We start from the raw sequence: 446,923 nt of genomic DNA on the forward strand, positions 1-446,923 counted from the left end.
GCACGCTGTTGAGTTCTCAAGGAACGGACGCACCCACAGAAACGATCTCTCGACCTACCCGTGAGGCAGTTCACTTCAATTGACAGCCGCCAGCACACGGAACCTCATTGGGATCTCAGAGAGATCAACCTCGGGAACCGGCCGAACGACCGAACCAAAACCTTACACCATTCGGAGGAGGTTTTGGGTGGTCCGCCACTTGAGACGATGCGGGGCCTCTCGGCCGCTCCGCTCTCCCCTGTGGGGCGAACAAGTAATAAGTTACGCGGGAACGACCGACCCGTCGAATCCGGGCACATCTCGGGCGTGTCGCTTGATCGCAGGCGCGAAATCCTGCGGAAACGTCGACGGCCCGGCGCGACCTTCGAGGTCGCCCGGGCCGAGGGACGGGAACGATATGGCGGTCAGGCGACAAGTGTCCATGTCGACGGCGAGGTCATGGCATCCGTGTGTCCCCCGGTGAACTCGATCCCGCCGAAGAACATCGCTCCGATGACCAGAGCGAAGACGAACGCGATCGACAGGAACAGCACGGCCACGCCGGCGAGGGTGATCAGAAGCGGAAGTCGAGAAGCCATGTTCTCATCCTGCCCTGCTCCCCCACCTGCCCACCAGGGCTTGCGCCCGGGAACGACCGAAGGCCGGCACCTCCGAGGAGGTACCGGCCTTCGATGCAGGACGGATCAGCGACCGGAGAGCTTCTCGCGAAGCGCAGCCAGCGACTCGTCGTCAGCGAGGGTGCCCTGGGCGGGCGTCTCGGACGAGAACGATCCACCGAACGAACCAGCGTCCGTCGGGTTGGCGGCCTCGGCCTCGAGGGCCTTGGCGACGGCAGCCTTGTGGGCTTCCCAGCGACCCTGAGCAGCGGCGTACTCCTGCTCCCAGGCCTCGCGCTGAGTGTCGAAGCCCTCGAGCCACGCACCCGACTCGGGGTCGAAGCCCTCGGGGTACTTGTACTCGCCACGCTCGTCGTACTCGGTGGCCATGCCGTACAGCGCCGGGTCGAACTCGGTGCCGTTGGGGTCGACCGACTCGTTGGCCTGCTTGAGCGACAGCGAGATGCGGCGACGCTCGAGGTCGATGTCGATGATCTTGACGAAGACCTCTTCGCCGACCGACACGACCTGCTCGGCGAGCTCGACGTGCTTACCCGAAAGCTCGGAGATGTGCACGAGGCCCTCGATGCCGTCGGCGACGCGGACGAACGCACCGAAGGGAACGAGCTTGGTGACCTTGCCCGGAGCGATCTGACCGATCGCGTGGGTACGGGCGAACACCTGCCACGGGTCTTCCTGCGTCGCCTTGAGCGAGAGCGACACGCGCTCGCGATCGAGGTCGACCTCGAGGATCTCGACGGTGACCTCCTGGCCCACCTCGACGACCTCGGAGGCGTGCTCGATGTGCTTCCAGGAGAGCTCGGAGACGTGGACGAGACCGTCGACGCCACCCAGGTCGACGAACGCACCGAAGTTGACGATCGACGAGACCGTACCCTTGCGGACCTGGCCCTTGTGGAGGTTGTTGAGGAACGTGGTGCGCGACTCGGACTGCGTCTGCTCGAGCAGGGCGCGGCGCGAGAGCACGACGTTGTTGCGGTTCTTGTCGAGCTCGAGGATCTTGGCCTCGATCTCCTGGCCGAGGTACGGCGTCAGGTCGCGGACACGGCGCAGCTCGATGAGCGAGGCCGGGAGGAAGCCGCGGAGGCCGATGTCGACGATGAGACCACCCTTGACGACCTCGATCACGGAACCGGTGACAACACCGTCGTTCTCCTTGATCTTCTCGACGTCGCCCCACGCACGCTCGTACTGAGCGCGCTTCTTGGACAGGATGAGGCGGCCTTCCTTGTCCTCCTTCTGGAGAACGAGGGCCTCGACGTGGTCGCCGACGTTGACGACCTCATTGGGGTCGACGTCGTGCTTGATCGAGAGCTCGCGGGAGGGGATGACACCCTCGGTCTTGTAACCGACGTCGAGGAGGACCTCGTCGCGGTCGATCTTCACCACGGTGCCTTCGATGAGGTCGCCGTCGTTGAAGAACTTGAGCGTCTTCTCGACCGCGGCCAGGAAGTCTTCGGCCGAGCCGATGTCGTTGATCGCGACCTGCTTGGTAGCCGGGGCGGTCGTTGCGGTAGTCATGTAGTGGGTTGTCCTAGTTGGGTGTGGTGTCGGGCTCCGACTCCTGTACCCGTCGGTCCGAGACCGGGGGCCGTCGGGCTGGGGCCGCCCGAGGGCGAACTCCAACCACGAGTCGAAGCGAAGCGGATTGTTTATGCGATGCCACGGGCTCGCCAGACAGGCAGAACCCAGGTGTGACACCTCAGTCTAACGCACCACGCCTCCCGCGCAGTCCGGGTGTCGCGCATCCCGCGCTTGGGCCGTCGCACGCTGACGCCGGCCACGCGGGGCGAACGGAGGCAGAGGGCCGGACAGGGCGATTGCGCGTGGGCGTGATTCGCCCCGGATCGGCCGTTTTGTTCCGGCGTTCTGAGGCGGTCCGCCCAGGTGGCGTCCAGAAACACGTGCCAGGCTCCCCGTCTTGTGCCCGCTGACGCGGGTCGGACGGTGACACCCGCACCGTCCTCCCCTCACGTGAAACCGGTTCTATGCGCTCTGACTCGACGTCCTTTTCCAATCGTCGTGACCGCCGCCTCGCCGCCCGCCGCACTCGTCGTCGCCCCGTGACGACAGTGGGAGCGCTCGTGCTCGGCGTGGTCGCGGCCGCGGCTCTCACCGGCACCGCGCCGGCCGCCACCGCCTCCCCCGCCGACCTGTCGACCGCGACGTTCTCGCTCGCCTCCTCGATCACTCCCACGGTGCTCGCAGCCACCCCCGGCCCCGAGAAGACCGAGGCCCGCGCGGCGGAGACCGCTGCGTCGACCTCGATCCAGGCCGTCGCCACCGTGCAGAGCGACATCGCGGCATCCGGTCTCGACATCGGCCAGCCCGCCACGGTCGACACGACCGCGCTGCAGCAGGCCACCGACCGCCTCGAGGCGGCCTCGATGCTGCCCGAGACGTTCCTCCCCGCGCTCTCGCACGACGTCGCCGCGGCCACCGCCGCGGTCGACCAGCGCGTGGCCGAGTTGCGCGGCGGTCTCGACGCCGCCGTGGCCAAGAAGGCGGAAGAAGAGGCGGCCGAGAAGGCGCGCCAGGAAGCGGAGGCTGCTGCCGCGGCGAAGGCCGCCGCCGACAAGGCCGCCGCCGACAAGCAGGCCTCGTCGTCGTCGTCCTCGTCCAACTCCGGCGGTGGTGGGTCTTCGGCCCCCATTCCGACCGGAGGCGGTTCGGGAGACAACAGCCCCGCCGGCGCCCAGGCCGCCGCGCGCGACATGCTCGCCAGCCGCGGCTGGGGCGACGACCAGATGTCGTGCCTCGTGTCGCTGTGGAACAAGGAGTCGGGCTGGAACTACAAGGCCTACAACTCCGGCAGCGGCGCCTACGGCATCCCGCAGGCCCTCCCCGGCAGCAAGATGTCGTCCGCCGGTGCCGACTGGCAGACCAACGCCGCCACTCAGGTGTCGTGGGGCCTCGGGTACATCTCGGGCCGCTACGGCACGCCGTGCGGCGCGTGGGGCCACTCGCAGTCGACCGGCTGGTACTGAGCCCTCAGCTCCATCGCATCATCGAGCGCGCCGCTCCGGAGAACCCTCCGGAGCGGCGCGCTTCTGCGAGCAGCGGGAGGTTCTCGGGTCCGTTGAGCTCGTGCAGGACGGCCGGACCCACGTGCACCTGCCACGCGCCGTGGAAGCGGAGGGCGTCCGCCCGACGACGACCGATCTCGGAAGGCACGGCAAGGAACTGCCGGGATCGGGAGCGTCCCGCGCGCTCGAGGACGGCGCGCACCCACCACGGCCCTCCGCCGCGGTCGACCTCCAGCACGAAACGCGGTGTCCGGATCGGGCCGCACAGCTCCTCCAGCGCGACCCCGAAGGTCTTCTGATCGGCGAGGCTCGCGTGCGCCATCGTGATCTCGGCGCGGGTGGCGTCGGCATCCCTCCGCTCTCCCTCCCACACCGCAACGGCGAGCGGGGACCGGACGCGCCCACTCTCGGACAGCGCCGTCCACACCACACGCGCCATGTTCCGCAGCGTCGCCGCGGCATCCCGAGCCTGCCGACGCGTGCGACGCCACGCCGAAAACAGGGGAACGGCCATGACGGCACCGATCAGGGCGCTGACTCCCCCCACCGCGACTCCCGCGACCGGGGGCAGGAAGAACGACAGCGCGATCAGCGCCGCCGGCGCTCCCGCCGATACTCCGAGCCACCCGCCGAGGGCACGCTCGGCCGTCACCGACGTCGAGAAGACCGGCGTGCGGGCCGGGCGCTCGACCACCGCGGAGAGCTCCTCGCGGTCGTCGTACGGGGAGCCGATGCGCCAGGCGGATCGCGTCTCGTCCCGCGGCGGAGCCGAGGTCAGCGCGTCGACACGCTCCAACGACGCGCCGGGGGTCTTCTCGAGCACCTCATCGAGCGCGCGACGACGGTCGCGCCCCAGCGCCGTGGGCAGCCCGCGGACGATGCGCTCGGGATGGTCGGCGTCGAGTCCCCACAGGCCGGCGTGCTTGCGACGGAGGCGAGCGGCATCCGGTTGCGCGTCGAGGGACGAGTCGGGCGGCAGCAGCGCCGAGACCGTCCAGTTGTGGGCGACCTTCTCGGGCCAGCTCGGATCGCGCCGCAGCGTACGGCCCCGCAACTGCTGCGTCGCCGACGCCGTCGCCACCGCGGTGAGATCGATCAGGGTGTTCACCGCCGGGCAGTCCCACCCTTCGCCGAAGAGACCGCGCGTGCCCACGACCACCTCGAGCGAGCCGTCGGCGAGCAGCCGGGAGACGGCGCCGACCACCCCCGACCCCGTGGTCCCCCGCACCTCGAGGATGGCCACGTCGTCGGGGCAGGGCTCCCCCGTCACCGGGACGCCGAGCTCGCGCGAGAGCGCCGGAAGCAGCTTCTCCGCGTGACGGACGGCGACGCGTACCGTCGAGGAGGTGACGAGGATCGCGCGCAGCGCCGAGGTAGCGGCATCCGTCGCCACGATCGAGAACGTGCGGACGGCGCCGGCCGAGCCCAGGAGTCCCCCGTGGACGTTGCCGTGGGTGACGTAATCGGTCACGACGAGGGCGCGGAGGCGGTCGCCGAGCTCGTCGCGCTCGCGGGCGAGGATGTCGCACGCTCCCCTGTCCTTCGAGAGGGAGGACGCGAGGACCGTGTCGATCGGATCGCGGGTGCGCCGCACCCCGCGGTCGGTCAGGGCGAAGCCGAAATCGGCGAGCAGGCGACGCAGCCGGCGCCACTCGTCGGCGCGCGCGGGGTCCGGGAGCACCCGGTCCAGGGCGTATCGACCCAGCAGGCGCAGCGTCTCTTCTGTGGTGGGCGCCCGTCGCGCCACGGCGGGAAGACGAGCGGTGAGCGGGTCGTCGGGCGCGACGACGGAGAACATCGCCGCGGCGGCCTCGGCACCGGCGAAGTCGACGGCGAACGCCGCCGAGAGAGCGGCATCGACGGCGGCGTCGGGGGCGGGCGACTCTGCGGCGGGTGGCGGGGGCACGATCCCCGGACGCGCGACCGCACTGCTCCCCGCGGACGCGACCGGGGCCGGGGGCGAGGCGCCCTCGGCGGGCGGTTCGAGGGGGTCCGCGGGGGCGGAAGGGGCCGACGGCTGGAGCACCGCGCGCAGGAACTCTCTTCCGGCGCCCACCGCGAACGTCGTCCGCAGCGCCTCCGCGAGGGCTTCGGCGTGCGCGGAGAGGAACGCCCGCTCCTCGCCGGTCGGTTCGACCACGTGGACGAGGTCGCGGTACGGCGCGAGGTCACCCTCGCGCACGACCGCCTGCACGGGAACCTCGAGATCGACCTCGCCCAGCAGAGAGACGTAGTTCTCATACTCGTTCGCGTCATCGGGCGAGGGAAGAGTGGCCGTGAGCCCGATCACGAGCGGCTCCCGACCCCCCGCGCGCAACCGCGCGACGAGCGCGGCGACCACGAGCGCCCAGTGGTCGAGGAGGTGATGGCACTCGTCGAGGACGATGGTCTCGACCCCCGCCTCGACCAAGCGCTCCAGCAGCTCGCGCGATCGCGGGTGCAGAGCGGCCGTGAGAGCGGCGGCATCCTGTCTCGCCAGAGTGCGCCGAAGAGCGCGGGACCGAGAGCGGATGCCACGGCCGTACGCCGCAGCATTGCTCTCACTGAGCGCGTCGAGCCATCCCTCGGCCTGGTCGGGGGTGCGATCGTCGGCGATCAGCTCGTCGACCCAGCGGGCGCGCGCCAGGGCCGCGAAGGGCTCGCGGGAGTCGACCACGCTGATCGCCTGGTACGTCAGGGCCGTGAGGTCGGCGGGGAGATCGGGGTCGTCCGACACGGCGGCGTCGTCGTGCGCCAGCGCCCGGGCAGCGCCCACCCACTGCGCGCGGATCGCCGTCGTGGGCGCGAAGACCACCGTGCGGCGCCCCCGGCGCGCGGCGAGGAGGAGCCCGAGCAGAGTCTTTCCGGCACCGGGCGGGGCGACGAGATGCAGGGGCTCCCCCGCGTCGACGTCGACACGGTCGAGCGCGGCGCGCTGGTAGGCCCGGAGCGTTCCGTCGAATCGCCACGCCGACAGGGGACGGCGTGATTCGGTCGACACCGCGCCAGTCTAGGGAGGGGCCCCCGGCGGGCAGGCGGACCGACACCCGCCGGCGAGGACGACGCGTGGACCTTCGATGGCTCGACGCCCCCGACGAGGACGTACGGCGGGAGCTGCCGACCGTACCGGAGCACGAGCCGCCGCCGTGGGTGCCGACCCGCAGACGCCTGCTCGTGCGGCTGAACGCCGTGATCCAGGTCTGGACCCTCTTCATCGTGGTGTTCAACACCGGACTCGACGTCGACATCCGGGGCGACGGGACGCTCCAGGCCGACGACGTCCGCACCCTGGTCATCATCCTGGTCGTCGCCATCGTCTGGACCGCCGCGAGCATCGCGCTGTGGCGATGGTCGCGGAAGGCCTCGACGCCCGTCCGGCTCCGCCGCGCTCGCCGCACTCTCACCGTGCGGGCGAACGAGTTCCGCGCGGAAGCGTGGTGGCGGGACTCCTTCACAGCCATCGTCACCGCTCACTCCGCCGGCGTCCGCGAATACCCGCGCTTCGTGCGCGAAGGGATCGAGTTCGGGATGGTTCGACTGCGGATGCCGCGCACGCGTCCGCGCTCCTACGTCAGCGTCTCGCTGGCATCCCCTCTCCCCCACCTGGTCCTCGACGCCGTCGAGAACGACGGGGTGCGCTCGGGACTGCCCGAGAACCTCGCCGAACGGCAGCGGATCTCACTCGAGGGCGACTTCGACCGGATCTTCCGCGCCTACGCTCCACGCGGATACGCCCGCGACGCGCTCTACGTCCTCACCCCCGATGTCATGGCGGTCCTCGCCGATCACGCCCGCGCATTCGACGTCGAGATCATCGAGGATCGCGCGGTGTTCTTCCGGGCCGAGCGGCGGCGGTGGGACGACCCGGCGCTGTGGCAGGAGGTGGACGCGATCCTCACCCACGTCGTGCCGCGGCTGCGACAACGGTCGCTGCGATACACGGACGAGAGGGTCGCGGGCCAGGTCGCGGTCGAGATCGCGGGGAGTCTCGCGAGCGGTTCGTCGGGGGTCACCGCGTGGCGCCCGGACGCTCCCGTGGTGGGCCCGGGAGGGCGACAGCTCCGCTCGTGGACGCCCCGCCACGGGTGGTGGGCGAACGTGCGTGTGGTCTCGTCGTTCATGGTCGGAACGGCGGTCTACGGCATCCCGGTGTTCTTGGGCGTCGTCACGCTTCTGGGCGTGTTCGACGGGCGCTGAGCCGGGCGGCAGCCTTCACCGTCCCACGCGGCGCCGACGCCGTCAGGCGCCGTTGCGTCGAGCGACCCACCCCGCCAGCAAGGCGTGCGAAAGCGGCGCGATCGAGACGACCATGAGAATCGTGCCCAGCACCGCCTGCTCGGCCTGCAGCAACACCCCGCCGATGAGCAGGCCCGTGAACAGCACCGACGAGACCACCCGGCGCACCATGCGCTCGAGATCGCGCATGCGCCGCTCGATGCGCGGGGTCTGGACCGAGACCGAGCCGTCTTCGAAGCGCGAGATGAGGTTGTCGGCACGGCGCGGGAGGCGCGCGGTCACGGCGGCGACCGCTCCGACCTCGCGGACGAAGGCCTGCGCGGTGTTGCCGCTCTCTTCGCGGATGAGGCGCTGCGCGTAGGGCTCGACCGCGTCCCAGATGTTGAAAGCGGGATCGAGCGCGCTGCACATGCCGCTCGTGAGCGACATCGCGCGCACGATCAGCAGGAAGTTCTCGGGCAGCTGGAACGGCAGCGACCGCACGACGTCGCCGAACTCGATCGCGAACGCGCGGAACTCGCGCGGGTCGACCTCTTGCAGCTCGGCGAAGCCCATCCCGCCGAAGCGGGAGAACAGGCCCGTCATCGCGCGCTCCAACTGCACGGTGTCGGCCGAGGGCAGCAGCACGCCGACATCGCGGATGCCGTCGACCAGGCCCTTTCCGTCACGCGAGGCCGCCGCGATGAGCACGCGGCGCAGCCCCCCGCGCAAGCTCGGCGGGACCTCGCCCATCATGCCGAAGTCGATGAAGGTGAAGCGCCACGCCGGGGTGCCGGCGTCGGTCGTGCCGCCGAGCGGCGTGACGAAGACGTTTCCGGGGTGCGGGTCGGCGTGGAAGAAGCCGTCGTCGAACAGCTGGTCGAACATCACCCGCGCGAAGCGGGCGGCGACCTCGGCCGGATCGATGCCGGCCGCGCGGAGGGCGTCGACGTCGTTGATCTTGATCGCCGTGACGTCTTGGAGGGTGAGCACGCGGCGGGTGGTGCGCTCCCACACGACCTCGGGCACGGCCACTCCGTCGGGCCCGCCGAAGTCGGCCGCGAAGCGCTCGGAGTTGGCGGCCTCGTGCAGGTAGTCGATCTCTTCGAGGCTCGTGACGGCGAACTCCTCGACGAGTGAGGGCATGTCGACGCGATCGCGGACCAGGGCGACCTTGCTGAGCCACACGCCGACCTTGCGGAGGGCGCGCAGGTCGACGTCGACGATGCGGTCGATGCCCGGGCGCTGGATCTTCAGCACGACGGCGCTCAGGCCGGTCTCGGCGGCCAGATCCTCCGTCAGCACGGCGCGGTGCGCCTGACCCAGCGAAGCCGCCGCGAGGGGGCGCTCGTCGACGCTCGCGAAGGCGCGCTCCAACGGCATCCCGAGCTCTTCTTCTGCCCGGGCGCGCATCTGCACGAACGGGACCGCGGGCACCTCGTCCTGCAGGCCCTCGAGCTGCTTCGTGATCGACGGGGGCAGGACGTCGAGACGCGACGACATGAACTGCCCGACCTTGATCATGAGACCGCCGAGGTCGACAGCGAGCACATGGAAACGCTGGGCGATGCGCTCGAGCCGCCGGGTGCGGCCCCGGGCGGAGATCCACCCGAGACCGAACCGCGGCAGGAACAGCTCGAACCACCAGGCCTGCACCAGATAGCGCGCCGCGAAGCGCGTGATCCGCCGGTAGCGGGCCTTCATGAGGGCGTCGTCGGTCATCGATTCTCCTGGATGCCGACGGGCGGAATGCCCCCGTCGAGCGGGCGTGACCTCAACCCTGGGCGAGGATGGAGTAGAGCTTACGGCGAGCCTCGTCGAGGATCTCGACCGCTTGCGCGACCTGCTCCTTGTCGCCCGTGCGACCGACCTGGGCCGCCGCCTGGGCGAGTTCGATACCCGCCTTGGGCAGCGCGGTCATGCGACCGCCGTCGCGCGAACCGGCCGCCTCCCAGGGGGCCGTGCGTTCGGTGGTCTCGTCGCCGGCCGCAGCGCGGCCCTCGGCAGTGAGCGAGTAGGTCTTGCGGCCGTTCGACTCCTCGGCCTGCACGAGGCCCTCGTCGGTCAGCAGCTGCAGCGTGGGGTAGACCGAGCCGGGGCTCGGCTTCCACGAGCCGCCGCTGCGGTCCTCGATCTCGCGGATGATCTGGTAGCCGTGCATCGGCTGCTCGAGCAGGAGCGAGAGGACGGCCGAACGCACGTCGCCCTTGTTCATGCGCGGCGTCGAGGCGGTCTTCTGCTCGAACTGCGTGCGCAGCTGCTCGAGACCCTCGAGGATGTTGGACATCGGCCAGCCGGGGGTGTTGTTGCCACCGCGTCCGCCGAACGCGTCTCCCAGGAATGAACCACTCATGACGACCTCCTTCGCGCGGACCCGATCTGAGTCAGCGATACATAACGATATATCGCTGAAGAGGGGTGGAGGCTGGGAATCGACCCGCGATCCTTCGACGTCGAGCAGACCCGCGGCGCCCGTCGGGGACCCGAGACGCCCCGACGCGGATCAGTACCAGTTCATCGCCTGGGAGTGACCCCACGCGCTGCACGGGGTGCCGTAGCCGCGGGAGATGTAGTCGAGGCCCCACGCGATCTGCGTGGCCGCGTTGGTCTGCCAGTCGGCGCCGAAGCTCGCCATCTTGCTTCCGGGCAGGGCCTGCGGGATGCCGGTCGCCCCACCGTCGTTGTTGTAGGCCTGGTAGTTCCAGCCCGACTCCTTGTTCCACAGCGACGACAGGCACGAGAACTGGTCGCTCCCCCAGCCGTACTTCTCGGCCATGAGCTGCGAGGCGTACGCGCGCGCACCCTCGGGCGTGTTGACCCGGGCGAGAGCGGCGGCGGCATCGGCCTGACGCTGCGCCTCGGCGGCCGCTGCGGCCTCGGCCTGACGCTGCGCCTCGGCGGCGGCGTCGGCGGCGGCCTTGTCGGCCTTCGCCTTGTCGAGGCTGCCCTTGACCTCCGCCACGCGGGCGCTGACGCGGTCGGTCTCGCTCTGGGCGTTCTGACTCAGGGCGGGTACGAGCAGCACCGGGAGCAGGTCGCGGGAGGTGAGGCGGTCGACGGCGTCTTGGAGCGCGCCCGTGTCGATCGACGCGTCGCCGATCGAGAGCGGGAGCCCGGTCGCGGCGACATCGGCCTGGACGGCGGTCGCGTTCGAGAGAGCCGTCTGCGCCCCGTCGAGGGCGGCGGCGGCACCGGTGCTCACGGCGTCGAGGGTCGGCGCCGTGGACACGGGCACCGAGGTGCCGGGGGCGGAGAAGGAGGATGCCGAGGCGTCGGGCAACGAGACGGGGGACGCCATCGCCAGACCGGTCGTGGCGACCATGCCGAACGCGAGGCCGGCGCAGGTGGCCGCCGTGACGAGGGTGCGTCGGGCGCGGTTGACGTGGGTGAGTTTGATGTCGGAACGCAGCAAGAGAGATCTTTCGTCGGGGGCGCGCTCGTCGGGATCGAGCACGGGGTCGCGCCGTCGGGTCTGCACGGGCCCCGAGTGTGGGTGCTGGTTCTGGGCGTTATCTTTTCGTTACCTGGAAGACCGGTGAGAGCAGACGATTCGGTGACGCGCGCTCGCGAGGGGTCGCGCGACGGATTCCGCTTCTCGCCGTCAGCAGAAGAAAAACTCGCCTCACCGGGTCTTTTGCCGACGCTCCGACGCCGGGTTCCCGTCAGTCGCCGCTGAGCTTTCCTCCCCTCGCGACGAGAGGCCGATCCGACGAAGAAAAAATCTCGTCGAATCGGCCTCTCAGCGGTCGACCCGCCCGTCGCGTCGCTCGAGGGCTCAGCCGCGGTGCGCGCGGTAGTAGTCCAGAAGGGCGCGCGTCGAGGAGTCCTGAGCCGCCAGCGCCTCGTCGTCGCCCTCGATCGCGGGGGCAATCTGCAGAGCGAGCTGCTTGCCGAGCTCGACGCCCCACTGATCGAAGGAGTTGATGCCCCAGATCGTTCCCTGCGTGAAGGTGATGTGCTCGTACAGGGCGATCAACTGGCCGAGCACCGAGGGCGTGAGAGACGGCGCGAAGATCGACGTGGTCGGCCGGTTGCCGGGGAACGTGCGGGCGGCGACGAGCGCACCCGTGGTGCCCTCGGCCTCGACCTCTTCGGCCGTCTTGCCAAACGCCAGTGCCTTCGTCTGCGCGAGGAAGTTCGCCAGGAACAGGCCGTGCACGTCGCGCCCGTCGTCGGCGCGCGGGTAGGCCGGGTTCACGAAGGCAATGAAGTCGGCCGGGATGAGACGCGTGCCCTGGTGGATCAGCTGGTAGAACGCGTGCTGACCGTTGGTTCCCGGCTCTCCCCAGAAGACCTCGCCCGTGTCGGTGGTGACGGGCGTTCCGTCCCACCGCACCGACTTGCCGTTGGACTCCATCGTGAGCTGCTGCAGGTAGGCCGCGAAGCGGTGGAGCTGCTGCGCGTAGGGCAGCACCGCGTGCGACTGCGCGCCGAGGAAGTTGGTGTACCAGACGTTGAGCAGACCCATGAGAACGGGCACGTTCTGCTCGACCGGAGTGGATGCCACGTGCTCGTCGACCGTGTGGAAGCCGGCCAGGAGCTCGCGGAACACGTCGGGACCCAGGGCGATCGCGAGCGACAGCCCGATCGCCGAGTCGACGGAATAGCGTCCGCCCACCCAGTCCCAGAAGCCGAAGGCGTTCGTCGGGTCGATGCCGAACGCTTCGACCTTGTCGAGCGCCGTCGACACGGCGACGAAGTGGTGGGCCACGGCGTCGGTGCGGGCGGCATCCGAGTCGTCGATCGCGCCCTTCTCGGCGAGCTGCGCCCACAGCCAGTCGCGAGCCAGGCGCGCGTTGGTCAGGGTCTCGAGCGTGGTGAAGGTCTTCGAGGCGACGATGAAGAGGGTGGTCTCGGGATCGAGGTCAGCCGTCTTCTGCGAGATGTCGGTGGGGTCGATGTTCGAGACGAAGCGGGCGTGGATGCCGGCGTCGGCATACGGCAGCAGAGCCTCGTAGACCATCACCGGGCCCAGGTCGCTGCCGCCGATGCCGATGTTGACGACGTGCGTGACCTTCTTGCCGGTGACGCCGCGCCACTCGCCCGAGCGCACGCGGTCGGCGAAGGCGCTCAACCGGTCGAGCACCTCGTGCACGTCGTGGTCGATCTGCTGACCGTCGACGACGAGCGACGGCTCGGCGCCGGCCGGACGGCGCAGGGCGGTGTGCAGCACCGCGCGGTCCTCACTGGTGTTCAGGTGCGCACCGCTCAGCATCGCGCCGAAACGATCGCGCACACCGGTCTCGTCGGCGAGGGCGACCAGAGCGTCGAGGATCTCGGGGGTGACGAGGTTCTTGGACAGGTCGACGTGCAGGTCGCCCACCGTGCGCGTGAGATCACGCGTGCGATCGGCGTCGGAGGCGAACCAGCCGCGCAGGTCGGGATCGAAACCCTCCCGCAGAGCGGTGAGGCGGGACCAGGCGGAGGTGGTGGTGGGATCGATAGGCGCAGTCACGGAACCCACGCTAGCGACCTCGGACGATCGCCACGCCGCGGATGACGAAGTGCGCCGGACGCGCTACGACCGGGCCAGCGGCCCGGATTGGTCGCGGGCGCCCGCGGCGGCCTCAGCCAGGGGGATCTCCCGCGATCCATCCCAGGGCTCCGTCCACCCGAGGCGGTCGAACAACCCGTCCAGCACCATCGCGGTGAACCCCCACACGGTCTGCGGGCCGCGTGCCGTCTGCAGGGCGAAGGCCGGCCCCCGCCACTCCCGACCATCACGACGCAGCACCGTCACGCCTCGGCGTTCGGGATCGAGCAGATCGGCCACCGGGGCGCGGAAGACCTCGGCCGACTCCGCCGCATCCACGGCACGCACCGGGGTCGGGCGCGCCCACCATCCGATCACCGGAGTGACCTCGTGGCGAGAGAAGGCCAGGGGCAGCGACTCGAGGGTGCCCAGCACGTCGACACCGTCGGGATCGAGTCCCGTCTCTTCGCGGGCTTCACGGAGGGCCGCCGCCACGGCATCCGCGTCTTCGGGATCGACCCGACCACCCGGGAACGCGACCTGGCCCGGGTGGGCGCGCAGGGTGCTCGCCCGCGCGAGCAGCAGCACGTCGAGATCGCTCGGGACGGTGCGCGAGACCCGACGGCTGGGTACCCCGTCGAGCACGCCGAAGAGGATGAGCACCGCCGCCGCTCGCGCCTCGCCCTCGACAGGCAGCGCCTGCAACGCCGGGGACACGTCGCCGAGACCCTGCGCGAGCAGGGCTTCGAGCTGGGCGCGGGGTGAGGACATTCTTCGAGGCTATGCCGTGACGGCGTCTCGTACGGTCGCCTCGTCGGCCGGGGCCGCCGGCGCGTCGGACTCGGGGGCCGTGGCGCCGGATTCGTCGGGGACCTCGATCCAGCACGGGTGGGCGGAGCTCCCGACGCGCACGCGGCGCATCGGGATGCGCGGGGTCTCCGGCGCGGCGGGAGCCGCGGCGTCCGCGGCCGAGGTCGGGACCGGGACGGATGCCGTGTCGCCGGCCGCCGCGACGGGTGGTGCCGCGAGGGCCTCGGCGATGATGCGCCGAGGGTCGTACTGTCGCGGATCGAGCGCCCGCCATTCGTCCGCGTCGGCGGGGACGCCGAGCTCGGTCGCGGCGCGGAGGCGCGCGGCATCCACCGTTCGGCGAAGCCCCCGCAGCACCGACGCGAGGCGAGCGACCGCCCCGGGCAACCGCTGCGGACCGATGACCACCGCGGCGATAAGCCCCACGAGCAGGAGTTTCTCGAACGTCAGGCCGAACATGGGGCCTCCTCGAAGACCGACGCCCGGGCGCCGGCGCGATCGTGCAGGGCCGCGATCGCGAGGGCCGCAGCGTAGAGGGCGGTCATCGGAACGGCGACGACGAACATCGACATCACGTCGGCCGACGGCGTCGCGAGGGCGCTGAACAACACGATCGCCACGACCGCGTACCGCCAGCTGCGGGCGAGGGTGCGGGCCGAGACGATACCGGCGAGATTCAGCACCACCAGCACGACCGGCAGGACGAAGGCGAGGCCCGTGGCCACGACGATCTTCAGCGCGAAGTCGATGTAGGTGCCCGCGTCGAGGATCGTGGAGTCCTCGCTCGAGGCGAAGCCCGCGAGCACCGAGACCATGTGGGGGAACAGCAACAGGCCGGTCGCGCACCCGGCCGCGAACAGCGGAACCGCGGCTCCGACCGAGCCGAGCACGTACCGCCGCTCGCGCCGCGTGAGTCCCGGGAGCACGAACGCGAAGAGCTCGGACAGCCAGACCGGGCTCGACAGGACGAGCCCCGCGACCAGTGCGACGCGCAGCCGCAGGTCGAAGGCCCCGGTCACGCTGTCGAAGTTGAGGCTCGCGTTGCGCTCGGCCGCGATCTGCACGATCGGGGCCCGCACGAGGTCCATCACGGGTTCGTACAGGAACCACCCGGCGAGGGCGCAGATCGCGAGGGCGATCGCCGCCCGCACCGCGCGCCGCGTCGCCTCGTCGAGGTGCGCGGCGACGGGCATGGGGGCCGACCGCGGGGCCTCGGCGTGAGGGGGCGCGACGGCGGGAGCGGCGGCGGAGGTCATGACGTGCTCGGGGGTGCCAGGACGGGTGCGGCGGACTCCCTCTGTGCCCGGGCTGGGGCATGCGGGTCGGTCTCGGCGGCGGCCCCCACGCGGGAGTCACTCACCTCGGTCTTGAGGATGCGCACCGATTGGCCGAGGCTCCGGGCGAGGGCGGGGAGCTTGGCGGCTCCGAAAATGAGGACGATGACCGCCAGCACGATCAGGGCGTGCCAGCCGGTGAGGTTCTGCAACATGGGAGGGGTTCCTTTCGAGGGAGGGGTCAGCGCCCGCCGGGCGCACCGCCGGGCATGGCGCCCGCGGTCGGGGTGGTGGTGGTGTCGACGCGGACGCCGAGGGCGACCGTCCAGCCGGTGGAGTTGTCGCCGGTCGCCGTGGCGAGTTCGAGCGCTCCCCCGTCGTCGCCGAAGACGTTGTCGCTCTCGAGCGACACCCGGGACAGATTGGATGCCGAGGAGGGATACGCCGCGTCGGCGTAGACCACGTCGCACGCGGCCTGCGGCAGGGCGACCTGCGAGGTGGCGATCGCGTTCGAGGCGTCGGTGATGGCATCCACGTTCGGGTACACCTCGAAGTGGATGTGCGGCCACCGGCCGTCGTAGCAGCCGGGGAAGATCGAGGTGAACGAGACGACGCCGTCATCTCCGACGACCTGGACGCCGCGGAGGTAGCTCTCGTTCTCGATCCCCGAGGAGTACATCGAGTAGCGGCCCTGGTCGTCGCAGTGCCAGACGTAGACGGCGGCACCCGCGAAGGGCACGTCGCCGTTCGCGGAGTCGAAGATCGTGAGGTTGAGGGTCATGGGAACGCCCGCGGCCGTGGCTCCGCCGTCGAGGCTCGAGCGCAGGTCGCTGCGGACGATGCCGGACTGCTCGAGGATGTCGGGGCCGTTCGACCCGTCGCCCGGGTAGGGGCCGGCGGTCTCGTCGGGGATCTCGCCCGCGGGGAGGGCGGCTGCCGCGCTCGTCGCGGTGGCGCTCGGGGTCGCGCTCGCCGTGGGCGTCGCGGTCGGGGTCGCCGTCGCGGCCGTCGTTGCGGCACCGGAGGCCGACGGGGCGCACGCGGCCAGCGTGGCGGTGCCCGCGCCCAGCACGACCAGGCCCAGGATGCCGCGCCGCGAGACGAGCGTGCGGATGTCGAAGGGCGCGCCCTGATCGACGACGGGCTCATCGGCGCGGTCGAGCAAGCGCCCTTCGTAGGCGGGACCGTCGGGGGTCATCTGGGTGTCGGGGATTCTGCTCATGGTCTGCTCCACTGGTCGGTGCGGGTGTCGTTGAGGAGACGATGACGCAGCGACCCTGCCCCCTCCCTCACCGAATCTATGAACCGGCTATGCGCACCGGATCCGCACGGTATTCCCCGTCCCCGACCCCGGTGCGCGTGTCAGGATGAACGAGGGAGGTACGCGATGACCGGAACGCTGCACGCCGTGACCCTCGTCGTGAACATGCCGATCACCAAGATCGACGCCCTCGACGCGATCGCCTTCGCCGCCGACGGGGGCGTCGACGGTGCGGGCACGATGAGCCCGCGCGTCTGGCTCGCCCCGCACGCGTGGGCCGAGGTCGAGATCCCCAAGTTCGCCGATCCGCCGCCGTTCGCGATCGACGTGTACTCCGACGTCTCGGGCGCGGTGGCCTGGGCGCAGGCCCGCCGCCTGTTCGACGCCCTCGAGCGCTTCGGCTGGAACGTGAGCCCGCCGCGCGCGGGAGTGCAGTGAGCGAGGCCGTCGCACCGCGGCCGCGACTGCTCTACGTCGAGGACGACGCCGAGATCGCCGCGATGACGCTGGAGGTGCTCCGCGAGACCTACGAGGTCGTGCACGAGGCCGACGGGCTCGCGGGCCGCGACCGGGCGTTGCGCGACAGCTTCGAGGTGATCCTGCTCGATCGGCGACTCCCCGGCCGCGACGGCGCCGAGATCGTGCGCGACCTGCGCACCGCCCACATCACGACCCCCGTGCTGCTGCTGACGGCTCTGGGGGCGGTCGCCGATCGCGTCGAGGGACTCGACGCCGGGGCGAACGACTATCTGCTGAAGCCCTTCGACTTCGACGAGCTGCTCGCCCGGCTGCGGGCGCTGCGACGCGGCTACCGGGCCGAGGGACGTCGCCGGGGCGTCTGGGACTGGACCTACCTCCCCGACACGGCCGTGGTCTACGGCCCCTCCGGCGAGCGCATCGCCCTCACCTCGACCGAGAACGCCGTGCTGGAGTTGCTCACCCGGAGCCCCGACCACGTCTTCTCGCGCGAAGAGATCGCCCGCGCGGTGTTCTCGTCTCCGGATGCCGTGACCACCGTCGACACGTACGTGCACTACCTGCGCCGCAAGACCGCGACCGACCTCGTGGAGACCGTGCGCGGCCGCGGGTACCGCGCCGGGGCCGAGCGGTGAGCGCCGAGGACGACCGGCGGGTCGTCCGCCGGGCCGCGCTGCGGGTCGGCACCCTCGTGGCGGGCGCATCGGCCGTCGCGATCGCCGTGGGGGTCGGCATCCTCATCGCCGTTCTGGTGGCGCAGGCCCGCACCGAGGGCGGGGGCCGACGCGGCGCGGGCGGGGCACCGATGGGCGATCGGTTCGTCGTCGACCTCGACGACGTGCTGCCGTGGGTCATCGGCCTGGGTCTGGTGGGGGTCGTGGTGCTCGGACTCGTCGGCGGGGCCGCGGCCCGCTGGTCGGTGCGCCCGCTGGACGAGGCGCTGCGCCGACAGCGCGCGTTCGTCTCCGAGGCGAGCCACGAGCTGCGCACGCCGTTGACGGCCCTGACCAGTCGCATCCAGATCGTGCAGCGACGCCTGCACCGCGGAGAACCGGCCGACGAGCCGTTGGATCAGTTGCGGCGCGACGCGCAGATCATGGACGACGTGCTCGCCGACATGCTGCTGACTGCCGAGGGGCAGGTGCACACGGGCACCGCGCGAGTCGACGACAGCGTGCGTGCCGCGACCGCGGCGCTGTCGTCCCTCGCCGACGATGCGGGCGTGGGCCTGCGACCGACCCGGCTGACGGGGGTGACCGTCGCGGTGCCCGCGGTCACCGTCGTGCGCATGTGCACCGCACTGCTCGACAACGCCATCGGGCACACGCCCGCGGGCTCCGAGGTCACGGTCACCGCCGACGCCGACGAACGCGAGGTCGTCGTGCGCGTGGAGGACGGGGGAAGCGGCATCCGCGACGACGATCTGCCCCGCATCTTCGAACGCTTCGCGCGCGGGGCGGAGTCGGGCCGGCGCCGGGGGTTCGGGCTCGGGCTGGCGCTCGTGCGCGAGGCCGCGACCCGCTACGGCGGGAGCATCGAGGTCGAGCGCACCTCGCCCACGGGCACGGTGTTCGCCCTGCGCCTCCCCCGCGCCCGCTGACCGCTCGGGCTCAGCCGACGAGCGCGTCGTGGAAAGCCGACACCTCGACCCGGCCGGCGAAGCGGCGCGTGCGTCCGTGTTCCCAGACGATCCCGGATGCCACGGGGGCCACCGGCATCCAGTCGAGGTCGTCGATCCCGGCGATGGCGGCCACCGTGGCCCAGGCGTCGGCGGTGGTGAGGTCGTCGGCGATGACCGTCGCGCTCACGGGACCCGCGAGGTGCACGCCCGTCCGCGGATCGACAAGGTGCGCGCCGCGCTCGGACGTGCCCGAAGTGGCCACGGCCCCGTCGACGACCTCGACCGTGGCCAGCAGCTCCCCCTCGTGGGTCGGGTGCGCGATACCGATGCGCCAGACGTGATCGCTCGTCGCGGCCGTGCGCAGGCGCATGTCGCCGCCCACGTTGACGCCGACCGCCTCGACCTCGTCGTCGGCGAGCAGCTCGTCGAAGGCCCGGGTCGCGGCATCCGTCGACCATCCCTTCACGTACCCGGTCGGGTCGAACCAGCCGCGCCAGTGCGCGTCGAAGCGGCCGCCGCTGCGCTCCCGCAGATCGCGGCAGTCCGCTGCCACCTCGGCCACCCGCGGGTCGACGTCGCCGAGCTCGAGACCCTCGTCGCGCAGCCGCGAGATGTCGGAGTCGTCGCGGTAGGGCGAGAACACCCGCTCGTCGTCGCGCAGGCGCGCCACGCACGCGGCGATCGCCCGCTCCACGCGTTCGGTGCGCTCGCTGACGACGGTGATCGAGGCGAGCGTTCCCATCACGGGTTCGACGACCGTGAACGCGGCGGTCATGCGCGGGCCTGATCGAGGGCGGACTGCAGCGAGGTGCGGTACCCGGTGCTGGTGTAGGTGGCACCCGAGACCATGTCGACCTCGGCGCTCTGCGCCTGCACGGTCTCTTTCACCAGCACGGGTAGGGCGCGCGAGTTGATCTGCTGGTCGCGTCCGCTCTCGGAGGGGTATTGCGGCACCTGCACGTCGGTGATCGCGCCGCCCGACACGGTGATCTGCACCTGCACGGGACCGAAGCGGGTGTTCGCCGCCTGGCCGGTGAAGGCGCCGTCGGTGAGACCGCTGGATGAGGTCTGCGCGCTGGACGACCCCGACGAGGTCGAACTCGAACCCGAGGACGCGGATGCAGAGCGGCTCGGCGTGGTCTTCGGAACCGTGGCGACACCCGACGAGGGGGCGTCGGCGAGCGCGCTCGTCGACTCGGGGACCGTCGAGGTGCGGTAGCTGAACAGCAGCACGAGGCCGGTGACGGTCGCCATGAGGGCGTAGACGATCTTCTTCATCGGATTCTCCTCAGACGGTGAAGGCTTCGAGGTGGACGCGCTCGGCGGGGACCCCGGCGCGGCGGAGGTCGGCGCGCACGGCATCCATCCACGGCTGGGGTCCGCAGAGGAAGACGTCGGTGTCGGCGGGGCGCGGCGAGACATAGCGGATGAGGTCGGCCCCCGCCCACTGCGTGTGAGAGGTCGGCAGCCACGACGAGGCGGTCAGGGCTCGACGGCCGGGCAGCGGTGCGTGGCGCAGGCCGCGCTCCCGCACGAGGCGGTCGATCGCGTCGGCGCGCAGGGCGTCGGCGGCGGTGTGGTCGCGCACGATGAGCGTCGCCTCGCCCGGGGCCCAGTCGGCCTCTTCGAGCATCGCGACCAGCGGCGCGACACCCGCACCGGCGCCGATCATGAGCAGGTGTCCGCCGCGGCGCTCGTCGGCGGTCATCGTGCCGTACGGGCCCTCGATGAGCACGCGCGTGCCGGCGCGGAGCGCGGCGAGGCGCTGCGTGCCGTCGCCGACGAAGCGGGCCGAGATGACGAGCTCGCCGTCGGCCGGATCGGTGGCGAGTGAGAAGGGGTGCCCGCGCGTCCAACCCGCGCCATCGAGGAAGCGCCAGATGAAGAACTGTCCGCCGCGGGCCTTCAGCGCGTCGATCCGGCGCCCGGTCATGCGCACCGAGACGCCGCTCTGCCCGTCGCGTTCGACGGCGCTGACCCGGATGCCGTGGCGCAGTGACCTCACGAGCGGAAGCCCGAGGCGGAAGACGACGACCGTCGCTACGGTCACACCCCACATCGCCCACCAGGAGACGGTGGCGGCGGGCGAGACGGTGAAGTCGGCGCCCGTCCACAGCATGTGCGGAATGGCGAGGCCGACGCCGAGGTAGCCGTACAGGTGCAGCAGGTGCCACGACTCGTACCGCAGGCGCTTGCGGGCCTTGCGCACCGAGGTGACCACGACCAGCAGCAACAGGGCGGTGCCCGCGGTCGCCACCAGCATGCCCGGGTCCTCCCACACGAACTGCCACGCCTGCACCACGGGGTTGATGCCCGCCTGCACCGCGTAGCCGAGGATCTGCAGCCCGATGTGCGCCGCGAACAGCGCGAACGACCAGAATCCGACGATGCGGTGCATGCGGGTGATGCCGTCGCGGCCGAACCCCCGCTCGAACAGCGGCACGCGCGCCATCAGCAGCACCTGGTAGAAGAGCAGGTTCGCGGATGCCAGGCCCGCGGCGCGACCGAGGGAGTTCAGCGAGTCGGCTCCCCCGGCCAGCAGCGACTGCACTTCGCCGCCCGCGACCCACACGGCCACGACGACGAGGCTCGTCGCCCAGATGACGACGATCGCGGAGAGGTTCCACAGCGGCCGGGTGTTCTGCCTGCCCCGCGAGACGCGGCGAGCGCCGCGGAGGGCGGCGGCGGGCGGGGCGGCGAGGGCGGGTGCAGCGGTCATGCGCTCAGCGTGCCCGCGCGCTCCCCAGACGGCTCCAAGAATGGGGCGCCCGGGGGTGACGCATAGGGAACACGTAGATTGCGGCCTCGCGCGCTCCGAGGGCGGGTACCGGGGCGTTACCGTGCGACGGGCGGTCTGAACAGGTTCACGACGTTGCCGTCGGGGTCGCGGACCAGCGCGGATCGGTTGCCCCAGGGCATCGTGGTCGGTTCGAGGACGACGTCTTCCCGTTCGAGCGGGAGCGCGGCGAACGCGGCGTCGACATCGTCGACCTCGAACTCGACGAAGACGGATCGGTTGGCCGCGGGAACGAGAGCCCCGTTCAGCATCGCGACGGTGTCCGTGCTCGCGATCGCGAGGGTCGCGCCGGGGCCGCGGAACTGGGCGAAGACGGGGGCGGGCCGTTCGGCCTGCTGGCCGGTGACGCGCTCGTAGAACGCGACGAGGGCGTCGAGGTCGGCGGTGATGATGCGGATGGAGGCGAACGACATGGGTTTCCTTCGGTGGAGTCGACGGGATGAGAGCTCCAGCCTCACCGGGCATCGCGACACCGTCCTGTCGGTGTTTCGCGAAGTCCCGTGAGATCAGTCCTCGACGACCGACCGCAACCGGCCGTACGGGATTGCGAGGTCGGCGGCACGCAGCGCGCGCTGCGGGGGTCGCTCCTCGGTCACCTCGATCGACAGCATCCGGTCTCCCCGGAACGCCCGCACCCCGTCGCGCAGGCGACACCATGCGATGAGGTACCACTGGCCCTCCTTGCCGATGGACCCGAGGGGCTCGACCTCGCGAACCGATTCGGTGCCGCCGGCGTCTTGGTAGCGCAGGCGCACGACGCGATCGGCGCGCAGGGCTGCAGCGAACTCGGGCGGGGCGACGACCTCGTCCTCGCCCTCGAGAAGGTGAACGCGTGAGGCGAGGGCGCTGGCGCGCGCCGCCTCGCCCTTCGGCATGACCGCGAGCATCTTGCGGGCTGCCGTGCGGGCGGAAAGCCGGAACGGGCTGCGCCCGAGGCTGCCGAGACCGATCAGTACCGCGAGCGCCTCGTCGAGCGTGAACCCGGCCGGGCCCAGCGTGGCGGACGCGTCGATCACGTACCCACCGGTGCGGCCGGGCTCCGCCCAGATCGGCAGACCCGCCTGCTGCAGCGCCGAGAGATCCCTTTCGATGGTGCGCACCGACACCTCGAACCGTTCCGCGAGATGACGAGCACTTCGCGGTCGCGGCGAGACGGCCCGCAGTTCCTCCACGAGGCCGTAGAGACGATCGGTGCGGTTCACTCCCCCATCATCCGACGCCTCGTCACCTGGAGCACTCCTCGACGAGTCCGTGAGGTGATGCCACAGATCACGCCTGGAGGGATGCCGTCGCCCGTCTCGAGCGGCGGGGAGGGGAGACCGGGCATCGTGCCGACCAGGTCGACTTACAGCGTAAGCTGATGTCGTGGAACACGAGAGCATCGAGGACTCGCCTCCGCGCCGTTCTCGTGTGCAGCTGCAGGAGTGGGTGCAGGAATTCGTCGATCTCGGGCACCCGATCGCCAGCCGCATCCGCGTTGTCGAGCAGGAAGATGCGGACGGACGTGACACCGGCCTCGTCGTCGTCGAGCTCGCTCACGGCGGCGGATCGGTCTCGCTCGAACCCCGCGGATACGACGATCCCCTGTGGCAGGCCGACCTCACCGGTGGAGACGACGACGTCATGCTGTCGCCCTACGCGCTGGCGGGGCTCGCGGCCGAACTCGTCGTCGCCGGCAACCTCTGCGCTTTCCTGCAGTGGAAATCGCTGGAGTGGGACCGAGCAAGCGGGCGCCACACGGCGGGAGGGGCGACAGATGCCTCAGGATGACGCGCACGAACTCCTGTCGAACATCCTCGACCGTTGCGCCGCCATGGAACGCCCGTTCTGGGAGGTCAGCGCCGAGAAGAGGGCCGAGGTGGCGCGCCACTTCGGGTCTCCCGCGGTGATCATGCGGGTCGGACAGGGGTCCGACGAAGATCTGCGCATCGCCGGCGGAGCCGATCTCTTCCTGGCAACGTCGCTGTTGACCGAGATCGCGATCGAGCTCGCGGAGCAGGCGCACACGGGCCGCAGTCGGTCGGAGGCCGTCTCCGCCATCCGCGCGCGCCTGCGCGCTCTCCTCGGGCCAGCAGCCCACCCCGAAGACGCATCCGATCCGCACCGCGGATGAGGCGCGGACCCGCCTTTACTGGGACAGCTGACGGTCCAGTCGGTCCAGCAGCGCCTCGAGCGATTCCTCGAACTCGTCCTCGGAGCGATCCCTGCTGAGAAGACCGCGCAGTCTCTGCACGTGAGGAGTGTCTGCGAGCTCCTTCTCGGCGTCGCCCTGTCCGATCGCGGCTCCGCCCTCGTCGAGCGGTTCCTCGACCGGCGCGGTCTCGGCGCCGCGCACGGCCGCTTCAAGGAGCAGGTTTCCAAGGAGGAAGCTGCTGAACGAGCGGTAGGCCCTCACAGCCTGCTCATCATCGAAGCCGAAACCGATCATCGCCGTGAGGAAATGCTCCACTACCTCCACGCTCCGCAACGGCGGGCGCAGCCAGGGCGCCGCCGGGTGACGAGTGGCGACAAGGGGGAACGCCTTCGGGTGTTCGATCGCGATGCGACGGACTTCGTGGGCGACGACCTGGAGATACCGCTGCCACCCGTTGTCTTCCGCCACGAGTAGTGCGTCGGTGAGGCCCCGCATGAGCCGATCGACGACGCCCTCGAGAAGGTCTTCTCGGCCGTTCACGTACCGGTACAGCGACATGGCCTCGACCCCGAGCGCTTTGCCGAGATGGCGCATCGACAGCTCGTTGAGACCTTGCTCGTCGATCAGCGACAGGGCCACATCGAGGATCGCGTCCCGGCTGAGCCGAGGGGCGGTCGTCCGTTCGGTGTCCACGATGTTCTCGCCCATGTCCCACTCTCCGTGCGTAGAACACCATCGTGGCCGAAATCGGCTCCCCACGGAGGTCGCTTGCCCCTCGGGCGAGGTGTGCGCTAGCCCGCCGTCGTCGGGGTCAGTCGTCGAGGCCGACCAGCACCGCGCTGCGTTCCCACAGCTGCCGCGCGACCAGGGGGTCGTCGGCGATGCGGTTGGTCGTGGCGGGCTTGTTGTTCGAGTAGAAGCCTCCGGGGGTCCAGTCGACGCCCGGCTTGCCGAGCGCGAGCCAGGTCAGACGTGCGCCGCCCACCGCGGTCGAGGTCATGAGGCTCTTCGCGAGCGGGCCCCCGTAGAGGAACTTCCACGGCCCATCGCTCGACGATCCGAAGTTCGAGGCGATGACGCCGGGGTGGAAGGCCACGGCCGAGATACCCTGGTCGCCGAACCGGCGGTTGAGTTCCTTGGTGAACAGCACGTTCGCGAGCTTCGCGTTGCCGTACGCCGCGGTCGAGGAGTACCGGCGCTCACCCTGCAGGTCGTCGATGTCGAAGCGGGGGAAGAGTTTCGCCGCGGCGCTCGAGGTCTGGATCACCGAGGCGTCCGACTCGATGAGGCGCTCGCGCAGCAGGTTGGTGAGCAGGAACGGCGCGAGGTGGTTGACCTGGAAGGTCGTCTCGTAGCCGTCCTTCGTCAGGGTGCGCTCGCCGAAGACCCCGCCGGCGTTGTTGGCGAGCACGTCGATACGGGGATACTTCTCGAGGAGGGATGCCGCGAGCTCCCGCACCTGCGCCAAGTCGCTGAAGTCGGCGACGAACGAATCCACCCCGAGCGACCGCGCGACACGGCCGGTCTTGTCGGGATTGCGCCCGACGACCACGACCTCCTCGCCCACCTGCGTGAGCTGCTTCGCGGCTGCGGCGCCGATGCCGTCGCTGGCTCCGGTGATGACGATGGTGCGGGTCATGCGAACCTCCTGGGTCGAAGAGCGCCACGCTACTGCGGGCACTGATGTGAACGTCGGGGCTTGCCCACGGCATCCGGGATCGAAAAGAACTCACAGCCCGCTCCCAGCCCCGCGGGACCAAAACCGGCGGGTCCCGCGTTCTTACCCATGACGCCCGACACAGGGCGACATGACGAAGGGACACACACCGTGAGCACGGAGTACCGGAAGACGTCGGAGGCCCTCAGCCGCCTCACCGACCGCCAGTTCGCCGTCACGCAGGACGACGCCACCGAGCCGCCGTTCCGCAACGAGTACTGGGACAACCACGAGGACGGCATCTACGTCGATGTCGTGTCGGGACAGCCGCTGTTCTCGTCGACCGACAAGTTCGAGAGCGGATCGGGCTGGCCGAGCTTCACCAAGCCGATCGACGACGCCGCCGTCGTGAACAAGACCGACCGTTCGCTGTGGATGACGCGCACCGAGGTCCGCTCGGCCGGAGCCGACAGCCACCTCGGACACCTCTTCGACGACGGCCCCCGCGACCGCGGCGGACTGAGATACTGCATGAACTCGGCCGCGATGCGGTTCGTGCCCGTCGCGGAGCTCGAAGCGCAGGGGTACGGCGCCTACCTCCCCCTGTTCCGTGAGAGCCGAGCCTCATGAACCTCTTCTCTTTCCTCACCCGCAGCAGCGTCAACCGCAGAAGGAGCACCACCATGACCAGCGGACCCACCGACTCCGGCGAGATCACCCGCCGCCCCGGCACCGAGACCGCCGTCCTCGCGGGCGGATGCTTCTGGGGCGTCGAAGACCTCATCCGCCGCCAGCCCGGCGTGCTCGACACGCGCGTCGGCTACACCGGCGGCCAGAACGACCACGCGACCTACCGCAACCACCCCGGTCATGCGGAGGCCGTCGAGATCGTCTTCGACCCCACGCAGACCTCGTACCGCGACATCCTCGCGTTCTTCTTCCAGATCCATGACCCGTCGACCCTGAACCGTCAGGGCAACGACATCGGCACGAGCTACCGCTCAGCGATCTTCCCGCTCTCGCCCGAGCAGGAGAAGGTCGCGCGCGACACGATCGCGGACGTCGACGCGTCGGGCATCTGGCCCGCGAAGGTCGTCACCACGATCGAGCCCGAGGCGCCCTTCTGGGAGGCCGAGCCCGAGCACCAGGACTACCTGATCCGCATCCCCAACGGCTACACGTGCCACTTCGTGCGTCCCGGGTGGGTGCTGCCCAAGCGCGAGGAAGCCTCCGCGTAAGTCGCTTTTCGGGGCCCGGATGCCATGGCATCCGGGCCCTTTCTCATGTCAGGCGACCGTGGGACTGCGTCTTTCGATCAGCACCGTGTCGCGCCAGGTGCCGGCCGCGTCGCGGGCGATGCGCTCGCGGACGCCGACGGTGCGGAAACCGTGGCGTGCGTGCAAGGCGAGCGAGGCGTGGTTGTCGGCGAAGATCGATGACTGGATCGTCCAGACGCCGGCCGCCTCGGTCGAAGCGATGAGGGCGTCGAGCAGCAGGTGACCGATCCCCCGGCCGCGGGCGTCGGCTTCGACGTAGACCGAGTGCTCCACGACTCCGAAGTAGACGGGGCGCGACGACACGGCGGAGACGGCGGCCCAGCCGACGACCCGGTCCTCGCTCACGGCGACGAGCCGATGCGCGGCCAGCTTCGCCCCATCGAACTCGTCCCATGTCGCCGGGGGCGCCGTCTCGAAGGTCGAGTGACCGGTCGCGATGCCCTCCGCGTAGATGCGGTGCACCTCCGGCCAGTCGGCCGCGGCGAGTGGGCGCAGCGACACGCTCACGCGCAGCAGGACCCCGCGTCGGTGGTGCACACGCCCGTCTCGGGCAGCATGAGATCGACCTGTCGTGCCGCCGTCCGGTCGCCGGCGAGTTCCGCCGCGATCGAGCGCACCTGCTCGTACCCGGTGAGCAGCAGGAACGTGGGCGCCCGCCCGTACGACTTCATGCCCGCGAGGTAGAAGTCGGGCTCGGGGTGCGTCAGTTCGGCGACCCCGTGCGGCGGCACGGAGCCGCACGAGTGCAGGTTCGGGTCGATCAGCGGGGCGAGCGCCCGCGGTGCCTCGACGATCTCGTCGAGCCCCACGCGGATCTCGCGCAGCATCGTCAGGTCGGGGCGGAAGCCGGTGGCGTTGACGACCACGTCGATCTCGAGGGAGAACGCCTCTCCCGCTCGTCGGCCGCTGACGCACACGCCGTCGCCGGAGAGCCGCACGTCGTCGATCTCGAACGCGGCGATTTGCTCGACGGCGCCCTCGTCGACCAGGCTGTGCACCGCCGTGCCGAGGCGTCCGCGCGCGGCGAGGTCGTCGGTCGCGTCGGCGGCGAGGCGGGCGGTTCCCTCGTTGCGGACAGCCCAGGCGATGCGCGTCGTGGGCTCGTCTGCGGCGAGCGCGGCGAGGGCGATCAGGGTATTCGCCGCCGAATGCCCCGCGCCGACGACGAGCACGCGTCGACCGGCGAACCGCGCGCGGTCGCGTCCGCGCACATCGGGGAGCGCCGTCGTCACGCGATCACCGAGGTCGTCGTGGGCGAGACCAGACGACAGCAGCGACCGCGGTGAACTCGTGGTGCCCGAGGTGTCGATGACCGCGCGAGCCGTGGCATCCGTCGTCCCGTCGGTCGTGCGCAGTCGCAGCGCGAAGGGAGTGGCCGCCCGACCCACCGACCGCGTGCGGTCCATGCCCTGGCGGGCGACGGCCTCCACGCGCGTTCCGTACCGGATGACGGATGCCAAGGCGGCGGTGCGCGCGAGGGGTTCGAGGTAGCCGTCGACCAGCTCGTCTCCGGTGGGCAGGCCCTCGGCATCCGGGGCGGTCCATCCCTCGGCCTCGAGCAGACGGCGAGCTGCGGGGTCGACGACGTAGCGCCACGGCGAGAACAGGCGCGTGTGCCCCCACGCGCGAACGGCGGCGCCGGCGGTGTCGCCCGCTTCGAAGACGACGACGGGCAGCCCGCGTTCGATCAGGTGCGCTGCGGCCGCGAGGCCGACGGGGCCGGCGCCGATGATCGCGATGGGCAGACCCGCGCGGCGATCGGCCTCGCGCCGCGGTGGGACCGTGAGGGTCAGGCTCATGCGTCGACCCCGAGCTCGCGCAGCAGCGTGGTCACCCGCGCCTTGATGTCGTCGCGGATCGGGCGCACCTCGTCGAGGCCTTTGCCGGCCGGGTCGGTCAGTTCCCAGTCTTCGTAGCGCTTGCCGGGGAAGATCGGGCACGCGTCTCCGCAGCCCATCGTGATGACCGCGTCGGAGGCACGCACGTCGTCTGTGAGCAGCAGCTGCGGCACCTCGGCGCTGATGTCGATCCCCTCTTCGGCCATCGCGGCCACCGCCATGGGGTTGAGGGCGTCGCCGGGGGCGCTGCCACCGGACAGCACGCGCACGCGGTCGCCGCCCAGGGCGCGCGCGTAACCGGCGGCCATCTGCGAGCGGCCGGCGTTGTGCACGCAGACGAAGAGGATGGTGGCGGTGTCGGACATGGCGCTTCCTTCGGGTCGGGACGAACGGGAACAGCATGACGCAACACATCGACGCTCGTCAATATTGACGTTCATCGATGTGAAGACGATGATGGATGCCATGACCTCGACCCTCGCACTGCCCCTGCTCGACTCCGCCTGCTGCGTCTCGTCGGGCGATGCCGCGATGGCCCCGGCCGAAGCGGAGACGCTGGCGAAGACGCTCAAGGCGCTCGCCGATCCGGCGCGGCTGCGGATCGTGTCGATCATCGCCGCGCAAGACGCCGGCGCCACGTGCGCGTGCGACCTGCAGGAACCCCTCGGCCTCTCGCAGCCCACGGTCTCGCACCACACGAAGGTGCTGGTCGATGCCGGCATCCTGACCCGCGAGAAACGCGGCACCTGGGCGTACTTCTCGCTCGTGCCGGGCGCTCTCGACAACGTCGCCGCAGCCATCGCGCCCCGTCGCTGACGCTCGCAACCCCCGCGTCCGCTCGCGTTCGCCTGCCTAGGCTCGCGGCATGAACGAGTACGACGTCGTCGTGGTGGGAGCAGGGCTCGCGGGACTCCGCGCCGCGACCCGACTGGCCGAGGCCGGGCGCGACGTCGTGGTGCTCGAGGCGAACGACGCGGTCGGCGGGCGCGAGCGCACCGACGTCGTCGACGGGTTCCGCCTCGACCTCGGCTTCCACGTGCTGAACCCGGCGTACCCGGCCGTGCGGCGCTGGGTCGACGTCGACGCCCTCGCGCTCCGGCGCTTCCCGGTCGCCGTCGGCGTGCGGTTGGACGACCGGGTCGCGCGATTGGCGCACCCGCTGCGGCATCCGGGATCGATTCCCGCGACGCTGCGCTCGGGCCTGGTGCGGCCCGCCGACCTCGCCGCGCTGATTCGCTGGGCGGGACCGACGGTGCTCAACGCCCGAGCGGCCAAGAAAGGCCGCGACTTCTCGCTCGACGAGGGCTGGGACCGAGCAGGCCTCCGCGGCCCCCTCCGCGAGGCGGTGCTCGAGCCCTTCCTCGCCGGGGTGATCGCCGATGCCCGGCAGGCGACCTCCGACGCCTTCGTGCGTCTGCTCATCCGCAGCTTCGCGCTCGGGCGTCCGGGCGTTCCCGCGGCGGGGATCGGCGCCCTCCCCGCGCAGCTCGCAGACACCGCGCGGCGTGCGGGGGTCGGCATCCGCCTCTCGCACCGCGTCGTCTCGACCCGCAGACGCGCGCACGGCTGGCATCTCGGAGTGGAGGGGGCGGATGCCGTGACCGCCCGCACCGTCGTGCTCTCGAGCGGCCTGGACCACGCCCTCGACGCCCCGCACCCCCGCACGCGCGGCCTGCAGACCTGGTGGTTCGCCGCCGACGAGGCACCCTCGGCCGATGCCGCGCTACGCGTCGACGGACGCCGCCGCGGGCCGATCGTGAACACAGCGGTCATGACCAACACCGCGCCGACGTACGCCCCGCGCGGGCAGCACCTCATTCAGGCGACCTGCGTCATGCCCTCCGTCGCCGCCGAGGACGAGGTGCGGCGCCAGCTCGGCGAGGTGTGGCAGGCCGACACCCGGCCGTGGCGCCTGCTGCGCCGCGACGACATCACTCACGCGCTCCCCGCGCAGGATCCGCCGCTGCGCCTGCGCCTCCCCGTGCGCCTCGACGACGGCCGCTACCTCGCCGGCGACCACCGCGACACCGCGTCGATCCAGGGCGCGCTGGTGTCGGGGCAGCGCGCCGCCGAGGCGGTGCTGGCCGACCTCGCGCGGTGAGCGGGCGGCGTCGCGATCAACCCAGGCCCGGTTCGGGGCGGATCCCGTCGCTCGGGGCGGGAATCATCCGCCCCGACCTGCAGGATGCGCCCCGAAACCCGACGAACCGCCCCGCAGAGCGCTACCCCCGCGCCGCGAGCGCCGTCAGCGCGTCGCCCGTGACGCGGCGGGTCGTCCACTCCTCCATCGCCTCGGCGCCGAGCGCGCGGTAGAAGCCGATCGCGGGCTCGTTCCAGTCGAGCACCGTCCACTCCAGGCGCGAGTACCCCCGGTCGAGGCACTCGGCGGCGAGCGCGGCCAGCAGGGCCACGCCGTAGCCGTTCGCGCGGTACTGCTCGTGCACGTACAGGTCTTCGAGCCAGATACCGTGGCGTCCGGTCCACGTCGAGTAGGTGAGGAACCAGATCGCGATCGCCCGGATGCCACCTTCAGGCCCCTCCACGACGAAGGCGAACGCGCGGGGGTCGTCGCCGAACAGCGTGTCGGTGAGCATCGCGGCGGTGTTGTCCACGGCATCCGGCTCGCGTTCGTAATCGGCGAGCGCCTGGATACACGCGAGGATGCCCTCTTCGTCGCCCGGGCGAGCGGGACGCAGGACGACGCCGTCACGGAGTTTGGTCATGACAGGGGCTCCCAGCTCTGGGCCGCGACGCGGCGGAAGTTCCCGCCGAGCACCGCGGCGACGTCGGTGTCGTTCCATCCTCGCGCGGCGAGCGCGGAGCCGAGGAGGACGAAGGTCTCGGGCGGCATCCACTCCATCGGACCCCAGCGGGTGTAGCTCGCGTCGTACAGCTCCGGCATCCGCGCAATCTCGTCGCGGAAGGTCTCCCAGTCGAACGAGAAATCGGTGCTGACCCCGACGTGACGGATGCCGACGACCTCGACGGCGCGCTCGAGGTGGCGCACCATGGCCTCGAGCGTCGGGGTGTTGGGCCCGAGGAAGATCCCCACCCCGGTGATGCCGACGACTCCCCCGGTGTCCGCTGCCGCTCGCGCCTGGTCGTCGGTGATGTTGCGCGGGTGCTCCCACACGGAGCGCAGGTTCGAGTGGCTGAACACCACCGGGCGGGTCGACGCGGCGCACATGTCGAAGGTGGTGCGGGCGCCCACGTGCGAGCCGTCGGGAACCATGCCGCGCGCGTTCATCTCGACGACGAGGTCGCGACCCCAGGCCGTGAGGCCGTCGTCGACCGCGTCGAGGCACCCGCCGCCCGCGCGGTTGGCGTGGTTGTAGGCCGGGCCGAGGGTGCGTACTCCCCGTGCGACGAGGGAGGACACGGCATCCAGGTCCCCACCGAGAGGGGCGCAGTCCTCGAGATCGAAGGCGACGGCCGTGTCGCCCCGCGCGGCGATGCGGTCGATGTCGGCGACCGTGGCGGCGAGCTCGAGCCCGTCGACGGCGTCGACCTGCGCGCGGAAGGAGCGGAGGAGGGATGCCGTGAGCTCGGGCGCGTGCGGGGCGTAGCCGACGTTGATCGACACGTAGCCCCCGCCGGCTCCGCGGTAGCGCCGCAGGTCGGTGAGGTCGGCGGTCTCGACGAGTTCGACGCAGGCGTGCTGGTCCCAGAGCACGTCAGGCACCGGCCCGAGCGGCGAGTCCCGCGTCGAGCGCTTCGCGCTCGTCGAAGACGAAGAGGTCGCCGTCCCAGTGCGCGGCGCCCTGTGCGGCGAACCACCCGAGGATCCCGCCCTCGAGCTGGTACGCCTCGAGTCCCTCGTCGCGCAGGTACAGGGCCGCCTTCTCGCAGCGGATCCCGCCCGTGCAGAAGCTCACCACGGTCTTGCCCTCGAGTTCTTCGCGGTGGGATGCCGCGGCATCCGGGAACTGCGTGAACCTCTCGATGCGCCAGTCCATCGCCCCGGCGAAGGTGCCGTAGTCGACCTCGAAGGCGTTGCGCGTGTCGACGAGCACGATCTCCCGCCCCGCGTCGTCGACGCCGGTGTCGAGCCAACGGCGCAGGGTGTCGGGGGTCACGGCGGGCGCGCGACCGTCCTGCGGACGCACCTCGGGGCGGTCCATGCGGATGATCTCGCGCTTCACCTTCACGAGCAGCTTGCCGAAGGGCACGGCATCCGACCAGCTCTCCTTGGTCTGCAGGGCGGCGAAACGCGCATCGGCGCGCAGGTCGTCGACGAAGCCGCGCACCTCGTCGACTCCGCCCGCGAGGAACAGGTTGACGCCCTCCTCTGCCAGCAGGATCGTCCCCCGCAGTCCTGCCTCCGCTGCCCGCGCGCGCAGAACCGCTCGCAGGGACGCGGGGTCGTCGATGCGCGTGAACAGGTACGCCGAGACGTTGAGGACGGATGCCATGGCATCCACGATACGAAAGGCGAGCGCTGTCAGCCGACGACGCAGGCGTCAAGCCGGGAAACGCCCGCCGCTGATCGCCTAGCGTGGGAGGACTCGTCTCCGGGAGGACCCCCGTGCCCCAAGGCCCCGTCTCGCCGGCCGTCACCGTCTCCGTCGTCATCCCCTGCCGTGACGACGGCGCCCATCTGTGGCGGTGCCTGCGCGCGCTGTCCGCGCAGACCCTCGCCCCGACCGAGATCGTCGTGGTCGACAACGCCTCGACCGACGACAGCGCCGAGATCGCCCGAGCGGCCGGAGTACGTGTGGTGTTCTGCGGGGAGCGCGGCATCCCCGCGGCCGCCGCCACCGGGTACGACGCGGCGCGGGGAGAGCTGATCCTCCGCCTCGACGCCGACAGCCTCCCCGATCCGACGTGGGTGCAGAGCATGGTCGACGCGCTGGCGGATCCGACCGTGGATGCCGTAACCGGCGGAGCCGTGTTCCACGACGGACCCGCGCGGCGACGCGTCTCGATGGCGCGGCTCTTCCTCGGCACCTATGCCACCTTCGCGACCCCCGCTCTCGGACACACGCCGCTCTGGGGATCGAACATGGCGTTCCGCCGCCGCGCCTGGGAGGACGTGCGCGGCGAGGTGCACCTCGACCCCGAGCTGCACGACGACCTCGACCTCGCGTACCACCTGGGCCGCCGCCATCGCATCGCGCGCGTGTCCGGCGCGCACATGCGTGTGTCGTCGAGGACCGTCGAGCCGCGCCGCTTCGCGCGATGCTTCCGTCGGGGTGCGGGGACCGTCTTCGCGCACTGGCCCGCCGAGATCCCGCCGGCGCGATGGGTGCGCCTGGGGCTGCGGGGTCGATCATGAGCGGCATCCTCTTCCCCGACGTCGAGGCCCCCGATCTGCACGTGATGAGCTTCAACATCCGTCGACGCTTCGACCGGATCACGTGGCCTCCCGCCGACCGGTGGCCCCTGCGCAAGGAGCGACTGCGGACGTTCCTCAGCGCGAACCGCCCCCACCTGCTGGGCACGCAGGAGGCGATGCCCGATCAGGCCCAGTGGGTGCAGGCGTCGCTCGGCTCCGACTACGGCCGCATCGGACTCGGCCGCGGTCCCCGCCGCGACGGGGAGGGCACTCCGCTCTTCTACGACCGCGATCGCATCGAGGTCGAGGACTGGGAGCAGGTCGCCCTGTCCGACACCCCCCGCGTCCCCGGGTCGACCGGATGGGGCAACACCATTCCGCGGATAGCGGTCATCGCACAGGTGCGCGACCTCGCGACCGACGCCCGGTTCACCTTCGTGAACACCCATTTCGACGCGTTCTCGCGCCGGGCTCGCCGCCGCTCGGCCGCGTGGCTGCACGACCTCGTGGCGCGCCGCGAACGCCCGCTACTGTTCACCGCCGACGTGAACGCCCACGTGCGCTCCGGCGAACTGTCGGACATGTTCGCCGACGGCCTGCTCGTCGACACGTGGTCGTACGCCCCCGCCCGCCGGACCGCCGAGTGGGGCACCTTCAACAACTATGCGGCGCCCAAGGTCGGTGCGCGTCGCATCGACGCCCTGCTCGCGACCCCCGACGTGGGCGTGCGCGCGGTCGGCATCGACCCGCGTCCGACCGGCACGCAGTGGCCGAGCGACCATTTGCCGGTGCAGGCGGTCGTGCGCATCCATCCGGCGGCGACGCCATGACGGGCGGATGCCGATGATCCGGGCGATGTACGCCAACCTCAAGCGGCCGCCGCGCACCGTCACCGACTGGCTGACCGACGTCGTGCGGGCCGTGGCGATCGTCGTCGTCATCGTCTCGCTGTTCACCCTGCCGTTCACCGACTTCGCCGTGCTGTCGATGTCGCTGCCGGCGGTGATGCTCTCGCGCATGATCGGCCTGCGCTCGGGCCTCGACCTCGTCACGTGCGTCACCGTGTTTGTCGCGGCCGGCAGCAACGTCATCGACCTGTACCGCGCGTGGACCGGGTGGGACCTGATCGTCCACGCCGTGTGCACCGGCGTGCTCGCCGCGGTCGCCCTGGTGCTTCTCGACGACGCGCGCGTGATCGAACCGACCGGCCGACGCCGGACGCCCATCGTCGTCGCCACCATGGCGGGCCTCGCGCTGAGCGCCGTGTGGGAGATGATCGAGTGGTTCGGCTACCGCTTCATCACCGACGCGATCTTCGTGACCTACGACGACACGATCGGCGACATGATCGCGGGAGGCGCGGGCGCGCTGCTGCTGGGCGTCGTGGCATCCCGGTTCCGCCTGACCCGCGAGGATCGCGCGGCACTATAGGCGTCGGACCTCAGCGCCGGCGCGGCTCGCGCTCCGGCCCCGTCGTGACCGCGATGACGACTCCGCCGATGACGAGCGCGAGAGCGAGCAGCCCCACGAGACCCGGGAGGACAATCGTCGGGGCGTCAGGGCCCGCGCCGGCGTCGTCGATGAACGGGCCGATCTCGTCGAGCCACGTGCCGTAGGCCGTGCCCCACGCCACGAGCAGCCCGATCATCAGCACGCCGATGCCGGCCGTCGCCATTCCCCACACAGGTCCTCGCATGACGGCAGCATCTCAGACGGTCGCACCGATCCTCGGCATCCGGATGCCGTTTCCGCGCACCCCCGCCGCATCTCCGTCACGCGCGACACGCGGACCGGCGACGTCCCGTCCGCCGCCTGTCAATCCCCCGATGCGCGCTCGGGCCGCTCGACACCATGAACCCACATCAACGGAAGGAAGCGTCATGTCGAAGGATCTGTCGAAGGGCGACCGCGTCAGCTGGGACACCCCGCAGGGCCGCACCCAGGGTGAGGTCGTGGAGAAGAAGACGAAGGACTTCCAGCACGACGGTCAGAAGTTCACGGCATCCGACGACGACCCGGCCTACATCGTGAAGTCGGAGAAGACCGATGCCACCGCCGCGCACAAGGGCTCGGCGCTGAACAAGCTCAAGAGCTGACCGGGGTCGCGGGGCCCCTCGACCGCGGTCGCGGGGCCTCCTGACCGAGGTCCCCGAGCCTGTCGGGGGGACCGCAGCCCGCTCATTCCCCCTTCGCGTCGCGCCGCTTGCGCATCTGCGCCAACGCGAGGCCCAGCCGGTGGTTTCCGGACAGCACGTCCTCGTGTCGCTCGAGAAATTCCCAGTACGCGTCGGTGAAGACCGAGTCCTTGGCCTCCTGCGCCGAGGGCCACCACGACCCCATCCTCTGCAGGTAGGCCCCGCCCGAGACGTACGGCTTGGTCGCGACGAAGCCGCCGTCGGCGAACTGGCTCATGCCCATGACGTTGGGCACCATGACCCAGTCGTACGCGTCGACGAACAGCGCGAGGAACCAGTCGTTGACCTGCCGCGGTGCGTATCCCTGCAGCAGGAACCAGTTGCCGAGCACCATGAGGCGTTCGATGTGGTGCGCGTAGCCCCACTCGTGCACGCGTTCCAGCACCGTACGCACCGGGATCGGCAGGTCACTCGGCATCCGTTGCCCGGAGTACCAGTACTTCTCGATCCTCTTCTCGAGGTGCAGCGCGTTGACGTGCTCCAGCTTCGGGTGCGCCCGGTACATGCCGCGCATGTATTCGCGCCACCCGATCACCTGGCGGATGAACCCCTCGACGGATGCCAGGGGCGCGTCGGTCCGCGTGGCGGCGGCGACCACTTCTTCGACGGTGAGCAGCCCGATGTTCAGCATCGGCGAGATGATCGCGTGGAAAAGGAACGGCTCGTCGGCCTTCATCGCGTCTTCGTACCGGCCGAAGTCGTTGAGGCGTTCCGCGACGAAGACGTCGAGCCAGTCGCGGGAGTCCTCCGGCGTGACGGGCAGCCAGAAGTCGGCCGCTTTGCCGGGATGCTCGGGGTAGCGCTCGTCGACCTCGACGATGACGGCGCGGGTGATCTCGTCGTGCTCGAGCTGCGGCAGCGGCGGGATGTCGACGCCCTTCTTCGGCAGCGCCTTGCGATTGTCGGCGTCGAAGTTCCAGCGCCGCCCCGCCGGCTTCCCGCCGTCCATCAGGATGCCGGTGCGGCGCCGCTGCCAATGGTAGAAGTCCTCCATGAGCGGCGTCGGGTGCTCGGCGAACCAGGCGTCGACGTCGTCTTCGGGGGTCAGGAACAGCGCGTCCGAGAGCACGTCGGTCTCGACGTCGTGCGCCTGGCAGATGCGCGCGATGCGCTCGTCGACGGGGCGGTTGGGGTCGCTCATCCACGTCAACTCGGTGACGCGATGGGCCTTCAGCAGCTTTTCGAGCCCGGCCTTGAAGGTGAGGTCGTCGTCGAGGGTGATCCGGCGGACGGTCTTGCCCTCGGCCTCGAGACGCGCGGCGGTGTGCCGCATCGCCGAGACGAGCAGCACGATCTTGTGGCGGTGATACGGGAGCTTGGCGAAGCGGGGCGCCGACTCGATGAAGAAGAACTCCTCGATGCCGTCGTCGGAGTACGCGGGGTGCTCGGCGAACTGCTGCGTCGCGAGGATCAGTGCGGCCCTCACGCGTGGCGCCTCTGCTTCGCGGCGTTGGCGCGGCAGCCGCGCGAGCAGTAGAGCACCTGGTCCCACTGGTCGCGCCCGCTCCAGCGCTTGCGATCGGTGAAGGGCCGACCGCAGTAGGCGCAGGGCTTGGAGCGGACCTCGGGTCGTGACATGCCGTCATCGTCGCAAAGCGCGTACTCGGCATCTGGGGGCTTGCGCTGGCACGCTGCGCCGGTTCGCGCAAGGCCCGCGCGGCGGTCGACCGGGGCGTGGTCGGGTGGGGCCATGGACACGACACACGACCGCACGATTAACACCGCCGACGAGCCCGACGAGCTCGAAACCGCTGATGCGCCCGTCATCCCCGACACCACCGACGACGACGACACGCCCGTCGACAACCCCTCGGGCGGATGACCTCGCGGCGCGGCGCGACCGCGAGGTCCGCGCCGCGCTCAGTCGGTCAGGTCAAAGGTCTGCTTCTCACCGCCGCGGGGCCGGTCGCCGGTCACCTTCGAGGTGACGAGTGCGATGGCCGTGGCGAGGCGCCCGCCGGCGCTCCCCCAGTACTCGCCGGTGAGGGTCGAGACCTTCAGCAGGGTCACCCCGGGCGACTCGGGGCCGTCGGGGAACCACGCCTCGACGCTCGTCGACCACAGGTCCTTGAGCTTCGCGAGGTCGTCGACCACCTCGGCCTCGCCCGCGAGCGACAGCCACGTGCCGTCGGTGCTGAACGACAGGCCCACCTTCGGGTCGCGCCGCACGTGCTCGACGGCGGATGCGTGCGTGCCGACGATGAACCAGAGGTCGCCGTCCGACTCCTTCTCCTGCACGGTCAGCGGGTGCGCGTGCAGCGCCCCGTCTTCGGCGCGGGTGGTGACCATCGCGAAGCGGAACTTCTTGAGCAGATCGTTGAGCGTCTCGAGCTCGGTGGCGGTGGATGACATGGGGGCTCCCCTCGGTTCGTGAGCCCCCAGCCCATCCCCTGGCTACGCCTCGCGCTACGTGTTGACGTCGGGGGAATCGTCTGCTCTCGGCGGGGCGAGGGCGTCGAGCTCGGCGAGGGCCTCCTCGGCCCGGTGCGCCCGCGCGGCGACCTCGTCGTCCCACCAGCGCGGCCCCCGCTCGCCCAGTCCGTGTTTCGCGAGCCCCACTCGGCGACGCGCGTCGGACACGGCGTCGTCTTCCCCCGCGCGTTTCGCCGTCCGCACGGCCGATCGGGCCCTCCCGAGGTGCGACCGCAATCGGTCGGCGAGGTCGTCCGGCAACGCCGGATCGGTGCGGCGCCACCGGCGCCCGTCGATCACGAGCCAGCGCTCGTCGTCGGTCGCGCCCCGATCGGAGGGAGGGTCGGATGCCATGCCCCCAGTGCACCGCACCCTCGGGCCCGCCGAAATCACCCGGGTGTCTCGCAGACATCCGTGCTAGCGTGAGGTTATTCGTTCTGGGACTTGCTTCATCGACGCCCGCCTCATCGCTGAGATGCCGGGCGCACGGCGCCGAGCCGTTTCCGACAGCAACCCCACCCCTCATCATCGTGTGCCTCGCTCGACGGCTTCGGTCCTCGCCTCGCACTCGCAGAAAGTTCTTGTGTCTCTGCTTCACCCTTCGCCGCTATCGTGGCGCCAGGCCGATCTCGACGTGTACGTCGCGACGGCCGGATCCGACTACGCCGGTTTCGTCGGCGCGGGAACCTCGGGCTTCGAAGCCCAGGGTCCCCTCGGCGAGAATCTCGGTGTCCACACGTCCGTCGGAGCGGCTCAGGCCGCCGTCGACGGGCATCGCGTACGCGCCACCACCACGGTGACGCGGCGTCCCCGTCCGCTCCGCACGCGTCGGAGCGGCGCCCACGGCCGCATCTGCGGCCCAACATGAATAAAGGAAGAACACGATGGCCACTGGCACCGTGAAATGGTTCAACTCCGAAAAGGGCTACGGCTTCATTGCTCCCGACGACGGCTCCGCCGACCTGTTCGCGCACTTCAGCGCGATCCAGGGCAACGGCTTCAAGGAGCTCACGGAAGCGCAGAAGGTCGAATTCGACGCTGAGCAGGGCCCCAAGGGCATGCAGGCGGCGAACATCCGCCCCCTCTAAGCTCCGCTTACCTCGGAAGCCGGGTACGTCGCCTCGCGACGACCCGGCTTTCGTCGTTTCCGAGACGATTCCGACGCCGGGATTTCCATTTCCCGAGAGGCTCCTGAACATCGCGTCGTATGCCGGGTTGTCCATACGGCGACCCGTAATGTGGGCGACAGCCCGGGTAGCCGCCCCGGTCCATCCCGATCCGAGGAGCAGAAAATCGCTTCCACCGTCGTCGAGTCCCGCCTCGGCCCCATCCGTCAGACGTACTCCGGTACGACCGAATTCCCCCCGATCACCAAGGCCTACACAGAGCTGTCTCAGGTCGTCCGCGAGAGCGGACTCCTCGTCCGCACGCCGGTGTTCTACGCCGTCGTCGCCGCCGCGATCGTGCTCGGTTTCGCCGGGTGCATCACCGGCTTCATCCTCCTCGGCGACAGCTGGTTCCAGCTGATCATCGCCGCGGTCCTCGGCATCCTGTTCACCCAGGTCGCTTTCCTCGCCCACGAGGCCGCGCACCGCCAGATCTTCGCGTCGGGCCCCGCCAACGATCGCCTCGGCCTGCTCATCGGCAACGGCATCGTCGGCATGAGCCGCTCGTGGTGGGCGTCGAAGCACACGCGTCACCACGCCAACCCCAACCGCGTCGACAAGGACCCCGACATCGAGATCGACACGATCTCGTTCCTCGACGTCGACGCGGCCAAGGCCCGCGGCATCCAGCGCTGGATCACCCAGCGTCAGGGGTACCTGTTCTTCCCGCTGCTGGCGTTCGAGGGGATCAACCTCTACGTGCTGGCCCTGCGCCACCTCTTCTCGCGCGAGCCCGTCAAGGGCCGCTGGGCAGAACTCGCCCTGCTGACGCTGCGCCACGCGCTCTTCATCGCGCCGATCTTCATCTTCTTGCCGATCGGTCTCGCCTTCGCGTTCTTCGGCGTCTCGGTTGCGGTCTTCGGGATCTACATGGGAGCGTCCTTCGCCCCCAACCACAAGGGCATGCCGATCATCGCGCCCGGTGCGAAGCTCGACTTCTTCAGCAAGCAGGTGCGCACCTCGCGCAACGTCTCGGGCGGCTGGTGGGCCACGTGGCTCATGGGCGGTCTGAACTACCAGATCGAGCACCACCTGTTCCCGAACATGCCGCGCCCGCACCTCAGCAAGGCCCGCGTGATCGTCCGCGAGCACTGCGAGACGCTGAACGTCCCGTACGTCGAGACGACCCTCTTCCAGTCGTACGGCATCGTCATCGCGTACCTCAACCGGGTCGGGCTCGCCGCCCGCGACCCCTTCGACTGCCCGCTGACCTCTCCCACCCGTCAGCTGAACGTCGAGTAGGCACTCGCACGACGGCGCCGCACCCGAAAGGGGCGGCGCCGTCGTCGTTCACCCCCGCGCATCGGGCTTCGGCTCCGGGCACTCTCCTCCGGCATCCGTCGCCTTCTCGAAGTGCCACCGCTCGTTGGCGTAGGTCTGGCACAGGCCCCATTCCCGCCCGTGCTCGATGATCCACAGCTGCGCGTCGAGCGAGCCGATGTCGACCGCTCGACCGGTGACGTGACTCGAGTCTTCGGGCGACGCGACGTACTCCCGCGCGAGCGCCTCGGAGCCGTACGTGCGAATGGCGTCGCCGAGCAGCCAGCGCTGGTACTCCTCGCTGCGCCATCCGCTGGTGACGTCGAAGACGACTCCGTCCGGCGCGGCAGCCGCCTGGGCGGAGCGAAGGGCCTCGCGCAAGTCTCCGTCGAGTCCTGTCATCGCCGGGTGCCGATCGTCGCTCACGGTGAGGGGCGCCTCCGCCGGGATCATCCCGTCGGCCTCCGTCGGAGAGAACGGCGCGTGCGCGGTCATCCCCGCCGTGAACGACGCCGCGGTGGTCATCGCGAGCAGAACGGCGACCACGGTGAGGACGACGGCCAGGACGGCCCCGATCGCGAGGACCGCGAGCCGACGGCGGGAAGGAGAATCGATACGGGATGCGGGAGAAGCCATGGCCCCAGTCGACTCGGGGCTGCGTTGTCACGGCGTATCACCCGCGCGATACGCCGGCGATACACCCCGCGACGTCTCGGCCGTCAGTCGCGTGACACCTCGTGCAGCAGCACGTCGCGCACCTCGCCGTCGTCGAGGGTCGCGGTCATCAGCGTGCACGCCGGCTGACGGCGGCGGTCGGTGGGCGAGCCGGGGTTGAGGAGGCGCAGGCCGTTCGGGGTCACGGTGTCCCACGGGATGTGGCTGTGCCCGAACACGAGCAGGTCGACGTCGGGGTAGGCGGCATCCATCCTCTTCTCGCGTCCGGTCGCGGGCCCCGTCTCGTGCACGACCGCGACGCGCACCCCGTCGATCTCGGCGCGGGCGACCTCGGGCAGGCGCGAGCGCAGGTCGTCGCCGTCGTTGTTGCCCCAGACGCCCAGCACCGGGCCGAGGGGCTCGAGTTCGTCGAGCACGCTCGCGCTCACCCAATCGCCCGCGTGGACGATCAGATCGACGTCGGATGCCGCCTCGCGCACCGCCGCGGGAAGGACGCGCGCCCGCTTCGGCACGTGCGTGTCGGCCACGAGGAGAAGTCGGGTCGCCATGCCCCCACGCTACCGACGCCGGTGGCGGTGGGCACCGCGCATACGTCCGCGATATCCGGCCCCGCCTACGATGACGGAATGCGCGTGTTGATCGTCGAGGACGAACCCTTCCTCGCCGAGGCCATCCGCGACGGGCTGCGGCTCGAGGCGATCGCGGCCGACATCGCCGGCGACGGCGACACCGCTCTCGAGGTGCTCGGTTACACCGCGTACGACGTGGTCGTGCTCGACCGCGACATTCCGGGCCCGGACGGCGACGAGATCGCCCGCCACCTCAGTGCGCAGCCCGCCGCCCCGCGCGTGCTCATGCTGACCGCCGCCGACGGTCTCGACGACAAGGCCGCCGGTTTCGAGAGCGGCGCCGACGACTACCTGACCAAGCCCTTCGTGCTGCGCGAGCTCGTGATGCGCCTGCACGCCCTGGCCCGCCGCCCCGCGGCCGCGACCCCGCCGGTGCTCGAGCAGCACGGCATCCGCCTCGATCCTTTCCGCCGCGAGGTGTTCCGTGACGGACGGTACGTGTCGCTGACCCGCAAGCAGTTCGCGGTGCTGCAGGTGCTCATGGGCGCGGCCGGCGGGGTGGTCAGCGCCGAAGACCTGCTCGAGCGGGCGTGGGACGAGAACGCCGACCCGTTCACGAACGCGGTGCGCATCACGATCTCGACGCTGCGCAAGCGTCTGGGCGAGCCGTGGCTCATTCAGACCGTCGCGGGAGTGGGCTATCGCATGGGTCCGGCCGATGCGTGAGCGCGCCCCGGGACTCTCGGTCCGCCTCAAGCTCACCCTGAGCTACGCGGCGTTCGTCGTGATCGTGGGGATCGCGGTGTTCGTCGTGGGGTTCCTCGTGCTGCGGTTCCTCCCCGAGGGCAACCTGTACTCCGAGAGCGGGTCGTTCACGCCCGGGCGCGGCGACCTCGTCGACGTGTTCGTCCGGTACGCGTGGTACGCCGTCCTCGCGTTGGCGATCGTGGGCCTCGGGGGCGGTTGGGTCGTGTCGGGACTCATGCTGCGCCCCCTTCACCGGATCACGGATGCCGCCCGCGCGGTGCGCGACGGCGATCTGGCGCACCGCGTCGATCTGCCGGGACCCCGCGACGAGCTCACCGACCTCGCCGACACCTTCGACGCGATGCTCGTGCGGATCGAGGAGACCCTGGAGGCACAGAAGCGCTTCGCCGCGAACGCCTCCCACGAGTTGCGCACCCCGCACGCGACGATGCGCACCCTCCTCGAGGTGGCCCGGGCCGACCCCGGGGGCGTCGATCTCGAGCGGCTGCTGCACCGGCTCGATCTCACGAACGAGCGCGCGATCCGTCTCACCGAGTCCCTGCTGGCCCTCGCCCGCTCGACGCGCGAGGGAGCGCTGTCACCCGAACCCACCGCGGTGGACGAGCTCGTCGCCACCGTGGTGTCCGAGGCGCGGGGCGACGCCGCGGGACTCGATCTGGATCTGATGGACGCCTCGGGTGGGGTGGCGCGCCTCGACGAGACCCTCGTCCGTCAGGCGGTGGCGAACCTCGTCCGCAACGCCCTCGTCCACAACATCGAGGGCGGCTGGGTGCGCCTCGCCGTGAGCGGCGAGGTCGACGAGGTGATCATCGACGTCGTCAACAGCGGAGACGACCTGTCGCGCGAGCTCGTCTCGACGCTCCCCGAGCCTTTCGTCCGCGGTGTCGGCCGCACGCGCGGACGCGCGGACGGCACCGGTCTGGGGCTCGCCATCGTCGCGTCGATCGCCCGCGCGCACCGCGGCCGGCTCGAACTGTGGCCCCGAGAGGGCGGCGGTCTGCACGCGCGCCTCCGCCTGCCCCGCTGACGCGCGGCTCAGCGCCGGGCCGCGCGCCCTCCGCGGGCGGCCACGCGCATCGCGATGACGACGACCGTTCCGATCGCGGCGCCGATCGTGTTGGACAGCACGTCATCGGCATCCGGAACCCGACCGGGGATCCCGGCCTGGAGCACCTCGACCGCGAACGACACGAGGGCGCACAACGCGACGGATGCCGGCGCCCACCGCAGCGGGAGGAGCAGGGCGACCGCGGCGCCGAGGGGCACGAAGAAGGCGACGTTGAGAGCCACGTCGGCGCCCGCGCCGAAGACGAGGGCGCTCCACGACGGGGGAAGGTGGTCGAGCGCGTCGAGGACGAGGGTGCGGGCCGGCCACGCGATCGCCCGCGGCGCGAGCGTCAAGGCGACGACGGCGGCGAGCACCGCGCCCGCGGTGACGAGACGCGCGGGGGTGAGGACGGGACGAGCGGACACGGCAACCTCCGGGGTCGGAAGAGACCATCCCATCGCTCGGACGGTTGCCGCGGTGTCTCGGAACCGCGATACGCGGACGATACCCTCGCGTCGCCGCGAGAGAATGAGGTCGTGTCCCCCTCGCTGCGCTCCTCCCTCCCCGCCCTGATCGTCGACGTCGTGCTCGTCGTCGTCTTCGCCACGATCGGACGCGCTACCCACGACGGCGACGTCCTGGGTCCGTTCGGCTCGGGGCTGGCGACGACCGCGTGGCCCTTCGTCGTCGCGCTCCTCGTCGGCTGGCTCGTCGCGCGTGCGTGGCGTCGACCGACCGCCGTCGTCGCGACGGGGCTCCCGGTGTGGACGATCACCGTCGTGCTCGGGATGGTGCTGCGCGCGCTCAGCGGTCAGGGCATCGCGGTGGCGTTCGTCATCGTCGCGACCCTCACCCTCGCCCTGCTGCTGCTGGGATGGCGCGGGATCGCACGCGTCGCGACCCGGTCGCGCCGGGCCTGAACCCGGTCGAGATCGGCCCTGCGCCGATCGAGCCGCGGCCGCGCGCCGCCCGGGTCAGTCCGCGAGCGTGACGTCGACCTGGATCTCGGTGGCGAGACGCTCCAGACGCGCGACGAGATCGTCGACGGCGACGTCGGCCGCCACCGTCGCGGTGATGGAGGCCTCGAACAGACGACCGCCCGCCATCGCGGCATCCGTCGTCTGCGTCGACATCCGTTCGATGCTCGCGCCGTGCGCGCCGAGAGCCGCGGACACCTCGCGGACGATGCCGGGGCGATCGTTGCCGACGACGTCGAAGGTCACCGTGCGGCCCTCGGCGTCCGCCGAGCCCGCTCCGGCATGGACGGTGACGGTGAGGGTTCCGGCGAGGCCGTCGAGCGCCGCGCGCAGGTCGTCGGCATGCGCGGGCGTCACCGACACCTCGATGATCCCGGCGAAGGCACCCGCCAGCTCGGCGAGTTCGCTGTTCTCCCAGTTGCCGCCGTGGGCATCGACGATGTCGGCGACCGCGGACACGAGGCCCGCGCGGTCATCGCCGACGACGGTGAGGACGAGGGTGGTCATGCCGACAGCGTACCCACCGGAGCTTTGCTAGCGTGGGGACTCGACCGGAGGGGGTGAGAGCGTGATCGCATCGCTGATCGCGGCGCTCAACCTGCTCCTGGCCACCGCCGAGCTGGCGCTCACGCCCGGGGGGAGCGCCCCTCTTCTGGCCGTGGTGCTCGCCGCAGCCGTCGTGTTGACCGCGGTGATCGTGCTCGTCGTGGTCCCCGCTCTCGTCGCAGCCACGCCTCCGCCGTCGGCGCGTCCGATCGACCCCTCGGCATCCCTCTCCCAGAGCGATCCCGACGCCGCGGGGCACCCGCGCCCGCGAGCCCCGGGGTTCGCGATCCGCGTCGCGTAGCCCTCCCCGTCGCCCCGGCGACGGCTCGAGCGCGCAGCGACGCCGGTCGCCCGCGTGCTCTCGGCACGCCCCGCGACCGATCAGCCCGTGATCACTCGCTCTGATGGGATGCCCCGTGGACCTCTTCGCCTTTCCGCCCCTCGCTCTGCTGCTCGACCTCGCCACGCGAGCCCTGCTCGCCCTGACCTCGCTTCTCGAACCGCTCGCCGGCGGTCTCGCCGCCGCCCTCGCCGTCGTCGTCGTGACGCTCGCCGTGCGGGTGCTCCTCATTCCCGTGGGGGTGTCGCAGGCGCGGGCCGAGCAGACGCGCGCCCGCCTGGCCCCGCGCCTCCGGGCCCTGCAGGAGAGGTGGCGCAAGAACCCCGAACGCCTGCAACGCGAGACCCTGCAGCTGTACCGCGACGAGGGATCGTCTCCCTTCGCGGGGATGCTGCCCGTGCTCGCCCAGGCGCCCGTGGTCGGTCTGCTGTACGCCGTCTTCCTGCACGCCCAGGTCGGCGGACACGCCAACACCCTGCTCACGCACGACGTGTTCGGCGTCCCGCTCGGGCGGAGTCTCATCGGCGCCCTCACGACCGGAACGATGGATGCCGCCACCCTCGCCGTCTTCGGCACGCTCGTCGTCGTGATCGCCGGGGTGGCCGAACTCACGCGTCGACTCCTGCGACCCGCGGTCGGCCCGTCGGCTCCCGCGTGGACGACGGGGATGCTCGGCGTCCTGCAGTTCACGACGGCGGTGGTCGCGCTGTTCGTCCCGCTCGCGGCGGGGCTCTATCTCACCATCACGACCGCGTGGACGCTGGGCCAGCGCCTGCTGCTGCGGCGGCGCTACCCCCTGCCGCGCTGAGTCCGGCCCCGGCGGACGCCCGGTCCCACCGCGGGGCGGCCGCGGCGTTCACCGCCGCCATGGCGAGGACGAGCAGCGCCGCGCCCGCGGGGAAGAGCATCGCCGTGGCGACTGAGACGTTCTCGGCCACGGCGCCGGTCACCGCCGACGACAGCGCCTGCGCCAGGGTGAGGGCCGAGGCGAGGATCGTCATGGTCGACGCCGTGCGCCCGCGCGGCGCGCGGTGGCCGGCGAGGCTGAACAGCGTGACGAGGGCGGGCCCCACCCCGATGCCCATGAGGCACAGGACCAGGGTCACCGTCGAGACGGATCCGCCGACCGAGTAGGCACCGGCCGAGGCCGTGAGCACGCTCGCGAAGAGCACGAGCCGCCACCGCAGCGCGAAGCGCTCGGGGACCAGGGCCACGGCGAGGGCCAGCACCGCCGAGCCCACCCCCATCACGCCGTAGAGCAAGGCTCCCGCCTCGGGCGCCCCCTGCGCCTCCATGAAGGCGGTCAGCGAGGTGAGAGTGGAGCCGAAGAACAGCCCGACGCCCAACACGGCCGCCACGAGCACGAGCATGCGCGGGTGCAGCAGCTCGCGGAACGGCGCCATCGCGGTGCGTTCGGACCGCTCGGGCACGGCTCGACCGGTGGGATGCAAAGCGAAGGCGGTGACGAAGACGAAGCTGAGGAGGGCCGCACCGATGATCGGCGCCCACGGGGCGATCAACGCCGCCAGGATGCCGACGACGAACGGGCCGATCACGAACGCCGTCTCGTCGGCCGCGGACTCGTAGGCCATCGCCCGCGAGAAGGTGCGGTCGCGCCGCTCGGGGTGCACGCGCGCGCCGATCAGCGCCATCACGCGGCTGCGCGACATCGCCGCGGTCTGCGGTCCGGTCACACCGATCGCCACGGCCGCCCCGAGCAGCAGGGCATCCGACGTCGCGAAGCCCACCACGAGGGGGAAGATCGCCAACAGGATGCCGTTGGCCACCCCCACCGGCACGAGCACGCGCCGTTGCCCGTAGCGGTCGGCGAGATCGCCCAGCACCGGACCCGCGACGACGACGCCGAGCCCCACGGCCGCCGAGGTCAGACCGCCGAGGGCGACCGAGCCGCGCAGGGCGACGACGATCGCGAGGACCCCCACGGTCATCATCGCGAAGGGCAACCGCGCCACGAAGGCGATGGGGAAGTACCAGAAGCCGGTGTGATGGACGAGGGGCCGATGGTCGACGGCGGGCGCAGTCATGAAGCGGGTCTCCAGAGAGGGGGCGATGGAACGTGCCGCCTTGCCGGACCGGTAGGTAGTTGCACAGAGTGCGGCGGGAAATCCCGCACCCGCAGTCTACCGCGGGCACCTCACGAGCGCCTGGGTGCGCAGGATCAGCCCACCAGGGCGGCGATCGCGGCGATGGCCGACGCGAGCGCGAGCACCAGAGCGAGGGCGATGAGCACGGTGTGGACGATGAGGAACGGCGTGGGCTTGCCCTCGGCGGTCCTCGCCCGCTGGTCCTTCGCGACCCGCACAAAGAAGCGCGGCCAGACGACGACGTTGAAGACGGCGTTGGCGAACAGCAGCGCGATGAGGACGGGTTCCATGCCTCGAGCCTAAGCGCCGCGGCTCACGCGGCGCACGAGATGCACCGCCGCGCGAAGGGCAGGACCTCGAGACGGGCGTCGGCGATCGGCCGGCCGCAGTTCTCGCACGTGCCGAAGGTGCCGGATGCCACCCGCTCGCGCGCCGCGGAGATCTCGGCGCTCTCGGCCTCGGCTCCCCGTCGCAGCGCGTCGACCTGCGCCCACTCCCCCGACAGCGTCGACCCCTCGGGGTCGTGTTCGTCGTCGGCGGTGGCGTCGGCGCGGTCGTGCCGCAGGCTCGCTTCGTCGTCGAGCAGGCGCGTCAAACGGTGCGCGACCTCGCGTTCGCGGTCATCGAGCATGCGCATCGCGGTGTCGGCATCCATCCTTCGACGCTATCCCCCGCCACCGACACGAGGGCTGCGGGATGATCGGCTCATGAGCGAACTCCGACGACACTGGACCCCCACCGCCGTGGCCTTTCTCGTGCTGGCCGTCGCCGGCCTCGTGGGCACCTGGACCTTCAACGTGTTCGCGATCGTGCAGATGCGGGACTTCATCGGCGATCTCGTCTCGGGGGGACCGGCGGTGTCGTCGATCACCGTGGATCTGATGGTCGTCGCGATCGCGGGCAGCATCTTCATCATCGTCGAGGGGCGACGCCTCGGCATGCGCTTCGCGTGGCTGTACATCGTGCTGTCGGGGGTGACCGCCTTCGCCTTCACGTTCCCGCTGTTCCTGGCGATGCGCCAGCGGCGGCTGACCGCACGCCGGTCCTCCCCCGACAGCCCCGCGTGAGTCGCCACGATGCGTCGCTTCGCGGGCGTCCGAAGCGACGGGGCATGGCGACTCACGCCGAGAGGAAAGAGGTCAGCGCGCGGCCAGGCCCTGACGCAGTCCTTCGACGAGCGGCGTGGTGGGACGGCCGATGAGGCGAGACAACGACCCGTCGGTCTGCTCGAGCGCGCCGCGGGCGATCGCGTCGTCGATTCCGGCCACGAACGCCGCCGTGCCGGCATCCAGTCCCGCCGCCTGCAGCCCCTCGGTCAGCTGCTCCACCGACACGCGGGTGTAGGTCACCGGACGACCGAGCACCTCGCTCGCCGCGGCGGCGAGCTCGTCGTAGGTCCACGCGACGTCGCCGCCGATCTCGACGGTCCGGCCGGCCAGCTCGTCGGTGGTGAGGGCGACCGCGGCCGCCTCCGCGTAGTCGCGGCGGCTCGCGCTGGCGACGCGCGCGTCACCGGTCGCCGCCACGATCTCTCCGGTGTCGGCCGCGCGGGCGACGGTGTCGAGGTAGTTCTCGGTGTACCAGTTGTTGCGGAGGATGGTGGCGCTCACCCCCGACGCGGCGATGGCCTGCTCGGTGGCCTTGTGGTCGGCGCCGAGGCTGTAGTCGATGACGTCGTTGCGCGGGGCGCTCGTGTAGACGAGACGCTCCACTCCGGCGGCGCGGATCGCGTCGATCGCCGCGCGGTGCTCGGCGACGCGGTCGGGACCGTTGCCCGAGATCAGCACGACGCGCGTCACACCGTCGAGGGCGGCGGAGATCGTCTCGGGACGCGCGTAGTCGAGCTGGGCGACGCGGACCCCGCGGGCGGCGAGGTCGTCGACCTTGGCGGGCGTGCGCGCACCCGCGACGATGCCAGATGCCGGCACGCCGCGCTCGAGGAGAGCGTCGACGACGAGGCGGCCGAGGTGGCCGGAGGCGGCGGTGACGAGGAAGGTCATGATGGAATCCTTTCGGTGGGTTCGTCGGGCTCAACGCCCCGCCGTCCATCGCATTCCGGAATGCCGGTACCCACTTTCTGGTTAGGTACTCACATGAGCGTCAGTCTTGCGTCGATCCGCGCCGAACACCCCGGACTTTTCGCCGACGGGTGCCCCACCCGCACGGTCCTCGATCACGTCATGGGCAAGTGGGGCATCCTCGTGCTGCTCGCCCTCTCGGACGGAACGCAGCGCTGGGGCGCCCTTCGACGCAACATCGACGGGATCAGCGAGAAGATGCTCGCGAGCACGCTCAAGACGCTCGAGGCCGACGGCCTCGTCGTGCGCACCGCCTACCCCGAGGTTCCCCCTCGCGTCGAGTACGCCCTCACCGATCGGGGGCGCGACCTCATGACGCACGTCATCCCCCTCATGGGATGGGTCGCCGAGAACGCCATCGCCATCGTCGGACCACGGGAGTAATCGTGCGCGTCCCCTCCGCTCGCGCCGTGCGCGACAGCCTCACCTTCCGCGCCCCGCGGCGCGTGCCGCTGCTGCAGGTCGCCAAGTCGGCCATCGCGATCGTCACCGCGTGGCTGCTGGCCGGGTGGCTCGTGCAGGGTCCGCCCCCGATCTTCGCCGCCATCGCCGCCCTGCTGGTGGTCCAGCCGAGCATCAACCAGTCGTTCACCCGCGCCGTCGAACGCAGTGTCGGCGTGATCGTCGGAGTGCTCATCGCGGCTCTTCTCGGGCTCGTGTTCGGCTCGCAACCCTGGGTCGCCCTGCTCTCGGCGGGCGTGGCGCTCGTCGTGGCGTGGGCGGCGCGGATCTCGGCCGGAGCCACCAACCAGATCGCGATCAGCGCCCTGCTCGTCCTCGCGCTCGGCACCGCGACCCCCAACTACGCCCTCGACCGCGTACTCGAGACCCTCATCGGCGCGGCCATCGGGATCGTCGTCAACGCGGTGCTGGTCCCCCCGGTGCTCGTCCCCGCCGCGCGGGCCAAGATCGACGTCCTCGGACGCGAGCTCGCCGCCGCCCTCGAGCGTCTGGCCGACGCCCTCGAGACCCCGCAGACTTCGGCGTCCCTCGAGGGGCTCCTCCTCGAGGCGCGCCTGCTCCGCCCGGTTCGGGATGCCGCGGCCGACGCGATCCGCGACGGCGCCGACTCGCTCGCCCTGAATCCCCGCAGCGGTCGTCACCGCACCGACCTGGCCGAGATGGACGCGCTCGTCGAACGGTTCAGCCCCGTCGTCACCCAGACGATCGGCATGACGCGTGCGGTCTACGACGGCTACGAGCAGACGATCGCCGACGAACCCGCCGTCCGGGCGATCGCCGAACAACTCCATCGCGCCGCCCACGACGTGCGATTGGCGTTCGCCCTCGACGCGGGCCCCGAGCGCGTCGTCGACGAAGAGCCGGCCCTCACCCGTCCCCTGCAGATCCGCACACCCTCGACGATGCACTGGGTGCTCGTGGGATCGCTTCTGATGGACCTGCACCGCGTGCACGAGACCCTGCGCGACGTCGAGGACTGACGCCGCCCGCTCGACCTGGGAACTCGCTCGCGGATCGCGCTCCCCCGACCCCGCAGGCCGTCGCCCCTGGTTGACTGAGGGCATGGGTACCGCGATGTTCCCCCTCGGAGCCGTCCTCTTCCCGCACACGCCTCTCGCGCTGCGGATCTTCGAGGAGCGCTACCTCGTCATGCTGGGGCGCCTCCTCGACGAGACGGACCCCGCGTTCGGCGTCGTCCTCATCGAACGCGGCAGCGAGACGGGCGGGGGCGATCAGCGCTTCCCCCTCGGCACCATGGCGCAGCTCAGCCACGTCGTGCCCCAGGCCGGCCAGATGCAGATCGTCGCGCGGGGCACGGAGAGATTCGAGATCGTCGAGTGGCTCGACGACGCCCCGTACCCGCGGGCGGACGTGCGGGCTCTTCCCGACCTCGAGTGGAACGACGCCCTTCTCCCGTTGCTCGAAGAGGCGGAGCGGATCGTGCGGCGCGTGCTCGGTCGCGCGCAGCAGTACGGCGGCACGAGGTGGGACCCCGAGGTGGAGCTCTCGGAGGAGCCGCTTCCTCGCGCGTGGCAGGTCGCGGCGATCGCTCCGCTCGGCGAACTCGACCAGATGGAGCTGCTGCGCTCGGTGACCCTCGGCGGTTTGTTGCGGGCGACCATCGACCTCACGCTCGCCGCCGAGCCCCTGCTCGGCGATCCCGTGCCCGACGGAGTGATCGTGGTCGAAGACGGAGAACCCGAAGACGACGGCTGACCCCGCGCCGTCCGAGCGCGCGATGGCGTGTCGGCGGAGCGGCTTTCGGCGCGGACGCCGAAGGGGCGCCGCAGCCCGCAGGCCGCGACGCCCCACCGGGCGAATCGTCAGTTCAGTTCGCGCACCGACGAGGGGATGACGCCCGTGCCGTAAAGGTCGATCGCGAGGTCCTGCAGCGCCGTCAACGCGACGCGCTGCGTGAGCGGACCGTACGAGATCCGCGCCACACCGAGCTTCTCGTACTCGGCGGCCGACAGCGCCCCGGGGAAGCCGATGACGCTCAGGCGCTGTTCCCCGAGCCCCTCGACTAGTCGACTCGTCGTGTCGGCGTCCAGAAGCCCCGGGACGAACACCGAGGTCGCCCCGGCGTCGAGGAAGGCGCGGCCGCGCTTCACGGCATCCGCGATCTTGTCGTCGAGCGGACGGTCGCCGCCCTTCACGAACACATCGGTGCGCGCGTTCAGCACGAAGGGGACGCCCTCGGCCTCCCCCGCCGCGATCACGGCCTCGACGGCGGCCACCGCCTCATCGAACGGCTTGACCCGGTCCTCGACGTTCGCGCCGACCACACCCACGCCGATGGCGCGCCGGGTCGTCTCGCCGGGGTTTCCGAAGCCCGCGTCGAGGTCGGCCGTCACCGGCACGTCGACCGCCGCCACGATGCGTCCGACCATGTCGAGCATGACGTCGAGGGGGATGTTCTCGCCGTCCTCGTACCCGAAGGTCGCAGCGATCGAGTGGCCGGCGGTGGCGAGGGCCTTCGTCTCGGGCAGAGCGGCGACCGCCTGCGCCGACACGACGTCCCAGATGTTGACGACCCGGAGGATCTCGGGGGCGGTGTGCAGGGCGGCGAACGAAGCCGCCTTCTCGCTCAGGGCGCTCATGCCTGTCCCCCGTCCGCGCGGTCGGCGACGATCGCCTCGGCGATCAACGTGTCGCCCGCGCCGAAGCGGATGAACCGGCCCACCGTGGCCGGCTGCACGAGCACAGCGGCCGCGACGGCGGCCACGTCGGCACGAGAGACTTCGGCCTTGCCCTGCGGCGCCGTCGTGATGCGGCCGGTGGGCTCGTCCGTCGTGAGGGTACCGGGGCCGAGGATCGTCCAATCAAGGTCGCTGGCGCGCAGGTGGTCGTCGGCCGCGAGCTTGGCGTCGGCGTAGGCGAAGAACGAGTCGTCGGGGTCGATGCCGTGATCGGGCGTCGAGCCGATCCACGACACCATCACGAACCGGCGGACGCCCGCCTTCGATGCCGCATCGACCGCACGCTGCGCGGCATCGCGGTCGACCGCGTAGGTGCGCTCGGCGCTGCCGCCACCCGCACCGGCGGACCACACGACCGCGTCGGCACCCGAGAAGGCCTTCGCCATCTCGTCGACGTCCGCGTTCTCGACGTCGAGGACGAGGGGCGTGCCGCCCGCCTGCTCGATGTCGGCCTTCTGCTCCGCCTTGCGGATTACCGACGTCGCGTCGTCGCCGCGGTCGGCGAGCAGTCGAGCGAGGTGGAGGGCCACCTTGCCGTGCCCTCCGACGATCACGATGCGTTCCATGTCACTGTCCTCTTCCTTGTCGATCGACTTCTGTCGAATCCTCCGGCCGGCGCTGTCACAGGACTGCCGCATCGGGACCACCTCGACCGCCAGTGCGGTGCCGGGGATCTTTGATCGACCCTACGCACGACCCGCGACACCCCCGCGGGCTTGACGAGGTCCTCGAGCGGTTCCGATTCAGTCGACGTCGCCGTCGACGTAGACCCAGCGTCCGCCGCGCCGCGCGAACCGGCTGCGCTCGCGCAGCACGCCGCGGTCGGGCCCGTGCCGCCACGACGCGCGGAAGGTCACGGTCGCGTTCTCGCCGTCTTCCGACGCGTCCTCGATCTCGAGGCCCGACCATCGCGTGCCGTCATCGACGACGATGTCGTCGGGACGCGTCCGCGGACGCCACGACCTCGCCAGGTGGACCGCGTCGCCGACCGAGAACGCGGTGTACCGCGAACGCATCAACCGCTCGGCGTTCGGGGCGGCCTCGCCGTCCAGGATCGGCCCGCAGCACTCCCCGAACGCGGCGCGGCCGCACGGGCACACGGCATCCGGTGCCGGTCGTCGGGAGGCGGAACCGAAGGACATCCGGCCACTCTAGGTCAGCCGAGCCGCCGGCGTGCCAGGATCGGGGGCGTGACCGATCGCCTCATGCTCCTCTACACCGCCTCGGTATACTTCACCTATGTCACCTACACGCGTCGTGGGCTACGTTCGGCTCTCTCGGGAGACCGCCGATTCAACTTCGGTGGCTCGACAGCGACAGGTCATCGAGGCTCACGCACGTAGTCGCGGCTGGGAGCTCGTCACAACGGTCGAGGACATCGACGTCAGCGCATCCAAACGACGCCTCGACCGCCCGGGCCTTACTCGCGTCCGCGCCCTTGTCGCCGAGGGCAAGGCGGAGGCCGTTCTCGTGTGGCGTCTCGACCGTCTCGCTCGATCTGTCGTCGACTTCGGCACACTCCTCGACGACGGCCTCAATGTGGTGTCGTGCACCGAGCCGCTCGACACCACGACCGCTATGGGTCGCGCGATGGCCGAGGTGCTCCAAGTGTTCGCGGCGCTCGAATCGCGTACCATCGGCGACCGCCTCAAGTCGACCATTGCCTACCGCGTCGGGCAGGGCGACCGCTGGCGCGGCGGCCCGACGCCGTACGGCTACAAGTCCGTCCCCCACCCCTCCGGGGACGGTAAGACGCTGGCCGTGGAACCCGTCGAGGCTGAGTTCGTCAGACGGGCCGCCAACATCGTCCTCGGGGGCGGCACGCTCTACAAAGCCATGCAAGCGCTCACCGCGGACGGCTCCAAGCCCCGTCGTGCGGAGACGTGGTCACTCTCTAGCCTTCGCGTTGTGCTAACCGGCGACTCGGCACTCGGTCGTCAGTCGCGCCACGGGGTGCCTCTCCGCGACGAGGAGGGCGTCATCGCCACTCCGTGGGAGCCGATCCTCCCCGTCGAGCATGTAGAGCGCCTGCGTGCCATCCTCGCCCCCCGCCCTCTCACCCAGACGCGCCGCAAGGCGTCTCGGCTCCTCTCCGGCCTCCTCGTCTGCGGAACGTGCGGTAGCCGCCTCCGCGTCAACTCTCGACGCTCCGAGGGCGGCCATATCGAGTCCTACGGATGCCGAGCAAACGGCGACGGGCGCGCCTGCTCCCGCCCGGCGAGTATCAATGCCGATCAGGTCGAGGCGTTCCTCGTCGACGAGTTTCTCTCCGTCACGGGCCGCATGGCCGTCGTTGAGCACCGCCAAGTGATCCGCGATGTCGCGGGCTTGGCCGAGGTTGAGGAGGCTATCGCCCACACCACAGACTCAATGCGGGAGCCTGGCGCCGACATCGGCGCGTTGGTCGCCCGGCTCGCGGCGCTCACGTCGTCGCGCGACGAGCTCGCGTCGCGGCCCACGAAGCCAATCATCGAGGTCGTCGAGACCGGGGAGACCTACGGCCAACAATGGGAGCGCTCGGACGACGACGAACGCCGCGCGATGCTATCCGGCGTACTCCGCGGCCCCATCCCCGTTACAGCCATCGGGCGAGGCTACAGGCGTATCGACGCCGACCGCGTTGCGGCACCCTGGCCGTGGTTGGACGAATTCGCCAATCGATTCATCGAGCCGTCATGGTCCGACGGGGGCAACTCGAACCCGAACGCCGTGGCATGGCTCCGCGAACGTCAGGCGGCCCGGGCCAACTCGTCGACCTAGTCGAGATATGGCCCAGTCAGCGTTATGCACCTAGTGATTTCGCGTATCTAAAGATGTGTTCTGCTGACGCCGTATGCACCTAGTGACACTTACAGGGACGATGCCTCGAGGGCATCGTCCCTGGCATCGTCCCTGGGCACCGTCCCTGAAAATAACCCGGAATTCCGCGGAAAAGTTGCGAATAGGGACGCTGGTCGCTGCCGTCGTACCAATCGTCTTACGGTCGGCAACAACGCCAGCGCCCGCGAGAGCCGGGTCGTTCACCTTTGGTGCACAACGTCGAGGGTTTCGGATGGGTCGGCATGACGAGCGGACGGGCAGACCTGGGCACCCAGGCGGTATATCCAAACGTAAACAACACTTTCTCCCCCGGAATGGTGCCCCCGCAATGTCGCACACCCTCACCTGTCGCTCGTGTGGTCGCACGTTCACCGCCGCTCGCCGACACGCTCTAACGTGCTCCAACGCGTGCCGGATGCGTCGGTACTCCGAGCGCCGCACGGCGCTCATCACCGACCTCACTGCCGTGGCCCGCGAGCCCCTCGCCGTCAAGCTCGCCGCCTGACACCCCCAACGCTCCCGCGTCGCTACCCTGCGACGCGTCCCGCCCGCCCGCCTCACCGCCGCTCGCGACGGCACGAGGGACAGCGGGCACGCCCATGCCGGTCGCTCCGGCACGGCTCCCCCTGACGTCCTCGTCGCGGGCCCAAGCGGGCGCCGTGACGAGGACGCCGCCGTCATACCCGACGACGACGCCAAGGCGCGACGCCGTCACCAACCGCTAGACGCGGTCTCCACTCATCCATCCCGGGCATCCATCCGCCCACCGCTCCCATAGGAGACCCGCCACCATGGCAAACACCTTCCAAACCGACACCGTCGCCGTCGCCGACGTCGCCATCCGCCTCGCGCTCGGCGCGTTCCACCTGGCCGAGGTCGCACAGCGCTTCGACTCGTCCGACTTCGTCGCCGGTCGAGGCGACACGGTCTACCTGACCGTTCCCGGTGCGCTGACCGCCCACGGTCGCACGCTCGACGACGTCACCACCGCCATCATCAGCGAGCGACTCTCCGAGCTCCGGGAGCCGATCAAGCTCGCGACGCACGACTACTCGGCTGTGACCCTCTCGGAGGCCGACCTCAGCCTCAACCTCGTCGACCTCGGCAAGCAAGTGATCCTGCCCCAGGCCGACGCCGTGGCCGCCAAGGTCGAGCGCGCGCTCGCCGACGTCATCGCGGGCATCACCGCCGACGCCGCCATCAAGTTCGACGCCGCCAAGCCGGTCTCGCTCTTCACCAAGGGTCGGGCGGCACTCCGCGCCAAGGGCATCAACGTCACGGGCGAGCCTCTCGTCGCGCTCGTCGGTTCGACCGTCTATGACGCGCTCCTCGACTCCGGCGCGCTCGACGCCGAGAAGCTCGGCGGTGACGCCTCGGCGCTCACCAAGGGCGCCGTCGGCAACCTGCGCGGCTTCGAGGTCATCGAGTCCGCGTCCGGTGCACCCGACGAGGTCGTGTTTCTCACCAAGCGCGGCTCGCTCTACCTCGCCAACCGCGCCCCCGAGGTGCCGAGCGGCGTGACGGGCAACAAGTCCACGCGCGAGGGCTTCGAGCTCCGCACGATCCAGGACTACGACGCGACCTACACGGCGCAACGCTCGGTCCTGTCGACCTTCGTCGGCGCGGGCATCCTCCCCGCCTACAAGGCCACCCGCACCGAGGACGTCGCCGTCCAAGGCGACGAGGGCTTCGTCGCCGGGTCCGTGACCCTCACGCCCATCCCGGGCGGCGCGACCGTCAAGGCCAGCATCACGAGCGTCTAACCGACGCTTACCCCGGCGCTTCGGCGCCACCGCGAGCCCGCCCGCACATCCCGCGGGCGGGCTCGCCCCCAGACACGACAGGACACCCGCACCATGCCCTCCACCGCGCTCCCGCTCAGCGACCCCACTGGCACCCGCCGCAAGGCGTTCCTCTCGCTCGTTCGCGACGAGGACATCATGCACAGCCTCGACAGCGTCGCCGACGACACCCTCGTCACCATCGGCCTCGGGCTCGCACTGGAGGCCTATGAGGGCCGATGGAACGGCACCCGCGACCTCGCCGCTGCCCGCTTCGGCATCCCCGCCGACGTCGTCGAGCTCCTCGCCGCCGCCGCGCTCACGGCGCTCCTGCCCACCATGGGCGCCATCATTCTCGCCCGCCCCAACGACGCCACCCTCGCCGAGCTTCGAACCTGGCTCGCCTCCAACGGCTACCGAGCCGCCCCGGCGCGCGCATCGGCCAAGGGCAAGGGCCGCCGCCGATGAGCCGCCGCGCAAACCGCACCGGCCGCGTCGCACGCACCTTCGAGGCTCAACGCTCCCGCGACTGGGCTGGCAAGCAACACCCGCGCGGCGAAACGCCCGCAACCCGCGCCGCCCGGCTCACCGCCCTTCGCGCGCACCTCGCCCCGACGCCAAAGTCGAGGCGTTCTGACTACGACCTCGACGACCGCCCCATCGCCGAACTTGCTGTCCCGCACTAGCCCGCCTCCAACGCCCCGCCCCGCCCCCCTGGCGTGCGAGCGGGGGCCGTTCGCGTGCGATCGGTCCTGGCCACCGCCGCGCCTGCCCGGCTGAAGTTCCGCCGGTCGGGCTCAAACCGCCACCCACATGCCGTCCCCCTCCGCCGATCCGGACCCGGCACACCCGCTGCTCCGCTTCGCGACGTCGTTCGCTGTGCCGCTAGAGTCAGGCCATGCCAACGACGTCTGAACCGGAAGCGCTGCTTCCCTTTCAGCAACTCGACCTGAACGCCAGGAAGGGCCGCTTCGGCGTCGTGTACATGCGCGCTATTGCTGGCCAAGCCGGTTGCGGATTCAACGAGACCAGCCCCGGCGAGGACACACTCGCGGTCGACCACGTGCTCGACTTCCCCGAGGGGTCCGTCCGAGTCCAGGTCAAGACGACGGCAACGATGGCGATCGATGACGACGACGAGTACCTGTCTTTCAGCGCCGAAGACAAGTGGATCACCAAGTGGGCGCGGGTCCAGGTGCCCCTCTACTTCGTCATCGTGGTCGTGCCGAGTGTCAGTGACTCGTGGTTAGCTCATGACGTCAACGGGACGCAGATGGTCAAGACGGCCGCCTACTGGGTCCGCCTCGCTCCGGAACAGTTCGACACGACGAAGACAATCAAGGTCCCCCGCGCCCAGCGCGTGACCCTGGAAACGATCCCGACGTGGCACACCGACCTCGTCAACTTGTACACCCCGACCGCCGGGGAGGAGGCAGCATGAACAACCCCACTGCTGCCCGCCGCGACGTCGCCAGCTTCCTGAGCCGTAAGGGATGGAAAGCCGATCCAGCGGGGCCCATCGGCGAACTGTGGCGCCTCCCTTCGGAATCCGGCGCACATGCCCTCGCAGTCCCGTTTGAACTGGAACAAGGTTCAGCCGAGTTCAACGGCATCGCCGCACGCCTCGGCCACATCGATAATGTTCCCGCCCGGGACGTCGCCGACGCGATCGAACGAGAGTTTCAAGACATTCAGAATTACCGGATCGGCGATCCGTTCGTCATGGACGACAGCGTCCTTCTCGACAGCGCATCGACGGTCCTCGCGTCAGCTCGGCGGATGGTGCGCGCAGCCGCGACCACCGCCCGCAAGTCTCGTCCCCATATCGGCACCAACTACAGCGCCCCTGGCGACGAGCTAGCCGCACTGGTCCGCCTTTCCCATACGCGCCGCGGGTCGTTCGTGCTGCCGGTGGTGATGCCGGTCGAGCCGCCTGAACTGACGGACGCCGAAATCCTCGGAGACCGCACAGAGATTGAATCCGGCGAACGACGTGTCACCCGCACCCTGGCATCAGCAATCGCGGCGATCAACACCATCGCCGTGCAGCCGGATCGGGAACCTACGACCGATGACGTGGTGCACCTCGTGCAGGCCGGAGCGAGTAGCGAACTTGTCGCATCAGTACGGGCGATCGCAATTCAGTCCGGCATTCAGACTTTCGACATCAAGTTTCAATGGGCACCCGGGCTGCGCGCACCGGGCGGTATCCCTGAACGCGTTGTCATCCCCGACGAAGCCGCTCCAGTCCTGGCCCGGGTTGAGAAGAAGATGAAGGTTTCGCGCCGGGAAGTGAACGAGTCGGTATCCGGGCAGATCGTCGAGATTCGGCACCTTCCCGACGAACCGTTGGGTGAGATTGCGATCCGGACTATACGCAACAATCGCAGCGCGGAGATCCGGATCACCACCACGGAGGCCATAATCAGGTCGGCGTACGACTGGGCCAAGCAATCCCGCGCCATTATCGCCCGAGGGAAGGTGGTCACGACGCCTGGCCGCCCGCTGTCCATCCCGCAGCCCGAACAGGTCCAGGCGCTGGACGCACTCTTCGCTGAGCAACCAACGCCCTGACCCTGGGCGCCCGTCGTCAGCGTAGCGCTGCTCAGCACCGAACGCGCCCCAGCCCTCCGTGCTTGAGGGCTGGGAGGGCGCTCCCCCTAACCCCTGAGATTCGTTCCCGGTGCGGCATAGCGTCTGCCTACGCGTACGTAGCGTGCGGTTGTTTTTCGTTTCTCTGTGTTTCGTCCCTTCCGCCTAGCTATCGTGATCACAGATCACACAGGACGGACAGGATCAGATGAAGCCCGAAATCAACGGATTCGTAGAGAAGCCACGTCTCAACGCAGACCAAAGCATCTACCGGGGCCGTCTTACTTTGCCTGGGACGCAATGGACCGGTCTTGGAGCCGACGCGGTCGCCACGGTGACTCTGACCTTGGAACAGATCGCGGACGCGGCGGAGAGCCGGCTTCTGTGGACAGATCAGTCTGTGCAGCGGGGAATTCTGCCGACCGCCGCGCGGAATACGGCCAACGAACTCCCGCTCTCGGACGGGTACCCGGACGAGACGGTTTACGTCTTCGATGGCGACAACGCCGACGACATGACCGAGAAGCTCCTCCGTGGGGAGCGACTATTTCTCAACCCGCTCGTGTGGAACCTACGACCAGGCACATTTACTGCCTACTGGGACGACTCGGACAGATCCGTTCTGGTGTACTCCGGGAAGGTCTACCTGCCCGACTCCCATCACAGACACCAAGCGATCCTCAAGGCCGTTCGCAGTTATCAGCAGCATCCCGCTGGCTATCCGAAGTTTGACCTTGCCCGCCAGTTCAAGGTAGAGCTCTATTTCCTGGACCGTGAGGACGAGGGCAACTACTTCTACGACAAGAACCAGCGGACCAAGCCCACCGCGCTGTCAAAGGCGTATGACCTGACCACCGAGGACGACCTCTCCACGCTGGCGAAGAGAGTCTTGGAACTCAACCCTAACCTCGATGCCGGGACGAATCGAGTCACGGATCGGCTCAGCCGGAAGGCCCCGTACTTCGTCACCCTCTCGACCCTCCGCGAGGTGATGCGGACCTATGCCGGAGGCACGGAGGTTGAGGACGCGCAGCTAGAGGGGCTTGCTGCGATAGCTGCAGAATTCTTCGAGCTGCTCGCTGGAGTGCGACCCGAACTCAGAGCGACGACTCCGCAATCCGCGCGCGACGAGTCGCTAGCTTCCCAGGCGGTGCTCATGCATGGATACGCCGCGATCATGCAGGACTACAGTCTCGACCGCGCGACGCTCGGCAGCTCGCGGGCGCGCAAGTTGTGGGCGGCACGGTTGGAAGCACTCGACCCAGCACGAACCTATGTGGACGGCGGCTGGTCAGGCGATTTCCTGTCGGTCCATAATCCTCTCTGGCAAGAGGTTGGAGTCGTCCAGATTCGTCCAACGACCGGCGCCCGGACTATCGCCAACAACGGAGGAAGCCGCGCGCGGGCCGGACAGGCCCTGCGTGAGTACGTGCGCCGCGAGGTACCCGGTGACTAGCGGCGAGGAGGCGAATGAGGTGGCATCAGAGTCACACGACGCCTGGAACGATGGAGCCCCCGTAATCGAGCCCTCGCCCTCCACAAACCCAGATACCGAAGACGAGCGCGGCCGACCATCCCTGCTCGCAGGGCGATCAAGCCAACCCCTTGGCGAACGTGAGGTCAGAGCGGTTGCCGAGACATTCGCGGGTCTCGATTACACCGTGCCGATCCGGTACGACAGTGACGGACGCACCTCCTTCCGCATCGAGTTAGACGAGTTCGACATACGCACGGGCATTGTCGTTTACGGTCGGGATATCTATCCCGGCACGGGACTTATCGACCCGAATAGCGCCCTCGGTATGCAGGCAGCGGCAGCGCACGAAATCAGCCATTACTACCGTTGGCGTGACCGCACCGAACTTCCCGAGCTTGAGTTCGAGCACCTCGACGAAGCACTAACAAGCCTCGACGCAGCTATCCGCTTCTCCCAGCTGCCCCCGCATCACGTGCGGCAACTGATACTCGACGCGATACAGAGGATTCAGTTGCACTACCAAGGCGTGCGCAACGCCGATTGAAATGCAGAGCTTTCCTGCGTGCCCGTCTAGCCCGTTCGATCGCCTCCGCGCCGCATAGTCAACGCCCCCGGCCCCGCTTTCGCTAGCGCGCCCGGGGGCGTTTCGTCGTTTGCGCAGCCCGTCGAGTCCGCTCGCGGTCGGGACACTCCTACGGCGAGACTGGCATGCCGCTGGGCGGCTGACTCCCGTCGCGCCGCTCCAGCGCCTCGAGCAACGTCACTGACGACAGGAATGTCCCGAACAGGTAATCGAGGAACTCGTCGCCGTAAGCAGTCCGCTGGCGATCGTTCCGGTGGCGGATTCCAAAGTTATTCGCGATGTTGAAGAGGTCGTCCTCGTCCCTCCCCAGAACCACCTTGGCCCTGCCACGACGAGATTCCAGGGCACCGGCAAGAAGAGCGAGCGCCTGTCGCTTTTGTGTGCTCGATGCGCCCCGTTCACGGAAGTCGCGGATCGCGTGCGCGACTTCGTCTTCTGGGTTGCCCGAGCCTTCCGCCACTCGAGCGTCCGCACTGTCGTCGATAGGGTTCCCGAAGCGGTGGATCAGGCGTCCGCGCTCCTCACCCGAGCGTCCGAGGACTAGTTCCGCACGGTGTCGACGAAGGAGATCATTGACCCGCCAACGGTAGACCGCTCCCCCGGATTCGGCGCTATGCGAGTCGTAGTGCGGTCCGCAGTCGCCGTAATCGTGGTGGTACAGGATCGTCCGCGGCCTCTGCGCCTGGTCGTGAAAGTACTCCATGATCGAGTAGAGGACTGGCTCGTCCCAGTCCCCACCCATCGTTGGAGTACCATCCCAGCCGAACGGCATGTGGATGGCTCGGCGGACTCGCTCACCGACCTCGTCAAAGTCGACGGGAGCATCGGAGCACCACCGCGGTAGCGCCGCCGGGAAATACCCGCGGTCTTGCAGCTCAAGCAGGAGCGCGGCGTACTGAACGCCGAGGGCGTCATATGGGTTACCCGGTGCCGACGTGTGGCCCTCGCGCTCGGCGTAGTAGCGCGGAGCGACATACGGCATGAGTCGGGAATCATCTTTCGTGAGGTCGAGTAACCACCCGCGCATCGACCCACCGTGCACGTCCGGCTCGAACACGTTACGTGTCCCGAACTCCGCCGAGAAAGCTCTCACCACGGCCGAATCGTCGAACGCCTCGCCGAGTAGGTGAGTAGACGCCTGGAAGAGGATGTCTTCTGGAAGCAGCCTTACGCGGTTGGCTTCCCAGATGAACAGTTCTTTCGGCCAGACGAGCCGATATTGCGGTTCCGCCACGTCGATAGCCTAGGCCGCCGGGAGCTAGTTGCTCGGTCTTCGCGAGCCGCCTCGCCGTGGTTACCGTCGCTACGATGGCCATATGTCGACGACACGTCGTGAAAAGTTGCTTTTGCTAGACACCGCATCGCTGTACTTCCGCGCGTTCTACGGTGTGCCCGACAAGGTCAAGGCAGCCGACGGCTCGTCGGTGAACGCCGTCCGCGGCCTGCTCGACATGATCGCGAAGCTCGTCACGACGTACGAGCCGACGCGGCTCGTCGCGTGCTGGGACGACGACTGGCGGCCCCAGTGGCGCGTCGACCTGCTTCCGAGCTATAAGGCCCACCGCGTCGTCGAGGTGGTCGCCGCGGGGCCGGACGTCGAAGAGGTGCCCGATCCGCTCGAGGCGCAGATCCCGCTCATCCGCGAGGCGCTCGCGGTGCTCGGCATCCCCGTGGTGGGTGCCGCCGAGCACGAGGCCGACGACGTGATCGGCGCCCTCGCGACGCGCGCCGAGATTCCCGTCGACATCGTCACCGGCGATCGCGACCTCTTCCAGCTGGTCGACGACGCGCGCGGCATCCGGATCGTTTACACCGCTCGGGGCATGAGCAACCTCGAGCTCGTCGACGACGCCGCCGTCTTCTCGAAGTACGGCGTCCACGCCGATCAGTACGCCGACTTCGCGGTGTTGCGCGGCGACCCCTCCGACGGCCTGCCGGGCGTCTCGGGCATCGGCGAGAAGTCCGCGGCGGCGCTGCTGAGCGCGTGCGGCGATCTCGACGGCGTCCGATCCGGGGTTCTCGACGGCACCGCGGGGACGCCCGCCCAGCGCGCGAAGATCGCGGCCGCCGCGGACTACCTCGAGGCCGCTCCGACCGTGGTGCGCGTCGCCCGCGAGCTGGACCTCGCTCCGTTCGACGACCGCCTCGGTCCGGTCGACCGCGATGCCGCCGAGAAGCTCGCCGAACGCTGGAACCTCGGCTCGTCGATGACGAGGGCACTGGCGGCGCTTCCCGCTTGATCGCTCTCAGCGACTCCGCTCGAGCCAGGCGCGCAGACGATCGAGCGGCCACGTCGTGACGATCCGGTCGGCGGGGACGCCCGCGGCCTCGGCACGCGCCCCACCGTAGTCGAGGAGCGAGAGCTGCCCCGGAGCGTGCGCGTCGGAATCGATCGAGAAGAGGCAGCCGGCCTCGATCGCGAGGGCGAGCAGATCGTCGGGCGGATCCTGTCGCTCGGGGCGCGAGTTGATCTCGACCGCCACTCCCGACGCGGCCGCCGCCGCGAACACCTCGCGCGCGTCGAACTCCGACGGGGGCCGCATCCCGCGGGCGCCCTCGACGAGCCGACCGGTCACGTGCCCGAGCACGTCGACCCGTGGATCGCTCGCCGCCGCGACGAGCCGTCTCGTCATGGGCCCGCGTTCCATCCGCAGTTTGGAATGAGCGGATGCCACGACCACATCGAGTGCGTGCAGCAGCTCGTCCTCCTGGTCGAGGGCGCCGTCGTCGAGGATGTCGACCTCGATCCCGGTGAGCAGGGTGAATCCCTCGCCGCGGTGACCGCGGACGATCTCGATCTGCGCGCGCAACCGCTCGGGCGACAACCCGTTGGCGACCGTGAGCCGGGGCGAGTGATCGGTCAGGGCGAGGTACTCGTGGCCGAGACCGCGCGCCGCGTCGACCATGGCCTCGATCGGCGTCAGCCCGTCCGACCAGTCGCTGTGACTGTGCAGGTCGCCCTTGAGTTGCGCCCGCAGCTCCTCCCCTCCCGCGGGGGCGGACTCGGCCCGGAGCTTCGCCAGGCGCTCGGGCACCTCGCCCGCGAGGGCCTGCTGGATCACCGCGAAGGTCGACTCGCCGATCCCCGCGCGACGACGGAGGCCCGGATCCCGCAGCTGCGCGTCGCTCAAGCCCTCGATCGCGGCGGCCGCGGTGCGGAACGCCTTCGATTTGTAGCGCGACGATCTCTCCCGCTCGAGCAGGTACGCGATCTCGGTGAGCGCGTCGAGCGGGTCCACGGCTATTCCGCCAGCGCCTTCGAGGCGTCAACCCAGTCGTCGAGCTTCGCCGAGGCGCGTCCGTCGTCGATCGCGGCGGCCGCGTCGGTCATCGCCTCGGCCAGTCGCTCGAGGATCGGTCGCTGCACCTGGGCGGCGTCCTGGAACAGCCGGAACGACACGAGCCCCGCCGCGGCGTTCAGCAGCACGATGTCGCGGACCGCCCCGTGGTCACCGCCGAGCACCCGCCGCACCACGGTGGCGTTGTGATCGGGAGAGCCCCCGAGCAGGTCGTCCATATCGGCGAGAGGGATGCCGAGATCCCGGGGATCCAGGTCGTGCTCGTGGACGTCGCCGCGGCTGATCTCCCACACGCGGCTGTGCCCGGTCGTGGTCAGTTCGTCGAGGCCGTCGTCGCCGCGGAACACCAGCGCCGTCGCGCCGCGCGTGCGGAACACGCCCGTGATGAGGGGGACGCGGTCGAGGTGGGCGACGCCGACCGCGTTGGCCTCGGCGCGAGCCGGGTTGCAGAGCGGGCCGAGGAAGTTGAAGACCGTGGGGACCCCCAGCTCCGATCGCGTGGCCGCCGCGTGCCGGAACCCCGGATGGAAGGCCGAGGCGAACGCGAACGTGATGCCGGTGAGATCGAGGATCTCGGCCACCTTCTCGGGCGACAGCGTGAGTCCGATGCCCAGCGACGACAGTACGTCCGACGAGCCCGAGGCCGAGCTGGCCGCCCGGTTCCCGTGCTTGACGACGGGAACTCCGGATGCCGCGGCCACGATGGCCGCCATCGTCGAGATGTTGACGGTGCCGTAACGGTCTCCGCCCGTGCCCACGATGTCGAGCACCTCGGCACGGACCGGCAGCGGCACGGCCGCCTCGAGGATCGCGTCACGGAAGCCGACGATCTCCTCCACCGTCTCACCCTTGGCGCGCAACGCCATGAGGAAACCACCGAGCTGAGAGGGCGTGGCCTCCCCCGCCATTACCTTGCGCATCGCCCACGTGGACTCCGAGACGCTGAGGTCGGTGCCGGCCAGCAGCGACGAGAGGAGATCGGGCCACGAGAAACGTTCCGCCATGCCACGATCCTCCCATACGCGTGTCGCGTGACCGCGCCCGGGCACGCGGCTCCGAAACAGCCTCCGTACCGGGCCTTATGTGCAGATTCTGAGGCATCCCTAAGTCTCGACGATGGAATATCCCAGGGTGGGGATGGGAATATCGGGCTCCCGGATCGCGCATAATGGAACGGTGACGACCTCAGCGACGTATTCCCAGGCTGTGCGTGCCGTGAAGCGGCCCGACCCGGTCGCCGTGGGCACCATCGTGTGGCTGGGCAGCGAGGTCATGTTCTTCGCCGGCCTGTTCGCGATCTACTTCACCCTCCGCAGCACGTCGGCCTCTCTGTGGGCCGAAGAGACGCAGCTGCTCAACGTCCCCTTCGCGACCGTCAACACGATCATCCTCGTGCTGTCCTCGGTCACGTGCCAGATGGGCGTCTTCGCCGCGGAGCGGTACCAGCCGTACCGCACCGGCGGACGCACCGGCTTCCTGAAGTGGGGAATGGTGGAGTGGTTCTACCTCACCTTCATCCTCGGCGCGGTCTTCGTGTCGGGTCAGGTGTGGGAGTACGCGACGCTGGTTGCCGAGGGCATGCCCATCAGCGCCAACCCCTACGCCTCGGCCTTCTACATCACCACCGGCTTCCACGCCCTGCACGTGACGGGTGGCCTCATCGCCTTCCTGCTCGTGATCGGTCGTGCCTACGCCGTGAAGAACTTCGGTCGGAAAGAGATGACCACCTCGATCGTCGTGTCGTACTACTGGCACTTCGTCGACGTCGTCTGGATCGCCCTGTTCTTCGTCATCTACTTCCTCAAGTAAGAGAGCAGTACCCACATGGCACGCGAGAAGAAGACTCGTCGGGCGTCCGGGCGTCGTAGCCCCCTGGCCGCCGCGGCGCTCATCGGCATCGGACTCCTCCTGACCGGAGGCGTCTACGCCGGCGCATCGGCCGCGATGGCCGCCACCTCCGGCACCCCCACGAGCGAGGCGAACTCCGCGACGGCGGTCGAGGAAGGGCAGAAGCTCTTCCAGGCCAACTGCGCGACGTGCCACGGTCTCGACCTCCAGGGCAGCCAGCAGGGCCCGTCGCTCTTCGGCGTCGGCGAGCTCTCGGTGCACTTCCAGGTCTCGACCGGACGCATGCCGCTGCAGGCCCAGGGCCCGCAGGCTCCGGTCAAGCCCCCGCAGTTCACCGAAGAGCAGGTCAACGCCATCGCCGCGTACGTGCAGTCCGCGGCACCGGGACCGACCTACCCGACCGAGGACCTCGTCGACGGCCAGGGCGACCTGTCGCACGGCGCCGAGCTCTTCCGCATCAACTGCGCCATGTGCCACAACGTGGCTGGTGCCGGCGGCGCGCTGACCGAGGGCAAGTACGCCCCCGACCTGCACACCACCACCCCGGTCAACATCTACGCGGCCATGGTCACCGGCCCGCAGAACATGCCGGTGTTCAACGACCTGAACCTCACCCCCGAAGACAAGCGCGACGTCATCTCGTACCTCATGTACCTGCAGAAGAACGACTCGCCCGGTGGCTACGCCCTCGGCTCGCTCGGTCCGGTCTCCGAGGGTCTGTTCATCTGGATCTTCGGTATCGGGGCGCTCATCGCCCTGACCGTATGGATCACGGCGAAGTCCAACTGACCGTCGTCTTCGACATCACGTAAACGCACGAGGAGCACCATGGCACACGAGGACGACGCACTCGAGCACGAGAGGGCTTCCTGGAAGCCCGCCTCGGGGCTCGCCGTCGCGGTTCCCGACGCCGTACAGAACCCCGGCCTTCCCGGCCACCGTCAGCGCATGACCGACCAGGACCCGCAGGCGATGAAGCGTGCGGTCCGCACGGTCTACACGCTGTTCTACTTCTCGGTCGCGGCGAGCATCTGGGCGAGCATCGCCTACATGATCTTCCCGATCGAGTCGGGCGCGCTGATCGACATCCGCTACAACAACCTCTTCATCGGGCTCGGCATCGCATTCGCGCTGCTCGCGATCGGCATCGGCACCATTCACTGGGGCAAGTCGGTCATGTCCGACAAGGAGTACATCGAGGACCGTCACGCCACCCGTGGTCGCGACGAGGTCCGCGAGGGCGCGATCAACGTCTTCGAAGAGGCGAACAAGGATTCCGGCTTCGGACGTCGCGAGATCATCCGCAACTCGCTGTTCGCCGCGCTGGCCGCCTCGGTCATCCCCGGCATCACCCTGTTCCGCGGCCTCGCGCCGCAGGACCAGGACCCGGTGAAGCTCCTCAGCCACACCATGTGGAAAGAGGGCATGCGCCTGACGCACGACCCCTCGGGACGCCCGATCCGCGCCGCTGACGTCACGCTGGGCTCCGCCTTCCACGTGATCCCCGAAGAACTCGCGGGACTCGGCCACGACGAGGGCTACCTCGAAGAGAAGGCCAAGGCGATCGTCCTGCTCATGCGCATGCAGCCCGAGCAGCTCAACCCCGAGACCAACAACCTGGACTGGTCGTACGACGGCATCATCGCGTACTCGAAGGTCTGCACCCACGTCGGTTGCCCCGTCGCGCTCTACGAGCAGCAGACCCACCACCTCCTGTGCCCCTGCCACCAGTCGCAGTTCGACGTCGCCAACGGTGCGGCCGTCATCTTCGGCCCGGCCGCCCGTCCCCTGCCGCAGCTCCCCATCACCGTCGACGCCGAGGGTTACCTCGTCGCGCAGAGTGACTTCCACGAGCCCGTCGGCCCCAGCTTCTGGGAGCGCTCATGAGCATCGGTACCCACCCCACCGAGAACGTCACCACCGAGCCCGCGGTCCACGCCGGCGCGCCGGCGACGAGCGGGCGTGACGGAAAGCCGCTCGGCGGCCGCTTCGTCGGCTCCGTCGCGAACTACATGGACGAGCGCACGAGCATGTCGGGCATCGTCAAGGAGCTCGGACGCAAGGTCTTCCCCGACCACTGGTCGTTCATGCTCGGCGAGATCGCGCTGTGGAGCTTCGTGGTCGTGCTGCTCTCGGGCACGTTCCTGACGTTCTTCTTCCAGGCGTCCATGGTCGAGACGCATTACAACGGCGCCTACGAGCCCATGCGCGGCATCGCGATGTCGGCCGCGATGGAGTCGGCCCTGCACATCTCGTTCGACCTGCGCGGCGGCCTGCTCGTCCGACAGATCCACCACTGGGCCGCCCTCGTGTTCGTCGCCGGTATCGGCGTCCACATGCTCCGCGTCTTCTTCACCGGTGCGTTCCGCAAGCCCCGCGAGCTCAACTGGGTCGTCGGCTTCATCCTCTTCATCCTCGCGATGGCCGAGGGCTTCACCGGCTACTCGCTCCCTGACGACCTGCTCTCCGGCAACGGTCTGCGCATCATCGACGGCATGATCAAGGGTCTGCCGATCATCGGCACCTGGACCTCGTTCCTGCTCTTCGGCGGCGAGTTCCCCGGTACCGCGATCGTCGGACGCCTGTACACGCTGCACATCCTGCTGCTGCCCGCGATCCTCGTGGCGCTGCTCGCCGTGCACCTCATGCTGATGATCATCAACAAGCACACGCAGTTCGCCGGGCCCGCCCGCACGAACAGCAACGTCGTGGGCTACCCGATGCTCCCGGTGTACGCCTCCAAGATGGGTGGCTTCTTCTTCATCACGTTCGGTGTGATCGTTCTGATCGCCGCGCTGGTGACGATCAACCCCATCTGGAACTACGGTCCGTACGACCCGTCCCCGGTGTCCGCCGGTACGCAGCCCGACTGGTACATCGGCTTCGCCGACGGCATGCTCCGTCTGATCCCGCCGCACCTCGAATTCGTGCTCTGGGACCACACCTTCTCGTGGAACATCATCATCCCCGTCGGTGTCCTGGGTCTCTTCATCGTCCTCGTGCTGGTGTACCCCTTCATCGAGGCGTGGGTGACCGGCGACAAGCGCGAGCACCACATCGCCCAGCGTCCGCGCAACGCCGCGACGCGCACGGCGATCGGTGCTGCCGGTGTGACGTTCTACGCCGTGATGTGGGCCGCTGCCTCTTCGGACATCGTGGCGACGCACTTCCACCTCACGATGGAAGGCGTCATCCACGTCCTGCAGGCCCTGCTGATCCTGGGCCCGATCCTCGCCTACTTCGTCACGAAGCGCATCTGCATCGCGCTGCAGAAGAAGGACCGCGAGATCGCGCTCCACGGCTACGAGTCGGGCCGTATCGTCCGCCTGCCCGGCGGCGAGTACATCGAGGTCCACCAGCCGGTCGACGAGTACGAGCGCTGGAAGCTGGTCGACAACGAGACGTACGAGCCTCTCGTCGTCCGTCCCAACGCCAACGGTGAGATCCCCTGGTACGAGAACGTCCGTGGTGCGGTGTCCCGCTGGTTCTTCGAGGACCGGCTCGCTCCCCTCACGCAGGCTGAGCTCGACGCCGCGGTCGCCCACCAGCACCACGAGCTCGACCACATCGACCACGAGGAGGCCGACGAGATCGCCGGCGCCAACGCTCGTGCCGATGAGGACGGTCGCCCCCGCAACGCGGTCGGTGAGCGCGCCGAGGTCGAGATCCCGGCTCCCAAGGGACTCGAAGAGCGCAACCGCCCGAACGGCGACAAGAGCGAGTAATCGCCCGTCGACGAAACCCCGGTGCTTCGGCACCGGGGTTTCGCGTTTCCCGGGCCGGCAAGCCGTCACGACGGCTCCGAAGAGTGCGCGCGGATCCAGCGCCGCGCGAGTTACCCGCTCCCCCGCCCACGCCAGCTGGCAGAGAAGCGCGGGGGCATGGCATCCCCTCTCTTTCCGCGTGCCGGACGCGTCTCTAGCGTGAAAGGCATGACCGATGCCGTGGACTACTTCTCTCGCCGTCTCGCCTTCGAGACCGACCCCAGCGATGTCTACGCCGCGCAGAAGGCCGGAGACGACCTGGTGCTCGTCGACGTGCGCGGAGACGACGCATGGGCGCAGGGACGCGTCTCGGGCGCCGTCCACATGCCCTACCGGGAGATCGCCGAACGAGCTCACCGCGAGATCCCGGCCGGCACGCCGGTGGTCGTCTACTGCTGGAGCCCGGGCTGCAACGCCGGGCAGAAGGGCGCGCTCGCGTTCGCGTGGCTCGGATACGACGTCCGAGAGATGATCGGCGGATACGAGTACTGGGTGCGCGAGGGCCAACCCACCGAGAACGACGAGGGGCTCCGCGAGCGGGTCTTCGACCCGACCGTCATGGTGGTCCGCTCTTGAGCCTCGAGAGCGCCCCCACCTGCGGTTAGGCTTCGGGCATGCAGCATCCCCCTCTCGAACCGTTCGCCTCCGGATTCGTGGAGCGACCGGACGGTGCCCGGGTGTACTGGGAGACCTCGGGCAACCCCCGCGGGCGACCCGCGTTGTATCTGCACGGCGGCCCCGGCGGCGGCCTCGGCGCAGGCGGGTATCGGCGGCGCTTCGACCCCGACCTTCACCTCATCGTCGGAATCGACCAACGCGGGTGCGGGCGGAGCGAACCCTGGGCCGCCGACGACCTGTCGAGCCTGCGCCATCAGACGATGGACGACCTGCTCGCCGACATCGAGGCGGTGCGGACGCACCTCGGCGTCGACCGCTGGCTTCTACACGGAGTCTCCTGGGGATCGACCCTGGCACTCGCGTACGCGCTCGAGCATCCCGGCCGTGTCACGGAGATCGTCAATCTCGCCGTCACGACGGGTGCCCGTTGGGAGATCGACTGGATCACCGACGGCATCGCGCCGGTGTTTCCCGAGGCGCACGCACGCCTGCGCGCGCCCCTGCGCGACGACGAGCGCACGATCGAGGGATACGCCCGGCTGCTCACCGACGACTCCCCCGCCGTGCGTCGGCGAGCCGGAGACGACTGGGACGTCTGGGAGGTCGCGCACGTCTCGCTCGGCCCGCTCGCCAAGCCCGGCCCCCTGCACACCGAGCCCCGGCACCGCCGCAACTTCGCCACCCTCGCGACGCACTACTGGGCGAACGATTGCTTCCTCCCCGGTACCGCGTCGATCATGTCCCGCGCGTCCCAGCTCGAGGGCATCCCCGGCGTGCTCGTGCACGGTCGACGCGACATCAGCGGACCGTCGCTGATCCCCTGGCGACTGCATCGCGCCTGGCCCGGATCCCGTCTCGAGATCGTCGAAGAGGACGGCCACGGCGGCCCGCGTAGCGCGCAGATCGCTCAGGATGCCATGGACGGCTTCGCCCGATCCGCTCGGTGACGCTGAGCCGGCGTCGGCGGATGAGATCGGATGACGCCGAACGTCCGACGAGTCAGGCTGTTTCGACGTCCTCGGCGAACCATCGGGCTGCCGAGCCGAAGAACACGGGGTCCGTTCCCGCGGTCTCGTCATCGTCGACGACGTCGCAGACCACGACGGTGACGTTGTCGCGCGTGCCGGCCTCGAGAGCCAGCGCCACGGCAGCGGCTGCCGCCGAACGAGGATCCACCGCTTCGGCCACGAGACGGGCCACATCAGCCTCGGGGACGTAGTCGGTCAGACCGTCGCTGCAGAGCACCCATCGATCGCCGGTTACCGGAGGTCGTTCGGCGACCGAGACGACGTCGCCCTCGGCCCCGCCGAGCGAGGCTGTGATGATGTTGCGCCGCGGGTGTGCCTGAGCGGCCTCGGGGGGAATGATGCCGTGGTCGACGAGCGCCTGCACGTACGAGTCGTCACGGGTCTCGCGCGTGAACTCGCCGTCGCGGAGCAGGTAGGCCCGTGAGTCCCCGGTGTGGGCGAGCAAGAGCTCACCGCTTACGCTGAGGAAGATCCCGGTGAACGTCGTCGCCATGCCCTGCAGTGCAGGATCGCGCTCGACGTGGGCACGGATGTCCCAGTTCGCTTCGCGGATGCGGACCAGAAGGCCGTCGGCATCCATTCCGCCCCCTCGCGTCGCCACGAGACGGTGGAGCAGGGCGGCGGAGGCGAGGTCCCCGGAGGGCCCTCCCCCGACGCCATCGGCCACCGCCGCACCCCAGGACGCCGCAAAAGCGGCGTCCTGGTTGGTGGGACGGTGGGAGCCGGCGTCGGAGACGGCGGCCGCATTCAGCCGGATGGGCACGGGGTCAGCGCGCGAAGTACCCGCGGTAGTACTCGTACACCCAACCGACGATCGCGATGACGAACACCGCAAAGCCGACGGGGACGAGCCAGCTGCCGACCGCGAGGCCGATCACCGCGATCGCGGCGGAGGCCGCGAGCACGATGGGCCACCATGACCACGGGCTGAACTCGCCCATCTCGGGGTCGCCGTCATCGATGTCAGCCGTCAAGGTGTCTTCGGGCAGGTCACCGCGCTGCGCCTTCATGACGCGCGAGATGTAGAACGCGATCATCGACGACATGAGGCCGAGGAAGACGAGCGCGACACTGCCGACCCACTCGACTCCACCGTGCTGGATGAGGCTCCAGACGGTGTAGACGGCGGCGATCAGGAAGCCGAAGACGGCCAGCAGCCACCAGAGTCCAACGTTGGTACGCATTCTTACTTGACCTCTCCGGCCGCAGAGTCGACCACGGGCGCCTCAGGGGCGTCCTTCGCAGGCCCCACACCGACCGGGATGCCGGCCTCGGGGTGGTTCAGGTCGAAGGCGGGACGCTCGCTGCGGATACGCGGGATCGAGGTGAAGTTGTGGCGCGGCGGCGGGCACGAGGTGGCCCACTCCAGCGAGGCACCATAGCCCCACGGGTCGTCGACCGTGACGCGCGGAGCCTTGCGAGCGGTGATCCAGACGTTCAGGAGGAACGGGATCATCGAGGCGCCGAGGATCATCGAGCCCACGGTGGACAGCTGGTTCTCCCAGGTCCATCCGTCCGCGGCGGCGTAGTCGGCGTACCGGCGGACCATGCCGTCGACACCCAGCCAGTGCTGGATGAGGAACGTCATGTGGAAGCCGATGAACAGCATCCAGAAGTGCACCATGCCGAGACGCTCGTTGAGCATCTTTCCGGTCCACTTGGGCCACCAGAAGTAGAAGCCGGCGAACATCGCGAACACCACGGTGCCGAACACGACGTAGTGGAAGTGCGCCACGACGAAGTACGAGTCGGACAGGTGGAAGTCGAGCGGGGGCGACGCCAGGATGACGCCGGTCAGACCACCGAAGACGAACGACACGAGGAAGCCGAGGGCGAAGACCATGGGCGTCTCGAACGTGACCGAACCTCGCCAGAGCGTTCCGATCCAGTTGAAGATCTTCACGCCCGTCGGGACGGCGATCAGCATCGTCATGAGGGCGAAGAACGGAAGCAGCACACCGCCGGTGACGTACATGTGGTGCGCCCACACCGCGACCGAGAGGGCCGCGATGGCGATGGTCGCGTACACGAGCGTCTTGTAACCGAAGATCGGCTTACGGCTGAACACCGGGAAGATCTCGGACACGATGCCGAAGAACGGCAGCGCGATGATGTACACCTCGGGGTGACCGAAGAACCAGAAGAGGTGCTGCCAGAGGAGCACTCCACCGTTCTCGGGGCTGTAGATGTGAGCGCCGAGCACGCGGTCGGCGGCGGCGGCGAAGATCGCGGCGGCCAGCACGGGGAACGCGAGCAGGATCAGGATGCTCGTGATGAGCGTGTTCCACGAGAAGATCGGCATGCGCCACATCGTCATACCGGGGGCGCGCATCGTGAGCACCGTGGTGATGAAGTTGACCGCACCGAGGATCGTTCCGAAACCGCTGATGCCGAGACCGAGCATCCAGAGGTTTCCGCCCACGCCCGGCGAGAAGCTGGCGTTGGCGAGCGGCTGATACGCGAACCACCCGAAGCCGGCCGCACCCTGCGGGGTCAGGAAGCCCGAGACGGCGATCGTCGAGCCGAAGAGGAACAGCCAGAACGCGAAGGCGTTCAGACGCGGGAACGCCACGTCGGGCGCGCCGATCTGCAGCGGCAGCAGCGCGTTGGCGAAGCCGGCGAACAGCGGCGTCGCGAACATGAGCAGCATGATCGTGCCGTGCATCGTGAACAGCTGGTTGTACTGCTCTTTGGTCGGGATGATCTGCATACCCGGCTCGAACAGCTCGGCGCGGATGATCAGCGCCATGACACCACCGAGCATGAAGAACATGACGGAGGCGATCAGGTACATGTACCCGATGGTTTTGTGGTCGGTGGAGGTGATCCACTTGACGACCAGGTTGCCCTTCTGCTCGACACGCGTGGTGCTCAGCAGCGCGGCTTGACGCGGCGGGAGAGTCGTCGGGCGCGAAGGGCCCGTCCCCTGGAGCGGAAGCGTCGTGGCCATGATCACTCGTTCCCTTCGGTACCGGCCGTCGTCAGGTTCTGCAGACGCGACAGGTCGCTGATGTCACCCACGTCGCCGGCACGGCGCAGCGAGTCGAGGTAGTTGTTGTACTCGTCTTCGCTGACGACCTTGACGTTGAAGAGCATGGCGGAGTGGTACTCACCGCAGAGCTCCGCGCACTTGCCCTCGTACGTGCCTTCACGAGTGGGCGTGAACGACCACTCGTTGTCGCGACCGATGTACATGTCTTTCTTGTAGAGGAAGTCGATGATCCAGAAGGAGTGGATGACGTCGCGCGAGCGGAGGTCGATCTTCACCGTCTTGTTCACCGGCAGGTACAGCGTCGGGACGTCCTGGAGGTCGTAACCGTCGGACGTGGCCTTGGCCTGCACACCCATGGAGTACACGGCGTCGGAGTTGTCTTCCTTCGTGCCGTTGTACTGGAAGTCCCATGCCCACTGCTTGCCATAGGCGGTGATGGAGACGTCGGGGTTGTCGTACTGCGTCTCGAGCGTGTTCTGGTCACGCGCCGTGAAGGCGAAGAAGCCCACGACGAGGATCAGCGGCACGACCGTGTAGAAGATCTCGACCGGCATGTTGTAGCGCAGCTGGACCGGGAGCCCGGACTGGCCCTTGCGGCGGCGGTACGCGATGACCGACCAGAGCATGAGACCCCAGGTGATGACACCCACCGCGAGGAGCACGATCCACGAGTTGACCCAGAGACCTGCGACCATGTCGGTGTGGTTCGTGGCGGCCGGGCCGTCATCGACGAAGCCAGGCAGGAAGCCGTGGAGCTGGGTCGTGGTGCAGCCGGAGAGGAGCGCTACGGAGGCGATGCCGAGGGGAAGCGCTGCCCAGCGAAGGCGACGTTTGGAGGGCACAATGCACCTTTCCGGGTCGTGGATGTTGCTCTGACAGTCTAGAGCAACCTCTCACCGTTCTCAGGCCATTCGTCCAGTGCCGAGACATCGAGAACCCCCGGATTCCGCGGTGTGATCCGGGATTCCGGGGGCTCTCGACGTGGCGCCGGAGAACGGCGTCAGGGGGTCAGTGGAAGCTGTCTCCGCACGCGCAGGAACCCTGGGCGTTCGGGTTGTCGATCGTGAAGCCCTGCTCCGAGATCGTGTCCTTGAAGTCGATGTTCGCGCCGTCGAGGTACGGGACGCTCATGTCGTCGACGATCACCTCGACGCCGTCGAAGTCGACGACCTTGTCACCGTCGAGGTAACGCTCGTCGAAGTACAGCTGGTAGATGAGGCCGGAGCAGCCGCCGGGCTGGACGGCGACGCGCAGGCGCAGGTCGTCGCGACCCTCCTGCGACAGCAGGCTCTTCACCTTGTCGGAGGCGGCCGCGGTCAGGCCGACGCCGTGCTCGCGGGTCTCGGCGGAGGACGACAGTGTGGTGTCGGTCATGGCGATGCCCTTCGGGTTGTTCGGTCGCGGGGACGAGTCGAGTCTACGCCCGTCCCGCCCCCGCGGCCTCGATCAGTGCGTCCGCGCGTTGAGGCGGGCCAGCAGCAGCGCCTCCGAGACGAGCGCGTTGCGGAAGGTCTCGAGGTGCAGCGACTCGTTCGGGCTGTGCGCCCGCGCGTGCGGGTCCTCGACCCCGGTCACGAGGATCTGCGCCTCGGGGAACTCGCGGACGAGGTCCGAAATGAACGGGATCGATCCCCCGATGCCGACGTCGACCGAGTCGACGCCGTATCCGTCCGCGAAGGAGGCACGAGCCTCTTCGACGGCCCATCCGCTGGTGTCGACCAGGAAGGAGTCGCCACAGTCGACGTCGGTGAACTCGAGCTGCGCACCGAAGGGGGCGTGCGCGCGCAGGTGCGCCTCGACCGCGGCGAAAGCCTCCTGCGCGTCCTGCCCGGGAGCGACCCGCGCGCTGATGACGACGCTCGTCTGTGGGGAGAGGGTGTTGGATGCCGCCTCGACCGGGGCGGCATCCCATCCGGTGATCGTGATGGACGGCTTGTTCCAGATGCGGCTGAGGATCGAGTCGCGCCCGATCGGGCGCACGCCCTGGAGGAGGCCGGACTCCGCGCGCAGCGTCGCCTCGTCGTAGTCCGGGGTCTCAGCGTCTCGCACCGCGAGGCCCTCGACCGCGACGGCGCCGTCGTCGTCCCACAGGGTCGCGAGGAGCTTGACGGTGGCGAGCATGGCATCCGGGACCGCTCCGCCCATCATCCCGGAGTGGGACGCGTGCTCGAGGGTGCGGACGGTCAGGGTGAAGCGCGCGTTTCCGCGGAGAGAGACGGTGAGGCCGGGGGTGCGCTCGTCCCAGTTGCCCGAGTCGGCCACGACGATGACGTCCGAGCGCAGCACCTCGGCGTTGTCGGCGAGGAACTGGCCGAAGGAGCGCGAACCGTACTCCTCCTCCCCCTCGATGAAGACGGCGAGGCCGAGGTCGAGGTCGTCGCCGAGGACCTCGGACACGGCGCGGATGGCGCCCACGTGGGCCATGATGCCGGCCTTGTCGTCGGCGGCCCCCCGGCCGTAGAGACGCCCGTCGCGGACGGTCGGCTCGAACGGCGGCGAGTCCCAGAGCGCCTCGTCTCCGGGAGGCTGCACGTCGTGGTGCGCGTACAGCAGCACGGTCGGGCGCCCGTTGCGGGCCGCACGGGTTGCGAGCACGGCGGGCTGGCCGAACTCGTCGGTTCCGGGGATCGCCGCGCGCTTGACCTCGACCGCGTCGAAGACGCCGGTGCCCTCGAGGAGGGCGGCCACGGCGTCGGCGCTCTTCACGAGCGCGGACTGGTCGAAGGCCGGCCACGCGATCGAGGGGATGCGAACGAGGGAGCCGAGGTCGGAGAGGGCGGAGGGGATGCCGGCGTCCGCTGCTTTTTGCACAGCGTCCTGCCGGGACAGGTCGAGGGTCATGCGGGTAATCTTAAATCTCCCGATCAGCGAAGCACCGAGGTTTCCCGTGGCCAAGTCCCCCGCACCCGCACCCAACGACACCCCCGTCGAGCCGACGGAGCTCGGTTCGGGCAAGGGCCGCGCGACCCCGTCGCGCGCCGAGCAGGAGGCCGCCCGCAAGCGCCCCCTCGTGCCCGACACCAAAGAGGCCAAGGCCCGCGCACGCGCAGAGCTCGCCGCTCAACGCGAGAAGGCCCGCATCGGCATGGCCGCCGGTGAAGAGAAGTACCTGCCCGTCCGCGACCGCGGCCCGCAGCGCCGCTTCGCCCGCGACTTCGTCGACGCCGGCTGGCACCTCGGCGAGGGCGTGATGCCGTTCATGATCCTCGTCATCGTGGCGACCCTGATCCCCGTGTCGTTCTTCCAGTACTGGTCGTTCGTCGCGCTGTGGATCTTCATCCTCTTCGTCGTCGGCGACATGATCATCACCTCGATCCGCATCAAGCGGGCCGCCAAAGAGAAGTTCGGCGAAGGCCGACTCGAGAAGGGCCTCGGCTGGTACGCCGCGATGCGCACCGTCCAGATGCGCTTCATGCGCCTGCCCAAGGCCCAGGTCAAGCGCGGACAGTACCCGGTCTGACCCGGTCCCTCTTCGACGAAGCGGCGCGCCTTCGGGCGCGCCGCTTCTGCGTGGGCGTGAACGCGCGGCGGAGCCTCAGCGGGCGCGAGCGAGACCGCGGTTGATCTGCCGGGCCCACAGCGGACCGCGGTACAAGAACCCGGTGTACCCCTGCACGAGCGTCGCCCCGGCCGCGAGACGCTCGCGGACGTCGTCGGCGGTCTCCACTCCCCCGGCCGAGATGACGACGAACTCCTCCGGCACCGCGGCGCGCACCAGCCGCAGCACCTCGGCGGCGCGGGCCTTGAGCGGCGCCCCCGACAGTCCACCGGCGCCCATCGCCTCGACCTTCGCGGCATCGGTCGAAAGTCCCGTGCGCGCGATCGTCGTGTTGGTCGCGATGATCCCCGAGAGTCCGGCATCGACGGCGAGACGCGCGATGTCCTGCACCTCGGCGTCATCGAGGTCGGGAGCGATCTTCACGAGCAGGGGCGTGTCGCCCGCGGCATCCCGAACCTCCGTCAGCAACGGACGCAGCGTCTCGACCGCCTGCAGGCCGCGCAGACCGGGCGTGTTCGGCGAGGACACGTTGACGACGAGGTAGTCGGCGAGCGGAGCCAGCAGACGGGCACTGCGGACGTAGTCGGTCGTGGCGTCGTCGACGGCGACCACACGACTCTTGCCGATGTTCACCCCGATGACCGGGCGCCGACGGGCTCGTCGCAGGCGGCGCAGCTTCGCGGCGGCGGCGACCGCTCCGTCGTTGTTGAAACCCATGCGGTTGATCACCGCGCGGTCGGCGACGAGCCGGAACAGGCGGGGCCGCGGGTTGCCGGGCTGCGCGAGGGCGGTGATCGTCCCCACCTCGACGTGACCGAAGCCGAGGGCGCCGAGGCCGCCGACCATCGTGACGTTCTTGTCGAAGCCCGCGGCAACGCCGAACGGCGAATCGAACGTCAGTCCCAGAGCGTGCACGCGCTGCGCGGGCGCGGGGGCCGTGAAGCGACGGACGAGGGATGCCACCGGCTCCACGTCCGCGACACGGATGACGAGGGCGCCGAGATGGTGCGCGAACTCCGGATCGAAGCGGGTCAGGACCGTACGGAAGAGAAGGGGATACATCCCCGCCAGATTACTGGACCGGGTCGGACTCGCCGGCCCGCCCGGAGGAACGCTCCGCGTGGTCGGCGCGCAGCTGCGCGATCGCGGTGTCGAAGTCGTCGAGCGAATCGAACGCCTGGTAGACGCTGGCGAAGCGCAGGTAAGCGACCTCGTCGAGCTCTCGCAGCGGGCCGAGGATCGACAGGCCGATCTCGTTCGCCTCGATCTGCGACGAGCCGGTCTGGCGGATGTTCTCTTCGACCTGCTGGGCGAGCACTGCCAGGTCGCCGTCGGTCACCGGTCGCCCCTGGCACGCCTTGCGGACGCCCGACATCACCTTCTCGCGACTGAACGGCTCGACGACCCCGGAGCGCTTGATCACGTTGAGACTCGCGGTCTCGACGGTCGAGAAGCGCCCCCCGCACTTCGGGCACTGGCGACGGCGACGGATGCTGAGGCCGTCGTCGCTGGTGCGCGAATCGATGACGCGGGAGTCCGGGTTGCGGCAGAAGGGACAGTGCATGACGCCGCCAGACTACGCGTCGAAGCGCGCGGTCACGGCCTCGCCGTGCGCGGGGAGGGCTTCGGCGTGGGCCAGGGTGACGATGGCGTCGCGCACCCGGGCGAGGGCCTCTCGGTCGTACTCGACGACCTGCTGCGGGCGCAGGAAGGTCGCCGCCGACAACCCCGCTCCGTACCGCGCCTGTCCCCCGGTCGGGAGCACGTGGTTGCTGCCGGCGAGGTAGTCGCCGAGGCTGACCGGCGTGTACGGGCCGACGAACACGGCCCCGGCGTTCACGAAATCCTCGGGACGCGGGTCGGCGAGGTGCAGCTCGAGGTGCTCGGGGGCGTAGGCGTTGCTGAACGCGGTCGCCTGGGCGAGGTCGTCGACCAGGACGACCGCCGACTGCGGCCCGTGGAACGCCGCCGTCACGCGCTCGGTGTGGCGGGTCGCGGCGACGCGCTCGGGCAATGCGACCCGGACGGCCTCGGCCAGCTCGACGGAGTCGGTGACCAGCACGGCCGAGGCCTGCTCGTCGTGCTCGGCCTGGCTGACGAGATCGGCCGCGACGAGAGCGGGCACCGCGCTGTCGTCGGCGACGACGAGGATCTCGGTCGCGCCGGCCTCGGAGTCGGTGCCGACGCGGCCGGCGACGGCGCGCTTGGCGGAGGCGACGAAGTTGTTGCCGGGCCCGGTCACGACGTCGACCGGGTCGAGCCCGATCTCGGCCACCCCGTAGGCGAAGGCGCCGATGGCTCCCGCTCCCCCCATCGCGTAGACCTCGGTGACACCCAGGAGCTTGGCGGCGGCGAGGATGACGGGGTGCACGCGGCCGCCGAACGCCGCCTGCGGCGGGGATGCGAGGGCGACCTCGCGCACACCCGCGACCTGCGCGGGCACGGTGTTCATCACCACGCTCGAGGGGTACACGGCCTTGCCACCCGGGACGTAGAGCCCGACGCGTCGCACCGGCTGCCACCGCTGCGTCACGCGCGCACCGTCGCCGAGTTCGGTGACGACCGGGGCGGGGACCTGGGCGGCGGATGCTTTGCGCACGCGCACGATCGCCTCGTCCAGAGCGGCACGGATGCCGGGATCGAGATCGCGCAGTGCCTCATCGAGGTGGTCCGCGGGCACGCGGAGGGCGTGGTCGCTCACCCGGTCGAAACGGGCGGCCTGCTCGCGAAGTGCTTCTTCGCCCCGGCGCGCGACGTCGTCGACGAGACGCGCCGCGGTGGCAAGGGCCTCGTCGCGCGCGGCGTCCGCCCGCGGGACGACGGCCAGGAGCTCGGCCGGCGAGAGCACGCGGCCGCGGAGATCGATCGTGCGAAGCATGTCTTCAAGGCTACCGGCGCCTGCGAGCCGCCTCGCGCGGGGCGGGCGGCTCGCAGGCTCTGCTCAGCCGCGCGTGACGCCGGAGACGTCGTGCAGGTAGCCGATGCGGCCGTCGTCGTGACGGACGACGAACGTCTCACCGCGATCCTCGATCACGAGCGCCCACGCCGTCGGCCCCATCCGGAAGATCGGCGTGCCGTAGTCGTCGACGATCTCGCGCTCCTCGGGAGCCAGCGCCCAGAACGCCTGCGCGTGCGGGTGGTCGTCGTGCGCGGCACGCTGCTCGGCCGTGGGCTCGTCGCCGGCCGGGGCAGCCCAGCGCGAGTGGTCGTCATGAGCGTCCGCGTCGTCACGATCGTCATCGGCGCGCAGCGGCGCGAAGACGTCGGTGTCGTTGGCGTCGGAGTGAGCGGGGAGCACGCTCGTCGCGGGCGCGGGGTCGTGCGCCAGGTCGGTCGAGCCGGTGTAGGTGCCGGGCGTAGGGGCATCCGCGTCGACGTGGGCGCTCGAGTGGGCGGCGGCGGCACGCGCGGAGCCCGGGGTCGAGGGCGTGCGGGGCGTGCGCGGGCGCGCGACGACCGGGCGGATGGGTCGCGCGTTGCGATGAGCGGGGATTTCTTCACGGTCGCGGAAGTCGGCGGAGAATGGCGGGATGAAAGGCGCGAGGACCGTGAGGACCACACCCGCCAGCAGCAGGACGGCCTCGACCCAGATGACCCAGGAACGCGTCCAGACGGTGTTCGAGGCGTACACGGCGACGGCGTCCCACACCCACGAGACCCACACGAGGGCGGAGATCGTGAACGCGACCGAGGCGAACTGGTCGATGCCGAGCGAGCCGACGCGGCGGATGCCCTGCGGGGAGAGGCGACGGAGCACCACCAGTCCCACGGCGACGGTCGGCAGGGCGATCGCGGGGATCCACCACAGGCCCGAGAGCCAGACGTTCGCCCCGCCGATCAGGACGCTCGAACCGGACTCGAGGATGTTAGTGCGGAAGAACGAGACGAGGAACGCGACGACCCAGATGCCGAGCAGGGCGACCTCCCGGACCGAGAACGGACCGACACCGTAGTTCGGGCGGGCGTCACGGCCGTCGACGACGGGACGGCTACCCGTGTGGGCGTTGGCGTGCGCCGCGGCCGGAAGAGAGGCACCGCGGGACCCGGCATCGACGGCGCCGGTGTCGTGGGTGAAGGTGTCGTCCGCGTCGGCGGCGCGATCGCCCGTGCCCTGTCGGCGGGCACCGGTGGGTTCGGAGGGCGCGCTCTCGTCGGCACGGGGGCCGTCGAGGCGATCGGGGTCGGTGGGCGTGAAGCCGTCGTGGGGGGTCGAATCGGTCACGGTGGTCCTTTCGGAGGGCGGCAAGCGCCCGGTCATCCTAACCAGGGGGTGTCCAGAACGAGCTGGGGTTGAAACGCGCCGCGGGGGCGCGCGGGTCAACCGAGGCAGTTCGGGCCGAGGAGGCCCTTGAGCTCGCCGAACAGGTCGGCGGTCACGCGAACGGGCATCGGCACCTCGAACACCTTGGCGGTGCCGCCTTTGTGCAACTTGAGGACGACCTCGGTCGATCCGGAGTGACGTTGCAGCATCTGCGCGAGCTCGCCGACGAGCGCCTCGTTCGCGCGCTGCTCCGGAACGACGAGGGTGAGTCCGCCCGCGTCGTCGAGGCCTTCGAGGTCGGGGGCGAAGGCGCTCTGGGCGTGCAGGTTGAGTCCGTCGTCGCGACGCGAGACGCGTCCGCGGACCACGAGGATCGAATCGCCCTGCAGGATCGGAGCGAATTCCGCGTAGGTCTTGCCCATGAACATCACGGTCACCTCGCCGTTGAAGTCCTCGACGGTGACCATGCCGTAGGGGTTTCCGCTCTGCTTCGCGACGCGGTGCTGCACGCTCGTCAGCAGACCGGCGACCGTCACCTGGTCGCCGTCCTGCACGTCTTCGGAAGCGAGCAGGTCGTGGATCGAGGTGGACGCGTGCTTCGCGAGGGGCACCTCGAGACCGGCCAACGGGTGGTCGGACACGTACAGGCCGAGCATCTCTCGCTCGAACGCCAATTTGTCCTTCTTGGTCCACTCGGGCCGTTCGGGCACCTTGACGACCTGTTGGGGTTCGTCCCACAGCGAGTCGAAGTCGAAGCCGACCTCGCCGTTCGCCTCGCGCTTCTTGTCGATCACGGCGCCCTCGCAGGCGTCTTCGTGCACCTCGATGAGCGCACGGCGCGTGGACCCGAGCGAATCGAACGCCCCGGCCTTGATGAGCGACTCGACGGTGCGCTTGTTCGCCGCGTGCGCGGGGACCTTCGCGAGGAAGTCGTGGAACGACGTGTACTTGGCCTCTTGCCGTGACGCCACGATCCCGTCGACGACGTTGGTGCCCACGTTGCGGACGGCGCCGAGGCCGAAGCGGATGTCTTCGCCGACGGCCGCGAAGTACCGGATCGACTCGTTGACGTCGGGCGGGAGCACCTTGATGCCCATGCGGCGGCACTCGTTGAGGTAGACCGCCATCTTGTCCTTCGAGTCCCCGACGCTCGTGAGCAGGGCGGCCATGTACTCGGCCGGGTAGTGCGCCTTGAGGTAGGCCGTCCAGTACGACACGAGCCCGTAGGCCGCGGTGTGCGCCTTGTTGAAGGCGTAGTCGGCGAACGACTCGAGCACCTTCCAGAGCGTCTGCTGCGCGACGTCGCCGAACCCGCGCTCGGTCATACCGCCGAAGAAGATCTCTTTCTGCTTGTCGAGCTCGCTCTTCTTCTTCTTACCCATCGCGCGACGCAAGAGGTCGGCCTGACCGAGGGTGTACCCGGCGACGCGCTGGGCGACCGCCATCACCTGCTCCTGGTAAACGATCAGGCCGTAGGTGGTGTCGAGGATGTCGGCAAGCGGCTCTTCGAGCTCGGGGTGGATCGGCTCGATCTCCTGCTGCTTGTTCTTGCGCAGCGCGTAGTTGATGTGCGAGTTCACGCCCATCGGGCCCGGGCGGTAGAGCGCGAGCACCGCCGAGATGTCCTCGAAGTTGTCGGGTCGCATGAGGCGCAGGAGCGAGCGCATGGGCCCGCCGTCGAGCTGGAACACCCCGAGCGTGTCTCCACGCGCGAGCAGCTCGTACGACGCCGCGTCGTCAAGGTCGAGGTCTTCGAGCACGAGGGGGTGGCCGCGGTTGGCCTCGATGTTGTCGAGCGCGTCGTTGATGATCGTGAGGTTGCGCAGCCCGAGGAAGTCCATCTTGATCAGACCGAGCGACTCGCACGCCGGGTAGTCGAACTGCGTGACGATCTGGCCGTCCTGCTCGCGGCGCATGATCGGGATGATGTCGATCAGCGGCTCGCTCGACATGATCACGCCGGCCGCGTGTACGCCCCACTGGCGCTTCAGGTTCTCGAGCCCGAGGGCGGTGTCGAACACCGTCTTGGCCTCGGCGTCGGTCTCGATGAGGGTGCGGAACTCGCTCGCCTCTTTGTACCGCGGGTGCTCGGGGTTGAACATGCCGTCGAGCGGCATGTCCTTGCCCATCACGGCCGGGGGCATGGCCTTGGTGAGGCGGTCGCCCATGCTGAAGGGGAAGCCCAGCACGCGACCGGCGTCCTTCAGGGCCTGCTTGGCCTTGATCGTGCCGTACGTCACGATCTGCGCGACGCGCTCGTCGCCGTACTTCTCGGTGACGTACTGGATGACCTCGCCGCGGCGACGGTCGTCGAAGTCGACGTCGAAGTCGGGCATGGAGACGCGGTCGGGGTTGAGGAACCGCTCGAAGATCAGGCCGTGCTGCAGCGGGTCGAGGTCGGTGATCTTCATCGCATAGGCGACCATCGACCCGGCACCCGAGCCTCGGCCAGGACCCACGCGGATCCCGTTGTCCTTGGCCCAGTTGATGAAGTCGGCGACGACGAGGAAGTAGCCCGGGAACCCCATCTGGAGAATGACGTCGGTCTCGTACTCGGCCTGCTTGCGCACGGCGTCGGGGATGCCCCCGGGGTACCGGTCGTCGAGGCCGTTCTCGACCTCTTTGATCATCCAGCTGCCCTCGGTCTCGCCCTCGGGGACGGGGAACCGCGGCATGTAGTTGGCGGAGGTGTCGAACTCGACGTCGCAGCGCTCGGCGATCAGCAGCGTGTTGTCGCACGCCTCGGGGTGGTCGCGGAACACCTGGCGCATCTCGGCGGGCGACTTGACGTAGTAGCCGTCGCCGTCGAACTTGAAGCGCTTCGGGTCGTCGAGCGTCGAGCCCGACTGCACGCACAACAGGGCGGCGTGACTCGTCGCGTCGTGCTGGTGCGTGTAGTGGAGGTCGTTCGTGCCGAGCAACGGGATGCCGAGGTCCTTCGACAGCTTCAACAGGTCGCCCATGACGCGCCGCTCGATCGAGAGACCGTGGTCCATGATCTCGGCGAAGTAGTTGTCTTTGCCGAAGATGTCCTGGAACTCGGCGGCCGCGGCCCGGGCAGCCTCGTACTGCCCGAGGCGCAGGCGCGTCTGCACCTCGCCGGAGGGACACCCGGTCGTCGCGATCAGGCCCTTGCTGTAGGTCTGCAGCAGTTCGCGGTCCATGCGGGGCTTGAAGTAGTAGCCCTCCATGCTCGCCTTGGACGACAGGCGGAAGAGGTTGTGCATGCCCTGCGTGGTCTCGGACAGCAGGGTCATGTGTGTGTACGCGCCCGAACCCGAGACGTCGTCGCTCTGCTGCTCGGGAGTACCCCAGCGGACACGGGTCTTGTCGGAACGGTGGGTTCCGGGGGTGACGTACGCCTCGATGCCGATGATCGGCTTGATGCCGGCGTCTTTCGCTGTCTTGTAGAACTCGTAGGCCGCGAACGTGTTTCCGTGGTCGGTCACGGCGATGGCCGGCATGCCCTGTTTGACGGCCTCTTGGACCATCGGACCGATGCGGGCCGCGCCATCGAGCATCGAATACTCGCTGTGCACGTGAAGGTGAACGAAGGAGTCAGCTGCCACGGGTCGAGTCTACGTTCGGCCTCCGACATCGACCGCTGAAGTTCGCAGCCCGCGCCCAGTTCGACGCGCCGACCCGGGCGCGTCGCCGGGTCGTGGCATCCCCTCCGCCGATCGTCGCGGAGGGGCGCCCTCAGGCCCCGTCGCCGAGCAGCTCGAGGGCGTGCGCCAGATCCGCCGGGTAGGGCGATTCGAACTCGACCCATTCCCCCGTGCCGGGGTGCGTGAACGCCAGGCGATGCGCGTGCAGCCACTGCCGCGTCAGCCCGAGGCGTGCGGACAGGGTCGGGTCCGCGCCGTACAGCGGGTCTCCGGCGCAGGGGTGCCGGTGCGCCGCCATGTGCACGCGGATCTGATGAGTGCGGCCGGTCTCGAGGTGGATCTCGAGCAGAGAGGCGCGAGGGAAGGCCTCGAGCGTCTCGTAGTGGGTCAGCGAGTCCTTGCCGTCCGGGGTCACGGCGAACTTCCACGAGTGGTGCGGATGCCGCCCGATCGGCGCGTCGATGGTGCCGGCGAGCGGGTCCGGGTGCCCCTGCACGACAGCGTGGTAGATCTTGTCGACCTCGCGCTCTTTGAAGGCGCTCTTGAGCAGCGTGTACGCGCGCTCGGTCTTGGCGACCACCATGAGCCCGCTCGTCCCCGCGTCGAGGCGGTGCGCGACGCCGCGCCGCTCGGCGGGGCCGCTCGTGGCGATGCGAAATCCGGCCGCGGCGAGGGCCCCGAGCACGGTCGGACCGTCCCACCCCACGGAGGGGTGCGCGGCGACGCCCGCGGGCTTGTCGACCACGACGATGTCGTCGTCGTCGTGCACGATCCCGAGGTCGGGGACCGCGACCGGCACGATCTCGGGTTCGCGCTTGGGCTCCCACTCGACGTTCAGCCAGGTGCCGGCGCGCAGACGATCGGAGCGCCCGGCCACCCGACCGTCGACGCTCACCCCGCCCGCGTCGGCGACCTCGGCCGCGAACGTGCGGGAGAACCCGAGCATCTTGGCCAGACCCTGGTCGATACGCGTCCCGTCGAGCCCGTCGGGGACGGGCAGGCTCCGCGACTCCATGTCAGCGGGCGCCCGGGTCGGCCGGAGCATCGACCGCGCCGTCGGCGGACTCCGCCGCGGCTCGGGACGCCTTGGTCTCGCGCGAGCCGTCGAGCTTCAGCCCGAACAGCACGAGGACCGCCACCGAGATCATCATCGTGACGATGAACATGTCGGCGACGTTGTAGATCGCGGGCATCATCCAGGGTGTCGAGATGAAGTCCACGACGTGCCCCACGGGGAAGCCGGGTTCGCGGATGAGGCGGTCGGTGAGGTTGCCCAGCACACCGCCGAGGAGCAGCCCCAGAACGACTGCCCACAGACGCGAACGCACGCGACGGACGCCGAGGTAGACGATCACGCACGCGACGACCGCGAGGGCGATCGTGAACACCCACGTGACGCCCTCGCCGAGCGAGAACGCCGCACCGGGGTTACGGACGAGATAGAACTGCAGGAAGTCGCCGATGATCGGGACCACGCGCTCCGAGGGGAGAGCGGCGATCGCGGCGTTCTTCGCAAACTGGTCGGCGGCCAGCACCAGCACCGCGAGAATCGCGATGGTGACGCCGGCCGCCGCCGTACGCAGAGGAGGTCGACTGCGCAAAGAGTCGGCCTACAGACCGATCGCCGACACCGGCGTCGAGCCCGAGGACGTCGCGGTGGTGTCGAGGTCGCGGAGCTGACCCTCGATGTACGAACGCAGCTGCGAGCGGTAGTCGCGCTCGAAGTTGCGCAGCTCGGTGATGCGACCCTCGAGCGTGGTGCGCTCCTTCTCGAGACGGGCGCGCTCTTCGCGGCCCTTCTGCTCGGCCTCGGCGACAATGGATGCCGCCTGGGCCTGCGCCTCGCCGATGAGCTGGTCGCGCTGGGCCTTACCCTCGGCGACGTGCTCGTCGTGCAGACGCTGCGCGAGCTCGATGATGCCGGCGCTCTGGGCGGCGGGCTCGGCGTCGTGCGACGGGGTGGAGGCGACGGGTGCCGGAGCGGGCGTCTCGGCGACGACCGGCTCTTCGACCTTGGGGGCCTCGGCGGGGGCTTCGGCGGCGGCCGGAGCGGCCTCGCCGGACTCGTACGCCGCGAGCTTGGTCTTCAGCTCTTCGTTCTCGGCGATCGTCTTGCGCCACTCGACGACGATCTCGTCGAGGAAGTCGTCGACCTCGTCGGGGTCGAAACCCTCCTTGAAGCGCACGTGCTGGAACTGCTTGGTGACGACGTCATCGGGGGTCAGTGCCATGGTGTTTCCTCTTTCGAGAGCTCTGATGTCGGAACTGTGGGGGTGTCGCACCGGGGCGTACCGCTTCGGAACAGCATAGCCGCCGCCCTCCGCCGGTGTCGAAGATCACGGGTGAAGAAGCGGCGGCGGGGCGTCACACGGCCGCGAGGGACCGCGTCACGCTCAACAGCATGAAGCAGACGAACATCACGATCGCGAAACCGAAATCGATCGCGATCCCCCCGATGCGCAGGGGGGGGATGAAACGACGGATCAGCTTGATGGGCGGGTCCGTCACGGTGTAGACGATCTCTGCCAACACGAGGGTGACGCCGCGAGGGCGCCACTCCCGGTTGAACATCGGGATGTACTCGAGCACGAGGCGCGCGAGAAGCAGCACGATGAAGATGAACAGGACCGCACTGAGGATGGAGCCGACGAGGCTCAGAACGGCCACTGTTACTGGGACGCGAAGGGCGCAGCCTCGGGATCGGCCTGCGCGATCGCACCGTCGCCGGAGACGGCGATGTTCTCGGGCGAGAGCAGGAACACCTTGCTCGTCACCCGCTCGATGCGTCCGTACAGCCCGAGCGAGAGTCCGCTCGCGAAGTCGATCAGGCGACGCGCGTCGGCGTCGCTCATCTGCGACAGGTTGATGATGACCGGGATTCCCTCGCGGAAGTTCTCGGCGATCGTCTGCGCGTCGCGATACTGCTTGGGGTGCACCGTGAGGATCTCACTCACGGGTCCGGCCGCGGGCTGGCGCACCACGGCGGGACGGTGCAGGGGGGTCACCGGCGCGGCCTTCTCGAGGGGAGCAGCAGCTGTGGGCTGCTTGCGCGCGATGGGCTGCGGCGCCGTCTCCTCATAGGTATCTTCCTCGTCGGCGAGGCCCAGGTACACCATCGTCTTCTTGAGGGGGTTCGACATCGCATCCTCCGTTCGCTCGTCTGGTCCGAGGCTAGTCGCGCGGGGGCCTCGGGCCCGTGATTGCGGAGCCGATCCGCAGGTGTGTCGCGCCCATTGCGATCGCCTCGGGGAAATCGCCGGTCATGCCCGCCGAGATCCACCGCGCGTCGGGGACGACGGAGCGCACCGCGTCGGCGCAACGGTGCAGTCGCTCGAACGCGCGAGCGGGTTCTTCGTCGAGTGGAGCGACGGCCATCACCCCGCGCAGCCGCAGGGTCGACAGCCCCGCCACGTGGGCGGCCAGTTCTTCGACGGCGTCGGGGACGACTCCCCCGCGACCGGGATCGTCGGTGAGGTTCACCTGCACGAGGACGTCGAGGAGGTCGCCCTCGGCGCCGGCGGTGTGCAGCGCGTCGGCGATGCGGGATCGGTCGATCGAGTGAACGGCATCCGCTCCCGCCCGCACCGCGCGCGCCTTGTTGGTCTGGGCCTGGCCGATGAAGTGCCAGGTGAGATCCGCGAGCCCGTCGAGCTCCGCGCGTTTGGCCGTGAGTTCCTGTTGCCGGTTCTCGCCCACGTGCCGGACTCCCAGCGCGTGCAGTTCGGTGACGAGTGATGCCGGGTGGAATTTCGTGACCACGATGCGGGTGATCTCGCCGGGGTCGCGGTGCGCGGCGCGGGCGGCGTCTCGGATGCGCTCGTCGACGGCGGCGAGTCGCTCGGCAAGGGCGGTGTCCATGCTGCTCCTTCGACGACGAGAGCGGGCCCGGTGGACACCGGACCCGCTCGTCGTACCGTTGGTTCTTACTTCAGGAAGTCGGGCACGTCGAGGTCGTCGTCGGCGTAGCCGCCGTCGTACGAGGTCTCGGGCACGCGGGCCGTGACGGGTGCCGGCTCGGGGCGACGCTCGGGAGCGCGCTCGGTCGCCGCCTTCTGCTCCTCGGCCGCGTCGAGGTCGCGGGCGACGTCGTCGGCGGGGATGACGGGCACGACGGGCGCCGAGACCGGGCGCTGGGCGCCGACCGCGTCGATCCGAAGCGAGGGCTCTCCCCCATCGAAACCGGCGGCGATGACGGTGACCCGCACCTCGTCGCCGAGCGTGTCGTCGATGACCGTACCGAAGATGATGTTGGCCTCGGGGTGCGCGGCCTCCTTCACCAGCTGGGCGGCGTCGTTGATCTCGAAGATGCCGAGGTTCGAGCCACCCTGGATCGACAGCAGCACGCCGTGCGCACCCTCGATCGAGGCCTCGAGGAGCGGGGACTCGACGGCGAGCTCGGCGGCCTTGATCGCACGGTCGGCGCCGCGGGACGAGCCGATGCCCATGAGTGCGGAGCCGGCCCCCTGCATGACCGACTTGACGTCGGCGAAGTCGAGGTTGATGAGACCGGGGGTCGTGATGAGGTCGGTGATGCCCTGGACACCGGCGAGCAGCACCTGGTCGGCCGTCGCGAACGCCTCGATCATCGAGATGCCGCGGTCGCTGATCTCGAGCAGGCGGTCGTTCGGGACGACGATGAGGGTGTCGACCTCTTCTTTCAGGCGCTGGACCCCGCCCTCGGCCTGGCTCTGGCGACGACGGCCCTCGAACGAGAAGGGCTTGGTCACGACACCGATGGTCAGGGCGCCGATCGACTTGGCGATCTTGGCGACGACGGGGGCGCCGCCGGTGCCGGTTCCGCCGCCCTCACCCGCGGTGACGAAGACCATGTCGGCGCCGCGGAGCGCCTCTTCGATCTCTTCGGCGTGATCCTCGGCGGCGCGTCGGCCGACCTCGGGATCGGCGCCGGCGCCGAGGCCGCGGGTGAGCTCACGACCGACGTCGAGCTTGACGTCGGCGTCGCTCATCAGCAGCGCCTGCGCGTCGGTGTTGATCGCGATGAACTCCACGCCGCGAAGGCCGAGCTCGATCATGCGGTTGACAGCGTTGACGCCGCCCCCGCCCACACCGACGACCTTGATCACGGCGAGGTAGTTCTGGTTGTGGCTCATGCCGGCCTCCGTTTGTCCCCGAACCCGAAACTTTAAACCTCATGTTGAGGGTTAAAGAATTGCCCGGTATGCAATTCCTTAGCTCGAAGGTAGGCGGCGGATCCGACCCCGCCCGCCCGACACGCGGCGTGTTGGAACATCGCCTCGAAGATCAGCGGACGACGCCCGCCTCGGGCGACGTCACGTCGTACTCCTTGGCCTTGTCCGGCGGGCTCTTCTGCATCAGGCGGTCGAGCACCACCGCCTTCTCGGCCGAGCGGTCGGCGCTCCCCCACACGACCTTCGACCCCGACGCGCCGAGCGTCAGCGTCACGTCGTCGGGCGTCGAGGCCGATACGGCCGTCACCTGCGCCCGCACGGCATCCGGCAGGGAGCGCACCACGCGACCCGCGGCGCGGAAGGCCGCCGAATCCGTTCCGCCGGCGATGTCGAGCACGGGCTGACCGGCTGGGGCGTCGGGCGTCGTCGACAGCGCCACCCCGGCGGCATCCACCACCGTGAAACCCGCCGCGGACTGCATGGCGCCGATAGGGGTCCGCTCGACGATGCGCACCACGAGGTCGTGGGGCGGGCGCGCCTCGAGGGTGTACGACTCCACGAGCGGGAAGCGCACGAGCGCCGCCTTCACGGCGCTGTCGTCGACCATCGCGAGCGGGACGCCGACCTGGTCGCCCAGGGCGGCGGACACCGCCGCCGGGTCGAGCTGCGAGGTGCCGACCACGTCGATCTTCTCGACGGCGAAGAGCGGGCTGTACGCCACGCCCGCCGTACCGAGGCCCATGACGAGGAACGCCGAGATCACACCGATCCAGATGTTCCGACGACGCCGCTGGCGCACCGTGAAGCGGCGCACCTCCGCGGAGAGCGCCCGCCGCCGGGCCCGCGAGGCCCGCCACACATCGCGCAGCCCCGCTCCCCCGGCATCCGGATCCTCCGCGGCGAAGCCGCCGTCGAGCGGACGCGCGCGGGTGTCGACCGCGGAGGTGTCGTCGACGGATGCCGTCTGCCGGGGCATCGAGGCCCGAGCAGCCTTCGCACGGCGAGCGGACTCCGGCGAGGACGGCAGGGGCGACGGCCGCTCCACGGTCAGACCGCCGCGGCCTCGGTGCGGGACAGCGCCTCGAGCACCTGGGGGATGATCTGGTAGACGTTGCCGCATCCGAGGGTGATGACGTAGTCACCCGGTCGGGCGATCCGAGCCGTGTAATCGGCCGCCGCCTGCCAGTCGGGGACGTAGTGCACGTGGGACGGATCGGCGAACGCGCCGCTGACGAGCTCTCCGGTGACCCCGGGCACCGGGTCTTCACGGGCCCCGTACACGTCGAGCATGACGGTGTGGTCGGCGTGCGACTCGAGCACCTCGGCGAACTCGCGGTACATCTCCTGCGTGCGCGAGTACGTGTGGGGCTGCTGGATCGCGATGATGCGCCCCTCGCCGACGACCGTTCGCGCCGCGGACAGCGCCGCAGCGACCTCGGTCGGGTGGTGCGCGTAGTCGTCGTACACGCTGACGCCCTGCTGCACGCCGTGCAGCTCGAAACGGCGGACCGTGCCGCCGAAGCCCTCGACCGCGCGTGCCGCATCGGACAGCGAGTGCCCGAGCACGCGCAGCACGGCGACCGCGCCGGCGGCGTTGACCGCGTTGTGGGCGCCCGGCACCCGCAGGTGCACGTCGACGCTCTCGCCGTCGGCGGAGAGGGTGAAGGCGACGGGTCCGTCGGTGCGGATGCCGCTGAGGCGGAGGTCGGCTGCGGCGTCCTCGCCGAACGTGACGACGTTCGCGTGGGTGATGCGCTCGCGCACGGAACGCGCGCCGGGATCGTCGGCCGAGATCACGACGGCCTCACGGGCGGCGTTCGCGAAGCGGGCGAAGGCCGCGTCGAAGGCGTCGCGCGAGCCGTAGTGGTCGAGGTGGTCGGGGTCGACGTTGGTGATGAGCGCGACCGAGGTGTCGTAGAGCTCGAACGTGCCGTCGGACTCGTCGGCCTCGATCACGACGAGGTCGTCGGAGCCGGTTCCGCTGGACGCGCCGAGGTCGGCGATGACACCGCCGTTGACGAAGGTCGGGTCGACCTCGAGGGCGCGCAGGGCGGTCACGATCATGCCGGTCGAGGTGGTCTTGCCGTGGGCACCCGCGACCGAGACGAGGCGACGACCGCCGATGAGCCAGTGCAGCGCCTGCGAGCGGTGGATCACGTGCAGCACGCGCTCTTTGGCGGTGACGAACTCGGGGTTCTCGGGCCAGATCGCACCCGTGTGGACGACGGTGTCGGCGTCGCCCAGGTGGGCGGCGTCGTGCCCGACGTGCACGGTCGCGCCGCGGGCGGCGAGGTCGCGCAGGGCGGCACTGTCGGAACGGTCGGAGCCGGAGACCCGGATACCGCGGTCGAGGAACATGCGGGCGAGTCCGGACATGCCCGATCCCCCCACGCCGATGAAGTGCGCGGAGGTGATGGTCTCGGGGATGGGGAGGCTCAGGTCGGGTCTGATCATGGCGTCTGCGAGTTTACGTCGCCGATCCTGCGCGTCGGCCCCGGCGCGCTGGGGGCGCGGCCGACGGAGCCTCGGCGAGCGGACGCGCCGCGACGGGACCGTGCGCGGCTCAGCGGTCGAGAGCCCGGTCGACGAGGGCGATCACGTTCTCGGTCCCGGTCCGGATGCCGGTGCGCGCCGCCGCATCGCGCATCGCGGTCCGCCGGTCCTCGTCGGCGAGCAGCGGGACGATCTCGGCGCGGACCCGGTCGGGCGTGAGATCGGCGTCGGCGATGAGCAGCGCGGCCCCGGCACGGACGGCCGCGGCGGCGTTCAGGCTCTGCTCGCCGTTGCCGACCGCGTAAGGCACGTACACGGCGGGGATGCCGAGGGCGTTGATCTCACTGACGGTCGCGGCACCCGAGCGCGACACCACGAAGTCGGCGAGAGCGAAGGCGAGGTCCATGCGGTCCACGTACCGGACGACGGCATAGCCCTCGACGCCCGGATCGGGCAGGTCGGAGTTCTGTCCCGTCACGTGCAGCAGCTGCCAACCGGCGTCGAGGACGTCGCGCCAGGCCCCGCCGAACGCGGTGTTCAACCGCAGCGCACCGAGCGACCCCCCGAACACCAGCAGCGTCGGCTTCTGCGCGTCGAGCCCGAAGTGCGCGGCGGCCTCCGCACGCAGAGCGGGGGCGTCGAGCTCGACGATCTCGCGGCGAAGCGGCATCCCGACCTCTCTCGCACCGCGCAGCGGGGTGCCTTCGAAGGCGACGCCGACGCCCGCGGCGCCCCGCGCCCCCAGCACGTTCGCGAGTCCCGGCTTGGCATTGGCCTCGTGCACCACGAAGGGGACGTGCTCGCGGCGGGCCGCGACGTAGGCGGGCGCCGCCGCGTACCCCCCGAAACCGACGACGACGTCGACCCCGCGCGAGCGGATGAGTCGGCGCACGTGCGCGACGGCGCGCAGGAAGCGCACCGGGAACGCCGCGGCGGCCCCGTTGGGGCGTCGTGGGAAGGGGACCTTCGCGACGGTGAGCAGTTCGTACCCACGCAGCGGGACGAGACGCGACTCGAGGCCCTCTCGCGTGCCGAGCACGAGCACGTCGGCCGAGGCGTCGCGGGCGCGCAGTCCGTCGGCGACCGCGAGCAGGGGGTTCACATGCCCGGCGGTGCCGCCGCCGGCGAGGAGGTAAGTCGTCACCGTTCGACCCTAACCAGGTCGGGCGGTGCTCCGTCGCCGCCCCCGAGCGTCAGCCGCGCGGTCGACGGGCGGATGCCGCGGCCCGCCGCGCCGCCCGCGGAGGCGTCTCGCCCGCCGCGCGACGGTCGGGAAGCGTCCGCGCGCACGACAGCAGCACACCGCACCCGATCAGCACCGACAGCAGCGAGGTTCCGCCCTGCGACATGAACGGCAGCGGCACACCGAGAACTGGGAACACGCGGAGAACGACCGCGACGTTGATCATGGCCTGACCGACGATCCAGATGGTCACGCCGCCCGCGACGATCCGGACGAAGGGGTCGTCGGTGCGGCGGATGATGTGGAAGGCGCCGACCGCGAACAGACCGAAGAGGGCGAGGACGACGATGCAGCCGATCAGCCCCATCTCCTCCCCCACGATCGCGAAGATGTAGTCGTTCGCCGCGGCGGGGAGCCAGTCGTACTTCTCGGCCGAGTTGCCCAGGCCCACACCGAAGATCCCGCCCGCGGCGAGCCCCCAGATGCCGTGCAGCGGCTGGTAGCAGTCGCCGAGGTAGTTGGCGATGCAGTCCTGGTCGAGGAAGCTCATGATGCGGCGCATGCGGTCGGCGCTCGTGATGGCGAACAACGCGATCGCGCCGAGGGCCGCGAGGGCCGGCAGCACGAAGATGCGCAGCTTCACCCCCGAGAAGAACAGCGCCCCGAGCAGGACGAGAACGAGGATCATCGTCGTACCCAGGTCTTTTCCGCCCATGACGGTGGCGACCACGAGGGCGAAGACCGGAACGATCGGGATGAACACGTGTCGCCAGTCGCCCAGCAGCGTCTGCTTGCGGTACAGGACGTAGCCCAGCCACAGCGCGAGAGCGAGCTTGAGGAACTCGGCCGGCTGCGCCTGGATGCCCGCGATGCTGATCCAGTTGCGGTTACCGTTCGCCGAGATGCCCAGCGGCGTGAACACGAGCAACTGGAAGAGGGTCGCCAGGATCAGCGCCGGCCACGCCATGCGCTTCCAGAAGCGCAGCGGAGCACGGCTGAGCACGAACATCAGGGGGATGCCGATGACGGCGAAGACGGCCTGCTTGAGGACATGGTCGAAGGGGCTCTGCGCGCCGTCGAGCGCCGAGGTGGCCGACAGCACCATGACCAGGCCGAACCCGGTGAGCAGGAGCGCCGCCGAGGTGATGAGCAGGAACTCGCTGGGCACGGGCCGGAATGCCCTGCCCAGAGACACGCGGGCGGCGAGGCCGACGCGAGCGGGCTCATCGGGGCTCTGCCGCGGCCGAGGTGCCGTCGTGGTCACGCGAGTCCCCTCAGTCGTGCGGTTGAGATTCTCCGTCTCGGCCCGCGATCCACGCCCGCACCGCCTCGGCGAAGCGGTCGCCGCGGTCGGAGTAGGACGAGAACTGATCGAAGGACGCCGCCGCGGGAGCGAGGAGAACGGTGTCTCCCTCCCGGGCCACACCCGCCGCCAGTTCGACGACCTGGGCCATGACGTCTTCAGTCTCAGCGTGGTCGACCTCGAACAGCGGCACCGCCGGGGCGTGTCGCCCGAACGCCGCCACGATCTCGTCACGCTCGGTGCCGATCACGATCGCGGCCCGCACCGAAGCGCCCCGAGCGCGCACGAGGTCGCTCAGGTCGACGCCCTTGAGCAGACCGCCGACCACCCACACCGCGCCGGGGTACGCCGCGAGCGACGAGGCCGCCGCGTGCGGGTTCGTCGCCTTCGAGTCGTCGACCCAGGTGACTCCGAGGTGCGCCCCGACGACCTGGATGCGGTGCGGGTCGAGCCGGAAGCGTTCGAGCGTGTCGTGGATGTGCGCGGGCGTGGCCCCGAGGGAGCGTGCGAGGGCCGAGGCAGCGAGGATGTTCGCGACCATGTGGGGAGCCGCGAGGCCGCGCCGGGCGAGGTCCGCCACCGTCGTCAATTCGAGGGCCGAGGTGGCGCGCTCTTCGAGGAAGGCCCGATCGACGAGGATGCCGTCGACCACACCGAGATCGCTCGGACCGGGAACCCCCAGGTCGAAACCGATGGCGCGCGCGCCCTCGACGACCTCGGCGTCTTCGACCATCTCGCGGGTCGCGACGTCGGCCTTGTTGTAGACGCAGGCCACGCGCGTGCGGGCGTAGACGCCGGCCTTCGCCGCGCGGTACGCGTCCGCGCCGCCGTGCCACTCGAGGTGGTCGTCGGCGAGGTTGAGGCAGACGGCCGCGTGCGGCGAGAGGGCGTCGGGTCCGGACTGCTGGTTCAGGTACCAGAGCTGGTGGCTCGAGAGCTCGACGACGAACACGTCGAACCCACCCGGGTCGCGCACGGCGTCGAGCACGGGAGTGCCGATGTTGCCGACGGGAACGGCCCGCTGACCCGCCGTCATGAGCATCTCGGCGGTCAGACGCGTGGTGGTGGTCTTGCCGTTCGTCCCGGTGATGAGCACCCAGTCGGCGGGGCGCCCGTCCGGACGGACCACCTTGTCACGGACGCGCCAGGCGAGCTCGACGTCGCCCCACAGCGCGATGCCCCGCTCCTGCGTCCACGCGATCACGGGGTGGTGCGGGGGGAAGCCGGGGGATGTCACGACCACCTCGGGCGCGAAGTCCGCCATCTCTGCGGGCACGGTGTCGAGCGGACCCTCGTGCAGGCGCACGCCCAGAACCGGGAGCAGGCGCGAGTACTCGGCATCCGCTCTCTCCGTCACCACGAGCACCTCGGCGCCGAGCTCGGCGAGGGTGTCGGCGACCGAGAAGCCGGTGACCGACAGGCCGAGGACGACGACGCGCAGGCCCTTCCAGTCGGCGTGCCAGCTGGTCAGGGTGGAGAGGTCGGTCATACGCGGGACAGCCATTCGACGTAGAAGAATCCGATGCCCGAGACGGCGAGGAGACCGGCGATGATCCACATGCGCACGACGATGGTGACCTCGGGCCACCCGCGCATCTCGAGGTGGTGGTGCAGGGGGCTCATGAGGAACAGGCGCTTGCCCCGGGTCACCTTGAAGTAGGCCCGCTGAAGGATGACCGATCCCGAGGCGATCACGTAGACACCGGCGATGAGGATGAGGAGGAGCTCGGTGCGGGTGAAGATCGCGAGGGCGGCGATCACCCCACCGATCGCCATCGACCCGCAGTCGCCCATGAAGACCTTCGCCTTGGGGGCGTTCCACCAGAGGAATCCGACCAGGGCGCCGACGAACGACGCCCCCACGATCGCCAGGTCGAACGGGTCGCGCACGGCGTAGCAGCCGGCTTGCACGGTCGGGTCGAGGACATCGGCGCAGACCTGCTTGTTCTGCCAGAACGCCATCAGGCTGTAGGCGCCGACGACGAAGATGCCCGAGCCCGCGGCGAGGCCGTCGAGGCCGTCGGCCACGTTGACGGAGTTCGAGGTGGCCGTTCCGATCAGCGAGATCCACGCTAGGTACAGCAGCCACCCGAGGATCGGGCCGAGCGCGAAGAACGACAGCAGCTGGATGTCACGGAACACCGAGACGTACCCCGAGGCGGCGGTCTGCCCGACGGTGTTGGGGAAGTTCAGGGCGACGATGGCGAACGGCACCGCGACGATCACCTGACCGGCGATCTTGCGCCATCCCGAGAGCCCCAGGCTGCGCTGCTGGCGGATCTTCATGTAGTCGTCGATGAAGCCGACGACACCGAAACCGAGCATGAGCCAGAGAACGAGGAGTCCCGAGACGGTCGGGGGGTTGTTCCCGGCGTACGAGCCGATGAAGTATCCGACCATCGTGCCGAGGATGAAGATCGTTCCGCCCATGGTGGGCGTGCCGCGCTTCGCACCGTGCGAGGGGTTGTGCACGTTCTCGGGGGTGCGGATGACCTGCCCCCAGCCCCACTTGCGGAACCAGCGGAGGAAGACCGGGGTGAGGAAAAGGGTGAAGGCGAGCGAGATCGCAGCCGAAGTCAGAAGTGATCTCACGCGAACAAGTCTCCCAGACGGTCGCCGAGGTGCCGGAGCCCCGCCGAGTTGGACGACTTCACCAGCACGCGATCACCGTCGCGCAGTTCGGTCGAAAGGTAGTCGTAGGCCGCGTCGGCGTCGGCGAAGAAGACCGCCTCGCCGTCCCACGAGCCCTGGGAGATCGCCTCGAGGTACATGCGGCGCGCCTCGGGGCCGATCACGACGATGCGCTGGATGCGCAGGCGCACGGCCAGAAGACCGACCCGGTCGTGCTCCTCGTCGGCGTACTCCCCCAGCTCGCTCATCGCACCCAGCACGGCGACGGTGCGCTCGTCGGGGCCGGTGATCTGCGCGAGGGTGCGCAGAGCTGCGGCCATCGAGTCGGGGCTGGCGTTGTACGCGTCGTTGATGATGCGCACGCGATCGGAGCCGAGGGGCTGCATGCGCCAGCGCTCGGCGATCTCGACGGTCTCGAGGCGCGCGATCGCGTCGGCCGCGGGCACGCCGAGGGCGGTGGCGGCGGCCAGGGCCGCGAGGGCGTTCATCACGTGGTGCTCGCCGAGCACCCGCAGGGTGAGGGTGAAGGGTTCTCCGTCGACCAGCAGATCGGCGCGGGTGCCGGATGCCGACACCTCGACGTCGACGGCCCGGACCTCGGCCCGCTCGCCCCGACCGAACCACCGCACGTCCTGCCCGCGCTCGCGCGCGATCGGCTCCATCGCCGAGACGCGGGGGTCGTCGGCGTTGAGCACCGCGAGGCCGCCCTCGCGGGTCGCCTTCACCAGCTCGCTCTTGGCGTGGAACGTCGACTCGATGCCGCCGAAGCCGCCGGCGTGGGCCATGCCCACCATGAGCACGACGCCGATGTCGGGGGTGACGAGCCCGGCGAGGTGGGCGATGGCCCCGGGGGCGCTCGCGCCGAACTCGCTCACCAGGAAGCGGGTGCCCTCGGTGACGCGCAGCATCGTGAGGGGGGCGCCCACCTCATTGTTGAACGAGGCGCGCGGCGCCACCGTCTCGCCCTCGTCCTCGAGGATGCGGGCGAGGAGGTTCTTGGTGGTCGTCTTGCCGTTGGATCCGGTGATGCCGACGATCTTGAGCTCGCCGGTCTCGCGAACCCGAGCCACCACGTCGCGGGCCAGGTCGCTGAGGGCGGCCACGGCATCCGGAACGACGATCTGACTCACGGCGTCGTCGAGCTCGCGTTCGACGATCGCGAGGGCGGCTCCCCGCTCGACGGCGGTGCCGACGAAGAAATGACCGTCGGTGGTCTCACCGGGCTTGGCGACGAAGATCCCGCCGGGTTCGATCAGGCGCGAGTCGGTGTCGACGAGGCCCGAGACCCGAGTGTCGGGGGTGTCGTCGCCGCGGACGACGAGGCGCCCGCCGAGCACGTCGGCAAGGTGGGAGAGGCTGCGGGAGATCATTGCTGTGGGACGCCCTTTCCGGTCGCATTCGTTACCGAGACGAGACCGAGACGGGCTCTTTCTCAGCCGAACTTGGGCAGTTCGGGGGTCGTGGTTCCGGAGGGGATCACCCGGTAGGACTTGAGAACCTGGGTGAGGGCCTTCTGGAACGCGGGGGCGGTGGCCGCCGACGATTTTACCGTCCGCGGCTCGTCCAGGTTGACCGCGACCACGTACTGCGGGTCGTCGGCGGGGGCGAAACCGATCATCGTCGTGAAGTACGCGTCGGGCTTGTAGGCGCCCGTGTTCTCGTCGACCTTCTCACCGGTACCGGTCTTGATCGCGATGCGGTAACCCGGGATGGCAATCTTCGAGGCCAGCTCGCCCTGCGTGGCGACGTTCTCGAGCATGAGCGAGACCTCCTTCGCCGTGTCGGGCGAGACGACCTGCGTGCCGTCGGTGGGCGGGACGTCGGTGACCGTGCCGTCGGCCGCGGTGCAGCCCTCGACGATCGACAGCGGCTTCTTGAGTCCCCCGTTGGCGATGGTCTGGTATGCGCCCACGAGCTGCGGCACGGTGACCGACAAGCCCTGGCCGAAGGCGGTGTTGTAGAAGGTCTGCTTGTCCCAGTCCTGGACCGGGTGCAGGATGCCGCCGGACTCGCCGGGGAACCCGATCGAGCTGACCGAGCCCATGCCGAACTTCTGCAGATAGTCGAAGCGCGTCTGGGCGGGGATCATCTCGGCGAACTTCGAGATGCCCACGTTCGAGGAGTCGATGAGCACGCCGGTGGGCGTGTACACGTTCGGGCCGTGCGAGAACGCGTCCGAGACCCGGGCGTCACCGCCGAGGACCTCTCGCCCCGAGGCGGTCACGGTGGTCTGCGGCGTGTACGAGCCGCTGTCGAGGCCGATCGCCGTCGTGAGCGCCTTGAACGTCGACCCGGGCTCGAAGGGGCTCGAGAACGCGCGGCTGCCGCGGTCGTCGGGCGAGGTGGCGGTCGGGTCGTTGGGGTCGACCGTGGGGTACTCGGCGAGGGCGCGGATCTTGCCCGTCTTCGCCTCGACGACCGTGATCGTGCCGCGGAGCGAACCGGTGTTCTGCACCTGTTCCGCGATGAGCTGCTGGAGGTACCACTGCAGGTCGCGGTCGATCGTGAGCTTGAGGGTGCCGCCGTCGACCGCCGGCTGCGTCACGACCTCGGTGCCGGGGAGCACCACGCCGTCGCGGCTCTGCTGGAAGACGACCTTGCCGTTGGTCGAGGCGAGGCAGTCGTTGTCGGCCGACTCGAGGCCCGCGAGGGCCTGCCCGTCGCTGCCGACGAAACCGAGCAGGTTTCCCGCCACCGCGCCGTCGGGATACATCCGGCCCGCTTGCGGCGGGAAGCTGAGGAACGGCAGCCCCAGGGCCACGAGGGACCGGTACTGCTCGGTCGAGACGCTCTTCGCGATCATGGCGTAGCGCGAGTCGGGGTTGTCGGCCACGGCATCCTGGACGATCTTCTGCACGTCCGCGGCGCTCTGGCCGGTGACGGCGGCGATCCGGGCGGCGAGCTCGGGCCACGCGGTCGTGGTCTCGTTGCCGTCGTCGTCGCGTATGGTCACGCCCTTGGCCGCGAGCATCGGGTCGATCTGCACGTCGTAGCGGTTGACGCTCGTGGCGAGGGGGACGCCGTTGTCGTCGACGATGGAGCCGCGGGAGGCGTACTCGACGCGGGAGTTCTGCAGGCCCATCGAGAGCGAGTCGTCCACGTGATCGCGGGCGTTGACGACCTGGATGTCGACCAGTCGGACGACGAAGGCGAGGATCACGATCAGGACGACCGCGAGGGCGACGACGGTGCGACGCCGCGGGGACCGGGAGGTTGTCGTCGTCATGGCTCTCATCGTGTCGCGGGAGTCGGCAGACCGTCGCTGATCGGCGGGGGTGTCGCCGATTGGGTAGTGGGGGCGGCGGCCTCGGTCGGTGCGGCCGCTCCGGGCGCCGCGGGTGCGGGGGTCGCCGCGCCGTTCTCGGTGGTGGATGCCGCCGGGTCGGTGACCAGCGGCACGCCCGAGATCAGCGCGTTGCCGACCGAGCCGCGGCCTTTCGCGTCGACGGACGAGGCCGCGTCGGCGGGCTTGTCGGAGCCGATGACGGCACCGTCGCTGAGGCGGAGGTAGGTGGGCGACTCGTCGATCACCATGCCCAGGGCTGCGGCGTTCGCCGCGAGGTACTGGGGCGAGCTGAGTCCCGCGCTCTCGTCGGAGAGGATCTGCTTCTGGTAGGTCAGGTCGCGCTGCTGCTGGGTCAGCGACGAGATCTCGAACGAGCTCTGCGTCGTGAGGATGCCGAGGCTCATCTGGGCCACGACGATGGTCAGCGCCCCGAGCACGGCGACGACGCCGAAGAGGCGTCGCGGTGCCCGACGACGCGCGGTCGCGGGGACGACGGTGAGTCGACGCTCGCGGACCGGCGTGGGGAAGTCGGGAAGGAAGGCTGCATCGATGGCCTGGGGCGCGCTCATGCGTCCTCCCGGATTCTCTCGGCCGCGCGCAGTCGCACGGGGGTGGCGCGGGGGTTGATCGCGCGCTCTTCGTCGCTCGCGAGTTCGGCCCCCCGGACGAGTAGCTTGAACGTCGGCGCGTGCTCGGGCAGCTCGACGGGCAGGCCGCGGGGTGCGGTCGAGGTGGAAGCGTCGGCGAACACGCGCTTGACCAGTCGGTCCTCCAGCGACTGGTACGACAGCACGACGATGCGGCCGCCGACTCCCAGCACCTCGAGGGCGGCGGGGATCGTGCGCTCGAGCACCGACAGCTCGGCGTTGACCTCGATGCGCAGGGCCTGGAAGACGCGCTTGGCGGGGTGGCGCTCGCGCAGCACCGCGGCCGGGGTCGCGGCCTGCAGCACGTCGACGAGCTGGCCCGAGCGCTCGAGCGGAGCCTGGGCGCGGGCGGCGATGATGGCGCGGGCGTAGCGGCCGGCGAGCTTCTCTTCGCCGTAGCGCTCGAAGATGCGTCGCAGGTCGCCCTCGCCGTAGGTGGCGAGCACCTCGGCTGCGGTGACGCCGGTGGTCTGGTCCATGCGCATGTCGAGAGGGGCGTCTTGCGCGTAGGCGAAGCCGCGGGCGGCCTCGTCGAGCTGCAGAGACGAGACACCCAGGTCGAACAGGATGCCGTCGACCTTGTCGACACCGGCGGATGCCACGGCCTCGGCGATGCCGTCGTAGACGGTGTGGACGAGGGTGACGCGGTCGCCGAAGCGCTTCAGTCGCTCCCCCGCGATGCGCAGAGCGTCGGTGTCGCGGTCGAGGCCGATGAGCCGGGCCTGCGGGAACCGCTCGAGGAACGCCTCGGAGTGCCCGCCCATGCCGAGCGTGCCGTCGACGAAGACGGAGCCCGGCTTCTGCAGGGCGGGGCCGAGCAGCTCGACGCAGCGCTCGAGCAGGACCGGGGTGTGGATGTCGCGGATGTCCATGATGTGTCGGGCCGAACCTTCGGACTCTGATCCCCATCCGCTTCGACCTGGCGCCGGGGAAGTGCGTCAGGGCGAGCGGCTGGGCATCACAGCCGAAGGGTCAGAAGAGTCCCGGGATCACCTCCTGCTCCATCTCGGCGTACGTCTCTTCGTTGCTCTCCGCGTAGGAGTTCCAGGCCTCGGCGTCCCAGATCTCGGCGTGCGCGCCGACGCCGGTGACGACGAGTTCGCGCCCGAGCCCGGCGTAGGTGCGCAGGGCGGGCGGCACGGTGATGCGGTTCTGGCTGTCGGGCTTCTCGGCGCTTGCCCCCGAGAGGAACATGCGCAGGAAGTCGCGGGCCTGCTTGTTGCTGAGCGGGGCCTCGCGGATCCGCTCGTGAACGCGCTCGAACTCCTCGGTGCTGAACACGTAGAGGCAGCGGTCCTGCCCGCGCGTGATCACCACTCCGGCGCCGAGATCGTCACGGAACTTCGCCGGCAGGATGACCCGACCCTTGTCGTCGAGCTTGGGTGTGTGCGTTCCGAGCAGCATTCGGGCGTCCACCCCCTTCGTCCGGCCTGCGAAGTTTTCCCCACTTTACTCCACCGCCCTCCACTTCGCTATCGAAAACAGGACTCTTCTGCGGAGAACCGCGGCCGTGTACAGTGGTCGACCACCCCGGCGCAGCACCGCAGTTTCCGCGTCTTTCCGCGGCGCAACGGCGCCTCGCACTCCCCGCGGGCGTCCCGGTGGAGCAAAAGGGAGGGATTCGAGCCCGGATGCCGACTCCTCACCCTCTCCACTCCGTTACTCACCTCGCCGACGAGGGCGCCGGGCGCACGAAAAAGCACCGGCTCCGAAGAGCCGGTGCTGAGGTGGTGCGAGGACGGAGCTTAAGGGCCGTCGTGGCGGCGGTCCCAGCGCTCGTTCATGCGGTCCATGAACGAGGAGCCGGAGGCGCGGGCCGGTCGCGGCTTAGCGGCGGCGGGCGCGGTCGGAGCGGCACCCCGCGTGGGGGTGACGGCAAAGATCACGCCGCCGACCATGAGGAGGAAGCCCAGCACGCCGACGGCGATGCCGACGAAACCGGTGTTGAAGCCGATCGACACGCCCGCGACGAGGGCGCCGAGACCGGCGAGCACCAGGATCGAGCCGAGGACGATGTTGCGGTAGCTGAGGGCACGACTGGGGGCGGACACCACATCGGTGTCGTTGCTCATGAGATGGCGCTCCATCTCATCCAGTAGACGCTGCTCCTGCTCTGACAGTGGCATGCATCCCCCTCTGTTGTTCGTTGCGGACGATTCTACGCGCGGCGTGGATCACTAGGCTAGGCCCGTGCCGACCTCCCCGGAACCGATCGAAGCTGTTTCCCAGCGACTCGACAAGTTCCTCTCCGAACAGCTATCGTGCGCCTCCGCGCTCGGCCCCGAGGCCGAGTCCCTCACCCGCGCGGGGGCCTCCGCCCTCCGCGGCGGCAAGCGCCTGCGGGCGCGCTTCTGCCTTGCGGGGTGGCGCGCCGTGGGCGCCCTCGACGCGCCGTCCGCCGCGGTGTTCGACGAACCCGCCCTGGCCGTGGCCACCTCGCTCGAGGTCTTCCACGCGGCGGCCCTCGTCCACGACGACCTCGTCGACAACAGCGACACGCGCCGGGGTCAGCCCGCCGCGCACCGCGCCCTGCAGAAGGCCCATCAGGATGCCGAGTGGGCGGGTGACTCCGACGCGTTCGGTCGCTCGGGCGCGATCCTGCTCGGCGACCTCCTCGTGGCGTGGAGCGACGACCTCCTCGAAGAAGGCCTCGAGGACCACCCCTCCGCCGCCGCCACGCGCCGGGCCTACTCCCGCATGCGCCGCGACGTGACGATCGGTCAGTTCCTCGACGTCGCGGAGGAGTCCGCGTACACCGTCTACCCGGATGACACCCACGCCGAGCGGGCGCTGCGGATCGCCTCGTACAAGTCGGCGCGCTACAGCATTCAGCAGCCCCTGCAGATCGGCGCGGCGCTGGCCGGGGCCGACGATGAGCAGCTCGATGCCCTCGGACGGTTCGGTCACGACGTCGGCATGGCCTTCCAACTGCGCGACGACGTGCTGGGCGTCTTCGGCGACAGCGCCGTCACGGGCAAGCCCGTCGGCGACGACCTGCGCGAGGGCAAGCGCACCGTCCTGGTGGCCTACGCCCGCGAGATGCTCGAGTCCGCGGAGCGCGACCGCTTCGACGCCCTCCTGGGCGACCCCGCTCTCGACGCGGCGCAGATCGCGGCCCTGCAGCAGACGATCGTCGACACCCGCGCCCTCGAGCGCACCGAGACCCTGATCGCCGAGTACGCCGAGCGCGCCGATGCGGCTCTCGCCGACGCGCGCGTCGACACCGGAGCGCTCACCGATCTGCGCGCTCTCGCACGCGCGGCCACCGAGCGCACGGCCTGAGGCCGGACGGCCTCAGGCGAGGGTCGCAGCGACCCGTCGGACTTCGCTCTTGCGCCCGGCGAGGAGCGCCTCGATGGGCGCGAGACCGATGGTCTCCTCGGGCGTGAGCAGCCAGTCGATGGTCTCGTCGGGGTCGAACCCCGCGTCGTGCAGGACGATGATCGTGCCGCGCAGCGACGGCAGCGGGCGCCCGTCGACGAGGAAGACCGCCGGCACCTTGAAGACGCCGTCGCGGCGCGAGCCGACGAGGTAGTGCTCGTCGAAGAGGCGGCGCACGCGCCCGAGCGACTCGTCGAGCATCTCGACCAGGTCGGGAATGGTCAGCCACGCGGTCTCGTAACGGGAAGTCTCACTCACCCCTTCATCCTCTCACTGCCGTCGCCTCGGCCCGTCCTCGGTCGTCTTCTTCACTTGAGTCACACCCGTCACAGGGGTCACTTTCGTTGACATCCGCCCCGAGGCATGCCACCGTGTCGGGCAGTCGGAAGAACGGAATCCCCCCACCATGAGACGACTCACGCTGTCCCCCCTGCCCTCGCGACGTCGCACCGCCGTCATCTGGCCCGCCGCCGTGGCCGGCACGATCGCCCTGACCCTCACCGCCGAGCACGCCGCGCACGCCGCACCCCCGGAACCTGCGCTCACCTCTCTCCCGCCCGCTCCCCGCAGTCTCGGGATGCCGGTGCTCACCGCCGTCACCCCGCCCACCACCTACACGGTCAAGCCCGGCGACACGGTGTGGGACATCGCCCGCGCGCACGGTCTCGATACCGCCGCGGTCCTCGCGGCCAACGGCTTGGCATCCGACGCCGTCATCCGCCCCGGTCACGTGCTCGCCCTCACGCCCGCGGCCGCGCCCGCTCCCCCGGCTCCCGCGGCCCCCGAGGCCGCGCCCCGCACGCACGAGGTGCGTCCCGGCGACACCGTCTCGGCGATCGCCCGCGCCAACGGCGTCTCGCTCGACGCCGTGCTGAGCGCGAACGGGCTCACGCGCGCCTCGATCATCTACCCCGGCGACGTCCTGCGCATCCCGGCGGACTCCCCCGCTCCCGCCGCCGTCGCCCCGGCGACGGCTCCGGGCCTCGACGCCGAGCAGTCCGACAACGCGCGCCTGATCATCCGCGTCGGACGCGAACTGGGCGTCTCGGATCGCGGCATCCTGATCGCCCTCGGCACCGCGATGCAGGAGTCGTGGCTGCGCAACCTCGACTGGGGCGACCGCGATTCGCTGGGCCTCTTCCAGCAGCGGCCCAGCACCGGGTGGGGCACTCCGGCGCAGATCCTCGACCGCGAACGCTCGACGCGCGTGTTCTACGGCGGCGCGGCCGATCCCAACGGCACCGCCACCCGCGGACTCCTCGACATCCCCGGCTGGGACCAGCTCCCCTACGCCGATGCCGCCCAGGCCGTGCAGATCTCGGCCTACCCCGACCGATACGCCCAGTGGGAGCAGCCGGCCACCACGTGGCTCGCCGTTCTGGGGTGAGGTGAGGGTGAGCCGCTCCCCGGGCTCACAGGGGGCGCTCCGTAGACTCGACCTGTGAGCACGAGTCAGCAGGCAGACCCGCTGATCGGCCGTCTCGTCGACGGCCGGTACCGGGTTCGCGCGCGCATCGCGCGTGGCGGCATGGCGACCGTGTACGTGGCGACCGACCTGCGCCTCGAACGCCGGGTGGCGCTGAAGGTCATGCACGGCCACCTCAGCGACGACACCGTGTTCCAGAGTCGGTTCATCCAAGAGGCCCGTTCGGCTGCGCGCCTGAGCGATCCGCACGTGGTGAACGTGTTCGACCAGGGCCAGGACGGCGAGATGGCCTACCTGGTCATGGAGTACCTCCCGGGCATCACGCTGCGCGAGCTGCTGCGCGAGCACCGGCGCCTCACGGTCGATCAGACCCTCACGATCATGGATGCCATCCTCTCGGGGCTCGCCGCCGCGCACCGGGCCGGCATCGTCCACCGCGACGTGAAGCCCGAGAACGTCCTCCTCGCCGAGGACGGCCGCATCAAGATCGGCGACTTCGGCCTCGCCCGCGCGACGACGGCGAACACCGCGAGCGGGGCGCAGCTCATGGGCACGATCGCCTACCTCGCCCCCGAGCTGGTCACGCGCGGCACCGCCGACGCGCGCAGCGACATCTATTCGCTCGGGATCATGCTCTACGAGATGCTCGTCGGCGAGCAGCCCTACAAGGGCGAGCAGCCGATGCAGATCGCCTATCAGCACGCCACCGACTCGGTGCCCCGCCCGAGCGCGAAGAACCCCGGCGTCCCCGAGCAGCTCGACGAGCTCGTGCTCTGGTCGACCGAACGGGAGCCGGGCGACCGCCCGCTCGACGCGGCCGCGATGCTCGAGCGCCTTCGCGCGATCGAGAAAGAACTCGGTCTCGCCCCCCAGGTGGCGCGCGCCGTGGCCGTGGGCACCACGAGTCCCGCGACGGCCGCCGAGTCGCGCGAGCTGACGAAGGTGCTGCCGCAGACGGCATCCCTCCCCTCCGCCACCATCGATGAGCCCGACAATGCGGCGCGACTGCGCACCCGCACGCGGCGACGGACGACCAGGGGCGCGTGGCTCCTCGTGCTCGTGCTGCTGCTCGCCGGCGGAGCCGGGTTCACGGGCTGGTACTTCGGCTCCGGTCCGGGTTCGCTCGTCGCTGTCCCCGACGTGTCGGGCCGCAGCTTCGCCGACGCCGAGGCCCTGCTCACGCAGCAGCAGCTGCAGGCTCAGGCGCAAGAGGTCAACGACCGCGAGATCCCCTCCGGCACGACCGTGGGCTCCGACCCCGCACCCGGCGAACGTCTCGACAAAGAGACGGTCGTGACCGTCTTCGTCTCGATCGGGCCGGCCACCCACCAGATCCCCGCCCTCGCGGGCAAGAGCGCCGACGAGGTGCGCGCGGTCCTCGAGCAGGCCTTCGTCGGGGTCGCGGGCGACCCCGAGCGGCAGTTCGCCGACCCGGCCGACGGGACTGTGCTGGGCGCCTCGGTGATCCCCCGCTCCGGCGGCAACGCCATCGACTGCACCCAGGGCTGCACGGTGTACGAGGGCGACGCCGCGTCGCTCGTCGTCTCGCTCGGACCCATCCCCGACGTCACCGGCGACTCGCGTTCGCAGGCCGAGCGCGCCCTCGACGGCGTCGGACTCAAGACCGCGGTGACCGAGGAGTACAGCAGCTCCGTGGCATCCGGCAACGTGATCGCCATGGGCCAGCGCGACGGGGGCGGCAACTGGCGCCCCGGCGACACCGTGCCCCTGCGCGTGTCGATCGGCCCGAAGCCCGTCGAGATCCCCGGCAACGTCGTGGGGATGTCGATCCGGGATGCCGTGAAGACTCTCGAAGCGCTCGGCTTCGAGGTGAACGCGGGCATCGACGACGGCACCCTGCCCCTCGGGTTCAAGTACTGGGACATCTACAAGGTGCGCGCCACGAACCCCAAGGCCGGCACGACGGCCCCGCAGGGCTCGACCATCACACTGACGCCGACGCTGTAGCGCGAGATCGCGGAGCAGAGAGAGCTTCCCCGACCGCGCCGACGGCATCCTGAAACGACGACGCCCCCGACCGCAGCGGTCGGGGGCGTCGATCTGTCGAGAGGGGTCAGCGGTTCTCGAGCTCCTCGGCCACGAGGAACGCCAGCTCGAGGCTCTGACGGTGGTTCAGACGCGGGTCGCACAGGCTCTCGTAGCGGGTCGCGAGGGTGGCCTCGTCGATCATCTCGGAGCCGCCCAGGCACTCGGTGACGTCGTCGCCGGTGAGTTCGACGTGGATGCCGCCGGGGTGCGTGCCCACCGAGCGGTGCGCCTCGAAGAAGCCGCGCACCTCGTCGACCACGTCGTCGAAGCGACGGGTCTTGTAGCCGGTGGGCGTGGTGATGCCGTTGCCGTGCATCGGGTCGGTGACCCAGAGCGGCGTGGCACCCGAGTCGCGGACGGCCTCGAGCAGGGGGGGCAGCGCGTCGCGGATCTTGCCCGCCCCCATGCGCGTGATGAAGGTCAGTCGACCCGGCTCGCGCTCGGGGTCGAGCTTGTCGATGAGCGCCAGCGCCGTCTCGGCCGTCGTGGTAGGACCGAGCTTCACGCCGATGGGGTTGCGGATCTTCGAGAAGTAGTCGACGTGCGCGCCGTCGAGCTCGCGCGTGCGCTCACCGATCCACTGGAAGTGCGAGGACGTGTTGTACGGCTGTCCCGTGCGCGAGTCGATCCGCGTCATGGGGCGCTCGTAGTCCATGAGCAGACCCTCGTGGCCCGTGTAGAACTCGACGCGCGTCAGCTCGTCGAAGTCGGCGCCGGCGGCCTCCATGAACTTGATGGCGCGGTCGATCTCGGTCGCCATCGACTCGTACGCCTGGTTCGCGGGCGTGCTCGCGAAGCCCTTGTTCCAGCTGTGCACCTCGCGCAGGTCGGCGAAGCCCCCCTGCGTGAAGGCGCGGATGAGGTTCAGGGTCGACGCGGCCGTGTGGTAGCCCTTGAGCAGACGCGCGGGGTCGGCCTTGCGCGACTCCTCGGTGAAGTCGTAGCCGTTGACGATGTCGCCGCGGTACGCCGGGAGCGTCACGTCGCCGCGCGTCTCGACGTCGCTCGAGCGGGGCTTGGCGAACTGGCCCGCCATACGGCCCATCTTGACCACCGGCATCGAGGCGCCGTAGGTGAGGACGACGGCCATCTGCAGGACCGTCTTGATGCGGTTACGGATCTGCTCGGCGGTCGCGCCGGCGAACGTCTCGGCGCAGTCACCGCCCTGCAGGAGGAACGCCTGGCCGGCGGCGGCCCGCGCGAGGCGGTCGCGGAGGATGTCGACCTCGCCGGCGAACACCAGCGGAGGAAGGGTCGCCAATTCTGCGGATGCCGCGGCCACAGCGGCCTCGTCATACCACTGGGGCTGCTGCTTGATGGGCAGGGTTCGCCAGTGGTCGAGGTCGTGGAGCTGCTGATTCACCCCTGAAGTCTAGTGGCGGGACACCGGCGCCTTCGCCGCCTGTGACGTGGCGAGGCGGTCCTTCACGGTCGAGGCGTAGACGTCTTCGTAGCGCTGCTCACCGAGACGCTGGAGGGCCACCATGATCTCGTCGGTCACCGAGCGGAGCACGTAGCGGTCGCCCTCCATGCCCTCGAACCGCGAGAAGTCGAGGGGCTCGCCGATGACGATGCCCACGCGCCCCACGCGGGGCAGACGCTGGCCGATCGGCATGACGGCGCCCGTGTCGACCATGACCACCGGCACGACAGGAACGCGCGCCTCGAGCGCCATGCGCGCGATACCCGTGCGGCCCCGGTAGAGGGTGCCGTCGGGGCTGCGGGTCCCCTCGGGGTAGATGCCGAGCAGCTCTCCGCGGCCGAGTACGCCGAGGCCGGTGTTCAGCGAGGCCTCGGAAGCCTTTCCGCCTGAGCGGTCGATGGGCAGCTGACCCGTCGCCGTGAAGAACATGCGAGTGGCCCAGCCTTTGAGGCCCTTGCCGGTGAAGTAGTCGCTCTTGGCGAGGAACGCCATGCGGCGGTCGATCATGAGCGGAAGGAAGATCGAGTCCGAGAACGACAGGTGGTTGCTCGCCAGGATCGCCGCCCCCTCGACGGGGATGTTGCGCCGGCCCACCATCCACGGACGGAACACGGCCTTGATGACCGGTCCGATGACCACGTACTTCATGAGCCAGTAGAACAACGTCAGCGCTCCTTCCCGGCGAGGTCAGCGACCCCGATGAGACCGGCGTCGTTGCCCAGACGTGCGATCGCGAATTCGGCGACCGGACGTTCACCGTACCCCGGGAGCGAGGTCTCGTACGCGAGCTTCACCGGCTCCAGCAGGTCGGCGCCGAGCTGCGCCACTCCCCCGCCGATCACGAAGACCTCGGGGTCGAGCACGGCCTGGAACCCGCCGCACGCCTCGCCGAGGGCCGTGGCCACGCGACGCAGCGCCTCGACGGCACCCGGGTCGCCCGCGAGCACGAGCCGCGACACCGCGGGGCCGGGGATCGCACCGCGCTCCTCGCGCACCGCGGCCAGGGCCGCGCCGATGCCGCCCTCGTCGGCGATGGCGTTCGCCTCGCGCTGCAGGGCACGACCCGAGGCGTACTGCTCAAGGCATCCGTTCTGTCCGCACCCGCACGGGTGCCCGCCGCGTACGAAGCGCATGTGTCCCAGTTCGGCGCCGATGCCGTGACCCCCGCGGAAGAGCTCGCCGTCGGTGACGACCGCGCCGCCGACGCCCGTGCCCATCGTCAGCATGACCATGTCGCGCACGCCCTGGCCCGCACCGAAGCGGTACTCGCCCCACCCGGCGGCGTTCGCGTCGTTCTCGATCGTGACCGGGGCGTTCAAGCGCTGCTCCAGGCGGGCGCGCAGGGGCTCGTCGCGCCAGTCGATGTTGGGGGCGTAGATGACGGTGCTGCGGTCGCGGCTGATGAAGCCGGCCGCGGCCACCCCGATCGCGTGGATCTCGTGCGCGCGGCGCAGGTGATCGGCCATGTCGACCACGGCGTCGACCAGGGCTGCGGGGTCGATGGGGGTGTCGACGCGGAGCTTCTCGATGATGGTGCCGTCGTCGTCGACGACGCCCCCCGCGATCTTCGTGCCCCCGATGTCGATGCCGACGTTGCGCACCGCGCTCCCTTCCGGGCCGACCGTGCGGCTCGGCCCGGAGAAGTCTAGCCATGCCGCGCGACCGGCGCGGGAGAGCGGTGATCCCCGGGGGCCCGGCATCCATGCTTATAGACTCGACAGACCCGCTCGACGTTCTTCCGGTGCCAAAGGAGTTGCCGTGATCCAGTTCGATCAACCCGCCCTCGTCCCCGCAGACCCCGACGCGAACGCGTCGGACCTGCTCGCCGACCGCGTCCGCGCCACCCCCGACCGTCCGCTGTTCGCGGTGCCCGACCGCGACGGGTGGCGCGACATCACCGCCGCCGAGTTCGAGAAGCAGGTCATCGCCCTCGCGAAGGGCTTCGTCGCGGCCGGCATCCAGCCCGGCGAGAAGGTCGGGTTCATCGCCCGCACCACCTACGACTGGACCCTGGTGGACTTCGCCCTCTTCTACGCCGGCGCGGTCATGGTCCCGGTGTACGAGACGAGCTCGGCCTCGCAGATCTCGTGGATCCTCTCGGACTCCGGCGCAATCGCCGTGGTCGTGGAATCGCCGGAGCACGGCGAGCGTCTCGACGAGGTCCGCAGCGACCTCCCCCTCGTCCGCGAGGTCTGGGCGATGCACTCCGGCGCCCTCGACACCCTCGTCGCCAACGGCACGCACATCACCGACGAAGAGATCGAGCGCCGTCGTCACCTCGCCAAGGCCTCGGACATCGCGACGCTCATCTACACCTCGGGCTCGACGGGTCGCCCGAAGGGCTGCGTCCTCGTCCACAGCAACTTCGTCGAGCTGGCCCGCAACTCCGCCAAGTCGCTGCACGAGGTGGTCGAGACCCCGGGCGCCTCCACCCTGCTCTTCATCACCACGGCGCACGTGTTCGCGCGCTTCATCTCGCTGCTCAACATCCACGCGGGCGTGAAGACGGGCCACCAGCCCGACACGAAGCAGCTCCTTCCCGCGCTCGGGAGCTTCCGCCCCACCTTCCTCCTCGCGGTTCCCCGCGTCTTCGAGAAGGTCTACAACTCGGCCGAGCAGAAGGCCGAGGCCGGCGGCAAGGGCAAGATCTTCCGCGCCGCCGCCGACGCCGCGATCGAGCACTCGCAGCGCCTCCAGGACGGAAAGTCGATCCCGCTGCTGCTGAAGATCAAGTTCGCCCTGTTCGAGAAGCTGGTGTACTCCAAACTCCGGGATGCCATGGGCGGGAACATCGTCTACGCGGTGTCGGGATCGGCCCCTCTCGGCCCCCGCCTGGGTCACTTCTTCCGTAGCCTCGGCGTCGTGATCCTCGAGGGCTACGGCCTCACCGAGACCACAGCCCCGGCCACGGTCAACCTCGCCACGAAGTCGAAGATCGGCACCGTCGGTCCGGTTCTGCCGGGTGTCGGCATCCGTCTCGCGGATGACGGCGAGATCCAGGTGCGCGGCATCAACGTGTTCCGCGAGTACTGGCAGAACCCCGAGGCCACCGCCGAGGCGTTCGACGGCGAGTGGTTCAAGACCGGCGACATCGGCGCTTTCGACAGCGACGGCTTCCTCGCGATCACCGGCCGCAAGAAGGAGATCATCGTGACCGCGGGCGGCAAGAACGTCGCCCCCGCGGCCCTCGAGGACCCGATTCGCGCCAACCCGATCGTCGGTCAGGTCGTCGTGGTGGGCGACCACAAGCCGTTCATCGCGGCTCTCGTCACCCTCGACTCCGAGATGCTGCCGACGTGGCTGGCCAACAACGGACTGCCCGCCGACATGTCGCTCGCCGAGGCGGCCGAGAACGAGAAGGTGCGGGCCGAGGTGCAGGGCGCGATCGACCGTGCGAACACGCGGGTCTCGCGCGCGGAGTCCATCCGCAAGTTCACGATCCTGCCGACCGAGTGGACCGAGGCCAGCGGCCACCTCACCCCGAAGATGAGCATCAAGCGCAATGTGATCGTGGCGGACTTCGCCGACGCGATCGAGGACATCTACGCGATGCCCGTCAACACGACCAACGTGTCGCTTCCCTGAGGCGGGCGACGATGACGGCCCGGTCCCCTCGCGGGGCCGGGCCGTTTCGCGTCGCGAGAACAGGAGACGTCACGGGGACAGGACGATCCGCCTCGAATCGACCTGTCCTCGTCGCCCCGGCCTGTTCTCTTGACCAGCGCGGACAGACGAAGGGCCCGGATGCCGGCATCCGGGCCCCTCTGCAGAGATCAGGTCAGAACCAGTCGCTCTCGCGCACCTGGCGCATCGCCTCGCGACGCGTCTCGGCGGGCAGGCGCGAGAGGTACAGCATGCCGTCGAGGTGGTCGGTCTCGTGCTGGAGCGCCTGGGCGAGCAGCCCCTCGCCCTCGAGCACGACCTCTTCACCGTCGAGGTCGATGCCGACGACCTTGGCCCAGGGGTAGCGGATCGCGTCGTGCCAGAGGCCGGGCACCGACAGGCAGCCCTCGCCCACTGCTTCGGGCTCGCCGCGCGTCTCGACCAGCACGGGGTTGAGGACGTACCCGATGTCGCCGTCGATGTTGTAGCTGAAGGCACGCAGGCCCACGCCGATCTGGGGAGCGGCGACCCCAGCGCGGCCGGGCAGCTCGACCGTGTCGATCAGATCCTGCACGAGAGCGCGGATGCCGTCGTCGATCTGCTCGATGGGGGCGCTCGTCGCGCGCAGGACGGGGTCTCCGAACAAACGGATCGGGCGGACGGTCACGCGGCGGCCGCCGGGGTGCGAAGGCCTTCGACGACCGCGGCGGCGAGTTCGCGAGCCGCCTGCCGGGTCGAAGGCTGGAGCTCACGGAAGGTGATCGCGCTGCCCGCGGCGATACGCGCGTCGTAGGGCATGCGGATCACGGTGCGCACCCGCGAGCGGAAGTGCGCCTCGAGCTCGCTCTCGCGCACGAGGGGCGTGCCCGGCCGCGAGCTGTTCAGCACCACGACCGCGTCGCGCACACGGGCGGAGTAGCCGTTCGTCTCGAGCCACGTCAGCGTCTCGGACGCGAGGCGCGCCTCGTCGACCGACAGTCCCGCGACGATGACCAGGGTGTCGGCGAGCTCGAGTGTCGCCCCCATGACCGAGTGCACGATGCCCGTGCCCGTGTCGGTGAGGACGATGGAGTAGTAGTGCGCCGCGACGTCGGCGACCTGACGGTAGTCGTCGTCGCTGAAGGCCTCGGACACCCGCGGGTCGGAATCGGATGCCAGGACGTCGAGGCGGGTGGCATCCCGGGCCACGATCGACGAGACGTCGTTGTACCCGGACATCTCGTCGTGGGAGCGGACGAGGTCGCGGACGGTGCGCCCGTTGGGACGACCCACGCGATCGGCGAGCGTTCCGCGGTCGGGGTTGGCGTCGACGGCGATGACGCGGTCGTCACGGGCGTCGGCCAGAGCCATGCCCAGCAACGAGGTGACCGTCGTCTTTCCCACCCCGCCCTTGCGGGACAGCACCGGCACGAAGCGGGCCCCACCTGAGAGGGGGGCGGAGATGCGCCGGTCGAGGTCCTTGCGCTGTCGTGCGCGCCGACCGTCGCCGAGGTTGATGCGGTGGCGCGAGACCGAGTAGACCAGCTGCTGCCAGAGGCCCTCGGGCTCGGGGCGGGCGATCTGGCGGGGGTCGAGCAGACGGTCGGCCGTGAGCAGGTCGGAGCTCTCGCGCGCGTCGTCGATCTGGCCGATGCGCTTCGAGGTGAGCGTGACCTCGGGGGCGGGGGTGCGCACGCGCTCGAGCGCGTGCGCGCGGTCGACGCGCGCGGCTTCGTCGGCGGCTCGGGCGGCGTCGTCGGCCTGGTGGGCGCTGCGGCGCGTGAGCGGGATCGTCCCGATGACGCCCGTCGCGGCGCGCTCGGCGCGCGTGGTCGGCACCGACGCGGTGTCGGCGCTGACGGGCGACGCCGGGGCAGGGGCGTCGACCTCGGCCTCGGGGGCAGTCGATGCGGTCGGCCGCGGGGCGGCGGACTCCGGTGCGCCGGGGGCGTCCACCGGCGGTCGGGGGGACTCGGGCGCCTCTGCCATGGCCTCGACCTCTTCACGCTGTTCGTCGTCCGTGTTCGACGCCGGGGCGTCGGCGTCGTCGGAGCCCGCGACGTCGGTGTCTTCTCGATCAGCGGGAGCGGAAACGGCATCGTCGGGCGAGGCGTCGTCCGCCTCGACGTCGTCCGTTGCCTGTGCCGCCTCGTCGCCGTGCTCGGGCTCTTCAACGGCGGCGGGAACCCACGGCGCGTGCGTCAGCGGTACGGACGCGGCGTCGACGGCGTGGTCATCCACCAGCGATTCATCGTCATCGAGCGACGAATCGGCGAGGTCGGCGTCGGTGGGCTCGGCGGCATCGGCCTCGAACAGCTCGACGTCGTCGACGACCTCGGCGTCGGCGAGATCGTCGGCCCGCTGAGCGGCCTGCGTCGCGTCAGCATCGGGGTGATCGGCGTCAGCGTCGTCATCCGCCGCGGAATCGACCTCGACAGGGTCGGCCTCAGCCGGGTCGGCATCCGCCAGCACATCGTCGGCGTCGACGTCGTCTTCGTTCGAGGCGGCGGCTCCGTCGGTCTCCTCGGCATCGTGCTCGACGGGACCATCGCCCTCAGAGAGGGCGGCGTCGTCGGCCGGGATCTCCTCGGCCTCCTCCCCCGCGTTCGAGCCCTCGCCGTCGACCGGGTCGTCGTCGCCGAAGCCGTCATCGCCGAAGCCTTCTCCGGCGGTCGGGTGCTCGGCATCCGAAGTCTCCTGCTCGTCGAGATCGTGCGACGGCTCGACGACGATCTCGGCGTCGTGCACCTCGTCGTCCGCGGACGAGTCCGTCTCGTCGGCCGCGTCGTGCGGCTCGAGGATGATCTCGCCCGTCTCGAGCTGCTCGACGTGCGGGTCGTGGACGATCTCGTCGCGGCGGTCGTCGGCAAACGCGGCGGAGGGGACGCGCGGGGCGTCGAGAGCGGCGAGGTCGGCCTCGTCGAGGGGGATCTCGTCTTCGATCACGTCGTCGTCGAGGTCGTCGTCGTCGGTGGCCACGGGAAGGTCGACGTTGACCTGCGCGATGTGTCCACCGAGGATCGTGATGCTGGCCGTGTCGAGATTCCCGATCTCGTCGAGCACGCCGTGCTCGGCGTTCTCGTCGGGGTTCGCGTCGGTGCGGTCGGGGGTCACTGCAGTCTCCAAACGGGAAGAGGGCGCGAAAGCGCCCCCTCCCAGGTTACTGCGCTTGGCGGATTACCAGCAAAAGGTCTCCTGCTTCGACCTGTTGTGTGGTACCGATCGCGACACGCTCGACCACTCCGTCGACGGGTGCGGTGATCGCCGCCTCCATCTTCATCGCCTCGATCGAGGCGACCGCCTGACCGGCGGAGACGCGGTCGCCCGGCGACGCCTTCAGCGTCACGACGCCCGAGAACGGCGCCGCCATCTGGCCCGGCTTCGAGGTGTCGGCCTTCTCGGCCTGACGCGCCTCGACGTCGATGGAGCGGTCGCGGACGAACACCGGGCGCAACTGTCCGTTCAAGGTCGTCATGACCGTGCGCATGCCCTTGTCGTCCGCCTCACCGACCGCCTCGAGGCCGACGAACAGCTGCACGCCGCGCTCGATCTCGACGGTGTGTTCGCCGCCGGACCGCAGCCCGTAGAGGTAGTCGGCCGTGGAGAGCACGCTCAGGTCGCCGTACGTCTCGCGGGTCTGCTCGAAAGTGCGCGTCGGCCCCGGGAACAGCAGACGGTTCAAGCGGGAGCGCCGCTCGGCGGACTCCCCCGCCAGTGCCGCCGTGTCGTCGTCGGTGAGCGGGGTCGTGCCCGTCTTGGCATCCCGGCCGGCGAGGACCTTCGAGCGGAAGGGCTCCGGCCAACCGCCCGGAAGATCACCCAGCTCCCCCGCCATGAACGACACCACCGAGTCCGGCACGTCGTACTTCTCGGGGTTCTGCTCGAAGTCGGCCGGATCGGCCTTGACCGCGGCGAGGTGCAGGGCGAGGTCGCCCACCACCTTCGACGAGGGCGTGACCTTGGGCACCCGGCCGAGGATGCGGTCGGCGGCGGCGTACATGTCCTCGATGAGCTCGAAGTCGTCGGCCAGGCCCAGCGCGATCGCCTGCTGCCGCAGGTTCGACAGCTGTCCGCCGGGGATCTCGTGACGGTAGACGCGCCCGGTGGGTCCGGCGAGACCCGACTCGAACGGCCGGTACAGCTGACGCACGGCCTCCCAGTAGGGCTCCAGGTCGCTGACGGCCCCGAGGTCGAGGCCCGTGTCGCGTTCGGTGTGCGCGAGCGCGGCGACGAGCGCCGACAGCGACGGCTGGCTCGTGGTGCCGGCCATCGGCGCCGAGGCCGCGTCCACGGCATCCGCCCCCGTCGCCGAGGCGGCCAGCAGCGTCGCGAGCTGCCCGCCCGCGGTGTCGTGGGTGTGGACGTGCACCGGCAGGTCGAAGCGCTCGCGCAGCGCCGTCACGAGCTTCGCCGCGGCGGTCGGGCGCAGCAGACCCGCCATATCCTTGATCGCGAGGATGTGGGCTCCCGCGTCGACGATCTGCTCGGCCAGACCCAGGTAGTAGTCGAGCGTGTACAGGTCTTCGGCGGGATCCAGCAGATCCCCCGTGTAGCAGAGGGCGACTTCGGCCACCGCGGTGCCGGTCGCCAAAACCGCGTCGATCGCCGGCCGCATCTGCGAGACGTCGTTGAGGGCGTCGAAGATGCGGAAGATGTCGACACCGGATGCCGCGGCCTCGGCCACGAACGCATCGGTGACCTCGGTGGGGTACGGGGTGTAGCCGACGGTGTTGCGGCCGCGCAGCAGCATCTGGATCGCGACGTTCGGCAGCGCCTCGCGGAGGGCGTCGAGACGCTCCCACGGGTCTTCGCCGAGGAAGCGCAGCGCGACGTCGTAGGTCGCCCCGCCCCAGGCTTCGACCGACAGCAACCCGGGCGTCAGCCGGGCCACGTAGGGGGCCACGCGCGCGAGGTCGCGGGTGCGCACGCGCGTGGCGAGCAGCGACTGGTGCGCGTCGCGGAACGTGGTCTCGGTGACGGCGAGGGCGGTCTGCTCGCGCAGGGCCTTCGCGAAGCCGGCGGGACCGAGCTGCTGCAGACGCTGGCGCGAGCCCGCGGGGGCCGGGGCCGCCAGGTCGAGGGTCGGGAGCTTGGCCGACGGGTCGATCGACAGCGGGTTCTCGCCGTTCGGGCGGTTGACCGTGGTGTCCACGAGCCACGAGAGGATCTTCGTGCCGCGGTCCTTGGACTCGCGGCCCTTCAGCAGCTCGGGGCGCTCGTCGATGAACGAGGTGCTGAGGTCGCCCGCGACGAAGGCGGGGTCGTCGAGCACGGCCTGCAGGAACGGGATGTTCGTCGAGACCCCGCGGATGCGGAACTCTGCGAGGGCGCGGCGGGCGCGGGACACGGCGGCCTCGAAGTCACGGCCACGGCACGACAGCTTCGACAGCATCGAGTCGAAGTGCGGGCTCACCTGCGAGCCCGCGGCGGTCGTGCCGCCGTCGAGGCGGATGCCGGCGCCACCGGGCGAGCGGTACGTGGTGATCTTGCCGGTGTCGGGGCGGAAGCCCTGCGTGGGGTCCTCGGTCGTGATACGGCACTGCAACGCCGCGCCCCGCAGGTGGATGTCGTCCTGCTGCAGGTGCAGCTCGGCGAGGGTCGCCCCCGCGGCGATGCGCATCTGCGACTGCACGAGGTCGACGTCGGTGACCTCCTCGGTCACGGTGTGCTCGACCTGGATGCGCGGGTTCATCTCGATGAAGACGACCTCGCCCGCTCGCGGCCCCGCGGTCTCGAGCAGGAACTCGACGGTTCCGGCGTTCTGGTAGCCGATCGAGCGGGCGAACGCGACGGCGTAGCGGTGCAGGTCCTGCCGTACGGCATCGTCGAGGTTCGGCGCCGGCGCGATCTCGATGACCTTCTGGTGGCGGCGCTGCACCGAGCAGTCGCGCTCGAACAGGTGAACGGTCTCGCTCGTGGCATCCGCGAGGATCTGCACCTCGACGTGACGCGGGCGCTGCACGGCCTGCTCGAGGAACATGCGGGGATCGCCGAACGCGCTCTGCGCCTCGCGCATGGCCTCGGCGAGGGCCGGGGCGAGCTCGCCCTTCGACTCCACGCGGCGCATACCGCGCCCCCCGCCACCGGCGACGGCCTTGGCGAAGACCGGGAAGCCGATCTCGTCGGCCTGGGCGAGGAGATCGTCGATGTCGTCGGACGCGGGCGTCGAGCGCAGCACCGGCACGCCGGCTGAGATCGCGTGCTCCTTCGCCGTCACCTTGTTGCCCGCCATGGCGAGCACGTCGGCGGGAGGCCCGATGAAGGTGATCCCGTGGGCGGCGGCCTTCTGGGCGAGCTCAGGGTTCTCGGAGAGGAAGCCGTAGCCCGGGTAGATGGCATCCGCCCCGCACTCACGGGCGACGCGGATGATCTCGTCGACGTCGAGGTAGGCGCGCACGGGGTGGCCGCGCTCGCCGATCTGGTACGCCTCATCGGCCTTCAGACGGTGGAGGGAGGCGCGATCCTCGTACGGATACACCGCGACGGTGCGGGCTCCGACCTCGTAAGCGGCGCGGAACGCGCGGATCGCGATCTCGCCGCGATTGGCGACCAGGATTTTCGAGAACATGCGCACCTCACGTCAAGCTGGCGGAGCTGAATGTGCTCACAGCCTAGGGGACGGTAACGTGGACTCTCGTGCACGTACTCTCCGTCAGCTCTCTCAAAGGCGGGGTCGGCAAGACGACCGTGACACTCGGGCTGGCTTCCGCAGCCTTCGCACGTGGCGTTCGCACTCTCGTCGTCGACCTCGACCCTCAGTCCGACGTGTCGACCGGGATGGACATCCAGGTCGCCGGTCGGCTCAACATCGCCGATGTCCTGGCCAACCCCAAAGAGAAGGTCGTCCGACAGGCGATCACCTCGAGCGGGTGGGCCAAGGTCCACCCCGGCACCATCGACGTGCTCATCGGCAGCCCGTCGGCCATCAACTTCGACGGACCGCACCCGAGCGTCCGCGACGTCTGGAAGCTCGAAGAGGCGCTGGCGACGATCGAGGCCGACTACGACCTCGTGCTCATCGACTGCGCCCCCTCGCTCAACGCCCTCACGCGCACCGCGTGGGCCGCGAGCGACCGCGTCGTAGTCGTCACCGAGCCCGGACTGTTCTCGGTCGCCGCGGCCGACCGCGCCCTGCGCGCGATCGAAGAGATCCGCCGCGGTCTGTCGCCGCGACTGCAGCCCCTCGGCGTCGTGGTCAACCGCGTGCGCCCGCAGTCGATCGAGCACCAGTTCCGCATCAAAGAGCTGCGCGACATGTTCGGTCCGCTCGTGCTCAACCCGCAGCTGCCCGAGCGCACCTCGCTCCAGCAGGCGCAGGGTGCCGCCAAGCCGCTGCACGTGTGGCCCGGCGACTCCGCTCAGGAACTCGCGGCCGACTTCGACGCGCTGCTCGACCGGATCGTGCGCACCGGCCGGATCCCCGTCGAGTCCGAGGCCCCGCAGGCCTGACCCGCGATTTCGTCAGACGCCGTCCCGCTGCCGCGCAGCCGGGCGGCGTCCTCGTTCCCCGTCCCACCCGCGTGAGGGGTCATTTTCCGTCGCCGAGGGCGCCCGTAAGCGACAGAAAGCGACCCCTCACGCGAAAGCAGAAGAACCCCGGATGCCATGGCATCCGGGATCCGGAAAGAGTGAGGCGAGCTCAGGCGGTGCGGGCGGCGCGGCGCGCGGCGAGCTCGTCGACGGCGTCGGGGGTGGCCTTCTCGAAGTCGACGAGCGTGGACTCGACCTCGCGGAGGACTTTGCCCACCGCGATACCGAAGACGCCCTGGCCACGGCTGACGAGGTCGATGACCTCGTCGTTCGAGGTGCACAGGTACACGGAGGCCCCGTCGCTCATGAGGGTGGTGCCCGCGAGGTCGCGGATGCCCGCGGCGCGGAGCTGATCGACGGCCGTGCGGATCTGCTGCAGCGAGATTCCGGTGTCGAGAAGACGCTTCACGAGCTTCAGGACGAGGATGTCGCGGAAGCCGTAGAGACGCTGCGAACCCGAACCGCTCGCCCCGCGGACCGTCGGGACGACGAGCTCGGTACGAGCCCAGTAGTCGAGCTGGCGGTACGTGATGCCGGCAGCGCGTGCCGCGACAGCCCCGCGATAACCGGTGTCGTCGTCCATCTCGGGCAGACCGTCGGTGAAGAGGAGATCAGCGGCGAACCGAGGTTCACCGAGCGCGTCGCCAGCGTTCATGCTCGCGTCCTCCTCATCGGTTCGTTTCCTCCACGCTAGATGAGCGGAGGTCCCCCGGCAATGACATCCGCTCCGAGGGTCGCGGCGTGTCGCGATCAGGACAGGATTCGCTCGAGCGCATCGCGCACGAACATCGCCCGCACCTCGTCGAGGCGGGCCGCGAGCTCGGGAGCGAGCTCGCTCGCCCGGGCCCGCGAGGGCGCATCGGGGCGCCGCAGCAGGGCCGACAGCGCCGACTCCACGAGCGAGACCTCGCGCTCGGCGCTCTGCCGCAGCGAGCGGATGTGGCGCGGCTCGATGCCGTGCCGGTCCAGCGCGACGAGGGCGCGGAGCAGAGTGACCGTCTGCTCGGAATAACTGTCGGCGGCGCTGATCACCCCGGTGCTGACCGCGTCGTTCAACAACTGGGGGCGCGCGCCCGCGGCCGTCAAGAGCTCTTCGCGTCGGTAGCGGCGCGGCGCGCTCGTCATCGACGGGATCGCGGTCGGCGGAGCCGGGTTGCGGCCCGCGTCGAGGTCGGCGAGGTAGTCGCGGATGACGACGAGCGGAAGGTAGTGGTCGCGCTGCAGCGTGAGCGCGAGACGCAGTCGCTCGAGGTCGGCCGGCGAGAACTTGCGGTAGCCGGAGTCGGTGCGCGTCGGCGAGACAATCCCCTGCACCTCGAGGAAGCGCAGCTTGCTCGAGGTGAGTGCCGGGAAATCGGGGGTCAGGCGCGCGAGCACCTGCCCGATGCTGAGCAGCCCCGCAGCCGTCTGTCGACTACGGGAGGGGGCTGCCGCCATCAGTGCTCAGCCGCGGGCAGGTCGGCCGGCGAACCGAAGAAGTTGAGACGGAACTTGCCGATGCGCACCTCGGAGCCGTTGACGAGGGCCGAGCGGTCGACCCGCTCGCCGTTGACGTAGCTGCCGTTGAGCGAGCGCTGGTCGACGATCTCGAACGAGCTGCCCGAGCGGAGGATCTCGGCGTGACGACGCGAGACGGTGACGTCGTCGAAGAAGAGGTCGGCCTCGGGGTGACGGCCGACGGTGGTCACGTCGGTGTCGAGGAGGTAGCGGGCCCCGGTCGTCGGTCCCGAGCGGACGATCAGCAGAGCCGCTCCCGAGGGGAGGGCGTCGATGGCCTCGAGCTCCGCCTCGTTGAGGTCGGCCCCGAAGGGGACGAACGACAGGTCGGCGTCGTGGGTCTGGGTCGTGTCGTGCGACGCCCCGGCTGCGGCGGCGTCGGCCGCGCGCCGGATCTCGTCTCGCTCGAATCGGCTGGTCTCGTCCACGGCTTCTCCTTCATATTCACCATAACCGATCGGTCGCCAACGGCGGGGTCGACCGACTTCGAGCAGGTCACGGTGATGCGTGATGTGTCTGTATTCGCCGAAACCGGGACGCCGCGGTTTGGGGGATGCGGAGGCGGCCGACGAGACACTCGAACCTATCGACCCGAACGGGGCCCTGTCGAGTCCGCTTCACCCTCTGTCGGCGCGCCGTCGCGTTCCTCACCGCCGTCGAGGCGCGCTCGACCCCTGTGCACGCTCCCAGTCCGACCGCTCGGTCCGTCGTTAGGGTCGAAGGGTGACTTCCTCCGTGACGCCCCGCCGACGCCTTCTTCCCGCCGTCCTCGCCGCCGGCCTGCTGGCCGCCGCCGCGCTCTTCGTGCCGGCCTCCCCCGCCGCCGCCCACGACGAGCTCGTCTCGACCGATCCCGCGGCCGGGGCGACGCTCGAGGCCCTCCCGGCGCAGATCACGTTCTCGTACAGCGCCGACGTCCTCACCGACGCCGGCGCGACCGTGATCGAGGTCACCGATTCGTCGGGCGCCTCACTGGCGGAGGGCGCCCCGACCGTCTCGGGCGCCGAGGTGACGCAGGCGCTGCAGGGATCGGCATCCGGAACCGTCACCGTGAAGTGGCGCGTCGTGTCGAGCGACGGCCACCCCATCGACGGCGACTTCGCCTTCTCGGTGCCCGCCGCAGCCGCGACCCCCTCCGCGACCGCGACCCCCACGGCGTCGGCCGGTCCCGCGCCCGCCGAGAGCGCGACCCCGGCGCAGACCCCGAACGCCACTCCCCTGCCGACCGAGAACACCTCGGCGCCCTCTCCCCTGCCCTGGATCCTGCTCGCCGTCCTCCTCGTGATCGTGGCCGGGGTCCTGGTCTACGTCTTCGCCGCCCGCAGCGGTCGCAAGACCGCCGGTGGCGGCACCGCCGGGCGATAGGCTGGAACCATGCCTCATTACGATCTGGTCATTCTTGGTGCGGGTCCCGGCGGGTACGTCGCCGCCGTCCGCGGCGCACAGCTCGGACTGTCGGTCGCGATCGTCGAAGAGAAGTACTGGGGCGGTGTGTGCCTCAACGTGGGCTGCATCCCCTCCAAGGCCCTCCTGCGCAACGCCGACCTCGCGCACACGTTCCACGCGAAGGCCGACCTGTTCGGCATCTCGGGTGACGTCACCTTCGACTTCGGCAAGGCGTTCGACCGCTCGCGCAGCGTCGCCGCCGGCCACGTCAAGGGCATCCACTACCTGATGAAGAAGAACAAGGTCACCGAGTACGAGGGCCGCGGCTCCTTCGCCGACGACCACACGATCGACGTGACCAAGACCGACGGCTCCAAGGAGCAGGTCACCTTCGACAACGTCATCATCGCCACGGGCTCGACCGTGCGCCTCCTCCCCGGCGTCACCCTGTCCGAGAACGTCGTCACCTACGAGGAGCAGATCCTCACCCGCGAGCTCCCCGAGTCGATCGTCATCGTCGGCGCCGGCGCCATCGGCATGGAGTTCGCCTACGTCATGACGAACTACGGCGTGAAGGTCACGATCATCGAGTTCCTCGACCGTGCGCTGCCGAACGAAGACGCCGAGGTCTCGAAAGAGATCCAGAAGCAGTACAAGGGCTACGGCGTCGACATCCTCACCTCGACCAAGGTCGAGTCGGTCACCGACCACGGCGACAAGGTCACCGTCGCCTACACGGCGAAGGACGGCTCGCAGAGCTCGATCGACGCCGACCGCGTGCTCATGTCGATCGGGTTCGCTCCCAAGGTCGACGGCTTCGGTCTCGAGAACACCGGCGTAAAGCTCACCGAGCGCGGCGCCATCGAGATCGACGACCACATGCGCACCAACGTGCCGCACATCTACTCGATCGGCGACGTCACCGCCAAGCTGCAGCTGGCCCACGTGGCCGAGGCGCAGGGCGTCGTGGCCGCCGAGACCATCGCCGGAGCCGAGACGCAGACGCTGGGCGACTACCGCAACATGCCCCGCGCCACCTTCTGCAACCCGCAGGTCGCCTCGTTCGGCCTCACCGAGCAGCAGGCGCGCGACGCCGGTCACGACATCAAGGTCGCGAAGTTCCCCTTCTCGGCCAACGGCAAGGCGAACGGCCTCGGCGAGCCCGTCGGCTTCGTCAAGCTCGTCGCCGACGCCGAGACGCTCGAGCTCATCGGTGGCCACCTCATCGGCCCCGACGTGTCGGAGCTGCTGCCCGAGCTGACCCTCGCGCAGAAGTGGGACCTCACCGCTCTCGAGGCCGCGCGCAACGTGCACACCCACCCGACGCTGTCGGAGGGCCTGCAGGAGGCCTTCCACGGCCTCACGGGGCACATGATCAACCTCTGATCGACTGATCGACGAAGGCCCGCCCGGTTCCCCGGGCGGGCCTTCTCGTTCGTGGGGGCTCAGTGCCCCAGAGCGCGAGCGAGCTTGGAACCGGATGCCGCGTGGCGGCCTCCCGCGGCGAACACGGCCGCGTCGACCGCGGCGAAGAACTCCGCGCGCCCGGCGTCGTCGGACGGACCGGCGGGGCCGAGCTCGACCTCCCACTCCCGCCACGCCGACTCGACGCCGCGTCGTTCGTCGCGCGCCCGGACGCGGTCGTCGACGAACTCGGCGACCTCGTTCCCGTCGGCATCGAGCAGCGCGTAGGCCGTGCGGTGGTTGCGCAGCCGAGCGAGAGGGGTGAACGGGGGCGCGGCGATCGAGGCGACGGCATCCTGAACCGCCGGAGGGACCACCGGTTCGGTGTCGGAATCGCCGTCGGCCTCGAGCGGCCATTGGGTCTCGCGTCGGCCTCCGGCCTCGAGAGGGCCCTTCACGTGCCACCCCTCGTCGGGGCCGCCCGTGCGGCGGCGCACCGCGACGCCCGCCCGCGCCAGGTCGGCCGAGGCGGTGTCGAGGTAGCGCGCGTCGAGGTCGCGGGGTTCGGGGTCCCCGACCCGCGTCACCCCGGGCAGGGCCGACCAGTCGGGCAGGGGCGTTTCATCGTCGACGTCGTACTTCGACTCGACCTCGACGTTCGACGACCCCTTCGGGTCTCCGCTCAATCGTCGCGTCCGTCGGCGTCGGGGTTGATGTCTTCGGTCTCTTCGGAGAAGACGAAGACGGCCTGGGTGGGGCCGTCGGAATCGCCCGTGTTCTCGAGGCCGCCGTCGCGGCGGTAGACGAGCTGGCCCTCGCTGTAGGGCATGATCAGCGTGTCGTCGGACTCGTTCTCGAGCGGGAGAACCTGCCCGTCGAGCGGGCCTCCGGTCAGTCGTGCAATAGCCATGACGTCAGCGTAGACCGCGGCGCCGACACCGCCCGGTACCTTGACAGGGCTCACCTACAATCGCTGGAGTGACCTCGACCGACCTCCCCGGTGACCGCCCCTTCGTGCTGCTGGCCACGCGCGCCGAAGACCTCCCGGCCGACGAGGAATACGCGCTCTTCCTGCGATTCACGGGGCTGCCCCCCGAGCGACTGCGCCGCGTCCGACTCGAGCGCGAGCCGATGCCCGAGATCGACCTCGACGAGGTCTCGGGGATCCTGGTGGGCGGGAGCCCCTTCAACGCCTCCGACCCGGTCGAGCGCAAGTCGCCCGTGCAACGACGCGTCGAGGACGAGATGGCGGCGCTCGTCGACGAGGTCGTGGCACGCGATCATCCGTTCCTCGGGGCCTGTTACGGCGTCGGAACCCTGGGCACGCACCTCGGTGCGCCCATCGACGGCACCTTCGCCGAGCCCATCAGCGTGGTCGACGTGTCTCTCACCGCCGCCGGACGCGAGGACCCCCTCGCCGAGGGGCTGACCGCGACCTTCGCCGCGTTCGTGGGACACAAAGAAGCGATCAGCGCGCTGCCGCCCGCCGCGACCCTGCTCGCGTCGTCGCCCACCTGCCCGGTGCAGATGTTCCGGCTGAAGCAGAACGTCTACGCGACGCAGTTCCACCCCGAGCTCGATCTGGACGGCATCGTCACGCGCATCCACGCCTACGCGTCGTACGGGTACTTCGCCGCCCACGAGCTCGACCTCACCCTGGAGGCCGTGCGCCGCGCGCCCGTGACCGCCCCGTCGCGCCTGCTGCGCACCTTCGTCGAACGCTACGCGCGCTGAGCGGCCCGTTCACGCGCCATCGCGCGGGGTGACCCGCACCACGTCGACCGGGGCGGTGACCGCGGGATGCGCGAGCCTCAGGTAGGGCTCCAGCCCGAGATCGACCAAGTGCACGCGCCCGGCGAGCTCGGGGCCGCGACCCCGCACGAGGCCCGCCTTGAGCGCTCCGAACGTCACCGTCAGATCGGCGGCGAGCACCGCGGCATCCGCCGTGCCGTCGTCGGGGTCCAGACCGCTCGGCAGATCGACCGCGACCACCAGCGGTCGCTGCTCCTGGGCTCGCACGCACTCGACGAGGGCGCGTGCTCCCCCGCGCAGGCGGCGGTCCGCCAAACGTCCGATGCCCAGGATGCCGTCGAGCACGAGCACGTATCCGCCCATCGCCTCGCAGACGTCCGAGGCGGACCGCACGCGCGCTCCCGCGGCCACGGCCGCATCAAGGGCCGCCCGGTGCACGCGGTCGCGCACGAGCACGATGTCGACGCGATCGGCGACGGCGCACAGGTCGGCCGCGGCGTAGAGGGCGTCTCCCCCGTTGTCGCCCGCCCCGGCGAGGACAAGGACCGCCCCCGGCCGATCGGCGAGACGGCGCGCGACGATGTCGGCCAGGGCCGCGGCGGCCCGCCGCATGAGCGGTCGCCCCTCGGCGAGGAGCGGCTTCTCGGCCGCGCGGACCGCGTCGGCGCTGTACGCCGAGATGCGCTCGCCCGCGGCCAGCACTCCGCCCGCGCTCTCACTCATCGCGGGAGCCCGCGCGCACCTCGGCGCGGTCCTCGCGGTCGGCGGCGGCGGGGTCGTTCTTCGCGAGCGTCTCGCGTTCCTTCGCCTCGGCGGCGCGGGCGGCCTCGAGCTCGCCGGTAGCTGCACGCACGGCCTTCTCGGCGCGACGGACGCGGAACTGGATCATCGTCGACGCACCGTACTTCGCACGCACGCGGTCCTGGTCCTCCTCGGTCGCGACGGTGATGTACGCCCCCGCGATGAGGATCACCTGGCTCGAGAGGTTCAGCCACAGCAGCAGGGCGATGAGCGAGGCGAACGTCGCCAGCAGGGGGTTGTTGCCCGCTCCGCCGACGAACAGCCCCGACAGCTGCTGCAGGACGACCAGCCCGACACCGCCGAGCAGGGCACCGCGCAACAGGGTGCGGCGACGGGTCTTGACGCCCGACAGTGCCGCAAACGCCACGGCGACGGCCGCGGTATCGAGCACGAGGACGACGACGGTCGAGAGCAGCCAGGTCAGCACCGCCGTGACCCACGAGTCGGCGGAGATGCCCAGCAGCTCGCGCACGAACGTGAGCCCCGCCGTGGCGAGGAAGGTGACGACGGCCGCCCCGACGAGGGCGACGCCGATGCCGACGGCGACGGCGAGATTGCGCAGGATCACCAGGATCGGAAGCGTGTCGTCGGTGGCGACGCCGGCGATCTGTCGCAGAGCGGAGCGCAGCGACCCGATCGCGCCGATGGCGGCGCCGACCAGACCGAGGATTGCGATGATCCCCGCGACCGTGAACTCCGGCGGGGCCTTGATGTCGCTGACCTTCAGCAGCCCGTCGGGCCCGACCAGGCCCGGGACCACGCTGTTCACGGAACGCTCGAGGGCGGCGATCCCCTCCGGATTGCCCGCGAGCCAGACGGTCGCGAACGAGAAGCCCAGCAGCACCGCGGCGAACAGACTGAACAGCGTGCGGTAGGTCACGCTGTCGGCCAGCATGGGGCCGCGCGCCCCCGAATAGACGAGGAAGGCGCGCACGAGACGGAGCCGCAGGGCCCACGCCGTGACGCGACGGATGAGGTCGGCCATGGCGCCAGGCTAGCGGCGCGCGCGAATGCGTCGTGCGGGGTTGACCGCGCGGGTGCGCAACGACAGCTCAGCCCGGCGGCATCCCTCTCGCCTCGCCGTACCCGACCGCCATCCGCAGCCACGTGCCCAGCAGCAGCCAGGGCCCGTACGCGATCTCTGCGCGCCGGTCGCCTGCGAGCAGCACTCCCCCCGCGGCGACACCGCCGAGCACGAGCGAGAGGAGCAGACCGGATGCCACGGCCTCGGGCCCAAACCATCCGAGCGGCGTCCCGACGAGGGCGGCGAGCTTGACGTCTCCCCCGCCGAACGCCGCGGGGCGGGCGAGATGCAGGGTCAGGGCGACGGCAAAGGCGGCCGCGGCGCCCCCGATCACGCCGAGCGCACGCCCCGGGTCGCCGATCCGCGCCGCCTCGGCCGTCAGCAGCGCTCCCACCAGCGCCGCGGCCGGGAGGACGACGGCATCGGGAAGACGGTGAGAGCGCAGGTCTGTCACGACGAGGGTGAGGCTCGCGGCGGCGAACACTCCGGCGGCGAGACCGAGCAGCACCGGCACGTGCTCAGGCGTCGAGCACGAAGAGGTCGACGCGCACGATCGCCCCGGGATCGATCCCCTCAGCGTCGCGCACCGCGCGTTTGAGAGGCAGGACGTAGACGCCTCCCGTCTGCGGGAAGATCGAGGTGCGGAAGGTGGAGCCGCCGATCGTGGCGTCCACGCGTACGCCGCCGAATCCGCGGCGGAAGGTCTGCGTCTCGCGGATCTCGGCGCTGAGATCGGGCGGCAGGGCGACGAAGTACCAGTCGCTGTCGCTGCGTGCCTCCCACCGGTAGACGTCGCCCTCGAACCGCACTCTCATCGCCCCTGCCCTCCCTCGCCCGAGCAGGTCACGATACCGCCGGTCGGCGACCGGCTCAGGCGCTTCTCCCCTGGGGAGGAGCCCCGGGGCGTCGCGTCTCGCGACGGAGGGCGCGCCCCGTCGCGGCATCCGTCAAGCCGGCGACGACGGCCGCGCACGCGTAGACGACGAGGTCGCGCGCGTCGAACCCCGTGCCGAGCACGAGTGCGACGGGCCGGAACCGCTCCGCGAGGTCGGCGGGGACCCCGGTCGCCTGGAAGAGCTCGACGGCCACGCTCCATCCCCCGGCGACGAGGGCGACGACCAGCGGCCGCAGACGGGGGAACCCGACCACGAGCCCGGCGTAGACCGCGACCGTGTACAGCGCATCGCCCGCGATGTCCGCCGCGTCGCTGGACGGGAGCACGAGGTGCACGACGAGCCCCGCCGCCACGACCACCGCCAGGGCGAGGAGGGCGATCAGGCGACGGCGGGTGGGCGGCATCCTGTCATCGTGGCATGCCCGCGCGCCGGGGCCGGCCGCCCTCAGCGGATCACTCCCGCCGCGCGCGCCGGGTCCGCGTAGGCCCGAGCGAGCGAATCCACGGTGTCGTGCGCGTTGAGGCCGCTGGGGTTGGGCAGCACCCAGGTGGGCACGTCGGCGATCGCCTGCTCCTGCCGTCCCGCGGTCGCGCGGGGCCGCTGGAACCCCTGGCGGTAGGCGGTGAGGCCGACAACTGCGACGGCCCGGGGCCGCCACGCGGCGACCCGCTCGACCAGAGCCGCGGCTCCCGAGCGCAGCTCGTCACGCGAGAGTTCGTCGGCGCGCGCCGTCGCCCGGGCGACGAGGTTCGACACCCCCACCCCGGCGTCGAAGATCATCCGGCGGTCCTCGTCGCCGAGGGGCTCGGAGTACACGGGTAGTCGGGGGAGTATCCCCGCCTTCACCAGCGCGGGCCAGAACCGGTTTCCCGGTCGCGCGAACGGCGTTCCGGTCGCGGCGGTCCACAGCCCCGGGTTGATGCCGACGAAGAGCAGACGTACGCCCGGCTCCACGAGGTCGGGCCGCGTGGCATCCCGGAACGACTCGAGTTCGGCGCGCGTGTATCCCATGAGACCACTATGACCACTACCCCCGGCGAGCGGGCCCGCTCTGCCAGGATCGGAGGAATGGATGCCGTTCCCGCTCTGACCGAGGTTCCCCCCGCGCAATTCGTCATCGTCGGCGACAACGTGCGCCTGGCCACCTACTCGTGGGGCGACGTCGAGGCCGACCCCGTGCTGTGCGTGCACGGCTTCGGTTCGAGCACGCGCGACAACTGGGTCAACACCGGCTGGGTGCGCGACCTGCTGCGCGCCGGCTACCGCGTGATCGCCGTCGACCAGCGCGGTCACGGAGCGAGCGAGAAGCCGCACGACGCCGCGTCCTACACGATGCCCACCCTCGTGTCCGACCTCGTCGCCGTGCTCGACACGTACCTGCTCGATCAGGTCCGTTATCTCGGCTACTCGCTCGGCGGGCGGGTCGGCTGGCAGCTCGCCGTCGACGCCCCCGAACACGTCGAGCGGGCCGTGCTCGGCGGCATCCCGGATGGACGCCCTCTCGCCCGGTTGCAGGTCGATCAGGCCCGCGCCTTCCTCGACCACGGTGAGCCCGTTCAGGATGCCACGACCCAGCGCTACGTCTCGCTCGCCGAACGCGTGCCGGGCAACGACCTGCGCGCCCTCGTCGCGATCGCCGAGGGCATGCGCCTCGGCGAGACCGATCCCGACCCCTCGACGCCGCCGCAGCAGCCCGTGCTGATCGCGACGGGCACGGACGACCCCATCCACGACCAGTCGCAGCACCTGGCAGGGCTCCTCCCCCGCGGCGAGTTCGCAGACATCCCGGGGCGGCACCACGTCAACGCCCCCGGTGCACGGGCGTTCCGCGAGGCGGGCATGGAGTTCCTCGGCCGCTGAGTCACGCGGGCCGGATGCTCCGCCCGAGCGAACCGGTCAGCCGCAGTCGTAGACGGTCGTGGGAGCCGAGCTGTCGGTCGCGCAGTGCTGGGTGACCCAGGTGCGGATCTGCGATGAGGCGGTGGTCGTCGACGCGGCCCCCAGGGACGTGCCCCCTCCCCGTTGGTCCCCGCCGATGACGTAGCGCACCTGGCCGGAGTCGACCAGCGCGGTGAAGGCGTCCAGCGTCGGCACGCCGTCGGTGCCGTTGAAGCCGCCGATGGGCAGGAACGAGCCTCCGTCCGAGGCGAGGATCAGCTGCGCCGCAGATTGCGCCCCAAAGGTCGCCGCCAGGTACGTCGACCCCGTGCTGCGGGCCTGCAGCCACGAGACGAGGGCGCTGTCGTCCGCCCCGCCCGCGCCGAAGCCGCCGCCGCCGAAGCCGGTGGGTGCCCCGCCCGCCGCCCCGCGCGTGCGTGCCGACGACGATCCGCCCGGCGCGGCACCGGTACCGCGACCCGCGCCCTGCCCGGCGCTCTGCCCCGATCCGGGCGCCGCTCCCCCGCCGGGCGCCGCGCCGAATCCCTGGCTGCCGCGCCCCCCGGTCGGCATCCCGCCGGCGAACTCCGCTCCCCCGAAACCGCGACCGCCGAAGCCCGCGGACTCGGCGGCCCCGCCCGCGACCGGGTTGATCGAACTGGGGTGGGCGATGGTCACGGCCGACCACACGGCCGGGGTGAGGAGCAACCCGGTCATCACCGCGACCGTCGTGACCGCGCGCCGGCGGTGCCGCGTCGAGAGCAGCACGATCGCGACGACCGCCGCGACGCCCTGCGCGATCGAGACCGGCACGCTGTACCCGCCCGTGGCCAGGCCGATCCCCAGGGCGGTCGACCCGGCGACAGCGACGATCGCGATCTGCGGCCAGACCCTGCCCGCCCGATGCGCCGCGGCGAGCGCCGTCCCCACGACGAGTGCCAGCGGGACCGCGAGGGCCGCGGTGTAGAACTGGTGCATTCCGGCGACGGTGGAGAACATCGCGGCGAAGGTCGCGAGCCACACGGTCAGCAGCACCGTGAGCGGGCGCGAGAACCGCAGCACCCACAGGACGATGATCCCGACGATCGCCGCGGGGATGAGCCACGCCACCTGGCCCGCGAGCTGGGCGTTGAAGAGGCGCAGCACGCCGGGCTCGCCCGAGAAGGGCGGGGTGAACGACTCGTAGGCCGCGCTGTCGGCCGTGGCCGAGAAGCGACCGAGCCCGTTGTACCCGAACACCATCTCCCACGGGTTGTTCGACAGGGTGCTGCCGATGTAGGGCCGACTCCCGGCGGGGATCATCGAGACGATCGCGACCCACCACAGGGATGCCACGAGGCTCACCGCTCCGGCCAGGGCGAGGTGACCGAGTCGTCGGGCCCAGGACTGCCGGGTGAAGAGGTACGCCAGCGCTAGGGCCGGCCACACCGCCCACGCCTCGAGCTCGTAGAACTGGAACGACAGGCCGATCAGCGCTCCCGCAGCGATCAGCCACCCCAGGCTCCGCGCCTGCACGGCGCGCACCGCCGCCCACGCGGTGAGGGAGAGGCCGAGGACGAAGAAGGTCTCGGGCTGGTTCGAGCGGGCCACCGCGACGAGGATCGGCGTGACAACAGCGATGCTCCCGGCGATGAGTCCGGCACGCTCCCCCGCCAGGCGTCGGGCGGTGACGGCGGTGACGAGGGCGGCGGCGACGGCGGCGAGGGAGTTGGGCAGGATCACCGCCCAGGCGGAGTATCCGAATGCCCGGACGAAGAGGGCCGGGATCCAGAATGAGCCCGGGATCTTGTCGAGGGTGACGGTGCCCGCAGGGTCCACGGCGCCGAAGAAGAAGTTCGACCACGAGCGGCTCATCGACAGCGCGATCGAGGCGTAGTACTCGCTCGGCGCCCCCGCCCACACCTGCCAGCCGGTGAGGACCAGCGCGCCGAGCCCGATGAGGACGAGACCGACGGTCCATCCGCGGGGTCGTCGCAGGCCCGCGATCAGCGGAAGGGTCGGCGTGGGGACGGGAGGAGAAGCAGCGGTCACCGCCGAATCGTAGACAGCGCTTCCCTCACCGCAGCCTTACGGAACCTATGCGCCAGCGATGGATGCTCTCGCCGGGCGTGGATCAGGATGCCGACAGGGTGAGCTTCGCAGGCGACGGTGCCCGCGTGGCGGCGGCCTGCAGCCCGACCCTCACCGTCTGGCCGGGAGCGAGGGTCGCCGCCCAGTCGGCTCCCGTGCACGTCACGCGCCCGGCCGCGACCGAGCATTTCATGCCCCACGCGTTCGACACCGCGGTGGTTCCGGCGGCGTCGAACGAGACCGACCACTTCGTGACGGGACCTGTCGCCGTGACGGTGAGCTCGGCGACGTACCCCTCGCCCCAGGTGCTCTGCGGGACCCAGGTCGCGGTGATGCCGGCCGAAGCTCCCGGGGCCGTCCCGGCGCCCGGCTTCGGGGTGGGTGCGTGGCTCGGCGGCACCGATACCGAGGGCTTCGGGGACGGGGTGGGCGGCTTGGGCGTCGCCGTCGGTGTGGGTGTCGGTGTCGGCGTGAGGCTCGGCCGGGGCGTGGTCTTCGGGGCCGGGGTCGAGGGAATCGGAGCCGGCTGCGGAGCGGGCGCCGCGACCGGCGTCAGGATCGGTGCGAGCGCGGCCAGCTTGGCCTTCTGCGGAGTGCGCCAGTCGTCGGCGACCAGCCCGCCGGTGTCGCCGCTGTTCGGGTTGAACGACCAGTACGCGTAGCTGATCTTCGTCTTGGCCACGTACGCCACGAGCGCGTCGAGCCAGGCCCGGTCGCTCGCGGTCTCGAGCTTCGTGCCGAATTCGCCGAGCAGCACGGGCGCGATGTTCTTGCGCACGAGGTAACCCCAGTTGGCATCCCACACCGCCTCGAGATTGGCGGGATACCCGGATGCCGAGAACCAGGGCTGCGCGAAGACGCTGGCGGGGTAGTCGTGCGGCGAGTAGACCACGCGGTTCTTCACGGCGAGGGTCACGGGCGCGGCCCCGGCGTCTTTCAGACCGCCGCCCCACCAGGTGTTCGAGCCGTCGTTCTGTCGCTCCACGCCCTCGATGATGATCAGCAGGCGAGGGTTGACCCCGAGCACGGCATTGCCGGCGCGCGTGGCCGCCGCGCGCCAATCGCGGGCGGGGTCGCCGCAGTTCCAGCACGCGCCGCCGTGGGGCTCGTTATGCAGGTCGACGCCGATCACCGCGGACTCGTTCTTGTAGCGAGCGGCGAGCATCTTCCAGTCGTCGATCCAGCGTTGTTCGCTGTACTGACCCGTGTACCAGAGCTCGCTCTGCGCCGCCGAGTCGGGGCGGTGGCGATCGAGGATGACCGACAACCCGTGCGCCTTCGCGCGCGCGATGACCGTGTCCATCAGCTGCAGCGGTGTGAGCGACACCAGTCCGGGGTTGACCGCGCCGTTGATCGAGTTCGAGGCCTTCGCCGCGAGGCACTCGTTCGAGAAGGGCAACCGGATGGTGTTGAACCCCATCCCCGCGATCGCGGAGAGGCCGTCGTCGAGCGCGATCGACCACAGTCCGTGCGGGGCGCAGTTCGAGGTCTCCATCCCGAACCAGGCCGTGGCCTTGATGGTGAAGGGGGCCCCGGATGCCGTCACGATCGTCGACCCCTGGGTCGACAGCCACCCGGGCAGCGAGGTCGCAGCCGAGGCGGCCGGAGCGGCGATCGCGCCCGCGGCGACCAGGGTCGCGCCCGCGACGAGCGCCGCCGCGCGGTGCAGCACGCGACACGTGGACGACCAGTTCGTGCGTTTCGCGGACATCGGCACCCCCGCGGTCATCGTACTGGGGGCAGACGCCCCTGCCGCGACCCCGGCGCGAGGGCGACGGTTTCCGCGTCGTTACGGTGTCGTAAATGTCGAGATCATCATTGATCTTGGCGATATCGCGCTGATACCGTCGCCCATCATGACTCCCGTGACCGAACGCAGCCCCGCTCTCGACGCCGTCTCGAAGGCCATCGTCGAGCAGCTGCAGGAAGACGGGCGCCGTTCCTACGCCGAGATCGGCAAGGCCGTCGGCTTGAGCGAGACCGCCACGCGCCAGCGGGTGCAGAAGCTGCAGGACGCCGGCATCCTGCAGATCGTCGCCGTCACCGATCCCCTCCAGCTCGGCTTCGCGCGCCAGGCCATGATCGGCGTACGGGTCTCGGGCGACACCCGCGTCGTGGCGGGGCAGATGACGGCGCTGCCCGGGGTCACCTACGTGGTGTCGACCGCTGGCTCCTTCGATCTGCTCGTCGAGGTCGTCTGCGAGAGCGACGACGACCTGATCGACCTGCTGAACGACCGCATCCGGTCGCTCCCCGACGTCGTCTCGACCGAGACCTTCGTCTATCTCAAGCTCCACCGTCAGCTCTACAACTGGGGAACGCGATGACGCTTTTCGAAACCGACCTCAACACCGACCTCCAGGCCAAGGCCCGCGATCACCTCTGGATGCACTTCTCGCGCCAGTCCACGATGACCGAGGGCCCCGGCGTCCCGATCATCGTCAAGGGCGAGGGCCATCACATCTGGGATGCCGCGGGCAAGAAGTACATCGACGGACTCGCGGGCCTGTTCGTGGTCAACGCCGGTCACGGGCGTCGCCGCATCGCCCAGGCGGCCGCGAAGCAGGCCGAGCAGCTGGCGTTCTTCCCGCTGTGGTCCTACGCCCACCCGGCCGCGATCGAACTGGCCGAGCGACTGGCCGACCTCGCCCCGGGCGACCTGAACCACGTTTTCTTCTCCACCGGCGGAGGAGAGGCGGTCGAGACGGCGTTCAAGCTCGCGAAGCAGTACTGGAAGATCCAGGGCAAGCCCTCGAAGCACAAGGTCATCTCGCGGGCGATCGCATACCACGGCACCACGCAGGGGGCCCTGGCGATCACCGGTCTTCCCGTCATGAAGCACATGTTCGAGCCGGTCACCCCGGGCGGGTTCCGCGTGCCCAACACCAACTACTACCGGGCCGCCGAGTCCGGCTTCGGCGGGGGCACCCCCGAGGAGTTCGGCCTGTGGGCCGCGGATCGCATCGAGCAGATGATCCAGTTCGAGGGACCCGAGACCGTCGCCGCGGTCTTCCTCGAGCCCGTGCAGAACGCCGGTGGGTGCTTCCCCGCCCCGGCCGGCTACTTCCAGCGCGTGCGAGAGATCTGCGACACCTACGACGTGCTGCTCGTCTCCGACGAGGTCATCTGCGCCTTCGGCCGTCTCGGTCACTACTTCGGCGCCTCGGCCTACGACTACCAGCCCGACATGATCACCTTCGCCAAGGCGGTGACGAGCGGATACTCTCCCCTCGGCGGCACCATCGTGAGCGACCGCCTCTACGAACCCTTCGCCCACGGCGACGTGTCGTTCCCCCACGGCTACACCTTCGGCGGTCACCCCGTCTCGGCGGCCGTGGCGCTGGAGAACCTCGACGTCTTCGAAGAAGAGGGCCTGCTCGAGAACGTCCGCCGCAACTCCCCGGTCTTCCGCTCGACCCTCGAGCGCCTCCTCGACCTGCCGATCGTCGGGGACGTCCGCGGCGACGGCTACTTCTTCGGCATCGAGCTGGTGAAGGACAAGACCACGAAAGAGACCTTCGACGACGACGAGTCCGAGCGGCTGCTGCGGGGCTTCTTGTCCAAGGCCCTCTTCGACGCCGGCCTGTACTGCCGAGCGGACGACCGCGGCGACCCGGTCATCCAGCTCGCCCCTCCCCTCACCCTGGGACCGACCGAGTTCGACGAGATCGAGCAGATCCTGCGCTCGGTGCTGCAGGAGGCCTGGACCCGACTCTGACCTCGCGGGGTGCCGGCGCGACCGATGCCGGCATCCCTCCCCCGCCCGCGAGCCGCGCTCGCCGGGCGGTCTTCATCCCGCTCCCACCCCTGAGCGGTGCTCACGATGCTGTACCCGACACCATCCCGATCGCGCACCCGAGCGCGATCCGCACCCTCCAGGAGGAGCCACGAACGAGAACACCCGCGCCGCCGCCCCCACGGCGAACTCCGGCGCCACGCTCGCCCGCACCCTCGGCCTTTGGTCGATCGTCGGTCTGGGTCTGGGGTACATGACCCCGACCGTCGTCTTCGACACCTTCGGTCTCGTCGCCGACAAGACGAACAACGTCGTCCCGGCCGCCTACGCCGTGGCCCTCGTCGTCCTCGTCTTCACCGCCGTCAGCTACGGCAAGATGGTCCGCGTCATCCCGAGCGCCGGCTCCGCGTACACCTACGCGCGCGAGTCCATCCACCCCGGCGTCGGCTTCGTGGTGGGCTGGACGGCCCTCATCGACTACATGCTGCTGCCGATGGTGAACGCCCTCATCCTCCGCAGCTACATGGAGGCGTTGTTCCCCGACGTCCCGGGCTGGATCTGGGTCGTCGTCTTCACCGCGGGTGTGACCGGAGTCATCTACCTGACCATGCGCGGCACCTCGAACGTGAACATGATCCTCCTCGTGTTCTCGATCCTCGTGATGACCGTGTTCGTCGTCATGGTCGTGGTGCAGCTGGTCGGCGGGGCGGGGGCCGGGACTCCGGTGTCGATCGCCCCCTTCGCCCACAGCGACGTGCAGTTCGGCGCGGTTCTGGCCGGAGCCACGGTCGTGTGCTTCTCGTTCATCGGGTTCGATGCGGTGTCGATGTACTCCGAAGAGGCGAAGACGCCCAAGATCATGCCGCGCGCGATCCTCCTCACCCTGGTGGTCGGCGGCCTGATCTTCCTGATCGCCTCGTACGTGACGCAGCTGCGCTTCCCCGACTCGACCGCCTTCCCGCAGGAGGCGATCGAGGACAGCACCCTGCCCGAGATCGGCGTGCAGGTCGGCGGACCGGTCCTGCAGGCGGTGCTGACCGCCGCCGGGTTCGCCGCGACCCTCGCGTCGTGGTTGGCGTCGCACGCCTCGGTGTCGCGCATGCTCATGGTGATGGGACGCAACAACGTGCTCCCCCGCAAGGTCTTCGGCTACATCAACCCCCGCACCCACACCCCGACGCTGTCGATCGTCATCGTCGGCCTCGTGAGCCTCTTCGCGATCTCGTTCACCCTCGAGCAGATCGCGGCGTACATCAACTACGGCGCCCTGGTGGCGTTCACCTTCGTCAACATCTCGGTGATCGCCTGGTTCGCCGTCCGCAAGGGACTCCGCAAGACCCCGGCCGACATCGCGCGTTACATCGTCATGCCCGCGATCGGCATGCTGCTCACCGGTCTGCTGTGGATCAACCTCGACATGCACGCCCTCGTGGGCGGTCTGATCTGGACGGGCATCGGGGTGGTGTACCTCGTCGTCCTGACGCGCGGGTTCCGCCGACCCATCGCCTCGTTCGACGAGAACCAGCCGGTCACGGGCGTCTCCAAGACCGTCGCCGGGCCGCGCTCCGAGGTCTGACCGGTCGCCGCTGTGGGTGCGTCATCCACCCACACCCGCGACATAGGCGATTGATATCCGCTCCCGTTATCGCCGGGGGATTCTGTGCGTCGTGACCTCTCCCGTCCCTCTCGCGCGCTGGTGGCGTGAACCCTGGTGGGCCCGGATCTCGCTGACGCTGATCGTCGCGGCATTCGTCGTGCTCACCTGCTGGAATCTCGCGCGCGGCGGAGACTTCTCGTTCTACGAGGCGTCCGCGCGGTCGATGTCGCAGTCATGGCACGCCCTCTTCTTCGGCGCCTTCGATCCGGATGCCACCGTCACCCTCGACAAGCTCAGCGGCTTCGCTGTGCCCCAGGCGCTGAGCATCCGCCTGTTCGGCATGTCGATCTCGGCGATCGCCCTGCCGCAGGTCGTCGAGGGCGCGGTGACCGTCGTGGCGTGCGCTGTGCTCGCGCGGCGGTGGGGCGGACGGGGCGCGGGCCTCGTCGCGGCGGCCGCCGCCGCATCGACCCCCATCTTCGTATCGATGTTCGCCCATCCGATGGAGGACGGACTGCTGACGATGGCCCTCGCGGTCGCCCTGGTGTGGTGGCAGCGCGCGATCCTCACCTCGACCTGGTGGCCGCTCGTCCTGTGCGCTCTCTTCATCGGTGTGGGATTCCAGGCCAAGATGATGGCCGCGTGGTTCCTGCTACCCGCCCTCATCGCCGGCACGCTGGCGGCGACCGAGGGATGGCGTCGCGGCCTGGTGCGCGCCGGGGCGCTCACGGGCGCCGCCGTCGTGGCATCCGTCGCGTGGATCACGATCGTCGCGCTGGTTCCCGCGGGCTCCCGTCCCTACGTGGACGGTTCGACGAACGACGACGTCTTCGCGATGGTGTTCGGGTACAACGGCCTGGATCGCTTCGTGCCGGGGGCCGTTCCCGGCTCGGTCGGCGCCCCGACGTCGGTAGGCGGGCTCGGCGCGACCCTCGCCGCGATCGGACACGCCCTGACCACGCACGCCCCCGCGAGCTCGGGGGGTTCGCCGACGCTCACGAAGCTGCTCGAGTTGCCCCTGGTCACCCAGATCGGGTGGCTGTACCCGGCGGCGCTCGCGGGGATCGCCCTCGGCATCTGGCGTCACCGGCCCCGGCGGGGGCGTCCTCTCGCGCGGGCCTCCGCGACGCGCTCCCCCCTCGTGGTGGTCGCCGCCGTGTGGTTCGCGACGGCCGCGGCCGTGCTCACCCTCGCCCACGTTCCGCACACCGCCTACGTGGCGGCTCTCGGCGTTCCGATGGTGCTGCTCGTCGTCGTCGCGTGGGTCGAGGGGGTGCGGCTGCTTCGTTCCGCGCGAACGAGCGTGCGGCTCGTGCTTCCGGCGGTCGTCGTCGTCCAGTCGATCTGGTGGGCCGTCCTCATCGCCGAAGCCCGCCTCCCCGAGGTGTTGCTCATCCCCGCGGTGGCGGTGGGCGCGGTGGGACTCGCGATCGGCGCCGTCGCCGCCCTGTCGCCGCCGGCCGCACTCCCCCGCGTCCGCTGCGTCGCCCCCGCCGCTCTCGCCGTCGCTCTGCTCTGCCTGCCCATCGCGACGAGTCTGCAGGTCATCGACGACGCCCGTGACGGCAGCGGGGGCGATGCCTACGTCGGCGTCACCGCCCGCGGCGGCCACCCCGACGAGACCTTCACGGTGTCGGCGCCGGCGCCCTGGGGCGGTAGTCCGCAGATGAGTCCCGCCGTCGCGCAGATCGTGCAGGCGGCCCGCGAGCACGGCGGTGGCGCGAACGGCCTGCCCCTCTTCGTGACCGACTCCTGGGCGCTGTCGTCCCAGGTGATCGACGCCACCGGGGCGAGCGTCCTCACCGACGGCGGCTACAGCGGGCACGTCCCGGTCTTCACCACCGAGGAGCTCGACCAGATGGTCCGCAGCGGCCGCGCGCGGCTCTTCGTCGTGGCATCCGGGGCTCCCGAGGGCGATCCGGTGCGACGGGTGGCGACGGGGCCCGGATGCCACGAGGTCGATGACTGGAACTTCAGCCAGGCGAAGGAGGGCGGCGAGGTCGACAAGGTGACCGGTGCGACCCTTTACGCGTGCACATCGGGGTGACGGCCGCCACGGCGCGCGCCGCGCCGCCGGTAGACTTCAGCCAGTGAGCAGCACCCGAACCGAAGCCGCGTACCTGCGCTCGGTGACGGCGTTCAAGAACCCGACGCTCGATCTGCTGCACGGGCGCTTCGCCCCGTTCGTCGTCGCGGTGCTGTCGATCGTGTTCACCCCCGATCGCCCCGCCGTCGCGGTCGCCGACGCCCACGTCGAAGTCGCCGAGGCGATCGACGAACTGCGCGCCGCCGGCATCGACACCGACGACGACCGCCGCATCCCCGCCGGTACCGCGCGTGAGATCTGCCGCGGGTGGGTGCGCGTGGGCTGGCTCGGCCTGCAGATCGAAGACGACGTCGAGGTCTACCGCCTGTCGGCGCACGCCGTCGGTGCCCTCGAGATCGCCGGTCGTGCGGGCGGCGGCCGGGCGCGGGTCTCGCGCTCGCGCGTGCGGACGCTGCTCGACGCCGTCGACCGCCTCGCGCGCGACGCCGAGAGCGATCCCGCGCGGCGCCGAGAGGCCCTGCTCGAGGAACGGGCGGCTCTGGATGCCGAGATCGCGGCGCTCGACGGGGGCGTCGTCGAACCGCTCGACGACGACCACCTGCTCGAAGAGGCCGAGAACGTCATCCACCTCGCGCGCGAACTGCCGGCCGATTTCTCGCGCGTGGCCGAATCCATCGCCGCGATGCAGCGCGACGTCGTGGCCGAACTCCGTCGTGATGTGCGCCCCACCGGCGATGTGCTGCGCGAGTACCTCGAGCGCGGTCGCCAGGTGATGCAGGCGACCCCCGAGGGCCGGGCGTTCCAGGGAGCGCTGCGCCTGATCGGCGACCCCGAGAACATTGACGACCTCACCGACCAGCTGCACGCCGTGCTCACCCAGCCGTTCTCGCGCCTGATGACCCCCGAGCAGCGCGGAGAGCTCGACGCGATCGCCAGGCGCGTCGAGGCCGGCGTGCAGGAGGTGCTCACCGCCCAGCGACGCGCATCGCACGTCATCACCGCGCAGGTGCGCACGCACGACCCGATCCGCGACCGGCAGGTCGACGATCTGCTGCGCTCGGTCATGGCGGGTCTGCACCGCTGGAGCCAGACCCGCTCCCCCGGGCGCGTCGAACCGGTGCGCACCCTACCCCTCGCCGACATCGGGCACCTGCGCCGCTCGCTCGGCGACGTGCGTCCTCCCGGGGCGCCGGCGCCGTTGGCATCCGGAGACTCCGACGTCGAGTTCGTCGACGCCGACACGCGCGCGTGGGGCGGCCCGCACTACGCCGAACTCGAGGCGTACGTGGCCACGCTTCCCGGGGGCTTCGACCTCGCGACGGCCTTCGCCGGAGCGGATGCCGAGACCCGGCGCCCGGTCGACCTCGTCGGCCTGCTCGAGATCGTCCACCGCGAGGGCCTGGTCGAGACAGACGACGTCTCGATCGTCGAGGCCGTCCGTCCCGACGGCACCACCCGGCGCTTCGCCTTCGGCGCGGTCATCGCCGCGCCCTCTCGCGTCTCGGACGCGGAACCCCCGACTGCCACAGAAACGGATGCCGATGACTGACATCGACCCGTCCGCCCCTGACACGGACACCCCCGCCTTCATCGCCCCGGTAGCCATGGAGAACGACCCCGACGCGCTGTTCGCGGGCGACCGCGGCACGCTCGACGCCGACGTGCGGCGCGTGCTCGTGCGCATCCTGCAGCGGCGCTTCCTCGTGGCCGACAACTCGCCCGCCGAGTGGAAGCTGCTGCTCGAGCACCAGCAGATGATCGAGTCGCGCCTGAACGACCTGTTCGTGCGCCTCGTCGTCGACCACGCCCGCGGCGTCGCCTACAAGGAGCAGGTGCGCAGCGACGACGTCGACGTGCCGATCCTGTTGAAGGACGAGGCGTACTCGCGCGCCGAGACGCTCGTGCTCGTCTACCTGCGCACGGTGTTCCAGCGCGAGACGACCGCCGGCACGGCATCCGCCCGCGTCGACGTCGAAGAGGTCGAGCAGACCGTGCTCACTTACTTCAGCGAGACCGACGGCACCCGCGCGAGCCAGCAGCGGGCCGTCCGCACCGCGATCGCGCGCCTCGACCGCGAGGGCATCATCGAAGAGGAGTCCGAGGGGCGCTACCGCATCGGGCCGCTCATCGAGATCGTGCTCAGCGCCGAGGTGCTGCGCGATCTGCAGCGGTGGTTGGAGGAGCAGACACGGGATGCCGACACCCCGGCGCCCCTGATCGATGACGCCGAGGCCGTGGCATCCGGAATCCTCGAGGAGGAGCGCGCATGACCATGCTCGAGACGCTGTTCGGGCTCATCCCCGCGGCCTCCCGCGGGCAGCAGTGGGTCGCCGAAGACCTGCAGCTGATCAACTGGGGCGGATACGACGGCACGCACCGCGTGCGCTTCGCGCCGACCGCGACGCTCCTGTGCGGCGGATCGGGCTCGGGCAAGTCCACGCTCATGGACGCGTACGTCGCACTGATGATGCCGCACACGACCCCCTTCAACGGCGCCTCGAACGGCGCGGTCGTGGGTCGCCCGCGCGGCCAGGAGCAGCGCAACATCCTCTCCTACGGCCGCGGCAAGCTCGACGAGTCGCGCACCGACGAGGGCACCAAAGTGCGGGTGCTGCGCGGCGACGGGGTCGACACGTGGACCGCGATCGGCATGACCTGGGCCGACCACGACGGCGCGCGCTTCACGGCGGTGCGGGCCTGGTACTTCCCCGCCGCCGCCCGCACGCTCGACGACGCCGTCAAGGTGCGCGCGACCGTGCACGGGGCGTTCGACCTGCGCCAGCTCGAGCGCGCGGCGCAGAGCCACCTCTCCGACTCGGCCGTGCGGGCGGCGGGCCTCGACACCCTCGCGACCGACCGCGAGTTCTCGGCGCGGCTGCACGCCGTGCTCGGCATCGGCGCGGCGGGAGCGGGCTCGAAGGCGATGAGCCTGCTCGCGCGCATCCAGGCCGGTCAGCAGATCACCACCGTCGACGACCTCTACAAGCGCATGGTGCTCGAAGAGCCCGAGACGCTCGCCGTGGCCGACGCGGTCGTCACGCACTTCGACGGGCTCGAGTCGACGCGCACGCGCATGCTCGAGGCCCGCCAGCAGGTGCGGGCCCTGCAACCGATCCGCGGCATGAAGACGCGCATCGACGACGCCGCCGAGCGCCTGCGCCTGATCGACGCGCTCGGGCGCTTCGGCGACCCCGAGTCGCGCGCCTCGCTCTGGCGCGCGCAGCGACGGGTCGACCTGCTCGAAGCGGTCGAGGCCGAGCTGCGCGACCGCACGCACGCCACCGACGCGCTCGTGCGCGAACGCCAGGCCCTCGCCGACGCGGCAGAGGCCGAACGCGAGGCACTGGGCGACGTGCTGCGCGCGGCGGGCGGCGACCGGCTCGACGCGGCGCAGCGCGAACTGCGGACCCTCGAGCGGCGCCTCGCGGGCATGCAGCGCGACCGCGAACGGTTCGAAGCGGCCCTCGCCGTGCTCTCGGTCGAGGTCGCCACCGAGAAGCAGTTCACCGCGCTCGTCGCCGAAGCGCGGCGCACCCTCGCCGACACGGATGCCAAGAGCGCGGTGCGCGACGCCTTCGTCGCCGCCAGCAGCCGGCACACCGACCTGCGCCAGCAGCTCGCCGCCCTCGAGACCGAGCACCGGCGCACGCAGACCCGCGACGACAACATCCCCCCGCGTCTGCACGAGGCGCGCGAGGCGCTGGCCGAGGCCGCGGGGCTCACCGCCGCCGAGCTGCCCTTCGTCGCCGAGCTCGTCGACGTGCGCACCGAGTTCGAACCGTGGCGCGGGGCGTTCACCCTCGCGCTGGGCGGGTTCGCGACGACGCTGCTCGTCGACGCCGCGCACCTCTCTGCGTTCCGCGCCGCGATCGACAGCGTGCGACTCTCGGAGCGCCTCCGGTTCGAGGGTGTTCCTACCGACCTCCCCGAGCGCGGGGCGCTGGACCCGGCGACCCTGCCCGGGCGCCTGGAGTTCCGCTCCTCGCCCTTCACCGGCTGGCTGCAGGACCGCCTCGAGCAGCAGTTCGCGTTCGTCTGCGTGGATGCCGCGTCGGAGCTCTCACAGCACCGCATGGCGCTCACGATCTCGGGCCAGACGAGCCAGGGCGCCCGCGGCGCCCACGGCGGCTCGGCGCGGCAGAGCATCCTCGGTTTCTCGTCCCGCGTGCGCCTCACCGAGCTCGGCGAGCAGATCGTCACCGTCCGGCGCGACCTCACCGCCGCCAAGGCCGCGGTCGACGAGGCCGCCGCCGCCCTCGACGCCTTCGACGACCGGCGCGGCGCCCTCGAGAAGATCGCGGACCTGTCGTGGGACCAGGTCGACGTGGCATCCGTCGAACGCGATCTCGACCGCTGGAACGAAACCGTCGTCGAGGTCACCGCGGGAAACCCCCGCATCGCCGAGCTGCAGGAGCAGATCTCGGGCGCGAAGGCCCGCGTCGCGCGCCTGCGCGAGGAGATCGGCGGAGCCAAGACCGAGCAGCAGACCCTCGCCGCACGCTGGGCCGAGACCACCGACGACGTGGATGCCGCGCAGATCCTGCTCGAACGGGCCGAGGACCGCGATATGACGCTCACCCCCGACGAGGTCGCGTACCTCGACGGGCTGTTCGTGGCGCCCTCCGGCGATGACGTCTCGCCCTCGCAGCGGCTCGCGCGGTTCGACGCCGCCCTCGAGTCGGCGTCGAAGCGTCTGCTCGAGGAACAGCGTGCGACCCAGGAGACGTGGAGCGACCAGCGCGAGAGCCTGCGCCGCACGATGACCGCGTTCACCGACCGGTGGCCGAGCCCCAACCTGCTCGCCGACCCCGATGAGGCGCTCGGCGACTTCGAGCGGATCCTCAGCGAGCTCGAGGCCAGCGGCCTGCACGAACTCGAAGCGGAATGGCGCGACTCGCTGCTGCGCCTGTCGGGCAACGACCTCACGAGCCTCGACTCGGCGCTCACGCGCGCCCTGCGCGAGATCCGCGAGCGCATCGCCCCGATCAACGACATCATGCAGGACCTGCCGTTCTACGACGACGACCACCGCCTCCAGATCGTTCCGCGCGAGAGCCAGTCGGAGGTGCGCAAGCGCTTCCGCCGCGAGCTGCGCGACGTTCGCGCGGCGATCGACGCGGCCTCGACAGACGAGGAGCGCGAGGGCGTGTACGGGCGCATGGCGCGGTTGATCAACCGCATCCGCCCCACCGCCCCCGACTTCGCCGACCTCGTCGACGTGCGCAACCACGTGCGGGTCAGCGCCGAGCGCTTCCGCGCCGACACGGGCGAGCACGTGGCGCTCTACGACCACATCGGCGAGAAGTCGGGCGGCGAATCGCAGGAGCTCATCGCCTTCATCGTGGGTGCGGCCCTGCGCTACCAGCTCGGGGACGCCGGATCGGAGCGCCCGCGCTACGCCCCCGTCTTCCTCGACGAGGCGCTCATCAAGGCCGACGCGCACTTCACCAAGCGCGCGATCGGCGCCTGGCGCGGCCTCGGCTTCCAGCTCGTCATCGGTGCACCGAACGACAAGTACAGCGCGATCGAGCCGCACGTCGACGTCGAGTACGACATCCTCAAGGACACCCGCGGGCGCTCGTGGGCGAAGGCGAAGGTGGGCGTTCCGGGCTGATCCGTCGCGCACCCTCAACGGATTACGCAACCTCCGTCGTCACGGGGGTGTCCCCGGCTGAGGATATGCGGATCACGGCGGTTATGAGGCGTGCTCAGCCCTCACGAGCGCGGAGCGCGTCGTCGACGCCGCGCAAAGCGACGGTTCCGGGACCCTGGAGGGTCGCGCGAGCTGAGGGCACCTCGCGGAAATATCGCACCACGGTGGCGACCTGATTCGGATCGGATCCGAGCGCGAGCATAGGCGCCTCGACTCGCGGACCGGAACCGTCGGCGATGAGATGCAGTTTCGCGACAGGGCCGGCCCCGACCCCCACCTCGGCGAGTTCGTGCCATGCCCAGTCGACCCGACCGCGACCGCGGATACCCCTGAGCCCCTCGGCCGTCACGTGCAAGCCCGCCGGCTCACGCAGACGCACCGCATTCATCACGATCACGCCGACGCCGAGCAGTCCGAGGGCATACGGCGCGCGCGTGAGCAGGAACGACGGCATCGTCGGCAGGTCCGCGATGTCGACCACGATCTGCGCGACCGCGGGTAGCAGCAGCAGGCCGCCGAGCACGAACGGCACCGCGGTCGCGGCCGGCGCCGGACGGAACCAGATCCCGGATGCCGACTGGTCGACGCGTAGGAGGCGTTCCTGGATCGTGCCGAAAAGCACGTGCAGGCAGGCCGCGGCCCCGAGGATGGTGAGGGTCAGCGCTCCCATCACCAAGCGCAGCCCGAGTCGGTCATCGGCCACGGCCATGAGCACGGGCAGCACGGCGAACAGAACTATGACGGCGACGAGCCAGGTGGGGCGCCGGCCGTTCGGGAAGACGGGAATCCGCGGGTCGGGGGACGGAAGTCGGGGAGACGTCGTGCTGATGGCCACAGTCAGTTCACTCCTTGATTCGGCTGCGATCGGGGGGACGGAGGAACATATCCTTCCAACCGCGGCTGACGCCCGGTGAAGAAGTCGTCGACGGTTTCGCGTGAGTCGAGGGGGACCGCGGCCTCCCACAGCCACCTTGCTCCGGCTCCGATGGCTAGGCCGCCGATGACCGTCCCGCCGATGACCCACCCGACCGGATTACTTCCGAGGGCGGCTGCCGCAGCCCCACCGGCCGCCGCACCTCCCGCACCGCCGGCCATGCCTCCCGCGATCTCCGCGACGCCGGAGCTGAGCGAACCGCCCTCTGCGACATCCGCGGCGAGGGAGACTACGTCGATCACGTTGCCGGCGATGGGGAGCACGCGGGTCACGCGCGACACACGGCCGATCTGCTCCGCCAGCTCCTCCACCCCCGCTCGCATTCCGTGAGGGTCCGCCGCCTCGGCCGCCGCCCGCAGTGCCGGGTTACCGGACCGGAGCTGGTCGCGGAAGGTTTCCGCCGCGGACTGGAGAGAATCGTGGTCTTTGCGCCAGGTGCTCAGCGTCTGATCGTAGAAGCTCTCGTACCCGTCGAGCACGGATGTCGCGAGGGATTCGTTGCCCTTGGCCGCGATGGCCGACACCGTGCCGGAGAGCTTCTGCAAGCCCTCGACACGAGCGATGAGCGGAGCCATGTGTTCCCCGACCCACGCGTCGAGTTCGCCGGTCATCGTGCCGATCTGCGCGCCGAGGTCGTTGTAGCTCGCGATCAGCGAGACGTACTGGTCATACGCCTCGAGGTCGGCGTCCGGCGCGCCGGGACCCGGGCAGTACGACAGGGACGTCGTCGGCGGCAGCACGGTCGTTCCAACGACGTCGAGGCCGACGGCATCCGCTTGAATGCGGAGCGTGGCGACGTCTTCTTGCGCGCGCTCTAGTCGAGCGGAGTATGCGCGGAACACCTCTGCCGCATCGCTGAGGTAGCTTGACACCCCATCCGCTCGGTTGCGGATGTCGCCGACCACCGACCTCCACGCGGTTCCCGCTTCGCCCGTCCAGTAGTTGTTCGAGTCACCCCAGAGGTAGGTCAGCTCGAGGTCGGCGCCCGTGTACGCCTCTTTCACGCGCTCGAGCCACTCCGCGACGGCGCGCACGCTCGCCGGGTCGCCGGGAATCCTCGCGTCGATCGGCATCAGTCCGCGAGCCCCTCTTCGAGTCGAGAGATCTCGCTCTGCATTTGATCCTCCGTCGCCTGCACGTCGTCGAGCACGCTCTCCGTCACCGCACCGACGAGGCGCACCGCCCCGGCGTACTCATTTGCCGCCTCCGCCGCAGCGCCGGCGATAAAGCCGATGAGCGCGGAAGCGGCCCCGCCGTCGGCCGCGGGCGGAAGGGAGGCCAGCGCCGCGTCGAGACGGTCGACTTCGTCGACGACGAGACCCATCCGCCGCACCATGTTGTCGCGGTCGACGTAGATCGCGTCACTCATCCGAGTCGCCCTCCCCGACGTGACTGAGGGGGTATGTCGAGGTCGAATGCGACGACGTCGAAGGGCTGCATCTGCCGAATGCGATCGAGCTCCGAGGTCATCAGCAGCATCCACGGTTGTTCGCGCCCGCATGCGTCTGCGAGCCTGTCCAGCGCCGTGTACGCGAGCAACCCGCGCCGACCGTCGACGAGCTTCTGAACGACAGCCAGTTGGCCGCGCCCCTCGGGATCACTCACCAGGGGCAGGTAAAGGGCGGGCGGCACGATGACCTCCCGCCGCATCGTGGCTCCCCTGTTTCCGCCGAGCGACATCAAAGATCCCCCATCTCCGAACCGTCCGGACAGTTTAGTGCGGGCAAGAGATCGGGAATGTCCGCGACCCTCTCTACGCTGTGCTCAGGGGCACGGCGGAAGGCGGCAGGCATGCAAGGACTCGAGATCACGGTTCTGCTGGGAGTGGCGATGCTCGTGGGCACCGTCCTGGCTCCGCGGCTGCGCGTCGCCACACCGCTGGTGCTGCTCGTCATCGGCCTCGCGCTCGGCTTCATCCCCGAGCTGCGCCAGATCGAACTGCCGCCCGAGACGGTACTGCTGCTGTTCCTCCCCGTCATGCTGTTCCGCGAGGCGTGGACGACGTCGCTGCGGTCGGTGCGCCGCTCGCTGCGCTACATCATCCCGATGAGCACGCTGCTCGTGGTGGCATCCGCCTTCGCCGTCGCGGGCGTCGCGACGCTGATGGGCGTGCCGTGGGAGGCCGCTCTCGTGCTGGGCGCCGCGGTCGCCCCGCCCGACGCCACGGCCGTCGCCGCCCTCGGCCGCCTGCTGCCCGCCAAGACCTTCATGAAGCTCAAGGCCGAGAGCCTGACGAACGACGGCACCGCCCTCGTGCTCTACGCGATCGCCGTGGCTCTGCTGCTCGGCGACCAGATCACCCCGCTGCAGATCACCGGCATGGTGCTGCTGTCGTACCTCGGTGGAGCCGCCGCGGGCATCGCCGTGGCGGCCGCCGCGTTCTTCGCCCTGCGGCGCATGCAGTCCACCCTGACGATCAACCTGACGATGGTTCTGGTGCCGTTCGTGTCGTTCCTGATCGCCGAGCTCATCGACGCCTCGGGCGTGCTCGCCGTCGTGTTCGCGGGCCTCATCATGGCGTGGGTGTCGCCGCGCATCACGACGGCGATGTCGAGAAGGGCGGCGGATGCCACGTGGCCCTTCGGCGTCTACCTCCTCAACGGCGCCCTCTTCGTGCTGATCGGGCTCGAGGTGCAGCTCGTGCTGCACGAGATCTCGGGGTCGGAGATCGGCATCCTGCTGCTCGTCACCGTGGCCGCGTGGATCGCCCTGTTCGTCGTCCGGTACCTGTTCCAGTGGATGTTCTCGCCGTTCTCGCGGCCCGCCGCGGGATCGTCGCGGTCGCTGCGGCATCGATCGCGCATCGTCAGCACCGTCGCCGGTTTCCGCGGAGCCGTGTCGCTCGCCATCGCCCTGTCGGTGCCGGTCACCACGGCTGCGGGCGACCCGGTGGCCGGACGCGACGCCATCGTCTTCGTCACGGCGGGTGTCATCGTGCTCACCCTGCTCGTGCAGGGGCCGCTGCTGCCGGCGGTCATCAAGTGGGCGAAACTCCCCACCGACGACGCCGCGATCGAAGAGTACGAGTTGGCGGAGCGCGCGATCTCGGGCGCCGCCCTGGCGGCCCTCGACGATCTCGCGGCCGAGCACGGCATCAGCGACCGGGTGCGCGACCGCGCGCGCCGCGAGGGCTACGAACGGCTCGAACTCGCCAACGCCCGGGCGGTGGCACGGCAGCGCGCGATCGAGGAGCGCGACCTCGCCGAGCTCGACGCCTCGTTCGACGACGCCTCGTCGACCGGTCCCGTCCCTCCGGACGGACCCGACCTCGATCAGCGCCGCACCGAACGCGCGCCACAGGGCACGGACGACGACGGCACCGCCTTCACCGGCCCCCTCCAGATGATCGCGGTCAGTGACGACATCGACGTCACGCAGCGTTCTCCGCTGCTGCGACACAAAGAGGCGCAGCGACTGCGTCTCGCCGTCCTCGAACGCAAACGCGAGGTCTTGCTCCGCCTGCGCCGCGAGGGCACGATCGACGACCTCATCGCGCGGAAGATCCTCGCGGGCCTCGACCTCGAAGAAATCCGCGCGCGCGGTATCGAGAAGGCGAGCGACTAGCCGCGGCGGGGCGGTCCGAGCCCCACTCCCGCCACCCGGCGGCCTCCTCCCGGCTTTCTCCCGCCGCCCGGCGGGGACGCGCACCGGGAGCCGCGCCCCATGATCGAAGCGGACGCGACGCGGCGTCCCCGACGAAGGAGTCACCGTGACCGTTTCCGGCATCCTGCCCCGCCCGCCCTTCGACCCCGAGCTCGGCCCCATGCTCGAGGTGATCGGCCAGATGGTTCCGCCCACCCTGACCGCCGAGATGCTCCCCGCGCTGCGCGGCGGAACGTTGCCCGGCCTGCCCACGCCCGCCGAGATCCTCGAGTCCGCGCAGCTGCAGTCCCGCGACGTCACGATCGCGGGCTACGAGGGCGCCGAGATCGTCGTCTCGGTCATCGAGGCGAAGGGGCGCACCGGCACCGGACCCGGCATCTTCCACACCCACGGCGGCGGAATGATCATGGGCGACAGGTTCACGGCCGTCGAAGCGTTCGCGGAGTGGATCCACCGGTACAACGCCGTGGTCGTCACCGTCGAGTACCGCCTCGCTCCCGAGTTCCCCGACCCGTACCCCGTCGAGGACTGCTACGCGGGGCTCGTGTGGACGGCCGAGAACGCCGAACAGCTCGGGATCGAGCACGAGCGTCTCCTCATCGCCGGCGGCAGCGCCGGCGGCGGTCTCGCCGCGGGTGTCGCCCTGCTCGCCCGCGACCGGCGGGGACCCCACCTCCTCGGGCAGATGCTGATGTACCCGATGCTCGACGACCGCGATGCGACCGTGTCGACGCACCAGATCGACGGCGTCGGCGTGTGGGACCGCGGCAGCAACCTGCTGGGCTGGAACGCGCTCCTCGGTGAACGCCGCGGCACCGACGACGTCTCGATCTACGCCGCGCCCGCGCGGGCCACCGACCTGTCGAACCTGCCCCCGGCGTTCATCGACTGCGGGAGCGCGGAGGTGTTCCGCGACGAGGACGTCGCGTACGCCTCGGCCATCTGGGCGGCCGGTGGACAGGCCGAGCTGCACGTCTGGCCCGGAGCGTTCCACGCCTTCGAGGGATTCGCGCCGCAGGCCGCCCTCTCGCACGACGCCGTCGAGGCGCGCGACCGGTGGATCCGACGGATCCTCGGGTGACGGGCGGTTCTAGGCTGGGCGCGACGAGGGAGTGACCCATGCAAGAGCTCGCGGGACGACTGAAGGTGCTCGACCCCGCCGCGAGCGAGTCGGTGAAGATCATCGGATACTTCGACTCGCTCGTGGCCGGGGGCGCGGGAGTCGAGTCGGTCGTGCGAGCCGCGGCGATCCTGAGCGGGGTCCCCGCCGGCGCGCGGGTGCGCGGGCGGCTCATCGGCGTCGACGCCGACGGTGCGCGCACGGCACCTCGAGAGCCCGAGGGAGCGGATGCCGCCGACGCGCCGCGCGTGTGGCTCGAACGCCCCGACGGCGCAGGCCTGAACGACGCCATGATCGTCGACCGCGCGCAGGTCGCCCTCTCGATCATCGTCGCGCGCGCCGACCCGACGATGAGCGCGGTCGAACGCGTGATCGACGCGACGACCTCACGGGTGGATCGCGAGGCCGCCGCCCATCGCCTGCGCCTGAGCGGAGCGGTGCGCGTGGTGGCGGCCCCGCCCACCTCCCCCCACGCACTCACGGCATCCACCGTCCTGGCGACGAACGAGGGAGCGGTGTGGATCGGCCTCGGCGACGTCGTGCCCGCGGACGGACCCGTCGGAACGAGCGTCGCGAGCGACCTCGACGATCTCCCCCGCGCCTGCGCCGACGCCCGTCTCGCGCTGCGCCTCGCCGACGACCGACACCGGGTGATGGATGCCGCCGACCTCGGCGTGCTGATCCTGCTGGCGCGATCGTTCGAGGCGTCGGCCCCGCGGCATCCCGATGTCGAGGCTCTCGACGCTCTCGACGCCCGTGCTGTCGAAGCCCTCGACGTGGTCATCGACAGCGAGAGCATCCGAGCGGCGGCGACACGTCTGTCGATGCACCACAGCAGCCTGCAGTCGCGCCAAGAGACGTGGACGCGTCAGCTCGGGTACGACCCGCTGAGCCCCCGTGGGCGTGCCCGGTTCCTCGCCGCGCGGATGCTGCAGCGGCTGAGCTGAGGCTTCGCCGGATCCGCGCGAGACGGGCGGGCCGACGGCGACGACTCTCGATCGCAGTGCGCCAGGCGGACCGGGCACGCGGGGTCCGCGGCTGTCGTTCGGGGCGCCGCGCGTCCCGGCTCTGCGCGAAACCCCGCAATCGCCAGCGGAAGCATTCCGCTGAATCGATCGGCGACGGATAATGAGGGTTCCCGGACGCAAGGACGCTCCCCCGTGATCAAAGAGCCCCGCAGCGAGTTCGTGGGCCGCCGCCGCGAGCTCGACGATCTCTCCGGCGCGCTCTCGCGCAATCGCCTCGTGACCCTGACCGGAGTCGGCGGGGTCGGCAAGACGCGACTGGCGGCGCGCGCCGTCAACGCGCACGCCTCTCGAATGTCGATGAGCGTGGTGTTCGTCGCCCTCGACCGGGTGAGCGACCCGCGGCGCGTGGCCGACGCGATCGCTCAGGCGCTGCCGTACGGAGAGCTGTCGACGCGCGAGCCGGTGGAGTTCATCGTCGATGTGCTCGCCGACGATCGCACTCTTCTGCTGCTCGACAACTGCGAGCACCTCATCGACGCCGTCGCCTCGCTCGTGGATGAGCTGCTCGACGCCCTTCCGCAGGTGACGATCGTGGCGACCAGTCGGCGGCGCCTCGATGTCGACGGCGAGCAGGTGTTCCCCGTGCCGCCCTTGGCCACCGACGACACGGACGGCGAACCCGCCGAGGCGGTCGCCCTGCTCCTTGCTCGCGCGCGTGCCGCGGACGCCGGATTCTCGCCCTCGAGCGAGGACCGGGCCGTGGCCGCGCACCTGTGCCGCGCGCTCGACGGTCTTCCGCTCGCGATCGAACTGGCCGCGGGGCGTCTGCGCACCCTCTCGATCGCCGAGTTGGCCCGGCGGCTCTCGCAGCGCTTCACGCTGCTGCGCACCGGCGGCCGCGCCCCTGTGTCGCGCCAACGGACGCTGCGCGCGATGGTCGACTGGAGCCACGAGCTGTGCACACCCGCCGAGCGAGCGCTGTGGGCCGCCCTGAGCGTCTTCTCGGGTTCCTTCGACCTGCCGGCCGCGGTCGCGGTCGCGGGCGGAGACGAGGCGACGACCGTGGACACCCTCGACGCGCTCATCGACCAGTCCCTCGTCGAAGCGGACCGCGAATCGGGCCGCTACCGGCTGCTCGAGACGATTCGCGGGTACGGGCGCGATCGAGCCGAAGAATCGGGTGAGCAGGTGCTCCACGTCCGTCGACACCTCGACCACTACCGCGGCCTCGCGCGGCTGGCGCGCACGCACTGGTACGGCCCGGCGCAGCGGCTGATCCTCGCGGGGCAGCGCGCCGACCGGGCGGAGATGGATGCCGCTCTGCGCACGGCCGTGACCCTCGACGCCGATACGGCGCTCGGGCTCTTCACCGACCTCCGTTACCACTGGGGCGTCGGCGGTTTCCTCCCCGAGGGACGACGGTGGGCCCGGCGCGTGCTGGCCCTGCCCGACGCCTCCCCCGCCGCTCGGGCGCCGGCGCTGCTCGTGGCCGCGTGGTTGAGCGTGTTGCAGGGCGCCCTGGCCGAAACGCAGGCGTTGCTCGACGACGCCTGGGCGTTGCGCGACGAGCTCCCGGCCGCCGAGAGGGGTCTGCACGAGGTGGAGTGGCGGCGGTGCAGCGGAAGCCGCGCGCTGTTCGCCGGCGAAGGCGAGCGGGCGGTCGCCGGATTCACGCACTCGATCCGACTCGCGCACGATCTGGGGCATCCCGAAGAGGCGCTCCTCGCGCAGTTCCAACTCACGGTGGCCCTTCTGCAGCTGCAGAGACCGGATGCCGAGACCCCGGCGCGCGAGGGACTGCGGCACGCCGAGGCCATCGGCGAGAGATGGCTGAGATCTCTGTCGGTGTGGGCGATCGCCCTGGCGCTCTACGCCGCCGGGGATCTCGACGACGCCGAGGCGCACGCCCGTGCGGCGCTCGAGATGGAGCAGGGCATCGACGATCCCGTGGGCGACTGCCTCGTGCTCGAACTGTTGAGCTGGATCGACGCCGCGCGCGCACCGAGCGAGCGCACGGCCGTGCTGCTGGGAGCCGCACGAAGCTGGTGGCGCCGGATCGACTCCGGGATCGACGTGCACGGTCCGCACATGCTCGCCGAGCACGATCGCTGCGTGGCGACCGTCCGTCAGCGGCTCGGCGACGAGGCGTTCCGGCGCCTGTCGGCCGTGGGTGAACGCCTCACACCGACCGAGGCGGCGATGTTCGCGGGCGCACCCGGGCGCCCCGCGGCGGGGCTCAGCGCTCGAGAGAGCGAGGTGGCCGCCGGCATCCACGAGGGGCTCAGCAACCGCGAGATCGCCGAGCGCCTCGTGCTGTCGGTGCGCACGATCGACACGCACGTGCAGCGGATCCTCGCCAAGCTCGGGTTCACCTCGCGCGCGCAGATCGCGGCCTGGTTCCAGTCGACGCTCGCGAGCGTTCGGTAGTCCTACGGATACCGCTGCTCCGTCCGGCGTTCGACACTGATCGCGGCGACACCGAGGTCGCCCCCGTCCGAGGAGAGTCCGCATGACCCCTTCCCCTCCCCGTCTGCTTCTCGTCCACGGCGCCTGGGCCGGCCCGTGGGTGTTCGACCGGCTGGGCGCCGAGCTGCGCGCGCGGGGCTTCTCTGTCGACACCGTGGCCCTGCCGACGATCGGCAGCACGGTCGACATGTACGCCGATGCCGCGGCGATCACCGAGAAGCTCGACGCCGCAGACGGCCCCGTGACGTTGATCGCCCACTCCTACGGCGGGATCCCCGCGACCCAGGCCGGTGACCACCCGGCGGTCGAGCGTCTCGTGTACATCGCCGCGTTCGCTCTCGACGAGGGCGAGACGCTCCAGCAGGCGGTGGGCGGCGGCATCCCGGAGTTCTGGGGGATCGCCGACGGCAAGGTCTCGATGGGGCGCTCCCGCGAGGAGCGCATCGCGATGATCACCGCCGACCTGCCGGCCGGGGTGCCCCCTGAGCTCGCGGAAGAGATCGCCGACACGTTCCACCCGCAGTCGCTCGGCGCGTTCACCTCGCCCGTGACCCGCGTCGCGTGGAAGGCGAAGCCGACGACCTATGTGCTCACTCAGCGCGACGAGCTGGTGCCTCCCGCGTTCCAGGAGCACCTCGTCTCGCGTTCCGGTGCCGACGTGGTGCGCGTCGACACCGGGCACACCCCGTTCGAGGACGACCCGGCGTGGTTCGCCGGGGTCCTCGCCGACGCCCTCGCCCCGACGGAGGTGGCGAAGTGAGCGTCACGACGCTGACCGTCGGTCGACTGTTCATCGGCGGGGAGTGGACGGATGCCGCGGACGGCGGCCGCATGGACGTCATCGCCCCGTCCACCGGCGAGAAGATCGCCGACGTGGCTCGCGCGGGTGTCGCCGACGTCGACGCCGCGGTGGCCGCGGCCCGCCGGGCGTTCGATGAGGGCCCGTGGCCGCGTTTGTCGAGCCGCGAGCGTGCCCGCGTGCTGCAACGCGCCTACGCGCTGATGCGCGAGCGCGCCGAAGAACTCGCGCAGCTCGAGAGCCTCGACGTCGGCAAGCCCATCACCTTCGCGCGGGTGGTGGATGTGAACAACGCCGCTGAGCTCTACGAGTACTACGCGGCCCTCGGCCACCGCCTCGACGGCGAGGTCCGCGAGATCACGGCCGCGGCCCACGCGTACGTGCGCCCCGAGCCGCTGGGGGTGGTCGCGGCGATCACGCCGTTCAACTTCCCCCTCATCCTGTCGAGCACGAAGATCGCCCCGGCCCTCGCGGCGGGCAACACCGTGGTGCACAAGCCCGCGAGCGACACCCCGTTGAGCGCTCTGCTGATGGCCGAGATCCTGCGCGACGCCGGAGTGCCCGAAGGCGTCTTCAATGTCGTCACGGGCCCGGGATCGACCCTCGGCGATCACCTCGTGGCTCACCCCGACGTCGACAAGGTCGCCTTCACCGGGTCGACCGAGATCGGAGCCCACGCGGCGGGGCTCGCCGGCCGCAGCCTCACCCCCTTCACCGCGGAGCTCGGCGGCAACGCGGCCAACATCCTCTTCGCGGATGCCGACCTGGATCGCGCCATCCACACGGTGATCTCCGCGTTCGTCTTCAACGCCGGCCAGTTCTGCATGGCCGGTCCCCGCCTGCTCGTCGAGCGTCCCCTGTACGGCGTGGTACTCGGCATCCTGAAAGACGTCGTCCCTCGAGTGCCGTTCGGTGACATCGCGGATCCTGCGACGGTGATCGGCCCGCTCGCGAGCCGAACGCAGCTCGACAAGGTCTCGGCGTTGGTCGAGCGGGCTCGGGCCGCCGGGGCGCGGGTCGTGACCGGAGGCCACGCGGTCGAGCGCGACGGGGGCTTCTTCTACGCTCCCACCGTGATCGCCGACGTGGCCCCCGACGCCGAGGTCGTCGTCGACGAGGTCTTCGGTCCCGTGCTCACCGTGCAGCCGTTCGACACCGAAGACGAGGCCGTCGCCCTCGCCAACGGCACTCCCTACAGCCTGGCCAGCGGCATCCAGACCGCCGATCTCGCGCGGGCGCACCGCGTGGCCGCGCGACTGAGGGCGGGCATCACGTGGATCAACGGGTGGGCGGTGCTCGATCCCTCGGTGCCGTTCGGCGGGGTCAAGGCGTCGGGCTGGGGACGAGAGGGCGGGCCCGAGGCGCTGCAGTCGTACCAGAAGGCCCACTCGATCGTCTTCGACCTGGGCGGTGCCGCATGACCGCGGGGCGCGCGGCTGTCGTCGAGGCCGACGGCCGGATCGTCGTCTCCGACGTCGAGTACGCCGATCCGGGCCCGGGCGAGGTGCTCGTGCGACTGACCGCGACCGGTCTGTGCCACACCGATCTCGGGGTGCTGGCCGGCGGCATCCCGTTTCCCACTCCGGGGATCATCGGTCACGAGGGTGCCGGGCGGGTCGAGAAGGTCGGCGCGAACGTCCGCGGGATCAGCCCCGGGGATACCGTACTCCTGAGCTTCACCTCGTGCGGCGCGTGCGCGGCCTGTGTGTCCGTACATCCCGCGTACTGCGAGACCTGGTTGCCCCGAAATCTGCTCGGGGGGCTGAGAGCCGACGGCTCGGGCGGGATCAGCCGCGACGGGGAGCCCGTGGCCGGGCACTTCTTCGGGCAGTCGTCGTTCGGCACGCACGCGATCGCCGACGAGCGCTCCGTCGTGCGCGTGGCCGGCGACGCCGATCTCACCGTGCTCGCTCCTCTCGGCTGCGGGGTGCTGACCGGCTTCGGTTCGATGTGGAACGTGCTCGATCCGGGGCCGACCGACATCGTCGCGGTCTACGGCGCCGGGGCGGTGGGGCTCTCGGCCGTGATCGCGGCCTCGCTGCGCGAACCGGTCCAGTTGATCGCCGTGGATCGCGTCGCGAGCCGTCTCGACCTGGCGCTCGAACTCGGAGCGACAGCCGTCGTCGACGCCTCGAGCGAAGACGTGGTCGCGCGCCTCGCCGAGCTGACCGGGGGCCGTGGCGTGTCGCTGGGTTTCGACACCACCGGACACCCGGGCGTCGCCCGGACGGCGCTCGATGCCGCGGCCGTGCGCGGCACGGTCCTCGTGTGCGGGGCGCCACCGCCCGGAACCGAGATCGGCGTCGACATCCAGGGCATCTTGACCGGCAAGATCCTCCGCGGCGTCACGATGGGCGACGCGGACCCGCGCGACCTCGTTCCGCAACTCGTCGCTCTGCACGCCGCAGGGCGCCTGCCGCTCGAGAAGCTCGAGAAGCGTTACGCGTTGGACGACATCGAAAGCGCGGTCGCCGACATGCACGCCGGCACGACGGTGAAGCCGGTGATCGTGTCCTGAGCGCGGGTCACACCGCAGGCGACCTCGCAGAACGGGCTGAAAACTCCCCCGGGTCGGTCAGGCGACAGGCTCGTTCAGCGCTTCTTCCACGCGTCGAAGCGCCACCTTGCCTCCCTGCGTCAGAAGGTTCCGCTCCTCGGGGTGGTCTCGGAAGAAGCGCAGCACCACGGCGACATCGTTCGGGTCCGCTCCGAGGTACAGAATCGAGGCGAGGACCGGGGGCGAGCCGTTCGCGTCCGTGATCGACAGCTTCGCGGAAGGCGCGGCGACGACAGCGATGTCTGCGATGTCCTCCCACATCAGGTGGGCGTCTCCCGCACCGCGGATGCCGTGGATGCCCAGTTCCGTCAGTTCGAGCCCCGCGGGCAGCCGAGCCGACCAGAGCATGCGTCCGAGCGTCACCAGGCCGATCACTGCGATGACGCTCGTGCCGACGACGATCGACCATGACGCGCTTCCGGCCAGACCGTTGATGAGCCCGTAGACCATCGCCGCGGCCGGAGCGAGGGTGGACGCGGCAGCCGCCACCATCCAGCCGCCGCGCGAAGCGCGCGGTTCGAACCAGAGCGACGGCGAGGAGGTGTCGATCAGGAGACGACGTTCCTTGAGGTATCTCAGTTGCATGGCGACCCCGGTCACGGCAACGACGATCATCAGGCTGATCGCGGCTATGACGAGCTGCACACCCGGTATCCCCAACACCGCCGCGAAGAAAGCGCAGACGGCGGCAGCGATGTAGGCGCCCGAGAATGCAGAACTCGCCTTTCCCTGTCGCACGTTCAGAGATACGCGCGTTCGCACGTCGGCAGGAAGTTTCAACGTGGTGGCAGTGAGCGGCATAGGTGTGGCGATTCCCGTCTGGATAGGAAGAGCCCGCGTCGGGCTCAGCCTTTTGCGTCCTGCCGCGCGCGGAGGACATCGTTGGCGCGGCGGACGGCCTCCGCGCCGCCCTCGGCGAGAAGAGGTCGTTCGGTCGGATTGTCCTTGTAGAACCGCAGGAGGGCGGCCGCGCGCTGTGGGTCCGATCCGAGCATGAGAAAAGGTACGGCGAAAACGGGAGATCCCTCGGCGTGCGCCAGACCCAGGCGGGCGACGCGCCCCGGTTCAACGGTGATCTCGCCGACCTCGTCCCATCGCCAGTGCACGGGACCCACGCCACGGATGCCGTGGATACCAGACGGGGTCATTTCGATCCCCGGTGCACGCCGCAGGCGCCACAGCATCACGACGAGACCGCCTGCGGCCAGCGCGGCGAGGAGGTAAGGGCCACGCCGCACCAAAACGGACGGCATTGTCTCGAGCCCCAGGATGTCGGTGGCGCCCTGGGCCACAGCGGGAAGAAAGAGGACGAGGAGAAGAACCACGACCGCGACGGAAGGCGATGCAGGCGGCCGCAGCCACAACGAGTGAGATGAGTCGTGAAACCGCACCACGCCCGTCGTCATCGTTCGGGAACGCACGATAGCGACGACCGCAGCTGCGCAGACCACGATCACGAGCGACGCCATCACGAGGCGCAGTCCGAGCCGGTCGTCGGCAGCGGTGATCACCGCCGGAGGGACCGCGAACAGGAGGATGATCGGCGCGAACCGCCCAGGAGGACGACCGTCTCGTAAGAGCGAAACGGGCTAAACTCCCGGATCTTCAAGACGTGGGCGCGTTGTGACGAGGCCCATTCTGGGTTCCCCTAAGCCGTGTACGCCGGCAGGCCGCGCCGCCCGATCCGCTTCACGCCATCTTCGAACTGAACCATCCGAACGCCCCCATTCGTGTGTGGCGATCACCGTATCAGGACCCACGGACACGGAAGACCGGTCACCCCACCCTGAGACCCACTCAGTCTTCTAGTAAGGTAACCCTTGCCTAACCCAGAGCCGCGGCATCCCCTTTCGAAAGGACATCTCGCCTTGCCCTCGCGCCCCTCCTCCCGCCTCGCCCTCGCCGCCTTCGCCGGACTCGTCCTCGTGCTGTCCGGGTGCGCCAGTGGCGCGGCATCCACCTCCGATTCGACCGACACCGCGACGCACGAGGTCACGCACGCCCGCGGGACCACCACGGTGGCCGAGGCTCCCCAGCGCGTGGTCACGCTCGAGCCGCTCGAGCTCGATGCCGCGGTCGCGGTCGGCATCACCCCGGTCGGCGCCGCCGTCGCCAACATGGTCAAGGGCGTGCCGAGCTACCTCGGCGTCGAGGGTGTCACGCCGGTCGGCACCGTCAGCGAGCCCGACCTCGAGGCGATCGCGTCGCTCAAGCCCGACCTGATCCTCGGAACCGAGTCCCGCCACTCGGCCCTCTACGACCAGCTCAGCGCGATCGCCCCGACGGTGTTCATCGCCACGCAGGCCGATCCCTGGCGCGACAACGCGGCCCTCATCGGTGAGGCTCTCGGCCGCGAGGACGAGGTGAAGAAGGCGGTGGATGCCGTCGACACGCGCTGCGGCGAGATCAAGGCCGCGCATCAACTCGCAGGCAAGACCGCCGAGATGATCCGCCCGCGCGATGAGACGACGCTGAGCCTCTACGGCCCGGTCTCGTTCGCCGGGAGCCTGCTCGAGTGCGTCGGCTACACGATCCCCGACCACGCGTGGGAGGACGGACTGCAGGCCGACATCTCGCCCGAGAACATCGCCAGCGCCACTGCCGACGCCGTCTTCGTCACCACCGCCGACGTGGCCGACCGCTCGACGATCCCGGCCGCGATCGCGCAGAACACCGCGGCGTTCCCCGTCGTGACGCTCGTCGACACGAGCACGTGGGTCGCGGGTGTCGGCCCCAAGGGCGCGCAGTCGGTGCTCGACGACATCGAGACCTTCCTCGCCTCCGCGAAATGACGTCTGCGCACGTGCAGGCGGCGCCCGCCGCCCGGCCCGCGCGCATCGGCAGGACCGCCGCCGGAACCCTCGTCCTGGCGGCGGTCCTCGCCCTCGCGGTCGCGCTGTCGCTCATGATGGGCGCGAACCCCCTCCCCTGGTCGGCGGTCTGGGCCTCTCTCACGGGAGCCGGCACCCCCGACACCGACTTCGTCGTGCAGGGACTCCGCGTCCCCCGCACGATCGCCGGGCTCGTCGCCGGCGCCGCGCTCGGGGTGGCGGGCGCGCTCATGCAGTCGTTCTCGCGCAATCCGCTCGCCGACCCGGGCATCCTGGGCGTCAACGCGGGGGCCGCGTTCGCCGTCGCTCTCACGGTCGCGGTCTTCGGCATCCAGAACTCTTTCCTTCTGGTGTGGCCCGCGTTCCTGGGAGCGCTCGTCGTGACCGTCGCGGTGGCGGCCGTCGGCTCGGCGGGGCGCGGGCGAGCCGACCCCATCCGCCTCGTGCTCGCGGGAGTCGCCGTGGGAGCCGTGCTCTCGGGTGTCACCTCGGGCATGATGCTCAGCGATCCCGACGCGTTCGACACCATGCGCGGGTGGAACGCCGGGTCGCTGCTCGGCCGCGGGCTCGAGGTCATCGTGCCGGTGGTGCCGTTCGTCGTGGTCGGACTCCTCGTGGCATTCGCCCTCGGCCGTCCCCTCAACGCGCTGGCGTTGGGCGACGATCTCGCCCGGGCACAGGGCACGCGCGTCTGGGCCGTGCGGGTGGCATCCATCGCCTCGGTGACCGTGCTCGCGGGGGCCGCGACCGCCCTCGTCGGTCCCCTCTCGTTCGTCGGGCTGATGGTGCCGCACGTCGTGCGGTGGATCGTCGGACCCGATCAGCGCCTCATCCTGTCCCTCAGCGCCCTCACCGCACCGATCGTCGTCCTGCTGGCCGACGTGCTCGGCCGCGTGATCATCGCCCCGGCCGAGGTGCCGGCCGGGATCGTGACCGCGTTCGTCGGCGCTCCCGTCCTCATCGCGCTCGCGCGCCGACGAAGGGCCCGCGCACTGTGACCGCCGTCCTGAGCCCGCCGCGTCTCGCGGGTGTCCGTCTGCGTCCCCGAAACGTCGTGGTGGGAGCCGCCACCGTCGCCGCCATCTTGACCCTCGCGGTGCTCTCGCTCGGGTGGGGCACCTACCCGGTGGCCCCGGATGCCGTGATCCGCGCGCTCCTCGGAAGCGGCACGGCCCTCGACACCACCGTCGTCGTCGGGTGGCGGCTGCCCCGCGTGTTCGCGGCCGTGACCCTCGGGGCGCTCCTCGCGATCGCGGGGGCACTGTTCCAGACGGTCACCCGCAATCCCCTCGCGAGCCCCGACATCCTGGGGCTGTCGAACGGCGCCTTCACGGGCATGCTGATCACGCTGGTGCTCGTGTCGTCGTCCTGGCCCGCGCGGGCGGCGGGGGCGTTGGTCGGGTGCCTCGCGGCATCCCTCCTCATCTGGCTGCTCGCGTATCGCGGGGGCATCCAGGGCTTCCGGCTCATCGTGGTCGGCATCGGCGTCTCGGCCATGCTCGCCTCACTCAACACCTGGATGCTGCTACAGGTCGAGCTCGAGACCGCCATGTTCGCCTCGGCGTGGGGGCACGGTTCACTCAACGGCGTGACCGGCGACGCGCTCGGCGGGGTGCTGCTGTGCGCGATGCCCGTCGCTCTCGCGGCGTTCGCCCTCGTCCCGTCGCTGCGTCAGCTCGAGCTCGGCGACGACCTCGCGACCGCCACCGGTGTGCGCCCGCACCTCGTGCGCAGCCTCGCCCTGCTGATCGGGGTGGTGCTCGTCGCCGCGGCCACCGCGATCGCCGGGCCCATCGCCTTCGTGGCGCTCGCGGCTCCGCAGATCGCGCGGCGCCTCGCGCGCTCGCCATCGTTGTCGCTCACCCTCTCGGGGCTGGTCGGGGCGCTGGTGCTGCTGGTATCCGATGCCATCGCCCAGCACGTCCTGCCGGTCGCCCTTCCCGTCGGCGTCGTCACCGTCTCGGTGGGCGGCGCGTACCTCATCGTCATGATCGTCTCGGAGATCCGCCGCCGTGCCTGACATCACCGTTCCCCTGACTCGCCCGTGGGAGTACAGCGCCTTCGCCGTCGAGATCAGCGCGCGCGAGATGCTGTCGCCGAACTTCCTGCGCCTCACGTTCGCGGGCGACGCGCTGCATCACTTCGCCCCGTGGGGCGTGGATCAGCGCATCAAGCTCGTGCTGCCCCTGCCGGGCGGAGGCCTCGCGGACATCGGCCTGCTGGACGAGCCGACGCCGCACCCGTCCGAGTGGTACATGCGCTGGAAGGCGCTGCCGGTCGCGGAGCGCAACGTCCTGCGCACCTACACCCCCGCGGCGATCCGTCCGGACGCCGGTGAGATCGACGTGGACTTCTACCTGCACTCCCCCGAAGGACCTGCCTCGCGGTGGGCGCGTGCCGCGCGCGTCGGCGAATCGGTCGTGATCACCGGGCCCGACGCGCGGAACGGGTCGACGGGATACGGCATCCACTGGCATCCGCCCGCCCTCGGCAGGTTCCTGCTCGTCGCCGACGAGACCGCGATCCCCGCGGTCCGCAACATCGCGGCGGCCCTCCCGCCCCAGGCCCGTGGCATCGCGATCGTCGAGATCGGCGACGCCGCAGACGACGTCACCGTCGCCCGACTCGGCGATGCCGTCGACGTGCGCGTGGTCGCGCGTGGCGAGACGGAAGCGGCCGTCCGCGCCTGGGGTTCCGCCGAAGCCGATTACGCCTGGCTCGCCGGGGAGTCCGGCGTCGTGGCCGCGTCGCGCCGCGTGCTCGTTCGAGAGCTCGGGATGCCACGCGAGCGCGTGTCGTTCCTGGGGTACTGGCGCGCGGGAGGGGCGCTCGTCGACTGAGCCGGCCCCGGAGCGGAGATGAGACGATTCTCATCCTGTTCAGCCGTATTCCGACCTACCCTCGTCTGTGGATAAGTGACGATTGCCCCGCGCTGTGGAGGAACGTCTACTGCGCGAGGCCCGGGTGGGGGCACAGCGTGTACGGATCACCGGAGGAAACGCTCGCGCGGATCGAAGAAGACACGCGTCGCGCGCAGGAACGCGGCGAGAAGCTGCCGGTCCTGCAAGCCGCGATCGGAGAGGTCCGAGCGAAGGCGGTGGCGCGTACCCGCGACATCTCCGTCGAGGTGGACGCGGCGGGGGTCATCCGCGACCTCGAAATCGCCGACGCCGCGCTCGAGCGCGGAGGCCGCCGCGTCAGCGCCGAGGTGATGGACCTGATCGCGAAGGCCACGAAGGACGCCCGCATCCGCACCCTCGAAGTGACCACCCAGATCATGGGCGAATCGGACCCCATCGTCGGCGTCGTGGCCGCGGAGCTCATTCCCGAACAGGAAGACGACGGAGTGACGCGCCGAGGAGGCCTGCGATGACCCCGCAGATCCGGATGGATGCCGACGTCGTGCTGCAGCACGCGTCGCGCGTGCAGCAGCTCGCTTCGGACGCCGCCGAAGCGGCAGCCGCCCTGAAGAGCGTGAATCTGGGCGGCGGGGCGTTCGGTGTGATGTGCGCCTGGATCGTCCCACCCGTCGGTCTCGTCTCGAGCGCGGTCTCGCAACACATCAACGGCGCCGAGGGCGTCCTCGAGCGCACCGGCCAGGAGTTGCGGGGTGTCGTCGCCGACTTCGCCGCCTACGAAGAGGCCGTGGTCCAGGCGACCAGGAGTCTCGAGGGAGGTCTCGGATGAGCACCTCTCTCGTCGCAGCGCCCGTCGACACGACCTCGGCGTTCTCGGGTGCCTTCATCGTCACCGATGGACAAGCCCTGGCAGACGCCATCCGAAGCGGAAACTGGGTCGAAGGCGGGATCGCCGGCTTCTCGGCCGCGATGGACACCGTCGCCGCCGTGATGGACCCCATCGGCACGCTGATCGCCAATGGTCTCGGCTGGTTGCTCGACCACATCGAACCGCTCAAGGGCTGGCTGAACGACCTCACCGGCAACGCGGCTGAAGTGCAGGCCTTCGCCGCCACGTGGAACAACGTCGGCGCACGCATGAACGAACTGGGCGTCACCGCCCGGAACCGCCTCGCCGACCTCGACGGACTGTCGGGAGAGACCATCACCGCGTACACCGCGCACGTGCAGGGGCTGTCGCAGCACCTGACGACGTCGGGCCAGTGGGCGGGGGCGATCTCGACCGGGTTGTCGATGGCGTCGTCGCTCGTGCAGATGACCCACGACCTGGTACGAGACGCGATCAGTCAGATCGTCGGCATGGCGATCTCGGCCGCCATCACCGCGGTCGCGACGGTCGGCCTCGCAACGCCGGTGATCGCCGCGCAGGTCGGTTCGCGGGTCTCGGCGCTCGTGCCGCGCATCAGCAAGACCATCACCACCGTCGTAAACGCCTTCACCAAGCTGCGCGGCCTCGTCGAGGAGCTCAGCAGCATGGCGGGCAAGGCGCTGCAGTTCTTGACGAGGTGGGTCGGCGGCGGCGATGGAGCCTCAACGGTCGAGCGTGTCGTTGAGACGGTTGCCGACGCCCGCCCCTATCTGAAACCTGGATCGCGCCCCTCGTTCAGGAAGGGTGTGGTGGAGGAGGTGTGGGAACGCGCGAAGGGACCAGATGGAATCGTGCGAGACCCACACACCTTCGAACCGATCGATTGGGTGCCGGGCCAGCCGCGACGGGGCGTTTGGGATATGGGCCACGTTCCGGATCAGAACTACCATACGATGTGGCAACGTTATGTAGATGGCGAGTTGACCCCGGCAGAATTTCGCGATTGGTACAACTCTCCAGAAAATTACGTGCCAGAACTCCCCGCGACCAATAGAGGCCATAAGTACGAGTAATGGATATCTTCCTCACCGCTTACCTGAAGTCGGAAGAAGAATTTTTGGAGTCGTTCAAGCCGGGCGACGCTAACAAAACGGACGAGAATGGACGCGGACTCCTTCTCATGTCCCTGCAGAACAAACACCTGCCAAGCCGTTACGCGATCAGCAACTTCTTGCTCGACCAGGGAGCTCCTGCAGACACCACTGGCAACGGCGGCGCTTCCGCGCTGCATATTTTGTTCGGGCAGGTCTCTCACGACATCGAGCAAGACGTTAGGCTCGCTCGGCGTCTCATTGCGGGCAGAGCAGACATCAATCACGCCGACGATAACGGTCGCCTTCCTTTTGTTGACGTGATCTCGATGAAGTTCAGTGACGAGGATCTGCAACCGATATACGATCTGTGGTTCGAACAGCCGAACCCGGACTTCACATCGGAGTCGCGATTTGGACTATCTCCTCTCAGTGCAGCGAGAAAGCTCCCCTTCCGAAGTGAAATCCTGTCCAGGATGGAGAACTATGTCCTCAACAACTCCTGAGTTCGTCCGAGAGTCCGGAGCGTCCATAGCGTCCCGGCGCGTCCTCGACGGCAGCGCGCCCCTCAAGTGGGCCGTTCGCGAGGCACCGTCGAACCCGTCCGACAACGGGTGGCGGTTCTTCTCCGAGGTCGACGACGAGTCATATCTCGATGACCCGTCGAACCTCGAGGTGGCGTCCTTCAACACGATCGCGGCTATCGAGCCGGCCGTGATCCCGTTGTTCAACATGCCGGTGGGCACAGACCTGGCCATCATCCGAGACCGAGGGGCGATCCGCTTCTTCGACAACGAGACAGGACGCGAAGTACCTGCGTCCGACCTCGGCTGACAGCGAGAGCATCATGCGCGCGCACGAACGAGCCGAGGACGACATCTGACGTGCCCATCGAGCTCTTCCGCGATTTCGTCCGCGTCGCCGCCGTTCCATCCGCCACCGTCGCTCGATACCGCAACCTGGTTGAGCCTGCTCTCGTCGAGCTCTGGGAGGCCCACGGATTCGGACTCGCGGCCAACGGCTTCCTGCGGGTCATAGACCCCGAGCGATACTCCTCTCTGATCGGCGAGTTCCTCCCCCGCCCGGACATGGTCCCTGTCCTCGCGACGGCGCTGGGCGATGTCGTCGTCTTCTTCGACGACAGGTACCGCGTGCTGCAGTTCAGATATGCCCGCGCGACCGGTGGCGTCGGATCGAGCCTGGACATGATCGGACTGTTCGCGGCTCAGGAAAGCTGGCTCAACAGATTCATGGGCTACGCCCCGTACGCCGAAGCCGCTGAGAGGTATGGCGCCCTGGACTCCCCCGCTGACATCGACGAGATCTACGCCCCACCGCTGCCCCTCCCGGCGGGAGGCCCCGAGGGGGTCGAGCACCTGGCACGTGTCCGCATCTTCGAGCACATCGGGCTCACCGCACACCTTGCCGGCCCGATTCCGTTCGCGGTATAGCTTTCCCGGGCGGGCACCGACGACGGAACGGTGCGCGGAAACCTTCTAGATAGTCACAGGAATGGATGACCATGGCATTCCGGCCATTCGAAGATTTCACACCGATCGCCCCGACCTCGGCCGCGACGGCGCAGAAGTACTCGGAAATCCTCGAAGAAGCCGTGCTCGAAATGTGGCAGATCCACGGATTCGGATCAGCGGCCAACGGATTCCTGAAGGTCATCGACCCCGACTACTACGGGGAGATGATCGGAGAGTATCTGCCTCACCGGGATATGGTTCCCCTCTTCGCAACCAGCCTCGGGGACATCGTGGTCGCCTCGGGAGGCGGTTACCGGGTGCTGCAGTACCGGTACTCCCGCATCTCGGGAATGAGCTCGAGCATCCGTCATCTCGGACTCAAGATCACCAGTGCCGAGTGGCGCGAAGAGATCTACGACTCCGCTCCTTACGACGAGGCGGCTGCGGCGTACGGACCGCTGACGGCGCCCGCAGACTTCGATGACATCTACGCGCGCACTCTTCCCCTTCCCGCGGGCGGCTCCGAAAGCGTCGAGTTCCTCACTCGCTCGCGGATCTTCGAGCACATCGCGCTCACGACTCAGCTCGCCGGCCCGATCCCCTTCATGGGCTGAACCCGCCACGAAGATTGCCTGCTCAGGCGCGCGCGAGAGGCTGACGACATGCCCCTGAACGCGTCCCCAGAGCACGGCGGCACCCTCACCGAGTCCGACGGTTCCGTCGTGGCCGTCGTCTGGCGACCGCTCGACGCTCGGAGATAGTCCGAGCCCCTCTACCCCGTGGCCGCGGCGCCCCTAGTCCGATCCGTCGTCACCCGCAAGACAGGGCGGTGAGCCGGACCTCGCCAGTCGAGCAGCAGCTCGATTCCGTTGATTTCAGAACGAGAGGAGAGAGAGAAGTGCCTATATCCCCCTTCGAAGGGTTCAACCATTTCTCCACGATGCCCGCCGAGTCCCTCGAGGAATTCTCACCCCTCGTCGAGCCCGCCGTCGTCGAACTCTGGCATATGCACCGCACTGACAGTTGCGTTGTCGGGCCCGATTCCCTTCGCAGGCTGAGATGGCGTTCTTCGATACCCGCCGGGTCCCCCTCCCCCGTCAGTCGAGCACCAGCTCGATGTTCCGGTGATCCCGGAACACCCTCACCACCAGCTCGAAGTACGTCTCCCCCACGCCCGACTCGAGCGCGTCCAGAGCGCGCTGGGCGGTCGCTGCGGAGTACACCTCGGGCCGGGCGAGCTTCGCGCGGTAGTACTCGCGCGTCTCGTCGATCCCCAGCGCTTCCCGCGCGATGTCGGCCCGCTTCCACACCACCAGCGCCGGCTCCGCCCCGTCGAGCACCCCGAACCCGCCGTACAGCAGGTCGTCGAGGGCATCGAGGCTCTCGCCCAGCGTCCACTCCTCGTCGGGCATGAACACGCGGTTCAGTTCGGCGTAGAGCGATGGGATGCCGTGGATCGTCGTCCCGTCGATCTCAAGGGTGCGCGGGGTCATGGCATCCGTTCTTCTGGGTGGTGGAAGTGAACGACGAAGGGCCGGACGCCTGTCGGCATCCGGCCCGTTCGTGTGGACCTCGCTCGGAGGTTCCGGACGACTAGTTGCCGCCGTTGATCACCGACAGGTACGACCCGAAGGGGCGCGCGGTGTCGAGATCGGCGAAGTCGTCGGCAAGGCCCTCGTGAGGCGTGTTCTCGTTCTGCATGAACCAAGTGTCCGCGAGCGGCCGTCGTCTCGGAGGGTGGTTGACAACCGCCTAATATCTCGCCTAGCTAACTACTCTTCCCTCTAGAGACTGGATGCGCTGTTCGAGGAAGGCGATGTAGTCGGCCATGTACGCGAGCTTCGCCTCGAGACGGTCGAGCCGCGGGCTGATATGGCCCTGGTTGTAGTGCAACGGGGTGTTGAGGGGTACGTCCGCGTCGATCTTCGCGAGCACGGTGCGCAGCGGGTTCGAGCCATCGGCGGCATTCGTCATGACGCCAGCGTAGGCGCGCTCAGGCGCTCGGCGCCTGATCCGTCCCGGCCAGCACCGGTGCGAGCATGATGATCGCGGCGCCCACGAGCGCCACCGCGGAGCCGACGTAGTCCCACACGGTCGGCCGGAAACCGTCGACGATGATCCCCCACGCCAACGAACCCGCGATGAAGACTCCGCCGTAGGCCGCGAGCACGCGCCCGAAGTTCGCCTCGGGCTGCAGCGCCGCGACGAACCCGTAGGCGCCCAGGGCCAGGATGCCGAGCAACGCGAGCCACCACCCGCGGTTCTCGCGGACGGCCTGCCACACGAGCCATGCCCCGCCGATCTCGGCGATCGCGGCCACGGCGAACAGGATCACGATGCGCGCGGTGGTCATTCCGCCATTATCGACCGCGCCGCGCGAGCGGCCCCTACCGTGACCGACCGGGTTACGCCGGAAAACCGGCAGATGACGGGTGCGAAACATTTGAGAGGACTGCGCTTTACGGCCGCTACGGTTCCCTCAGGAGGTACCCATGACTCGACCCCGCACGGTGACCCACACCTACACGCTGGCGGGCGGCTGGCAGAAAGCGCACCACGGACCCTTGACGGCGGAAGTCGCCGAGAACCTGCGCCGCTCCGGCGTCACCATGGTTCGCGCGCGCCGAGGGCTCTTCGACAGCCGCGAGATCTCACTGCGCGACTATCCGCCACGGCGGGCGGAGGCGCCGGTCCGCCCACGCTGAGGGTCGTCAGCGGCCGGGGCGGAGCAGACCGCTCTCGTACGCGGCGATCACGAGCTGCGCGCGGTCGTGCGCGCCGAGCTTCACCATCGTGTTCTTGACGTGCGATTTCGCCGTGTGCGGCGAGATGAACAGCTCGCCGGCGATCTCGTCGTTCGAGCGTCCGCGGGCGACGAGCAACAGCACCTCGCGTTCGCGATCGGTCAACGCCTGGAGCGACGGGGGCGCGCCCACCTGCGCGGGCGCCGCGCGCACCCAGGTCTCGATGAGCGCGCGCGTCGCCGTCGGTGACAGAAGCGCTCCGCCCTCGTGGACCGCGAGCACGGCGCGGACGATGTCGTCCGGCTCGGCGCCCTTGCCGATGAAGCCACTGGCCCCGGCACGCAGCGCCGAGACGACGTACTCGTCCTCCTCGAACGTCGTCAGAATGAGCACCCGGGTGTCGGCGAGGGCGGGGTCGGCGCAGATCACCGCGGTGGCGTCGATGCCGTCCATCCGCGGCATTCGGATGTCGCACACCACCACATCGGGGTGGAGGCGCCGGGCGAGCTCGACCGCAGCCTCGCCGTCGGCGGCCTCGCCCACGACCGTGATCCCCTCGGCCGCGTCCAGCAGGTCGCGGACGGCGGAACGGATGAGCGACTGGTCGTCGACGACGATCACGGTGGTCACGGGGCGGTCTCCGATCGGACGGGGGCGGGGAGGGGAAGACGCGCCGCCAACCGGAAGCCCCCGGGGGCGAGGCCGGCGTCGAGCTCGCCGCGCACGGCGTCGACCCGCTCGCGCAGGCCGATGAGCCCGAATCCCGACGTCGGCGGCGCCTCGGCGGGCTCGGGCATGCGATCCAGGGGGTTCGTCACCACGACTTCGAGCACGTCTCCATCCCGACGCATCAGCACGTGCGCGCGGCGGGTGGTGCCGTGCTTCACCGCGTTCGTGAGTCCCTCCTGCACGACGCGGTAGGCCACGATGCCGATTCCGATCGGGATGCCGCTGCCCTCGGCATCCGTCCCGATCTCGTCGCGCACCACGACGTCCCACCCCGCCACCCGCACCGACTCGACCACCTCGGGAACACGCGCCAGGCCTGGCTGCTCCCGCGCCGCGGCCTCGTCGGGAGCGCGGAGCACGCTGAGCATCGCCCCGATCTCGCCGAGCACGTCGCGCGAGGTGGTGCGGATGGTGGCGAGCGCATCGCGTGCTTTCTCGGGCCGCGTCTCGAGTGCCGACGACGCCACCCCCGCGTTCAGGCTGATCACCGAGATCCGGTGGGCGACCGCGTCGTGCAGATCGCGAGCGATGCGCAGGCGCTCCTCGGTGACGCGCCGCCGGGCCTCGGCCTCGCGGGTCTCTTCGGCTCGTCGCGCCCGCTCCTCCACCGCCTCGACGTAGGCGCGACGCGAGCGCGCGGCGTCGCCGATCGCTCCGGCGAGGGCCAGGGCCAGCCCGACCTGCAGGAAGCGCGTGTCGACCCCGCTGACGAGCGAGACGGTGATGCTCGTGGCCGTCGTGGCGATGACCGCCGCGAGGATCGCGGGCACCGACCGTCGGCGTGCGGTGCACTGCGCGACGGTGTACGCCGCGACGATCATCGCGAGGGTCGCTCCCGGCGACTGCGTGCCCAGCAGGAGCGCCCCCAGGTACAGCGCGACGCAGGCGGCGAGCGCGAGCCGCGGTCTCGCGCGACGCATCGGCAGGACGAGCGCCGGCAGCAGGACGAGCACGAGGGCGACGGGGTGAGAGGGGCGCAGCTCGGCGAGCGGGAGCGGGGCGAAAGCGGGCCCGACCACGAGAACGGCGAGGCCCAGGTCGGCCAGCCACGGACGCGCGGTCCGGAACGCCCGTGGCGCGGACATCGTGGTCTCGGGAGCGCTCACCGGTCCAGTCTGTCGCCTCCTGCGGCCCCGGGCGATCGCCCCGGCGGGTCATTCGCGAATACCCCCGTGGGGGGAGTCGTCCTCCCCGGCGGTGGGACGCGGCATCCGGGGTCCGAGCGCGAGGGTGGGGTCATGGCATCCGATCCCGCTCCCCCACTCCTCTCGGTCACCGACCTGCACAAGTCGTATGGTCGCGGCTCCGCCCGCTTCGACGCCCTGCGCGGGGTGACCCTCGACATCCACCGCGGCGAGAGCATCGCCATCCTCGGCAAGAGCGGCTCGGGCAAGTCGACGCTCATGCACCTGCTGGCTCTGATGGACGCGCCCACGCGCGGCGCCGTGCTCCTCGACGGAGTGGATGCCACGACCCTGCGCGGACGCCGGCTCAACCGTACGCGCAACAAGACGTTCGGCTTCGTGTTCCAGCAGTTCTTCCTGACGCCGAGCGCGTCGGTGTTCGACAACGTCGTGCTGCCGCTCAAGATCGCGGGGGTGGGCCGCGGCGAGCGCAAGCGCCGGGGGCTCGCCGCCCTGGCCGAGCTCGACATGGGCGACAAGGCCCGCAACAAGGCCACGGCCCTCTCGGGTGGGCAGAAGCAGCGCGCCGTCATCGCCCGCGCCCTGGTGAACGACCCGCAGGTGATCTTCGCCGACGAGCCGACCGGAAACCTGGATTCGGCGACCGGAGCGGTGGTCGAGGACATCCTCTTCCGCCTCAACCGCGAGCACGGCATCACCCTCATCATCGTCACGCACGACGAAGACCTCGCGGCCCGGTGCGACCGGCGCGTGCAGATCCGCGACGGACTCATCGTCGCCGAGGAACGGAGCGCGGCATGAAGACCCTCGATCTGGTGAGTACCGCCGTCGCCAACACGTTCCGCTCGAAGACGCGAACGATCCTCACGGTCCTGGCGATCTTCGTCGGCGCCTTCACCCTGACCATCACCAACGGGCTCGGCACCGGTATCAACGCCTTCATCGACAGCACCGTCAGCGCGATGGGCGCCTCCGATGCGCTGACCGTGACCAAGACGAGCACCGATGCCACGACATCCACCGCTCCTCAGAAGTACGATCCGGATGCCATCTCGTCGGGGCGTCAGGCGGGCCCTCCCGGAACGACGAGCGAGGTGACCGCGCTGACCGACCAGGACATCACCGCGCTCGCGGCGGTGCCGGGGATCGCGAAGGTCGCGCCGGTCACATCCGTGACGATTGACTACGTGCAGGCGCCGGGCGGCGACCCGTACGTCGCCCGGGCCGGGAGCCTCGTGGCGGGGCAGACGCCGCAGATGGGCGCGGGGGTGGCGCCCGACGACGGTTCGCAGGCGCTGCAGGTCGCCCTCCCCGACGCGTTGGTCGAGCCGATGGGCTTCGCCGACGCCGACGCGGCCGTGGGCGCCACCGTGACCATCGCGGTCACCGATCCGGTCCGCACCCAGCACACGGTCGAGGCGACCGTGACCGGGGTGACCGAGGAGGCCTTCGGCAGCACCACGACGCTGACGACGAACGCAGCCCTTGAAGACGCCCTGTCGGCCGCGCAGAACACCGGCGTCCCCGCCGACCAACTCGACCGGTACGCCTCGGCGAGCGCGACGATGGCAGCGGCCGCGAACGTGACCGACGTGAAGGCCGCGCTCACCGACGCCGGCTACACGGGGACGACGGTCGCCGATCAGCTGGGCACGTTCGAAGCGGTGATCAACGGGATCGTGCTGGTCTTGAACGCCTTCGCGATCATCGCCCTGCTGGCGGCGAGCTTCGGCATCGTCAACACCCTGTTGATGTCGGTGCAGGAACGCACGCGTGAGATCGGACTGATGAAGGCGATGGGCATGGGGAGCGGGCGCGTGTTCTCGCTGTTCAGCCTCGAGGCGATCTTCATCGGCCTGCTGGGCAGTGCGCTCGGCGCGGTCGTGGCGATCGGGGTGGGGACGGCGGTCAGCGCCCAACTCGCGACGAGCCTGTTCAGCGACCTGCCGGGGCTGCAGCTCATCGCCTTCGATCCGGTGTCGATCGTCGTGACCACGCTCGCGGTGATGGGCATCGCGTTCCTCGCCGGAACCCTGCCGGCGGCCCGCGCCGCCCGCGCCGATCCGGTCGAGTCGCTGCGGTACGAGTGAGACGAGGGCCGGTGCACGGGGACACCCCCGGTGCACCGGCCTTCGACGCGTCGACCGGCGTAGCGTGGGTTCCGCCACTCGACGCCGAGGGAGAACATGGACGCCGACGTCATCATCATCGGAGCGGGACTCGCGGGTCTCGTCGCGAGCGCCGAACTCGCCCGCGCGGGCAAGAGCGTGATCATCGTCGAGCAGGAGAACGCCGCCAACCTCGGTGGACAGGCGTTCTGGTCGTTCGGGGGGATCTTCCTCGTCGACTCCCCCATGCAGCGGCGGCTCGGGGTGAAGGACTCCCTCGACCTCGCCTGGCAGGACTGGCAGGGCTCCGCCGGGTGGGACCGTCTCGACGGCCCGCACCCCGAGGACGAGTGGGCGCAAAAGTGGGGCCGCGCGTACGTCGAGTTCGCCGCCGGTGAGAAGCGCTCGTGGCTGCAGCAGCAGGGCGTGAAGTTCACCCCCGTGGTCGGGTGGGCGGAGCGCGGGTCGCTCACCGCCGGGGGCCACGGCAACTCCGTCCCCCGCTTCCACGTGCCGTGGGGAACGGGCACGGGCATCTCGGAACCCTTCGCCGAGCGGGCGAGAGCAGCGGATGCCGTGGACCTCCGCTTCCGTCACCGCGTCGACGGACTGCTCTTCAGCGACGGCGCCGTCACCGGGGTGCGCGGCGCGATCCTCGCCCCCGACGATGCACCCCGCGGAGTGTCGTCGTCACGCGAGGTGGTCGGGGAGTTCGAGCTGTCGGCGCAGGCCGTCGTCATCGCCTCGGGCGGGATCGGCGGCGACCACGAGCGCGTGCGCCGGTGGTGGCCCGAGCGGCTCGGCACTCCCCCGCGCACCATGGTGACCGGCGTCCCCGCCCACGTCGACGGACGCATGCTCGACATCGCCGCGGATCAGGGCGTGCGCCTGGTGAACCGCGATCGCATGTGGCACTACACCGAGGGGCTGCAGAACTGGAACCCCGTGTGGCCGGGTCACGGCATCCGGATCCTCCCCGGTCCTTCCTCGATGTGGCTCGATGCCCGCGGCCGTCGCTTGCCCGCGCCCGGGCTGCCCGGATACGACACCCTCGGCACCCTGAAGCTGCTGCGCACCACCCCCGACCTCGTCGATCACGACTACTCGTGGTTCGTGCTCGACCAGACGATCATCAAGAAGGAGTTCGCGCTCTCGGGCTCGGAGCAGAACCCCGACATCACCAACCGCGACCTGGCCCTGCTGCTGCGCACGCGACTCGGACGCGCCGCTCCCGGCCCGGTCGAGGACTTCAAACGCGAGGGAGCCGACTTCGTCGTGGCCGACACCCTCACCGAGCTCGTCCGCGGAATGAACGCCCTCACCGGAGACGACCTGCTCGACGAGAACGCGATCCGTCGGCAGATCGAGGCCCGTGACCGCGAGGTCGTGAACCCGTACTCGAAAGACGCGCAGACCATCGGCATCCAGAACAGCCGTCGCTTCCGCGGAGACCGCCTGTTCCGCACGGTTCCCGCCCACGCGATCCTCGATCCCCGCCATGGACCGCTCATCGCCGTCCGGCTCTGGATCGTCACGCGGAAGACCCTCGGCGGAATCCAGACCGACCTCGACGGTCGCGCCCTGGACGAATCCGGGATGCCGATCCCCGGCCTCTACGCGGCGGGCGAGGCCGCGGGCTTCGGCGGCGGCGGGGCCCACGGGTACAACGCCCTCGAGGGGACCTTCCTCGGCGGGTGCCTGTTCACCGGGCGGACGGTGGGGAAGGCGCTGGCGCGGGCGGTGTGACGCTCAGCCGACGGGCGCCGTCCCTTGCTCACCGGCGAGGAAGCGGCGCGTGCCGTCGGCGATCTCGCGCGAGAGCGTGTGGTGCAGGTAGTGCTCGCCCTGCATCAGCACCACCTCGCCCCGGTCGACGGAGGCCGCCTGGGCGCGGTGCAGGTCGCCCCATCCCTCGACGTCGTCGTCGGCCTCGCGCACGAACAACAGCACCGGCAGATCAGCGGCGAAACGCCGACCGCTCGCGTCGGCGAAGTTCGAGGACGCGTGGGTCATCTCGTTGAGCATGGTCGGCGCCGCGGAGTTCGCGTTCGTGAGCAGACGCATCTGCTCCCTGTCGTTCGCGCCGTAGGGCAGCCCCTCGTACGGATCGGGGGCGAGCGCCCGCAGGGCGCGGGTGACGCCGAGGGTGTTCAGGAGCGCGAGGGAGTCGGTCGCGATGGGCTCGTCGCCGCCGGGTTGATCCGGCACGCTGCTGTCGATTCCGACGAAGGCCGTGACCTCGTCGCGATACGCCTCGACGTAGGTCAGGGCGTAGATGCCCGAGATCGAGTGCCCCATGAGCGCGTAGCGGTCGACGCCGAGGTACTGCAGCGCCGTGTGCACCTCGCTGGCGATGGTCGCGGCCGTGCGCGGAACGTCGGTCTGATCGCTCAGCCCGGTTCCGAACGGCTCCACGGCGATGACCCGGTACGTGTCGTCGAGCTGGTCGATGAGCGGCGCGAAATCGAGGCCGGGCGCCGCGGTGCCGAGACCGGGTAGCAGCACGATGGTCTCGGCGTGGTCACCGCTGATGACGACGTTCATCGAACGGTCCCCCACGGGCACCGGCTCGCCGTACGCGGCGATCTCCGCGGCCTCGGCGCGGGTGGCAACGGCATTGACGGTGGCGGTCGCGGCCAGCGTCAGCGCGAGGACGCCGACGATCGCGACGGGTGGGAGCACGAGGGCGAGGCGGGTGGATTTCTTCACGGGAGGGTCCTTCGGGTCGAGGTTCCTCCAGTCGACCAGCGGGCGGCCGTGGGCGGGAGAGCCGTCGGTCACCACTCGCGGTGACAATTGTCACCGAAACCACGACAGAGGGCCCCGCGCGATGCGGAGCCCTCTGGGGTGAACGGTCGTGAGGGCGTCAGGCCCGGGCGGCCGCAGAGGTCATGGGGCACTCGAACGGGTCGCGCGCGGCGAGCCCCACCCGGTTCAGGTAGCGGATCACGATGCCGTACGACTCGAACAACGTGGTCTCGACGTAGGGGACGTTGAGCGTCTGGCTGTGCTCCTTGACGATCGCGCGGGCCTTGCTGAGGTGCGGGCGCGGCATGTTCGGGAACAGGTGGTGCTCGATCTGGTAGTTCAGGCCACCCATGAGCCAGGTGGCCCACCAGCCACCGGTGATGTTGCGCGAGGTGCGCACCTGCTTGCTGAAGAAGTCGAGCTTCGCGTCGGGGGCGATGACGGCCATGCCCTTGTGGTTCGGGGCGAACGAGGCGCCCATGTAGACACCGAACACGGCGAGCTGCACGCCGAGGAAGGCGAAGGCCATCCCGAGCGGCAGGAAGACGAACACCGGAGCCACGAAGACCGCGAAACGCAGGGCGATGATGCCGAGCTCTGCCCAGCGGCCCTTGACGGGCTCCCGCGAGAGCAGGTGGCGCAGACCGATGACGTGCAGGTTCGCACCCTCGAGGGTCAGCAGGGGGAAGAACGCCCAGCCCTGGCGCTGGGTGATCCAGCGCTGGATGCCGCGGGCCTTGGCCGCGTCGACGTCGAGGAACGAGATCGTGTCGATCTCGATGTCGGGGTCCTTGCCGACGCGGTTCGGGTTGGCGTGGTGGCGCGTGTGCTTCGATGTCCACCACGACAGGCTCATGCCGACCACGCCGGCCGCGAGCCACAGGGCGAGGCGGTCGTTGGCCTTGCCCGAGGCGAAGATCTGCTTGTGCGCGGCCTCGTGGGCGAGGAACGCCACTTGGGTGAACAGGATTCCGAGAGCTGCGGCGATCAGCAACTGGAACCAGCTGTCGCCGAGCAGGACGAACCCGGTGATCGCGCCGGCGAAACCGAGGGCGAGGACGACCCCGACCATCGCGTAGAACCGGCGGGCGCGAACGAGCAGGCCCGTTTCACGGACGACCTGCGACAACTCTGTGTAGGCCTTGGCCATGGGCGGGAACTCCGTCGTTCCCTTGTAGGTCTGACGGATCGGTCCCATCCGGGACTCGATGACGGGTGCAGCCAATGCGTGCTCCTCGGTGGGGGTGACCGAAGTCTCGAAGCCGGGGGCAGATGCCGACGACTTGGTGGCCACGCTACGGGGGCCGTATGCGCGGAGGCGTATACGCTCATCCCGCGACCGGCGGAAATCCGCGTATTCCCGGGAGAGAGCCTGCATTCTGTGCAGGACATTGCCAGGCTCGAGCGGACCCCGTTCTCACAAGCGTGATGGCAGCACAACCCTGTCGGGGTTTCCGGTCGATCCGACGTACACCGGTCGCTATGGCACGGCAGAAGACCACCCGCACCGCACCTCCCCCCGAGGACGGCGAGAAGCCCGACTCCCCCACCGATCTCGAAAAACGGTCGTGGGGGTACATCCTCAAGAAGACGCTGCGGGAGTTCTCCGCCGACCAGTGCCTGGATGCCGCAGCGGGTCTGGTCTACTACTCCGTGCTGGCGCTGTTCCCGGCCCTGCTGGCCATCTTCTCGGTCCTGGGCGTCGTCGGCCAGGGGGACGCAGCCGCGGGAGCGATCACCGATGTCGTCCGGCAGGTGGCACCCGGGGCGGCGGACGCGCTGAGCGGACCGCTCGAAGAGATCGCCTCGTCCCCCGGCGCCGGGTTCGCGCTCGTCTCGGGCATCGTGCTGGCCCTCTGGTCGGCGTCGGGATACGTCGGGGCGTTCAGTCGCGCGATGAACCGCATCTACGAGATCGAAGAGGGCCGGCCCTTCTGGAAGCTGCGCCCCATGCAGCTCGTCGTCACCGTGATCGCCGTCGTCTCCCTGACCCTCGTGGCTCTCGGCCTCGTCATCTCGGGTGACGTCACCTCCGCCATCGGCAGCGCCCTCGGTCTCGGCGAGGGCGTGCAGATCGCGTGGGACATCGCGAAGTGGCCGGTGATGCTCTTCGTCATCGTGTTCCTGGTCGCCGTCCTCTATTACGCCACGCCGAATGCGAAGCAGCCGAAGTTCCGGTGGATCAGCCTCGGCGCGATCGTGGCGATCGTCGTCCTGGCCCTGGCCACGGCCGGCTTCGCTTTCTACATCGCCAACTTCTCGAACTACGACCGCACATACGGCTCTCTCGCGGGCGTCATCGTGTTCCTCCTGTGGTTGTGGATCGCGAATCTCGCTCTGCTGTTCGGCGCGGAGTTCGACGCCGAGCTCGAGCGTGGGCGGCAGCTGCAGGCGGGCATCGCCGCCGAGCGCGACCTCCAGCTGCCCGCTCGCGACACCCGCAAGAGCGACAAGCAGGACGAGAAGGAGCGTGAGGACATCGACGAGGGCCGTCGCATCCGTCTGGGCGAGCCCGAGAAGTCGGACGCGCCACAGCCGAAGAGGCGACGGCGCGGACTGTTCGGGAGACGGAAGTGACGCGCGCGGAGGTGACGCGGTGACGGTGAAGAAGCTGTGGCTGGTCCGCCATGGCGAGAGCGAAGGAAACGTCGCCGCGTCGAAGGCCGAACGCGAGGGCTCAGCCGTCATCGCCCTCGACGCACGCGATGCCGACGTCGCCCTGTCCCCCGTCGGCGAGGAGCAGGCCCGGGCGCTGGGCACCTGGCTGGCGGTCAACGGCCCCTCCATCGACGAATACTGGGTGTCGCCGTACCGTCGCGCGCGTCAGACGCTCGCTCTCGCTTCGGACGATGTCGCAACCGGCTCCCGGCCGCGGGTGGACGAGCGGTTGCGCGACCGAGAACTCGGCATCCTGGATCTTCTGACGACCCGCGGCGTCCACGAACTCCATCCGGAGGAAGCGGCGCGGCGTCGGCACCTCGGCAAGTTCTTCCACCGGCCGCCCGGCGGCGAGTCGTGGGTCGACGTCGCTCTGCGGTTGCGGTCGTTCCTGGCGGAACACCTGGAACGACCGGTCGACTCGGCGGTGATCGTCGCACACGACGCGGTGATCATGCTCGTGCTGTACATCCTGCTGCCGATGGACGAGGCGGAGCTGCTCGCCTTCGCGGCCGTGCACACCGTCAGGAACGCGTCGGTCACCGAACTCGTCCGCACGAATGACGGGTGGGAGCTCGTCACCTTCTCCGACACCACTCATCTTGAAAGCGCAGGCGCCGATGTCACCGTCCACTCCGGAGAGACCGATGCCCCCCACCGTTGAGAAGGTCTCGCGGGCGCTGCTGCGCGAGTGGGGTCTGCCCGATCCCGGGTCGAAGAAAGCCCGCGGGCAGGTCGTCGTCGTCGGCGGCTCACCCCGGTCGCCCGGCGCCGTGCTGCTGTCGGCCGAGGCGGCGCTCCGCGTCGGCGCGGGGCGGGTGGGCCTGGCGGTTCCGCCCGAGACCGCGGTGGGCCTCGGCACTGCCATGCCCGAGGCCGGGGTATACGCCTGGGGAGGGGATGCCGACTCCCTCGACGAGGGACTCCGTTCGGCGCTCGAGTCGGCGGACGCGGTGCTGTTCGGCCCGGGCTTCGACGATCCCGACGTCACGCGCGCGGCGCTGCTCGCGATCGCTCGTGTCGGCGTGACGCGGCTCGTGTTGGATGCGTTCGCCCTCGGCATCCTGTCCGATGTCGATCGCTCGCTCCTGCCCGAGGACCTGCTCATCAACGCGAATGAGGAAGAGGCCGCGCTCCTGCTGGAGCGCGACCTCGGCGAGGACCGCGCCGCGGACATCGCCGAGATCGCCGACCGCTACCGCGCCGTGGTGCACTGCTTCGGGACCGTGGCCACCCCCGACGGGCGGGTGTGGCAGGCCGAACCCGGCAGCGGAGGACTCGGCACGGCCGGCAGCGGCGACGTGCTGTCGGGCTGCATCGCCGGGTTCGCCTCGCGCGGGCTCGAGCCGGAACGCGCGGCGGTGTGGGGCGGGTGGACGCACGCGCGTTCGGGCGACCGTCTGACCGAGCGCGCCGGCGTCGGGTTCTTGGCGCGGGACCTCCTGGGCGAGGTGACGGCGGTGGTGCGGGATGTGGTGGGGTGAGGGGTGCTTTCCGTTCTGGAGCCCGAGGTGGCAACGCCAATGCTGACGCTCAGACGGGTCGGCCCTGCGGGCTGCCTCAGAGCTGCTCCGAATGCCCCTCCATCTGTTCCCGGCGGTACTTGCGCAACGCGGAGAGAACCGCTCCGCGAATGACGAGCCACGACACCAGGGCCGAGATCCCACCGATGATCACAGTGGACGGGAGGGCGATCATGAATTCGTCGAAATCGAACATGGGGCTCACCCTATGGGCGACATAGTGACGACCTCTCGGACACCCCCGAGAAACGACGAAGGGCCGGAAACTCTTGCGAGTTCCGACCCATTCCGTCGGGATGACAGGATTTGAACCTGCGACCCCTTGACCCCCAGTCAAGTGCGCTACCAAGCTGCGCCACATCCCGTTACCCGCGAGCGGGCAACTCCCCTATATTAGCCCCTCGCCGACGCCCCCGCGAACCAACGCCCACCCCGGGCGTGTGCGCACGCCCTTGTCCGATGTCGGAGGCCCTCGCTACGGTCTCGGGCATGACGATCGCGATCCTGCCCGCCACCGGTGACCGCTTCGACGACGCCGAGACGGCGCTCGACAGCGGCGACGGTCCCGGATGCCAATGCCAATGGTGGCTGCTCACCAACGCCGAGTTCCAAAAAACCTCGCGCGACGACCTCACCACGCGCTTTCACGCCGAGATGCACGGCGATCGCGCTCCCGGGCTCATCGCCTACGTCGACGGCGAGCCCGCGGGCTGGGTGCGCGTCGGTCCCCGCATCGACCAGACGCGCCTCCTGCGCACCCGCGATGTCACGACCGCGACGGACGAGCCCCTCGACACCGACGACGTGTGGTCGATCTCGTGCTTCGTCGTCCGCACGGCTCACCGCGGTCAGGGCCTGATGAAGAAACTCCTGGATGCCGCGGTCTCGACCGCCCGCGACGCCGGCGCCCGCGTCGTCGAGGCGTACCCCCTCGACCCCACCGTCACGAGGCGCTCCGCCAACCAGCTGTACCGCGGCACCGTGTCGATGTTCGAACGGGCGGGCTTCGACATCGTCGATCGCCCCAAGCCCGACCGTGCCCTCGTCTCGCTGACCCTACGCGAGTGAGCGCCCGTCTTACGATGGAGGTTCGCCGACGAAAGACCTGACATGACGGATGCCACGACCACCGCACGCGTCGACGCGTGGCTCTGGGCAGTGCGCGTCTACAAGACCCGGTCCGCGGCGACGACTGCGTGCCGCGCGGGCCACGTCCGAGTCAACGGCGAACGCGCCAAGGCGGCGCAACCCGTGCGCCCGGGCGACGAGTTGCGGGTGCGGATCCAGGGTTTCGACCGGATCCTCGTCGTGAAGAAGACGATCGCGAAGCGTGTCGGGGCGGCCCTCGTTGCGGAGTCGGTGGACGACCGCACTCCCCCGCCGCCCTCGAAAGAGAGCATGCCGTTCGTTCCGGTGCGCGATCGCGGCGCCGGCCGCCCCACCAAGCGCGACCGCCGCGACATCGAGAAGCTCCGCGGCCGCGAACTCGACTGACCGTCGCGTCACGATCTCCGCAATCCGCACAACGTCAGCCGCATTCACCGCCCACAAACTGAGCTTGCGCGAACCACCGACCCGGCGAAATCGCCGACCTGCCGTCGTACGCACGACCGCCGGGGGCGGCTGACGCAGCCGTCAGTCCAGCTGATCCAACAACCAGCGTGTGCCCTGCACGACAGCCCCGAGCTCCTCGACGCGCGCCGCCAGTTCGCGGTCGCTCGTCACGACGACCACCGGACGAAACGCCCCCGCGACCTCGCGCACGACGGCGACGATCTCGTCGTCACCCTCCCCCGGCGCGTGCCGCACCTCGATCGCGGGCGCCGCGGGCTGGGCGGACCGCGCCTGGCCCTCCAGCACCGCGGTGACCGAGGGGAACCAGCGCGTCGCGGAAAGCCCGAGGGCCTCGGCATCCACTCCCCGCTCCGTCAGCCGCGAGACCTTCGTCACCAGGCGGGTCGCGGCGCCGGCGCGGTCTTTCCACCATCCGTCGGGAACCGAGCCCATGACGTTCGCCACGTCGACGACGATCGCCGGACGCACGGTCAGGGCCTCGCGCAGGGCCGGCCATGATGCGGCGAAGCCGGGATGCAGGGGCAGCGAGTCGACCTCGTCGACGGCAACCCATTCCAGGGCGACGCTCTCGGGGTCGCTGATCACGGGCTCGAACGGTGTCGTGACGTCGGCCACCAGGGTCGAGTACGACCAGATGCCGAGGTCGAGCACGCTCTCGAAGCGAGCCCGCACGGCATCCGCCGGCACTCCCGCCTCTTCGCCCGATTCGCGTAGCGCACCGTCGCGAGCGGACTCGCCCTCGTGTCGCGCGCCTCCCGGCAGAGCCCAGGTGTCGCCGAAGTGACTCCACGAGACCCGGTGCTGCAGCAGAACGCCGCGCTCGGGGTCGAGGGCCAGGAGCCCTGCCGCTCCGAAACGCCCCCAGTACTTCTCGCCCGTGGGCGCGACGACCCAGGCGTCGCCGGGGTCGCGGGGTCCGTGCGGACGCCGCGGCTCGCCGGGGGCAGGGGGCTCGATCGTCATCGTCTCCAGCCTGGCACACCCCTCGCGCGAGGGCGCCGCCGGGCGTCACATCGCGCCGCGAAACGCGGAACACTGGTTGGATGCAGCACGAATTCGACGACGATCCCGCGCGGATCGACCGCGACGCGGTCTGGCAGTGGCTGAGCACCGAGGCGTACTGGGGGCGCTGGCGCACCCGTGCCGACGTCGAGGCCCAGCTCGACAGCGCGTGGCGCGTCGTCGCGGCGTACCACCGTGAGACGGGTGCGTTGGTGGGCTTCGCGCGGGCGATCTCCGACGGTGTCGGCTTCGCCTACCTGGCCGACGTGTTCGTCGTCGCCGCGCACCGCGGTCACGGCCTCGGCAAGGGCCTGGTCTCGCTGATGATCGACGAGGGCCCGGGTCCCCACTTCCGGTGGACGCTCTTCACGAGCGACGCGCACGGGCTCTACCGTCAGTTCGGGTTCGCCGAGCCCGACCGGACGGCTCTCGTCCGCCCCGCCGCACCCCTCTGAGGCACCGGATGCCGGCTCCCCACGCTGACGCCGCATCCCGCTGACACGTCGGTCACTGCCCGGCTCCGTCGGCCGGCTGCGACCGGTGCGCGAGCGGAGCGACCGGGTGATGGCATCCGGAAACGACGAACGCCCCGACCACTCGGGCCGGGGCGTTCGCTCGGGTCTCAGGCGTCGAAGCGCGCGCCCGCCGGGTCGGAGGGGAGCAGCTCGAACACGAGAAGGACGAGCGGTCCGACGATGGGCACGAACGCGATGAAGATCCAGAAGCCGCTCTTGTTCGTGTCGTGCAGACGGCGCACGATCAGGGCGAGGTGCGGCACGAACGTCGCCAGCCCCCAGGCGATCAGCACGACGAGAAACACCAGGCCCAGCCCGCTCGGAGCAGCTGCGTTGCCTGCGGGGTCGAGTCCGCCGGCTCCGCCCGTGACGAGCGCAAGGATCTCGAGCACGGCCACGACGATGACGTTCGCGAGAATCCACCACCAGAATTCACTCCGGCTGGCCCGACCGGTGAAGGTGGCGTACTTCTTGAAGAAGCGCTGGACGGCTGCTCCCAGCGGAGCGCCGTAGTACGGCTGGTCCAGCGCGGCGGTGTTCTGCGAGTACGACATGAGTGTCCCCCTGACACATAGGCGAGTGAATGCGCCGGCACGCTCGTCGGCGCGAATGCACCTTATCGATTCCGCCACGCGGGGGGCGACATTGTTTCGCCCTTCATCTGTCGAAGCGCGCACCCTCGGGTCGCGGCCCCTGCAGCGTGAACACGAAGAGCACCAGGGCGCCGATCAGCGGGACCAGCCCGATGAACACCCAGAAACCGCTGCGACCGGTGTCGTGCAGGCGCCGCACGAGCACGGCGAACGTGGGGATGATCGTCGCGAGAGCCCACACGAGCCAGATGGCCCCGAGGATCACCCCGTGCGGTCCGGTGATGGTCGTCGAGCCGTCGGCTTCGATCCGGATGCCGTCGGTCAGCGTGGGCAGAGCGTTCAGCACCGTGCCCACGACGGCGGCGGTCAGCACCCACCACCAGTACTCGCTGCGACTCGCGCGCCCGTGGAAGGTGGCGTACTTCGCGAAGACGCGGCGGACCGCCGCGCCCAGCGGCGCGCCGTCGTAGGGCTGGTCGAGCGGCGGGGCGGCGGTGGTCATGTGGTCTCCCGGCGTCAGTGGGGGCGGATGCCACGGCGTCGCCGTCGCGAGAGCACTGTATCGACCTCCCGGTCGGATGTGGGCCCGGTTGCGTCGCGCCTCGCGGCTCCGGCGCGCTCGAGACTGCATCTCGCTGACGAACCGGTATCAGCCTGCGGCGGAGTTGTCAGCGAGGTGCAGTCTCGCGAGAAATACGCGCCCGCAGACCGCCGCGCACGCGAAAGCGCCCCGCCCCACGACGGGGACGGGGCGCTCGCGACGCGGATCAGCGCTGGCGCTTCTCGCGGATGCGCATGTTGAGCACGATCGGGGTGCCCTCGAAGCCGTAGATCTCGCGCAGGCGCCGCTGGATGAACCGGCGGTAGCCCGGGTCGAGGAACCCGGTCGTGAACAGCACGAATGTCGGCGGACGCGTGGCCGCCTGGGTGCCGAACAGGATGCGCGGCTGCTTTCCGCCGCGCAGCGGGTGGGGGTGCTCGGCGACGAGCTCCGAGAGGAAGGCGTTGAACTTTCCGGTCGGAATGCGGGTGTCCCACGACTCGAGCGCCTGCTCGAGGGCCGGCACGAGCTTGTCGAGGTGTCGACCGGTGCGGGCCGAGATGTTCACGCGCGGGGCCCACGCGACGTGCGCGAGGTCCTGCTCGATCTCGCGCTCGAGGTAGCGGCGACGGTCCTGGTTCTCCATGTCGTCGTCGTTGAGGCGGTCCCACTTGTTGAACGCCAGCACGAGCGCGCGACCCGACTCGAGCACGAGGTCGATGATGTTGAGGTCCTGCACGCTGATGGGCTGCGAGACGTCGATCACGACGACCGCGACCTCGGACTTCTCCAGAGCGGTCGAGGTGCGCAGCGACGCGTAGAAGTCGGCGCCCTGCGAGAGGTGCACGCGGCGACGGATGCCGGCGGTGTCGACGAGCGTCCACAGCTTGCCACCGAGCTCCACGACCTCGTCCACCGGGTCGCGGGTGGTGCCGGCGAGCTCGTTGACGACGACGCGCTCTTCGCCGGCGGCCTTGTTGAGCAGCGACGACTTGCCGACGTTCGGGCGGCCGAGGATCGCCACGCGGCGGGGTCCGCCGATCTCGTACTTGGCGACCGCCGACACGTCGGGCAGCACCTTCATGATCTCGTCGAGCAGGTCGGCCACACCGCGGCCGTGGATCGCCGAGACGGGGTGCGGCTCGCCGAGTCCGAGGTTCCACAGCGCGGCGGCCTCGGGCTCGTGGCGGGCGTCATCGACCTTGTTGGCGATGAGGAAGACCGGCTTGCCGCTCTTGCGCAGCAGCTTCACGACGTGCTCGTCGGTCGAGGTCGCTCCCACCGTGGCATCCACCACGAAGAGGACGATGTCGGCCAGGTCGATCGCGACCTCGGCTTGCGCGGCGACCGAGCGGTCGATGCCCTTCGCGTCGGGCTCCCAGCCGCCGGTGTCCACCAGCGAGAAGCGCCGGTCGAGCCACTCGGCCTTGTAGGTCACGCGGTCGCGGGTGACACCGGGGGTGTCCTCGACCACGGCCTCGCGGCGACCGAGGATGCGGTTCACCAGCGCCGACTTGCCGACGTTGGGGCGACCGACGATCGCGACCACCGGCAGCGCCGGCAGGAACTCGATCGCTCCCTCACCCGAGGCGAGACCCGCGAGGAGGGCGGCGTCTTCCTCGTCGAGGTCGAAGTCCTCGAGGCCCGCGCGCAGCGCTTCGGCCCGCTGTTCGGCGAGCACCTCGTCGAGCTGCTCCATCTTCTCGGCGAGCTGGTCGGGCCCGCCTTCGTACTCGTCTTCAACGCCCATCGCGGGCTCCCATCGTGGAGTCGACGACGCTCAGCACGGCGTCGACGGTCTGTTCGAAATCAAGGTGGGTCGAATCGACGACCTCGACGCCGGGGGCGGCGGTGAGGAAGTCGACGACCGTGGAATCAGCGGCGTCGCGCTGGTGGAGGGCTGCGGCGACTTTGGCGGCATCCTGATCCGTCATCTCCGCGCTGCGGCGCGCCGCACGCACCTCGGGAGCGGCGGTCAACAGGATGCGCACGGGCGCGTCGGGGAAGACCACCGTGGTGATGTCCCGCCCCTCGACGACGACACCGGGAAGACCGGCGGATGCCACGAGCCGACGGAACAACTGGTTCACCGCCTGGCGCACGGGGGCCACGCGGGCGACGCCGCTGACGGCGTCGGTCACGCGGGGCTCGCGGATCGCGGTGGTCACGTCGACGCCCCCGACACGCACCCAGCGGTCGGTCGTGTCGAGCGAGATCGCGTAGTCGAAGTCGCCGAACACCTCGAGCACCGCGGTGGCGTCGGAGGTGTCGGCACCGTGGGCGAGAGCGTGCCACGCGAGGGCGCGGTAGGCGGCACCCGTGTCGAGGAAGCCGTACCCGAGACGGGCGGCGGAGGCCTTCGACACGCTCGACTTGCCGCTGCCGGCGGGGCCGTCGATCGCCACGATGACGGGCGCGGACGACCCCTCGGCGGGGGCCGCGAAGCCGGGCGTGGCGAGGCCGGGCCGGAACAGGGCGAGGGTGGGATCAGTCATGGGTGGTGCTCGCAATCCGCCAACCGCGCTGCTGGAGGCCGTCGACGGCGCGGCGGACCGCGTCGGGGACGACGCTGATCTCGGCCAGGCCGAACGGGGCTCCGGGCGAGTGCTCGAGGCGTAGGTCTTCGACGTTGACGTCGAGGTCGCCGAGCTCGCCGAACAGGCGCCCCAGCTGGCCGGAGGTGTCGTCGACCATGACGACGAAGGTATCGAAGCGGCGGTTCTGGCCGTGCTTGCCGGGCAGGCGTTCCACGCCCTCGTTGCCGCGGCGGATGGTGTCGGCCACCGCGCGGCGGGCACCGGGCACCTCGGGATCGCGCAGGGCTTCGGCGACATCCGTGAGGTCGGCCGCGAGCTGGTCGAGGACCGCGACGACGGGCGCCGCGTTCGCGCCCAGGATCTGCACCCAGAGTTCGGGAGCGGATGCTGCGATGCGGGTCGTGTCGCGCACGCCCTGGCCCGCAAGACGCAGGGACCCGTCCGGCGCCTCGACGAAGCGCCCGGCGAGGAGGCTCGCGACCAGCTGCGGCACGTGCGACATGAGAGCGACGGACTCGTCGTGCTCTTCGGGCGTCATCTCGATGAGCGTGGCGCCGAGGTCGAGGGCGAGGCCCTCGACGAGGGACAGGTCGTAGGCCGAGGTCTCGCCGTCGCGGCAGACGACCCAGGGGCGGCCGACGAAGATGTCGGCGCGGGCCGAGATCGCTCCCCCGCGCTCGCGCCCGGCCATGGGGTGCGAGCCGATGTAGTGCGTGAGATCGACCCCTCGTTCGCGGAGGGTACGCAGCGGTTCGAGCTTGACGCTCGCGACGTCGGTGACGACGGCATCCGGGAACGTCTCGAGCTCGCGCTGCACGACGTCGGCCGTCACGTCGGGCGGCACGGCCACGACGATCAGCGAGGGACGGTCGTCGGGGCGCTCGGCGCGACCGGCGCCGTAGTCGATGGCCAGGCGCAGCTGCGAGGGAGACGCGTCGACGAGCACGACGTCGACGCCGCGGGCGGTCAGCGCGTGACCGATGCTCGCGCCGAGCAGGCCCGAGCCGACGACGCGGACGGTGCCGCTCGTGCGGGTCGCCAAAGGCCCGGCCGCGCGCGCGGACGTTCCGTTCGGTTCGCTCATCGGGTCTCCTGCCCTGGGCGGCGCCGCTCGCACCGCGAAGCGCCCGAGAGGCTCACTCCGCCGGATCGGCCGGAGCGCTGTCGTCCTGACGGGACAGCGTCAGCAGGGCACCTCGTTCTACTGTAGTCAACTCGCGGGCCTTCCCCACCGGGAGAGTTCCCAGGTGGAGCGGCCCGAACTGCCGACGGACCAGCTCGACGACCGGATGACCGACCTCGGCCATCATCCGTCGGACGATCCGGTTCTTGCCCGAGTGCAGGGTCAGCTCGACCAGGCTCTCGCCCCGCGAGGAGTCGAGCAGCCGCGCCTTGTCGGCGACGATGCGCCCGTCCTCGAGGTCGACGCCCCTGATGAGGCGCTGGATCGTCTGCGGCAGCACCTGCCCCTCGACCTTGGCGATGTAGACCTTCGTCACCCCGAACGAGGGGTGCGCGAGCACGTGGGCGAGGTCGCCGTCGTTGGTCAGCACCAGCAGGCCGCTCGTGTCGGCATCCAGTCGTCCGACGTTGTAGAGCCGCTCGTCCCAGTCCTTCGTGTACTGACGGAGGTCGGGGCGACCGCGGTCGTCGCTCATCGAGCTCACGACCCCGGTGGGCTTGTTGAGGATGACGTAACGCTTGGACTCGTCGAGCTGGATGGCCGTGCCGTCGACGTCGACCAGGTCGGTCTCGGGGTGGATGCGGCGACCGAGCTCGGTGACGACGAGACCGTTCACGCGCACGCGTCCTTCGACGATCATCTGCTCGGCGACGCGGCGCGAGGCCACTCCCCTGTTCGCCAGCACCTTCTGCAGGCGGACGCCATCCTCGCTCGCCGAGCCCGCGCCCTCTGTCGCTGCGTCTGAAGCGTCGCTCATTTCAGTACCTCTCCGTCGAATCCGTCCGAGCCGTCGTCGAGCAACGGCGAGATGTGCGGCAGCTCGTCGAGCGAGTTGATGCCGAGGTTGACCAGCAGCTGGTCGGTCGTTCCGTAGTGGATCGCGCCCGTGTCGGAGTCGGTGAAGACCTCCGTGATGAGACCGCGCGACAGCAGCGTGCGCACCACCGAGTCGACGTTCACCGCGCGGATGGATGCCACCTGCCCCCGGGTCACGGGCTGCTTGTAGGCGATGACGGCCAGGGTCTCGAGCGCCGCCTGCGACAGGCGCGAGGGCGCCTGCGTGTTGACGAACTCGCCGACGACGTCGTCGTACTCCTCGCGCACGTAGAGCCGCCACCCGCCGCCGACCTCGCGCAGCTCGAAACCCCGCACCGGTCCCCCGGTCCGGCCGTCGTAGTCGGCCACGAGCGCCTCGACGGCCTGTCGGACGGCCGGCACGGGCGCGCCGACGGCGGCGGCGAGGCTTACGAGGCTCTGCGGCTCGTCGAGGACCAGCAGGATCGCCTCGAGGCGACGGGCGACGGATGCCGCGTCACTCGGGCGCTGCGCGGGGATCGGGGCCTGCGCGGACGCGGTGTCGATCACGGAGTCATCGGTCATAGTCGGCTCCCAGGGCGGCGAGGTTCTCTTCCGACCAGCGCTCGGCGGTCCAGCGCAGGGTGAGTTCGCCGAGCGGCTCGAGCTGCTCGAACGACAGCGCGGCGTGGCGGTACAGCTCGAGGATCGACAGGAATCGTGCGACGACGACCCCCGTCTCGGTGACCCCGGCGACGAGGTCGCGGAAGTTCAGGGTCCCCGCGGAACGCAGCAGGGTCACCACGATCGCGGCCTGCTCGCGGATGCTGACCAGGGGCGCGTGCAGGTGGTCGAGTCCCACCGTGGGGATCTGCTTCGGCGCGAAGGCCACCACCGCGAGCGCGGCGAAATCGTCGGCGCTGAGCGTCCACTTCAGCTCCGGCACGGCGCTGCGGTACTTCTCGTCGAGCCGGACGTTGCGCGTGTGCCGCTTGTCCTCGCGCTGCAGGCACCGCGCGAACCACGCCGAGACCTCCTTGAACGCGCGGTACTGCAGCAGGCGGGCGAACAGCAGGTCGCGGGCCTCGAGGAGGGCCACCGACTCGGCATCCACCAGCTCACCCTGCGGGAGGAGCCCGGCGATTTTCATGTCGAGCAGGGTCGCGGCCACCACGAGGAACTCCGACGCCTCGTCGAGATCGCTCTCGGGCCCCATCGCCCGCAGATAGGCGATGAACTCGTCGGTGACACGACTGAGGGCGACCTCGGTGATGTCGAGCTCGGCGCGCGAGATCAGGGTCAGCAGCAGGTCGAACGGGCCGTCGAAGACGGGGAGGGTGACGCGGAAGCCGGGTGCGTCGGATCCGGCCCCTTCGACAGGCTCGGGGATAGACGTCGGATCGGCGGCCGAAGCGAGCTCGGCGTCCGACGCGGGCTCGGGGGCCGTCGCGAGGGCGACGGCGTCGGGGGTGTCGTCAGGCGACGGCGCCACGGGCGACCAGCTCCCGCGCCAACCGCAGGTAGGCCTGGGCGGCGGCGTGCTCGGGCGCGAACTCCGTGATCGGCATGCCCGAGACCGAGGCATCCGGGAACTTCACCGTGCGACCGATGACCGTCTCGAGCACGTCGTCGCCGAACGCCTCGACCACCCGCTCGAGCACCTCGCGCGAGTGCAGGGTGCGGGGGTCGTACATCGTGGCGAGCACGCCGTCGAGCTCGATCGCCGGGTTGAGGCGGTCGCGCACCTTGTCGATCGTTTCGACGAGCAACGCGACACCGCGGAGGGCGAAGAACTCGCACTCGAGCGGGATCAGCACGCCGTGGGCCGCCGTCAGGGCGTTGACGGTCAGCAGACCCAGCGAGGGCTGGCAGTCGATGAGGATCACGTCGTAGTCGGCCGCGACCTTGCGCAGGACCCGGGCGAGGATCGTCTCGCGGGCGACCTCGTTGACAAGGTGCACCTCGGCCGCCGACAGATCGATGTTCGCGGGCAGGATGTCGAGACCCTCGACCCGCGTCGACACGATGACCTCGCGCGGGTCGCGCTTGGTGTCGAGCAGCAGGTCGTAGATGGTCGGCACGTCGTGCGTCTGGATGCCGAGACCCGCCGACAGCGCACCCTGCGGGTCGAAGTCGATCGCGAGCACACGTCGCCCGTACCCGGCGAGAGAGGCCGCCAGGTTGATGGTGGTCGTCGTCTTTCCGACGCCGCCCTTCTGGTTGCAGAGCGCGATGATGCGGGCAGGACCGTGGCTGTCGAGCGGCTTCGGGGTGGGGAACCCCTGATAGGGGCGACCGGTGGGTCCGAGGATGACCTCGTCTGCGCCCGTCTTCTGGCCCTTTGTGCTCGCCGACACCGAGTCTCCTGCCTTCGTCATAACGTCCCCGAGTCTAGCCGCCGCCCGTCCACGCGCCCGTGTGACCCGCGGGCCGGGCCGAGGTCGCACCGCGCGACAACCAAGGTCTCCGAGACTGTCGCGGGACCGGACGCCGCTAACCCGCGCGCACCGCGACCCGCGCGCGCCGCGCCTGCACGAACAGCGCCAGGGCCAACGTCAGCGCTGCCCACGCCGCGGCGACCTTCGTCAGCACGCCGTAGATGAGGTGCGTGGTCGTGTACTCCTCGTCGAACCCGCCGTTCACCGCGAGCGCGATGACGGATGCCACGACCAACGCGACCGGGAGCGAGAGCCACCACGCCCAGCGGGCGGCATCCGGCATCTGCCTCCGCACGGGCTCGGGCGCGTGCCGCGACAGCCACACCAGCGCGAAGACGGCCAGCACGGCCAGCCCGAACGCGCTCGAGGCGTGCTGCAACCACTTGGCCCCCGTGAACGGCCCCCACTGACCCGCGAGGGCGGGCAGCAGCTGCTCGCCCACCCGACCCTCATGCGTGAACAGGTCCCAGGCGATGTGCGAGGCGACGCCGAGCGCGAGCGAGAGGACGAGCCACAGGATGCCGATGACTCCCCCGCCGACGCTCTCGCGCAGCGCCGTGGGGGCGCCGGCATCCCACTGCGCCGGCAACCGCTCCGCCACCGGTCGCGGCAGCAGCTCTCGGGTGGCCGGACGCAGCACGCACCGCCAAACCAGCAGCAGCACGAAGGCGACGACGACGGTGACCGGCAGCCACGCGACATCGTGCGTCACGCCGTAGCCGGGCCACATCCCGCGCACGAAAAGCGGCAGGTCGGGGGTCATCGCCCCGATCGCGATCGCCGCCGGAACCAGCCGCGTGCGCAGGAAAGGCAGCGCGACAACGGCGTGGCTCGGTGTGAACGGCATGTCAGCTCAGGAAAAGCCCCGCGAGGGTCTTCTTTCCGCGGCGCAGCACGGAGACGCCGCCGGGGAGCGTCCCCTCGACGACCGCTTCGTCGCTCGTGATCTTCTCGCCGTCGAGCGAGACACCGCCCTGCGAGATCGCGCGACGGGCCTCACTCAGGCTCGCGCACAGGCCCGTGGCCGTGAGCGCCTCGACCACGGTGGAGCCGGCGGCGACGGTCGCATGCGGCAGCTCTTCGAGCGCGCTGCGGAGCACCGCGGCGTCGAGGACCGTCACATCGCCCTGCCCGAACAACGCCTCGGTGGCCGCGATGACGGCCTCGGTGGCCTCCACACCGTGCACGGTCGTGAGCACCTCGCGGGCGAGACGCTTCTGCGCCGCGCGACGGAAGGGCTCCGCCTCGACCAGGGCCTCGTACTCGGCGATCTCGGCGCGCGTGAGGAAGGTGAACACCTTCAGGCGCTCGACCACGTCGCGGTCGTCGGTGTTCAACCAGAACTGGTACATGACCCAGGGGCTGCACATCTCGGCATCCAGCCAGATCGCGTTGCCCTCGCTCTTGCCGAACTTCGTGCCGTCGCTGTTCGTGATCAGCGGGGTGCCGATCGCGTGCACCGAGACGCCCTCGGCGCGGCGCACCAGGTCGGTGCCGCTGGTGAGATTGCCCCACTGGTCGCTGCCGCCGGTCTGCAGCACGCAGCCGTACTGGCGGTACAGCTCGAGGTAGTCGAGGCCCTGCAGGATCTGGTAGCTGAACTCGGTGTAGCTGATGCCCGCTTCGGAGTTCAGGCGCGCGCTGACCGCGTCCTTCTTCAGCATCGTGCCGACACGGAAGTACTTGCCGATGTCTCGGAGGAAGTCGATCGCGCTGAGAGGTGCGGTCCAGTCGAGGTTATTGACGATCCGCGCGGCGTTGTCGCCCTCGAAGCTCAGGAAACGCTCGACCTGACCGCGCAGCAGACCCACCCACTCCTCGACGGTCTCGCGCGCGTTGAGCGTGCGCTCGGCCGTGGGACGCGGGTCGCCGACGAGACCGGTCGACCCGCCGACCAGTCCGAGCGGGTGGTGACCGGCCAGCTGCAGGCGACGCATCGTGAGCAGCTGCACGAGGTTGCCGAGGTGCAGGCTCGGCGCGGTCGGGTCGAAGCCGCAGTAGAACGTGATCGGGTCTCCGCCGAGCAGTTCGCGCAGCTCGCCCTCGTCGGTCGAGACATGCACCAGACCGCGCCAGACGAGCTCGTCCCAGACGTTGTCGAAGGTCGGATCGATGGCGGGGGCGAGGGCGCTCACGGGCGCCGCGTCGGTGGAGGCAGACACCGGTTCAGGGTAGCAGCGAGGGTGTCCGACTCCGGATGCCACGGCCCGGGCACTCACCAGGGTGGCTGGGGCGGATGACCGGCGGCGGTCGCGGGCGGATCGGTCGGGAGGAGCAGAACGCGGGTCTGCGAGCGCGCGACCACCCAGATGACCGCGATGGCGACCCCAAACAGGACCGCGCACACCGTCACGAGCACGCCGATGGCCAGCTGCACGGGCCCGGCCGCGATCGAGATGAGGACGATGCCGACGACGATCGCGATCCCCGTCAACGCCGCGATCACCGTCAACGCGATGCGGAGCGTCCGCATCGACTGCTCGGCGTGGAAGGTGGGACGCACCCCGAAGGTCGACGAGAGGTAGGCCCCCCACCGCTGACCCGTCCACCACCGATGAGCGACGCGGCTGATCGGGTACCACCCCGCGCCGGGTCCGTCGACCTCTCCGGGCAGCGGGCGCACCTGCTCAGGAGCGACGGGGTCTCCGACCGGTGTCGGGATCCGTCGTACACGCGTGCTCTGCGCGGCCATCGCCAACCACAACGCCGACAACGCCAGGAAGAACAAGGGCAGGATCGTGAGGTTCCGCGTGAGAACGCCGGACAGCACGAAGCACAGACCCGCGAACAGGAACATCCCTCCCGCGACCCATCCGAAGACCGGCCGCTCCAGCGTTGCCCAGTCGATCCCCGCTCTGCCGTCGCGCACGCGGGAGCCCGTCCAGATGGTGCCGTCCCACCAGCGCAGCTCGCCCGCTGTCGTGGGGTACCAGCCCGGCTGCGGCCCGGACTGGGCGGGCACCGCGACCGGCTGCGGCGGCGCAGCGACCGGGGCCGCGGCGGCGACCGGCGCCTCGTGCACCGTCCACTGCGTTCCGTTCCACCAGCGGACGCGCCCCGGCGTCCCCGCGTCGTACCAGCCCGGTGCAGCGTTCATGCGTCCATCTCCCCCTGTGATGTGCTTCGACCGTAGCCGCTCCGCGCGGGTCGTGAGGCGTCAGCCCGCGTGCACGACCCACCACACGAGGAACGCCGCGGCGAGCGAGGTGACCCAGCTGACCAGACTGCCGATGAGGAAGTACTCCGCGCGGTCGCCGTCGTCACGGTCTCTCGAGATCTCGGGGAAGCGCACGATCCCCTTCGCCGCCAGGACCGCGGCAAGAAGCGTGTACGCACCGGTCAGCGTCAGCACGAAGACGAGGATGCGCTCGAGCGGCCCGATCAGCCGTCCGCCCTTGAGGGTCGGCACGGTGGCGCCCTCGGGGTCGGCCGCGCGCCCGCCCATCTCGGAACGCAGCGCGATGCGCACCACCGCGTTTCCCGACTCCAGCAGGAAGACCAGACAGCCGATGACGAGGACGGCCACGTCGATCGACACCGACGCTCCCGGGCGATACGCCGCCCACGCCTCGCCGAGCATCCCCGGCCGCTCCCGCCCCGGGGCGATGACCACGCACGCCGCCGCGGCGAGCGCGAGCAGGGCGACAGGCCACAGGCCCGCGCGGGCGGGACCGTCCTCGGGCACGACCCACGTCCAGATGGCGGCGACCGCGACGGCGAGGAGCCCGGCGATCACGGCGTCGAGTCCGGCCGAGAACAGCACGAGGAGCACGGATGCCACCGCGAAGGCGAGCCACCGACGCGTGCGGATCATCTGGCGCAGCAGATCGACCGCGCCGACCGCGAGGAGCAGAAGCCCGGCCGCGATCACGATCGAGCCCCCGCGGTCAGCGCCGCGAAACCCTCGACGAGCGACGCCGCCCCCGCCGTCGCGAGCGCCTGCGACACGGCGGATTGGCTGACACCCTCGGCGTCGGCGAGGTCGCGCTGGGAGCGGCCGAGGCAGCGACCGTACGTGAGTCTGCGCGACCTCTCGCTCATGGCCGACACGAGCTGGTCGCGACTCAGGGCGTAGGCGCGGGCGAGCGCGATGGTCTCGGTCATGGTGGCATCCTCCCCCTCGCCGAGGACGATCCACGTGCGGGCGAGCGGCGCGGCGCGCTGCTGCAGGCGCTCGATGTGGTTGATGGCCTCTCGAGCGGCCCACCAGGCCGGCCCCTCGGGGACGGTGCGGTCGGCCAGTTCGATGGGGCGCACGTCGCCGACACCGATGCCGAATCGGCAGTCGACGTCATCGGGCAGCGCCAGGCGCAGCAGGAGCAGGGACGCGAGAGCGCTCGAGAGGTCGTCGTATTCGCCCTGCAGCTCGTCGCCGACCACGGCCGTGAGGGGGGCGGTGGCGAGGGGCAGATCGTTCTGGACGGTGGCGACGGCGTCTTCGATGGCGCGTTGCGCCCCGGCACGGTCATCGAGTCGCCGCGACGCGACGATGTCGGCAATCACGGCAACGGTCATGAGATAAGTTTAACGCTTATTTTCGTCAAATGATAAGCGAATAACTGATACTCAGGCGATGAGTGTGCGGGATGCCGCCTGCGCGCGCGCCACGAGCTCTTCGCGCTGTTCCCCCACCCGCGCCGGCGCCGTGCCTCCCACGCCCGTTCGACTCGACACCGAGCCCTCGATCGTCAGCACCTCGCGCACCTGAGGGGTGAGAGCGGGCGACACCGAAGCCAGCAGGGCGTCGTCGGCGTCTTCGAGACCGATCTCGCGCTCCTCGCACGCCCGCACGAGCGCGCCCGAGATCTCGTGGGCGTCGCGGAAGGCCACACCCTGGCGCACCAGCCACTCGGCGACATCGGTCGCGAGCGAGAAGCCCTGCGGAGCGAGTTCGGCCATGCGGTCGGTGTGGAAGCGGAGCGTCGCGATCATGCCCGAGAACGCCGGAAGCACCAGCTCGAGGGTGCGCACCGAATCGAAGACGGGTTCTTTGTCTTCTTGCAGATCGCGGTTGTAGGCGAGCGGAAGCCCCTTCAGTGTCGCGAGCAGCCCCGACAGGTTGCCGATGAGGCGACCGGCCTTACCGCGAGCGAGCTCGGCGATGTCGGGGTTCTTCTTCTGCGGCATGATGCTCGAGCCGGTGGAGTACGAGTCGTCGAGAGTGACGAAGCCGAACTCGCGGGTGTTCCAGAGGATGACGTCTTCGGCGAGGCGCGAGAGGTCGACGCCGATCATCGCGGTGATGAACGCGAACTCGGCGACCACGTCGCGCGAGGCCGTGCCGTCGAGGGAGTTCTCGGCGGGGCGGGCGAGCCCCAGGCGGTCGGCCACGAGCTGCGGATCGAGGCCGAGGGTCGCTCCGGCGAGGGCACCGCCGCCGTAGGGCGAGACCGAGGCGCGCACCGACCAGTCGCGCAGGCGCTCGAGGCCGCGGACGAAGGCCCACCCGTAGGCCTGGAGATGGTGGGCGAGCAGCACCGGCTGCGCGTGCTGCAGGTGGGTGCGACCCGGCATGATCGCGCCCTCGTGCGCCTCGGCCTGCGCGACCAGCGCGTCGATAAGACGCAGCAGTTCGCGGGTCAGGGTGCGCGAGTGATCCAGCAGATACAGCCGGACGAGGGTGGCGATCTGGTCGTTGCGGCTGCGACCGGCGCGGAGCTTGCCGCCGAGGGCCGGACCCACCGTCTCGATGAGCACACGCTCGAGCGCTCCGTGCACGTCTTCGTCACCGGGAGCCGCGACGAGCGAGCCGTCCTGCACGCGGGCCGCGAGCTCGTCGAGACCGTCGTGCATGGCCTGCGCCTCGTCGGCCGTGAGGTAGCCCGCGGCTGCGAGGGCGGCGGCGTGGGCGTGCGAGCCCTGGATGTCGTACAGAGCGAGATCCCAGTCGAAGTGGGTCGAGCGGCTCAGGGCCGCCAGCTCGGGAGACGGTCCGCCCGAGAAACGGGCCCCCCACAGGGCGCCCTCGTTCGTCGACTGACCGGTCTCGCTGCTCATGTCGTCCAGCCTACCGAGGGCCGCCGACACCGCCGGAGCCGATGACGGGCGCCGGACCCCGCGTCCGCGCCCCCGGCGCGGCATCCCGCCCCACGATCCGGCGCACGACGGCGTCGATGAACATCTCGAGCGGGCCGCGGCCGATCGTGAGCGCCCAGACCGTGCAGCCCACGAGGAGCCCCAGGGCGAGGGGCACGAACAATCCCGCCTCGCGGATGCCCCCGAGGTCGGAGGTGTCACCCAACAGCACCAGCGCCACGACGGCCCAGACCACCAGCTGCAGCACGTACGCGGTGAGTGGCATCGAGCCGACCGCGCGCAGCGGCACCGCCACCCAGCGCAGCGGGGTACGGCACAGCAGCAGGCACACCCCGATCGTCAGCAGGGCGAAGCCGCCCGAGCCGATGACCTCCCACAGCCCCGAGGAGTGATCCTCGGCGGTCAGCACGGCGGCGAGGTAGGGGTCGCCCGCCGCGACCGGGCGCGTGGCGATCGCGAAGCCGTACCCGGCGAGCGCGAGCGAGAGCCCCGCCATCGCGAGGAGCCCTTGATCCGCGAGGCTCCGCAGATCGAGTCGGCCCACCCCCATCCCCGCGAGGAGGAACGCGATCCACACCGTGAACGGATAGGCCCACCCGACCGCCGCTTCGAGCTCCGCGCCCCCGAGACCGGCCCAGACGGGTGCGGCGTCGAGGATCGGCTGGATCCACGGCATGACCAGCGCGAGCACGCCCGCGGCGACGAAGAGGCTGCGCGCGCGCATCCCGAGGAACGGCAGCGCGAGCACGAACAGCAGCGCGTAGGCGGGGAGGATGACGTAGACCGGCACCCCCGTCATCACCAGCAGCAGGCCGATCACCCAGAGTAGAGCTCCGCGCAGCGCCAACCGCGCCGCCGCACGCGGTCGCCGCTGCGGCTCGAGCGGGCGGGGACCGCCGGTGACGAGGGCGATCGAGACCCCTGCGAGCACGGCGAAGAGGATCGACGAGCGACCGTTCACGAGGGTGATCCACGTGCTCGGATCGGGGGTGAGGGTGCGCTCGGTGTCGAGCAGGTGCGCGGCGAGCATGCCCAGCACCGCCAGACCCCGCGCGAGGTCCACGCCGACCAGCCGGCCCGCCCCGTCGAAACGGGACCAGGCACGGCCGATCGGCGACGAGGTCATTGCTGGCGCAGAAGCCACACCAGAAGGGCCTTCTGGGCGTGCAACCGGTTCTCGGCCTCGTCCCACACCACGCTCTGCGGGCCGTCGATGACCTCGGCGTCGACCTCGTAGCCGCGGTCGGCGGGAAGACAGTGGATAAAGATCGCGTCGTCGGCGGCGCGGGTCATGAGCTCGGTCGTGACCTTGAACCCGCCCAGGTCGCGGATGCGCGCGATCTTCTCCTCTTCTTTGCCCATCGACACCCAGGTGTCGGTCACGATGACGTCGGCTCCGGATGCCGCAGCCTCGGGGTCGCTGACCAGCGAGATCGACCCACCGGTCTCGGCGGCGATGCGCTCGGCATCGGCGATCACATCGGCGCGGGGCGCGTAGTCGTCGGGCGCGGCAACGCGCACGTGCATGCCCGCGGTGACGCCAGCGAGGACGTAGGAGTGCGCCATGTTGCTGCGGCCGTCGCCGAAGAACGACAGGGTCAGTCCCTTCAGCTCACCCTTGTGCTCGCGGATCGTGAGCAGGTCGGCCAGCAGCTGGCACGGGTGGAAGTCGTCGCTGAGGGCGTTGATGACCGGCACGCGCGTCCCGCGCGCCATCTCTTCGAGACCCGCCTGGGCGTAGGTACGCCACACGATCGCGGCGACCTGACGCTCGAGCACGCGCGCGGTGTCGGAGGGGGTCTCCTTGCCGCCGAGCTGGCTGTTTGCGGTCGAGATGATCAGCGGCGAGCCGCCGAGGTCGGCGATGCCGACGGCGAACGAGACACGCGTGCGCGTCGACGACTTGTCGAAGATGACGGCGACCGTCTGGGGGCCTTCGAGCGGCTTCTGCGCCCAGCGGTCCTTCTTCAGCTCTATCGCGAGGTCGAGGATCTCAGCCTGCTCGGCCGGGGTCAGGTCGTCGTCACGCAGCAGGTGGCGGGTCACGCGGGGGCTCCTTCGAGGATGAGGGCGTCGGACACCGTGGCGAGCGCGGCACCGAAGAGGTGGAGGAAGTCCGAGATCTCGGCATCCTGGATCGTCAGGGGCGGCGCGATGCGGATCGTGTCGTCGTTCGCGGCGTTGACGACCAGACCGTGCTGCTGGGCGGCGGCGACCACGGCCTTGGCGACCGGGCTCGTGAGTCCGATGCCGAGGAGCAGACCGCGACCGCGCACGCCCGCCACGAGGGGCGAGCCGAGGGCGGCGATCCCCTCGCGCAGCTGCGTCTCGCGCCGCGCGGCATTCTCGACGAGGCCGGCGGACTCGATCTCTTCGAGCACGGCCCCGCCGACGGCGGTGCCCAGGGCGTTGCCGCCGAAGGTCGAGCCATGGGTGCCGGGGAAGAACAGGTCGCTGGCCGCCCCGAAGGTGATGAGAGCGCCGATCGGGAAGCCGCCGCCGATGCCCTTGGCCACCGTGATGGCATCCGGAACGATCCCGGCGTGCTGGAAGCCGAACCACACGCCGGTGCGACCCGCGCCGGTCTGGATCTCGTCGATGATCAGCAGCGCACCGTGGCGCGCCGTGATCTCGCGCGCCGCCCGCAGGTAGCCCTCGGGCAGCTCGACCACTCCGGCCTCGCCCTGGATGGGCTCCACGAGGAAGGCGGCGACGCGCTCGTCCATCGCGGCCTCGAGGGCCTCGATCGTGGCGTCGATGTGCTCGACGCCCGGAACCATCGGAAGGAAGTCGGCCTGCAGCGAGGGCTTGCCGGTGAGAGCCAGGGCACCCATCGTGCGGCCGTGGAACCCGCCCTTGAGGGTCAGGATCCGGGTGCGGTCGGTGCCGCGACCGTGCAGGCGCGCGAGCTTGAGCGCAGCCTCGTTGGCCTCGGCGCCGGAGTTGCCGAAGTACACGCGACCCGACTCGCCCGTTCCGGCGAGGCGCTTCAGCCGCGCCGCCATCGCCAGCTGCGGGGGCGTGGCGAAGTAGTTCGACACGTGAGCGAGCGTCGCCGCCTGCTCCGAGACGGCCTTCACGAACACGGGGTGCGCGTGGCCGAGGGCGTTCACGGCGATGCCCGCGAGGAAGTCGAGGTACTTCGTGCCCTCGCTGTCCCAGACGTACGCCCCCTCGCCGCGGACGAACAGCGCCATGCGGTCGCCGAAGCTGCGCACGAGGTCGCGTCCCGCGTCGTCCTGCCAGGCGGCGCGCTGCGCCCCGGTTTCCTGAGTCGTGTCCGCGGTCATGCGACCACCTCCGTTCCGATTCCCTTGCTGGTGAACAGTTCGACGAGCACCGAGTGGGGCACGCGTCCGTCGATGATGGCCGCCGTCGGTACTCCCCCGTCGACGGCGTCGAGACACGCCTGCATCTTGGGGATCATCCCCGACTCGAGCGTCGGCAGCATCGCGCGCAGCTCGATCGAGGTCAGGTGCGACACGAGCGAGTCGCGGTTCGGCCAGTCAGCGTAGAGCCCGGGGACGTCGGTCAGGACGACGAGCTTCTTGGCGTTGAGCGCCGTCGCGAGCGCCGCTGCCGCGGCATCCGCGTTCACGTTCAACGAGTTCCCGGGGTTGTCGAGGTCGGGCGCGATGCTCGACACGATCGGCACACGGCCCGCGGCGAGGTGATCGAGAACCGGCTGAGGGTCCACCGTGACGACATCGCCGACGCGGCCCAGGTCGTGCTCGACGCCGTCGACGACGACGCCGCGACGCCGACCGCCGAACAGGCCCGCGTCCTCTCCGCTCAGACCGGTGGCCAGCGGTCCGTGCGCGTTGACCTTGGCCACGAGCTGCGGGTTGATCTGGCCCGTCAGCACCATGCGCACCACGCTGATCGCCTCGGTCGAGGTGACGCGGTAGCCGCCGCGGAATTCGCTGGGGATGTCGAGACGATCGAGCATCGACGAGATCTGGGGACCACCGCCATGCACGACGACGGGCTTCACGCCCACGTACCGCAGGTATGCGATGTCGGCCGCGAAGGCGTCCTGCAGCTCATCACTGACCATGGCGTTGCCGCCGTACTTCACCACCACGACCTGGTCGCGGTACTTGCGCACCCAGGGCAGCGACTCGACGAGCGTGACCGCCCGTTCGCTGGCTTCGGCGGGATCGGTGTCTTGCAGATCGACGTGGGTCATGAGGAGTAAGCGCTGTTCTCGTGGACGTAATCGTGCGTCAGGTCGTTGGTGCGGATCGTGGCCGCGGCCTCGCCGACCTTGAGGTCGATGACGAGGTCGGTGGCGCGCGGAGTGAGGTCGACGTCCTCGCGAGGACGATCGGGACCACCGGCCGTGCACACACGCACGCCGTTCATCCACACGTCCACGTCGTAGGGGTCGAAGGCCGCGTCGGTGGTGCCGATGGCGGCGAGCACCCGACCCCAGTTGGGGTCGTTGCCGAAGATCGCGGCCTTGAAGAGGTTGTTGCGGGCGACCGAGCGACCGACCTCGACGGCGTCGTCCTCGCTCGCGGCGTTCACGACCCGGATCGTGATGTCGTGGCTGGCTCCCTCGGCGTCGCCCTGCAGCTGAGCGGCGAGGTCGTCGCACACCCCGGCGAGGGCCGCGGCGAACTCCTCGGCATCCACCCGGATGCCGCTGGCACCGCTGGCCATGAGCGTGACCTGGTCGTTGGTCGACATGCAGCCGTCGGAGTCGAGCCGGTCGAAGCTCACGCGCGTCGCCGAGCGGAGCGCCGCGTCGGCCTCCGCGGCGTCGAGAACGACGTCGGTCGTCAGCACGACGAGCATCGTCGCCAGGCCCGGGGCCAGCATCCCGGCCCCCTTCGCCATGCCGCCGATCGACCATCCGTCGCCCGCGTGGACCGCGCGCTTGGGCTTCGAGTCGGTGGTCATGATCGCCAGAGACGCGTCTTCTCCCCCCTCGGCCGAGAGAGCGGCGACGCCCTCGTCGACGCCCTGCAGGACCTTCGCGCGGAACACCTCGTCTCCGGTGCCGATGAGACCGGTGGAACACACCACCACATCGCCCGCGCCGACGCCGAGGAGCTCGGCCGCACGCTCGGCGGTCTGATGGGTCGTCTGGAAGCCGAACGATCCCGTGAAGCAGTTGGCCCCGCCCGAGTTGAGCACCACGGCCTCGATCGTGCCGTCCGTGACGACCTGCTCCGACCACAGGATCGGGTTCGCCTTCGCGCGGTTCGACGTGAACACCGCGGCGCCCACCTTGAGCGGCCCCCGGTTCACCACCACCGCGACGTCTCGCGCGCCGGTCGACTTGAGCCCGACGGCGACTCCGGCCGCCTCGAATCCAGCGGGGGCGGTCACGCTCACGGGGCGACTCCGTTCAGGGGAAGGGCGGTGGTCTCGGCGAGACCCAGCGCCAGGTTCATGGATTGGATGGCCGCACCGGCGGTGCCTTTGACGAGATTGTCGACGGCGGCCACCACCGTCACGCGGTTCGCCGCGCGGTCGATCGCGAGCCCCATCGAGGCGACGTTCGCACCGAGCACGTCGGCCGTGCGCGGGAACACCCCCGCGGGCAGCAGCTCGACGAACGGCTCGTCACCGTACGCGTTCTCCCACGCGCCGCGGATCTCGGCATCCTTCGCCCCCTCGCGGATCGGAGCCGACGACGTGGCGAGGATGCCCCGCGCCATCGGCACGAGCACGGGAGTGAAAGACAGACGGATGGCGTCGCTCGACGCCCCCGCGGCGACCAGGGCCTGCCGGATCTCGGGGATGTGACGGTGGGTGCCGCCCACGGCATAGGGGTTCGCCGATCCGAGGATCTCGCTGGCGAGGAGGTTCGTCTTGGCCGACTTGCCGGCCCCGCTCGGTCCGACCGCGAGCACCGACACGATGTCCGCGGGGTCGATGACGCCGGCGGCGACACCGGGGGCGAGAGAGAGGGCCACGGTCGAGGCGTTGCAGCCCGGGGCGGCGACGCGCGTGGCACCGCGGAGCTTCTCGCGCTGCTTCCCGCCCGCGACCGGGAGCTCGGGGACTCCGTAGGCCCACGGGTCGGGGTGCGGCCCCCCGTAGAACTGCGCCCAGTCCTCCGCGGAGACCAGGCGGTGATCGGCTCCGGCGTCGATGATGAGGGGCGTATCAGCCAGGGCGTCGGTGTACTGCGCCGACTGGCCATGCGGCAGGGCGAGGAACACCACGTCATGACCCGCGAGCACCTCGGGCGTCGTGGGCTGGAGTTCGAGGTGCGCGAGGGAGCGCAGGTGCGGCTGGTGGGCGACGAGCGGCTGTCCCGCGCTGGAGTGCGCGGTGACGGTGCGGATCTCGACGTCGGGATGAGCGGCCAGGAGGCGGAGGATCTCGCCACCCGCGTAGCCGGAAGCGCCGGAGACGGCGACCGAGAGGGTCATGTATCCACCTTACGAGTCGGGGCTGGTGCTGAAAGCAGCGTGTACCGGGGCGGCGACGCCCGTATGCCCGACCGGAGGCGGGTTACGAGGTCGCCGAGAATCGGCGCGCGACCCGACGTCGACGCTCGCCACCGGTGCTCACGAAGAGCTCCTCGGTGCGCACGGTGATCGACGACATGTGGCGAGGGTATCCGCCGCGGAGGGCGCGGGGCAAATCGTCCCCCGCCCCGCTGTGACGCCCGGCGAGCCGGGGACGACACGCCCCTCGATGGCCGTGTCCCCCAAATGGGGGACACGGTCAGGTTATGCTGTGAAACCTGCCCTCATCGCCGGGCACTTCCGACTGCCCCCTTTACCGGCGATGAGGGCAGGCCCTCGCGCGCGAACGCGCACCTGAGTGTATGCCGAACGTCAGGCGCGCGAGGACGCCGCCTCCCCCGCTGTGGAGCGGGTGAAAACGCCGGAGCGCCGAGCGGCGTAGGCCGTCGGCGCTCCAGGTCACGCGTGGTCGATCAGTCGCGGATCGCCGCACCGAAACGTTCTGCCGCCACGGCGACACCGGCGAGCTTCGCCTCGGTCGCCTCGGCCGCGGTGAGGGTGCGGTCGTCGGCACGGAACCGCAACGCGAACGTCAGGCTCTTCTTGCCCTCTGAGAGACCGGGGCCGCGGTAGTCGTCGACGAGCCGGGCGCCCTCGAGCAGCGGGGCTCCCCCCTCGATCAGCGCGGCGCGCACGGCACCCGCGGCGACGTCGGTCGGAACCGTCAGCGACACGTCCTGCGTGGCGGCGGGGAATCCCGAGAGGGATGCCGCGACCGGGCGCGCCTGCGCCAGCTCGAGCATCGCGTCGAGGTCGAGCTCGGCCACGAGAACGCGTCCGGGCAGGTCCGCCGCGGCCGCGACAGCCGGCAACAGCTCGCCGACGTAGCCGATGTCGGTCCCCGCGGAAAGGACACGGGCCGTGCGCCCCGGGTGGAGCGCCGCACGCTGCGCCTGCACGAGTTCGATGTCGAGCCCGGCGGCGGCGGTCAACACGCGCACGGCGTCCACGGCATCGGCGAGATCCGCCGCAACCGCCGGCTGACCCGGCTGCTTCGCGACCGTGTGACCGGTCAGCAGAACGGCCACGTGACGGCGCTGCGGCGGAATCGACGCGTCGAGGGCCGTGAGGGTCGCGGCATCCGGCCGCACCGCCAGCGGCGGCACCGACGCGGTGCCGTACTGCACGCCCGGCTTCGGGAGGAAGACCGTGCCGGCCTCGAACAGCGCGAGATCGACGATGCCGCGCGAGACGTTGCGATGCGCGACCTGTAGCAGAGCGGGGATCAACGAACGGCGCAGGAACGGAGCGAGTCCGTCGAGCGGGTTCGCGAGCTTCACGCTCGGCAGCGGATCACCCGACGGCGAGCCGTGCAGGGCGTTCTGCTCCTCGGTGGTGAAGGGGAACGACGGCGTCTCGACGAAGCCGGCAGAGGCCAGAGCGTTCGCCACGCGACGGCGCCCCTGCTGCGCGGCGGTGAGCCCGCGGCCCGACGGGGGCGTCGGGAGGACGGACGGGATCCGGTCGTAGCCCTCGATACGCGCCACCTCTTCGGCGAGCGTCCACTTGTCGCTGAGGTCGTGGCGCCACGACGGTGCCGTGACCGCCCAGCCGCCCTCGCGCTCGTCGACCGCGCAGCCGATGAGGCGCAGGGCCGAGACGATCTCGTCGTCGGTGTACTCGACGCCGATCAGCCCGGGGACGAAGCCCGCGGGCAGCGTGATCGCCTCGCGGCGGTACGTCGAGCCGAGCGACCCGCCCAGCTCGGTGTCGAGAGTGCCGCCCGCGAGCTCGACCATCAGCGAGGCGACACGCTCGGCCGCCACGTACGGGACGAGCGGGTCGACGCCGCGCTCGAAACGGCGCGAGGCCTCGGAGGGCAGCTTGTGACGACGCGCGGTGCGCGCGATCGAGACCTGGTCGAAGGTGGCCGCCTCGATCAGCACGTTACGCGTGGCGTCGCTCATCTCGGTGGGGCCGCCGCCCATCACACCGGCGAGTCCGATCGGTCCCGACTCGTCGGTGATCAGGAGGTCTTCGGCGTCGAGGGTCCGCACCTGCCCGTCGAGGGTCTCGAGCTTCTCGCCCTGTTCCGCTCGACGCACCGTGATACCACCCTGCAGGCGGTCGAGGTCGTAGCCGTGGAGGGGCTGACCGAGCTCAAGCATGACGTAGTTGGTGATGTCGACGAGCACCCCGAGCGAGCGGATGCCGGCGAGCGACAGGCGCGTGATCATCCACGGCGGCGTCGGGCGCGAGGGGTCGACGTCGCGGACGATGCGCGCGACGAACTCGGTGGCGCCGCGGCGGCCGCGGATGGGCGCCTGGTCGGCGACCGTGATCGGGAAGCCCGAGGGCGTGCGCGCCGCGGCCTCGTCGTGGCCGAGGCCCGGGTCGCGGAAGTCCGCTCCCGTCGCGTGCGAGTACTCGCGGGCGACCCCGCGCAGTGACAGGGCGTAGCCGCGGTCGGGGGTGACGTTGATCTCGACCGCGAGGTCGTCCAGACCGAGCAGTGCGATGGCATCCGTTCCGACCGGCGCGTCGATCCCGAGATCGATCAGACGGAGGATGCCGCTGTGCTCGCTGCCCAGGCCCAGCTCTTTCGCCGAGGCGATCATGCCGTCGGACACGTGCCCGTAGGTCTTGCGGGCCGCGATCGGGAAGGGACCGGGCAGCACCGAACCGGGCAGGGTCACCACGACCTTGTCGCCCTCGAAGAAGTTGCCGGCACCGCAGACGATGCCGCGCACTCCCCCGTTCTCGGCGCCGACGTCGACCTGGCACCAGCGGATGGTCTTGCCGTTGGACTGGGGCTCGGGATTGAACTCCTTCACCTCTCCGACGACGATCGGACCGGACAGCTCGAAGCGGTGCACGTCCTCTTCTTCGAAACCGACCGAGACGAGGGCGGCGAGGACGTCGTCGGGCGTGGCCTCTGCGGGCACGTCGACGTACTCGCGCAACCAGGAGAGCGGGACGCGCATCAGACCACCATTCCGAACTGCTCACTGAAGCGGACATCGCCCTCGGCCATGTCGCGCATGTCTTGCACGTCGCTGCGGAACATGAGCGTGCGCTCGATGCCCATGCCGAAGGCGAAGCCCGAGTACTCCTCGGGGTCGATGCCCGCGGCCCGCAGCACGTTGGGGTTCACCATGCCGCAGCCGCCCCACTCGATCCAGCGCGCCCCGCCCTTGAAGGTGGGGTGCCACAGATCGAGCTCGGCACTCGGCTCGGTGAAGGGGAAGAAGTTGGCGCGGAAGCGCGTCTTGGCCTCAGGCCCGAACAGCACGCGCGCGGCGTGGTCGAGCGTGCCCTTGAGGTGCGCCATCGTGATGTTCTTGTCGATGACCAGACCTTCGAACTGTGTGAAGACCGGCAGGTGCGTCGCGTCGAACTCGTCGGTGCGGTACACCCGGCCCGGGCAGAGCACGTAGATGGGCAGGTCGCGCTCGAGCATCGACCGCACCTGCACGGGGCTCGTGTGCGTGCGCAGCACGAGGTGGCGGGCGACCGGGTCGACGAAGAACGTGTCCTGCATCTGGCGCGCGGGGTGATCGACGTCGAAGTTGAGGGCGTCGAAGTTGAACCACTCGTGCTCGAGCTCGGGGCCTTCCGCGATCTCCCAGCCCATGCCGACGAAGATGTCGGACACCTGCTCCTGGAGGAGGGAGATCGGATGCCGTGCCCCGATGCGGGCGCGCTGCGGCAGCGCCGTGATGTCGATGCGCTCGGCCTCGAGCTGCGCGGCGGTCTCGGCCGCGGCCAACTCGCTCTCGCGCGCGGCGAGCGCCTGGTTCACCCGACCGCGCGCCTGTCCGACGAGCTTGCCGAAGGCGGCCTTCTGGTCGGGGGCGACGTTGCGCATCTGGGCGTTCAGCTGAGCGAGGGAGGACTGTTCCCCCGTGTGGGCGGAACGGGCGGACTTGAGCTCGGCCGTGGTCGCGGCGGCGGCGATGGCGGCAAGGGCCTCATCGACCGCGGAGGCGACGGCCTCAGGGGTGATCTCGGGTGCGTCGGACACGAGATGAGAGTCTACCGACGGGCGGGGACACTCCCCCGCCCGTCGGTGCCGTGACTCAGAATCTCGCAGCGCCGCCGTGGGAGTCGAACTTGCCGAGTCCGCGCTGGGCGACGATGAGCTCGGTGTCGGTGCCGGTCTGGCCCGCGGGCTCCGCGGGAGCGACGTTGCCGCCCTTTGGCGAGCGGCGCAGGCCGAGCTCGACGCGGTGCGCGGTGTACGACAGGGCGAGGCACATCGCCACGTAGATGACGCTGGCGATCATCGCGGCGGGGATCAACGGCGATCCGTACTCGCCGTTCGAGCCGAGCAGACGGGCGAAGTACAGCAGTTCGGGGTACGTGATGATGAAGCCGAGCGCGGTGTCCTTCAGCGTCACCACGAGCTGGGCGATGATCACGGGCAGCATGGCGCGGATCGCCTGCGGGAGCAGAATCAGGCGCATCACACCCGACTTGCGCAGACCTACGGCGTAGCCGGCCTCGCTCTGTCCGCGCGGGAGCGCCTCGACGCCGGCACGGATGACCTCGGACAGCACGGAACCGTTGTAGAGGATCAGCGCGATCACGACGGCCCAGTACGACGACATCTTGATGCCGACGACCGGCAGACCGTAGTACAGCAACAGCATGAAGACGAGGACGGGCACGGCGCGGAGAAGCTCGACCACCCAGCCGACCGGGAGGCGGACCCAGCGGTGGTCGGACATCCGGCCGATGGCAAGGATGAAGCCGAGCACGAGGGCCCCGACGGCCGCGACGGCGAACGCCGCGAGGGTTGCGAGCGTCGCTTGGCCGAATCGCTCCCAGATCGCGCTGTAGCTGAAGACGTTCCACTTCGCCGCCGAGAACTGGCCGGTGTCGATGAAGCGCCAGACCACGAAGCCGATGACGGCGACGACGAGGACGAGCGTGATGACGCCGAGGATGCGGTTGCGCAGCTGCGCGCGGGGACCCGGGACGTCGTAGAGGACGGAGGAGCTCATCGGGCGACCTTCCACTTCTTCTCGGCCGCGTTCTGCAGCGCAGCGAGCAGCAGGACCAGGATGACGAAGACCGCCATCACGAGGAGGATGGTGACGAGCTGGTTCTCGCCGTTCTCACTCATCGTCGCTCGGATGTTCCCGAGGTTGACCACCGAGAATCCGGCGGCGACGGTGGTGTTCTTCAGCAGGGCGATGAAGACGCTCATCATCGGGGGGATGACCGAGCGGGTCGCCTGGGGCAGGACCACGAGGGTCATGACCTGGCCGAAGCCGAGGCCGAGCGCGCGAGCCGCCTCCGCCTGGCCGACGGGCACGGTGTTGATGCCCGCGCGCAGGGTCTCGGCCACATAGGTCGCGGTGTAGATGCCGAGGCCGCACACGGCCAGCGTCAAGAAGCTGCCGCGCGGGACGTCGATCAGCAGCGGCACGCAGAACGCGAAGAAGAACAGCACCAGCGTGAGCGGGGTGTTGCGGATCCAGTTCACGTACACCGCGCCGACCGCGCGGGCGATGGGCACGGGCGACACGCGCATGGCCGCCACGATGAAGCCGAGCACGAGCGCGATCAGGCCGCCGCCCAAGAAGAGCACGACCGTCCCCCAGAGCGCCTGCGCCCACAGGTCGGGGTAGTCGAAGATCTGGTTCACCGTACGCTGTCCGTTCTTTCTCGTCGTGCTCGTCGGGTGGTGCGGGCGGCGCGGAGTGCGCCGCCCGCACCGGGAGATCAGCTGACGGGGTCGACCGCCGGCTGCTCGCCCTTGACGCCCGAGGCGCCGAGGTTCTTCTCGAAGATGGCCTCCCAGGTGGAGCCGCCGTCGGTGAACATGGTGTTCACGAACTCCTGGAAGGCGGTGTCACCCTTGGCGATGCCGACGCCGTAGCGCTCCTCGCTGAAAGGCTCGCCCGCGATCTTCAGGTTGTCGGGGTCCTGCGCGGCGTAGCCGAGGAGGATGGCCTCGTCGGTGGTCACCGCGTCGACCTCGCCGTTCTTCAGCTTCTCGACGCACTGCGAGTAGGTGTCGAACTCGACGACCTTTGCCGGAGTCTGCTCGCGGATGCGCTGGATCGGCGTCGAGCCGGTCACCGAGCACACGGTGGTCTCGGCCGTGAGCGAGTCCTTGCCCGTGATCGTGTCGTTGTCGGCGGCGACGAGCAGTCCCTGGCCGGTCACGAAGTAGGGGCCGGCGAAGGAGATCTGGTCCTTGCGCTTGTCGGTGATCGAGTAAGTGCCGACGTAGTAGTCGATGTCGCCGTTGATGATGGCCTGCTCGCGGTTCGCCGAGGCGATGGCCTTGTACTCCACCTTCGAGGTGTCGGCCGGGTCGTAGCCGAGCGAGGCGGCGATCCAGCGCGCGACGTCGACGTCGAAGCCCTTGCGCTCACCCGTCACGGGGTCGAGGTAGCCCAGGCCGGGCTGGTCTTCCTTCACGCCGACGACGATCTTGCCGGCCGAGGTGATCTTCTCGAACGTGGGGCTGCCGTCGATCTTCACGTCGGTGGCCACCGCGCCGTAGACGGGGGCGTCCGAGGCGCTGCCGCCGTCGGAGCCGGGCGCCGCGCCCGGGGTGCCGCTGTTGCAGGCCGTCAGGGCCAGCAGGCCGGCGGCGATGATGCTCGCGCCGGCGAGAAAACGAGTTTTACGCATGTGATGTCTCCTTGGTTACGTGTGCTGTGCGGGAAGGGGTCGTCGGTGACGGCGCGCGCGATCGCCAGCGGTGGGCGATGCTCTCGTCTCGGCTAGGAACCTCCTCGTTCGTCGCCGTCAGGGTCGTGCGTCAGTGCGTGATGAGCTTCGAGAGGAAGTCCTTCGCACGGTCGGATTCGGGGCGCGTGAAGAACTGCTCGGGGGTCGCCTGCTCGACGATCTGCCCGTCGGCCATGAAAACGACGCGGTTCGCGGCCTTGCGGGCGAAGCCCATCTCGTGGGTGACGACGATCATCGTCATGCCGTCCTTGGCGAGGCCGACCATGACGTCGAGCACCTCGTTGATCATCTCGGGGTCGAGAGCCGAGGTCGGCTCGTCGAAGAGCATGACCTTGGGCTTCATCGCCAGCGCGCGGGCGATCGCCACACGCTGCTGCTGACCGCCCGAGAGCTGGGCGGGGAGCTTGTCGGCCTGGTGACCGACGCCCACGCGATCCAGGAGCGCACGCGCCTCTTTCTCGGCATCCGCCTTCTTCATCTTGCGGACCTTGATGGGCCCCAGCGTGACGTTCTCGAGGATCGTCAGGTGCGCGAAGAGGTTGAACGACTGGAACACCATGCCGACGTCGGCACGCAGTTCGGCCAGGCCCTTCCCCTCTTTGGGAAGCTCCTTGCCGTCGATCGTGATCGATCCGCTCGTGATGGTCTCGAGACGGTTGATGGTGCGGCACAGCGTCGACTTGCCGGAACCCGACGGGCCGATCACCACGACGACCTCTCCGCGGTCGACGGTGAGGTCGATGTCTTTCAGAGCCTGGAACTGCCCATAGTGCTTCTGGACGTCGGCGACGACGACCAGGGGCTCGGTCTTCGGGGGAACGGATGCCATGCCTTCACCCTATGAGGATGCTGGGCGCCCGACCACATTCCTGCGCACGCCTTAACCGTTCTGTAACAGCAGGGGTCAGCGCGCGCGCTGCGCGAAAGCCGTCTCGTAGAGGCAGACGCTCGCCGCGGTGGCCAGGTTCAAAGACTCGGCGCGACCGTAGATCGGCAGGCGCAGTGCGAGGTCGGCCTGCGCGAGGGCGGACTCCTCGAGCCCCCGCGCCTCGTTGCCGAACAACCAGGCCGTCGGCTCCGACAGAAGCTCTCGGGATGCCAGGAAGTCGGTGCCCTCGACATCGGCGGCGACGATGCGCAGGCCCGCCTCGTGCGCGCGGGCGACGACATCAGCGAGCTCGAGATCGACCGCGACCGGCAGGTGGAAGAGCGAGCCGGTGGTGGAGCGCACGACCTTAGGGTTGTACGGGTCCACGGTCCGGCCGGTCAGGATCACGGCGTCGGCACCCGCGGCATCCGCGGCCCTGATGATCGTGCCCAGGTTGCCGGGATCGCGAACCTCTTCGCAGATCGCGATGAGGCGCGGCTCCCCCGCCAGGATGTCCTTCAACGCGGTGGGCGATTGACGGGCCACCGCCACGATGCCCTGGGGCGTCACGGTATCGGCCATGGCGTCGAGCACCGCCTCGGTGGTGATCTGCAGATCGACACCCGCCTGCTCCGCAGCGTCACGCACATCCGTGTGCTTCTCGAGGGCGGACGGGGTCGCGTAGACCTCCAGCACGGTCTCGGGCGCCCACGCGAGCGCCTCGCGAGCGGCCTGCGGACCCTCGAGCAGGAACAGACCTGTCTCTTGGCGGGCAGCGCGCTTACTGAGCTTGGCCACGGCGCGCACCCGCGGCGAACGGGGGTTCTCGAGCACGTCCCCAGTGTATGGCCCCGGAGGAATGCATCCCGGGACGCCGCGCGAACGACCCGCGGGAACGACGAAACGGGCGCCCTCCGGAGAGGACGCCCGTTTCGGAAGACGTGTCTTACGCGGTCTTCGCCGCGTTGACGTCGGTGGGCAGCGCAGCCTTCGCGGTCGCGACGAGCGACGCGAACACGGCGGGCTCGTTCACGGCGAGCTCGGCGAGCATGCGACGGTCCACCTGCACACCCGCGAGGCCGAGGCCCTGGATGAAGCGGTTGTACGTCATGCCGTTGGCGCGCGACGCGGCGTTGATGCGCTGGATCCACAGACGACGGAAGTCGCCCTTGCGCTTGCGACGGTCACGGTACGCGTAGACCAGGGAGTGGGTGACCTGCTCCTTGGCCTTGCGGTACAGGCGCGAACGCTGACCGCGGTAACCGGACGCGCGCTCCAGGATGACGCGACGCTTCTTGTGGGCGTTTACTGCCCGCTTGACTCTAGCCATTTCTCATTCTTCCTAACGTGCGTCGGCGCTCAGAGGCCGAGGAGCTTCTTGGCGACCTTGGAGTCACCCTTGGCCAGGACCTGCTCCTGGTTCAGGCGACGGGTGCGCTTGGAGGCCTTGCCCTCGAGGTTGTGGCGCATGCCGGCCTGCTGCTTCATGAGCTTGCCGCTACCGGTGAGCTTGAAGCGCTTCTTGGCGCCCGAGTGGGTCTTCTGCTTCGGCATCTGTCTTCCTTCGTTGGGGTTCCCGGCGGAGCGGGAGTCGGGGAGCTTTACTCGGCGGACGCCGGGGCAGCTTCGTCTGTGGGTGCCGATTCGCCTCGAGCGGCACTCCGCGCGGCTTCACGGTTCGCCGTGCGCTGCGCGTTCTGCTCGGTCTTGACCTCGGACTTGTTCTTGTGAGGAGCGACCACCATCACCATGTTGCGGCCGTCGATCGTGGGGTTCGACTCGACGGTGCCGAACTCGGCGACGTCTTCGGCGAACTTGCGAAGCAGACGGACACCCTGCTCGGGACGCGACTGCTCGCGACCGCGGAACAGGATCATGGCCTTCACCTTGTCGCCCGCCTGGAGGAATCCCTCGGCGCGCTTGAGCTTGGTGATGTAGTCGTGAGCCTCGATCTTCAGACGGAACCGGACCTCTTTGAGGACGGTGTTCGCCTGGTTACGACGCGTCTCTTTGGCCTTCTGAGCGGCCTCGTACTTGAACTTGCCGTAATCCATGATCTTGACCACGGGCGGCTTCGAGCTCGGCGCGACCTCGACCAAGTCGAGGTCCGCTTCCTGGGCCAGGCGCAACGCAGCTTCGATTCGGACGATGCCGACCTGCTCGCCGTTGGGTCCGACGAGACGGACCTCCGGGACTCGGATGCGCTCGTTGGTGCGGGGATCGCTGATGCGGAACTCCTCTTTTATACGGGTGGTGGCCGCCGCGATCCGTCGGAATCGCGGGCGAAGAGGAGACACGCCACCCGGCACAGTGCTTTCGGCACCGGCTTCTGCACCCAGGCAACCCCGTGCGAAACGGAGCGGAGTGCGGGAACCCGGTAGCCTGGAGCGGCAAGCGCGGGTGGGATGTGATCCTCTTTCGTACGGAGTGAAACACTCCGAAGCCCGCCAAAGTCTAGCAGAGAGATTCACGTGGACACGATCCCCTCCGACCAGCCCGCCGACGACCAGGGCGCACACCGCCACGGAGCCGAGGACGAGCGCCTCGCCCGCTGGGAGGAGCAGGAGCGCGCCGCGTCCTCCGCCACCCGCGACATCGCCGATGTCCCCGCCGTCGAAGTCATCACCACCGCGGCCGTCCACCTCATGAGCGCCGCCGCCGTGAAGACCGGACTCGCCGACGACCCCGGCCAGCAGCTCGACCTCGACGAGGCCCGCAAACTCATCAACGCCCTCGCCGGACTCATCACCGCCGGAGCGCCCGAGATCAGCGACATGCACGCGCGCTCCCTGCGCGACGGCCTGCGCTCGCTGCAGCTGGCCTTCCGCGAGGCGTCGACGATTCAGGATCCGATCGGTAAGGGGCCGGGCGAGAAGTGGACGGGTCCCGTCACGTAATTCTGTCGTTCTGGGGTACCGGACTACGGGGGTGCCCCTTCCCAAGTCGAGAGCGGGGCCACTACCCCGATCGACTCGGGAAGGGGCACCCCCTTCGTCCTGTGCCGCAGGCCACCTCCACCGTGACACCCGTGGGGGTATGAGGGGGCCCCTTCCTAGGTTGCCCTGAGGAGGGGGCATTCCTCCGCCCTCTCCCGCCGCAGCTCACATCCTCCGTGACACCCGCAGGGGTATGAGCGGTGCACCTTCCCCTACCGACTCGGGAAGGGGCACCCCCTTCGTCCTGTGCCGCAGGCCACATCCTCCGCGACACCCGTAGGGGTATGAGCGGGGCCCCTTCCCCGATTGTCTTGGGAAGGGGGCATCACTGCGCCCTGTGCCGCAGGCCACATCCTCCGTGACACCCGTGCGGGTATGAGCGGGGCCCGTGCGGCATGAGGACAGGGGACGCCATGCGAACAGGCGCTTGGCGGGCGGATCGGCCTGTTCTCGACGCGCCGTCCTGTTCTGGTGACGGCGCCGCGATCAGGCCTCCGTGCTGCGGTGGAGCTTGACCGTCAGGGAGTCGACGAGGACGGCGATGCGATCGTCCGCCGACCAGCGCCGGGCGAGGCGCGCCAGCGTGGCATCCAATTCCTCCTGCTCGAGGCCCGACATGAGCTGAAGGTGCACGACGAGCTCGGGTCCGCGCAGACGACCGGTGGGGTCGCCCGACTCGACGGCGAGATCGAGGACCGCCAGCTCTCCGGCGATGCTCTCCTGCAGGCCGGTGAAGATCGACGGCGACGTGTGGGCGGGCTCCCAGGTCTCGCCCTGCGCGATCGCCCACACGGCGGGGCGGCGGATCACGAACTCCGTCTCGGACGCGGGATCGATGACGATGAGCTCGGTGTCCTCCGAGGCCGCCGCCAGTGCCGTGCGGCGCCCGTCGGCCGGCACCGGTCGTGCGGCGGCATCCCACGTCTGCAGCGCCGTCACCGACGTGAAGACCGGGAGCACTTTGCGACCGTCGGGAGCGGCGACCGTCACGATCGACAACTCCTGGGTCTTGTCGACCTCGAGGCCGTGCGCTCCGACGCCGTGGTCGCCCTTCTCGGCGACGAGCGGGATCAGCAGACGCGCATCGCGATAGGCGTCGACGATGGCGCGGGCGTCCCCCTCGCCCGCGCGGAACGCCAGGAGCGCGGCCAGCAGCGCGGGGTCGGCCGAACCGTCGTCACCCGAATGCGGGTTCGCCTGGAAGCTGCGGCCCTCCCACGGAACCCCCGCCGAATCCGCGTGGGCTCCGTGGGCGTGGTCGTGCGGACCGTCAGTGTCCGGCGACATCCAGCGCCTCGGCCAGGGTGAACTGGCCCGCGTAGAGCGCCTTGCCGACGATCGCGCCCTCGACACCCAGCGGAACGAGGTCTCGCAGAGCCGCGATGTCGTCGAGGCTCGAGACGCCGCCGGAAGCGACGATCGGCTTGGGGGTGCGCTGTGTCATCTCACGCAGCAGCTCGATGTTGGGGCCGCGCAGCGTGCCGTCCTTGGTGACGTCGGTGACGACGTAGCGGCTGCAGCCGGCGTCCTCGAGTCGATCGAGCACGGTCCACAGGTCGCCGCCCTCGCGGGTCCACCCGCGGGCCGCGAGGGTCGTTCCGCGCACGTCGAGGCCCACGGCGATCGCCTCGCCGTAGCGGTTGATGACGTCGGCGGCCCACTCCGGGTTCTCGAGGGCCGCGGTGCCGAGGTTGATGCGGCTCGCGCCACTCTCGAGGGCGGCCTCGAGCGAACGATCGTCGCGGATGCCGCCCGAGAGCTCGACCTGCACGCCCTTGACCTGCTTGATGACCTTGCGCATGACGCTCGCGTTGCTGCCGCGCCCGAAGGCCGCGTCGAGGTCCACGAGGTGGATCCACTGAGCGCCCTGGCGGGCGAAGTCGGCGGCGGCGTCGACGGGGTCGCCGTAGCTGGTCTCCGTACCGGCCTCACCCTGGGTCAGACGGACGGCCTTGCCGTCGGCGACGTCGACCGCGGGAAGCAGCACAAGTTCGGGCGTGGACGCGAAATCGTTCATGGCTCCTCGCACCCTTCGGCGCATCTCGCCGAGCCGGGGCACGAGGTCACACAGTAGTCGTGCGCAGGCCGTCGATCCAATTGGACAGGAGCCGGATGCCGGCTTCGCCCGACTTCTCCGGGTGGAACTGGGTGGCCGACAGCGGACCGTTCTCGACCGCGGCGATGAACGGCGAGCCGTAGGTGCACCACGTGACCGAGGGCTGCGGGAACGGCGGAGTCACCTCGAGCGACCACTCCTGCGCCGCGTAGGAGTGCACGAAGTAGAAGCGCTCGTTCTCGATGCCGTCGAACAGGCGAGATCCCTCACCCGCGCTCACCGTGTTCCAGCCCATGTGCGGCAGGACCGGCGCCTCGAGTTCGGCGACGGTTCCGGGCCACTCCCCCAGACCCGTGGTGTCGGTGCCGCGCTCGATGCCGCGCTCGAACATGACCTGCATGCCCACGCAGATGCCGAGCACCGGCCGGCCACCCGCCAGACGACGGTCGATGATCTCGCCGCCACGGCTGTCGTTCAGGGCCCCCATGACCGCGCCGAACGCCCCGACACCGGGGACCAACAGCCCGTCGGCGTCGAGAAGCAGACCGCGGTCGGAGGTGAGGCGCGCATCGGCGCCGGCTTCGACGAGCGCCTTGACGGCGGAGTGGACGTTGCCCGAGCCGTAGTCGAAGACCGCGACGACGGGTTTACTCGTCACAGCGCGCCCTTGGTGCTCGGAATCCCGTCGACGAGCGGGTCGAGGGCCTTCGCCTGTCGGAACGCGCGGGCGAGCGCCTTGTACTCGGCCTCTGCGATGTGGTGGGGGTCGCGTCCGCCCAGGACGCGCACGTGAACCGTGAGGCCGGCGTGGATTGAGATCGCCTCGAACGAGTGACGCACGAGCGAACCGGTGAAGTGACCGCCGATCAGGTGGTGCTCGAAGCCCGCGGGCTCGCCGGTGTGCACGAGGTAGGGACGACCGCTGATGTCGACCACGGCCTGCGCGAGGGCCTCGTCGAGCGGCACGAGCGCGTCTCCGTAACGGGCGATGCCGGACTTGTCGCCGAGCGCCTGACGAATGGCCTGCCCGAGCACGATCGAGGTGTCCTCGACCGTGTGGTGGGCGTCGATGTGCGTGTCGCCTGTGGAGCGGACCCGCAGGTCGGTCAGCGAGTGCTTCGCGAACGCGGTAAGCATGTGGTCGAAGAACGGCACGCTCGTCGAGATGTCGCTGACGCCGCGGCCGTCGAGGTCGAGCTCGAGCTCGACGCGGGACTCGCTCGTCTCTCGCGTGATCGATGCGGTGCGGGGCGAGGCGGGGCCGGTCATGATCGCGATCCTACCGAGGCCAGCGCGTCGAGGAACGCGGTGGTCTCGTCGGCCGTGCCCGCGGTCACCCGCAGGTGGTGGGCGATGCCAACGTCGCGGATAAGGACGCCGCGGTCGTAGAGCGCCTTCCATGTCGCCGCCGGGTCTTCGACGCCCCCGAACAGCACGAAGTTGGTCCACGACTCGTGCGCCGTGTACCCCAGCGCCGACACCGTCGCCGAGATCCGGTCGCGCTGAGCGACGATCTCGTCGACCATCGACAGCATCGTCTCGGCGTGGCTCAGCGCGGCGGTGGCGGCCGCCTGGGTGAGAGCGCTCAGGTGGTAGGGCAGGCGCACCAGACGCAGGGCGTCGACCAGCGCGGGATCGGCCGCGAGATAGCCGACGCGGGCACCGGCGAAGGCGAAGGCCTTGCTCATCGTGCGCGAGACGACCAGACGAGGGCGGTCGGGCAGCAGCGAGACGGCCGAGGGCTCGTCGCGCGGAGCGAACTCCTCGTAAGCCTCGTCGACGATCACGATCCCGTCCGTGGCGTCGTAGACCGCTTCGACGACATCGAGGCGCAGCGGAGTGCCGGTGGGGTTGTTCGGGGCGCAGAGGAACACGATGTCGGGTCGCTGTTCGCGCACCTGCGCGGCCGCCGACTCGGGAGACAGCGAGAAGTCGTGCTCTCTCTCACCCGCGATCCAGCGGGCCCCCGTGGCCCGCGTGAGGATCGGGTACATCGAATACGTGGGCGCGAAGCCCATCGCCGTCCGGCCGGGACCGCCGAACGCCTGCAGGATGTGCTGAAGGACCTCGTTCGAGCCGTTCGCCGCCCAGATCTGGTCGGGGTTGAGGCCGTGGCCGAGGTAGCCGGCGAAGGCCTCGCGCAGACCGGTGAACTCCCGGTCCGGGTAGCGGTTGACGTCGCGGAGCGCCCGGGCGACGGCATCCAGAATGTCGTCTGCAACCTCGGGCGGAACGGGATGCGTGTTCTCGTTCACGTTGAGCGCCACGGGCAGTGCTGCCTGGGGAGCTCCGTACGGGGTCATGCCCCGCAGATCGTCGCGAAGAGGAAGGTCGTCGAGGCGTACGGTCACCTCACCCATCGTAGGCGTCGAGAACGGTCGAGGCGCGCGAGCGGGGGGTCTGCGCTCAGGCCGCGGGAGCGTACTCGGCGGGGATCGCGATGCGCTGTCCCGCCGAGACGGAGCCGCCGGGCAGGGCGTTGAGACGCGCGATCTCGGCGACGACATCACGCGGGTCGGCGGACGGCGCGACGTCTTCGGCGATGGACCAGAGGGTTTCGCCGCTCATGACGGTGATCTCGGTGAACGAGCCGGCGGGAGCGCCCGCGTCGCCGGAGGCGAGTGCGGATCCGCCGCCGACGATCGCCACGGCGAGCACGGCGACGATGGGGAGGGAGACGAGGAACGCCACGACGCGACGACCGCGCGCGGTGATGCGCAGGCGGGTGGACGGGGCGGTGAGGGCGATGCTGCTCATAATGTGCTCCTTGGTGGGGAGAGATTCGCACCCCGCCCTCGGCCGGGAGGACGGCGGTGCGAATCTGTATTCCGAATCTATCTTCGAACCTGTTCGAGTGTCAACACCTCGTGTATCGGAGACGAATCGAACGCGACACGCGCGAGGCTCCGTGTCATTCGGGTCGTCGACCGGATACGGTTTCGACACGGAGACCTCATCACCAACCTCCGACATTCGAATTTCCGCCGTGATTTCCGCGGCGCGAGGGGAGCACAGATGACCGACGCGACGACCGCCGCCGGGCGCGAGCGGCCGCAGACCCGGCGGCGGAAGAACCTCAGCGACAAGCAGCTGGCGATCCTCGAAGTGATCCAGCGTTCGATCGCGCGGCACGGCTACCCGCCGAGCATGCGCGAGATCGGCGACGCGGTCGGGCTCAAGTCGCTCTCGAGCGTCACGCATCAGCTGAACCAGCTGGAGCTCAGCGGCTACCTGCGTCGCGACCCGGGTAAGACGCGTGCGATGGAGGTCCTCATCGACCTGCCCGGCGCCGCCGCCGAGAATCCCGCCGACGCCGCCCCCGCCCTGGGCGACGCCGCCCTGGTGCCACTGGTGGGTCGCATCGCCGCCGGAGTGCCGATCACCGCCGATCAGCAGGTGGAGGAGATCTTCCCCCTCCCCCGTCAGCTCGTGGGCAAGGGCGACCTGTTCATGCTCAAAGTGTCGGGCGAGTCGATGATCGACGCGGCGATCTGCGACGGTGACTGGGTCGTCATCCGTTCTCAGGCGACCGCTGAGAACGGCGAGATCGTCGCCGCGATGCTCGACGGCGAGGCGACGGTGAAGACGTTCCGACGCCGTGACGGTCACACCTGGCTGCTCCCCCGCAACAGCGCGTTCGAGCCGATTCTCGGCGACGAGGCCGTCGTCCTCGGTCGCGTCGTCGCGGTGCTGCGTACCGTCTGACGCGCACGGCTCGAGGCCGGATGTCCACCGAGGGGTGGCATCCGGCTTCTTCCGTTCCGTCGCGAAAGCCGCGACGACCGCGCACCCGGGCGGATGTCGGAGGCCCTGCCTAGGGTGGAGTCATGGCTGACACCCTCCCTTACGGTTCCTGGCCCTCCCCGATCACGCCCGAGTCCGTCGCGCAGTCATCGCCGCGCGTCGACGGGGCCCGACTCGTGGGCGACGAGATCTGGTGGGGCGAATCCGTCCCGCACGAGGCGGGTCGCGTCGCGGTGAAGCGTCGCCGCACGGACGGCTCGGTCGAGACGGTGCTCCCGGCCCCCGCCAACGCCCGATCCGCCGTGCACGAGTACGGCGGAGACGCCTGGACGGCGTCCGACGACGGCGAGCTGTACTACGTCGAGAAGAGCGACCAGCGCGTGTACGCGCTCCGCCCGGGCGAGACCGCGCGCCCCCTCACTCCCGCCGACGACGCCGTCCGTCACGGCGGCCTGAGGTGGGAGCACGGCGTCCTCCTCGCCATCCGCGAGACCCACGGCTCCTCCCGCGTCCCCGACCGCGCGATCGTGCGCATCCCCCTCGAGGGGCCGGTCGAGGTGCTCGCCGAGGGAAGCGACTTCCTGGCGCAGCCCGCCCTCTCCTCCGACGGCCGCCGCCTGGCGTGGGTCGCGTGGAACCACCCCGACATGCCCTGGGACGCCACGAGCCTCCGCGTGGCCGACCTCGAGACGGGCTCCGTTCGCGACATCGCTGGCGGCGAGCGCCGTGCGCCCCTGCAACCCGTCTGGATCGCCGACGACGAGCTGCTCTACGCCGACGACCCCGACGGTCGCTGGAACCTCTTCCACCGGCCTCTCGATGGAGACGCCCAACCCCTCGCCCCCGCCGACGCCGACACCGGCGGAGGTCTCTGGGTCCTCGGCACGCGGTGGTTCGGGGCCGCCGCCGACGGTCGCGTCATCGCGGTCCGCACGAACGGCTCCGACGAGGTCGTCGAGATCGCCCCGAGCGGCGTGCGCCCGGTCGACGTCCCCGTCGTCGCGGGAGCCGCGATCGACGACGTCCGCGGCACACGCGCCCTCGTCTCGGGGTCCGATGCGGGCGGACGCGCGGGCCTGTGGCTCGTCGACCTCGAATCCGGCGCGGTCGAGCTCGTCACGGGCGGCGCCGGCTCGTGGGGAGACGAATGGATGCCGGCAGCCCGCGCCCTGTCCACCGACGGCCCGCACGGGCCGGTGCACGCCTTCGCGTACGCCCCCACCAACCCCGACGTCACCCCGGTCGCGGGCGAGCGCCCGCCCTACGTGGTCCTCGTGCACGGCGGACCGACCTCGCACGTGGGTCCCGCCCCCTCCGCGAAGACCGCCTTCTTCACCAGTCGAGGCATCGGCGTGCTCGACGTCAACTACGGCGGGTCCACGGGATACGGCCGCGCCTACCGCGATCGACTGAAGGGGCAGTGGGGTGTCGTCGACGTCGACGACGTCGCGGCCGCGGCATCCGCCCTGGCGGAGGCGGGCCTGGCCGATCCCGAGCGCCTCGCCATCGCGGGGGGCTCGGCGGGCGGCTGGACCGTCCTGGCCGCGGTGACGCGTACCGACGTGTTCTCGGCGGGCATCTCGCGCTACGGCGTCGGAGACGCCCGCGCCCTCGCCGAGGACACCCATGACTTCGAGGCCCGCTACCTCGACGGACTCATCGGACCACTCCCTGAGGCCGAGCCGGTCTACATCGAGCGCTCGCCCCTGGGCCGCCCCGATCTCTTCCGCGTGCCCCTGCTCATCCTCCAGGGCTCCGAGGACCGCGTGGTCCCGCCGTCGCAGGCTGAGGCCATCCGCGACGCCCTGGCCGCGCACGGCGTGCCCCACGCCTACGTGCTCTACGAGGGCGAGGGCCACGGGTTTCGACGGTCCGAGACGGTGATCGACTCCCTCCAACGCGAACTCGGCTTCCTCGGCGCGGTCTTCGGATTCGACACCCCCGGCATCCCTCCGCTCGCGCTCGAGGGCGAGAAGGGCTGACCGCCGAACCTCGTGAGGGCCCCACCGACCGGCAGGTCGACGGGGCCCTCACGAGGGTTTCAGGCTCCGAACGGTGCGAGCTCGGCCGCGAGACGAGCGCCCACGTGCGCGTGCAGGAACGTCCCGCTCTCGCGGTGCTCCTGCGCGACGATGAGCCCGCTCTCGTGCACGGCCGACACGAGGTCGCCGCGGTCGTACGGGACGACGGCCTGCACCTCGACGGCCGGCAGGGGCAGTGCGTCCTCGATCGCTGCACGCAGCTCGTCGATGCCCTCGCCCGTACGGGACGACACGAACTTCGCGTTGGGGGCGAGACCCCGCAGGACGAGGCGGTCATCTTCGCCGACGAGGTCGGCCTTGTTGAAGACGACGATCTCCTGACCGAAGTTCGCATCGACGTCGCCCATCACGTCGCGCACCGTCATGAGCTGCGCGGCCGGATCGGGGTGCGAGGCGTCGACGACGTGCAGGATGACGTCGGCGTCGCCGACCTCCTCGAGCGTCGACCGGAACGCCTCGACCAGCTGGTGCGGAAGGTTCCGAACGAAGCCGACGGTGTCGGTCAGCGTGTAGACGCGGCCGTCACTGGTCTCGGAGCGGCGGACCGTGGCATCCAGGGTCGCGAAGAGCGCGTTCTCGACGAGCACCCCGGCGCTGGTGAGGCGGTTCAACAGGCTCGACTTGCCGGCGTTCGTGTACCCGGCGATGGCCACCGACGGGATCGTGTGACGTTTGCGCTCGGCCCGCTTCGCCTCACGGGCGGGGGCGAAGTCGCGCAGCTGCTTGCGCAACAGCGCCATCTTGGTGCGGATGCGACGACGGTCGAGCTCGATCTTCGTCTCACCGGGACCGCGCGAGCCCATACCGGCACCGCCGGCACCGACCTGGCCACCGGCCTGACGCGACATCGAGTCACCCCACCCGCGCAGACGCGGGAGGAGGTATTCGAGCTGCGCGAGTTCGACCTGCGCCTTGCCCTCGCGGCTCTTGGCGTGCTGGCTGAAGATGTCGAGGATCACCGTGGTTCGGTCGATCACCTTGACCTTGACGACGTCCTCCAGCGCACGGCGCTGGCTGGGAGCGAGTTCCGTGTCGGCGATCACCGTGTCGGCGCCGACGGCGGCGACGATGTCGCGCAGCTCGGCGGCCTTGCCGCGACCGACGTAGGTCGCGGGGTCGGGGTGCGGGCGCCGCTGCAGCACGCCGTCGAGCACGACGGCACCGGCCGTCTCGGCAAGAGCCGACAGCTCGCGCAGCGAGTTCTCGGCATCCGCCTGCTCCCCCTGCGGGTGCACGCCGACGAGGACGACGTTCTCGAGGCGCAACTGTCGGTACTCGACCTCGGTGACGTCCTCGAGCTCGGTGGACAGGCCCGCGACGCGGCGCAGCGCCGCGCGTTCTTCGCGGTCCCACTGATCGCCGTCGGCGTCGCCGCCGTACGCGGTCGTGGCGTCCTGCAGAGCCTGTGCCGCACCGAAGACCCGGACCCCGCGGTGCGCTTCGGCGCGCGAGAGCACGCGGTCCACCGGATCCACCGGAGACGCGTCCGTGCTCGGGGGTGTGGTCTGTTCGGTCATGTGTTCCTTTCGTCGCGGCAGTTTCCGCGTGTTCTGGCACTTTATCCGGCCCAGCACCCAGGGGGCCGGTCCGATATCCTGACGTGATGGGGAGCGAGCACTACTTCAGCGCGTCGCCGTCGAGTCCCGAGCAGCTCCGCCACCTTCGCGTGACGCTGGCCGGTCGCGAGCTCGAGGTGGTCACGGCCGGCGGCGTCTTCAGTCCCGACCACGTGGATGCCGGCACCTCGGTGCTGCTCGCGAACACCCCGCCCCCTCCCGCCGGTGGGAACTTCCTCGACCTGGGGTGCGGGTGGGGTCCGATCTCGCTGTCGCTGGCGCTCGCGTCACCGCACGCGACCGTGTGGGCGGTCGACGTCAACGAGCGTGCTCTCGATCTCGTGAGGCGGAACGCGGAGTCCCTCGGCCTCACCAACATCAACGCCGTGCGTCCGGAGGATGTTCCCGAGGACGTCACCTTCCGCACCATCCGCTCGAACCCGCCCATCCGCGTCGGCAAGTCCGAGCTGCACGGCATGCTGCAGCACTGGATCCCCCGCCTGTCGGAACGCAGTGACGGGTGGTTCGTCGTCCAGCGCAACCTCGGTTCGGACTCCCTGCAGCGCTGGCTCGCCGCCACGTTCCCCGAGGGGTACAGCGTGCAGCGTGCCGCCACCGGTCGGGGATTCCGCGTGCTGCGGGTGCGCAAGCACGGCTCGCCGCCGAGCGAGCTGATCGACATCGTCTCCTGAGACGCGCCCGGCACGGGGACTCCGGATGCCGGCATCGCCCGCCCGACGCGAGATCGCGCGCTCGTGTGGGTGCTGATCGCGGTCCACTGAAGAGGGCCTACCCCGGTCCGCCGGCGGCAACCGACGGTCCGTCCCCGCTCTGCGCCCTCGTCAGGCGAGTGCGACCTCGCCGGTGAACACCAGCGAGGCAGGGCCCGAAAGGTGGACCCGGCCATCGGTGACGCGCACGCCCAGCGTGCCGCCCGGAGTGTCGACGACCCAGGAGTCGGGGGCGGCGGCGCCCGCCCAATGGCGAACGGCCAGGGCCGCTGCCGCCACTCCGGTCCCGCAACTCAGTGTCTCGCCCACGCCGCGTTCGAACACGCGCAGGCGGATCGCTCCGACGCCGTCGCGCACGAGCGGGTCGGCGGGGACGACGAACTCGACGTTCGCGCCGTGACGCGGCGCCGGGTCGAGCACCGGCTGATAGGCGAGATCGAGGCCCTCGAGCTCGGCGTCGGACGACAGCGCGACCACGACGTGCGGGTTGCCCACGTCGACGCCGATGCCGGGACGGGCGACCGGCAGGCCCTTCGCGCGCACGAGCGTCTCGCCGGGCTCGATCGCGAATTCGCCCAGATCGACCTCGTAGCCGCGATCGCTGCGTGTCAGCGTCTTGATGCCCGCGCGCGTGCCGATGCGCAAACCTCCCTCGAGCGAGGCGAGTCCGGTGTCGCTCAGGTAGCGCGCGAAGACCCGCGTTCCGTTGCCGCACATCTCGGCCTTCGAACCGTCGGCGTTGCGGTAGTCCATGAACCACTCGGCCCCGGATGCCGCGGCATCCGCCCCCTCGTCGATGGCGCGCGAGCGCACCACGCGCAGCAGTCCGTCGGCGCCGATGCCGAAGTGGCGGTCGCACAGGGCGGAGATCTGTGCGTCGGAGAGGTCGAGCTCGCCGTCGGGGTCGGCGATCACCACGAAGTCGTTGCCGGTTCCGTGGCCCTTGGTGAACGGGAGAGTCGCCATGCGTCGAGTCTACGGTCGGGTGGCAGCGAGACTCGCGGTGCGAGTGCATCCGCGACTGACGATCCCGCTCACGCCGAGGACGAAGGGCCTCCGGGCCCGTCGACGATGAGCCGGCGGCCGGTCGCCCAGGTGTCGAAGGGCTCGTACCCGAGCTCGTCGTAGAAGCCCCGAGCGCCGGTGTTGTCGGGACGCACCATGAGCTGCACCTTGGGGCAGCCCATCGCCCCGAGCAGTCGTTCGGCCTCCGCCACGAGGCGACGCCCGATCCCCTGCCCGCGGTGCGAGGCGGCGGTCGCGAGGTAGTACAGCCAGCCGCGGTGGCCGTCGTAGCCCGCCATGACGCTGCCGACCACCCGCTCCCCCTCGACTGCGACGAGGAACAGCTCCGGCTGCACGGTGAGCTTGCGCCGGATATCGGCGCGCGGGTCGTTCCACGGGCGCGTGAGGCCCGCCTCCTCCCAGAGGGCGACGACGGCGTCCTCATCGTCGAGCGCGAAGGCGCGGATGTCGACCGTCATGGGCGTTCCTCCGATCGGGATGCCAGCATGCCGGCATCCACCGTCCGTGCGTCGACCCACTCGGCCTCGGCGTAGCGCCGGAACCACGACACCTGGCGGCGCGCGTAGCGGCGCGTGAGGGCCTGGGTCTCGGCGATCGCCTCGTCGCGGGTGACCTCGCCGCGGAGCTGCTTCAGCGCCTGCGCGTACCCGATCGCGCGACCGGCGGTGACACCGCGCTCGAGCCCGGCCGGGATCAGGGCCTCGACCTCGGCGACGAGACCGGCTGCCCACATCCCCTCCACGCGGGCATCCAGAAGGTCGACGAGCTCGGCTCGCTCGATCGCGGTGGCGATGATCCGAGTCCGCGGATGCCAGAGCTCCGGTGCCTCGGGAAGAGCACCGCCGTGCGTCTCACCGCCCTGCGCCAAGACCTCGAGCGCGCGCACGACGCGACGCCCGTTGCGCGGATCGATGCGCTCAGCGGCATCCGGATCCTCTTCCCGCAGGCGCGCGTAGAGCGCACCCGGTCCGCGCTCGTCGAGCTCGCGTTCGAGCGCGGCGCGCAGAGCCTCGTCGCGCGGCGGGAAGCGGAAGTCCCACAGCACGCTCGAAACGTACAGCCCCGACCCGCCGACGAGGATCGCGTCGGCGCCGCGACCGTTGATCCCGCGGATCGCCGCGCGCGCGGCATCCTGATACCAGGCCACCGCGGCCTCGTCGGTCACCGCGAGCGCGTCGAAGAGATGGTGCGGGATGCCGCGCCGCTCACCCTCGGGAAGCTTGGCCGTCCCGATGTCCATGCCGCGGTACAGCTGCATGGCATCGGCGTTGACGATCTCGGCGGGCCGGCCCCGTGCGGACAGGGCTTCGGCGAGGTCGAGCGACAGACCCGTCTTGCCGGTGCCGGTGGCGCCGACGACGGCCCAGAGGGCCGGGCCGGTCACACGCCGACGCGCAGCGTGGGCAGGCCGAGAGAGACCGCGCGCGGAGCACCGGACTCGCCCGCCGGAGCGGGCACGCCGCACGACTCCGCCTGCGAACGGTCCCACGCGTCGCCCGCGCGGGTGCGGCGGATGCGCAGCGGAGCCCCGTCGGGTGCGTCGGCGAGCAGGTGGAAGGGAGCCGCGTGGGTCACGGTGACCGAGACCACGTCGCCCGGGCGCGGGACAGCCGAATCCTTCGGCAGTTCGAAGTGCACGAGGCGGTTGTCTTCGGCGCGACCGGTGAGGCGGTGCGTCTCGGCGTCCTTCTTGCCCTCGCCCGCGGAGACGAGCACCTCGAGTGTGCGACCGAGCTGCTTCTGGTTCTCTTCCGCCGCGATCCGATCCTGCAGAGCGGTCAGTCGCTCGTAGCGCTCCTGCACGACGGCCTTGGGCACCTGGTCGGCCATCGTCGCCGCGGGAGTCCCCTCGCGGATCGAGTACTGGAACGTGAAAGCGCTCGAGAAACGCGAGGCCTCGACGACGCGCAGCGTCTCTTGGAAGTCCTCCTCGGTCTCACCGGGGAAGCCGACGATGATGTCGGTGGTGATCGCGGCGTTCGGGATGCGCTCGCGCACCCGATCCAGGATGCCGAGGAACTTCTCGCTGCGGTACGAGCGGCGCATCGCCTTGAGGATGCGGTCGGAGCCCGACTGCAGCGGCATGTGCAACTGGGGCATGACGGCCGGGGTCTCGGCCATCGCGGCGATCACGTCATCGGTGAAGGCGGCGGGGTGGGGGCTCGTGAAGCGGATGCGCTCGAGCCCCTGGATCTCGCCCGCGGCGCGTAGCAGTTTGCCGAAGGCGAGGCGGTCACCGAACTCGACGCCGTACGAGTTGACGTTCTGACCGAGAAGGGTGACCTCGATCGCCCCGTCGTCGACGAGCAGGCGGATCTCGTTCAGGATGTCGCCGGGGCGGCGGTCCTTCTCTTTGCCGCGCAGGCTCGGCACGATGCAGAACGTGCACGTGTTGTTGCAGCCGACCGAGATCGAGACCCAGCCGCTGTGGACGGAGTCGCGCTTGGTCGGGAGGGTGGAGGGGAAGATCTCGAGCGACTCGAGGATCTCCAGTTCGGCCTCGCCGTTGTGGCGCGCGCGCTCGAGCATGCCGGGAAGCGAGCCCATGTTGTGCGTGCCGAACACCACGTCGACCCAGGGGGCCTTCTGCTGGACGGCGTCCTTGTCCATCTGCGCCAGGCAGCCGCCGACGGCGATTTGCATGCCCGCGCGCGCGTCCTTGCGCGACTTGAGGTGGCCGAGCGTTCCGTAGAGCTTGCCGGCGGCGTTGTCGCGCACGGCGCACGTGTTGATCACGACGACATCGGCTTCGGTGCCGGCATCGGCCCGGACGTACCCGGCGCTCTCGAGCGAGCCCGACAGGCGCTCGGAATCGTGCACGTTCATCTGGCACCCGAAGGTGCGCACTTCGTAGGTGCGAGGCCCTGCGGCGCCCTGCGCGGCGGCGGACGGCGCGATCAGGGTCGGGGTCGAAACGGGGGTGGTCATGATGCGAGCAAGTCTAAACGCCGCCCTTGCGTCGACCGACGGAGCGCTGAAATGCTCGGTCCGCATGGCGCGCACCTTTTGACGCATTATGGGTCAAAGGGTGCGCAAATCGGCTGATCGAGTGCGCCCCATGTCGGTATTTTGGGGGACACGTCACCGTCCGCGAGGTCTGCGGCCGGTCTCCGGGGGGAGAAGAGCATGGGGGAAGACCGTTCGACGAAGTGGTCGAGAGGACTTGTCGGAGCGGACCGGGATGCCGAGATACTGGCGGAACGAGCCCGAGGGGGTGCGTCCCTCGTCATCGCGGGGCCGCGCGGGAGCGGGCGGAGTTATCTGCTGCGGACGATCGCCGCCGAGCTGGAGCGACACGGGCAGCTGGCCGTCGAGTTGCGGACGTCGTGCGCGCTGTCCGCCGTCGACTTCGGGGCGTTCGATGCCTCGGGATGCCCAGAGCTCCGATCCTTCCGTGACGAGCCCACGACGGCCACCGTCGAGGGCGTGGTCGTGGTCGACGACGTCGATTCCCTCGATGTCCAGTCGACTCGGGCACTCGCCCGAGGGATCGCCGCTCGTCGCGTCACCGCGGTCATCGGCCTGCGCACGGCCCGGCCGCGCTCGATCGACAGACCCGATGACTCCGCCGTCGTCCGTCGCACCGTCCTCGACCTCTGGCTCGACGGTCTCGCGCGCCGAATCGACCTCTCCGAGCTGAGCGACGACGACGCCCTCGCCATGATCGAGCTCTTCCCGGGTGCCGAGCTGCTCGACAGCGCGACCCGCGCGGGGATTGTCTGGCGAGCGGACGGGTCGCGGACACTGCTCCGACAGCTGATCATCGAGTCGACGAGCGCTGCTCGCGCGGGACGCGATCCCCTCACGGCCCTGCGCGTCATCGCCCGGGACAGCAGGCTGGCGATCACGCTCGCGCGGCACGTCGCCGACTTTCCTCGCGTCGATCTCGAATGCCTCGCCGGCATCCGTCGCCTGCCTCACCTCGAGTTCGCCGTCGCGACACGACTGTTCGACGCCGAGAGCGTCGCCGCCCTCATCGCCGGCGGCCTTCTACACGCCGACGCATCGGTCGATCGTCGCCTCACCGTCAACGATCTGGTCGCCCAGGAGGCCCAACGTCAGCTCGGCGATGCGCACGTCGAATCGCTCATCGACACGGCGGGCGCCCGAATGCTTGCCGAAGCCGATGAGTGGTGGAGTTCGACCATCGCCGTCACCCTGTCGGAACGGTGGCACCGGCTGGGAATCGAGGCATCGGGAGAGCTGACCTACTCCCCCGCTCTGCGGACTCGAGTCGCACTGAATGCCGCGCGAGAAGCAAACGACCGGGGTGACAGCGCCCACGCCGCCGCCCACGCCGCGCGCGGGTTGCGCGCGCAGGACGATCCGGCCCTCCGACTCGAGGCCGAGCTCGCGACACCCGCGCCCCTGCTGTCAGCGGATGATCGTGGCGAGATCGGATCCGCGGATGCGCTCCGACGGCTCGCTCGATCGCGCGCGGCACGCTCGATCGAGGGCTCCGCCGACGGCCTCCTCGACAAGGGCGACGACGCCGACTCCCGTATCGAGGCGGCTCTCGCCGACGCGAACCGCGCAACCGCGAACATGGATTGGGCACGCGCCGCGGACATCGCGACCTCTGCCGCCGATGAGCCGGACGCCTCGCCCGCGGCGCACGTGCGGGCTTTGGTCGCCGCCGGCTCGGCGGAGACTTTCCGCGGGCGATGGGGCGAGGCCCAGAAATTCTTCCGCCGGGTCGAACGTCTGCTCGACGCGCGGCAGCGGCCGGCCGGAGTCACCGTTCGCGATCGGCTCATCGCTCTCATGTCCATGCTCGCCGCGCATCAGATCGCGGGGGCGGACGGATCGACTGTCCGGGCGCGCCTGGACCGGGAGGTGAGCACCACCGCACGCGAAGGAGGAGCAGCCGATCTCACGATCGCGGGGGCGGCCGCCGCCATCGCTTTCGCGGGCGCGGGGTGCCCGGCGGAGTCGAAGAGAGAGCTCGCTTCCGCTCTGTCACGGGAACCCTCGGCGGTGTCACGGCTGGATGCCACCATGATCGAGCTGGGCGTCGCCGATGAACTGGCGACCGCGGGTCGGACCGACGAGGCACGCACGATCCTCAGCCGGCTTCGCACCGAGAACGAGCCCCTGCTCGTCCGCAGTCGCCTCTACGTCGAGACCACCGTCCTGACCGCGGAGGGCCGTACCGACGAGGCGCGACGGGCCGCACGAGCGACCGCCGAGCTCTCGCGTGGCCGCAACGCCGCTGCCCTGCGCATTCGCGATCTGTTCCGGCTCGTCGCTCTGGGCGAGGCGGACGAGAACGAGGTCGACGAGCTGGTCCAGCTCGCCGCCACGACCGATCTTCCTCTGGCGGTGTCGGCGGTGCGGCGAGCAGCGGCTCGAACCAGCGACGAAGAGGGGCTGCCCGTTGATGAGCTGCGCCTGCACGCGCTGTGGACGCCGACGAAATCGTCGGCTCCCCGGGAAACCACGAGCGCCGTCCCCTCGACCGTCCGGCCGACGTCGAACGGTGCGATCGACGAACTCACCGTCCGCGAACGCGAGATCGCCCTGCTCGCGGGCGAGGGCCTGACCAACCGTGAGATCGCCGCGCGCCTGTTCCTTTCGATCCGCACCGTGGAGTCGCACGTCTACCAGGCTCGGATGAAAGTCGGCGCGCCGACCCGGCGGGAGCTCGGCCGCGTCGTCGCGCTGGCGTCGCGCGGAGCCTGAGCACTCGACGAAGAACGGCACCTGGGCGAGGGCTGAGCCCCGCCGGAAGCGGGGGCGTGGCCAGTCGAGGACGGGGCGCGCGATCGCTCTCGTGCCGACGGCACGGCGGGCCGGTGTTCATCGATCCGGCGTGAACCTCACACCCGAGGAGGGACGAGGAAACGAGCGACTCCGCCCGATCCCCGCTTCTTCCAGCGCCGTTCGCGCAGCCGTGAGAGCCACCGACGACGGGTACCCGCGACGCGCCAGCTGGCCGGCGAGTCTGCGCAGAGCGGCATCGTACTCTGCGCCGTCGACGCCGCGAACCTTCGAACGGGCGAAATCGAGTGCTCGTTCCGCGTCATCGTCGGGCAGCTCGGCGAGAGCCGCTTCGGCGATGTCGCGGGGAATCCCTCGCTTACGCAGCGTCTCTGCGACGGCCCGCCGCCCCTCGCCCTTGCGCTCGACCGCGGACATGGCGAGTTGCTCGGCGAATGCCGCATCATCGAGATACCCGAGATCGACGAAATGATCGATGAGCTCGTCCGCGATCGCATCGTCGGCGTCGTCGACCCCCCGAATCACGGTGCGGGCCTCCGCGAGCGACAGGGATCGCGAACGCAACTTTCGCAAGAGCACCGCTTCGGCCCGTTCGCGGGCTTCCGCTCGGTCGGGGGACGACTCGACGCCCTCGTCGGGGTCGCCCACGACGGAGAGCCGTGGACGACTCACCGACGACGGTCGCTCGTCGATGTCGTCGCTGATCGAACCCGTTGCTGCCGCATCGTGGACGGCACCGCGACGGGAAGGGTGTTCGCGATCCGCACGGGGCGCGGATCCGAAGAGGGGGGTGACCGGAGCGAGATCGGCCTCTCCGAGAACGCGGAGCGTGCCGGAACGAGTGGACGCCCCATCGGGAGAGCCCGGGTTCTTCGGCTCGTCTGAGCGTTCGACATCATCGGCCATGTGGCCGCGGTCCTGATCGTCGCCCGCGTCCGCAGAGGGACGACGATCAGAGTCCCAGGTCTCGTCGATCATCAGGCCGGGCGACGCGCGGCCAACTCGTCGTCCGCCGCCGGAGCGACCGCGGGCGCACCGCCGATGCCCATCTTGGTCTTGATTTTGGTCTCGATCTCTTCGGCGATGTCGGGGTTCTTGATCAGGAAGTTACGGGCGTTCTCTTTGCCCTGTCCGAGCTGTTCGCCCTCGTAGGTGTACCAGGCGCCCGACTTCTTGACGATGGCGTGCTCGACACCGAAGTCGATGAGGCTCCCCTCGCGCGAGATGCCGACGCCGTAGAGGATGTCGAATTCTGCCTGCTTGAAGGGCGGGGCCATCTTGTTCTTGACGACCTTGACACGCGTGCGGTTACCCACGGCCTCGGTGCCGTCCTTCAGCGTCTCGATGCGACGGATGTCGAGGCGCACCGACGCGTAGAACTTGAGCGCCTTTCCGCCGGCCGTGGTCTCGGGGGAACCGAAGAAGACACCGATCTTCTCGCGCAACTGGTTGATGAAGATCGCGGTGGTCTTCGTGGTGTTCAACCCACCGGTCAGCTTTCGCAGAGCCTGCGACATGAGGCGGGCCTGGAGGCCGACGTGCGAATCGCCCATCTCGCCCTTGATCTCGGCCTCGGGGACGAGGGCGGCGACCGAGTCGATGACGACGAGGTCGATCGCACCGGAGCGGATCAGCATGTCGGCGATCTCGAGGGCCTGCTCGCCCGTGTCGGGCTGAGACACGAGGAGCGCGTCGATGTCCACGCCGAGCTTCTTCGCGTACTCGGGGTCGAGAGCGTGCTCAGCGTCGATGAACGCCGCGATGCCACCGGCGCGCTGTGCGTTGGCGATGGCGTGAAGCGTGAGGGTCGTCTTTCCGGACGACTCCGGGCCGTAGATCTCGATGATGCGGCCGCGAGGCAGACCGCCGATGCCGAGGGCCACGTCGAGCGCGACGGAGCCGGTGGGGATGGTCTCGATGGGCGCACGGTCGTCGCTGCCCAGTCGCATGACCGAGCCCTTTCCGAACTGCCGATCGATCTGAGCCAGCGCGGACTCGAGGGCCTTTTCGCGCTCTGCGGGTGAGGGCATGACGTCTTCTTTCTTCTCGCGTTCCGGTCGCCTATAGGCTGTCGCGCCTCCCACCGACGGTGGTCGTGCCCGACAAGGCGTTCAGAGTGTCGTTCGACGTCTTCCACGTTAGGGAGGGCCTCCGACATTGACGCCGGAGGAGCCCCCGAATGGGGATGAACGAGCAACAAGCCCTGATGTGAAGGAGCCTACGCCCGAATCGAACGTAGGTTCGATGACACGCCGATCACAACGAGGCGACGACCGAAACACTTCGCGCCGACAGCCGAGCGCGCGGAGGTCACGACCGGCGCGGCTCCAGGCGGCCGACACCGTAACGACGGTTCGCCGGGACGTCGGTTTCTTCGCACAGCGCCAGCCACACGTCGCGCGGGTCGACACCCGCAGCAAGGGCGTCGATACTGGTGCGTCCGCCCACGGCAGACAGCACGAGGTCCGTCAGAAGGGAACCGCCGCGCGGCCCGAACTCGTCGTCGACGGCACGATCGAATTCGCTACGCCGCATGAACCGCGGCGATCAGCGGAGGGAAAGCTCGGGCTCGACAGATGCGACGAGCTCGTCGGGCACGACGTCGGGGAAGGTCTGCAGGCCCTCGAGGACCGAGAGTCGGTCGCCGACCTCGCGCATGATCGTCGAGATGGGGACGTCGAGGGCTTCGGCGACAGAGGCGAGGATTTCGCTCGACGCTTCTTTCTGCCCACGTTCGACCTCGCTGAGGTAGCCGAGAGCGACGCTCGCGCGGCTGGCGACCTGGCGGAGGGTGCGCCCCTTCTGCTGGCGGAGGTCACGCAGGACTTCGCCGATCTCTTGACGAACCAGGATCATTTTGGGGCCCTCCTCACTGCTGATTCCGTCGCCGCCCTCTGTGGACGACTGTGAAACACCTTCTATGGTCACCCTAATGCCGCGCGCTGTGCACCGGATGGGAATCGATACTCGAAACCGGAATGTGCGATCATTTGTTCCCGGTTTTGACGACGGCCTCTGAAGGGGCCATCAGAGCGCCGCCAGCGCGCGTCGGATGGCGAGGTGCGCGGTCTCACGGCGGATGCGTTCGCGGTCACCGGCGATGACGAGAGAGTCCACGCGCGTTCCGAGCGGAGTGGACACGGCGATGTGCACAGTGCCGACGGGCTGCCCGTCCTGTTCGTCGGGTCCCGCGACTCCCGTGGTGGCGATCCCCACATCGGTCGGAACCCCGTCGCGGCCGAGGACGTCACGCACTCCACGCGCCATCTGTCGCGCGACGCGGGGGTGCACGGCTCCGTGCGCATCGAGCAGCGTCTGATCGACGCCGAGCAGTCCGTGCTTCAGATCGGTCGCGTACGCCACCACTCCCCCGCGGACGGCTCGAGAGGCCCCGGGAACGTCGACGAGAGACGACACCACCAGCCCGCCGGTCAGGGATTCGGCAACGCCGATCGTCCACCCCAGCTCCCCCAGACGCTCCAGCAGGAGAGCGGCGCTCTCTCGCGGTGTCCGGACGAGCGTCTCGTCGAGATCGTCGGGGATGCCGTCGATCATCGGGATCCCCGCGTCTTCTGCGCCGCGCGCACCTCGGTCACGATGTAGTCGATCCCGGAGGCAATCGTGAGGACGACGGCGATCGTCATCGTGATCACGCCCGCCCACCAGACGGTGGACTGCCATACCGCGGCGTCGGACAGGGCCGCGAAGGGGATCAGGGCGATCGACAGGGCGATGGCCTGGAACACGGTCTTGAGCTTGCCCATCCAGGCGGCGGCCAGCACGTGATCGCTGACGACGAGGAAGCGGTAGACGGTGATCCCGATCTCGCGCACGAGGACGACGATCGTGATCCACCACGGAAGCTCACCGAGGATCGACAGGCCGACGAACGCGAGTCCGGTCAGGGCCTTGTCGGCGATGGGATCCAGCAGCTTTCCCAGATCGCTGACGATCTCGTACTTGCGGGCGATGTACCCGTCGACGCCGTCGGTGGCGATCGCCACGATGAAGAGCACGGCGGCAGCCCAGCGCAGGCCGCCGTCCGCACCCGCATCCGCGAGGAGAAGCCAGAGGAAGATCGGCGCGCAGACGATGCGCGCGATGGTGATCGCGTTGGGCAGCTGCGGGTGAACGGCCATCAGTCGCGACCCGTCAGCTGCCAGGCGTCTTCGGAGCCCTCGTCGTCGTCGGCGTTCACGACCGGGAGCCCCTCGAACTGCGCCTCGATCGGGTCGGCGCCATAGCGGTCGTCAGCGTCGGGCGTAGCGGCCGGCGGTGCATCGTCGCCACGGAGTCGAGCGAGGACCGCGGGGAGCTGCTCATTGGTCACCATGACGTCGCGCGCCTTCGATCCCTCGGACGGTCCGACGATCTCTCGGGACTCCAGAAGGTCCATGAGTCGACCGGCCTTGGCGAAACCGACGCGAAGCTTGCGCTGCAGCATCGACGTCGAACCGAACTGGGTCGACACGACGAGCTCGGCGGCGGCGAGGAGCAACTCGAGGTCGTCACCGATGTCGGCGTCGATCTCTTTCTTCTCGGCGGCGGCCTGCACGTCGGATCGATATTCGGGACGCGCCTGCTGGGTGACGTGCGCGACGACCTTCTCGATCTCTTGCTCGCTCACCCACGCGCCCTGGACACGCAGGGCCTTCGACGCACCCATCGGCAGGAAGAGCCCGTCGCCCTGCCCGATCAGTCGATCGGCGCCGGGCTGATCGAGGATGACGCGCGAGTCGGTGACGCTCGTCACCGCGAAGGCCAGGCGCGAAGGCACGTTGGCCTTGATGAGGCCCGTTACGACGTCGACCGAGGGGCGCTGCGTGGCCAGCACCAGGTGGATGCCGCTCGCGCGGGCGAGCTGCGTGATGCGCACGATCGAGTCCTCGACGTCGCGCGGGGCGACCATCATGAGGTCGGCGAGCTCGTCGACGACCACCAGGAGGTAGGGGTACGGCTTGAGCACCCGCTCACTGCCCGCCGGCAGCTTGATCTCGCCCGCCACGACCGCCTTGTTGAAGTCGTCGATGTGGCGGAAACCGAACGACGCGAGGTCGTCGTACCGCATGTCCATCTCTTTCACGACCCACTGCAGGGCCTCGGCGGCCTTCTTGGGGTTCGTGATGATGGGAGTGATGAGGTGCGGCACCCCGGCGTACGACGTCAGCTCGACGCGCTTGGGGTCGATGAGCACCATGCGCACGTCGGACGGCTTGGCTCGCATGAGCAGGCTCGTGATCATCGAGTTCACGAAGCTCGACTTACCCGAACCCGTGGAACCGGCCACGAGAAGGTGGGGCATCTTCGCGAGGTTGGCCACGACGAATCCGCCACCGACGTCTTTGCCGACGCCGATGGTCATCGGGTGCGTGGAGGTGGTCGCGGCGTCCGAGCGGAGGATGTCGCCGAGGGTCACGATCTCGCGGTCGGCGTTGGGGATCTCGACACCGATCGCGCTCTTGCCCGGGATGGGCGCGAGGATGCGGACCTCGTTCGAGGCGACGGCGTAGGCGATGTTGTTGGTCAGGGCGGTGATGCGCTCGACCTTGACGCCCGGGCCCACCTCGATCTCGTACTGCGTGACCGTCGGACCGCGCGAGAACCCGGTCACGCGCGCGTCGACCTTGAACTGCTCCATGACGCTCTCGATGGCCTTGACCACGGCGTCGTTCGCGGCGGAACGTGCCTTGGGCGGCGTTCCGGCGGCGAGGGCGGTCACCGCGGGAAGACGGTAGTTCGCCGCGGGAGGCGCACCGGCGTGGTCGCCGCCGAGACCCGAGATCCCGGGAAGGTCGTCGTCGACGGCGTCCTCGAGGGGCGAGTCGTCGTGCAGGCCACGGCCCGCCGCGGCACCGGCGAGAGCCGTGGCGTCGAACACCTCGGTCAGGGCGTCGGGTGCGGGAGGCAGCGGCGGCGGGGTCGGGCGCGTCGTGGGCTCGGGCGCGACGACGGCGGACTCGAAGCCCCCCTGAGGCGTTCCGGGCGACAGCAGTTCTGTGAGGTCGTTCGATCCGAGCGATCCGTCGGTCTCTTCTTCGCGACCCGTCTTGTTTCGACGCCACCAGGGCAACGACTTCTCGGCCGGTTCGTCGTCGGAGTCGTCGGCGGGCATCACCTGCGTCGCAACCGTGTCGTCGCGCTCCGCGCGCTCGGCCCCGAACATCCACGCGTAGAGGTCTCCGAGGCGGCGACCGATGCGGTTCGGCGGGGTCTTGGTGAGGATGAGGATGCTCAGCGCCGCGAGCACGGAGAGGGCGATGTACGCCCCGATGTTCGTGAGGACCAGGGCGAGGGGCTCGCCGATGATCCAGCCGGCGAGACCGCCGGCGGGACTGAGCGCCGGCAGACCGCCGACGTTGGGCGCAGGACGATCGCCCGCGACGTGACAGAAACCCGCCACCGTCACGATGAACAGCGCGAAGCCGATGCCCACACGCCCGTTGTCGTGCACGGAGGCCGGATGCCGGAAAAGCCACCCCGCCAGAAGGAGCAGAAGCACCGGGAGGACGAAGGCCACCCGGCCCACCAGTCCGCCGAAGCTGTAGGCACTGATCAGCGCAGCGGCATCCGTTCCGATGAAAAACCACTCGACCACCGCGCCGAGAGCGGCGAGCACCACGAGGAAGAACGGGAAGCCGTCGCGGCGCTGGTCGCGCTCGAGGTTCTCGGGACCGAAGGCGCGGAACATGCCACCGACACCGTGGGCCACGGCCATCCACGCGCGGACGGCGGCGGCGGGCTTGTCGGGCTCGTCGACGTAGCGCTTGGGCGCGGGGGCGGCGCGCTTCGACGCGGGCGCCGCGGCCTTCGCGCGCGACGACCCCTTGGCGGGAGCGCGGCCGCCGGACGGTGACGAGGTACGAGGCATTCCTCCACGGTAGGCCGCACCTCCGACATTCGGGCGTACCGACGCGGACTTCAGGCCAGGCGCTTGACCATGACGTCGCGGCCCATCCCCTTGCGGACGACGGCGAAACCCTCCGACCGGTAGAGCGACACCGCGTAGTTGTCGCGCTCGACGCTCAGACTGATCCGCGCGTACCCCTGGCCCCGCGCGTGGTCGACGAGGCGCTGCAGCAGAGCTCGACCGGTGCCGTGCGCGCGCCAGAGCGGACGCACGCCGATGATCAGCTCCGGTACCCCGGTCCCGATCCACCCGAACCCGGGCTCGTCGCGTGGGAGCATCCGGTACCAGGCCGCTCCCACGGGCTCGCCGGTCGGCGACTCCGCGACGAAGCCCGCGTCGCCGGGACGCATCCACCCCGCGATGTAACGGCGGTGCTCGGGACTGCTGACGATCTCGTGCCGAGGGCGTGAGACGCCGGCTCCCCACGTGGCGGCCTCGACCGTCATGTCGGCGAGGAAGGCGCCGTCCGAGGGGAGCGCCGCGCGGATCGGGAGACCGGGCATGCCCGCATGATAGCGAGCGCGGGGCGGGAACGACGAAGCGCCGCGGGCGAACCCGCGGCGCTTCGTGAGGGTCAGGCCTCGATGACCATCGGCACGATCATGGGCCGACGACGCAGCGACTGGTTGACCCAGCGGCCGATCGTGCGGCGCACGACCTGCGACAGGGCGTGGTTGTCGCGGACGCCCGACTTCGCCGCCTCGGCCAGCGCCGCGGCGATCTTCGGCTTGACGCTGTCGAACACCTTGTCGTCCTCGGCGACACCGCGCGCGTGGATGTCGGGGCCCGACACGATCTTGCCGGTCGCCGAATCGACGACGACGATGACCGAGATGAAGCCCTCTTCGCCGAGGATGCGGCGGTCCTTGAGGTCGGCATCCGTGATCTCGCCCACCGACGAACCGTCGACGTAGACGAAGCCGATGTCGACCTGACCGACGACCTTCGCGACGCCGTCGCGCAGGTCGACGACCGTGCCGTTCTCGCCGAGGATCGTGTTCTCTTCGGGGATGCCGGTCTCGCGCGCAAGCTTGGCGTTGGCCATGAGGTGGCGGTACTCGCCGTGCACGGGGAGGACGTTCTTCGGCTTGAGGATGTTGTAGCAGTACAGCAGCTCGCCGGCGGCGGCGTGACCCGAGACGTGCACCTTCGCGTTGCCCTTGTGGACGACGGTGGCGCCGAGCTTGGTGAGTCCGTCGATCACGCGGTAGATCGCGTTCTCGTTCCCGGGGATCTGGCTGGATGCCAGGATGATCGTGTCGCCCTCGCCCGGTTCGATCGCGTGGTCGAGGTTGGCCATGCGGCTGAGCACCGCCATCGGCTCGCCCTGCGAACCGGTCGACATGTAGACGATCTGGTCGTCGGGCAGGTCGCGCGCCTTCTTGTAGTCGATCAGCACGCCGTCGGGCACGTTGAGATAGCCGAGGTCGGCGGCGATGCCCATGTTGCGCACCATGCTGCGCCCGAGGAGCGCGACGCGGCGGCCGTTCGCGTGAGCGGCGTCGAGCACCTGCTGCACGCGGTGCACGTGGCTGGAGAAGCTCGCGACCACCACGCGCCGCGGGGCCTTGGCGATCACCTGATCGAGCACGGGGCCGATGGCCCGCTCGGTGGGGGTGAAACCGGGGACGTCAGCGTTGGTCGAGTCGACGAGGAACAGGTCGACTCCCTCTTCGCCGAGGCGCGCGAAAGCGCGGAGATCGGTGATGCGGCCGTCCAGCGGCAGCTGGTCCATCTTGAAGTCGCCGGTGGCGAGCACCAGCCCCGCGGGCGTGCGGATCGCGACGGCGAGCGCGTCGGGGATGGAGTGGTTGACCGCCACGAACTCGAGGTCGAAGGGACCGACCTTCTCGAGCTGGCCCTCCTTCACCGTCAGCGTGTACGGGCGGATGCGGTGCTCTTTGAGCTTCGCCTCGATGAGGGCGAGCGTGAGGCCCGAGCCGATGAGGGGGATGTCGCTCTTGAGCTTGAGCAGGTAGGGCACCGCTCCGATGTGGTCTTCGTGACCGTGCGTGAGCACGACGCCGACGATGTCGTCGAGGCGGTGCTTGATGGGCTCGAAGTCCGGCAGGATCAGGTCGACGCCCGGCTGGTGCTCCTCGGGGAACAGCACGCCGCAGTCGACGACGAGCAGCTTGCCCTCGTACTCGAAGACGGTCATGTTGCGACCGACTTCGCCCAGACCGCCGAGCGGGATGACGCGGAGAGTGCCCGCGGCGAGCGCGGGCGGGTCGAACGGGGTAGCGGGCATATGAGCCTCCTCGGATGCCGCCTCGCGGCATCCCTCTGTATGGCGTCCCTGGCCGCGGTTCGGCGGACGCCGATGCTTATCTCGTGGTGCCGTGCACCTTCGGCAGGGCACCGCCGGCGGCCGCGTTGCGGTCGGGGCGGAAGTTGGAGAAGTCAGCGCCGGCCACGTTCTTCACGAGGGCCAGCTCGTCTTCGATGACGGCGGCTTCCCACTCCTCCGGCCCCACCAGGGGCAGGCGGACGCGGGGGCTGCCGATGCGGCCGAGGCCGTGCAGGATGTACTTCGCGGCGACCGTACCGGGCACGTGGGTCATCACGGCGCGCACGAGCGGTTCGAGGCCCTTGTGCGCGGCGGTGGCCGAGGCCAGGTCGCCGGAGTTCACGGCATCCACGATCGTGCGGTAGGGCGCGGCGGCGATGTTGGCGGTCACCCCGATGAGGCCGGAGGCCCCGATCGACAGGTGCGGCAGCACGTTGGCGTCGTCGCCCGAGAAGTACATGAGGTCGGTCTGATTCAGCACGCGGCTGACCTCGCTGAAGTCACCCTTGGCGTCTTTGATCGCGAGGATGTTGGGGTGCTTGGCCAGACGCAGGATGGTCTCGTATTTGATGGGGACGCCTGTGCGGCCGGGGATGTCGTAAAGGATGACCGGCAGGTCGGTCGCGTCGGCGACCAGGCGGAAGTGCGTCAGGATGCCGGCCTGCGTCGGCTTGTTGTAGTACGGCGTGACGATCATGATGCCGTCGGCGCCGGCCTTCTCGCTGGCCTTGTAGAGCTCGATCGCGTGCGCGGTCTCGTTCGAGCCACCGCCCGTGATGATCTTCGCGCGACCGGCGGACACGCTCTTGCCGACCTCGACGAGACGCAGCTTCTCGGGGTCGGTGAGGGTCGAGGTCTCACCGGTGGTGCCGGTGACGACGATGCCGTCGGCTCCGGCGGTGATGACGTCGTCGATGTGCTTCTCGGTGGCGGGCCAATCGACTTCGCCGTCGGCGGTCATCGGGGTGATGAGCGCGACGAGCACCTGACCGAAGGGATTGCCGGAGTGCGTCATGTGCCCAGGATATCGGTTCGCGGCGTGCCGCCCGCGGCGTCGTCCACAGCCCCGGTGAACATCACGTGACAGGGCCCGCGTCCTAGGGTGGCGTCATGGCCTGGACCACCCGCGCGTCGCGCACCGTCTACGAGAACCGCTGGATCCACGTGCGCGAGGACGAGGTGACCGGTCCCCACGGCGACGGCATCTACGGCGTGGTGCGGATGCAGCATCCGGCCGTCTTCGTCGTGGCCCTCGACGATGACGAGCGCGTGTGCTTCGTCGAACTGGAGCGGTACACGACCGGACGCTCGCTCGAGATCCCCGCGGGCGGTTCCGACGGCGAGGATCCGCTCGTGGCCGCGAAGCGCGAGCTCCTCGAAGAGAGCGGGGTCACGGCATCCGAGTGGATCCCCCTCGGCCGGATGAACGCCCTCAACGGCGTCGCCGACGCCCCCGAGTACGTCTTCCTCGCGAGAGGACTGAAGACGACGGATGCCACACAGTCGCAGTCCGAGGAGGGCATCGACGCGGTCCGGTGGGTGCCGTTCGCCGAGGCGCTCGCCCTCGTCGCCGACGGCACCGTCACGGACGGCGAGACCATCGGTGCGCTCGCCCTCGCCGGGATCCGGCTCGGCCGCTTCCGCTGAGCCGTTCCCGGTCGAGCGGTCAGCGCCCGCGGGACGCCGCCGCGACCACCAGCGCGTCGGGCAGCAGCCGAGACGCGCCGACGAGCATCTTGTAGCGCCACGACGGGACCGAGACCGATCGGCCGCGGGCCGCGTCGCGCAGCCCCTCGCGCACGACGGTCGCGGCGTCGAGCCACATGCCGTTCGGCACGCCCTCCTGCCCCGGCGGCAGCCCGAGGCGGGCGTGGAAGTCGGTGTGCACGAAACCGGGGCAGACCGCCGTCACCGTGACCCCGCGCGGGCGGTAGACCACGTTCGCCCAGCGGCTGAACGAGATGAGCCACCCCTTCACGGCCCCGTACGTTCCGCGCGGGACGAACCCGGCCACCGAGGCGACGTTGACGATGCGGCCGCTCCCCCGCTCGAGCATCGCGGGGAGCGCTGCGTGCATCAGCCGCATCGTCGCTTCGACGTGCAGGCGCAGGTGGCGCACCTCGTCGTCGATGGCGTTCTTCTCGAAGGCCAGGTCGAGGCCGAAGCCCGCGTTGTTGACGAGCACGTCGATGCCGCCCGTGGCCAGTCGCTCTTCGACGACGGAGAGCGCGTCAGCGTCGAGCAGATCGGCGGCGAGCACCTCGACGTCGACGCCGTGCGCCGCGCGGATCTGCTCGGCGACCTCGACGAGCGCCGCGCGGTCGCGCGCCACGAGCACGAGCCCCGCTCCCCGTGCGGCGAGCTGGCGGGCGAACTCGGCGCCGAGGCCGGAGCTCGCTCCCGTGATGAGTGCGGTGGCCATGTCACTCCCCCGGTCTGCGGTAGGTCTCGAAGCGATATCGGATGCCGCTGCGCGAGGTGTGCCAGCCCTGTTCGGGGTCGGCGGCGACGAGGCTCCACCCGTCCGTCGAGGGTGCGCGCGTATCGCCCTCGACCGCGACGTCGAGGCGGGTGACCTCGAGCAGGTCGGCGCGGTCGATCGCGGCGGCGTAGAGCATTCCCCCGCCGATCACCCAGACCTCGTCGCCCGCGGTGAGCGCGAGGGCCTCCTCAAGCGATCCCGCGCGTTCGGCACCGTCGTCGGCCCAGTCGGCGGAGCGCGTCACGACGATGTTGCGCCGCCCGGGCAGGGGGCGGAATCGCGGCGGAAGCGACTCCCAGGTGCGACGCCCCATGACGACCTCGGCCGATCCCGTGACCTCGCGGAAGTGGGCCATGTCTTCGGGCACGTGCCACGGCATCCCGCCGTCGGCACCGATCACACCGTCGTGCGCCTGGGCCCAGACGAGGCCGACCGTGGTCATACCGCGACGGCTCCGCGGATCGCCGGGTGGTGCTGGTAGTCCTCGACCATGATGTCGTCGTAGGTGTAATCGAAGATCGACGCGGGCGTACGGGCGAAGCGCAGCGTCGGGTAGGGGTAGGGGTCGCGCGTGAGCTGCTCGGCGACCTGCTCGCGGTGGTTGTCGTAGACGTGGCAGTCGCCGCCGGTCCAGACGAACTCGCCGGGCTCGAGGCCCGTCTGCTGCGCGACCATGAGGGTCAGAAGGGCGTACGACGCGATGTTGAACGGAACCCCGAGGAACATGTCGGCGCTGCGCTGGTACAGCTGGCACGAGAGCTTGCCATCGGCGACGTAGAACTGGAACAGAGCGTGACAGGGGGCGAGCGCCATGTCGGGGATGTCGGCGGGGTTCCAGGCCGAGACGATGAGTCGGCGCGAGTCGGGGTCGCGGCGGATCTGCTCGATCACCTGCGAGATCTGGTCGATCGTGCCGCCGTCGGCGGTGGGCCACGAACGCCACTGCACGCCGTACACGGGGCCGAGCTCGCCGTCGGCGTCGGCCCACTCGTCCCAGATCGTCACGCCGTTGTCCTTCAACCACGACACGTTCGACTCGCCGCGCAGGAACCACAGCAGTTCGTAGACGATCGACTTCAGGTGCACGCGCTTGGTGGTGATGAGGGGGAACCCCTCGGCGAGGTCGAAGCGGATCTGCCGCCCGAACACGCTCGTGGTGCCCGTTCCCGTGCGATCGGACTTGTGCACGCCCGTCTCGAGCACGTCGCGGAGAAGGTCTTCGTAGGGCGTCGGGATGTCGGCGGTCACGGCCATCACGATACCCGCGACGGGCTCCCGACGGGGGGCGCGGGGCGACGACGGTGGACGGTGGAGGCCTGCGCACGCGGTGGGGAGGAGGGTTCGTCACGAGAGGACTCATCGGCCCTCCCCGCGCTCCCGCGCGTTAGCGTTGACGGTCGTGGACGTGACCTTCGCTCTTCTGGCCGCCGGGGCGCTCGTCGTACTCACGACGATCGCCGGTCTCGTGTTCCGGCGCCGCCAGGGCCGCGCGCGCACCGTCGATTCGGTCGAGGCGGTCGATCCCGCCCTGCTCGGTGCCGAGAGCCTCGGGCCCGAGGCGACCCTCGTGCAGTTCAGCACCGAGATCTGCTCCCGCTGCCCCGGGGTGCGCCGCGTGCTCACGCAGATCGCCGACGCCCGCGACGGCGTCAGTTACGTCGACGTCGACCTCACCCATCGGCCCGACCTCGCTCAGCACTTCCGCGTGCTGCAGACCCCCACCACCCTCGTCCTCGACCGGCGTGGAGTGATCCGCACCCGCTTCGGGGGCACTCTCGAACGCGCCGCGGTCGAGAGCGAGTTGACCCGCCTGCAGAAGGAGCCCACCCGTGCCTGACACCTCGCGCATCGATGCTCGCGGCCCCCGCTTCGCGGCATCCATCACCGCCGTCCTCCTCCTCGTGGCGACCGTCCTGAGCCTGATCGGCATCTCGACGCAGCGCGGAGCCTACGGGTGGTTCGCCTACCAACCTCTGGCCGACGCGACCTTCCGCCCCGATGGCTGGGCCGTGCAGCAGCTGCCCCTTCTGGACCGCGTCGCGGACCCCGGCTTCGTCGTGGTGCTCGTGATCGCGCTGCTGTTCGTCTGGGGCGTCACCTCTCCGCGCACCGCGCCGTGGGGCGTGCTCTACCGACGGGTCGTGCAGCCCCGCCTCGCACCCCCGACCGAGTTCGAAGACCCGCGCCCGCCCCGCTTCGCCCAGGGCGTGGGGCTCTTCGTCACGGCCGCCGGACTGCTCCTCCACCTCGCCGGGGTTCCCTGGGCGCTGCCGATCGCGGCGGCCATGGCGTTCGTCGCGGCGTTCCTCAACGCGGTCTTCGGACTGTGCCTCGGATGCCAGCTCTACCTCGTTCTGCAGCGCGCGGGACTCATCGGGCGACGCGGCCCCGCCGCTGTCTGAGCGTCGTCGAGCAAAGGCCTGTCAAGACCCGAAGAGTGCCGTCCGCGCTCACTAGGCTGGCCGCGTCGCGGTCGCCCCGACCGCGCCGAGACAACGGAGGTTCCCATGGCCGTCACGAGCGAAGCCACCACCGCCTGGAAGGGCAGCCTGTTCGAAGGATCGGGTGAGGTCACGTTCACCTCCTCGGGCATCGGCACGTTCGACGTGAACTGGAAGGCCCGCAGCGAAGGCTCGAGCTCGGTCACCACCCCCGAGGAACTTCTCGCCGGTGCCCACTCGTCGTGCTTCAGCATGGCGCTCTCGAATGCCCTCGCCGACAACGGCACCCCGCCCGAGTCGGTCGACGCGACGGCGTCGATCACCTTCAAGCCCGGCACCGGGATCACCGGCAGCCACCTCAACGTGAACGCGGTCGTGCCCGGGCTCGACGACGAGACGTTCCAGAAGATCGCCGCCGATGCCAAGGCGAACTGCCCCGTGTCGCAGGCGCTCGCGGGCATCGACATCACCCTCGAGGCCACGCTTGCCTGAGACCCCGGCCCGACGCGTCGTCCTCGCCGGCGCGTCGGGCCTCATCGGCTCGGCCCTGCTCGACTCGCTGCGCGGCGACGGCGTCGAGGTCACCTCGCTCGTGCGCCACGAGCCGACCGCCCCGCACGAGGTGCAGTGGCTGCAGGATGCCACCCCGCTCGACCCCGACGTGATCGCCGGGGCCGACGCCGTGGTGTGCCTGAACGGCGCATCGATCGGGCACTTCCCCTGGACCCCCTCGTACAAGAGCACCCTGCTGTGGTCGCGCATCACCCCGACGCGCACCCTGGCCACCGCGGTCCGTGCACTGGGCGGCGACGCCCCGGCGCTCGTGAACGCGAGCGCGACCGGTTTCTACGGTTCGCAGCCCGGAGCCGTCCTGACCGAGGCCTCGAAGCGCGGCACGGGCCTGCTCGCCGACATCTGCGTCGATTGGGAGCACGAGGCACGAGCCGCCGGAGATTCGGCGCGGGTGGCGATGCTGCGCACCGCCCCCGTCGTGCACGAGCAGGGAGTGCTCAAGCCCCTCCTCCTGCTGACCAAGCTCGGCATCTCGGGCCCGATCGGCCGCGGCACCCAGGTGTGGCCGTGGATCTCGCTCGACGACGAGGTGCGCGCGATCCGCCACGTCATCGATTCCGATCTGTCGGGACCCGTGAACCTCACCGGCCCCACGCGCGCGACGGCGAACGACCTCGGTTTCGCCCTCGCCCGCCGCATGAATCGTCCGTACCTCGTGCGCGCGCCGATCTGGGGCGTGAAGCTCGCCCTCGGCTCCGACGCGACCGAGGCGCTGCTCACCTCCGACGCCGACGTGCGCCCGACGGCCCTCGAGGACAGCGGGTTCACGTTCTCTCACCGCACGGTCGAAGAGGCCGTGGCCTCGGCCGTGCCGGCGCACGACGCCGCCTGACGGGACGAAGGGGAGGCCGGACGCTCACGCCCCCTCCCCTCCGCTGCCCGGGGCACCCGGGGCCGGGAGCGAGCTCGTCGGGGCCGCAGAGCGGTGTTCCGCGAAGAAGTCCTCAGGCGACGCGGCGCTCGGACGTCTCGAGACGGATGGCCGTGCGGATCGCATCCCGCGCGCGCCGACGGTCGCCCGCCGCGTCGTACGCGAGGCCCAGCCGGTAGCGCGCGCGCCAGTCGTCGGGGTGTTCTTCGACGTCCGCCCGGTAGCGCGGGAACAATGCGTCGCCGTCTTCGCGTTCGATGCGCCCGCTCGGGCGCACGGGGAGGTCTTCATCGGGCAGTCCGCCCTCGGCATCCAACCGCTCCCCCAGTTGCTGGGCGCGCACACCGAACCACAGTTCGCGGCCGATCGCCCAGATCGCCAGGGCCGGAAGCACGAGCAACGCCACGCCCATCACGACGCCGACGGTCTCTCCGCTCGTCAGCAGAACGATGGCCCGCTGCCCCGCGAGCACGACGTACATCAGCAGCAGCACCGTCATGACGGCGACCGCGACGCGCACTCTCATGCGCCGGTGACGCCCGCGACCTGGCCCGACACGTCGCCGTCGGTGATCGGAGCCTCGGGCGCGAGGGGACGCGTCCGCACGCCGATGTCGATGAAGCTGTCGAGACCCACGTGCACGCCGCGCGCGTCGCGCGCTGCGGCCAGGGCGATCCGGATGCCGGGAGCGTAGGCCTTGGCGGGCTCGATCGTGTCGTGCACGATCGTCAGCGACTCCCCCGCTCCCGAGAGCACCGTCTCTTGGCGGGCGACGACACCCGGGCGACGCAGCGAGTGAATGGGGACGGATGCCACGCGCTGTCCGCGAGCACGCTGGTCGACATGGGGAGACTCGACGGGGCCGACGTCGGCCCGCGCCGCCGCGATGAGCTCGGCGGTGCGCACCGCCGTCCCGCTGGGAGAATCGATCTTCGTCTCGTGGTGGGCCTCGACGATCTCGATCGAGGGGAAGAACGGGGCCGCCGCCGCCGCGAGGGCGCTGCCGATCACCGAACCGAGCGAGAAGTTGGGGATGAAAACGGCGCCCGTTCCGCTGGCATCCACCAACGATCGGACGAGGGCGATGCGTTCGTTCGACCAACCCGAGGTGCCCACCAGGACGTTGATGCCGCGCTCGACCGCCGCGCGGACGACGTCGATGGAGACGGCGGGGGTCGTCGCGTCGATCACGAGATCCGCGCCGTCCATCTCGCTGAGCGGAGAGGCCGAGGTGAGGACCGCGGTGACCTCGTAGCCCTCTTCGGCCTCGACGACCGCCCTGATCACCCCGCCGAGCTTTCCGGTTCCGCCCACGATGGCCACACGCGTCGTCATAGGTCCAGCCTAGGCGCGAGCGCACGGCGTCGCGGCGTTAACCACAGACGCGCCGCGCGAAGCTCAGACCGGAAGCGGGTCGACCAGCCCGGTGCGCAGCTCGACCGGCAGGTGCGCGAGGTCGTTGTGCGACAGGAGGGTCCAGGGCCGGCCCTTCTTCTGCGCGATGACCGTCAGACCGCAGTAGGCCTGGTTGATGGTCATCCAGCGCCACTCGGGCGCCTGCAGCACCTCGCGGACGAACCACGAGATGACGAAATTGTGCGTGATGACCAGCTCGTGGACCTCACCGGCCTTGCGGGCGAGGAACTCGGCGGTGGCATCGGCCATCTGCGCGCGGCCCGCATCGATCTCGGCCTCGGTCACCGAACCGAAGAAGGGCTCGAACACCGAGGGCGTCTCGGGCGTCATACCGGTGGGGATGCAATCGAATAGAAGCGCCGAGGACTCGGGAGTGACGGCGGGCAGACGGTCGGCGACGGCGCGGGCTGTCTGCGCCGCGCGTTCGAGAGGCGAGTGCCAGACGGCGTCGAGCGGGAGTCCGGACAGACGGTCGGCCAGCAGGGCGGCCTGACGCTGACCCCGCGGCGACAGTGGGCCGTCGGTGAGGCCGTGCTCGGCATCCTGGTGCTCGCCATGGCGCACCAGGTAGATGTAGTGCGTCACGTCAGCTCACTCCGTCGTCGATCCGCCGTCCCCCGGCCCTCATCGACCAGCCTACGTCACACCCCCGACAGGGGGCCGATCACTCCGCGGCGCGCGCGATATCCGAGAGGTGCGCCCGGCTGAGCCGCACGCCGACGGCGCGCATGCACTCCACGACGTGCCGGGGCGCGAAGGCGTTCACGATGGGCGCCGTCACGATCTTCTGAGCCAGCAGCCAGGCCACCGCCACCGCGGCATCCGGGAGGCCGAGTTCGCTGCCCACGGCGTCGAGGGCGCGCAGTACGCGCGAGCCCCGCCGGTTCAAGTGCGCGGCGACCTGCGTGCCGCGCACCGACTGCGAGGACTGTCCTCGAGTGCGGGTCTCGCCGGCCAGGAAGCCGTGGGCGAGCGGATGCGAAGGAGTGACGGCCATGTTCTGCGCCGAGGCGATGAGACGCACGTCGCCTTCGAACTCCGAGCGGCGCAGCACGTTGTACGGCACGTCGAGCACCGTGATGCGCGGGTACCCCGCCGATGACAGGATGCGAGCCTCGACGAGCTGGGCGGCGGTGTAGCCGTGCGCGCCGATCGCGCGTACCTTGCCCGCGTCGACGAGCCACTCGCTCGTGGCCAGGGTGTCCTCGAGGAGCGCCTTGTCGCCCCGGGCGGCGTCGAGCGACAGCACGTCGATGCGATCGGTGCCGAGGCGCGTGAGCGAGGCCTCGACGGCGCGCACGAGGTTGACGGAGTCGAGCCCGGGGTTGTCGGGGTGACCGCCGATGCGGACCGTCAGGACGGTGTCGTCGCGCATGCGGCGGGTGCGCAACCATTCGCCGATGATGAACTCGCTGCGCCCCGCCGCGTAGCTGTCGGCGGTGTGCAGCGCGTTGCCGCCGAGCTCGGCGTAGGCGTCGAGGATCTCGTGGCTCGCGCGCGCGTCGACGTTCCACCCGAACTCTCCCCCGCCGAGGAACAGCGGGAAGACGTCGAACCCCGTCTCGCCGAGCGGAACGCGCACGTGCGAACCCAGCCCCGGCCCCTGCAGGGTGATGGGTGACGACGGATGCGGGGCTCGATCTCGACGCAGGCGCGGCGTGGCCGTCTCATCGACGCCCGAGCCGCTCATGGTGAGGTCCTCTCCCACAGTGCCGGGTGACGATACGGAACAGCGCCCGTATCACCACGCCCCCCGACGTACTACGAGGCTAGGCCTTCCTCGTGACCGCTCCGTCGATTGCCCCGCCGCGCCGATAAACATTGCGTAACGCTTCCGCGTCGCTCGCCACGTGCGTCACACCCGTCACACGACGGATGCCCGCCCCGCACGAAGCGGGACGGGCATCCGGTCAGCGAGAAGGATCAGCCTTCGGCGGGAGCCTCGGGGCCCTCGCTCGCGGCGGCCGAACTCTGCGTGTCGGCGGGCTCGGGCGTGGTGGCCTCCTCGTCGAGCACGGGCTCGAGCGAGAGCTTGCCGCGGTCGTCGATCTTCGTGATGCGCACGAGGATCTTGCGACCGACCGAGAGCACGTCTTCGACGTTCTCGACGCGCTTGCCACCGGCGAGCTTGCGGACCTCGCTGACGTGCAGCAGACCGTCCTTGCCGGGAAGCAGCGAGACGAACGCACCGAAGGTCGCGATCTTGACGACGGTTCCGAGGAACTGCTCGCCCACCTCGGGGTTGGTCGGGTTGGCGATCGCGTTCACCTGGGCGCGGGCCGCCTCGGCCGAGGGGCCGTCGGTCGCACCGATGTACACGGTGCCGTCGTCCTCGATCGAGATCTGGGCGCCGGTCTCGTCCTGGATGGAGTTGATCGTCTTGCCCTTGGGTCCGATGAGCTCGCCGATCTTGTCGACCGGGATCTGCACGCTGATGACGCGGGGCGCGGTGGGCGCCATCTCGTCGGGAGCGTCGATCGCCGAGTTCAGGACGTTGAGGATCGTGAGGCGAGCCTCCTTGGCCTGGGTGAGGGCGGCGGCCAGCACCGACGACGGGATGCCGTCGAGCTTGGTGTCGAGCTGGATCGCGGTGATGAACTCGCTCGTGCCGGCGACCTTGAAGTCCATGTCGCCGAGGGCGTCTTCGGCGCCGAGGATGTCGGTCAGGGCGGCGTAGCGCGTCTGTCCGTCGACCTCGTCGGTGACCAGGCCCATGGCGATACCGGCGACGGGGGCGCGAAGGGGCACACCCGCGTTCAGCAGCGACAGGGTCGATGCGCAGACCGAGCCCATCGACGTCGAGCCGTTGGAGCCGAGGGCCTCGGACACCTGACGGATCGCGTAGGGGAACTCCTCGCGGCTGGGGAGCACCGGGACGAGCGCGCGCTCGGCCAGGAAGCCGTGACCGATCTCGCGACGCTTCGGCGAACCCACGCGACCGGTCTCACCGGTCGAGTACGGCGGGAAGTTGTAGTGGTGCAGGTAGCGCTTGCTCGTGATGGGCGAGAGCGAGTCGATCTGCTGCTCCATCTTGAGCATGTTCAGCGTGGTGACGCCCAGGATCTGGGTCTCGCCGCGCTGGAAGATCGCCGAGCCGTGGACGCGCGGGATGACCTGCACCTCGGCGTCGAGCGGGCGGATGTCGGCGAGTCCGCGGCCGTCCATGCGGACGCCCTCGGCCAGGATGCGACCGCGGACGATCGTCTTGGTGACCGACTTGTACGCGGCGTTGAACTCGAGGGTCGCGACGGCGGGCAGCTCGCCCGACTCGACGGCGGCGACGAGCTGCTCCTTGACCGAGGTCTTGACCTCGTCATCGGCGTTCTGACGCTCCTGCTTGTCGGCGATCTGGTACACGGGCACCAGACGGTCGTAAGCGCGACCGGCGACGAAGTCGTAGGTCTCCTGGCTGTAGGCCGGGAAGACGGGGAACGACTGGATCTCCTTGGCCGCGGTGCGCGCGACCTCGTTCTGCGCGTCGACGAGCTGGCGCAGGAAGGGCTTGGCGGCCTCGAGGCCCTCGGCGACGACCTGCTCGTTCGGCTTGGTCGCGCCGCCCTTGATCATGTTCCAGCTGCCCTCGGTGGCCTCGGCCTCCACCATCATGATGGCGACGTCGCCGTCGTCGAGCACGCGGCCCGCGACGATGAGGTCGAAGACGGCGTCCTCGAGCTGCGTGACGGTCGGGAAGGCGACCCACTGGTCGGCGTTCTCGCCCTGACCGGGGATGAGCGCCAGGCGCACACCCGCGATGGGACCCGAGAACGGCAGACCCGAGATCTGGGTCGACAGCGAGGCGGCGTTGATCGCCAACGCGTCGTAGAACTCGCCGGGGGCGATCGACAGCACGGTGACGACGATCTGCACCTCGTTGCGCAGGCCGTCGACGAACGACGGGCGCAGCGGGCGGTCGATGAGGCGGCACACGAGGATGGCCTCGGTGGAGGGGCGACCCTCGCGGCGGAAGAACGAGCCGGGGATCTTGCCGGCGGCGTACGAGCGCTCCTCGACGTCGACGGTCAGCGGGAAGAAGTCGAATCCTTCACGCGGGTGCTTGCCGGCGCTGGTGGCCGACAGCAGCATGGTCTCCTCGTCGAGGTAGGCGGCGACTGCGCCCTGAGCCTGCTGAGCGAGGCGTCCGGTTTCGAACCGGACGGTACGGGTGCCGAAACGGCCGTTGTCGAGAACGGCTTCAGCGGCGGTGATTTCTGGACCTTCCAAGAGGTCCCTCCTTCTTTGTTTAGGCTCGCCGCCCCGTGTGGGCGACGAGCTGACATGCGAAGGAGCAGGAACAGGCAGAAAGGGCGCGCCGACGAATCGACCCGGAATCCCGGCGACTGGCCACCAGTAGACGACCACCCGGCATACGACGGGGAGTCCACCACAGGGGACCAGCGTCTGCCGGCCTGCTCCGTGAGCTCATATGTAGTTGAGCCGATGCCACGACGGCATCCCTCGCCACCCTACCAGCGACGACCCGTTCCGGGTGGGCAGCGCACGACGTCGTGCTCTACCGTGACCTCATGGGCCTCATCCGTCGCACGAGTCACACGCTTCTCGCGTGCGTCCTCGCCGGCGCGGCCCTCGCCCCCGTCCCCGCCTCCGCGGCGGTTATCGGCGCGGGGTCCGTGGCTCCCGTCGCCGCGGTCGACGAGAGCGCCGTCGCCCGGGTGCGGGCGGAGTTGGATGCCGCGGAGGCCGTCGCCGTGGCCGCGTCGCGCCGTGCCCTCGACGCGTCGGCGACCGCCGAGCAGACGCGACTGCTGGCCGAGACGACCGCTGCGCGCGCGGCAGCGCTGAGCGCCGAGAGCGCCTCGGCCGACGCCGCCGAGACCTCGAGCGCCACGGCCGCCGGCGCGAGCGCCGCGCGGCTGTACCGCACCGTGGGCGGCGGCCCGCTGGTGGCGCAGCTGCTCACGGATGCCGATCCCGATTCGCTGCTGGAACGGCTCGGCATCCTGGATCGGGTCTCGGAGGTCGCCGCGCGCACCGCGGGTCGCGCCCGCAGTGCGGCCGACGTCGCGACCTCGCTGCGCGAGCAGGCCGAGCAGGCGCGGGACGAAGCCGCGCGCGTGGCCGCCGACGCTCGAGCCACCGCGGCGGCGGCGCAGAGCGATGCGGACGCCGAGGCGGCGACGGTGCGCGAGACGCAGGGCCGCCTCGACGATCTCTACGCCCAGCTCGCGGCCCTCAGGGCGACGACCGCCGCTCAGGAGCGCGCGGCGCGCGAGGAGCAGAAGGTGCAGCGCGATGCGGCGCAGCCCGGCGGATCCGCCGGCGGGGCGAGCACCGGTGGCGGTGCGGCTCCGGGCGGCGGCGGGACGACGGGCGGTGGTGGAGCGGCCGGCGGCGGTTCCGCCTCGACCGGGGGCGGCGCGAGCAACGGCTCATCGGGCGGCGGAAGCGGCTCGACCGGCGGCTCGGGCGGCGGCGGCTCGGGGGCGGGGTCGACGGCTCCGGCCGGTCCGATCATGAGCCCGAGCGAGGCGCGGTCCGCGGCGCGCGGCGCGATCGGCCGCTACGGCTGGGGTGACGACCAGTTCTCCTGCCTCGTCTCGCTGTGGAACCGCGAGTCGGGATGGCGGGCCGACGCCTACAACGCGGGCAGCGGTGCCTACGGCATCCCTCAGGCTCTCCCCGGCGACAAGATGGCCTCCGCCGGACTCGACTGGCGCACCAACGCCGTCACCCAGATCTCCTGGGGCCTGTCGTACATCGGCTCGCGGTACGGCTCCCCCTGCGGCGCGTGGGATCACTCCCAGCGCACCGGCTGGTACTGACACCCCGCGGCGAGCGCGCAGGCGACGCAGACGGGCACCGGGTCGCTCGGTGCAGGCACCGGCCGCGATCTCAAGGTCTCAGACCGCGTCGGCGCGCTCGCGATCACCACGGGTGGGCAGCTCGATGTAGCCCGCGTGCTTGGCGACGATCCCGTCTCCCGCCGTCCGCCCGCGCACGCGGCGCCACACCCACGGCAGAGCATCGCGCGTGAGCCAGGTACCACGCGGACGCTCGGCCTCGTCGGCGTGCAGCGCCTCGTCGAGACCGAGCAGCGCCCGCGCGTCGGGCACGCCCAGGGATTCCGCCCCGCGGTAGGCGACGAGACGGTGGCCGGCCGAACTGAGGTGCACGAGGTCATCGGCCCACATCGGCGCCTCGCCGATCTCGCCCACGGCCTCGAGGTCGAGCAGGATCGCGCCCTGCTCCGCCGCGATCCGGCGCAGGTGCACGTTGTACGCCGCGAACCGTCGGGCGAAGATGCGCGCGGCGGGCCGTCGCGGCAGGAACGTCGTCACCAGCAGCACATCGGCACCGGTCCGTCGCACCGCGCGCACCGCCGATTCGACCTCGGCCACCAGCGCCGGGAGCACGGGCGCCGGCCCCACGAGATCGTTCGCACCGATGAGGATCGACACCAGGTCGGGCTTCAGAGCGAGAGCGGCGGGGATCTGCTCGTCGATCAGGTGCCGCACCCGACGACTGCGCACGGCGAGATTCGCGTATCGGAACGGCCCCTCGTCGGTGGTGCCGGCGAGGAGCTCGGCGAGACGGTCGGCCCAGCCGCGGAACTGCCCCGACGGCATCCGCGAGGCGTCGCACAACCCCTCGGTCAGCGAGTCCCCGAGGGCAACGAAACGCGTCCACCGTCCTCGAGTGCGGGATGCCGCGGTGCCGGCCGGTCGTGGACTGCCGCGCCGCAGCAGGCTGTCGTCGACGCGGCGCAGGGCGATGGCGTCGCGGTAGTGCTCGATCAGCGACCCGGTCAGCGCCGCCCACGTGCGTCCCTCCACCGAGCCGCGCGCCGCGCGGGCGAAAGCGCGGCGTTTGGCGTCGTCGCCCACGAGGTCCGCGACGCGCGCGCGCAGGTCATCGAGGTCGCCGGGCTTGTAGAGCCACCCGTCGACGCTCGAGCGCACGAGGTCGAGGGGACCGCCGACACCCGTCGCGACCACCGGCACACCGCTGGCGAGCGCCTCCTGAATGGTCTGACCGAAGGTCTCGCTCTCCCCCGGGTGCACGAACACGTCGAAGCCCGCGAGGGTGGACGCGAGCTCCGAACCGCCCAGGTGGCCGGTGAACACGGCATCCGGGATCGCCTTCTCGAGGGCGGGACGCGAGGGGCCGTCGCCGACGATGACCAGCCGCGTGTCGGGGAGGTCGGCGAGGGCGCGGAGGTCGTCGACCTGCTTCTCGGGCGCCAGGCGACCGACGTAGCCGATGATGCGCTCGCCGTTCGGGGCGATCCGCGCCCGCCACCGGTCGTCGCGGTGCTCGGGGGCGAAGCGCACGGCATCCACTCCCCTGCCCCACCGGCGGATGCGGTCGACGCCGAGGTCCTCGAGCTGCCGGGTCGACGCCGACGAGGGCGCGAGCGTCAGGGTCGCCCGGCGGTGCAGGCGTGAGACGTGTCCGGCGACGAGAGCCGTCGCGTGCGGCAGTCCGTACTTCTGCGAGTAGGCGACGACGTCCGTCTGGTAGACCGCGACCGAGGGGATTTTCAGCGCGTCGGCGGCCGCGAGACCCTGCCACCCCAGCACGAACGGCGATGCCAGGTGCACGACGTCGGGGTCGAAGTCGCGCAGCAGGGCTCCCAGGCGCGCGGCCCGGGCGAAGACCACGCGCACCTCGGGGTACGACGGCAGGGGAACCGAACGCAGCAGCTCGGTGCGGGCTCCGTGCAGGTCGGCGGTGACGTCGCCGGATTTGGGGGCGATCACGAGCGTCTCGTGGCCCGCCTCCGCCAGATGGCGCAGGACGTGGAGAACGGAACCGGTGACCCCGTTCATGTGCGGGAGGAAGGATTCGGCCAGCAGCGCGACTCTCACGAGACCAGGGTGAGGCGTGTCGCGGCCTCGCGGGGGCCGTTCGCGCCCGACGTTCGCGATGTTCACCGGATGCTCCGCCGGGCGTCACCCCCGCGTCGGCGGGGCGTCTCGATCAGCGGCGGAGAGTGACGGAATGGACGGAGTCGACGCCTGGCTGCAGGCGATCGCGGCGAGCCCGTGGGCCCTGCCCGCGATGGCACTGCTCGTGTTCGCCGACGCGTTCCTCGTCGTGATCCCCGGTGAGGCCGCGGTCACGGCGTTCGGTGCCCTCGCCGTCGCCCACGGCACTCCCCCGCTCGCCGCGGTGATCCTCGTCGCGGGGGCCGCGGCCTTCGCCGGCGACCTCGGCTGCTATCTGGTGGGACGTCTCGTGGGCGTCGAGCGCTGGGCCTGGATGCGCGGGCCCCGCGTCTCCGCCGCCCTCGACTGGGCGCGGGCGCGCCTCGAACGCAACGCCGCCGTCGTGCTCTTCACCGCGCGGTTCGTGCCCTTCGCGCGGCTCGCGGTCAACCTCGCGGCGGGGGCGGCGCGGGTGAATCCGGCGCGGTACCTGGGCGTCGCGGCGCTCGCGGCCCTCGCGTGGGCGGCGTACCAAGCGGTGATCGGGGCGGTCGTCGCGGCGCTGGTGCCGGGCGGTCCGGTGGTGGCGGTGGTGGTGTCGATCGTCGTGGCCGTGGGGATCGGCGTCGGCATCGATCTGGTGCTCGCGCGGCGGGCGAAGCGCCGGGCGGCCTCGCGCTCCTGACCCTCGCGGAATCGGACGATCGCGCCGTGTCGGATCTCGCGCGGTCGTGCGTCCTATTCCGGTGCGAATCTGCGATTCTGCTCGCGCCGATCCCGGATGCCGTCACCCGGCGCCTCAGCCCAGCGCGAGCGTCTGCTCGGCGGCGTCGACGAGGGCCCGGCCGTACGACGGCCCGTGTCCAGCGGCGTGCACGGCGAGCGGATGCAACTGGTGCACGGGCACGCGCTCGCTCCAGCCGTCGCGCAGTGGGCGCACCCGGTCGTAAGCGTCGACGATCCGCTCGAGGAAGGGGCACCCGAACAGCGCGAGCATCGCGAGATCGGTCTCGCGATGACCGCCCTGCGCTGCCGGGTCGATCAGCACGACACCCTCCTCGCCCCACAGCACGTTGCCCGCCCAGAGGTCGCCGTGCAGACGGGCGGGCGGCTCGTCGTCGTCGAAGGCCCCCGCCGCGATCAACGCGCACGCGCGGTCGACGACCTCGGCTCCGGATGCCGACAGGTTGCCGGCCGCGAGGGCGATCGGCACGAACGGCTCGACGCGCTGCGCCGCGTAGAAGACGCCCCAGGTCGGCTTCGGCCGCGCCGGCTGCGGGCGGCTGCCGATGAAGATGTCGCCCGTCCAGCCGGGCGGCGGCGAGCCGAACGCCTCGGCCCCCGCGTCGTGGGTCGCGGCGAGCGCGGCACCGAAGGCGTCGGCGGCCTCCGCGGAGGGACGCGCCTCGGCGATGCGCTCCAGCACGATTCGCCGGTCCGCGACCTCGATCACCTCGGCGATGCGCGCGCCGCCCGCCTCGGCGAGCCAGCGGAGCCCGGCGGCCTCGGCGGCGAAGAACCCCGCGGGGGCGTCGGGGCGGGTCTTCACGTGCTGTTCCATCGACCCAGTCTGTCGCGATGTCGGAGGTCACCGGCACGATGGGGGCATGAGCGACGGCTACGACCCGGACTTCCTCGGCATCCCCCTGCCCCTCCCTTCTCCTGAACAACCCACCACGCGGCTCGACTACCCGCGCTTCAGCGTGCTGCTCGACGAGCAGCGGCGCTTCGCGGCGGTCACCGCCGTGGTCATCGACGGCGCCCGCCTGCTCGACCTCGCGCGAACCGGTGAGTGGCGACTCGATCCCCGCGTTTCCGCAGACGCGCAGGCAGGGCCTGACGTCTACAGCCGCAACGACCTCGACCGCGGGCACCTCGTGCGTCGGCGCGACCCGGGCTGGGGCTCCACCGCTGAGGCGCGCGAGGCCACCGAGGCGACCTTCTTCTACACGAACGCCGCCCCACAGGCCGCCGGCTTCAACCAGTCGAAAGAGCTCTGGCTCGGTCTCGAAGACCACGTGCTGGCCTACGCCGAGACGACCGACCAGCGCCTCGCCGTGTTCACCGCGCCGGTGCTCGCCGACGACGATCCGCCTTATCGCGGCATCCGGGTGCCGCTGCGCTTCTGGAAGATCGCCGCGTGGCGCGAGGGCGATGCACTCGCCGCGGCCGGTTTCGTGCTCGATCAGAGCGACCTCGTCGACACCCGGCAGGGCCTCGTCGTGCCGCCCCTCGGGGCGTTCCGCACGTTCCAGGTGTCGATCGCCGACCTCGCGACCGAGGCGGGCGTCGACGTCGGACCGCTCGTCGAGGCCGACACCTTCGTTCGTCGCGGCCTGCGACCGGTCGCCGCGCGCGAACTGCGCAGCACCGACGACATCGTGCTGTGAGGCGCAACGCAGGCGGCTGAGCCCGTCGAAGCCCCCGGTCGCGGGCGGGGCGGCGGCGCTCCTCAGCGCACCCGCACCGCGTGCAGCACCGTGTCGATCGCGGGACTCGTGTGCCCGTCGCGCAGCTCGGAATCAGCGGAGCCGCGCGTCACCTGCTCGCAGCGCTCGACGCCGAAACGGTCGTCGAGCGCGCCGCGCAGCAGCTCGGGCGTGTAGAGGATCGCCGGGTCAGAGGGTCCGTGCCCGCCCGCGGCGATGTTGTCGACGTCGTGGCCGAGCACGATGAGGGTTCCCCCGGGCGCCACCCATTCGGCGATGCGCGCGAACGCGGCGGCGTTGTCGTCCAGGTGCAGGTAGCACGACACCACGAGATCGACGGGTGCCGGGGGCTCGAACTCGTGCACGTCGGCACGCACCCACGAGACGGCGTCGCCGCCCGGGCGGGCTGCGGCGAGCGCGAGACCAGCGCTCGAGAAGTCGACGCCCGTGGTCTCCCACCCGCGCTGCGCCAGCCAGAGGGCCGTGCGCCCGTCGCCGGTTGCGACGTCGATCGCGGAGCCCGGCGGCAGCGCGCCGGCGATCTCGCGGACGACGGCGGGAGGCTGGGTGGCCCACACTCCCCCGGCGGAGGCGCGATAACGCTCGTCCCACTGCGTGGCATCCATTCGGTCTCCTCCGGCTCGCTCCCCACCCTAGATCCGCGCGCGGGCGCCCCGGCGCGACCCCCGCACCCGCATCGGATTCGGACCGTAGCGACAGATCCGGATGCCAACGCTTCCCCGATCCGAATCCGTTGCGGCTGTCCGCCCCGCCCCCGCCGCGCGATTCACGCAGCCTCAGCAACCCGCACAACCTCAGCCTGAGACCCCGCATCACGACGGAAGTTGCGCGAATCGCCCACTCTGCGCCGCCCCGCAGACAGCACGACGCCCCGCCGCCCGAACCAACGGGCGACGGGGCTGCGTCGCAGGGTCACTCCCCCGACAGTCCACCCAGCAAATGGCCGAACGAGCGGCCCTCACCGAGGTACGACGAGGGGTCGAACGGATCGGCGTCGCGGACGGGTTCGCGGGCGGCGATGGCATCCGCGAGCTCCCGGGCACCCCGGTCGACGCGGGATCCGAGCGGGGCGACCTCGTCGGCGTTGGCGCCCCAGTCGCTCGAGGCGGCGAACACACCGGTCGGCACGGGGTTGGCGTGCAGGTAGGTGAACAGCGGGCGGATCGCGTAGTCGATCGCGAGCGAGTGCCGCGCGGTTCCGGCGTTCGCGCCGAGGAGCACGGGGGTTCCGGTGAGCGCCTGCGGGTCGAGCACGTCGATGAACGACTTGAACAGACCCGAGTAGCTCGTCGAGAAGATCGGGGTCACCGCGATGATGCCGTCGGCCGAGACGACCGTGTTGATCATCTGCTCGAGGGCGGGCGGGGCGAAGCCGGTGAGCAGGTTGTCGGTGAGGTCGTGCGCGTAGTCGCGCAGCTCGAACACGTCGGCGGTGGCCTCGATGCCGCGCTCGCGCAGCTCCGCGAGCACGGCGTGGCTGAGCCGGTCGCCGAGCATACGGGTCGACGAGGGCGTCGACAGGCCCGCGGTCACGACCGCGATGCGACGGGCGGCCATCTCAGGCACCGACCTTCGACGCGGCCGCACCGAAGGCGCTGCCCGAGCGAGGCGCGGCATCCTGGTACGGGCTGCCCGAGACCATGTTGTCGCCGCGATTCGCGCCCGGAACGGCCTGGCGCGGAGCCGCACCGGCGTAGATCTTCTCGACCTGGTTGGCGTGCGTGGGCGCGTCGGGCACCTCGGCGGGGCGGTTCTTCTGCAGCTCCTTGCGCAGGACCGGCACGACCTCGCCGCCCAGGATGTCGAGCTGCTCGAGCACGGTCTTGGTCGGAAGACCCGCGTGGTCGATGAGGAAGAGCTGGCGCTGGTAGTCGCCGAACGTCTCGCGCATCGCGGCGTAGCGGTCGATGATCTGCTGCGGCGAGCCGACGGTCAGCGGGGTCATCTCGCTGAAGTCCTCGAGGCTCGGGCCGTGGCCGTAGACGGGAGCGTTGTCGAAGTACGGGCGGAACTCGCGCACGGCGTCCTGCGAGTTGGCGCGCATGAAGACCTGGCCGCCGAGGCCGACGATCGCCTGCTGGGGCGTGCCGTGGCCGTAGTGGGCGAAGCGCTCGCGGTACAGCGTGATCAGGCGCTGGTAGTGCTCCTTGGGCCAGAAGATGTTGTTCGCGAAGAAGCCGTTGCCGTAATAAGCGGCCTGCTCGGCGATCTCGGGCGTGCGGATCGAGCCGTGCCACACGAACGGCGGCACACCGTCGAGGGGGCGCGGGGTCGAGGTGAAGCCCTGCAGCGGGGTGCGGAACTTCCCTTCCCAGTCGACGACGTCTTCACGCCACAGCTTGTGCAGCAGGTCGTAGTTCTCGATGGTCAGCGGCAGACCCTGGCGGATGTCCTTGCCGAACCAGGGGTAGACCGGGCCGGTGTTGCCACGGCCGAGCATGAGGTCGGCGCGACCGCCCGAGACGTGCTGCAGCATCGCGAAGTCTTCGGCGATCTTCACCGGGTCGTTCGTGGTGATGAGGGTCGTGGAGGTCGTGAGGATGAGGCGCTCGGTCTGGGCCGCGATGTACGCGAGCGTCGTCGTGGGCGACGACGACCAGAACGGAGGGTTGTGGTGCTCGCCGAGGGCGAAGACGTCGAGGCCGACCTCTTCGGTGTGCTTGGCGATCGTGAGGGTGTCTTTGATGCGCTGGGCTTCGCTCGGCGTCGTACCGGTGGTCGGGTCCTGGGTGATGTCGCTCACCGTCATGACACCGAACTGCATTCCGGGCCAGGTGTTCGTCTCGCTCATGATGCCTCTTCCATTTGTATGCATTTGAATATACATGTTGGAACGCGCCGCGCCGGGCTTTATTCCGGCCACACCCTCCCGATCAGCGAGAAACGCCCCCCACACCGGGAAACGCGTTCAGCGGGCGTTTCCCAGCGCAGAGAGCGTTTACGAGTCGGCACAGGCGTTACGCCCCGAGCAGCCCCGCCCCCACCGATGCCCCCGCGGACGGCGCGGGCGGCACGGCCCACAGCCCCGAGCCGACGTGGCGGACGTACTCGTTCATGGCATCCGTCGACAGGGCCTTCTGCACGGTGATGTACCGCTGCGGGCTCTTCTGGAACGACAGGAAGAACAGGCCGGCGTTGAGCCGCCCCAAATCGGTCGTGCCGTCGACGAAGTTGTACCCGCGACGCAGCAACCGGATACCGCCGTTCATGTCGGGGTGCGCGAGGCGCACGTGGCTGCGCGGGTCGATCGCCGGGGCCCCGGTGGCGCCCGCCGCCGCGAAGTCCGGCGCGGTGAACTCGTCGCCGCCCGAGAGCGGTGCGCCGTTCGCCTTGTCACGACCGATCACGCGGTCCTGCTCTGCCAGACGCGTGCGGTCCCACGTCTCGATGAGCATCGAGATGCGCCGCGCGACCAGGTACGACCCGCCCGCGAGCCAGGCCGGACCCTCGGATGCCGACACCCACACGTTCTCGTCGAGAGCGGCCGCGTCGTCGGCGAGGATGTTGGCCGTTCCGTCCTTGAACCCGAACAGGTTCCGAGGGGTCGTCTGCTCGGAGGTCGTCTTCGAGGTGCGACCGAACCCGAGCTGCGACCACCGGATCGTCGCCCGACCGAAGGCGATCCGACTGAGGTTGCGGATGGCGTGGACCGCCACCTGCGGGTCGTCCGCACAGGCCTGGATGCAGAGATCACCATCGGAACGCAGCGGGTCGAGATCGTCGCCGAGGAACGCCGGCAGACGCTCGAGCCCGTCGGGACGCTGCCCCTCGAGTCCGAAGCGCTGGTCGAACAGCGACGGCCCGAATCCGAACGTGATGGTGAGGTTGCTCGCGGGCAGGCCCAGGGCCTCGCCCGTGTCGTCCGGCGGCGCCTGGGGAGAGCCGCCCACGGCCCCCGTGGCGGTCACCTCGAGCCCCTGCATCATGCGGGTCGCGGCGTACGTCCAGTCCGAGAGCAGCTCGGCAAGGTCGTCGCGCGTCGTCCGCGCCATCATGTCGTACGAGGCGAAGTGCAGGTGCTCCTGCACCGGCGTCGTGATCCCGGGCTGATGGATGCCGGTCGTCACCGCCGCGGCATCCTTCACGGCCTTCTGCTGCTCGAGGGCGTAGGCCTGACCGCCGACGAGACCGCCTCCGGCGCCGACGACGAGTCCCGTGGCCCCCGCGCCGAGGGCGAGGCCCATCAGCCCACGGCGAGACAAGCCCGTGGCATCCGGGGTCTGCTCCTCCGGCATGTTCTGCGCGTCGCTCACGCTCACTCCAGGATCGTCACCGTCAGCTGCGAGAGCGGCTCGGCGAGGGCGTTGATGAGGTCGGTGAGCTGGCGCTTGTCGGCCTCGGTGATCTGGCTGTAGGGGACGAAGCCGGCGTCGAGGGAGCCGTACTTCGCCAGGGCCGCCTCGAGATCGGCGTAGCCGCCGTCGATGCGCGACACCAGCGCGGTGCCCTTATCGCCCTTCGAGTCGGCGAAATCGCGCACGAGCGAGAAGGCCATCTTCGAGCCCTCGACGTTCGCCGCGAAGTCGTTGAGGTCGGTGCCCGACCACCAGTCCTCTTCGCCGCTGATCTTGCCCGTGGCCACCTCGTCGAGCAGCGAGATCGCCCCGTTCGAGATCCCCGCGACGCCCTGCGCGTCGAGCGCCTGGGTGAAGGCGTCGGAGTGTACGTAGTCGTACAGCTCCTGGGTGTCGGCGACGAGCTTGTCACCGTAGGTCGCGCGTTCGGCCGGGGTCGAGGGCGCCCAGTTCTTCCACGCGGGGGTCTCGCCGTCGGCGTTTAGGGCGTCCTGCGCCGGAACCCACAGGTCCTTCTCGATGCGGTGGAACCCGGTCCAGTCCAGCCCCTCGGCCACGGCGTCGACCTCGCGGTAGTCGATGCGCGGATCGAGGTCGCCGAGCGCCTCGGCGATCGGCTCGATGCGCTCGTAGAAGGCGCGCACGCGCGGGAATTGCTCTTTCGCCGCGGCGTCGTCGCCCGACTCGTAGGCGGCGGTGAAGGTCTGCACGGCGGGGATCAGCTGTCCGACCTGGTCCTTGACGAAGGCGGCGTAGAGGTCGACGGCCTGCTGCTTCTGCTCGGCATCCGGACCGCTGACGGCGACGGCGTCGCCGGTGACGGTGAAGCTCGCCTTGCCCACCCCGTCGCCGACCATACCGGGCTTGCAGAGGGTGAAGTAGTCGCCGGGCTGCGCGACGACCGTGAGGTTGCGCGAGGCACCCGGAGCGATGTTCTCGACCTCGCCGACGATTCGCAGACCGTCGGACGCCAGAAGGTAGAACTCCGTGACCTGGTCGCTCTTGTTGCTCACGTCGAACGCGACGGTGCCGCTGGGCGCGCTGGCGGCCGAGACCGCGCAGCCGTCGCCGGTCGAGGTGACGGACAGTGCACCCGAGGCCGCCGCGTCGGATTTCGCGACGCAGCCGGACAGGAGCAGGACGGTCGCGCCGGCCGCGGCGGTCGCCGCGAGGAGGCGTGTCGAGTTCATGGTTCTCCGATCGATGAGAGAGGGATGCCGCGGCGTCGGGCACGCGGGTGGTGCCGGGGGTCTACGGGGTGGCGGTGGCGGGCGGGGCGGTGGGCGAGGACCCGACCCGGGCCGGCTCCGCCGGGGCGGTGGAGCGAGGGGCCGCATCCGACGCGGACGCACCCGTCGGCCGCGGGCGGCGGTTCGCGCGCACGCCGCGGAAGAAGAGGGGCGCGACGATGGCGATGTACACCACCCAGGCGATCACCTGGAGCCAGGTCATCTGCGGCATGAAGCCGACCGTCGCCTGCAGCAGCACGGCGAGCGCGCTGTCGGGCGCGATGGTGGTGGAGACGTCGAACGCCCAACCGAAGGGGAAGCCGGCCCACCCGGTGGCGACCGCACCGGTCGCGGGATCGAGCGGCGCCCCGGCTCCGAAGGGGCCGGGAAGGGCTCCCGCCTCCTGCAGATCGTGGAAGGCATAGGCGAGGACGCCGGCCGCGACGATGACGAGGACGCCGCCGGTCCAGGTGAAGAAGCGGCCGAGGTTCAGGCGCAGCATGCCGCGCGCGATGAACCAGCCGAGCACGACGGCCGTCACCAGCCCGAGCAGGGCGCCCAACAGGGCGACGGGCGATTCGCCGAACGACTGCACCATCGACCACAGCAGAAGGGTCGTCTCGACGCCCTCGCGCGCGACCGAGACGAACCCGATGGCCACGAGCGCCCAGACGCCCCCGCGCAGCGCCTTGTCGAGGCCGCCCTCGAGGCCCGCCTTGAGCGTGCGCCCCGCCTTCTGCATCCAGAAGATCATCCACGTGACCATCGCGACGGCCAGCAGGGACAGCCCGCCGCCGAGCAACTCCTGCGCCTCGAACGTCAGCATGTACGCGCCGAAGGTGAAGATCGCCCCGACGCCGAGGGCGAGGGCGACGGCGAGTCCCACACCGGTCCACAGCGTGGGGAGCGCGTCGCGGCGGTCGAGACGCGTGAGGTAGGCGACGAGGATGCCGACGACCAGGGCCGCCTCGAGGCCTTCACGCAGACCGATGAGGAAGGTGGCGAAGAAGCTTGCGAGCACGAGCGGAGGACCCGACTTTCACGATGGGGGTGAGGACGCCGCGGCACTGCGGAAGGTAAGGACAGCCTCACCTGACCACTACACAATACGCAATACCCGGGACGATTCCCACCAGGAATCGGCGGGATCATTCCTCTCGACGCGGGCGTCACCCGCCGAGCGGTAATCGTCGGCAATATTCGGGCGGCATCGCGCGGGCCGACCTAGCCTCGATCCATGTCCGACCTGAACCTCCCCGTTCTCGACCTCTCGCTCCTCGACCAAGGCCCCGGCGCCGCCGCCCGCTTCCGCGACGAGCTGCGCGCCGCCACCCACGACGTCGGGTTCTTCTACCTGACCGGCACCGGGGTGAGCGCCGAACTCGAGGCGCGCCTGCTGCGGGCGGCGAAGGACTTCTTCGCCCTGCCCGAGGCCGAAAAGCTCTCGATCGAGAACGTCACGAGCCCCCACTTCCGCGGGTACACGCGCGTCGGCGGCGAGCGCACGCAGGGCCGGGTCGACTGGCGCGAGCAGATCGACATCGGACCCGAGCGGGCCCCCCTGACCGACCCCGACGGCCCGGGGTACAACCGTCTCGTCGGCCCGAACCTGTGGCCCGCGGCGCAGCCCGAGCTGCAGGACGTCGTGACCGAGTGGCACGACCACCTCACGGGCGTCGCACGCAAGCTCCTCCGCGCGTGGGCCCTCGCCCTGGGCGCAGAGGAACAGTACTTCGACCGCCACTTCGGCGACCCGCAGACCCTCATCAAGATCGTCCGCTACCCCGGCAAGGACGACCCGACCCCCCAGCAGGGGGTGGGCGCCCACAAGGACTCGGGCGTGCTGACCCTGCTGTGGGTCGAGCCCGGAAAGGGCGGCCTGCAGGTCGAGCGCGACGGCGAGTGGGTCGACGCTCCCCCGGTGCCCGGCGCCTTCGTGGTCAACATCGGCGAACTGCTCGAGTACGCCACCCAGGGCTACCTGCGGGCGACGAACCACCGGGTGATCTCGCCGCGGTTCCCCGACGAGCGCATCTCGGTGCCGTTCTTCTTCAACCCGGCCCTCGATGCGCGACTGCCGATCATCGAGCTGCCGGCCGAGCTCGCCGCCCAGTCTCGCGGCGTCGAGGACGACCCCGACAACCCCATCCACGCGACCTACGGCGAGAACGCCCTCAAGTCGCGGCTGCGCGCCCACCCCGACGTGGCCGAGCGCTGGCATCCCGACCTGGTCGCCGGCCGCACGGCATCCTGACCTCCGGGCACCCTTCTCGATAAACGCGTGGAGGCACGGCCGGCTGGCGACGAGCACCGCGGCGAGCGCCGGGGATGACGAAGGCCGCCCCACACCGTGGGGCGGCCTTCCAAGAATGTTTTGCGCGATAGAACGCTGGTGCGATTAGCGACGCAGACCGAGACGCTCGATGAGCGAGCGGTAACGGTTGATGTCGACGTCCTGCAGGTAACCCAGCAGGCGGCGGCGCTGACCGACGAGCAGGAAGAGCCCACGGCGCGAGTGGTGGTCGTGCTTGTGGGTCTTGAGGTGCTCGGTGAGGTCCTTGATGCGCTGCGTCATCATCGCGACCTGTACCTCGGGGGATCCGGTGTCACCGGGGTGCGTCGCGTACTCTTCGATGATCGCCTTCTTGACGTCTGCTTCGAGTGCCATAGATGGGATCCCCTTCCTTCTCATTGCGCGGCGCCCGTCACACGATGTGCGAGCTCTCTTTATCCGCGGCCGATCGAACGGCAACCGCATGAGTCTACCAGCATCGGGATGCCGACACCGCACCGGTCCGCGGCGTCCGGTGTCGGAGGGCTGGCGTAGCCTCGAGCCGTGAGTCAGACCGATCCCGCCGCTCCCCCGCGCCGAGGCGCCCGCGGTGCGTTCATCGATCTGCGGCCCCTGACGACTTCGCCGGCTTTCGCGCGACTCTGGGTGGGGTCGACGCTCGCCGGCCTCGGCGGCCAGCTGACGGTCGTCGCCGTCATGCTCCACGTGTTCGAGCTGACCCAGAGCACGTTCGCGGTGTCGATGATCGCGGTCGCGGGGCTGCTCCCCATGGTTGCGGCGGGCCTGTACGGCGGCATGCTCGCCGATGCCTTCGACCGACGCACCGTCGCCCTGCTGGCCGCGGTGGTCACGTTCGCCTCGACCGCGCTGCTCGCCGCCCTCGCGTGGACAGGTCTCGAGACCGTCGGGTGGCTCTTCGTGCTCAGCGTGGTGAACTCCGCGGCGAACTCCATCGTGATGGCGACGAAGTCCGCGATCACCCCCCGCCTCATCCCCCGGGATCTGCTGCCCGCCGCCGCCGCATTGCAGGGCGTCACCGTCGGGGTCATGGTGATGGCGGGCCCGGCCCTGGCCGGCGTGCTCGTCGCCGTCGCGGGTTACGCCTGGACCTACTCTCTCGACGTCCTCCTGATGACCTCGCTGTTCCTCGGCCTCTGGTCGCTGCCGAAGCTCCGCCCCGAGGGTGAGATCGTCCGACCCGGACTCGAGTCGTTCCGCGACGGCGTGCGCTTTCTCCGTCGGGCTCCGAACATCCGGCTGCAGTACATCCTCGAAATCATCGCGATGACCTTCGGGCAGCCGGTGGCCCTGTTCCCGGCGATCGGGGCGGTGCTGCTGGGCGGCGGGGCGATCACCACCGGCATCCTGACGGCGGCCGTCGCCGCGGGGGCCTTCTTCTCCAGCCTGTTCTCGGGCCCGATCGGGCGCGTGCGCCGGCAGGGGCTCGGCATCGAACGTGCGATCCAGGTCTACGGTCTGTCGATCGGCCTCTTCGGTTTCGTGCTTCTCTCGGCCACTCTCGGCTGGCTCCGCCCGGCCCTCGTCGACGAGACCCACGCGGCGGTCGCCCTCATCGCCCTCGCCGCGGTGGTCCTGGCGGTGTCCGGCGCCGCCGACAACGTCAGTGCGATCTATCGGTCGACCATGATGCAGGCGGCGGTTCCGGATGCCATGCGCGGGCGCCTCCAGGGCATCTTCGTCGTCGTGGTGGCCGGCGGCCCTCGCGTCGGAGCCCTCTACGCCGGCACCCTGGCGACCCTCGCCGCCCTGTGGGTGCCGCCGCTGTTCGGCGGCATCCTGATCCTCGGTCTCGTCGGCACCCTCGTGCGGTTCTCGCCGCGTTTCCGCGCGTACGACGCGCTCGACCCTCAGCCCTGACTCGTCGGCCCATCCCTTCTCGTCGTGCGACCCCGAGCTGCCGATCGTCGGCGGATTCCGGCCGTCGCACTCGGCCGGCCCGCGCGATGTCGCTGGTCGGCCGTAGTGTCGGCTCCGTGGCATCCACCTCCGCTCCCTCGCCCGTCTCGATCGCCGTGCAGTTCGTGCTCACCGGCATCGTGTGGGGCTCGAGCTTCCTCTTCATCGCGATCGCCCTGACCGGCATGACCCCGGCGCAGGTCGCCGGCGGCAGGCTGCTGTTCGGCGCCCTGGCGCTGGCCGCGATCGTGGCGATCCGCCGCGAGCGTCTGCCCCGCGATCGCCGAGTGTGGGGGCACCTGAGCGTGCTGTCGCTGAGTTTCTGCGTGGTTCCGTTCCTGCTGTTCGCGTGGGCGGAGCAGCACGTCTCCTCGGGGCTGGCGAGCATCTTCAACGCGACCACGCCGATCATGACCGCGATCATGGCGTGGGCGGTCTTCCGCGTCGAGAGCCTGAAGCTCGGGCAGCTGATCGGCATCGCCGTGGGCATCGCGGGTGTCGTGGTGATCATCGCGCCGGGCGCCGTGGCCGATGTGGGCGACAGCACGATCGCGCAGGTCGCCCTCCTGGGCGCGACGGCCTGTTACGGCTTCAGCCTCGCGTACATGCGCCGCTTCCTCGGCGACACCGGCCTCTCGGGCATCGCTTTCGCGTTCGGCTACATCGGGCCGGCAGCGGCGTTCATGGTGCTGCTGTCGCCGTTCATCCTGGCCGAGCCGATGCACCTGACCCTGCCGGTCGTCGGGAGCATCGTCGCCCTCGGCGTCCTCGGCACCGGGATCGCCTACGTATGGAATCAGAACACCCTGCGCGCCTGGGGGCCGACCCGCGCCTCGACCGTCACGTACATCACCCCGGTGGTCGGGGTGGCTCTCGGCATCCTGATCCTGGGCGAGCGCATCTCGTGGAACGAGCCCGTGGGCGCGGCGGTGGTGTTCGTGGGCATTCTGCTCGTGCAGCAGCGCATCCGCCTGCGGCGTCACGCTCGCGCCTGAGCGGACCCGCTCCTCCGCCGGCACGACGAAGGCCCCGGATGCCGAGCACCCGGGGCCTTCGAGGAGTTCATGTCCGCAGCGTCAGCTGCGGGGCGATCACGCCTGGAGCGAGAGCTGCAGGTCGAGCTCGATGGTGACGTCCTTGCCGACGAGCACGCCGCCGGTCTCGAGGGCCGCGTTCCAGGTGAGGCCGAAGTCTTCGCGGTTGATGACCGTCTTGGCGGTCGCACCGGCCTTGTAGTTGCCCCACGGGTCGGTGCCGAAGCCGCCGAAGTCGAGGGCGAAGGTCGCGGGCTTGGTGATGCCGCGGATGGTCAGGTCGCCGTCGACGAGAAAGTCGCCGTCCTCGAGGCGGACTCCGGTGGAACGGAAGTCCATCGTCGGGTAGGTCTCGACGTCGAAGAACTCCGCCGAACGGAGGTGCTGGTCGCGACCCTCGTCCTTGGTGTCGACCGAGGTGACGTCGACGGATGCCTCGACGGTGGCCTCGAGGGGGTTCTCGGGAGCGACGATCGTGGCGCTCTTCATGCCGAAGGTGCCGCGCACCTTCGAGATCATCATGTGGCGCACCGAGAAGGTGACCTCGCTGTGCGAGGGGTCGAGCACCCAGGTGCCCGCCTTGTAACCGGGGATGTCGAGGGCGGTGGTGTCAGTCATGTCACTCCTAAAGGTCTGGGGAGCCGTATCGGCGTCCTGCCGGGGTCCAACTCCCATTCACACGAATGTATTCCACGATCGAGGAAAACAACGAACCCGAGGGGGCCGCAGCCCCCTCGGGTTCGTGAACAGACGATGAAGAACGGCTGATCAGCCGACCTTCAGCAGGTCGATGATGAAGATGAGGGTCTTTCCCCCGAGGAAGTGCCCGCCGGCGGGACCGTAGGCCAGGTGCGGCGGGATCACGAGCTCGCGGCGTCCGCCGACCTTCATGCCCGGGATGCCGTCCTGCCAGCCCTGGATCAGGCCGCGGAGGGGGAACTGGATGCTCTCGCCACGACCCCACGAGGAGTCGAACTCTTCACCCGACGCGTACTCGACACCGGCGTAGTGCACGGTGACGGTGTCGCCGGGCTTCGCCTCGTCGCCGTCGCCGACGATGATGTCGCGGATGACGAGGTCGGAGGGGGCGGGGCCGCTGGGAGCGTCGAACTCCGGCTTGGTGCGATCAGTCATGACTCCATCCAAGCACGGACGCGCCGCCCGCGAGCCCCCTGGACAATCCGGCCGGGGAAAGACTCAGCGCCCGGTGCCGCGGCGATGCCTGCGTGTCTACCGGGCGCTGAGTTGGCCTACATCGATGGTGCTCCCGCGCCGCGATGCTGTCAAGACCCCCTCTCCGGCTCCCGTCAGGGGCGGAGCAGCGCCGCGCGGGCGGCGGTCGTGCGCTCGAGCAGGTAGCGCTCCGTGGCGGGGGCGTTCGGGTCGCGTCCCGACAGCGAACGCTGTCTCGCGGCGGCGAGAGCCGTGGCATCCGCGATGAAACCCTTCATCACCGCGGCGCGGTCCCCCGGCAGGGTCCGAGACCACGCCAGGGCCGACCGTCGACCCGGGCCGGTCGCGAGCATGTCGACCTCTTGAGGGGTGAACCACCCCGCCGCGGCGTACTCCCCCAGCCGGGCCCTCGTCAGCCGGGACTCCTCGCGACGCAGAGCCAGGATGCCGAGGATGAACAGCACGAACAGTGGCACCTGCAGCGCGGCGTACACCTCGAAGAAGTCGAAGAAGGTGGCCGAACCGTTCCATAGCGCGTGCAGAACGATCGCGCCCAGCAGGCCCGGGACGCCGTAGCGGAGCGCGGCCCCCGCGCGCAGCCCCTGGCGCGCGGCGAGGCCGAAAGCGAACCCCGTGAGGCTCGTGAACATGACGTGGGCGAACGGCGAGAGCACGGCACGCAGGAAGAACGTGCTCGCGACCTGCGCGGGGCCGCCCTCGAGGTAGCTGATCGCGAAGTACTGCACGTTCTCGGTCAGCGCGAAGCCCGCCCCGATGAGCGCACCGTAGACGATGCCGTCCACCGGACCGTCGAAGGCGCGACGGGCGAAGGCGAAGATCAACAGCACCCCGAGTCCCTTGGCGACCTCTTCGACCAGGGGCGCCTGGATGACGCTGCTCACGGCGCCCGGAAGGGGCCCCGCGGCGAGGGTGATGACGAGATCGACACCCAGAGCGATCGCGACCGAGGCGATCGCACCCCACGCCACCGCGAAGACGAGAAGACGACGGGGCTCGGGTTCCCACCGGTCGATGTAGCGCACGGCGAACCACACGATGACGAAGGGGATGACGGCCAGGACGAGCCCGATGAACGACGCCGCCGTGCCGAGGAACGCGGTGAAGTAGCGCACCAGCAGCGCGAGGAGGGGCACCAGCAGCACGGCGACGATCCACAGCGCCACGCCTCCGCGTCGCGAGCCGGGCGGGGTCGCCGACACCGCCGTCTGGGGAGCCGTCGTGATGCGGGGCGGCTCGGCGGATCCGGGCCGCGACAGCGGCGAGGGGGAGGTCATGCGCACAGCCTAGGGGTGGCGGACGACACGGCATCCGGGGCTTGCAGGCTCCCCCACCGCGCCGAGCCCGGTAGCGTGGAGGCATGCGCTTCGCCCACGTCCGTGCACAGGAGGGGGCGGAAGCCCCCCGTCTCGTCAGCGTCCACGGCGAGGAGTTCTCGTTCGTCGACGAGTTCTTCGCCGGTGCCCCGCACACCCTCGAGCAGCTCATCGCCGGCGGCGACGACCTGCTGGCGCGCGTGCGCGACGCTGCGGCGAGCGCCCCGCGGCATCCCCTCACCGGCATCCGGTACGCGTCCGCGGTGCTCGCTCCGCCCTCGATCCTCGCCGTCGGCCTCAACTACGCCGCGCACTCCGGCGAGCTGGGTCTCAAGACCGACGCCGGTCCGACCGTGTTCGTGCTGTGGCCGAACTCGCTCACCGCGCACGGCGAGACCACGTCGTGGCCGCGCTCGCTCAGCGAGGCCGTCGACTACGAAGCCGAGCTGGGGGTCATCATCGGGCGTCCCGGCCGCGACATCTCCGAGGAGGACGCGCTCGACCACGTCTGGGGCTACACGGTGGTCAACGACGTGACCGCGCGCAACATCCAGTTCTCCGAGGCCCAGTGGTCGCGCTGCAAGTCGTTCGACGGCTTCACCCCCACCGGTCCTTTCGTCGTGACCGCCGACGAGATCCCCGACCCGCAGGACCTGCACATCTGGACCGTCGTCGACGGCCACACGGTGCAGGATGCCAGCACCGGCCAGATGGTGCGCTCGGTCGCGACCCTCATCAACAAGCTGTCGGAGTCGGTGACGCTACTCCCCGGCACCCTCATCTCCACCGGCAGCCCCGGAGGTGCCGGTTACTCGCGCGACCCGCAGATCTTCCTGCGCGACCGCTCGACCGTGACCGTCGGGATCGACGGCATCGGCGAGCTGACCACTCACTGCCGCATCCTCGACTGAGGTCGGCACGCACGACGAAGGGCCGGGACGATCGCGTCCCGGCCCTTCGATGTTCTCGAGGGCTCAGCCCTCGACGACACTGTCTGCCGCGCGCACGATCGGGATCGCGGCCGTCACCGCCTGCAGGCCGGAGAGACGGGCGGGAGAGATCTGCTTCATGACCTCGTCGCGCGTCATGAGTCCGGCCTCGACGACCAGGTCGGCGACGTTGCGGTGCGTCAGCAGCGCGGTCTTGGCGAGGGCCGCCGCGGCGGCGTAGCCGATGAACGGCGTCAGCGCCGTGACGACGCCGACCGACGAGCCCACCATCGCGCCCAGACGCTCGCGGTTGGCCGTGATGCCGTCGACGCAGTTGACGCGGAGCGTCCACATCGCCTGGCGCATCCACGTGATCGACTGGTAGATCGAGTGCGCGATGACCGGCTCGAAGGCGTTGAGCTGGAGCTGACCGCTCTCGACGGCCATCGTCACGGTCATGTCGGCGCCGACCACCGAGAATGCGACCTGGTTCACCACCTCGGGGATGACGGGGTTCACTTTGCCCGGCATGATGCTCGAACCCGCCTGGCGCGCGGGGAGGTTGATCTCGCCGAGGCCCGCCTGGGGGCCGCTCGACAGCAGACGAAGGTCGTTGCAGATCTTCGACAGCTTGACGGCGTTGCGCTTGAGCGACGACGAGAACGACATGAAGGCGCCGGTGTCGCTCGTCGACTCGACGAGGTCGGTCGCCGTCTCGAGATCCAGGCCGGTGATCTGGCGCAGGTGCCTGAGCACCGCTCCCCCGTAGCCGGCGTGGGCGGTGATACCGGTGCCGATGGCGGTCGCGCCCATGTTGATCTCGTAGAGCAGGTACGCGTTCTCGGTGAGGCGGTTGTAGTCCTCGCCGAGCGTCGTCGCGAAACCGTGGAACTCCTGACCGAGAGTCATCGGCACGGCATCCTGCAGCTGCGTACGCCCGACCTTGAGGACGTCATGGAACTCTTCCGACTTCGACAGGAACGACTGACGCAGGAGCTTGAGCTCTTCGAGCAGGCTCTGGAGGGTGAGCGCGAGCCCGATCTTGATCGCGGTCGGGTAGACGTCGTTCGTGGACTGGCTGCGGTTGGTGTCGTCGATCGGCGACAGGAAGGCGTAGTCGCCCTTCTCGCGCCCGGCCATCTCGAGGGCGATGTTGGTGATGACCTCGTTGGCGTTCATGTTGGTCGAGGTACCGGCACCGCCCTGGATGACGCCGACGGTGAACTCGTCGTGGAATTCGCCGTCGATCACGCGCTGGGCGGCGCGATCGATGAGGTCGGCCTTCTCGTGGTCGAGCACGCCGATCTCGCGGTTGGCCCGGGCCGAGGCCTGCTTGACCATCGCCAGGGCCCGCACGAGGTCGGGGTACACCGAGATGGGTCGCTTCGCGATCGGGAAGTTCTCGAGCGCTCTGGCGGTGTGGATTCCCCAGTACGCGTCGGCGGGGATCTCGAGGGATCCGAGGGAGTCGGTCTCGGTACGGGTGCGCGTCATTGCGTCCAAAGCCATGTGGGGGTCCTCGTGGGTGTCATGGTGAAGAGGGATGCCACGAGCCTAACGAGCGGGACAGTGAGGGCCGGTGGACACGGCGGCCGGTCGCCTCATCCGCACCATCCGCCACGTCTATTGCCGGTGGTCGAGGAATTGTCGATGCCCGACGGATTGCCGCCGAGCGGTCGTCCGAGTCGGCCGTGACCGGTCATGACGAGCGCTTGCGCGAGAACGCCTCGAGGCGTTCCTCGGGGGTGAGCTGCGCCATGCGCGCCGTCCACTCGGGGGTGAAGAAGCCCGAGGCCTCGTCGTCGACCACCGGGACGACGGCGTGCGTGATCGTGTCGTCCCAGACGTGGACCAGGTGGAAGGAGCGTCCGGCATCCATCCCGTTGACCTCGTCGGCGGGGCGCGCGAGATCCATCGTGTAGCAGGAGGCCGAGGTCACGCTCACCGGCACCCCGGCGAAGGTACCGGAGGTCGAGTAGTGCAGGTGACCGGCGAGGATCGCCCGCACGTCGCTCCCCGCGATGGCCGCCGCGAGACCCTGCTGATCGCGCAGCTCGAGGATGTCGAAGAACGGGATGTGCGACGGCAGCGGCGGATGGTGCAGCGCCAGGATCGTGCCGAGCGGTGCCGGGGTCGACAGTTCGGCGCGCAGCCAGTCGAGCTGCGCCGCGTCGAGGTCGCCGTGGTGCCACCCGGGCACCGTGGAGTCGAGCGCGATGAGGCGCAGCCCTCCGAGGTCCCACACGCCGGTCACCGGCTCCTGCGTCGGCTCGCCGTCGAAGAGACCTTCGCGCAGGGCCGGGCGCTCATCGTGGTTGCCCGCGACCCACACCACGGGGGCCCCCAGGCGCTCCGCCCACGGCTCGACCTCGGCGCGCAGCACCCGATAGGCCTCGGGCTCGCCCAGGTCGGTCAAGTCGCCGGTGAACACCACGGCATCCGGTCTGACCCCCGTCGCCTCGGCGGCCTCGAGCGTGCGCCGCAGGTGGCGCGCGGTGTCGTAGCGATCGCCGAGCAGGCGGTCGCCGGCCAGCAGATGCGTGTCGCTGAGGTGGAGGATCACGCGCGCGGCGGGCGCGTGCTGACCGAACTGCACGGATGCCATGTCCTCAGCCTAAGAGGGGCCTCCGACATCCGCCGCCGCGGCGTCGGCCGCTCAGTGGTTGAACAGGATGAGCAGCAGCGCACCCAGCACGGCGGCGGCGCACACCGCGAAGCACGCGTAGGCGCCCACGAGCGCCAGCCGCTTCTGCCCGTCGCTGAGCGGGTTCTTCTGCGCGGCCTTCACCACCGCCTTCTCGGCGCGGCGTTTCTGCTTGTCGGAGAGCACGGTGATGGCATCCGTGAACTCCGCCGGAGAGACCAGGGGCGGACGCCCGCCGGTCACGAGCAGGCGCAGACCCAGCGAGTAGAACGTCACGACGATCGAGGCGCCCACGATGGCCGCGACGAAGACCTGGAGGAAGGCTTCCCAGTTGATCAGCATCAGGCGTCCTTTCCGGCCTTGTCGCGCTCGAGACGGCGCTGGCGACGCGTCGGGCCGGGCTTGCGCGGCACCTTGACCGCGGCGCCGGAGTCGGCGACCTCGCTCATCGCGTTGGCCGAGGTGACCGAGTCGCGACGCGAGCGCAGGAACAGGCCGAGGATGATGACGACGGCGATCACCGCGTCGACGGCCACGCCCCAGCCGCCCAGCCAGACGACGATGAGGGCCGCGGCGGCGCCGACGGCACCGGCGGCGGGGAGCGTCAGCACCCAGCCGATCATGATGCGACCGACGGTGTTCCACCGCACGGTCGATCCGCGGCGGCCGAGGCCCGAGCCGATGACGGATCCGGATGCCACCTGGGTGGTCGAGAGTGCGAAGCCCAGGGCGCTGGAGGCGAGGATCGTCGCCGCGGTCGAGGTCTCGGCCGAGAAGCCCTGCGCGGGCTTCACGTCGGTCAGGCCCTTGCCGAGGGTGCGGATGATGCGCCAGCCGCCCATGTAGGTGCCGAGGGCGATCGTCAGGGCGCACGCGAAGACGACCCAGAGCTGCGGGTCGGGGTTGGCCGAGGACTGCCAGCCGACCGTGATGAGGGCGAGGGTGATGACGCCCATGGTCTTCTGCGCGTCGTTCGTGCCGTGCGCCAGCGCGACCAGCGACGAGGTGAAGATCTGGCCCCAGCGGAAGCCGTCGCGGCCGTCGGCCTTCATGTCGTAGCGGCGGGTGACGCCGTAGGCGATCTTCGTCACGACGAAGGCGATGATCCCCGCCGTGAGCGGCGCGATGAGCGCCGGGAGGATGACCTTGCTCAGCACCACCCCGGTGTCGATCGCCGACGCGCCGACGCCCACGAGGGTCGCGCCGATCAGGCCGCCGAAGAGGGCGTGCGACGAGCTCGACGGCAGGCCGAGCAGCCACGTGAGCATGTTCCACGTGATTGCGCCGATGAGGCCCGCGAAGATGATGGGCGGGAAGATGTCGGGACTGAGCTGCTCCTCGCGGATCATGCCGCCCGAGATCGTCTTGGCCACCTCGGTCGACAGGAACGCCCCGACCAGGTTGAGGCTGGCCGCCAACAGGACCGCGACCTTCGGCTTCAGCGCACCCGTCGCGATGGGCGTGGCCATCGCGTTCGCGGTGTCGTGGAATCCGTTGGTGAAATCGAAGAACAGTGCCAGCGCGATGACCAGCACGATGATGAGGGCTGCGCTCTCCACCGTTCGCTTTCCGTGAGAAGGAAGAAGGGATGCCGACGGGATCGGCGCGACGAACGAAGAGTTCACCTGGAGTTCGACACCTGTTCATCGGTGTCGCCTCGACATCATTTCACCGAGGGGCGCGGCGGTCAAACTTGCCCGGCGGCCGGGGCACGGCATCCCGTGTCTTCTCTGCGGACCGATGGCTCAGGGGCGCACTACCGTGGAACGGTGACCGATCTCGACCCGAAGCCCACCCCACCCGTTGCCGACCGCCGCCCCGTCGCGCGCACGCATCACGGGGACACCTTCGACGACCCGTACGAATGGCTGCGCGCGAAGGACGACGCCGAGGTGATCGCGCACCTCGAGGCCGAGAACGCGTACACCGCAGAGCGCACCGCTCACCTCGGGCCGCTGCGCGACGCGATCTTCGGCGAGATCAAGGGGCGAACGCTCGAGACCGACCTGTCGGTGCCCGCCCGTCGCGGCGACTGGTGGTACTACGGTCGCACGGTCGCCGGCGCGCAGTACGGCATCCAGTGCCGCGCCCCCCTCGAGTCCCCCGACGACTGGACCCCGCCCACCCTCTCGCCCGGCTCCCCCGTGCCCGGCGAGCAGGTGCTGTTCGACGGCAATGTCGAGGCCGAGGGCACCGACTTCTTCTCGCTCGGGAGCTTCGAGATCTCGAACGACGGCACGCGCATGCTCTACGGCATCGATGTCGCCGGCGACGAGCGCTACACCGTGCGCCTGCGCGACCTCACCACCGGCGCGACGCTCGCCGACGAGATCCCGGGGACCTTCTCGGGGGCGACGTTCTCTCCCGACGGGCGCTTCATCGTCTACACCACGGTGGATGACGCCTGGCGCCCCGACACCGTGTGGCTGCACGAGATCGGCACGCCCGTCGACGACGACGTGAAGCTCTTCCACGAGCCCGACGACCGCTATTGGGTCGGCGCCGACTTCACGCGCAGCGATCGGTACCTGATGATCGAGATGGGCTCGTCGATCACGAGCGAGGAGTGGATCCTCGACGCCGACGACCTCCGCGGTGAGCCCCGCGTGGTGTGGCCGCGGCGCGAGGGCGTCGAGTACTCCTCCTCGCACGCCGTCGTCGACGGCGAGGACGTGCTCTACGTCCTGCACAACGACGGCGCGCTCGACTTCGAGCTCGTCCGGGTGTCGGCATCCGATCCCCAGGGCGCCCGCGAGACCGTGATCGCCCATCACCCCGGCCACCGTCTGCTGGGCGTCGACACGTTCCGAGACTGGGGCGTGGTCGGCTACCGCCGCGACGGCCTCGCCCGCCTCGGCTTGCTGTCGTACGCCGACGGCGCCGTGACCGAGATCGCGTTCGACGAGCCGCTCTACAGCGTCGGCACGGGTGGCAATCCCGAGTACGCTCCCCCGGTGCTGCGCCTGGGCTACGGCTCGTTCGTCACCCCCAGCACCGTGTACGACTACGTCGTCGAGACCGGCGAACTGCTGCTGCGCAAGCGCCAGCCCGTGCTGGGCGGCTTCGACCCCGTCGACTACGGCCAGGCGCGCGTCTGGGCTCCCGCCGACGACGGCACGCAGGTTCCGGTGTCGCTCGTGTGGAAGCGCTCGTTCGGCGAGCCTGGCGATGCCCCTCGCCCCGTGCACCTGTACGGCTACGGCTCGTACGAGCACTCGATCGAGCCCGGGTTCTCGGTCGCCCGCCTGTCGCTGCTCGACCGCGGCGTCGTCTTCGCCGTCGCGCACGTGCGCGGGGGCGGCGAGATGGGCCGGCAGTGGTACGAAGACGGCAAGATGCGCGCGAAGCGCAACACCTTCACCGACTTCGTCGCCGCGGCACGGCACCTCGTCGACAGCGGCTACACCACCCCCGACCGCATGGTCGCCGAGGGCGGCAGCGCGGGCGGCCTGCTCATGGGCGCCGTGGCCAACCTCGCACCCGAGCTGTTCGCCGGCATCCTGGCCGACGTGCCGTTCGTCGACGCCCTGACAACGATCCTCGACCCCTCGCTGCCGCTCACGGTGATCGAGTGGGACGAATGGGGCGACCCCCTGCACGACGCCGACGTCTACGCCTACATGAAGTCGTACTCCCCGTACGAGAACGTGCGCGAGGGTGTCGAGTATCCCCGCATCCTCGCGGTCACCTCGCTCAACGACACCCGCGTGCTGTACGTCGAGCCCGCGAAGTGGGTCGCCCGCCTGCGCGAGGTCGGCGCCGACGCGATGCTGAAGTGCGAGATGATCGCCGGCCACGGCGGCGTGAGCGGTCGCTACAACGCCTGGCGCGAGCGCGCCTTCGAGCTCGCGTGGCTCCTCGACGTGCTCGGCCTCACCGACTGACCCGCGCGCGCCGCTCTCGAACGCCCCGTCGCGTCGCGCGGCGGGGCGTTCGGCGCATGTGGGGGCGTTCGCAATCGCTCCGTTGCCGACCCATGTCCCGATTTGTGCAGACCGTGTCCCACTTTTCGCTGTCTGCACATCGCGCAGGCGACCTTTTTCGGGACATGGGTCAGCGCGCATCCGCTCACAGCCCCGGCCGCCAACCGGCTCTGATGAGCGCCTCGCGGGCGAGGACGACGGCCGAGGCTCCTCCATCTCAAGGGTGATGGTTCAGCACGCGCACGTGATCCCACCCCGCCGCCCGGATGGCGGTCCACCGGTCGGCATCTCGGGCGAACTGTCGCTCGTCCTCGGCGTAGACGCGTCCGTCGTACTCGACGGCGACCATCCATCGAGGGAAGGCGAGGTCGATCTCCGCGACGAACATGCCCCGCGAGTCGAAGATGTCGGCGTTGACCTCGAGCGCCGGGAGCCCGTTCCGGGCCAGCAGAAGTCGCAGACGTGTCTCTCTCGGTGACCGGACGCCGGGTCGGGCGAGGTCGACCGCCGCACGCAGGACACCGCCTCGAACGTCGCCCATCTCTCTGACCTCAGACCGCAGCTGCACTGCGTCGGCCATCGGCGTCCGCCCGCTCAGGAGCGCATCGGCCGCAGCGACCAGGTCATCAAGAGGCCAGAGCCGCCCGCACTATCTCCACGCCCGGACGGGGTGCTCGACCGGCAGGTCGAGCAGGCCGGCCGAGAACGCCGGTGCGCGCGCTTGCAGACGGCCGACGACTCCTTGCGTCCGCGGCTCCCTCGCCGGTCGGTGCGCGGAAACATGGATCCGCGGCACGTACGGCCACTCCGGAGTGCATACTCCCCGCAGAGCAAGCGCCGTCTCGTGGCTGAAGAACTGCCAGGGCATCAGGCGCGGCGCGTACACGAGGCACTGCTGGATCAGAGACGAGGTCGGAGCGGTCGTCGACGATCGGATGCCATGGAACGGCGAATCCAAATCTGCGGCGCGCAACCGAGCACGCGTCACCCCCAGCTCACCGGCGGCGCCGACGGAGAAGTGCTCGGGAAGCTGGTCAGGCAGAGGTCGAGGACGCGGCATCCCTCAGCTTCTCGCCTCTGCCAGCCCCATCCACGGTTGTCCACAGGCCACCGCGCGAGAAGCCGGGCCGATGCCGCGACCATGTCCCAATTTCGGCTGCCTGGAAGGCACCTAGGCAACCAAAAGTGGGACATGGCTCAACACAAACGGGGACATGGTCCGGGCCCCGCCCCGCACACGGCAGGAGGGGGCGTCGCACCAGCAGCAGGCTCAGCCGAACAGCGCGGCGGCCTCCTCGTAGCGATACAGCGGGACGCTGTTGAGCTCGCCGAGGGCGTCGGCGAAGGGGACGCGCACGATGTCGGTGCCGCGCATCGCGACCATCTGGCCCCACGCGCCCTCGTGCAGCGCGTCGGCGGCGTGCAGGCCCAGGCGCGTCGCGAGTACGCGGTCGAAGGCCGACGGCGAACCGCCGCGCTGGATGTGGCCGAGCACGGTCGAGCGGGTCTCGATGCCGGTGAGGCGCTCGATCTCGGGCGCCAGCAGCTCGCCGATGCCGCCGAGGCGGGGACGGTTGAAGGCGTCGAGGCCCTTGTCGCTGAACGCCTCATCCATGCCCGTGAGCTTGAACCCCTCCGAGACGACGACCAGGGGCGCGCGGCCGCGGTCGTGAGCGCGGGTGACCTGCTCGACGATCTCGTCGATCGACATCGGCACCTCGGGGATGCAGATCACGTGCGCGCCCGCGGCGATGCCGGCGTGCAGGGCGATCCAGCCGACGTGACGGCCCATGACCTCGGCCACCATGCAGCGCTGGTGCGAGTCACCGGTGGTGCGCAGGCGGTCCATGGCATCCGTCGCGATGTTCACGGCGGTGTCGAAACCGAACGAGTAGTCGGTCGCGCGGAGGTCGTTGTCGATCGTCTTGGGCACACCGAGGACGTTGATGCCGTCCTTCGACAGGCGGTCGGCCGCGGCCAGCGTGCCCTCGCCGCCGATGGCCAGGATGCCGTCGAGCCGGTGTCCGTACATCGTCTTGGAGATGTTTTCGGCGCCGCCGCGCGCCCCCTCGTAGGGGTTGGTGCGGCTCGTGCCGAGGATGGTGCCGCCGACCTTGGACAGGCCCTTCACCTCGTGACGCGTGAGCGGGAAGAAGTCGCCGTCGACGACGCCGCGCCACCCGTCGCGGATGCCGACGAATTCGATGTCGTAGTTGGTCGTGCCCTTGAGCACGACGCCACGGATGACCGCGTTCAGCCCGGGGCAGTCGCCGCCGCTGGTCAGGATGCCGATCTTCATGGGCAGAGTCCTCTGGTGCTGTGATTCGGGTGAAGGGGTCGGCGCCGTTGCCGTCTTCGACCTTATCGCCGCGGGCGGGACCGCTGCCACACGGTGACGGAGGGGCGCCGGATGCCGGGACCCCCGCGACCCCGCCGAGGGGCGAGCTCCTTCCCGGGAACGCAGGAACGCCCCGGCGCCGAAGCGACCGGGGCGTTCGTTCGGCGAGGATCAGGCCTTGCCGAGCGCCTGACGCAGCAGGTGCATGAGCGCCGACAGCTGCACCGAGTCGCTGGAGCCGGGCTCGATGGCCTGGCCGTCGAGGGCGCGAGCGGCGAGCCCTTCCTTCGAGTCGATGAGCTCCGCGATCTTCGTGTCGATCGTATGCGCGGCGATGATACGCCACGCGGTCACGGGTTCGCCCTGACCGATGCGGTGCACGCGGTCGATGGCCTGGGTCTGCTCCGCGGCGGTCCACGACAGCTCGGCGAGCACGACATTCGAGGCGGCCTGCATGTTGAGGCCGACGCCGGCGGCGGTGAGCGAACACACCGCGATTCCCACGTCGGGGTCGCTGTTGAACGCGTCGATCGCGGCCTGGCGCGCGGTGGAGGTCTGCTCACCGCGGACCGACACCGACTTGAGCCCGGATGCCTTGAAGTGGGCTTCCGCCGCATCCATGACGTCGATGTGCTTGGCGAAGAACACGACCTTGCCGACCGAGCGCTGCAGCTGCACGGCGTAGTCGGCGGCGAGGTGCGCCTTGGCCTGGCCGATGCGGCGGACCATCGTGAAGACGTTCTCGTTCCCCGAGCCCGCGGCCTTGGACTCCTCGAGCTCGCCGTGGGCGACGAGGCGAACGATGTCCTCGTCGATCTCTCCGGCGGCGAGACCGCGGTCCCCGCGCGCCTCGATGATCCGGTGGTATTTCGCCGCGAGGCGGGCGCCGAGCTCGCGTTCGGCCTGACGGATGGATCGCCCGAACTCGTCGTCCAATTCGACCGGGAGGTCGGCGACGAGCTTGTCGGGGAGGTCGGCGGCGACGTCCTTCTTCTTGCGTCGGACGATGCCCATCGAGATGACGGCCTCGCGCGCCTCGGGGTAGAACGCCTTGTCCGCGGGGGTCAGGCCGGTGGCATCCAGCTTCTCCATCAGCTCGGGACCGGGCTTCTCGCCGTTGGTCCAGCCGAGGAAGCGCCAGATCGCGTCGAAGTCCTCGACGTCGTTGATCAGCGGGGTGCCCGTGAGCGCCAGCATGAGCGGGTCGCGGGTCTGCTGACGGACGCGGGATGCCAGGGCCAGCACGTTCTGCGAGCGCTGCGACGTGAGGTTCTTGATGAAGTGCGCCTCGTCGACCACGACGCCCTTGAGGCCGATCGACGACAGCCATGACAGGTGCCGGTCGAGGATCTCGTAGTTGACGATGAAGACGTCGGCGAAGGCGTCGATGTCGGCGCCACCGCCCGAGATGACGGTCGCGCGGCGCTGCGGCGTCCACCGCTGCACCTCGCGGGCCCAGTTCATCTTGACGACGTTCGGCACGACGACCAGCAGCGGATACGCGTCGGCGACGGATGCCGCGAGCACCGACTCGGCGGTCTTGCCCAGGCCCGGCTCGTCGGCGAGGAGGAACGAGCGGTGACCGGTGCGCACGGCCTCGAGGAAGCGCGACTGGTGCGGCATGACCTCGAGCCCGCGCGGCGAGAGCCGGTCGAACTCGGGGACGGGCGGCAGCTCCATGCTGGCCGCCGATCCTCCGGCGCCGGTCTCGAACGCCTTGTACAGCGGGCCCATGAGTTCCCAGCCGTCGAGGCGGCGACGCGGGGCGTCTCCGCTCGCGCGCGGCGTGAGATCGGGGGCGAGGAAGGGGTTGGACATCTGGCGCGCCTCGATCGAGGCGGGGACGACCTGCTTCTCGGCCAGCGCCGCCGGCACCACGGGGGCGATCTTGGGCGTGTTGTCGGTGATGATGAGCTCGTCGGGCGGGAGCTCGGCCCCGGACTCCAGCAGCCAGTCGCGGCGCATGCGGCGGGCGACAGGAGATGTGGCCTGGTCGACCTCGAGCAGCTGGATGAGCGAGGTGTCGCGCGCGGCGGTCTTGGCGAGGATCGTGGCGACCCCGTCGAGGCGCTTGAGCAGCTCGGCGCGCGCGGCGTCGGTGATCTCGGTGTCGGCCTTGACCCGGGCGCGCTCCTCGCGCACGAGGAACGCGATCACCTGGAACTTGACGCGATTGGTGGGCCCGAGCTTTCCGCGCTGCGCCTTCGCCTCGATCTCGCGCACCTTGCGGGCGAGAATCGGGATGACGGGTGCTTCGTCGTCTCGTCGGGATGACGTGGTCTTCCTGCGTCGTTGGCTCGAGCCTCGGGACGCGGTTGCCGTAGTCGGCATGCTCCTCCTGAGCGTGTCGTCCGGATGACAATCCGGAGCGTCCGGCGAATGCCGGTGGATCAGTGACCCCGGGAGTTCGTCGCTCGAACCGCCGCCGAAGAAGCGGTGTCGGCGACCCGCAACGCGTCTACGCCGGAACGGCTCGCGATGACAGCGGAAGTCGGGATCGTCACCATTCTAGCGTCCGCGAGCCGCATTCCGCGTGAGGGGTCGGAATTTCTCGCCGCGCGGGCCGCGAAACGACGCTCCGCGGCCCTCCCGCGTGGGGGTCAGACCGCGCGTCGCAGGCGCAGGCTGTTGAGGACGACGAAGACGCTCGAGAACGCCATCGCGGCCCCCGCCAGCATCGGGTTCAGAAGTCCCAGCGCCGCCAGCGGCAGGGCGGCGACGTTGTACGCGAAGGCCCAGAACAGGTTGCCGCGGATGACGCGCATCGTGCGCCGGCTGAGCGCCAGGGCGGTGACGATGCCCCGCGGGTCGTCGCGCATGAGCGCCACGTCGCTCGCGTGCAGCGCGGCATCGGTCCCTCCGCCCATCGCGATGCCCAGATCAGCGGATGCCAGAGCGGCGGCGTCGTTGACCCCGTCGCCGACCATCGCGACGGTGCGCCCCTCGGCGCGGAGCGCCCGGATCGTCTCGACCTTGCCCTCGGGGAGGACGCCGGCTCGCACGCGGTCGATTCCGAGGTCGGCGGCGACCGCCCGAGCGACGTGCTCGTTGTCGCCGGTGAGCAGGATCGGCTCGAGACCCATCGCCTTCAGCTCGGCGACGGTCTCCGCGCTCTCGGCCCGGACGGTGTCGGCCACCTCGATCACGATCCGTGCACGCAGGGCGCCGTCGGTGTCGGCCCACCCGGCCACGACGACGGTGCCGCGCTGCTCCCCCGCCGCCACGGCGTCCGCCAGAGCGACCGGCAGTTCGGCGCCGAAATCGGCGGCCAGGGCCGGACGCCCCGCGAACACGCGAACGCCGTCGACGGTCCCCGTGAAGCCGCGGCCGGGCAGGGCCTCGAGGGCGGTGGCGACGGGCCCGTCCCCCGCGGCGGCGACGATGGCGTGGGCGACGGGGTGCTCGGAGCCGCGCTCGACGGCGGCGACGCGCTCGAGGGCGTCAGCGGCATCCTGGGCATCGACGGTCGTGACCTGCGTGACGCTCATCCGGCCCGAGGTGAGGGTCCCGGTCTTGTCGAGCACGATCGTGTCAATGCGCTCGGCCGACTCCAGGGCCGCGGGTCCCGTCACGAGGATCCCGAGCTGCGCTCCGCGGCCGGTGCCGACGAGGATCGCGATGGGGGTGGCGAGGCCGAGCGCGCAGGGGCACGCGATGATGAGCACCGCGACGGCCGCAGTGAAGCCGGCGGCCACGGGTTGCCCCGCCAGCAGCCAGGCGACGAGGGTCGCGACGGCCAGGACGATCACGACCGGGACGAAGACGCCCGAGATGCGATCGGCGAGACGCTGGACGCGGCTCTTGCCGAGCTGCGCGTCTTCGACCAGGCGCGCGATGCGGGCCAGGCGGGTCTGCTCGCCCACGCCGGTCGCGCGCACCAGCAGGCGCCCACCCGTGGCGATCGTGCCGCCGGTGAGGATCGATCCGGGACCGACGTCGACCGGAACCGCCTCGCCGGTGAGCATGCTCTCATCCACCGAGGCTGTGCCCTCGAGGACCTCGCCGTCGGTGGCGACGGTCGCTCCCGGCCGGACGACGAACACGTCGCCCACGGCGAGGCGATCGACGTCGATGCGGCTCCCGTCCGCGAGCTCGGCCTCGCGGGCGCCGAGGTCGAGCAGGGAACGCAGGGCTGCTCCCGCGCGGCGAGTGGAACGCTGCTCGATCACGCGGCCGAGCAGCAGGAACACCGTCACCGCCGCCGCGACCTCGAAGTAGACGACGGAGCTCGCGTCGTGCACGGGGCCGAACAGGGCGACCTCGTGCCGGATGCCGATCCGCCCGGCCGTCCCGAACACGAGGGCCCACACGCTCCACAGATAGGCGGCGAAGGTGCCCAGGGTGATCAGGGTGTCCATGGTCGCCGCGCCGTGGCGGGCATTGCGCAGCGTCGCGCGGTGGAACGGCCATCCGCCCCAGAGCACGATCGGCGTCGCGAGCACGAGCGAGACCCACTGCCAGCCGGGGAACTGCCACGCCGGGATCATGCCGAGGGCCACGACGGGGGCGGCCAACGCGAGCGACACCCACAGCCGCACGCGCAGCGGGGTGGAGCCCGGGGCGTCGGCGGTGTCGTGGACGTGGCCCCCGTGGTCGGAGACCTCGTGGTCGGAGGCCCCGTCGAGGGCGTGGCCGGTGGTGGCGTCGATGGCGCCGCCGGGAGCGGGAACCGCGACGGGATGCGGCGCGGGGGTGCCGGCATCCGGTCGCTCCTCCGTCGGAAGCGAAAGCAGGAGGGATGCCGCGGCCCCTGCGGTCGTGTCGCGAGACGAGGAGCGCGGACGCACGGTGGCGTCGTAGCCGGCGGAGCGCACGGCGGCGACGAGAGTCGCGGGGTCGAGGTCGGCCGGGTACCGGACCCGCGCGGTCTCGGTCGCGAGGTTGACCGCGGCCTCGACCCCGTCGACGCGGCCGAGCCGCTTCTCGACCCGGGCGACGCAGCTGGCGCAGGTCATGCCCTCGATGTCGAGCACGGCTTCGGCGGTCGACGTCGGGGAATCGGTGTTGTCGCGCATGGCTTCTCCTCCGGTCACTCCTTCCAGAACACGATACCCCCTGGGGGTATTCCGCGGGCGTGTCCCCCGACACCGGCGGAGATGCTGTCCACCCCGCGCGCGTGATCAGCGGGAACCGTACGCTGGGGCCATGGCCGAGACGATGACACGCGAGCAGCGGGTCGTCCTGTCGATCGCCGTCCTGGCCTCGTTCGTGTCGTTCCTCGACGGGACGGTGGTCAACGTCGCCCTCCCCGCGATCGCGGGCGAACTCGGTGGCGGACTGTCGACGCAGCAATGGGTCGTCGACGCCTACCTGGTGACCCTCGGCGCCTTCATCCTGGTCGCGGGATCACTGAGCGACGTCCTCGGACGCATCGTGGTGCTGCGGATCGGCCTGATCGGTTTCGGGCTCACGTCGGTGGCGATCGCCGCCGCCCCCACCGCCGAGTTCCTCATCGTCGCCCGCGCGTTGCAGGGCATCGCCGGCGCCCTCCTCGTCCCGAGCTCGCTGGCCCTGATCACCTCGACGTTCCGCGGGCCCGCGCAGGCCCGCGCGATCGGCATCTGGACCGGAGCGACGACCGTCGCCATGATCGCCGGGCCCCTCATCGGCGGCATCTTCGTCGACACGCTGTCGTGGCGCCTGGTGTTCCTGGTGAACGTGCTGCCCATCGCGGTGACCATGTGGTTGCTCGCCCGTCTCGGTCACCGCGATCATCGTCGGCCCGGGGCCCGCGTCGACGTCCTCGGCGCGGTCCTGTGCGCTCTCGGCCTCGGCGGCATCGTCTTCGCCCTCATCGAGCAGCCGAACCTCGGCTGGACGTCCCCCGTCATCTGGCTCCCCGGGGTCGTCGGCATCCTGTCGTTCGCGGGGTTCCTCCTGCGTCAGCGCACGGGGCGCGACCCGCTGATGCCGCTCGATCTCTTCCGCTCGCGCAACTTCTGGGCGGGCAATCTCGCGACCGTCTTCGTCTACGCCGCGCTGTCGCTCAACGGCTTCGTGGTGAGCGTGTACCTGCAGCAGGGCGCGGGGCTGCCCGCCACCCTCGCCGGGCTTGCGTCGCTGCCGAGCACGGTGCTGATGATCCTGCTGAGCTCGCGGATGGGCGCCCTCGCGGGGCGCTTCGGCCCGCGCCTGTTCATGACGCTCGGGCCGATCGTGATGGCGGCCGGGGCGCTGCTGCTGTTGAACGTCAGCGGAGACTTCGACTACTGGACGCAGATCCTGCCCGGCGTCGTCGTGTGGGGCCTGGGGCTCACCGCCACCGTCTCACCGCTCACCGCGGCCGTGCTCGGCGCCATCGACACCGAGCGCTCCGGCATCGCCTCGGCCGTCAACAACGCCGTCTCTCGCGTCGCGGGGCTCCTGGCGATCGCGGCCGTCTCAGCGGTCGTGGGCGGCTCGCTCGACCTCGGCGGCTTCCACCGCGCGGCCGTCTTCACCGCCGCGCTGATGCTGCTCGGGGCCGCGGCGTCGTTCCTCGGCATCCGGAATCACCTGTCGCGGCCGGACTGACGCGGGCGCGGCGGGGTGTTCCGGGGCCGCTCGGGCGCGGTGCGGAAACACCCCGCAACCGTCGTTCGCAGGTGGCCCCGGGGTCACGTCCACCGCCCCGCGGCCACGTCCACCGCCCCGGAGCCGCACAACGCGCCCCGAATCCACCCAGCCCGGCCCCGGCCCGCACCTCACCGCAGGATCGCCCGCGCCCGCTCCACGTCGTCCGCCATCTGCACGAGCAACGCGTCGATGCCGTCGAACGCCGTCATCTCGCGCACCCGCTCCACGAAACGAACCTCGACGTGGTGGCCGTACAGGTCCAGCCCGGTCTCGTCGATCACGTACGCCTCGACCTGCCGCGCGTGCACGTCGTCGAACGTGGGATTGGTGCCGACGCTGATCGCGGCCGGGTAGCTGATGCGCCGAGCCCCGTCGACGTCGACGAGCCAGCCCGCGTACACGCCGTCGGCGGGGACGAAGCCCTCGAGGTCGGGCGAGAGGTTCGCGGTCGGGTAGCCGAGCTCGCGCCCCCGCTTGAGCCCGTGCACGACCTCGCCCCACACCGAGGGAGCGCGGCCCAGAAGGCGCGTGGCCGTCGCGACATCGCCCACCGAGAGGGCCTCGCGGATCCACGTGGATGACACGCGCCGGTCGGCGTGGACGGCCCGCACGTCGTCGACCACATCGACGCGGAACCCGTGCTCGGCTCCCATGCGGACCAAGAGGTCGGGTCCGCCCGCTCCCCCGGCGCCGAAGCGGAAGTCACGGCCCACGAGCACCGTGCGCGCCTGCAGCGCCTCCACGAGCACGGCGAGCACGAACTCGTCGGCCGGGATCGCCGCGAGCTCCTCGTCGAAGGTCAGCAGCAGCGTCGCGTCGACGCCGGCGCGCTCGAGCAACTCGAGCTTCTGGTGCGGCCCGATCACGTCGGGGGGGCACTTCTCGGGGCGGAGGATGCTGAGCGGGTTGCGGTCGAACGTCACCGCGACGACGCGTGCGCCGTCGGACGCGTCGATGCGTGCACGATCGATCACGGCGCGGTGGCCGGCGTGCACGCCGTCGAACTTTCCGATCGCCACCACCGAGGGCCCGAAGTCCGCCGGGACCTCGGAGGGATCGCGGAAGACGATCATCGCGTCGCCCGGCGATGGCGCGTGAGCCACCAGAGCCCGAGGAAGGGCAGCACCAGCGGGATGAACAGGTACCCGTAGCCGTAGACCGACCACACGGTGGGGTGCTGGAACAGCGCGGGAAGAACGAGGCTCAGGGTGCCCACGACGAGCACGCCCACCAGCTCGAAGCCGATCGCGATCCAGGCGACGCGGTACCACGCGGGCCGTGCCGAGAAGACGAGCGCGAGGGTCGCGAGGATGTACACGACGGCGGCGAGAGCCGACAGCGCGTACGCGAGAGGGGCGTCGTCGAACTCGCGCACGATCTGCACGAACGAGCGGCCCGTGGCGGCGAGCGCCATGATGCCGTAGACGACGACGAGGACACGGCCGATGCCGGTCATCCCCCGGGAGCGGGTGGGAGTGGTGGATGCCATGACCTGTCGATTCTAGTTCGCCCGCGCCGTGGCCGAGCGGCGGTGCGCCCTCACGCCAGCTGCACGGTCCAGATGATGTGCATGCGCCACACCATGACCGCGACGGCGAGGGCCGCGACGCCCATGATGACGGTGCTCCAGCGGCTGCGTTCGATCAGCGCCCACGCGGCTCCGGCGACCGGGACCAGGGCGGCCGACACGAGGTAGGTCCAGAACTCGAGCAGGCTGCCCGAGGGTGGGTTACCCGCGAACGGCGAGATGATCGCGACGACGATCTGCACGATCAGCAGCAGCTCGATGAGGGCGAGCGAGCCGACCGTCACGTCTCCCGGCCGGCGTCCGATGAGCCCCGCGGTGATGGCGACGAGACCCGCGAGCACGGCGATGCCCACCTGGGCGAGCGTCAACCACAGGATCATCGGGCGGCCTCCTCGGGCATGTTCATGACGCTCTTCACCTGCGTGCCGCGTTTCTCGACGACGCCGATCAGACGCCCCTCGGGGTCGATCGCGGCCGCGACCGCGCCGGTCAGGCGGCCTCCCCCGTCGATGCGCTTGCCGTGCCGCAGATCTCGTGCCTCGTCGTCGCCCACGGCGAGGACGCCCATCACGACGGCGGCCGCGGTCGCGGGCGCGACGAGGGCGTCTTCGGCGATGTCGTCGACGGATGCGGCGGCGACGACGTCGAACGCCCCGATGCGCGTGCGACGGAGAGCCGTGAGGTGCCCTCCGACGCCGACCGCGCGCCCGAGGTCGCGAGCGAGAGCGCGGATGTACGTGCCGCTCGTGCAGTCCACGACCACATCGAGCTCGATCGTGCCCTCGCCGCGGCGCGTCTCGCGCACCTCGAACCGCGAGACCGTGACGCTCCGCGCCTTCAGCTCGACCTCTTCGCCGGCGCGCGCGAGGTCGTAGGCGCGACGGCCCGCGACCTTGATGGCCGAGACGGTGCTGGGCACCTGCTGGATGTCGCCGGTGAGGTCGGCGATCCCCGCCGCGATGGCCTCATCGGTCACGGCGGCGACGGCAGCGGCATCCGCCCTGGCCGTTTCGACACCGTCGGCGTCGTCGCTGTCGGTGGCGACTCCGAGCAGGACGGTGGCCTCGTAGGTCTTGTCAGCGCCGACGATGTAGGTCAGCAGGCGGGTCGCGCCCTCGACGCCGAGCACAAGCAGGCCCGTGGCCATCGGGTCGAGCGTGCCGGCGTGCCCGATCTTGCGGGTGCCGAGCGCGCGCCGCGCCCGCGACACGACGTCATGGCTGGTGATGCCTCCGGGCTTGTCGACCAGGAGGATTCCGGGACGCACCATCAGCAGAAATCTCCGAACACCTGCACCGGGTGCGAGGGGTCGGAGTTCTCGACGATGACGGATGCCGCCACGCGGGGCCGCGACTCGCTGAGGTAGTGCTTCTCGGCCTCCGGAAGCTCCGGGCGCGTAGCGCCGATGGGCGGGTTGCTCTCGAGCCAGACGGAGAAGTTGTAGAGCGTGCGCAGCTCGGCGGCGTGCAGGAAGCGGCCCGATACGACGAGCACCGCATCGGCCGGCGCGGCCGGCGAGTCACCGAAGGGCTCACCCGAACGGAACGGCGCGACGAGGCGCTCGCGCACGTCGTCGGCGTGGTCGGCGAGGTTCTCGCGGAACACCGCGGTTCCCTCGGCCTCGATCGCCGCGGCGAACGCGTCGGCGAAGGTCGAGGCGGCCTCGGCGTCGAGCGCATCGATCGCGACCACCACGCGCCCCGCGCGGGCGTTCTGCCGCATCAGGTCGCGCAGGCTCCGCTGCAGGGTCTCGACGGGGTTCTCACTCGACATGCCTCCAGCCTACTTTCGACCGCCGACACCGGACCGCTCCCGCCACCCCGCGAGGGCCCCGCCGCAGCGCCCCGCGGCATGCGCGAACGCGATGGCGCGCAGAAACGCGAGCAGCCCGCGTTCACGCGCGCGAACAGCGTTCACGCGTGAAGTTCGGCCCCGCTGACGACCGTAGGCTGGACGGATGCCAGGACTCGCCGCCCCGCTCATCGCGTGGTACCGCGACGCGGCCCGCGACCTCCCCTGGCGCCGCGAGGGGTTCGGGGCGTGGGGCACGCTCGTCAGCGAGTTCATGCTGCAGCAGACGCCGGTGAACCGCGTCGTCCCGCACCTCGAGGCGTGGCTGACGCGCTGGCCGACGCCCGCCGACCTCGCCGCCTCTCCCCCGGGCGACGCCGTCACGCAGTGGGCGAACCTCGGCTATCCGCGCCGCGCGCTGTGGTTGCACCGCGCCGCCGTCGAGATCCGCGATCGTCACGACGGGGTCGTTCCCCGCGACGTGGAGGCGTTGCTGGCCCTCACCGGGATCGGCGACTACACCGCGCGGGCTGTCGCGGTCTTCGCGTACGGCGATCGGCATCCGGTCGTCGACACGAACACCCGACGCGTGCTCGCCCGCGCCATCGAGGGTCGCGCGCAGCCGGGTCCGCCGCACAGCCGCGACCTCGAGGCGATGGAGGCCGAGCTCCCCGCCGACGTCGCCGAGTCCGCGATCGTCAACGCCGCCGCGATGGAACTCGGCGCGATCGTCTGCACCGCCCGCGCGCCGAGGTGCGAGGCGTGCCCCCTCGCGACGCAGTGCGCGTGGCGGGCGGCCGGGTACCCGGCATCCGAAGACCGCCGACGAAAACAGGCCACGTACGAGGGCAGCGATCGCCAGACCCGCGGGGCGGTGCTGAAGACCCTGCGCGAGGCTGCGCCCGCGGCCGTACCGGCGTTCGCCGTGATCCCCCAATGGCCGGATGCCGCGCAGCGCGACCGCGCCATCGACTCCCTCATCGCCGACGGCCTCGTGGAAGCGGCCGATGAGCATCTGCGCCTGCCGGGCCACCCGGCATCCTGAAACCGAGTCCGGTCCGACGCCCGCCGCCCTGATCCCGCCCTCGAACCGGCACGTCGCTCTTCTCGTCCCGAGGATCGCGGTCCGGATGCCATGGCAAGACGAACGGCCGGACTCCGCCGATGTGGCGGGGTCCGGCCGTGTCGTGTCGAGGGTCAGGCGCGCGGGGCGTCTTCCTCGTCGAGGTCGTCGTCATCCTCATCGTCGTCGACGTCGTCCTCATCGTCTTCGTCGCGCGGCTTGACGTACGGGTCGGCGTCGCCGGCGTACGCGGCCGAGGCGGCGAGACCGGCGACGGACTCGTCGCGCTCGCGCGCTTCGCGCAGGAGGGCTGAGATGTGGTCGGCGTTCTCGGGGATTCCGTCGAGGATGAACTCGAGCGACGGCGTCAGGCGCGTGTTGAGGTTCTTGCCGACCTCGCTGCGCAGCATGCCGGTCGCCGACTTCAGCGCGGCGGCGGTGTCGGCGCGGTGCGCCTCGTCGCCCATGACGGTGTAGAACACCGACGCGTGCTGGAGGTCACCCGTGACCCGCACGTCGGTGATGGTGACGAATCCGAGCCGCGGGTCGCGCAGCCCCTTCTCGAGACGCTCGGCGAGCACCACGCGAATCCGGTCCGCCACTCGGGCCTGTCGTTCCCCTGCCACTACCTTCTCCTTCTCGTTCTTTCATACCGCCGCGAGTCGAGTTCCCCCGTGGCTCATTGCCGAGTGGCGGTCCTGACGAAGGAGCGTACCCAGCGGAGGCCGGAGGGGTGTGTGTCTTCCCGAGCATCGGGGTAGGGGCCCCGCTCTGCTCGGGAAGGCACACACCCCGCAGGCCGCAGCGGGGGCCGCACCCGAAGGCGCGACCCCCGCACGACGATCAGCCTCGCGGCTTCTCGACGAGTTCCGTCGTTTCGATCTCGTCGCCGACCTGGATGTCGTTGAACTTGCCGAGACCGATACCGGCCTCGAAGTCCGTCCGAACCTCGGTGACGTCGTCCTTGAAGCGACGCAGCGACTCGATGGCCAGGCCGTCGGCCAGCACGACACCGTCGCGGATGACGCGAGCCTTGGCGTTTCGCGTGATCGTTCCCGATCGCACGATGACACCGGCGATGTTGCCGAACTTCGAGGAGCGGAACACCTCGCGGATCTCGGCGACACCCGACTGCACCTCTTCGAACTCCGGCTTGAGCAGGCCCTTGAGCGACTGCTCGACGTCGTCGATCGCGTTGTAGATGACCGAGTAGAACCGCACGTCGACACCCTCGCGAGCGGCGCGCTCACGGGCCTTCGTGTCGGGACGGACGTTGAAGCCGATCACGATCGCGTTGTCGATCGTGGCCAGGTTGATGTCCGACTCGGTGATCGCACCCACACCGCGGTGGATGATGCGCAGCTGGACGCTGTCGTCGACCTCGATCTTGAGCAGCGACTCCTCGAGTGCCTCGACGGCACCCGACACGTCACCCTTGATGATGAGGTTGAGCGACTCGACCTTGCCCTCTTCGAGAGCGCGGGTGAAGTCCTCGAGCGAGATGCGCTTGCGGGCCTTGGCCAGCTGGGCGTTGCGCTCGGCCGCTTCACGCTTCTCGGCGATCTGACGGGCGGTGCGGTCCTCTTCGGTGACGATGAAGACGTCGCCGGCGCGGGGCACGGAGTTGAGGCCCTGAACCGAGACGGGACGCGACGGGTAGGCCTCTTCGACCGCTTCGCCGTTCTCGTCCATCATCGCGCGGACGCGGCCGTAGGCCGTTCCGGCGACGATCGCGTCACCGACGCGAAGGGTTCCGGACTGGATGAGCACCGTGGCGACCGAACCGCGACCCTTGTCGAGCTTTGCTTCGATCGCGACACCGCGGGCCGCCTTGTTCGGGTTGGCCGTGAGGTCGAGGCCGGCGTCGGCGGTGAGCAGGACCGCATCCAGGAGGGCCTGGATGTTGAGGTTCTGTCGAGCCGAGACGTCGACGAACATGACGTCTCCGCCGTACTCCTCGGCGACCAGACCGTACTCGGTGAGCTGCTGGCGCACCTTGGCCGGGTTGGCGTCGGGCTTGTCGACCTTGTTGACCGCGACCACGATCGGCACGTTCGCCGCCTGGGCGTGGTTCAGCGCCTCGACCGTCTGGGGCATGATGCCGTCGTCGGCCGCGACCACGAGGATCGCGATGTCGGTCACCTGCGCACCACGGGCACGCATGGCGGTGAACGCCTCGTGACCCGGGGTGTCGATGAAGGTGATCGCGCGCTCGATGCCCTCGTGCTCGGTCCAGATCTGGTACGCACCGATGTGCTGCGTGATGCCGCCGGCCTCGCCCGCGACCACGTTGGTCTGGCGGATGGCGTCGAGCAGTCGCGTCTTACCGTGGTCGACGTGGCCCATGACGGTGACCACGGGAGGACGGATCTCGAGATCGTCCTCGCTCTCGGCCTCGAGCTCGGCGTCGAGGTCGAGACCGAAGCCCTCGAGGAGCTCCTTGTCTTCGTCCTCGGGCGAGACCATCTGGATCTTGTAGCCGAGCTCGGCTCCGAGCACCTCGAAGGTGGCCTCGTCGAGCGACTCGGTCGCGGTGGCCATCTCGCCCAGGTTGAACAGGATGGTCACGAGCGTGCCGGGCTGCACGGTGTAGCCGCGCAAGGCTTCGAGCTTGTCCGCGAAGTCGGCGATGGAGGCACCGCGACGCAGGCGGATGATCTCGCCGTTGCCCTTCGAGACGTTGACGCCGCCGACGACCGGCGCCGACCGCATCTCGAATTCCTGCCGCTTCGCCCGACGCGACTTACGCTGCTTGGACTTGCCGCCACCCTTACCGAAGGCACCCGCGGTACCACCGCCGGGACCACGGCCACGGCCACCGCCGCCACCGGGACGACCGGCGAAACCACCGGCCGGAGCGCCGCCACCGGGGCGCTGGAAGCCGCCACCGGCGCCGCCGGGACGACCGGGACCGCCGGGACGCTGCTGGAACGGAGCGCCGGGACGACCGCCGCCACCGGGACGACCGGCACCACCGGGGCGCGGGGCACCGGGACGCGGGGCACCGGGGCGCGGAGCCTGCGGACGCGGGATGTTGCCGGGGGTCGGGCGCTGGCCCATGCCCTGCGCCGAAGCGAAGGGGTTGTTGCCCGGACGGGGACCGGCGGGACGCTGGCCCATGCCCTGCGAGGACGCGAAGGGGTTGTTGCCCGGACGGGCTCCACCCGGACGCGGGGGCGCGCTCGGGCCGGGCTTGGGGGCACCGGCACCGGGTGCAGCGGCACCGGGGGTCGGAGGGGTCGAGCCGGGGCTCGGCGGAGACGACGGAGTCGAAGGCTTCGCCGCCGACGCGGCCGCGGGGGCCTCGGAAGCCGGGACGGATGCCGCGGGTGCAGCCTCGGCCGGAGCCGCTACGGGAGCGGCGGAGGCCGCGGGCTTCGCGGGTCCGGGCGTGGGACCCGACGGACGGTTGCCGGGGGTCGCGGCCGGACGAGCCGGACCAGGACGGGCGCCGGGGCGCGCCGCGGAAGCGGCGGGCTTGGCATCCGAAGAGGAAGACGAGCCTTCGGAGGCCAGCGCAGCGCGGAGCTTACGGGCCACCGGGGGTTCGATGGTGGATGAGGGGCTCTTGACGAATTCGCCGAGCTCCTTCAGCTTCGCGAGCGCGACCTTGCTGTCGACGCCGAGCTCGGAAGCGATCTCGTGCACGCGTGGTTTTGCCACAATTCTCCTGTCTGAGGGCCTACCCCGGACAGGGCAGACCGTTAGTTGCGGACGGGTCTCATTTCGAGCCGTTCACTTCGTGTCCATAGCCGTTCAGCCTTTTCGCTGGTGGTGTGATTCGAAGGTCTGCGTGTCAAGCGGGCCTGACACACGCAATGCTCGTACGAAGGCGCGACGTGCGAGCGCTTTGCTCACACACGCGTCCGTCTCGTGCACCCACGCGCCCCGACCGGGAAGAACCGCTCGCTCGTCAGCGACGAGGACGGATCCGTCCGCGACCACACGCAGAAGCGAGGATCGGGGGGCACGTGCGCGGCATCCGACGCACGTTCGTACGGGTTCCATCCTACACCTCGCGATCGTGGGGACGATCGGACGCTCAGTTGTCTTCGAGGATGCTGTCGGGCTGGATGTCGATCTTCGCACCGGTCAGCTTGGCGGCCAGACGGGCGTTCTGCCCCTCTTTGCCGATCGCGAGCGACAGCTGGTAGTCGGGCACGAGGGCGCGGACGGCCTTGGTCGTGGCATCCAGGACGAACGACGAGGTGACCTTCGCCGGCGACAGGGCGTTCGCGACGAAGCGCGGCAACTCGGCGTCGTAGTCGATGATGTCGATCTTTTCGCCGGCGAGCTCTTCGGTGACGGCGCGCACGCGGCGGCCGAGCTCTCCGATGCAGGCGCCCTTGGCGTTCACGGTCGGGTCGTTGGCCTTGACCGCGATCTTCGAACGGTGGCCGGCCTCGCGGGCGAGCGAGACGATCTCGACGAGCCCCGCGGCGATCTCGGGCACCTCGAGGGCGAAGAGCTTGCGGACCAGGCCCGGGTGGGTGCGCGACACGGTGATCTGCGGGCCCTTGTTGCCCTTCGAGACGCTCGTGACGTACACCCGCAGTCGCGAGCCGTGGGCGTAGGTCTCGCCGGGCACCTGCTCTTCGGGCGGGAGGATCGCCTCGACCGTGCCGAGATCGACGTGGACCATGCGCGGGTTGGGGCCCTGCTGCACGACGCCGGCGACGATGTCGCCCTCTTTGCCGCGGAACTCGCCCAGCACGGCATCGTCGGCGATGTCGCGCAGACGCTGGCTGATGACCTGCTTGGCGGCGAAGGCGGCGATGCGACCGAAGTCGTCGGGGGCCTGCTCTTCTTCGCCGATGATCGCGCCCTCGTCGTCGGTCACGGGCGTGAAGATGCCCACGTGACCGGTCTTGCGGTCGAGGGTGGCTCGTGCACCAGTGGGGATTTCACCGGTCGGCGAGATGTGCTTAGCGTAGGCGGTCAGGATCGCCTGCTCGATGATGCGCGCGAGTTCATCGAAGGGGATCTCCTTCTCGCGTTCGATCGTCTTCAGTAGTGCGAGATCGATGTCCACAAGGCCCTCCGTTGTTCAGCTTTCGTCGGCACGACCGGCGCCGACAACCCTCCTACGATACCCGGGATGTCACGCCCCGCGCATCTCGTCGGACGATTCCGGATGCCGCAGCTGCGGCCGTCCTCGTTGACGGGCGACGCGCTGAGGCGACCGGTCCGCGGATGGGACGACGCTGGTATCGTATTCCCATGGAGCTCACCATCGACAGCGGGGGGCGCATCGTCCTCCCGAAGGCCCTTCGCGACGTGTTCGGTCTCCTCCCCGGCACGGTCGTCGACGTCTCGGCCTACGGGAGCGGAGTGCAGATCACCCCGGGTGGCCGTACCGCACGTCTCGAACGCGACGACGACGGCCGATTGATCTCCCGCGGATCGACGCCCGTCACCGACGAGGTGATCTCGACCCTGATCGACAGCGGGCGTCGGTGACGGTCGATCGCACGCCGATCGCGGTCGACACGAGCGTTGCGGTCCCGCTGCTCGTCGGCTCCCACGAGCATCACGATCGAGTGAGCGCTTGGGCGCGCGGGCGCGAGCTCCGCCTCAGCGGTCACGCGGCGATCGAGACGTATTCCGTCTTGACGCGACTCCCGGGCGACGCACGACTCGAAGCGGCCGACGCGATCTCCGTCATGGATGCCAACTTCGGCGATCCCCTCTCACTCCCGGCCGACGCGTCGGCGGGCGCGCACCGCGCCCTGGCCGATCGCGGGATCAGCGGCGGGGCGACCTACGACGGACTCGTCGCTCTCGCCGCTCTCACCCATGCGCTCTCGCTCGCCACACGAGACGCCCGAGCACGAGGAACGTACGAAGCGGCGGGCGTCCGCGTCGAACTCGTCGTCTGACTCCCCGCCTCATCCGGCCGGTCACAACCGTTCGAGCGGGTTCGCCGCGAGCTTGGCCACCACTCCCCCGTCCACCAGGCGCCGGGCGGCGGTGTCGGGCTTGCGCGCCGCCTGGTCGAGCACGCACGCGCCGAACTCGGCGGCCAGGGCGCCGCGTGGGTGAGCGGCGAGCACCTCGCGGCGGAAATCCTCGGGCAGCGCGTCGGGGCGGGCGCCCGAGATGTCGAGGCCCGTCGCGATCTCGAGCAGATGCCCCTCGGCATCCATCGACGGATCCACGCGCGGCCAGTTGTGCCGCACGATCACCTCGAGCACGCGCTCGCGTCGGGGCTGCTCCCACCCCGCGCCGGCGGTGAGCGCGACGCCGACGTACCCGCCCGCGTGCTCGTACGACAGCGCGTGGTTGTCGAACTCCCCCACCGTGCCGATGTCGTGCAGCACTGCGGCGACGTAGAGCAGCTCATGGTCGATGTTCCCGATGCCGTCGACCACTGCGAACGCCTCGGCCCACAGCCACGACCGCAACGCGTGCGCGGTGATCGCGGGCGACTGGTACTGCCGGGCGAGGGCAAGGGCCCCACGGGCGGCGAGGGTGTCGGGAACGGGGAAGTCGCTGATGCGCACGGGGCCTCCGGGGTCGAGAGGCTTCAACTCTCGCGCACGTCGCCGCCTCGACGCCGTCGCCGGTCGGCCAGCCTTCGCAGCCTTTCCGCCAGCGCGCGTGCACAACGCAGGAAGCAACGGCGCCGCGCGCCGCGGCGCCCGCGCGGTTCCGGGGTGCACCGGCCGCGCGGCATCCGAGACTCCGGAGTTGTGCACGCACCAGCCCGCATTCCGGCGCCGGAAACGACGGATGCCGCAACCTCGGGCGAGCGCCCAGGTCGCGGCATCCGGAAACCGCGTCAGCTCACCGGGGTGGCGTGCCAGATGCGGTCGAGGTAGTCGCGCATGGCGCGATCGGACGAGAAGTAGCCGCTGCGCGCGACGTTGAGGATCGCGGAGCGCACCCAGCCGTCCTGGTCGGCGTACGCCGCGTCGACGCGCTCCTGGGCGTCGAGGTAGGTCGAGAAGTCGGCGAGCGCCATGAAACGGTCTTCGTACAGCAGATTCGACACGAGCGGCTCGAACACGGTGCGGTCGCCGCCCGAGAAGGCGCCCGAGGCGATGAGGTCGATCGCGCTGCGCAGCCGCTCGTCCTTCTGATAGAAGTCGGCGGGGCGGTAGCCCTCGGCCCACAGCGCCTCGACCTCGGGCTCGCTCATGCCGAAGAGGAAGAAGTTGTCGTCGCCGACGAGCTTGCGGATCTCGACGTTCGCGCCGTCGTCGGTGCCGATGGTGAGGGCGCCGTTCAGGGCGAGCTTCATGTTGCCCGTGCCCGAGGCCTCTTTGCCGGCGAGCGAGATCTGCTCCGACAGGTCGGCGGCGGGGATGATGCGCTCGGCCAGGGTGACGTTGTAGTTCGCCGGGTAGACGACCTTGAGCTTGCCCTTGACCCGCTCGTCGGCGCTGACCACCTCGCCGACGGCGTTGATGAGGTGGATGATGCGCTTGGCCATGCCGTAACCGGGCGCGGCCTTCGCTCCGAAGAGGAACGTGCGCGCCTGCACCTCGTCGACGTCGAGGCGACCCGAGACGATGCCCTCGTAGGTGCTGACGATGTGCAGCACCTTCAGGGTCTGCCGCTTGTACTCGTGCAGGCGCTTGATCATGACGTCGAGCATGTGCCCCTCGTCGAGCGGCGCCTCACCCCGGGCCTCGAGCACGCTGCTGAGGCGGCGCTTGTTCGAGGCCTTCACCGCGGCGAACCGCTCGCGGAAGTCGGCGTCGTCGGCGAGGGCTTCCAGGCCGCGCAGGCGTTCGAGGTCGACCGTCCAGCCCGCGCCGAGGGCCTCGGTGATGAGGGCCGACAGGTCGGGGTTGGCCAGGCGCAGGAAGCGACGCGGGGTGACGCCGTTGGTGACGTTGGTGAACTTGTCGGGCCACATGGTGGCGAAGTCCTTCAGCACGTTGTCGCGCAGCAGCTGCGAGTGCAGCTCGGCGACGCCGTTGACCTTCGAGCCCGCGACCGTGGCGAGGTAGGCCATCCGCACCGAGCGCGAGGGGTGCTCGCCGATGATCGACATGTTGCGGATGAGCATCTCGTCGTCGCCGAAGCGCTCGCGCACCTCGAGCAGGAACTCGTCGTTGATGCGGTAGATGATCTCGAGGTGGCGCGGCAGCAGGCGGCCGAGCAGGTCGACCGACCAGACCTCGAGCGCCTCGGGCAGCAGCGTGTGGCAGGTGTACGCGAAGCACTTCTGGGTGATCGCCCACGCGGCATCCCACTCGAGCTTCTTCTCGTCGACGAGCACGCGCATCAGCTCGGGCACCCCGATCACCGGGTGGGTGTCGTTGAGCTGGAAGATCACGCGCTCGGGAAGCTTCTCGAGGTCGAAGTCGTCGGGCAGCACGTTCTCGATGAAGTCGGCGATGGATGCCGCGACGAAGAAGTACTGCTGCTGCAGGCGCAGCTCCTTGCCCTGGGGCGTGGAGTCCTCGGGGTAGAGCACCTTCGAGATGTTCTCGGCGAAGGTCTGCGCGCGCACCGACTCGACGTAGTCGCCGGAGTTGAAGGTGTGCAGGTCGAAGGCGTTGGTGGCCACCGCGCGCCACAGGCGCAGCGTGTTCACGCGACCGTTGTGGTAGCCCGGGACCATCATGTTGTAGGGCACCGCGAGCACGTTCCACTCGGGGATCCAGCGCGTGCGCTCGACGCCCTCGTCGTCGTAGGTCTCGGTGCGGCCGGCGAACGAGATCGTCTGCGCCGCCTCGGGGTGGGCGAAGTCCCAGGGGGATCCCATGCGCAGCCACGCGTCGGGCTGCTCGACCTGCTGCCCCTCGGCGAAGGCCTGGCGGAAGATGCCGTACTCGTAGCGGATGCCGTAGCCGATGGTGGGGATGCTCATCGTCGCGAGCGAGTCGATGAAGCAGGCCGCGAGGCGGCCCAGACCGCCGTTGCCGAGCCCCGGCTCGATCTCGACCTGGCGCAGGTCGTCGATGTCGATGCCGCACTGCGCCAGAGCCTCGGTGGCGATGTCGGTCAGACGCGCCGCGAGGAGGTTGTTGTCGAGCTGGCGCCCCAGCAGGTACTCGGCCGAGAGGTAGCAGACGGTCTTGTTCTGCTGGGCCTTCTGCTGCGCGCGATCGTCGAACCAGCGCGCCATGAGGTAGTCACGCACGGTGTAGGCCAGGGCGAGGTACTGGTCGTTGACATCGGAGGTCGACAGCGTGACGCCCTGGTCGAAATTGAGGTTCTGCAGGAACTGCTTCGCGAAGCCGTCGACGGATGCCGCGGGGGCGACGACCGGCGCGATCGCGAGCGGGTGAGTGGGGCGCAGCTCAGCGGTGTTCTCGGGCATGATCCGACCGTAATCAGTGCGGCCCGCTCACGCCAACGCGGAACGGGAACGACACACGATCTTCACCCCGGCGCCGCATGACGCCTCCCCCCGACCCCCTCGCCGCGCTCGTCGCGGAAGGCGCGGACGCACAACCGGATTGTCGCCCGGCGGCCAACCCGCGTACGGTTCCCGAGTGTCCACCTCCGCTCGCGAAGCCGCCCGGGACGCGGAGGCCAACCCCGCGTTCCGCATCGCCGCGCGCGCGGGGTACGCGGCCAACGGCATCCTGCACCTTCTCATCGGCACTCTGGTGATCGCCGTCGGCTTCGGCGCGACCGAGGACAGCGACCAGACAGGGGCGTTCCGCGCGGTCGCCGCGGTGCCCCTCGGAGCGGCGGCACTGTGGGCCCTCGCCGTCGGACTCGTCGCCCTCGGTGCTTGGCACCTGCTGCAGGCGTTCGCGCCGCGCCATCTGTCGGTGTGGCGACGCATCGGACGAATCTTCACCGAAGCTCCGCAGGGCCTCGTGTTCGTCGCGATCGGCCTCGTCTCGGCATCCGTGGCCCTGGGGGCCCGTCCGAGGGCGGAACAGGCGGCCGAAGACCTCAGCCAGGGTGTTCTCACCTGGCCGATCGGCGGATTCGTGCTCGGTGCGGTCGGTCTCGCGGTGGCGGCGGTCGGTATCGGCTTCGTCTGGATGGGCCTGCGCCGGTCGTTCCACTCCAAGGTGCGCACGCCCGCCGGGCCCGGGGGCTTCGCCCTCACGGTGCTCGGTGTGCTCGGGTTCGTCGCGAAGGGCGCGGCACTGCTGATCGTGGGCGTGCTGGTGGTCGTCGCCGCCGTCACCGTCGAGCCCGACACCGCGGGCGGACTCGACGGCGCCACCGCCGCCGTCGTGGCGCTGCCCGCCGGTCCCGTGCTCGCCTGTCTCGTCGGGGCGGGATTCCTCGCCTACGGCGTCTTCACGGTCTTCCGCGCACGCTACGCCCGCCTCGACGCCTGAGCTCGGGCCTCAGTCGAGGTCGGGGTCGCGACCCGTGCGCTCACCCGTGTCGAGGCCCGCGATGGCCGCGCGGTCGTCGTCGTCGAGGGTGAAGTCGAAGACGTCTCCGTTCTCGCGGATGCGGTCGAGCGACACCGACTTCGGGAACACCACGAGGTCCCGATCCAGGTGCCAGCGGATCACGACCTGGGCCGGCGACTTGCCGTACTTCTCGGCGATGCGGGTGAGCACGGGCTCGTCGAGCAGGCCGCCGCGCGCGAGCGGCGCCCACGACTCGGTCACGATGCCGTTCGCGACGTGCCAGTCGACCAGCTCGGTCTGCGGGAAGCGCGGGTGCAGCTCGACCTGATTCACGGCAGGCAGCAGTCCGGTCTCGTCGCGGAGGCGCTCGAGGTGCACGACCGAGAAGTTGCTGACGCCGATCGACGTCGCCCGCCCCTCCTGCTGCAGGCGCTGGAGCGCCTTCCAGGTGTCGACGTAGCGGTCGGCGCTCGGGATCGGCCAGTGGATGAGGTACAGGTCGACCCGGTCGAGCCCGAGCTTCGCGGCGCTGGTGTCGAAGGCCCGCAGCGTCTCGTCGAACCCCTGGTCGTCGTTCCACACCTTGGTGGTGACGAACACCTCGTCCCGCTCGAGGCCCGACGCGCGCAGCCCCTCGCCGACCTCCGCCTCGTTGCCGTAGAGCGCGGCCGTGTCGATGTGGCGGTACCCGGCGGCGAGCGCGCCCTCGACGAGGCCGGCGGTCACGTCGGCCGGCACCTTGTACGTGCCGACGCCGAGCTGCGGGATGGTGGAGCCGTCGGACAGGGACAGACGGGGAGCCGAGATCATGGCATCCACGCTACCGATGCCGGCGCACGGGTGGACGACGAAACGGCATCCCTCCCGGCGGATGCGGGACGGATGCCGTTTCGGTACGGGATCAGCGCGTGAGCGCCGCGACGGCGTCGTCGACCGACACGGTGTCGCGTTCGCCCGTGCGGCGGTCCCAGAGCTCGACCTGGCCCTCGGCCGCGCCGCGACCGACGATGAGGATGCGCGGGATGCCGACGAGCTCGGCGTCACCGAACTTCACGCCCGGCGACACCTTGGGGCGGTCGTCGTAGAGCACGTCGAGACCGGCGGCCTCGAGCTGGTCGGAGACGGATGCCGCGAGCTCGAACGCGGCGGCGTCACGGCCGGTCGCGACCACGTGCACGTCGAACGGGGCGACGGACGCGGGCCAGATGAGGCCCTTGTCGTCGTTGTTGAGCTCGGCGATGATCGCGAGGATGCGGGTGACGCCGATGCCGTATGAACCCATCGTGACGGTGGCGAGCTTGCCGTTCTCGTCGAGCACCTTCAGCCCCAGCGCCTCGGCGTACTTGCGGCCGAGCTGGAAGACGTGGCCGATCTCCATACCGCGGGCCAGCTCCACCGGGCCGGAGCCGTCGGGGGCGGGGTCTCCCGCGCGCACGGTCGAGACCTCGACGAAGCCGTCGCCGACGAAGTCGCGGCCCGCGACGAGCGAGTGCACGTGCTTCTGGTCGATGTTGGCGCCCGTGATCCACGCCGTGCCATCGACCACTCGGGGGTCGAGGTAGTAACGGATCTTCGTCGCCGACTCCTCGCCCAGCACGGCGCCGGTCGGCGACCAGGGGCCGATGTAGCCCTTGACCAGCAGGGGGTTCTTCGCGAAGTCGGCCTCGGTGGCCGCCTCGACCTCGGCGGGGGCGAAGGCGACCTCGACGCGCTTGTCGTCGACGTCGCGGTCACCGGGAAGGCCCACGACGACCAGCTCGCGCGTGCCGTCGAGGTGCGTGAGGGCGAGCACGACGTTCTTGAGCGTGTGCGCGGCCGTCCACTGGCTGGCCTCGGCCGTGGCCGGGCCGGCGATGCCGGGAGCCGGGGCGTCGAGGTGCGCGTTCGAGTGGTCGACGAGGGTCGCGATCGTCGGGGTGTTCGGCGAATCGAAGATCACGGCCTCGGGCTGACCCTCGATCGGCAGCGCGTCGGGCACGACGGTCGTGAAGGCCTCGACGTTGGCCGCGTAACCGCCGGCCGAGCGCACGAAGGTGTCCTCGCCGATCGGGGTCGGGTGCAGGAACTCCTCGGACTTCGATCCGCCCATCGCGCCGGCGTCGGCGGCGACGATCACGTACTCGAGACCCAGGCGGGTGAAGATGCGCTCGTAGGCGTCGCGCTGAGCCTGGTACGAGGCGTCGAGTCCGGCATCCGTCGCGTCGAACGAGTACGCGTCCTTCATCGTGAACTCGCGGCCGCGCAGGAGGCCGGCGCGGGGACGCGCTTCGTCGCGGTACTTGTCCTGGATCTGGTAGATCGTCAGCGGCAGGTCCTTATACGACGAGTACAGGTCCTTCACCAGAAGGGTGAACATCTCCTCGTGGGTGGGCGCGAGCAGGTAGTCGGCTCCCTTGCGGTCCTGCAGGCGGAACAGCGCGTCGCCGTACTCCTCCCAGCGGCCCGTGACCTCGTACGGCTCGCGGGGCAGCAGAGCCGGGAAGTGAACCTCGAACGCTCCGGCGTTCGCCATCTCCTCTCGGACGACGGCCTCGATCTTGGCCTTGACCTTCAGACCGAGAGGGAGCCACGCGAAGACGCCCGGGGCGTTGCGACGGATGTAACCGGCGCGCACGAGCAGGCGGTGGCTCGTGACCTCGGCATCCGAGGGATCTTCGCGGAGCGTGCGGAGGAAGTACTTCGACAGACGGGTGACCACGAGAGTCGAGTCTAGGGCGCGAGGGCAGGGGGGACGGATGCCAGGGGTCACCCGAGCGCGCCGATGATGTTCTCGGCGAGGGCGCGCATCTGCTCCTGTGTGAGATCCGTGCCCACCGCCTCGATGATTCCCCCGTCGGCGTCCGCCCGCAGGCGCCCGTCGACCCCGTTCGCGGGTGGGATCCACCAGGCCGCTCGGGCACCGTTGACCTGAACCGGAATGCCCCCGAACCGCTCCACCTCGCTCGCATCGGATTGCGCACCGGCGGCGATGCTGAGTCGCAGTGTGAAGTAGTCCGGATCGTCGTAGACGGGAGGGGCGACCGAGCACCAGGCGGCGGCGCCGCGCCCGGTGAGAACGTCCCACTCTTGACCCTGCGGCACGTTGTCGGTTCCCACCGGTTCAAGTCCGACACGGCCAAGGGTCTGCTCGACGGCGCCACGGAGACGGTCCTGACAGCCATCGAGATGCCAGGCCGCCGCCGGAAGCGCCCGCTCGATTCCCGGCGAGGCGGCAGCGCGCGACCCCACCGCCGCTACCGCGTCCAACGCCACGGAGGCGCTGCTCGCGTACGCGGACACCCACGCGTCCCCGAAGCGTTCCGAATAGTCGCATGGTCCGCCCTCGCAGACCGGGGCGACGCCGATTCTCGCGCGGACGGCGTCCGGCACGACGGAGTAGGGGAGAACGGTGACGCCCACCGACTGCCACCCCGAGGAGTCCTGCGTCCGCCAGTGGCACGAGACCCCGCCCAGCGATCGAGCGTCCCAGACGGACAGCCCCTCCCACAGACGCATCGGAACACCGACCACCGAAGATGCCGCATCGGCATCGAGCACAGCCGAACAGTCGCCGCCGAAAGCGAGGACGGGCGCCGTGGCCAGGGGGGTAGGTGCCGGGGTTGGGGTTGGCGCGACCGTCGGCGTCGGGGTCGGCACCGGCGCCACGGTGGCGGTCGGGCTCGGCGACGGCGTCGTCGCGATCTCGGGCGCGCTCAGCGTCGAGGTCACCGCCACTCCCCCGGCGATCGCGACCACCAGAGCCGCCGCCACGGAGCCCGCGATCCAGGTGTTGCGGTGCGCCCCGACGGGCGTGATGTCGTGGGCGCCGCCCACGATGCGGGCGCGCAGGGCCGCGCGCTCGGAGGGCGTCAGTTCGTCGTTCATGCCCGTGCCCCTTCCATCGCGACCTCGTCGCGCAGTTTCGCTTTGGCGCGGGCGAGCCGCGACTTCACCGTTCCCGCCGGGATGCCGAGGGCCTGAGCGACCTCGCGCTCGGCGTAGCCCTCGAGCACCGACAGCACCACGACCGCCTGCTCGCGCTCGGGCAGCCGCTTGAGTGCCGAGAGCACTCCGCTCTTGTCGTGCCCGGCCGTTGCGGCCGCCGCGACCGGTGCTCGATCGAGCAGGGCGCGGTACCTCCTGCTCGAGCGCTCGAGGTTGCGTGCGCAATGCGCGACGGTCGTCAGCAGCCACGGCAGAGGCGACCCGTCGACCAGACGCACCGAGACGCGTTTGCGCCACAGCTCGAAGAACGCCACGGTCACGGCGTCCTTCGCATCCTCGCGATGGGTCAGCAGGCGCGACGCGTGCCGGAACAGGCGCGCGTCATACCGATCGAACAACGCGGCGAGCGCGAGCTCGTCGCCTTGGCGCACCCGGGTCCACAGCCCGGCGTCATCGTCATCCACACTCTCTAATGTCCATGATCCGTCGATCGGTTCACGACCGACGCGGAAGTTTCGGTAACGAAAGGGTGACGGCTCGACTACTCACCTCCCCCGGGCACCCAGGTCTCACCACTGAACGGCGAGGCCCGCCAACCGAGAGAACGCGTCGTCGCTGCTGAGAAGCGTGAGGGACTCCACCATCGCCTGCGCGGCGAGCATCCGGTCGAACGGGTCACGATGATCCCACTGGAGGGCTCCGGCGAGGAGCGCGTGGGTCTCATCGATGGGGAGCCTCTCCGCGCCGAGGCGATCGAGATGGCGCGCGTAGCCCCCGACGAGCGCGTCAGCGTGCGGGAGCTTGCCGATCCTCTGCTTCGTCGAGATCTCCCACGCCGAGGCGGCGGACACGACGATCGTCGACGACGGGTCGGCGAGGATCGTCGAGGAGGCCGGGCCGAGGCGATCCGGGGCGGTCAGCGCCCAGAGGAGCGTGTGCGTGTCGAGCAGATACCTCACGCACCGACCTCCCAGGCGGAGAGCTCCCCTTCGGGCAGGGGGTCGGAGAACGACTCCGGGACCGCGTAGGCCACGAAGCCCAACTCCCGCTCCGCCGGCGGCTCGACTGCGACCAGCCGCGCGGCCGGGGTATCGCCCCGCGCGATGACGACCTCGTCGCCGCGTTGCACGGAGGCGATGAGGGCGGACAGGTGCGTCTTGGCGTATTGCACCTTCACTCGCGACGTCTTCATGCGACCAGACTCGCACCCACCTCCGACGTTGGTCAACCTCACTTGGTCAACCCGGGCACGCGGCGCGGCGCCGTCCCACGTGCAGGACGCTACGCACGACGAGCCCCGCCAGCAGCGCCCAGAAGGCCGCGCTCACCCCGAACACCGCGATCCCGGATGCCGCGACGAGGAAGGTCACCACGGCCGGCACCCGCTCTCCGGGGTCGTCGATGGCCTGCTGCACGGCGGAGCCGAACGCGCCGAACAGGGCCACCCCGGCCACCGCCGGGATGACGCCGGCGGGGGCGAGCAGCACGATCGTCGCGAACGCCGCCGACAGGGCGCCGAGCACGAGGTACGTTCCCCCCGCCGAGACGCCGGCCACCCAGCGCTTCTTCGGGTCGGGGTGGGAGTCGGGGCCCGCCGCGATCGCCGCGCTGATGGCACCGAGGTTCATCGCGTGTCCGCCGAAGGTCGCGGCGGCCGCCGAGCCGAGGCCGGTGACGAGCATCGCGGGACGCCAGGGGACCGTGTAGCCGAGGCTGCGCATCACGGCGACCCCGGGGACGTTCTGCGACGCCATCGTCACCACGAACAGCGGCAACGCGATCCCGATGACCGCGCCGACCGTGAGTTCGGGGGCGGTGAACTCCAGCCGGGGCAGGAGCGAGGCGGCATCCGCGTTCACTCCCGTGCGGGTGAGCTCCACCGCGACCACCGCGATCGCCGCGACGAAGGCGAGCGGCACGGCCCACCGGGGAAGCAGACGGGATGCCACGAGCCACACGATCAGCACGGGGGCCACTCCCCACGGGTCGTCGACGAGCCCGACGAACGGTGCGACGCACAACGGCAGCAGCACGCCGGCGAGCATCGCCTGCGCGATCGAGGGAGGGATGCGGGCGATCAGCGCGCCGAGCGGCGGGAACAGGGCCGTGCACAGGATCAGTGCCGCGCAGACGAGGAAGCCCCCCACGACCGCAGGCCAGCCGCCGTCGACGGCGCCGGTCGCCGCGAGTAGCGCGACGCCGGGGGTCGACCAGGCGACGGTGATGGGGATGCGGTAGCGACCGGCCAGCACGATGCAGCCCACCCCGACGACGAGGGTGATGGCGAGCAGTCCGCTCGCCGCCTGCGCGGGCGTCGCACCCACCGCCCGCAGGCCCGTGAGCACCACCGCGAAGGTGCTGGTGAAGCCGACGAGGGCGGTGACGACGCCGGCGATGAGCGGGCGGGCGAGGGAGGCGCGTGCAGTCTCGGTCATGAGACTTCCGACGCTATCGGAACAAAAGCCGACAGCCGACGCTCAGATGAGCGCCGAGCGCATCGGGTGACGCGGTCAGGCGGTGATGACCTGCGCGGTACCGGTGGCGGCGTCGGGGCCCATCTCGGCCGCGAGACGGTTCGCCTCGGCGATCAGCGTCGCCACGATCTCGCTCTCGGGCACGGTCTTGACGACCTCGCCCTTCACGAAGATCTGCCCCTTGCCGTTGCCCGAGGCCACACCCAGGTCGGCGTCGCGCGCCTCACCGGGTCCGTTGACGACGCAGCCCATGACGGCCACGCGCAGCGGGACGGTCATGTCCTTCAGGCCCTCGGTCACGTCGTCGGCGAGCGTGTACACGTCGACCTGGGCGCGACCGCACGAGGGGCACGAGACGATCTCGAGCTTGCGCTCGCGGAGGTTCAGCGACTGCAGGATCTGGTGACCGACCTTGACCTCTTCGGCCGGCGGAGCCGAGAGCGAGACGCGGATGGTATCGCCGATGCCCTCGGACAGCAGGATGCCGAACGCCGTGGCGCTCTTGATCGTGCCCTGGAACGCGGGTCCGGCCTCGGTCACACCAAGGTGCAGCGGCCAGTCGCCCCGCTCGGCGAGCAGGCGGTAGGCCTTCACCATGACGATCGGGTCGTTGTGCTTGACCGAGATCTTGAAGTCGTGGAAGTCGTGCTCCTCGAACAGCGAGGCCTCCCACACGGCGCTCTCGACGAGCGCTTCGGGGGTGGCCTTGCCGTACTTCTCGAGCAGGCGGCGATCGAGCGATCCGGCGTTGACGCCGATGCGCAGCGAGACGCCGGCGTCTTTCGCGGCCTTGGCGATCGCGCCGACCTGGTCGTCGAACTTGCGGATGTTGCCCGGGTTCACGCGCACCGCACCGCACCCGGCGTCGATCGCCTGGAAGACGTACTTCGGCTGGAAGTGGATGTCGGCGATGACCGGGATCTGGCTCTTCTTCGCGATGATGTGCAGCACGTCGGCGTCGTCCTGCGACGGCACGGCGACGCGCACGATCTCGCATCCGGATGCCGTGAGCTCGGCGATCTGCTGCAGCGTGGCGTTGATGTTGGTGGTGGGCGTCGTGGTCATCGACTGGACGCTGACGGGAGCGTCGCCACCGACGAGCACCTTGCCGACCCGGATCTGGCGGGTCTTGCGACGGGGCGCGAGGGTCTCCGGCACGCGGGGCATTCCGAGGTTCACAGCAGGCACGGGCTCAGCCTACGCCGCCCTCACCGCACGGCGCCTGAACCGGTGCCGAAAGGCTGCTGTGGTAGGTTCGGCGCCATGCGCGCTCACACATCCTGGTGGCCCACCGTTTAGGCGGTGCGCACGCATGCAACAGACCGCCCTCCCCCTGGGGAATCCGGCGGTCTTCGTGTTTTCGGCGGCCGCGACGAAACCTCGCTCAGCACAGACGGAAAGACATCTCGATGACCGGGCTCGACCCCTCTCCCCTGCTCTCGGACCTCGCCGCAGGTTCCGCCCCCTTCGCCCTCATCGCCCGTGACGGGGCGACCGTCGAGGTCCTCACCGGCGACGTCGTCGACGTCGAGCTCCTCGCCGACATCCCGTTGACGGATGCCGACGGCGTCGCCCGCGAGGTGCTCGCGCTCGTCCCGTACCGACAGGTGCGCGAGCGCGGCTTCGTCTGCCACGACGACGGGGCCCCGCTGCGCTGTCTGGTGATCGGCGACCGCGTGTCCCTGCCGCGGGCTGAGGCCATGGCATCCCTCCCCTCCTCCCCCGTGCCGTTAGCGGACGCCGGCTTCGACATCAGCGACGAGGACTACGCCCGCATCGTGCGCCGCGTGATCGCCGACGAGATCGGCCGCGGCGAAGGGGCGAACTTCGTCATCCGTCGCGACTTCGTCGCCGGCGTCGACGTCGACCCCCGGATCGCCGCTCTGACGTGGTTCCGCGCGCTGCTCGAGCACGAGAAGGGCGCGTACTGGACGTTCGCTGTCGTCACCGACGATCACATCGCGGTGGGCGCGAGCCCCGAGGCGCACGTGAGCGCGAAGGACGGCGTCGTCACGATGAACCCCATTTCGGGCACCTTCCGCCACCCCGCCGGCGGCGCGACCGCCGAGACCCTGGCGGAGTTCCTGCGCTCGACCAAAGAGACCGAAGAGCTCTTCATGGTCGTCGACGAAGAGCTGAAGATGATGAGCGCCGTCTGCAGCGACGGCGGTCGGATCACCGGGCCGCACCTCAAAGAGATGTCACGGCTCACGCACACCGAGTACATGCTGCGCGGCTCGAGCGACCTCGACCCCCGCGACATCCTGCGCGAGACGATGTTCGCCCCCACCGTGACCGGCTCGCCCATGCAGAACGCGTGCACGGTGATCGCCCGCCACGAGACCGTCCCGCGCGGGTACTACTCCGGTGTCGCGGCGCTGTTCACCCCGAACGGCTCGACCGAGGGCCCCACGCACGACCTCGACGCGCCGATCCTCATCCGCACCGCGTACCTGGTCGACGGGCGACTGCGCGTCCCCGTGGGCGCGACCCTCGTGCGTCACTCCGATCCCGACGGCGAGGTGGGCGAGACCCACGGAAAGGCGGCGGGCGTGCTCGGAGCCATCGGAGCGATCCCGCGGGACGCTCCCGCCGTTCCGGCCGGCGCCGACCCCGACGCTCCGGCCGCGGCCCGCCGGCCGTTGGCCGAAGACCCCGCGATCGCCGAACTGCTGACCTCGCGCAACGACCGTCTCGCACCGTTCTGGATGAACCCGCAGGACCCCGACGGATCGGGCCCCTTCGCGGGCCGTACGGCGCTGGTGGTGGATGCCGAGGACCGCTTCACCACGATGCTCGCGCATCAGCTGCGTCACCTGGGCCTGGACACCCGCATCGTGCCGTGGTCGGAGGCGACGGACGACGAGATCGACGCCGCCGACCTGGTCGTCTCGGGTCCCGGGCCCGGCGACCCGCGCGACGACAGCCCCCGGATGAGCGTGATGCGTCACGTCGTCGGGCGCCGCACCGCGCGTCGCGATCCGCTTCTCGCTGTGTGCCTGAGCCACCAGATCCTGGCCGACTCGCTCGGCATCGAGCTCATGCCGCTCGATCGGCCCCACCAGGGTCTCCAGAAGAGCGTCGACGTCTTCGGCGAGGACGCCTCGATCGGGTTCTACAACACCTTCACCGCGCGGGTGAATCCGGGCGACCGACGGGGGATCTTCTACGGCCCGGGCGCACCCGTCACCGACTTCGAGATCGACGTCGCGGCCGATCCGGTGACCGGCGACGTCTACGCCCTGCGCGGGCCCGGATTCGCGAGCGTGCAGGGTCACCTCGAGTCGATCCTGTCGCGCGACGGCATGCGCACGCTGGAGCGCTTGATCGCCCACGCGCTCTGAGCACGGTGCGGCTCGCCGGAGAGCCGGGAGGGCGCGACCGCGTGCCGGGCTCGGGAGTCCCGGGGCCGTCGGGCGCGACCGCGTGCCCGGCTCCGGAGTCCCGGGGCCGTCGGCCGGTTCCGCCGCGCTGCGACGCCAGGAGACGCCTATCCGATCCGGAGCCCAGGACGCCCCGCCCCGCCCGCCGAGGACGGCACGTCATGCAGAGCACGGCCGACGGGCGAGCCGATCCGCCGCGGCTAGAGCAACTGCACCGGGTTGAAGATGTCCGCGAGGAACAGCACACCGCCGGTCGCGACCAGAAGCACCACGACGACGAACGTCACGGGCACGAGCTTCGTGGCATCCACCGGCCGGGCGACTTTGCCGCGCAGGCGCGCGATCTGCCTCTTGATGCCGTCCCACAGCGCGACCACGACATGGCCGCCGTCGAGCGGGAGCAGCGGGATGAGGTTGAAGACGAAGAGGGCGACGTTCAACCCGCCCAGCAGGGAGATCATCACCTGCACGCGGTCGAGGATCGGCGCGTCCACGGCGGCGATGTCGCCCGCGAGACGGCCCGCCCCCACCACGCTCATGGGGCTGTTCGCGTCGCGGGGCTGGCCGCTGAGGGTGTCGACGGCGACCTCGTAGATGCGGACGGGGAACTGCGACACGATCTGCGCGACCGAGCCGATGTACTGGCCCGTCGCCTGAAGGCTCGTCCCGATCGGCTGGCGGACGAGGGCGCTCTGCGGGCTGATCCCGGCGAAACCGACCGTCTGATACTCGGTCGCACCCGACGCGTCGACGACGGGCCGGCCGTTCGCATCGGTGACGGCCTTGTCGGTGGTCGCGGGGGTGAACTGCACGGTGCGCTGCGCGCCGTCACGGTCGATGACCACCGACAGCTGCTGGCCGGGCGAGCGCTGGATGATCGCCGCGGCCTCGGCGAACGTCGACACCGGCGTGCCGTCGATCGAGACGAACTTGTCCCCGGGCTGGATGCCCGCGGCGGCCGCGGGGGCGACGGGATCGCTGGGGGTGCAGTCGGTGCGGTTCTGGCTCGCGGGGATGACGCACTGCGAGACGGAGGCGACGGTCGTCGTGCCCTGCTGGATGCCGATGCCGCTGAGGGCGATCGCGAAGAGCACGACGGCGAGGACGAGGTTCATCACGGGGCCGCCGAGCATCACGATGATCCGCTTGTAGACGGGCAGTTTGTAGAACACGCGATCGTCGGAGGCGATGAGGGTCTCGGCGTTGGCGTCGCGGGCGTCCTGGATCATCGTCGCGAAGAAGCGCGAGCGCTTGGTGCCGGGCTTGGCGTCGTCGGGAGCCGGCGGGTACATGCCCGCCATCGAGATGAAGCCGCCCAGCGGCAGGGCCTTGAAGCCGTACTCCGTCTCGCCGATCCGCTTGGACCAGAGCGTCGGGCCGAAGCCGATCATGTACTGGCCGACGCGCACGCCGAAGAGCTTGGCGGGCAGCAGATGCCCGACTTCGTGCAGCGCGATCGAGACGGCCAAGCCGAGCACGAGCACGATGACGCCGATGAGGAACGCGATCGCAGTCACCCGCCGACGATACCGCCGGACGCCTTTGAACCGCCCGTGCGGCTGCGATGCGGTGCCTGTGCGACACCGGATGAGAGAATGGTCTCGATGCCCTCCGACGCCCCCTCGAACCTGCCGCCCGTCCTCCGACCGGAGAACCCGCCGCGACGCGACCTCGCCGAACTCGCCCGACGCTACGGCGTGCGCACCGTCGGAGACGTAGACGGCACGACTCTCACCGGCATTACGCTGGCCACCGCCGACCTGCGCGCCGGAGAGGCCTTCGTCGCCATCCGCGGCGTCAACCGGCACGGTGCGGAGTTCGCGCCCACCGCCGCCGCACGCGGTGCGGTCGCCGTCATCACCGACGCCGCGGGCGCCGAGATCGCCGGTCCCGCGGGTCTTCCGATCGTCGTCGTGGACGATCCCCGCGCGCTCCTCGGCGAGCTCTCTGCGTGGGTCTACGGCACCGGTCCCGACGACCAGCTCCCCCAGCTGCTGGCCACCACGGGCACCAACGGCAAGACCAGCGTCTCGCACCTGCTCGAGGGGATCCTCGACCAGCTCGGCGTCGTGACCGGGCTGTCGTCCACCGCCGAGCGGCACATCGCGGGCGAGGTCATCGTCTCGCGCCTGACCACCCCCGAAGCCTCCGAGTTCCACGCCCTCCTCGCGCTCATGCGCGAACGCGGCGTGCAGGCGGTCGCGGTCGAGGTGAGCGCCCAGGCGCTGACCCGTCACCGCGTCGACGGACTGGTGTTCGACGTCGCGGGGTTCACCAACCTCACGCACGACCACCTCGACGACTACGCGGACATGCGCGAGTACTTCGAGGCGAAGCTCCCCCTCTTCCGCCCCGACCGCGCCCGCCGCGGTGTCGTCTGCCTCGATTCGGCGCCCGGCGCCGAGATCGCCGCTCGCGCGGAGATCCCGGTCGTGACCATCGCGACCCCCGCCATCAGCGAAGACGCCGCCGCCGCGGCATCCGCCGATTGGACCGTCGACATCGTCGACGAACGCCAGGAGGGCACCGAGTTCACCCTGAGCGACGGCAAGGGTCGCTCGTTGACCACCGTCGTCCCGGTGATCGGCCGCCACATGGCCGCCAACGCCGGTCTCGCGATCGTCATGCTCCTCGAGGTCGGATACACCTGGGAGCACCTCTACAGCACTCTCGACGGCTCGCACATCGAGGCCTCGCTGCCCGGCCGCACGCAGCTCGTCTCGGGGGCCGAGGGCCCCGCGGTCTACGTCGACTTCGGTCACTCCCCCGACGCGTTCGAGAAGACGCTCGCCGCGGTCCGCCGGGTGACCCCGGGCAAGGTCGTCATGGTGTTCGGCGCCGACGGCGACCGCGACGCCACTAAACGCCACGACATGGGCCGCACGGCGGTCGAGGGCAGCGACATCCTCGTCGTCACCGACCACCACCCCCGTCACGAGAACCCCGACACGATCCGCGAGGTCCTCGTCGAGGGGGCGCGTCGAGCGCGACCGGATGCCGAGATCCTCGAGTTCACCCCGCCCGAGCGCGCGATCCTCGAGGCCGTGAAGCTCGTCGGCGAGGGCGACGCGATCCTCTGGGCCGGCCCCGGTCACCAGGACTACCGCGACATCCGCGGGGTGCGCACGCCCTACTCGGCGCGCGAGCTGTCGCGTCGCGCCCTGCGCGCGGCCGGATGGCCCGTGCCCGACCCGCAGTGGCCCGTGCCCTACCCGACCGACAGCACCCCGTCGTCCGACCCCGAGCGCCCGGTGGAGTTCCCGGCCTGAGGCGCGGGTAACGCGGCATCCCGTCCCCCTGGCCCGGCTCAGGGGCCCTCCAGCCGAGGACGGTGAGCCGCAGGGCTTGACCCCCTCGGGGACCTTCCCCTACGAGGGGCGAGCCCGCCGGGGTCAGCGCACGCGCGGGCCCCTTCGACAGGCTCGGGGACCTCTCCCATCACGAGGGGGCTGAGCTCGTCGAACCCGCCGCCCGGCCCGCCTCAGCGCGCGGCGATAAGCGCGTCTGCCGTGCGACGCGCCCAGGCCTCGGCCTCGGCGAGGGACTCGCGGGTGAGCGTCGTGGGCGGCTCGTGGCGATCGACCACGCGTTCGATCAGTTCGACGATCTCGAGGAAACCCAACCGTCCCTCGTGGAACGCGTCGACGGCCTGTTCGTTGGCGGCGTTGAAGACGGCGGGGTAGGTCGCCCCGGCCCGTCCGACCTGTTTCGCGAGGGCCACCGAGCCGAAGGCCTTCTCGTCGAGCGGCTCGAATGTCCACTCCGAGGCGCGGGTCCAGTCGAGCGGGGCGCCGACACCCGAGATCCGGTTCGGCCAGTCGAGCCCCAACGAGATGGGGAGCCGCATGTCGGGCGGCGACGCCTGGGCGATGGTCGAGCCGTCGACGAACTCCACCATGGAGTGCACGATCGACTGCGGGTGGACGGTCACGGCGATGCGGTCGTACGGCACGTCGAAGAGCAGGTGCGCTTCGATCACCTCGAGGCCCTTGTTGACGAGGGTGGCCGAGTTCGTCGTGACGACGCGCCCCATGTCCCACGTCGGGTGAGCAAGGGCTTCGGCGGGGGTGACGTTCTGCAGCTCGTCCCGCGAGCGCCCACGGAAAGGGCCTCCGGATGCCGTGAGCACGAGCCGACGCACCTCGCCGGCGTGACCGGATCGCAGCGCCTGCGCGATCGCCGAGTGCTCGGAGTCGACGGGCACGATCTGCCCCGGCGCGGCGAGGGCGGTGACGAGGTCGCCGCCGACGATCAACGACTCCTTGTTGGCGAGCGCGAGGGTGCGTCCCGTTTCGAGCGCGGCGATCGTGGGGCCGAGTCCGACCGATCCGGTGATGCCGTTGAGCACCACGTCGGCCTCGACGTCGCGGACGAGCTGCTCCGCCTCGACCGCGCCGAGGGCCGTGTGCTCGACGCCGAAGGCCGCGGCCTGGGACTCGACGCCGGCGCGATCGGTGCCGGCGGCGAGTCCGACGACCTCGAATCGGTCGGCGTTGTTCGCGATGACGTCGAGCGCCTGCGTGCCGATCGAACCGGTGGAACCGAGGATGAGGACGCGGCGCATTCCCTCAGCCTACTTAGCCCGCCATGTCGGCGTGCTGGACCCCGAGGATGTCGACGACGAAGAACAGGGTCGAGTTCGCGGGGATGTCGCCCTGGGCCTTGTCGCCGTAGCCCGCGGCGGGCGGGATGACGACGACGACCTGCGAGCCGACCGTCTGCCCCTCGAGCGCCTGGCGGAACCCGTCGACGACCTGGTTGGTCACGAACTGGGCCGGGGCCCCGCGCTGCCAGCTGGAGTCGAAGACCTGACCGCTGTCGTAGAGCGCGCCCGTGTACTGCACGATCACCTGATCGCCCGGGTTCACGACCTCGCCCGCGCCCTGGCGCAGGTTCTCGATGCGGACCTCGGTGGGCGCCGGAGCCGTCGGCTGGGGCAGCATCTGCTTGCCGTCGGCGTTCGTCGTGGTGGTGGGGGCGCCGTTGTCGTCGAACGTCACCGCGGGCATGCCGTCGACGGGAGCGACCTCGGTGCCCTCGGCGCGGGTCGGCAGCTCGGAGAGGGAGTCGGCGACGAGCACGAAGGCGGGCGAGCCCTCGCCGAGCGTGCCGGCGGGGAACGACGAGACGGTGCGCGACCCGAGGGGGGCGCACTCGAGGGCGGCGCCGAAGATCTGCTGCGACGAGATGAGCGTGTCCATGCCGTTCGGCTCGGTGTCGAGCGTCTGGAGCTGGACGGCGCCGGAGGCGGTGTCGATCAACGTGAAGTTCGCCTTGAGGACGTCGCCGGCCTTCACCTGCTGGCCCGTGCCCTCGACGAGGGTCGTGCGCTGCAGGGCGGTGGGGTTGTAGCCGTCGGGGAGGGTGACGCTGACCTTCGACTGGAAGTCTCCCGACACGACGAGACCGTCGGGGGCCGGGGCGTCGGCGAGCGCGCTCTGGCACTGTCCCGCGTCGGCCGAGACGCTCGCGTCGGGCGTCGACGCCTCGTCGGGCGAGCCGGAGCATCCGGCCAGCAGCAGGGCCGCGGCGGCGACGACGGACAGGGAAGCGATCGGGCGGAAGCGCACGGGTGACCTCTCGAAGCAAGACAGGAAGACCCCATCCTCGCGCATTCGTCTTTGCCGCGGCTGGGAGGCCGGTGCGCGTCCTCGCTCGCGCGCGTTCGTCGTGTACACGCGCGCACCATGCGCGCCCGGGCATGCGGCGGCGAGTAGCCTCGACGGGTGAGTTCCGACCTGCCCGCCGAGACCCCCGTGACCGTGCCGGAGCAGATGGGCGCGACCTACCGCCTCGGACGTCTCCTCATCGCCCCCCTGGCGCGTGCCGTGTACCGCCCGCGCATCGAGGGCCGCGAGAACGTCCCGCGCATCGGCCCCGTCATCTTCGCGAGCAACCACCTGTCGTTCATCGATTCCATCGCCATCCCGGTCGCCGCTCCCCGCCCGGTGCACTTCATGGCGAAGTCGGCCTACTTCGAGAAGTGGGCGTCGCGCCAGTTCTTCACGGCGATCGGCGCCATCCCGGTCGAGCGCGGCGCGGGCCAGAAGGCGCTCGAGGCCCTCGACCAACAGCGCGCCCTGCTCGAGGACGGCCGCGCCGTCGCGCTCTACCCCGAGGGCACGCGGTCGCTCGACGGTCGCCTGTACAAGGGCCGGACCGGGGTCGCCTTCCTCGCCCTGCAGACGGGAGCTCCGGTCGTGCCGGTGGGTCTCATCGGCACCGACAAGGTCATGCCGGTGGGCGCGAAGATCCCCACGACCAAGGAGCGCATCACGGTGCGTTTCGGCGCCCCCCTCGATCTCTCCCCGCACGGGGCCGCTTCCTCGGGCCGCGCGCGCCGTGGCGCCACCGACGAGATCATGGCCGCGATCCACGCCCTGAGCGAGCAGGAGCTCGCGAACGCCTACAACGAGGCCCCGGCGCAGAACCCGATCGAGCGCATCAAGCAGGTCCTCCCCCACGAGCGGCTCTGAGCGCCCGCGCCTCACCGGCTTTTCCTCCTTGACGGAACGGCGACCTGCGAGCAGGGTCGAAACCGACGGCCCGAACCGTCGTCGCCACAACGAGGAGGCACCGTGAAGAAGTTCGTCAACGACCCCGCCGACGTCTTGGCCGAGGCCCTCCGCGGCATCCAGGTCGCCCATCCGGACGTGCGGGTGGATGCCGAGAACCGGGTCATCCTGCGCGCGGAGCCGACGCGGTCGGGCAAGGTCGCGCTGGTGTCCGGCGGTGGATCGGGGCACGAGCCGATGCACGGCGGTTTCGTCGGGCGGGGCATGCTCGATGCCGCGGCCGCAGGAGAGGTCTTCACCTCCCCCACTCCCGACCAGGTGCTCGCCGCCACGCAGGCGGTCGACTCGGGTGCCGGTGTGCTGCACATCGTGAAGAACTACACCGGAGACGTCCTCAATTTCGAGATGGCGGCGGAGCTCGCCGCGGCCGAGGGCGTGCAGGTGGAATCGGTCGTCGTGGCCGATGACGTCGCCGTGACCGACTCGACCTGGACCGCGGGTCGCCGCGGAACGGGCACCACCGTCATCCTCGAGAAGATCGTCGGCGCCCTCGCCGAAGAAGGGGCCGATCTCGCGGCGGTCGCCGAGCTCGCGCGTCGCGTCTCCGCCGCCGGCCGGTCGATGGGCGTGGCTCTCACGAGCTGCACCGTCCCCGCCGCGGGCCGCCCCACCTTCGAGCTCCCCGACGACGAGATGGAGGTCGGTGTCGGCATCCACGGCGAACCCGGTCGCTCGCGCGTGAAGCTGGCATCCGCTCGAGAGATCGCCAAGCTCATGGTCGACCCGATCGTGCACGATTTCGGCGCGCCCGTGGGACCGGCGATCGTGCTGTTGTCGGGCCTGGGCGGCACCCCGCTGATCGAGCAGTACCTGTTGTACGGAGAGATCGCGCCGCTGCTGGCCGAGGCCGGCGTCGACGTCCAGCGCGTCCTGATCGGCGACTACATCACGAGCCTCGACATGGCCGGGGCGTCGTTGACCGTCGTGAAGGCCGACGACGAGATGCTGCGCCTGTGGGATGCGCCCGTCGTGACCCCGGGGCTGCGGTGGGGCGCATGAGCGGGGCGGTCTCGACCGACGACCTCGTCGCGTGGATCCGCGCGTTCCGCGACGCCGTCCACGCCCGCAAGGACGAATTGACGCGCCTCGACTCCGAGATCGGCGACGCCGACCACGGGTCGAACATGGCGCGCGGTCTCGACGCGGTCGTCGCCAAGCTCGATCCCGCTCCCGCCAGCCCCTCCGATCTGTTCAAGACGGTCGGCATGACCCTCGTCTCGTCGGTCGGCGGAGCGAGCGGTCCGCTGTACGGCACACTCTTCCTGCGCATGGGCCCCACGCTGGGCGTTGAGACGGAGGTGGATGCCGCGACCCTCGGCGCCGCGCTGCGCGCCGGGGTCGAGGGGGTCGTCGCCCGCGGCAAGGCCGAGCTGGGCGACAAGACGATGATCGACGCCCTTTCCCCCGCCCTGGACGCGTGGGACGCCGCGGCCGCCGAGGGCCTGGCTGAAGCCGCTCGCGCCGCCGCCGACGCCGCGGCCCGTGGGCGCGATGCGACCGAGCCGCTGGTCGCGCGCAAGGGCCGGGCGAGCTACCTCGGCGAGCGCAGCGCCGGACACCTCGATCCGGGCGCCACCTCGGCGACCCTGCTGCTCGAAGCCCTGCGCGACACCCTGGCGGGAGCCGCGTGATCGGGATCGTCACCGTCTCGCACTCCCGCGCCCTCGCCGAGGCCGCGGTGCATCTGGCCCTGCAGATGGGCGGGGCGAATCCGCCCGACGTCCGCGTCGCGGCCGGCGGCCCCGACGACGATCTCGGAACGGATGCCGTGGCCATCGCCGCCGCGATCGACGAGGCGGACTCCGGGGACGGCGTCCTCGTCCTGATGGACCTCGGGTCCGCGATCCTCAGCGCCGAGACGGCCCTCGAGTTCGTCGCGGCGCCGGACCGCGTGCGCTTGAGCCCCGCCCCCTTCGTGGAGGGTCTCGTGGCGGCCGTGGTGACCGCCGCGGGCGGAGCGGACCTCGAGACCGTGTCCCGGGAGTGCGCCACCGCCGCGGGAGCGAAGGCGCGTCAGCTGGGCGACGACGCCGGGGAGTCGGCATCCATTCCGCAGGCTGCGGAGAAGGCGGCGGAGGATCAGTCGCTGTCGTTCGAGGCCGTCGTGACCAATCCCTCGGGCCTGCACGCGCGTCCGGCCGCGACCTTCGTCAAGGCCGCCTCCCGCCACGATGCCGAGGTGCGCATCGCCGACCTCGAGACCGGATCCGACGAGGTGTCGGGGCGGAGCCTGCTCGCCTTGATGGCGCTGGGCGTGCGGCAGGGTGCGCGCATCCGCGTGAGCGCCTCGGGCCCGGAGGCGCGAGCGGCGCTCGACGAGCTGCACGCCCTCATCGCCGACGGGTTCGGCGAGAGATGACGGGGGCGGCCGAACGCGTCAGCGCGTGACGCTGAGCAGGCGGCGCGCGAGGGACTCCTCAACCACCAGCTCGGTGACGAGGTCGGCGGCCAGCGCACCGCGCAGGCCGTCGAGCTTGGACAGGCTCGACACCACGCAGAAGCGACGGGGAATGCGCCGCACCGTGTCGAGGTCCGGCCCGCTCGAGCGGGCGTTGAGCTCGGGGATGTCGCTCGAACCGTCGGCGCGGTAGAACACGGTGGCGCAGTCTCCGACCACGCCCTCGCGCTCGATGACCGCGCGGTCGCGCTCGTCGAAGTAGTCGCCGCTGTAGACGTGCGAGGGCACGTCGGCGTGCGGGGAACCGAGCCCGAAGACGAACAGGCCGACGCGCTGCTGGATCTCGAGCACCGAACGCACCGAGCGCTCCCGCCACATCGACTGCTTCGTGAGGGGGTCGTCGAACAGCGCGGGCACCGGGAATTGGTGCACGGACGACGACCAGGCCGCGCCGAACTTCGACAGGATCTCGCCCGCGTACGGGATGCCCGAGGTGCGAACGTTGGCCGCGCCGTTCATCTGCACGATGTGCGTGTCGTGGACGTCCTTCTGGGGGACGTGGCGGGCCATAGCCGAGAGGGTCGACCCCCAGGCCACCCCGATCGTCATCGACGACTCGACGCGCTCCGCCAGGATGCGCGCGGCGGTCAACGCCGTGCGCTCGAGCCGCTCGGCCTCGGAGGTGCGCGGGGGCGTGGGGACGACGTGCGCCGTGATGCCGAAGCGATCGGCGATGCGCTGGGCCATCTGCCCTCGGGCGTCGTCGGGCGGGCTGATCGAAATCGTGACGAGGCCGACGTCGCGGGCGTGCTGCAGCAGACGCGACACCGATGAGCGCGAGACCCTCATCTCGTGCGCGATGGCATCCATCGTCAGGTCCTGCATGTAGTAAAGCTGCGCCGCGCGCAGGGCGTCACGGGAGCGCTCCTCGGCCTGCGTCACCACCGTCCGGTTACCTTCATGAACACTATTCTGCACGTTTGTTCAAGGGGCTTGCAACAACGTGCAGACAAGCGCATTGTGATCGTCGTACCAACAACGAAAGGTCGCAGTCGACATGTCGTCCCCCGCTACTCCGCTCCGCGCCGACGTCCAGGCGCTCCGCGACGCCGAGAACCTCGACGTCCTCATCATCGGAGGGGGCATCAACGGCCTCGCCACCCTCCGCGACCTCGCCCTCCAGGGCGTCAGCGTCGCCCTCGTCGAACGTGGCGACTTCGTCTCCGGTGCCTCCTCGGCCTCCAGCCACATGGTGCACGGCGGCATCCGCTACCTCGAGAACGGCGAGTTCCGCCTCGTCAAAGAAGCGGTCACCGAGCGAAATGACCTGCTCAAGACCGCTCCCCACTACGTCAAGCCGCTCGAGACGACGATCCCGATCTACAAGACGTTCTCCGGCATCCTGTCGGCACCCTTCCGCCTTCTCGTGACGCACGGTCGTGGCAAGCCCAATGAGCGCGGCGCGCTGCTCATCAAGGTCGGCCTGATCATGTACGACACCTTCTCGCGCGACGGCGGCTCCGTCCCCCGCCACACCTTCCTCGGCAAGAAGAAGTCGCTGTCCGAGCTTCCGAAGCTCAACCCCGACCTCGCCTACACCGCGACCTACTTCGACGCCTCGATGCACGACCCCGAGCGCATCGCCCTCGACGTGCTGCGCGACGGCATCGAGGCCGGCGCGGGCCGCACGCAGGCCGTCAACTACGTCTCGGCCGTCGGCGCCGACGCGAACGGCGTGCGGGTGCGCGACGAGGTGTCCGGCGAGGAGTTCAGCGTCAAGGCGAAGGTCGTCCTCAACACGGCCGGACCCTGGACCGACCTGGCCAACCAGGCGATGGGCCTCGACACGACCTTCATGGGCGGCACCAAGGGCTCGCACATCGTGCTCGACAACCCCGAGCTGCTCGCCGCCACCGGTGGTCGTGAGATCTTCTTCGAGCACTCCGACGGCCGCATCGTCCTCATCTACCCCCTCAAGGACCGCGTCCTGGTCGGCACGACCGACATCGACGCCGATCCCTCGAAGCCGGTCGTGTGCACCGACGACGAGATCGAGTACTTCTTCGACCTCATCGGACACGTCTTCCCCACCATCGGCGTGGACCGCTCGCAGATCGTCTACACGTTCTCGGGTATCCGCCCGCTCCCCCGCCACGACGACACCGCCCCCGGCTTCGTCTCCCGCGACTACCGCATCGTCGAGGACGAGGTCGCGGGCGTCCCCGCCATGAGCCTCGTCGGCGGCAAGTGGACCACCTTCCGCGCCCTCGCCGAGCACCTCAGCATGAAGACCCTGCAGAAGCTGCGTCGCCCCCACCGCGTCAGCACCCAGGGCCTGCCCATCGGCGGCGGGGCCGGCTTCCCCGCCACGCCCGAGCAGCGTCGCCGCTGGATCGCCGCGCGCACGAATGCGCACTCCGCGGAGCTCGTCGAGGCGATGCTGGAGCGCTACGGCACCCGTGCCGACGCGATCCTCGCTGCCCTGCCCGCCGAGCCGACGCCGGTTCCCGACGCGGCCGGGTACTTCCGCGAGGAGCTCGCGTTCATCGCCGAGAACGAGCAGGTCGTGCACCTGATCGACGTGCTGCTGCGCCGCACGCACCTGGCGTTCGTCGGCGGCATGACCGAGCGCACCCTGCAGGAGGTCGCCGAGGCGGTCGCCGAGCCCCTCGGTTGGGACTCCGCGCGCGTCGACGAAGAAGTGGCCCGTACTACTGAGATTCTCCGCTCCGCCCACCGTGTCGACCTGGCACAGGCCGGAGTGGCCCGAATCTGAGAGAACGTGCGGGCGCGCCACCTGTTGCGCGCCCGCACGTGAGCCGTAGGTTCGGAGCACCGAGCCGCACTACCGCCCGAGCCGAAGGTGTCCGGGTGACGAAAGAAAGGTCGATGACGACATGCAAGAAGTGAACCTGGGGCTGTACTTCCTCTCGGAGGTCGTCGGCACCGCGATGCTCATCCTGTTGGGCTGTGGCGTGGTCGCCAACGTGGCCCTCGCCAAGACCAAGGGCAACGCCGGCGGCACCCTGATGGTCAACTGGGGTTGGGGCCTGGCGGTCTTCGCCGGTGTCATCGTCTCCGCGTACTCCGGCGCTCAGCTGAACCCCGCCGTCTCGATCGGCCTCCTGGTCGCCGGCAAGATCGCCTTCGTCCAGTTCCTCGTGGCCGTGGCCGCGCAGATGGTCGGTGCCATCATCGGCGCCGTCCTCGCCTGGGCGTCGTACAAGCAGCACTTCGACGACGAGCCCGACCCCGCCGCCAAGCTCGGCGTGTTCTCGACCGGTCCCGCGATCCGGTCGTACGGCTTCAACTTCCTCACCGAGGTCATCGCCACCTTCGTCCTGGTGTTCGTGATCTTCGGCTTCGGTGACTACGGCGTAGCCGACATCGGCGTCCCCGGCGGCATCGGCGGCCTCGCGGCCGTCCCCGTGGCGCTGCTCGTGGTCGGTATCGGCGCCTCCCTCGGCGGCCCCACCGGCTACGCGATCAACCCGGCCCGTGACCTCGGCCCCCGCATCGCCCACGCGATCCTCCCCATCAAGGGCAAGGGTTCGAGCGACTGGGGCTACGCCTGGGTTCCGGTCGCCGGTCCCCTCGTCGGTGGTCTGCTCGCGGGTCTGCTGGCCCCCGTGCTCCTCGGCCTCGGCAAGTAACACCTCCGCGGGGGCGTCGCCCGGCGCTCCCGCCCACCTTCTCCACCTCTTCACCCGTTCACTGAATTCAGACAAAGGAGTCCATCCATGGCCGACTACGTCCTCGCCATCGACCAGGGCACGACCTCGACGCGCGCGATGATCTTCGACAAGTCCGGGAGCGTCGTCTCCGTCGGACAGAAGGAGCACGAGCAGATCTTCCCGCGCGCGGGATGGGTCGAGCACGACCCCGCCGAGATCTGGCGCAACACCCAGGAGGTGATCGGCCTGGCCCTCAGCCGCGCCGACATCACCCGCCACGACATCGCCGCCGTCGGCATCACCAACCAGCGCGAGACCGCGGTGGTCTGGGACAAGAACACCGGCAAGCCCGTCTACAACGCCATCGTCTGGCAGGACACGCGGACGCAGTCCATCGTCGACCGTCTCGCCGACGGCGACCCCGAGCGCTACAAGAGCATCGTCGGTCTGCCGCTGGCGACCTACTTCTCGGGCACCAAGATCGTCTGGATCCTCGAGAACGTCGACGGAGCCCGCGAGAAGGCCGAAGCCGGAGACCTGCTCTTCGGCACGACCGACACCTGGGTGCTGTGGAACCTGACCGGCGGCATCGACGGCGGCGTGCACGCGACCGACGTCACCAACGCCAGCCGCACGCTGTTCATGGACCTCGAGACGCTGTCGTGGCGCGAGGACATCCTCGCCGACTTCGGCGTGCCGGCCTCGATGCTCCCCGAGATCCGCTCCTCCTCCGAGGTCTACGGCACCGTCGAGTCCTCGTCGCTGCTGCGCGAGACGCCGATCGCCGGCATCCTGGGCGACCAGCAGGCCGCGACCTTCGGCCAGGCGGCCTTCGACCCGGGTGAGAGCAAGAACACCTACGGCACGGGCAACTTCCTCATCTTCCAGACGGGCGAAGAGATCGTCCACTCGAAGAACGGTCTGCTCACGACGCTGGGCTACAAGCTCGGCGACCAGCCCGCCCGCTACGCGCTCGAGGGATCGATCGCCGTCACCGGCTCGCTCATCCAGTGGCTGCGCGATCAGCTCGGCATCATCTCCTCGGCCCCCGAGGTCGAGAAGCTGGCCGAGAGCGTGGACGACAACGGCGGCGTGTACTTCGTCCCGGCGTTCTCGGGCCTGTTCGCGCCCTACTGGCGTCCCGACGCCCGCGGCGCGATCGTCGGCATGACGCGCTACGTCAACCGCGGCCACATCGCCCGTGCCGCCCTCGAGGCGACCGCCTTCCAGTCGCGCGAGGTGCTCGACGCCGTCAACGCCGACTCCGGCGTCGACCTGGCCGAGCTCAAGGTCGACGGCGGCATGACCGCCAACGACGCTCTCATGCAGTTCCAGGCGGACATCCTCGGCGTACCCGTGGTGCGCCCGGTCGTCGCCGAGACCACCGCCCTGGGTGCCGCGTACGCCGCGGGCCTCGCGGTCGGCTTCTGGGACAACCTCGACGACCTGCGCGCCAACTGGCAGGAAGACAAGCGCTGGGAGCCCAACATGGACGACGGCGAGCGCGAGCGCGAGCTGCGCCTGTGGAAGAAGGCCGTCACCAAGTCGATGGACTGGATCGACGAGGACGTGCGCTGATCCCGCTCCTCACGAAGGCACCCCCGTCGGCCTCGCGCCGGCGGGGGTGCGTCGTTCGCGGGGCGCGTCGTTCGCGGGGCACCGGGTTCCCGGCATCCGGATGCCGAAAACTCAGCGCTGCGGCTTGGGGTACGCCGCCCGGACGGCGTCGGACTGAAGGTAGTCCGAGACGCCGATGAGGAGGATCGCGAAGAGGATCTGCTCGGTGACCACCCAGAACGGGTAGAGCCCCGGGATCGCCGCGAGCACGAGCGCGATGACCGGGAAGATCCGGCTGAACAGCTGAAGGCGGCGGAACGCCCAGTACCACCCCGCGCGGGCGCGCCAGAGGAAGTAGAACAGGGTCGTCGTGATCGCCAGCACCACGAGACAGCGCATCCAGACCGCGAAGCCGACGTCGTCGCCGTTCGCGGTCATCACCAGGGCGATGACGACCGTGGCCACGCCGAGGACGAAACCGGCCGCGAGCAAGAGGGTGATCGCACGGAACGCCCGGCGGACCTTCGGATCGGCGGAGACGGGAACGCGATGATCGGCCTGGCTGCCTCCGGCGATCCGGTCGAGACGGCGCAGGGCGGGTTCGAGCGGCATGCGCTCACTGTACGACGCCGCCGCATGCTCCCCGTACGCGCGACGCGGCGCGCTCAGTCCGCGGTCACCTCGGGCTCGTGCCGAACCGGGAAGTTGACCGAGTTGGCGATGAAGCACCACTCGCGCGCCGGGCGGTGGGCCGCGCGCGCCGCCTCGATCATCGACTCGTCCGCCACGCGGACGCGCGGGCGCAGCACGACCTCGGTGAACGCTCCCCCGCCGTTGCCGTCCTCCTGCAGGGTGCCCGAGGCGTCGTCCTCGTAACCGGTGACCACGACGCCCACCTTCACGCACGCGTAGAGGTACGACAGCAGGTGGCACTCGCTCAACGCCGCGATCAGCAGTTCTTCGGGGTTCCACTTGGCGGGGTCGCCGCGGAAGGGCTTGTCGGCGGATGCCGCGATGGCGGGCTTTCCGTCGACCTCGAGGGTCACGGCCCGCTCGTAGTCGCGATAACCGCTCGTCCCCGTTCCGAGGTCGCCGGTCCAGGTCGAGCGCAGGCGGTAATGGTGCTCTCCGTTCATGTCCCCCAGTCTGCCCGTCGCCGGACCGGAGGGCGCCGGAAATCTCGAGGACGACGACGCAGGACGCTCCCCGAACGACGAGGGCCCCCGTCCGGACGAACCGGACGGGGGCCCTGCGGCCGTGCTCAGGCGTGTCGGCGCCGGCGGCGAAGCACCAGTCCGAGGCCCGCGAGCAACAGAGCGGCACCCGACAGCGCGGCCAGGGCGCCCGAGGCGACGCCGGTGGCGGCGAGGTCGCCGCGACGCGCGTTGCCGAGCTGGGAGCCCGCATTCGACGTGGCGACACCCCCGGTCGCGGAGCCGCCGGCGCCGTCACCCGGATCGACCGCCGCGACGGGAGGGGCGACCGTGACGCGCGCCCAGCCCAGCAGCTCGCCGGTCGCCGTGTAGACGGCGAGACGGTGCTCGCCCGGAGCGACGCTCGCCGGGACGACGAGCGAGATCGACCGGTTCGCGACGGTCGCGGTGCCCAGACCCGTGGGCTGCGAGAAGAGGAACCCGTAGAGCGCCTTCCCGTCGAGACCCGCGGGCACGTTCACCGAGACCGTGTCGCCGGCCCGGAAGGTGCTCGGCGTCACCGTGATGGCGCCGTCCTTGCCGGCAGCCAACTGCTCGCCATCCGGAGACCAGGCGGCATCCACTCCCATGGTGACCGTCATCTCGAGCGCCGAGCCGGCCCGGGTCCCGATGGACTGGGCGAAGCTCACCGCGTGCGCTCCGACGCCGGCGATCGGCGTCTTCAGCGCGAGACGCCAGGTGCCGTCGGCTCCCACGGCGGCACGGCCGGCGTCCGCCCCGTCGACCCGCACCGTCACCTGCGCCCCCGCGACCCCGCGTCCCTCGAGCGCCGGAACCGTCGCGTTCGAGGCCTGCACGCCCGACAGCGGCGTGGTCACGGCGAAGGCCGCGGCGGTGGCGTCGAGGTCGGCACGCTGGAAGAGGAACTGCTCGCGCGGCAGAGCGTGGTCGACGATGCGGGTCTCGCCCACGCAGCCGTACCAGCCGTGCTCGGGCTCGGTGTTCCACAGCGAGGCGCCGATCACCCACGGCATCAGGTCTGCGGCCATCATCCCGCCGACGCCCGAGGCGTTGCGCAGCACCGGCACGCCGTCGACGTACATGATCACGGTTCCCGCGGCGGGGTCGTTCACGATCGCGACGTGGTGCCAGCTGCCCGGCATGATCTCGCCCGACCAGAGCGTGTACGAGTTCTTCGAGACCGTGTCGGCCGCCGAGAACTGGTATTCGCGCAGGTTCGAGATGCCCAGCCAGGCCGCACCGGCCCCCTCGTCGGAGGTGTCGTTGATCCCGATCCAGTTGCGCGCGCCGCCCCGACTGATCGCGGCGCCCCATCGGTTCGCGGCCTCGGCCCAGTTCGCATCCATCTGCAGGAAGGTCTCGAGGGTGTACCCCGACTCCGCGCTGAGGTGCGCCGAGGTCGCCGGCGCACCGTACTCGGTCGTGAGGAACGCGAGGTTGTCGGGTCCCGTGCTGTTGCGGTGCACGTCGCTGAAGCACACCGCGCCCGGGTCCGCCGAGTAGAAAGGAACGTCCTTGTGGGTCACCGCGACGTCGTCGAGTTCGTCGGGGGCGTCGGTCTGGTCCAGTGGCAGGCGGTACATCGGGCTGGACCCTGCGATGTCGGGCACGACGGTGTTCTCGTCGACGACGCCCTCCTTGACGTCGCCGAACCGCCAGTGCGCCACCGTTCCGGGTACCGCGAAGTAGTCCGACGCGTCACCGGCGGCGACGAGCTTCTCGCCGGTCGACGACCCGGTCCACCCCTGCGACACGATGGCCTTCGCGGCGGCGGTGAGGTCGGGACCGTCCGCCTGGGCCGCCGAGGGCGCACCCCATCCGAAACGGGATCCGAAGTCCATCGCGAGCGAGAACTGCTGCCATGTCCCGGTGAGCACGGGGGCGTCGGTCGACGTCCGCGAGTTGGCGTGCTTCTTGCCGACCCAGGGCGAGATCGTCGAGACGTCGATGCTGCCGCCCGACAGGTCGAACTCGAACAGCGTCATGATGCCGTTGCCGCCGTCGGCCGCCATCTGATAGTCCGTCAGCACCTCGTGGACGGGATGCCCGAAGTCGTTCGTGAGCGTGCGCATGGTGGCGCCGTGGAAGTGCCCGTTGAGCGTCAGGACGATCTGATCGTTCTTGCGGATGAGCTTTTCCCACAGCAGGTCGCCGTACCACCAGCTCGTCGGTGACACCTGGTCCTGGTCGACGCCGATGATCGCGTGCGACGACAGGATCACGGGCACGCCCTTGTTCGCGTCGAGGATCCCCTGCGCCCAGGCGAAGGTGTCGTCGGAGGCGTTCCAGCCGAGCGACAGCACGACCCAGTCATGCCCCTCGGCCGAGAAACGGTACGCCGAGGAGTACCCGTTCTGGAACGTGTCGAGCAGGGTCGAACCGCCCTGGCGCTGCAGCGTGGATGCCCCGAAGGCGGCGAGGTAGTTCGAGGCGTTGCCCTCCGACGAGCGGGCGCCCTGGTCGGCCACGTCGTGGTTGCCGGGGATCACCGAGTAGGGCACTTTGCCGTCCTCGAGGATCTTCATCGCCTTGCTCGCGGCGCTCCACTGATCGCTCTTGCCCTGCTGATCGACGACGTCGCCGAGCTGCATGGTGAACGGGATGTTGAGCGCCTTCTTGTTGTCGACGACCCACTGGGTCTGGACCTCGAAGGGGTTCGTCCCGTACTGCGGGACGAACTGCGAGGCGCTGTACCGCGAGTAGAACTGCGTGTCGGGCAGCACCGGCAGCAAGAAGCTCGAGCGTCCCGTCGCGGAGGAGGTTCCGGATGCCGCGGACCCGGTCGCCGCGGAGCCGGTGGTCCCCGTGGTGCTCGTCGTCGAGGCGGTCGTGGGCGCGCTCGAGACCGTGTCGGAGGGATTCGTGCCCGAGGTGGTGCCGGTGGACGTGCCCGAGGCGGCGACGGCGATCGACGCGCCGCCGAAGGCGAGGCTCGAGACGGCGAGCGCGCCGACGACCAGTCCGGTCGAGAGGCCGCGTACCGAGCGGCGTAGACGAGGGAACATATCTCTTCTCATGTCAGGGTGGTCGATCAGGAGGCGGGGGTGAGCTGGGGCCCGAAGGCCTCGATCTCGGACAGGGTCATCCAGGTGGACGAGGTCTTGTTCTTCACCAGCACGCGAAGACCCGTGGCCAGGACGGGACGCGAGGCGGTGACCTCGAGACGCAGGTCGGCCGAGGTGTTGGCGGCGGGCCAGGCGGTGGCGGAGGGAAGGTTCGCCCACCCGCCGCGTGTGGTGCGGTACTGCACGGTCACCGAGCCGATGTTCTGCTTGCCGCCGATGTCGTACACGTTCACGCTCGAGATCTGCCGCGGCTGGTCGAGGTAGAAGGTCACGCGGTTGGGGTTCACGCGGTTCGCCGCGCCCCCCGAGCGCCAGTCGGCGAAGCCGGTGGCGGTGCGGTTCCCGTCGGTGAGGGCGAAGGTCGTGGAGTCCTTGAACGACCAGTCGGGGTGCACACCCGACTGCCGGAGCACGTTCACCTGCTGCGCGGCCGAGACCGTGACCACGAGCGTGGCTGAGAAGCCGAGCCCCGAGACCGCCGGGACCTTCACCGTTCCAGGCGTCGAGAGCGCGGCATCCGTCACACCCGTGAAGTCCCAGCGCACGGGGGCGGTCAGGGTCTGCCCGGTGTCGCCGATACGACGCTGCACCGTGGCCGGGGCCCGCATGGCGACCTCGGCGACGGTGGCGCCCGCGTAGGTGGTGAGCGCGGAGTCCGCGGCGTCCGAGAGGGCGCCGACGGCGACGGATGCCGTGAGAGCCACGTCTTCACCGAAGAAGCCCTTCGCCGTTCCGGTCACCGAGACCACTCCGGGCGTCAGCCAGGTCGTCGCGGCCGGCAGCGCCCAGGTGATGGGCGACAGCGTCACCGTGCGGCCCCAGCCGTAGCGGCCGCTGAGTGAGCTCGGCAGGGTCGGGAGCACACCCGGCGTGGTGACGAGCGAGGGAGAGGTCACGGTCGGGGTGAGAGCATGCACGCGCCACTGCTGCACCGCGGCGGAAGCGATGAGGGTGTAGGTCTGCACCTCGGAGCCGTCGGCCGTCTTCCAGTTGTAGAGGTCGAGAGCCGATTCCCTGCCCTCGCGATCGCGCTGCACGTTGACGAGGTTCACGGCCCCGTTGCCCGCGTCGCGCAGCTCCCACTGGGCGTAGGGGTCGGTCGCGGCGTCGGCGACATCGGCCGTCTGCAGGTAGCGGAAAGCGTCCTGGTCGTTGCGCGAGCGGGTGAGGACGCGGTCCTTCTGATCGGCGATGAGGTATGTGCGCGCCGAACCGACGACCGGGTACAGGCGAAGCGCCTGAGCGGACAGCGTCCGAGGGTCGGCTTGCGCCATCGACGAGATCGATGCCACCGCCGGAGTGGTCGAGCCGGGCGCGCTCGAGACCTGAGCGTCCCCCGCCCCGATCTGGAGCACCTTGCCGCTCGCGTGAACACTCTCGACGAGTACGAGCTGCGCGGCGCCGACGGCCGACGCGGAAACGGGCGTTTCGGTGGCGGCGAGGGCGGGAGGGGCGGATGCCAACAGGCTCGCGGCGGCCACGAGGGTCGCGGCCGCGCGGAGCAGTCGCGATCGGGTGGGGGTCATGAGAGGCGGGTCCTTCCGGGTGCGAGCGCTCCCCCGACGCGCGCACGTCGGCGCGAGGAGCAACGGGCACCCGCCGGGGTGGCGGGACGCGTGGCTGAGGGGGCTGTGGGGAGCGGCCCGCGAGAGCGGGCGACCCGACTGTAGGGAGCGCCCCCGCCGGACGCGGGTCCGGGAGCGGTCGCTCCGGTGAACGACGCCCGTCCTGTTCGGTGCCCGGTGCGGGACGGCAGCCGATGACCCCTTTCCGTGTCCGTCGGCCGCGTCGGTGACCGGGTCGGGAGCGGGCCCCCGCGATACGATGGACGGATGCCCGCTACGCCCCCCGCCTCCGTCGAACTCGCCGTCGTCGACCGCAACGATTTCGTCGAATCCCGCCACTACGGCGTCGCCGTTGTCCTCGCCCCCGACGGGTCCGAGAAGCTGACCCTCGGCGATGCGAGCGCGCTCTTCCTCCCCCGCTCGAGCATGAAGCCCCTGCAGGCGCTGGCGTGTCTCTCGGCGGGCGCCGAGCTCGCCGACGAGCGTCTCGCGATCTCGATGGCGAGCCACGCGGGCACCGAGCGCCACGCCGAGGTGGCTCGCGGCATCCTGCAGTCCGCCGGCCTCACCGAAGATGACCTCGGGTGCCCGGCGGCCTGGCCCACTGACACCGCGTCACGCGACGAGATGGTGCGTGATCACGCCGCGCCCTCGCCGTTGCGCATGAACTGCTCGGGCAAGCACGCCGCGATGCTGCTGACCTGCGTGGCGAACGGCTGGAGCACGGGCGACTACCTCGATCCGCAGCACCCGCTGCAGGCGCACATCCGCGAGGTCATCGAACGTCTCGTGGGTGAGCGCATGACCACGACGGCGATCGACGGCTGCGGAGCCCCCGTCTACGCGATGAGCCTCGTTGGTCTCGCGCGGGCCATCCAGCGCATCGCGACGTCGTCGGAGCGCTCCCCCTTCGCTCTGCACCGCAGCGCCGGAACCCTCGTGCGCGCCGTGCGCGAGCACCCGTGGACCATCGACGGCCCCGGCCGGCCCGACACGATCGTCATCGAACGCCTCGGGGTCTTCTCGAAGATGGGCGCCGAGGGCGTGCAGGTCATGACCGCCCCCGACGGCTCCACGGTTGCCCTCAAGATGCTCGACGGCTCGAATCGCGCCGGACATGTCGTCGCGCTGCGCCTGCTCGAGAGGGTCGGGGCTCTCACCGCCGCGGCGGTCGACGACACCGTGGCGCAGCTCTCGCTGTCGATCCTGGGCGGCGGTCGCGAGGTCGGTTCGATCCGCTCCGCGGTCTGACCCCGACGCCCCGCCCCTCCACGGTGCGGGGGCCGTTCAGATGCCCCCGTCGACCGAGCGCGGGTGGGCGATCGGCTCGTCCGGGACGAGCACCTCGGTCTCGCGGTTGAGGCTCTCGCCGCGGAAGAACGGCTTCGATCCCGGGAACAGGTACCAGAGCACCATCAGCACGACCCCGATCGCCAGCGCCCCGATACCGACGACGAAGGTGCCGCCGATGCCGAGGAGCACGGTGTTGCCGTACTCGGGGTCGTACATGTCGACGGCCGACTGCACGAAGGCGTACGTCAGCATGAGGGCTCCCAGCAGGGGCAGGATGCCGCGGTAGACGAGGTTCTTCGCCGACGAGAACAGCTCGCGTCGGTAGAACCACAGGCAGGCGTACCCCGTCATCGCGTAGTAGAAAGCGATCGCGAGCCCGAGCGACAGGATCGAGTCCTGCAGGATGTTGTCGCTGATGATCGTCATGCCGACGTAGTAGACGCTTGCGACGACGCCCATCACCAGCGTCGAGAACGACGGCGTGCGGAAGCGGGGGTGCACCGTCTGGAAGCGGTGCGGCAGCGCCTTGTAGGCGGCCATCGCGAGCGTTCCCCGCGCGGTGGGGAGGATCGTGGTCTGCGTCGACGACACCGCCGAGATGAGCACGGCGACGATGAGGACCCACCCGAACGGGCCGAACAGGTCGTCCTTGAGCGCGAGGAACACGTCGTCGGCGTTGGCGGGGTTGGCCAGCCCCGCTCCGTCCTCGCCGACGCCGGCGTACATCATCGCCGCCACCGTGACCGTGACGTAGGTGCCGAGCAGGATGACGGTGGTCAGGAGCGCGGCGCGCCCCGGGATGCGCTTCGGGTCCTTGGTCTCTTCGTTGAGCGCCAGGCAGGTGTCCCACCCCCAGTAGATGAACAGCGCGAGCAGGACGGCCTCGGTGAACCCGCTCCAATCCGTGAACCCGAAGGGGTTGAACCACGCGAGATCGAAGGGGGTGGGATTCGGCGCCGTCCCGTCGAAGAACTTCCACAGCGCCAGCGCCACGAAGAGAACCAGCACGAGGTACTGCACGGCGAGCAGGATGTTCTGGATCCGCTCGCCGATCTCGACCCCGCGGTAGCTCACGTAGGTCATCGCGGCGATGAAGGCCACGCCCGTCGCCGTGACGAGCGGCACGTTCTCGGCGAGGGAACCGTCTCCGATGAGCGACCACAGGTAGATGCCGGCGATCTGCGACAGGTTGGCGAGCACCACCATCCCCGCGACGGCGACGCCCCAACCTCCCATCCACCCGACCCAGGGGCCGAACGCCTTCGTCCCCCACGTGAACGTGGTGCCGCAGTCGGGCACCTCGGTGTTCAACTCGCGGTAGGCGAAGGCGATGAACAGCATCGGGATGAAGGCCAGCACGAACGCGATGGGCGCCGACGCCCCCACCGCGAGGACGACGAAGCCGAGCGTCGCGACGAGGGAATACACCGGTGCGGTGGATGCCAGACCGATCACGGTCGAGCCCCACAGGCCCAGGGTGCCAGTGGCCAGGCCTTTGCCGGCCGTCCGTTCGGGTGCGGAGGTCATATGCCGAACGTAGAATCCGCGGTCTCCGCGGTCAAGATGAATTTCAGGCGGAGCGGCGGGCGACGTCGAGCACGACGATCGAGATGTTGTCGCGTCCGCCGTTCTCGAGGGCGGCGGCCATCATGGCCTCGACGGCCGCGGCCGGGTCGGCGTTCGCCTCGAGGAAATGACGGATGCCGAAGTCCGTGAGCTCTTTGGTGAGACCGTCGGAGCAGATCACGAAGCGATCGCCGTCGAGCACGTCGAGACGGAGGTAGTCGGGCTTGACGCTGTCGCTCGGTCCCACGGCTCGAGTGATCACGTTCCCGTAGGGGTGGTTCTCGGCCTCTTCGGGGCTCAGACGCCCGGCGGCGATGAGCTCTTGCACCACGGAGTGATCGGTCGTCACCTGGACGATCTCGCCGTCGCGCAGAAGATACACGCGCGAGTCGCCGATGTTCAGCGTCACCCAGTGCGGTTCTTCGGTGTGGGTCTCGAGGTACACGCCGGTGAGGGTGGTTCCGGTGCCCTCGTCGGTGGTCTCGGGGTGGGCCACGATGTCTTTGACCGCGCGCGAGAGCGCCTTCTCGATGTTCTTCGTCGAGACCGGGCCCGTCGCGACCACGGCACGGAGCCGTTCGACGGTGCTCGCGCTCGCGATCTCTCCACCGAGATGCCCGCCCATACCGTCGGCGACGACGAACAGCGGGAAGTCGGCGAGGACGGCGTCCTGGTTCACCTCGCGGCGGCGTCCGACCTCGGTGCTGGCCGCCCACGACAGCTCGAGAACGGTGTCACCGAGCGGGACGGTGCGCGTGTGGGTGGTCACCTCGGGCACGAACGATCCTCCGGTTGGCCGACGACTGCGCCGGCGGAAACGCACGGCCCTGTCATCTTAGTCGACGCTCGGGCACGATCCGAGGACGCGCCGCACCGACACATCCCAGCGGTGGCATTCATCCCGCGGCCGGATCGGCGGGCAGAGGAAGGATGCCGTCGATCTCGGCGAGATCCTCGGCGCTCGGCGTCCAGGCGGTGGCGGCTGCGGCATTGGCGCGCACCTGCTCTGCGCTCGTCGCGCCCGCGATGACGCTCGCGACCAGGGGGTTGGCGAGGAACCAGGCGAAGGTCGCCTCGAGCATCGTGATCCCGCGTGCATCGCAGAAGGCCTGGTAGCGCTCGAGCGCGTCCCAGGGGGCGTCACGCCACAGGTGGGGTCGCTGACGCATGATGCGGCTCCCCTCAGGGCCCCCGTCCCGCCTGAACTTGCCGGTCAGCAGGCCGTTGTGCAGGGGGAAGAAGGGCAGGAACCCGAGGCCGTAACGAGCGGCGGCCGGCAGCACCTCCCGCTCGGCGGCGCGGGCCAGCAGGCTGTACTGATTCTGGGCCGAGACGAACCGCACGCCGTCGGCGGCATGCTCGGCCTCGGCGATCCGCCACCCTGAGAAATTCGAATGCCCGATGTAGCGCACCTTGCCCTCGCGGACGAGGTCGGCGAGGGCGTCGAGGGTTTCCTCGATCGGCGTCGACGGGTCGGGCGTGTGCAGCTGGTACAGGTCGATCCAGTCGGTGCGCAGGCGTCGGAGCGAGTCTTCGACGGCACGACGCACGTGCGCGCGGGATCCCTTGGACCCCCCGGTCACCGCGGGGGCGAAGTCGGCGTGCCCGAACTTCGTGGCCAGCACGACCTGATCGCGGCGCCCCTCGAGCGCCTCCCCCATCAGCGTCTCGGACAAACCGAACTCGCGACCGTACATGTCGGCGGTGTCGAGGAAAGTCACGCCCGCATCGATCGCCGCATCGAGCACCGCGCGCGTTCCGTCGAGTGTCTCGGTGGCGGTTCCCGCTCGTCCGAAGTTGTTGCAGCCCAGGCCCACCGCGGAGACGCGGAGTCCGGAGCGACCGACGGCACGAAGAGGAAGAACGGAGGACGTCATCTCTCCACGCTATCGCCGAGGACGACGAAGGGCTCCCCGTCGACACGGGGAGCCCTTCGCGGAGGTCAGACCTGGGGGCCGGCCGGCGGAGCCGGGGGCGGCGGCGTCGTTCCCGGAGCGGGCGGGGGCGGCGTCGTTCCCGCTGCGGGCGGAGTCTGCGGCGGGCTGTACGGCTGCGCCGGCGGTGCACCGTATCCGGGACCGGCGTATCCTCCGCCGTTGCCGGCGACCGGCTGGCTGGGCTGAACGGGGATGCCGTTCCAGACCGTCTTGTCGGCCAGGAAGGAGTTCGCCCACGGCGCGGGCGGGATCGCGGGGTTCCAGCGGTTGTTGCTGAATGCAATGATCGCGAGCCAGATGAGCGCACCGACGCCCGGGATCAGCCAGAGAAGAAGCAGCGGCCAGTCCTTACCGAGCTTGAGGCCGATACGGTACGAGTACATCACCGCGACGGCGAGGATGACCAGGCTGAACACCGGTCCGATGACGGGGATGTTCGACAGGACGCTCGAGGCGACGATGGCGATCAGCACGACCCACGGCGACACGTCACCGAGCTTGGCCGCGATCAGTCCGTTGTAGACCGGAACCCAGGCGCGCCACTTGCCCTGCACACCGGCCTTCTCGAAGATCTTCATGTAGAGGAACGACGAGATCACGTACGCCGCGAGGGCGAGGATGAGGAAGATCGGGATCAGGACGAGCAAGATGGCGAGAGCAGCGGCGCTGCCCCCGTCGTCGTAATAGTAGGAGTCACTCATGCGAGTTCCTTTCCAAGCGAGTGCGCGGGAAGCATCCACGCACCCCCCGCGCCTCACATGCTAGCGAAGCTGAGACTTTCCTGACAGGGGCACGCCCATGTCATACAATGAGCGCCACCTCGCCGGCCTCCCCCGGGCGGACCACCCACCCCGCGTCGGACGCCCAGCTCACGAACTCGTCGAGCGAGGCGATGCGGACGCCCCGGCACGCGAGGGATCGCACCAGCTCACCCTTCGCATGCTTGTTGAAGTGGTTGAGTGCGCGAGTCCGACCACCCGAGTCCTCGCTCATGACCCGCACGTAGGCGGAGGGGACACCCTCGGGCAACGGCCCGAGAGCCGCGTACGCCTCCGAGCGCAGGTCGAGGACGAAGTCGGGTCGGCGCTGCGCCCACGCCTGTCGAACGGCATCCGCCCAGATCCGCCGGAGAGCCGGGACGCCGGGCAGCGACGTCCCCGCTGCCAGGCGATACGGCGGGATGCCGTCGAGGGCACCGACCGGCCCGAACGGCGCCGACTGGATGAGGACGTGCTCGCCGAGCCATGAACGGGATGCCGCATCGAGGGACGCGGCATCCAGGGCATCGAACAAGACCCCGGTGTAGCGATCGATCGCCGGCATGGTGGGCGCCGTGCGCACCGCGGCGTTGTCGGCGATCTCGTGCCGACGCTTCGCACTGATCTTCAGCACGCGCGCGGCCTCGTCCTCGTCGGAGGACAGCGCGACCAGCGCGGCGACGACCGTTTCGCGCGCGTCCCGGAGAGAAGGGAGCGCAAGGGACGGCAGATCGAGCATCGGACCGTCGCCGCCGGGGCGCTTGGTCTCGGACGGAGGGAGCAGGACGAGCATGGGACCCTTCGGGAAAACAGCGACGCGCGCCGCCCGGAGAACCGGGCGACGCGCGTCAGCGATGAAGCGGCGTCAGGAGACGAGAGCGGCGTTTCCGGCGACGATGGTGAGTTCGTCGTCGGCCATCGACAGGAAGCCGTCCTCGGCGTTGGCCAGGATCTTCGTGCCGTCGGTGCGGGTGATTCGCACCTCGCCCTGGGCGAGGATCGCGAGCACCGGCTCATGCCCCTGCATGAAGCCGATCTCACCCTCGACGGTCTTGGCGACGACGAGCGTCGCCTCCCCCGTCCACACCTCGGCGTCTGCCGACACCAGGCTCACGCGCAACGACATGTCAGCCGTTCTCCTTCTGAATCTGCGCCCACTTGGCCTCGACGTCGGAGATGCCACCGACGTTGAAGAACGCCTGCTCGGCGACGTGGTCGAAGTCACCCTTGACGATCGCGTCGAACGACTCGATGGTCTCCTTGATCGGGACCGTGGAGCCCTCGACACCGGTGAACTTCTTGGCCATGTAGGTGTTCTGCGAGAGGAACTGCTGGATGCGGCGCGCACGCGACACGACGATCTTGTCTTCCTCGGAGAGCTCGTCGACACCGAGGATGGCGATGATCTCCTGCAGTTCCTTGTTCTTCTGGAGGATCTGCTTCACGTTGGTGGCGACGCGGTAGTGGTCGGCACCGATGTAGCGCGGGTCGAGGATGCGGCTCGTCGAGGTCAGCGGGTCGATGGCCGGGTACAGACCCTTCGACGCGATCTCACGCGAGAGCTCGGTGGTGGCGTCGAGGTGCGCGAACGTGGTCGCGGGAGCCGGATCGGTGTAGTCGTCGGCGGGGACGTAGATCGCCTGCAGGGAGGTGATCGAGTGACCGCGCGTCGACGTGATGCGCTCCTGGAGCACACCCATCTCGTCGGCGAGGTTCGGCTGGTATCCCACGGCGGAGGGCATGCGGCCGAGCAGCGTCGAGACCTCGGAACCGGCCTGCGTGAAGCGGAAGATGTTGTCGATGAACAACAGCACGTCCTGCTTCTGCACGTCGCGGAAGTACTCCGCCATCGTCAGGGCCGAGAGGGCGACGCGCAGACGCGTTCCCGGCGGCTCGTCCATCTGGCCGAACACGAGGGCGGTCTTGTCGAAGACACCCGCCTCTTCCATCTCGGCGATGAGGTCGTTGCCCTCACGGGTGCGCTCACCGACACCGGCGAACACCGACACACCACCGTGGTCCTGCGCGACGCGCTGGATCATCTCCTGGATGAGGACGGTCTTGCCGACACCGGCGCCACCGAACAGACCGATCTTTCCACCCTGCACGTAGGGGGTCAGGAGGTCGATCGACTTGATGCCGGTCTCGAACATCTCGGTCTTCGACTCGAGCTGGTCGAAGCTGGGCGCCTTGCGGTGGATGCCCCAACGCTCGGTGACCTCGATGGTCTCGCCGGGGGCGCCGTTGAGCACCTCGCCGGTCACATCGAAGACCTTGCCCTTGGTCACGTCACCGACGGGCACCGAGATGGGGCCGCGGGTGTCGCGCACTTCCTGACCGCGGACCATGCCGTCGGTGGGCTTGAGCGAGATGGCGCGGACGAGGTCGTCACCGAGGTGCTGGGCCACCTCGAGAGTGATCTCGGTCGACTGGTCACCGATGGTGATCGTGGTCTTCAGCGCGTTGTAGATCTCGGGGATCGCGTCATGCGGGAACTCGATGTCGACGACCGGGCCGGTGACGCGCGCGACGCGTCCGACGACGGCCGCGTCGGTCTTCTCGGCGGTGAGGCTCATGGCTTCTTCTCTCCTTGGGAACTTACTTGCCGGATGCCAGGGCATCGGCGCCGCCGACGATCTCGGCGATCTGCTGCGTGATCTCCGCCTGACGCGCGTTGTTGCGCAGGCGGGTGTAGTCGGTGATGAGCTTGTCGGCGTTGTCGCTGGCCGACTTCATGGCCTTCTGCGTCGCGGCGTGCTTGGCGGCCGACGACTGGAGGAGGGCGTTGAAGATGCGGCTCTGGACGTAGACCGGCAGGAGCGCATCGAGCACGGTCTCTGCATCCGGCTCGAACTCGTAGAGCGGGTACACCTCGGCCTGGGCCGGAGCCTCGTCCGCCTCGAGGACCTCGAGGGGAAGAAGACGGACCGACTCGGGCGACTGCGTCATCATGCTGACAAAGCGGTTGTACACGAGGTGGATCTCGTCGACGCCATCGTTCTCGCCACCGGCGCGGTAAGCCTTCAGGACGGCATCCGAGATCTCTTCCGCCGTCGAGAACTGCGGGGTGTCGGTGTCGCCGACCCACTGTGCGACGCTCGCCATGCGACGGAACTGGAAGTACCCGACGGCTTTGCGCCCGACGAGGTAGAACACGACCTCTTTGCCCTGCGAACGGAGCAGCTCGGCCAGCTCGAGCGCCTCACGGAGGATCTGCGAGTTGAACGCGCCGGCCAGGCCGCGGTCGGAGGTGAAGACGACCAGGGCCGAGCGACGGATGTTCTCACGCTCGGTGGTCAACGGGTGATCGACGGAGGAGTGAGTGGCCACCGCGGAGACGGCGCTCGTGACGGCCCGCGCGAAAGGGGATGCCGCGCGCACACGCGCCATCGCCTTCTGAATGCGTGAGGCCGCGATGAGCTCCATCGCCTTGGTGATCTTCTTGGTCGTCTGAGCAGAAGAGATCTTCTGCTTGTAGACCCGTAGCTGTGCGCCCATGATTTACGTCCGTGTCCTCGCTCCTCAGCGACGGCCTTTGACGATCCGCTCCTGGTTCACGTCTTCCGCCTCGGCGGCGTCGACCTTCTCGGCGCCGACGACGCCCTGGTCCTTGCCGGGCTGGAACTCCTTGGTGAAGGCGTCGATCTGCTTCTCGAGCTCGGCGAGGGTGTCGTCACCCAGCGCGTTGGTCTCGCGCAGCGTGTCGAGCACGGTCGAGTTGCGGCGGAGGTAGTCGAGCAGCTCGCGCTCGAAGCGGAGCACGTCCGAGACCTCGACGGTGTCCAGCTTGCCGTTCGTGCCGGCCCAGATCGAGACGACCTGCTCCTCGACGGGGTACGGCGAGTACTGCGGCTGCTTGAGCAGCTCGGTCAGACGCGCACCGCGTGCCAGCTGACGACGCGAGGCCGCGTCGAGGTCGCTCGCGAACATCGCGAAGGCCTCGAGCGAGCGGTACTGCGCCAGCTCGAGCTTCAGGGTTCCGGAGACCTTCTTGATCGACTTGACCTGAGCGTCACCGCCGACGCGCGACACCGAGATACCCACGTCGACCGCGGGACGCTGGTTGGCGTTGAACAGGTCGGACTGCAGGAATATCTGGCCGTCGGTGATCGAGATCACGTTGGTCGGGATGTATGCCGAGACGTCGTTCGCCTTGGTCTCGATGATGGGAAGACCCGTCATCGAACCCGCGCCGAGCTCGTCGGACAGCTTCGCGCAACGCTCGAGCAGACGCGAGTGCAGGTAGAAGACGTCGCCGGGGTACGCCTCGCGGCCCGGCGGGCGGCGCAGGAGCAGCGAAACGGCACGGTAGGCCTCGGCCTGCTTCGACAGGTCGTCGAAGATGATGAGGACGTGCTTGCCGCCGTACATCCAGTGCTGGCCGATGGCCGAGCCGGTGTAGGGGGCGAGGTACTTGAAGCCGGCGGGGTCGGAGGCGGGGGCCGCGACGATGGTGGTGTACTCCATCGCGCCGGCCTCTTCGAGCGCGCCCTTCACCGAAGCGATGGTCGAGCCCTTCTGGCCGATCGCGACGTAGATGCAACGCACCTGCTTGTCGACGTCGCCGGACTCCCAGTTCGACTTCTGGTTGATGATCGTGTCGATCGCGATGGCCGTCTTACCGGTCTGGCGGTCGCCGATGATGAGCTGACGCTGGCCGCGGCCGACGGGGATCATGGCGTCGATGGCCTTGATGCCGGTCTGGAGGGGCTCGTGCACGCTCTTGCGCTGCATGACGCCGGGCGCCTGGAGCTCCAGGGCGCGGCGGCCCTCGGTCGCGATCTCGCCGAGACCGTCGATGGGGTTTCCGAGCGGGTCGACGACGCGACCCAGGTACCCGTCGCCGACGCCGACCGAGAGGACCTCACCGGTGCGGGTGACGCTCTGGCCTTCTTCGATGCCGGAGAACTCGCCGAGCACGACGACACCGACCTCGTTCTCGTCGAGGTTCTGGGCGAGGCCGAGCGTGCCGTCCGCGAAGCGGATGAGCTCGTTGGCCATGACGCCGGGAAGGCCCTCGACGTGAGCGATACCGTCGGCCGCGTCGACGACGGCGCCGACCTCGGTCGCCGCAGCGCCGGTGGGCTCGTAGGCGTTGACGAAGTCCTTCAGCGCGTCACGAATGACGTCGGGGCTGATAGAGAGATCTGCCATTGTCTTCCTTCGTTCGTGGGGCACTCGGCCCCCAGATCCACGCCCACTCGGGCGGAAAGTCTTCAGCCGGCGATGCGCTGGCGGAGGTCCGCGAGGCGTGCGGACACGCTCGCGTCGATCACGTCGTCGGCGACCTGCACGCGCAGCCCACCGACCACGGTCGGGTCGATCACGGTATTCAGCGTGACGGCCGAACCGTAACGTGCGCTGAGAGCGTTCTGGAGGCGGGACTGCTGGTCGGCGTTCAACGGCGTCGCCGCGAACACCGTCGCGACGATGCGCGCGCGCTGCTCGGCGACGATGCGCTCAGCGCGACGTAGGAGAGCACGGACGCGACGACCGCGGGCGTGCTTGACCAGCGACGACACGATAAGTGCGGTCCCCGCGCTCGCCCGGCCGTCGAGGAGCTTCGAGACGAGAGCCCCCTTGGCCGACGCGCCGCCGAGGCGGCCGCCCAGCGCGAGCTCGAGTTCGCCGTTGGAGGCGACGGTGCGCGAGAACGAGAAGAGCTCGGCCTCGATGTCCGCGTCCTCGGCGACCGAGGTCGCGAGCACAGCGAGCTCTTCGAGTCCTTCGACGAACTCCGCGGAGTTCGACCAGCGCTGCTGCGCGGCGCTGGTCAGCAGCGCCACGGTCGCGGGCCGGTACGAGGCTCCGAAGACGCCGGACACCAGACCCGCACGAGCGGCGGGCGGCACCGACGAGTCGGACAGCGCGCCGCTCAGCTGCGCCGAGCCGCTCACGGCACCGACGGCCGCGAACAGTTCGCGCGCGACGTCGAGATCGACGCCCGAGGTGGAGGCCAGGGCCTCCGCGGTCGCGGTCCGCGCCTGAGTGGTCGCGCTGCCCATTACTTGGCCGCCTTCTCGGAAGCCTCGAGCTCGGCGAGGAAGCGGTCGACCACGGCGTTGGCACGCGCGTCGTCCGCCAGGGTCTCACCGATGACGTTGCCCGCGAGGTCGACCGCGAGGGTACCGACCTCGGAACGCAGCTGCACGAGGGCCGTCTGACGCTCGGCCTCGATCTGAGCGTGCGCGGACGCGGTGATGCGAGCGGCCTCGGCCGACGCGGTCTCCTTGGCCTCCGCGACGATCTTGCGACCGTCCTGAGTGGCGTTCTCGCGGATCTCACCGGCTTCCTTGCGCGCCTCGGCGAGCTGGGCGGTGTACTCCTCGAGGGCGGCCTCGGCCTGTCGCTGAGCCTCGTCGGCCTTGGCGATGTTGCCCTCGATGGCAGCACTGCGCTCGTCGAGCAGCTTCGCCATGCGCGGCAGAGCGACGCGCCACACCACGAAGATGATGACGACGAAGCACACGGCCGACCAGATGATGTCGTAGACCGCGGGAAGCAGCGGGTTGTGCGCTTCCCCCGCGGGCTCCGCGGCGAGAGTGACAAGAGCGTTCAGCATCCTGTCTCCTTACAGTGAATCGAGAGCGGCCGGGATCAAGTGAAGATGAAGCCGGTTGCGATACCGATGAAGGCGAGCGCCTCGGTGAAGGCGATACCGATGAACATCAGGACCTGCAGGCGGCCCGCGAGCTCGGGCTGACGAGCGACGCCCTCGATCGTCTTGCCGACGACGATGCCCACGCCGATGGCGGGACCGATGGCGGCGAGACCGTAGCCGATCGTGGCGACGTTACCGGTGACCTGGGCGAGAACCGTAGTTGCGTCCACGGGTTTTTTCCTTTCGTTGGGTGGCTCGGCGTGCGCCGGGCCGCTCAGTGCTCTTCTGCGACCGCGAGCTGGATGTAGACCGCGGTGAGGATCGCGAAGACGTACGCCTGGAGGAAGGCGACGAAGATTTCGAACAGGGTAAAGGCGAAGCCGAAGGCGAGGGAGCCGGCGCCGAGCGCGGTCCACCATCCGCTGAGGTCCACCACGAAGAACTGCGTCGCGGCGAAGAACAGCACCAGCATGAGGTGGCCGACGACCATGTTCATCAGCAGTCGCAGCGTCAGGGTGACGGGGCGGATGATGAAGGTCGAGAGGAACTCGAGCGGGATGATCAGGATGTAGAGGAACCAGGGCAGCCCGGGAGGCATCAGCGAGTTGCGGAAGAAGCCGCCGGGGCTCTTCTTGATGCCCGCGTAGATGAAGGTGACGTAGGCCACGATCGCGAGGAGCATCGGAACCGCGATGACGCTGGTGCCGGCAATGTTCAGGAACGGGATGACACCCGTGATGTTCATGAACAGCACCATGAAGAAGATGGTGGTGAGGATCGGCAGGAAGCGCTTGCCGTCCTTGCGACCCAGGATGTCCTCGGCAATGTTCACGCGGACGAAGTCCAGGCCCATCTCGACGACGCTCTGGAAGCGACCGGGGACCACCGTCATGCGACGCGTGCCGACGACGAGGAGCGTGACCAGAACCACCGTCGCGAGCATCTGGATGAGGTTGATGCGCGTGATCGCGAACATCGTGCCCTCGAACAGCACCGCGTCGGGGAAGAACTCCGAGATGGAGGGCGGGTGGAATTCCGCACCCGCAGACGCGAAGTTCGTGATCAGGGTCGCAGCTTGAGTAGTCAGCGCTGGCTCCAGCTTCGGGGCATCGGTGTGAACCGTTGCGACGATGGTCGGTGATTGTTACCCGAAGTGCGAGCTTGGAGAAGAATTCCAATCGCGGGTGGGTACTCGTCCACCCTATCAAACTCCCGGCGGATCCATGAGTCCGCCCGGTGCGATCGTCTCGGCGCCGGACTAATGTGCCGCCGCCGACCGCACCATGGGATACGGCCGCTCAGGAGCGACGGTCGCCCGCCTCGGGGTCAGTGGGCAGGGTCACGTCGCTGACGCTGGGGATGCGCATGCGCAGGAGGACGACCACGTCGACCGCGAGCGAGGCGATGACGCTGACGACGAGCGCGACGTAGAACACCACGGGGTCGACCCAGCCCTGTCCGCGCAGCACGACGATCGCCACGATGAACAGGATGAGCTTGAGCAGCCAGCCGCCCAGCACGATGCCGAAGAAGATCGGGACGTAGAGCGGATCGCCGAACCACCGGTTCGCCACCAGGATGCTGATGGCCGTGACGGCGAGGAAGATCGCGCTGACCGCGACGCCGGACAGAGCGCTGCCGAGGCCGCCCCCTCCCCCGACGAGGAATCCGATGACTGCCCCGAGCACGAGGAGCACCGCCGTCACGATGCCGCCCCAGACCAGGGCGGTGCGCAGCACCGGGGTACTGGAGAGGGAACGACGAGGGGCGGGGGAAGCACTGCTCATGAGGGGGACTCCGGTCGGGTGGGTCGGGGGCGGCGGGACAGCCGCAGTCGGTGCTGGGAGGGCAGGAGGGTGAGAACGACGCACGCGATGACGCCGATGACACCGAAGACGATGCCGAAGGCGTAGTCGCCGGGCCAGCTCTGCTGGGTGCCGATGTACATCAGCAGGAACGCGAGGCTCACCACGGCCGTCCAGCTGTAGAAGATGAGGACTGCGTCACGGTCGGTGTGCCCCATGTCGAGCATGCGGTGGTGCAGGTGCTTGCGATCCGGCGAGAACGGCGACCTGCCCGCCCACTGCCGGCGGGCGACCGCGAGACCGAAATCGAGCAGGGGCAGCAGGACGATGACCACGGGCAGCAGGATCGGGATGAACGCACCGAGCAGCTGCGACCGGCCGATCTTCTCGGGATCGAGCACTGCCGGGTCGAGCTGACCGGTGATGGCGACGGCCGAACTGGCCATGAGCAGCCCGAGCATCAGGGCCCCCGCGTCTCCCATGAAGAGCTTCGCCGGCGTCCAGTTCATCGGGAGGAAGCCGAGGCACGCTCCTACGAGGACGGCCGCGATGAACGACGCGAGGTTGAAGTACGTGCTCGCTCCGGTGTCGCGCACGAGCAGGTAGGAGTACGCGAAGAAGACGCCGTTCGCGATCAGGCAGACGCCCGCGACGAGACCGTTGAGTCCGTCGATGAAGTTCACCGCGTTCATCACGACGACCAGGGCGAACACGGTCAGCAGGAAGCTCACCCAGCTGGAACCGACCGTGAGGGCGCCGATCGGCAGCGAGAGGATCTGCAGTTGACCGAACCAGGCGATGATGCCCGCGGCGACGAACTGCGCCCCGAGCTTGATCATCCAGTCGAGGTCCCACAGGTCGTCGGCGACGCCGACGAGCACGATGAGCAGGACCGCCCCCAGCAGGGACAGCACCGGCACGGGGTCGATCCAGAAGATCGCGAAGTAGGGGTTGCGGCTCGACAGGGCGAAGGCCGCCACGACGCCGAGGAACATCGCGACTCCGCCGAGGCGCGGCGTCGGCGTCTTGTGCACGTCGCGGTCGCGGATGCCGGAGTACAGCTTGAACCGCAGCGCGAGCTTCCACACCACCCACGACAGCGCGAGCGTGACCGCCGCCGTGAACAGGATGGTGAGGAGGTATTGGGTCACGGACCCGGCGCCTCGGCATCCGGGGTCGTGGCGGCGGGGGCGGCGAGCGGGTCGACGACCTCGTCCACGGGGTCGGGCTCGAGCAGGTCGCCCACGACGGCGCGCAGCCGGTCACGCGAGATCGCGCCCTCGCGCAGCACCCGGATCTGCGGCTCCGCTCCCCCGACGAGCGTGGTCGCGTCGATGATGGTGGAGGCGATGCCTGTCTCGCTGACGCCGGCGTCGAGGTAGACCGCGACGCTGTCGCCGAGCATGTCGCGCGCGGAGTCGATGTCGACGGCGGCGGCGCGACCGGTGAGGTTCGCGCTCGACACGGCCAGCGGACCGGTCTCTTCGAGGAGTTCCAGCGTCATCTTCTGGGCGGGCATGCGCACGGCCACCGTGCCGTGGGTGTCTCCGAGGTCCCACGAGAGCGAGGGCTGCGCGGGCAGCACGATGGTGAGGCCGCCCGGCCAGAACTCGCGGACGAGGTCGTCGACGGCGGGCGGGATCTCGGCCACGAGGGCCCGCAGCGTCCCCACCCCCGGCACGAGCACGGGGGGCGGCTGCCGGCGGCCCCGGCCCTTCGCCTCGAGCAGGCCGGCGACGGCGCGCGCGTTGAACGCGTCCGCGGCGATTCCGTAGACGGTGTCAGTGGGGAGCACGACGAGTTCGCCTCGGCCGATCGCTTGACGCGCGTGGCGCATTCCGGACAGCAGCTGCGACTCGTCACGGCAGTCGTAGACGGGTGACATAACGCGCGCCAGTCTAGTCGCGCGCCACCGCCCGCGTCGTCAGGGGCGCACGGCGGTCGTGGCGCGATCCCGGGTCGTGAGGTCCGGGTGGGTCGCCGCCGATCGCCAGCCGTCGGCGATGAGGATCTCGCGGATGGCCGCGCCCTGCCACTCCCCGTGCTCGATGACGATCGTCGCGCCGGGATGGCCCAGCCGCAGGCCCACGCGACTGAGGTGGCGCACAGCATCCAGCCCGTCCGGTCCTCCGTAGAGCGCCGCGGGTGGGTCGTAGAGGCGCACCTCGGGATCGCGGGGTATCGCGTCGTCGGGAACATAGGGAGGATTGGATGCCACGACGGACACGGTTCCGTCGAGCTCGGGAAAGGCGTCGGCGAGGTCGACGAACGCGAGCGTGACGTTGTCCGCGCCGATCCGGGCGACGTTGTGCTTCGTCCAGACGAACGCGTCGACCGAGTTCTCCGCGGCGAAGACGCGGGCGTGGGGCACCTCGGTCGCCAGCGCCAGCGCGATCGCTCCGCTGCCCGTGCCGAGGTCGACGGCGATCGGAGCCTCCGACGCGGCCGAACGCAGGGCATCGATGGCGAGCTGAGCCATCATCTCGGTCTCAGGACGGGGCACGAAGACCCCCGGTCCGACCGCGAGCTCCATCGATCGGAACGGGGCGAGACCCGTGAGGTGCTGCAGCGGCTCGCGGGCGGCGCGGCGATCCACGAGCGGCGCGAGGGCGCGGGCGGCGGGTTCCGGCATCCGGTCTCCGCGGATCGCGGCGGCCTGGACGCCCCCGCGGGACGATTCGAGGACGTGGGCCACCAGCAGTTCGGCGTCGACCTGGGGGTCGGGAACACCCGCCGCGTTCAGTCGGTGAGCGGCCGCGCGCACGGTGTCGGCGACCGAAACGGCCGTGGGGGCGGGAGGCGGGACGGTTCCTGACATGACAGGAGCCCAGCCTAGTCGCGCAGCGTCACACAGCCGGTGGTGTCGGAGGGCTCGCCTAAAATGAACGCGTCCCGACCGACGGCGAAAGGCGAGCCATGCCCGGCATCCACTCCGACATCACCTCTGCATTCGGCGACACGCCGCTGGTGCGGCTGAACCGCGTCGCGGAGGGCGTCGGCGGCCAGATCCTCGCCAAGCTCGAGTTCTACAACCCCGCCTCGAGCGTCAAGGACCGCCTCGGCATCGCGATCATCGACGCGGCCGAGGCATCCGGCGAACTGAAGCCCGGCGGCACGATCGTCGAGTCGACCAGCGGCAACACCGGCATCGCCCTCGCGATGGTCGGCGCCGCGCGCGGGTACAAGGTCATCCTCACGATGCCCGCCTCGATGTCGAAGGAGCGCCGCATCCTGCTCAAGGCGTTCGGCGCCGAGCTCGTTCTCACCGACCCGACCAAGGGCATGTCGCACGCCGTCGACGAGGCCAAGCGCATCGTCGCCGAGACCCCCGGTGCGGTGTGGGCCCGCCAGTTCGAGAACGAGGCGAACCCCGCTATCCACCGCAAGACGACGGCCGAAGAGATCCTGCGCGACACCGAGGGCAAGGTCGACTACTTCGTGGCCGGCATCGGCACGGGCGGCACCATCACGGGTGTGGGCCAGGTGCTGAAGGAGCGCGTGCCCGGGGTCAAGGTCGTGGCGGTCGAGCCCGCCGACTCCCCCGTGCTCACCAAGGGCCACCCCGGCCCGCACAAGATCCAGGGCATCGGCCCCAACTTCGTGCCCGCGATCCTCGATCGCGACATCATCGACGAGGTGATCGACGTCGAGTTCGACGACGCCATCCGCCTCGCCCGCGAGACCGCGGCGAAGGACGGCATCCTCGTGGGAATGTCGTCGGGGGCGGCCATCTGGGCCGCCCTCGAGGTCGCGCGTCGCCCCGAGGCGGCGGGCAAGAACATCGTCGTCATCATCCCCTCGTACGGCGAGCGGTATCTCTCGACGGCGCTCTACGAGCACCTGCGCGAAGACTGACGTGGGGGTCCTCTCCCGCGTCCGCGAAGACATCTCCTCCGCCAAGCTCCGCGATCCCGCGGCGCGCGGCGGCCTCGAGATCGCCCTGCTGTACCCCGGGCTTCACGCTGTGTGGTCGTACCGCATCGCGAACCGGCTCTGGCGACGGGGCCTGCGTTTTCCAGCGCGGGCCCTGTCGCAGGTGACCCGGTGGCTCACCGGGGTCGAGATCCACCCCGGCGCCACGATCGGTCGACGCTTCTTCATCGACCACGGCATGGGTGTCGTGGTCGGCGAGACGGCCGAGGTCGGCGACGACGTGATGCTGTACCACGGCGTCACCCTGGGCGGTCGTCAGCGCGAGGGCGGCAAACGCCACCCGACCCTGCACGACGGGGTGGCCGTGGGCGCGGGGGCCAAGATCCTCGGGCCGATCACGCTCGGTGCGCGGTCGGTCGTGGGGGCGAACGCCGTGGTCACCCGCGATGCACCGGCCGACAGCGTGCTCGTGGGCGTCCCGGCCAAGGCGCGCACGCGCCGCAACGGCGAGGACACCCGCGCGCTGCTGACCACCCCGGAGTACTGGATCTGACCGCCGCGGCGGCTGTTTCCGTTCGGCCGGCCCGCCGTAGGCTCGGACAATGCCCCGACTGCACGATCTCTCCTTCGTGGCCCAGATCGACGGGCTCCGCAGCGGCGAGTACTCGCCCGCCGAGCTGACGCGCCACTACCTCGACCGCATCGACCACCACCGCGGTCTCGGCGCCTTCTCCGAGGTGACCCGGGATGCCGCGCTCCGACGTGCGGCCGACCTCCCCCGACCGGCCGACGGGTCTCTGTGGGGCGTCGCCCTGGCCGACAAGGACCTCGTCGCCCGCGCCGGAGTGCCCACGCGCTACGGCTCACGCTCACGGGTGAACCACGTGCCCGCGGCATCCGATCCCCTCGCAACGGCCCTCGACGCCGCCGGAGCGATCAACGTCGGCAAGACCAGCACCTCGGAGTTCGGTCTCACCGGCTTCACCGAACCGCTGATCCACGACCCGGCGCGAGACCCGTGGCGGCCTGCGGCCGGCGCGGGGGGCTCGAGCGGTGGCGCGGCGGTGGCGGTCGCTGCCGGGCTCCTCCCCGCGGCCGTCGGTTCGGACGGGGGCGGCTCGATCCGCATCCCCTCGGCGACCGTGGGTGTCGTCGGTCTCAAACCCTCACGCGGGCGTCTGCCGATCGGCTCGGGCTTCGACTCCCCCGACGGGTTGTCGGTGACGGGACCGATCGCGCGCTCGGTCGAAGACGCGGGGCTGCTTCTCGACGCCCTCGTCGGTCTCGCCCCCTTCTCGTACGCGACGGCCGCCCCCGGCACCGGACCCTTCCTCGACGCTGCTCGCCGCGACCCCGGTCGACTGCGCCTCGGGATCACCACCGTCTCGCCGTGGGACGACGACGAGGACATCGTCCTCGACGCCGACGCTCGCGCCGCCTTCGACACCGCCGCCGCCTGGCTCGACGACGCCGGACACGCGGTGACGGATGCCGACTGGCATCCATCCGGTTATGCCGAGCTGTTCCACGTGCTCTGGCGGGCGAGTGCCGCGCGCATCCCGCTGAGCGACGCCGATGCCGAGCTCGTCGAGCCGCTCACCGCGTGGCTCGTGCAGGAGGGGCGTCGCCTGTCGGCGCTCGAGCTGCTCGGCGGACTCGCGGCCGCCCGGGCCTTCGAGCGCCGCACCATCGCTGACTTCTCGGCCTTCGATGCGGTGCTCACCCCCGCTCTCGCGCAGCCCGCGCAGCCGATCGGCTCGTACGCGGGCCACAGCCCGGAGCGCACGTTCGCGATGCAGGTCGAGTACGCGCCGTATTCGAGCTTCGTCAACGTCGCGGGCCTGCCCGCGGTCACGATCCCGGTGACGACGGATGCCGAGGGCCACCCCGTCTCGGTGCAGCTCGTCGGCCGCCCCGGGGGCGAGGCCACGCTGCTGTCACTCGCCGCTCAGCTCGAGGCGCGCCGGGGCCCGCTCCCCCACCCGCCCGCCTGGGACGCCTGACGCCCTTCGGTCCACAGCACAGGAGATCCGCCCGCGCCGAAGGGCCGACGCCGCCCTGCGCACGGGTCACGGCCGTGGATCCTGCGTTGTGGTCTCGGAAGGGCGGCCGTCAGGGCAACAGGCCCGCCGCGGCGAAAGCGCGCGCGTAAATCTCTCGGATCACGCCTTCTTTGCAAGCGTTGTACTCGCTCATCAGGCCGTCGGCCGCGACCTCGCGCTTGACCGCGGCGTACCGCTGTCGATCCGCCTCGTCGGCGCGCAGCCAGTCGCGGAAGAGGCGGTGCCGCGCGGCCTCGGGACTGTCGGGCGGCCACACGTGCAGGTTGGCGGCCGGCTCGGCCGAGACCAGGCAGCGGTGCCCGAGCCACCACGGCTCGCGCACGCGCAGCACGAACCCGAGCGCCTCGAGGGCCGGCACATAGGCGTCCTCATCGTCGGTGTCGGCGACCGTCAGGTCGATGTCGATGACGGGTTTGGCGGCCAACCCCGGCACCGACGTCGAGCCGACGTGCTCGATCGCGAGCACACGGTCGCCCAGGGCGCCGTCGATCCGGGAGCGGAGCATCTCGAAGACACCGGGCCAGGCGGCATCCGGATCCACGACCTCGATCTGTCGCACCTGCTCGGCGGGGCCGACCCACGGTGAGAGTCCGGGCGGGGGCGGGGTGTCGTCGAACGACACGATCTGGGCGGCGGTGAGCACCACCCGAGCTTAGGAGTCGGCGAGGGCCGCGAGGCGCGCTTCTTCGTCGGCGGTGATCGCCGACTCGATGATCGGGCCGAGGGCGCCGTCCATCACCTGGTCGAGGTTGTACGCCTTGTACCCGGTGCGGTGATCGGCGATACGGTTCTCGGGGAAGTTGTAGGTGCGGATGCGCTCGGAGCGGTCCATGCCGCGGATCTGCGACTTGCGCGCATCGGCGGCGACGGCGTCGCGCTCCTCCTGCTGCTTGGCGAGCAGGCGGGCGCGCAGCACGCGCATGCCGGCCTCGCGGTTCTGCAGCTGCGACTTCTCGTTCTGCATCGAGACGACGATCCCGGTGGGAACGTGCGTGATGCGCACCGCGGAGTCGGTCGTGTTGACGGACTGACCACCGGGGCCCGACGAGCGGAAGACGTCGATCTTCAGGTCGTTCGTGTCGATCGCGACCTCTTCGGGCTCGTCGACCTCGGGGAAGACGAGGACGCCGGTCGTGGAGGTGTGGATGCGCCCCTGCGACTCGGTGGCGGGCACGCGCTGCACGCGGTGCACTCCGCCCTCGTACTTCAGATGCGCCCACACGCCCTGCGCGGGGTCGCTCGAGGAGCCCTTGATCGCGACCTGGACGTCCTTGTAGCCGCCGAGGTCGGACTCGGTGCGTTCGAGCAGCTCGGTCTTCCAGCCCATGGATGCCGCGTACTGCAGGTACATGCGCAGCAGATCGGCCGCGAAGAGGGCGCTCTCGGCGCCGCCCTCGCCGCCCTTGATCTCCATGATCACGTCACGGGCGTCGTCGGGGTCGCGCGGGATGAGCAGACGCCGCAGGCGCTCCTGCGTCTCGGCCACGCGATCCTCGAGAGCCGGGACCTCCTCGGCGAACGCGGAGTCCTCGCGGGCGAGTTCGCGCGCGGCATCCAGATCGTCGGATGCCGCGCGCCAGGCCTCGTAGGCGTGCACGATGCGACTGAGCTCGGCGTAGCGCCGGTTCACCCGTTTGGCGCGCGCGGCGTCAGCGTGGACCGCGGGGTCGTTCAGCTCGAGCTCGACCTCCCGGTGCTCGTCGAGCAGCCCGCGGACGGACTCGAAGATGCCGGAGTCGGACACGGCTCAGCGGATGCTGTTGTCGTCACCGCCGCGCGCGGGCGCCGGGATCGACTTCTGCATCTGCACCAGGAACTCGACGTTCGACTGGGTCTCCTTGAGCTTTCCGAGCACGACCTCGAGGGCCTGCTGGGGCTCGAGGCCGGCCAGCGCACGACGCAGCTTCCAGGTGATCTTGACCTCGTCGTTCGACAGGAGCATCTCTTCGCGGCGGGTGCTCGACGCGTTGACGTCGACGGCCGGGAAGATGCGCTTGTCGGCGAGCTGACGGTTCAGGCGCAGCTCGCTGTTGCCGGTGCCCTTGAACTCCTCGAAGATCACGTCGTCCATCTTGGAGCCGGTCTCGACGAGGGCCGTCGCGAGGATCGTGAGCGATCCGCCGTTCTCGATGTTGCGCGCGGCGCCGAAGAAGCGCTTCGGCGGGTACAGCGCCGAGGCGTCGACACCGCCCGAGAGCACGCGGCCCGAGGTGGGGGCGGCGAGGTTGTACGCGCGGCCGAGGCGCGTGATCGAGTCGAGCAGCACGACGACGTCGCGACCGAGCTCGACGAGACGCTTCGCGCGCTCGATGGCCAGCTCGGCGACGGTGGTGTGGTCTTCGGCCGGACGGTCGAAGGTCGAGGCGATGACCTCGCCGCGCACGGTGCGCTGCATGTCGGTGACCTCTTCGGGGCGCTCGTCGACGAGCACGACCATGAGGTGGACCTCGGGGTTGTTCGTCGCGATCGCGTTGGCGATCTGCTGCAGCACGATCGTCTTGCCGGCCTTGGGGGGCGCGACGATCAGGCCGCGCTGACCCTTGCCGACCGGGGCGACCAGGTCGATGATGCGCTGCGTGAGCTTCTCGGGACCGGTCTCGAGGCGCAGGCGCTCCTGGGGGTACAGGGGCGTGAGGTTGTTGAACTCGACGCGCGTGGCGGCGTCGTCGACCGACAGACCGTTGATCGAGTCCACCTGCACGAGGGCGTTGTACTTCTGGCGGCCCTGCTGCTCGCCCTCGCGGGGCTGCTTGATGGCGCCGACGACGGCGTCGCCCTTGCGGAGGTTGTACTTCTTGACCTGACCGAGCGAGACGTAGACGTCGCTGGGACCGGGCAGGTAGCCGGTGGTGCGGACGAAGGCGTAGTTGTCGAGCACGTCGAGGACACCGGCGATGGGGACGAGCACGTCGTCCTCGCCGATCTCGGTCTCGAACTCGTCACCCGTGGTGCTCTGGCCGCGGCGCTTGTTGCGCTGACGGTTGCGGCTGTTCGCCGCCCCGCCCTGCTGCTGCTGGGCCTGCTGTCCGTTCTGGGCGTTGTCGCGCTGGGCGTTGTCGCGCTGGCCGCCCTGCGACGCGTTGTCGCGCTGGCCGCCCTGCTGCTGCGGGGCCTCGGCCTCGTCGGCGGCGGGCTGGGCCGGAGCCTCGGCCTTGTCGGCGTCGGTCTTGTTGCGGTTGCGGTTGCGCGGGCGGCTGCGGCCACGGCCGCGGGCCGGGGCCTCGTCGGCCTGCTCGGCGTCGCCCTCGGCGGGCGCGGTGTCGGCGGCGGGCGCGTCAGCGGCGACCGCGGGGGTCTCGGTCTCGGCGTCGGCGGCCACGTCGGCGGCCGTCGTGACGGGGGTCGTCGCGGACTCGTCGGTCGCGGCCTCGGCGGCGGGCGCCTCGGCGGCGGCGGCCTTCTCTTCGGCGGCGGCGGCTTCGGCGGCGGCCGTCTCTTCGGCGGTCGCGCTCTTGGCACGGCGCGGGGCACGCTTGCGCGGGGCGCGTGCGGGCTTCTCGACCGGGGCCGCCTCTTCGGCGGCGGGCTCCGCGGCAGCGTCGGCGGCAGGCGCCTCCGGAGCGGAAGCCTCGGCAGCGGGTGCGTCGGCGGCGGGCGCGTCCGCGACCGCTTCGGCCGGGGCTTCCGCGGCGAGGGCGTCGTCGGTGAACAGCGCCTCGGGCTGCGCGGCGGCGGCCACCTCAGCGGGCTCCTCGGCCGCGGAGGCGTCGGCGCCCTCGGGGGTCTGTTCGGTGTCGGTGCCCTCCGCCGCAGCCGTGGGCTGCTCGTCGGCGGGGGTCTCGGCGCCCTCGGGCGCGTCGACGGGCTGGGTCTCGGAGATGGACTCCACGAGTGCTCCTCAGAAAATGAAACGTGATCAGATCGCGCTTCGCCGTGCAGAACGCAGACGAAGGACACCAGCGGTTCGGGAGACTGCAGCCGATACCGGGTTCGCGATGTGTTGCGGATTTCGCAGGTGGTGCAGAGGCTCAGATTCGCGAAGTTACGCGGAACCCTCTGCGTTTTTCACTGTACCACCCTTGACGTCGACGGCGAGCATGAGCGCCTGCCACGGGGTGTCGACCACGGATGCCATAAGATCCGCCGCCTCGAGTCGCTGCCCCGGCCCGTCGGCCAGCACCAGCACGCTGGGCCCGGCTCCCGACACGACCGCCGCGTATCCCTCCGCGCGGAGGGCCCGCACGAGCCGATCGGTCTCGGGCATGGCCTGCGCGCGATAGTTCTGGTGCAGCTTGTCTTCGGTCGCCGCCATCAACAGCTCGGGGCTCTGCGTCATCGCCGCGATCAGCAGGGCCGAACGCGAGACGTTGAACACCGCATCCTCGCGCGGCACCTGCAGGGGCTGCAGGCTCCGCGCCACCGCGGTCGACATGGTGAAGCTCGGGACGAAGACCAGCGGAGAGACGCCGCGGTGGACGATGAGCTGCTTGTGCTGGGGGCCGGCGGCATCCATCCACGCGATGGTGAGTCCGCCGAACAGGCCGGGCGCGACGTTGTCGGGGTGGCCCTCCATCTCGGTGGCCAACCGCAGCAGATCGACGTCGCTGAAGGCGACCTCTCCCTCGAGCAGCCCTTTCGCGGCCAGGATGCCAGCGACCACGGCGGCCCCGGACGACCCCATGCCGCGCCCGTGGGGGATCACGTTGTGCGCCGTCAGTCGCAGCCCCGGCAGGGAACGACCGACCGAGGCGTACGTGTGCGCCATCGCGCGCACCACGAGGTGCGAGGCGTCGCGGGGGACGTCCGCCGTCCCCTCCCCCTCGACCTGGATCTCGAGCCGGTCGCCGCCGAGCTGCTCGACGACGAGCTCGTCGTAGACGCTCAGCGCGAGGCCGAGGGTATCGAAGCCGGGCCCGAGGTTCGCGCTGGTGGCGGGAACGCGGACGGCGACCCGACGACCGGGGCCTGAGTTCACGCGGTCACCGGCTGCAGATCGAGCACGGAGGCGACCTCCGAGGTGGCGGCGTCGACGACCGTGGGCGACACGTCGGTGCCGTCGGCACGACGCAGGGCCCACTGGGGGTCCTTGAGACCGTGGCCGGTGACGGTGAGGACGACCTTCGCGCCGGCGGGCACGACGCCCGCCTCGGCGCGCTCGAGCAGACCCGCGACGCTGATGGCCGAGGCGGGCTCGACGAAGATGCCCACTTCGCCGGCGAGGATCTTCTGCGCCTCGAGGATGCCGGCGTCGTCGATCGCGCCGAAGTAGCCGTCGGTGGCGTCACGAGCCTCGAGAGCCAGCTCCCACGACGCGGGGTTGCCGATGCGGATCGCGCTCGCGATGGTTTCGGGCTGCTTGACGACCTCACCGCGCACGAGGGGGGCGGAACCGGCGGCCTGGAAGCCGAACATGCGAGGCACGCGCGTGGCGACGCCGCGGGCGGCCTCTTCGCGGTAGCCGCGCGAGTACGCGGTGTAGTTGCCGGCGTTGCCGACGGGGATGAAGTGGAAGTCGGGGGCGTCCCCCAGGACCTCGACGACCTCGTAGGCGGCGGTCTTCTGCCCCTCGATGCGGTCGGGGTTCACCGAGTTGACCAGGTGCACCGGGTAGTGGTCGGCGAGCTCGCGCGCGATCTCAAGGCAGTCGTCGAAGTTGCCGCGGATCTGGATGAGTCGGCCGTTGTGCGCCACGGCCTGGCTGAGCTTGCCCATCGCGATCTTGCCCTCGGGTACGAGGACCGCGGCGGTGATGCCCGCGTGGGCGGCGTACGCCGCGGCCGAGGCCGAGGTGTTGCCGGTCGAGGCGCAGATGACGGCCTTCGCGCCGTGCTCGACGGCGCGCGAGAGGGCCACGGTCATGCCGCGATCCTTGAAGGAGCCCGTCGGGTTCATGCCCTCGTATTTCACCCAGACGTCGGCGCCGGTGCGACGCGACAGCGCGGGTGCGGGCAGCAGCGGCGTGCCGCCCTCGCCCAGGGTGACGACGGTGGAGGCGTCGGTGACACCCAGACGGTCGGCGTATTCGCGGAGGACTCCGCCCCAGAGGTGTGCCATGTCAGTTCCCTTCCACACGCAGCACGGAGACCACGCGCTCGACGACGCCGCTCGCGGCGAGACGCTCGACGGTCTCGCTCAAATCCTGCTCGCGGGCCTTGTGTGTTCCGATGACCAGGCGGGCGGATCCCGCTCCGGTCGCTGAGCCTTCCGCGGATGCCGAGTCGTCGGCATCCGGAGTGTGCTCGATGACGGTCTGCTCGACGGTCGCGATCGACACGCGCCCCTCGCTGAGGATGCCCGCGACGGTGGCGAGCACACCCGGCTGGTCGTCGACCTCGAGCGTGATCTGGTAGCGCGTGATGACGTGACCGATCGGCACGGCGGGGAGGTTCGCGCGCGTCGACTCGCCGACGCCCACTCCCCCGGCGATGTGGCGGCGCGCGGCCGAGACAACGTCGCCGAGCACGGCCGACGCGGTCTGCACCCCGCCGGCGCCGGCGCCGTAGAACATCAGGTCGCCCGCGGCCTCGGCCTGGACGAAGACGGCGTTGTTCGCGCCGTGGACGCTCGCCAGCGGGTGGGTGCGCTCGACGAGGGCCGGGTACACGCGCACCGAGATCGACTCGGTGCCGCCGTCCTCGGCGGCGAGCCGCTCGCACACGGCGAGGAGCTTGATGACGTACCCCGCGTGCCGCGCCGACTCGATCATCGCGGCGTCGACCGAGGTGATGCCCTCGCGGTGGACGGCATCGAGGGGAACCGTCGTGTGGAACGCGAGGCTCGCGAGGATCGCGGCCTTCTGCGCGGCGTCGTAGCCCTCGACGTCGGCGGTGGGGTCGGCCTCGGCGTAGCCGAGCGCCTGCGCCTGGGCGAGCACGTCGCCGAAGTCGGCGCCCTCGGTGTCCATGCGGTCGAGGATGTAGTTCGTCGTGCCGTTGACGATGCCCATGATGCGCACGACGCGGTCACCGGCGAGCGAGTCGCGCAGCGGCCGGATGATGGGGATCGCACCGGCGGCGGCGGCCTCGTAGTACACCTCGGCGCCCACCTGGTCGGCGGCCTCGAAGACCTCGGAGCCGTGCGTGGCCAGCAGCGCCTTGTTGGCGGTGACGACGTCGGCGCCCGAGGCGATCGCGTGCAGCACCTGCGTGCGCGCGGGTTCGATGCCGCCCATGAGCTCGATGACGATGTCGCTGCCGACGATCAGGGTGTCGGCGTCGGTGGTGAACAGCTCGCGCGGCAGGTCGACGTCGCGCTTGGCGTCGAGGTCGCGCACGGCGATGCCGGCGAGTTCGAGCTTCGCGCCCGCGCGGTCGGCGAGCTCGTCGCCGTGCTTGAGCAGCAGGTCGGCGACCTGCGAGCCGACGGCGCCGGCGCCGAGGAGCGCCACGCGGAGCGTGCGGTAGTCGGTCATTCGGTGTCTCCGTGGGGTGTAGCGGAAGGAGCGGATGCCGGGATCCCGGCGTCGCGCGCGAGGAGGTCGTCGATGCTCTCGCCGCGGACGATCACGCGGGCCTGTCCGTCGCGCACGGCGACGACCGGGGGGCGCGGCGTGTAGTTGTAGTTGCTCGCGAGCGAGAAGCAGTAGGCGCCGGTGGCGGGAACGGCCAGCAGGTCACCGGGGGTGACGTCGGCGGGGAGGTACTCGGCATCCACCACGATGTCTCCCGACTCGCAGTGCCGGCCGACGACGCGCGCGAGGGCCGGGGCCGCGGAGCTCGTGCGCGAGACCAGCCGCGCCGAGAAGTCGGCGCCGTAGAGGGCGGGCCGGGCGTTGTCGCTCATGCCGCCGTCGACGCTGACGTAGGTGCGGTCGAGGTCTTCGCCGGCGGTGACCGTCTTGACCGTGCCCACCTCGTAGAGGGTGACGCCGGCTTGGCCGACGATGACGCGACCGGGCTCGGTGGCGACGTCGGGCATCGGGATGCCACGGACCGCGCATTCGTCGGCGATGGCGTCGACGATGCCGTCGGCGATCTCTTCGATGGGCTTGGGGTCGTCGACCGCGGTGTACGAGATGCCGAAGCCGCCGCCGACGTTGAGCAGGGGGATCTCTCCCCCGGCGAGCAGGTCGGCGTGCAGGTCGACCAGGCGCGCCGCCGACTCGCGGAAGCCGGAGGAGTCGAAGATCTGCGAGCCGATGTGGGCGTGCAGACCGACGAAGCGCAGGCTCGACAGCTCGCGGATGCGGGCCACGGCCTCGGCCGCCCCCTCGAGCGAGAAACCGAACTTCTGGTCTTCGTGGGCGGTGGCGAGGAACGCGTGGGTCTCGGCGTGCACGCCCGTGCGCACGCGCACGAGCACCGACTGCACGGCGCCGCGGCGCTCGGCGATGGCGGCGAGACGCTCGATCTCGATGGGGCTGTCGACGACGACCGAGCCGATGCCCACCTCGACGGCGCGCTCGAGCTCGGACACGTTTTTGTTGTTGCCGTGGAAGCCCAGGCGTGCCGGGTCGGCGCCCGCGGCGAGCGCGACCTCGAGCTCACCGCGCGTGCAGACGTCGACGGCGAGTCCCTCGTCGACGACCCAGCGCACGACCTCGGTCGAGAGGAACGCCTTGCCGGCGTAGTACACGCGGGCCCGGATGCCGTGGCGCGCGGCTGCGGCGTCGAAGGCGGCGCGCGCACGGCGGGCGTGGTCGCGCACCTCGTTCTCATCGAGCACGTACAGGGGGGTGCCGAAGCGGTCGCGCAGGTCGAAGACCGACACGCCGCCGACCTCGACGGAGCCGTCCGCGACACGATGCGCGGACGAGGGCCAGACGGAGGCGACGAGCTCGTTCGCTTCGGCCGGGGCGGTGAGCCAGGCGGGCACGAGCGCGGAGTGCGAGGCGGACACAGGGGGACCAATCGGGTTTTGCGGCGACGCGACGGCCGCGGATCACGGCTCCCACCCGCGCGGAGAGTCACGCGGCGGGCAGTCCTTGCAGTCTAGGGCACGTCGTATGCCGCCCCTTTCCCACGTCGCTCGGGGCGGACGACCCACCTCGCGTCGATCAGCCGCAGGTGCCGTCGCTCTGCAGCGCCGGATCGTTCAGGATGCCACCGGCCACATCGAACGTCGCGACGAGGTCCTGTCCCTGCACGGTGGCCGAGGTGAGGGTCAGCCCCTTCGGCAGGCGGTCGGCGATGCACAGGCTCCGCTCCGTGAGGAGGGAATCCGCGATGCCGCCGAACTGGCCGCGCAGCGTGTCGGCGTCGATCGCGTTGCCGCCCACCTGGAACGACGACGGAGTCAACGTCAGGTCGCCCGCGGCCGCGCCCGGGGTCACTCCGACGCCCACGGGGATCGCGATGCCGAAGAGCGAGAGCGAGGTGTCGAGCTTGACGTCGGGGGCGGAGACGGTGATCGTGCTCGCCGGGAAGTCGGGGACCTCGGCCAGCAGGGCCTTCAGCTGGTCCTGGTCGAGGCGGACCGACGCGACGCCGCCGTCGGCCGCCCCGCCGCCCGAAACGGGCACTCCACGCAAGTCGACGCGGACGTCACCGGTGATGGGCCCGAGGGTCACATCGTTCGACGAGACGGCGACCTCGTCGAGGCGTCCGCCGATGAGCTGCGGCAGCACGAGACCCGCCACCGACACGTCGACGTTCTGATCGTCGGGGAGACCGACGTTCTTCACGACCAGCGAACGGACCGTGCTCGTCACCACGGAGCGCGCGATGAACTCGGCGGCGACGGCGGCCACGGCAAGCAGCACCGCGGCCACCACCAGCACCGCGATCCACCGGCCCGTCCGGCGACGGGGAGCCGTGGCATCCGTCATGCTCTACATCCGCTCCGGCGCGCTGACGCCGAGCAGGTCGAGGCCGTTGCGCAGCACCTGGCCGGTGGCGTCGTTCAGCCACAGGCGCGTGCGGTGCACGGGCTCGACCGGGGCATCACCGAGCGGGATGACGCGGCAGTTGTCGTACCAGCGGTGATAGAGACCAGCGAGCTCCTCGAGGTAGCGCGCGACGCGGTGCGGTTCGCGCACCTCGGCGGCGTACGCGACGATGCGGGGGTACTCCTGCAGCGCGCCCAGCAGGGCCGATTCGGTCTCGTGGTCGAGGAGCTCGGGGGCGAACGCGGAGCGGTCGACGCCCGAGTCGGCGGCGTTGCGGGCCACGTTGTGCGTGCGCGCGTGGGCGTACTGCACGTAGAAGACGGGGTTGTCGTTCGTGCGCTTCTGCAGGATCTCGGGATCGAGCGTCAACGGCGAATCGGCCGGGTAGCGGGCGAGCGAGTACCGCAGGGCGTCGGTGCCGAGCCAGGCCTGCAGGTCGTCGAGCTCGACGATGTTGCCGGCCCGCTTCGACAGGCGTGCGCCGTTGATCGACACGAGCTGACCGATGAGCACCTCGATGTCCTTGTCGGGGTCGTCTCCCGCCGCACCCGCGAGGGCCTTGAGGCGGTGCACGTAGCCGTGGTGGTCGGCGCCGAGCAGGTAGATCTTGTGCGCGAAACCGCGGTCGCCCTTGTTCAGGTAGTACGCGGCATCGGCGGCGAAGTAGGTGTACTCGCCGTTCGAGCGCCGGATGACGCGGTTCTTGTCATCGCCGAAGTCGGTCGTGCGCACCCACACGGCGTCGTCCTCGTCGAAGACGTGCCCCTGCTCGCGCAGGCGGTCGACGGCCTCGTCGACGAGGCTCGGCTGGCCCTCGATCCGCGCGTGCAGGTCGCGCTCCGAGAACCAGACGTCGAAGTGGACGTTGAAGCGCGCGAGCGAAGCCTGGATCTCGCCGAGCTGGAACCCGTAGGCCAGCTCGGTGGCGACGGAGATCTGCTCGGCGCGATCGAGGTCGAGGATGTCGGTGCGCGCGGCCTGCACCCGCTCCGCGAGAGCCGCGATGTACGCCCCGCCGTATCCGTCCTCGGGAGTCGGCTCGCCCGCGATCGCCGCGACGACGGAGCGACCGAAGCGCTCCATCTGGGCGCCGGCGTCGTTGATGTAGAACTCGCGCACGAGGGTCGCGCCGCTGGCCAGCAGCACGCGCGCGATCGCGTCGCCCAGGGCCGCCCACCGGGTGTGGCCGATGTGCAGCGGACCGGTGGGGTTGGCGCTGACGAACTCGAGGTTGATCGTGTTCCCGCGCTGGGTGTCGTTGGTGCCGAACGCGGCCCCCTGCTCGACGATCGTGCGGGCCAGGGCACCGGCGGCCGCGGCATCGAGGCGGATGTTGATGAAGCCGGGGCCGGCGACCTCGACGCTCGCGATGCCCTCGACGGCCTCGAGGCCCGCGGCGATCTCGGCGGCGAACCCGCGAGGGTTCACCCCGACGATCTTCGACAGCTTCAGGGCGGCGTTGGAAGCCCAATCGCCGTGGTCGCGGTTCTTGGGCCGTTCAAGCGGTAGGTCGGCGGCCGTGATCCCGGCGGACGAACCCTCTCGTCGCGCCTCGGCGAGCGGGGCGATGACGGCGAGCAGGGCGGCGGAGAGGGCTGCGGGATCCATAACCCTTCAAGTCTAGGCGCGGCGCCGGGGCGCCCGCGTCAGGCGATCTGGACCAGCGCCTCGTGGTCGTCGGGCTCCGTCGCGTCGACGCCCTCGATGGCGGCATCCACCCGCATCCGCTCGAGACCCACGTACCCGCCGTGGTAGCTGAGGAACGCGCAGTCGGCGGCGTCGCGTCCCGTGGCGATGCGCACCAGCGATCGGCGATCGGCGAGACGCGTCGCATCCACGACATACCAGGCCCCGTCGAGGTAGGCCTCGGCGACGGCGTGGAAATCCATCGGATCGAGCCCGGGGGCGAAGCAGGCGGCGTAGCGGGCGGGCATGTCCATCGCCCGCAGCAGGGCGATCACGAGGTGCGCGTAGTCGCGGCACACGCCCTGACCCGTGGCGAGGGTCGTCACGGCGCTGTCGGTGCCGAAACTGAGCCCCGGCGTATAGGTGACGGTGGATGCCACGAAGCCCGAGACCGCGGCCAGGAGGTCGCGCCCCGCCAGGCCCCGGAACTGCCGGCGCGCCTGGGCGAACACCTCGTCGGACTGGCAGTAGCGGCTCGGACGCAAGTATCCGATGGTGTCGAGGTCGCTCGTGCGAGGGCTCTGCGCGGGACCGACGACGAGCGCGTCGTACCGCACCGAGAGGGGACCTTCCTCGGCGGTGAGGCGGTGCAGACGGCTGCCGGCCTGGTCCACGAGTTCGGTCGCGGGGTACCGCCGCTCACCCTGCGCGAACGTGAGCTTCTCGTCGACGACGGGCACTCCGCGCGCGGCCGCGATCTGGAAGATGAGGTCGACGGAGGCCCCGAGATCGAGGTCGAGTTCAGCGGTCACGCGGCGCGGCACCGGGCAATCCTCGCACGCGTTCGGACCCCCTCGGCCCGGCGGGCGCGAAGCCGATCACCCGTCCTTCTTACCGGGGCCCTTACCGTTGCCGTTGCCGTTGCCGTTGCCCGGCGCCTTGTCGTCTGTGCCGCCCGGCCCTTTGTCGTCGGGGGCGGGCTGCGCCGGCTCGTCGCCGCCGTCGTCGGTCACCGTGTCCTGCGACTGCTCGGGGCTCGGCTCCGTCGTCGGGGTCGGGCTGGGACGGGGGGCGAGAGAGGTGAGGTCGGCGCGGACGGTGGCGATCCGGCTCAGGATGCCGTCGGCCTCCTCCGCCGAGATCTCGCCGGCGTCGCGGCGGGCGCTGACGTCGGCTTCGAGGGCGTCGAGGCTCGCGAGGGCGGAGGCGTAGTCCCCGCTCGAGGCCTGGTCGGCCACCGTCTGCACGTTCTGCTGCCACGCCGTGGGGGTCGCGGTGGGCGGGGTGCACGCGGCGAGCGCGAGGACCCCGGCGAACAGGATTCCGGCGAGGGGAGCGGCACGGCGGATCACGGGGCCACCTCTTTCCAGAGATCGTCCATGTGCTGGTCGAGGGGTTGCGGCAGCGTGGGCAGAGCGGGCTCGGACGATGCTCCCGCCCCGCCGAGGGCGACGGCGGTTCCGATGGCGCCCACGGCCAGCAGGACCGCGGCGATCGCCCCGATCACGATCGTGCGTCGCGAGAGCCGGCGGGGCGCCGCGGTCCCCTCGGACCGGGCCGACGGCTCGAAGACCCGCGTGGGGGCCGTGCCGCCGGCAAGAGCGGCGGTCGTCACCGCCGACGGCCGCGTCGACGGCAGGGGCGGGGGGACGGCGACCCCCGAGAGCGTCCTGAGCGCCACGATCAGGCCCGTGGCATCCGGTCTCTCACTCGGCTCGATCGCGGTCATCGTCTCGAGCACCTCGCGCCAGGCCGTCGGGATCTGCGCCGGGATCTCGGGGGGCGAGACGAGGCGTGCCGCCAGGGCCTCGTGCGGCGTCCGCGAGCCGAAGGGGCGCGAGCCGGTCAGCGCTTCGAGGAGCACCAGACCCAGCGCGTACACGTCGCTCGCAGGGGCCGCCGGCATGCCCCGAGCCTGTTCGGGACTGAGGTACGCGGCCGTACCAATCACGGTGTCGGCACGCGTGACCCGTGTCGCCCCGACCAGCGACGCGATGCCGAAGTCGGCGAGGGTGGCCCGCGGGGTCTCGCCCGTGTGGGCGGCCGAGCGGATGAGGATGTTCGACGGCTTGACGTCGCGGTGCACGATGCCCCGCCCGTGGATGACGGCGAACGCCTCGGCGATCTCTCGACCAACGCGGGCGACCTCGGGGCCGGGCAGCGGGCCCCGCGCGATGCGATCCGTCAGGGTGGGGCCCGAGATGAGCTCCATCGCCAGGTAGGCCGGCTGCGCATCGAGCTTGGCGTCGTACAGGGTGACGAGCGAGGGGTGCGACAGCGAGGCGAGGAGCCGGATCTCGGATCGCACGCGGGCGACGTCCGAGGGGTCGGCGCCGTCGCCGTCGATGATCTTGAGGGCGAGCGTGCGCTCGAGCGCGGTGTCGACCGCCTCGTACACCCGGGCGTAGCCGCCTCTGCCGAGAAGGCGCCCGAGACGGTAACGCCCGTCGAACAGATCGTCGACGGCCGGGTCGTAGGGGACGGTGGGGGTGGGTTCGGTCATGATCGTTCTCCGGGGCTCGACCCCGAGGGACTCAGACGAGGTCGTCGTTCGAGGAGCGCGTAGTGGATCGGGTCACCTGCGCGCCCCCTGCTGCTTCGGTGCGGGTGACGGTATCGGTTTGCCGACGGCGCATCAACAGCACCACCCCGATGAGAAAGACCACAACGCCCGCCCCCATCATGATGTAGCCGATCGTGGTGAGGTCGACGAACTCGTTCGGGAGGGTGACCGCGAAGGCGAGGACGGCGCCGATGACGAACAGCGCGATACCGGCTCCGATGCTCATGACAGACCCCTTTCGAAGGTGATCCCACCTTCTCAGCACCCCGCGAAACCCCGAGTGGTCTTGACAACGCCTGTCAAGACGGGGGTACCGGAGCTCGAAGAGGTGTCCCATGGATGCCATGAGCCAGAACGACGTGACCACCCGATCGAACCGCGGCCAGTGGGAGAACACGGTCGAGGGCCGACCCGAACTGTCGGCGAGCTTCTCGAGCCGAGAGGAGGCGATCGACCAGGGTCGCGCCGTCGCCGACGAACTCGGTTCGCAGCACATCGTCGAAGACGCGGAGCCCACCGGCGTCGTCACCGACGAGGACTGACCCCGGGAGCCACTCCACGCAGACGAAAGGCCGCGATCGAGGTGATCGCGGCCTTCTTCGTGTGCCCCCGACTGGAATCGAACCAGCGACCTTTGGTACCGGAAACCAACGCTCTATCCCCTGAGCTACGGAGGCGGACCGGTCAAGATTAGCACCGCGGCGGGCCCTCCCCCGACCCGCGGGGCGAGCGCCGACGGTCACCGGCGCCCGCCCCGCGGCATCCGGATCACTCGTCGCCGATGACTCCGATGCCCGTCGCCTGGTGGTCGGCGTTCGGGTCGTCCTTGGAGGGGGCCTTCGCCTCTTCGTCGACGTCGTTCTCTTGACTCGGCTTGACCGTGGGGTCGTCGCCGAGGTCGGCGGCGTCGTCGGCCGGGGCGGAGTTCTGCGGGTCGCTCATGGGATTCCCTTCGTCGCGTACCCGCCCAGCCTGGCAAGAGCGCGAGCGGGGAGCACCGGCTTGACCGGAGCGGCCGTCGGGCCTAGCGACCGAACAGACCCCGCACGCGTCGCCCGACGGACTGGGTCAGCAGCACCTGTCGTCCGTTCACGTCGACCGTGAGCACCGACCCGCCGAGACCACCGGCCCGCACGGGCGTCGCCTCTCCGCGGACGTACGCCTCGGCGACGTCGACGTGCACCGCGAGGAGTTGAGCGCTCTGGTCCTTCGAGGTGTTGGCATCCACGATCTGCAGGCGGTGTCCCGTGTCGGTCTCGACCGAGAACCAGCGGGATCCGGGCGTCGACACGACGGCCCAGCGTCCCCCGCGCGAGAAGCGCGCCCAGGCCGCACCGTTGCGCAGCTCGGTCGTGACGTCGAGGTCGGCCTGCGCGATGACGAGCACCTCGAGCATCGCCAGCGCCTCCGCCGCGGTGACGTAGTCGCCGCGGTCGGCACTCAGCCCGCCCCACTCGAACTTGCGCTCGCCCATCTCGCCGCCTTCGCCCTTTTCCTGCCCCCGAGCGTAACCCCGGGGACGACAGCGGGGGTCGGCGTCCCCGCGAACCGACGACGCGAGGCGCCCGCGCCGCTCTCAGTCGGGTCTGAGCCGATCGTCGGGGTGCAGGCTCCGCAGCGGGACCGAGCCGTCGACGATCGCCTGGATCGCCCCCGTGCTGACCTCGAGCTCCGCAGAGATCCGGTCGAGATCGGCACCCGACGACACGGCGGAACGCAGGGCGGTCACGGCCGCATCCGAGGTCTCGTCGACGTCGTCGGCCGTGCTCTCGACGAACGCGGCGAGACGAGCCTGAGCGAGACGGATGCACGCGCTCTGCCGTTCTCTGCCGTCGGAGGGGTCGGGACGGTGGTCGATGGTCCGGGCACGATCGGGCGACATAAAACTCCACTCCGGGGGGAAGTGTCCGCCCGCGGGGCTTCGCGAGCTCTTCCCATCGTGCCGAACGGACTCCTGCCCCACATCCCCCGAGCGATGTATCCCACCCCGGCCGAACGGCGGATGCCATGGCTGCGGTGCGGCAGCCATGGCATCCGTCTCAATCGCCCTTCACGTTGACGATCTGGCGCAGCGTGTGCCGGACCGTGACGAGGTCGGCGGCATCGGCCATGACCCGGTCGATCGGCTTGTACGCCTGCGGGATCTCGTCGATGAACGCGTCGGTGTCCCGGTACTCGATCCCCGCCATGGCTTCCCGCAACTGCTCGTGCGTGAAGGTCTTCCGGGCGGCCGACCGCGAGTACTCCCGCCCCGCGCCGTGCGGCGAGGAGTTCAACGCGACAGGGTTGCCGCGCCCCTCGACGACGTACGAGGCGGTGCCCATCGATCCGGGGATGAGCCCGGGGCGACCGGCGTCGGCCATGATCGCGCCCTTGCGCGAGACCCACACCCTCTTGCCGAAGTGCATCTCGGACTCGGTGAAGTTGTGGTGGCAGTTGATCCGCTCGCGCTCGTCGACGTCGGTCCCGAGGAAGCGACCGAGCTGGTTCGCGACGCGGTCCATCATCTCTTCGCGGTTGAGCAGGGCGAAATGCTGCGCCCACCGGAGCTCGCGGATGTATGCCGCGAACTCCGGCGTGCCCTCGACGAGGTAGGCGAGGTCGGGATGCGGAAGCTCGATCCACCACTGCCTCGCCAGGCGCTGCGCGACACCGATGTGGTGCTTCGCGATGCGGTTGCCGATGCCCCGCGACCCGGAGTGCAGGAACATCCACACGTCGTCGATCTCGTCGAGCGAGATCTCGATGAAGTGGTTACCGCTGCCCAGCGACCCGAGCTGGTGCCGCCAGTGACCCGCGTACGAGGCCGGGTCGAACTCGGCCTTCTGCGCCAGCTCCTCGAGCTCGGCGATGCGCGGCTCGGCGGTGACGACGATCTTGCGGTTGTCGCGGCCGGCCGACAGCGGGATGGCGCGCTCGATCTGCTGCCGCAGCTCGGACAGGTCGCGACCGTCGAGGTCGGCGGCCGTGAACTGCGTCTTGACGGCGATCATGCCGCAGCCGATGTCGACGCCGACGGCCGCGGGCATGATCGCCCCGAGCGTCGGGATCACCGATCCGACCGTCGCGCCGAGCCCCAGGTGGGCGTCCGGCATGAGGGCGAGGTGGGGGAAGATGAACGGCATCCGCGAGGAGGTGCGTGCCTGCTCGATGGTCTTGTCATCGATCAGGCTCGCCCACGACACGAGTCGTTCGGTGAGCTTCTGCATGGGTCCTTTCCTTCGTGTGGTGCGCTGACGCGCGGGGAGTCGAGCCTCGGGCCGAGGCACTCCCCCACCGATGGAAAGGGAAACGCCCCGACCTGACGGTGCGGGGCGTGAGAAGACGGGTGTCTAGACGACCGGCGCCGGAGGGTACGACGAGGAGAGGAACGGCAGGTAATGCCCCTGCTGCTCCGAACGCAGATCGCGCATGGCGGTCATGGTCTCGTCTTTCCTCGGCTCACCGCGCCGGTCGGCACGGACTTGAGAACATAACGGATGCCACGACTCGGTGACAAGACCCGTGCCGATGTTCACCCCTCGAGGGGCGACCCCTCACCCGTCCCGGCTAAGCCTCGGTGGGCTGATCGAAGTCGTAGTCCAGGGGCTCATCGTCGTCGCTCGCGTCGGCCTCGACGGCCCGGAGGTGCGGACGAGGGAAGAGACGGTGATCCTTGAGCTCGGCGGCGGCGCGCGAGAAGTCGGGCTCCTCGTCGTGCCACTCCAGCGGAGCGGAGAGCACGTCGTTGCCGACGCCGATGACGAGCTCTGCCTGGGCGACCTTCCTGTCGTCGGTGACGATGGGGATGCTGACGGCCTCGGCCTGACCCTCCTTGGCCACCGCCGCGGTCAACTCGATCAACGACGCCGCGACGTCGTCGGTGGTGATCACTGTCTCGCCGGCATAGGTCACACATCGCATGAGCCCACCCTGACGGGGTGCGCGCGAGGACAGGGGCGGCTTGCCCCCCACGCGGACGTGGGGTACGGGTCAGTCGCGACGCTGCCGCGAACGGAACATGGCCTCGTCGAGCTCGAACCATACCGCGCGGACGGTGTCGAACTCGCCGAAGGGTTCGGGCTGTGGGTCGCTGAGCGACAGGCGGTAGCCGCGAGGCAGATCGTCCACGTGCTGTCCGTCGCGCGGGCCGCCGACGAGCACGTAGATCACGGGGAATCGACCGCCGGGGTCTCGAGGGCGACGCCGTCGACGGCGTCGCTCATGCGGCGGAGGAACGCCACCACCGCGGCCGACTCGTCGGGCGTCATGTCGATCACGGCCGCGAGCATGCGATCGTGCATGTTGCCGAGGGTCTGCCGCACCTCGGCGTGCGCGCGAGGGGTGGCCTGGATGAAGATGCTGCGGCGGTCGCCCGGGTTCGCGGCACGGGTGATGTGGCCCGAACGCTCCAGGCGGTCGAGGATGGCCGTCGTCGACGCGGTCGACAGCCCAAGATAGCGGGTGAGCTCCCCCGGGCGCACCTGTCGTTCGGCGTCGCGCAACAGGTAGCGCAGGACGAGCAGCTCGTTCTCACCCATCGACATGGAGTCGCGCGTACGACGTCGCATCGCGACCTCGGCGGCGCGATAGATACGGAGAGCTTCGAGTACCGCTTTGCTGCGCTGACGGCGGTCGGCGGGCTCGTCGCCGTACCAGTAGGTCACCTCATCCACGGGCTCGGGGGATGCGGGCCGGTGGGACGCGGTATCGACGTCTGTCATGACACACTCCTCCCGCTCGTCCCCGTGACTATACATCTGAAATAATAGTTAGACAAACTAGTTACTAACCGATTATGTTCTACGTACAGCTAATCGCTTCCGAAGGGAGTACCCCATGGGCCACCTGTACTACGGCACGTCGACCGAGTCGATCCGCATTCCCGATCGCCTGCTGTCGCACCTCAAGGTCGTCATGACCACGAAGCTTCGCCGCAGCGAGAGCTTCACCCTCAGCTGGACCCACGTCGACGGCACTCCCGGACGGTCCACGCTCTGGCTGCAGCCCGCGATTCCGATGCGCTTCGTCTTCGACTCGGCGGAGCCCGAGACGCTGAACGCGACCGTCCTGAAGAACATGGCCGACCTGGCCAACTCCTCCGCCGGACTCGTCGTCGACCTGAATGTCGAGATCCCCACGAGCGACACCGCGCACCGCCCCCAGCCGGCGCGGGCAACCGCCCCCGTCCGTCGTCGCACCCTCTCGGCAGCGGCCTGACATGGACACGGCAACTCCCACCGCGCTGGCGACCGCGCGCATCCTCTGGGCCAAGGTCGACACCGGCTTCTGGGTCGCCCACCGCGGCGGCGAGTACTTCGGCTGCGTCGACCAGGTCGCCGGAGGATTCGTCTCACGCGACGCCCACGGCGTCCCGGTCGGCCGATACGACTCCCTCGACACGGCGAAAGCGTCGCTGCGGTCCACCACGCACCCCGCGAACGTCTCGCGCCGCCGCCGCCTCGAGCGGGCGACCGTGCTCACCGCGACCGGTGTGGGCGGCACCGCGCTGGCCCTCGCACTCACCGCCGGCGCCCTGGCGCCGTACCTGTGATCGCCGTGAACGACATCGATCTTCGCGACGAGGCCGACGACTTCGAGGATGCCGCCAACGCGGACTTCGCGGAACGATTCGGAACCGCTCCGCTCTGAACCCGTCGACCCCCTGGACACGTCTCGCCGTTCGTGCGAGCGTCGCCCCCGTACGACGACGAAGAGGAGAATCATGACGAATCACGACGGACGCGCGGACGGCGCCCCCGACCAGAACTCGAACGGGGCCGGGAGCGAATCGCCCGACGAAGGCGCCGCGGCTCAGCAGGACGCGGATGACGCGGCCACGACCGACGACTCCCCCACCGGCGACATCGGCTGAAGATCAGAACGCGTAGCGCACGCGGCAGTACGGAAGCTTCCGGGCGATCAGGTCGGTGAGGGCCGCCACGGCTTGGGCCTTCAACGGATGCCGGTACCGCACGTTCACCGCTCCGTTCTGGGACGTCTTCTCTTCTTGCAGCGAGGGCGTCCACAGCAGTTCTTCGCCCCTCGGGTGCCATCCGAGATTCACCTCGTGCAGCCCCTCGTTGTGGGTCAGGAAGATCACCTCGCAGGCCAGTTGCGCCTTCGCGCGCGCGTGGAGAACGGCGTCGAGCTGATCGAACAGCTCCGACCAGTCGGCGAGCCACGTCGGCGTCAGGATCACGGGCGAGAAGTTGACGTGCACCTCGAAGCCCGCGTCGACGAAATCGTTGATCGCCGCGATCCGCTCCCCCATGGGTGACGTCCGCAGGTCGGTGACCTTCGCCGTGGCCGCCGGCATGAGCGAGAACCGGATGCGCGTCCTTCCCGCCGGATCCCAGTCCAGAAGGTCGCGGTTGACGAACTTCGTCGCGAACGACGCCTTGGCGGTCGGCGTCATCCGGAACAGGTCGCAGACGTCGCGGACGTTCTCACTGATCAGCGCGTCGACCGAGCAGTCGCCGTTCTCGCCGATGTCGTAGACCCACGCGTCCGCATCGCACTGATTCGGCTCGGTCTTCGGACCGCGGGCGGCGACGTGCCGCGCCAGGTGCCTGGTGATCTGGTCGATGTTCGCGAAGACCGTGATCGGATTGCTGTACCCCTTGCGCCGCGGAACGTAGCAGTAGCTGCACGCCATCGCGCAACCGTTCGAGAGCGAGGGGGCGATGAAGTCGGCGGAGCGTCCGTTGACCCTGGTCGTCACGCTCTTCTTGACGCCGAGCACGAGGGCCTCGGTCTTGATGCGCACCCACCGCGCGACGTTGCTCTCGTCGCCGTGGACCTCGGGGATCTGCCAGTGCGAGGCGACCGGCACGATATCGGCCTCGGGCCAGCGCGCGACGATCTCTCGGCCGCGCTCGAGCTCGAGAGCGGCGTCCTCCGCGTAGATGCGGGTGACGCGCAGCAGGTTCTCGCGCTCGACGGCCATGCTTCGTTTCTACGCGGGGGTTCCGACATCAGTGGTTCCGGGCATCGGCTGACACTGCGGGCACCACCAGGTCCGTCGCTGCTCGGGATCGTTCTGCACCTCGTCGCGCACCCGCACCCGGGTTCCGCAGCGCAGGCACGGTCGACCGGCGCGCCCCGCCACCCAGTGCGACGATCCCCTCCGCCGGTCCCCCGTCGTGACCTGGTACATCCCGGGCACCGTCGCCGAGATCCGCAGGCATCGCGCCGCGAGCGCCACGAGCGCGTCGAGATCCGTCGTCCCGATGGGGGCGAAGGGATGAATGCCGCGCAGAAAGGCGAGCTCGTTCACCCAGAGGTTGCCGAGACCGGCGACCGCCGTCTGGTCGAGGAGGGCCGCGACGAAGGGCCGGTCGGGGCGCATCGAGAGTCGACGCGCCGCCTCGGCGGCATCCCAGTCCTCGCGCAGCGGGTCGGGACCCAGGTATCCGATCGCATCGCTCTCGCGCGCGGTGGGGACGAACTCCACGACGGGGAGGTCGAGGCCCCACACCTCCCGCCCGTCGTCGAGCCGCATGCGCACGCGCGCCGTCTCGCGCACCGCACGGGGAAGCGCGCGACCCGGCCGGGTGATCGTCCAGCGGCCCTGCATGCGCAGGTGGGTGTGGAGGGTCGATCCATCGTCGAAACGCGTGAGCAGATGCTTGCCGTGGGTGTCGTACCCCTCGATGCGGAGCCCCGCGAGGGATCGACCGGCGGCGTTCCCCGACCGCACCTCCCCGTCGCGCACCGCCGCGCCGAGAGTGGCCGCCTCGAGCCGCCGGCGGAGTCGGTAGACGCTGTCGCCCTCGGGCACGGCTAGGGAGCCGTGGCGTGTAGCTGGTCGGCGCGGGGAGCGAGGTCGGGGCGCAGGCGCGTGCCGAACTCGTGCCGGAGCGCACTGAGAGCGGCCTGCCACCCGGCAAGGCCATGGACACCCGGACCCGGACTCGTCGACGACGAACACAGGTACACGCCCTTCATCGGCGTGCGCCAGGGGTCGGGACTGTAGACCGGTCGACCAAGGAGCTGGGTGAGGGTCGGGGCCCCGGCCGAGATGTCACCGCCGGGGAAGTTGGGGTTCCACGCCGCGATGTCGACCGCGGTCCGCGACGACGTGGCCAGCACGGTGTCGCGGAAGCCCGGCGCGAAGCGCTCGATCTGGCGGACGACGGCCTCTTCCCGGTCGGCGGGGCTGCCCGAGGGCACGTGCGTGTACGCCCAGAGGACGTGCTTCCCCTCGGGCGCGCGGGTGGGGTCGAACAGCGTGGGCTGAGCGGCCAGGACGTACGGGGCGTCGGGGAGATCACCGCGGGCCACCGCGTTCTCGGCCGCCGCGATCTCGGCGCGGGTCCCGCCGATGTGCACGGTTCCCGCACGCGCGACGTCGGCGTGGGCCCACGGCACCGGGTCGGAAAGGGCGAAGTCGACCTTGGCGACACCGCCGCCGTAGCGGAACCTCTCGAGCGCGTGGCGGTAAGCCGACGGCATCCGGTCTCCGGTGAGCCGGATGAGCGATCGCGGGTTCGTGTCGAGGAGCACCGCGCGGGCCGGGGGCAGCTCGTCGAGGGAGGTCACCTCGACGCCCTCGTGCAGCACTCCCCCGTGCGCGCGGATGTCGTCGATCATCGCGTCGGCAATCGACTGGCTTCCGCCGACCGGAATGGGCCAGCCGCGCCCGTGACCGTACGTGGCGAGCACCAGACCCGCGCCGCCCGCGGCGATGCTCGGCTGGTGCAGGATCGTGTGCGCCGAGACGCCGGTGATCATGCTCGGCGCGACCTCGTCGCGGAAGCGCGCGTTCCACCACGGACCGCCCTGCTCGAGAGCGCGGATGCCGAAGAAGAAGGCCGCGAGGGGATCGCCGGGGACGCGCAGCAGCGCGTTGCCCGTGAAGTCGGCGACCCCGCGCAGGTGATCGACGAGGGGACGCATGAGGCGCTCGTACGCCGGTCCGTCGACACCGAGCGCCTCGGCGGCCCGGGCGAGGTCGCGATAGGCCAGACCCGCACGCCCTCGGTCGAGGGGGTGGGCGTACGACACCTCGGGTACGACGAAGGGCACACGACGGTCGAGACCGAACTCGCGGAAGAACCAGGACTCCAGGGCCAGGGGGTGCACGGCGGATCCGACGTCGTGCCGGAAACCGGGCAGGGTCAACTCGGCGGTCGACGCGGCTCCGCCGAACGAGGAGGACTTCTCGTACACGGCGACCGACAGGCCCGCGCGGGCCAGCGTGACGGCCGCGGCCAGGCCGTTCGGGCCGGAGCCGACGATGATCGCGTCGTAGCTCTCGCTCATCGGTCGATCGGCTCCTTCTCGGCGGTGGACTCATGGCCGAGGGCCGCCGCACCGACGCGCGTGCCGGGGGCTCCCCCCTCGGCGAGGTAGGCCAGGCGGTGCAGGGTCTCGGCGTTGCGGTAGCGCGTGATCGCGTCGAAGACCGTGTCGGGCAGGAGCGTCGTGGGGCCGGTGACGGGCTCCTCCTGGATGCGGACGACGCAGCGGTCTCCGCGAGCCTTCACGTCGATCGCGACGCGGGCGACGCCGATGGGTCCCCCGTGCGGCTCGAGCACGGCCCGTCGGGGCGGGTCCCACTCGCGCATCACGGTGGTGTCGTCGACGACCAGTGGCCACGGGCCGAAGGAGTGGTGGAGCGTCGACCCCTCGGCGGGCCAGGAGTCGGCGACATCGCGCATGCGCGAGGTGCCCACCACCCACAGCGGGTAGAGCCACCCATTCGCGAGCACCCGGAAGACGTCGTCGGGCGTGCAGTGCATCAGGCGCACGTTGCGGGCCATGGGCGTTCCTCCTCGGCATCCGGGACCGGCGGCGGAGCACCCGGTGGCCTCCGCGACACGGCCCACGCTACGGCCCCGCTCGGACACCCGTCGCGGTGGTTGCGCCCCGGCGCGTCGCCCGGTAACGCTCAGGCCGCTGCGGGCAGCACGAACCAGGCGCGGGTTCCGCCCGACGGAGAGGCATCGAGCCCGATCGACCCGTGGTGGGCCTCGACGATCCGCCGGCAGGTGGCCAGACCAATGCCGATCCCCTGCACCTCGGCGCCGTGCCCGCGCTGCATGGGCTCGAACACGCGGTCGCGCAGCTCGGGGGCGACGGCGTCGCCGTTGTCATCGACGGTCACGCGCCACCCGTCGGGAAGCTCTTCGACGCTGACGGTGATGCGCGGGACCTTCTCGGCCGCAACCGTGAACTTCACCGCGTTGGCGATGAGGTTCTGCAACAGGACGCGCAGGAGAGTGTCATCGGCGTCGACGACCGTGGCGTCCTCGACGGTGACCTCCGCCCCCGTGTCCACCAGGGCCCCGTCGAGGTCTTCGAGCACCGCGTCGACGGTGTCGGCGACGTCGACCCGGGTCACGTGCGGGCGCGCACCGCCCATGCGCGCGAAATCGAGCAGATCGGTGACCATCGACGTCATGCGACCCGCCGCCGCTTCGGCGCGGGCGAGCGACTGCGCGGCGCGCGGCGCGTCGACCATCTCGGGACTGTCGGCGGCGAGCTCGAGGAAGCCCGCGAGAGCGGTGAGGGGGTTCCGGAGGTCGTGGCTCACCTGGACGGCGAACTGCTCGAGCTGCGCGTTCGACTCCAGCAGATCACGCTGGATGCGGCGCAGTTCGAGAACGTCGATCACCTGGTGAGCGAGCAGGTCGAGGGCTCGACTGCTGGCATCCGACAGCTCTCCGACCTTGGTGTCGAACACGCAGAGCGTGCCGATCGCCACCCCCGCCGGGGTGATGAGCGGACTCGAGGCGTAGAAGCGCGTGTAGGCGATCTCGCCGGTGACGAAGGCGTTCTGCGCGAAGCGCGGGTCGAGGCGGGCGTCGGGGACGACGACGCGGCCGGGAGTGCTGATGACCGCCGCGCACATCGAGTCCTCGCGCGCGCACGACGCGGCCTGGATGCCGACGGCCGCGACCTGATGCTGCATGCGGTCGTCGATGATGTTGATCACCGCGGTGGGGACGTCGCACACCGTGGCCGCGAGCTCGACGAGCCCCTGCAGATCGGGCTCCGACGGCTCGCCGATGAGGCGGTATTGCGCGATCGCCTCGCGGCGCGTCACATCGTGCGCGGTGGACACATCGACCCCTCGTCGTCGGATTCCCCGAAAGCCTAGCGGCCCACGGCTACACCGCGGCGGACTCTTCGGGAAGGGGCTCGCGCAGGTCGTCCGCGGCGCCCAGAGTCGGGGAATGAGCACACCGAGCGTCCCCCAGGCCCCGTCCGATCCCTCGCAGCCCGCCCCCGCGGAGCCCACCGCCCCGAACCCCGCCGAGCCGACGGCCCCGACCCCCGCCGAGCCCACCATCCCCCTGCCGCCCGAGACCGAACCGGCACCCGCCGGCGCCGCCGATCCGTCGGCCGGGGCGTTCGCGCGCACCGAGGAGGACTCGACCGGATCAGCGGAGATGGATGCCGACAACGCCGCGGAACAGGATGTGATCGACGCCGTCGATCCCGGCGGACAGCCCGACTGACGACTCCGGAAACGATGGAGGGGCGGCGCCGAACGGCACCGCCCCTCTGTCGTGTCAGCGTCGGATCACGGGTTGCCGCGGGTCCACAGCAGGAGGATCGCCACGGCCTGGAGCACGAGGCATCCCACCAGGATCGCCGTGCGACGCCGCGGCGTCGACGACCACCGTTCATCACCCATGAGCGGCGCCATCGGCATGAGCAGACGGAACGTGCTCTGCTGCGGCAGGAACACCGCGAAGATGTAGACGCCGTAGCTGAAGCCGTACGCCACCACCATGAGACCGAGCTTGCGGACTGGCCGCGACCACATGAGGGCCGCGAAGGCGACGATCAGCGCGATCACGAGGATGATGCCGACCAGGCCGAGGTGCGTTCCCGCTTGGCGGAACCACGGGGTGAAGGGCGTGAACTCGTCGTTGCCGACGTAGTCAAGCCACCAGCCGAGCTCGGTGCGGATGTAGGCGTTGTGGGTTCCGGTGACGTACTGGGCGATGTGGTTCCACGACAGGCCCGCCGCGGCGATGACGAGACCGGATGCCATGAGCGAGGCCCACTCGCGCACCGGGAACGGATCGACCTTGCGGCGGAAGAAGCGCACGAGGAACACGATGCCCAGGGCGAGACCCAGAGCCAGGACTCCCGGACGCGTGTACGCCGTGATGAGCCCGATCGGCAGGATCCAGAGGTAGCGCCGCTTGATGGCGAGCAGCATGCCCGCGAACATCAGCAGCATGAACAGGCCCTCGCTGTAGCCGATCACGAAGAGGAACGACATCGGCGCGAAGGAGAAGAACACGACCGCCCACCACGCGGGCTGGGGCTTGGTGACCGTGCGCAGGAGGACGAACAGCAACCAGGTGGCGCCGAGGCTCGCACCGAGGCTCAAGAGCACGGCGACCGGCTGCCACCCCAGACCGGTGGCACCCGAGAGCACCCGCACCATCGTGGGGAACACGGGCAGGAACGCCCAGTTGTTCGGCAGGATGTCGCCCGAGACGTTCATCGGCAGCGACATGGGGTAGCCCTGCGCGGCGATCTGACCGTAGCGGTCGGCATCCCACCCCGTGAGGTAGTCCCAGAAGGTGCCGAGACGCTCGCCGTCGGGACCGAAGCCCCAGCGGGCCGCCTTGGCGATCGAGTAAAAGCCCCACAGCATGCCGAAGTTGACCACGCGGGCGATGGCCCACAGGATCAGGACTTTCGTGAACGCGCCCCGCTCGACGGGGACGATGCCCTCGGGCGTGCGAAGAACGTCGTGCCCGTACTGGGCGAGGGCACGACCGAGGCGCGAATCGCGCAGCCGATCGATTCGACGCTGTCGCCCGATGACGGGGGACGGGCGTGTCGCGGGGGCAAGCTCGCTCGGCGGTGCGCTCACTCGGAACCTTTCACGGGGGAAGACATGGGCGAGTGACGACGGTGTCTGGCCCGGACAAGTGCAATTGGGGAGGATCGTACCGGATGAAACCGAACGTTCCATCCGGTTGACTTTCGGGGAAATGCCCTGATCAGTGGCTGTCGCCCACGAGCTTCAAGCCGACGACGCACCCCACCAGACCCAGGACGAGCAGCACCTTGACGACCGAGACGGCCTCGGTCCCGCTGATCATGGCGACCACGACGGTGAGAGCGGCGCCGATCCCGACCCACACCGCGTAGGCCGTTCCGGTGGGGATCTCGCGCATCGCGAAGGCGAGGCCGCCCATGGATGCCACGAGGGCGACGCCGAAGATCACGCTCGGCCAGAGCTTGGTGAAACCCTCGCTGCGCCCCAGGGCGGTCGCCCAGACAGCCTCGAGGATGCCGGACAGGATGAGGACGATCCACGACATGACGGTGCTCCTTGGCCAGTCTTGTCGCAGTCCGGGTACTGATCCGTCGTCCGGGGACGCGGCGGGCGTCCGGGACCCAGCGTAGCGAGCCGACCTGGGCAGGACCCGGGCACCGCGGCATCCGCTCCCGCTCCCACCCCCCTGATAAACGCTGATTCCTCCGAGACACGGCGTCGCGCAGCGTGTATCGCAAGAATCAGCGTTTATCGCAGACGACGTGGAGCTCCGGGCGGAGTGGGACGCAGGGGTGCCGGCATCCGGGATCAGAGCAAGAAGAGGGATGCCGAATCGGGATTGTGCGCGTGCACGAGGACCCCGAAGACGACCGCGTCGAACAGCAGGTGCACGGTCACGACGTACCAGAGCGAGCGGGTCTTCAAGAAGAGGAAGCCCTGCACGATCGCGAACGGGATCGTGAGCAGCGGCCCCCAGGCCTGGTAGCCGAGCTCCCACAGGAACGACACGAACACCACCGCCTGCAGCAGGTTGGCAGTGAGATCGGGGAAGTGCCGGCGCAGCAGCACGAAGACCGTGCAGATGAAGAACAGCTCGTCCCAGATGCCCACCGCGCCGACACCCACGAACAGGCGCGCGATGAGGTCGCCCGTGATCACCTCGGGCCAGTTGCGGTAGACGCCCGAGGTGATGAAGTAGAACGGCAGGATCAGGTAGCCGAGCACGATGACCCCGCCGAGCCACGCCCACTGCCACCAGGTCCAGCGGCCTCCGCCGCGCCAGGGGAAGCGGATCGCGTCGTCGCGGTAGACGAAGCGCGAGACCACGTACGGCACGACGACGGCCCCGCCGAGGGCGAGGGTGAAGCGCACGAAGGCGGCGTTGTCGAGCTCGGCGTGCAGCGGGATGAGGCTGACGATGAACTGCCCCACCGCGATCAGCGACACGTCGCGCGCGATGCTCGGCTCCTCGCTCCGGGCGAGGGCGATGCCGTTCCGACGATCGACGAGGACAGCGGATGCCACGGCGAGAGCGAGCAGGATCCACCCGAGCCACACGATCTGCACGACGAAGAGCGCGGGGGCGGCGAGGCACACCGTGAGTGCCGGGATGAGCTTGGGCGTCCACGTGGAACGCTCGCGGACCGGCACCGCGGTGTGCGCGGTCACGGCGAGACCCGGGTGTAGGTCAGGTCGCGGATGTCGCGACCGACGCGCAGGCCCTTGCGCTCGAAGGCGGTGAGCACGCGCCCCTCGAACCTCTCGGCCCACTCCCCCGCGAACGCCCGCTCGAAACCGGGGGCGTCGTCGAGCACGTCGCGCATCTGGTCGGCGTAGTCCTGCCAGTCGGTCGCGAGGCGCAGCGTGCCGCCGGGGCGGATCGCCTGAGCGGCGATGCGCGCGAACTCGGGGGCGACGAGGCGACGCTTGGTGTGCTTGTTCTTGTGCCAGGGGTCGGGGAAGAACACCCAGAGCTCGTCGACGGATGCCGCGGGCAGCAGGTGCTCGAGCGCCTCCGGCGCGTTGGCCTCGACGAGGCGGAGGTTCTTCACGCCCTCGCGGTCGGCGTCGAGCATCGTGCGCGCGAGCCCCGCGGTGAACACCTCGACGGCGAGGAAGTCGGTGTCGGGGTGAGCGGCCGCCGCCGAGACGATCTGGTGGCCCTGGCCGGAGCCGATCTCGACGACCAGGCGGGCGGTGCGACCGTAGACCGCGGCCGGGTCGACGGCGGTGCCCGGCTTGACGCTGGTGGTGGCGGTGGCGCGCTCGATCGGTAGCAGGTAGAACGGCGAGAGCTCGGCCCACGCGCGATCCTGCGCCTCCGACATGCGACCGCTGCGGCGCACGAACGACACCGGCTTGTCGCGAAAGGCGGGGGCGGCGGCATCCATGTCGTCCAGGTTATCCGCCGCGTCAGGGGCCGCCTTCTGTCGCTCAGCGGATGCGGAGGCGACGCTTTCCGACGCCTCGCGCGAGAGGGAGCGCTTGCGGCCGCTCACGGGACGGTCACGAAATCGATGAGTTCCTCAACGCGTCCGAGCAGGGCCGGCTCGAGGTCGCGGAACGTGGTGACCTTCGACAGGATGTGCTGCCACGCGCGGGCGGTGTCGGCCTGCTCCTCGGCGGGCCAGCCGAGGGCGCGGCACACGCCCACCTTCCACTCGATGCCGCGCGGCACCTCGGGCCACGCGGCGATGCCGAGGGCACGGGGGGTGACGCACTGCCACACGTCGACGAAGGGGTGGCCGACGATGCGCACGTGGGCGCCGTGGCGGCCGCGGGCGATCTTCTCGGCGATGCGCGACTCCTTGGAGTTCGGCACGAGGTGATCCACGAGCACGCCGTAGCGGCGCTCGGCGGTGGGGGGCTCGGCATCCAGTTTCTCTTCGAGCAGGTCGACGCCCTCGAGGAACTCCACGACGACGCCCTCGGCGCGGAGGTCTGCGCCCCACACCTTCTCGACGAGCTCGGCGTCGTGCTTGCCCTCGACGAAGATGCGGCTCGCGCGGGCGGTGCGCGCGCGCTGGTCGTCTGCCGCGAAGGAGCCGGACGCCGTGCGGGTGCGCCCCTTGGGTGCGGCCGCGGGGGCCTTCAGCACCACGGGCTTGCCGTCGACGAGAAAGCCGCCGCCGAGCGGGAACAGCCGACGCTTGCCGAAGCGGTCCTCGAGCTCGACGTTCATGCCGTCGATGCGGGTCACCGCACCGACGAAGTCACTGCCCGCGACCTCGACGACGAGATCGGCGGATGCCGCGACCTCGGCGGGTCTGATGCGTCCGGCGTCGCGCCACCCGCGGGCGAGCACGTCGGTGCCGTAACGGTCGTCCATGGTGTACCTCCGAGCGTTCGAGCCTAGGCGGCGCGGGTGTGCGCTGACAGCGGACGCGCCGCTCCTACCCCGGTGTCGGCGGTCGTTTATAGGGTGGAAGCATCCGGCAACCGAAGGGGACTGCATGCGAAAGCCGAACGTGCTGCACACGATCACGGTGCTGCTGCTCGCGTTCGTCGGCGTCCTCGTCGCTCCCCTCAGCGCTGCGGCGATCCCCCCGCCCGCGCTCGGCTCGAGCTACGTGCTCGATCAGGCGAATGTCCTCACCGACGCGCAAGAAGCCGACGTGCAGCGGCGATTGCTCACGCTTTCGGAGCAGACGGGCCTCGACCTCTGGGTCGTGTACGTCGACGGCTTCGAAGACCCGACCGGTGCGGACGACTGGGCGAACGAGACCGCCAACCGCAACAACCTCGGCCCGCACCAGTACCTGCTCGCGGTGGCCATCGAGGGCGACACCTTCCAGTACTACCTCTCGGGCGACGTCGACGCGGGCGGAATCTCGGCCGCCCAGCTCACCTCGATCGAGCAGGACAAGGTGCAGCCGGCGCTCCAAGCGGGCGACGACGCGGGCGCCGCGATCGCCGCGGCCGACGGGCTGCGCACCGCTCACGCGAAGGCCGGCGGGAACATGCCGAACCCGCCCCCGACCCCGGCGACGCAGAACGGACCGGCCATCGTGCCGATCGTGCTCGTCGGCGTGCTGTTGCTCGCGATCGCGGCCACCCTCGTCTGGCTGGCCGTGCGCCGGCGCCGTCGCGTGACATCGGGGGCCCCTGACGCTTCCGCCGAGAGCGTGGAAGACCTGTCGCGCCGCGCCGGTTCCGCGCTCGTGGCGACAGACGACGCGGTCAAGACGAGCGAGCAGGAACTCGGCTTCGCCCGCGCGCAGTTCGGCGACGCCGCGGCCGCGCCCTTCACCGAGGTCTTGGCGCAGGCGAAGGCCGACCTCGAGCGGGCGTTCTCGATTCAGCAGCAGCTCGACGACGCGACCCCCGAGACCCCGGAACAGCAGCGCGCGGGGTACACCGAGATCCTGCAGCTGTGTGCTTCCGCCGACGAGGCGCTCGACGCCAAGGCCGCGGCGTTCGACGAGCTGCGCGCCCTCGAAGCCGACGCTCCCGGCGCCCTCGCCACCGTACGGCAGCAGCACGCCGCGGTGGCCGCGGCCCTGAGCGCGGCGGAAGCGGGACTCGGGCGCCTGTCCGAACGCTTCAGCGAAGACGCGCTCTCGTCCGTCGCCGACAACCCGACGCAGGCCCGCGCGCGCCTCGAGCTCGCGAGCACCCAAGAGGCCGCCGCCGACACCGCCCTCGCCGAGGGTCGCACCGGAGAGGCCGCGGTCGCCATCCGCGCCGCTCAGACGGCGGTCGCCCAGGCCGACACCCTCGAACGCGCCATCGACTCTCTCGACGCGGCCCTGGCCGACGCGCAGCAGCGCGCGGCGGCCCTCGTGGCCGAGATCGAGGGCGATCTCGCTGCGGCAGCGCAGCTCCCCGACCCCGACGGACGCATCGCCGCCGCCGCGGCCTCGGCTCGGTCGCAGCTCGACGACGCCCGCGGTGCACTGTCGGCGTCGCGGCCGAACCCGATGCGGGCGTTCGAGACCCTGCAGCGGGCGAACGCCACCATCGACACCGTGCTGGCCGAGGCGCGTGACGCGGCCGAGCGTCGCCGCCGCGCAGAAGGGCAGCTCGACGCGACCCTGGCCCAGGCACGTGCTCAGGTGACCGCGACCGAGGACTTCATCTCCGCTCGCCGCGGCGCCGTGGGGGCGACGGCGCGGACGCGTCTCGCTGAGGCGGGCGCCGCTGTCGTCCAGGCCGAACAGCTGCGCACCGACGACCCGGTGGCGGCCCTCGCCGCGGCCCAGCGCGCGGCACAGCTCGCGGCGGCGGCCGATTCCGCCGCGCAGAGCGACGTCGGATCCTTCGGCGGCGCGGGCGGCGGCGGCGACATGATGGGCGCCATCCTCGGAGGCATCGCGGTGAACGCCATCCTCGGCGGAGGGCGCTCTCGCGGCGGCTTCGGCGGCGGCGGCCTGGGCGGTCTCGGCGGAGGTTTCGGAGGTCTCTCCGGCGGCGGGGCCCGCTCGCGCGGCGGGGGCTTCTCCGCCGGAGGGCGCTCGCGCAGCGGCGGAGGCGGAGGCTTCTCCGGCGGCGGCCGCAGTCGCGCCGGCGGCGGACGGGGATCGCGCCGCTAGTCCAGCCCTCGCGGCACCGCCGCCCGATCACAGACAATTCGTAGTAACCGCCACCAGACTCGACACCGTCGCCCTCAGGAAGGAACACCCCGCATGGCCAAGCAGTCCATCTTCGGTCGCATCCAGACCCTCGTCCGCGCGAACGTCAACGCGCTCCTCGACCAGGCCGAGGACCCGCAGAAGATGCTCGACCAGCTCGTCCGCGACTACTCGAACTCGATCGCCGACGCCGAATCGGCCATCGCCGAGACGATCGGAAACCTCCGTCTGCTCGAGCGCGACCACCAGGAAGACGTCCAGGCAGCGGCCGAGTGGGGCAACAAGGCCCTCGCCGCCAGCCGCAAGGGCGACGAACTGCGCGCCGGCGGCAACCTGAGCGAGGCCGACAAGTTCGACAACCTCGCCAAGATCGCCCTCCAGCGTCAGATCACCGCCGAGGGAGAGGCCAAAGCCGCCGCTCCCACGATCGCCGCGCAGACCGAGGTCGTCGACAAGCTCAAAGACGGCCTGAACGGCATGAAGACCAAGCTCGAGCAGCTCAAGGCCAAGCGCAACGAGCTCACCGCTCGCGCCAAGGTCGCCGAGGCGCAGAACAAGGTGCACGACGCCGTCAAGTCGATCGACGTGCTCGACCCGACGAGCGAGCTCGGCCGCTTCGAAGACAAGATCCGCCGCCAGGAGGCCCTCGCCGCCGGCAAGCAGGAGCTCGCCGCCTCGAGCATCGACGCGCAGTTCAACGCCCTCGAGGACGTGGGCGAGCTCACCGAGGTCGAGGCACGTCTGGCCGCTCTCAAGGTCGGCGGCCCGCAGCGCGCGGCCATCGACGCCCCGAGCCCCGACCAGGTCTGATCCACCCCCGCGAGTGCATCGCCCGGTCGCCCGGGCGGTGCACTCGCGTCTCCGGCGTGAGGGAAGCCGCATGACCCGATTCATCGTCGCCCCGCAGTGGCAGGGCTCGTCCTCGTCGCGGGCGATGCAGCTCGTCGATGGCTCCGAGGCGATCGCCGGCGACCTTCCGCGCGCCTCGACGACCGTGCTCGCCGCGCCGACCGAGGCCGGCGACGCTCAAGGCAGCCGCGTGCAGCGCCTCAGCGCCATCGTCCGCATGCGCGATCGCATCGAAGAGGCCGTTCGCGCCTCCGACGAGCCGGCCGTCGTCGTGGGCGGCGACTGCGGGGTCGCCCTGGGTGCCGTCTCGGCCATCGCGGGCGACGATCTCGCGGTCGTGTGGATCGACGCGCATCCCGACCTGAACACTCCCGAGTCCTCCCCCAGCGGCGCCTTCACGGGCATGGTGCTCCGCGCGATCGCGGGCGAGGGCGAGGACCTCGTGCGTCTCGAACCGGGCATCGCGCCGTCGCGCCTGGTCCTCGTGGCCACACGCGCCTGGGACCCCGAAGAAGAAGCGTTCGTCGCCGCCCACGGGATCACCGTCGTCCGCGCCGACGAGCTGTCGTCCCCCGACGCTCTGGCCGACGCGGTCGCGGCCACCGGTGCGACTCGCACCCACGTGCACATCGATCTCGACGCGCTCGATCCCGCCGACATCGCCGGCGTCGCACAGGCCGTGCCCTTCGGCGCGCGCACCGCCGACGTCGTGGCATCCGTCCGCCGCCTTCGAGAGCGCCTCCCGATGGCGGGCGCCACTCTCACCGAGTTCTCCCCCTCGTCGCCCGCGGCGGCCGTCGACGACCTGGGGACGATCCTTCGACTGATCGGGGCCCTGGCATGAGCCCCCTCCCCCCGCCTCCCGCGGGCTGGCGCCAGCGCGCCGACAGGGCTGTCGCGCGCGGCCGCCGACTCGACCGGTTCATCCCCGGCGTTCTGCTCGACTCCCCCGTGAGCCGGGTCGGGTACTGGTACGGGTGCACCGTCGGATGGATCTGGGGCTCGCTGTGGAGCACGGGACGCATCGAGAAGCGTCAGGGCCTGTGGGTGTTCCGCGGGCTGCCCTCGTGGGCGTTCCCGCGCGGGGGCGTGTGCGTGGGCGGATGCTTCCTCACCGGCGACGATCGCCCGACCGACACGGTGCTCGGGCACGAAGCCGTGCACCGCCGTCAGTGGCGGCGGTACGGATTCCTCATGCCGATTCTCTATGCGCTGGCAGGGCGCGACCCCCTGCGCAACAGATTCGAGATCGAGGCGGGTCTCGTCGAGGGCAACTACGTGCCCCGCGGGAGCTGACCCCGCCGTACGAGTCGTCGGCGATCGACGGGAACCAGCCGTCGCTGACGAAGCTCGAGCGGCCTCGCGGGATCGGAAGGCGCGTCAGCGCGCGGTGGCGAGGCCGAAGCGCTCGGGCGTGTGGATGGCCTGCGCGTCGACACCGTGACGGGTCACGAGTTCGTCCACGATCTCGGCCGTGCCCAGGTAGCCCCCGAGCAGGATGACGCGCGTCGCGTCGTCGTCGCAGCACAGCATCTCGCCGGCCCAGCCCGACACCGCCCGTGACAGCGCCTCGCCCGCGGCGCAGCCACGGCCCGTTCCGGGAGCGCCGCCGCGGCGCGAGCGGTCGAGCCAGGTGAGCGTCATGCGCGCGGGGGCCGCGATCGAGCCGATCCACGACGCGTCGGGGACCTCCACGAACACGCGACCGGTCGAGCAGATCGGCAGCGTCGCGAGCAGGGCCTCGAGCTCGGCGAGCGAGGTCTCGTCGGCCGTCACGAGGTGCTGCACGCGGGTGTGCCGCGACGCGCGGCACGCGGCGGCGTTGTGCTCGGTGGAGATCGACATGATGACTCCACTATACCCGCGACATAGGTTTGCCTAACCTGTGTTCACGCTCAGTATCTCGACGTCGACACGACGGCGCGATCGCGCCGCTCAGTCGATCAGCACCTCGCGAAGCCGCTCGGTCTCAGCCGCGCTCATCCCGTTGGCGAGCAGATACCCCGCGGCGGAACCGAACTCCCGATCGAGGCGATCGAGCAGGGCCCGCATGACCGGCGCGGGCGAGCGGGTCGCGAGCGCCTCGGCGTGCACGTTGCCGGGATGGACGGCACGGATCGCGGCGAGCACCCGCGCGTTGCGCTCGGCGGGAAGGAAGTCCTCGGTGCGGGCGTAGTCGGCGATCACCGCCTCGCGATCGACACCGGCCGCGGCGAGCGCGATCGCGACCGTAACCCCGGTGCGGTCCTTCCCCACCGTGCAGTGAACGAGTACGGGCTGCGCGTACAGGATGCCGCGGACCGCCGAGACGACCCGCTCGGCGGAGTCGTCGACCAAGGCGGCGTACATGTCGTCGAGGCTCAGGTCGCGCGCGAAGAACGAGGCCACCGACCCGAGGAAGAGCGGTTCGTGCTGGATCTCGACCCCGTCGTCGAGTCGGCTGGGCGCGTGGGCGACCTCGGACTCGTCGCGCAGATCGATCACCCTCCGGATGCCGAGTTCTCGGAGGGTCCGCGCGCCCGCGTCGTCGACCGCGACGAGGTTGCCGGAGCGGTAGAGCACGCCCGAGCGCGTGCGGCGTCCGCCGGCGGGGAGGCCGCCGACGTCGCGGAAGTTCACCGCCCCCGAGACGAGCGAGCCGCTCACGGCGCCCCGTCCGCGTGCACGTGCGGTGCCGCCGGGGGCATGGCATCCCGAACCGCGTTCTCCGCGGGTGCGGCGCGCGGAGGAACGGGGTACCGACCGGCGATGGCGACCCTGTTGAAGGCGTTGATGGCGACGAGGACCCAGCTGAGCGCGACATACTCCTGCTCGCTGAGGATGCCGCCGGCCTGGTCGTACACCTCGTCGGGGATGCCGCCCTCGTGGATGAAGGTGAAAGACTCCGTCAGCTCGAGCGCGGCCCTCTCGCGCTCGTCGAAGACGCCCGACTCGCGCCAGGTCGCGATCTGCGCGATCACATCGGCGTCCAGTCCGGCTTTGACCGCGGCATCGACGTGCACGCGCACGCAGTAGGCGCATCCGTTGAGTTGCGAGGCGTGGATCTGCACGATCTCGCGCAAGCGGGCGTCGACGCCCGCGTCGGCGGCCAGTCGCCCCACAGTGGTCGAGAACGAGCGCAGGGCCGCATACGCCTCGGGAGCCGAGTTCGAGAGGTGCACGCGCCGTTCTTCACCCATGGCCACAGCCTACGGCGGCCCCGCGGGGTCGGGACGGGTGATCGGTGACGTCGTACGGCGCGGTGGTGGCGGCATCCCGCCCGCGGTGCCAGGCTGGTCGAATGCCCGAGCGCGACGAGTTCTCGTTCCTTCCCGCCCAGGCGACCGATCTCGGTCGCGATATCCCCTCCGTCGAACGGGTGCAGCTCACGCTCCCCGACGGGCGCACCCTCAGCGGACTGCGGTGGGGCGACGCTCCCCCGGCGGTGACCCTGCTGCACGGCGCGGGCCTGAACGCCCACACGTGGGACACGACCCTCTTGCACCTCGGGGTCCCCGCCCTCGCCCTCGACCTGCCGGGTCACGGCGACTCCTCGTGGCGGGACGACGCGGCGTACGTCGCACGCGTGCTCGCCCCCGACGTCGTCGCCGCCCTCGAGGAGTGGACCGGCGGTGCCCAGGTGCTCGTGGGCCACTCGCTCGGGGGGCTCACGGCGGCCGCGGTCTCGGCATCCCGCCCCGATCTCGTCTCGCGTCTCGCGATCGTCGACATCACGCCGGGAGTCGATCCGAGCGCCGGGCCCGCGCAGATCCGCGCGTTCTTCGCCGGTCCGACGGACTGGGCGTCGCGCGAGGAACTCGTCGAACGCGCGCTCTCGTTCGGTCTCGGCGGCTCACCCGAGGCCGCCGCCCGCGGTGTCTTCCTGAACTCCCGCGTGCGCCCGGACGGCCGGGTGGAGTGGAAGCACCACTTCGCGCACCTCGCCGCGTCCGCCGCGAACGCCGGAGCCGATCCCACCACCCCCGACGCGGTGAAAGCCGTGCTCTCGGCGACCGGATGGGACGACCTGGCCGAGGTGACGGCCCCCGTCACCCTCATCCGCGGCGAGCGCGGATTCGTCACGATCCCGGATGCCGAGGAGCTCGAGCGTCGCGTGCCCGGGGCCGTCGTGCACGCGCTCCCGACCGGGCACAACGCGCAGGAGGAGGACCCGGAGGGTCTCGCGCGTCTCGTCCGCTCTCTCCTCCCCTCCCCCTGACCTTCCCTGCCGTTCCCCGTCATCTCGCGTCGCGCTCCGTCACAGAGGGCGTCGAGCGCAGACGGGTGAAAGTAGGCTGTTGCCACCCCTGCTCGGCATCCACAGCACCCTGATGCCTCGGCCTGCGAAAGGACACACCCCGCAATGCTGCGCCGCACCGCTCTCGCCACGAGCATGCTCCTGATCGGAGCGCTCCTGCTCACCTCGTGCACCGGCTCGACCACGACGCCGAACCCCACCGGAGAAGCCGACCCGAACGCCACCCTCACGGTGCGTCTGTCGCTCGAGCCGGCCAACCTCGACATCCGCCACACCAGCGGCGCCTCGCTCGAGCAGGCGCTCGTCGACAACGTGTACCAGGGCCTCGTCACCCGCAACGGCGACGACTCCAACGCGATCGTCCCCGCCCTCGCCACCGCCTGGGCGGTGTCGCCCGACGGCCTCACGTACACCTTCACCCTTCGGCAGGGAGTGACCTTCCACGACGGCAGCGCCCTCACCGCGGACGACGTGGTCACCTCGCTGCAGACGGCGAAGGACGACCCCACCATCCAGAGCAGCTCCGACCTGAAGAACGTCGCGTCCATCGCCTCGCCCGACGCTTCCACGGTCGTCGTGACGCTCGCCCAGCCGAACATCGACTTCCTCTTCGCGATGACCGGTCGCGCCGGACTCATCTTCAAGAGCGGCGACACCACGAACTTCCAGACCGCCGCCAACGGCACCGGTCCCTTCCGCGTCGAGAGCCGCAATGCGGGACAGAGCCTGACCCTCTCGCGCTACGACGGCTACTGGGGCGACAAGGCCGGAGTCGCCGAGGTCGTCCTCGACTACATCCCCGACCAGAGCGCCGCCACCAACGCTGCGGTCGCCGGCGACGTCGACGTCGCCCTCGAGATCGACCCCGAACTGCGCGGACAGATCGAGGGCACGAACAACTTCACGATCGAGTCGGGCCTGACCACCGACAAGGGCACGCTGGCCTTCAACAACCAGCGGGCCCCGCTGAACGACCAGCGTGTGCGCGAGGCGCTGCGCCTGGCGATCGACCACAAGGCGCTCATCGACACCCTCGGCTCGGGCAGCGAGCTGTACGGCCCCATCGCCCCGCTCGACCCGGGATACGAAGACCTGTCGGGCAGCATCTCGTACAACCCCGACCGCGCCCGTGAGCTGCTCGCCCAGGCCGGGGCCGAGAACCTAAACCTCACGCTGACCATCCCCAACGTCTACCCGACGACGATCCCGACCTTCCTGGTGTCGTCGTTCGCTGACGTGGGAGTGACCCTGAAGGTCGACTCGGTCGACTTCAGCGCCTGGCTGCAGGACGTCTACACGAACCACGACTACGACCTCAGCTTCGTGCGGCACGTCGAAGCCCGCGACTTCGGCAACTGGGCGAACCCCTCGTACTACTTCGGGTACGACAACGCCGAGGTGCAGGGCCTCTACGCCCAGGCGCTGGCGACCACCGACGAGCAGCAGTCCTCCGACCTGCTCGCCGAGGCCGCCCGCATCGTGAGCGACGAGGATGCCGCCGACTGGCTGTTCCTGTCGACCCCGCTGACCGCGGTGGGCACGAACGTGGCGAACTTCCCGAAGAACTCCCTCAACGTGCGCCTGCCCCTCGCCGGCGTGACGGTCGCGGCGGAGTGATCCGCTACACGCTGACACGGCTGGGCCTGCTCGTGCTGGGCCTGGCCGTGGCCAGCGTGCTGATCTTCGTCTCGCTGCGGGTGCTCCCGGGCGATGTGGCACAGCTCATCGCCGGCACCGAGGCGACCCCCGAACAGGTCGCGGCGTTGCGGACGAGCCTCGGCCTCGAGGCGCCGCTCTGGACGCAGTACCTCGACTGGATCGGCGGACTGATCCGCGGCGACCTCGGCACCTCGCTCATCACCGGCACCTCCGTCGCATCCGAACTGGCCGACAAGGCGCGCGTCACCGTCCCCCTCGCGACGATGTCGTTGACGGTGGCGCTGATCGTCGGCATCCCGTTCGGTGTGCTCTCGGCCCTCGGCCGGCGGCGAGCCGGAGGGACGGCGCTCAGCGTGGGAGCCCAGGCGCTGGCGGCGGTGCCCGTGGTCTGGGCGGGCATGATGCTCGTCGTCGTCTTCGCGGTGTGGCTCGGCTGGCTCCCGCCCCAAGGGTTCCCCCGCGCGGGATGGAACGACCCCGCGGCCGCATTCCGCGCCCTCATCCTCCCGGCGCTCACCATCGGCGTGGTCGAGGGGGCGATGCTCCTGCGCTTCGTCCGCAGCGCGACGCTCCAGGCCCTCGGCCAGGACTACGTACGCACGGCCGCCGCGAAGGGGCTCACGCGCACGCGTGCCCTGCTCAGCCACGGCCTGCCCAACGTCGGCCTCTCGGTCATCACCGTGCTCGGCCTCCAGATCGCCGGGATCATCGTCGGAGCCGTCGTGATCGAGCAACTGTTCACCCTCCCCGGCGTCGGCCGCATGCTGGTGTCCGACGTCGCCTCGCGCGACCTCCCCAAGGTCCAGGGCGAGCTCCTCGCCCTCACCGGGTTCGTGCTGCTCGTCGGATTCCTCGTCGATCTCTCCCATCGCCTCATCGACCCCCGTCAGAGGGAGGCCTCATGACCACCCTCCGGCGGCTCTGGAGCCTCGGCACCGGGCGATTCGGCATCCTGATCGTCGCTCTTCTGCTCATCACGGCCCTCGTCTCGCTCGTCTGGACGCCCTTCGACCCCGCGTCGGTCGACGCTCGGGCGCGCTGGAGCGATCCGTCGTGGCCGCACGTGCTCGGAACCGACAACAGCGGTCGCGACATCGCGAGCCTGCTCATGGCCGGAGCGCGCACCACCGTCGTCGTCGCCGTCGGCGCCGGAGTGGTGGCCTCGGTGCTGGGCATCGTCCTCGCCGCCCTCGGCTCGCTGACGGCGCGGTGGATCCGCGAGAGCGTCGCCGTGCTCGTCGACATCCTCATCGCCTTCCCCGTCCTCATCATCGCCATGATGATCTCGGCGGTGTGGGGCGGTTCGCTCGCCGTCGTCATCTGGTCGGTGGGCATCGGCTTCGGCGTGAACGTCGCCCGCGTGACACGACCCGAGCTGCGACGCGTGCTGCACAGCGACTTCGTGCTCGCCGGTCGAGCGAGCGGCCTGTCGACCGGGCAGAACCTCACCCGGCACCTCCTGCCGAACGTCGCACCGGTGTTCATCGTGCAGCTGTCGTGGGGAATGGCGGTCGCCGTGCTGGCCGAGGCGGGGCTGTCGTACCTCGGCTTCGGCGCGCCCGTGACCCAGCCCTCGTGGGGAGTTCTCCTGAGCGACCTGCAGGCCTACATCGCCGTGCACCCCCTCACCGTCGTCTGGCCCGGTCTGGCGATCACGCTGACCGTGCTGGGGCTGAACCTGCTCGGCGACGCCCTGCGCGAGGCGGCCGACCCCACCCTCGGCGAGCGCACTCCCGCGGCCCGCACGCACGTGCCGGGGGTGGTCGCATGAGCCTCGTCGTCACGGACCTGCGGGTCGAGATCGGCGACCGAGCCGTCGTCGACGGCGTGTCGTTCGAGGTGCCCGACGGCGCCCGCGTCGGCCTGATCGGCGAATCCGGCTCGGGCAAGTCGATGACCGCCCTGGCGATCCTCGGTCTCCTCCCCGACGGCGCCCATGCCACCGGCAGCATCGTCTGGAACGGCCGCGAGATCCTCGGCCTCGCCGACCGCGAGCTGGCCCGCCTACGCGGCGACGACATCGGCATGGTCTTCCAGGAGCCCCGGACGGCGCTGAACCCCATCCGCACCGTCGGCCGGCAGATCGGCGAATCGGTGCGCATCCACGAGGGCGTCTCTCGGCGCGAGGCTCTGCGTCGCGCCGTCGCCGAGGCCGAGCGGGTCGCCCTCCCCGATCCCGAACGCATCGTCTCGCGCTACCCGCACCAGCTCTCCGGCGGCCAGCGGCAGCGGGTCGCGATCGCGATGGCCCTCGCGTGCCGACCGCGGTTGCTCATCGCCGACGAACCGACGACGGCGCTCGACGTCACCATCCAAGCGGGGATCCTGACCCTGCTGCGCTCCCTCGTCCAGGATGCCGGCATGTCGCTCGTCTTCATCACCCACGACCTCGCGGTGCTCGCGCAGGTCGCCACCCACGCCGTCGTCCTCGAGAACGGCCGGGTGGTCGAGCAGGGCGCCGTCACCGACCTGTTGAAGGCGCCGTCCTCTCCCGTCACGCGGGCGCTGCTGCGCGATGCGACCGCGACGCTGTGGCATCCCGAGCTCCCCCCGCGAGAGATCGCGGCCGACGATGCCGAGGAGACCCCGTGACCGAGACGCTGATGCGCGCGCGCGGACTCTCGCGCGCCTACCCCACCCCCCGGACGCGGGGAGTCGGCCGGTCCGAGCAGACCGTGGGCCTCGCCGACGTCGACCTCTCGGTGCTGGCGGGCAGCGCGGTCGGGATCATCGGCGAGTCGGGGTCGGGCAAATCCACGCTCGTGCGCCTGCTGCTGGGCCTTGACGTGCCGAGCGCGGGCACCGTCGAGGTCGACGGTCGGGCCGTCGACGCCCGCGGCTCGGCCCGATCGCTGCACTGGCTGCGACGAGCGACCGGCATGGTCTTCCAGGACCCGTACGCCTCGCTCGATCCCCGCATGAGCGTCGAGCGCATCGTGGGCGAGCCGCTGTGGGCGCTCGGGATCGAGGGCGATCGCCGCGCGCGGGTCCGCGAGGTGCTCGAGCAGGTCGGTCTCGACGCCGGCATGGCCACGCGGTTCCCCCACGAGTTCTCCGGAGGCCAACGCCAGCGCATCGCCCTGGCTCGCGCGATCGTGCACCGCCCGCGCATCCTCGTCGGCGACGAGCCCCTCTCGGCCCTCGACGTGACGGTGCGCGCGCAGATCCTGCGCCTCATCGCGCGGCTGCGGCTCGAAGAGGACCTCACCCTCGTCCTCGTCTCGCACGACATCGGCGTGGTGCAGAACGTGTGCGACCAGGTCGTCGTCATGAAGGACGGCCGCATCGTCGAACAGGGCCCCACCGAGAAGGTGCTGCTGCAGCCGCAGGCGGCGTACACGCGGCAGCTGCTGGCGTCGATTCCGACACTGCCGGGCTGACGCGGAGGCGGCGCTGCGGGACGGATGGGGCGTTCCGCGCCGGCGTTGCGGCCGCGGGTGGTGGGCGGGCACGAGAACAGGAGGGTGTCACCGGGACAGGCTGGTTCCACCACCGAAATCGTCGTGTTCTCGGAGCATCTCCTGTTCTGGTGCGGTTTCGGGATGCCGCCCGCCCGGCTCCCGGACTGCTCACCCACGCGCCGAGCAAGGGATCCTGCGATGTCGGAGGTCAGCGCTACCCTCGGCGCATGACCCCCGGTATCGTCCCCCCGTTCCTGCTCGACCGACTCGCCTCCACCGATGACCCGCGCATGGCACGGGCCGCAGAAGCGGCGAGAAAGACCCTCGCCGTGCCGCGGCCGACGCGTCCGACACGATCCCGCCTGCGACTGTCGATCGAGGGCGACACCCTCGTGGCCGAGACCGGGCCGGCGCCCGATCGCATCATCTCCGACGCGGCGAACACCGAGAACCTGCCCGGTCGTCGCGTGCGCAGCGAAGACGACGGCCCGTCGGGCGACACCGCGGTCGACGAGGCCTACGACGGTCTCGGCGAGACCTACGACTTCTTCTGGGATGCCTTCGCCCGCGACGGCATCGACGCCGCCGGTGGATCGCTGCTGGCCACCGTGCACTTCGGCGACGACTACGACAACGCGTTCTGGAACGGCGAGCGCATGGTCTTCGGCGACGGTGACGGCGAAGTCTTCGTCGGCTTCACGCGGTCGCTCAGCGTCATCGCGCACGAGCTCGGGCACGGCGTCACCGAGGCCTCCGGCGGCCTCGAGTACCAGGGGCAGTCGGGCGCTCTGAACGAGTCACTGTCCGACGTGTTCGGCGCCCTCGCCGAACAGCACCACCGGAGTCAGAGCGCCGATGAGGCCTCGTGGCTCATCGGCGCGGGCATCTTCGCCGCGGCGGTCCAGGGCGAGGCCCTGCGTTCGATGAAGGCACCGGGCACCGCCTACGACGACGACGTACTCGGCAAAGACCCGCAGCCGGGGCACATGCGCGACTACGTCGAGACGACCGACGACGACGGCGGCGTGCACATCAACTCCGGCATCCCGAACAAGGCGTTTTACCTCGCCGCCACCGCGCTCGGCGGGTTCGCGTGGGAGCGTGCCGGTCTCATCTGGTATCGCACGATCACCGCCGGAACGCTGTCGCCCACGGCGGACTTCTCGGCGTTCGCGACCGCCACCCTGTCGGCCGCGGCCAGCGAGTACGGTGAGAAGTCGGAGGAGGTCGCCGCCGTCCGCGCCGCGTGGGCCGGGGTCGGCGTCGAGGAGGATGCCCCAGCCTGACACCGAGAACGACGCCGAAAGCGCCGGACGCTTCGTCGTCATCGTCGTGCGCTCCGGTGGTCTCGCGGGCCTGTCGAAGCAGTGGCGGGCTGAGCCCGACCCCGACGGACTCCCCCGCTGGCAGCAGCTGGTCGAAAGCTGCCCCTGGGACGACGCTCCCGCCGCGTCCCGGGGCGCCGACCGCTACCAGTGGCGTATCGAGGTGCACCACGGGGACACCGCCGTCCATCAGGCGCGCCTCGACGACGGACAGGTGGAGGGACCCTGGCGCACCCTGGTCGACGAGGTGCGGCAGGCCGCTCCCTCGCGGCCCGTGCGTCGTTAGGCGTCGCGCGGACTCGGACCCCACGCGAGCTCGGGCCCCGGGCGGGCTCGGCCCCAGGGCGGCCTCGGCCCAGGGCGTGCTCGGCCCCGGGGCGGGCTCGGGCCTGGGGCGGGCTCGGGCCCCGAGCCGGCGGCATCCGTTCGGCGGCTCACCCGTCGGCATAAACGCTTTCCGTGGTCATAAACACCGTGAGACAGCGTTTATCGGCGATCCGAAAGCCCCGACCGCACCCCGCACCCGCGCGGAATCAACCGAACAGCCGCCGTCGGGGCTTCTTCTTCGACGGGATGCTCTTCTGCAGGTACACAACGCCGAGCCAGCGTCCGAACTTGAAGCCGACGCGCCCCATCCGGCCGACCTCGGTGAATCCGAGCTTCTCGTGCAGGGCGATCGAGGCGTCGGCGCCCTTGTCGCTGATCGCGGCGACCATCTCGCGGATGCCGAGGTCTTGGCACGCGGCGACGAGGGCTTCGAGCAGAGCGCGTCCGAGGCCCTTGCCCGCGGCCGCCTGGCCCAGGTAGATCGAGTTCTCGACCGTGTAGCGGTACGCCGATTTCGACTGCCACGGCTGCACGAGGGCGTATCCGAGGATCTGACCGCTGGGCGACTGGGCGACGAGGAAGGGCAGCCCCAGCTTGTGGAGGGTCGCGAACTTGTCACGCCACTTCGCGAGCGACCAGGCCTTCTCGTCGAAGGTCACGACCGAGTTGCGCACGTAGTAGTTGTAGATCTCGCGGATGTCGGGGATGTCGGCCTCGGTCGCCGGGCGGATCTCGAACGTGAAGGGCTGCTCCGGCTTCGGCGTCGGGCGCAGGTGGGCGGGCAGCCGCCGACGGCTCTTCTCGTACTCCTCTTCCAGCACCCCGCCACTCTACGGGCGTCGCGGTTTCGCGCGTATGACGCGCGCGATCGGCGGGCGGCGGCACCCGCCCGCCGGAGAATCAGGCGGGGATCCGCCAGTCGACGGGGTCGGCACCCTGCTCCTCGAGCAGCGCGTTCACGCGCGAGAACGGCTTCGATCCGAAGAACCCCCGGCTCGCCGACAGGGGCGAGGGGTGCGGCGAGGCGACGACCGCGGTGTCGCCGAGGATCGGAGCGAGGCCCTGCGCGTCCTTGCCCCATAGCACCGCCACCAGCGGGGAGTCCCGCGCGACGAGACAGCGGATGGCGTGTTCGGTCACCCGTTCCCACCCCCATCCGCGGTGGGATGCCGGGACCCCGGGCGCCACCGTCAGCACCCTGTTGAGCAGCATGACGCCTTGCGCGCCCCACGCCGAGAGGTCGCCGTGCGGCGCCGGAGCGATACCCAGGTCGTCGGAGAGTTCGCGGTAGATGTTCGTCAGGCTGCGTGGGAGCGGCCGCACGTGCGGGTCGACGGCGAATGACAGACCGATCGGGTGGCCCGGGGTCGGGTAGGGATCCTGACCGACGATGAGCACCCGGACCTCGTCGAGCGGCGTACGGAACGCGCGGAGCACGAGATCGCCGGCCGGAAGGTACGGCTTGCCCTCGGCCCGCAGGCGCTCCCCCACCGCGGCGATGTCGTCGGCCACCGGGGTGAGCGCCTCGACCCACGAGCGGTCGATGAGCCCCGCGTCCGCGAGCTCGGGGAGGGTCATCGCGCTCACGCGGCGTCTTCCTCCTGAACGGAGCCGAGGTGCGACCAGGGGAACTCGATCCACAGCGACGTGTCGCGCCAGGAGTAGTCGGGCGCGATGATCGTCGTCGGCTTGGTGTAGATCACCGCGGAGCGGACGTCGGCGTCGTGTCGCTTCAGCAGCTTCACCGCGAGGTCGAGTGTGCGACCGCTGTCGGCCACGTCGTCGACGAGCAGCACGCGCCGTCCCGACAAGTAGGTCAGATCGAGCGCCGGCGGCAGGACCTCGGGGGCATCGAGCACGGTGCCCACCCCGGTGTAGAACTCCACGTTCAGTGCGCCGCAGTTCTTCGCGCCGAGCCCGTACGCGATCGCTCCCCCCGGGAGCAGACCGCCGCGCGCGATCGCCACGACGACCTCGGGTTCGAACCCGCCGGCCACGATCGCCCGCGAGATGTCGCGCGTGGCGGCCCCGAAGTCATCCCAGCTCAGGCGTTCGCGTTCGTCCGTCACGGCGGACTCCTCTCGTCGACTGCCTTTCACCCTAGGGGCGGCGGCTACGACCGCGAGCCCACCGGGAGGATCATCGAGGTCGTTCCCGGAATGTCGACGAAGCCGATCGCCGCCCAGTGCGCGTGGCCGAGCCACGGGTCGGTCGATTCGTCGGCACCGCACCGTCGCGTCCCCAGCAGCGCGATGGAGTCTCCGTCGAAGACCCGCGCGATGCTGCGCACCAGTTCATGGCTGAGGGCGGTCCCGTTCACATCGTCGTGGACGTCGACGGAGGCGATGACGCAGAGGTTGTCGGTGAAGAGAGACGACTCGTCGAGCATGGAGATCAGTTCGCGATCGGCGAAGGCCGATCCGATCGATGTCAGGTCGGCTTCGGCATCCCCCAGCTGCTCGGTCCACCGCGGGTTCGCGTAGTGCACGCGGTACACGATCGCTTCGGCCAGACGGGGCTTGTCGACGGACGCGTCGGCGAGGGCGGAATGGATGGTCGCACGCCAGACCTCGGGCTCGACGTCGGTGTCGGTGGTGCGAAGCGTGAGCTGGAACGCGGTCGCACCCGATTCGGAAGGTTCTGACATGTGGCCCCCACGGCCTGTCGGAGTGTCGGGAGGCACTCGGCTTTTTCCTGACCATAGCGAAATGCCGGTGTCCACTTCTCATCTTTCGGACGGGGAATGCGTCGTGGTATGCGGTAGGGCACGCCCGCGTGCCCCGGAAAGACGGGGTTTGCGCCGCGGCTTGCGCCAAAATTCGGGCAATCCTCACACAAAGATGAGAAGACGCTAATGTAAATCTCAGAAAGCGACCGCCCCCACGGAACGCCCCTTTTCCCCCCAGGAGCCCGACGCAGTGAGCAGCACCTACATCGAAACCGGCGGACAGGTTCGGGTCTACGACTCCGCCGTCCAGGCTCACGACTCGCTCCCCCTGGGCACCTATCGGGTGCGGTACAGCATCAAGGAGGGGTTCAGCCTCCTGCGCACCGAAGACCTCGGCGTCGGGTCCGAGAAGGTGTACGGCCGCCGCGAGGCGAAGGTCGACAAGATCTTCCGCACCTACGCGCGCTTCGAGCGCAACCTCGGCGTCATGCTCTCGGGCAACAAGGGTCAGGGAAAGTCGATGTTCCTGCGCATGCTGGCCGCGCGCGCCATCGAGAGCGGCATCCCGGTCGTCCTCGTCAGCGAGGACGCGGAGGGAATCGTCGACTTCCTCGACACCCTCGACGAGTGCCTCGTCATCTTCGACGAATTCGAGAAGACCTTCTCATCGGGCCGCGGACCACTCGACGGCCCGAACCGACAGAACCAGTTCCTGACGCTGTTCGACGGGACGTCGTCGGTCAAGCGGATCTACTGCCTCACCGTCAACGACGTGCAGGACGTCAGCCACTACATCGTCAACCGCCCGGGTCGATTCCACTACCACATGCGATTCGACTACCCGAGTCCCGACGACGTCCGCGAATACCTCCTCGATCAGGCTCCGCTCGCCGCCGCCGCCGAGATCGAGAATGCCGCATTGTTCTCACGTCGCGTCAATCTGACCTACGACCACCTGCGCGCAATCGCCTTCGAGATGAATCACCCGGACGCCACATTCACCGACATCGTCGAAGACCTCAACATCAAGGCGATCGAGCCGAGCACCTACCGCGTCGAGGCGACGTATCCCGACGGTTCGGTTCTCACGGACGAGTCGGTGCTCAACCTCCACGAGCGCAGCGACGTGAGCCGGACGATCGAGCTGCGCAGCACCCACCGGGTGCTGTTCTTCTCGTTCGCGCCTCGCGACGTCGTCTTCGAGGACGACGGCAACATCTGCGTACCCGTCCACAAGATCGAGGCGTTGGACGAGGACGACGAGACCCCCGACGAGCTGCCGACGAGCATCAGCCTCACCCTCATCGGGCAGGCCAGCTACACGTTCGACCGCTGACCGGTGCGGACGAGCGTCGTCAGTCGCCGAGGTCGCGAGGGGCGGCGACCCTCTTATTGACCTCACGGGTCGCCGAGAACTTCAGAACGCTGTAGTCCTCGACGCGCCCGCGACTCTCGGGGTTGTCGCGGATGTTCAGCACGACGTTGTGTCCCTTGTGCGACTGCGCGTAGAACTTGCCGAAACCGGTCAACGTGACACGGTTTCCGGCGTTCACGAGATCGAGGATCTCTCCGAAGATCGCCTCGTAGGCCAACTGCGTGACCGTGGGAGACAATCCGGCGCGCTTGGATACGCGCTGGATGAACTCACGCTTGCTCACCTTGGGCTCATCGGTTCTCATGACGGGCATTGCTCACCATCCCCTGCTCTGTGCTCGGTACGAACGTAGGCGTCGCCGTCGCGATGGGCGGAGGGGTTGCCTCGCCGGTCGCGACGCGCACGTCGCCGGAATCGTCCTTCGGGAGACGACCCCGGGGCAGACGGACCGGGGCGATGAAGCCTCGGCCATCGGACGGGCGATGTCACCGCGTTTCGGGTCGCGGGGACGAATCGTCGTTTCTGCTCGTTTTCGCGTCGATACTACTCGGTCCCTCGACGCGGGACCATCGTGTGACGAAGGTGGTGTCCGCGCGCGGGGATCACGCGCCCAGGCGCGCACGGAGGGGGTACGCCGACTCGTCGAAGATGACCTGGGTGCCGGCCCCCGTCCGGGCGTTGACGAGGATGGGGGCGCGCAGGTTGACGAAGACGCCGTCCTCGGCCGGGTTCGCCACGACGAACACCCGCACCTCATCGCGGGATGCCGAGAGGGCGGAGAGGGATGCCGTGGCAATCGGCGGATCGTAGGCGAGACCGTCGCGCGCGGGATCGAGCAGGAAGAGCCGCAGGTCGTCGCTCGTGGAGCGGAGCGCGTACAGGCCGTCGGCGCCCTCGATGGGCTCGAGACGGAAAGACGTCCGGGGAGCGAGACCCGGGGGCGAGGTCTCGAAGTCGACATCGATGCCCGCGAGGGGAGGATGGGCCGTCATCTCACGAACTCCAACAGGGTGGTCTGCAGCGTCTTGGCGGTGACCTGCAAGGCGGACTGGTATACGAGCTCGGCCGACTGCAGCTTGATGTAGACCTCGAGGGTGTCGACGTTCTCGACGGCGGCGCGACGCGTCTCGAGGTCGACGCTGACGCTCGCGTTGGTGGCCTGGGCGCGCTCGATCTGCGCCTGCTGTGCGCCGGTGACGCCGCGCGCCGTCACCAGCTGCTTCAGGTGGGCGTCGACGTCGGCCAGGCGTGCCCCGACGTCGACGCCCGCCCGGAGGTCTGCGGCGATGCCCTGCAGCGTCGCGAAGACGCTGGCGTCTCCGGCACCGAACGCGTCCGCGCCGTCGACGTCGACGCGCACCTTCTCGTTGTCGGAGACACGACGTTCGACGGACGATCCGGCGACCCCGGTGAAGACGAAGGTCGCGGGGTCGAAGGCTCTGCCGCTGTCACCGGTGCCGGCGAACACCGTGCGACCAAGCACCGTGGTGTTGGCGTGCGAGAGGATCTCGCGGCTCACGCTGTCGAGTTCCGCAGCGATCGAGTCGCGGGCGGCGGGGCTGAGCGCCCCGGAGTTGGCGCCCTGCGCCGTGAGGTCGCGCGCCCTGTTGAGCAGGTCGATGCTCGCACCGAGAGCCGTGTCGGCCGTGGTCACCCACGTGAGCGCGTCGCTGATGTTGCGGGAGAACTGCGACGCCCGAGCCTGCTCCCCGTGCACACCGAGGATGGCGGCCGCGGCCGTCGGGTCGTCACTGGGCGCGCGGAGGGCCCGCTGCGAGGTCGCCTGATCCTGCAGGCGCGCGCGGTCGGCCAGCCCCGCCTGCAGCGTGCGCAGCGCCTGCTGGTTGACGGTGCTGCTGGTGATGCGTCCGATCACGGTGTCTCCGGGGTCAACGGCCGACGAGGCCGACGCGGTTGATGAGGGTGTCGAGGGCTTCGTCGACGGCGGTGAGCACACGCGCCGCAGCCTGGTAGGCCGTCTGATACGTCAGGAGGGTGATCGTCTCTTCGTCTCCGTCGACCGAAGCGTGCGACTGCTGCCCGGCGATGGCGGCGATCGCCCCGCGGTCGGCGGTGTCGGCGCGCTGGACGTCGCCGGCGACGGTCACGCCGAAGGAGGTCACGAAGCTCGTCCACTGCGTGCTGGGGCCCGTGGCGGAGGTGGCCAACCCGGCGATGCGGTCCGCGATCGAGGTGTCGAGCGCTCCGCTGCCGGGCGCCGCCAGGGCGAGCTGGTCGAGGGAGGTCGGGAGGACCGTCAGCCCGAGGGCGGCGGGGCCGGGCGCGGACAGCGCGAAGAAGTCTCCCCCGGCGGTTCCCGTCGCGGTCCGGCCCTCACGGTGCAGGTCGTTGACCGCCCGCGCGAGCGTCTCGGCCGTCGCGTTATAGGCCTGGGCCGCTCTCGCGAGGGTGCCGCCGTCGGATGCGGGCGCGAGCACGCCGATCGCCCCGCCCAGGGAGCCGCCCGTGACCGCCACGGGCACATCGGGGCGGTCCGCCCACGCCAGGCTGATGCGCCCGCCGTCCGCGAGCGTGCGGGGTCCCGCGACGGCGATGGTGCGGCTCGTGTCGGCGCTGACCAGGGCGTTGCCGTCCACCCGGAGGGTGAGGGTGCCGTCGTCCTCGAGTCGCCCGGTCGCACCGATCATGGTGGACAGCTGCTGGGCGAGCAGGTTGCGCTGGTCCACGAGTTCGTTGGCGGAGCGTCCGGACTGCAGGGCGGAGCGGACCTGCCCGTTGAGCGTCGCGATCTGACCCGCGGTCACGTTCACGACGTCCACGTCTCGATCCACCTGCCCGCGCAGATCGGACCACTGCCCGACCACGGCGTCGTACCCCGCGGCGATCTGCCCGACGAGCACGCGGGCGTTGGTGAGCACCACCTGCGCCGCCGCCGGCTTGGGGGTGTTCGCGAGGTCGGACCATCCCGACCAGAAGCGGTTCAGGTTCGCCGCCAGACCGTCGGTGGTCGGCTCCGCCATCGACGCCTCGACCTTCTGCGCCGCGGAGGCCCGCGAGGACCAGAATCCGGATGCCGACAGCGCATCCCGGACGCGGGCGTCGAGGACCTCGTCGCCGAGGCGCGCGATGCCCTGGACCGACACCCCACCGCCGACGGAGAAGCCCGTCGCCCACAGGCCGGCCGTGCCGGCCGCCGTCAGGGAGGTCTGTTCGAGCCGCTGGCGGGTGTAGCCCGGTGTGGTCTCGTTCGCGATGTTCTGTCCGGTCACGGTCATGCCGGCGCGAGCGGCGGCGAGGCCGGACGCGGCCACCTGGAGTCCTGCGAAGGTCGACATCTCTTACACCCGCACGTCGAGCAGGCGAGACCCGGCATCGGCGACGCGGGAACCGCTCGCGGCGTACTCCCCCGTCGGCTCGCCGAGGCCGGCGATGGTCTCCTGCGTGACTCGGAGGGCGGTCCGCAGGTGCTGGTTGACCGAGCCCTTCTTCTCCGCGATCTCGGCCGCGAGAGCGGACAGGGCCTCGTGATGCGAGCCCAGGACTTCGCGCCACGCGTCGGTGGGAGCGACGTCGATGAGCTCTCGCAGGGCCGTCGCCTCGGGGGCTCCCCACTCGGCGGCGACATCGAAGAAGAGCGCGTCGCGCTCGATGGTCGCCGACGTGAGGGCCTTGGCCACGCGATCGACCTCCACGGTGGCGTGGTGCACCCACCGGGTCCGCCCCGTCGACAGGAGCATCTCGAGCTCCTCGAGCTTGAAGAGCATGAGCTCGAGCACCTCGCGCTGACGCAGCAGATGCATGCTCAGGTCGGTAGCGGACACGTGAGTCACCTCGTTCGGGTCGAGTCGTGTGACGGATGCGCCCACCACGGGACCGACTATCGCGACACGGCGTCGCGCGGGTAACCCCTGCGTCGGCGGATCAGGCGCGGGTCCCCCCGCGCAGGGCGTCGAGCACGGCGCTCTCGGCGGCCGCGGATCGCGACGCCTGGACGGCATCCTGATTCTCGTTCGTGACGGCCACGACGATCTCGCTGCGGTGGATACGGGTGTCGCGGGGAGCGTCGATGCCGATGCGCACCCCGGTCGCGGTCACCCCGAGGACCGTCACCGTCACATCGTCGCCGATCACGATGCTTTCACCCGGGCGTCGTGTGAGTACGAGCATGTGCGTGTGGCCGCCTTCCGTGGCTGGAGCGCCGTCGGCGCCGTCCTGGGCCAGACTACCTTTTCTTCTCGGTTACGAGCGTTCCCCGCGATCAGGACGAGGGAAGCGCGACCTGTTCGGGACGGACCACGCCCACGACGTCGGTGGCGAACCCCCCGGCCGCGGCTTCGTCGTACGACAGGATCGGCATCGCACCCACCTGCCCCGCCAGCAGGGCGCGCACCCCCTGCCGGAGGGTGGGGGCGCACACGAGCACCGGCTCGCCGCCCACGGGATCGACGTCGGCGATCGCCCGACGGACGCCCTCCATCACCTGCATCGTCTGATCGGCGGTGAGCACGATCTGTGACCGCCCCTCGACGTGCCGGAGTCCTTCGAGCATCTGCTGTTCCCAGAGCGTGTCGAACATCACCACGCGCAGGCGCCCGTCGTGGGCGAACCGCGCGGAGATCGCCGGACCGAGAGCCGCGCGCGCCGCCTCGACCAGGGCGGGGACCTCGGTCGTCGATTTGGCCCGCAGAGCCAGCGCCTCGTAGATGCGACCGAGGTCGTTGATCGAGACGCGCTCGGCGAGGAGGCTCGCGAGCACGCGCTGGATGAGGGCGAGGGGAAGCAGGGCCGGCGTCAGCTCGTCCACGACGCTCGGCTGCGTCTGCTTCAGGTGATCCGTGAGCTGGCGCACGTCCTCGAGCGAGAGCAGACGGTGGGCCTGGGCGTGCACGGTGTCGGACAGGTGCGTGATGATGACGCTGGCCCGGTCGATGACGGTGGCCCCCGCCATGTCGGCGGCGTGCGACATCTCGGTGGGCACCCACTTGCCCTCGAGACCGAAGACGGGGTCGATCACGGCGGAGCCCGGTAGATGCTCGAGCCCTGTTCCGATCGCGAGCACGTGCCCGCGCGGGACGATGCCCCGCCCGACCTCGACGCCCGCGACGAGGATCGCGTAGGTCTCGGCCGGAAGCTCGATGTTGTCGCGCGTGCGCACCGGGGGCATGAGGGTGCCGAGCTCCAGCGCGACCTTGCGCCGGAGTGATTTCACGCGGGTGAGCAGGTCCCCCGCCCCGCCCGCGGCGAGGTCGACGATGTCGGGCGAGAGCGAGATCTCGAGCGCGTGGACCCTCATGGTGTCCATCAGGTCGTCGGGCCCCTCGGTGGCGGCGGCCTCGGCGACCACCCGCGCCTCGGCATCGGCCGCGTCGGCGGCCGCGCGGTCGGTGTTCGCCTTCACCCGCGAGGCGGCGAAGAGCAGTCCCGCCCCGATCGCGGCGAAGGCGAGGAACGGCATCCCGGGGATCAGCCCCATGCCGATCGCGGCCATCGCGGTGATGAGCAGGGCGGTGCGCGACTGCATCAGCTGTCGCCCGGCCGCCCGGCCGAGCTCGGCCTCGGCGTTCTCGCGCGTGACGATCATGCCCGTGGACACCGCCATCAGCAGCGCGGGGATCTGCGTCACCAGTCCGTCGCCGATGGTGAGGATGCTGTAGGTCTCGAGAGCCTCGTCGATCGCCATGCCGTGCATGGTCATGCCGATGATGATGCCGCCGACGAAGTTGATGACGAGGATGACGATGCCGGCGATCGCGTCGCCCTTGACGAACTTGCTGGCACCGTCCATCGCGCCGTAGAAGTCGGCCTCGGACGCGACCTCCGCGCGGCGGGCCCGGGCCTGCTCGTCGGTGATGAGCCCGGCGTTCAGGTCGGCGTCGATGGCCATCTGCTTGCCCGGCATGGCGTCGAGGGTGAAGCGCGCGCCCACCTCGGCGACGCGCTCGGCACCCTTGGTGACCACGACGAACTGGATCACGGCCAGGATCAGGAAGATGACGAAGCCGATCACGAGCGACCCGCTGATCGTGATCTGCCCGAACGCCTGGATCACCTGACCGGCGTGCGCCTCGCTGAGCACAAGGCGGGTCGAGGCGACGTTCAGCCCGAGGCGGAACAGCGTCGCGACCAGCAGCAGGCTCGGGAACACCGAGAAGTCCAAGGGCTTCTTCACGAACATCGCCGTGAGCAGGATGAGCAGCGCGAAGGCGATGTTGGTCACGATGAGCACGTCGAGCAGCCCCACGGGGATGGGGACGATGAGCAGCAGGATGATGCCCACCACCCCGACGGGGACCGCGCCCTTCGACAACAACTGACCGATCATGCGGTGCGCTTCTTTCGTGTCATGGTCTTCTCGGCTCTCACAGTCCCCGCCCGGTCAGGGCGGCCGGGGGCATCTCGAACGTCCCCGAGCGCGAGCCCCTCTTGTGCAGGTGCTGCACGAACGCCAGCACCTGCGCGACGGCGGTGTACAGGTCCTCGGGGATCTCGCGCCCGAGCTCGACACCCGCGTGCAGCGCGCGGGCGAGGGGGATGTCGCGCACGATGGGGACCTGTGCCTCCTCGGCGCGCTCGCGGATCTTCTGAGCGATGACGCCGGCCCCCTTGGCCACGACCCGGGGGGCCGAGGTGCCCGGTTCGTAACGCAGGGCGACGGCGATGTGGGTGGGGTTCACGAGGACGACGTCGCTGTCGGCCACCGCGGCGATCATGCGGTTGCGGCTGACCGCGAGCTGGCGGGCGCGGCGCTGCGAGCGGATGAGCGGATCGCCCTCGGTCTTCTTGTGCTCGTCGCGCGCTTCCTGCTTGGTCATGCGGGTGTGCTTGCGGTTGCGCGAGATCACGACGAAGACGTCGATCGCCGCGAGCAACAGGCCCACCACGACAGCGACCTGCAGCAGCGTCGCGACAACCTGGCCGGCCACCTCGAGCAGCCACGTGATGCGGTGCCGCCCGCTACCCATGAGGACCGGCACGAGACCGGCGACCACGCTCCACAGCGCCACGCCGATCGCCGCCGTCTTCAGGAGCGCCTTGACGCCCTCCCACAGCGCCGCGGCCCCCACGGTCCGCTTGAGACCCGCGACGAGGTCGAACTGCTCCACCCGCACGGGCACGCCGCGCAGGTGGATCCCACCCTGGGCGATCGCGGTGACCATGACGGCCAGGAGCACGACGATGAGCATCGGCAGGAGCACCTGCCCCACCGAGGCGATGGCCGAGCCGAGTCCCTCGACGGCCGCGCCCACCGTGGGGTCCCTCGCCACAGCCCCGACCCGCAACGTCTGCTCGGTGAGCACGGCCGACGCCGACGACAGCGTCGCTGGCATCATGACGGCGGCGGCGCCGATGCCGACCCACGCGGTGAAATCCTGGCTGCGACCGATCCGCCCCTTCGCGATCGCCTTCCTCAGCCGTTCCGGAGTCGCTTTCTCGGTGCGCTCCCCGGCATCCGTTCCGCTCATCGGGTCACCCCGATCACCAGGCGGGCGGCGTCATCGGCGATCGCGGACACGATCGCCGGCAGCGCGGCGTAGACGAATCCCACCAGAACGAAGGTGAGGGCGATCTTGATGGGGAAACCGAGAGCGAAGGCGTTCAGGGCGGGCGCCACGCGAGAGACGAGACCGAGACCGACATCGGCGAGGAAGAGCACGATCAGCAGGGGCCCGGCGATCTGCACCGCGCTCAGGAGCATCTGCCCGACCGCGGACGTCAGGACCTCGGCGGGACGCGAGAGGTCCACCGTCCCCGCGACCGAGACCGCGTCGAACGAGCGGAACAGTCCGCCCAGGACCAGCTGATAGGCGTCGGACGCGAACAACAGCAGGATCGCCGTCATCTGGAACAAGCGGGTGAACTGGGCGCCGTTGACGTTCATCCCCGGATCGAACGCCTGGGCGAGCTGGAACCCGCCGAACGTGTCGACGAGGAACCCGGCACCCTGAACGGCGCTGAACAACACGAGGACCAGGAACCCCAGGAGCGCCCCGACGAGGATCTGCCCCGCCGCCGCGAGGAGGAAGCCCCCCGCATCCAGCCGCTCGTACCCCGCGACCACCACCGGCGACACCGCCAGACCGAGCCCGACTCCGAGCATGCCGCGCACCCGCATCGGGATGGAGCCGTGACTGAACGGCGGGGCGATCACGAGGAACGCCGTGATGCGCACGATGGCCAGAGCCGTCGCCTCCAGCCACGTGAAGTCGAGGGGGATGTTCATCCGCCGCCGTTCAGCAACGACGGCAGACGCTGGAAGAGTTCGTGCGTGAAGGCGACCGTCTCGGCGATCATCCAGTTGCCGCACACCATCAGCGCGATGCCCACCGCGAGCAGCTTCGGCACGAACGACATCGTCATCTCCTGCACCTGCGTGATCGACTGCAGCAGCGAGATGGCGAACCCGACCACGAGGGCGGTGATGAGCAGGGGCGCGCTGAGCTTCGCGGCGAGCATCAGGGCGCTCGCCCCGATGTCCATGACCGCTTCGGGATTCACGTGCCGCCCCGATAGGACTGCACGAGCGAGGTGATGACGAGACCCCACCCGTCCACCAGGAGGAACAGCAGGATCTTGAAGGGCAGCGAGATCATGACCGGCGGCAGCATCATCATGCCCATCGACATCAACGCGCTCGAGACGACGAGGTCGATGACGAGGAACGGGATGAACACGATGAACCCGATCACGAACGCCGCCCGCAGCTCGCTCAGCATGAAGGCCGGGATCAGGGTGTACAGCGGGATCGCCTCGGGACTGTCGGGGTTCGCCATCTGCGCGGCGCGGTGCATCAGGGCGATGTCCTCCTCGCGCGTGAACTGCAGCATCCACGTGCGAAGCGGGGCCTGCGCGGCGTCGAAGGCCTGACCGAAGTCGATCTGCCCCGCGGTGAAGGGCGCGACGGCGAGTTGATTGATCTCGGTCAGCACGGGCCACATGATGAACAGCGTCAGGAAGAGGCTGAGTCCCGCCAGGACCTGGTTCGGAGGGATCGAGGGGAGCGACAGCGCGTTCCGCGTCAGCGCGAGCACCACGAAGATCTTCGTGAAGCTCGTCATCATCAGCAGCAGAGCCGGGGCGACGCTGAGCACGGTGATGCCCAGAAGCGTCGTGATGCTGTCGGACGGCGTCGCGTTGATGCCGTTGATGCTGACCCCGCCCGATCCCCCGGATTCCCCCGTGGCGGCGAGAGCCGCACCTCCCGCGACGACGTCGACGACGGCGAGCACCGCGAGAACGCCGAGCAGACCCAGGATGCCGGTCCCCCAGCGGCCGCGACGAAACTGTCGACGCCGCCCGGCGGGGCGGGGCGCGGGGCGCGACGCGGAAACGGGCAAGACGGCACTCCGTGCGTGGGTGACGAGGCCGATCCGTAGCCAGGGGGTCGAGCGATCCGTGCTCGCCACCGACTATCGCGACGGCGCCCCCGCGCGGTAACCGCTCAGGCCGCGTGGGCCCCGGATCTCTCGCCGTCGCTCGGGGTGCCGGCATCCGTCAACGTCAGGACGTTCTCGCCGCGCTCGGCGGAGTCCTCCTCGGCGAGCTCGATCGGCGCCTCCTGGGTGTCGACGACGTCGATGCCCTTCTCGCTCACGCCCAGCACGTACCGGATGCCGCCGAACTCGGCGACGACGAGCTGCGCACGGCCCCCGAGCCCGGTGCGCGCGACCACCGTGATCTTCTCGCTCCGCGCGCGGGACGGCGTCGCCGCCCCGGTGCGGGCCGCGAAGCCCGCGAGGGGGCGCAGGCGCCGCCCCAGACCCTTCGGCACCAGCGACGAGAAAGGGCTGTCACCCGCCGCCTGTCCCTTCTGCACCCGCTTCGCGAGGAAGAGCAGCAGCCCGACCACCGCGGCGAGCGAAACGACCGTCCGCGCGGCGAGGAGCAGATCGTCCACGGTCAGTCGCTCCCGGCCTGGTCGATGATGCGCTCCACGCGCACCGCGAAATCTCCGTCCGCGACGACGACCGTGCCGTGCCCGATGAGACGGCCGTTCAGCGTGATGTCGGCCGGCGACCCCGCGGCGCGGTCCAGCTCGACGACGTGGCCGGGCTCGAGGCTCAGCACGTCGCGCACGGGGAGCCGGGTGCGGCCGATCTCGACCACCAGTTCCATCTCCACCCCCGCGATCCGGCTGAGCCGAACCGGGCCGGCCGTCGAGGCGGCGGCGCGGGCGTCGTCGATGCGGATCGCCGCGCGGGCGACGGTGGTGCCGTCCTCGCGGACGAGGTCGAACACCTGGGCTCCGGCCTCGGTGAACACGCTCGCGGCATCCACCTCCTCCCCCTCGCCAAGGGTGCCCGTTCCGAGCACGGCCACGGCGGCCTGGAAGGCGGGGTGCAGGCGGTCCGACAGCTCTTCGCCGCTCGACCCGTCGTCGAGGCCCGCGGGATCGGCGATCTGCACGGCGATACTGGCCCCCGGGGCGCCGCTGAAGGCGACGACGACGGCCCGCCCGGTCGCTCCCGGGTCGGTGGACGGCGTCGGCAGCACGGGGAAGCCGAAGGGGAGCTTCGCCGCGATCGCGGCGGCCATGGCGGCGGCGTGGAAGGTGCTCATCGGGTGGTCTCCTCGAGGATGGTGGTGATCGTGCAGGCGAGTCGCGAGCCCTGGGCACCGGGGACGGCGCGCGCGATCGGGGTGTCGCCGACGATGAGGTCGAAGGGTTTGGTCTCGGGATGGGCGAAGCGCAGCAGATCGCCCGGGGCGAGGTTCAGGACCTCCCCCGCCGCGATGACCCGCGGCGCGATGCGCAGCGACACCTCGAGCGGAGCACCCAGGACCTGGTCGACGGTCGCGCCCGCGCGATGGGCCGCGGCCGCGTCGCGCTCGCTCTCGGCGAGCTGGTCGACGACCACGGCGGCCGGCAGCATGACGGTCGCGGTCGAGCGCGCCTCACCCATCCGCATCGCGAACCGCGCGACGATGACCGCCTCGCCGGGCGAGATGACCTGGAGGTACTGCGGGTTGTCGTGCAGGCCCGCATAGGTCAGGGGGCTCGGCAGCAGCATCCCCAGGCTCGTGGTCAGCAGTTCGAACGTGCGGTCCATCAGCTGGCGGATCAGCGCGGACTCGATGGGGGTCAGCGTGCGCGGTTCGATCGGGGCGGTGCTCCGGCCCCCGAGCATCTGCACCACCCACGTCAGCGCCACGCCCAGATCGAACTGCACGACACCCGGCTCCTCGCGTCCGGCGGTCGCCCCGGTGACCATCGCGGTCGTCGACGGGAGGGTGTCGGCGTACTCCTGGTACGACATCAGCTCGACGCCCTCGAGCGTCAGGTGGGTGCGCATGCGCACCTTGCCGGTGAGCTGCGACGCCCACTGCCGCGCGAACGCCTCGAACGCCGCCTCGAGCCGGCGGCGATGCTCGCGTCCAAGCTGGGCCGGGCGGGTGAAATCGTAGTCGGGGTAGCGGCGCAGGGGGTCGTCGCGGACGGCGGCCGTCATGGCGGGCTCCTTCGAGGTCGGGGACACGAGGCGTCAGCCCCGCGGAGCGGTCTGGACGAGACCGGGGATGAGGGCACGCACCTTCTCTTCCTCGGTGGACTGCACGACGATGTCGACGCGGCGGTTCGCGGCGAGATCCTCGGCGGTGTCCCCCTCGACGAGCGGACGCTGATCGGAGTAGCCGACGGCCTGCACGCGGGAGCCGGTGATGCCCTCGTGCTCGACGAGGAAGCGGGCGACCTTGGTGGCGCGTCCGCTGCTGAGCTCCCAGTTGCTCTCGTACGGCGCGACGGCTGCTCGATGGTCGGCGTGCCCTTCGATGCTGAGGGGGTTGCCGGCGGGGGCGAGCACGTCGCCGATGGCGTCGAGGACGGCGTCCGCCTTCGCCGAGAGGTCGGTGCGGTTGTCGGTGAAGAAGGTCTCGGCGCCGACGAGGCCGACCTTCAGTCCCCGCTCGTCGATGACGAAGTCGACCGTGTCGGCCAGGCCCTGGGCGGCCAGCACCGAGGTGATCTGCGCCTTCATCTGCTCGAGGGTGTCCACCTCGCGGGCGGCCCGCATCGCGACGTCCTCGACGCCGTCCTCGACGAGGAGTTCCGGCGGGATCACCAGCCCCTCGGTGAAATCGCCGCCACCCTCGGTCTGGGATTGCCCGAAGGCTTCGGCGAGACCGTTCTTGAGCTGCTCGTACTTGGTGTCGTCGACGATCGACACCGCGTACAGCACGATGAACAGGCACATCAGCACGGTCACCATGTCGGAGTACGACACCGCCCAGCGCTCGTCGGGCTCGTCGTGGTCGTCCTCGTCATGCCTCCGGGTGCGCGCACGGCGGCTGGTGCTCACTCGGCATCCCCCGTCGCGGCGGCCTTCTCGGGCCGGGACTCCTTCTTCTTCTTGGGCTTGTAGGTGGTGAGGGCCAGCAGCCGCTCCTCGACGAGACGCGGGGCCCCACCGGCCTGGATGGCGAGGATGCCCTCGCACACAAGCGTCATGCGCTCCTGCTCGACGGCGGCCATGCGGTTCAATCGCCCCGCGATGGGGTTCCAGATGAAGTTGGCCGAGAGCAGGCCCCAGAGGGTTGCGACGAACGCCGCCGCGATCATGTGGCCGAGCTCGTCGGGTTTGTTGAGGTTCTCGAGCACGTGCGTGAGCGAGACGACCGTTCCGACGATGCCGATGGTGGGGGCGTACCCGCCCAGGGCCGAGAAGAAGCGGGCGGCCACGCGATTGCGCGCGGACTCGGCGACGATCTCGTCGTCCATCAGCGTCCGCAGGTCTTCGGCGTCGACGCCGTCGGCAACCGCCTGCAGCGCGCGGCGCGTGTAATCGTCGGGGGCGGAGTCGAGCTCGTCCTCGAGGCGCAGCAAGCCCTCGGTCCGCGCCTTCTCGGCGTACGCGACGAGGATCGGGATGACGGCGGCGGGCGCGGATCGAGGACCGCGCACCATCCGGCCGAGCGAGCCGAACGCCGCGATGGCGTCGCGCAGGGTGTGGCTGGCGATGCCGACGCCGATGGTCGAGCCGAGCACGAGGATCATCGGCGCCGGCAGCAGCAGCGCGCTCAGGTGGGCGCCCTCCATCGTGATCATGGCGTACAGCGCGCCGAAGGCCACCACGACCCCGACGACGAAAGCGATGTCCACGTCAGAGCTCCGAGCGTGCCGAGAGCGCGGATGCCGCGGCGAGGACGCGCGCGCGGTAGGCGACGATGAGGTCGACGAGGTCGTCGAGGCTCTCCTCGACGTTGTACACGCGACCGTCGACCATGTGCAGGGTCGTGTCGGGCGACTCGTGCACCCGCTCGATCAGATCCGGGTTCACCGCGAATCGCGTGTGGTCGAGACGGGTGAGGGTGATCATCGAGGGGTCTCCGGTCGATGGGTGAGGGGACGCCCCCGACTATCGCGACGCGGCCCACCGCGGGTAACTCGGGTGGGCCGCGTCGTCGGGCGCCGTGGGGTCAGCGCTTGAGGTTGGTGAGTTCCTGCAGCACTTCGTCGCTCGTCGTGATGATGCGGGCGCTCGCCTGGAAGCCGCGCTGGGCGACGATGAGGTTGGTGAACTCCTGCGACAGGTCGACGTTGCTCATCTCGAGCGAGCCCGAGACGAGCTTGCCGAAGCCGGCCTGTCCGGCCTCGCCGATCTGGGCGCCGCCGCTGTTGACGGTGGCGCGGAAGGCCGTGCCCCCGACCTTCTCGAGACCCTCCGCATTGGCGAAGGTGACCATCGCGACCTTCGCCAGAGTCTCGGTGCGGCCGTTCGAGAAGGTTCCGACGATCGAGCCGTCCCCGGTGATGGAGTACGACTGCAGGGTGCCGGCGGCGGCACCGTCCTGCGAGGTGATCGCGACCGTGCTCATGTCGGCGAAGCCGGTGACCGTGGAGAGGTCGACCTCGATGTCGCCGGCGTTCAGGGTGAGCCCCGTGGGCTGGCGGCCGTCGACGAACGCGAGAGTGCCGGTGGCGCCGCTCGCGGGCTCGGTGACGTCCCACCCCGTCGCGGTGCGGGTGAAGGTGAGGCTGAGCGAGGTGGTGGCCCCCTGGGCGTCGTGCACCGCGATGTCGCGGACGATCTTGTCGCCCACGGCGGCGGACGAGGGGAGGTTGCCCGTCACCGTCGCCGCTGTCGTCTCGCGGGCCGGCGAGACCGCCCCCTGCGGGAGCGAGATGTTGCCCGCCGCCTGCCCGGTGGCCACGACGCCGTTCTGGGCGGTCCATCCCTGCACGAACGACCCGTCGGCCGTGACCATGTTGCCGGCGCCGTCGAAGCCGAAGCCTCCGGCCCGCGTGTAGAGGGTCTCCCCGCCCGAGCGCACGGCGAAGAAGCCGTCGCCCTGGATCATCAGGTCGCCCCCGCGTCCGGTGGTCTGCGCCGCGCCCTGACTGAAGTTGGTGCGGATGCCGGCGACCTGCACGCCGAGCCCGACCTGGGCGGGGTTGCGACCGCCGGTGTCGGCGCCGGGGATCGCGGCCCCGCCGACCGCCTGCGACAGCGTGTCCTGGAAGAGCACCGACGCGCCCTTGAAGCCGGCGGTGTTGACGTTGGCGATGTTGTTGCCCGTGGCGTCGAGCATGGTCTGGTGCGCGCGGAGTCCGGAGATGCCGGACGAGAGGGAACGGAGCATGGAGGTCTCTTTCGTGGGGGTGGTCAGGCGGACGTGCGGGTGGGTGCGGTGGCGAGGGAGGTGATCTCGTCGAGAGGGACGGTCGCGTCGCCGATGGTGACCTGCGGGATCGGGCCGTCGAAGCTCACCGTGGTCACGATCCCCGTGACGGCGGCACCCTTGGCGTCGAGGTAGCCGGCCTGCTGGCCGATGAGGGTCGAGGCGGCCTGGCGCATGTCGAGGGCGAAGGCCTCGGTGGAGGTGCGGCTCATCGCCGTGAGCTGCTCCATCATGGCCAGTTGAGTGGTCTGCGAGATCATCTGGTTGGTGTCCATCGGGGTGGATGGGTCCTGGTTCGTCAGCTGGGTGACGAGGAGCTTCATGAACACCTCGCTGTCGAGGGCCTTCTTCGGTGCGCTCGCGGCCGCCGTGGCGGTCGCGGTGTTCGCCGGGATCGGGGCGGGTGCGCCGGCGATGGGGGTGACGGGCATGCGGGGGTCCTCTCAGACGACGATGTCGAGCCCGCCGCCGGTCAGGGCGACGGAGGGCGCGGACAGGGGACGGGTGCTCGCGCGGGCGGGTGCGGACGACCCGGCGGCGTCGGGCCGGGGCTCGCGTCCGCGCCCGGGCTGATCGGCGAGGGAGCCGCCGCCACCGGGGGCGCCGCGGTCCCCTGCGCCGGTGTCGGCGATGGGGCCGGATCCGACGCTCAGGTGGGCGTGCGGCAGGACGCTCGCGAGGTCGCGGCGCAGGTCGGCGATCATGACGCGCAGCGCGTCTCGGCCGGCCTCGGTCGCTCCGGCGAGGTCGATGCGCACCTCTCCCCCCGAGCCGATGTGCGCGCGGACGGTCACGGGCCCAGTGGAGTCGGGACTGACCGTCAGGGTGATCTGGTGGACGCCAGGGGCGCGCTGAGCGATGTGCACGACGGCGGGCGCGACCTGCGCGGCGATCGAGCGCTGGGTCACCGTCGCGGCGGCGGCTTCGACCGGAGGGGACGGTGCGAGGGGGACGGATGCCGGCACGGGGGCCGCCGCGGCGACCCCGGTCGTGGCGACGGTCGGCGGAGTCGACGGCGCGTGTTCCGTCGGCTGCGAGGCAGGGGCGATCGCGGCGGGGAGGGCGGCACCGGCCGGGGAGGCATCGTTCGGGCCGGAAGCGGCGGGTGTTCCCGAGGCCGCGGCGGGGGTCTCGGGAACGGACCGGACGGTGGCGGGCGCGGGGGCGAAGATCGCGGGGGCCGTGCCCGGGGTCGGTGCGGGAGCGGCCGGGGCCCCACCCGTCGGCGAGGCGACGGGGGCCGCGCCGGCCGCAACGGGGCGAACCGCTGCGGGAGCGACGGCCGCGGCGCTGCGATCGGCCGCGCGCTCTCCGAGGGCAGGCAGAAGCGCCGCGGCGTCGTCGTGGGCTCCGGGCGTCGGACCGGCGCTCGCCAAGACGGCGGTCGCGGTCACGGGGATCGGTGGCGCATCCGCCGCGGCGGGGCTCAGCGGCGCACCGACCGCGGCACCGAGGGCGACCGTCTCCCCCACCGTGCCGGCCCAGGCCGTCTCCGGCGGGGAAGTGAGCGGCAGAGCGTCCGGCGCGTCGGCCGCGGCTCGCGGTTCCCCGTTCCCCGGCGTCGTCGGCGGCACCGGGAAGGGCATCAGCGTCATCGCCACGGGCGCGGGGGTCTCGGCATCCGGTCCCTCCGACGAGGACTCGTCACCGGGGGCCGGATCGTCCCCGCCCGAAAGGGACGCCTCAGCGCAGAGCCCCACCACGGCGATCCGGCCGCTCCCGGAGCTCGGCGCGGCGGCGGGATCGCCGTCACCCGCGGCCAGCGCACGGGCGGCGTCCGAGAGCGCGTCGCCGAAACGCGCGCCGGTCGCCGGATCGCCCGTCGCGCGCGTCGCCCGCGTCGGCGCGGTGGCGGTCGCCACGGCGAGCAAGGGAACGCTCACGCCGCACTCCCCTCATCGCGCGCGGCGCGGACCACGGCCATCTCGTCGAGGGCGCTCTGCTCGGCCCGGCGCTCCCGCGCGAGCTCGCTCTCGAGGTGCGCGTCCTCGAGGCGCTCGAGCCCCTTGAGCTCACGACGCGCCTCCACGTGCGCGGCCGAAGCGGCCCCCGCGGCATCCCGGCGCAGGCGGGCCAGCGTCCGCAGGTCGGCGAGCGCCGCCTGCCCCGACGAGCGCGCGGCGGCCAGAGCGAGAAGGGTCGCGGCGTCGTCGATCGCCGTGGTGATCTCGCTCAGGCTCGACACCGCCTGCTCGACCGCCGTCTCCGCGGCGGCGGCCTCGGAACGGGCGAGGGACGACGACTCGGCGGCGGCGCGCTCCTGGACCCCGCGCACACGCAGCAGGCCGGAAAGGGGGAACGTCATCACAGTCCTCCGAAAGTGGTCGTCAGGGCGGCCAAGCGCCGCCAGGAGTCGTCGGTCGCGGTCAGATCGTCCATGCGCTGGGTGAGGAACCCGTCGATCGCGCCCCGGTGCGCGAGAGCGGCGTCGACGAGGGGGTTCGCCCCCGCCTTGTACGCCCCGATGTCGATGAGGTCGTCGGCCTGTCGACGGGCGGCGAGCACGCGCCGCAGGACGATAGCGGTCTCGCGCTGCTCGGACGTCGTCACCTTCGAGACGACGCGCGACACCGAGCCCAGCACGTCGATCGCGGGGAAATGCCCGCGTACGGCGAGAGCGCGGTCGAGCACCACGTGCCCGTCCAGGATGCCGCGCGCGGCGTCGGCGACGGGTTCGTTGTGGTCGTCGCCGTCGACGAGCACCGTGTACAAGCCGGTGATCGATCCGACGCTGCCGGTGCCCGCGCGCTCCAGCAGCCCCGCCAGGACCGAGAAGGTCGAGGGCGGGTACCCGCGGGTCGCGGGCGGCTCCCCCGCCGACAATCCGATCTCGCGCTGCGCCATCGCGACACGGGTGAGCGAGTCCATCATCAGCACCACGTCGAGGCCGTCGTCGCGGAACTGCTCCGCGATGCGGGTCGCGACGAACGCCGAGCGAAGACGCGCCATCGCCGGCTGATCCGACGTGGCCACCACGACCACCGCGCGAGCGAGGCCCTCGGGCCCGAGATCGTCCTCGAGGAACTCGCGGACCTCGCGTCCGCGCTCCCCCACGAGGGCGATCACGGTCGCATCGGCGGTCGAGCCGCGCGCGATCATCGACATGAGCGACGACTTGCCGACGCCCGAACCCGCGAACAGCCCGAGGCGCTGCCCCACACCGACGGGGGTCATCGTGTCGAGCGCACGGACTCCCAGCCCGAGCTGCCGATCGATGCGCTGCCGCCCGATGACACTGGGAGCCGAGTTGGCCAGCGAGACGAGGGAGGCGTCGACGAGCGGACCGCGGCCGTCGATGGGACGACCGAGGCCGTCCAGGACACGCCCCAGCAGTGCGCGTCCGGTCGGCACTCTCAGTGCCGCGCCCGAGTGACGCACGGGAGCTCCCACGCGGATGCCCGACATCGGGCCCATGGGCATGCAGCGCACGGCATCGCCGTCGACGGCCACCACCTCGGCATCGATCTCTCGAGCGCCCGAGGTCTCGATGCGCACGCGATCGCCGACGGCGGCGGGAACCCCGAGCGCCTCGATGCCGAGGCCCACCACGGCCTTGACGACGCCGGAGCGCTGCGGCCGCGTCGCGGCGAGCGCGCGCTCCCAGCGGCTGCGCGGGGCGCTCACGGCGATGCCTCGGCGTTCTCGTCGATCGAGAGGGCCTCGCGCGCGCGCTCCAGCGCGGCGGCGATGCGGGTGTCGACGCTTCCGTGCGCGATCCGCACGACCGCTCCCCCGGGGTCGACGTCCGCCCCCACCTCGACCTCGACGCCCTCCGGAAGGGACGGGTCCGTGACCGTGTTGAGCGTGCGCAGGTCGCGCTCGTTGAGGTGCACGCGCACCCAGGCCGACCGGGGTGTCTGCGCCGCGGCCCGGCGCACGGCGTGCACGGCCGAGCGGGCGGCATCCGACATCTCCGCACCGAGGATCTCGGCGGCCATCTCGACCGCGAGTTCCTCGATGCGTCGCAGATCGGATGCCACGATCGCGGCGATCCCGTCCTCGAGACGGGCCCGCGCCCCGCCCAGCGCCGACAGCGCCGCCCGGTGGGCATCCTGCGCCGCGGCCTCGCGCGCGGCGGATCGCTCATCGGCCTCGAGACGCTCGCGTTCGAGTTCGGCCCGCGCGTCGCGGCGCCCCTCGGCGAAGCCGTCGGCGTAGCCCCGCGCACGCGCCCTGTCGGCGACGGTCCGGGCGTCGGTTCGCACCTCGCCCACGCGCGGCAGCACCAGCGGCGTGAAGACGGACTCGGACACGGCGGTCACCCTGCGGTTGTGGCGAAGCCGATCCGTGGCCAAGTCGACGAGCGATCCGTGCTCTTCCCGGACTATCGCGACGCGACGGCGTCGCGGTAACCGACCGCCACCGGGGAGGACGATCGGGGTACCGGTCACTCGATGAGCTCGTCGTCGTCCTCGCGCGAGAGGGTGATCTCTTCGGCGGCTTCGAGTTCGCGGATGACGCGGACGACCTCGGCGCGCGCCTCGTCGACCTGCCGCATGCGGACGGGCCCCAGCGCTCGCGTCTCCTCCTCGAGGTTCTCGCGGTTGCGCTCGGTCATGTTGCGGCGGATCACCTCGCCGATCTGCTCGTCGGCGCCCTTCAACGCGAGGGCGAGGACCCGCAGGTCGATCCCGCGCAGCACGCGTTGGGCGTCGCGGTCCTCGAGTCGCGCGATGTCGGCGAAGGTCAGCATCCGACTGCGCACCTCTTCGGCGAGCACGTGATCGCGGTCGTCGAGCCCGGCGAGCAGCGCCTTCTCGAGGGCGGTGTCGGATCGGTTGATGATGTCGACCAGCGGTTGGACGCCGCCGATGGCCTCGTGCGCCTCGCGCATGCCGAACACGCCCGTGCGCGCGCGCAGCGATTCGGCGACGACGGTGATCGCCTCCTGCGAGGCGACGCCGAGCTCCGCGATCGCCTGGGCGACGTCGGTGCGCAGGGGATCCTGCAGAGCGGCCAGCACGGCCGCCGCCCGGTCGGCCCGCAGGTTCGCCAGCACCACGGCGACGGTGGTCGGCATCTCGCCGTCGAGGATCGTGGCCAGCTGCGTCGGATCGGCGGCGTTGAGGAAGTCGAACGACACCACCCCCTGCGACAGGACGCGACCGACCATTCCCACGGCCTTCTCGCGGCCGAACGCCGTCTCGAGCAGTCCCGTGGCGAACTGCTCGCCCCCGCGGCTCATGAGCGATCTGCCCGAGGCGATGCGGCGGAAGTCGGCGAGAGCGTCCGCGGTCGCGGCCGTGTCGACGCTGCCCAGCTGGGCGAGCTCGCCCGCCAACAGCTCGGCGCGTGCCTCGCCGAGGTGGCGCAGCACCTCGGCGCTGGTCTCGCGATCCATGTTGAGCATGACGATCGCTGCTTTCCGCAGCCCCGAGAGGGGTGTGCGGGTGACGGCGAGCACCTCGGTCACGGCGGTGGGCGCGACCTCGGCGACCGCTTCGGGGCGGGAGTCGAGCAGGCTCATACCATCGCCTCATCCATCATGTTGGCGAGCGCCTTCGCGGCGTTCTGCGGGTCGCTCTTGGCCAACTGCTCGACCTCGCGTCGACGCTGCTCGACCAAGACCTGCGGGGCTTCGGGCTCTTCCTCGATGTCGAGGAGTGTGGGGAGGACCTTGGTCGGCGGGACGGCGGGGAGGGCGATCGGCTCGGCGAGGCCCTTAAGAGTCTTGAGCTTCTGCTCCTCGGTCTCGGTCATCGACGCGAAGTACTCGATGGGCCCGTCCTCGGTGTACAGCGTGCGGCGCTTCATCCGCCGCCGCACCAGCAGGGCGACGACGACGATGACGGCGGCCAGCACGATCGACCCGCCGATGATGGCGGTGCGCACGATCTCCGACTGCACCTGCGCGGCCTTCTCGTCCTCCGCAGCCTGGAGGGCTGCGGCCGCGGCCGCGGCGGCGCTCTGGCTGAAGTCGACGAACTCCACGGTCACCGTGTCGCCGCGCGCGGTGTTGATGCCGGCGGCGTTGGAGACGAGGGCCTGAACCTGTTCGGCGGTCACCCCCTGCACCGAGCCGCGGTCGAGCGCGATGCTGACGGTCTGGCGGGTGACTTCTCCGGCCGGGGTGGTCGTCTTCTCGGTCGTCTTGTTGACGGCGTTGTTCCGCGTGGATTCCTCGGACTCGAACGACCCCGAACCGCCGGCGTCGGGCACGGCGATGTTGTCGGGGCCGAGGATCCCGGTTCCCCCCGCCTGTCCGCCGGTCGAGGTCTGCGTGCGGGTCTGCTCGTTCGTCATCACGCCACCCTCGGGCGCGGTGTACGTCTCGTCCATGCGCTCGGAGGTCGAGTTGGCGACGTCGGCGCTGACGCTGACGGTGGCGTTGCCGGGTCCCACGATGGTCTCGAGCATCTTGGTCACCGATCCCGCGACCTTCGCCTCGTGATCGGAGGCCTGCGTGCTGGCGGAGCCGGTGAGGCCCTGTCCCACGGCGGCGAGGACGCGCCCCGACTGGTCGGTCACCGCGACGTCCTCGGGCGTCATCCCCGGGATGGAGGCACTGGTCAGATGCACGATCGCGGCGATCTGGTCGTCGTCGAGACTCGACCCGCCCTGGGTTTTGAGGAAGACGGATGCCGTGGGGTGCTGCTTGTCGGCGACGAACACGCTCTGCTCGGGAATGGCCAATTGCACGGAGGCCGCGGTGACCCCCGACATCGCGCCGATCGTCGCCGCGAGCTCGCCTTCGATCGCGCGCTTGTAGGTCACCGACTGCTGGAATTCGCTCGCCGTCACCCCCATCTTGTCGAGGAGGGTGTAGCCGCCGGTGTTGTCGGTGGGCAGCCCTGCGGCCGCGGCCGCCAGTCGCTGCGGGTAGACCTGGGCGTCGGGGACGAGGACCGTCGCTCCGCCCTCGGTCAGTTCGTAGGCGACCCCCGCCGACTTCAACTGCTCGACGACGGCGGACGCGTCGCTCGGGCTGAGGCCGGTGAACAGCGGACTCATCTGCGGTTTCGCGAGCCAGCTGCCCAGCGCGATGACGCCCATGACGAGCAGGGCGGCGCCGATCACGGCGATCGTGCGCTGGGCGACGGTGAAGCCGGCGACGATTCTCTTGAGACGCTCGAACGAGTTCGTGAGCACGCGCGGCACGGTCAGGCCTGCATCCGCATGACGTCGTTGAACGCGGCGACGCCGCGATCTCGGACGGCGACCATGAGGTCGAGCGTGACGCCGGCGCGCGCCGAGGCCAGCGTGGCCTTGTGGATGTCGTCGAGGTCTCCGGTGACGGCCTGCACGGCGAGCTCGTTCGAGGTCGACTGCAGGGTCTGCAGGTTCTCGACCGCGGAGGCGAGCGAGGTCGCGAACGACGCTCCGCCGACGCCGGCCGAAGCCGGGGCGGCGGTCTGCTCGAAGCTCAACGGGCTCAGGGGCGTCACGCCCACCGCCGCGGTCGGGTCGATGGCAAGGCTCATCAGCTTCGTCCGATCTGCAGGGCCGCTTCGTAGCTGGTCTTGGCGCGGTCGATGACGGCGGCGTTCGCCTGGTAGCCGCGCTGGGCGAGGATCAGCATGCTCATCTGGTCGCCGAGGTCGACGTTCGGGTACTGGACGTAGCCGTTCTCGTTGGCGTAGGGGTGCTCGGGTTCGTAGACGAGGCGCCCTTCCGCCGTGGAGTCGCGCACGCCCGTGACGTAGACGCCGGGTGTCCGGCTCCCCTCGGCCACGGTGACGTACTTCTCGCGGAACATGTCCTGGCCCGCGGGGGTGGCGGTGTTGACGTTGGCGATGTTGTCGCTGATGGCGTCCAACCACTTGCGGTGGGCCGACAGGCCCGTCCCCGCGATGCCGATCGCGTCGAAACTCATGCGGAGGCCTGCCCGATCGCCTTGGTGATGGATGCCGCTTGGCCGCTGAGCGCTTGGGCGGCGAACTGGTAGCGCAGCACCGTGTCGATGTTCGACATCGTCTCGGTGTCGAGGTTGACGTTGTTGCCGTTGAGGCGGGTGGGCTCCAGCGATCGCTGCACGATCGCCTCGACGCGTCCGGAGCCCTGCTCGACGGCGCTCTTGAGCCGGTCCTCGAACGACACGCGCTTGGCGTGGTAGTCGGGGGTGTTGACGTTCGAGATGTTCTCGGCGATCGCGCGCTGCCGGATCGACAGCGCGTCGAGGGCGCTGGACAGCGCGGTTGAGGTGACGGATTCGAGCACGCGGCACTCCGGTCGAAAGCGAGCCGATCCGTGGCCAGGCGATGAGCGATCCGTGCTCGGCCCCGACTATCGCGACGCGGACGCCCCGGCGTAACCGCGAGCGTCGGATGCGGAGGGATGCCGTCCCGCCCCGCCACGGCCCTGTCAGGCGCGGAGCGACCCGGTCACCCGCGCACGTCGAGGTAGACGGGTCCGCTCGTCTGCGTCGGGGGGATCCGCCGGAGGGTCGCGAGCTCGCGCGCGACCTCGGCGCGGGCGATGCCGACCGCTTCGATCTCGCGGAGTTGCCGCTCGAGGATCGCGCGCGCGCGAGCGACGAGGTGCTCGGGCGGAGGACCGGCGGGGCGCGCGAAGGCCTCGGGGACGTACTCGTCGCCGCCGTCGAGGGCGCGCTCGAAGGTGTCGAGGAGTGCGGCCCAGGCCGCGACGTCGTCGGTCACGAGGGGGTCACGAGACCGTGAGGGCGGCGGCCGCGGCGTGCCAGGCGTCGCGGAGCGGGGCGATCAGGGTCGCGCACTCCTCGGTCGCCGCTTCGTCCCGGCCGACGTTGGCCACGATGAGGCGGCCCGTGATGTAGGTGTAGAGCCCGCGCAGCCCGTCCGACCCGTCCCAGTTCGCGTCGAGCGAGCCGCTGAGTTCGGCGATGATCGCCTGGGCGTGCGTGAGGTACGTGCCGGCCGAGGGCCAGTCACCGGCGGACTGGGCGACGCGCGCGCGTTCGACGTCGACGAGCAGCCGGTCGTACAGCATGGTGACCAGACGCTCGGGGGTCGCGGACGAGACCTGCTGCTCGAGGTATTCCTGCTGCGCACGGGCGAGGGTGGTGACGGGCATCGTTCTGTCTCCTGTTCGCGGTTACTTCGACGACGGGGTGAGGGCGGCCAGCTGCGAGGTGAGCCACGACGACTGCGACTGCAGTCCCGATAGGCGCACCTCCATCGCGGAGTACGTGCGCTCGAGCGTGGCGCGCCGCATGTCGAGCCGGAGGTCCATGCGCTCCACCTGCTGCTGCAGCGTCTTGACCTCCGTCTGCTGACCGGTGATCCGCTGCGTCAGCAGGCCGTCGTACTTGTCGGAGTACTGCGCGGTGGCCGCCTGGACGCGATCCGAGACGGCGGAGAAGACCGCCTGCGTGCGGGCGGGATCGGCCGTCATCGCCGCGGTGAAGGCGTCCTGGTCGAAGGTGAGCGTCCCGGCCTTGTCGACGCGGATGCCGATCGTCGACGGCGAGATCCCGTCGACGGGGCTCTGCACGGCGCCGGCGAGCGCGCCGCGAAGGGCGCGCACCGTGCTGTCGCCGGTGAACACGCCCAGCGTCGTCGCGGCGCCCGGGGCGGCGACGGTGGCTTTGGACCCGTTGTCGATGCGGGTCAGCAGGGCCGCGATGTCCTTGACGAACGCGGCCGCGGTGTCGGATTGGGCCTTCGGGTCGGCGGCGACCGTGATCGTCACCGGCTGCGCCGACACGGCGCGCACGGTGACGTCGATGCCCTCGCCGATCCCGGTGAAGGTGTTGGTCGAGCTGGTGACCTTCTGCTCGGCGGCGGTCCCCGCGAACAGGCGGATGACGGCATCGGTCCCCTGTGCGACGATCGCGGCGCCCGCCTCGGTCGCGACGTCGGGTCCGGTTCCGGCGGCGACGTCGGCGGCGCTGCCGCGGTGCAGGGTGAAGGCGGCATCTGCCCCCGTCGTGCTCGCGGTGATCTGCACGCGCGACAGCGGCTGGCCGTCGACCCCTCGGCCGCCCGGCACCACGGTGGCGGTGACGCCCGCGCCCGCGGCGTTGATCGCGGCGACCAGATCGCTCGGCGCGCTGCCGGTCGGCGAGATCTCGGTCGCCGTGCCGTCGGCGGCGACGAGCATGAACGGCCCGCCGAAGGCGTCGGCTGCGCCGGGAGCGGTCACGACGGCGTGGGCCACGGCGAGGGTGTCGACCACGACGGCGGTCGAGAACACGCGGGCCTTGTCGCTGGCCGTGACGGTGACGGCGTCGGCCGAGCTCGTCGCCGTGAAGCGCGCGAGCGAGGTCGCCGATGCCGCGGTCTTCGCCTTGTCGGCCAGGCTCTGCAGCGAGGTGTTCACCGACTGCAGATTGCTGATGATGGTGGTGCGGTCGGTGATCTTGTTCGTCACCAGGGTCTTGGGGATCGCCGCGACGCTCATCAGCGCGTCGATGACCTCTTTGGTCTTCAGACCGGATGCCAGACCGTCGATGTTCATGGTGTCTTTCGTCTTCCGTCTGTGCAGCGATCCCGGGTGAAGCGACGCCCGGGCGAGAGGAATCCCCCGCCCGGGCGTCGCCGGCGCGTCAGCGCTGCGGATCAGCGCAGGAGCTGCAGGACGCCCTGGCCCGACTGGTTGGCCTGGGCGAGCATCGCGGTGCCCGCCTGAGCCAGGATGTTCGAGGCCGTGTACTTGACCATCTCGGCCGCCATGTCGGTGTCGACGATGCGGCTCTTCGCGGCGGACAGGTTCTCGGCCGAGACCTGCAGCGAGTTGATGGTCGACTCGAAGCGGTTCTGCGCCGCACCGATTCCGGCGCGGGCGGTCGACACGTTCGTGATCTGGGTGTCGATGGCCGCGATGGACGTCGCCGCGTTCGCCGCCGTGTCCACCGTCAGTGCCCCGACCGTCGCACCGAGGGTGCTGAAGTCCGTGAGCGTGACCGAGATCTGGTCCTCGGCGGCGACGGCACCCGCGCCGACCTGGAAGGTCAAGGCGGCGTTGTCACCGTTGAGGAGCTTGATTCCGTTGAAGTTGGTGCTCTCGGCGACGCGCGTCAGCTCCTCGCCCAGGGTGTCGATCTCCGTCTTGATCGCGTCGCGCGACGCGGGGTTGTTGGAGTCGTTACCCGCCTGCACCGCGAGATCGCGCACGCGCTGCAGGATCGAGTGGACCTGAGTCAGGGCGCCTTCCGCGGTCTGGATGACCGAGATGCCGTCCTGGGCGTTGCGCGCGGCAACGTTCAAGCCGTTGACCTGCGAGCGCAGGCCCTCGGAGATGGCGAGCCCGGCGGCGTCGTCGGCCGCACGGTTGATGCGCTGACCGCTCGAGAGCTTCTCGAGCGACTTCGACACGTCGTTCTGGTTGACCGACAGGTTGCGGTACGCGTTGAGAGCACCGACGTTGGTTGCGATCTGAAGACCCATGTTGTTCCTCCGTGGATGGGGTGTTCGAAGCGGGGCCGTCCGTGGCCCCGCAACCCCCACCATCGCGACGGGGCGGGCCGGGCGTAACCGAGCTGTGCGAAGAACTCCGCGGGGCCGCCCGCTCGGCGGCATCCGGTCGGTCGGATCAGGCCGGCAGCGCCAGTCCCGCCAGCTCCGCGCTCGACGACGCGGCCCCCTGCAGGGCCCGGCCCGACGGCACCGGCGCGGAGCCGAAGACGCCGTCGAAGAAGGCGGCCTTCGTGGCCGTCGAGCGATCCGGCGTCGTGCCGTTCTCCCACGCGTCGAGGGCCTCGCGCATGAGTCCGAGACCGATCCGTCGAAGCTTCGAGACGTAGGCGTGGCTGACCGCGAGATCCGCGGCGACGTCCTTGACCATCCGCTCGTCGAGGTAGACCCCGCGGATGACCTGGCGCATCTGGTCGGGCAGGGCGTTGACGATGCGCTCGAGCATGCGCTGCTTCTCGGCCTGCTCGACGGCGTGCTCGGGCAGGATGACGCTGTCGGTGAGGTCGGCGACCTGCCGGGAGTCGTCGTTCTCGAACTGCACCTCGAAGCTCGTCCCGGTGCGGACCATCTCGTCGAGGACCCGCATCTTCTCCACGACCTCGGCGTCGAGGCCCGATTCGGCGGCCAGCTCCGCCACGCTCGCGGCCCGACCGGTTCGCACCCGCACGAGCTCGTCGGCGACGCGCACCCGCTCGATCTTCTCGCGACTGCGCTCGCCCGCCGGGTCGGCGGCGCGCATCTCGTTGAGGATCGCCCACGTGATCTTCGTGCGCGCGTACGCGCCGAACGGGATGCCGCGTGCGGGCTCGTACTCCATCGACGCGGTGGCCAGGCCCAGGTACGCCGCCGAGAGGAGATCGTCGAGATCGACGTGCTGCGCGCTGCGCGCCTTCTCGACGGCGAGGTACTTCGCCAGGGGCAGGTTCTCCCGGGCGAGACGCTCCGGCGACATCGGGGTCTCGGACTCACGGGGGGCAGTGACGCTGCTCAACACGGGGGCTCCTGCTTTTTGCTCGTTTACAAGCAGAAACTAACACACTCCGGAACCGCTCCCCGCCCCGGGTCCCGGCCCCGGGGTTCAGGCCGACGCGGGACGTCGCCGTCGGGTCGCGGCGAGCGCGCTCAGGACCGCGCCATCACCCGGAGACCCACGACGGTCACGGGCGCCTCGCCGATCGGCAGGGTCGCGAGACGGGGGTTCCAGATGACGAGCGGAGCCCCCGCGTCGACGTGGCACTGGTCCTCCGCCAATCCCGAGCGCGCGCGGAGGCCGTGCCGGTTCAGAAGGCGCGAGAAGCGCTCCCGCTCGTTCCATCGCCAGCCGCGCACCGGACTCACGAGCACCCCCGCCTGCACGCGTGGGAACGACGGGTGGGCGAACGCGCGCGCATCGCGATGGAACTGCTCGAACGCCGCGTCGCACCCCTCCTCCTCGAGGGCCCGGGTGACGCGACGCACGTCGTGGTCGAGGCGCACGAGGGCGGCACGCGTCCCCACGCGCATGGTGGCCGCGAGCGTCAGGACGAGCCGGGAGTACGGCCCGAGCGTGCTCACGCGGCCCCAGGCCACGCCGCGATGCGGGATCATCCCGTGCGCGCGCAGCCAGCGGTCGAACACCGCGTCGGCGTGCGACTCCGATCGACCACCCCCGAGGAGGCGGGACTCGTCGGCCAAGCGCGCGGAGACCATCCGAGCGCGTAAGGTCGGTGCCGGGGAGCCGGGGTCGGCGAACTCGCGCAGGGCATCGGCGGTCGCCAGCTCGTTGAGCCGGGCGAACCGAGCCACCATCTCTGCGGCGGTCATGCCGGAGCGCAATCCCGCTCCGTCCACCGCCACGGCCCGCGCGTCCCACCCCATTCGCGCCAGCTCCTTTTTTGCACGTTTACGAGTGAACGTAGCACGCTCCATGACGGCTGCCGCGCCGCGACGGCGAGAGGCGCCCCGCACGCTCTCCGCGGCGCATCCCCCCCGCGTCGTCGACCCCGGTGCCCGCGGTGTTACTCTCACGCCATGTCGCGCGTCTCCGGCGCGGTCGCACGGGTGCGCACCTCCGCGCTCGGGGTGACCGCGGGTCTCATCGGCTGGTTCGTTCTCGTGGAGCTGGCCAGTGGCATCCTCCAGGGTTTCTACATCCCCCTGTTCCCCGAGATCGTCACGCACCTCGGGATCCGCGACGCCGACATCAACTGGTTCGAAGCGGCCCAGCTCCTCGTGTCGGCCCTGGTCCTCCCCGTCCTCGCCAAGCTCGGCGACATGTTCGGGCACAAGCGCATTCTGCTGCTCTCGGCGATCGCCACCGCTCTCGCGAGCTGGGCGCTGGTGTTCGCCGACTCGTTCGCGACCTTCCTCGTGGCGTGGGCGTTCCAGGGGTTCTACGTCGTCTGGCTGCCTCTCGAGATCGCCCTGATCTTCGACCGCGGACGCCGCCAGCAGCGCGGAGTGTCCCAGACGCGCCGTGCCGCCGGACTCCTCGTCGTCGGCCTGCAGTTCGGCGGCATCCTCGGCGCCCTCGCCGCCGGTCGCTTCTTCGCCGCGAGCGGGGGCGACCTCCCGCTCTCTCTGGCGATCCCGGCCGTCGTGGTGACCCTCATCAGCGTCGCGATCTGGCTCGGGGTGCCCGAGTCCGAGCGCTCGAGCGAGCCGCGCCGTCTCGACGTCGGCGGCTTCGTCATCCTCGCCGGTGCTCTGCTGTTCATCACCGGGGCGCTGTCGTTCGTGCGCCTGCCGGCGGGCCCGGGCCCCCTCGTCATCGGCGGCCTCCTCGTGGTCGGTGTGATCCTCGGCGCGCTCTTCGTGCGCTACGAGCTACGCCAACCCGATCCGGCCATCGACATCCGCATGCTCCGGCGTCCCGAGATGTGGCCCGTGCAGGCCACCGCCTTCCTCGTCGGGATCAGCCTGCTCGGGGCTCAGGGGCCGCTCGTCACCTACATCGGCACCGACCCCGCCCTCGGCTACGGCCTGGGCCTCGACGCGACGCAGCGCTCGAACGTGGTCGGCGCCTACCTGCTCTCGCTCATCGTCGGCGCCGTCCTCTTCGCCGTCACCTCGCGTCGCGCGAGCCCGCGCGTCATGCTCATCGGGGCCGCGGCTCTCGTCGGTGTCGGGTACGCCCTCCTCCTGCCCCTGCACGACCAGCTGTGGCAGGTGCTGCTAAGCCTCGGCATCGCGGGTCTCGGCGCGGGCGCCCTGGTCGCGGCGATGCCCGCCGCCGCCGCGGCGGCGGCTCCGCGCGGACAGACGGGCGTCGCCTCGGCGATGACCAACACGACCAAGACGATGGGCGGCACCATGTCGTCCGCGATCTTCGGCGTGGTGCTGGCCGGCGGTGCGGGAGCCGCGATCGGAACCGCCGCACCGTTCGCCGGCTACGTCACCGTGTGGATCATCTGCAGCGCGGGCGGCCTGCTCGCCGCCGTGCTGCTGTTCTTCGTCCCGAAGGTCGCGTTCTCCGACGCGGCGGAGGTCGAGGTCACCGCCACCGCGGCGCGCGGAGAGGTGGGCTGACCCCGCTACCGGGCTGCCTTCCGCCGCTGTCGACCGCGGCGCGGTCGCCCCCGGGTCAGCGCGTCGTCAGGGGCCCGCGCGCGAGCAGGTGCTGCGCGGACTGGGCCACGGGACGCAGGGTGACCAGGTCGAGGTTCACGTGACCGGGGGCGTCGAGGGCGTACGCGATGACGTCGGCGACGTCGTCGGCCAGGAGCGGCGCCTCGACACCCGCGTACAACTTGTCGGCGGCTTCCTGATTTCCGCCCAGGCGGTTGAGACTGAACTCCTCGGTGCGCACCATGCCCGGGGCGATCTCGATGACGCGCAGGGGTTCGCCGTTGAGCTCCTGACGCAGAGCGTGCACGAGCATCGCCTCGCCCGCCTTGGCCGCGTTGTACCCGCCGCCGCCCGGGTAGGCCGTCTGTGCGGCGGTCGAGGTGACGAAGAGCAGGTCGGCGTGGCCGCCGGCATCGGCGGCCGAGCGCAGGAGAGGCAGAAGGGATGCCACGAGCCGCTGCCCTGAGAGCACGTTCGCCTCGAACATCCAGCGCCAGTCCTCGGGGTCGCCGTCTTCGACGCGGTCGCTGCCGCGCGCCCCTCCGGCGACGTGCACGAGCGCGTCGAGTCCGCCGGTCTCGCGCAGCCAGGTCGACAGCCCGGCGACGTCGGCGGCGTCGGTCAGGTCGGCCGCGTGCGCGACGACCCCGGTCTCGGCCTCGAGGGCCGCGAGGCGGTCCGCGCGACGGGCGACGCCCACGACCTCCCACCCGCGCGAGCGCAAGAGGCGCGCCGTCGCCTCTCCGATACCCGAACTGGCCCCGGTCACCACTGCGCGTCGTGTCATGGCATCCACGCTATCGGTCCCCTCCGACACCGGACCGCGGCGCGGTGTTACGGCCCGTGTCCCCATCGGTTGTCGGTGTCGGAGGCTGTCCCTACGCTCGCAGCAGGCCACGGCGACCGCCCGGCCTCCAGAAGCTGAGGAGCAGTCATGTCGGTACCCGAGAACTGGCGTTTCGAGACCAAGCAGATCCACACCGGCGCACAGCCCGACCCGGTGACCAAGGCCCGCGCCACCCCGATCTACCAGACCACCTCGTACGTGTTCGACAACGCCGACCACGCCGCGAACCTGTTCGCGCTGGCCGAGTTCGGCAACATCTACACGCGTATCCAGAACCCCACGCAAGACGTCGTCGAGCAGCGCGTCGCGGGCCTCGAGGGCGGCACCGGCGCCCTCCTCGTCGCCAGCGGACAGGCAGCCGAGACCTTCGCCGTCCTCAACATCGCGCAGGCGGGCGACCACATCGTCTCGTCGAGCTCGATCTACGGCGGCACGTACAACCTCTTCAAGTACACCCTCGCCAAGCTCGGCATCGAGACGACCTTCGTCGAGAACCAGGACGACCCCGAAGAGTGGCGCGCGGCGGTGCGTCCGAACACCAAGCTGTTCTTCGCCGAGACCATCGGCAACCCCAAGATCAACGTGCTCGACATCCGCTCCGTCGCCGACATCGCCCACGACGCCGGGGTGCCGCTCATCGTCGACAACACGATCGCGACCCCGTACCTCATCCGCCCCTTCGAGCACGGCGCCGACATCATCGTCCACTCGGCGACCAAGTTCCTCGGCGGGCACGGCACCACGATCGGCGGCGTCATCGTCGACGGCGGAACCTTCCCCTGGTCCGAGAACTCCGAGCGCTTCCCGGGCCTGACGACCCCCGACCCCTCGTACCACGGCGCGGTCTACACGCAGGCGGTCGGCGACGGCCTCGCCTACATCATCAAGGCGCGCGTACAGCTGCTGCGCGACCTCGGAGCCTCGATCTCGCCGCAGAGCGCGTGGCAGCTCATCCAGGGCATCGAGACCCTGTCGCTGCGCATCGAGCGCCACGTGCAGAACGCGCAGGAGATCGCGGAGTGGCTCGAGTCGCACCCCGACGTCGCGACCGTCAACTACTCCGGTCTGCCGACCTCGCCCTGGTACGCCGCGGCCAACAACTACGCCCCCAAGGGCGTCGGCGCGGTGCTGTCATTCGAGCTGAAGGGCGGCGTCGAGGCGGGCCGCGAGTTCGTCAACTCGCTGAGCCTGTTCAGCCACCTCGCCAACATCGGCGACGTGCGCTCGCTGGTCATCCACCCGGCGTCCACCACCCACTCGCAGCTCACGCCCGAGCAGCAGCTCACCGCCGGCGTGACCCCGGGCCTGGTGCGCCTGTCGGTGGGGCTCGAGAACATCGACGACCTCAAGGCCGATCTCGACGAGGCCCTCGCCGCCGCGCGTCGCCTGTCCGAGGCCGCCCGCGCCTGACCCGCACGCGCCGAACGCCCCGCCCCGGGCTCTCCGGGTCGGGGCGTTCGCGCGTGTACCGACGTGCGTGTGCCGACGCGCGTGAGGGGTCGGAATGTGTCGCCCGGCCGCGTGCGAGGCGACCAGAACCGACCCCTCACGCGGCGGGGGTCACACCTTCTGCCGCGGCCGCAGGCTTCCCAGGCCCCCGTCGACGCCCAGCACCTGGCCGGTCATCCACGCGTTCTCGGGCGCGAGGAGGAACTCCACGGCGCGCGCGACGTCGTCGGGCTCGCCGAGGCGACCGAGCGGGTGCATCGCCTCCGACACCTTGCGCGACATGTCGCTCGAGGTGAGCTTCTCGGTCAGCCGCGTCTGCACGAGGCCCGGGGCCACGGCGTTCACGCGCAGTCCGTGCGCGGCATAGCTCGCGGCGGCCGAGAGCGTCAGACCGATAACCCCGGCCTTCGCTGCGGCGATCCCGTCGTGGTTCGGCAGCCCCGCGAGGGCCGCCGCCGACGAGACCAGCACGACCGCTCCCCCGTCGCGCATGTGGGATCCTGCGGCGCGGACGGCGGCGAACGCCGTGGTCAGCGAGGCGGCGATGAGCTCGTCGTACTGCTCGCGCGAGGTCAGGTGCGCAGGCTTGAGCAGCATCGAGCCCGCGAACACCGCGATGCCGTCGAGATCGCCCGCCTCGCCGACGACGCGGTCCACGGCGTCGAAGTCGGTGGCATCCAGGGTGAAGTCGGGTTCGATCCGCGAGGAGTCCCGCGCGGTGGTCACGACGCGGTGTCCCGCGTCCTGCAGTCGTTTCGCCGTCGCCTGACCGATGTCGCTCGAGGCCGCGATGAGGAGGAAGTTCGCCATGCCCGGATCATGACGACCCCACCCGGGAGGGAACGGGTTCTTGACAAGCACCGTCGCCGTGGTCCGCGACCGTAACAGTCCGGTCGACCCCTCCGACACCGGAGAGAATGGATGCCATGGACTGGCAGATCTCCGAAGACACGGTGCCCTCGGCCCCGGTGACGGAGGCCGACGCCCGGTCCCTCCTCGGCCGCCCTCCCGCCACCGGCGCCTGGCGCGACGGCGACCCGGTCGGCGACCGCCGCTTCGCCGCGTTCGGGGCGTTCGAGACCGAGAGCGGCGAGTCCCTCCCGGCGTTCCGCCTCGCCTTCGAGACGTGGGGCGAGCTCTCCCCCGCGGGCGACAACGCGGTCCTCATCCTGCACGCCCTCACCGGCGACAGCCACGTGCGCGGCGCGGCCGGGCCCGGCCATCCCACGGCCGGGTGGTGGAGCGACCTCGTCGGCCCCGGCGCCGCGATCGACACCGACCGCTTCTTCGTGGTCGCCCCGAACATGCTGGGCGGATGCCAGGGCTCGACCGGCCCCGCGAGCATCGCGCCCGACGGGTACGAATGGGCCTCGCGTTTTCCGTACCTGACGATCCGCGACCAGGTCGCGGCGCAGGCCCTGCTCGCCGATCGCCTCGGCATCGGCAGCTGGTACGCCGTGGTCGGCGGCTCGATGGGCGGCATGCACGCGATCGAATGGGCCGTCGGTCACCCCGACCGTGTGGAGCGTGCCGCGATCCTCTCGGCCCCGCCGATCACGACGGCCGACCAGATAGCGCTGAACTCCGTGCAGATGGACACCGTGAGGGTCGACCCCCGCTTCGCGGGCGGCGAGTACTACGACGCGGGCGACGGCGACGGCCCGCACCGCGGTCTCGCGCTCGCCCGCCGCATGGCCCTTCTCAATTACCGCAGCCCCACCGAGCTCAACTCGCGCTTCCAGCGGTCGTGGCAGTCGGGGGTCAGCCCCCTGGGCCGCGGCGGACGCTTCGCGGTGGAGTCGTACCTCGACTTCCACGGCAACAAGTTCACCCGCCGCTTCGACGCGAACAGCTACCTGACCCTGGTCGAGGCGATGAACTCGCACGACGTCGGCCGCGACCGCGATGGCGTCGAAGATGCCCTCGGCCGCGTCACCGCGACCACGCTGGTACTCGGGATCGACAGCGACCGCCTGTTCCCCATCGACGGCCAGCACCGCATCGCCCGCGGGGTCCCGCGCACGCTCGACGGAGACAGCGCGGTCGTGCTCTCGAGCGACTTCGGCCACGACGGCTTCCTCATCGAGACCGCCGCGGTCGCCGCGCACCTGCGCCGCCTGCTCGCGAGCTGAGCATTCCCGGATGCCGTGAGCCCGCGGCATCCGCGATTTCGGTCGACCCGCGAGCGCGCTCGCGCCCGCTTCAACGCTGCGTCGGGATCGAGCCGGTGATCGCCGTCTGCGCGGCCTCGGCCGCCGGCATCCGGTGGGTGGGGTGACGGCCGGTGCGATCTTCGACGCGATAGGCGAGCACGGCGACGACCAGTCCGCCGAGGGCCAGGACCGCCCCCACCCACGCGGGGGCCACGAGTCCCAGCCCCGCGGCGATCGCGAGGCCGCCGAGGAACGCTCCGAGGCTGTTGCCGATGTTGAGCGCCGAGTGGTTGAGGGCGGCGGCGATCGACTGGTTGTCCTCGGCGACGTCCATGAGCCGCGTCTGGATGGCGGGGCTCAGCGCCGAGCCGCAGAAGGCCACGAGGAACGCGAACAGCACGAGACTCACGATCCACCCGGCGGTCAGGGCGAGGCCCACGGAGGCCGCGCCCAGCGCGATCAGCCCGGTGAACAGCCAGAAGCGCAGGTCTTTGTCGGCGAGCGCTCCTCCGACGATGTTGCCGATCGTCATGCCGATGCCCACGAGCACCAGGACGAGCGAGACGGCCCATTCCGGCTGGCCCGCGACGTTGGTGATCATGGGCGCGATGTAGCTGTACATCGCGAAGAAGCCGCCGAATCCGACGGCGCCGATGCCGAGCGCGAACCACACCTGTCCGAGCCGGAAGACCCGCAGCTCGTCGCGGAGGCGTCGACCGGGCGTGCCCGGGTGCTTCGGCACGAAGAACGCGATGCACAGCGTCGCGAGGGCGAAGATGCCCGCGACGACCGCGAACGCGGCACGCCACCCGACCTGCTGGCCGAGGAGGGTGCCGAGCGGCACGCCCACGACGTTCGCGATCGTGAGGCCCGTGAGCACGAAGGCCACGCCCTTGGCGCGGTTGCCCGGGCCGAGCACGTCGGCGGCGACGAGGGCGCCGATGCCGAAGTACGCCCCGTGCGGGAGTCCTGCGAGGAAGCGGGATGCCGCGACCAGCTCGAACGTGGGGGCGATCACGGTCAGCAGCGTGAAGAAGGCGAGCGCTGCGGCCAGCACGATCATCACGCGGTGCCGCGGGAAGCGCGCGACCGACCCGGCGATGGTGGGGGCTCCCACCACGACGCCGAGGGCGTACAGCGAGATGAGCCACCCGGCTTGGGCGATCGCGTCGTCGGGCGACGCCGCGTAGGCGGTGGGCAGCAGGTCGCGGCCGATGTTGGGCAGCAGGCCCATCACCACGAACTCGGTCATACCGATGCCGAAACTACCGATGGCGAGAGAAAGGAGCGCCCGCATCGCCGCACCTCTCGAGGTCGTCGAAGAGGTCACCAGCCGATCGTAGTCGGCCGGCGAGGGTCAGGTCGAATCGTTTCGAGGGCCGGGAGTGGCGCCCGCGCGGTTCAGTCCTCGCGACGCTCCAGCGCGTCCTCGAGCCGCTCGATCTTGCCGTCGAGCTCGCCGGTCCGCCCGGGGCGAATGTCGGCCTTGAGCACGAGCGAGACACGAGAGCCGTAGGGCATCACGGCATCCGTCGCCGCCTTCACGACGGCGAACACCTCGTCCCACTCCCCCTCGATCTCGGTGAACATCGAGGTCGTGCGGTGGGGCAGCCCCGACGCGCGCACGACGGCGACCGCCGCGGCGACGGCGTCGTGCACCGAGGCGTCGGGGTTCTCGGCTGCGAGGGTGCCGACGCCGGAGGGGGCGACGGAGAAGGCGATGAGCATGCTCCGAGCCTACGGCGGCGACCCGTCGGGCGGAACGGGCTCAGCGCCCGGACGGAACCCGGGCGGGGATCGGCCGGCGCCCCGTCACGATCTCGCGCAGCCCCGCCGGCGGACGCACGCGCCCCGTGGGCACGCGCACCACGCGCGCGATCGCCCACACCAGCAGGACCAGGGCGAGCAGGTTGCGCGCCTCGAGCACGACCACGGGGAAGGGGTTCGGGTGCGTCGCCATCAGCCCGTCGTACATCAGCGGGTACATCCACTGCGTCAGAGCGGCGATCACGAGCGTCATCCCCGCGAAGGCGTACCAGCGACGACGGTCGATCATCAGGCCCAGCACGACCGGGGCGAACAGCCACACGTAGTACTGCGGCGAGCCGACCTTGTTCAGCGCGATGAACGCGGTCACCAGGGCCAGCGAGAGCGGGGGGAACAGCGAGAGGAAGGTCGCTCCGCGGCGCATCTTCATCACGCCGACGACGGCGACGGCGACCATCGTGAGCAGCATGATCGGCGTCATCGCGGCGATGAGGGGCTCGGCGCCCGGCCCGGTCACCTGGAAGGTGAGCACGCCGCCGTCGTAGTAGACCTCACTGCCGGGCACGTAGAAGGCCGCCAGGAACATGTACAGGCCGCCGACCGGCGCCTCCATCTGGATGCCGCGGGACGTCTGGTCTCCCACGAATCCGAAGACATAGGGCGCTCCCCCCAGGGCCACGACGGGGATGATCGTCGCGAGCGACACCGCGACCGCGCCCCAGATCAGCGCCAGGCGGCGGCGCACGACGATGAGACCCGCGGCGAGGATCGCGGCGGGCCACACCTTCATCCACACCGAGATCGAGAGCAGGAGCGAGGCCACGAACGGGCGCCGCAGCATCCAGATGCTGCCGAGGATCGCGAACGGCACCGTGATTCCGTCGATGCGATAGAGCCCCACGGGGCCGATGAGGAGGATCGCGGCGATCCAGAACCACGCGGCGAGCACGCGACCCGTCGAGCGGCCCTTGCCGACCAGCACGACGAAGGCGACGAGGTTGAACAGGGCGACGGTGATCGCCCACGCGGGGGTGTACCCGACCGCCCAGGCGAAGACCCACGCGAACGTCATCGGCAGGAAGGCGAGCTGCGGGTAGATCCACTTCTCGGTGATGCCGGGCCACGCCCACGCGTCGCTGCGCGTGCACGAACTCACGTCGATGCCGCCGAAGAGCGCGCAGCGCGACCAGGGTTCGTACACCAGGTACACGTCACCCATGGGCTCGTTGGGCTGCTGATAGCCCAGGATCCCCACCACGACGTGTACGGCGACGAACGCGACAAACAGGGGAACGACACGCCTCAACACCGCCTCATCCTAAGCGGGCGGGGCTTCCCGACCCGGACGGGCGGCGGCGCGACCCCCGTCGTCGCGCGGTGCGCGGGGGCGAACCGTTACGTGATCGAGTCCCGCAGGACGGCGGCCACGACGCCCGGGAGGGCCTCGGCGACATCGAGCGCCGCGATCGGTCCGCCGCCTTCTCCGAGGGCGAGGGATGCCGCCCGCCCGGCGCGTCCGTGCAGCCACGCGGCCGCGGCGGCGCTGGTGGCGAGGTCGCCCACGGCGTCGCGGCCGGCGGCCACCGACCCGGCCAGGACGGCTCCGAGCACCCCGCCGAGCACGTCACCGGTGCCCGCCGTCGCCAGCCACGGGGTCCCGGCCGACACGCGACGCGTCCACCCGCCCGCGGCGGCGACGATGGTCACCGCCCCCTTCGAGAGCACCACTCCCCCGAACGCCTCCGCCGTCTCGCGAGCCGCCGCCTCTCGCGCGTCGTCGTCACGGGCGTCGGCCGCCGGCATCCCGAGGCTCTCGCGGAGCCGGTCGAGCTCCCGCGCGTGCGGGGTGACGATCACGGGGGCCGTCGCCCCCGGCACGAGATCGAGCGCTCCGGCGTCGACGACGACGGGGATCTCTCCCGACAGGATGCCGCGCAGCGCCGCGGTCTCGGCGGCGTCGCGCTCGGCGGCATCCGTCCCCGATCCGATAACCCACGCCTGCACGCGCCCGTCCGCGGTGACGGTCTCGGGGCGCCGATGGAGCACGAAGTCCTGGGCGCGCGCGGGGCCGAGGTACCGGACCATCCCCGTTCCCGTCCGCCAGGCCCCCTCGACACCGAGGACCGCGGCCCCCGGGTATCGGGCCGAGCCGGTGCGCAACCCGACGACTCCGCGGGAATACTTGTCGTCGTCCGCCGTTGGCTTCCGCAGTGCACGGGCGACGTCCTGCCCGTTGAAGTCCTTCGCCGTCATGGCGTCACCCTAGAACGCAAAGGTCCTCATGAGTTCCCTCTTCACACCCCTGTCGATCCGCGGTACCGAGATGCGCAACCGCCTCTGGGTCTCGCCGATGTGCCAATACAGCGCTGTCGAGGGCGTGCCGAACGAGTGGCACCACGTGCACCTCGCGCAGTTCGCGGCCGGAGGCGCGGGCCTGGTGATCGCCGAGGCGACCGCGGTGTCCCCCGAGGGGCGGATCTCGCCCGAGGACGCGGGCATCTGGACCGACGCGCAGGCCGAGGCGTGGGCCCCGATCGTCGCCGCCATCCGCTCGCGCGGAGCGGTCGCCGGAGTGCAGCTCGGCCACGCGGGCCGCAAGGCCTCGACCACCTCGCCCCTCACCGGCGGTCGCGGCACTGTCTCTCCCGCTGAGGGCGGCTGGACCACCGTCGCCCCCTCGGCTCTGGCGTACGACGCCTTCGCCGCCCCCGTCGCCCTCGACGCCGCGGGGATCGAGAAGGTCGTCACCGACTTCGCGGATGCCACCCGCCGGGCCGTTCGCGCCGGCTTCCAGGTCGTCGAGGTGCACGCCGCCCACGGCTACCTGCTCCACCAGTTCCTCTCGCCGCTCACGAACCACCGCGATGACGAGTACGGCGGATCGTTCGAGAACCGCGTGCGCCTCCTCGCGCGGGTGACCGAGGCCGTGCGCGAGGCAGCGGGAGAGGCGGTCGTGTTCGTCCGCTTCTCGGCCACCGACGCCGCAGACGGCGGCTGGGACGTCGCCGACACCGTCGCGGCCTCGCGTCTCGTCGCCGACGCGGGCGCCGACCTCATCGACGTCTCCAGCGGCGGCCTCGTGCCCCATCAGCACATCGTCCCCGGGCCCGGGTACCAGGTCGACTACGCCGCGACCGTCCGACGCGAGACGGGCCTGCTCGTCGCGGCCGTCGGCATGATCGACGATCCGACCTTCGGCGAGCAGATCCTCGCCGACGGCCGCGCCGATGCGATCCTCTCGGCCCGCGAATGGCTCCGCGACCCGCACTACGCGCTGCGCGCCGCGGCCGAGCTGGGCGCACCGAGCCCCGCCCCCGCGCAGTACCTCCGCGCGTACTGAGGCCCGCCGCACCCGCGCACCCCGGCCGACATCACACGCAACGACCGCACCCTCACCCGAAGACACCGGATGCCACGAGGCCCAGGCCCCGTGGCATCCGGTGTTCTGCGTTCAGACGAAGCGGCGACGCTCGGTGGCGTCCTGCACCTCGCCGACGAGCTCTTCGATCACGTCTTCGAGGAAGAGGACCGACTGCACGTCGCCGCGGTCGTCGCGCACCTGGGCGAGGTGGCGACCGGAGCGGCGCATGAGGGCCAGGGCGTCCTCGAGATCGGTGGTCTCGAGCATCGACACCATGTGGTGCACGCGCTTGGCGGGGATGGGGCGGGCCATGTCGGCATCCGATCCCTCCGCCGCGCGCAGCACGTCCTTCAGGTGCACGTAGCCCGTGGGGTGTCCCGTCTCGTCGACGATCACGTACCGCGAGTATCCGTGCTGGGCGACGGCGCGCTCGATCTCGGCCGGGGTGGTCGTCTCGGGCAGCGTCACCAGGGCGCTCACCGGCACCGCGATGTCGGCGGCCTTCTTCTCGGTGAACTCGACCACGGCGGTCACCGTTCCGGCGGAGTCGTCGAGCACGCCCTCGCGCCGCGACTGCGTCACGATGGTCGCGACCTCGTCGAGCGTGTAGGTCGAGGCGGCCTCGTCCTTCGGCTCCACGCGGAACAGTCGCAGCACGTGGTTGGCCGTCCAGTTGAGCGCCACGATGATCGGGTGGAACGCCTTCGAGACGGCGACCAACGGCGGGGCGAGCATGAGCACGGCGCGATCCGGGAGCGAGAACGCGAGGTTCTTGGGCACCATCTCGCCGAACACGACGTGCAGGTACGACACCACCAGCAGCGCGACGACGAAGCCGATCACGCCGACGGCGGCCTCGGGCAGCCCGGTGAGCCCCAGCGGCCCCTCGAGCAGGTGGTGGATCGCGGGCTCCGAGACGTTCAGGATCAGCAGCGAGCAGATCGTGATGCCCAGCTGGCAGGTCGCGAGCATGAGCGTCGCGTGCTCCATGGCGTACAGCGCGGTCTTCGCCGCGCGCGAGCCGCGGTCGGCGTGCGGCTCGATCTGCGAGCGGCGCGCCGAGATGACGGCGAACTCCGCGCCGACGAAGAAGGCGTTGGCGGCCAAGAGGACCACCAGCCAGGCGATTCCGGCCCAGTCGCTCATCGCTGGTCACCGCCCTTCGCCGCGCGCACCAGCTCGTCGACGTCCTGTTCCACCGGGGTCGGCGTGAACTGCACGCGGTCGACACGCCGGCCGTCCATGCGCTGCACGGCGAGTCTGCCGTCTTCGAGATCGACGGTGTCGCCGACGACGGGGATGCGCTCGAGCGCCGCCATGATGTAGCCGCCCACCGTGTCGTACACCTCTCCCTCGGGCACGCGCACGCCGGCGCGGTCGAGGGCCTCATCGGGCCGCAGGTCGCCGGGGAACGTGACGGACGCCGCCGAGCGCACGACGCCGGCGCGCGAGCGGTCGTGCTCGTCGAGCACCTCGCCCACGATCTCTTCCACGAGGTCCTCGAGCGTCACGACGCCGGCGGTTCCGCCGTACTCGTCGATGACGATCGCCATCTGGTAGCCGCGCGAGCGCAGCTCCGAGACGAGCGCGTCGAGGTGCACGGTCTCGGGCACGCGCAGGGGCTCGGTCGACAGCGCCGCCACCGGCACGTCGCCCCGCTTCTCACGCGGCACGCCGATCGCGGCCTTGAGGTGCACGACGCCGACGATGTCGTCCATCGACTCCCCGTACACGGGGAAGCGGCTGTGCCCGGTGCGGCGGGCGAGCTGCACCACGTCGTCGGCGGGGTCGCCCGCGGCGAGCGCGTGCACGCTCGGGCGCGGGGTCATGACATCGGCCGCGCTGAGGCGCGCGAAGGTGAGGCTGCGGTCCAGCAGCGAGGCCGTGTCCTTCTCGAGCATGCCGGCGCTGGCCGATCGCTTCACGAGGCTCGACAGCTCCTCGGCGGACCGGGCTCCCGACAGCTCCTCTTTGGGTTCGACGCCCATCGCGCGCAGCACGCCGTTGGCGCTGCCGTTGAGCACGACGATCGCGGGCTTGAACACCGCGGTGAAAGCGACCTGGAACGGCATGACGAGCTTGGCCGTCTGGCGCGGGATGGCCAGCGCGAAGTTCTTGGGGACGAGCTCGCCGAGGATCATCGAGAGCACGGTCGCAAAGCCGACGCCGATGACGGCGGCCACCGAGACGGTGAGCGCCTCGGGGAGCCCCCACGACTGGAAGACCGGCCGGAGCAGGTTCGAGATCGCCGGTTCCATCGTGTAACCGGTGAGCAGCGTCGTGAGCGTGATGCCCAGCTGCGCGCTCGACAGGTGCGTCGAGGTGATGCGCAGAGCATCGATGGTCAGCGACAGACGGGTCTCACCCGCGGCGCGACGGGATTCGAGGTCGGCACGGTCGAGGTTGACGAGGGCGAATTCGCTCGCGACGAAGAGTCCGGTTCCCACGGTTAGCACGAGCCCCACGCCCAGCATGACGTAATCCATCAGGCATCACCCCCGCTCGATCGCTCGGCGGAAGAGGGTCTGTGGGGCCTGGGTCTACAACTGGGAGGGTCGTCCATCGTGCGGTCGATTCTATTGCAGCCCGCGCCCCTCGGCATCCGTCTCGTGCACATCCGTGAGCACTGGAGAGGATGGACGAATGGATGCCGACACCCAGGCGCAGCACCGCGCCGCCGCCGCGGAACGAGCGGTGCTCGAGCGCTACCTCCACCGCTACGGTCCGGTCGCCTGGGCGCACGCCTCGGTCGCCGACGCCCGCAGCGCCCGGACGTGGCACTACTGGTGGCACGCCCACCTGATCCACGTGCTCGCCGACGCCGAGCGCAACCGCCCCGACCCGCGACGCCGCCGACTCCTGCGCCGATTGGGCCGCGGCGTGACGCTGCGCACCATCGGGCGCTGGACGACGCCGTTCTACGACGACATCGCCTGGATGGGACTGGGACTGTTCACCAGCCGCGCGAACCCCCGCGCGTTCCGTAAGATCGCCGGGCGCCTGCACGAGGCGATCGACCCCGGTGTCGGCGCCCTCCCGTGGAGCGTCGGCAGCGCGCTGTACAACGCGCCCGCGAACGCCCCGGGGGCGATGGTGCTGGCCTTGACCGGTCACCGCACCGAGGCGGAGCGGCTCGCCGACTGGATGGCATCCACCCTCGACGACGACAGCACCGGCC

General features: G+C 70.4%; 456 protein-coding genes, 2 tRNA genes, 1 pseudogene and 1 riboswitch (1 of these 460 cut by a window edge). Of the genes and pseudogenes, 145 read left to right on the top strand and 314 right to left on the bottom strand.

Translation table 11 applies throughout. The annotated features are described in order from the left end of the window. Positions 1-404: 404 nt before the first annotated feature. Both AB6V31_RS03560 and rpsA read right to left on the bottom strand, forming a co-directional pair. Positions 405-578 (bottom strand): hypothetical protein, encoded by a 174-nt coding sequence (locus AB6V31_RS03560; RefSeq protein ID WP_170210603.1) that lies wholly within the window; start codon positions 576-578, stop codon positions 405-407. 105 nt (positions 579-683) lie between these two features. Next, positions 684-2,138 carry a 30S ribosomal protein S1 gene (gene rpsA / locus AB6V31_RS03565; protein ID WP_056227982.1) on the bottom strand — a complete coding sequence of 485 codons (1,455 nt, stop codon included), beginning with the start codon at positions 2,136-2,138 and terminating at the stop codon, positions 684-686. Between the two features lie 542 nt (positions 2,139-2,680). Here rpsA and AB6V31_RS03570 point away from each other — a divergent pair. Continuing rightward, entirely contained in the window at positions 2,681-3,604 is a 924-nt protein-coding gene (locus tag AB6V31_RS03570) for a lytic transglycosylase domain-containing protein (protein ID WP_369364135.1), read from the top strand. Between the two features lie 4 nt (positions 3,605-3,608). Here AB6V31_RS03570 and AB6V31_RS03575 read toward each other — a convergent pair whose 3' ends face one another. Beyond that, complete coding sequence (locus tag AB6V31_RS03575; RefSeq protein WP_369364137.1) at positions 3,609-6,623, bottom strand: hypothetical protein; 3,015 nt, start codon at positions 6,621-6,623, stop codon at positions 3,609-3,611. A gap of 65 nt (positions 6,624-6,688) precedes the next feature. On the opposite strand from AB6V31_RS03575, the gene AB6V31_RS03580 reads away from it, so the two are divergent. Continuing rightward, entirely contained in the window at positions 6,689-7,819 is a 1,131-nt protein-coding gene (locus tag AB6V31_RS03580) for a hypothetical protein (protein WP_369364138.1), read from the top strand. Positions 7,820-7,861: 42 nt separating this feature from the next. On the opposite strand, the gene AB6V31_RS03585 is transcribed toward AB6V31_RS03580, so the two are convergent. From AB6V31_RS03585 to AB6V31_RS03625, 9 genes are all read right to left on the bottom strand, one after another. Then, on the bottom strand, positions 7,862-9,559 hold the full coding sequence (locus AB6V31_RS03585) for an ABC1 kinase family protein (RefSeq protein WP_369364140.1): 1,698 nt from the start codon (positions 9,557-9,559) through the stop codon (positions 7,862-7,864). A gap of 52 nt (positions 9,560-9,611) precedes the next feature. Continuing rightward, the gene (locus tag AB6V31_RS03590; protein ID WP_279367188.1) at positions 9,612-10,190 is read right to left on the bottom strand and encodes a PadR family transcriptional regulator; all 579 of its coding nucleotides are present in this window, start codon (positions 10,188-10,190) and stop codon (positions 9,612-9,614) included. Between the two features lie 150 nt (positions 10,191-10,340). Continuing rightward, positions 10,341-11,315, bottom strand: a complete 975-nt coding sequence (locus tag AB6V31_RS03595; RefSeq protein ID WP_369364142.1) for a phospholipase — start codon at positions 11,313-11,315, stop codon at positions 10,341-10,343. A 297-nt stretch (positions 11,316-11,612) separates the two neighbouring features. Next, complete coding sequence (gene pgi, locus AB6V31_RS03600) at positions 11,613-13,292, bottom strand: glucose-6-phosphate isomerase (protein ID WP_369364143.1); 1,680 nt, start codon at positions 13,290-13,292, stop codon at positions 11,613-11,615. 63 nt (positions 13,293-13,355) lie between these two features. After that, a complete protein-coding gene (locus AB6V31_RS03605; protein WP_369364145.1) occupies positions 13,356-14,081 on the bottom strand; it encodes a CoA pyrophosphatase in 726 nt (241 codons plus the stop codon). 9 nt (positions 14,082-14,090) lie between these two features. After that, positions 14,091-14,579: a twin-arginine translocase TatA/TatE family subunit gene (locus AB6V31_RS03610; RefSeq protein ID WP_369364147.1), complete on the bottom strand. Its 489-nt coding sequence runs from the start codon at positions 14,577-14,579 to the stop codon at positions 14,091-14,093. Continuing rightward, complete coding sequence (tatC, locus tag AB6V31_RS03615) at positions 14,567-15,376, bottom strand: twin-arginine translocase subunit TatC (protein WP_369364148.1); 810 nt, start codon at positions 15,374-15,376, stop codon at positions 14,567-14,569. The genes AB6V31_RS03610 and tatC overlap by 13 nt, the downstream gene beginning before the upstream one ends. Continuing rightward, positions 15,373-15,609 carry a twin-arginine translocase TatA/TatE family subunit gene (tatA, locus tag AB6V31_RS03620; protein ID WP_369364150.1) on the bottom strand — a complete coding sequence of 79 codons (237 nt, stop codon included), beginning with the start codon at positions 15,607-15,609 and terminating at the stop codon, positions 15,373-15,375. Before tatA ends, tatC begins: the two co-directional genes overlap by 4 nt. A 26-nt stretch (positions 15,610-15,635) precedes the next feature. Further along, entirely contained in the window at positions 15,636-16,616 is a 981-nt protein-coding gene (locus AB6V31_RS03625; RefSeq protein ID WP_056228559.1) for a 3,4-dioxygenase subunit beta, read from the bottom strand. 165 nt (positions 16,617-16,781) lie between these two features. Between AB6V31_RS03625 and AB6V31_RS03630 the strand changes: the two genes are divergently transcribed. Genes AB6V31_RS03630 through AB6V31_RS03640 form a run of 3 tightly spaced genes read left to right on the top strand, consistent with a single transcriptional unit; the run spans position 16,782 to position 18,732 of the window. After that, positions 16,782-17,093 (top strand): hypothetical protein, encoded by a 312-nt coding sequence (locus AB6V31_RS03630; protein ID WP_056227956.1) that lies wholly within the window; start codon positions 16,782-16,784, stop codon positions 17,091-17,093. Continuing rightward, entirely contained in the window at positions 17,090-17,767 is a 678-nt protein-coding gene (locus AB6V31_RS03635) for a response regulator transcription factor (protein ID WP_369364153.1), read from the top strand. Before AB6V31_RS03630 ends, AB6V31_RS03635 begins: the two co-directional genes overlap by 4 nt. Next, the gene (locus tag AB6V31_RS03640) at positions 17,764-18,732 is read left to right on the top strand and encodes a HAMP domain-containing sensor histidine kinase (RefSeq protein WP_074694367.1); all 969 of its coding nucleotides are present in this window, start codon (positions 17,764-17,766) and stop codon (positions 18,730-18,732) included. The genes AB6V31_RS03635 and AB6V31_RS03640 overlap by 4 nt, the downstream gene beginning before the upstream one ends. A gap of 10 nt (positions 18,733-18,742) precedes the next feature. Here AB6V31_RS03640 and AB6V31_RS03645 read toward each other — a convergent pair whose 3' ends face one another. The 5 genes from AB6V31_RS03645 to AB6V31_RS03665 form a co-directional block, all read right to left on the bottom strand. Beyond that, positions 18,743-19,528 (bottom strand): FAD:protein FMN transferase, encoded by a 786-nt coding sequence (locus AB6V31_RS03645; RefSeq protein WP_369364154.1) that lies wholly within the window; start codon positions 19,526-19,528, stop codon positions 18,743-18,745. Continuing rightward, positions 19,525-20,031, bottom strand: a complete 507-nt coding sequence (locus AB6V31_RS03650; protein ID WP_369364155.1) for an FMN-binding protein — start codon at positions 20,029-20,031, stop codon at positions 19,525-19,527. Before AB6V31_RS03650 ends, AB6V31_RS03645 begins: the two co-directional genes overlap by 4 nt. A gap of 10 nt (positions 20,032-20,041) precedes the next feature. Then, positions 20,042-21,472: a ferric reductase-like transmembrane domain-containing protein gene (locus AB6V31_RS03655; protein ID WP_369364157.1), complete on the bottom strand. Its 1,431-nt coding sequence runs from the start codon at positions 21,470-21,472 to the stop codon at positions 20,042-20,044. A 116-nt stretch (positions 21,473-21,588) separates the two neighbouring features. Beyond that, positions 21,589-21,963: a VOC family protein gene (locus AB6V31_RS03660; protein ID WP_369364159.1), complete on the bottom strand. Its 375-nt coding sequence runs from the start codon at positions 21,961-21,963 to the stop codon at positions 21,589-21,591. Positions 21,964-22,056: 93 nt separating this feature from the next. Beyond that, a complete protein-coding gene (locus tag AB6V31_RS03665; RefSeq protein WP_369364160.1) occupies positions 22,057-22,752 on the bottom strand; it encodes a helix-turn-helix transcriptional regulator in 696 nt (231 codons plus the stop codon). A gap of 163 nt (positions 22,753-22,915) precedes the next feature. On the opposite strand from AB6V31_RS03665, the gene AB6V31_RS03670 reads away from it, so the two are divergent. Continuing rightward, positions 22,916-23,320 (top strand): hypothetical protein, encoded by a 405-nt coding sequence (locus tag AB6V31_RS03670; protein ID WP_056227953.1) that lies wholly within the window; start codon positions 22,916-22,918, stop codon positions 23,318-23,320. Continuing rightward, a complete protein-coding gene (locus tag AB6V31_RS03675; RefSeq protein ID WP_056227950.1) occupies positions 23,307-23,663 on the top strand; it encodes a hypothetical protein in 357 nt (118 codons plus the stop codon). Before AB6V31_RS03670 ends, AB6V31_RS03675 begins: the two co-directional genes overlap by 14 nt. A 15-nt stretch (positions 23,664-23,678) precedes the next feature. Here the strand turns inward: AB6V31_RS03675 and AB6V31_RS03680 are convergent, their stop codons facing one another. Together AB6V31_RS03680 and AB6V31_RS03685 are read right to left on the bottom strand one after the other, a co-directional pair. After that, entirely contained in the window at positions 23,679-24,392 is a 714-nt protein-coding gene (locus AB6V31_RS03680) for a TetR/AcrR family transcriptional regulator C-terminal domain-containing protein (RefSeq protein WP_056227947.1), read from the bottom strand. Between the two features lie 103 nt (positions 24,393-24,495). After that, positions 24,496-25,323, bottom strand: a complete 828-nt coding sequence (locus tag AB6V31_RS03685) for an SDR family NAD(P)-dependent oxidoreductase (RefSeq protein WP_369364163.1) — start codon at positions 25,321-25,323, stop codon at positions 24,496-24,498. A 189-nt stretch (positions 25,324-25,512) separates the two neighbouring features. Between AB6V31_RS03685 and msrB the strand changes: the two genes are divergently transcribed. Continuing rightward, a complete protein-coding gene (gene msrB / locus AB6V31_RS03690; protein WP_074694357.1) occupies positions 25,513-25,971 on the top strand; it encodes a peptide-methionine (R)-S-oxide reductase MsrB in 459 nt (152 codons plus the stop codon). Between the two features lie 53 nt (positions 25,972-26,024). Further along, positions 26,025-26,579 carry a peptide-methionine (S)-S-oxide reductase MsrA gene (gene msrA / locus AB6V31_RS03695; RefSeq protein WP_056227938.1) on the top strand — a complete coding sequence of 185 codons (555 nt, stop codon included), beginning with the start codon at positions 26,025-26,027 and terminating at the stop codon, positions 26,577-26,579. Between the two features lie 48 nt (positions 26,580-26,627). On the opposite strand, the gene AB6V31_RS03700 is transcribed toward msrA, so the two are convergent. From AB6V31_RS03700 to AB6V31_RS03710, 3 genes are read right to left on the bottom strand one after another with little or no spacing between them, the layout of a single operon-like run. Next, positions 26,628-27,155, bottom strand: a complete 528-nt coding sequence (locus AB6V31_RS03700) for an N-acetyltransferase family protein (protein ID WP_369364165.1) — start codon at positions 27,153-27,155, stop codon at positions 26,628-26,630. After that, positions 27,122-28,417, bottom strand: coding sequence for an FAD-dependent oxidoreductase (locus AB6V31_RS03705; protein ID WP_369364166.1), 1,296 nt, complete (start codon positions 28,415-28,417; stop codon positions 27,122-27,124). The genes AB6V31_RS03700 and AB6V31_RS03705 overlap by 34 nt, the downstream gene beginning before the upstream one ends. Then, complete coding sequence (locus AB6V31_RS03710; protein WP_056227932.1) at positions 28,414-28,821, bottom strand: arsenate reductase ArsC; 408 nt, start codon at positions 28,819-28,821, stop codon at positions 28,414-28,416. Before AB6V31_RS03710 ends, AB6V31_RS03705 begins: the two co-directional genes overlap by 4 nt. 100 nt (positions 28,822-28,921) lie before the next feature. Here AB6V31_RS03710 and AB6V31_RS03715 point away from each other — a divergent pair, with 100 nt between their 5' ends. Next, entirely contained in the window at positions 28,922-29,272 is a 351-nt protein-coding gene (locus AB6V31_RS03715) for an ArsR/SmtB family transcription factor (RefSeq protein WP_369364625.1), read from the top strand. Positions 29,273-29,321: 49 nt separating this feature from the next. Beyond that, positions 29,322-30,557 carry an NAD(P)/FAD-dependent oxidoreductase gene (locus AB6V31_RS03720; RefSeq protein ID WP_369364168.1) on the top strand — a complete coding sequence of 412 codons (1,236 nt, stop codon included), beginning with the start codon at positions 29,322-29,324 and terminating at the stop codon, positions 30,555-30,557. 121 nt (positions 30,558-30,678) lie between these two features. On the opposite strand, the gene AB6V31_RS03725 is transcribed toward AB6V31_RS03720, so the two are convergent. From AB6V31_RS03725 to AB6V31_RS03735, 3 genes are read right to left on the bottom strand one after another with little or no spacing between them, the layout of a single operon-like run. After that, on the bottom strand, positions 30,679-31,179 hold the full coding sequence (locus AB6V31_RS03725; protein WP_369364170.1) for an N-acetyltransferase family protein: 501 nt from the start codon (positions 31,177-31,179) through the stop codon (positions 30,679-30,681). Next, the gene (locus AB6V31_RS03730) at positions 31,176-32,138 is read right to left on the bottom strand and encodes a dipeptidase (protein ID WP_369364172.1); all 963 of its coding nucleotides are present in this window, start codon (positions 32,136-32,138) and stop codon (positions 31,176-31,178) included. The genes AB6V31_RS03725 and AB6V31_RS03730 overlap by 4 nt, the downstream gene beginning before the upstream one ends. Continuing rightward, positions 32,131-32,868, bottom strand: coding sequence for a sulfurtransferase (locus AB6V31_RS03735; protein WP_369364174.1), 738 nt, complete (start codon positions 32,866-32,868; stop codon positions 32,131-32,133). Before AB6V31_RS03735 ends, AB6V31_RS03730 begins: the two co-directional genes overlap by 8 nt. A gap of 113 nt (positions 32,869-32,981) precedes the next feature. On the opposite strand from AB6V31_RS03735, the gene AB6V31_RS03740 reads away from it, so the two are divergent. The 3 genes from AB6V31_RS03740 to AB6V31_RS03750 are packed head-to-tail and all read left to right on the top strand — an operon-like array spanning position 32,982 to position 35,162. Next, positions 32,982-33,731, top strand: coding sequence for a glycosyltransferase family A protein (locus AB6V31_RS03740; protein ID WP_056227914.1), 750 nt, complete (start codon positions 32,982-32,984; stop codon positions 33,729-33,731). Further along, on the top strand, positions 33,728-34,561 hold the full coding sequence (locus AB6V31_RS03745; RefSeq protein ID WP_056227911.1) for an endonuclease/exonuclease/phosphatase family protein: 834 nt from the start codon (positions 33,728-33,730) through the stop codon (positions 34,559-34,561). Before AB6V31_RS03740 ends, AB6V31_RS03745 begins: the two co-directional genes overlap by 4 nt. Before the next feature lie 7 nt (positions 34,562-34,568). Continuing rightward, the gene (locus tag AB6V31_RS03750) at positions 34,569-35,162 is read left to right on the top strand and encodes a hypothetical protein (protein ID WP_369364176.1); all 594 of its coding nucleotides are present in this window, start codon (positions 34,569-34,571) and stop codon (positions 35,160-35,162) included. 10 nt (positions 35,163-35,172) lie between these two features. Here AB6V31_RS03750 and AB6V31_RS03755 read toward each other — a convergent pair whose 3' ends face one another. Continuing rightward, the gene (locus AB6V31_RS03755) at positions 35,173-35,427 is read right to left on the bottom strand and encodes a hypothetical protein (RefSeq protein WP_143017795.1); all 255 of its coding nucleotides are present in this window, start codon (positions 35,425-35,427) and stop codon (positions 35,173-35,175) included. Positions 35,428-35,611: 184 nt separating this feature from the next. Here AB6V31_RS03755 and AB6V31_RS03760 point away from each other — a divergent pair, with 184 nt between their 5' ends. Then, on the top strand, positions 35,612-35,827 hold the full coding sequence (locus tag AB6V31_RS03760) for a DUF2945 domain-containing protein (protein WP_154095812.1): 216 nt from the start codon (positions 35,612-35,614) through the stop codon (positions 35,825-35,827). Positions 35,828-35,909: 82 nt separating this feature from the next. Here the strand turns inward: AB6V31_RS03760 and AB6V31_RS03765 are convergent, their stop codons facing one another. Both AB6V31_RS03765 and AB6V31_RS03770 read right to left on the bottom strand, forming a co-directional pair. Further along, positions 35,910-37,352 carry a cryptochrome/photolyase family protein gene (locus tag AB6V31_RS03765; RefSeq protein ID WP_369364178.1) on the bottom strand — a complete coding sequence of 481 codons (1,443 nt, stop codon included), beginning with the start codon at positions 37,350-37,352 and terminating at the stop codon, positions 35,910-35,912. Further along, entirely contained in the window at positions 37,349-37,504 is a 156-nt protein-coding gene (locus AB6V31_RS03770; protein WP_074694350.1) for a DUF2256 domain-containing protein, read from the bottom strand. The genes AB6V31_RS03765 and AB6V31_RS03770 overlap by 4 nt, the downstream gene beginning before the upstream one ends. Positions 37,505-37,616: 112 nt before the next feature. Here AB6V31_RS03770 and AB6V31_RS03775 point away from each other — a divergent pair, with 112 nt between their 5' ends. Continuing rightward, positions 37,617-37,748 carry a hypothetical protein gene (locus AB6V31_RS03775; RefSeq protein WP_369364181.1) on the top strand — a complete coding sequence of 44 codons (132 nt, stop codon included), beginning with the start codon at positions 37,617-37,619 and terminating at the stop codon, positions 37,746-37,748. Positions 37,749-37,786: 38 nt separating this feature from the next. On the opposite strand, the gene AB6V31_RS03780 is transcribed toward AB6V31_RS03775, so the two are convergent. Together AB6V31_RS03780 and AB6V31_RS03785 are read right to left on the bottom strand one after the other, a co-directional pair. Continuing rightward, positions 37,787-38,278 carry a pyridoxamine 5'-phosphate oxidase family protein gene (locus AB6V31_RS03780; RefSeq protein WP_056227897.1) on the bottom strand — a complete coding sequence of 164 codons (492 nt, stop codon included), beginning with the start codon at positions 38,276-38,278 and terminating at the stop codon, positions 37,787-37,789. Between the two features lie 54 nt (positions 38,279-38,332). Then, a complete protein-coding gene (locus AB6V31_RS03785) occupies positions 38,333-38,692 on the bottom strand; it encodes a biopolymer transporter Tol (RefSeq protein ID WP_369364183.1) in 360 nt (119 codons plus the stop codon). 530 nt (positions 38,693-39,222) lie between these two features. Between AB6V31_RS03785 and AB6V31_RS03790 the strand changes: the two genes are divergently transcribed. Next, positions 39,223-39,426, top strand: a complete 204-nt coding sequence (locus tag AB6V31_RS03790) for a cold-shock protein (protein ID WP_013583139.1) — start codon at positions 39,223-39,225, stop codon at positions 39,424-39,426. A gap of 204 nt (positions 39,427-39,630) precedes the next feature. Then, complete coding sequence (locus AB6V31_RS03795; protein WP_369364626.1) at positions 39,631-40,746, top strand: fatty acid desaturase; 1,116 nt, start codon at positions 39,631-39,633, stop codon at positions 40,744-40,746. Positions 40,747-40,794: 48 nt separating this feature from the next. On the opposite strand, the gene AB6V31_RS03800 is transcribed toward AB6V31_RS03795, so the two are convergent. Beyond that, positions 40,795-41,400, bottom strand: coding sequence for a M15 family metallopeptidase (locus tag AB6V31_RS03800; RefSeq protein ID WP_369364184.1), 606 nt, complete (start codon positions 41,398-41,400; stop codon positions 40,795-40,797). Positions 41,401-41,483: 83 nt separating this feature from the next. Continuing rightward, positions 41,484-41,987 carry a metallophosphoesterase gene (locus AB6V31_RS03805; protein ID WP_369364185.1) on the bottom strand — a complete coding sequence of 168 codons (504 nt, stop codon included), beginning with the start codon at positions 41,985-41,987 and terminating at the stop codon, positions 41,484-41,486. Positions 41,988-42,065: 78 nt separating this feature from the next. Here AB6V31_RS03805 and AB6V31_RS03810 point away from each other — a divergent pair, with 78 nt between their 5' ends. Further along, positions 42,066-42,734, top strand: a complete 669-nt coding sequence (locus AB6V31_RS03810) for a response regulator transcription factor (protein ID WP_056227880.1) — start codon at positions 42,066-42,068, stop codon at positions 42,732-42,734. Then, on the top strand, positions 42,727-43,803 hold the full coding sequence (locus AB6V31_RS03815) for an ATP-binding protein (protein ID WP_369364187.1): 1,077 nt from the start codon (positions 42,727-42,729) through the stop codon (positions 43,801-43,803). The genes AB6V31_RS03810 and AB6V31_RS03815 overlap by 8 nt, the downstream gene beginning before the upstream one ends. 8 nt (positions 43,804-43,811) lie before the next feature. Here AB6V31_RS03815 and AB6V31_RS03820 read toward each other — a convergent pair whose 3' ends face one another. Continuing rightward, positions 43,812-44,249, bottom strand: coding sequence for a VanZ family protein (locus tag AB6V31_RS03820; protein WP_162234500.1), 438 nt, complete (start codon positions 44,247-44,249; stop codon positions 43,812-43,814). A 111-nt stretch (positions 44,250-44,360) separates the two neighbouring features. Here AB6V31_RS03820 and AB6V31_RS03825 point away from each other — a divergent pair, with 111 nt between their 5' ends. Next, positions 44,361-44,744, top strand: a complete 384-nt coding sequence (locus AB6V31_RS03825; protein WP_369364189.1) for a DUF3054 domain-containing protein — start codon at positions 44,361-44,363, stop codon at positions 44,742-44,744. 54 nt (positions 44,745-44,798) lie between these two features. Here the strand turns inward: AB6V31_RS03825 and AB6V31_RS03830 are convergent, their stop codons facing one another. Then, entirely contained in the window at positions 44,799-45,308 is a 510-nt protein-coding gene (locus AB6V31_RS03830) for a glycine cleavage system protein R (RefSeq protein ID WP_369364190.1), read from the bottom strand. Positions 45,309-45,369: 61 nt separating this feature from the next. Here AB6V31_RS03830 and AB6V31_RS03835 point away from each other — a divergent pair, with 61 nt between their 5' ends. Beyond that, positions 45,370-45,648, top strand: a complete 279-nt coding sequence (locus AB6V31_RS03835) for a DUF6412 domain-containing protein (protein WP_222121660.1) — start codon at positions 45,370-45,372, stop codon at positions 45,646-45,648. A gap of 115 nt (positions 45,649-45,763) precedes the next feature. Beyond that, a complete protein-coding gene (locus AB6V31_RS03840) occupies positions 45,764-46,495 on the top strand; it encodes a YidC/Oxa1 family membrane protein insertase (RefSeq protein WP_369364192.1) in 732 nt (243 codons plus the stop codon). Here the strand turns inward: AB6V31_RS03840 and AB6V31_RS03845 are convergent. The 3 genes from AB6V31_RS03845 to AB6V31_RS03855 all read right to left on the bottom strand — a co-directional run bounded on the left by AB6V31_RS03845 (position 46,431) and on the right by AB6V31_RS03855 (position 48,447). Further along, entirely contained in the window at positions 46,431-47,732 is a 1,302-nt protein-coding gene (locus tag AB6V31_RS03845) for an MFS transporter (RefSeq protein ID WP_369364193.1), read from the bottom strand. The two genes, AB6V31_RS03840 and AB6V31_RS03845, sit on opposite strands and share 65 nt — an antisense overlap. Positions 47,733-47,866: 134 nt before the next feature. Then, positions 47,867-48,082 (bottom strand): SCO4848 family membrane protein, encoded by a 216-nt coding sequence (locus tag AB6V31_RS03850; protein WP_056227864.1) that lies wholly within the window; start codon positions 48,080-48,082, stop codon positions 47,867-47,869. Between the two features lie 23 nt (positions 48,083-48,105). Next, positions 48,106-48,447: a TraR/DksA C4-type zinc finger protein gene (locus AB6V31_RS03855; protein WP_056227860.1), complete on the bottom strand. Its 342-nt coding sequence runs from the start codon at positions 48,445-48,447 to the stop codon at positions 48,106-48,108. Positions 48,448-48,499: 52 nt separating this feature from the next. On the opposite strand from AB6V31_RS03855, the gene AB6V31_RS03860 reads away from it, so the two are divergent. Then, a complete protein-coding gene (locus tag AB6V31_RS03860; RefSeq protein WP_074694343.1) occupies positions 48,500-48,859 on the top strand; it encodes a DUF2834 domain-containing protein in 360 nt (119 codons plus the stop codon). A 72-nt stretch (positions 48,860-48,931) separates the two neighbouring features. Here AB6V31_RS03860 and AB6V31_RS03865 read toward each other — a convergent pair whose 3' ends face one another. Next, complete coding sequence (locus AB6V31_RS03865) at positions 48,932-49,792, bottom strand: SDR family oxidoreductase (RefSeq protein ID WP_056227854.1); 861 nt, start codon at positions 49,790-49,792, stop codon at positions 48,932-48,934. A gap of 93 nt (positions 49,793-49,885) precedes the next feature. Between AB6V31_RS03865 and AB6V31_RS03870 the strand changes: the two genes are divergently transcribed. The 3 genes from AB6V31_RS03870 to AB6V31_RS03880 all read left to right on the top strand — a co-directional run bounded on the left by AB6V31_RS03870 (position 49,886) and on the right by AB6V31_RS03880 (position 52,048). Beyond that, positions 49,886-50,254, top strand: coding sequence for a helix-turn-helix domain-containing protein (locus tag AB6V31_RS03870; RefSeq protein WP_056227849.1), 369 nt, complete (start codon positions 49,886-49,888; stop codon positions 50,252-50,254). 26 nt (positions 50,255-50,280) lie between these two features. After that, a complete protein-coding gene (locus AB6V31_RS03875) occupies positions 50,281-51,312 on the top strand; it encodes an aromatic acid exporter family protein (RefSeq protein WP_369364197.1) in 1,032 nt (343 codons plus the stop codon). Positions 51,313-51,394: 82 nt separating this feature from the next. Next, entirely contained in the window at positions 51,395-52,048 is a 654-nt protein-coding gene (locus AB6V31_RS03880) for an LON peptidase substrate-binding domain-containing protein (protein WP_369364198.1), read from the top strand. Positions 52,049-52,155: 107 nt separating this feature from the next. On the opposite strand, the gene AB6V31_RS03885 is transcribed toward AB6V31_RS03880, so the two are convergent. The 3 genes from AB6V31_RS03885 to AB6V31_RS03895 form a co-directional block, all read right to left on the bottom strand. Then, positions 52,156-52,932 (bottom strand): isocitrate lyase/phosphoenolpyruvate mutase family protein, encoded by a 777-nt coding sequence (locus AB6V31_RS03885; RefSeq protein WP_369364200.1) that lies wholly within the window; start codon positions 52,930-52,932, stop codon positions 52,156-52,158. Beyond that, a complete protein-coding gene (locus AB6V31_RS03890; RefSeq protein WP_369364202.1) occupies positions 52,929-53,597 on the bottom strand; it encodes an SDR family oxidoreductase in 669 nt (222 codons plus the stop codon). The genes AB6V31_RS03885 and AB6V31_RS03890 overlap by 4 nt, the downstream gene beginning before the upstream one ends. A 177-nt stretch (positions 53,598-53,774) precedes the next feature. Next, a complete protein-coding gene (locus AB6V31_RS03895; RefSeq protein ID WP_369364203.1) occupies positions 53,775-54,173 on the bottom strand; it encodes a YchJ family protein in 399 nt (132 codons plus the stop codon). Between the two features lie 115 nt (positions 54,174-54,288). On the opposite strand from AB6V31_RS03895, the gene AB6V31_RS03900 reads away from it, so the two are divergent. The 7 genes from AB6V31_RS03900 to AB6V31_RS03930 all read left to right on the top strand — a co-directional run bounded on the left by AB6V31_RS03900 (position 54,289) and on the right by AB6V31_RS03930 (position 62,245). Next, positions 54,289-55,791: a recombinase family protein gene (locus AB6V31_RS03900; protein WP_369364205.1), complete on the top strand. Its 1,503-nt coding sequence runs from the start codon at positions 54,289-54,291 to the stop codon at positions 55,789-55,791. An 851-nt stretch (positions 55,792-56,642) separates the two neighbouring features. Beyond that, on the top strand, positions 56,643-57,614 hold the full coding sequence (locus AB6V31_RS03905; RefSeq protein WP_369364207.1) for a P22 phage major capsid protein family protein: 972 nt from the start codon (positions 56,643-56,645) through the stop codon (positions 57,612-57,614). Between the two features lie 93 nt (positions 57,615-57,707). Further along, entirely contained in the window at positions 57,708-58,100 is a 393-nt protein-coding gene (locus AB6V31_RS03910; protein WP_369364208.1) for a hypothetical protein, read from the top strand. Between the two features lie 430 nt (positions 58,101-58,530). After that, positions 58,531-59,073: a DUF4365 domain-containing protein gene (locus tag AB6V31_RS03915; protein ID WP_369364210.1), complete on the top strand. Its 543-nt coding sequence runs from the start codon at positions 58,531-58,533 to the stop codon at positions 59,071-59,073. Then, a complete protein-coding gene (locus AB6V31_RS03920; protein ID WP_369364212.1) occupies positions 59,070-60,206 on the top strand; it encodes a hypothetical protein in 1,137 nt (378 codons plus the stop codon). Before AB6V31_RS03915 ends, AB6V31_RS03920 begins: the two co-directional genes overlap by 4 nt. A 226-nt stretch (positions 60,207-60,432) precedes the next feature. Then, on the top strand, positions 60,433-61,680 hold the full coding sequence (locus AB6V31_RS03925; RefSeq protein WP_369364213.1) for a DNA sulfur modification protein DndB: 1,248 nt from the start codon (positions 60,433-60,435) through the stop codon (positions 61,678-61,680). A gap of 19 nt (positions 61,681-61,699) precedes the next feature. Beyond that, positions 61,700-62,245 (top strand): hypothetical protein, encoded by a 546-nt coding sequence (locus AB6V31_RS03930; protein WP_369364215.1) that lies wholly within the window; start codon positions 61,700-61,702, stop codon positions 62,243-62,245. A 148-nt stretch (positions 62,246-62,393) separates the two neighbouring features. Here the strand turns inward: AB6V31_RS03930 and AB6V31_RS03935 are convergent, their stop codons facing one another. Continuing rightward, positions 62,394-63,518: a hypothetical protein gene (locus tag AB6V31_RS03935; RefSeq protein WP_369364217.1), complete on the bottom strand. Its 1,125-nt coding sequence runs from the start codon at positions 63,516-63,518 to the stop codon at positions 62,394-62,396. Positions 63,519-63,600: 82 nt separating this feature from the next. Between AB6V31_RS03935 and AB6V31_RS03940 the strand changes: the two genes are divergently transcribed. Beyond that, the gene (locus AB6V31_RS03940) at positions 63,601-64,524 is read left to right on the top strand and encodes a 5'-3' exonuclease H3TH domain-containing protein (RefSeq protein WP_369364219.1); all 924 of its coding nucleotides are present in this window, start codon (positions 63,601-63,603) and stop codon (positions 64,522-64,524) included. A gap of 6 nt (positions 64,525-64,530) precedes the next feature. Here the strand turns inward: AB6V31_RS03940 and AB6V31_RS03945 are convergent, their stop codons facing one another. Beyond that, entirely contained in the window at positions 64,531-65,523 is a 993-nt protein-coding gene (locus AB6V31_RS03945; protein WP_369364220.1) for a PHP domain-containing protein, read from the bottom strand. Positions 65,524-65,525: 2 nt separating this feature from the next. Further along, positions 65,526-66,587 carry an anthranilate phosphoribosyltransferase gene (gene trpD, locus AB6V31_RS03950; protein ID WP_369364222.1) on the bottom strand — a complete coding sequence of 354 codons (1,062 nt, stop codon included), beginning with the start codon at positions 66,585-66,587 and terminating at the stop codon, positions 65,526-65,528. A 133-nt stretch (positions 66,588-66,720) separates the two neighbouring features. Here trpD and AB6V31_RS03955 point away from each other — a divergent pair, with 133 nt between their 5' ends. The 6 genes from AB6V31_RS03955 (at position 66,721) to AB6V31_RS03980 (ending at position 72,760) form a co-directional block, all read left to right on the top strand. Further along, the gene (locus AB6V31_RS03955) at positions 66,721-67,392 is read left to right on the top strand and encodes a heme-copper oxidase subunit III (RefSeq protein WP_056227822.1); all 672 of its coding nucleotides are present in this window, start codon (positions 66,721-66,723) and stop codon (positions 67,390-67,392) included. A gap of 15 nt (positions 67,393-67,407) precedes the next feature. After that, the gene (locus tag AB6V31_RS03960) at positions 67,408-68,220 is read left to right on the top strand and encodes a c-type cytochrome (protein WP_056227819.1); all 813 of its coding nucleotides are present in this window, start codon (positions 67,408-67,410) and stop codon (positions 68,218-68,220) included. Between the two features lie 39 nt (positions 68,221-68,259). Then, positions 68,260-69,318, top strand: a complete 1,059-nt coding sequence (locus AB6V31_RS03965; protein ID WP_056227815.1) for a ubiquinol-cytochrome c reductase iron-sulfur subunit — start codon at positions 68,260-68,262, stop codon at positions 69,316-69,318. A gap of 125 nt (positions 69,319-69,443) precedes the next feature. Next, the gene (locus AB6V31_RS03970; protein ID WP_256335521.1) at positions 69,444-71,156 is read left to right on the top strand and encodes a cytochrome bc complex cytochrome b subunit; all 1,713 of its coding nucleotides are present in this window, start codon (positions 69,444-69,446) and stop codon (positions 71,154-71,156) included. Positions 71,157-71,363: 207 nt separating this feature from the next. Then, positions 71,364-71,771, top strand: a complete 408-nt coding sequence (locus tag AB6V31_RS03975) for a rhodanese-like domain-containing protein (protein WP_056227809.1) — start codon at positions 71,364-71,366, stop codon at positions 71,769-71,771. A gap of 38 nt (positions 71,772-71,809) precedes the next feature. Continuing rightward, on the top strand, positions 71,810-72,760 hold the full coding sequence (locus tag AB6V31_RS03980; RefSeq protein WP_369364225.1) for an alpha/beta fold hydrolase: 951 nt from the start codon (positions 71,810-71,812) through the stop codon (positions 72,758-72,760). A gap of 52 nt (positions 72,761-72,812) precedes the next feature. Here AB6V31_RS03980 and AB6V31_RS03985 read toward each other — a convergent pair whose 3' ends face one another. From AB6V31_RS03985 to AB6V31_RS04010, 6 genes are all read right to left on the bottom strand, one after another. Continuing rightward, entirely contained in the window at positions 72,813-73,604 is a 792-nt protein-coding gene (locus AB6V31_RS03985; protein ID WP_056227803.1) for a PP2C family serine/threonine-protein phosphatase, read from the bottom strand. Between the two features lie 4 nt (positions 73,605-73,608). Further along, a complete protein-coding gene (locus tag AB6V31_RS03990) occupies positions 73,609-74,025 on the bottom strand; it encodes a cytochrome c oxidase subunit 4 (RefSeq protein ID WP_056227799.1) in 417 nt (138 codons plus the stop codon). A gap of 2 nt (positions 74,026-74,027) precedes the next feature. Beyond that, complete coding sequence (ctaD, locus tag AB6V31_RS03995; RefSeq protein WP_056227796.1) at positions 74,028-75,791, bottom strand: cytochrome c oxidase subunit I; 1,764 nt, start codon at positions 75,789-75,791, stop codon at positions 74,028-74,030. Between the two features lie 2 nt (positions 75,792-75,793). After that, on the bottom strand, positions 75,794-76,675 hold the full coding sequence (coxB, locus tag AB6V31_RS04000; protein WP_081349657.1) for a cytochrome c oxidase subunit II: 882 nt from the start codon (positions 76,673-76,675) through the stop codon (positions 75,794-75,796). Between the two features lie 166 nt (positions 76,676-76,841). Further along, positions 76,842-77,207, bottom strand: coding sequence for an iron-sulfur cluster insertion protein ErpA (gene erpA, locus AB6V31_RS04005; RefSeq protein WP_056227791.1), 366 nt, complete (start codon positions 77,205-77,207; stop codon positions 76,842-76,844). 72 nt (positions 77,208-77,279) lie between these two features. Next, positions 77,280-78,674 carry a dipeptidase gene (locus AB6V31_RS04010; protein WP_369364227.1) on the bottom strand — a complete coding sequence of 465 codons (1,395 nt, stop codon included), beginning with the start codon at positions 78,672-78,674 and terminating at the stop codon, positions 77,280-77,282. Between the two features lie 46 nt (positions 78,675-78,720). Here AB6V31_RS04010 and AB6V31_RS04015 point away from each other — a divergent pair, with 46 nt between their 5' ends. Further along, on the top strand, positions 78,721-79,293 hold the full coding sequence (locus AB6V31_RS04015) for a DUF3043 domain-containing protein (RefSeq protein WP_056227784.1): 573 nt from the start codon (positions 78,721-78,723) through the stop codon (positions 79,291-79,293). 75 nt (positions 79,294-79,368) lie between these two features. Here AB6V31_RS04015 and AB6V31_RS04020 read toward each other — a convergent pair whose 3' ends face one another. From AB6V31_RS04020 to AB6V31_RS04135, 24 genes are all read right to left on the bottom strand, one after another. Further along, on the bottom strand, positions 79,369-80,394 hold the full coding sequence (locus AB6V31_RS04020; RefSeq protein WP_369364228.1) for a quinone-dependent dihydroorotate dehydrogenase: 1,026 nt from the start codon (positions 80,392-80,394) through the stop codon (positions 79,369-79,371). Between the two features lie 10 nt (positions 80,395-80,404). Continuing rightward, on the bottom strand, positions 80,405-80,896 hold the full coding sequence (gene nrdR, locus AB6V31_RS04025) for a transcriptional regulator NrdR (protein ID WP_369364230.1): 492 nt from the start codon (positions 80,894-80,896) through the stop codon (positions 80,405-80,407). Between the two features lie 12 nt (positions 80,897-80,908). Then, positions 80,909-82,210 carry a histidinol dehydrogenase gene (gene hisD, locus AB6V31_RS04030; RefSeq protein WP_369364232.1) on the bottom strand — a complete coding sequence of 434 codons (1,302 nt, stop codon included), beginning with the start codon at positions 82,208-82,210 and terminating at the stop codon, positions 80,909-80,911. 63 nt (positions 82,211-82,273) lie between these two features. Next, positions 82,274-83,554, bottom strand: coding sequence for a hypothetical protein (locus tag AB6V31_RS04035; protein WP_369364234.1), 1,281 nt, complete (start codon positions 83,552-83,554; stop codon positions 82,274-82,276). 95 nt (positions 83,555-83,649) lie between these two features. Next, entirely contained in the window at positions 83,650-87,162 is a 3,513-nt protein-coding gene (dnaE, locus tag AB6V31_RS04040) for a DNA polymerase III subunit alpha (RefSeq protein WP_369364236.1), read from the bottom strand. A gap of 130 nt (positions 87,163-87,292) precedes the next feature. Continuing rightward, positions 87,293-88,216 carry an RluA family pseudouridine synthase gene (locus AB6V31_RS04045; RefSeq protein WP_369364627.1) on the bottom strand — a complete coding sequence of 308 codons (924 nt, stop codon included), beginning with the start codon at positions 88,214-88,216 and terminating at the stop codon, positions 87,293-87,295. 1 nt (position 88,217) lies between these two features. Beyond that, positions 88,218-88,802: a signal peptidase II gene (gene lspA / locus AB6V31_RS04050; protein WP_056227763.1), complete on the bottom strand. Its 585-nt coding sequence runs from the start codon at positions 88,800-88,802 to the stop codon at positions 88,218-88,220. Positions 88,803-88,811: 9 nt separating this feature from the next. Further along, on the bottom strand, positions 88,812-89,432 hold the full coding sequence (locus AB6V31_RS04055; RefSeq protein ID WP_056227760.1) for a DivIVA domain-containing protein: 621 nt from the start codon (positions 89,430-89,432) through the stop codon (positions 88,812-88,814). Positions 89,433-89,565: 133 nt separating this feature from the next. Next, a complete protein-coding gene (locus AB6V31_RS04060; protein WP_056227755.1) occupies positions 89,566-89,868 on the bottom strand; it encodes a YggT family protein in 303 nt (100 codons plus the stop codon). Between the two features lie 2 nt (positions 89,869-89,870). After that, a complete protein-coding gene (locus AB6V31_RS04065; protein WP_056227752.1) occupies positions 89,871-90,341 on the bottom strand; it encodes a cell division protein SepF in 471 nt (156 codons plus the stop codon). 31 nt (positions 90,342-90,372) lie between these two features. Continuing rightward, positions 90,373-91,059 (bottom strand): YggS family pyridoxal phosphate-dependent enzyme, encoded by a 687-nt coding sequence (locus AB6V31_RS04070; RefSeq protein ID WP_369364239.1) that lies wholly within the window; start codon positions 91,057-91,059, stop codon positions 90,373-90,375. A 65-nt stretch (positions 91,060-91,124) separates the two neighbouring features. Further along, positions 91,125-92,312, bottom strand: a complete 1,188-nt coding sequence (gene ftsZ / locus AB6V31_RS04075; RefSeq protein WP_074694330.1) for a cell division protein FtsZ — start codon at positions 92,310-92,312, stop codon at positions 91,125-91,127. A gap of 151 nt (positions 92,313-92,463) precedes the next feature. Next, positions 92,464-93,327 carry an FtsQ-type POTRA domain-containing protein gene (locus AB6V31_RS04080; protein WP_369364241.1) on the bottom strand — a complete coding sequence of 288 codons (864 nt, stop codon included), beginning with the start codon at positions 93,325-93,327 and terminating at the stop codon, positions 92,464-92,466. Between the two features lie 71 nt (positions 93,328-93,398). Continuing rightward, positions 93,399-94,805 carry a UDP-N-acetylmuramate--L-alanine ligase gene (murC, locus tag AB6V31_RS04085; protein WP_369364243.1) on the bottom strand — a complete coding sequence of 469 codons (1,407 nt, stop codon included), beginning with the start codon at positions 94,803-94,805 and terminating at the stop codon, positions 93,399-93,401. Between the two features lie 109 nt (positions 94,806-94,914). After that, positions 94,915-95,988 (bottom strand): glycosyltransferase, encoded by a 1,074-nt coding sequence (locus AB6V31_RS04090; RefSeq protein WP_369364245.1) that lies wholly within the window; start codon positions 95,986-95,988, stop codon positions 94,915-94,917. 49 nt (positions 95,989-96,037) lie between these two features. After that, positions 96,038-97,291 (bottom strand): putative lipid II flippase FtsW, encoded by a 1,254-nt coding sequence (ftsW, locus tag AB6V31_RS04095; RefSeq protein ID WP_074694326.1) that lies wholly within the window; start codon positions 97,289-97,291, stop codon positions 96,038-96,040. 10 nt (positions 97,292-97,301) lie between these two features. Next, positions 97,302-98,819, bottom strand: a complete 1,518-nt coding sequence (gene murD / locus AB6V31_RS04100; protein WP_369364247.1) for a UDP-N-acetylmuramoyl-L-alanine--D-glutamate ligase — start codon at positions 98,817-98,819, stop codon at positions 97,302-97,304. Beyond that, on the bottom strand, positions 98,816-99,922 hold the full coding sequence (gene mraY, locus AB6V31_RS04105) for a phospho-N-acetylmuramoyl-pentapeptide-transferase (RefSeq protein WP_056227729.1): 1,107 nt from the start codon (positions 99,920-99,922) through the stop codon (positions 98,816-98,818). The genes murD and mraY overlap by 4 nt, the downstream gene beginning before the upstream one ends. Next, positions 99,919-101,331, bottom strand: a complete 1,413-nt coding sequence (gene murF, locus AB6V31_RS04110; protein WP_369364249.1) for a UDP-N-acetylmuramoyl-tripeptide--D-alanyl-D-alanine ligase — start codon at positions 101,329-101,331, stop codon at positions 99,919-99,921. Before murF ends, mraY begins: the two co-directional genes overlap by 4 nt. Positions 101,332-101,393: 62 nt before the next feature. Next, on the bottom strand, positions 101,394-103,187 hold the full coding sequence (locus AB6V31_RS04115) for a peptidoglycan D,D-transpeptidase FtsI family protein (protein WP_369364251.1): 1,794 nt from the start codon (positions 103,185-103,187) through the stop codon (positions 101,394-101,396). Positions 103,188-103,192: 5 nt separating this feature from the next. Next, positions 103,193-103,816, bottom strand: coding sequence for a hypothetical protein (locus AB6V31_RS04120; RefSeq protein WP_056227720.1), 624 nt, complete (start codon positions 103,814-103,816; stop codon positions 103,193-103,195). Then, a complete protein-coding gene (gene rsmH / locus AB6V31_RS04125) occupies positions 103,813-104,766 on the bottom strand; it encodes a 16S rRNA (cytosine(1402)-N(4))-methyltransferase RsmH (RefSeq protein ID WP_074694322.1) in 954 nt (317 codons plus the stop codon). Before rsmH ends, AB6V31_RS04120 begins: the two co-directional genes overlap by 4 nt. Before the next feature lie 100 nt (positions 104,767-104,866). After that, the gene (gene mraZ / locus AB6V31_RS04130) at positions 104,867-105,298 is read right to left on the bottom strand and encodes a division/cell wall cluster transcriptional repressor MraZ (protein WP_056227713.1); all 432 of its coding nucleotides are present in this window, start codon (positions 105,296-105,298) and stop codon (positions 104,867-104,869) included. Positions 105,299-105,639: 341 nt separating this feature from the next. Then, positions 105,640-106,020 carry a DUF3040 domain-containing protein gene (locus AB6V31_RS04135; RefSeq protein WP_056227710.1) on the bottom strand — a complete coding sequence of 127 codons (381 nt, stop codon included), beginning with the start codon at positions 106,018-106,020 and terminating at the stop codon, positions 105,640-105,642. 64 nt (positions 106,021-106,084) lie between these two features. On the opposite strand from AB6V31_RS04135, the gene AB6V31_RS04140 reads away from it, so the two are divergent. Beyond that, positions 106,085-107,176 (top strand): polyprenyl synthetase family protein, encoded by a 1,092-nt coding sequence (locus AB6V31_RS04140; RefSeq protein ID WP_369364254.1) that lies wholly within the window; start codon positions 106,085-106,087, stop codon positions 107,174-107,176. A gap of 12 nt (positions 107,177-107,188) precedes the next feature. Here the strand turns inward: AB6V31_RS04140 and AB6V31_RS04145 are convergent, their stop codons facing one another. Then, complete coding sequence (locus AB6V31_RS04145) at positions 107,189-107,533, bottom strand: Rv2175c family DNA-binding protein (protein WP_326493361.1); 345 nt, start codon at positions 107,531-107,533, stop codon at positions 107,189-107,191. Positions 107,534-107,681: 148 nt separating this feature from the next. On the opposite strand from AB6V31_RS04145, the gene AB6V31_RS04150 reads away from it, so the two are divergent. Further along, positions 107,682-108,662, top strand: a complete 981-nt coding sequence (locus AB6V31_RS04150; protein ID WP_369364256.1) for a LysM peptidoglycan-binding domain-containing protein — start codon at positions 107,682-107,684, stop codon at positions 108,660-108,662. 54 nt (positions 108,663-108,716) lie between these two features. Beyond that, positions 108,717-110,669, top strand: coding sequence for a Stk1 family PASTA domain-containing Ser/Thr kinase (gene pknB / locus AB6V31_RS04155; protein ID WP_369364257.1), 1,953 nt, complete (start codon positions 108,717-108,719; stop codon positions 110,667-110,669). A gap of 106 nt (positions 110,670-110,775) precedes the next feature. Here pknB and AB6V31_RS04160 read toward each other — a convergent pair whose 3' ends face one another. The 3 genes from AB6V31_RS04160 to AB6V31_RS04170 are packed head-to-tail and all read right to left on the bottom strand — an operon-like array spanning position 110,776 to position 113,774. Beyond that, positions 110,776-112,113 (bottom strand): class II 3-deoxy-7-phosphoheptulonate synthase, encoded by a 1,338-nt coding sequence (locus AB6V31_RS04160; protein ID WP_056227695.1) that lies wholly within the window; start codon positions 112,111-112,113, stop codon positions 110,776-110,778. A 9-nt stretch (positions 112,114-112,122) separates the two neighbouring features. Next, positions 112,123-112,836, bottom strand: a complete 714-nt coding sequence (locus AB6V31_RS04165; protein ID WP_056227692.1) for a 1-acyl-sn-glycerol-3-phosphate acyltransferase — start codon at positions 112,834-112,836, stop codon at positions 112,123-112,125. 2 nt (positions 112,837-112,838) lie between these two features. Continuing rightward, positions 112,839-113,774, bottom strand: coding sequence for an ROK family glucokinase (locus AB6V31_RS04170; RefSeq protein WP_074694318.1), 936 nt, complete (start codon positions 113,772-113,774; stop codon positions 112,839-112,841). A gap of 157 nt (positions 113,775-113,931) precedes the next feature. On the opposite strand from AB6V31_RS04170, the gene AB6V31_RS04175 reads away from it, so the two are divergent. Continuing rightward, positions 113,932-115,758 (top strand): long-chain fatty acid--CoA ligase, encoded by a 1,827-nt coding sequence (locus AB6V31_RS04175; RefSeq protein ID WP_369364260.1) that lies wholly within the window; start codon positions 113,932-113,934, stop codon positions 115,756-115,758. Between the two features lie 193 nt (positions 115,759-115,951). Here AB6V31_RS04175 and def read toward each other — a convergent pair whose 3' ends face one another. Genes def through AB6V31_RS04190 form a run of 3 tightly spaced genes read right to left on the bottom strand, consistent with a single transcriptional unit; the run spans position 115,952 to position 122,323 of the window. Then, on the bottom strand, positions 115,952-116,443 hold the full coding sequence (def, locus tag AB6V31_RS04180) for a peptide deformylase (RefSeq protein ID WP_144781968.1): 492 nt from the start codon (positions 116,441-116,443) through the stop codon (positions 115,952-115,954). Next, on the bottom strand, positions 116,440-118,869 hold the full coding sequence (locus tag AB6V31_RS04185; RefSeq protein ID WP_369364262.1) for a MinD/ParA family protein: 2,430 nt from the start codon (positions 118,867-118,869) through the stop codon (positions 116,440-116,442). Before AB6V31_RS04185 ends, def begins: the two co-directional genes overlap by 4 nt. A gap of 46 nt (positions 118,870-118,915) precedes the next feature. Beyond that, on the bottom strand, positions 118,916-122,323 hold the full coding sequence (locus tag AB6V31_RS04190; protein WP_369364264.1) for a pyruvate carboxylase: 3,408 nt from the start codon (positions 122,321-122,323) through the stop codon (positions 118,916-118,918). Between the two features lie 68 nt (positions 122,324-122,391). On the opposite strand from AB6V31_RS04190, the gene AB6V31_RS04195 reads away from it, so the two are divergent. Continuing rightward, positions 122,392-123,204, top strand: a complete 813-nt coding sequence (locus tag AB6V31_RS04195; protein WP_056227677.1) for a ParA family protein — start codon at positions 122,392-122,394, stop codon at positions 123,202-123,204. Positions 123,205-123,394: 190 nt separating this feature from the next. Here AB6V31_RS04195 and AB6V31_RS04200 read toward each other — a convergent pair whose 3' ends face one another. The 3 genes from AB6V31_RS04200 to AB6V31_RS04210 all read right to left on the bottom strand — a co-directional run bounded on the left by AB6V31_RS04200 (position 123,395) and on the right by AB6V31_RS04210 (position 125,210). Further along, positions 123,395-123,940, bottom strand: a complete 546-nt coding sequence (locus AB6V31_RS04200; protein ID WP_056227674.1) for a MerR family transcriptional regulator — start codon at positions 123,938-123,940, stop codon at positions 123,395-123,397. A 95-nt stretch (positions 123,941-124,035) separates the two neighbouring features. Beyond that, positions 124,036-124,722 (bottom strand): MerR family transcriptional regulator, encoded by a 687-nt coding sequence (locus AB6V31_RS04205; protein ID WP_056227671.1) that lies wholly within the window; start codon positions 124,720-124,722, stop codon positions 124,036-124,038. Beyond that, positions 124,722-125,210, bottom strand: coding sequence for an FHA domain-containing protein (locus AB6V31_RS04210; RefSeq protein ID WP_056227667.1), 489 nt, complete (start codon positions 125,208-125,210; stop codon positions 124,722-124,724). The genes AB6V31_RS04205 and AB6V31_RS04210 overlap by 1 nt, the downstream gene beginning before the upstream one ends. Before the next feature lie 295 nt (positions 125,211-125,505). Here AB6V31_RS04210 and AB6V31_RS04215 point away from each other — a divergent pair, with 295 nt between their 5' ends. After that, on the top strand, positions 125,506-126,147 hold the full coding sequence (locus AB6V31_RS04215) for a copper resistance protein CopC (protein ID WP_369364267.1): 642 nt from the start codon (positions 125,506-125,508) through the stop codon (positions 126,145-126,147). 9 nt (positions 126,148-126,156) lie between these two features. Next, on the top strand, positions 126,157-127,554 hold the full coding sequence (lpdA, locus tag AB6V31_RS04220) for a dihydrolipoyl dehydrogenase (RefSeq protein ID WP_369364269.1): 1,398 nt from the start codon (positions 126,157-126,159) through the stop codon (positions 127,552-127,554). 59 nt (positions 127,555-127,613) lie between these two features. Here the strand turns inward: lpdA and AB6V31_RS04225 are convergent, their stop codons facing one another. Then, positions 127,614-128,258 carry a CYTH domain-containing protein gene (locus AB6V31_RS04225; RefSeq protein ID WP_369364271.1) on the bottom strand — a complete coding sequence of 215 codons (645 nt, stop codon included), beginning with the start codon at positions 128,256-128,258 and terminating at the stop codon, positions 127,614-127,616. After that, a complete protein-coding gene (locus AB6V31_RS04230; RefSeq protein WP_056228525.1) occupies positions 128,255-128,482 on the bottom strand; it encodes a hypothetical protein in 228 nt (75 codons plus the stop codon). The genes AB6V31_RS04225 and AB6V31_RS04230 overlap by 4 nt, the downstream gene beginning before the upstream one ends. Positions 128,483-128,550: 68 nt before the next feature. On the opposite strand from AB6V31_RS04230, the gene AB6V31_RS04235 reads away from it, so the two are divergent. Beyond that, entirely contained in the window at positions 128,551-129,306 is a 756-nt protein-coding gene (locus tag AB6V31_RS04235) for a glutamine amidotransferase (RefSeq protein ID WP_369364273.1), read from the top strand. A gap of 9 nt (positions 129,307-129,315) precedes the next feature. Here AB6V31_RS04235 and AB6V31_RS04240 read toward each other — a convergent pair whose 3' ends face one another. The 6 genes from AB6V31_RS04240 to AB6V31_RS04265 all read right to left on the bottom strand — a co-directional run bounded on the left by AB6V31_RS04240 (position 129,316) and on the right by AB6V31_RS04265 (position 133,056). Next, the gene (locus tag AB6V31_RS04240; protein WP_369364275.1) at positions 129,316-130,047 is read right to left on the bottom strand and encodes an NAD(P)H-hydrate epimerase; all 732 of its coding nucleotides are present in this window, start codon (positions 130,045-130,047) and stop codon (positions 129,316-129,318) included. Then, a complete protein-coding gene (locus tag AB6V31_RS04245; protein WP_056227652.1) occupies positions 130,040-131,110 on the bottom strand; it encodes a YhjD/YihY/BrkB family envelope integrity protein in 1,071 nt (356 codons plus the stop codon). The genes AB6V31_RS04240 and AB6V31_RS04245 overlap by 8 nt, the downstream gene beginning before the upstream one ends. Positions 131,111-131,177: 67 nt before the next feature. Continuing rightward, a complete protein-coding gene (locus tag AB6V31_RS04250; protein WP_369364277.1) occupies positions 131,178-131,663 on the bottom strand; it encodes a prepilin peptidase in 486 nt (161 codons plus the stop codon). 4 nt (positions 131,664-131,667) lie between these two features. Further along, the gene (locus AB6V31_RS04255; RefSeq protein WP_056227644.1) at positions 131,668-131,964 is read right to left on the bottom strand and encodes a DUF1905 domain-containing protein; all 297 of its coding nucleotides are present in this window, start codon (positions 131,962-131,964) and stop codon (positions 131,668-131,670) included. A gap of 55 nt (positions 131,965-132,019) precedes the next feature. After that, a complete protein-coding gene (locus tag AB6V31_RS04260) occupies positions 132,020-132,448 on the bottom strand; it encodes a DUF2809 domain-containing protein (protein WP_369364279.1) in 429 nt (142 codons plus the stop codon). A gap of 41 nt (positions 132,449-132,489) precedes the next feature. Then, positions 132,490-133,056, bottom strand: a complete 567-nt coding sequence (locus tag AB6V31_RS04265) for a mismatch-specific DNA-glycosylase (RefSeq protein WP_056227637.1) — start codon at positions 133,054-133,056, stop codon at positions 132,490-132,492. Between the two features lie 57 nt (positions 133,057-133,113). On the opposite strand from AB6V31_RS04265, the gene AB6V31_RS04270 reads away from it, so the two are divergent. Continuing rightward, complete coding sequence (locus AB6V31_RS04270; RefSeq protein WP_144781980.1) at positions 133,114-133,905, top strand: alpha/beta fold hydrolase; 792 nt, start codon at positions 133,114-133,116, stop codon at positions 133,903-133,905. A 36-nt stretch (positions 133,906-133,941) separates the two neighbouring features. On the opposite strand, the gene AB6V31_RS04275 is transcribed toward AB6V31_RS04270, so the two are convergent. Together AB6V31_RS04275 and AB6V31_RS04280 are read right to left on the bottom strand one after the other, a co-directional pair. Continuing rightward, positions 133,942-135,954, bottom strand: a complete 2,013-nt coding sequence (locus AB6V31_RS04275; protein ID WP_369364282.1) for an ArnT family glycosyltransferase — start codon at positions 135,952-135,954, stop codon at positions 133,942-133,944. 82 nt (positions 135,955-136,036) lie between these two features. After that, positions 136,037-137,704, bottom strand: coding sequence for a cellulase family glycosylhydrolase (locus tag AB6V31_RS04280; protein WP_369364283.1), 1,668 nt, complete (start codon positions 137,702-137,704; stop codon positions 136,037-136,039). A gap of 145 nt (positions 137,705-137,849) precedes the next feature. Here AB6V31_RS04280 and AB6V31_RS04285 point away from each other — a divergent pair, with 145 nt between their 5' ends. From AB6V31_RS04285 to AB6V31_RS04315, 7 genes and pseudogenes are all read left to right on the top strand, one after another. Beyond that, positions 137,850-138,320, top strand: coding sequence for an Lrp/AsnC family transcriptional regulator (locus AB6V31_RS04285; RefSeq protein WP_144781983.1), 471 nt, complete (start codon positions 137,850-137,852; stop codon positions 138,318-138,320). Continuing rightward, positions 138,317-139,711, top strand: coding sequence for an aspartate aminotransferase family protein (locus tag AB6V31_RS04290; protein WP_369364285.1), 1,395 nt, complete (start codon positions 138,317-138,319; stop codon positions 139,709-139,711). The genes AB6V31_RS04285 and AB6V31_RS04290 overlap by 4 nt, the downstream gene beginning before the upstream one ends. 238 nt (positions 139,712-139,949) lie before the next feature. Then, positions 139,950-141,305 (top strand): annotated as a pseudogene (locus AB6V31_RS04295) (APC family permease); the annotation flags it as partial. Between the two features lie 91 nt (positions 141,306-141,396). Further along, on the top strand, positions 141,397-143,373 hold the full coding sequence (locus tag AB6V31_RS04300; protein ID WP_369364287.1) for an ArnT family glycosyltransferase: 1,977 nt from the start codon (positions 141,397-141,399) through the stop codon (positions 143,371-143,373). Between the two features lie 43 nt (positions 143,374-143,416). Continuing rightward, positions 143,417-144,922: a DUF3375 domain-containing protein gene (locus AB6V31_RS04305; protein WP_056227612.1), complete on the top strand. Its 1,506-nt coding sequence runs from the start codon at positions 143,417-143,419 to the stop codon at positions 144,920-144,922. After that, positions 144,915-145,643, top strand: a complete 729-nt coding sequence (locus AB6V31_RS04310) for a DUF4194 domain-containing protein (RefSeq protein WP_074694302.1) — start codon at positions 144,915-144,917, stop codon at positions 145,641-145,643. Before AB6V31_RS04305 ends, AB6V31_RS04310 begins: the two co-directional genes overlap by 8 nt. Continuing rightward, positions 145,640-148,987 carry an ATP-binding protein gene (locus AB6V31_RS04315; RefSeq protein ID WP_369364290.1) on the top strand — a complete coding sequence of 1,116 codons (3,348 nt, stop codon included), beginning with the start codon at positions 145,640-145,642 and terminating at the stop codon, positions 148,985-148,987. Before AB6V31_RS04310 ends, AB6V31_RS04315 begins: the two co-directional genes overlap by 4 nt. A 94-nt stretch (positions 148,988-149,081) precedes the next feature. On the opposite strand, the gene AB6V31_RS04320 is transcribed toward AB6V31_RS04315, so the two are convergent. From AB6V31_RS04320 to AB6V31_RS04335, 4 genes are read right to left on the bottom strand one after another with little or no spacing between them, the layout of a single operon-like run. Then, positions 149,082-149,861: a hypothetical protein gene (locus AB6V31_RS04320; protein ID WP_369364291.1), complete on the bottom strand. Its 780-nt coding sequence runs from the start codon at positions 149,859-149,861 to the stop codon at positions 149,082-149,084. A gap of 2 nt (positions 149,862-149,863) precedes the next feature. Next, positions 149,864-151,033: a hypothetical protein gene (locus AB6V31_RS04325; protein WP_074694299.1), complete on the bottom strand. Its 1,170-nt coding sequence runs from the start codon at positions 151,031-151,033 to the stop codon at positions 149,864-149,866. Further along, positions 151,033-151,329 carry a hypothetical protein gene (locus AB6V31_RS04330; protein ID WP_056227596.1) on the bottom strand — a complete coding sequence of 99 codons (297 nt, stop codon included), beginning with the start codon at positions 151,327-151,329 and terminating at the stop codon, positions 151,033-151,035. The genes AB6V31_RS04325 and AB6V31_RS04330 overlap by 1 nt, the downstream gene beginning before the upstream one ends. Next, complete coding sequence (locus AB6V31_RS04335; RefSeq protein ID WP_369364293.1) at positions 151,326-151,640, bottom strand: SAV_915 family protein; 315 nt, start codon at positions 151,638-151,640, stop codon at positions 151,326-151,328. Before AB6V31_RS04335 ends, AB6V31_RS04330 begins: the two co-directional genes overlap by 4 nt. A 111-nt stretch (positions 151,641-151,751) precedes the next feature. Here AB6V31_RS04335 and AB6V31_RS04340 point away from each other — a divergent pair, with 111 nt between their 5' ends. From AB6V31_RS04340 to AB6V31_RS04370, 7 genes are all read left to right on the top strand, one after another. Further along, positions 151,752-153,524: a Na+/H+ antiporter gene (locus tag AB6V31_RS04340; RefSeq protein WP_369364295.1), complete on the top strand. Its 1,773-nt coding sequence runs from the start codon at positions 151,752-151,754 to the stop codon at positions 153,522-153,524. A 145-nt stretch (positions 153,525-153,669) separates the two neighbouring features. Continuing rightward, on the top strand, positions 153,670-154,644 hold the full coding sequence (locus AB6V31_RS04345) for an alpha/beta hydrolase (RefSeq protein WP_256335512.1): 975 nt from the start codon (positions 153,670-153,672) through the stop codon (positions 154,642-154,644). 38 nt (positions 154,645-154,682) lie between these two features. Next, positions 154,683-155,630 carry a hypothetical protein gene (locus tag AB6V31_RS04350; RefSeq protein ID WP_369364297.1) on the top strand — a complete coding sequence of 316 codons (948 nt, stop codon included), beginning with the start codon at positions 154,683-154,685 and terminating at the stop codon, positions 155,628-155,630. A gap of 213 nt (positions 155,631-155,843) precedes the next feature. Next, positions 155,844-158,078: a LuxR C-terminal-related transcriptional regulator gene (locus AB6V31_RS04355; RefSeq protein ID WP_369364298.1), complete on the top strand. Its 2,235-nt coding sequence runs from the start codon at positions 155,844-155,846 to the stop codon at positions 158,076-158,078. Between the two features lie 82 nt (positions 158,079-158,160). Beyond that, positions 158,161-158,877, top strand: coding sequence for an alpha/beta fold hydrolase (locus tag AB6V31_RS04360; RefSeq protein ID WP_074694295.1), 717 nt, complete (start codon positions 158,161-158,163; stop codon positions 158,875-158,877). Continuing rightward, positions 158,874-160,337 carry an aldehyde dehydrogenase gene (locus AB6V31_RS04365; RefSeq protein ID WP_369364300.1) on the top strand — a complete coding sequence of 488 codons (1,464 nt, stop codon included), beginning with the start codon at positions 158,874-158,876 and terminating at the stop codon, positions 160,335-160,337. Before AB6V31_RS04360 ends, AB6V31_RS04365 begins: the two co-directional genes overlap by 4 nt. Then, entirely contained in the window at positions 160,334-161,434 is a 1,101-nt protein-coding gene (locus tag AB6V31_RS04370; RefSeq protein ID WP_369364301.1) for an NAD(P)-dependent alcohol dehydrogenase, read from the top strand. The genes AB6V31_RS04365 and AB6V31_RS04370 overlap by 4 nt, the downstream gene beginning before the upstream one ends. A gap of 57 nt (positions 161,435-161,491) precedes the next feature. On the opposite strand, the gene AB6V31_RS04375 is transcribed toward AB6V31_RS04370, so the two are convergent. Further along, positions 161,492-162,118, bottom strand: coding sequence for a hypothetical protein (locus AB6V31_RS04375; protein ID WP_369364302.1), 627 nt, complete (start codon positions 162,116-162,118; stop codon positions 161,492-161,494). A gap of 200 nt (positions 162,119-162,318) precedes the next feature. After that, on the bottom strand, positions 162,319-162,984 hold the full coding sequence (locus tag AB6V31_RS04380; RefSeq protein ID WP_074694291.1) for a hypothetical protein: 666 nt from the start codon (positions 162,982-162,984) through the stop codon (positions 162,319-162,321). Between the two features lie 357 nt (positions 162,985-163,341). Here AB6V31_RS04380 and AB6V31_RS04385 point away from each other — a divergent pair, with 357 nt between their 5' ends. The 11 genes from AB6V31_RS04385 (at position 163,342) to AB6V31_RS04435 (ending at position 171,207) form a co-directional block, all read left to right on the top strand. Further along, entirely contained in the window at positions 163,342-164,265 is a 924-nt protein-coding gene (locus tag AB6V31_RS04385; protein WP_369364304.1) for an ABC transporter substrate-binding protein, read from the top strand. Further along, a complete protein-coding gene (locus tag AB6V31_RS04390; protein WP_369364306.1) occupies positions 164,262-165,302 on the top strand; it encodes a FecCD family ABC transporter permease in 1,041 nt (346 codons plus the stop codon). The genes AB6V31_RS04385 and AB6V31_RS04390 overlap by 4 nt, the downstream gene beginning before the upstream one ends. Next, positions 165,299-166,324, top strand: coding sequence for a FecCD family ABC transporter permease (locus AB6V31_RS04395; protein WP_369364308.1), 1,026 nt, complete (start codon positions 165,299-165,301; stop codon positions 166,322-166,324). The genes AB6V31_RS04390 and AB6V31_RS04395 overlap by 4 nt, the downstream gene beginning before the upstream one ends. After that, the gene (locus tag AB6V31_RS04400; protein ID WP_369364309.1) at positions 166,317-167,144 is read left to right on the top strand and encodes a siderophore-interacting protein; all 828 of its coding nucleotides are present in this window, start codon (positions 166,317-166,319) and stop codon (positions 167,142-167,144) included. The genes AB6V31_RS04395 and AB6V31_RS04400 overlap by 8 nt, the downstream gene beginning before the upstream one ends. A gap of 137 nt (positions 167,145-167,281) precedes the next feature. Next, positions 167,282-167,677, top strand: coding sequence for a YbaB/EbfC family nucleoid-associated protein (locus tag AB6V31_RS04405; protein ID WP_369364310.1), 396 nt, complete (start codon positions 167,282-167,284; stop codon positions 167,675-167,677). Then, on the top strand, positions 167,674-167,991 hold the full coding sequence (locus AB6V31_RS04410) for a hypothetical protein (protein ID WP_369364312.1): 318 nt from the start codon (positions 167,674-167,676) through the stop codon (positions 167,989-167,991). Before AB6V31_RS04405 ends, AB6V31_RS04410 begins: the two co-directional genes overlap by 4 nt. After that, on the top strand, positions 167,988-169,103 hold the full coding sequence (locus AB6V31_RS04415) for a GH-E family nuclease (protein WP_369364313.1): 1,116 nt from the start codon (positions 167,988-167,990) through the stop codon (positions 169,101-169,103). Before AB6V31_RS04410 ends, AB6V31_RS04415 begins: the two co-directional genes overlap by 4 nt. Further along, on the top strand, positions 169,103-169,627 hold the full coding sequence (locus tag AB6V31_RS04420) for a hypothetical protein (protein ID WP_369364315.1): 525 nt from the start codon (positions 169,103-169,105) through the stop codon (positions 169,625-169,627). The genes AB6V31_RS04415 and AB6V31_RS04420 overlap by 1 nt, the downstream gene beginning before the upstream one ends. Beyond that, entirely contained in the window at positions 169,608-169,955 is a 348-nt protein-coding gene (locus AB6V31_RS04425; protein ID WP_369364317.1) for a DUF2185 domain-containing protein, read from the top strand. The genes AB6V31_RS04420 and AB6V31_RS04425 overlap by 20 nt, the downstream gene beginning before the upstream one ends. 50 nt (positions 169,956-170,005) lie before the next feature. Then, complete coding sequence (locus AB6V31_RS04430; RefSeq protein ID WP_369364319.1) at positions 170,006-170,572, top strand: GAD-like domain-containing protein; 567 nt, start codon at positions 170,006-170,008, stop codon at positions 170,570-170,572. A gap of 71 nt (positions 170,573-170,643) precedes the next feature. Further along, positions 170,644-171,207, top strand: coding sequence for a GAD-like domain-containing protein (locus AB6V31_RS04435; RefSeq protein ID WP_369364321.1), 564 nt, complete (start codon positions 170,644-170,646; stop codon positions 171,205-171,207). A gap of 483 nt (positions 171,208-171,690) precedes the next feature. Here the strand turns inward: AB6V31_RS04435 and AB6V31_RS04440 are convergent, their stop codons facing one another. From AB6V31_RS04440 to AB6V31_RS04450, 3 genes are all read right to left on the bottom strand, one after another. Next, positions 171,691-172,086 (bottom strand): ribonuclease inhibitor, encoded by a 396-nt coding sequence (locus AB6V31_RS04440; protein ID WP_369364322.1) that lies wholly within the window; start codon positions 172,084-172,086, stop codon positions 171,691-171,693. A 271-nt stretch (positions 172,087-172,357) separates the two neighbouring features. Next, positions 172,358-172,567 (bottom strand): hypothetical protein, encoded by a 210-nt coding sequence (locus AB6V31_RS04445; RefSeq protein ID WP_074694283.1) that lies wholly within the window; start codon positions 172,565-172,567, stop codon positions 172,358-172,360. Positions 172,568-172,586: 19 nt separating this feature from the next. Then, positions 172,587-172,946: a YnfA family protein gene (locus AB6V31_RS04450; protein ID WP_369364324.1), complete on the bottom strand. Its 360-nt coding sequence runs from the start codon at positions 172,944-172,946 to the stop codon at positions 172,587-172,589. Positions 172,947-173,085: 139 nt separating this feature from the next. Between AB6V31_RS04450 and AB6V31_RS04455 the strand changes: the two genes are divergently transcribed. After that, positions 173,086-173,298, top strand: coding sequence for an alternative tryptophan synthase beta-subunit (locus AB6V31_RS04455; protein WP_268103718.1), 213 nt, complete (start codon positions 173,086-173,088; stop codon positions 173,296-173,298). A gap of 6 nt (positions 173,299-173,304) precedes the next feature. On the opposite strand, the gene AB6V31_RS04460 is transcribed toward AB6V31_RS04455, so the two are convergent. Next, positions 173,305-173,967 carry a response regulator gene (locus tag AB6V31_RS04460; protein WP_369364325.1) on the bottom strand — a complete coding sequence of 221 codons (663 nt, stop codon included), beginning with the start codon at positions 173,965-173,967 and terminating at the stop codon, positions 173,305-173,307. Next, positions 173,964-175,172, bottom strand: coding sequence for a sensor histidine kinase (locus AB6V31_RS04465; RefSeq protein ID WP_369364327.1), 1,209 nt, complete (start codon positions 175,170-175,172; stop codon positions 173,964-173,966). Before AB6V31_RS04465 ends, AB6V31_RS04460 begins: the two co-directional genes overlap by 4 nt. Before the next feature lie 132 nt (positions 175,173-175,304). Here AB6V31_RS04465 and AB6V31_RS04470 point away from each other — a divergent pair, with 132 nt between their 5' ends. The 3 genes from AB6V31_RS04470 to AB6V31_RS04480 all read left to right on the top strand — a co-directional run bounded on the left by AB6V31_RS04470 (position 175,305) and on the right by AB6V31_RS04480 (position 179,065). Next, entirely contained in the window at positions 175,305-176,012 is a 708-nt protein-coding gene (locus tag AB6V31_RS04470; RefSeq protein ID WP_074694280.1) for an ABC transporter ATP-binding protein, read from the top strand. After that, positions 176,009-177,301 (top strand): ABC transporter permease, encoded by a 1,293-nt coding sequence (locus AB6V31_RS04475; protein ID WP_369364329.1) that lies wholly within the window; start codon positions 176,009-176,011, stop codon positions 177,299-177,301. The genes AB6V31_RS04470 and AB6V31_RS04475 overlap by 4 nt, the downstream gene beginning before the upstream one ends. A 96-nt stretch (positions 177,302-177,397) precedes the next feature. Next, a complete protein-coding gene (locus tag AB6V31_RS04480) occupies positions 177,398-179,065 on the top strand; it encodes an FAD-binding dehydrogenase (protein ID WP_369364331.1) in 1,668 nt (555 codons plus the stop codon). Between the two features lie 3 nt (positions 179,066-179,068). On the opposite strand, the gene AB6V31_RS04485 is transcribed toward AB6V31_RS04480, so the two are convergent. After that, positions 179,069-180,028 (bottom strand): alpha/beta fold hydrolase, encoded by a 960-nt coding sequence (locus AB6V31_RS04485; RefSeq protein WP_369364333.1) that lies wholly within the window; start codon positions 180,026-180,028, stop codon positions 179,069-179,071. A 157-nt stretch (positions 180,029-180,185) separates the two neighbouring features. Then, on the bottom strand, positions 180,186-181,265 hold the full coding sequence (locus AB6V31_RS04490; RefSeq protein WP_369364628.1) for a fatty acid desaturase: 1,080 nt from the start codon (positions 181,263-181,265) through the stop codon (positions 180,186-180,188). Positions 181,266-181,549: 284 nt separating this feature from the next. On the opposite strand from AB6V31_RS04490, the gene AB6V31_RS04495 reads away from it, so the two are divergent. Genes AB6V31_RS04495 through AB6V31_RS04505 form a run of 3 tightly spaced genes read left to right on the top strand, consistent with a single transcriptional unit; the run spans position 181,550 to position 184,209 of the window. Further along, positions 181,550-182,644 carry a YihY/virulence factor BrkB family protein gene (locus AB6V31_RS04495; RefSeq protein WP_369364335.1) on the top strand — a complete coding sequence of 365 codons (1,095 nt, stop codon included), beginning with the start codon at positions 181,550-181,552 and terminating at the stop codon, positions 182,642-182,644. A 19-nt stretch (positions 182,645-182,663) separates the two neighbouring features. Further along, positions 182,664-183,389: a histidine phosphatase family protein gene (locus AB6V31_RS04500; protein WP_074694275.1), complete on the top strand. Its 726-nt coding sequence runs from the start codon at positions 182,664-182,666 to the stop codon at positions 183,387-183,389. Then, positions 183,373-184,209: an NAD(P)H-hydrate dehydratase gene (locus AB6V31_RS04505; RefSeq protein WP_369364337.1), complete on the top strand. Its 837-nt coding sequence runs from the start codon at positions 183,373-183,375 to the stop codon at positions 184,207-184,209. The genes AB6V31_RS04500 and AB6V31_RS04505 overlap by 17 nt, the downstream gene beginning before the upstream one ends. Positions 184,210-184,285: 76 nt before the next feature. Here AB6V31_RS04505 and AB6V31_RS04510 read toward each other — a convergent pair whose 3' ends face one another. After that, on the bottom strand, positions 184,286-184,444 hold the full coding sequence (locus tag AB6V31_RS04510) for a hypothetical protein (RefSeq protein WP_176786295.1): 159 nt from the start codon (positions 184,442-184,444) through the stop codon (positions 184,286-184,288). Between the two features lie 95 nt (positions 184,445-184,539). Continuing rightward, a tRNA-Pro gene (locus AB6V31_RS04515) sits at positions 184,540-184,613 on the bottom strand. 124 nt (positions 184,614-184,737) lie between these two features. Between AB6V31_RS04515 and AB6V31_RS04520 the strand changes: the two genes are divergently transcribed. Then, the gene (locus AB6V31_RS04520) at positions 184,738-185,316 is read left to right on the top strand and encodes a GNAT family N-acetyltransferase (protein WP_369364339.1); all 579 of its coding nucleotides are present in this window, start codon (positions 184,738-184,740) and stop codon (positions 185,314-185,316) included. A gap of 42 nt (positions 185,317-185,358) precedes the next feature. Further along, positions 185,359-185,742, top strand: coding sequence for an RNA-binding S4 domain-containing protein (locus AB6V31_RS04525; protein ID WP_056227533.1), 384 nt, complete (start codon positions 185,359-185,361; stop codon positions 185,740-185,742). 141 nt (positions 185,743-185,883) lie between these two features. Here AB6V31_RS04525 and AB6V31_RS04530 read toward each other — a convergent pair whose 3' ends face one another. Continuing rightward, complete coding sequence (locus AB6V31_RS04530; protein ID WP_369364341.1) at positions 185,884-186,786, bottom strand: NUDIX domain-containing protein; 903 nt, start codon at positions 186,784-186,786, stop codon at positions 185,884-185,886. 80 nt (positions 186,787-186,866) lie between these two features. Here AB6V31_RS04530 and AB6V31_RS04535 point away from each other — a divergent pair, with 80 nt between their 5' ends. Further along, a complete protein-coding gene (locus AB6V31_RS04535) occupies positions 186,867-187,280 on the top strand; it encodes a GNAT family N-acetyltransferase (protein WP_369364342.1) in 414 nt (137 codons plus the stop codon). Positions 187,281-187,447: 167 nt separating this feature from the next. Here the strand turns inward: AB6V31_RS04535 and AB6V31_RS04540 are convergent, their stop codons facing one another. From AB6V31_RS04540 to infC, 31 genes are all read right to left on the bottom strand, one after another. Beyond that, positions 187,448-187,894 carry a DUF805 domain-containing protein gene (locus AB6V31_RS04540; protein WP_369364343.1) on the bottom strand — a complete coding sequence of 149 codons (447 nt, stop codon included), beginning with the start codon at positions 187,892-187,894 and terminating at the stop codon, positions 187,448-187,450. Between the two features lie 103 nt (positions 187,895-187,997). Further along, positions 187,998-188,435: a DUF805 domain-containing protein gene (locus AB6V31_RS04545; RefSeq protein WP_369364345.1), complete on the bottom strand. Its 438-nt coding sequence runs from the start codon at positions 188,433-188,435 to the stop codon at positions 187,998-188,000. A gap of 265 nt (positions 188,436-188,700) precedes the next feature. Further along, the gene (gene der, locus AB6V31_RS04550) at positions 188,701-190,224 is read right to left on the bottom strand and encodes a ribosome biogenesis GTPase Der (protein WP_056227518.1); all 1,524 of its coding nucleotides are present in this window, start codon (positions 190,222-190,224) and stop codon (positions 188,701-188,703) included. Then, on the bottom strand, positions 190,214-190,969 hold the full coding sequence (cmk, locus tag AB6V31_RS04555; RefSeq protein WP_369364347.1) for a (d)CMP kinase: 756 nt from the start codon (positions 190,967-190,969) through the stop codon (positions 190,214-190,216). The genes der and cmk overlap by 11 nt, the downstream gene beginning before the upstream one ends. Further along, complete coding sequence (locus AB6V31_RS04560) at positions 190,962-192,095, bottom strand: prephenate dehydrogenase (protein ID WP_144782030.1); 1,134 nt, start codon at positions 192,093-192,095, stop codon at positions 190,962-190,964. The genes cmk and AB6V31_RS04560 overlap by 8 nt, the downstream gene beginning before the upstream one ends. A 52-nt stretch (positions 192,096-192,147) precedes the next feature. Further along, the gene (locus AB6V31_RS04565) at positions 192,148-192,951 is read right to left on the bottom strand and encodes a pseudouridine synthase (RefSeq protein ID WP_369364349.1); all 804 of its coding nucleotides are present in this window, start codon (positions 192,949-192,951) and stop codon (positions 192,148-192,150) included. Beyond that, positions 192,948-193,574 carry an SMC-Scp complex subunit ScpB gene (gene scpB / locus AB6V31_RS04570; RefSeq protein ID WP_056227509.1) on the bottom strand — a complete coding sequence of 209 codons (627 nt, stop codon included), beginning with the start codon at positions 193,572-193,574 and terminating at the stop codon, positions 192,948-192,950. Before scpB ends, AB6V31_RS04565 begins: the two co-directional genes overlap by 4 nt. Beyond that, the gene (locus AB6V31_RS04575) at positions 193,564-194,379 is read right to left on the bottom strand and encodes a ScpA family protein (RefSeq protein ID WP_369364630.1); all 816 of its coding nucleotides are present in this window, start codon (positions 194,377-194,379) and stop codon (positions 193,564-193,566) included. Before AB6V31_RS04575 ends, scpB begins: the two co-directional genes overlap by 11 nt. A gap of 85 nt (positions 194,380-194,464) precedes the next feature. Beyond that, positions 194,465-195,367, bottom strand: coding sequence for a ParA family protein (locus AB6V31_RS04580; protein ID WP_056227506.1), 903 nt, complete (start codon positions 195,365-195,367; stop codon positions 194,465-194,467). A gap of 115 nt (positions 195,368-195,482) precedes the next feature. Then, a complete protein-coding gene (locus tag AB6V31_RS04585; RefSeq protein WP_369364351.1) occupies positions 195,483-196,274 on the bottom strand; it encodes a DUF4184 family protein in 792 nt (263 codons plus the stop codon). 1 nt (position 196,275) lies between these two features. Then, complete coding sequence (gene tyrS / locus AB6V31_RS04590) at positions 196,276-197,589, bottom strand: tyrosine--tRNA ligase (RefSeq protein WP_369364352.1); 1,314 nt, start codon at positions 197,587-197,589, stop codon at positions 196,276-196,278. A gap of 53 nt (positions 197,590-197,642) precedes the next feature. Beyond that, positions 197,643-198,524: a DUF2510 domain-containing protein gene (locus AB6V31_RS04595; protein WP_369364353.1), complete on the bottom strand. Its 882-nt coding sequence runs from the start codon at positions 198,522-198,524 to the stop codon at positions 197,643-197,645. 60 nt (positions 198,525-198,584) lie between these two features. Next, positions 198,585-199,298 carry a hypothetical protein gene (locus AB6V31_RS04600; protein WP_369364355.1) on the bottom strand — a complete coding sequence of 238 codons (714 nt, stop codon included), beginning with the start codon at positions 199,296-199,298 and terminating at the stop codon, positions 198,585-198,587. Next, positions 199,295-199,942 (bottom strand): SatD family protein, encoded by a 648-nt coding sequence (locus AB6V31_RS04605; protein ID WP_369364356.1) that lies wholly within the window; start codon positions 199,940-199,942, stop codon positions 199,295-199,297. Before AB6V31_RS04605 ends, AB6V31_RS04600 begins: the two co-directional genes overlap by 4 nt. 51 nt (positions 199,943-199,993) lie before the next feature. Continuing rightward, on the bottom strand, positions 199,994-201,424 hold the full coding sequence (gene argH / locus AB6V31_RS04610) for an argininosuccinate lyase (protein ID WP_369364358.1): 1,431 nt from the start codon (positions 201,422-201,424) through the stop codon (positions 199,994-199,996). Positions 201,425-201,434: 10 nt separating this feature from the next. Continuing rightward, positions 201,435-202,589, bottom strand: coding sequence for a heparan-alpha-glucosaminide N-acetyltransferase domain-containing protein (locus AB6V31_RS04615; protein WP_369364360.1), 1,155 nt, complete (start codon positions 202,587-202,589; stop codon positions 201,435-201,437). Beyond that, entirely contained in the window at positions 202,586-203,509 is a 924-nt protein-coding gene (gene argF, locus AB6V31_RS04620) for an ornithine carbamoyltransferase (RefSeq protein WP_074694255.1), read from the bottom strand. Before argF ends, AB6V31_RS04615 begins: the two co-directional genes overlap by 4 nt. After that, positions 203,506-204,753 carry an acetylornithine transaminase gene (locus tag AB6V31_RS04625; RefSeq protein ID WP_369364363.1) on the bottom strand — a complete coding sequence of 416 codons (1,248 nt, stop codon included), beginning with the start codon at positions 204,751-204,753 and terminating at the stop codon, positions 203,506-203,508. The genes argF and AB6V31_RS04625 overlap by 4 nt, the downstream gene beginning before the upstream one ends. Then, positions 204,750-205,652 (bottom strand): acetylglutamate kinase, encoded by a 903-nt coding sequence (gene argB, locus AB6V31_RS04630; protein WP_369364365.1) that lies wholly within the window; start codon positions 205,650-205,652, stop codon positions 204,750-204,752. The genes AB6V31_RS04625 and argB overlap by 4 nt, the downstream gene beginning before the upstream one ends. Beyond that, the gene (gene argJ / locus AB6V31_RS04635) at positions 205,649-206,806 is read right to left on the bottom strand and encodes a bifunctional glutamate N-acetyltransferase/amino-acid acetyltransferase ArgJ (protein WP_056227470.1); all 1,158 of its coding nucleotides are present in this window, start codon (positions 206,804-206,806) and stop codon (positions 205,649-205,651) included. The genes argB and argJ overlap by 4 nt, the downstream gene beginning before the upstream one ends. Continuing rightward, a complete protein-coding gene (gene argC / locus AB6V31_RS04640; RefSeq protein WP_369364367.1) occupies positions 206,803-207,852 on the bottom strand; it encodes an N-acetyl-gamma-glutamyl-phosphate reductase in 1,050 nt (349 codons plus the stop codon). Before argC ends, argJ begins: the two co-directional genes overlap by 4 nt. A 512-nt stretch (positions 207,853-208,364) precedes the next feature. Next, positions 208,365-210,875 (bottom strand): phenylalanine--tRNA ligase subunit beta, encoded by a 2,511-nt coding sequence (gene pheT / locus AB6V31_RS04645; RefSeq protein ID WP_369364369.1) that lies wholly within the window; start codon positions 210,873-210,875, stop codon positions 208,365-208,367. Further along, the gene (gene pheS, locus AB6V31_RS04650) at positions 210,875-211,915 is read right to left on the bottom strand and encodes a phenylalanine--tRNA ligase subunit alpha (RefSeq protein ID WP_369364371.1); all 1,041 of its coding nucleotides are present in this window, start codon (positions 211,913-211,915) and stop codon (positions 210,875-210,877) included. Before pheS ends, pheT begins: the two co-directional genes overlap by 1 nt. A 55-nt stretch (positions 211,916-211,970) precedes the next feature. After that, positions 211,971-212,897: an amino acid ABC transporter permease gene (locus tag AB6V31_RS04655; RefSeq protein ID WP_056227459.1), complete on the bottom strand. Its 927-nt coding sequence runs from the start codon at positions 212,895-212,897 to the stop codon at positions 211,971-211,973. Next, positions 212,894-213,544 (bottom strand): amino acid ABC transporter permease, encoded by a 651-nt coding sequence (locus AB6V31_RS04660; protein WP_056227456.1) that lies wholly within the window; start codon positions 213,542-213,544, stop codon positions 212,894-212,896. Before AB6V31_RS04660 ends, AB6V31_RS04655 begins: the two co-directional genes overlap by 4 nt. Positions 213,545-213,621: 77 nt before the next feature. Then, the gene (locus AB6V31_RS04665; RefSeq protein WP_056227453.1) at positions 213,622-214,542 is read right to left on the bottom strand and encodes a glutamate ABC transporter substrate-binding protein; all 921 of its coding nucleotides are present in this window, start codon (positions 214,540-214,542) and stop codon (positions 213,622-213,624) included. 130 nt (positions 214,543-214,672) lie between these two features. Beyond that, positions 214,673-215,401 (bottom strand): amino acid ABC transporter ATP-binding protein, encoded by a 729-nt coding sequence (locus tag AB6V31_RS04670; RefSeq protein ID WP_176786304.1) that lies wholly within the window; start codon positions 215,399-215,401, stop codon positions 214,673-214,675. 105 nt (positions 215,402-215,506) lie between these two features. Continuing rightward, positions 215,507-216,304 (bottom strand): RNA methyltransferase, encoded by a 798-nt coding sequence (locus tag AB6V31_RS04675; RefSeq protein WP_056227447.1) that lies wholly within the window; start codon positions 216,302-216,304, stop codon positions 215,507-215,509. A 112-nt stretch (positions 216,305-216,416) separates the two neighbouring features. Beyond that, positions 216,417-216,800, bottom strand: a complete 384-nt coding sequence (gene rplT, locus AB6V31_RS04680; RefSeq protein ID WP_056227445.1) for a 50S ribosomal protein L20 — start codon at positions 216,798-216,800, stop codon at positions 216,417-216,419. Between the two features lie 29 nt (positions 216,801-216,829). Further along, on the bottom strand, positions 216,830-217,024 hold the full coding sequence (rpmI, locus tag AB6V31_RS04685; RefSeq protein ID WP_013583375.1) for a 50S ribosomal protein L35: 195 nt from the start codon (positions 217,022-217,024) through the stop codon (positions 216,830-216,832). 47 nt (positions 217,025-217,071) lie between these two features. Beyond that, positions 217,072-217,767, bottom strand: a complete 696-nt coding sequence (infC, locus tag AB6V31_RS04690) for a translation initiation factor IF-3 (protein WP_369364374.1) — start codon at positions 217,765-217,767, stop codon at positions 217,072-217,074. Positions 217,768-217,950: 183 nt separating this feature from the next. Here infC and AB6V31_RS04695 point away from each other — a divergent pair, with 183 nt between their 5' ends. Continuing rightward, a complete protein-coding gene (locus AB6V31_RS04695; RefSeq protein WP_056228482.1) occupies positions 217,951-218,367 on the top strand; it encodes a DUF1844 domain-containing protein in 417 nt (138 codons plus the stop codon). Positions 218,368-218,892: 525 nt separating this feature from the next. Here AB6V31_RS04695 and AB6V31_RS04700 read toward each other — a convergent pair. The 6 genes from AB6V31_RS04700 to AB6V31_RS04725 are packed head-to-tail and all read right to left on the bottom strand — an operon-like array spanning position 218,893 to position 223,219. Continuing rightward, positions 218,893-219,693, bottom strand: coding sequence for an SseB family protein (locus AB6V31_RS04700; protein WP_369364376.1), 801 nt, complete (start codon positions 219,691-219,693; stop codon positions 218,893-218,895). Further along, the gene (gene priA, locus AB6V31_RS04705) at positions 219,677-220,423 is read right to left on the bottom strand and encodes a bifunctional 1-(5-phosphoribosyl)-5-((5-phosphoribosylamino)methylideneamino)imidazole-4-carboxamide isomerase/phosphoribosylanthranilate isomerase PriA (protein WP_056227439.1); all 747 of its coding nucleotides are present in this window, start codon (positions 220,421-220,423) and stop codon (positions 219,677-219,679) included. Before priA ends, AB6V31_RS04700 begins: the two co-directional genes overlap by 17 nt. 46 nt (positions 220,424-220,469) lie before the next feature. Continuing rightward, a complete protein-coding gene (gene hisH, locus AB6V31_RS04710) occupies positions 220,470-221,120 on the bottom strand; it encodes an imidazole glycerol phosphate synthase subunit HisH (RefSeq protein ID WP_369364379.1) in 651 nt (216 codons plus the stop codon). Beyond that, positions 221,117-221,731: an imidazoleglycerol-phosphate dehydratase HisB gene (gene hisB / locus AB6V31_RS04715; RefSeq protein ID WP_074694248.1), complete on the bottom strand. Its 615-nt coding sequence runs from the start codon at positions 221,729-221,731 to the stop codon at positions 221,117-221,119. The genes hisH and hisB overlap by 4 nt, the downstream gene beginning before the upstream one ends. After that, positions 221,728-222,822, bottom strand: coding sequence for a histidinol-phosphate transaminase (locus AB6V31_RS04720; protein WP_074694247.1), 1,095 nt, complete (start codon positions 222,820-222,822; stop codon positions 221,728-221,730). Before AB6V31_RS04720 ends, hisB begins: the two co-directional genes overlap by 4 nt. Before the next feature lie 46 nt (positions 222,823-222,868). Continuing rightward, entirely contained in the window at positions 222,869-223,219 is a 351-nt protein-coding gene (locus tag AB6V31_RS04725) for a LysM peptidoglycan-binding domain-containing protein (protein ID WP_056227430.1), read from the bottom strand. Between the two features lie 258 nt (positions 223,220-223,477). Between AB6V31_RS04725 and lexA the strand changes: the two genes are divergently transcribed. Together lexA and AB6V31_RS04735 are read left to right on the top strand one after the other, a co-directional pair. Continuing rightward, complete coding sequence (gene lexA / locus AB6V31_RS04730; RefSeq protein ID WP_056227427.1) at positions 223,478-224,167, top strand: transcriptional repressor LexA; 690 nt, start codon at positions 223,478-223,480, stop codon at positions 224,165-224,167. 122 nt (positions 224,168-224,289) lie between these two features. Then, a complete protein-coding gene (locus AB6V31_RS04735) occupies positions 224,290-226,188 on the top strand; it encodes a prolyl oligopeptidase family serine peptidase (RefSeq protein ID WP_369364382.1) in 1,899 nt (632 codons plus the stop codon). A 59-nt stretch (positions 226,189-226,247) separates the two neighbouring features. Here AB6V31_RS04735 and hflX read toward each other — a convergent pair whose 3' ends face one another. Continuing rightward, complete coding sequence (gene hflX, locus AB6V31_RS04740; protein WP_056227420.1) at positions 226,248-227,765, bottom strand: GTPase HflX; 1,518 nt, start codon at positions 227,763-227,765, stop codon at positions 226,248-226,250. An 86-nt stretch (positions 227,766-227,851) separates the two neighbouring features. Here hflX and AB6V31_RS04745 point away from each other — a divergent pair, with 86 nt between their 5' ends. After that, positions 227,852-228,496, top strand: coding sequence for a class I SAM-dependent methyltransferase (locus AB6V31_RS04745; protein WP_074694244.1), 645 nt, complete (start codon positions 227,852-227,854; stop codon positions 228,494-228,496). Between the two features lie 150 nt (positions 228,497-228,646). Here AB6V31_RS04745 and dapF read toward each other — a convergent pair whose 3' ends face one another. From dapF to miaB, 4 genes are all read right to left on the bottom strand, one after another. Next, entirely contained in the window at positions 228,647-229,501 is an 855-nt protein-coding gene (gene dapF, locus AB6V31_RS04750) for a diaminopimelate epimerase (RefSeq protein ID WP_369364384.1), read from the bottom strand. Between the two features lie 68 nt (positions 229,502-229,569). Continuing rightward, positions 229,570-230,019, bottom strand: coding sequence for a GNAT family acetyltransferase (locus tag AB6V31_RS04755; protein WP_369364386.1), 450 nt, complete (start codon positions 230,017-230,019; stop codon positions 229,570-229,572). Continuing rightward, positions 230,016-230,945 (bottom strand): tRNA (adenosine(37)-N6)-dimethylallyltransferase MiaA, encoded by a 930-nt coding sequence (gene miaA, locus AB6V31_RS04760; protein ID WP_369364388.1) that lies wholly within the window; start codon positions 230,943-230,945, stop codon positions 230,016-230,018. Before miaA ends, AB6V31_RS04755 begins: the two co-directional genes overlap by 4 nt. After that, positions 230,942-232,489: a tRNA (N6-isopentenyl adenosine(37)-C2)-methylthiotransferase MiaB gene (gene miaB, locus AB6V31_RS04765; RefSeq protein WP_369364389.1), complete on the bottom strand. Its 1,548-nt coding sequence runs from the start codon at positions 232,487-232,489 to the stop codon at positions 230,942-230,944. Before miaB ends, miaA begins: the two co-directional genes overlap by 4 nt. Before the next feature lie 198 nt (positions 232,490-232,687). Here miaB and AB6V31_RS04770 point away from each other — a divergent pair, with 198 nt between their 5' ends. After that, positions 232,688-235,243: a LuxR C-terminal-related transcriptional regulator gene (locus tag AB6V31_RS04770; RefSeq protein WP_369364391.1), complete on the top strand. Its 2,556-nt coding sequence runs from the start codon at positions 232,688-232,690 to the stop codon at positions 235,241-235,243. A gap of 117 nt (positions 235,244-235,360) precedes the next feature. Here AB6V31_RS04770 and AB6V31_RS04775 read toward each other — a convergent pair whose 3' ends face one another. The 10 genes from AB6V31_RS04775 to dapA form a co-directional block, all read right to left on the bottom strand. Further along, on the bottom strand, positions 235,361-236,260 hold the full coding sequence (locus AB6V31_RS04775) for a regulatory protein RecX (RefSeq protein WP_369364392.1): 900 nt from the start codon (positions 236,258-236,260) through the stop codon (positions 235,361-235,363). Then, positions 236,260-237,312, bottom strand: coding sequence for a recombinase RecA (gene recA / locus AB6V31_RS04780; protein ID WP_056227400.1), 1,053 nt, complete (start codon positions 237,310-237,312; stop codon positions 236,260-236,262). Before recA ends, AB6V31_RS04775 begins: the two co-directional genes overlap by 1 nt. A 280-nt stretch (positions 237,313-237,592) precedes the next feature. Further along, positions 237,593-237,817, bottom strand: coding sequence for a DUF3046 domain-containing protein (locus AB6V31_RS04785; protein WP_144782060.1), 225 nt, complete (start codon positions 237,815-237,817; stop codon positions 237,593-237,595). A gap of 12 nt (positions 237,818-237,829) precedes the next feature. Next, positions 237,830-238,138: a helix-turn-helix domain-containing protein gene (locus tag AB6V31_RS04790; RefSeq protein ID WP_055835145.1), complete on the bottom strand. Its 309-nt coding sequence runs from the start codon at positions 238,136-238,138 to the stop codon at positions 237,830-237,832. Between the two features lie 171 nt (positions 238,139-238,309). Then, positions 238,310-238,837, bottom strand: coding sequence for a CinA family protein (locus tag AB6V31_RS04795; RefSeq protein WP_144782061.1), 528 nt, complete (start codon positions 238,835-238,837; stop codon positions 238,310-238,312). Then, on the bottom strand, positions 238,834-239,421 hold the full coding sequence (pgsA, locus tag AB6V31_RS04800; RefSeq protein ID WP_074694238.1) for a CDP-diacylglycerol--glycerol-3-phosphate 3-phosphatidyltransferase: 588 nt from the start codon (positions 239,419-239,421) through the stop codon (positions 238,834-238,836). Before pgsA ends, AB6V31_RS04795 begins: the two co-directional genes overlap by 4 nt. Continuing rightward, positions 239,421-242,150, bottom strand: a complete 2,730-nt coding sequence (locus AB6V31_RS04805; RefSeq protein ID WP_369364395.1) for a DNA translocase FtsK 4TM domain-containing protein — start codon at positions 242,148-242,150, stop codon at positions 239,421-239,423. Before AB6V31_RS04805 ends, pgsA begins: the two co-directional genes overlap by 1 nt. Before the next feature lie 50 nt (positions 242,151-242,200). Beyond that, positions 242,201-242,692 carry an N-acetyltransferase family protein gene (locus AB6V31_RS04810; protein WP_369364397.1) on the bottom strand — a complete coding sequence of 164 codons (492 nt, stop codon included), beginning with the start codon at positions 242,690-242,692 and terminating at the stop codon, positions 242,201-242,203. Between the two features lie 71 nt (positions 242,693-242,763). Further along, positions 242,764-244,440, bottom strand: coding sequence for a ribonuclease J (locus AB6V31_RS04815; RefSeq protein WP_056227381.1), 1,677 nt, complete (start codon positions 244,438-244,440; stop codon positions 242,764-242,766). Between the two features lie 76 nt (positions 244,441-244,516). Continuing rightward, positions 244,517-245,494, bottom strand: coding sequence for a 4-hydroxy-tetrahydrodipicolinate synthase (gene dapA, locus AB6V31_RS04820; protein ID WP_056227377.1), 978 nt, complete (start codon positions 245,492-245,494; stop codon positions 244,517-244,519). A 95-nt stretch (positions 245,495-245,589) separates the two neighbouring features. On the opposite strand from dapA, the gene AB6V31_RS04825 reads away from it, so the two are divergent. After that, entirely contained in the window at positions 245,590-246,126 is a 537-nt protein-coding gene (locus tag AB6V31_RS04825) for an NUDIX domain-containing protein (protein ID WP_369364399.1), read from the top strand. A gap of 19 nt (positions 246,127-246,145) precedes the next feature. On the opposite strand, the gene AB6V31_RS04830 is transcribed toward AB6V31_RS04825, so the two are convergent. The 3 genes from AB6V31_RS04830 to AB6V31_RS04840 are packed head-to-tail and all read right to left on the bottom strand — an operon-like array spanning position 246,146 to position 248,215. Then, positions 246,146-246,901: an SDR family NAD(P)-dependent oxidoreductase gene (locus AB6V31_RS04830; protein WP_369364401.1), complete on the bottom strand. Its 756-nt coding sequence runs from the start codon at positions 246,899-246,901 to the stop codon at positions 246,146-246,148. Between the two features lies 1 nt (position 246,902). Next, on the bottom strand, positions 246,903-247,403 hold the full coding sequence (locus AB6V31_RS04835) for a dihydrofolate reductase (protein WP_369364403.1): 501 nt from the start codon (positions 247,401-247,403) through the stop codon (positions 246,903-246,905). Further along, positions 247,400-248,215, bottom strand: coding sequence for a thymidylate synthase (locus AB6V31_RS04840; protein ID WP_369364405.1), 816 nt, complete (start codon positions 248,213-248,215; stop codon positions 247,400-247,402). Before AB6V31_RS04840 ends, AB6V31_RS04835 begins: the two co-directional genes overlap by 4 nt. A gap of 145 nt (positions 248,216-248,360) precedes the next feature. On the opposite strand from AB6V31_RS04840, the gene AB6V31_RS04845 reads away from it, so the two are divergent. The 4 genes from AB6V31_RS04845 to AB6V31_RS04860 all read left to right on the top strand — a co-directional run bounded on the left by AB6V31_RS04845 (position 248,361) and on the right by AB6V31_RS04860 (position 250,807). Then, positions 248,361-248,798: a thioredoxin family protein gene (locus AB6V31_RS04845; protein WP_144782070.1), complete on the top strand. Its 438-nt coding sequence runs from the start codon at positions 248,361-248,363 to the stop codon at positions 248,796-248,798. Continuing rightward, a complete protein-coding gene (locus AB6V31_RS04850; RefSeq protein WP_056227362.1) occupies positions 248,791-249,363 on the top strand; it encodes a DUF4395 domain-containing protein in 573 nt (190 codons plus the stop codon). Before AB6V31_RS04845 ends, AB6V31_RS04850 begins: the two co-directional genes overlap by 8 nt. A gap of 105 nt (positions 249,364-249,468) precedes the next feature. Further along, positions 249,469-249,894: an OsmC family peroxiredoxin gene (locus AB6V31_RS04855; RefSeq protein ID WP_056227360.1), complete on the top strand. Its 426-nt coding sequence runs from the start codon at positions 249,469-249,471 to the stop codon at positions 249,892-249,894. Continuing rightward, positions 249,887-250,807, top strand: a complete 921-nt coding sequence (locus tag AB6V31_RS04860; RefSeq protein WP_369364407.1) for a TIGR01777 family oxidoreductase — start codon at positions 249,887-249,889, stop codon at positions 250,805-250,807. Before AB6V31_RS04855 ends, AB6V31_RS04860 begins: the two co-directional genes overlap by 8 nt. Positions 250,808-250,919: 112 nt before the next feature. Here the strand turns inward: AB6V31_RS04860 and AB6V31_RS04865 are convergent, their stop codons facing one another. From AB6V31_RS04865 to AB6V31_RS04885, 5 genes are all read right to left on the bottom strand, one after another. Then, complete coding sequence (locus AB6V31_RS04865) at positions 250,920-251,372, bottom strand: hypothetical protein (protein WP_369364409.1); 453 nt, start codon at positions 251,370-251,372, stop codon at positions 250,920-250,922. Then, entirely contained in the window at positions 251,369-252,181 is an 813-nt protein-coding gene (gene dapB / locus AB6V31_RS04870) for a 4-hydroxy-tetrahydrodipicolinate reductase (RefSeq protein WP_369364411.1), read from the bottom strand. The genes AB6V31_RS04865 and dapB overlap by 4 nt, the downstream gene beginning before the upstream one ends. A 63-nt stretch (positions 252,182-252,244) precedes the next feature. Beyond that, a complete protein-coding gene (locus AB6V31_RS04875; RefSeq protein ID WP_056227348.1) occupies positions 252,245-252,847 on the bottom strand; it encodes a histidine phosphatase family protein in 603 nt (200 codons plus the stop codon). A gap of 79 nt (positions 252,848-252,926) precedes the next feature. Further along, positions 252,927-253,952 carry an aldo/keto reductase gene (locus AB6V31_RS04880; RefSeq protein WP_056228473.1) on the bottom strand — a complete coding sequence of 342 codons (1,026 nt, stop codon included), beginning with the start codon at positions 253,950-253,952 and terminating at the stop codon, positions 252,927-252,929. A 233-nt stretch (positions 253,953-254,185) separates the two neighbouring features. Beyond that, the gene (locus AB6V31_RS04885) at positions 254,186-256,483 is read right to left on the bottom strand and encodes a polyribonucleotide nucleotidyltransferase (protein WP_056227345.1); all 2,298 of its coding nucleotides are present in this window, start codon (positions 256,481-256,483) and stop codon (positions 254,186-254,188) included. Between the two features lie 302 nt (positions 256,484-256,785). On the opposite strand from AB6V31_RS04885, the gene AB6V31_RS04890 reads away from it, so the two are divergent. After that, positions 256,786-258,042: a hypothetical protein gene (locus tag AB6V31_RS04890; RefSeq protein WP_369364414.1), complete on the top strand. Its 1,257-nt coding sequence runs from the start codon at positions 256,786-256,788 to the stop codon at positions 258,040-258,042. Between the two features lie 78 nt (positions 258,043-258,120). Here AB6V31_RS04890 and AB6V31_RS04895 read toward each other — a convergent pair whose 3' ends face one another. Continuing rightward, on the bottom strand, positions 258,121-260,088 hold the full coding sequence (locus tag AB6V31_RS04895) for a GDSL-type esterase/lipase family protein (protein ID WP_074694411.1): 1,968 nt from the start codon (positions 260,086-260,088) through the stop codon (positions 258,121-258,123). 133 nt (positions 260,089-260,221) lie between these two features. On the opposite strand from AB6V31_RS04895, the gene AB6V31_RS04900 reads away from it, so the two are divergent. Further along, the gene (locus AB6V31_RS04900) at positions 260,222-260,833 is read left to right on the top strand and encodes a DedA family protein (protein ID WP_369364416.1); all 612 of its coding nucleotides are present in this window, start codon (positions 260,222-260,224) and stop codon (positions 260,831-260,833) included. A 114-nt stretch (positions 260,834-260,947) separates the two neighbouring features. Here AB6V31_RS04900 and AB6V31_RS04905 read toward each other — a convergent pair whose 3' ends face one another. Further along, positions 260,948-261,709, bottom strand: a complete 762-nt coding sequence (locus AB6V31_RS04905; protein ID WP_369364418.1) for a fructosamine kinase family protein — start codon at positions 261,707-261,709, stop codon at positions 260,948-260,950. A 46-nt stretch (positions 261,710-261,755) separates the two neighbouring features. On the opposite strand from AB6V31_RS04905, the gene AB6V31_RS04910 reads away from it, so the two are divergent. Next, complete coding sequence (locus AB6V31_RS04910; RefSeq protein ID WP_369364420.1) at positions 261,756-262,538, top strand: DNA/RNA non-specific endonuclease; 783 nt, start codon at positions 261,756-261,758, stop codon at positions 262,536-262,538. Between the two features lie 62 nt (positions 262,539-262,600). On the opposite strand, the gene AB6V31_RS04915 is transcribed toward AB6V31_RS04910, so the two are convergent. The 6 genes from AB6V31_RS04915 to efeU all read right to left on the bottom strand — a co-directional run bounded on the left by AB6V31_RS04915 (position 262,601) and on the right by efeU (position 269,143). Continuing rightward, complete coding sequence (locus AB6V31_RS04915; RefSeq protein WP_369364422.1) at positions 262,601-263,203, bottom strand: class I SAM-dependent methyltransferase; 603 nt, start codon at positions 263,201-263,203, stop codon at positions 262,601-262,603. Between the two features lie 307 nt (positions 263,204-263,510). Beyond that, positions 263,511-264,155 (bottom strand): FMN reductase, encoded by a 645-nt coding sequence (locus AB6V31_RS04920; RefSeq protein ID WP_074694226.1) that lies wholly within the window; start codon positions 264,153-264,155, stop codon positions 263,511-263,513. A gap of 1 nt (position 264,156) precedes the next feature. Further along, entirely contained in the window at positions 264,157-265,389 is a 1,233-nt protein-coding gene (locus tag AB6V31_RS04925) for an LLM class flavin-dependent oxidoreductase (protein WP_056227324.1), read from the bottom strand. A gap of 166 nt (positions 265,390-265,555) precedes the next feature. Continuing rightward, positions 265,556-266,833, bottom strand: a complete 1,278-nt coding sequence (gene efeB / locus AB6V31_RS04930) for an iron uptake transporter deferrochelatase/peroxidase subunit (protein ID WP_369364631.1) — start codon at positions 266,831-266,833, stop codon at positions 265,556-265,558. 20 nt (positions 266,834-266,853) lie between these two features. Next, positions 266,854-268,083, bottom strand: coding sequence for an iron uptake system protein EfeO (efeO, locus tag AB6V31_RS04935; protein ID WP_369364424.1), 1,230 nt, complete (start codon positions 268,081-268,083; stop codon positions 266,854-266,856). A gap of 61 nt (positions 268,084-268,144) precedes the next feature. Beyond that, positions 268,145-269,143, bottom strand: a complete 999-nt coding sequence (gene efeU, locus AB6V31_RS04940; RefSeq protein WP_369364426.1) for an iron uptake transporter permease EfeU — start codon at positions 269,141-269,143, stop codon at positions 268,145-268,147. A gap of 216 nt (positions 269,144-269,359) precedes the next feature. On the opposite strand from efeU, the gene AB6V31_RS04945 reads away from it, so the two are divergent. After that, a complete protein-coding gene (locus AB6V31_RS04945; protein WP_369364427.1) occupies positions 269,360-270,376 on the top strand; it encodes an isopenicillin N synthase family dioxygenase in 1,017 nt (338 codons plus the stop codon). Between the two features lie 144 nt (positions 270,377-270,520). On the opposite strand, the gene rpsO is transcribed toward AB6V31_RS04945, so the two are convergent. Then, positions 270,521-270,790, bottom strand: a complete 270-nt coding sequence (gene rpsO / locus AB6V31_RS04950) for a 30S ribosomal protein S15 (protein ID WP_056227311.1) — start codon at positions 270,788-270,790, stop codon at positions 270,521-270,523. Positions 270,791-270,958: 168 nt separating this feature from the next. On the opposite strand from rpsO, the gene AB6V31_RS04955 reads away from it, so the two are divergent. Both AB6V31_RS04955 and AB6V31_RS04960 read left to right on the top strand, forming a co-directional pair. Next, positions 270,959-272,293 (top strand): MFS transporter, encoded by a 1,335-nt coding sequence (locus tag AB6V31_RS04955; RefSeq protein ID WP_369364429.1) that lies wholly within the window; start codon positions 270,959-270,961, stop codon positions 272,291-272,293. 116 nt (positions 272,294-272,409) lie between these two features. After that, positions 272,410-273,327, top strand: coding sequence for a DMT family transporter (locus AB6V31_RS04960; protein ID WP_081349665.1), 918 nt, complete (start codon positions 272,410-272,412; stop codon positions 273,325-273,327). 96 nt (positions 273,328-273,423) lie between these two features. Here AB6V31_RS04960 and AB6V31_RS04965 read toward each other — a convergent pair whose 3' ends face one another. The 3 genes from AB6V31_RS04965 to AB6V31_RS04975 all read right to left on the bottom strand — a co-directional run bounded on the left by AB6V31_RS04965 (position 273,424) and on the right by AB6V31_RS04975 (position 275,834). Beyond that, positions 273,424-273,984: a YceI family protein gene (locus tag AB6V31_RS04965; protein ID WP_056227302.1), complete on the bottom strand. Its 561-nt coding sequence runs from the start codon at positions 273,982-273,984 to the stop codon at positions 273,424-273,426. Positions 273,985-274,134: 150 nt separating this feature from the next. Continuing rightward, entirely contained in the window at positions 274,135-274,500 is a 366-nt protein-coding gene (locus tag AB6V31_RS04970; RefSeq protein ID WP_369364432.1) for an FKBP-type peptidyl-prolyl cis-trans isomerase, read from the bottom strand. 173 nt (positions 274,501-274,673) lie between these two features. Beyond that, positions 274,674-275,834: a PrsW family intramembrane metalloprotease gene (locus tag AB6V31_RS04975; RefSeq protein WP_056227299.1), complete on the bottom strand. Its 1,161-nt coding sequence runs from the start codon at positions 275,832-275,834 to the stop codon at positions 274,674-274,676. An 83-nt stretch (positions 275,835-275,917) separates the two neighbouring features. Between AB6V31_RS04975 and AB6V31_RS04980 the strand changes: the two genes are divergently transcribed. Continuing rightward, positions 275,918-276,784: a fumarylacetoacetate hydrolase family protein gene (locus tag AB6V31_RS04980; RefSeq protein WP_369364433.1), complete on the top strand. Its 867-nt coding sequence runs from the start codon at positions 275,918-275,920 to the stop codon at positions 276,782-276,784. Positions 276,785-276,847: 63 nt separating this feature from the next. Here the strand turns inward: AB6V31_RS04980 and AB6V31_RS04985 are convergent, their stop codons facing one another. The 4 genes from AB6V31_RS04985 to AB6V31_RS05000 all read right to left on the bottom strand — a co-directional run bounded on the left by AB6V31_RS04985 (position 276,848) and on the right by AB6V31_RS05000 (position 281,005). Beyond that, entirely contained in the window at positions 276,848-278,311 is a 1,464-nt protein-coding gene (locus AB6V31_RS04985) for an aspartate ammonia-lyase (protein ID WP_056227293.1), read from the bottom strand. 190 nt (positions 278,312-278,501) lie between these two features. Next, on the bottom strand, positions 278,502-279,407 hold the full coding sequence (locus AB6V31_RS04990) for a phosphodiesterase (protein WP_369364435.1): 906 nt from the start codon (positions 279,405-279,407) through the stop codon (positions 278,502-278,504). 51 nt (positions 279,408-279,458) lie between these two features. Continuing rightward, a complete protein-coding gene (locus AB6V31_RS04995) occupies positions 279,459-279,788 on the bottom strand; it encodes a hypothetical protein (protein ID WP_056227286.1) in 330 nt (109 codons plus the stop codon). Beyond that, on the bottom strand, positions 279,788-281,005 hold the full coding sequence (locus AB6V31_RS05000; protein ID WP_056227283.1) for an inorganic phosphate transporter: 1,218 nt from the start codon (positions 281,003-281,005) through the stop codon (positions 279,788-279,790). The genes AB6V31_RS04995 and AB6V31_RS05000 overlap by 1 nt, the downstream gene beginning before the upstream one ends. 210 nt (positions 281,006-281,215) lie before the next feature. Between AB6V31_RS05000 and AB6V31_RS05005 the strand changes: the two genes are divergently transcribed. Further along, positions 281,216-283,330 carry a S9 family peptidase gene (locus AB6V31_RS05005; RefSeq protein ID WP_369364437.1) on the top strand — a complete coding sequence of 705 codons (2,115 nt, stop codon included), beginning with the start codon at positions 281,216-281,218 and terminating at the stop codon, positions 283,328-283,330. A 256-nt stretch (positions 283,331-283,586) separates the two neighbouring features. On the opposite strand, the gene AB6V31_RS05010 is transcribed toward AB6V31_RS05005, so the two are convergent. The 4 genes from AB6V31_RS05010 to AB6V31_RS05025 all read right to left on the bottom strand — a co-directional run bounded on the left by AB6V31_RS05010 (position 283,587) and on the right by AB6V31_RS05025 (position 290,722). Then, on the bottom strand, positions 283,587-283,910 hold the full coding sequence (locus AB6V31_RS05010; protein ID WP_369364439.1) for a hypothetical protein: 324 nt from the start codon (positions 283,908-283,910) through the stop codon (positions 283,587-283,589). Between the two features lie 729 nt (positions 283,911-284,639). Continuing rightward, positions 284,640-285,668, bottom strand: coding sequence for a 6-phosphofructokinase (locus AB6V31_RS05015; protein ID WP_056227271.1), 1,029 nt, complete (start codon positions 285,666-285,668; stop codon positions 284,640-284,642). A 210-nt stretch (positions 285,669-285,878) separates the two neighbouring features. Beyond that, a complete protein-coding gene (locus tag AB6V31_RS05020; protein ID WP_056227269.1) occupies positions 285,879-288,038 on the bottom strand; it encodes a DEAD/DEAH box helicase in 2,160 nt (719 codons plus the stop codon). A gap of 269 nt (positions 288,039-288,307) precedes the next feature. Further along, the gene (locus AB6V31_RS05025) at positions 288,308-290,722 is read right to left on the bottom strand and encodes a heavy metal translocating P-type ATPase (protein ID WP_369364441.1); all 2,415 of its coding nucleotides are present in this window, start codon (positions 290,720-290,722) and stop codon (positions 288,308-288,310) included. A gap of 130 nt (positions 290,723-290,852) precedes the next feature. Between AB6V31_RS05025 and AB6V31_RS05030 the strand changes: the two genes are divergently transcribed. Continuing rightward, the gene (locus AB6V31_RS05030) at positions 290,853-292,220 is read left to right on the top strand and encodes an MFS transporter (RefSeq protein WP_369364443.1); all 1,368 of its coding nucleotides are present in this window, start codon (positions 290,853-290,855) and stop codon (positions 292,218-292,220) included. Between the two features lie 170 nt (positions 292,221-292,390). Here the strand turns inward: AB6V31_RS05030 and AB6V31_RS05035 are convergent, their stop codons facing one another. From AB6V31_RS05035 to AB6V31_RS05055, 5 genes are read right to left on the bottom strand one after another with little or no spacing between them, the layout of a single operon-like run. Further along, positions 292,391-293,335, bottom strand: a complete 945-nt coding sequence (locus AB6V31_RS05035; protein ID WP_369364445.1) for a bifunctional riboflavin kinase/FAD synthetase — start codon at positions 293,333-293,335, stop codon at positions 292,391-292,393. Further along, the gene (locus AB6V31_RS05040) at positions 293,332-293,751 is read right to left on the bottom strand and encodes a hypothetical protein (protein ID WP_074694216.1); all 420 of its coding nucleotides are present in this window, start codon (positions 293,749-293,751) and stop codon (positions 293,332-293,334) included. Before AB6V31_RS05040 ends, AB6V31_RS05035 begins: the two co-directional genes overlap by 4 nt. 50 nt (positions 293,752-293,801) lie before the next feature. After that, on the bottom strand, positions 293,802-294,170 hold the full coding sequence (locus AB6V31_RS05045; protein ID WP_369364447.1) for a hypothetical protein: 369 nt from the start codon (positions 294,168-294,170) through the stop codon (positions 293,802-293,804). After that, entirely contained in the window at positions 294,167-295,060 is an 894-nt protein-coding gene (truB, locus tag AB6V31_RS05050; RefSeq protein ID WP_074694215.1) for a tRNA pseudouridine(55) synthase TruB, read from the bottom strand. Before truB ends, AB6V31_RS05045 begins: the two co-directional genes overlap by 4 nt. Further along, complete coding sequence (locus AB6V31_RS05055) at positions 295,060-295,563, bottom strand: hypothetical protein (RefSeq protein ID WP_056227246.1); 504 nt, start codon at positions 295,561-295,563, stop codon at positions 295,060-295,062. The genes truB and AB6V31_RS05055 overlap by 1 nt, the downstream gene beginning before the upstream one ends. Before the next feature lie 184 nt (positions 295,564-295,747). On the opposite strand from AB6V31_RS05055, the gene AB6V31_RS05060 reads away from it, so the two are divergent. Beyond that, positions 295,748-296,626, top strand: coding sequence for an A/G-specific adenine glycosylase (locus AB6V31_RS05060; protein ID WP_369364450.1), 879 nt, complete (start codon positions 295,748-295,750; stop codon positions 296,624-296,626). A 152-nt stretch (positions 296,627-296,778) separates the two neighbouring features. On the opposite strand, the gene rbfA is transcribed toward AB6V31_RS05060, so the two are convergent. The 4 genes from rbfA to nusA form a co-directional block, all read right to left on the bottom strand. After that, positions 296,779-297,270, bottom strand: a complete 492-nt coding sequence (rbfA, locus tag AB6V31_RS05065) for a 30S ribosome-binding factor RbfA (protein ID WP_056227240.1) — start codon at positions 297,268-297,270, stop codon at positions 296,779-296,781. A 217-nt stretch (positions 297,271-297,487) separates the two neighbouring features. Beyond that, entirely contained in the window at positions 297,488-300,307 is a 2,820-nt protein-coding gene (infB, locus tag AB6V31_RS05070) for a translation initiation factor IF-2 (protein ID WP_369364452.1), read from the bottom strand. 93 nt (positions 300,308-300,400) lie between these two features. Continuing rightward, entirely contained in the window at positions 300,401-300,652 is a 252-nt protein-coding gene (locus tag AB6V31_RS05075; RefSeq protein ID WP_074694212.1) for a YlxR family protein, read from the bottom strand. Positions 300,653-300,686: 34 nt separating this feature from the next. Then, positions 300,687-301,676 carry a transcription termination factor NusA gene (nusA, locus tag AB6V31_RS05080; protein ID WP_074694211.1) on the bottom strand — a complete coding sequence of 330 codons (990 nt, stop codon included), beginning with the start codon at positions 301,674-301,676 and terminating at the stop codon, positions 300,687-300,689. Positions 301,677-301,864: 188 nt separating this feature from the next. Here nusA and AB6V31_RS05085 point away from each other — a divergent pair, with 188 nt between their 5' ends. Together AB6V31_RS05085 and AB6V31_RS05090 are read left to right on the top strand one after the other, a co-directional pair. Next, entirely contained in the window at positions 301,865-302,104 is a 240-nt protein-coding gene (locus AB6V31_RS05085; protein WP_056227230.1) for an AbrB/MazE/SpoVT family DNA-binding domain-containing protein, read from the top strand. Further along, entirely contained in the window at positions 302,101-302,523 is a 423-nt protein-coding gene (locus AB6V31_RS05090) for a type II toxin-antitoxin system VapC family toxin (protein WP_056227228.1), read from the top strand. The genes AB6V31_RS05085 and AB6V31_RS05090 overlap by 4 nt, the downstream gene beginning before the upstream one ends. 21 nt (positions 302,524-302,544) lie before the next feature. Here AB6V31_RS05090 and AB6V31_RS05095 read toward each other — a convergent pair whose 3' ends face one another. Together AB6V31_RS05095 and AB6V31_RS05100 are read right to left on the bottom strand one after the other, a co-directional pair. After that, a complete protein-coding gene (locus tag AB6V31_RS05095) occupies positions 302,545-303,147 on the bottom strand; it encodes an HD domain-containing protein (RefSeq protein ID WP_074694210.1) in 603 nt (200 codons plus the stop codon). 278 nt (positions 303,148-303,425) lie between these two features. Further along, a complete protein-coding gene (locus AB6V31_RS05100; RefSeq protein WP_369364454.1) occupies positions 303,426-305,921 on the bottom strand; it encodes a glycogen/starch/alpha-glucan phosphorylase in 2,496 nt (831 codons plus the stop codon). A gap of 175 nt (positions 305,922-306,096) precedes the next feature. On the opposite strand from AB6V31_RS05100, the gene AB6V31_RS05105 reads away from it, so the two are divergent. Further along, positions 306,097-306,906, top strand: coding sequence for a DUF1206 domain-containing protein (locus AB6V31_RS05105; protein WP_369364455.1), 810 nt, complete (start codon positions 306,097-306,099; stop codon positions 306,904-306,906). 9 nt (positions 306,907-306,915) lie between these two features. Here the strand turns inward: AB6V31_RS05105 and AB6V31_RS05110 are convergent, their stop codons facing one another. The 8 genes from AB6V31_RS05110 to ispG all read right to left on the bottom strand — a co-directional run bounded on the left by AB6V31_RS05110 (position 306,916) and on the right by ispG (position 314,492). Continuing rightward, positions 306,916-307,737 carry an aldo/keto reductase gene (locus AB6V31_RS05110; RefSeq protein WP_369364457.1) on the bottom strand — a complete coding sequence of 274 codons (822 nt, stop codon included), beginning with the start codon at positions 307,735-307,737 and terminating at the stop codon, positions 306,916-306,918. 91 nt (positions 307,738-307,828) lie between these two features. After that, a complete protein-coding gene (locus AB6V31_RS05115) occupies positions 307,829-309,625 on the bottom strand; it encodes a proline--tRNA ligase (RefSeq protein ID WP_369364459.1) in 1,797 nt (598 codons plus the stop codon). 47 nt (positions 309,626-309,672) lie between these two features. Next, complete coding sequence (locus AB6V31_RS05120) at positions 309,673-310,791, bottom strand: hypothetical protein (protein WP_369364461.1); 1,119 nt, start codon at positions 310,789-310,791, stop codon at positions 309,673-309,675. Next, positions 310,788-311,315, bottom strand: a complete 528-nt coding sequence (locus tag AB6V31_RS05125; RefSeq protein ID WP_369364462.1) for an RNA polymerase sigma factor — start codon at positions 311,313-311,315, stop codon at positions 310,788-310,790. Before AB6V31_RS05125 ends, AB6V31_RS05120 begins: the two co-directional genes overlap by 4 nt. Positions 311,316-311,420: 105 nt before the next feature. Further along, entirely contained in the window at positions 311,421-311,810 is a 390-nt protein-coding gene (locus AB6V31_RS05130) for a type II toxin-antitoxin system VapC family toxin (RefSeq protein WP_230704371.1), read from the bottom strand. Then, complete coding sequence (locus AB6V31_RS05135; protein WP_056227202.1) at positions 311,807-312,043, bottom strand: type II toxin-antitoxin system Phd/YefM family antitoxin; 237 nt, start codon at positions 312,041-312,043, stop codon at positions 311,807-311,809. Before AB6V31_RS05135 ends, AB6V31_RS05130 begins: the two co-directional genes overlap by 4 nt. 46 nt (positions 312,044-312,089) lie before the next feature. After that, positions 312,090-313,286 (bottom strand): benzoate/H(+) symporter BenE family transporter, encoded by a 1,197-nt coding sequence (locus AB6V31_RS05140; protein ID WP_369364464.1) that lies wholly within the window; start codon positions 313,284-313,286, stop codon positions 312,090-312,092. 75 nt (positions 313,287-313,361) lie between these two features. Next, positions 313,362-314,492: a flavodoxin-dependent (E)-4-hydroxy-3-methylbut-2-enyl-diphosphate synthase gene (gene ispG, locus AB6V31_RS05145; RefSeq protein WP_056228466.1), complete on the bottom strand. Its 1,131-nt coding sequence runs from the start codon at positions 314,490-314,492 to the stop codon at positions 313,362-313,364. A 242-nt stretch (positions 314,493-314,734) separates the two neighbouring features. Between ispG and AB6V31_RS05150 the strand changes: the two genes are divergently transcribed. After that, entirely contained in the window at positions 314,735-316,669 is a 1,935-nt protein-coding gene (locus AB6V31_RS05150) for an anthranilate synthase family protein (RefSeq protein ID WP_074694204.1), read from the top strand. A 239-nt stretch (positions 316,670-316,908) separates the two neighbouring features. Here AB6V31_RS05150 and AB6V31_RS05155 read toward each other — a convergent pair whose 3' ends face one another. Next, positions 316,909-318,225, bottom strand: coding sequence for an RIP metalloprotease (locus AB6V31_RS05155; protein ID WP_074694203.1), 1,317 nt, complete (start codon positions 318,223-318,225; stop codon positions 316,909-316,911). Positions 318,226-318,312: 87 nt separating this feature from the next. Between AB6V31_RS05155 and AB6V31_RS05160 the strand changes: the two genes are divergently transcribed. Then, on the top strand, positions 318,313-319,977 hold the full coding sequence (locus tag AB6V31_RS05160) for a Mur ligase family protein (protein ID WP_369364467.1): 1,665 nt from the start codon (positions 318,313-318,315) through the stop codon (positions 319,975-319,977). 212 nt (positions 319,978-320,189) lie between these two features. Here the strand turns inward: AB6V31_RS05160 and dxr are convergent, their stop codons facing one another. Beyond that, complete coding sequence (gene dxr / locus AB6V31_RS05165) at positions 320,190-321,272, bottom strand: 1-deoxy-D-xylulose-5-phosphate reductoisomerase (RefSeq protein WP_369364469.1); 1,083 nt, start codon at positions 321,270-321,272, stop codon at positions 320,190-320,192. 13 nt (positions 321,273-321,285) lie between these two features. Beyond that, the gene (locus AB6V31_RS05170) at positions 321,286-322,278 is read right to left on the bottom strand and encodes an FKBP-type peptidyl-prolyl cis-trans isomerase (protein WP_369364471.1); all 993 of its coding nucleotides are present in this window, start codon (positions 322,276-322,278) and stop codon (positions 321,286-321,288) included. Between the two features lie 204 nt (positions 322,279-322,482). Between AB6V31_RS05170 and AB6V31_RS05175 the strand changes: the two genes are divergently transcribed. The 4 genes from AB6V31_RS05175 to dhaM all read left to right on the top strand — a co-directional run bounded on the left by AB6V31_RS05175 (position 322,483) and on the right by dhaM (position 325,642). Further along, positions 322,483-323,184 carry a 1-acyl-sn-glycerol-3-phosphate acyltransferase gene (locus AB6V31_RS05175; RefSeq protein WP_143017802.1) on the top strand — a complete coding sequence of 234 codons (702 nt, stop codon included), beginning with the start codon at positions 322,483-322,485 and terminating at the stop codon, positions 323,182-323,184. 102 nt (positions 323,185-323,286) lie between these two features. Continuing rightward, positions 323,287-324,282 (top strand): dihydroxyacetone kinase subunit DhaK, encoded by a 996-nt coding sequence (gene dhaK / locus AB6V31_RS05180; RefSeq protein WP_369364473.1) that lies wholly within the window; start codon positions 323,287-323,289, stop codon positions 324,280-324,282. Further along, complete coding sequence (gene dhaL / locus AB6V31_RS05185) at positions 324,279-324,914, top strand: dihydroxyacetone kinase subunit DhaL (protein WP_369364475.1); 636 nt, start codon at positions 324,279-324,281, stop codon at positions 324,912-324,914. The genes dhaK and dhaL overlap by 4 nt, the downstream gene beginning before the upstream one ends. Further along, positions 324,911-325,642, top strand: a complete 732-nt coding sequence (gene dhaM, locus AB6V31_RS05190; RefSeq protein WP_369364477.1) for a dihydroxyacetone kinase phosphoryl donor subunit DhaM — start codon at positions 324,911-324,913, stop codon at positions 325,640-325,642. Before dhaL ends, dhaM begins: the two co-directional genes overlap by 4 nt. Before the next feature lie 18 nt (positions 325,643-325,660). Here the strand turns inward: dhaM and AB6V31_RS05195 are convergent, their stop codons facing one another. Continuing rightward, positions 325,661-326,626, bottom strand: coding sequence for a sugar-binding transcriptional regulator (locus AB6V31_RS05195; protein ID WP_369364478.1), 966 nt, complete (start codon positions 326,624-326,626; stop codon positions 325,661-325,663). A gap of 112 nt (positions 326,627-326,738) precedes the next feature. On the opposite strand from AB6V31_RS05195, the gene AB6V31_RS05200 reads away from it, so the two are divergent. From AB6V31_RS05200 to glpK, 3 genes are all read left to right on the top strand, one after another. After that, the gene (locus tag AB6V31_RS05200; protein ID WP_056227172.1) at positions 326,739-328,457 is read left to right on the top strand and encodes a glycerol-3-phosphate dehydrogenase/oxidase; all 1,719 of its coding nucleotides are present in this window, start codon (positions 326,739-326,741) and stop codon (positions 328,455-328,457) included. A 121-nt stretch (positions 328,458-328,578) separates the two neighbouring features. After that, on the top strand, positions 328,579-329,334 hold the full coding sequence (locus AB6V31_RS05205; RefSeq protein ID WP_074694200.1) for an MIP/aquaporin family protein: 756 nt from the start codon (positions 328,579-328,581) through the stop codon (positions 329,332-329,334). Between the two features lie 87 nt (positions 329,335-329,421). After that, entirely contained in the window at positions 329,422-330,933 is a 1,512-nt protein-coding gene (gene glpK, locus AB6V31_RS05210; protein ID WP_056227166.1) for a glycerol kinase GlpK, read from the top strand. Between the two features lie 111 nt (positions 330,934-331,044). Here the strand turns inward: glpK and AB6V31_RS05215 are convergent, their stop codons facing one another. From AB6V31_RS05215 to AB6V31_RS05230, 4 genes are all read right to left on the bottom strand, one after another. Beyond that, positions 331,045-331,524, bottom strand: coding sequence for a hypothetical protein (locus AB6V31_RS05215; protein WP_369364480.1), 480 nt, complete (start codon positions 331,522-331,524; stop codon positions 331,045-331,047). 53 nt (positions 331,525-331,577) lie between these two features. Next, positions 331,578-332,048, bottom strand: a complete 471-nt coding sequence (locus AB6V31_RS05220; protein WP_056227158.1) for an OsmC family protein — start codon at positions 332,046-332,048, stop codon at positions 331,578-331,580. Positions 332,049-332,173: 125 nt separating this feature from the next. Then, a complete protein-coding gene (locus AB6V31_RS05225; protein WP_369364481.1) occupies positions 332,174-335,092 on the bottom strand; it encodes a LamG-like jellyroll fold domain-containing protein in 2,919 nt (972 codons plus the stop codon). Between the two features lie 26 nt (positions 335,093-335,118). Continuing rightward, positions 335,119-336,678 (bottom strand): hypothetical protein, encoded by a 1,560-nt coding sequence (locus AB6V31_RS05230; protein WP_369364483.1) that lies wholly within the window; start codon positions 336,676-336,678, stop codon positions 335,119-335,121. Positions 336,679-336,984: 306 nt separating this feature from the next. Between AB6V31_RS05230 and AB6V31_RS05235 the strand changes: the two genes are divergently transcribed. Next, on the top strand, positions 336,985-337,968 hold the full coding sequence (locus AB6V31_RS05235; RefSeq protein ID WP_369364484.1) for an asparaginase: 984 nt from the start codon (positions 336,985-336,987) through the stop codon (positions 337,966-337,968). A 36-nt stretch (positions 337,969-338,004) separates the two neighbouring features. Here the strand turns inward: AB6V31_RS05235 and AB6V31_RS05240 are convergent, their stop codons facing one another. The 17 genes from AB6V31_RS05240 to prmC all read right to left on the bottom strand — a co-directional run bounded on the left by AB6V31_RS05240 (position 338,005) and on the right by prmC (position 353,495). Further along, on the bottom strand, positions 338,005-339,537 hold the full coding sequence (locus AB6V31_RS05240) for an APC family permease (RefSeq protein ID WP_369364485.1): 1,533 nt from the start codon (positions 339,535-339,537) through the stop codon (positions 338,005-338,007). 43 nt (positions 339,538-339,580) lie between these two features. Beyond that, positions 339,581-340,354 carry a PP2C family serine/threonine-protein phosphatase gene (locus AB6V31_RS05245; protein WP_144782135.1) on the bottom strand — a complete coding sequence of 258 codons (774 nt, stop codon included), beginning with the start codon at positions 340,352-340,354 and terminating at the stop codon, positions 339,581-339,583. A gap of 118 nt (positions 340,355-340,472) precedes the next feature. Next, positions 340,473-341,453, bottom strand: a complete 981-nt coding sequence (locus AB6V31_RS05250) for an aldo/keto reductase (protein WP_369364487.1) — start codon at positions 341,451-341,453, stop codon at positions 340,473-340,475. A gap of 65 nt (positions 341,454-341,518) precedes the next feature. After that, complete coding sequence (locus AB6V31_RS05255; RefSeq protein ID WP_056227142.1) at positions 341,519-342,214, bottom strand: hypothetical protein; 696 nt, start codon at positions 342,212-342,214, stop codon at positions 341,519-341,521. A 100-nt stretch (positions 342,215-342,314) separates the two neighbouring features. Further along, positions 342,315-343,064 carry a YaaA family protein gene (locus AB6V31_RS05260; protein ID WP_369364488.1) on the bottom strand — a complete coding sequence of 250 codons (750 nt, stop codon included), beginning with the start codon at positions 343,062-343,064 and terminating at the stop codon, positions 342,315-342,317. Between the two features lie 72 nt (positions 343,065-343,136). Then, the gene (locus AB6V31_RS05265) at positions 343,137-343,397 is read right to left on the bottom strand and encodes a F0F1 ATP synthase subunit epsilon (RefSeq protein WP_056227136.1); all 261 of its coding nucleotides are present in this window, start codon (positions 343,395-343,397) and stop codon (positions 343,137-343,139) included. A 1-nt stretch (position 343,398) separates the two neighbouring features. Beyond that, positions 343,399-344,847 carry a F0F1 ATP synthase subunit beta gene (gene atpD, locus AB6V31_RS05270; protein WP_369364490.1) on the bottom strand — a complete coding sequence of 483 codons (1,449 nt, stop codon included), beginning with the start codon at positions 344,845-344,847 and terminating at the stop codon, positions 343,399-343,401. Between the two features lie 22 nt (positions 344,848-344,869). Next, positions 344,870-345,769: a F0F1 ATP synthase subunit gamma gene (locus AB6V31_RS05275; protein ID WP_056227129.1), complete on the bottom strand. Its 900-nt coding sequence runs from the start codon at positions 345,767-345,769 to the stop codon at positions 344,870-344,872. Between the two features lie 24 nt (positions 345,770-345,793). After that, positions 345,794-347,425 carry a F0F1 ATP synthase subunit alpha gene (gene atpA, locus AB6V31_RS05280; protein ID WP_056227128.1) on the bottom strand — a complete coding sequence of 544 codons (1,632 nt, stop codon included), beginning with the start codon at positions 347,423-347,425 and terminating at the stop codon, positions 345,794-345,796. A gap of 62 nt (positions 347,426-347,487) precedes the next feature. Then, the gene (locus tag AB6V31_RS05285) at positions 347,488-348,276 is read right to left on the bottom strand and encodes a F0F1 ATP synthase subunit delta (RefSeq protein ID WP_369364493.1); all 789 of its coding nucleotides are present in this window, start codon (positions 348,274-348,276) and stop codon (positions 347,488-347,490) included. Beyond that, on the bottom strand, positions 348,276-348,833 hold the full coding sequence (locus AB6V31_RS05290; protein ID WP_369364494.1) for a F0F1 ATP synthase subunit B: 558 nt from the start codon (positions 348,831-348,833) through the stop codon (positions 348,276-348,278). The genes AB6V31_RS05285 and AB6V31_RS05290 overlap by 1 nt, the downstream gene beginning before the upstream one ends. Positions 348,834-348,868: 35 nt before the next feature. Further along, the gene (atpE, locus tag AB6V31_RS05295) at positions 348,869-349,102 is read right to left on the bottom strand and encodes a F0F1 ATP synthase subunit C (protein WP_043360904.1); all 234 of its coding nucleotides are present in this window, start codon (positions 349,100-349,102) and stop codon (positions 348,869-348,871) included. 44 nt (positions 349,103-349,146) lie between these two features. Further along, positions 349,147-349,848 (bottom strand): F0F1 ATP synthase subunit A, encoded by a 702-nt coding sequence (atpB, locus tag AB6V31_RS05300; RefSeq protein WP_081349663.1) that lies wholly within the window; start codon positions 349,846-349,848, stop codon positions 349,147-349,149. A 322-nt stretch (positions 349,849-350,170) separates the two neighbouring features. After that, positions 350,171-350,659 (bottom strand): hypothetical protein, encoded by a 489-nt coding sequence (locus tag AB6V31_RS05305; protein ID WP_369364496.1) that lies wholly within the window; start codon positions 350,657-350,659, stop codon positions 350,171-350,173. Continuing rightward, positions 350,656-351,828 carry an MraY family glycosyltransferase gene (locus tag AB6V31_RS05310; RefSeq protein ID WP_369364497.1) on the bottom strand — a complete coding sequence of 391 codons (1,173 nt, stop codon included), beginning with the start codon at positions 351,826-351,828 and terminating at the stop codon, positions 350,656-350,658. The genes AB6V31_RS05305 and AB6V31_RS05310 overlap by 4 nt, the downstream gene beginning before the upstream one ends. After that, complete coding sequence (locus AB6V31_RS05315) at positions 351,825-352,562, bottom strand: L-threonylcarbamoyladenylate synthase (protein WP_369364498.1); 738 nt, start codon at positions 352,560-352,562, stop codon at positions 351,825-351,827. Before AB6V31_RS05315 ends, AB6V31_RS05310 begins: the two co-directional genes overlap by 4 nt. Positions 352,563-352,601: 39 nt before the next feature. Beyond that, positions 352,602-353,495 (bottom strand): peptide chain release factor N(5)-glutamine methyltransferase, encoded by an 894-nt coding sequence (gene prmC / locus AB6V31_RS05320; protein ID WP_369364499.1) that lies wholly within the window; start codon positions 353,493-353,495, stop codon positions 352,602-352,604. 98 nt (positions 353,496-353,593) lie between these two features. On the opposite strand from prmC, the gene cysK reads away from it, so the two are divergent. From cysK to AB6V31_RS05335, 3 genes are read left to right on the top strand one after another with little or no spacing between them, the layout of a single operon-like run. Beyond that, complete coding sequence (gene cysK / locus AB6V31_RS05325; protein WP_056227115.1) at positions 353,594-354,532, top strand: cysteine synthase A; 939 nt, start codon at positions 353,594-353,596, stop codon at positions 354,530-354,532. Between the two features lies 1 nt (position 354,533). Continuing rightward, positions 354,534-355,103 (top strand): serine O-acetyltransferase EpsC, encoded by a 570-nt coding sequence (gene epsC, locus AB6V31_RS05330; protein WP_268103583.1) that lies wholly within the window; start codon positions 354,534-354,536, stop codon positions 355,101-355,103. A gap of 49 nt (positions 355,104-355,152) precedes the next feature. Next, positions 355,153-356,553: an amidase gene (locus AB6V31_RS05335; protein ID WP_369364501.1), complete on the top strand. Its 1,401-nt coding sequence runs from the start codon at positions 355,153-355,155 to the stop codon at positions 356,551-356,553. Positions 356,554-356,662: 109 nt separating this feature from the next. Here the strand turns inward: AB6V31_RS05335 and AB6V31_RS05340 are convergent, their stop codons facing one another. The 13 genes from AB6V31_RS05340 to AB6V31_RS05400 form a co-directional block, all read right to left on the bottom strand. Then, positions 356,663-357,256 carry a GrpB family protein gene (locus AB6V31_RS05340; protein WP_369364502.1) on the bottom strand — a complete coding sequence of 198 codons (594 nt, stop codon included), beginning with the start codon at positions 357,254-357,256 and terminating at the stop codon, positions 356,663-356,665. Positions 357,257-357,265: 9 nt separating this feature from the next. Further along, positions 357,266-358,342 (bottom strand): peptide chain release factor 1, encoded by a 1,077-nt coding sequence (gene prfA, locus AB6V31_RS05345; protein WP_074694406.1) that lies wholly within the window; start codon positions 358,340-358,342, stop codon positions 357,266-357,268. Positions 358,343-358,360: 18 nt separating this feature from the next. After that, entirely contained in the window at positions 358,361-360,442 is a 2,082-nt protein-coding gene (rho, locus tag AB6V31_RS05350; protein ID WP_369364504.1) for a transcription termination factor Rho, read from the bottom strand. Positions 360,443-360,595: 153 nt separating this feature from the next. Beyond that, the gene (thrB, locus tag AB6V31_RS05355) at positions 360,596-361,528 is read right to left on the bottom strand and encodes a homoserine kinase (protein WP_369364506.1); all 933 of its coding nucleotides are present in this window, start codon (positions 361,526-361,528) and stop codon (positions 360,596-360,598) included. After that, positions 361,525-362,607 (bottom strand): threonine synthase, encoded by a 1,083-nt coding sequence (gene thrC, locus AB6V31_RS05360; RefSeq protein ID WP_074694184.1) that lies wholly within the window; start codon positions 362,605-362,607, stop codon positions 361,525-361,527. The genes thrB and thrC overlap by 4 nt, the downstream gene beginning before the upstream one ends. 1 nt (position 362,608) lies before the next feature. Further along, the gene (locus AB6V31_RS05365) at positions 362,609-363,964 is read right to left on the bottom strand and encodes a homoserine dehydrogenase (protein ID WP_056227104.1); all 1,356 of its coding nucleotides are present in this window, start codon (positions 363,962-363,964) and stop codon (positions 362,609-362,611) included. After that, entirely contained in the window at positions 363,961-365,391 is a 1,431-nt protein-coding gene (lysA, locus tag AB6V31_RS05370; protein WP_082450354.1) for a diaminopimelate decarboxylase, read from the bottom strand. Before lysA ends, AB6V31_RS05365 begins: the two co-directional genes overlap by 4 nt. A gap of 157 nt (positions 365,392-365,548) precedes the next feature. Continuing rightward, positions 365,549-366,319, bottom strand: coding sequence for a DUF2993 domain-containing protein (locus tag AB6V31_RS05375; RefSeq protein ID WP_369364508.1), 771 nt, complete (start codon positions 366,317-366,319; stop codon positions 365,549-365,551). A 3-nt stretch (positions 366,320-366,322) separates the two neighbouring features. Beyond that, entirely contained in the window at positions 366,323-367,987 is a 1,665-nt protein-coding gene (gene argS, locus AB6V31_RS05380) for an arginine--tRNA ligase (RefSeq protein ID WP_369364509.1), read from the bottom strand. A gap of 38 nt (positions 367,988-368,025) precedes the next feature. Next, complete coding sequence (locus tag AB6V31_RS05385; protein ID WP_074694179.1) at positions 368,026-368,829, bottom strand: transglutaminase family protein; 804 nt, start codon at positions 368,827-368,829, stop codon at positions 368,026-368,028. Between the two features lie 54 nt (positions 368,830-368,883). Beyond that, entirely contained in the window at positions 368,884-369,357 is a 474-nt protein-coding gene (locus AB6V31_RS05390; protein WP_369364511.1) for a hypothetical protein, read from the bottom strand. Then, on the bottom strand, positions 369,354-370,508 hold the full coding sequence (locus tag AB6V31_RS05395; RefSeq protein ID WP_369364513.1) for a serine/threonine-protein kinase: 1,155 nt from the start codon (positions 370,506-370,508) through the stop codon (positions 369,354-369,356). The genes AB6V31_RS05390 and AB6V31_RS05395 overlap by 4 nt, the downstream gene beginning before the upstream one ends. 31 nt (positions 370,509-370,539) lie before the next feature. Next, entirely contained in the window at positions 370,540-370,794 is a 255-nt protein-coding gene (locus tag AB6V31_RS05400) for a DUF6458 family protein (RefSeq protein WP_056227091.1), read from the bottom strand. Between the two features lie 109 nt (positions 370,795-370,903). On the opposite strand from AB6V31_RS05400, the gene AB6V31_RS05405 reads away from it, so the two are divergent. Further along, on the top strand, positions 370,904-371,110 hold the full coding sequence (locus tag AB6V31_RS05405; RefSeq protein WP_081349644.1) for a DUF2188 domain-containing protein: 207 nt from the start codon (positions 370,904-370,906) through the stop codon (positions 371,108-371,110). Positions 371,111-371,172: 62 nt separating this feature from the next. On the opposite strand, the gene AB6V31_RS05410 is transcribed toward AB6V31_RS05405, so the two are convergent. The 8 genes from AB6V31_RS05410 to AB6V31_RS05445 form a co-directional block, all read right to left on the bottom strand. Further along, positions 371,173-371,245 (bottom strand) — tRNA-Arg (locus tag AB6V31_RS05410). 91 nt (positions 371,246-371,336) lie between these two features. After that, positions 371,337-371,510: a hypothetical protein gene (locus tag AB6V31_RS05415; RefSeq protein ID WP_156371637.1), complete on the bottom strand. Its 174-nt coding sequence runs from the start codon at positions 371,508-371,510 to the stop codon at positions 371,337-371,339. A gap of 82 nt (positions 371,511-371,592) precedes the next feature. Continuing rightward, on the bottom strand, positions 371,593-372,042 hold the full coding sequence (locus tag AB6V31_RS05420) for a hypothetical protein (RefSeq protein ID WP_074694176.1): 450 nt from the start codon (positions 372,040-372,042) through the stop codon (positions 371,593-371,595). A 102-nt stretch (positions 372,043-372,144) separates the two neighbouring features. Further along, a complete protein-coding gene (locus AB6V31_RS05425) occupies positions 372,145-372,450 on the bottom strand; it encodes a hypothetical protein (protein ID WP_074694175.1) in 306 nt (101 codons plus the stop codon). Positions 372,451-372,607: 157 nt separating this feature from the next. Continuing rightward, positions 372,608-373,777 carry an RtcB family protein gene (locus AB6V31_RS05430; protein ID WP_056227083.1) on the bottom strand — a complete coding sequence of 390 codons (1,170 nt, stop codon included), beginning with the start codon at positions 373,775-373,777 and terminating at the stop codon, positions 372,608-372,610. 340 nt (positions 373,778-374,117) lie between these two features. Further along, entirely contained in the window at positions 374,118-374,441 is a 324-nt protein-coding gene (locus tag AB6V31_RS05435) for a hypothetical protein (RefSeq protein ID WP_369364515.1), read from the bottom strand. A 99-nt stretch (positions 374,442-374,540) separates the two neighbouring features. Continuing rightward, positions 374,541-374,720: a hypothetical protein gene (locus AB6V31_RS05440; RefSeq protein WP_056227079.1), complete on the bottom strand. Its 180-nt coding sequence runs from the start codon at positions 374,718-374,720 to the stop codon at positions 374,541-374,543. After that, a complete protein-coding gene (locus tag AB6V31_RS05445; protein ID WP_074694173.1) occupies positions 374,717-375,271 on the bottom strand; it encodes a MarR family winged helix-turn-helix transcriptional regulator in 555 nt (184 codons plus the stop codon). Before AB6V31_RS05445 ends, AB6V31_RS05440 begins: the two co-directional genes overlap by 4 nt. Before the next feature lie 115 nt (positions 375,272-375,386). Here AB6V31_RS05445 and AB6V31_RS05450 point away from each other — a divergent pair, with 115 nt between their 5' ends. The 3 genes from AB6V31_RS05450 (at position 375,387) to AB6V31_RS05460 (ending at position 376,422) form a co-directional block, all read left to right on the top strand. Then, entirely contained in the window at positions 375,387-375,767 is a 381-nt protein-coding gene (locus tag AB6V31_RS05450; RefSeq protein ID WP_056227075.1) for a hypothetical protein, read from the top strand. Position 375,768: 1 nt separating this feature from the next. Next, entirely contained in the window at positions 375,769-376,101 is a 333-nt protein-coding gene (locus AB6V31_RS05455) for a hypothetical protein (protein ID WP_074694172.1), read from the top strand. 171 nt (positions 376,102-376,272) lie between these two features. Next, the gene (locus tag AB6V31_RS05460) at positions 376,273-376,422 is read left to right on the top strand and encodes a hypothetical protein (protein WP_156371635.1); all 150 of its coding nucleotides are present in this window, start codon (positions 376,273-376,275) and stop codon (positions 376,420-376,422) included. Positions 376,423-376,425: 3 nt separating this feature from the next. Here the strand turns inward: AB6V31_RS05460 and AB6V31_RS05465 are convergent, their stop codons facing one another. From AB6V31_RS05465 to AB6V31_RS05485, 5 genes are all read right to left on the bottom strand, one after another. Then, positions 376,426-377,496, bottom strand: coding sequence for a spore photoproduct lyase family protein (locus AB6V31_RS05465; RefSeq protein ID WP_279367502.1), 1,071 nt, complete (start codon positions 377,494-377,496; stop codon positions 376,426-376,428). 9 nt (positions 377,497-377,505) lie between these two features. After that, a complete protein-coding gene (locus tag AB6V31_RS05470) occupies positions 377,506-378,330 on the bottom strand; it encodes an Fpg/Nei family DNA glycosylase (protein ID WP_074694170.1) in 825 nt (274 codons plus the stop codon). 2 nt (positions 378,331-378,332) lie between these two features. Further along, positions 378,333-379,814 carry a phytoene desaturase family protein gene (locus AB6V31_RS05475; protein ID WP_369364518.1) on the bottom strand — a complete coding sequence of 494 codons (1,482 nt, stop codon included), beginning with the start codon at positions 379,812-379,814 and terminating at the stop codon, positions 378,333-378,335. Further along, positions 379,811-380,314, bottom strand: a complete 504-nt coding sequence (locus tag AB6V31_RS05480; protein WP_369364519.1) for an SRPBCC family protein — start codon at positions 380,312-380,314, stop codon at positions 379,811-379,813. Before AB6V31_RS05480 ends, AB6V31_RS05475 begins: the two co-directional genes overlap by 4 nt. A gap of 128 nt (positions 380,315-380,442) precedes the next feature. Next, positions 380,443-381,618: an ATP-binding protein gene (locus tag AB6V31_RS05485; protein ID WP_081349642.1), complete on the bottom strand. Its 1,176-nt coding sequence runs from the start codon at positions 381,616-381,618 to the stop codon at positions 380,443-380,445. 112 nt (positions 381,619-381,730) lie between these two features. On the opposite strand from AB6V31_RS05485, the gene AB6V31_RS05490 reads away from it, so the two are divergent. Continuing rightward, positions 381,731-382,015 carry a hypothetical protein gene (locus tag AB6V31_RS05490; RefSeq protein ID WP_074694167.1) on the top strand — a complete coding sequence of 95 codons (285 nt, stop codon included), beginning with the start codon at positions 381,731-381,733 and terminating at the stop codon, positions 382,013-382,015. 65 nt (positions 382,016-382,080) lie between these two features. Here AB6V31_RS05490 and AB6V31_RS05495 read toward each other — a convergent pair whose 3' ends face one another. The 5 genes from AB6V31_RS05495 to AB6V31_RS05515 all read right to left on the bottom strand — a co-directional run bounded on the left by AB6V31_RS05495 (position 382,081) and on the right by AB6V31_RS05515 (position 386,632). Then, positions 382,081-383,394 carry a hypothetical protein gene (locus AB6V31_RS05495; protein WP_369364521.1) on the bottom strand — a complete coding sequence of 438 codons (1,314 nt, stop codon included), beginning with the start codon at positions 383,392-383,394 and terminating at the stop codon, positions 382,081-382,083. 130 nt (positions 383,395-383,524) lie between these two features. Beyond that, a complete protein-coding gene (locus tag AB6V31_RS05500; RefSeq protein WP_056227061.1) occupies positions 383,525-383,848 on the bottom strand; it encodes a multidrug efflux SMR transporter in 324 nt (107 codons plus the stop codon). A 10-nt stretch (positions 383,849-383,858) separates the two neighbouring features. Next, a riboswitch (guanidine-III (ykkC-III) riboswitch) is annotated at positions 383,859-383,923 on the bottom strand. A gap of 188 nt (positions 383,924-384,111) precedes the next feature. Continuing rightward, the gene (locus AB6V31_RS05505; RefSeq protein ID WP_256335507.1) at positions 384,112-384,972 is read right to left on the bottom strand and encodes a CPBP family intramembrane glutamic endopeptidase; all 861 of its coding nucleotides are present in this window, start codon (positions 384,970-384,972) and stop codon (positions 384,112-384,114) included. Continuing rightward, the gene (gene trmB, locus AB6V31_RS05510; RefSeq protein WP_369364523.1) at positions 384,969-385,694 is read right to left on the bottom strand and encodes a tRNA (guanosine(46)-N7)-methyltransferase TrmB; all 726 of its coding nucleotides are present in this window, start codon (positions 385,692-385,694) and stop codon (positions 384,969-384,971) included. Before trmB ends, AB6V31_RS05505 begins: the two co-directional genes overlap by 4 nt. 104 nt (positions 385,695-385,798) lie before the next feature. Beyond that, a complete protein-coding gene (locus AB6V31_RS05515) occupies positions 385,799-386,632 on the bottom strand; it encodes a DUF3097 domain-containing protein (protein ID WP_056227059.1) in 834 nt (277 codons plus the stop codon). 124 nt (positions 386,633-386,756) lie between these two features. Between AB6V31_RS05515 and AB6V31_RS05520 the strand changes: the two genes are divergently transcribed. From AB6V31_RS05520 to AB6V31_RS05535, 4 genes are all read left to right on the top strand, one after another. Beyond that, positions 386,757-388,835 carry a TPM domain-containing protein gene (locus AB6V31_RS05520; protein WP_369364525.1) on the top strand — a complete coding sequence of 693 codons (2,079 nt, stop codon included), beginning with the start codon at positions 386,757-386,759 and terminating at the stop codon, positions 388,833-388,835. Positions 388,836-388,928: 93 nt separating this feature from the next. Beyond that, positions 388,929-389,684 carry a PspA/IM30 family protein gene (locus tag AB6V31_RS05525; RefSeq protein WP_074694165.1) on the top strand — a complete coding sequence of 252 codons (756 nt, stop codon included), beginning with the start codon at positions 388,929-388,931 and terminating at the stop codon, positions 389,682-389,684. Between the two features lie 70 nt (positions 389,685-389,754). Next, entirely contained in the window at positions 389,755-390,567 is an 813-nt protein-coding gene (locus tag AB6V31_RS05530) for an arginase family protein (RefSeq protein ID WP_369364526.1), read from the top strand. Next, the gene (locus AB6V31_RS05535; RefSeq protein ID WP_369364528.1) at positions 390,564-391,019 is read left to right on the top strand and encodes a Fe-S oxidoreductase; all 456 of its coding nucleotides are present in this window, start codon (positions 390,564-390,566) and stop codon (positions 391,017-391,019) included. The genes AB6V31_RS05530 and AB6V31_RS05535 overlap by 4 nt, the downstream gene beginning before the upstream one ends. An 84-nt stretch (positions 391,020-391,103) precedes the next feature. Here AB6V31_RS05535 and AB6V31_RS05540 read toward each other — a convergent pair whose 3' ends face one another. The 3 genes from AB6V31_RS05540 to AB6V31_RS05550 all read right to left on the bottom strand — a co-directional run bounded on the left by AB6V31_RS05540 (position 391,104) and on the right by AB6V31_RS05550 (position 392,902). Continuing rightward, complete coding sequence (locus AB6V31_RS05540) at positions 391,104-391,568, bottom strand: SIP domain-containing protein (protein ID WP_056227049.1); 465 nt, start codon at positions 391,566-391,568, stop codon at positions 391,104-391,106. 90 nt (positions 391,569-391,658) lie between these two features. Then, the gene (locus AB6V31_RS05545; RefSeq protein ID WP_369364530.1) at positions 391,659-392,369 is read right to left on the bottom strand and encodes a tyrosine-protein phosphatase; all 711 of its coding nucleotides are present in this window, start codon (positions 392,367-392,369) and stop codon (positions 391,659-391,661) included. Continuing rightward, positions 392,366-392,902: a carboxymuconolactone decarboxylase family protein gene (locus AB6V31_RS05550; RefSeq protein WP_369364531.1), complete on the bottom strand. Its 537-nt coding sequence runs from the start codon at positions 392,900-392,902 to the stop codon at positions 392,366-392,368. Before AB6V31_RS05550 ends, AB6V31_RS05545 begins: the two co-directional genes overlap by 4 nt. A 101-nt stretch (positions 392,903-393,003) precedes the next feature. Here AB6V31_RS05550 and AB6V31_RS05555 point away from each other — a divergent pair, with 101 nt between their 5' ends. From AB6V31_RS05555 to AB6V31_RS05590, 8 genes are all read left to right on the top strand, one after another. Then, on the top strand, positions 393,004-393,921 hold the full coding sequence (locus AB6V31_RS05555) for an alpha/beta fold hydrolase (RefSeq protein ID WP_369364533.1): 918 nt from the start codon (positions 393,004-393,006) through the stop codon (positions 393,919-393,921). 144 nt (positions 393,922-394,065) lie between these two features. Next, entirely contained in the window at positions 394,066-395,577 is a 1,512-nt protein-coding gene (locus tag AB6V31_RS05560; RefSeq protein WP_074694162.1) for an ABC transporter substrate-binding protein, read from the top strand. Further along, positions 395,574-396,524, top strand: a complete 951-nt coding sequence (locus AB6V31_RS05565) for an ABC transporter permease (RefSeq protein WP_074694161.1) — start codon at positions 395,574-395,576, stop codon at positions 396,522-396,524. Before AB6V31_RS05560 ends, AB6V31_RS05565 begins: the two co-directional genes overlap by 4 nt. Then, complete coding sequence (locus AB6V31_RS05570; protein ID WP_369364535.1) at positions 396,521-397,390, top strand: ABC transporter permease; 870 nt, start codon at positions 396,521-396,523, stop codon at positions 397,388-397,390. Before AB6V31_RS05565 ends, AB6V31_RS05570 begins: the two co-directional genes overlap by 4 nt. Continuing rightward, the gene (locus AB6V31_RS05575) at positions 397,387-398,211 is read left to right on the top strand and encodes an ABC transporter ATP-binding protein (RefSeq protein ID WP_074694159.1); all 825 of its coding nucleotides are present in this window, start codon (positions 397,387-397,389) and stop codon (positions 398,209-398,211) included. Before AB6V31_RS05570 ends, AB6V31_RS05575 begins: the two co-directional genes overlap by 4 nt. Continuing rightward, the gene (locus AB6V31_RS05580) at positions 398,208-398,999 is read left to right on the top strand and encodes an ABC transporter ATP-binding protein (protein ID WP_369364537.1); all 792 of its coding nucleotides are present in this window, start codon (positions 398,208-398,210) and stop codon (positions 398,997-398,999) included. Before AB6V31_RS05575 ends, AB6V31_RS05580 begins: the two co-directional genes overlap by 4 nt. 248 nt (positions 399,000-399,247) lie before the next feature. After that, positions 399,248-400,306, top strand: a complete 1,059-nt coding sequence (locus AB6V31_RS05585; RefSeq protein WP_369364538.1) for a M4 family metallopeptidase — start codon at positions 399,248-399,250, stop codon at positions 400,304-400,306. Next, positions 400,293-400,631 (top strand): protealysin inhibitor emfourin, encoded by a 339-nt coding sequence (locus AB6V31_RS05590; protein ID WP_074694157.1) that lies wholly within the window; start codon positions 400,293-400,295, stop codon positions 400,629-400,631. The genes AB6V31_RS05585 and AB6V31_RS05590 overlap by 14 nt, the downstream gene beginning before the upstream one ends. 247 nt (positions 400,632-400,878) lie before the next feature. Here the strand turns inward: AB6V31_RS05590 and AB6V31_RS05595 are convergent, their stop codons facing one another. The 4 genes from AB6V31_RS05595 to AB6V31_RS05610 all read right to left on the bottom strand — a co-directional run bounded on the left by AB6V31_RS05595 (position 400,879) and on the right by AB6V31_RS05610 (position 403,319). Further along, positions 400,879-401,493: a GNAT family N-acetyltransferase gene (locus tag AB6V31_RS05595; protein ID WP_144782191.1), complete on the bottom strand. Its 615-nt coding sequence runs from the start codon at positions 401,491-401,493 to the stop codon at positions 400,879-400,881. Between the two features lie 79 nt (positions 401,494-401,572). Next, positions 401,573-402,250 (bottom strand): uracil-DNA glycosylase, encoded by a 678-nt coding sequence (locus AB6V31_RS05600; protein ID WP_056228430.1) that lies wholly within the window; start codon positions 402,248-402,250, stop codon positions 401,573-401,575. A gap of 5 nt (positions 402,251-402,255) precedes the next feature. Next, positions 402,256-402,741 carry a phosphoribosyltransferase gene (locus AB6V31_RS05605; protein ID WP_369364540.1) on the bottom strand — a complete coding sequence of 162 codons (486 nt, stop codon included), beginning with the start codon at positions 402,739-402,741 and terminating at the stop codon, positions 402,256-402,258. A gap of 44 nt (positions 402,742-402,785) precedes the next feature. Then, the gene (locus AB6V31_RS05610; protein ID WP_074694155.1) at positions 402,786-403,319 is read right to left on the bottom strand and encodes a hypothetical protein; all 534 of its coding nucleotides are present in this window, start codon (positions 403,317-403,319) and stop codon (positions 402,786-402,788) included. A gap of 271 nt (positions 403,320-403,590) precedes the next feature. Between AB6V31_RS05610 and AB6V31_RS05615 the strand changes: the two genes are divergently transcribed. After that, the gene (locus AB6V31_RS05615) at positions 403,591-404,676 is read left to right on the top strand and encodes an AAA family ATPase (protein WP_369364542.1); all 1,086 of its coding nucleotides are present in this window, start codon (positions 403,591-403,593) and stop codon (positions 404,674-404,676) included. Positions 404,677-404,695: 19 nt separating this feature from the next. Here AB6V31_RS05615 and AB6V31_RS05620 read toward each other — a convergent pair whose 3' ends face one another. From AB6V31_RS05620 to AB6V31_RS05785, 34 genes are all read right to left on the bottom strand, one after another. After that, positions 404,696-404,998, bottom strand: coding sequence for an HU family DNA-binding protein (locus tag AB6V31_RS05620; RefSeq protein ID WP_218128153.1), 303 nt, complete (start codon positions 404,996-404,998; stop codon positions 404,696-404,698). A 319-nt stretch (positions 404,999-405,317) separates the two neighbouring features. Then, on the bottom strand, positions 405,318-405,707 hold the full coding sequence (gene fliW / locus AB6V31_RS05625) for a flagellar assembly protein FliW (RefSeq protein WP_369364544.1): 390 nt from the start codon (positions 405,705-405,707) through the stop codon (positions 405,318-405,320). Further along, complete coding sequence (gene flgL / locus AB6V31_RS05630) at positions 405,704-406,591, bottom strand: flagellar hook-associated protein FlgL (RefSeq protein ID WP_074694153.1); 888 nt, start codon at positions 406,589-406,591, stop codon at positions 405,704-405,706. Before flgL ends, fliW begins: the two co-directional genes overlap by 4 nt. 13 nt (positions 406,592-406,604) lie before the next feature. Continuing rightward, positions 406,605-408,011 (bottom strand): flagellar hook-associated protein FlgK, encoded by a 1,407-nt coding sequence (gene flgK / locus AB6V31_RS05635; protein ID WP_369364545.1) that lies wholly within the window; start codon positions 408,009-408,011, stop codon positions 406,605-406,607. 3 nt (positions 408,012-408,014) lie between these two features. After that, on the bottom strand, positions 408,015-408,497 hold the full coding sequence (gene flgN / locus AB6V31_RS05640; RefSeq protein ID WP_074694398.1) for a flagellar export chaperone FlgN: 483 nt from the start codon (positions 408,495-408,497) through the stop codon (positions 408,015-408,017). 100 nt (positions 408,498-408,597) lie between these two features. Beyond that, entirely contained in the window at positions 408,598-408,843 is a 246-nt protein-coding gene (csrA, locus tag AB6V31_RS05645) for a carbon storage regulator CsrA (protein WP_056227013.1), read from the bottom strand. 91 nt (positions 408,844-408,934) lie between these two features. Beyond that, positions 408,935-410,998: a flagellar biosynthesis protein FlhA gene (locus tag AB6V31_RS05650; RefSeq protein WP_056227011.1), complete on the bottom strand. Its 2,064-nt coding sequence runs from the start codon at positions 410,996-410,998 to the stop codon at positions 408,935-408,937. A gap of 37 nt (positions 410,999-411,035) precedes the next feature. Next, positions 411,036-412,139 (bottom strand): flagellar biosynthesis protein FlhB, encoded by a 1,104-nt coding sequence (locus AB6V31_RS05655; RefSeq protein ID WP_369364546.1) that lies wholly within the window; start codon positions 412,137-412,139, stop codon positions 411,036-411,038. Then, positions 412,136-412,897, bottom strand: a complete 762-nt coding sequence (locus AB6V31_RS05660) for a flagellar biosynthetic protein FliR (RefSeq protein ID WP_369364547.1) — start codon at positions 412,895-412,897, stop codon at positions 412,136-412,138. Before AB6V31_RS05660 ends, AB6V31_RS05655 begins: the two co-directional genes overlap by 4 nt. Next, positions 412,894-413,172 (bottom strand): flagellar biosynthesis protein FliQ, encoded by a 279-nt coding sequence (gene fliQ / locus AB6V31_RS05665; RefSeq protein WP_056227004.1) that lies wholly within the window; start codon positions 413,170-413,172, stop codon positions 412,894-412,896. Before fliQ ends, AB6V31_RS05660 begins: the two co-directional genes overlap by 4 nt. Then, positions 413,169-413,930 carry a flagellar type III secretion system pore protein FliP gene (fliP, locus tag AB6V31_RS05670; RefSeq protein WP_074694397.1) on the bottom strand — a complete coding sequence of 254 codons (762 nt, stop codon included), beginning with the start codon at positions 413,928-413,930 and terminating at the stop codon, positions 413,169-413,171. The genes fliQ and fliP overlap by 4 nt, the downstream gene beginning before the upstream one ends. 185 nt (positions 413,931-414,115) lie before the next feature. Beyond that, positions 414,116-414,571 (bottom strand): flagellar biosynthetic protein FliO, encoded by a 456-nt coding sequence (locus AB6V31_RS05675; RefSeq protein WP_074694148.1) that lies wholly within the window; start codon positions 414,569-414,571, stop codon positions 414,116-414,118. A gap of 2 nt (positions 414,572-414,573) precedes the next feature. After that, a complete protein-coding gene (locus tag AB6V31_RS05680; protein ID WP_074694147.1) occupies positions 414,574-415,233 on the bottom strand; it encodes a FliM/FliN family flagellar motor switch protein in 660 nt (219 codons plus the stop codon). Then, positions 415,230-416,123, bottom strand: coding sequence for a flagellar motor switch protein FliM (locus AB6V31_RS05685; protein ID WP_369364549.1), 894 nt, complete (start codon positions 416,121-416,123; stop codon positions 415,230-415,232). Before AB6V31_RS05685 ends, AB6V31_RS05680 begins: the two co-directional genes overlap by 4 nt. Positions 416,124-416,156: 33 nt before the next feature. Further along, on the bottom strand, positions 416,157-416,969 hold the full coding sequence (locus tag AB6V31_RS05690; RefSeq protein WP_268103534.1) for a flagellar motor protein MotB: 813 nt from the start codon (positions 416,967-416,969) through the stop codon (positions 416,157-416,159). Beyond that, positions 416,966-417,769, bottom strand: a complete 804-nt coding sequence (locus tag AB6V31_RS05695) for a motility protein A (RefSeq protein ID WP_056226996.1) — start codon at positions 417,767-417,769, stop codon at positions 416,966-416,968. Before AB6V31_RS05695 ends, AB6V31_RS05690 begins: the two co-directional genes overlap by 4 nt. Before the next feature lies 1 nt (position 417,770). Beyond that, positions 417,771-417,986 (bottom strand): flagellar FlbD family protein, encoded by a 216-nt coding sequence (locus tag AB6V31_RS05700; RefSeq protein WP_056226993.1) that lies wholly within the window; start codon positions 417,984-417,986, stop codon positions 417,771-417,773. A gap of 100 nt (positions 417,987-418,086) precedes the next feature. After that, positions 418,087-419,250, bottom strand: a complete 1,164-nt coding sequence (locus AB6V31_RS05705) for a flagellar hook protein FlgE (RefSeq protein WP_056226991.1) — start codon at positions 419,248-419,250, stop codon at positions 418,087-418,089. A gap of 23 nt (positions 419,251-419,273) precedes the next feature. Further along, positions 419,274-419,720 (bottom strand): flagellar hook capping FlgD N-terminal domain-containing protein, encoded by a 447-nt coding sequence (locus AB6V31_RS05710; RefSeq protein ID WP_369364551.1) that lies wholly within the window; start codon positions 419,718-419,720, stop codon positions 419,274-419,276. A gap of 12 nt (positions 419,721-419,732) precedes the next feature. Continuing rightward, positions 419,733-421,172 (bottom strand): hypothetical protein, encoded by a 1,440-nt coding sequence (locus AB6V31_RS05715; RefSeq protein ID WP_369364552.1) that lies wholly within the window; start codon positions 421,170-421,172, stop codon positions 419,733-419,735. Beyond that, the gene (locus AB6V31_RS05720; RefSeq protein WP_369364553.1) at positions 421,169-421,594 is read right to left on the bottom strand and encodes a hypothetical protein; all 426 of its coding nucleotides are present in this window, start codon (positions 421,592-421,594) and stop codon (positions 421,169-421,171) included. Before AB6V31_RS05720 ends, AB6V31_RS05715 begins: the two co-directional genes overlap by 4 nt. Then, complete coding sequence (locus AB6V31_RS05725) at positions 421,594-422,913, bottom strand: FliI/YscN family ATPase (protein ID WP_256335506.1); 1,320 nt, start codon at positions 422,911-422,913, stop codon at positions 421,594-421,596. Before AB6V31_RS05725 ends, AB6V31_RS05720 begins: the two co-directional genes overlap by 1 nt. Then, a complete protein-coding gene (locus tag AB6V31_RS05730; RefSeq protein WP_369364555.1) occupies positions 422,910-423,542 on the bottom strand; it encodes a FliH/SctL family protein in 633 nt (210 codons plus the stop codon). Before AB6V31_RS05730 ends, AB6V31_RS05725 begins: the two co-directional genes overlap by 4 nt. A 134-nt stretch (positions 423,543-423,676) precedes the next feature. Then, positions 423,677-424,756, bottom strand: a complete 1,080-nt coding sequence (gene fliG, locus AB6V31_RS05735) for a flagellar motor switch protein FliG (RefSeq protein WP_369364556.1) — start codon at positions 424,754-424,756, stop codon at positions 423,677-423,679. Then, a complete protein-coding gene (fliF, locus tag AB6V31_RS05740) occupies positions 424,753-426,378 on the bottom strand; it encodes a flagellar basal-body MS-ring/collar protein FliF (protein ID WP_326493356.1) in 1,626 nt (541 codons plus the stop codon). The genes fliG and fliF overlap by 4 nt, the downstream gene beginning before the upstream one ends. A gap of 11 nt (positions 426,379-426,389) precedes the next feature. Continuing rightward, positions 426,390-426,710, bottom strand: a complete 321-nt coding sequence (fliE, locus tag AB6V31_RS05745; protein WP_056226977.1) for a flagellar hook-basal body complex protein FliE — start codon at positions 426,708-426,710, stop codon at positions 426,390-426,392. Further along, positions 426,710-427,102 carry a flagellar basal body rod protein FlgC gene (gene flgC / locus AB6V31_RS05750; protein ID WP_074694138.1) on the bottom strand — a complete coding sequence of 131 codons (393 nt, stop codon included), beginning with the start codon at positions 427,100-427,102 and terminating at the stop codon, positions 426,710-426,712. Before flgC ends, fliE begins: the two co-directional genes overlap by 1 nt. Further along, a complete protein-coding gene (locus AB6V31_RS05755) occupies positions 427,099-427,446 on the bottom strand; it encodes a flagellar basal body protein (RefSeq protein ID WP_056226973.1) in 348 nt (115 codons plus the stop codon). The genes flgC and AB6V31_RS05755 overlap by 4 nt, the downstream gene beginning before the upstream one ends. 164 nt (positions 427,447-427,610) lie before the next feature. Then, entirely contained in the window at positions 427,611-427,886 is a 276-nt protein-coding gene (locus AB6V31_RS05760) for a hypothetical protein (protein ID WP_369364559.1), read from the bottom strand. Between the two features lie 7 nt (positions 427,887-427,893). Continuing rightward, positions 427,894-428,280: a flagellar export chaperone FliS gene (gene fliS, locus AB6V31_RS05765; protein WP_056226969.1), complete on the bottom strand. Its 387-nt coding sequence runs from the start codon at positions 428,278-428,280 to the stop codon at positions 427,894-427,896. 21 nt (positions 428,281-428,301) lie between these two features. After that, positions 428,302-429,666, bottom strand: coding sequence for a flagellar filament capping protein FliD (fliD, locus tag AB6V31_RS05770; RefSeq protein WP_369364561.1), 1,365 nt, complete (start codon positions 429,664-429,666; stop codon positions 428,302-428,304). A gap of 101 nt (positions 429,667-429,767) precedes the next feature. Further along, positions 429,768-430,595: a flagellin gene (locus AB6V31_RS05775; RefSeq protein WP_056226951.1), complete on the bottom strand. Its 828-nt coding sequence runs from the start codon at positions 430,593-430,595 to the stop codon at positions 429,768-429,770. A 145-nt stretch (positions 430,596-430,740) separates the two neighbouring features. Continuing rightward, positions 430,741-431,613: a sigma-70 family RNA polymerase sigma factor gene (locus tag AB6V31_RS05780; protein WP_143017784.1), complete on the bottom strand. Its 873-nt coding sequence runs from the start codon at positions 431,611-431,613 to the stop codon at positions 430,741-430,743. 131 nt (positions 431,614-431,744) lie between these two features. Further along, positions 431,745-432,425 carry a hypothetical protein gene (locus AB6V31_RS05785; RefSeq protein ID WP_369364563.1) on the bottom strand — a complete coding sequence of 227 codons (681 nt, stop codon included), beginning with the start codon at positions 432,423-432,425 and terminating at the stop codon, positions 431,745-431,747. 207 nt (positions 432,426-432,632) lie between these two features. Between AB6V31_RS05785 and AB6V31_RS05790 the strand changes: the two genes are divergently transcribed. Further along, positions 432,633-434,129 carry an MFS transporter gene (locus tag AB6V31_RS05790; RefSeq protein ID WP_176786290.1) on the top strand — a complete coding sequence of 499 codons (1,497 nt, stop codon included), beginning with the start codon at positions 432,633-432,635 and terminating at the stop codon, positions 434,127-434,129. Between the two features lie 55 nt (positions 434,130-434,184). Here AB6V31_RS05790 and AB6V31_RS05795 read toward each other — a convergent pair whose 3' ends face one another. Then, positions 434,185-434,955 carry an SDR family oxidoreductase gene (locus AB6V31_RS05795; protein WP_176786289.1) on the bottom strand — a complete coding sequence of 257 codons (771 nt, stop codon included), beginning with the start codon at positions 434,953-434,955 and terminating at the stop codon, positions 434,185-434,187. 147 nt (positions 434,956-435,102) lie between these two features. Here AB6V31_RS05795 and AB6V31_RS05800 point away from each other — a divergent pair, with 147 nt between their 5' ends. After that, complete coding sequence (locus tag AB6V31_RS05800) at positions 435,103-436,425, top strand: bifunctional o-acetylhomoserine/o-acetylserine sulfhydrylase (protein WP_056226943.1); 1,323 nt, start codon at positions 435,103-435,105, stop codon at positions 436,423-436,425. Between the two features lie 150 nt (positions 436,426-436,575). On the opposite strand, the gene AB6V31_RS05805 is transcribed toward AB6V31_RS05800, so the two are convergent. Then, the gene (locus AB6V31_RS05805) at positions 436,576-437,274 is read right to left on the bottom strand and encodes an SDR family NAD(P)-dependent oxidoreductase (RefSeq protein ID WP_056226941.1); all 699 of its coding nucleotides are present in this window, start codon (positions 437,272-437,274) and stop codon (positions 436,576-436,578) included. 116 nt (positions 437,275-437,390) lie between these two features. Between AB6V31_RS05805 and AB6V31_RS05810 the strand changes: the two genes are divergently transcribed. Next, positions 437,391-438,596, top strand: coding sequence for a homoserine O-acetyltransferase (locus AB6V31_RS05810; RefSeq protein ID WP_056226939.1), 1,206 nt, complete (start codon positions 437,391-437,393; stop codon positions 438,594-438,596). Positions 438,597-438,666: 70 nt separating this feature from the next. Here the strand turns inward: AB6V31_RS05810 and AB6V31_RS05815 are convergent, their stop codons facing one another. The 4 genes from AB6V31_RS05815 to AB6V31_RS05830 form a co-directional block, all read right to left on the bottom strand. Beyond that, a complete protein-coding gene (locus AB6V31_RS05815; RefSeq protein WP_369364634.1) occupies positions 438,667-439,914 on the bottom strand; it encodes an MFS transporter in 1,248 nt (415 codons plus the stop codon). A 104-nt stretch (positions 439,915-440,018) separates the two neighbouring features. Beyond that, positions 440,019-440,345, bottom strand: coding sequence for a thiamine-binding protein (locus AB6V31_RS05820; RefSeq protein ID WP_056226935.1), 327 nt, complete (start codon positions 440,343-440,345; stop codon positions 440,019-440,021). A gap of 40 nt (positions 440,346-440,385) precedes the next feature. Then, positions 440,386-441,693, bottom strand: coding sequence for a glycosyltransferase family 87 protein (locus AB6V31_RS05825; protein ID WP_074694133.1), 1,308 nt, complete (start codon positions 441,691-441,693; stop codon positions 440,386-440,388). A gap of 86 nt (positions 441,694-441,779) precedes the next feature. Then, on the bottom strand, positions 441,780-442,637 hold the full coding sequence (locus AB6V31_RS05830) for an NAD(P)H-hydrate dehydratase (protein ID WP_369364564.1): 858 nt from the start codon (positions 442,635-442,637) through the stop codon (positions 441,780-441,782). 28 nt (positions 442,638-442,665) lie between these two features. Between AB6V31_RS05830 and AB6V31_RS05835 the strand changes: the two genes are divergently transcribed. Beyond that, the gene (locus tag AB6V31_RS05835) at positions 442,666-443,724 is read left to right on the top strand and encodes an NADH:flavin oxidoreductase/NADH oxidase (protein ID WP_369364566.1); all 1,059 of its coding nucleotides are present in this window, start codon (positions 442,666-442,668) and stop codon (positions 443,722-443,724) included. A 111-nt stretch (positions 443,725-443,835) separates the two neighbouring features. Here the strand turns inward: AB6V31_RS05835 and AB6V31_RS05840 are convergent, their stop codons facing one another. Both AB6V31_RS05840 and AB6V31_RS05845 read right to left on the bottom strand, forming a co-directional pair. Beyond that, positions 443,836-444,891: a hemolysin family protein gene (locus tag AB6V31_RS05840; RefSeq protein WP_056226926.1), complete on the bottom strand. Its 1,056-nt coding sequence runs from the start codon at positions 444,889-444,891 to the stop codon at positions 443,836-443,838. Next, positions 444,888-446,231, bottom strand: a complete 1,344-nt coding sequence (locus AB6V31_RS05845; RefSeq protein ID WP_074694130.1) for a hemolysin family protein — start codon at positions 446,229-446,231, stop codon at positions 444,888-444,890. The genes AB6V31_RS05840 and AB6V31_RS05845 overlap by 4 nt, the downstream gene beginning before the upstream one ends. A 157-nt stretch (positions 446,232-446,388) precedes the next feature. Here AB6V31_RS05845 and AB6V31_RS05850 point away from each other — a divergent pair, with 157 nt between their 5' ends. Further along, positions 446,389-446,923: the 5' portion of a glycoside hydrolase family 76 protein gene (locus tag AB6V31_RS05850; RefSeq protein WP_369364567.1), read on the top strand. The gene runs 500 nt beyond the window's last position; the window shows 535 of its 1,035 coding nt (coding positions 1-535); it begins with the start codon at positions 446,389-446,391; the stop codon falls past the right edge of the window.

The organism is Microbacterium sp. 16-032 (assembly GCF_041079455.1).
GTDB lineage: Bacteria > Actinomycetota > Actinomycetes > Actinomycetales > Microbacteriaceae > Microbacterium > Microbacterium testaceum_A.

Excerpts from the sequence above, each read along its gene's own strand:
- AB6V31_RS03560 (WP_170210603.1), bottom strand. The coding sequence starts at position 578 with ATGGCTTCTCGACTTCCGCTTCTGATCACCCTCGCCGGCGTGGCCGTG.
- rpsA (WP_056227982.1), bottom strand. The coding sequence starts at position 2,138 with ATGACTACCGCAACGACCGCCCCGGCTACCAAGCAGGTCGCGATCAAC.
- AB6V31_RS03585 (WP_369364140.1), bottom strand. The coding sequence starts at position 9,559 with ATGACCGACGACGCCCTCATGAAGGCCCGCTACCGGCGGATCACGCGC.
- AB6V31_RS03590 (WP_279367188.1), bottom strand. The coding sequence starts at position 10,190 with ATGAGTGGTTCATTCCTGGGAGACGCGTTCGGCGGACGCGGTGGCAAC.
- AB6V31_RS03605 (WP_369364145.1), bottom strand. The coding sequence starts at position 14,081 with ATGTCCTCACCCCGCGCCCAGCTCGAAGCCCTGCTCGCGCAGGGTCTC.
- AB6V31_RS03610 (WP_369364147.1), bottom strand. The coding sequence starts at position 14,579 with ATGTTCGGCCTGACGTTCGAGAAACTCCTGCTCGTGGGGCTTATCGCC.
- tatC (WP_369364148.1), bottom strand. The coding sequence starts at position 15,376 with ATGACCTCCGCCGCCGCTCCCGCCGTCGCGCCCCCTCACGCCGAGGCC.
- tatA (WP_369364150.1), bottom strand. The coding sequence starts at position 15,609 with ATGTTGCAGAACCTCACCGGCTGGCACGCCCTGATCGTGCTGGCGGTC.
- AB6V31_RS03625 (WP_056228559.1), bottom strand. The coding sequence starts at position 16,616 with ATGAGCAGAATCCCCGACACCCAGATGACCCCCGACGGTCCCGCCTAC.
- AB6V31_RS03630 (WP_056227956.1), top strand. The coding sequence starts at position 16,782 with ATGACCGGAACGCTGCACGCCGTGACCCTCGTCGTGAACATGCCGATC.
- AB6V31_RS03645 (WP_369364154.1), bottom strand. The coding sequence starts at position 19,528 with ATGACCGCCGCGTTCACGGTCGTCGAACCCGTGATGGGAACGCTCGCC.
- AB6V31_RS03650 (WP_369364155.1), bottom strand. The coding sequence starts at position 20,031 with ATGAAGAAGATCGTCTACGCCCTCATGGCGACCGTCACCGGCCTCGTG.
- AB6V31_RS03655 (WP_369364157.1), bottom strand. The coding sequence starts at position 21,472 with ATGACCGCTGCACCCGCCCTCGCCGCCCCGCCCGCCGCCGCCCTCCGC.
- AB6V31_RS03660 (WP_369364159.1), bottom strand. The coding sequence starts at position 21,963 with ATGTCGTTCGCCTCCATCCGCATCATCACCGCCGACCTCGACGCCCTC.
- AB6V31_RS03675 (WP_056227950.1), top strand. The coding sequence starts at position 23,307 with ATGCCTCAGGATGACGCGCACGAACTCCTGTCGAACATCCTCGACCGT.
- AB6V31_RS03680 (WP_056227947.1), bottom strand. The coding sequence starts at position 24,392 with ATGGGCGAGAACATCGTGGACACCGAACGGACGACCGCCCCTCGGCTC.
- AB6V31_RS03685 (WP_369364163.1), bottom strand. The coding sequence starts at position 25,323 with ATGACCCGCACCATCGTCATCACCGGAGCCAGCGACGGCATCGGCGCC.
- msrA (WP_056227938.1), top strand. The coding sequence starts at position 26,025 with ATGACCAGCGGACCCACCGACTCCGGCGAGATCACCCGCCGCCCCGGC.
- AB6V31_RS03705 (WP_369364166.1), bottom strand. The coding sequence starts at position 28,417 with ATGAGCCTGACCCTCACGGTCCCACCGCGGCGCGAGGCCGATCGCCGC.
- AB6V31_RS03710 (WP_056227932.1), bottom strand. The coding sequence starts at position 28,821 with ATGTCCGACACCGCCACCATCCTCTTCGTCTGCGTGCACAACGCCGGC.
- AB6V31_RS03715 (WP_369364625.1), top strand. The coding sequence starts at position 28,922 with ATGACCTCGACCCTCGCACTGCCCCTGCTCGACTCCGCCTGCTGCGTC.
- AB6V31_RS03720 (WP_369364168.1), top strand. The coding sequence starts at position 29,322 with ATGAACGAGTACGACGTCGTCGTGGTGGGAGCAGGGCTCGCGGGACTC.
- AB6V31_RS03725 (WP_369364170.1), bottom strand. The coding sequence starts at position 31,179 with ATGACCAAACTCCGTGACGGCGTCGTCCTGCGTCCCGCTCGCCCGGGC.
- AB6V31_RS03735 (WP_369364174.1), bottom strand. The coding sequence starts at position 32,868 with ATGGCATCCGTCCTCAACGTCTCGGCGTACCTGTTCACGCGCATCGAC.
- AB6V31_RS03745 (WP_056227911.1), top strand. The coding sequence starts at position 33,728 with ATGAGCGGCATCCTCTTCCCCGACGTCGAGGCCCCCGATCTGCACGTG.
- AB6V31_RS03750 (WP_369364176.1), top strand. The coding sequence starts at position 34,569 with ATGCCGATGATCCGGGCGATGTACGCCAACCTCAAGCGGCCGCCGCGC.
- AB6V31_RS03755 (WP_143017795.1), bottom strand. The coding sequence starts at position 35,427 with ATGCGAGGACCTGTGTGGGGAATGGCGACGGCCGGCATCGGCGTGCTG.
- AB6V31_RS03760 (WP_154095812.1), top strand. The coding sequence starts at position 35,612 with ATGTCGAAGGATCTGTCGAAGGGCGACCGCGTCAGCTGGGACACCCCG.
- AB6V31_RS03770 (WP_074694350.1), bottom strand. The coding sequence starts at position 37,504 with ATGTCACGACCCGAGGTCCGCTCCAAGCCCTGCGCCTACTGCGGTCGG.
- AB6V31_RS03775 (WP_369364181.1), top strand. The coding sequence starts at position 37,617 with ATGGACACGACACACGACCGCACGATTAACACCGCCGACGAGCCCGAC.
- AB6V31_RS03780 (WP_056227897.1), bottom strand. The coding sequence starts at position 38,278 with ATGTCATCCACCGCCACCGAGCTCGAGACGCTCAACGATCTGCTCAAG.
- AB6V31_RS03785 (WP_369364183.1), bottom strand. The coding sequence starts at position 38,692 with ATGGCATCCGACCCTCCCTCCGATCGGGGCGCGACCGACGACGAGCGC.
- AB6V31_RS03790 (WP_013583139.1), top strand. The coding sequence starts at position 39,223 with ATGGCCACTGGCACCGTGAAATGGTTCAACTCCGAAAAGGGCTACGGC.
- AB6V31_RS03800 (WP_369364184.1), bottom strand. The coding sequence starts at position 41,400 with ATGGCTTCTCCCGCATCCCGTATCGATTCTCCTTCCCGCCGTCGGCTC.
- AB6V31_RS03805 (WP_369364185.1), bottom strand. The coding sequence starts at position 41,987 with ATGGCGACCCGACTTCTCCTCGTGGCCGACACGCACGTGCCGAAGCGG.
- AB6V31_RS03810 (WP_056227880.1), top strand. The coding sequence starts at position 42,066 with ATGCGCGTGTTGATCGTCGAGGACGAACCCTTCCTCGCCGAGGCCATC.
- AB6V31_RS03815 (WP_369364187.1), top strand. The coding sequence starts at position 42,727 with ATGCGTGAGCGCGCCCCGGGACTCTCGGTCCGCCTCAAGCTCACCCTG.
- AB6V31_RS03830 (WP_369364190.1), bottom strand. The coding sequence starts at position 45,308 with ATGACCACCCTCGTCCTCACCGTCGTCGGCGATGACCGCGCGGGCCTC.
- AB6V31_RS03845 (WP_369364193.1), bottom strand. The coding sequence starts at position 47,732 with ATGACTGCGCCCGCCGTCGACCATCGGCCCCTCGTCCATCACACCGGC.
- AB6V31_RS03850 (WP_056227864.1), bottom strand. The coding sequence starts at position 48,082 with ATGGAACCCGTCCTCATCGCGCTGCTGTTCGCCAACGCCGTCTTCAAC.
- AB6V31_RS03855 (WP_056227860.1), bottom strand. The coding sequence starts at position 48,447 with ATGGATGCCGACACCGCGATGCGCATGCTCGATGACCGCGAACGCGAG.
- AB6V31_RS03860 (WP_074694343.1), top strand. The coding sequence starts at position 48,500 with ATGAGCGAACTCCGACGACACTGGACCCCCACCGCCGTGGCCTTTCTC.
- AB6V31_RS03865 (WP_056227854.1), bottom strand. The coding sequence starts at position 49,792 with ATGACCTTCCTCGTCACCGCCGCCTCCGGCCACCTCGGCCGCCTCGTC.
- AB6V31_RS03870 (WP_056227849.1), top strand. The coding sequence starts at position 49,886 with ATGAGCGTCAGTCTTGCGTCGATCCGCGCCGAACACCCCGGACTTTTC.
- AB6V31_RS03880 (WP_369364198.1), top strand. The coding sequence starts at position 51,395 with ATGGGTACCGCGATGTTCCCCCTCGGAGCCGTCCTCTTCCCGCACACG.
- AB6V31_RS03885 (WP_369364200.1), bottom strand. The coding sequence starts at position 52,932 with ATGAGCGCCCTGAGCGAGAAGGCGGCTTCGTTCGCCGCCCTGCACACC.
- AB6V31_RS03890 (WP_369364202.1), bottom strand. The coding sequence starts at position 53,597 with ATGGAACGCATCGTGATCGTCGGAGGGCACGGCAAGGTGGCCCTCCAC.
- AB6V31_RS03895 (WP_369364203.1), bottom strand. The coding sequence starts at position 54,173 with ATGTCCTTCGGTTCCGCCTCCCGACGACCGGCACCGGATGCCGTGTGC.
- AB6V31_RS03905 (WP_369364207.1), top strand. The coding sequence starts at position 56,643 with ATGGCAAACACCTTCCAAACCGACACCGTCGCCGTCGCCGACGTCGCC.
- AB6V31_RS03910 (WP_369364208.1), top strand. The coding sequence starts at position 57,708 with ATGCCCTCCACCGCGCTCCCGCTCAGCGACCCCACTGGCACCCGCCGC.
- AB6V31_RS03915 (WP_369364210.1), top strand. The coding sequence starts at position 58,531 with ATGCCAACGACGTCTGAACCGGAAGCGCTGCTTCCCTTTCAGCAACTC.
- AB6V31_RS03920 (WP_369364212.1), top strand. The coding sequence starts at position 59,070 with ATGAACAACCCCACTGCTGCCCGCCGCGACGTCGCCAGCTTCCTGAGC.
- AB6V31_RS03925 (WP_369364213.1), top strand. The coding sequence starts at position 60,433 with ATGAAGCCCGAAATCAACGGATTCGTAGAGAAGCCACGTCTCAACGCA.
- AB6V31_RS03940 (WP_369364219.1), top strand. The coding sequence starts at position 63,601 with ATGTCGACGACACGTCGTGAAAAGTTGCTTTTGCTAGACACCGCATCG.
- trpD (WP_369364222.1), bottom strand. The coding sequence starts at position 66,587 with ATGGCGGAACGTTTCTCGTGGCCCGATCTCCTCTCGTCGCTGCTGGCC.
- AB6V31_RS03955 (WP_056227822.1), top strand. The coding sequence starts at position 66,721 with ATGGGAATATCGGGCTCCCGGATCGCGCATAATGGAACGGTGACGACC.
- AB6V31_RS03960 (WP_056227819.1), top strand. The coding sequence starts at position 67,408 with ATGGCACGCGAGAAGAAGACTCGTCGGGCGTCCGGGCGTCGTAGCCCC.
- AB6V31_RS03965 (WP_056227815.1), top strand. The coding sequence starts at position 68,260 with ATGGCACACGAGGACGACGCACTCGAGCACGAGAGGGCTTCCTGGAAG.
- AB6V31_RS03970 (WP_256335521.1), top strand. The coding sequence starts at position 69,444 with ATGGACGAGCGCACGAGCATGTCGGGCATCGTCAAGGAGCTCGGACGC.
- AB6V31_RS03975 (WP_056227809.1), top strand. The coding sequence starts at position 71,364 with ATGACCGATGCCGTGGACTACTTCTCTCGCCGTCTCGCCTTCGAGACC.
- AB6V31_RS03980 (WP_369364225.1), top strand. The coding sequence starts at position 71,810 with ATGCAGCATCCCCCTCTCGAACCGTTCGCCTCCGGATTCGTGGAGCGA.
- AB6V31_RS03990 (WP_056227799.1), bottom strand. The coding sequence starts at position 74,025 with ATGCGTACCAACGTTGGACTCTGGTGGCTGCTGGCCGTCTTCGGCTTC.
- ctaD (WP_056227796.1), bottom strand. The coding sequence starts at position 75,791 with ATGGCCACGACGCTTCCGCTCCAGGGGACGGGCCCTTCGCGCCCGACG.
- erpA (WP_056227791.1), bottom strand. The coding sequence starts at position 77,207 with ATGACCGACACCACACTGTCGTCCTCCGCCGAGACCCGCGAGCACGGC.
- AB6V31_RS04010 (WP_369364227.1), bottom strand. The coding sequence starts at position 78,674 with ATGACCCTCGACCTGTCCCGGCAGGACGCTGTGCAAAAAGCAGCGGAC.
- AB6V31_RS04020 (WP_369364228.1), bottom strand. The coding sequence starts at position 80,394 with ATGTATCCCCTTCTCTTCCGTACGGTCCTGACCCGCTTCGATCCGGAG.
- nrdR (WP_369364230.1), bottom strand. The coding sequence starts at position 80,896 with ATGCACTGTCCCTTCTGCCGCAACCCGGACTCCCGCGTCATCGATTCG.
- hisD (WP_369364232.1), bottom strand. The coding sequence starts at position 82,210 with ATGCTTCGCACGATCGATCTCCGCGGCCGCGTGCTCTCGCCGGCCGAG.
- AB6V31_RS04045 (WP_369364627.1), bottom strand. The coding sequence starts at position 88,216 with ATGGAGTCGCGGAGCCTGCCCGTCCCCGACGGGCTCGACGGGACGCGT.
- AB6V31_RS04055 (WP_056227760.1), bottom strand. The coding sequence starts at position 89,432 with ATGGCACTGACCCCCGATGACGTCGTCACCAAGCAGTTCCAGCACGTG.
- AB6V31_RS04065 (WP_056227752.1), bottom strand. The coding sequence starts at position 90,341 with ATGTCGAACCCCCTCAAGAAGACGATGGTGTACCTGGGCCTCGCCGAC.
- AB6V31_RS04070 (WP_369364239.1), bottom strand. The coding sequence starts at position 91,059 with ATGGACACCGCCCTTGCCGAGCGACTCGCCGCCGTCGACGAGCGCATC.
- ftsZ (WP_074694330.1), bottom strand. The coding sequence starts at position 92,312 with ATGAGCCACAACCAGAACTACCTCGCCGTGATCAAGGTCGTCGGTGTG.
- AB6V31_RS04080 (WP_369364241.1), bottom strand. The coding sequence starts at position 93,327 with ATGCCCCGGCAGACGGCATCCGTCGACGACACCTCCGCGGTCGACACC.
- murC (WP_369364243.1), bottom strand. The coding sequence starts at position 94,805 with ATGATCAGACCCGACCTGAGCCTCCCCATCCCCGAGACCATCACCTCC.
- murD (WP_369364247.1), bottom strand. The coding sequence starts at position 98,819 with ATGACCGACCTCTCCACCCTGACCAGCTGGCACGCCGACTGGAAGGGC.
- murF (WP_369364249.1), bottom strand. The coding sequence starts at position 101,331 with ATGATCTCCCGCAGCCTCTCCCACCTTGCCGACGTGCTCGGCGGGCGC.
- AB6V31_RS04115 (WP_369364251.1), bottom strand. The coding sequence starts at position 103,187 with ATGACGACGACAACCTCCCGGTCCCCGCGGCGTCGCACCGTCGTCGCC.
- AB6V31_RS04120 (WP_056227720.1), bottom strand. The coding sequence starts at position 103,816 with ATGAGCGCGCCCCAGGCCATCGATGCAGCCTTCCTTCCCGACTTCCCC.
- rsmH (WP_074694322.1), bottom strand. The coding sequence starts at position 104,766 with ATGGACATCCGCGACATCCACACCCCGGTCCTGCTCGAGCGCTGCGTC.
- mraZ (WP_056227713.1), bottom strand. The coding sequence starts at position 105,298 with ATGCTGCTCGGAACGCACACACCCAAGCTCGACGACAAGGGTCGGGTC.
- AB6V31_RS04135 (WP_056227710.1), bottom strand. The coding sequence starts at position 106,020 with ATGCCACTGTCAGAGCAGGAGCAGCGTCTACTGGATGAGATGGAGCGC.
- AB6V31_RS04150 (WP_369364256.1), top strand. The coding sequence starts at position 107,682 with ATGAGACGACTCACGCTGTCCCCCCTGCCCTCGCGACGTCGCACCGCC.
- AB6V31_RS04190 (WP_369364264.1), bottom strand. The coding sequence starts at position 122,323 with ATGTTCTCGAAAATCCTGGTCGCCAATCGCGGCGAGATCGCGATCCGC.
- AB6V31_RS04200 (WP_056227674.1), bottom strand. The coding sequence starts at position 123,940 with ATGAACGCTGGCGACGCGCTCGGTGAACCTCGGTTCGCCGCTGATCTC.
- AB6V31_RS04205 (WP_056227671.1), bottom strand. The coding sequence starts at position 124,722 with ATGGCGGCAGCCCCCTCCCGTAGTCGACAGACGGCTGCGGGGCTGCTC.
- lpdA (WP_369364269.1), top strand. The coding sequence starts at position 126,157 with ATGCCTCATTACGATCTGGTCATTCTTGGTGCGGGTCCCGGCGGGTAC.
- AB6V31_RS04230 (WP_056228525.1), bottom strand. The coding sequence starts at position 128,482 with ATGGCTATTGCACGACTGACCGGAGGCCCGCTCGACGGGCAGGTTCTC.
- AB6V31_RS04240 (WP_369364275.1), bottom strand. The coding sequence starts at position 130,047 with ATGAGTGAGAGCGCGGGCGGAGTGCTGGCCGCGGGCGAGCGCATCTCG.
- AB6V31_RS04245 (WP_056227652.1), bottom strand. The coding sequence starts at position 131,110 with ATGGCCGACCTCATCCGTCGCGTCACGGCGTGGGCCCTGCGGCTCCGT.
- AB6V31_RS04255 (WP_056227644.1), bottom strand. The coding sequence starts at position 131,964 with ATGAGAGTGCGGTTCGAGGGCGACGTCTACCGGTGGGAGGCACGCAGC.
- AB6V31_RS04260 (WP_369364279.1), bottom strand. The coding sequence starts at position 132,448 with ATGCCGCCCACCCGCCGTCGCCTGATCGCCCTCCTCGCCCTGGCGGTG.
- AB6V31_RS04265 (WP_056227637.1), bottom strand. The coding sequence starts at position 133,056 with ATGGGATACACGCGCGCCGAACTCGAGTCGTTCCGGGATGCCACGCGG.
- AB6V31_RS04270 (WP_144781980.1), top strand. The coding sequence starts at position 133,114 with ATGGATGCCGTTCCCGCTCTGACCGAGGTTCCCCCCGCGCAATTCGTC.
- AB6V31_RS04280 (WP_369364283.1), bottom strand. The coding sequence starts at position 137,704 with ATGTCCGCGAAACGCACGAACTGGTCGTCCACGTGTCGCGTGCTGCAC.
- AB6V31_RS04285 (WP_144781983.1), top strand. The coding sequence starts at position 137,850 with ATGACTCCCGTGACCGAACGCAGCCCCGCTCTCGACGCCGTCTCGAAG.
- AB6V31_RS04290 (WP_369364285.1), top strand. The coding sequence starts at position 138,317 with ATGACGCTTTTCGAAACCGACCTCAACACCGACCTCCAGGCCAAGGCC.
- AB6V31_RS04310 (WP_074694302.1), top strand. The coding sequence starts at position 144,915 with ATGACTGACATCGACCCGTCCGCCCCTGACACGGACACCCCCGCCTTC.
- AB6V31_RS04315 (WP_369364290.1), top strand. The coding sequence starts at position 145,640 with ATGACCATGCTCGAGACGCTGTTCGGGCTCATCCCCGCGGCCTCCCGC.
- AB6V31_RS04325 (WP_074694299.1), bottom strand. The coding sequence starts at position 151,033 with ATGCCGATCGACGCGAGGATTCCCGGCGACCCGGCGAGCGTGCGCGCC.
- AB6V31_RS04330 (WP_056227596.1), bottom strand. The coding sequence starts at position 151,329 with ATGAGTGACGCGATCTACGTCGACCGCGACAACATGGTGCGGCGGATG.
- AB6V31_RS04335 (WP_369364293.1), bottom strand. The coding sequence starts at position 151,640 with ATGTCGCTCGGCGGAAACAGGGGAGCCACGATGCGGCGGGAGGTCATC.
- AB6V31_RS04340 (WP_369364295.1), top strand. The coding sequence starts at position 151,752 with ATGCAAGGACTCGAGATCACGGTTCTGCTGGGAGTGGCGATGCTCGTG.
- AB6V31_RS04350 (WP_369364297.1), top strand. The coding sequence starts at position 154,683 with ATGCAAGAGCTCGCGGGACGACTGAAGGTGCTCGACCCCGCCGCGAGC.
- AB6V31_RS04360 (WP_074694295.1), top strand. The coding sequence starts at position 158,161 with ATGACCCCTTCCCCTCCCCGTCTGCTTCTCGTCCACGGCGCCTGGGCC.
- AB6V31_RS04370 (WP_369364301.1), top strand. The coding sequence starts at position 160,334 with ATGACCGCGGGGCGCGCGGCTGTCGTCGAGGCCGACGGCCGGATCGTC.
- AB6V31_RS04390 (WP_369364306.1), top strand. The coding sequence starts at position 164,262 with ATGACGTCTGCGCACGTGCAGGCGGCGCCCGCCGCCCGGCCCGCGCGC.
- AB6V31_RS04410 (WP_369364312.1), top strand. The coding sequence starts at position 167,674 with ATGACCCCGCAGATCCGGATGGATGCCGACGTCGTGCTGCAGCACGCG.
- AB6V31_RS04415 (WP_369364313.1), top strand. The coding sequence starts at position 167,988 with ATGAGCACCTCTCTCGTCGCAGCGCCCGTCGACACGACCTCGGCGTTC.
- AB6V31_RS04420 (WP_369364315.1), top strand. The coding sequence starts at position 169,103 with ATGGATATCTTCCTCACCGCTTACCTGAAGTCGGAAGAAGAATTTTTG.
- AB6V31_RS04425 (WP_369364317.1), top strand. The coding sequence starts at position 169,608 with ATGTCCTCAACAACTCCTGAGTTCGTCCGAGAGTCCGGAGCGTCCATA.
- AB6V31_RS04435 (WP_369364321.1), top strand. The coding sequence starts at position 170,644 with ATGGCATTCCGGCCATTCGAAGATTTCACACCGATCGCCCCGACCTCG.
- AB6V31_RS04440 (WP_369364322.1), bottom strand. The coding sequence starts at position 172,086 with ATGACCCCGCGCACCCTTGAGATCGACGGGACGACGATCCACGGCATC.
- AB6V31_RS04445 (WP_074694283.1), bottom strand. The coding sequence starts at position 172,567 with ATGACGAATGCCGCCGATGGCTCGAACCCGCTGCGCACCGTGCTCGCG.
- AB6V31_RS04450 (WP_369364324.1), bottom strand. The coding sequence starts at position 172,946 with ATGACCACCGCGCGCATCGTGATCCTGTTCGCCGTGGCCGCGATCGCC.
- AB6V31_RS04455 (WP_268103718.1), top strand. The coding sequence starts at position 173,086 with ATGACTCGACCCCGCACGGTGACCCACACCTACACGCTGGCGGGCGGC.
- AB6V31_RS04470 (WP_074694280.1), top strand. The coding sequence starts at position 175,305 with ATGGCATCCGATCCCGCTCCCCCACTCCTCTCGGTCACCGACCTGCAC.
- AB6V31_RS04475 (WP_369364329.1), top strand. The coding sequence starts at position 176,009 with ATGAAGACCCTCGATCTGGTGAGTACCGCCGTCGCCAACACGTTCCGC.
- AB6V31_RS04480 (WP_369364331.1), top strand. The coding sequence starts at position 177,398 with ATGGACGCCGACGTCATCATCATCGGAGCGGGACTCGCGGGTCTCGTC.
- AB6V31_RS04490 (WP_369364628.1), bottom strand. The coding sequence starts at position 181,265 with ATGGGACCGATCCGTCAGACCTACAAGGGAACGACGGAGTTCCCGCCC.
- AB6V31_RS04495 (WP_369364335.1), top strand. The coding sequence starts at position 181,550 with ATGGCACGGCAGAAGACCACCCGCACCGCACCTCCCCCCGAGGACGGC.
- AB6V31_RS04505 (WP_369364337.1), top strand. The coding sequence starts at position 183,373 with ATGCCCCCCACCGTTGAGAAGGTCTCGCGGGCGCTGCTGCGCGAGTGG.
- AB6V31_RS04510 (WP_176786295.1), bottom strand. The coding sequence starts at position 184,444 with ATGTTCGATTTCGACGAATTCATGATCGCCCTCCCGTCCACTGTGATC.
- AB6V31_RS04520 (WP_369364339.1), top strand. The coding sequence starts at position 184,738 with ATGACGATCGCGATCCTGCCCGCCACCGGTGACCGCTTCGACGACGCC.
- AB6V31_RS04525 (WP_056227533.1), top strand. The coding sequence starts at position 185,359 with ATGACGGATGCCACGACCACCGCACGCGTCGACGCGTGGCTCTGGGCA.
- AB6V31_RS04530 (WP_369364341.1), bottom strand. The coding sequence starts at position 186,786 with ATGACGATCGAGCCCCCTGCCCCCGGCGAGCCGCGGCGTCCGCACGGA.
- AB6V31_RS04535 (WP_369364342.1), top strand. The coding sequence starts at position 186,867 with ATGCAGCACGAATTCGACGACGATCCCGCGCGGATCGACCGCGACGCG.
- AB6V31_RS04540 (WP_369364343.1), bottom strand. The coding sequence starts at position 187,894 with ATGTCGTACTCGCAGAACACCGCCGCGCTGGACCAGCCGTACTACGGC.
- AB6V31_RS04545 (WP_369364345.1), bottom strand. The coding sequence starts at position 188,435 with ATGACCACCGCCGCCCCGCCGCTCGACCAGCCCTACGACGGCGCGCCG.
- der (WP_056227518.1), bottom strand. The coding sequence starts at position 190,224 with ATGGGCGTTGAAGACGAGTACGAAGGCGGGCCCGACCAGCTCGCCGAG.
- cmk (WP_369364347.1), bottom strand. The coding sequence starts at position 190,969 with ATGACTGATCCCACCCTCGCCCTGTTCCGGCCCGGCCTCGCCACGCCC.
- AB6V31_RS04560 (WP_144782030.1), bottom strand. The coding sequence starts at position 192,095 with ATGAGCGAACCGAACGGAACGTCCGCGCGCGCGGCCGGGCCTTTGGCG.
- AB6V31_RS04565 (WP_369364349.1), bottom strand. The coding sequence starts at position 192,951 with ATGAGCGACGCTTCAGACGCAGCGACAGAGGGCGCGGGCTCGGCGAGC.
- scpB (WP_056227509.1), bottom strand. The coding sequence starts at position 193,574 with ATGACCGATGACTCCGTGATCGACACCGCGTCCGCGCAGGCCCCGATC.
- AB6V31_RS04580 (WP_056227506.1), bottom strand. The coding sequence starts at position 195,367 with ATGACGAAGGCAGGAGACTCGGTGTCGGCGAGCACAAAGGGCCAGAAG.
- AB6V31_RS04585 (WP_369364351.1), bottom strand. The coding sequence starts at position 196,274 with ATGCCGTTCACACCGAGCCACGCCGTTGTCGCGCTGCCTTTCCTGCGC.
- AB6V31_RS04595 (WP_369364353.1), bottom strand. The coding sequence starts at position 198,524 with ATGAACGCTGCACCGGGCTGGTACGACGCGGGGACGCCGGGGCGCGTC.
- AB6V31_RS04605 (WP_369364356.1), bottom strand. The coding sequence starts at position 199,942 with ATGACCGTTGCCGTGATTGCCGACATCGTCGCGTCGCGGCGACTCGAT.
- argH (WP_369364358.1), bottom strand. The coding sequence starts at position 201,424 with ATGAGCAGCGAGACCGGTCAGTCGACGAACGAGGGCGCCCTGTGGGGG.
- AB6V31_RS04615 (WP_369364360.1), bottom strand. The coding sequence starts at position 202,589 with ATGACCTCGTCGCCGATCGGCCGTGCCTGGTCCCGTTTCGACGGGGCG.
- AB6V31_RS04625 (WP_369364363.1), bottom strand. The coding sequence starts at position 204,753 with ATGACCGCGGACACGACTCAGGAAACCGGGGCGCAGCGCGCCGCCTGG.
- argB (WP_369364365.1), bottom strand. The coding sequence starts at position 205,652 with ATGACCCACGTCGATCTGCAAGACACCGATCCCGCCGAAGCCAGCGAA.
- argC (WP_369364367.1), bottom strand. The coding sequence starts at position 207,852 with ATGACCCTCTCGGTCGCCGTCTCCGGCGCTTCCGGCTACGCGGGTGGC.
- pheT (WP_369364369.1), bottom strand. The coding sequence starts at position 210,875 with ATGCGCGTCCCGCTCTCCTGGTTGCGCGAGTACGTCGACGTGCCCGCA.
- AB6V31_RS04655 (WP_056227459.1), bottom strand. The coding sequence starts at position 212,897 with ATGAGCTCCTCCGTCCTCTACGACGTCCCGGGTCCCCGCGCGCAGCTG.
- AB6V31_RS04665 (WP_056227453.1), bottom strand. The coding sequence starts at position 214,542 with ATGCGTAAAACTCGTTTTCTCGCCGGCGCGAGCATCATCGCCGCCGGC.
- rplT (WP_056227445.1), bottom strand. The coding sequence starts at position 216,800 with ATGGCTAGAGTCAAGCGGGCAGTAAACGCCCACAAGAAGCGTCGCGTC.
- rpmI (WP_013583375.1), bottom strand. The coding sequence starts at position 217,024 with ATGCCGAAGCAGAAGACCCACTCGGGCGCCAAGAAGCGCTTCAAGCTC.
- AB6V31_RS04700 (WP_369364376.1), bottom strand. The coding sequence starts at position 219,693 with ATGTCGCCGGACACTGACGGTCCGCACGACCACGCCCACGGAGCCCAC.
- priA (WP_056227439.1), bottom strand. The coding sequence starts at position 220,423 with ATGAACGATTTCGCGTCCACGCCCGAACTTGTGCTGCTTCCCGCGGTC.
- hisB (WP_074694248.1), bottom strand. The coding sequence starts at position 221,731 with ATGACCGGCCCCGCCTCGCCCCGCACCGCATCGATCACGCGAGAGACG.
- AB6V31_RS04720 (WP_074694247.1), bottom strand. The coding sequence starts at position 222,822 with ATGGGTGAGGTGACCGTACGCCTCGACGACCTTCCTCTTCGCGACGAT.
- AB6V31_RS04725 (WP_056227430.1), bottom strand. The coding sequence starts at position 223,219 with ATGAGCAGCATCGCCCTCACCGCCCCGTCCACCCGCCTGCGCATCACC.
- lexA (WP_056227427.1), top strand. The coding sequence starts at position 223,478 with ATGACCGACGCGACGACCGCCGCCGGGCGCGAGCGGCCGCAGACCCGG.
- AB6V31_RS04735 (WP_369364382.1), top strand. The coding sequence starts at position 224,290 with ATGGCTGACACCCTCCCTTACGGTTCCTGGCCCTCCCCGATCACGCCC.
- hflX (WP_056227420.1), bottom strand. The coding sequence starts at position 227,765 with ATGACCGAACAGACCACACCCCCGAGCACGGACGCGTCTCCGGTGGAT.
- AB6V31_RS04745 (WP_074694244.1), top strand. The coding sequence starts at position 227,852 with ATGGGGAGCGAGCACTACTTCAGCGCGTCGCCGTCGAGTCCCGAGCAG.
- dapF (WP_369364384.1), bottom strand. The coding sequence starts at position 229,501 with ATGGCGACTCTCCCGTTCACCAAGGGCCACGGAACCGGCAACGACTTC.
- AB6V31_RS04755 (WP_369364386.1), bottom strand. The coding sequence starts at position 230,019 with ATGACGGTCGACATCCGCGCCTTCGCGCTCGACGATGAGGACGCCGTC.
- miaB (WP_369364389.1), bottom strand. The coding sequence starts at position 232,489 with ATGACCACCCCCGTTTCGACCCCGACCCTGATCGCGCCGTCCGCCGCC.
- AB6V31_RS04770 (WP_369364391.1), top strand. The coding sequence starts at position 232,688 with ATGGGGGAAGACCGTTCGACGAAGTGGTCGAGAGGACTTGTCGGAGCG.
- AB6V31_RS04775 (WP_369364392.1), bottom strand. The coding sequence starts at position 236,260 with ATGATCGACGAGACCTGGGACTCTGATCGTCGTCCCTCTGCGGACGCG.
- recA (WP_056227400.1), bottom strand. The coding sequence starts at position 237,312 with ATGCCCTCACCCGCAGAGCGCGAAAAGGCCCTCGAGTCCGCGCTGGCT.
- AB6V31_RS04785 (WP_144782060.1), bottom strand. The coding sequence starts at position 237,817 with ATGCGGCGTAGCGAATTCGATCGTGCCGTCGACGACGAGTTCGGGCCG.
- AB6V31_RS04790 (WP_055835145.1), bottom strand. The coding sequence starts at position 238,138 with ATGATCCTGGTTCGTCAAGAGATCGGCGAAGTCCTGCGTGACCTCCGC.
- AB6V31_RS04795 (WP_144782061.1), bottom strand. The coding sequence starts at position 238,837 with ATGATCGACGGCATCCCCGACGATCTCGACGAGACGCTCGTCCGGACA.
- pgsA (WP_074694238.1), bottom strand. The coding sequence starts at position 239,421 with ATGGCCGTTCACCCGCAGCTGCCCAACGCGATCACCATCGCGCGCATC.
- AB6V31_RS04805 (WP_369364395.1), bottom strand. The coding sequence starts at position 242,150 with ATGCCTCGTACCTCGTCACCGTCCGGCGGCCGCGCTCCCGCCAAGGGG.
- AB6V31_RS04810 (WP_369364397.1), bottom strand. The coding sequence starts at position 242,692 with ATGCCCGGTCTCCCGATCCGCGCGGCGCTCCCCTCGGACGGCGCCTTC.
- AB6V31_RS04815 (WP_056227381.1), bottom strand. The coding sequence starts at position 244,440 with ATGCCCGCTACCCCGTTCGACCCGCCCGCGCTCGCCGCGGGCACTCTC.
- dapA (WP_056227377.1), bottom strand. The coding sequence starts at position 245,494 with ATGACGCACTCCGGCAATCCCTTCGGTCAGGTGCTCGTCGCGCTCATC.
- AB6V31_RS04825 (WP_369364399.1), top strand. The coding sequence starts at position 245,590 with ATGGCCTGGACCACCCGCGCGTCGCGCACCGTCTACGAGAACCGCTGG.
- AB6V31_RS04830 (WP_369364401.1), bottom strand. The coding sequence starts at position 246,901 with ATGGCCACCGCACTCATCACGGGAGCGAGCTCCGGCCTCGGCGCCGAG.
- AB6V31_RS04835 (WP_369364403.1), bottom strand. The coding sequence starts at position 247,403 with ATGACCACGGTCGGCCTCGTCTGGGCCCAGGCGCACGACGGTGTGATC.
- AB6V31_RS04840 (WP_369364405.1), bottom strand. The coding sequence starts at position 248,215 with ATGGCCGTGACCGCCGACATCCCGACGCCCTACGAAGACCTTCTCCGC.
- AB6V31_RS04855 (WP_056227360.1), top strand. The coding sequence starts at position 249,469 with ATGGCCGTCACGAGCGAAGCCACCACCGCCTGGAAGGGCAGCCTGTTC.
- AB6V31_RS04865 (WP_369364409.1), bottom strand. The coding sequence starts at position 251,372 with ATGAGAGTGCGCGTCGCGGTCGCCGTCATGACGGTGCTGCTGCTGATG.
- dapB (WP_369364411.1), bottom strand. The coding sequence starts at position 252,181 with ATGACGACGCGTGTGGCCATCGTGGGCGGAACCGGAAAGCTCGGCGGG.
- AB6V31_RS04880 (WP_056228473.1), bottom strand. The coding sequence starts at position 253,952 with ATGAGCGGCTCGGGCGTCGATGAGACGGCCACGCCGCGCCTGCGTCGA.
- AB6V31_RS04890 (WP_369364414.1), top strand. The coding sequence starts at position 256,786 with ATGGGCCTCATCCGTCGCACGAGTCACACGCTTCTCGCGTGCGTCCTC.
- AB6V31_RS04900 (WP_369364416.1), top strand. The coding sequence starts at position 260,222 with ATGGACGGAGTCGACGCCTGGCTGCAGGCGATCGCGGCGAGCCCGTGG.
- AB6V31_RS04905 (WP_369364418.1), bottom strand. The coding sequence starts at position 261,709 with ATGGAACAGCACGTGAAGACCCGCCCCGACGCCCCCGCGGGGTTCTTC.
- AB6V31_RS04910 (WP_369364420.1), top strand. The coding sequence starts at position 261,756 with ATGAGCGACGGCTACGACCCGGACTTCCTCGGCATCCCCCTGCCCCTC.
- AB6V31_RS04915 (WP_369364422.1), bottom strand. The coding sequence starts at position 263,203 with ATGGATGCCACGCAGTGGGACGAGCGTTATCGCGCCTCCGCCGGGGGA.
- AB6V31_RS04920 (WP_074694226.1), bottom strand. The coding sequence starts at position 264,155 with ATGGCCGCCCGTCGCATCGCGGTCGTGACCGCGGGCCTGTCGACGCCC.
- AB6V31_RS04925 (WP_056227324.1), bottom strand. The coding sequence starts at position 265,389 with ATGAGCGAGACGAACACCTGGCCCGGAATGCAGTTCGGTGTCATGACG.
- efeB (WP_369364631.1), bottom strand. The coding sequence starts at position 266,833 with ATGCCGGAGGAGCAGACCCCGGATGCCACGGGCTTGTCTCGCCGTGGG.
- efeO (WP_369364424.1), bottom strand. The coding sequence starts at position 268,083 with ATGAACTCGACACGCCTCCTCGCGGCGACCGCCGCGGCCGGCGCGACC.
- AB6V31_RS04945 (WP_369364427.1), top strand. The coding sequence starts at position 269,360 with ATGTCCGACCTGAACCTCCCCGTTCTCGACCTCTCGCTCCTCGACCAA.
- rpsO (WP_056227311.1), bottom strand. The coding sequence starts at position 270,790 with ATGGCACTCGAAGCAGACGTCAAGAAGGCGATCATCGAAGAGTACGCG.
- AB6V31_RS04965 (WP_056227302.1), bottom strand. The coding sequence starts at position 273,984 with ATGACTGACACCACCGCCCTCGACATCCCCGGTTACAAGGCGGGCACC.
- AB6V31_RS04970 (WP_369364432.1), bottom strand. The coding sequence starts at position 274,500 with ATGACTGATCGCACCAAGCCGGAGTTCGACGCTCCCAGCGGCCCCGCC.
- AB6V31_RS04975 (WP_056227299.1), bottom strand. The coding sequence starts at position 275,834 with ATGACCTCCCCCTCGCCGCTGTCGCGGCCCGGATCCGCCGAGCCGCCC.
- AB6V31_RS04980 (WP_369364433.1), top strand. The coding sequence starts at position 275,918 with ATGCGCTTCGCCCACGTCCGTGCACAGGAGGGGGCGGAAGCCCCCCGT.
- AB6V31_RS04985 (WP_056227293.1), bottom strand. The coding sequence starts at position 278,311 with ATGGCTTTGGACGCAATGACGCGCACCCGTACCGAGACCGACTCCCTC.
- AB6V31_RS04990 (WP_369364435.1), bottom strand. The coding sequence starts at position 279,407 with ATGGCATCCGTGCAGTTCGGTCAGCACGCGCCCGCCGCGCGCGTGATC.
- AB6V31_RS04995 (WP_056227286.1), bottom strand. The coding sequence starts at position 279,788 with ATGCTGATCAACTGGGAAGCCTTCCTCCAGGTCTTCGTCGCGGCCATC.
- AB6V31_RS05010 (WP_369364439.1), bottom strand. The coding sequence starts at position 283,910 with ATGGGCGACGTTCGAGGCGGTGTCCTGCGTGCGGCGGTCGACCTCGCC.
- AB6V31_RS05015 (WP_056227271.1), bottom strand. The coding sequence starts at position 285,668 with ATGAAGATCGGCATCCTGACCAGCGGCGGCGACTGCCCCGGGCTGAAC.
- AB6V31_RS05020 (WP_056227269.1), bottom strand. The coding sequence starts at position 288,038 with ATGCCGACTACGGCAACCGCGTCCCGAGGCTCGAGCCAACGACGCAGG.
- AB6V31_RS05025 (WP_369364441.1), bottom strand. The coding sequence starts at position 290,722 with ATGCGCGACAACACCGATTCCCCGACGTCGACCGCCGAAGCCGTGCTC.
- AB6V31_RS05030 (WP_369364443.1), top strand. The coding sequence starts at position 290,853 with ATGGCCGAGACGATGACACGCGAGCAGCGGGTCGTCCTGTCGATCGCC.
- AB6V31_RS05035 (WP_369364445.1), bottom strand. The coding sequence starts at position 293,335 with ATGATCGTCTTCCGCGATCCCTCCGAGGTCCCGGCGGACTTCGGGCCC.
- AB6V31_RS05040 (WP_074694216.1), bottom strand. The coding sequence starts at position 293,751 with ATGGCATCCACCACTCCCACCCGCTCCCGGGGGATGACCGGCATCGGC.
- AB6V31_RS05045 (WP_369364447.1), bottom strand. The coding sequence starts at position 294,170 with ATGATCCTGTGGTTGACGCTCGCCCAGGTGGGCATCGCCGTGCTCGCG.
- truB (WP_074694215.1), bottom strand. The coding sequence starts at position 295,060 with ATGGTGCGTCCCGGAATCCTCCTGGTCGACAAGCCCGGAGGCATCACC.
- AB6V31_RS05055 (WP_056227246.1), bottom strand. The coding sequence starts at position 295,563 with ATGTCGAGTGAGAACCCCGTCGAGACCCTGCAGCGGAGCCTGCGCGAC.
- AB6V31_RS05060 (WP_369364450.1), top strand. The coding sequence starts at position 295,748 with ATGCCAGGACTCGCCGCCCCGCTCATCGCGTGGTACCGCGACGCGGCC.
- AB6V31_RS05075 (WP_074694212.1), bottom strand. The coding sequence starts at position 300,652 with ATGGAACCCGTACGAACGTGCGTCGGATGCCGCGCACGTGCCCCCCGA.
- AB6V31_RS05085 (WP_056227230.1), top strand. The coding sequence starts at position 301,865 with ATGGAGCTCACCATCGACAGCGGGGGGCGCATCGTCCTCCCGAAGGCC.
- AB6V31_RS05100 (WP_369364454.1), bottom strand. The coding sequence starts at position 305,921 with ATGCCCGAGAACACCGCTGAGCTGCGCCCCACTCACCCGCTCGCGATC.
- AB6V31_RS05110 (WP_369364457.1), bottom strand. The coding sequence starts at position 307,737 with ATGATCTCGGCTCCCCGTCTGTCCCTGTCCGACGGCTCCACCATCCCG.
- AB6V31_RS05120 (WP_369364461.1), bottom strand. The coding sequence starts at position 310,791 with ATGAACGACGAACTGACGCCCTCCGAGCGCGCGGCCCTGCGCGCCCGC.
- AB6V31_RS05135 (WP_056227202.1), bottom strand. The coding sequence starts at position 312,043 with ATGAAGACGTCGCGAGTGAAGGTGCAATACGCCAAGACGCACCTGTCC.
- AB6V31_RS05140 (WP_369364464.1), bottom strand. The coding sequence starts at position 313,286 with ATGACCGAGACTGCACGCGCCTCCCTCGCCCGCCCGCTCATCGCCGGC.
- ispG (WP_056228466.1), bottom strand. The coding sequence starts at position 314,492 with ATGCCCCGCGTGCCGGAGACCCTCGCGCCCCGTCGCAAGACCCGCCAG.
- AB6V31_RS05150 (WP_074694204.1), top strand. The coding sequence starts at position 314,735 with ATGACCGGGCTCGACCCCTCTCCCCTGCTCTCGGACCTCGCCGCAGGT.
- AB6V31_RS05160 (WP_369364467.1), top strand. The coding sequence starts at position 318,313 with ATGCCCTCCGACGCCCCCTCGAACCTGCCGCCCGTCCTCCGACCGGAG.
- dxr (WP_369364469.1), bottom strand. The coding sequence starts at position 321,272 with ATGCGCCGCGTCCTCATCCTCGGTTCCACCGGTTCGATCGGCACGCAG.
- AB6V31_RS05175 (WP_143017802.1), top strand. The coding sequence starts at position 322,483 with ATGGGCGCGACCTACCGCCTCGGACGTCTCCTCATCGCCCCCCTGGCG.
- dhaL (WP_369364475.1), top strand. The coding sequence starts at position 324,279 with ATGAGCGGGGCGGTCTCGACCGACGACCTCGTCGCGTGGATCCGCGCG.
- AB6V31_RS05200 (WP_056227172.1), top strand. The coding sequence starts at position 326,739 with ATGTCGTCCCCCGCTACTCCGCTCCGCGCCGACGTCCAGGCGCTCCGC.
- AB6V31_RS05205 (WP_074694200.1), top strand. The coding sequence starts at position 328,579 with ATGCAAGAAGTGAACCTGGGGCTGTACTTCCTCTCGGAGGTCGTCGGC.
- glpK (WP_056227166.1), top strand. The coding sequence starts at position 329,422 with ATGGCCGACTACGTCCTCGCCATCGACCAGGGCACGACCTCGACGCGC.
- AB6V31_RS05215 (WP_369364480.1), bottom strand. The coding sequence starts at position 331,524 with ATGCCGCTCGAACCCGCCCTGCGCCGTCTCGACCGGATCGCCGGAGGC.
- AB6V31_RS05220 (WP_056227158.1), bottom strand. The coding sequence starts at position 332,048 with ATGAACGGAGAGCACCATTACCGCCTGCGCTCGACCTGGACCGGCGAC.
- AB6V31_RS05225 (WP_369364481.1), bottom strand. The coding sequence starts at position 335,092 with ATGTTCCCTCGTCTACGCCGCTCGGTACGCGGCCTCTCGACCGGACTG.
- AB6V31_RS05230 (WP_369364483.1), bottom strand. The coding sequence starts at position 336,678 with ATGACCCCCACCCGATCGCGACTGCTCCGCGCGGCCGCGACCCTCGTG.
- AB6V31_RS05235 (WP_369364484.1), top strand. The coding sequence starts at position 336,985 with ATGCCCGCTACGCCCCCCGCCTCCGTCGAACTCGCCGTCGTCGACCGC.
- AB6V31_RS05240 (WP_369364485.1), bottom strand. The coding sequence starts at position 339,537 with ATGACCTCCGCACCCGAACGGACGGCCGGCAAAGGCCTGGCCACTGGC.
- AB6V31_RS05250 (WP_369364487.1), bottom strand. The coding sequence starts at position 341,453 with ATGACGTCCTCCGTTCTTCCTCTTCGTGCCGTCGGTCGCTCCGGACTC.
- AB6V31_RS05255 (WP_056227142.1), bottom strand. The coding sequence starts at position 342,214 with ATGAGTGACTCCTACTATTACGACGACGGGGGCAGCGCCGCTGCTCTC.
- AB6V31_RS05260 (WP_369364488.1), bottom strand. The coding sequence starts at position 343,064 with ATGCTCGTCCTGCTCCCTCCGTCCGAGACCAAGCGCCCCGGCGGCGAC.
- AB6V31_RS05265 (WP_056227136.1), bottom strand. The coding sequence starts at position 343,397 with ATGTCGTTGCGCGTGAGCCTGGTGTCGGCAGACGCCGAGGTGTGGACG.
- atpD (WP_369364490.1), bottom strand. The coding sequence starts at position 344,847 with ATGAGCCTCACCGCCGAGAAGACCGACGCGGCCGTCGTCGGACGCGTC.
- AB6V31_RS05275 (WP_056227129.1), bottom strand. The coding sequence starts at position 345,769 with ATGGGCGCACAGCTACGGGTCTACAAGCAGAAGATCTCTTCTGCTCAG.
- atpA (WP_056227128.1), bottom strand. The coding sequence starts at position 347,425 with ATGGCAGATCTCTCTATCAGCCCCGACGTCATTCGTGACGCGCTGAAG.
- AB6V31_RS05285 (WP_369364493.1), bottom strand. The coding sequence starts at position 348,276 with ATGGGCAGCGCGACCACTCAGGCGCGGACCGCGACCGCGGAGGCCCTG.
- AB6V31_RS05290 (WP_369364494.1), bottom strand. The coding sequence starts at position 348,833 with ATGCTGAACGCTCTTGTCACTCTCGCCGCGGAGCCCGCGGGGGAAGCG.
- atpB (WP_081349663.1), bottom strand. The coding sequence starts at position 349,848 with ATGTTCGCGATCACGCGCATCAACCTCATCCAGATGCTCGCGACGGTG.
- AB6V31_RS05305 (WP_369364496.1), bottom strand. The coding sequence starts at position 350,659 with ATGAGCAGTGCTTCCCCCGCCCCTCGTCGTTCCCTCTCCAGTACCCCG.
- AB6V31_RS05315 (WP_369364498.1), bottom strand. The coding sequence starts at position 352,562 with ATGTCACCCGTCTACGACTGCCGTGACGAGTCGCAGCTGCTGTCCGGA.
- prmC (WP_369364499.1), bottom strand. The coding sequence starts at position 353,495 with ATGTCAGGAACCGTCCCGCCTCCCGCCCCCACGGCCGTTTCGGTCGCC.
- cysK (WP_056227115.1), top strand. The coding sequence starts at position 353,594 with ATGCCCGGCATCCACTCCGACATCACCTCTGCATTCGGCGACACGCCG.
- AB6V31_RS05335 (WP_369364501.1), top strand. The coding sequence starts at position 355,153 with ATGCCCCGACTGCACGATCTCTCCTTCGTGGCCCAGATCGACGGGCTC.
- thrC (WP_074694184.1), bottom strand. The coding sequence starts at position 362,607 with ATGGCACACCTCTGGGGCGGAGTCCTCCGCGAATACGCCGACCGTCTG.
- AB6V31_RS05365 (WP_056227104.1), bottom strand. The coding sequence starts at position 363,964 with ATGACCGACTACCGCACGCTCCGCGTGGCGCTCCTCGGCGCCGGCGCC.
- AB6V31_RS05375 (WP_369364508.1), bottom strand. The coding sequence starts at position 366,319 with ATGACGGATGCCACGGCTCCCCGTCGCCGGACGGGCCGGTGGATCGCG.
- argS (WP_369364509.1), bottom strand. The coding sequence starts at position 367,987 with ATGGATCCCGCAGCCCTCTCCGCCGCCCTGCTCGCCGTCATCGCCCCG.
- AB6V31_RS05395 (WP_369364513.1), bottom strand. The coding sequence starts at position 370,508 with ATGACCGAACCCACCCCCACCGTCCCCTACGACCCGGCCGTCGACGAT.
- AB6V31_RS05400 (WP_056227091.1), bottom strand. The coding sequence starts at position 370,794 with ATGAGCATCGGAGCCGGTATCGCGCTGTTCGTCATCGGCGCCGTCCTC.
- AB6V31_RS05405 (WP_081349644.1), top strand. The coding sequence starts at position 370,904 with ATGGATGCCATGAGCCAGAACGACGTGACCACCCGATCGAACCGCGGC.
- AB6V31_RS05415 (WP_156371637.1), bottom strand. The coding sequence starts at position 371,510 with ATGAGCGACCCGCAGAACTCCGCCCCGGCCGACGACGCCGCCGACCTC.
- AB6V31_RS05420 (WP_074694176.1), bottom strand. The coding sequence starts at position 372,042 with ATGGGCGAGCGCAAGTTCGAGTGGGGCGGGCTGAGTGCCGACCGCGGC.
- AB6V31_RS05425 (WP_074694175.1), bottom strand. The coding sequence starts at position 372,450 with ATGTCGCCCGATCGTGCCCGGACCATCGACCACCGTCCCGACCCCTCC.
- AB6V31_RS05430 (WP_056227083.1), bottom strand. The coding sequence starts at position 373,777 with ATGCAGAAGCTCACCGAACGACTCGTGTCGTGGGCGAGCCTGATCGAT.
- AB6V31_RS05445 (WP_074694173.1), bottom strand. The coding sequence starts at position 375,271 with ATGACAGACGTCGATACCGCGTCCCACCGGCCCGCATCCCCCGAGCCC.
- AB6V31_RS05450 (WP_056227075.1), top strand. The coding sequence starts at position 375,387 with ATGGGCCACCTGTACTACGGCACGTCGACCGAGTCGATCCGCATTCCC.
- AB6V31_RS05455 (WP_074694172.1), top strand. The coding sequence starts at position 375,769 with ATGGACACGGCAACTCCCACCGCGCTGGCGACCGCGCGCATCCTCTGG.
- AB6V31_RS05460 (WP_156371635.1), top strand. The coding sequence starts at position 376,273 with ATGACGAATCACGACGGACGCGCGGACGGCGCCCCCGACCAGAACTCG.
- AB6V31_RS05465 (WP_279367502.1), bottom strand. The coding sequence starts at position 377,496 with ATGGCCGTCGAGCGCGAGAACCTGCTGCGCGTCACCCGCATCTACGCG.
- AB6V31_RS05475 (WP_369364518.1), bottom strand. The coding sequence starts at position 379,814 with ATGAGCGAGAGCTACGACGCGATCATCGTCGGCTCCGGCCCGAACGGC.
- AB6V31_RS05480 (WP_369364519.1), bottom strand. The coding sequence starts at position 380,314 with ATGGCCCGCAACGTGCGCCTGATGCACTGCACGCCCGACGACGTCTTC.
- AB6V31_RS05490 (WP_074694167.1), top strand. The coding sequence starts at position 381,731 with ATGAGCACACCGAGCGTCCCCCAGGCCCCGTCCGATCCCTCGCAGCCC.
- AB6V31_RS05500 (WP_056227061.1), bottom strand. The coding sequence starts at position 383,848 with ATGTCGTGGATCGTCCTCATCCTGTCCGGCATCCTCGAGGCTGTCTGG.
- trmB (WP_369364523.1), bottom strand. The coding sequence starts at position 385,694 with ATGGATGCCGCCGCCCCCGCCTTTCGCGACAAGCCGGTGTCGTTCGTG.
- AB6V31_RS05515 (WP_056227059.1), bottom strand. The coding sequence starts at position 386,632 with ATGGACGACCGTTACGGCACCGACGTGCTCGCCCGCGGGTGGCGCGAC.
- AB6V31_RS05520 (WP_369364525.1), top strand. The coding sequence starts at position 386,757 with ATGCGAAAGCCGAACGTGCTGCACACGATCACGGTGCTGCTGCTCGCG.
- AB6V31_RS05525 (WP_074694165.1), top strand. The coding sequence starts at position 388,929 with ATGGCCAAGCAGTCCATCTTCGGTCGCATCCAGACCCTCGTCCGCGCG.
- AB6V31_RS05530 (WP_369364526.1), top strand. The coding sequence starts at position 389,755 with ATGACCCGATTCATCGTCGCCCCGCAGTGGCAGGGCTCGTCCTCGTCG.
- AB6V31_RS05535 (WP_369364528.1), top strand. The coding sequence starts at position 390,564 with ATGAGCCCCCTCCCCCCGCCTCCCGCGGGCTGGCGCCAGCGCGCCGAC.
- AB6V31_RS05540 (WP_056227049.1), bottom strand. The coding sequence starts at position 391,568 with ATGTCGATCTCCACCGAGCACAACGCCGCCGCGTGCCGCGCGTCGCGG.
- AB6V31_RS05550 (WP_369364531.1), bottom strand. The coding sequence starts at position 392,902 with ATGGGTGAAGAACGGCGCGTGCACCTCTCGAACTCGGCTCCCGAGGCG.
- AB6V31_RS05555 (WP_369364533.1), top strand. The coding sequence starts at position 393,004 with ATGCCCGAGCGCGACGAGTTCTCGTTCCTTCCCGCCCAGGCGACCGAT.
- AB6V31_RS05560 (WP_074694162.1), top strand. The coding sequence starts at position 394,066 with ATGCTGCGCCGCACCGCTCTCGCCACGAGCATGCTCCTGATCGGAGCG.
- AB6V31_RS05570 (WP_369364535.1), top strand. The coding sequence starts at position 396,521 with ATGACCACCCTCCGGCGGCTCTGGAGCCTCGGCACCGGGCGATTCGGC.
- AB6V31_RS05575 (WP_074694159.1), top strand. The coding sequence starts at position 397,387 with ATGAGCCTCGTCGTCACGGACCTGCGGGTCGAGATCGGCGACCGAGCC.
- AB6V31_RS05585 (WP_369364538.1), top strand. The coding sequence starts at position 399,248 with ATGACCCCCGGTATCGTCCCCCCGTTCCTGCTCGACCGACTCGCCTCC.
- AB6V31_RS05590 (WP_074694157.1), top strand. The coding sequence starts at position 400,293 with ATGCCCCAGCCTGACACCGAGAACGACGCCGAAAGCGCCGGACGCTTC.
- AB6V31_RS05600 (WP_056228430.1), bottom strand. The coding sequence starts at position 402,250 with ATGACCCTCCCCGAGCTCGCGGACGCGGGGCTCATCGACCGCTCGTGG.
- AB6V31_RS05610 (WP_074694155.1), bottom strand. The coding sequence starts at position 403,319 with ATGTCAGAACCTTCCGAATCGGGTGCGACCGCGTTCCAGCTCACGCTT.
- fliW (WP_369364544.1), bottom strand. The coding sequence starts at position 405,707 with ATGACGGCCCATCCTCCCCTCGCGGGCATCGATGTCGACTTCGAGACC.
- flgK (WP_369364545.1), bottom strand. The coding sequence starts at position 408,011 with ATGTCGACCTTCGCAGGACTCCAGGTGGCCGCGTCCGGCCTCGCCGCC.
- csrA (WP_056227013.1), bottom strand. The coding sequence starts at position 408,843 with ATGCTCGTACTCACACGACGCCCGGGTGAAAGCATCGTGATCGGCGAC.
- AB6V31_RS05650 (WP_056227011.1), bottom strand. The coding sequence starts at position 410,998 with ATGATCGGTCAGTTGTTGTCGAAGGGCGCGGTCCCCGTCGGGGTGGTG.
- AB6V31_RS05655 (WP_369364546.1), bottom strand. The coding sequence starts at position 412,139 with ATGAGCGGAACGGATGCCGGGGAGCGCACCGAGAAAGCGACTCCGGAA.
- AB6V31_RS05660 (WP_369364547.1), bottom strand. The coding sequence starts at position 412,897 with ATGAACATCCCCCTCGACTTCACGTGGCTGGAGGCGACGGCTCTGGCC.
- AB6V31_RS05680 (WP_074694147.1), bottom strand. The coding sequence starts at position 415,233 with ATGAGCACCTTCCACGCCGCCGCCATGGCCGCCGCGATCGCGGCGAAG.
- AB6V31_RS05685 (WP_369364549.1), bottom strand. The coding sequence starts at position 416,123 with ATGACGGCCGCCGTCCGCGACGACCCCCTGCGCCGCTACCCCGACTAC.
- AB6V31_RS05700 (WP_056226993.1), bottom strand. The coding sequence starts at position 417,986 with ATGATCACCCTCACCCGTCTCGACCACACGCGATTCGCGGTGAACCCG.
- AB6V31_RS05705 (WP_056226991.1), bottom strand. The coding sequence starts at position 419,250 with ATGCTCCGTTCCCTCTCGTCCGGCATCTCCGGACTCCGCGCGCACCAG.
- AB6V31_RS05710 (WP_369364551.1), bottom strand. The coding sequence starts at position 419,720 with ATGCCCGTCACCCCCATCGCCGGCGCACCCGCCCCGATCCCGGCGAAC.
- AB6V31_RS05720 (WP_369364553.1), bottom strand. The coding sequence starts at position 421,594 with ATGACGTTCCCCCTTTCCGGCCTGCTGCGTGTGCGCGGGGTCCAGGAG.
- fliG (WP_369364556.1), bottom strand. The coding sequence starts at position 424,756 with ATGAGCCTGCTCGACTCCCGCCCCGAAGCGGTCGCCGAGGTCGCGCCC.
- fliE (WP_056226977.1), bottom strand. The coding sequence starts at position 426,710 with ATGAGCCTTGCCATCGACCCGACCGCGGCGGTGGGCGTGACGCCCCTG.
- flgC (WP_074694138.1), bottom strand. The coding sequence starts at position 427,102 with ATGAGTTTCGACGCGATCGGCATCGCGGGGACGGGCCTGTCGGCCCAC.
- fliS (WP_056226969.1), bottom strand. The coding sequence starts at position 428,280 with ATGCCCGTCACCACCCTCGCCCGTGCGCAGCAGGAATACCTCGAGCAG.
- fliD (WP_369364561.1), bottom strand. The coding sequence starts at position 429,666 with ATGAACATCGACGGTCTGGCATCCGGTCTGAAGACCAAAGAGGTCATC.
- AB6V31_RS05775 (WP_056226951.1), bottom strand. The coding sequence starts at position 430,595 with ATGGGTCTTCAGATCGCAACCAACGTCGGTGCTCTCAACGCGTACCGC.
- AB6V31_RS05785 (WP_369364563.1), bottom strand. The coding sequence starts at position 432,425 with ATGACCGCCGCAGAGATGGTGGCTCGGTTCGCCCGGCTCAACGAGCTG.
- AB6V31_RS05790 (WP_176786290.1), top strand. The coding sequence starts at position 432,633 with ATGTCGCGCGTCTCCGGCGCGGTCGCACGGGTGCGCACCTCCGCGCTC.
- AB6V31_RS05795 (WP_176786289.1), bottom strand. The coding sequence starts at position 434,955 with ATGACACGACGCGCAGTGGTGACCGGGGCCAGTTCGGGTATCGGAGAG.
- AB6V31_RS05800 (WP_056226943.1), top strand. The coding sequence starts at position 435,103 with ATGTCGGTACCCGAGAACTGGCGTTTCGAGACCAAGCAGATCCACACC.
- AB6V31_RS05805 (WP_056226941.1), bottom strand. The coding sequence starts at position 437,274 with ATGGCGAACTTCCTCCTCATCGCGGCCTCGAGCGACATCGGTCAGGCG.
- AB6V31_RS05810 (WP_056226939.1), top strand. The coding sequence starts at position 437,391 with ATGGACTGGCAGATCTCCGAAGACACGGTGCCCTCGGCCCCGGTGACG.
- AB6V31_RS05815 (WP_369364634.1), bottom strand. The coding sequence starts at position 439,914 with ATGCGGGCGCTCCTTTCTCTCGCCATCGGTAGTTTCGGCATCGGTATG.
- AB6V31_RS05820 (WP_056226935.1), bottom strand. The coding sequence starts at position 440,345 with ATGCTCATCGCCTTCTCCGTCGCCCCCTCCGGCGTCGGCACCCTCGCA.
- AB6V31_RS05830 (WP_369364564.1), bottom strand. The coding sequence starts at position 442,637 with ATGACGGCGAAGGACTTCAACGGGCAGGACGTCGCCCGTGCACTGCGG.
- AB6V31_RS05835 (WP_369364566.1), top strand. The coding sequence starts at position 442,666 with ATGAGTTCCCTCTTCACACCCCTGTCGATCCGCGGTACCGAGATGCGC.
- AB6V31_RS05840 (WP_056226926.1), bottom strand. The coding sequence starts at position 444,891 with ATGAGCGACTGGGCCGGAATCGCCTGGCTGGTGGTCCTCTTGGCCGCC.
- AB6V31_RS05845 (WP_074694130.1), bottom strand. The coding sequence starts at position 446,231 with ATGGATTACGTCATGCTGGGCGTGGGGCTCGTGCTAACCGTGGGAACC.